493 protein-coding genes, 3 tRNA genes, 1 rRNA gene and 7 pseudogenes (2 of these 504 cut by a window edge) are annotated in these 452430 nt (G+C 34.3%); 173 read left to right on the plus strand and 331 right to left on the minus strand.

Annotation, left to right across the window (positions count from 1 at the left end; genetic code table 11):
- Both tsaE and CHELV3228_RS04165 read right to left on the minus strand, forming a co-directional pair.
- Positions 1–91, minus strand: the 5' portion of a protein-coding gene (tsaE, locus tag CHELV3228_RS04160) for a tRNA (adenosine(37)-N6)-threonylcarbamoyltransferase complex ATPase subunit type 1 TsaE (protein ID WP_082199661.1). 317 nt of this gene lie to the left of the window's left edge; only the first 91 of its 408 coding nucleotides appear in the window; the start codon lies at positions 89–91; the stop codon falls past the left edge of the window.
- Positions 88–333, minus strand: coding sequence for an RNA-binding S4 domain-containing protein (locus CHELV3228_RS04165; RefSeq protein WP_115588788.1), 246 nt, complete (start codon positions 331–333; stop codon positions 88–90). Before CHELV3228_RS04165 ends, tsaE begins: the two co-directional genes overlap by 4 nt.
- A gap of 110 nt (positions 334–443) precedes the next feature.
- Between CHELV3228_RS04165 and CHELV3228_RS04170 the strand changes: the two genes are divergently transcribed.
- Positions 444–1664 carry an argininosuccinate synthase gene (locus tag CHELV3228_RS04170; RefSeq protein WP_082199663.1) on the plus strand — a complete coding sequence of 407 codons (1221 nt, stop codon included), beginning with the start codon at positions 444–446 and terminating at the stop codon, positions 1662–1664.
- Between the two features lie 54 nt (positions 1665–1718).
- On the opposite strand, the gene CHELV3228_RS04175 is transcribed toward CHELV3228_RS04170, so the two are convergent.
- The 3 genes from CHELV3228_RS04175 to CHELV3228_RS04185 are packed head-to-tail and all read right to left on the minus strand — an operon-like array spanning position 1719 to position 5460.
- Positions 1719–3749, minus strand: a complete 2031-nt coding sequence (locus CHELV3228_RS04175) for a DEAD/DEAH box helicase (protein WP_082199664.1) — start codon at positions 3747–3749, stop codon at positions 1719–1721.
- Positions 3742–5238 (minus strand): site-specific DNA-methyltransferase, encoded by a 1497-nt coding sequence (locus tag CHELV3228_RS04180; protein ID WP_082199665.1) that lies wholly within the window; start codon positions 5236–5238, stop codon positions 3742–3744. Before CHELV3228_RS04180 ends, CHELV3228_RS04175 begins: the two co-directional genes overlap by 8 nt.
- Before the next feature lie 6 nt (positions 5239–5244).
- Positions 5245–5460, minus strand: coding sequence for a hypothetical protein (locus tag CHELV3228_RS04185; RefSeq protein ID WP_082199666.1), 216 nt, complete (start codon positions 5458–5460; stop codon positions 5245–5247).
- A gap of 97 nt (positions 5461–5557) precedes the next feature.
- On the opposite strand from CHELV3228_RS04185, the gene CHELV3228_RS04190 reads away from it, so the two are divergent.
- The 3 genes from CHELV3228_RS04190 to CHELV3228_RS04200 are packed head-to-tail and all read left to right on the plus strand — an operon-like array spanning position 5558 to position 7688.
- Positions 5558–6334: a pyridoxine 5'-phosphate synthase gene (locus CHELV3228_RS04190; protein WP_082199667.1), complete on the plus strand. Its 777-nt coding sequence runs from the start codon at positions 5558–5560 to the stop codon at positions 6332–6334.
- Positions 6318–7337 carry a 4-hydroxythreonine-4-phosphate dehydrogenase gene (gene pdxA, locus CHELV3228_RS04195; RefSeq protein ID WP_082199668.1) on the plus strand — a complete coding sequence of 340 codons (1020 nt, stop codon included), beginning with the start codon at positions 6318–6320 and terminating at the stop codon, positions 7335–7337. The genes CHELV3228_RS04190 and pdxA overlap by 17 nt, the downstream gene beginning before the upstream one ends.
- A gap of 48 nt (positions 7338–7385) precedes the next feature.
- Complete coding sequence (locus CHELV3228_RS04200; protein WP_082199669.1) at positions 7386–7688, plus strand: hypothetical protein; 303 nt, start codon at positions 7386–7388, stop codon at positions 7686–7688.
- A 21-nt stretch (positions 7689–7709) separates the two neighbouring features.
- On the opposite strand, the gene nusA is transcribed toward CHELV3228_RS04200, so the two are convergent.
- A complete protein-coding gene (nusA, locus tag CHELV3228_RS04205; RefSeq protein WP_082199670.1) occupies positions 7710–8786 on the minus strand; it encodes a transcription termination factor NusA in 1077 nt (358 codons plus the stop codon).
- 116 nt (positions 8787–8902) lie between these two features.
- Between nusA and CHELV3228_RS04210 the strand changes: the two genes are divergently transcribed.
- The 17 genes and pseudogenes from CHELV3228_RS04210 (at position 8903) to CHELV3228_RS04290 (ending at position 21583) form a co-directional block, all read left to right on the plus strand.
- Complete coding sequence (locus CHELV3228_RS04210; RefSeq protein ID WP_082199671.1) at positions 8903–9145, plus strand: HP0268 family nuclease; 243 nt, start codon at positions 8903–8905, stop codon at positions 9143–9145.
- Entirely contained in the window at positions 9142–10443 is a 1302-nt protein-coding gene (gene miaB, locus CHELV3228_RS04215; protein ID WP_082199672.1) for a tRNA (N6-isopentenyl adenosine(37)-C2)-methylthiotransferase MiaB, read from the plus strand. The genes CHELV3228_RS04210 and miaB overlap by 4 nt, the downstream gene beginning before the upstream one ends.
- Positions 10427–11062, plus strand: a complete 636-nt coding sequence (locus CHELV3228_RS04220; protein ID WP_082199673.1) for a lysophospholipid acyltransferase family protein — start codon at positions 10427–10429, stop codon at positions 11060–11062. Before miaB ends, CHELV3228_RS04220 begins: the two co-directional genes overlap by 17 nt.
- Positions 11059–12105, plus strand: a complete 1047-nt coding sequence (locus CHELV3228_RS04225) for a hypothetical protein (protein WP_082199674.1) — start codon at positions 11059–11061, stop codon at positions 12103–12105. The genes CHELV3228_RS04220 and CHELV3228_RS04225 overlap by 4 nt, the downstream gene beginning before the upstream one ends.
- Complete coding sequence (locus CHELV3228_RS04230) at positions 12095–12619, plus strand: hypothetical protein (RefSeq protein ID WP_082199675.1); 525 nt, start codon at positions 12095–12097, stop codon at positions 12617–12619. The genes CHELV3228_RS04225 and CHELV3228_RS04230 overlap by 11 nt, the downstream gene beginning before the upstream one ends.
- Positions 12609–13127, plus strand: coding sequence for a hypothetical protein (locus CHELV3228_RS04235; protein WP_082199676.1), 519 nt, complete (start codon positions 12609–12611; stop codon positions 13125–13127). Before CHELV3228_RS04230 ends, CHELV3228_RS04235 begins: the two co-directional genes overlap by 11 nt.
- A 95-nt stretch (positions 13128–13222) precedes the next feature.
- Positions 13223–13372, plus strand: a pseudogene (locus tag CHELV3228_RS10565) (adenine-specific methyltransferase EcoRI family protein); the annotation flags it as partial.
- 140 nt (positions 13373–13512) lie between these two features.
- Positions 13513–14388: an adenine-specific methyltransferase EcoRI family protein gene (locus CHELV3228_RS04245; protein WP_082199678.1), complete on the plus strand. Its 876-nt coding sequence runs from the start codon at positions 13513–13515 to the stop codon at positions 14386–14388.
- A gap of 12 nt (positions 14389–14400) precedes the next feature.
- Complete coding sequence (locus CHELV3228_RS04250) at positions 14401–15576, plus strand: HNH endonuclease family protein (protein ID WP_082199679.1); 1176 nt, start codon at positions 14401–14403, stop codon at positions 15574–15576.
- A 94-nt stretch (positions 15577–15670) separates the two neighbouring features.
- Positions 15671–16498, plus strand: coding sequence for a substrate-binding domain-containing protein (locus CHELV3228_RS04255; RefSeq protein WP_082199680.1), 828 nt, complete (start codon positions 15671–15673; stop codon positions 16496–16498).
- Between the two features lie 11 nt (positions 16499–16509).
- Complete coding sequence (pstC, locus tag CHELV3228_RS04260) at positions 16510–17352, plus strand: phosphate ABC transporter permease subunit PstC (RefSeq protein WP_082199681.1); 843 nt, start codon at positions 16510–16512, stop codon at positions 17350–17352.
- Positions 17349–18164, plus strand: coding sequence for a phosphate ABC transporter permease PstA (gene pstA, locus CHELV3228_RS04265; RefSeq protein WP_082199682.1), 816 nt, complete (start codon positions 17349–17351; stop codon positions 18162–18164). The genes pstC and pstA overlap by 4 nt, the downstream gene beginning before the upstream one ends.
- Before the next feature lie 8 nt (positions 18165–18172).
- Positions 18173–18925: a phosphate ABC transporter ATP-binding protein PstB gene (gene pstB / locus CHELV3228_RS04270; protein ID WP_082199683.1), complete on the plus strand. Its 753-nt coding sequence runs from the start codon at positions 18173–18175 to the stop codon at positions 18923–18925.
- Between the two features lie 28 nt (positions 18926–18953).
- A complete protein-coding gene (locus tag CHELV3228_RS04275; RefSeq protein WP_082199684.1) occupies positions 18954–19625 on the plus strand; it encodes a response regulator transcription factor in 672 nt (223 codons plus the stop codon).
- A complete protein-coding gene (locus tag CHELV3228_RS04280) occupies positions 19625–20986 on the plus strand; it encodes a PAS domain-containing sensor histidine kinase (RefSeq protein ID WP_082199685.1) in 1362 nt (453 codons plus the stop codon). The genes CHELV3228_RS04275 and CHELV3228_RS04280 overlap by 1 nt, the downstream gene beginning before the upstream one ends.
- 75 nt (positions 20987–21061) lie before the next feature.
- The gene (locus CHELV3228_RS04285) at positions 21062–21265 is read left to right on the plus strand and encodes a hypothetical protein (protein WP_082199686.1); all 204 of its coding nucleotides are present in this window, start codon (positions 21062–21064) and stop codon (positions 21263–21265) included.
- 6 nt (positions 21266–21271) lie between these two features.
- Complete coding sequence (locus CHELV3228_RS04290; RefSeq protein WP_082199687.1) at positions 21272–21583, plus strand: hypothetical protein; 312 nt, start codon at positions 21272–21274, stop codon at positions 21581–21583.
- Between the two features lie 22 nt (positions 21584–21605).
- On the opposite strand, the gene CHELV3228_RS04295 is transcribed toward CHELV3228_RS04290, so the two are convergent.
- The 7 genes from CHELV3228_RS04295 to CHELV3228_RS04325 form a co-directional block, all read right to left on the minus strand.
- Positions 21606–22652, minus strand: coding sequence for a type I restriction endonuclease (locus CHELV3228_RS04295; protein ID WP_082200747.1), 1047 nt, complete (start codon positions 22650–22652; stop codon positions 21606–21608).
- A 92-nt stretch (positions 22653–22744) separates the two neighbouring features.
- Positions 22745–24043: a phosphomethylpyrimidine synthase ThiC gene (thiC, locus tag CHELV3228_RS04300; protein ID WP_082199688.1), complete on the minus strand. Its 1299-nt coding sequence runs from the start codon at positions 24041–24043 to the stop codon at positions 22745–22747.
- Between the two features lie 140 nt (positions 24044–24183).
- Entirely contained in the window at positions 24184–24963 is a 780-nt protein-coding gene (locus CHELV3228_RS04305) for a 3'-5' exonuclease (RefSeq protein ID WP_082199689.1), read from the minus strand.
- Positions 24960–25607, minus strand: coding sequence for a ribulose-phosphate 3-epimerase (rpe, locus tag CHELV3228_RS04310; RefSeq protein WP_082199690.1), 648 nt, complete (start codon positions 25605–25607; stop codon positions 24960–24962). Before rpe ends, CHELV3228_RS04305 begins: the two co-directional genes overlap by 4 nt.
- 374 nt (positions 25608–25981) lie before the next feature.
- Positions 25982–27310: an ANL family adenylate-forming protein gene (locus CHELV3228_RS04315; RefSeq protein WP_082199691.1), complete on the minus strand. Its 1329-nt coding sequence runs from the start codon at positions 27308–27310 to the stop codon at positions 25982–25984.
- Positions 27303–28034 carry an SDR family NAD(P)-dependent oxidoreductase gene (locus CHELV3228_RS04320; RefSeq protein ID WP_082199692.1) on the minus strand — a complete coding sequence of 244 codons (732 nt, stop codon included), beginning with the start codon at positions 28032–28034 and terminating at the stop codon, positions 27303–27305. Before CHELV3228_RS04320 ends, CHELV3228_RS04315 begins: the two co-directional genes overlap by 8 nt.
- A 1-nt stretch (position 28035) precedes the next feature.
- Positions 28036–28323 carry an acyl carrier protein gene (locus CHELV3228_RS04325; RefSeq protein WP_082199693.1) on the minus strand — a complete coding sequence of 96 codons (288 nt, stop codon included), beginning with the start codon at positions 28321–28323 and terminating at the stop codon, positions 28036–28038.
- Between the two features lie 93 nt (positions 28324–28416).
- On the opposite strand from CHELV3228_RS04325, the gene CHELV3228_RS04330 reads away from it, so the two are divergent.
- The 3 genes from CHELV3228_RS04330 to CHELV3228_RS04340 are packed head-to-tail and all read left to right on the plus strand — an operon-like array spanning position 28417 to position 30029.
- On the plus strand, positions 28417–28791 hold the full coding sequence (locus CHELV3228_RS04330; protein WP_082199694.1) for a hypothetical protein: 375 nt from the start codon (positions 28417–28419) through the stop codon (positions 28789–28791).
- Between the two features lie 36 nt (positions 28792–28827).
- Complete coding sequence (locus CHELV3228_RS04335; protein ID WP_082199695.1) at positions 28828–29358, plus strand: hypothetical protein; 531 nt, start codon at positions 28828–28830, stop codon at positions 29356–29358.
- A gap of 26 nt (positions 29359–29384) precedes the next feature.
- Positions 29385–30029, plus strand: coding sequence for a hypothetical protein (locus tag CHELV3228_RS04340; RefSeq protein WP_082199696.1), 645 nt, complete (start codon positions 29385–29387; stop codon positions 30027–30029).
- Between the two features lie 17 nt (positions 30030–30046).
- On the opposite strand, the gene CHELV3228_RS04345 is transcribed toward CHELV3228_RS04340, so the two are convergent.
- Genes CHELV3228_RS04345 through CHELV3228_RS04380 form a run of 8 tightly spaced genes read right to left on the minus strand, consistent with a single transcriptional unit; the run spans position 30047 to position 37684 of the window.
- Positions 30047–30979, minus strand: coding sequence for an SAM-dependent methyltransferase (locus CHELV3228_RS04345; RefSeq protein ID WP_082199697.1), 933 nt, complete (start codon positions 30977–30979; stop codon positions 30047–30049).
- Positions 30979–31800, minus strand: coding sequence for a peptidoglycan metallopeptidase Pgp3 (pgp3, locus tag CHELV3228_RS04350; RefSeq protein ID WP_082199698.1), 822 nt, complete (start codon positions 31798–31800; stop codon positions 30979–30981). Before pgp3 ends, CHELV3228_RS04345 begins: the two co-directional genes overlap by 1 nt.
- Positions 31797–33791: a glycine--tRNA ligase subunit beta gene (gene glyS, locus CHELV3228_RS04355; protein WP_082199699.1), complete on the minus strand. Its 1995-nt coding sequence runs from the start codon at positions 33789–33791 to the stop codon at positions 31797–31799. Before glyS ends, pgp3 begins: the two co-directional genes overlap by 4 nt.
- Positions 33792–33832: 41 nt before the next feature.
- The gene (locus CHELV3228_RS04360; RefSeq protein ID WP_082199700.1) at positions 33833–34453 is read right to left on the minus strand and encodes an HAD family hydrolase; all 621 of its coding nucleotides are present in this window, start codon (positions 34451–34453) and stop codon (positions 33833–33835) included.
- Positions 34453–34782: a hypothetical protein gene (locus CHELV3228_RS04365; RefSeq protein WP_082199701.1), complete on the minus strand. Its 330-nt coding sequence runs from the start codon at positions 34780–34782 to the stop codon at positions 34453–34455. The genes CHELV3228_RS04360 and CHELV3228_RS04365 overlap by 1 nt, the downstream gene beginning before the upstream one ends.
- 10 nt (positions 34783–34792) lie before the next feature.
- Positions 34793–36415 carry a cation:proton antiporter gene (locus CHELV3228_RS04370; protein ID WP_082199702.1) on the minus strand — a complete coding sequence of 541 codons (1623 nt, stop codon included), beginning with the start codon at positions 36413–36415 and terminating at the stop codon, positions 34793–34795.
- On the minus strand, positions 36415–36786 hold the full coding sequence (locus tag CHELV3228_RS04375; protein ID WP_082199703.1) for a heat shock protein transcriptional repressor HspR: 372 nt from the start codon (positions 36784–36786) through the stop codon (positions 36415–36417). The genes CHELV3228_RS04370 and CHELV3228_RS04375 overlap by 1 nt, the downstream gene beginning before the upstream one ends.
- Before the next feature lie 10 nt (positions 36787–36796).
- Positions 36797–37684 carry a DnaJ C-terminal domain-containing protein gene (locus CHELV3228_RS04380; protein WP_082199704.1) on the minus strand — a complete coding sequence of 296 codons (888 nt, stop codon included), beginning with the start codon at positions 37682–37684 and terminating at the stop codon, positions 36797–36799.
- A 149-nt stretch (positions 37685–37833) separates the two neighbouring features.
- On the opposite strand from CHELV3228_RS04380, the gene htrA reads away from it, so the two are divergent.
- Genes htrA through CHELV3228_RS04435 form a run of 11 tightly spaced genes read left to right on the plus strand, consistent with a single transcriptional unit; the run spans position 37834 to position 47698 of the window.
- Positions 37834–39246 (plus strand): serine protease HtrA, encoded by a 1413-nt coding sequence (gene htrA, locus CHELV3228_RS04385; RefSeq protein ID WP_082199705.1) that lies wholly within the window; start codon positions 37834–37836, stop codon positions 39244–39246.
- Positions 39247–39306: 60 nt separating this feature from the next.
- Complete coding sequence (locus CHELV3228_RS04390) at positions 39307–39981, plus strand: response regulator transcription factor (protein ID WP_082199706.1); 675 nt, start codon at positions 39307–39309, stop codon at positions 39979–39981.
- Complete coding sequence (locus tag CHELV3228_RS04395) at positions 39978–41228, plus strand: ArsS family sensor histidine kinase (protein WP_082199707.1); 1251 nt, start codon at positions 39978–39980, stop codon at positions 41226–41228. Before CHELV3228_RS04390 ends, CHELV3228_RS04395 begins: the two co-directional genes overlap by 4 nt.
- 54 nt (positions 41229–41282) lie before the next feature.
- Entirely contained in the window at positions 41283–42266 is a 984-nt protein-coding gene (locus tag CHELV3228_RS04400; protein WP_082199708.1) for an agmatine deiminase family protein, read from the plus strand.
- Positions 42257–43144 carry a cation diffusion facilitator family transporter gene (locus tag CHELV3228_RS04405; RefSeq protein ID WP_082199709.1) on the plus strand — a complete coding sequence of 296 codons (888 nt, stop codon included), beginning with the start codon at positions 42257–42259 and terminating at the stop codon, positions 43142–43144. Before CHELV3228_RS04400 ends, CHELV3228_RS04405 begins: the two co-directional genes overlap by 10 nt.
- Positions 43141–44013: an N-carbamoylputrescine amidohydrolase gene (locus tag CHELV3228_RS04410; RefSeq protein ID WP_082199710.1), complete on the plus strand. Its 873-nt coding sequence runs from the start codon at positions 43141–43143 to the stop codon at positions 44011–44013. Before CHELV3228_RS04405 ends, CHELV3228_RS04410 begins: the two co-directional genes overlap by 4 nt.
- Positions 44014–44069: 56 nt before the next feature.
- Positions 44070–44501, plus strand: a complete 432-nt coding sequence (flgB, locus tag CHELV3228_RS04415) for a flagellar basal body rod protein FlgB (protein WP_082199711.1) — start codon at positions 44070–44072, stop codon at positions 44499–44501.
- Positions 44502–44510: 9 nt separating this feature from the next.
- Positions 44511–45005, plus strand: a complete 495-nt coding sequence (gene flgC / locus CHELV3228_RS04420; protein ID WP_082199712.1) for a flagellar basal body rod protein FlgC — start codon at positions 44511–44513, stop codon at positions 45003–45005.
- 6 nt (positions 45006–45011) lie between these two features.
- The gene (gene fliE / locus CHELV3228_RS04425) at positions 45012–45308 is read left to right on the plus strand and encodes a flagellar hook-basal body complex protein FliE (RefSeq protein WP_082199713.1); all 297 of its coding nucleotides are present in this window, start codon (positions 45012–45014) and stop codon (positions 45306–45308) included.
- 6 nt (positions 45309–45314) lie between these two features.
- A complete protein-coding gene (locus tag CHELV3228_RS04430; protein ID WP_082199714.1) occupies positions 45315–47114 on the plus strand; it encodes a peptidoglycan D,D-transpeptidase FtsI family protein in 1800 nt (599 codons plus the stop codon).
- On the plus strand, positions 47111–47698 hold the full coding sequence (locus tag CHELV3228_RS04435) for an NUDIX hydrolase (RefSeq protein ID WP_082199715.1): 588 nt from the start codon (positions 47111–47113) through the stop codon (positions 47696–47698). Before CHELV3228_RS04430 ends, CHELV3228_RS04435 begins: the two co-directional genes overlap by 4 nt.
- On the opposite strand, the gene CHELV3228_RS04440 is transcribed toward CHELV3228_RS04435, so the two are convergent.
- On the minus strand, positions 47680–48642 hold the full coding sequence (locus CHELV3228_RS04440) for a DNA polymerase III subunit delta (protein ID WP_082199716.1): 963 nt from the start codon (positions 48640–48642) through the stop codon (positions 47680–47682). The genes CHELV3228_RS04435 and CHELV3228_RS04440 overlap by 19 nt on opposite strands.
- Positions 48642–50561, minus strand: a complete 1920-nt coding sequence (locus CHELV3228_RS04445; protein WP_082199717.1) for an RNB domain-containing ribonuclease — start codon at positions 50559–50561, stop codon at positions 48642–48644. Before CHELV3228_RS04445 ends, CHELV3228_RS04440 begins: the two co-directional genes overlap by 1 nt.
- A gap of 112 nt (positions 50562–50673) precedes the next feature.
- Between CHELV3228_RS04445 and ilvC the strand changes: the two genes are divergently transcribed.
- Genes ilvC through CHELV3228_RS04470 form a run of 5 tightly spaced genes read left to right on the plus strand, consistent with a single transcriptional unit; the run spans position 50674 to position 54791 of the window.
- Entirely contained in the window at positions 50674–51687 is a 1014-nt protein-coding gene (gene ilvC / locus CHELV3228_RS04450; RefSeq protein ID WP_082199718.1) for a ketol-acid reductoisomerase, read from the plus strand.
- A 1-nt stretch (position 51688) separates the two neighbouring features.
- On the plus strand, positions 51689–52786 hold the full coding sequence (locus CHELV3228_RS04455; RefSeq protein WP_082199719.1) for a divergent polysaccharide deacetylase family protein: 1098 nt from the start codon (positions 51689–51691) through the stop codon (positions 52784–52786).
- Complete coding sequence (locus tag CHELV3228_RS04460) at positions 52779–53558, plus strand: DNA-processing protein DprA (protein WP_082199720.1); 780 nt, start codon at positions 52779–52781, stop codon at positions 53556–53558. The genes CHELV3228_RS04455 and CHELV3228_RS04460 overlap by 8 nt, the downstream gene beginning before the upstream one ends.
- Positions 53555–53935 carry a Holliday junction resolvase RuvX gene (gene ruvX / locus CHELV3228_RS04465; protein ID WP_082199721.1) on the plus strand — a complete coding sequence of 127 codons (381 nt, stop codon included), beginning with the start codon at positions 53555–53557 and terminating at the stop codon, positions 53933–53935. Before CHELV3228_RS04460 ends, ruvX begins: the two co-directional genes overlap by 4 nt.
- Positions 53925–54791 carry an SAM-dependent methyltransferase gene (locus CHELV3228_RS04470; protein WP_082199722.1) on the plus strand — a complete coding sequence of 289 codons (867 nt, stop codon included), beginning with the start codon at positions 53925–53927 and terminating at the stop codon, positions 54789–54791. The genes ruvX and CHELV3228_RS04470 overlap by 11 nt, the downstream gene beginning before the upstream one ends.
- On the opposite strand, the gene fliP is transcribed toward CHELV3228_RS04470, so the two are convergent.
- Entirely contained in the window at positions 54788–55522 is a 735-nt protein-coding gene (fliP, locus tag CHELV3228_RS04475; RefSeq protein ID WP_082200748.1) for a flagellar type III secretion system pore protein FliP, read from the minus strand. The genes CHELV3228_RS04470 and fliP overlap by 4 nt on opposite strands.
- A 120-nt stretch (positions 55523–55642) precedes the next feature.
- On the opposite strand from fliP, the gene glmU reads away from it, so the two are divergent.
- The 6 genes from glmU to CHELV3228_RS04505 are packed head-to-tail and all read left to right on the plus strand — an operon-like array spanning position 55643 to position 63102.
- Positions 55643–56929 (plus strand): bifunctional UDP-N-acetylglucosamine diphosphorylase/glucosamine-1-phosphate N-acetyltransferase GlmU, encoded by a 1287-nt coding sequence (glmU, locus tag CHELV3228_RS04480; protein WP_082199723.1) that lies wholly within the window; start codon positions 55643–55645, stop codon positions 56927–56929.
- Positions 56926–58074 carry a bifunctional phosphopantothenoylcysteine decarboxylase/phosphopantothenate--cysteine ligase CoaBC gene (gene coaBC, locus CHELV3228_RS04485; RefSeq protein WP_082199724.1) on the plus strand — a complete coding sequence of 383 codons (1149 nt, stop codon included), beginning with the start codon at positions 56926–56928 and terminating at the stop codon, positions 58072–58074. Before glmU ends, coaBC begins: the two co-directional genes overlap by 4 nt.
- Positions 58071–58685: a hypothetical protein gene (locus CHELV3228_RS04490; protein ID WP_082199725.1), complete on the plus strand. Its 615-nt coding sequence runs from the start codon at positions 58071–58073 to the stop codon at positions 58683–58685. The genes coaBC and CHELV3228_RS04490 overlap by 4 nt, the downstream gene beginning before the upstream one ends.
- A 3-nt stretch (positions 58686–58688) precedes the next feature.
- The gene (locus CHELV3228_RS04495; RefSeq protein ID WP_082199726.1) at positions 58689–61163 is read left to right on the plus strand and encodes an N-6 DNA methylase; all 2475 of its coding nucleotides are present in this window, start codon (positions 58689–58691) and stop codon (positions 61161–61163) included.
- The gene (locus CHELV3228_RS04500; RefSeq protein WP_255303407.1) at positions 61160–62470 is read left to right on the plus strand and encodes an MATE family efflux transporter; all 1311 of its coding nucleotides are present in this window, start codon (positions 61160–61162) and stop codon (positions 62468–62470) included. Before CHELV3228_RS04495 ends, CHELV3228_RS04500 begins: the two co-directional genes overlap by 4 nt.
- A complete protein-coding gene (locus tag CHELV3228_RS04505; RefSeq protein WP_082199727.1) occupies positions 62446–63102 on the plus strand; it encodes a M48 family metallopeptidase in 657 nt (218 codons plus the stop codon). Before CHELV3228_RS04500 ends, CHELV3228_RS04505 begins: the two co-directional genes overlap by 25 nt.
- A gap of 9 nt (positions 63103–63111) precedes the next feature.
- On the opposite strand, the gene CHELV3228_RS04510 is transcribed toward CHELV3228_RS04505, so the two are convergent.
- The 5 genes and pseudogenes from CHELV3228_RS04510 to CHELV3228_RS04530 form a co-directional block, all read right to left on the minus strand.
- Entirely contained in the window at positions 63112–64452 is a 1341-nt protein-coding gene (locus CHELV3228_RS04510) for an MmgE/PrpD family protein (protein ID WP_082199728.1), read from the minus strand.
- 8 nt (positions 64453–64460) lie between these two features.
- The gene (gene purB, locus CHELV3228_RS04515) at positions 64461–65828 is read right to left on the minus strand and encodes an adenylosuccinate lyase (RefSeq protein WP_082199729.1); all 1368 of its coding nucleotides are present in this window, start codon (positions 65826–65828) and stop codon (positions 64461–64463) included.
- Between the two features lie 9 nt (positions 65829–65837).
- Positions 65838–67001, minus strand: coding sequence for a cystathionine beta-lyase (gene metC, locus CHELV3228_RS04520; protein WP_027304049.1), 1164 nt, complete (start codon positions 66999–67001; stop codon positions 65838–65840).
- Positions 67002–67011: 10 nt separating this feature from the next.
- Positions 67012–68465: pseudogene (dcuC, locus tag CHELV3228_RS04525) on the minus strand (C4-dicarboxylate transporter DcuC).
- Positions 68466–68468: 3 nt separating this feature from the next.
- A complete protein-coding gene (locus tag CHELV3228_RS04530; RefSeq protein WP_082199730.1) occupies positions 68469–68831 on the minus strand; it encodes a RidA family protein in 363 nt (120 codons plus the stop codon).
- Positions 68832–68992: 161 nt separating this feature from the next.
- Here CHELV3228_RS04530 and CHELV3228_RS04535 point away from each other — a divergent pair, with 161 nt between their 5' ends.
- Complete coding sequence (locus CHELV3228_RS04535; protein ID WP_082199731.1) at positions 68993–69646, plus strand: helix-turn-helix transcriptional regulator; 654 nt, start codon at positions 68993–68995, stop codon at positions 69644–69646.
- Positions 69647–69751: 105 nt separating this feature from the next.
- Positions 69752–70573: a dipeptidase PepE gene (pepE, locus tag CHELV3228_RS04540; RefSeq protein WP_082199732.1), complete on the plus strand. Its 822-nt coding sequence runs from the start codon at positions 69752–69754 to the stop codon at positions 70571–70573.
- A 28-nt stretch (positions 70574–70601) separates the two neighbouring features.
- Here the strand turns inward: pepE and CHELV3228_RS04545 are convergent, their stop codons facing one another.
- Positions 70602–71246, minus strand: coding sequence for a thioredoxin domain-containing protein (locus tag CHELV3228_RS04545; RefSeq protein ID WP_082199733.1), 645 nt, complete (start codon positions 71244–71246; stop codon positions 70602–70604).
- 44 nt (positions 71247–71290) lie between these two features.
- The gene (locus tag CHELV3228_RS04550; RefSeq protein ID WP_027304043.1) at positions 71291–71914 is read right to left on the minus strand and encodes a disulfide bond formation protein B; all 624 of its coding nucleotides are present in this window, start codon (positions 71912–71914) and stop codon (positions 71291–71293) included.
- Between the two features lie 538 nt (positions 71915–72452).
- On the opposite strand from CHELV3228_RS04550, the gene CHELV3228_RS04555 reads away from it, so the two are divergent.
- Together CHELV3228_RS04555 and CHELV3228_RS10280 are read left to right on the plus strand one after the other, a co-directional pair.
- Positions 72453–73520 carry a tyrosine-type recombinase/integrase gene (locus tag CHELV3228_RS04555; RefSeq protein ID WP_082199734.1) on the plus strand — a complete coding sequence of 356 codons (1068 nt, stop codon included), beginning with the start codon at positions 72453–72455 and terminating at the stop codon, positions 73518–73520.
- 66 nt (positions 73521–73586) lie between these two features.
- Positions 73587–73733 (plus strand): hypothetical protein, encoded by a 147-nt coding sequence (locus tag CHELV3228_RS10280; protein WP_167562796.1) that lies wholly within the window; start codon positions 73587–73589, stop codon positions 73731–73733.
- Here CHELV3228_RS10280 and CHELV3228_RS04560 read toward each other — a convergent pair.
- From CHELV3228_RS04560 to CHELV3228_RS04580, 5 genes are read right to left on the minus strand one after another with little or no spacing between them, the layout of a single operon-like run.
- Entirely contained in the window at positions 73711–74325 is a 615-nt protein-coding gene (locus tag CHELV3228_RS04560) for a hypothetical protein (RefSeq protein ID WP_082199735.1), read from the minus strand. The genes CHELV3228_RS10280 and CHELV3228_RS04560 overlap by 23 nt on opposite strands.
- Entirely contained in the window at positions 74322–74540 is a 219-nt protein-coding gene (locus tag CHELV3228_RS04565; protein WP_082199736.1) for a hypothetical protein, read from the minus strand. The genes CHELV3228_RS04560 and CHELV3228_RS04565 overlap by 4 nt, the downstream gene beginning before the upstream one ends.
- Positions 74533–75573 carry a DHH family phosphoesterase gene (locus CHELV3228_RS04570; RefSeq protein ID WP_082199737.1) on the minus strand — a complete coding sequence of 347 codons (1041 nt, stop codon included), beginning with the start codon at positions 75571–75573 and terminating at the stop codon, positions 74533–74535. The genes CHELV3228_RS04565 and CHELV3228_RS04570 overlap by 8 nt, the downstream gene beginning before the upstream one ends.
- Positions 75574–75582: 9 nt before the next feature.
- On the minus strand, positions 75583–77763 hold the full coding sequence (gene flhA, locus CHELV3228_RS04575) for a flagellar biosynthesis protein FlhA (protein WP_082199738.1): 2181 nt from the start codon (positions 77761–77763) through the stop codon (positions 75583–75585).
- Positions 77756–78157, minus strand: coding sequence for an Rrf2 family transcriptional regulator (locus tag CHELV3228_RS04580; RefSeq protein ID WP_082199739.1), 402 nt, complete (start codon positions 78155–78157; stop codon positions 77756–77758). The genes flhA and CHELV3228_RS04580 overlap by 8 nt, the downstream gene beginning before the upstream one ends.
- A 134-nt stretch (positions 78158–78291) precedes the next feature.
- On the opposite strand from CHELV3228_RS04580, the gene rpsO reads away from it, so the two are divergent.
- Together rpsO and cmoB are read left to right on the plus strand one after the other, a co-directional pair.
- The gene (gene rpsO / locus CHELV3228_RS04585) at positions 78292–78564 is read left to right on the plus strand and encodes a 30S ribosomal protein S15 (protein WP_082200750.1); all 273 of its coding nucleotides are present in this window, start codon (positions 78292–78294) and stop codon (positions 78562–78564) included.
- A 34-nt stretch (positions 78565–78598) separates the two neighbouring features.
- On the plus strand, positions 78599–79441 hold the full coding sequence (cmoB, locus tag CHELV3228_RS04590) for a tRNA 5-methoxyuridine(34)/uridine 5-oxyacetic acid(34) synthase CmoB (protein WP_082199740.1): 843 nt from the start codon (positions 78599–78601) through the stop codon (positions 79439–79441).
- A 225-nt stretch (positions 79442–79666) separates the two neighbouring features.
- Here the strand turns inward: cmoB and CHELV3228_RS04595 are convergent, their stop codons facing one another.
- From CHELV3228_RS04595 to CHELV3228_RS04650, 12 genes are all read right to left on the minus strand, one after another.
- Complete coding sequence (locus tag CHELV3228_RS04595; protein WP_082199741.1) at positions 79667–79942, minus strand: hypothetical protein; 276 nt, start codon at positions 79940–79942, stop codon at positions 79667–79669.
- A 17-nt stretch (positions 79943–79959) separates the two neighbouring features.
- The gene (locus tag CHELV3228_RS04600; protein ID WP_082199742.1) at positions 79960–80181 is read right to left on the minus strand and encodes a YqaE/Pmp3 family membrane protein; all 222 of its coding nucleotides are present in this window, start codon (positions 80179–80181) and stop codon (positions 79960–79962) included.
- Positions 80182–80314: 133 nt separating this feature from the next.
- Positions 80315–80872 carry a 2-oxoacid:acceptor oxidoreductase family protein gene (locus CHELV3228_RS04605; RefSeq protein WP_082199743.1) on the minus strand — a complete coding sequence of 186 codons (558 nt, stop codon included), beginning with the start codon at positions 80870–80872 and terminating at the stop codon, positions 80315–80317.
- On the minus strand, positions 80869–81714 hold the full coding sequence (locus CHELV3228_RS04610) for a 2-oxoglutarate ferredoxin oxidoreductase subunit beta (RefSeq protein WP_082199744.1): 846 nt from the start codon (positions 81712–81714) through the stop codon (positions 80869–80871). Before CHELV3228_RS04610 ends, CHELV3228_RS04605 begins: the two co-directional genes overlap by 4 nt.
- Before the next feature lies 1 nt (position 81715).
- Entirely contained in the window at positions 81716–82840 is a 1125-nt protein-coding gene (locus tag CHELV3228_RS04615) for a 2-oxoglutarate synthase subunit alpha (RefSeq protein WP_082199745.1), read from the minus strand.
- 8 nt (positions 82841–82848) lie between these two features.
- Positions 82849–83160, minus strand: a complete 312-nt coding sequence (locus tag CHELV3228_RS04620; protein WP_082199746.1) for a 4Fe-4S binding protein — start codon at positions 83158–83160, stop codon at positions 82849–82851.
- A gap of 10 nt (positions 83161–83170) precedes the next feature.
- Positions 83171–84040, minus strand: a complete 870-nt coding sequence (gene sucD / locus CHELV3228_RS04625; RefSeq protein ID WP_082199747.1) for a succinate--CoA ligase subunit alpha — start codon at positions 84038–84040, stop codon at positions 83171–83173.
- Positions 84041–84052: 12 nt separating this feature from the next.
- Entirely contained in the window at positions 84053–85216 is a 1164-nt protein-coding gene (gene sucC, locus CHELV3228_RS04630) for an ADP-forming succinate--CoA ligase subunit beta (protein WP_082199748.1), read from the minus strand.
- Positions 85217–86119, minus strand: coding sequence for a malate dehydrogenase (locus tag CHELV3228_RS04635; protein WP_082199749.1), 903 nt, complete (start codon positions 86117–86119; stop codon positions 85217–85219).
- Positions 86116–88320: an NADP-dependent isocitrate dehydrogenase gene (locus tag CHELV3228_RS04640; protein ID WP_082199750.1), complete on the minus strand. Its 2205-nt coding sequence runs from the start codon at positions 88318–88320 to the stop codon at positions 86116–86118. Before CHELV3228_RS04640 ends, CHELV3228_RS04635 begins: the two co-directional genes overlap by 4 nt.
- A gap of 123 nt (positions 88321–88443) precedes the next feature.
- Positions 88444–89250 carry a phosphatidylserine decarboxylase gene (locus CHELV3228_RS04645; protein ID WP_082199751.1) on the minus strand — a complete coding sequence of 269 codons (807 nt, stop codon included), beginning with the start codon at positions 89248–89250 and terminating at the stop codon, positions 88444–88446.
- Positions 89247–90371, minus strand: a complete 1125-nt coding sequence (locus tag CHELV3228_RS04650; protein WP_082199752.1) for a metallophosphoesterase — start codon at positions 90369–90371, stop codon at positions 89247–89249. The genes CHELV3228_RS04645 and CHELV3228_RS04650 overlap by 4 nt, the downstream gene beginning before the upstream one ends.
- Positions 90372–90476: 105 nt before the next feature.
- Between CHELV3228_RS04650 and gltX the strand changes: the two genes are divergently transcribed.
- The 3 genes from gltX to CHELV3228_RS04665 are packed head-to-tail and all read left to right on the plus strand — an operon-like array spanning position 90477 to position 93659.
- A complete protein-coding gene (gene gltX, locus CHELV3228_RS04655) occupies positions 90477–91775 on the plus strand; it encodes a glutamate--tRNA ligase (RefSeq protein ID WP_082199753.1) in 1299 nt (432 codons plus the stop codon).
- A 1-nt stretch (position 91776) separates the two neighbouring features.
- Positions 91777–92058 (plus strand): YggT family protein, encoded by a 282-nt coding sequence (locus CHELV3228_RS04660; protein ID WP_082199754.1) that lies wholly within the window; start codon positions 91777–91779, stop codon positions 92056–92058.
- Complete coding sequence (locus CHELV3228_RS04665; protein WP_082199755.1) at positions 92055–93659, plus strand: lytic transglycosylase domain-containing protein; 1605 nt, start codon at positions 92055–92057, stop codon at positions 93657–93659. The genes CHELV3228_RS04660 and CHELV3228_RS04665 overlap by 4 nt, the downstream gene beginning before the upstream one ends.
- Here CHELV3228_RS04665 and CHELV3228_RS04670 read toward each other — a convergent pair.
- The 4 genes from CHELV3228_RS04670 to CHELV3228_RS04685 form a co-directional block, all read right to left on the minus strand.
- Positions 93556–94044, minus strand: coding sequence for a hypothetical protein (locus tag CHELV3228_RS04670; protein ID WP_082199756.1), 489 nt, complete (start codon positions 94042–94044; stop codon positions 93556–93558). The two genes, CHELV3228_RS04665 and CHELV3228_RS04670, sit on opposite strands and share 104 nt — an antisense overlap.
- Before the next feature lie 107 nt (positions 94045–94151).
- Complete coding sequence (locus tag CHELV3228_RS04675) at positions 94152–95420, minus strand: Cj0814 family flagellar-dependent secreted protein (RefSeq protein WP_082199757.1); 1269 nt, start codon at positions 95418–95420, stop codon at positions 94152–94154.
- A gap of 107 nt (positions 95421–95527) precedes the next feature.
- Positions 95528–95971 (minus strand): hypothetical protein, encoded by a 444-nt coding sequence (locus CHELV3228_RS04680; RefSeq protein WP_082199758.1) that lies wholly within the window; start codon positions 95969–95971, stop codon positions 95528–95530.
- Positions 95972–96114: 143 nt separating this feature from the next.
- Entirely contained in the window at positions 96115–97404 is a 1290-nt protein-coding gene (locus CHELV3228_RS04685) for a Cj0814 family flagellar-dependent secreted protein (RefSeq protein ID WP_082199759.1), read from the minus strand.
- A gap of 137 nt (positions 97405–97541) precedes the next feature.
- Between CHELV3228_RS04685 and CHELV3228_RS04690 the strand changes: the two genes are divergently transcribed.
- The 9 genes from CHELV3228_RS04690 (at position 97542) to CHELV3228_RS04730 (ending at position 104797) form a co-directional block, all read left to right on the plus strand.
- Positions 97542–98264, plus strand: coding sequence for a DNA methyltransferase (locus CHELV3228_RS04690; RefSeq protein ID WP_082199760.1), 723 nt, complete (start codon positions 97542–97544; stop codon positions 98262–98264).
- Positions 98257–98946: a restriction endonuclease gene (locus CHELV3228_RS04695; protein ID WP_082199761.1), complete on the plus strand. Its 690-nt coding sequence runs from the start codon at positions 98257–98259 to the stop codon at positions 98944–98946. The genes CHELV3228_RS04690 and CHELV3228_RS04695 overlap by 8 nt, the downstream gene beginning before the upstream one ends.
- 54 nt (positions 98947–99000) lie before the next feature.
- Positions 99001–99498, plus strand: a complete 498-nt coding sequence (mobB, locus tag CHELV3228_RS04700; RefSeq protein ID WP_082199762.1) for a molybdopterin-guanine dinucleotide biosynthesis protein B — start codon at positions 99001–99003, stop codon at positions 99496–99498.
- Complete coding sequence (locus tag CHELV3228_RS04705; protein WP_082199763.1) at positions 99482–100327, plus strand: class 1 fructose-bisphosphatase; 846 nt, start codon at positions 99482–99484, stop codon at positions 100325–100327. The genes mobB and CHELV3228_RS04705 overlap by 17 nt, the downstream gene beginning before the upstream one ends.
- Positions 100320–100508 carry a hypothetical protein gene (locus tag CHELV3228_RS04710; RefSeq protein ID WP_082199764.1) on the plus strand — a complete coding sequence of 63 codons (189 nt, stop codon included), beginning with the start codon at positions 100320–100322 and terminating at the stop codon, positions 100506–100508. The genes CHELV3228_RS04705 and CHELV3228_RS04710 overlap by 8 nt, the downstream gene beginning before the upstream one ends.
- 9 nt (positions 100509–100517) lie before the next feature.
- Positions 100518–102398 carry a methionine--tRNA ligase gene (metG, locus tag CHELV3228_RS04715; protein WP_082199765.1) on the plus strand — a complete coding sequence of 627 codons (1881 nt, stop codon included), beginning with the start codon at positions 100518–100520 and terminating at the stop codon, positions 102396–102398.
- Complete coding sequence (locus tag CHELV3228_RS04720; protein WP_082199766.1) at positions 102398–103339, plus strand: hypothetical protein; 942 nt, start codon at positions 102398–102400, stop codon at positions 103337–103339. The genes metG and CHELV3228_RS04720 overlap by 1 nt, the downstream gene beginning before the upstream one ends.
- 80 nt (positions 103340–103419) lie before the next feature.
- On the plus strand, positions 103420–103638 hold the full coding sequence (locus CHELV3228_RS04725; RefSeq protein WP_131936458.1) for a hypothetical protein: 219 nt from the start codon (positions 103420–103422) through the stop codon (positions 103636–103638).
- A gap of 10 nt (positions 103639–103648) precedes the next feature.
- Entirely contained in the window at positions 103649–104797 is a 1149-nt protein-coding gene (locus CHELV3228_RS04730) for a hypothetical protein (protein WP_082199768.1), read from the plus strand.
- Here the strand turns inward: CHELV3228_RS04730 and CHELV3228_RS04735 are convergent.
- Positions 104792–105244 carry a methylated-DNA--[protein]-cysteine S-methyltransferase gene (locus CHELV3228_RS04735; protein ID WP_082199769.1) on the minus strand — a complete coding sequence of 151 codons (453 nt, stop codon included), beginning with the start codon at positions 105242–105244 and terminating at the stop codon, positions 104792–104794. The two genes, CHELV3228_RS04730 and CHELV3228_RS04735, sit on opposite strands and share 6 nt — an antisense overlap.
- Before the next feature lie 51 nt (positions 105245–105295).
- Here CHELV3228_RS04735 and CHELV3228_RS04740 point away from each other — a divergent pair, with 51 nt between their 5' ends.
- Genes CHELV3228_RS04740 through trmA form a run of 5 tightly spaced genes read left to right on the plus strand, consistent with a single transcriptional unit; the run spans position 105296 to position 112617 of the window.
- Complete coding sequence (locus tag CHELV3228_RS04740; protein ID WP_082199770.1) at positions 105296–107842, plus strand: bifunctional aconitate hydratase 2/2-methylisocitrate dehydratase; 2547 nt, start codon at positions 105296–105298, stop codon at positions 107840–107842.
- Positions 107843–107865: 23 nt separating this feature from the next.
- A complete protein-coding gene (locus CHELV3228_RS04745; protein ID WP_082199771.1) occupies positions 107866–109101 on the plus strand; it encodes an ankyrin repeat domain-containing protein in 1236 nt (411 codons plus the stop codon).
- Positions 109098–109850 (plus strand): SDR family NAD(P)-dependent oxidoreductase, encoded by a 753-nt coding sequence (locus CHELV3228_RS04750; protein ID WP_082199772.1) that lies wholly within the window; start codon positions 109098–109100, stop codon positions 109848–109850. Before CHELV3228_RS04745 ends, CHELV3228_RS04750 begins: the two co-directional genes overlap by 4 nt.
- Positions 109847–111565: a Na+/H+ antiporter NhaC family protein gene (locus tag CHELV3228_RS04755; protein ID WP_082199773.1), complete on the plus strand. Its 1719-nt coding sequence runs from the start codon at positions 109847–109849 to the stop codon at positions 111563–111565. Before CHELV3228_RS04750 ends, CHELV3228_RS04755 begins: the two co-directional genes overlap by 4 nt.
- Positions 111562–112617, plus strand: a complete 1056-nt coding sequence (gene trmA / locus CHELV3228_RS04760; RefSeq protein WP_082199774.1) for a tRNA (uridine(54)-C5)-methyltransferase TrmA — start codon at positions 111562–111564, stop codon at positions 112615–112617. The genes CHELV3228_RS04755 and trmA overlap by 4 nt, the downstream gene beginning before the upstream one ends.
- Here trmA and CHELV3228_RS04765 read toward each other — a convergent pair.
- On the minus strand, positions 112608–115718 hold the full coding sequence (locus tag CHELV3228_RS04765; protein ID WP_082199775.1) for an Eco57I restriction-modification methylase domain-containing protein: 3111 nt from the start codon (positions 115716–115718) through the stop codon (positions 112608–112610). The two genes, trmA and CHELV3228_RS04765, sit on opposite strands and share 10 nt — an antisense overlap.
- Before the next feature lie 80 nt (positions 115719–115798).
- Between CHELV3228_RS04765 and CHELV3228_RS10675 the strand changes: the two genes are divergently transcribed.
- On the plus strand, positions 115799–116422 hold the full coding sequence (locus tag CHELV3228_RS10675) for a DUF2920 family protein (RefSeq protein ID WP_279628032.1): 624 nt from the start codon (positions 115799–115801) through the stop codon (positions 116420–116422).
- Positions 116423–116430: 8 nt separating this feature from the next.
- Entirely contained in the window at positions 116431–117027 is a 597-nt protein-coding gene (locus CHELV3228_RS10680; protein ID WP_279628033.1) for a DUF2920 family protein, read from the plus strand.
- Here CHELV3228_RS10680 and truA read toward each other — a convergent pair.
- From truA to uppS, 4 genes are read right to left on the minus strand one after another with little or no spacing between them, the layout of a single operon-like run.
- Complete coding sequence (gene truA, locus CHELV3228_RS04775) at positions 117017–117739, minus strand: tRNA pseudouridine(38-40) synthase TruA (protein WP_082199776.1); 723 nt, start codon at positions 117737–117739, stop codon at positions 117017–117019. The genes CHELV3228_RS10680 and truA overlap by 11 nt on opposite strands.
- Positions 117739–118764 carry an LptF/LptG family permease gene (locus tag CHELV3228_RS04780; protein WP_082199777.1) on the minus strand — a complete coding sequence of 342 codons (1026 nt, stop codon included), beginning with the start codon at positions 118762–118764 and terminating at the stop codon, positions 117739–117741. The genes truA and CHELV3228_RS04780 overlap by 1 nt, the downstream gene beginning before the upstream one ends.
- On the minus strand, positions 118761–119531 hold the full coding sequence (locus tag CHELV3228_RS04785) for a prepilin peptidase (protein ID WP_082199778.1): 771 nt from the start codon (positions 119529–119531) through the stop codon (positions 118761–118763). Before CHELV3228_RS04785 ends, CHELV3228_RS04780 begins: the two co-directional genes overlap by 4 nt.
- Complete coding sequence (gene uppS / locus CHELV3228_RS04790; protein ID WP_082199779.1) at positions 119521–120189, minus strand: polyprenyl diphosphate synthase; 669 nt, start codon at positions 120187–120189, stop codon at positions 119521–119523. Before uppS ends, CHELV3228_RS04785 begins: the two co-directional genes overlap by 11 nt.
- A gap of 145 nt (positions 120190–120334) precedes the next feature.
- On the opposite strand from uppS, the pseudogene CHELV3228_RS10570 reads away from it, so the two are divergent.
- Positions 120335–120436: pseudogene (locus tag CHELV3228_RS10570) on the plus strand (phosphoribosylglycinamide formyltransferase); the annotation flags it as partial.
- Positions 120437–120474: 38 nt separating this feature from the next.
- Here CHELV3228_RS10570 and CHELV3228_RS04795 read toward each other — a convergent pair.
- The 28 genes from CHELV3228_RS04795 to CHELV3228_RS04925 form a co-directional block, all read right to left on the minus strand.
- On the minus strand, positions 120475–122208 hold the full coding sequence (locus CHELV3228_RS04795) for a methyl-accepting chemotaxis protein (RefSeq protein ID WP_082199780.1): 1734 nt from the start codon (positions 122206–122208) through the stop codon (positions 120475–120477).
- Positions 122209–122296: 88 nt separating this feature from the next.
- The gene (gene mog / locus CHELV3228_RS04800; RefSeq protein ID WP_082199781.1) at positions 122297–122830 is read right to left on the minus strand and encodes a molybdopterin adenylyltransferase; all 534 of its coding nucleotides are present in this window, start codon (positions 122828–122830) and stop codon (positions 122297–122299) included.
- A gap of 9 nt (positions 122831–122839) precedes the next feature.
- Positions 122840–123817, minus strand: a complete 978-nt coding sequence (gene corA / locus CHELV3228_RS04805; RefSeq protein WP_082199782.1) for a magnesium/cobalt transporter CorA — start codon at positions 123815–123817, stop codon at positions 122840–122842.
- A 26-nt stretch (positions 123818–123843) separates the two neighbouring features.
- Positions 123844–124668, minus strand: a complete 825-nt coding sequence (gene purU, locus CHELV3228_RS04810) for a formyltetrahydrofolate deformylase (RefSeq protein WP_082199783.1) — start codon at positions 124666–124668, stop codon at positions 123844–123846.
- Positions 124653–125765: a tRNA nucleotidyltransferase/poly(A) polymerase family protein gene (locus tag CHELV3228_RS04815; protein ID WP_082199784.1), complete on the minus strand. Its 1113-nt coding sequence runs from the start codon at positions 125763–125765 to the stop codon at positions 124653–124655. Before CHELV3228_RS04815 ends, purU begins: the two co-directional genes overlap by 16 nt.
- A complete protein-coding gene (gene ciaD, locus CHELV3228_RS04820) occupies positions 125734–126243 on the minus strand; it encodes an effector protein CiaD (protein ID WP_082199785.1) in 510 nt (169 codons plus the stop codon). The genes CHELV3228_RS04815 and ciaD overlap by 32 nt, the downstream gene beginning before the upstream one ends.
- A complete protein-coding gene (locus CHELV3228_RS04825; RefSeq protein WP_115588789.1) occupies positions 126240–126488 on the minus strand; it encodes a hypothetical protein in 249 nt (82 codons plus the stop codon). Before CHELV3228_RS04825 ends, ciaD begins: the two co-directional genes overlap by 4 nt.
- Positions 126489–126747: 259 nt before the next feature.
- Complete coding sequence (locus tag CHELV3228_RS04830; RefSeq protein WP_082199786.1) at positions 126748–127071, minus strand: branched-chain amino acid transporter permease; 324 nt, start codon at positions 127069–127071, stop codon at positions 126748–126750.
- Entirely contained in the window at positions 127064–127735 is a 672-nt protein-coding gene (locus CHELV3228_RS04835) for an AzlC family ABC transporter permease (protein ID WP_082199787.1), read from the minus strand. The genes CHELV3228_RS04830 and CHELV3228_RS04835 overlap by 8 nt, the downstream gene beginning before the upstream one ends.
- Complete coding sequence (locus CHELV3228_RS10285) at positions 127732–127896, minus strand: hypothetical protein (protein ID WP_167562797.1); 165 nt, start codon at positions 127894–127896, stop codon at positions 127732–127734. The genes CHELV3228_RS04835 and CHELV3228_RS10285 overlap by 4 nt, the downstream gene beginning before the upstream one ends.
- A gap of 44 nt (positions 127897–127940) precedes the next feature.
- The gene (locus tag CHELV3228_RS04840) at positions 127941–128279 is read right to left on the minus strand and encodes a chaperone NapD (protein ID WP_082199788.1); all 339 of its coding nucleotides are present in this window, start codon (positions 128277–128279) and stop codon (positions 127941–127943) included.
- Positions 128276–129211, minus strand: coding sequence for a WD40 repeat domain-containing protein (locus CHELV3228_RS04845; RefSeq protein ID WP_082199789.1), 936 nt, complete (start codon positions 129209–129211; stop codon positions 128276–128278). The genes CHELV3228_RS04840 and CHELV3228_RS04845 overlap by 4 nt, the downstream gene beginning before the upstream one ends.
- Positions 129211–129732: a nitrate reductase cytochrome c-type subunit gene (locus CHELV3228_RS04850; protein ID WP_082199790.1), complete on the minus strand. Its 522-nt coding sequence runs from the start codon at positions 129730–129732 to the stop codon at positions 129211–129213. The genes CHELV3228_RS04845 and CHELV3228_RS04850 overlap by 1 nt, the downstream gene beginning before the upstream one ends.
- Positions 129722–130513 (minus strand): quinol dehydrogenase ferredoxin subunit NapH, encoded by a 792-nt coding sequence (gene napH / locus CHELV3228_RS04855; protein WP_082199791.1) that lies wholly within the window; start codon positions 130511–130513, stop codon positions 129722–129724. Before napH ends, CHELV3228_RS04850 begins: the two co-directional genes overlap by 11 nt.
- Complete coding sequence (napG, locus tag CHELV3228_RS04860; protein ID WP_082199792.1) at positions 130510–131259, minus strand: ferredoxin-type protein NapG; 750 nt, start codon at positions 131257–131259, stop codon at positions 130510–130512. The genes napH and napG overlap by 4 nt, the downstream gene beginning before the upstream one ends.
- 1 nt (position 131260) lies before the next feature.
- Positions 131261–134035 (minus strand): periplasmic nitrate reductase subunit alpha, encoded by a 2775-nt coding sequence (gene napA, locus CHELV3228_RS04865; RefSeq protein ID WP_082199793.1) that lies wholly within the window; start codon positions 134033–134035, stop codon positions 131261–131263.
- A gap of 144 nt (positions 134036–134179) precedes the next feature.
- Positions 134180–135958: a penicillin-binding protein 2 gene (mrdA, locus tag CHELV3228_RS04870; RefSeq protein ID WP_082199794.1), complete on the minus strand. Its 1779-nt coding sequence runs from the start codon at positions 135956–135958 to the stop codon at positions 134180–134182.
- Complete coding sequence (locus CHELV3228_RS04875; RefSeq protein WP_082199795.1) at positions 135958–136452, minus strand: hypothetical protein; 495 nt, start codon at positions 136450–136452, stop codon at positions 135958–135960. Before CHELV3228_RS04875 ends, mrdA begins: the two co-directional genes overlap by 1 nt.
- On the minus strand, positions 136449–137039 hold the full coding sequence (yihA, locus tag CHELV3228_RS04880; protein ID WP_082199796.1) for a ribosome biogenesis GTP-binding protein YihA/YsxC: 591 nt from the start codon (positions 137037–137039) through the stop codon (positions 136449–136451). The genes CHELV3228_RS04875 and yihA overlap by 4 nt, the downstream gene beginning before the upstream one ends.
- A complete protein-coding gene (locus CHELV3228_RS04885) occupies positions 137029–137493 on the minus strand; it encodes an LptA/OstA family protein (protein WP_082199797.1) in 465 nt (154 codons plus the stop codon). The genes yihA and CHELV3228_RS04885 overlap by 11 nt, the downstream gene beginning before the upstream one ends.
- Complete coding sequence (locus CHELV3228_RS04890) at positions 137475–137987, minus strand: hypothetical protein (protein ID WP_082199798.1); 513 nt, start codon at positions 137985–137987, stop codon at positions 137475–137477. The genes CHELV3228_RS04885 and CHELV3228_RS04890 overlap by 19 nt, the downstream gene beginning before the upstream one ends.
- Entirely contained in the window at positions 137978–138466 is a 489-nt protein-coding gene (locus CHELV3228_RS04895) for an HAD-IIIA family hydrolase (RefSeq protein WP_082199799.1), read from the minus strand. Before CHELV3228_RS04895 ends, CHELV3228_RS04890 begins: the two co-directional genes overlap by 10 nt.
- Before the next feature lies 1 nt (position 138467).
- Positions 138468–139283: a septal ring lytic transglycosylase RlpA family protein gene (locus tag CHELV3228_RS04900; protein WP_370445642.1), complete on the minus strand. Its 816-nt coding sequence runs from the start codon at positions 139281–139283 to the stop codon at positions 138468–138470.
- Positions 139261–140379, minus strand: a complete 1119-nt coding sequence (locus CHELV3228_RS04905) for a lytic transglycosylase domain-containing protein (protein ID WP_082199801.1) — start codon at positions 140377–140379, stop codon at positions 139261–139263. The genes CHELV3228_RS04900 and CHELV3228_RS04905 overlap by 23 nt, the downstream gene beginning before the upstream one ends.
- The gene (locus CHELV3228_RS04910) at positions 140379–141176 is read right to left on the minus strand and encodes a TatD family hydrolase (protein WP_082199802.1); all 798 of its coding nucleotides are present in this window, start codon (positions 141174–141176) and stop codon (positions 140379–140381) included. The genes CHELV3228_RS04905 and CHELV3228_RS04910 overlap by 1 nt, the downstream gene beginning before the upstream one ends.
- Positions 141167–142408: a bile resistance response regulator CbrR gene (gene cbrR / locus CHELV3228_RS04915; protein ID WP_171050441.1), complete on the minus strand. Its 1242-nt coding sequence runs from the start codon at positions 142406–142408 to the stop codon at positions 141167–141169. The genes CHELV3228_RS04910 and cbrR overlap by 10 nt, the downstream gene beginning before the upstream one ends.
- A gap of 48 nt (positions 142409–142456) precedes the next feature.
- Positions 142457–143983 (minus strand): AAA family ATPase, encoded by a 1527-nt coding sequence (locus CHELV3228_RS04920; protein WP_082199804.1) that lies wholly within the window; start codon positions 143981–143983, stop codon positions 142457–142459.
- Entirely contained in the window at positions 143983–144843 is an 861-nt protein-coding gene (locus CHELV3228_RS04925; RefSeq protein ID WP_082199805.1) for an NAD(+) kinase, read from the minus strand. The genes CHELV3228_RS04920 and CHELV3228_RS04925 overlap by 1 nt, the downstream gene beginning before the upstream one ends.
- A gap of 79 nt (positions 144844–144922) precedes the next feature.
- On the opposite strand from CHELV3228_RS04925, the gene aspS reads away from it, so the two are divergent.
- The 4 genes from aspS to ppa all read left to right on the plus strand — a co-directional run bounded on the left by aspS (position 144923) and on the right by ppa (position 148260).
- Entirely contained in the window at positions 144923–146674 is a 1752-nt protein-coding gene (aspS, locus tag CHELV3228_RS04930; RefSeq protein WP_082199806.1) for an aspartate--tRNA ligase, read from the plus strand.
- The gene (locus tag CHELV3228_RS04935) at positions 146671–147246 is read left to right on the plus strand and encodes an adenylate kinase (RefSeq protein ID WP_082199807.1); all 576 of its coding nucleotides are present in this window, start codon (positions 146671–146673) and stop codon (positions 147244–147246) included. The genes aspS and CHELV3228_RS04935 overlap by 4 nt, the downstream gene beginning before the upstream one ends.
- A 207-nt stretch (positions 147247–147453) precedes the next feature.
- Complete coding sequence (locus CHELV3228_RS04940) at positions 147454–147729, plus strand: DUF4410 domain-containing protein (protein ID WP_082199808.1); 276 nt, start codon at positions 147454–147456, stop codon at positions 147727–147729.
- Positions 147730–147738: 9 nt separating this feature from the next.
- Complete coding sequence (gene ppa / locus CHELV3228_RS04945; RefSeq protein WP_082199809.1) at positions 147739–148260, plus strand: inorganic diphosphatase; 522 nt, start codon at positions 147739–147741, stop codon at positions 148258–148260.
- A 1286-nt stretch (positions 148261–149546) separates the two neighbouring features.
- Here the strand turns inward: ppa and CHELV3228_RS04950 are convergent.
- The 3 genes and pseudogenes from CHELV3228_RS04950 to CHELV3228_RS04960 all read right to left on the minus strand — a co-directional run.
- Positions 149547–149786: pseudogene (locus CHELV3228_RS04950) on the minus strand (type II toxin-antitoxin system RelE/ParE family toxin); the annotation flags it as partial.
- Positions 149787–149814: 28 nt separating this feature from the next.
- The gene (locus CHELV3228_RS04955; protein ID WP_082199810.1) at positions 149815–150105 is read right to left on the minus strand and encodes a hypothetical protein; all 291 of its coding nucleotides are present in this window, start codon (positions 150103–150105) and stop codon (positions 149815–149817) included.
- 94 nt (positions 150106–150199) lie between these two features.
- Complete coding sequence (locus tag CHELV3228_RS04960) at positions 150200–151141, minus strand: tyrosine-type recombinase/integrase (RefSeq protein ID WP_082199811.1); 942 nt, start codon at positions 151139–151141, stop codon at positions 150200–150202.
- Between the two features lie 241 nt (positions 151142–151382).
- On the opposite strand from CHELV3228_RS04960, the gene CHELV3228_RS04965 reads away from it, so the two are divergent.
- The 4 genes from CHELV3228_RS04965 (at position 151383) to CHELV3228_RS04980 (ending at position 154095) form a co-directional block, all read left to right on the plus strand.
- Entirely contained in the window at positions 151383–151607 is a 225-nt protein-coding gene (locus CHELV3228_RS04965) for a mobilization protein (protein WP_082199579.1), read from the plus strand.
- A gap of 71 nt (positions 151608–151678) precedes the next feature.
- Positions 151679–152530 (plus strand): DUF6685 family protein, encoded by an 852-nt coding sequence (locus tag CHELV3228_RS04970; RefSeq protein ID WP_167562798.1) that lies wholly within the window; start codon positions 151679–151681, stop codon positions 152528–152530.
- 132 nt (positions 152531–152662) lie between these two features.
- On the plus strand, positions 152663–153517 hold the full coding sequence (locus CHELV3228_RS04975) for an HmcD domain-containing protein (protein WP_082199812.1): 855 nt from the start codon (positions 152663–152665) through the stop codon (positions 153515–153517).
- Positions 153502–154095, plus strand: coding sequence for a cysteine peptidase family C39 domain-containing protein (locus CHELV3228_RS04980; protein ID WP_082199813.1), 594 nt, complete (start codon positions 153502–153504; stop codon positions 154093–154095). Before CHELV3228_RS04975 ends, CHELV3228_RS04980 begins: the two co-directional genes overlap by 16 nt.
- 42 nt (positions 154096–154137) lie before the next feature.
- On the opposite strand, the gene CHELV3228_RS04985 is transcribed toward CHELV3228_RS04980, so the two are convergent.
- The 47 genes from CHELV3228_RS04985 to CHELV3228_RS05205 all read right to left on the minus strand — a co-directional run bounded on the left by CHELV3228_RS04985 (position 154138) and on the right by CHELV3228_RS05205 (position 181197).
- The gene (locus CHELV3228_RS04985; RefSeq protein WP_082199814.1) at positions 154138–155433 is read right to left on the minus strand and encodes a Cj0814 family flagellar-dependent secreted protein; all 1296 of its coding nucleotides are present in this window, start codon (positions 155431–155433) and stop codon (positions 154138–154140) included.
- Between the two features lie 107 nt (positions 155434–155540).
- Positions 155541–155984, minus strand: coding sequence for a hypothetical protein (locus tag CHELV3228_RS04990; RefSeq protein ID WP_082199815.1), 444 nt, complete (start codon positions 155982–155984; stop codon positions 155541–155543).
- Between the two features lie 144 nt (positions 155985–156128).
- Positions 156129–157418, minus strand: a complete 1290-nt coding sequence (locus tag CHELV3228_RS04995; RefSeq protein WP_082199816.1) for a Cj0814 family flagellar-dependent secreted protein — start codon at positions 157416–157418, stop codon at positions 156129–156131.
- Positions 157419–157517: 99 nt separating this feature from the next.
- Entirely contained in the window at positions 157518–157943 is a 426-nt protein-coding gene (locus CHELV3228_RS05000) for a hypothetical protein (protein WP_082199817.1), read from the minus strand.
- Between the two features lie 469 nt (positions 157944–158412).
- On the minus strand, positions 158413–158598 hold the full coding sequence (locus CHELV3228_RS05005; protein WP_082199818.1) for a hypothetical protein: 186 nt from the start codon (positions 158596–158598) through the stop codon (positions 158413–158415).
- Between the two features lie 11 nt (positions 158599–158609).
- Positions 158610–159770, minus strand: coding sequence for a toprim domain-containing protein (locus tag CHELV3228_RS05010; RefSeq protein ID WP_082199819.1), 1161 nt, complete (start codon positions 159768–159770; stop codon positions 158610–158612).
- Positions 159771–159874: 104 nt separating this feature from the next.
- Positions 159875–160471 carry a hypothetical protein gene (locus CHELV3228_RS05015; protein ID WP_082199820.1) on the minus strand — a complete coding sequence of 199 codons (597 nt, stop codon included), beginning with the start codon at positions 160469–160471 and terminating at the stop codon, positions 159875–159877.
- A 13-nt stretch (positions 160472–160484) separates the two neighbouring features.
- Positions 160485–161057, minus strand: a complete 573-nt coding sequence (locus tag CHELV3228_RS05020; protein ID WP_082199821.1) for a hypothetical protein — start codon at positions 161055–161057, stop codon at positions 160485–160487.
- Between the two features lie 116 nt (positions 161058–161173).
- Positions 161174–161674, minus strand: a complete 501-nt coding sequence (locus tag CHELV3228_RS05025; protein ID WP_082199822.1) for a hypothetical protein — start codon at positions 161672–161674, stop codon at positions 161174–161176.
- Positions 161675–161745: 71 nt separating this feature from the next.
- A complete protein-coding gene (locus tag CHELV3228_RS05030) occupies positions 161746–162207 on the minus strand; it encodes a hypothetical protein (protein WP_082199823.1) in 462 nt (153 codons plus the stop codon).
- A complete protein-coding gene (locus tag CHELV3228_RS05035) occupies positions 162204–162707 on the minus strand; it encodes a thymidine kinase (RefSeq protein WP_082199824.1) in 504 nt (167 codons plus the stop codon). Before CHELV3228_RS05035 ends, CHELV3228_RS05030 begins: the two co-directional genes overlap by 4 nt.
- The gene (locus tag CHELV3228_RS05040) at positions 162700–162915 is read right to left on the minus strand and encodes a hypothetical protein (protein WP_082199825.1); all 216 of its coding nucleotides are present in this window, start codon (positions 162913–162915) and stop codon (positions 162700–162702) included. Before CHELV3228_RS05040 ends, CHELV3228_RS05035 begins: the two co-directional genes overlap by 8 nt.
- 86 nt (positions 162916–163001) lie before the next feature.
- Entirely contained in the window at positions 163002–163313 is a 312-nt protein-coding gene (locus CHELV3228_RS05045; RefSeq protein WP_082199826.1) for a hypothetical protein, read from the minus strand.
- A 9-nt stretch (positions 163314–163322) separates the two neighbouring features.
- On the minus strand, positions 163323–163634 hold the full coding sequence (locus CHELV3228_RS05050; RefSeq protein ID WP_082199827.1) for a hypothetical protein: 312 nt from the start codon (positions 163632–163634) through the stop codon (positions 163323–163325).
- Complete coding sequence (locus CHELV3228_RS05055) at positions 163631–164242, minus strand: hypothetical protein (RefSeq protein ID WP_082199828.1); 612 nt, start codon at positions 164240–164242, stop codon at positions 163631–163633. The genes CHELV3228_RS05050 and CHELV3228_RS05055 overlap by 4 nt, the downstream gene beginning before the upstream one ends.
- 12 nt (positions 164243–164254) lie before the next feature.
- Complete coding sequence (locus tag CHELV3228_RS05060; protein ID WP_082199829.1) at positions 164255–164563, minus strand: hypothetical protein; 309 nt, start codon at positions 164561–164563, stop codon at positions 164255–164257.
- Entirely contained in the window at positions 164560–164739 is a 180-nt protein-coding gene (locus tag CHELV3228_RS05065) for a hypothetical protein (protein ID WP_082199830.1), read from the minus strand. Before CHELV3228_RS05065 ends, CHELV3228_RS05060 begins: the two co-directional genes overlap by 4 nt.
- Positions 164736–165200, minus strand: coding sequence for a hypothetical protein (locus CHELV3228_RS05070; protein ID WP_234981024.1), 465 nt, complete (start codon positions 165198–165200; stop codon positions 164736–164738). Before CHELV3228_RS05070 ends, CHELV3228_RS05065 begins: the two co-directional genes overlap by 4 nt.
- Before the next feature lie 140 nt (positions 165201–165340).
- A complete protein-coding gene (locus tag CHELV3228_RS05075) occupies positions 165341–165709 on the minus strand; it encodes a type II toxin-antitoxin system PemK/MazF family toxin (protein ID WP_082199831.1) in 369 nt (122 codons plus the stop codon).
- Positions 165696–165941, minus strand: coding sequence for a hypothetical protein (locus CHELV3228_RS05080; protein ID WP_082199832.1), 246 nt, complete (start codon positions 165939–165941; stop codon positions 165696–165698). Before CHELV3228_RS05080 ends, CHELV3228_RS05075 begins: the two co-directional genes overlap by 14 nt.
- An 82-nt stretch (positions 165942–166023) precedes the next feature.
- Positions 166024–166248, minus strand: a complete 225-nt coding sequence (locus tag CHELV3228_RS05085) for a hypothetical protein (protein WP_082199833.1) — start codon at positions 166246–166248, stop codon at positions 166024–166026.
- Positions 166241–166897, minus strand: coding sequence for a hypothetical protein (locus CHELV3228_RS05090; RefSeq protein WP_082199834.1), 657 nt, complete (start codon positions 166895–166897; stop codon positions 166241–166243). Before CHELV3228_RS05090 ends, CHELV3228_RS05085 begins: the two co-directional genes overlap by 8 nt.
- Before the next feature lie 158 nt (positions 166898–167055).
- A complete protein-coding gene (locus tag CHELV3228_RS05095) occupies positions 167056–168009 on the minus strand; it encodes a PD-(D/E)XK nuclease family protein (protein WP_082200754.1) in 954 nt (317 codons plus the stop codon).
- A 321-nt stretch (positions 168010–168330) separates the two neighbouring features.
- On the minus strand, positions 168331–168510 hold the full coding sequence (locus CHELV3228_RS05100) for a hypothetical protein (RefSeq protein WP_082199835.1): 180 nt from the start codon (positions 168508–168510) through the stop codon (positions 168331–168333).
- A 95-nt stretch (positions 168511–168605) separates the two neighbouring features.
- Positions 168606–169265: a hypothetical protein gene (locus CHELV3228_RS05105; RefSeq protein ID WP_082199836.1), complete on the minus strand. Its 660-nt coding sequence runs from the start codon at positions 169263–169265 to the stop codon at positions 168606–168608.
- Positions 169266–169360: 95 nt separating this feature from the next.
- Entirely contained in the window at positions 169361–169654 is a 294-nt protein-coding gene (locus CHELV3228_RS05110) for a type II toxin-antitoxin system RelE family toxin (RefSeq protein ID WP_234981022.1), read from the minus strand.
- Between the two features lie 10 nt (positions 169655–169664).
- Positions 169665–169859 (minus strand): hypothetical protein, encoded by a 195-nt coding sequence (locus CHELV3228_RS05115; RefSeq protein ID WP_082199837.1) that lies wholly within the window; start codon positions 169857–169859, stop codon positions 169665–169667.
- 30 nt (positions 169860–169889) lie between these two features.
- The gene (locus CHELV3228_RS05120) at positions 169890–170156 is read right to left on the minus strand and encodes a hypothetical protein (RefSeq protein WP_082199838.1); all 267 of its coding nucleotides are present in this window, start codon (positions 170154–170156) and stop codon (positions 169890–169892) included.
- Positions 170157–170191: 35 nt separating this feature from the next.
- Positions 170192–170323 (minus strand): hypothetical protein, encoded by a 132-nt coding sequence (locus CHELV3228_RS10685; RefSeq protein WP_255303412.1) that lies wholly within the window; start codon positions 170321–170323, stop codon positions 170192–170194.
- A 12-nt stretch (positions 170324–170335) separates the two neighbouring features.
- Entirely contained in the window at positions 170336–170554 is a 219-nt protein-coding gene (locus CHELV3228_RS05125) for a hypothetical protein (protein ID WP_082199839.1), read from the minus strand.
- A 10-nt stretch (positions 170555–170564) separates the two neighbouring features.
- Positions 170565–170849, minus strand: coding sequence for a hypothetical protein (locus tag CHELV3228_RS05130; protein WP_082199840.1), 285 nt, complete (start codon positions 170847–170849; stop codon positions 170565–170567).
- Position 170850: 1 nt separating this feature from the next.
- The gene (locus CHELV3228_RS05135) at positions 170851–171279 is read right to left on the minus strand and encodes a hypothetical protein (RefSeq protein WP_082199841.1); all 429 of its coding nucleotides are present in this window, start codon (positions 171277–171279) and stop codon (positions 170851–170853) included.
- Complete coding sequence (locus CHELV3228_RS05140; RefSeq protein ID WP_082199842.1) at positions 171276–171596, minus strand: hypothetical protein; 321 nt, start codon at positions 171594–171596, stop codon at positions 171276–171278. The genes CHELV3228_RS05135 and CHELV3228_RS05140 overlap by 4 nt, the downstream gene beginning before the upstream one ends.
- A 192-nt stretch (positions 171597–171788) precedes the next feature.
- A complete protein-coding gene (locus CHELV3228_RS05145; RefSeq protein ID WP_082199843.1) occupies positions 171789–172043 on the minus strand; it encodes a hypothetical protein in 255 nt (84 codons plus the stop codon).
- A 21-nt stretch (positions 172044–172064) separates the two neighbouring features.
- On the minus strand, positions 172065–172469 hold the full coding sequence (locus CHELV3228_RS05150; protein WP_082199844.1) for a hypothetical protein: 405 nt from the start codon (positions 172467–172469) through the stop codon (positions 172065–172067).
- A 15-nt stretch (positions 172470–172484) separates the two neighbouring features.
- Positions 172485–172934 carry a hypothetical protein gene (locus CHELV3228_RS05155; protein WP_082199845.1) on the minus strand — a complete coding sequence of 150 codons (450 nt, stop codon included), beginning with the start codon at positions 172932–172934 and terminating at the stop codon, positions 172485–172487.
- Entirely contained in the window at positions 172931–173302 is a 372-nt protein-coding gene (locus CHELV3228_RS05160; RefSeq protein WP_082199846.1) for a hypothetical protein, read from the minus strand. The genes CHELV3228_RS05155 and CHELV3228_RS05160 overlap by 4 nt, the downstream gene beginning before the upstream one ends.
- Complete coding sequence (locus CHELV3228_RS05165; RefSeq protein WP_082199847.1) at positions 173299–173667, minus strand: hypothetical protein; 369 nt, start codon at positions 173665–173667, stop codon at positions 173299–173301. Before CHELV3228_RS05165 ends, CHELV3228_RS05160 begins: the two co-directional genes overlap by 4 nt.
- Before the next feature lie 105 nt (positions 173668–173772).
- Positions 173773–174366, minus strand: coding sequence for a hypothetical protein (locus CHELV3228_RS05170; protein ID WP_082199848.1), 594 nt, complete (start codon positions 174364–174366; stop codon positions 173773–173775).
- Positions 174367–174476: 110 nt separating this feature from the next.
- Positions 174477–175283 (minus strand): phage recombination protein Bet, encoded by an 807-nt coding sequence (gene bet / locus CHELV3228_RS05175; RefSeq protein WP_082199849.1) that lies wholly within the window; start codon positions 175281–175283, stop codon positions 174477–174479.
- 110 nt (positions 175284–175393) lie between these two features.
- Entirely contained in the window at positions 175394–175732 is a 339-nt protein-coding gene (locus tag CHELV3228_RS05180; RefSeq protein WP_082199850.1) for a hypothetical protein, read from the minus strand.
- 32 nt (positions 175733–175764) lie between these two features.
- Positions 175765–176325, minus strand: a complete 561-nt coding sequence (locus tag CHELV3228_RS05185; protein WP_082199851.1) for a hypothetical protein — start codon at positions 176323–176325, stop codon at positions 175765–175767.
- Between the two features lie 244 nt (positions 176326–176569).
- Complete coding sequence (locus CHELV3228_RS10075; protein ID WP_156890191.1) at positions 176570–176719, minus strand: hypothetical protein; 150 nt, start codon at positions 176717–176719, stop codon at positions 176570–176572.
- A gap of 92 nt (positions 176720–176811) precedes the next feature.
- On the minus strand, positions 176812–177231 hold the full coding sequence (locus CHELV3228_RS05190) for a single-stranded DNA-binding protein (protein ID WP_082199852.1): 420 nt from the start codon (positions 177229–177231) through the stop codon (positions 176812–176814).
- Between the two features lie 131 nt (positions 177232–177362).
- Entirely contained in the window at positions 177363–177674 is a 312-nt protein-coding gene (locus CHELV3228_RS05195) for a hypothetical protein (RefSeq protein WP_082199853.1), read from the minus strand.
- Positions 177675–178001: 327 nt separating this feature from the next.
- Positions 178002–178436, minus strand: a complete 435-nt coding sequence (locus CHELV3228_RS05200) for a hypothetical protein (RefSeq protein WP_082199854.1) — start codon at positions 178434–178436, stop codon at positions 178002–178004.
- Positions 178437–180753: 2317 nt separating this feature from the next.
- Positions 180754–181197 carry a helix-turn-helix domain-containing protein gene (locus tag CHELV3228_RS05205; protein WP_159445022.1) on the minus strand — a complete coding sequence of 148 codons (444 nt, stop codon included), beginning with the start codon at positions 181195–181197 and terminating at the stop codon, positions 180754–180756.
- A gap of 234 nt (positions 181198–181431) precedes the next feature.
- Between CHELV3228_RS05205 and CHELV3228_RS05210 the strand changes: the two genes are divergently transcribed.
- Genes CHELV3228_RS05210 through CHELV3228_RS05240 form a run of 8 tightly spaced genes read left to right on the plus strand, consistent with a single transcriptional unit; the run spans position 181432 to position 187738 of the window.
- Entirely contained in the window at positions 181432–182127 is a 696-nt protein-coding gene (locus tag CHELV3228_RS05210; RefSeq protein WP_082199856.1) for a hypothetical protein, read from the plus strand.
- 9 nt (positions 182128–182136) lie between these two features.
- Positions 182137–182940: a hypothetical protein gene (locus CHELV3228_RS05215; RefSeq protein ID WP_082199857.1), complete on the plus strand. Its 804-nt coding sequence runs from the start codon at positions 182137–182139 to the stop codon at positions 182938–182940.
- A gap of 31 nt (positions 182941–182971) precedes the next feature.
- Positions 182972–183094 (plus strand): hypothetical protein, encoded by a 123-nt coding sequence (locus tag CHELV3228_RS10690; RefSeq protein ID WP_255303413.1) that lies wholly within the window; start codon positions 182972–182974, stop codon positions 183092–183094.
- Between the two features lie 10 nt (positions 183095–183104).
- Entirely contained in the window at positions 183105–184493 is a 1389-nt protein-coding gene (locus CHELV3228_RS05220; RefSeq protein ID WP_082199858.1) for a type IV secretory system conjugative DNA transfer family protein, read from the plus strand.
- Positions 184486–186738, plus strand: a complete 2253-nt coding sequence (locus CHELV3228_RS05225; protein ID WP_082199859.1) for an HD domain-containing protein — start codon at positions 184486–184488, stop codon at positions 186736–186738. The genes CHELV3228_RS05220 and CHELV3228_RS05225 overlap by 8 nt, the downstream gene beginning before the upstream one ends.
- Positions 186739–186774: 36 nt before the next feature.
- Positions 186775–187047 carry a hypothetical protein gene (locus CHELV3228_RS05230; RefSeq protein ID WP_167562799.1) on the plus strand — a complete coding sequence of 91 codons (273 nt, stop codon included), beginning with the start codon at positions 186775–186777 and terminating at the stop codon, positions 187045–187047.
- Between the two features lie 2 nt (positions 187048–187049).
- Positions 187050–187481, plus strand: a complete 432-nt coding sequence (locus CHELV3228_RS05235; protein WP_082199861.1) for a lytic transglycosylase domain-containing protein — start codon at positions 187050–187052, stop codon at positions 187479–187481.
- 2 nt (positions 187482–187483) lie between these two features.
- Positions 187484–187738: a hypothetical protein gene (locus tag CHELV3228_RS05240; protein WP_082199862.1), complete on the plus strand. Its 255-nt coding sequence runs from the start codon at positions 187484–187486 to the stop codon at positions 187736–187738.
- Between the two features lie 88 nt (positions 187739–187826).
- On the opposite strand, the gene CHELV3228_RS05245 is transcribed toward CHELV3228_RS05240, so the two are convergent.
- The 12 genes from CHELV3228_RS05245 to CHELV3228_RS05295 all read right to left on the minus strand — a co-directional run bounded on the left by CHELV3228_RS05245 (position 187827) and on the right by CHELV3228_RS05295 (position 193758).
- The gene (locus tag CHELV3228_RS05245) at positions 187827–188135 is read right to left on the minus strand and encodes a hypothetical protein (protein WP_082199863.1); all 309 of its coding nucleotides are present in this window, start codon (positions 188133–188135) and stop codon (positions 187827–187829) included.
- A gap of 79 nt (positions 188136–188214) precedes the next feature.
- Positions 188215–188514 carry a hypothetical protein gene (locus CHELV3228_RS05250; protein ID WP_082199864.1) on the minus strand — a complete coding sequence of 100 codons (300 nt, stop codon included), beginning with the start codon at positions 188512–188514 and terminating at the stop codon, positions 188215–188217.
- 94 nt (positions 188515–188608) lie between these two features.
- Complete coding sequence (locus CHELV3228_RS10290) at positions 188609–188935, minus strand: hypothetical protein (protein WP_167562800.1); 327 nt, start codon at positions 188933–188935, stop codon at positions 188609–188611.
- A 26-nt stretch (positions 188936–188961) separates the two neighbouring features.
- Entirely contained in the window at positions 188962–189456 is a 495-nt protein-coding gene (locus CHELV3228_RS10295) for a hypothetical protein (protein ID WP_167562801.1), read from the minus strand.
- A gap of 241 nt (positions 189457–189697) precedes the next feature.
- Positions 189698–190300: a thermonuclease family protein gene (locus tag CHELV3228_RS05260; RefSeq protein ID WP_082199865.1), complete on the minus strand. Its 603-nt coding sequence runs from the start codon at positions 190298–190300 to the stop codon at positions 189698–189700.
- Positions 190297–190518: a hypothetical protein gene (locus CHELV3228_RS05265; protein WP_082199866.1), complete on the minus strand. Its 222-nt coding sequence runs from the start codon at positions 190516–190518 to the stop codon at positions 190297–190299. The genes CHELV3228_RS05260 and CHELV3228_RS05265 overlap by 4 nt, the downstream gene beginning before the upstream one ends.
- Before the next feature lie 17 nt (positions 190519–190535).
- On the minus strand, positions 190536–190841 hold the full coding sequence (locus CHELV3228_RS05270; RefSeq protein WP_082199867.1) for a hypothetical protein: 306 nt from the start codon (positions 190839–190841) through the stop codon (positions 190536–190538).
- Positions 190831–191001, minus strand: a complete 171-nt coding sequence (locus CHELV3228_RS05275; protein ID WP_156890192.1) for a hypothetical protein — start codon at positions 190999–191001, stop codon at positions 190831–190833. The genes CHELV3228_RS05270 and CHELV3228_RS05275 overlap by 11 nt, the downstream gene beginning before the upstream one ends.
- Positions 191002–191043: 42 nt before the next feature.
- Positions 191044–191292 (minus strand): hypothetical protein, encoded by a 249-nt coding sequence (locus tag CHELV3228_RS05280; RefSeq protein ID WP_082199869.1) that lies wholly within the window; start codon positions 191290–191292, stop codon positions 191044–191046.
- Positions 191293–191307: 15 nt separating this feature from the next.
- Entirely contained in the window at positions 191308–192225 is a 918-nt protein-coding gene (locus tag CHELV3228_RS05285) for a ParM/StbA family protein (RefSeq protein ID WP_082199870.1), read from the minus strand.
- Positions 192226–192847: 622 nt separating this feature from the next.
- Entirely contained in the window at positions 192848–193267 is a 420-nt protein-coding gene (locus CHELV3228_RS05290; protein WP_082199871.1) for a hypothetical protein, read from the minus strand.
- Positions 193268–193440: 173 nt separating this feature from the next.
- On the minus strand, positions 193441–193758 hold the full coding sequence (locus CHELV3228_RS05295; RefSeq protein WP_082199872.1) for a hypothetical protein: 318 nt from the start codon (positions 193756–193758) through the stop codon (positions 193441–193443).
- A gap of 1019 nt (positions 193759–194777) precedes the next feature.
- On the opposite strand from CHELV3228_RS05295, the gene traF reads away from it, so the two are divergent.
- The 7 genes from traF (at position 194778) to CHELV3228_RS05330 (ending at position 200056) form a co-directional block, all read left to right on the plus strand.
- Positions 194778–195554 (plus strand): conjugal transfer protein TraF, encoded by a 777-nt coding sequence (traF, locus tag CHELV3228_RS05300; RefSeq protein ID WP_082199873.1) that lies wholly within the window; start codon positions 194778–194780, stop codon positions 195552–195554.
- Positions 195554–196297: a chromosome segregation protein ParM gene (locus CHELV3228_RS05305; protein ID WP_082199874.1), complete on the plus strand. Its 744-nt coding sequence runs from the start codon at positions 195554–195556 to the stop codon at positions 196295–196297. The genes traF and CHELV3228_RS05305 overlap by 1 nt, the downstream gene beginning before the upstream one ends.
- On the plus strand, positions 196294–197295 hold the full coding sequence (locus CHELV3228_RS05310) for a TraU family protein (protein ID WP_082199875.1): 1002 nt from the start codon (positions 196294–196296) through the stop codon (positions 197293–197295). The genes CHELV3228_RS05305 and CHELV3228_RS05310 overlap by 4 nt, the downstream gene beginning before the upstream one ends.
- Positions 197296–197542: 247 nt before the next feature.
- The gene (locus CHELV3228_RS05315) at positions 197543–198484 is read left to right on the plus strand and encodes a TrbC family F-type conjugative pilus assembly protein (RefSeq protein ID WP_082199876.1); all 942 of its coding nucleotides are present in this window, start codon (positions 197543–197545) and stop codon (positions 198482–198484) included.
- A 2-nt stretch (positions 198485–198486) separates the two neighbouring features.
- On the plus strand, positions 198487–198882 hold the full coding sequence (locus CHELV3228_RS05320) for a hypothetical protein (protein ID WP_082199877.1): 396 nt from the start codon (positions 198487–198489) through the stop codon (positions 198880–198882).
- A 171-nt stretch (positions 198883–199053) separates the two neighbouring features.
- Positions 199054–199620, plus strand: a complete 567-nt coding sequence (locus CHELV3228_RS05325) for a YopX family protein (protein ID WP_082199878.1) — start codon at positions 199054–199056, stop codon at positions 199618–199620.
- 10 nt (positions 199621–199630) lie between these two features.
- Positions 199631–200056 carry a thioredoxin domain-containing protein gene (locus CHELV3228_RS05330; protein WP_082199879.1) on the plus strand — a complete coding sequence of 142 codons (426 nt, stop codon included), beginning with the start codon at positions 199631–199633 and terminating at the stop codon, positions 200054–200056.
- A gap of 196 nt (positions 200057–200252) precedes the next feature.
- Here the strand turns inward: CHELV3228_RS05330 and CHELV3228_RS05335 are convergent, their stop codons facing one another.
- Together CHELV3228_RS05335 and CHELV3228_RS05340 are read right to left on the minus strand one after the other, a co-directional pair.
- On the minus strand, positions 200253–200573 hold the full coding sequence (locus CHELV3228_RS05335; RefSeq protein WP_082199556.1) for a type II toxin-antitoxin system PemK/MazF family toxin: 321 nt from the start codon (positions 200571–200573) through the stop codon (positions 200253–200255).
- Complete coding sequence (locus tag CHELV3228_RS05340; RefSeq protein WP_082199557.1) at positions 200567–200803, minus strand: AbrB/MazE/SpoVT family DNA-binding domain-containing protein; 237 nt, start codon at positions 200801–200803, stop codon at positions 200567–200569. The genes CHELV3228_RS05335 and CHELV3228_RS05340 overlap by 7 nt, the downstream gene beginning before the upstream one ends.
- Positions 200804–202541: 1738 nt before the next feature.
- Between CHELV3228_RS05340 and CHELV3228_RS10080 the strand changes: the two genes are divergently transcribed.
- The gene (locus tag CHELV3228_RS10080) at positions 202542–202703 is read left to right on the plus strand and encodes a hypothetical protein (RefSeq protein ID WP_156890193.1); all 162 of its coding nucleotides are present in this window, start codon (positions 202542–202544) and stop codon (positions 202701–202703) included.
- 44 nt (positions 202704–202747) lie between these two features.
- On the opposite strand, the gene CHELV3228_RS05350 is transcribed toward CHELV3228_RS10080, so the two are convergent.
- From CHELV3228_RS05350 to CHELV3228_RS05360, 3 genes are all read right to left on the minus strand, one after another.
- A complete protein-coding gene (locus tag CHELV3228_RS05350; protein WP_082199881.1) occupies positions 202748–203008 on the minus strand; it encodes an AbrB/MazE/SpoVT family DNA-binding domain-containing protein in 261 nt (86 codons plus the stop codon).
- Between the two features lie 88 nt (positions 203009–203096).
- Positions 203097–204788: a BRO-N domain-containing protein gene (locus tag CHELV3228_RS05355; RefSeq protein WP_082199882.1), complete on the minus strand. Its 1692-nt coding sequence runs from the start codon at positions 204786–204788 to the stop codon at positions 203097–203099.
- Positions 204785–205138: a hypothetical protein gene (locus CHELV3228_RS05360; protein ID WP_082199883.1), complete on the minus strand. Its 354-nt coding sequence runs from the start codon at positions 205136–205138 to the stop codon at positions 204785–204787. Before CHELV3228_RS05360 ends, CHELV3228_RS05355 begins: the two co-directional genes overlap by 4 nt.
- A 149-nt stretch (positions 205139–205287) precedes the next feature.
- Between CHELV3228_RS05360 and CHELV3228_RS05365 the strand changes: the two genes are divergently transcribed.
- The 10 genes from CHELV3228_RS05365 (at position 205288) to CHELV3228_RS05410 (ending at position 210534) form a co-directional block, all read left to right on the plus strand.
- On the plus strand, positions 205288–206364 hold the full coding sequence (locus CHELV3228_RS05365) for a DUF3825 domain-containing protein (RefSeq protein ID WP_082199884.1): 1077 nt from the start codon (positions 205288–205290) through the stop codon (positions 206362–206364).
- A gap of 18 nt (positions 206365–206382) precedes the next feature.
- Positions 206383–206571: a hypothetical protein gene (locus CHELV3228_RS05370; protein ID WP_082199885.1), complete on the plus strand. Its 189-nt coding sequence runs from the start codon at positions 206383–206385 to the stop codon at positions 206569–206571.
- Positions 206572–206717: 146 nt separating this feature from the next.
- Entirely contained in the window at positions 206718–207227 is a 510-nt protein-coding gene (locus CHELV3228_RS05375) for a hypothetical protein (RefSeq protein ID WP_082199886.1), read from the plus strand.
- A complete protein-coding gene (locus CHELV3228_RS05380; RefSeq protein ID WP_234981001.1) occupies positions 207220–207528 on the plus strand; it encodes a hypothetical protein in 309 nt (102 codons plus the stop codon). The genes CHELV3228_RS05375 and CHELV3228_RS05380 overlap by 8 nt, the downstream gene beginning before the upstream one ends.
- Before the next feature lie 57 nt (positions 207529–207585).
- Positions 207586–207816: a CopG family transcriptional regulator gene (locus CHELV3228_RS05385; RefSeq protein ID WP_082199887.1), complete on the plus strand. Its 231-nt coding sequence runs from the start codon at positions 207586–207588 to the stop codon at positions 207814–207816.
- A complete protein-coding gene (locus CHELV3228_RS05390) occupies positions 207806–208096 on the plus strand; it encodes a type II toxin-antitoxin system RelE family toxin (RefSeq protein WP_082199888.1) in 291 nt (96 codons plus the stop codon). Before CHELV3228_RS05385 ends, CHELV3228_RS05390 begins: the two co-directional genes overlap by 11 nt.
- A 99-nt stretch (positions 208097–208195) precedes the next feature.
- The gene (locus tag CHELV3228_RS05395; RefSeq protein WP_082199889.1) at positions 208196–208627 is read left to right on the plus strand and encodes a DUF2442 domain-containing protein; all 432 of its coding nucleotides are present in this window, start codon (positions 208196–208198) and stop codon (positions 208625–208627) included.
- A 33-nt stretch (positions 208628–208660) separates the two neighbouring features.
- On the plus strand, positions 208661–209068 hold the full coding sequence (locus tag CHELV3228_RS05400) for a hypothetical protein (RefSeq protein ID WP_082199890.1): 408 nt from the start codon (positions 208661–208663) through the stop codon (positions 209066–209068).
- A 12-nt stretch (positions 209069–209080) separates the two neighbouring features.
- Positions 209081–209803 carry a DUF2726 domain-containing protein gene (locus tag CHELV3228_RS05405; RefSeq protein WP_082199891.1) on the plus strand — a complete coding sequence of 241 codons (723 nt, stop codon included), beginning with the start codon at positions 209081–209083 and terminating at the stop codon, positions 209801–209803.
- Between the two features lie 95 nt (positions 209804–209898).
- Complete coding sequence (locus CHELV3228_RS05410; RefSeq protein WP_082199892.1) at positions 209899–210534, plus strand: ribonuclease HepT family protein; 636 nt, start codon at positions 209899–209901, stop codon at positions 210532–210534.
- Between the two features lie 56 nt (positions 210535–210590).
- Here the strand turns inward: CHELV3228_RS05410 and CHELV3228_RS05415 are convergent, their stop codons facing one another.
- The 16 genes from CHELV3228_RS05415 to CHELV3228_RS05490 all read right to left on the minus strand — a co-directional run bounded on the left by CHELV3228_RS05415 (position 210591) and on the right by CHELV3228_RS05490 (position 227576).
- Positions 210591–213227 (minus strand): conjugal transfer protein TraG N-terminal domain-containing protein, encoded by a 2637-nt coding sequence (locus tag CHELV3228_RS05415; RefSeq protein ID WP_234981003.1) that lies wholly within the window; start codon positions 213225–213227, stop codon positions 210591–210593.
- A 285-nt stretch (positions 213228–213512) separates the two neighbouring features.
- Entirely contained in the window at positions 213513–215681 is a 2169-nt protein-coding gene (gene traN, locus CHELV3228_RS10085) for a conjugal transfer protein TraN (RefSeq protein WP_115588762.1), read from the minus strand.
- Positions 215662–215979 carry a hypothetical protein gene (locus CHELV3228_RS05425; protein WP_082199893.1) on the minus strand — a complete coding sequence of 106 codons (318 nt, stop codon included), beginning with the start codon at positions 215977–215979 and terminating at the stop codon, positions 215662–215664. The genes traN and CHELV3228_RS05425 overlap by 20 nt, the downstream gene beginning before the upstream one ends.
- A complete protein-coding gene (locus CHELV3228_RS05430; RefSeq protein ID WP_082199894.1) occupies positions 215964–217151 on the minus strand; it encodes a hypothetical protein in 1188 nt (395 codons plus the stop codon). Before CHELV3228_RS05430 ends, CHELV3228_RS05425 begins: the two co-directional genes overlap by 16 nt.
- A gap of 11 nt (positions 217152–217162) precedes the next feature.
- Positions 217163–218629 carry a conjugal transfer protein TraH gene (locus CHELV3228_RS05435; protein WP_082199895.1) on the minus strand — a complete coding sequence of 489 codons (1467 nt, stop codon included), beginning with the start codon at positions 218627–218629 and terminating at the stop codon, positions 217163–217165.
- Complete coding sequence (locus CHELV3228_RS05440) at positions 218617–219153, minus strand: S26 family signal peptidase (RefSeq protein WP_082199896.1); 537 nt, start codon at positions 219151–219153, stop codon at positions 218617–218619. Before CHELV3228_RS05440 ends, CHELV3228_RS05435 begins: the two co-directional genes overlap by 13 nt.
- Positions 219131–221638, minus strand: a complete 2508-nt coding sequence (locus CHELV3228_RS05445) for a TraC family protein (protein ID WP_082199897.1) — start codon at positions 221636–221638, stop codon at positions 219131–219133. The genes CHELV3228_RS05440 and CHELV3228_RS05445 overlap by 23 nt, the downstream gene beginning before the upstream one ends.
- The gene (locus CHELV3228_RS05450) at positions 221635–222087 is read right to left on the minus strand and encodes a hypothetical protein (RefSeq protein WP_234981004.1); all 453 of its coding nucleotides are present in this window, start codon (positions 222085–222087) and stop codon (positions 221635–221637) included. Before CHELV3228_RS05450 ends, CHELV3228_RS05445 begins: the two co-directional genes overlap by 4 nt.
- Positions 222084–222566, minus strand: coding sequence for an SH3 domain-containing protein (locus CHELV3228_RS05455; RefSeq protein ID WP_082199898.1), 483 nt, complete (start codon positions 222564–222566; stop codon positions 222084–222086). The genes CHELV3228_RS05450 and CHELV3228_RS05455 overlap by 4 nt, the downstream gene beginning before the upstream one ends.
- A complete protein-coding gene (locus CHELV3228_RS05460; protein WP_082199899.1) occupies positions 222535–223464 on the minus strand; it encodes an SH3 domain-containing protein in 930 nt (309 codons plus the stop codon). The genes CHELV3228_RS05455 and CHELV3228_RS05460 overlap by 32 nt, the downstream gene beginning before the upstream one ends.
- Entirely contained in the window at positions 223461–224225 is a 765-nt protein-coding gene (locus tag CHELV3228_RS05465; RefSeq protein WP_082199900.1) for a DsbC family protein, read from the minus strand. The genes CHELV3228_RS05460 and CHELV3228_RS05465 overlap by 4 nt, the downstream gene beginning before the upstream one ends.
- A gap of 3 nt (positions 224226–224228) precedes the next feature.
- Positions 224229–225575 (minus strand): TraB/TrbI/VirB10 family type IV secretion system protein, encoded by a 1347-nt coding sequence (locus tag CHELV3228_RS05470; protein ID WP_082199901.1) that lies wholly within the window; start codon positions 225573–225575, stop codon positions 224229–224231.
- Positions 225572–226354: a TraK domain-containing protein gene (locus CHELV3228_RS05475; RefSeq protein WP_082199902.1), complete on the minus strand. Its 783-nt coding sequence runs from the start codon at positions 226352–226354 to the stop codon at positions 225572–225574. Before CHELV3228_RS05475 ends, CHELV3228_RS05470 begins: the two co-directional genes overlap by 4 nt.
- Entirely contained in the window at positions 226351–226935 is a 585-nt protein-coding gene (locus tag CHELV3228_RS05480) for a TraE/TraK family type IV conjugative transfer system protein (protein ID WP_082199903.1), read from the minus strand. The genes CHELV3228_RS05475 and CHELV3228_RS05480 overlap by 4 nt, the downstream gene beginning before the upstream one ends.
- On the minus strand, positions 226936–227241 hold the full coding sequence (gene traL / locus CHELV3228_RS05485; RefSeq protein WP_082200759.1) for a type IV conjugative transfer system protein TraL: 306 nt from the start codon (positions 227239–227241) through the stop codon (positions 226936–226938).
- A gap of 50 nt (positions 227242–227291) precedes the next feature.
- Positions 227292–227576 carry a hypothetical protein gene (locus tag CHELV3228_RS05490; protein WP_082199904.1) on the minus strand — a complete coding sequence of 95 codons (285 nt, stop codon included), beginning with the start codon at positions 227574–227576 and terminating at the stop codon, positions 227292–227294.
- A 240-nt stretch (positions 227577–227816) separates the two neighbouring features.
- Here CHELV3228_RS05490 and CHELV3228_RS05495 point away from each other — a divergent pair, with 240 nt between their 5' ends.
- From CHELV3228_RS05495 to CHELV3228_RS05510, 4 genes are read left to right on the plus strand one after another with little or no spacing between them, the layout of a single operon-like run.
- Positions 227817–228626 (plus strand): hypothetical protein, encoded by an 810-nt coding sequence (locus CHELV3228_RS05495; RefSeq protein WP_082199905.1) that lies wholly within the window; start codon positions 227817–227819, stop codon positions 228624–228626.
- A complete protein-coding gene (locus tag CHELV3228_RS05500) occupies positions 228601–230091 on the plus strand; it encodes a UvrD-helicase domain-containing protein (protein ID WP_082199906.1) in 1491 nt (496 codons plus the stop codon). The genes CHELV3228_RS05495 and CHELV3228_RS05500 overlap by 26 nt, the downstream gene beginning before the upstream one ends.
- Positions 230088–230297 (plus strand): helix-turn-helix domain-containing protein, encoded by a 210-nt coding sequence (locus CHELV3228_RS05505; protein ID WP_082199907.1) that lies wholly within the window; start codon positions 230088–230090, stop codon positions 230295–230297. Before CHELV3228_RS05500 ends, CHELV3228_RS05505 begins: the two co-directional genes overlap by 4 nt.
- Before the next feature lie 9 nt (positions 230298–230306).
- Entirely contained in the window at positions 230307–230546 is a 240-nt protein-coding gene (locus tag CHELV3228_RS05510; RefSeq protein WP_082199908.1) for a helix-turn-helix domain-containing protein, read from the plus strand.
- Here CHELV3228_RS05510 and CHELV3228_RS05515 read toward each other — a convergent pair.
- The 3 genes from CHELV3228_RS05515 to CHELV3228_RS05525 all read right to left on the minus strand — a co-directional run bounded on the left by CHELV3228_RS05515 (position 230473) and on the right by CHELV3228_RS05525 (position 232325).
- Positions 230473–231672, minus strand: a complete 1200-nt coding sequence (locus CHELV3228_RS05515) for a tyrosine-type recombinase/integrase (protein ID WP_082199909.1) — start codon at positions 231670–231672, stop codon at positions 230473–230475. The genes CHELV3228_RS05510 and CHELV3228_RS05515 overlap by 74 nt on opposite strands.
- Positions 231673–231869: 197 nt before the next feature.
- Positions 231870–231955, minus strand: a tRNA-Leu gene (locus tag CHELV3228_RS05520).
- Positions 231956–231986: 31 nt separating this feature from the next.
- Entirely contained in the window at positions 231987–232325 is a 339-nt protein-coding gene (locus CHELV3228_RS05525) for a F0F1 ATP synthase subunit C (RefSeq protein WP_082199910.1), read from the minus strand.
- A 135-nt stretch (positions 232326–232460) separates the two neighbouring features.
- On the opposite strand from CHELV3228_RS05525, the gene blaOXA reads away from it, so the two are divergent.
- Positions 232461–233234, plus strand: coding sequence for a class D beta-lactamase (gene blaOXA, locus CHELV3228_RS05530; RefSeq protein WP_082199911.1), 774 nt, complete (start codon positions 232461–232463; stop codon positions 233232–233234).
- On the opposite strand, the gene CHELV3228_RS05535 is transcribed toward blaOXA, so the two are convergent.
- From CHELV3228_RS05535 to CHELV3228_RS05570, 8 genes are read right to left on the minus strand one after another with little or no spacing between them, the layout of a single operon-like run.
- Entirely contained in the window at positions 233226–233996 is a 771-nt protein-coding gene (locus tag CHELV3228_RS05535; protein WP_370445643.1) for a complement resistance protein TraT, read from the minus strand. The genes blaOXA and CHELV3228_RS05535 overlap by 9 nt on opposite strands.
- Positions 233997–234044: 48 nt before the next feature.
- Positions 234045–234926 carry a sulfate/molybdate ABC transporter ATP-binding protein gene (locus CHELV3228_RS05540; RefSeq protein ID WP_082199913.1) on the minus strand — a complete coding sequence of 294 codons (882 nt, stop codon included), beginning with the start codon at positions 234924–234926 and terminating at the stop codon, positions 234045–234047.
- A 7-nt stretch (positions 234927–234933) separates the two neighbouring features.
- Complete coding sequence (gene modB, locus CHELV3228_RS05545; RefSeq protein WP_082199914.1) at positions 234934–235605, minus strand: molybdate ABC transporter permease subunit; 672 nt, start codon at positions 235603–235605, stop codon at positions 234934–234936.
- A complete protein-coding gene (locus CHELV3228_RS05550) occupies positions 235598–235990 on the minus strand; it encodes a transporter (protein ID WP_082199915.1) in 393 nt (130 codons plus the stop codon). The genes modB and CHELV3228_RS05550 overlap by 8 nt, the downstream gene beginning before the upstream one ends.
- On the minus strand, positions 235987–236733 hold the full coding sequence (modA, locus tag CHELV3228_RS05555; protein ID WP_082199916.1) for a molybdate ABC transporter substrate-binding protein: 747 nt from the start codon (positions 236731–236733) through the stop codon (positions 235987–235989). The genes CHELV3228_RS05550 and modA overlap by 4 nt, the downstream gene beginning before the upstream one ends.
- A 19-nt stretch (positions 236734–236752) precedes the next feature.
- A complete protein-coding gene (locus tag CHELV3228_RS05560; protein ID WP_234981006.1) occupies positions 236753–237454 on the minus strand; it encodes a methyltransferase domain-containing protein in 702 nt (233 codons plus the stop codon).
- Complete coding sequence (locus tag CHELV3228_RS05565; RefSeq protein ID WP_082199918.1) at positions 237451–238050, minus strand: pimeloyl-ACP methyl esterase BioG family protein; 600 nt, start codon at positions 238048–238050, stop codon at positions 237451–237453. The genes CHELV3228_RS05560 and CHELV3228_RS05565 overlap by 4 nt, the downstream gene beginning before the upstream one ends.
- Entirely contained in the window at positions 238047–239171 is a 1125-nt protein-coding gene (locus CHELV3228_RS05570) for an aminotransferase class I/II-fold pyridoxal phosphate-dependent enzyme (protein ID WP_082199919.1), read from the minus strand. The genes CHELV3228_RS05565 and CHELV3228_RS05570 overlap by 4 nt, the downstream gene beginning before the upstream one ends.
- A 95-nt stretch (positions 239172–239266) precedes the next feature.
- On the opposite strand from CHELV3228_RS05570, the gene CHELV3228_RS05575 reads away from it, so the two are divergent.
- A complete protein-coding gene (locus CHELV3228_RS05575; protein WP_082199920.1) occupies positions 239267–240538 on the plus strand; it encodes an adenosylmethionine--8-amino-7-oxononanoate transaminase in 1272 nt (423 codons plus the stop codon).
- Here the strand turns inward: CHELV3228_RS05575 and bioD are convergent.
- The 3 genes and pseudogenes from bioD to CHELV3228_RS05590 all read right to left on the minus strand — a co-directional run.
- Positions 240528–241124: an ATP-dependent dethiobiotin synthetase BioD gene (gene bioD, locus CHELV3228_RS05580; protein WP_082199921.1), complete on the minus strand. Its 597-nt coding sequence runs from the start codon at positions 241122–241124 to the stop codon at positions 240528–240530. The two genes, CHELV3228_RS05575 and bioD, sit on opposite strands and share 11 nt — an antisense overlap.
- Positions 241124–241441, minus strand: a complete 318-nt coding sequence (locus CHELV3228_RS05585; protein WP_082199922.1) for a DMT family transporter — start codon at positions 241439–241441, stop codon at positions 241124–241126. The genes bioD and CHELV3228_RS05585 overlap by 1 nt, the downstream gene beginning before the upstream one ends.
- Before the next feature lie 62 nt (positions 241442–241503).
- Positions 241504–241836 (minus strand): annotated as a pseudogene (locus CHELV3228_RS05590) (DMT family transporter); the annotation flags it as partial.
- A 144-nt stretch (positions 241837–241980) separates the two neighbouring features.
- Here CHELV3228_RS05590 and CHELV3228_RS05595 point away from each other — a divergent pair.
- The 9 genes from CHELV3228_RS05595 to CHELV3228_RS05635 all read left to right on the plus strand — a co-directional run bounded on the left by CHELV3228_RS05595 (position 241981) and on the right by CHELV3228_RS05635 (position 250021).
- On the plus strand, positions 241981–243015 hold the full coding sequence (locus CHELV3228_RS05595) for an isoaspartyl peptidase/L-asparaginase family protein (RefSeq protein ID WP_082199924.1): 1035 nt from the start codon (positions 241981–241983) through the stop codon (positions 243013–243015).
- Positions 243016–243118: 103 nt separating this feature from the next.
- Entirely contained in the window at positions 243119–244357 is a 1239-nt protein-coding gene (locus CHELV3228_RS05600; protein WP_082199925.1) for an anthranilate synthase component I family protein, read from the plus strand.
- Entirely contained in the window at positions 244354–245949 is a 1596-nt protein-coding gene (gene trpD / locus CHELV3228_RS05605) for an anthranilate phosphoribosyltransferase (RefSeq protein ID WP_082199928.1), read from the plus strand. The genes CHELV3228_RS05600 and trpD overlap by 4 nt, the downstream gene beginning before the upstream one ends.
- Positions 245936–246538, plus strand: coding sequence for a phosphoribosylanthranilate isomerase (locus tag CHELV3228_RS05610; RefSeq protein ID WP_167562802.1), 603 nt, complete (start codon positions 245936–245938; stop codon positions 246536–246538). The genes trpD and CHELV3228_RS05610 overlap by 14 nt, the downstream gene beginning before the upstream one ends.
- On the plus strand, positions 246535–247713 hold the full coding sequence (gene trpB / locus CHELV3228_RS05615; RefSeq protein ID WP_082199932.1) for a tryptophan synthase subunit beta: 1179 nt from the start codon (positions 246535–246537) through the stop codon (positions 247711–247713). Before CHELV3228_RS05610 ends, trpB begins: the two co-directional genes overlap by 4 nt.
- A complete protein-coding gene (gene trpA / locus CHELV3228_RS05620) occupies positions 247706–248455 on the plus strand; it encodes a tryptophan synthase subunit alpha (RefSeq protein ID WP_082199934.1) in 750 nt (249 codons plus the stop codon). Before trpB ends, trpA begins: the two co-directional genes overlap by 8 nt.
- A gap of 63 nt (positions 248456–248518) precedes the next feature.
- On the plus strand, positions 248519–248950 hold the full coding sequence (locus CHELV3228_RS05625) for a hypothetical protein (RefSeq protein WP_082199936.1): 432 nt from the start codon (positions 248519–248521) through the stop codon (positions 248948–248950).
- Positions 248940–249254, plus strand: a complete 315-nt coding sequence (gene fliN / locus CHELV3228_RS05630; protein ID WP_082199938.1) for a flagellar motor switch protein FliN — start codon at positions 248940–248942, stop codon at positions 249252–249254. Before CHELV3228_RS05625 ends, fliN begins: the two co-directional genes overlap by 11 nt.
- Before the next feature lie 98 nt (positions 249255–249352).
- Positions 249353–250021 (plus strand): hypothetical protein, encoded by a 669-nt coding sequence (locus CHELV3228_RS05635; protein WP_306808782.1) that lies wholly within the window; start codon positions 249353–249355, stop codon positions 250019–250021.
- Here CHELV3228_RS05635 and CHELV3228_RS05640 read toward each other — a convergent pair.
- From CHELV3228_RS05640 to rpsU, 5 genes are all read right to left on the minus strand, one after another.
- On the minus strand, positions 250018–251475 hold the full coding sequence (locus CHELV3228_RS05640) for a Ppx/GppA phosphatase family protein (RefSeq protein WP_082199942.1): 1458 nt from the start codon (positions 251473–251475) through the stop codon (positions 250018–250020). The genes CHELV3228_RS05635 and CHELV3228_RS05640 overlap by 4 nt on opposite strands.
- Positions 251476–251721 carry a YfhL family 4Fe-4S dicluster ferredoxin gene (locus CHELV3228_RS05645; RefSeq protein WP_004277384.1) on the minus strand — a complete coding sequence of 82 codons (246 nt, stop codon included), beginning with the start codon at positions 251719–251721 and terminating at the stop codon, positions 251476–251478.
- 106 nt (positions 251722–251827) lie between these two features.
- Positions 251828–252499 (minus strand): homeostatic response regulator transcription factor HsrA, encoded by a 672-nt coding sequence (gene hsrA, locus CHELV3228_RS05650; protein ID WP_082199944.1) that lies wholly within the window; start codon positions 252497–252499, stop codon positions 251828–251830.
- A gap of 89 nt (positions 252500–252588) precedes the next feature.
- Positions 252589–253191, minus strand: coding sequence for a UPF0323 family lipoprotein (locus tag CHELV3228_RS05655; RefSeq protein ID WP_082199946.1), 603 nt, complete (start codon positions 253189–253191; stop codon positions 252589–252591).
- Positions 253192–253293: 102 nt separating this feature from the next.
- Positions 253294–253506 (minus strand): 30S ribosomal protein S21, encoded by a 213-nt coding sequence (rpsU, locus tag CHELV3228_RS05660; protein ID WP_002780697.1) that lies wholly within the window; start codon positions 253504–253506, stop codon positions 253294–253296.
- Between the two features lie 190 nt (positions 253507–253696).
- Here rpsU and ccoG point away from each other — a divergent pair, with 190 nt between their 5' ends.
- The 5 genes from ccoG (at position 253697) to CHELV3228_RS05685 (ending at position 261448) form a co-directional block, all read left to right on the plus strand.
- Positions 253697–255064 (plus strand): cytochrome c oxidase accessory protein CcoG, encoded by a 1368-nt coding sequence (gene ccoG, locus CHELV3228_RS05665; RefSeq protein WP_082199947.1) that lies wholly within the window; start codon positions 253697–253699, stop codon positions 255062–255064.
- Positions 255061–255696 carry a TetR/AcrR family transcriptional regulator gene (locus tag CHELV3228_RS05670; protein WP_082199978.1) on the plus strand — a complete coding sequence of 212 codons (636 nt, stop codon included), beginning with the start codon at positions 255061–255063 and terminating at the stop codon, positions 255694–255696. Before ccoG ends, CHELV3228_RS05670 begins: the two co-directional genes overlap by 4 nt.
- A gap of 94 nt (positions 255697–255790) precedes the next feature.
- On the plus strand, positions 255791–256894 hold the full coding sequence (locus tag CHELV3228_RS05675) for an efflux RND transporter periplasmic adaptor subunit (protein WP_082199990.1): 1104 nt from the start codon (positions 255791–255793) through the stop codon (positions 256892–256894).
- The gene (locus CHELV3228_RS05680; protein WP_082199991.1) at positions 256894–260019 is read left to right on the plus strand and encodes an efflux RND transporter permease subunit; all 3126 of its coding nucleotides are present in this window, start codon (positions 256894–256896) and stop codon (positions 260017–260019) included. The genes CHELV3228_RS05675 and CHELV3228_RS05680 overlap by 1 nt, the downstream gene beginning before the upstream one ends.
- Positions 260012–261448: an efflux transporter outer membrane subunit gene (locus CHELV3228_RS05685; protein ID WP_082200760.1), complete on the plus strand. Its 1437-nt coding sequence runs from the start codon at positions 260012–260014 to the stop codon at positions 261446–261448. The genes CHELV3228_RS05680 and CHELV3228_RS05685 overlap by 8 nt, the downstream gene beginning before the upstream one ends.
- Positions 261449–261460: 12 nt before the next feature.
- Here the strand turns inward: CHELV3228_RS05685 and cmeU are convergent, their stop codons facing one another.
- Positions 261461–261709 carry a CmeU family protein gene (cmeU, locus tag CHELV3228_RS05690; RefSeq protein WP_082199993.1) on the minus strand — a complete coding sequence of 83 codons (249 nt, stop codon included), beginning with the start codon at positions 261707–261709 and terminating at the stop codon, positions 261461–261463.
- Positions 261710–261839: 130 nt separating this feature from the next.
- Between cmeU and CHELV3228_RS05695 the strand changes: the two genes are divergently transcribed.
- Positions 261840–263174, plus strand: coding sequence for a coproporphyrinogen III oxidase family protein (locus CHELV3228_RS05695; RefSeq protein WP_082199995.1), 1335 nt, complete (start codon positions 261840–261842; stop codon positions 263172–263174).
- Between the two features lie 8 nt (positions 263175–263182).
- On the opposite strand, the gene hemJ is transcribed toward CHELV3228_RS05695, so the two are convergent.
- The 4 genes from hemJ to CHELV3228_RS05715 form a co-directional block, all read right to left on the minus strand.
- The gene (hemJ, locus tag CHELV3228_RS05700) at positions 263183–263635 is read right to left on the minus strand and encodes a protoporphyrinogen oxidase HemJ (protein WP_082199997.1); all 453 of its coding nucleotides are present in this window, start codon (positions 263633–263635) and stop codon (positions 263183–263185) included.
- The gene (gene lspA, locus CHELV3228_RS05705; protein WP_082199999.1) at positions 263619–264080 is read right to left on the minus strand and encodes a signal peptidase II; all 462 of its coding nucleotides are present in this window, start codon (positions 264078–264080) and stop codon (positions 263619–263621) included. Before lspA ends, hemJ begins: the two co-directional genes overlap by 17 nt.
- Complete coding sequence (gene glmM, locus CHELV3228_RS05710; protein ID WP_082200001.1) at positions 264073–265410, minus strand: phosphoglucosamine mutase; 1338 nt, start codon at positions 265408–265410, stop codon at positions 264073–264075. The genes lspA and glmM overlap by 8 nt, the downstream gene beginning before the upstream one ends.
- 132 nt (positions 265411–265542) lie before the next feature.
- Positions 265543–266577 (minus strand): cytochrome-c peroxidase, encoded by a 1035-nt coding sequence (locus CHELV3228_RS05715; protein ID WP_082200003.1) that lies wholly within the window; start codon positions 266575–266577, stop codon positions 265543–265545.
- A 199-nt stretch (positions 266578–266776) separates the two neighbouring features.
- On the opposite strand from CHELV3228_RS05715, the gene CHELV3228_RS05720 reads away from it, so the two are divergent.
- The 5 genes from CHELV3228_RS05720 to CHELV3228_RS05740 all read left to right on the plus strand — a co-directional run bounded on the left by CHELV3228_RS05720 (position 266777) and on the right by CHELV3228_RS05740 (position 269887).
- Positions 266777–267298 carry a hypothetical protein gene (locus tag CHELV3228_RS05720; RefSeq protein WP_082200005.1) on the plus strand — a complete coding sequence of 174 codons (522 nt, stop codon included), beginning with the start codon at positions 266777–266779 and terminating at the stop codon, positions 267296–267298.
- A complete protein-coding gene (locus CHELV3228_RS05725; protein ID WP_082200007.1) occupies positions 267295–267657 on the plus strand; it encodes a hypothetical protein in 363 nt (120 codons plus the stop codon). Before CHELV3228_RS05720 ends, CHELV3228_RS05725 begins: the two co-directional genes overlap by 4 nt.
- 132 nt (positions 267658–267789) lie before the next feature.
- Positions 267790–268401 carry a glycerol-3-phosphate 1-O-acyltransferase PlsY gene (gene plsY / locus CHELV3228_RS05730; protein ID WP_082200009.1) on the plus strand — a complete coding sequence of 204 codons (612 nt, stop codon included), beginning with the start codon at positions 267790–267792 and terminating at the stop codon, positions 268399–268401.
- Positions 268386–268718: a dihydroneopterin aldolase gene (locus tag CHELV3228_RS05735; protein ID WP_082200011.1), complete on the plus strand. Its 333-nt coding sequence runs from the start codon at positions 268386–268388 to the stop codon at positions 268716–268718. The genes plsY and CHELV3228_RS05735 overlap by 16 nt, the downstream gene beginning before the upstream one ends.
- A 2-nt stretch (positions 268719–268720) precedes the next feature.
- Entirely contained in the window at positions 268721–269887 is a 1167-nt protein-coding gene (locus CHELV3228_RS05740; RefSeq protein ID WP_082200013.1) for a glutathionylspermidine synthase family protein, read from the plus strand.
- A 19-nt stretch (positions 269888–269906) separates the two neighbouring features.
- On the opposite strand, the gene accA is transcribed toward CHELV3228_RS05740, so the two are convergent.
- The 28 genes and pseudogenes from accA to hypB all read right to left on the minus strand — a co-directional run bounded on the left by accA (position 269907) and on the right by hypB (position 296390).
- Positions 269907–270848: an acetyl-CoA carboxylase carboxyl transferase subunit alpha gene (gene accA / locus CHELV3228_RS05745; protein ID WP_082200015.1), complete on the minus strand. Its 942-nt coding sequence runs from the start codon at positions 270846–270848 to the stop codon at positions 269907–269909.
- A 1-nt stretch (position 270849) separates the two neighbouring features.
- Positions 270850–272064, minus strand: coding sequence for a beta-ketoacyl-ACP synthase II (locus CHELV3228_RS05750; RefSeq protein ID WP_082200017.1), 1215 nt, complete (start codon positions 272062–272064; stop codon positions 270850–270852).
- 23 nt (positions 272065–272087) lie between these two features.
- Positions 272088–272321 (minus strand): acyl carrier protein, encoded by a 234-nt coding sequence (acpP, locus tag CHELV3228_RS05755; protein WP_082200019.1) that lies wholly within the window; start codon positions 272319–272321, stop codon positions 272088–272090.
- A gap of 468 nt (positions 272322–272789) precedes the next feature.
- Positions 272790–273449 (minus strand): annotated as a pseudogene (locus tag CHELV3228_RS10300) (hypothetical protein); the annotation flags it as partial.
- A gap of 373 nt (positions 273450–273822) precedes the next feature.
- Complete coding sequence (locus CHELV3228_RS05770) at positions 273823–274260, minus strand: META domain-containing protein (protein WP_082200021.1); 438 nt, start codon at positions 274258–274260, stop codon at positions 273823–273825.
- An 11-nt stretch (positions 274261–274271) separates the two neighbouring features.
- Positions 274272–275864 carry a methyl-accepting chemotaxis protein gene (locus CHELV3228_RS05775; protein WP_082200023.1) on the minus strand — a complete coding sequence of 531 codons (1593 nt, stop codon included), beginning with the start codon at positions 275862–275864 and terminating at the stop codon, positions 274272–274274.
- 147 nt (positions 275865–276011) lie between these two features.
- Positions 276012–276206 carry a hypothetical protein gene (locus CHELV3228_RS10090; protein WP_139018232.1) on the minus strand — a complete coding sequence of 65 codons (195 nt, stop codon included), beginning with the start codon at positions 276204–276206 and terminating at the stop codon, positions 276012–276014.
- Positions 276207–276507: 301 nt separating this feature from the next.
- Complete coding sequence (gene purH / locus CHELV3228_RS05780) at positions 276508–278040, minus strand: bifunctional phosphoribosylaminoimidazolecarboxamide formyltransferase/IMP cyclohydrolase (protein ID WP_082200025.1); 1533 nt, start codon at positions 278038–278040, stop codon at positions 276508–276510.
- 96 nt (positions 278041–278136) lie between these two features.
- Positions 278137–280332, minus strand: a complete 2196-nt coding sequence (locus tag CHELV3228_RS05785; RefSeq protein ID WP_082200027.1) for an endonuclease MutS2 — start codon at positions 280330–280332, stop codon at positions 278137–278139.
- Positions 280325–280669, minus strand: coding sequence for a hypothetical protein (locus tag CHELV3228_RS05790; RefSeq protein ID WP_082200029.1), 345 nt, complete (start codon positions 280667–280669; stop codon positions 280325–280327). The genes CHELV3228_RS05785 and CHELV3228_RS05790 overlap by 8 nt, the downstream gene beginning before the upstream one ends.
- Before the next feature lie 8 nt (positions 280670–280677).
- Positions 280678–282765, minus strand: a complete 2088-nt coding sequence (locus tag CHELV3228_RS05795) for an AAA family ATPase (RefSeq protein ID WP_082200031.1) — start codon at positions 282763–282765, stop codon at positions 280678–280680.
- The gene (locus CHELV3228_RS05800; RefSeq protein ID WP_082200087.1) at positions 282762–283052 is read right to left on the minus strand and encodes an ATP-dependent Clp protease adaptor ClpS; all 291 of its coding nucleotides are present in this window, start codon (positions 283050–283052) and stop codon (positions 282762–282764) included. Before CHELV3228_RS05800 ends, CHELV3228_RS05795 begins: the two co-directional genes overlap by 4 nt.
- Positions 283052–283657: a thioredoxin domain-containing protein gene (locus tag CHELV3228_RS05805; RefSeq protein ID WP_082200088.1), complete on the minus strand. Its 606-nt coding sequence runs from the start codon at positions 283655–283657 to the stop codon at positions 283052–283054. Before CHELV3228_RS05805 ends, CHELV3228_RS05800 begins: the two co-directional genes overlap by 1 nt.
- Positions 283658–283732: 75 nt before the next feature.
- Positions 283733–284737: a YeiH family protein gene (locus CHELV3228_RS05810; RefSeq protein WP_082200089.1), complete on the minus strand. Its 1005-nt coding sequence runs from the start codon at positions 284735–284737 to the stop codon at positions 283733–283735.
- Positions 284738–284747: 10 nt separating this feature from the next.
- A complete protein-coding gene (smpB, locus tag CHELV3228_RS05815; protein ID WP_082200090.1) occupies positions 284748–285200 on the minus strand; it encodes an SsrA-binding protein SmpB in 453 nt (150 codons plus the stop codon).
- Entirely contained in the window at positions 285197–285958 is a 762-nt protein-coding gene (locus CHELV3228_RS05820; RefSeq protein WP_082200091.1) for a 4-(cytidine 5'-diphospho)-2-C-methyl-D-erythritol kinase, read from the minus strand. Before CHELV3228_RS05820 ends, smpB begins: the two co-directional genes overlap by 4 nt.
- Entirely contained in the window at positions 285955–286182 is a 228-nt protein-coding gene (gene csrA, locus CHELV3228_RS05825) for a carbon storage regulator CsrA (RefSeq protein ID WP_082200092.1), read from the minus strand. The genes CHELV3228_RS05820 and csrA overlap by 4 nt, the downstream gene beginning before the upstream one ends.
- The gene (gene truB, locus CHELV3228_RS05830) at positions 286176–286994 is read right to left on the minus strand and encodes a tRNA pseudouridine(55) synthase TruB (RefSeq protein ID WP_082200093.1); all 819 of its coding nucleotides are present in this window, start codon (positions 286992–286994) and stop codon (positions 286176–286178) included. The genes csrA and truB overlap by 7 nt, the downstream gene beginning before the upstream one ends.
- Complete coding sequence (locus CHELV3228_RS05835) at positions 286991–289024, minus strand: ATP-dependent helicase (protein WP_082200094.1); 2034 nt, start codon at positions 289022–289024, stop codon at positions 286991–286993. The genes truB and CHELV3228_RS05835 overlap by 4 nt, the downstream gene beginning before the upstream one ends.
- Positions 289021–289452, minus strand: a complete 432-nt coding sequence (locus tag CHELV3228_RS05840; protein ID WP_082200095.1) for a hypothetical protein — start codon at positions 289450–289452, stop codon at positions 289021–289023. Before CHELV3228_RS05840 ends, CHELV3228_RS05835 begins: the two co-directional genes overlap by 4 nt.
- Positions 289446–291170, minus strand: coding sequence for a M3 family oligoendopeptidase (locus CHELV3228_RS05845; protein ID WP_082200096.1), 1725 nt, complete (start codon positions 291168–291170; stop codon positions 289446–289448). The genes CHELV3228_RS05840 and CHELV3228_RS05845 overlap by 7 nt, the downstream gene beginning before the upstream one ends.
- 1 nt (position 291171) lies before the next feature.
- The gene (locus CHELV3228_RS05850) at positions 291172–292056 is read right to left on the minus strand and encodes an aspartate carbamoyltransferase catalytic subunit (protein ID WP_082200097.1); all 885 of its coding nucleotides are present in this window, start codon (positions 292054–292056) and stop codon (positions 291172–291174) included.
- 6 nt (positions 292057–292062) lie between these two features.
- Positions 292063–293280 (minus strand): serine/threonine transporter SstT, encoded by a 1218-nt coding sequence (gene sstT / locus CHELV3228_RS05855; protein ID WP_082200098.1) that lies wholly within the window; start codon positions 293278–293280, stop codon positions 292063–292065.
- Positions 293281–293381: 101 nt separating this feature from the next.
- A complete protein-coding gene (locus CHELV3228_RS05860; RefSeq protein ID WP_082200099.1) occupies positions 293382–293768 on the minus strand; it encodes a group III truncated hemoglobin in 387 nt (128 codons plus the stop codon).
- Between the two features lie 11 nt (positions 293769–293779).
- A pseudogene (locus tag CHELV3228_RS05865) lies at positions 293780–294245 on the minus strand (copper resistance protein CopD).
- Positions 294246–294266: 21 nt separating this feature from the next.
- On the minus strand, positions 294267–295355 hold the full coding sequence (gene hypD / locus CHELV3228_RS05870) for a hydrogenase formation protein HypD (RefSeq protein WP_082200100.1): 1089 nt from the start codon (positions 295353–295355) through the stop codon (positions 294267–294269).
- The gene (locus CHELV3228_RS05875; RefSeq protein ID WP_082200101.1) at positions 295339–295620 is read right to left on the minus strand and encodes a HypC/HybG/HupF family hydrogenase formation chaperone; all 282 of its coding nucleotides are present in this window, start codon (positions 295618–295620) and stop codon (positions 295339–295341) included. The genes hypD and CHELV3228_RS05875 overlap by 17 nt, the downstream gene beginning before the upstream one ends.
- Positions 295620–296390 (minus strand): hydrogenase nickel incorporation protein HypB, encoded by a 771-nt coding sequence (hypB, locus tag CHELV3228_RS05880; RefSeq protein WP_082200102.1) that lies wholly within the window; start codon positions 296388–296390, stop codon positions 295620–295622. Before hypB ends, CHELV3228_RS05875 begins: the two co-directional genes overlap by 1 nt.
- A gap of 111 nt (positions 296391–296501) precedes the next feature.
- Here hypB and hypE point away from each other — a divergent pair, with 111 nt between their 5' ends.
- Together hypE and CHELV3228_RS05890 are read left to right on the plus strand one after the other, a co-directional pair.
- Complete coding sequence (hypE, locus tag CHELV3228_RS05885; protein ID WP_082200103.1) at positions 296502–297476, plus strand: hydrogenase expression/formation protein HypE; 975 nt, start codon at positions 296502–296504, stop codon at positions 297474–297476.
- Positions 297476–297820, plus strand: coding sequence for a hydrogenase maturation nickel metallochaperone HypA/HybF (locus tag CHELV3228_RS05890; protein WP_082200104.1), 345 nt, complete (start codon positions 297476–297478; stop codon positions 297818–297820). The genes hypE and CHELV3228_RS05890 overlap by 1 nt, the downstream gene beginning before the upstream one ends.
- Here CHELV3228_RS05890 and CHELV3228_RS05895 read toward each other — a convergent pair.
- A tRNA-Leu gene (locus CHELV3228_RS05895) sits at positions 297821–297907 on the minus strand.
- 133 nt (positions 297908–298040) lie between these two features.
- Between CHELV3228_RS05895 and flgL the strand changes: the two genes are divergently transcribed.
- The 4 genes from flgL to CHELV3228_RS05915 all read left to right on the plus strand — a co-directional run bounded on the left by flgL (position 298041) and on the right by CHELV3228_RS05915 (position 306102).
- Positions 298041–300290 (plus strand): flagellar hook-associated protein FlgL, encoded by a 2250-nt coding sequence (gene flgL / locus CHELV3228_RS05900; protein WP_082200105.1) that lies wholly within the window; start codon positions 298041–298043, stop codon positions 300288–300290.
- A gap of 108 nt (positions 300291–300398) precedes the next feature.
- Positions 300399–303233, plus strand: coding sequence for a DNA translocase FtsK (locus CHELV3228_RS05905; RefSeq protein WP_082200762.1), 2835 nt, complete (start codon positions 300399–300401; stop codon positions 303231–303233).
- A gap of 383 nt (positions 303234–303616) precedes the next feature.
- Positions 303617–305129 (plus strand): 16S ribosomal RNA (locus CHELV3228_RS05910).
- A 187-nt stretch (positions 305130–305316) separates the two neighbouring features.
- Positions 305317–306102 (plus strand): BRO-N domain-containing protein, encoded by a 786-nt coding sequence (locus CHELV3228_RS05915; protein WP_234981043.1) that lies wholly within the window; start codon positions 305317–305319, stop codon positions 306100–306102.
- 1057 nt (positions 306103–307159) lie between these two features.
- Here the strand turns inward: CHELV3228_RS05915 and CHELV3228_RS05920 are convergent.
- Genes CHELV3228_RS05920 through CHELV3228_RS05935 form a run of 4 tightly spaced genes read right to left on the minus strand, consistent with a single transcriptional unit; the run spans position 307160 to position 311398 of the window.
- Positions 307160–308368 (minus strand): toprim domain-containing protein, encoded by a 1209-nt coding sequence (locus tag CHELV3228_RS05920; RefSeq protein WP_139026819.1) that lies wholly within the window; start codon positions 308366–308368, stop codon positions 307160–307162.
- Complete coding sequence (locus CHELV3228_RS05925; protein ID WP_082200108.1) at positions 308355–309107, minus strand: TrbM/KikA/MpfK family conjugal transfer protein; 753 nt, start codon at positions 309105–309107, stop codon at positions 308355–308357. The genes CHELV3228_RS05920 and CHELV3228_RS05925 overlap by 14 nt, the downstream gene beginning before the upstream one ends.
- A 15-nt stretch (positions 309108–309122) precedes the next feature.
- The gene (locus tag CHELV3228_RS05930) at positions 309123–310094 is read right to left on the minus strand and encodes a TrbJ/VirB5 family protein (protein ID WP_082200109.1); all 972 of its coding nucleotides are present in this window, start codon (positions 310092–310094) and stop codon (positions 309123–309125) included.
- Positions 310091–311398: a coiled-coil domain-containing protein gene (locus tag CHELV3228_RS05935; protein ID WP_082200110.1), complete on the minus strand. Its 1308-nt coding sequence runs from the start codon at positions 311396–311398 to the stop codon at positions 310091–310093. The genes CHELV3228_RS05930 and CHELV3228_RS05935 overlap by 4 nt, the downstream gene beginning before the upstream one ends.
- Positions 311399–311516: 118 nt before the next feature.
- On the opposite strand from CHELV3228_RS05935, the gene CHELV3228_RS05940 reads away from it, so the two are divergent.
- Positions 311517–311591, plus strand: a tRNA-Asn gene (locus tag CHELV3228_RS05940).
- A gap of 162 nt (positions 311592–311753) precedes the next feature.
- On the opposite strand, the gene CHELV3228_RS05945 is transcribed toward CHELV3228_RS05940, so the two are convergent.
- The 17 genes from CHELV3228_RS05945 to CHELV3228_RS06025 form a co-directional block, all read right to left on the minus strand.
- Entirely contained in the window at positions 311754–312086 is a 333-nt protein-coding gene (locus CHELV3228_RS05945) for an ArsC/Spx/MgsR family protein (protein WP_082200111.1), read from the minus strand.
- Positions 312083–313426 (minus strand): class II 3-deoxy-7-phosphoheptulonate synthase, encoded by a 1344-nt coding sequence (locus tag CHELV3228_RS05950; RefSeq protein WP_082200112.1) that lies wholly within the window; start codon positions 313424–313426, stop codon positions 312083–312085. The genes CHELV3228_RS05945 and CHELV3228_RS05950 overlap by 4 nt, the downstream gene beginning before the upstream one ends.
- 56 nt (positions 313427–313482) lie before the next feature.
- On the minus strand, positions 313483–313839 hold the full coding sequence (gene rplS / locus CHELV3228_RS05955; RefSeq protein ID WP_082200113.1) for a 50S ribosomal protein L19: 357 nt from the start codon (positions 313837–313839) through the stop codon (positions 313483–313485).
- Between the two features lie 10 nt (positions 313840–313849).
- A complete protein-coding gene (gene trmD, locus CHELV3228_RS05960) occupies positions 313850–314554 on the minus strand; it encodes a tRNA (guanosine(37)-N1)-methyltransferase TrmD (RefSeq protein WP_082200114.1) in 705 nt (234 codons plus the stop codon).
- Positions 314551–315081 carry a ribosome maturation factor RimM gene (rimM, locus tag CHELV3228_RS05965; protein WP_082200115.1) on the minus strand — a complete coding sequence of 177 codons (531 nt, stop codon included), beginning with the start codon at positions 315079–315081 and terminating at the stop codon, positions 314551–314553. Before rimM ends, trmD begins: the two co-directional genes overlap by 4 nt.
- On the minus strand, positions 315074–315316 hold the full coding sequence (locus CHELV3228_RS05970; protein ID WP_082200116.1) for a KH domain-containing protein: 243 nt from the start codon (positions 315314–315316) through the stop codon (positions 315074–315076). The genes rimM and CHELV3228_RS05970 overlap by 8 nt, the downstream gene beginning before the upstream one ends.
- Positions 315317–315318: 2 nt before the next feature.
- On the minus strand, positions 315319–315546 hold the full coding sequence (gene rpsP / locus CHELV3228_RS05975; RefSeq protein WP_115588765.1) for a 30S ribosomal protein S16: 228 nt from the start codon (positions 315544–315546) through the stop codon (positions 315319–315321).
- A 62-nt stretch (positions 315547–315608) separates the two neighbouring features.
- Positions 315609–316946 (minus strand): signal recognition particle protein, encoded by a 1338-nt coding sequence (gene ffh, locus CHELV3228_RS05980; RefSeq protein WP_082200118.1) that lies wholly within the window; start codon positions 316944–316946, stop codon positions 315609–315611.
- 64 nt (positions 316947–317010) lie between these two features.
- Positions 317011–317763 carry a pseudouridine synthase family protein gene (locus tag CHELV3228_RS05985; RefSeq protein WP_082200119.1) on the minus strand — a complete coding sequence of 251 codons (753 nt, stop codon included), beginning with the start codon at positions 317761–317763 and terminating at the stop codon, positions 317011–317013.
- On the minus strand, positions 317744–318889 hold the full coding sequence (waaA, locus tag CHELV3228_RS05990; protein WP_082200763.1) for a lipid IV(A) 3-deoxy-D-manno-octulosonic acid transferase: 1146 nt from the start codon (positions 318887–318889) through the stop codon (positions 317744–317746). The genes CHELV3228_RS05985 and waaA overlap by 20 nt, the downstream gene beginning before the upstream one ends.
- Positions 318889–319611, minus strand: coding sequence for a zinc ribbon domain-containing protein (locus CHELV3228_RS05995; protein WP_082200120.1), 723 nt, complete (start codon positions 319609–319611; stop codon positions 318889–318891). The genes waaA and CHELV3228_RS05995 overlap by 1 nt, the downstream gene beginning before the upstream one ends.
- Positions 319612–319620: 9 nt before the next feature.
- Positions 319621–320346, minus strand: coding sequence for a Nif3-like dinuclear metal center hexameric protein (locus tag CHELV3228_RS06000; RefSeq protein WP_082200121.1), 726 nt, complete (start codon positions 320344–320346; stop codon positions 319621–319623).
- Positions 320333–321196: a glycine--tRNA ligase subunit alpha gene (glyQ, locus tag CHELV3228_RS06005; RefSeq protein ID WP_082200122.1), complete on the minus strand. Its 864-nt coding sequence runs from the start codon at positions 321194–321196 to the stop codon at positions 320333–320335. Before glyQ ends, CHELV3228_RS06000 begins: the two co-directional genes overlap by 14 nt.
- Positions 321193–321690, minus strand: coding sequence for a DUF3972 domain-containing protein (locus CHELV3228_RS06010; RefSeq protein ID WP_082200123.1), 498 nt, complete (start codon positions 321688–321690; stop codon positions 321193–321195). Before CHELV3228_RS06010 ends, glyQ begins: the two co-directional genes overlap by 4 nt.
- Positions 321691–322185: a 5-(carboxyamino)imidazole ribonucleotide mutase gene (gene purE / locus CHELV3228_RS06015; protein ID WP_082200124.1), complete on the minus strand. Its 495-nt coding sequence runs from the start codon at positions 322183–322185 to the stop codon at positions 321691–321693. It lies immediately after the preceding gene.
- Positions 322182–323438: a peptidase U32 family protein gene (locus CHELV3228_RS06020; protein ID WP_082200125.1), complete on the minus strand. Its 1257-nt coding sequence runs from the start codon at positions 323436–323438 to the stop codon at positions 322182–322184. The genes purE and CHELV3228_RS06020 overlap by 4 nt, the downstream gene beginning before the upstream one ends.
- Complete coding sequence (locus tag CHELV3228_RS06025) at positions 323435–324136, minus strand: chemotaxis protein (RefSeq protein ID WP_082200126.1); 702 nt, start codon at positions 324134–324136, stop codon at positions 323435–323437. The genes CHELV3228_RS06020 and CHELV3228_RS06025 overlap by 4 nt, the downstream gene beginning before the upstream one ends.
- 187 nt (positions 324137–324323) lie before the next feature.
- On the opposite strand from CHELV3228_RS06025, the gene glnA reads away from it, so the two are divergent.
- Positions 324324–325754: a type I glutamate--ammonia ligase gene (gene glnA, locus CHELV3228_RS06030; protein WP_082200127.1), complete on the plus strand. Its 1431-nt coding sequence runs from the start codon at positions 324324–324326 to the stop codon at positions 325752–325754.
- A 122-nt stretch (positions 325755–325876) separates the two neighbouring features.
- Here glnA and CHELV3228_RS10575 read toward each other — a convergent pair whose 3' ends face one another.
- The 6 genes from CHELV3228_RS10575 to CHELV3228_RS06060 form a co-directional block, all read right to left on the minus strand.
- On the minus strand, positions 325877–327493 hold the full coding sequence (locus CHELV3228_RS10575; protein WP_234980988.1) for a phospholipase D-like domain-containing protein: 1617 nt from the start codon (positions 327491–327493) through the stop codon (positions 325877–325879).
- Positions 327493–327819 (minus strand): AAA domain-containing protein, encoded by a 327-nt coding sequence (locus CHELV3228_RS06040; RefSeq protein WP_159445017.1) that lies wholly within the window; start codon positions 327817–327819, stop codon positions 327493–327495. The genes CHELV3228_RS10575 and CHELV3228_RS06040 overlap by 1 nt, the downstream gene beginning before the upstream one ends.
- A 5-nt stretch (positions 327820–327824) precedes the next feature.
- The gene (locus tag CHELV3228_RS06045; RefSeq protein ID WP_082200129.1) at positions 327825–331121 is read right to left on the minus strand and encodes an AAA domain-containing protein; all 3297 of its coding nucleotides are present in this window, start codon (positions 331119–331121) and stop codon (positions 327825–327827) included.
- Between the two features lie 166 nt (positions 331122–331287).
- Positions 331288–333471 carry a carbamoyltransferase HypF gene (gene hypF, locus CHELV3228_RS06050; RefSeq protein ID WP_082200130.1) on the minus strand — a complete coding sequence of 728 codons (2184 nt, stop codon included), beginning with the start codon at positions 333469–333471 and terminating at the stop codon, positions 331288–331290.
- Positions 333452–334969 (minus strand): hypothetical protein, encoded by a 1518-nt coding sequence (locus CHELV3228_RS06055; RefSeq protein ID WP_082200131.1) that lies wholly within the window; start codon positions 334967–334969, stop codon positions 333452–333454. Before CHELV3228_RS06055 ends, hypF begins: the two co-directional genes overlap by 20 nt.
- Before the next feature lie 14 nt (positions 334970–334983).
- A complete protein-coding gene (locus CHELV3228_RS06060; RefSeq protein WP_082200132.1) occupies positions 334984–335745 on the minus strand; it encodes a thiazole synthase in 762 nt (253 codons plus the stop codon).
- A 119-nt stretch (positions 335746–335864) separates the two neighbouring features.
- Here CHELV3228_RS06060 and pheS point away from each other — a divergent pair, with 119 nt between their 5' ends.
- From pheS to abc-f, 8 genes are all read left to right on the plus strand, one after another.
- Positions 335865–336857 (plus strand): phenylalanine--tRNA ligase subunit alpha, encoded by a 993-nt coding sequence (gene pheS, locus CHELV3228_RS06065; protein ID WP_082200133.1) that lies wholly within the window; start codon positions 335865–335867, stop codon positions 336855–336857.
- On the plus strand, positions 336854–339175 hold the full coding sequence (gene pheT, locus CHELV3228_RS06070) for a phenylalanine--tRNA ligase subunit beta (protein WP_082200134.1): 2322 nt from the start codon (positions 336854–336856) through the stop codon (positions 339173–339175). The genes pheS and pheT overlap by 4 nt, the downstream gene beginning before the upstream one ends.
- Positions 339172–340449: a 3-phosphoshikimate 1-carboxyvinyltransferase gene (gene aroA / locus CHELV3228_RS06075; RefSeq protein WP_082200135.1), complete on the plus strand. Its 1278-nt coding sequence runs from the start codon at positions 339172–339174 to the stop codon at positions 340447–340449. The genes pheT and aroA overlap by 4 nt, the downstream gene beginning before the upstream one ends.
- Positions 340439–341275, plus strand: a complete 837-nt coding sequence (locus tag CHELV3228_RS06080) for a 4-hydroxy-3-methylbut-2-enyl diphosphate reductase (RefSeq protein WP_082200136.1) — start codon at positions 340439–340441, stop codon at positions 341273–341275. Before aroA ends, CHELV3228_RS06080 begins: the two co-directional genes overlap by 11 nt.
- Positions 341276–341362: 87 nt before the next feature.
- Positions 341363–343030 (plus strand): 30S ribosomal protein S1, encoded by a 1668-nt coding sequence (locus CHELV3228_RS06085; protein ID WP_082200137.1) that lies wholly within the window; start codon positions 341363–341365, stop codon positions 343028–343030.
- A 4-nt stretch (positions 343031–343034) separates the two neighbouring features.
- A complete protein-coding gene (locus tag CHELV3228_RS06090; protein ID WP_082200138.1) occupies positions 343035–343517 on the plus strand; it encodes a hypothetical protein in 483 nt (160 codons plus the stop codon).
- Positions 343514–345097: a phosphoglycerate dehydrogenase gene (gene serA / locus CHELV3228_RS06095; RefSeq protein WP_082200139.1), complete on the plus strand. Its 1584-nt coding sequence runs from the start codon at positions 343514–343516 to the stop codon at positions 345095–345097. The genes CHELV3228_RS06090 and serA overlap by 4 nt, the downstream gene beginning before the upstream one ends.
- Positions 345098–345129: 32 nt before the next feature.
- The gene (gene abc-f, locus CHELV3228_RS06100) at positions 345130–347049 is read left to right on the plus strand and encodes a ribosomal protection-like ABC-F family protein (protein WP_082200140.1); all 1920 of its coding nucleotides are present in this window, start codon (positions 345130–345132) and stop codon (positions 347047–347049) included.
- Positions 347050–347062: 13 nt separating this feature from the next.
- Here the strand turns inward: abc-f and CHELV3228_RS06105 are convergent, their stop codons facing one another.
- The 4 genes from CHELV3228_RS06105 to pgp2 form a co-directional block, all read right to left on the minus strand.
- Positions 347063–348523: an alanine/glycine:cation symporter family protein gene (locus CHELV3228_RS06105; protein WP_082200141.1), complete on the minus strand. Its 1461-nt coding sequence runs from the start codon at positions 348521–348523 to the stop codon at positions 347063–347065.
- 100 nt (positions 348524–348623) lie between these two features.
- Positions 348624–349088: a tRNA (cytidine(34)-2'-O)-methyltransferase gene (locus CHELV3228_RS06110; protein ID WP_082200142.1), complete on the minus strand. Its 465-nt coding sequence runs from the start codon at positions 349086–349088 to the stop codon at positions 348624–348626.
- On the minus strand, positions 349088–350071 hold the full coding sequence (locus tag CHELV3228_RS06115; protein ID WP_082200143.1) for an alanine racemase: 984 nt from the start codon (positions 350069–350071) through the stop codon (positions 349088–349090). The genes CHELV3228_RS06110 and CHELV3228_RS06115 overlap by 1 nt, the downstream gene beginning before the upstream one ends.
- The gene (gene pgp2, locus CHELV3228_RS06120) at positions 350071–351021 is read right to left on the minus strand and encodes a cell shape-determining L,D-carboxypeptidase Pgp2 (RefSeq protein ID WP_082200765.1); all 951 of its coding nucleotides are present in this window, start codon (positions 351019–351021) and stop codon (positions 350071–350073) included. Before pgp2 ends, CHELV3228_RS06115 begins: the two co-directional genes overlap by 1 nt.
- 159 nt (positions 351022–351180) lie before the next feature.
- Between pgp2 and CHELV3228_RS06125 the strand changes: the two genes are divergently transcribed.
- The 3 genes from CHELV3228_RS06125 to CHELV3228_RS06135 are packed head-to-tail and all read left to right on the plus strand — an operon-like array spanning position 351181 to position 352586.
- A complete protein-coding gene (locus CHELV3228_RS06125) occupies positions 351181–351600 on the plus strand; it encodes a copper chaperone PCu(A)C (protein ID WP_082200766.1) in 420 nt (139 codons plus the stop codon).
- A gap of 3 nt (positions 351601–351603) precedes the next feature.
- On the plus strand, positions 351604–352044 hold the full coding sequence (locus CHELV3228_RS06130; protein WP_082200144.1) for a hypothetical protein: 441 nt from the start codon (positions 351604–351606) through the stop codon (positions 352042–352044).
- Entirely contained in the window at positions 352041–352586 is a 546-nt protein-coding gene (locus CHELV3228_RS06135; protein ID WP_082200145.1) for an SCO family protein, read from the plus strand. Before CHELV3228_RS06130 ends, CHELV3228_RS06135 begins: the two co-directional genes overlap by 4 nt.
- A gap of 41 nt (positions 352587–352627) precedes the next feature.
- Here the strand turns inward: CHELV3228_RS06135 and CHELV3228_RS06140 are convergent, their stop codons facing one another.
- A complete protein-coding gene (locus CHELV3228_RS06140; protein WP_082200146.1) occupies positions 352628–352924 on the minus strand; it encodes an HU family DNA-binding protein in 297 nt (98 codons plus the stop codon).
- A gap of 92 nt (positions 352925–353016) precedes the next feature.
- Positions 353017–354852, minus strand: a complete 1836-nt coding sequence (gene ciaB / locus CHELV3228_RS06145) for an invasion protein CiaB (protein ID WP_082200147.1) — start codon at positions 354850–354852, stop codon at positions 353017–353019.
- Between the two features lie 67 nt (positions 354853–354919).
- Between ciaB and CHELV3228_RS06150 the strand changes: the two genes are divergently transcribed.
- Positions 354920–355333, plus strand: coding sequence for an acyl-CoA thioesterase (locus CHELV3228_RS06150; RefSeq protein WP_082200148.1), 414 nt, complete (start codon positions 354920–354922; stop codon positions 355331–355333).
- A gap of 31 nt (positions 355334–355364) precedes the next feature.
- Here CHELV3228_RS06150 and kcuS read toward each other — a convergent pair whose 3' ends face one another.
- Both kcuS and CHELV3228_RS06160 read right to left on the minus strand, forming a co-directional pair.
- Positions 355365–355574 carry a KCU-star family selenoprotein gene (kcuS, locus tag CHELV3228_RS06155; RefSeq protein WP_270973784.1) on the minus strand — a complete coding sequence of 70 codons (210 nt, stop codon included), beginning with the start codon at positions 355572–355574 and terminating at the stop codon, positions 355365–355367.
- Entirely contained in the window at positions 355552–357663 is a 2112-nt protein-coding gene (locus CHELV3228_RS06160) for a carbon starvation CstA family protein (RefSeq protein ID WP_082200150.1), read from the minus strand. Before CHELV3228_RS06160 ends, kcuS begins: the two co-directional genes overlap by 23 nt.
- A gap of 169 nt (positions 357664–357832) precedes the next feature.
- On the opposite strand from CHELV3228_RS06160, the gene CHELV3228_RS06165 reads away from it, so the two are divergent.
- Together CHELV3228_RS06165 and CHELV3228_RS06170 are read left to right on the plus strand one after the other, a co-directional pair.
- Positions 357833–358429: an MBL fold metallo-hydrolase gene (locus CHELV3228_RS06165; RefSeq protein WP_082200151.1), complete on the plus strand. Its 597-nt coding sequence runs from the start codon at positions 357833–357835 to the stop codon at positions 358427–358429.
- The gene (locus tag CHELV3228_RS06170; RefSeq protein ID WP_082200152.1) at positions 358429–358728 is read left to right on the plus strand and encodes a hypothetical protein; all 300 of its coding nucleotides are present in this window, start codon (positions 358429–358431) and stop codon (positions 358726–358728) included. The genes CHELV3228_RS06165 and CHELV3228_RS06170 overlap by 1 nt, the downstream gene beginning before the upstream one ends.
- On the opposite strand, the gene CHELV3228_RS10695 is transcribed toward CHELV3228_RS06170, so the two are convergent.
- From CHELV3228_RS10695 to CHELV3228_RS06220, 10 genes are read right to left on the minus strand one after another with little or no spacing between them, the layout of a single operon-like run.
- Positions 358715–359338: a DUF2920 family protein gene (locus CHELV3228_RS10695; protein WP_082200153.1), complete on the minus strand. Its 624-nt coding sequence runs from the start codon at positions 359336–359338 to the stop codon at positions 358715–358717. The two genes, CHELV3228_RS06170 and CHELV3228_RS10695, sit on opposite strands and share 14 nt — an antisense overlap.
- 2 nt (positions 359339–359340) lie before the next feature.
- Complete coding sequence (locus CHELV3228_RS10700) at positions 359341–359907, minus strand: DUF2920 family protein (protein WP_082200154.1); 567 nt, start codon at positions 359905–359907, stop codon at positions 359341–359343.
- Positions 359897–361132 (minus strand): DUF2920 family protein, encoded by a 1236-nt coding sequence (locus CHELV3228_RS06185; RefSeq protein WP_082200155.1) that lies wholly within the window; start codon positions 361130–361132, stop codon positions 359897–359899. The genes CHELV3228_RS10700 and CHELV3228_RS06185 overlap by 11 nt, the downstream gene beginning before the upstream one ends.
- The gene (locus CHELV3228_RS06190; RefSeq protein WP_082200156.1) at positions 361129–361641 is read right to left on the minus strand and encodes a prepilin-type N-terminal cleavage/methylation domain-containing protein; all 513 of its coding nucleotides are present in this window, start codon (positions 361639–361641) and stop codon (positions 361129–361131) included. The genes CHELV3228_RS06185 and CHELV3228_RS06190 overlap by 4 nt, the downstream gene beginning before the upstream one ends.
- Before the next feature lie 9 nt (positions 361642–361650).
- Positions 361651–362658 carry a tRNA (adenosine(37)-N6)-threonylcarbamoyltransferase complex transferase subunit TsaD gene (tsaD, locus tag CHELV3228_RS06195; RefSeq protein WP_082200157.1) on the minus strand — a complete coding sequence of 336 codons (1008 nt, stop codon included), beginning with the start codon at positions 362656–362658 and terminating at the stop codon, positions 361651–361653.
- Complete coding sequence (pgp1, locus tag CHELV3228_RS06200; RefSeq protein ID WP_082200158.1) at positions 362655–364043, minus strand: peptidoglycan D,L-carboxypeptidase Pgp1; 1389 nt, start codon at positions 364041–364043, stop codon at positions 362655–362657. Before pgp1 ends, tsaD begins: the two co-directional genes overlap by 4 nt.
- Positions 364040–365104, minus strand: a complete 1065-nt coding sequence (dxr, locus tag CHELV3228_RS06205) for a 1-deoxy-D-xylulose-5-phosphate reductoisomerase (protein ID WP_082200159.1) — start codon at positions 365102–365104, stop codon at positions 364040–364042. The genes pgp1 and dxr overlap by 4 nt, the downstream gene beginning before the upstream one ends.
- Positions 365101–365829 carry a phosphatidate cytidylyltransferase gene (locus CHELV3228_RS06210; protein ID WP_082200160.1) on the minus strand — a complete coding sequence of 243 codons (729 nt, stop codon included), beginning with the start codon at positions 365827–365829 and terminating at the stop codon, positions 365101–365103. Before CHELV3228_RS06210 ends, dxr begins: the two co-directional genes overlap by 4 nt.
- A gap of 9 nt (positions 365830–365838) precedes the next feature.
- Complete coding sequence (locus CHELV3228_RS06215; protein WP_082200161.1) at positions 365839–366216, minus strand: hypothetical protein; 378 nt, start codon at positions 366214–366216, stop codon at positions 365839–365841.
- A gap of 2 nt (positions 366217–366218) precedes the next feature.
- On the minus strand, positions 366219–367529 hold the full coding sequence (locus CHELV3228_RS06220) for an NFACT RNA binding domain-containing protein (RefSeq protein WP_082200162.1): 1311 nt from the start codon (positions 367527–367529) through the stop codon (positions 366219–366221).
- Between the two features lie 69 nt (positions 367530–367598).
- Between CHELV3228_RS06220 and CHELV3228_RS06225 the strand changes: the two genes are divergently transcribed.
- The 3 genes from CHELV3228_RS06225 to CHELV3228_RS06235 are packed head-to-tail and all read left to right on the plus strand — an operon-like array spanning position 367599 to position 370971.
- On the plus strand, positions 367599–368171 hold the full coding sequence (locus CHELV3228_RS06225) for a molybdenum cofactor guanylyltransferase (protein ID WP_115588767.1): 573 nt from the start codon (positions 367599–367601) through the stop codon (positions 368169–368171).
- Positions 368168–369172, plus strand: coding sequence for a phospholipase A (locus CHELV3228_RS06230; RefSeq protein WP_082200164.1), 1005 nt, complete (start codon positions 368168–368170; stop codon positions 369170–369172). The genes CHELV3228_RS06225 and CHELV3228_RS06230 overlap by 4 nt, the downstream gene beginning before the upstream one ends.
- Positions 369172–370971, plus strand: coding sequence for a motility associated factor glycosyltransferase family protein (locus CHELV3228_RS06235; RefSeq protein ID WP_082200165.1), 1800 nt, complete (start codon positions 369172–369174; stop codon positions 370969–370971). Before CHELV3228_RS06230 ends, CHELV3228_RS06235 begins: the two co-directional genes overlap by 1 nt.
- Here the strand turns inward: CHELV3228_RS06235 and CHELV3228_RS06240 are convergent.
- The 5 genes from CHELV3228_RS06240 to CHELV3228_RS06260 all read right to left on the minus strand — a co-directional run bounded on the left by CHELV3228_RS06240 (position 370960) and on the right by CHELV3228_RS06260 (position 378559).
- Positions 370960–373113 carry a polyribonucleotide nucleotidyltransferase gene (locus tag CHELV3228_RS06240; protein WP_082200767.1) on the minus strand — a complete coding sequence of 718 codons (2154 nt, stop codon included), beginning with the start codon at positions 373111–373113 and terminating at the stop codon, positions 370960–370962. The genes CHELV3228_RS06235 and CHELV3228_RS06240 overlap by 12 nt on opposite strands.
- A 65-nt stretch (positions 373114–373178) precedes the next feature.
- Positions 373179–375224, minus strand: coding sequence for an LPS-assembly protein LptD (locus CHELV3228_RS06245; protein WP_082200166.1), 2046 nt, complete (start codon positions 375222–375224; stop codon positions 373179–373181).
- Positions 375214–375666, minus strand: coding sequence for an RDD family protein (locus CHELV3228_RS06250; protein ID WP_082200167.1), 453 nt, complete (start codon positions 375664–375666; stop codon positions 375214–375216). The genes CHELV3228_RS06245 and CHELV3228_RS06250 overlap by 11 nt, the downstream gene beginning before the upstream one ends.
- Positions 375666–376913, minus strand: a complete 1248-nt coding sequence (gene purD, locus CHELV3228_RS06255) for a phosphoribosylamine--glycine ligase (protein ID WP_082200168.1) — start codon at positions 376911–376913, stop codon at positions 375666–375668. Before purD ends, CHELV3228_RS06250 begins: the two co-directional genes overlap by 1 nt.
- Positions 376914–377143: 230 nt before the next feature.
- Entirely contained in the window at positions 377144–378559 is a 1416-nt protein-coding gene (locus tag CHELV3228_RS06260; protein WP_082200169.1) for a hypothetical protein, read from the minus strand.
- A gap of 171 nt (positions 378560–378730) precedes the next feature.
- On the opposite strand from CHELV3228_RS06260, the gene CHELV3228_RS06265 reads away from it, so the two are divergent.
- From CHELV3228_RS06265 to CHELV3228_RS06280, 4 genes are read left to right on the plus strand one after another with little or no spacing between them, the layout of a single operon-like run.
- Entirely contained in the window at positions 378731–379708 is a 978-nt protein-coding gene (locus CHELV3228_RS06265; RefSeq protein ID WP_234980986.1) for a DNA adenine methylase, read from the plus strand.
- Between the two features lie 2 nt (positions 379709–379710).
- Positions 379711–380460, plus strand: a complete 750-nt coding sequence (locus CHELV3228_RS06270) for a BsaWI family type II restriction enzyme (RefSeq protein ID WP_082200170.1) — start codon at positions 379711–379713, stop codon at positions 380458–380460.
- A complete protein-coding gene (locus tag CHELV3228_RS06275; protein WP_082200171.1) occupies positions 380457–381680 on the plus strand; it encodes a TRM11 family methyltransferase in 1224 nt (407 codons plus the stop codon). The genes CHELV3228_RS06270 and CHELV3228_RS06275 overlap by 4 nt, the downstream gene beginning before the upstream one ends.
- Before the next feature lie 3 nt (positions 381681–381683).
- Positions 381684–382289, plus strand: coding sequence for a GIY-YIG nuclease family protein (locus CHELV3228_RS06280; RefSeq protein ID WP_082200172.1), 606 nt, complete (start codon positions 381684–381686; stop codon positions 382287–382289).
- Positions 382290–382460: 171 nt separating this feature from the next.
- On the opposite strand, the gene pheA is transcribed toward CHELV3228_RS06280, so the two are convergent.
- From pheA to gpmI, 4 genes are read right to left on the minus strand one after another with little or no spacing between them, the layout of a single operon-like run.
- Positions 382461–383522 carry a prephenate dehydratase gene (gene pheA, locus CHELV3228_RS06285; protein WP_082200173.1) on the minus strand — a complete coding sequence of 354 codons (1062 nt, stop codon included), beginning with the start codon at positions 383520–383522 and terminating at the stop codon, positions 382461–382463.
- Complete coding sequence (locus CHELV3228_RS06290; protein WP_082200174.1) at positions 383510–384277, minus strand: HAD-IIA family hydrolase; 768 nt, start codon at positions 384275–384277, stop codon at positions 383510–383512. The genes pheA and CHELV3228_RS06290 overlap by 13 nt, the downstream gene beginning before the upstream one ends.
- 20 nt (positions 384278–384297) lie before the next feature.
- Complete coding sequence (gene fabG / locus CHELV3228_RS06295; RefSeq protein WP_082200175.1) at positions 384298–385041, minus strand: 3-oxoacyl-ACP reductase FabG; 744 nt, start codon at positions 385039–385041, stop codon at positions 384298–384300.
- A 51-nt stretch (positions 385042–385092) separates the two neighbouring features.
- The gene (gene gpmI / locus CHELV3228_RS06300; RefSeq protein WP_082200176.1) at positions 385093–386571 is read right to left on the minus strand and encodes a 2,3-bisphosphoglycerate-independent phosphoglycerate mutase; all 1479 of its coding nucleotides are present in this window, start codon (positions 386569–386571) and stop codon (positions 385093–385095) included.
- Between the two features lie 77 nt (positions 386572–386648).
- Here gpmI and mraY point away from each other — a divergent pair, with 77 nt between their 5' ends.
- Positions 386649–387710 carry a phospho-N-acetylmuramoyl-pentapeptide-transferase gene (gene mraY / locus CHELV3228_RS06305; protein WP_082200177.1) on the plus strand — a complete coding sequence of 354 codons (1062 nt, stop codon included), beginning with the start codon at positions 386649–386651 and terminating at the stop codon, positions 387708–387710.
- Positions 387711–387882: 172 nt separating this feature from the next.
- Positions 387883–389250 carry an SLC13 family permease gene (locus CHELV3228_RS06310; protein WP_082200178.1) on the plus strand — a complete coding sequence of 456 codons (1368 nt, stop codon included), beginning with the start codon at positions 387883–387885 and terminating at the stop codon, positions 389248–389250.
- A 140-nt stretch (positions 389251–389390) separates the two neighbouring features.
- Here the strand turns inward: CHELV3228_RS06310 and lepA are convergent, their stop codons facing one another.
- From lepA to aroQ, 19 genes are all read right to left on the minus strand, one after another.
- Positions 389391–391187 (minus strand): translation elongation factor 4, encoded by a 1797-nt coding sequence (gene lepA, locus CHELV3228_RS06315; RefSeq protein WP_171050429.1) that lies wholly within the window; start codon positions 391185–391187, stop codon positions 389391–389393.
- 67 nt (positions 391188–391254) lie between these two features.
- Positions 391255–391908 carry a DUF305 domain-containing protein gene (locus CHELV3228_RS06320; RefSeq protein ID WP_082200180.1) on the minus strand — a complete coding sequence of 218 codons (654 nt, stop codon included), beginning with the start codon at positions 391906–391908 and terminating at the stop codon, positions 391255–391257.
- A gap of 239 nt (positions 391909–392147) precedes the next feature.
- Positions 392148–393251, minus strand: a complete 1104-nt coding sequence (gene ychF, locus CHELV3228_RS06325; RefSeq protein WP_082200181.1) for a redox-regulated ATPase YchF — start codon at positions 393249–393251, stop codon at positions 392148–392150.
- Entirely contained in the window at positions 393248–394699 is a 1452-nt protein-coding gene (locus CHELV3228_RS06330) for a leucyl aminopeptidase (protein WP_082200182.1), read from the minus strand. The genes ychF and CHELV3228_RS06330 overlap by 4 nt, the downstream gene beginning before the upstream one ends.
- A complete protein-coding gene (locus CHELV3228_RS06335; protein WP_234980991.1) occupies positions 394668–395312 on the minus strand; it encodes a DedA family protein in 645 nt (214 codons plus the stop codon). Before CHELV3228_RS06335 ends, CHELV3228_RS06330 begins: the two co-directional genes overlap by 32 nt.
- A gap of 80 nt (positions 395313–395392) precedes the next feature.
- Complete coding sequence (gene apt / locus CHELV3228_RS06340; RefSeq protein WP_082200184.1) at positions 395393–395941, minus strand: adenine phosphoribosyltransferase; 549 nt, start codon at positions 395939–395941, stop codon at positions 395393–395395.
- Complete coding sequence (locus CHELV3228_RS06345; protein ID WP_082200185.1) at positions 395938–396270, minus strand: hypothetical protein; 333 nt, start codon at positions 396268–396270, stop codon at positions 395938–395940. The genes apt and CHELV3228_RS06345 overlap by 4 nt, the downstream gene beginning before the upstream one ends.
- Entirely contained in the window at positions 396270–396704 is a 435-nt protein-coding gene (gene rpiB, locus CHELV3228_RS06350) for a ribose 5-phosphate isomerase B (RefSeq protein ID WP_082200186.1), read from the minus strand. Before rpiB ends, CHELV3228_RS06345 begins: the two co-directional genes overlap by 1 nt.
- Positions 396705–396772: 68 nt before the next feature.
- A complete protein-coding gene (locus tag CHELV3228_RS06355; RefSeq protein WP_082200769.1) occupies positions 396773–397945 on the minus strand; it encodes a pyridoxal phosphate-dependent aminotransferase in 1173 nt (390 codons plus the stop codon).
- A gap of 117 nt (positions 397946–398062) precedes the next feature.
- Positions 398063–398644, minus strand: a complete 582-nt coding sequence (locus CHELV3228_RS06360) for a DUF2972 domain-containing protein (RefSeq protein WP_082200187.1) — start codon at positions 398642–398644, stop codon at positions 398063–398065.
- On the minus strand, positions 398605–399285 hold the full coding sequence (locus tag CHELV3228_RS06365) for a hypothetical protein (protein ID WP_082200188.1): 681 nt from the start codon (positions 399283–399285) through the stop codon (positions 398605–398607). The genes CHELV3228_RS06360 and CHELV3228_RS06365 overlap by 40 nt, the downstream gene beginning before the upstream one ends.
- Complete coding sequence (gene fliY, locus CHELV3228_RS06370) at positions 399282–400127, minus strand: flagellar motor switch protein FliY (RefSeq protein ID WP_082200189.1); 846 nt, start codon at positions 400125–400127, stop codon at positions 399282–399284. The genes CHELV3228_RS06365 and fliY overlap by 4 nt, the downstream gene beginning before the upstream one ends.
- On the minus strand, positions 400124–401206 hold the full coding sequence (gene fliM / locus CHELV3228_RS06375) for a flagellar motor switch protein FliM (RefSeq protein WP_082200190.1): 1083 nt from the start codon (positions 401204–401206) through the stop codon (positions 400124–400126). The genes fliY and fliM overlap by 4 nt, the downstream gene beginning before the upstream one ends.
- On the minus strand, positions 401206–401901 hold the full coding sequence (locus CHELV3228_RS06380) for an RNA polymerase sigma factor FliA (RefSeq protein ID WP_082200191.1): 696 nt from the start codon (positions 401899–401901) through the stop codon (positions 401206–401208). The genes fliM and CHELV3228_RS06380 overlap by 1 nt, the downstream gene beginning before the upstream one ends.
- The gene (locus CHELV3228_RS06385) at positions 401879–402238 is read right to left on the minus strand and encodes a hypothetical protein (RefSeq protein WP_082200192.1); all 360 of its coding nucleotides are present in this window, start codon (positions 402236–402238) and stop codon (positions 401879–401881) included. Before CHELV3228_RS06385 ends, CHELV3228_RS06380 begins: the two co-directional genes overlap by 23 nt.
- Positions 402239–402247: 9 nt before the next feature.
- Complete coding sequence (gene flhG / locus CHELV3228_RS06390) at positions 402248–403114, minus strand: flagella biosynthesis ATPase FlhG (RefSeq protein WP_082200193.1); 867 nt, start codon at positions 403112–403114, stop codon at positions 402248–402250.
- Entirely contained in the window at positions 403107–404468 is a 1362-nt protein-coding gene (gene flhF, locus CHELV3228_RS06395; RefSeq protein ID WP_082200194.1) for a flagellar biosynthesis GTPase FlhF, read from the minus strand. The genes flhG and flhF overlap by 8 nt, the downstream gene beginning before the upstream one ends.
- The gene (folK, locus tag CHELV3228_RS06400; protein WP_082200195.1) at positions 404437–404952 is read right to left on the minus strand and encodes a 2-amino-4-hydroxy-6-hydroxymethyldihydropteridine diphosphokinase; all 516 of its coding nucleotides are present in this window, start codon (positions 404950–404952) and stop codon (positions 404437–404439) included. The genes flhF and folK overlap by 32 nt, the downstream gene beginning before the upstream one ends.
- Positions 404945–405415, minus strand: coding sequence for a type II 3-dehydroquinate dehydratase (gene aroQ / locus CHELV3228_RS06405; protein ID WP_082200196.1), 471 nt, complete (start codon positions 405413–405415; stop codon positions 404945–404947). The genes folK and aroQ overlap by 8 nt, the downstream gene beginning before the upstream one ends.
- A 93-nt stretch (positions 405416–405508) precedes the next feature.
- Between aroQ and mqnF the strand changes: the two genes are divergently transcribed.
- The 3 genes from mqnF to CHELV3228_RS06420 all read left to right on the plus strand — a co-directional run bounded on the left by mqnF (position 405509) and on the right by CHELV3228_RS06420 (position 408738).
- Positions 405509–406729, plus strand: a complete 1221-nt coding sequence (mqnF, locus tag CHELV3228_RS06410) for an aminofutalosine deaminase family hydrolase (protein ID WP_082200197.1) — start codon at positions 405509–405511, stop codon at positions 406727–406729.
- Positions 406717–407604: a signal peptide peptidase SppA gene (gene sppA, locus CHELV3228_RS06415; RefSeq protein WP_082200198.1), complete on the plus strand. Its 888-nt coding sequence runs from the start codon at positions 406717–406719 to the stop codon at positions 407602–407604. The genes mqnF and sppA overlap by 13 nt, the downstream gene beginning before the upstream one ends.
- 63 nt (positions 407605–407667) lie before the next feature.
- On the plus strand, positions 407668–408738 hold the full coding sequence (locus CHELV3228_RS06420) for a Cj0069 family protein (protein ID WP_082200199.1): 1071 nt from the start codon (positions 407668–407670) through the stop codon (positions 408736–408738).
- A 23-nt stretch (positions 408739–408761) separates the two neighbouring features.
- Here the strand turns inward: CHELV3228_RS06420 and CHELV3228_RS06425 are convergent, their stop codons facing one another.
- The 7 genes from CHELV3228_RS06425 to CHELV3228_RS06455 all read right to left on the minus strand — a co-directional run bounded on the left by CHELV3228_RS06425 (position 408762) and on the right by CHELV3228_RS06455 (position 415902).
- A complete protein-coding gene (locus CHELV3228_RS06425) occupies positions 408762–409979 on the minus strand; it encodes a DUF2972 domain-containing protein (RefSeq protein WP_082200200.1) in 1218 nt (405 codons plus the stop codon).
- Between the two features lie 58 nt (positions 409980–410037).
- Positions 410038–410646, minus strand: a complete 609-nt coding sequence (locus tag CHELV3228_RS06430) for a bacteriohemerythrin (protein WP_082200201.1) — start codon at positions 410644–410646, stop codon at positions 410038–410040.
- A complete protein-coding gene (locus CHELV3228_RS06435; protein ID WP_082200202.1) occupies positions 410627–411283 on the minus strand; it encodes a bacteriohemerythrin in 657 nt (218 codons plus the stop codon). The genes CHELV3228_RS06430 and CHELV3228_RS06435 overlap by 20 nt, the downstream gene beginning before the upstream one ends.
- 146 nt (positions 411284–411429) lie before the next feature.
- The gene (locus CHELV3228_RS06440) at positions 411430–412086 is read right to left on the minus strand and encodes a LutC/YkgG family protein (protein ID WP_082200203.1); all 657 of its coding nucleotides are present in this window, start codon (positions 412084–412086) and stop codon (positions 411430–411432) included.
- The gene (locus tag CHELV3228_RS06445; protein WP_082200204.1) at positions 412079–413506 is read right to left on the minus strand and encodes a LutB/LldF family L-lactate oxidation iron-sulfur protein; all 1428 of its coding nucleotides are present in this window, start codon (positions 413504–413506) and stop codon (positions 412079–412081) included. Before CHELV3228_RS06445 ends, CHELV3228_RS06440 begins: the two co-directional genes overlap by 8 nt.
- Positions 413503–414243: a (Fe-S)-binding protein gene (locus CHELV3228_RS06450; RefSeq protein WP_115588770.1), complete on the minus strand. Its 741-nt coding sequence runs from the start codon at positions 414241–414243 to the stop codon at positions 413503–413505. Before CHELV3228_RS06450 ends, CHELV3228_RS06445 begins: the two co-directional genes overlap by 4 nt.
- 6 nt (positions 414244–414249) lie before the next feature.
- Positions 414250–415902, minus strand: coding sequence for an L-lactate permease (locus tag CHELV3228_RS06455; protein WP_115588792.1), 1653 nt, complete (start codon positions 415900–415902; stop codon positions 414250–414252).
- Positions 415903–416080: 178 nt separating this feature from the next.
- Here CHELV3228_RS06455 and CHELV3228_RS06460 point away from each other — a divergent pair, with 178 nt between their 5' ends.
- Together CHELV3228_RS06460 and mnmA are read left to right on the plus strand one after the other, a co-directional pair.
- Positions 416081–416713 (plus strand): LOG family protein, encoded by a 633-nt coding sequence (locus tag CHELV3228_RS06460; protein WP_082200207.1) that lies wholly within the window; start codon positions 416081–416083, stop codon positions 416711–416713.
- Positions 416679–417695 carry a tRNA 2-thiouridine(34) synthase MnmA gene (gene mnmA / locus CHELV3228_RS06465; RefSeq protein WP_082200208.1) on the plus strand — a complete coding sequence of 339 codons (1017 nt, stop codon included), beginning with the start codon at positions 416679–416681 and terminating at the stop codon, positions 417693–417695. The genes CHELV3228_RS06460 and mnmA overlap by 35 nt, the downstream gene beginning before the upstream one ends.
- Before the next feature lie 22 nt (positions 417696–417717).
- On the opposite strand, the gene CHELV3228_RS06470 is transcribed toward mnmA, so the two are convergent.
- The 15 genes from CHELV3228_RS06470 to CHELV3228_RS06535 all read right to left on the minus strand — a co-directional run bounded on the left by CHELV3228_RS06470 (position 417718) and on the right by CHELV3228_RS06535 (position 431290).
- Entirely contained in the window at positions 417718–419517 is a 1800-nt protein-coding gene (locus CHELV3228_RS06470; protein ID WP_082200209.1) for a DASS family sodium-coupled anion symporter, read from the minus strand.
- Positions 419518–419530: 13 nt separating this feature from the next.
- Complete coding sequence (gene map / locus CHELV3228_RS06475) at positions 419531–420289, minus strand: type I methionyl aminopeptidase (RefSeq protein ID WP_082200210.1); 759 nt, start codon at positions 420287–420289, stop codon at positions 419531–419533.
- Positions 420290–420299: 10 nt separating this feature from the next.
- Complete coding sequence (gene murI, locus CHELV3228_RS06480; protein WP_082200770.1) at positions 420300–421046, minus strand: glutamate racemase; 747 nt, start codon at positions 421044–421046, stop codon at positions 420300–420302.
- Positions 421046–421531: an NlpC/P60 family protein gene (locus tag CHELV3228_RS06485; RefSeq protein WP_082200211.1), complete on the minus strand. Its 486-nt coding sequence runs from the start codon at positions 421529–421531 to the stop codon at positions 421046–421048. The genes murI and CHELV3228_RS06485 overlap by 1 nt, the downstream gene beginning before the upstream one ends.
- On the minus strand, positions 421531–422694 hold the full coding sequence (gene nhaA, locus CHELV3228_RS06490) for a Na+/H+ antiporter NhaA (protein ID WP_082200212.1): 1164 nt from the start codon (positions 422692–422694) through the stop codon (positions 421531–421533). The genes CHELV3228_RS06485 and nhaA (CHELV3228_RS06490) overlap by 1 nt, the downstream gene beginning before the upstream one ends.
- Positions 422691–423839: a Na+/H+ antiporter NhaA gene (gene nhaA, locus CHELV3228_RS06495; protein ID WP_082200213.1), complete on the minus strand. Its 1149-nt coding sequence runs from the start codon at positions 423837–423839 to the stop codon at positions 422691–422693. The genes nhaA (CHELV3228_RS06490) and nhaA (CHELV3228_RS06495) overlap by 4 nt, the downstream gene beginning before the upstream one ends.
- Before the next feature lie 92 nt (positions 423840–423931).
- Positions 423932–424126 carry a putative motility protein gene (locus tag CHELV3228_RS06500; RefSeq protein ID WP_082200214.1) on the minus strand — a complete coding sequence of 65 codons (195 nt, stop codon included), beginning with the start codon at positions 424124–424126 and terminating at the stop codon, positions 423932–423934.
- A gap of 80 nt (positions 424127–424206) precedes the next feature.
- Positions 424207–424617, minus strand: coding sequence for a hypothetical protein (locus tag CHELV3228_RS06505; protein ID WP_082200215.1), 411 nt, complete (start codon positions 424615–424617; stop codon positions 424207–424209).
- Between the two features lie 55 nt (positions 424618–424672).
- Positions 424673–425470: a thiamine biosynthesis protein ThiF gene (gene thiF / locus CHELV3228_RS06510; protein WP_115588771.1), complete on the minus strand. Its 798-nt coding sequence runs from the start codon at positions 425468–425470 to the stop codon at positions 424673–424675.
- Positions 425467–425658, minus strand: a complete 192-nt coding sequence (gene thiS / locus CHELV3228_RS06515) for a sulfur carrier protein ThiS (protein ID WP_082200217.1) — start codon at positions 425656–425658, stop codon at positions 425467–425469. Before thiS ends, thiF begins: the two co-directional genes overlap by 4 nt.
- Before the next feature lie 57 nt (positions 425659–425715).
- A complete protein-coding gene (locus CHELV3228_RS10585; protein ID WP_139455154.1) occupies positions 425716–426753 on the minus strand; it encodes a type ISP restriction/modification enzyme in 1038 nt (345 codons plus the stop codon).
- Positions 426744–428906, minus strand: coding sequence for an N-6 DNA methylase (locus tag CHELV3228_RS06520; protein WP_244289593.1), 2163 nt, complete (start codon positions 428904–428906; stop codon positions 426744–426746). Before CHELV3228_RS06520 ends, CHELV3228_RS10585 begins: the two co-directional genes overlap by 10 nt.
- The gene (dapE, locus tag CHELV3228_RS06525) at positions 428906–430003 is read right to left on the minus strand and encodes a succinyl-diaminopimelate desuccinylase (RefSeq protein ID WP_082200218.1); all 1098 of its coding nucleotides are present in this window, start codon (positions 430001–430003) and stop codon (positions 428906–428908) included. Before dapE ends, CHELV3228_RS06520 begins: the two co-directional genes overlap by 1 nt.
- 2 nt (positions 430004–430005) lie before the next feature.
- Positions 430006–430605 (minus strand): LysE family transporter, encoded by a 600-nt coding sequence (locus tag CHELV3228_RS06530; protein ID WP_082200219.1) that lies wholly within the window; start codon positions 430603–430605, stop codon positions 430006–430008.
- The gene (locus CHELV3228_RS06535) at positions 430598–431290 is read right to left on the minus strand and encodes an SIR2 family NAD-dependent protein deacylase (protein WP_082200220.1); all 693 of its coding nucleotides are present in this window, start codon (positions 431288–431290) and stop codon (positions 430598–430600) included. The genes CHELV3228_RS06530 and CHELV3228_RS06535 overlap by 8 nt, the downstream gene beginning before the upstream one ends.
- 52 nt (positions 431291–431342) lie before the next feature.
- Here CHELV3228_RS06535 and CHELV3228_RS06540 point away from each other — a divergent pair, with 52 nt between their 5' ends.
- Genes CHELV3228_RS06540 through CHELV3228_RS06550 form a run of 3 tightly spaced genes read left to right on the plus strand, consistent with a single transcriptional unit; the run spans position 431343 to position 436358 of the window.
- On the plus strand, positions 431343–432608 hold the full coding sequence (locus CHELV3228_RS06540) for a TolC family protein (RefSeq protein ID WP_082200221.1): 1266 nt from the start codon (positions 431343–431345) through the stop codon (positions 432606–432608).
- Entirely contained in the window at positions 432608–433348 is a 741-nt protein-coding gene (locus CHELV3228_RS06545) for an efflux RND transporter periplasmic adaptor subunit (protein ID WP_370445653.1), read from the plus strand. The genes CHELV3228_RS06540 and CHELV3228_RS06545 overlap by 1 nt, the downstream gene beginning before the upstream one ends.
- Position 433349: 1 nt before the next feature.
- A complete protein-coding gene (locus CHELV3228_RS06550) occupies positions 433350–436358 on the plus strand; it encodes an efflux RND transporter permease subunit (RefSeq protein ID WP_082200223.1) in 3009 nt (1002 codons plus the stop codon).
- Between the two features lie 48 nt (positions 436359–436406).
- On the opposite strand, the gene CHELV3228_RS06555 is transcribed toward CHELV3228_RS06550, so the two are convergent.
- From CHELV3228_RS06555 to CHELV3228_RS06565, 3 genes are all read right to left on the minus strand, one after another.
- Positions 436407–436646 (minus strand): ComEA family DNA-binding protein, encoded by a 240-nt coding sequence (locus tag CHELV3228_RS06555; protein WP_082200224.1) that lies wholly within the window; start codon positions 436644–436646, stop codon positions 436407–436409.
- Between the two features lie 70 nt (positions 436647–436716).
- On the minus strand, positions 436717–437208 hold the full coding sequence (locus CHELV3228_RS06560) for a SixA phosphatase family protein (RefSeq protein WP_082200225.1): 492 nt from the start codon (positions 437206–437208) through the stop codon (positions 436717–436719).
- A complete protein-coding gene (locus tag CHELV3228_RS06565) occupies positions 437208–437741 on the minus strand; it encodes a rhomboid family intramembrane serine protease (protein WP_082200771.1) in 534 nt (177 codons plus the stop codon). The genes CHELV3228_RS06560 and CHELV3228_RS06565 overlap by 1 nt, the downstream gene beginning before the upstream one ends.
- A gap of 92 nt (positions 437742–437833) precedes the next feature.
- On the opposite strand from CHELV3228_RS06565, the gene CHELV3228_RS06570 reads away from it, so the two are divergent.
- Positions 437834–438244, plus strand: a complete 411-nt coding sequence (locus CHELV3228_RS06570; protein ID WP_082200226.1) for a PepSY-like domain-containing protein — start codon at positions 437834–437836, stop codon at positions 438242–438244.
- On the opposite strand, the gene CHELV3228_RS06575 is transcribed toward CHELV3228_RS06570, so the two are convergent.
- From CHELV3228_RS06575 to yajC, 11 genes are read right to left on the minus strand one after another with little or no spacing between them, the layout of a single operon-like run.
- Positions 438241–438924 (minus strand): 3-methyladenine DNA glycosylase, encoded by a 684-nt coding sequence (locus CHELV3228_RS06575; protein ID WP_082200227.1) that lies wholly within the window; start codon positions 438922–438924, stop codon positions 438241–438243. The genes CHELV3228_RS06570 and CHELV3228_RS06575 overlap by 4 nt on opposite strands.
- Before the next feature lie 32 nt (positions 438925–438956).
- On the minus strand, positions 438957–441890 hold the full coding sequence (mfd, locus tag CHELV3228_RS06580; RefSeq protein WP_082200228.1) for a transcription-repair coupling factor: 2934 nt from the start codon (positions 441888–441890) through the stop codon (positions 438957–438959).
- Entirely contained in the window at positions 441890–442282 is a 393-nt protein-coding gene (locus CHELV3228_RS06585) for a bactofilin family protein (protein WP_082200229.1), read from the minus strand. Before CHELV3228_RS06585 ends, mfd begins: the two co-directional genes overlap by 1 nt.
- Complete coding sequence (pgp4, locus tag CHELV3228_RS06590; protein ID WP_131937809.1) at positions 442222–443121, minus strand: peptidoglycan metallopeptidase Pgp4; 900 nt, start codon at positions 443119–443121, stop codon at positions 442222–442224. Before pgp4 ends, CHELV3228_RS06585 begins: the two co-directional genes overlap by 61 nt.
- Complete coding sequence (locus CHELV3228_RS06595) at positions 443114–444271, minus strand: Mur ligase family protein (protein ID WP_082200231.1); 1158 nt, start codon at positions 444269–444271, stop codon at positions 443114–443116. Before CHELV3228_RS06595 ends, pgp4 begins: the two co-directional genes overlap by 8 nt.
- A complete protein-coding gene (locus CHELV3228_RS06600; RefSeq protein WP_234980990.1) occupies positions 444258–445640 on the minus strand; it encodes a hypothetical protein in 1383 nt (460 codons plus the stop codon). The genes CHELV3228_RS06595 and CHELV3228_RS06600 overlap by 14 nt, the downstream gene beginning before the upstream one ends.
- Positions 445621–446136, minus strand: coding sequence for an LPS assembly lipoprotein LptE (gene lptE, locus CHELV3228_RS06605; RefSeq protein WP_082200233.1), 516 nt, complete (start codon positions 446134–446136; stop codon positions 445621–445623). The genes CHELV3228_RS06600 and lptE overlap by 20 nt, the downstream gene beginning before the upstream one ends.
- Positions 446133–448559 carry a leucine--tRNA ligase gene (leuS, locus tag CHELV3228_RS06610; protein WP_082200234.1) on the minus strand — a complete coding sequence of 809 codons (2427 nt, stop codon included), beginning with the start codon at positions 448557–448559 and terminating at the stop codon, positions 446133–446135. Before leuS ends, lptE begins: the two co-directional genes overlap by 4 nt.
- 9 nt (positions 448560–448568) lie before the next feature.
- Positions 448569–449540, minus strand: a complete 972-nt coding sequence (gene secF / locus CHELV3228_RS06615; RefSeq protein ID WP_082200235.1) for a protein translocase subunit SecF — start codon at positions 449538–449540, stop codon at positions 448569–448571.
- Positions 449540–451123 (minus strand): protein translocase subunit SecD, encoded by a 1584-nt coding sequence (gene secD, locus CHELV3228_RS06620; protein ID WP_082200236.1) that lies wholly within the window; start codon positions 451121–451123, stop codon positions 449540–449542. Before secD ends, secF begins: the two co-directional genes overlap by 1 nt.
- Positions 451116–451388, minus strand: coding sequence for a preprotein translocase subunit YajC (gene yajC / locus CHELV3228_RS06625; protein ID WP_082200237.1), 273 nt, complete (start codon positions 451386–451388; stop codon positions 451116–451118). The genes secD and yajC overlap by 8 nt, the downstream gene beginning before the upstream one ends.
- Here yajC and CHELV3228_RS06630 point away from each other — a divergent pair.
- On the plus strand, positions 451361–452430 hold the 5' portion of the coding sequence (locus tag CHELV3228_RS06630; protein ID WP_082200238.1) for an apolipoprotein N-acyltransferase. 262 nt of this gene lie beyond the right edge of the window; the window shows 1070 of its 1332 coding nt (coding positions 1–1070); it begins with the start codon at positions 451361–451363; its stop codon lies beyond the right edge, outside the window. The genes yajC and CHELV3228_RS06630 overlap by 28 nt on opposite strands.

Consider the following 452430-nt stretch of genomic DNA (forward strand, 5'->3'; position numbering starts at 1 on the left):
CCAAATCGCCGCGTAGCAATATAACGCCCTCGCTTGGAAGACTAAGTAAAAGTTTTTCAAGCTCATTTTGAGCTAGGATAAATTCGCTCACAATTTGCTCACATATTCATTTTGTGCATTTTTAGGTATGTTTTTGCTAATGGGCAAGGCAAGGACTTTGTAGCTTTCCTTACACTCGTTTAAATGAAGCGTGATAATATCGCCCACTTTAACATCTTTACTAGGCTTTACGATGATGCCATTGATATCTACGACCTTACTTCTACACATATCTTCTGCTATGCTACGGCGTTTTGTAATATTAACCACATTTAAAAATTTATCCACTCTCATAAGGAGAATTTTAGCAAAAAAATGCAAATTAAAAAACTTTTTGGAACAAAATTTGCTTTAAACTTAAGCCTTTTTTGCTAGAATTCCTAGAATTTTTTAAAGGAGTTGCGATGAAAAGTGATGTGAAAAAAGTTGTTTTGGCTTATTCTGGTGGGCTTGATACAAGTATTATTTTAAAATGGCTTCAAGATGAGTATGGGTGTGAAGTTGTTACCTTTACAGCCGACATAGGGCAGGGCGAGGAGCTTGAACCAGCAAGGGCGAAAGCTTTGGCACTTGGCATAAAGAAGGAAAATATTTTTATCGAAGACTTAAGAGATGAATTTGTTAGAGATTATATTTTTCCTATGTTTAGAGCAAATGCCATTTATGAGGGAGAGTATCTACTAGGCACGAGTATAGCACGCCCATTAATCGCTAAAACTCAGGCACAAATTGCCATTAAAACAGGAGCTGATGCTGTGAGTCACGGCGCTACGGGTAAGGGAAATGACCAAGTGCGTTTTGAGCTTGGCTACTTAGCTTTTAATCCTGATTTAAAAATCATAGCACCTTGGAGGGAGTGGGATTTAAATAGCCGTGAAAAACTTTTAGCTTACGCGGAAAAACACGGCATAGATATTTCCAAGAAAAAGGGCAAGTCCCCCTACTCAATGGACGCAAATTTGCTTCACATTTCTTACGAAGGGCTTGTTTTAGAAGACCCAGCGATGAGGGCTGAAGATGATATGTGGAGAATGACAAAAAGCCCAAAAGAAGCGCCAAATGAAAGTGAAATCATCGAGCTTGAATTTAAAAAAGGCGATTTGGTAGCGATAAATGGAGAGCTTTTAAGCCCCGCAGGACTTTTAAGCAAACTTAACGAACTAGGTGCTAAGCACGGAATAGGGCGTCTTGATATCGTAGAAAATCGCTTTGTGGGTATGAAAAGTAGGGGTTGCTATGAAACACCTGGCGGGACGATTTTGCTTAAAGCACACAGGGCGATTGAAAGCATTACTTTAGATAGAGAGGCAGCACACTTAAAAGATGAGCTTATGCCAAAATATGCACATTTAATTTATAATGGCTTTTGGTTTTCACCTGAAAGGCTAATGCTTCAAGCTCTCATCGATGAAAGCCAAAAATTTATTAATGGTAGAGTAAGGCTGGAGCTTTATAAGGGCAATGTAATGGTCGTAGGGCGTGAAAGTGCAAATGACAGTCTCTTTAACGCTGCTTTTTGCACCTTTGAAGAAGATGAAGTGTATAATCAAAAAGACGCGGAAGGCTTTATTAAGCTTAACGCTTTGCGTTTCATCATCGCCGGTAAAAATGGGCGTAAATTTTAAAAATACCATCGCAAAAGTGAAGTTTTATCAATTTACAACTTCGCTTTTGCGTTTTTAGCTATCTTTATTTCTAGCCTTTAGGTAGTCTTCAAATTGCGCTTTATTCATATTTTTTTCCACTCCGTTTTCATAGCTATAAATGTCCCAACTCTCACCTTGCTTGATGGGTAAATAAAACACATATTCTATTTCTTTGCTTGCAAAGAGGTAGGCTTTTTTGAGTTGCTTTATTTTCCCTTCATATCTTTGCTTGTCAAATTCTGCGCTGCCACCTTTTTTGCTATTTATGCTTTTGACTTCAAAAATGTGAATGGTATCTTTTTTATCCTTAAAGATAAAATCAGGATAGCTAGTGTGTATAGAGCCGTGATAATAGTCAAATTTCGCGTTTGATTGATAAGGGTAGTTTTTACCAAATAAATAAATTTCTCTATCGTCTATGAAAACGAATTTAGCACATTTTCGCTTTAAGTTATTAAGGATTTTAAACCACTCAAGCTCAGCCTCACTATCATAAAAAAATTCATTATCCTTATTATCCGTCCAAATGCAGTCTTCAAAAGGATAAAATATACCTGTTTTATCCATAAAGGCATAATTCTTGCTTCTTAAACCCTCGGCAATTTTTATTACCTCGCCATAGTCTTTTTCATAGCTTTCAACGACTTTTTCGCATTTTTCTTTTATCGCTTCTAAGTTATTGATACAATCAAACCACTTTTTATAATCCGTTATATAGTCTTTTAGCTTATCTTTTAGCACTTCATCGCACTTATTTAGTTCTTTATAGGCTTTAAAAATGCTTTTATGCGTCAAGGTGTTTTGCATACATTCGCTAATATCAATGTTTTCCATAGGTATTTTTTTAAGTTTAAAGGATTTAAAGGGGACTTTAAATTCCTGTATGATTTTATTTTCTTTCAAAAGCTCTTCATCTCTTAACCATACTTTTTTACTACCCTTAGTTTGAGGCTTCATTCCATAAATGTAAGCCTTGCTAAAAAGCTCTTTTGTCTGCTTATCAAGTTTATCAAAATTTGTTAGACAAGGATTTCTTCTTACTCTTCCTATCACTTGCTCATCAAGAATTTTTGAGCTCGTGTCTCTTACTTGGTATAAAACACAAGCTCTAGGTATATCAAAGCCCTCAGTAATCACCATTTTAAAGATAATCACTTCAATGGGATAGTTATGCTCCTTAATCTTTTCTCGCCACATTTTTTTATTTTTACTTTTAATTAAGGCGTTATTTGTGTCGTATTTTTTCTCATCACTGACAAAGCTTACCCACCCAAGTCCTTGTTTTTCTATGATTTCTACGATAGCTTGAAATTGCTCTTCGCCCTTAGCCATATTTGAGATTTGAATGATAAAAGCAGGGACGATGCCTTGCTTTTTATAAATGGGTATAATTTCACTTTTAAAATGCCTCAAGGCTTTTGTCAGTCCTATTTCAAGCTCATCGTGGCTATTATCTATAAATTTAACTTCTTTGATTAGTTTTGCCTCAACCGCTTCGCTTTCGCTTAATTCCACATCAAATTTATCATTTTTTGGAGTAGCTGAAAAATGGATAGTTTTTAAAAAGTGCGTTTTAAGGGTGTTTAGATTATTTGTAGCGATATGGCTCTCATCTCTTATTAAGATGAGCTTTTTTCTCTCTCTTTCACACGCTAAAATAAAATGCACCAAAGTGCTTTCCTTGCCTATGCGTGAAGTGCTTGTAAATTGATTTGTTGGTAAAACATAGACATTATGCCCCCAGTCTATATGGATGCTATATTCTGTATTTTTGCTATTTTCATTGCCTGTTGAGATTAAATAAGGCTTTAAATTTGTAAAAGTTCGCTCACTATTTTGCTTAAAGCTTTTATAACACTGCTCGGCTAAATCCCCCTTAGAAAGGCTTGAAACAAGAAAAATAAAACTATCATCTTCGCTCAAAAGCCTATGCATAAGCATAGCCATCATATGCGTTTTGCCACTTCCTGTGGGTGCTTTTATGCTTATCTCATCTTTTTCGCCGTAAAATAAAGAAAGTATATCATCTACGCAATTTTCTTGAAGTTCATTAATTTTAGTCATTTTCTTCCTTTTCTTTTTCTCTCACGCAAGTTTTTTCAAAATTTTCACAAACCCATTCTATTTTATCGTGGATATTAGAAAAGTTTTTACCATAAAGCCTTTCATCTATCTCTTTAAAAATTTCTTCATCATTGTCGGCTATTTCTTTTATGTTTAGCACTTCAAGGCTATCTTTATAAGGTTCATTTTTTTCGCACCATTTGAAATTTTTACTTCCGTCATAGCATTCCCCACTCATTATACGCTTTAGGCGTTTTACGGTTACATCGTGGGCTATGCCGTTTGGATTAAGCTCTGTGATTTCATTATTTGTTACTAAGATACATTGGCGCTTTCCTCCGTCCTCGCGATTAAGCTCCATAACGGCGTGGGCTGTGGTGCCACTTCCAGCAAAAAAGTCTAAGATGATTTCAGGCTCGTAGTTTAGGCTATGCGGAGAGTTTCCCCCCCCCCCCCCCCCATTTGTGAGGATAGCTTTAGAATCTATGTTATTATTGTATGATGAAACCATTTTTAATAAGTTTTTGATAAGTGTGCTAGGTTTTGGATTCTTAAATGGTGCGTTAGAATTTCCCTCTGCTAAAATAGAATCTAATTCCTTTTTCCCATTATCGTTTGAGTTTTCATTTTCTAAAAAAGAAAGTGTCGTATATGCTTTTCCTTCTAAAAATTCAATTTCATTTTTTCCGTTTTTTTTGCGACATTTTTCATAAGATTTTGTATAGATTCTATTGTTTTTTACAACAATAAAACCATTTTCTAATCCCCACTCAACAGCGGATTTAGACCAACGCCATACCCAATCGGTTGTTCCGTGTTTTCCGTTTTGTCGCTCTAAAAATTTATCATAACTTGTTCCAGCATAAAAAGTTTTGCCACTTATCTCAATAGGATAATCCATATTTTTAGAATACTGCAAAGAACCATAATCTAATGTTTGTGTTAAAGCATATCTGCCCCGCTCATCAATATGCTCATCTTCTAAAATAAATTTTTTAGAATCCCTTTCATCTAAACAAAAATCTTCCATATAATTTATATCTTTTGCATAGCAAATTATATAATCGTGATTTTTTGCGATTGTTGCAGTGCTTTTCCCACCCTTTTTCATAAGTCTTGAAGCACAAAAAATAAAATTTCCCTCCCCAAACACTTCATCAAAAAGCCCCTTGACATAGGCTTGATTCCTATCATCAATGCTACAAAATATCACGCCGTCCTCACGCAAAAGCTCTTTTGCAAGGCTTAGTCTTGTAAAAAGCATAGAAAGTAGATTATCCCTTGTGATAGCATTATCATAATTTGTTTGAGCGTATTTTCCCATAGTATCTTTACTATAAGGTGGGTCCATATAAATAACCTTTATCTTATTTCTATGCGTGATGAGTAGGTTTAAAAGGGCTGGGTAGTTATCGCCTATGATGAGGCGGTGCATTACGCCACCATTATCAAAACTAAGCTTTTCATCTTTTTCAAAATATTTAATCATCTCATCTTACGTTTTTTCCAGTCTCACATCAAAATGAAAGCCCGTGCGTTTATACCTAGTCGCTAAGGCTTTGATAAAAATAGCCTCTGTGTTATCTTCTGCCTTATCGATGAGCTTTTGTAAAAATTTCACATTACCCTCTTCAATAATGCCCTTTTCAAGCAAGTCTTCAAATTCACGCTTGTATTGTTCTTTAAGCTCTTTTGTGAGTATTTCTTTCATCGTTTTCCTTAAATTTCATTTTGAAGTGCCATTATACTAAACATAAATTAATTAATTTATGCTATAACTTCTTTCATTTTCACCACAAAGGACTAAAATGTTACTAGGTTTTAATATCGACCATATCGCTGTTTTAAGGGAGGCGAGGAGGGTTAATAGCCCTGATGTTTTAGAGGCTGCGTTTTTGAGTGCGAATTTTTGTGAGCAAATCACCCTCCACATAAGAGAAGACCGCCGTCATACGCAAGAAGATGACCTTGAAAACTTAGTGAAATTTTGTAAAGTTCCCATTAATTTAGAATGCTCTAGCGATGAAACGATGATAAAAATTGCTCTAAAGCATAAGCCAGACCGCGTTACTTTAGTGCCTGAAAAAAGAGAAGAGCTAACGACTGAGGGTGGTTTAAATTTAGATAATGACAGACTTAAAAAAAGCATAGAAGCCTTGCAAAATGAAAATATAGAGGTTTCGCTTTTTATCAACCCTACCCCAAAAGATGTGGAGAGGTCAAAAGAGCTTGGAGCTGACTTTATCGAGCTTCACACAGGACATTTTGCAAATTTATATAATGCACTTTTTAGCAATATTTCCAAAACCCCTTACAAAGTGCTAGAAATGGATAAAAAAACACTAGAATTAAGCCTTAAAGAAGAGTTGGCAAAACTAGAATTTTGTGCTAAAAAGGGGGCAAATTTAAATCTTAAAGTCGCTGCAGGACACGGGCTAGATTATAAAAACACAAAAGAAATTCTTTTCATCAAAGAAATTTGTGAGCTAAACATAGGACAAAGCATAGTTGCAAGGGCTGTTTTTGTAGGGCTTGAAAGGGCTTTGCTTGAAATGAGGACTTTGCTAAATGAATTTAGCCGTTAGCATAGGCGATTTAAATGGCATAAGTTTAGAACTTGTGCTTAAAACCCATAAAAAGCTTAGTCAAATTTGCACCCTTTATTATTTTCTACACGAAAGTCTTTTAAGACAAGGTTTAAAGCTTTTAAAAAAGAAAGAGTTGGAGCTAAATTTAGTCGAGTTTAGCCACGCTGATGTGAGTGAATTTAAAGAAGTAAGAAAAAGTGGAAGGTTAAAAATTTTTTCTTTTAAAACTCCACTTTCCTTAAAGCTTAATACAAATTTTTCACTGAGTGCGGGTAAAATTGACGCAAAAAGTGGAGCGTATAGCTTTTTAAGCTTTGAGGCAGCTTGTGCTTTCACATATCAAAAAAATGCTTCCGCCCTCATCACTTTACCCATCCATAAAAAGGCTTGGAATTTGGCAGGAATTTCTTTTAAGGGGCATACGGACGCTTTACGCCACTTTTATCATAAAAATGCCATTATGATGCTGGGCTGTGAGGAACTTTTTGTGGGGCTTTTTAGTGAGCATATACCCTTGAAAGAGGTTTCAAAAAGGATTAAGCTAAAGCCGCTGAGGCAATTTTTGATTGACTTTTCTAAAGAAAGTGGGTTTGATAAAATCGGCGTTTTGGGCTTTAACCCTCACGCAGGGGACTTTGGTGCGATAGGCGGAGAGGAAGAGAAGATTATAGAAAAGGCGATAAAGGGTGCGAATTTATACTTAAAAAAAGAAATTTACCTACCTCAAGTTTTGGTAGCAGATAGTGCTTTTACGCCAAATTCGCTTAAAAACTGCTCTCGTTTGGTGGCGATGTATCACGATGTCGCTCTTGCCCCACTTAAGGCTTTGTATTTTGAAAAAAGTGTCAATGTAAGCTTAAATTTACCCATAATCCGCACGAGCGTAGATCACGGAACGGCTTTTGATAGGGCTTATAAAAATGCGAAAATTAGCACAAAAAGCTATGAAGAAGCGATAAAAATAGCCATAAATTTAGCACAGAAAAAGACGAAATCTTAAATTGGAATAGTTCTTGCTTATAACCTTAAAAATATTAAGGAGGAAAAAATGTTAGTCGATAAAGTTCAAAACAACAATTCTTTCTTTAATGCAAAAATTAAAGAAAAAGAGAAGTCCGCAGAGGAATTTCAAGCGACTTTAAATGAGATTAAAGATAAGCAAGAGCAAGAGAAGCTTGTTAAAAAAGAGGATAAAGGCTTGGTCAATCAAGACTTAGACCTTAGTGCTTTGCAAGATGGTTTTAGTATGCAAGCGTGGCAGAAATTAAGAGAAAGCCAGTATAGAAAAAATGAAGAAACTATGCTAAATAAGCTCTTTAGCGTGATTGATTCTAACAATGCTAACAGATAAGCTAAGGCTTATCTTTAGCTTTTAAATTTTAAATAAATCTTGTAAATTTTTCATCGCTTCTTCATTACTCATCGTTTTAGCACCAAGCTCATTAAGCTCTATCTCAAAACCACTTAGCATTGAAGTGAGGCGTATATTAATCCCGCTTTTTCCTATGGCTTTGCTTTTTTGTTCGCTATTTAAGCTAACTATGGCTTTTTTATCTTCGATTTTGACAGAGTTAATTATCGCTGGAGCTAAGGCGCGGGCGATTAAAATTTCATTTTCACTTGAATATTCTATACAATCGATATTTTCATTATGAAGCTCCTTGCTAACCGCATTAATCCTCACGCCTTTAACGCCCACAGTTGCACCGACTGGGTCGATATTTGCTCCATTTGCTTGGAGAATTATTTTTGCTCTTTCGCCTGGAATTCTCGCACAGCCAACGACACTGACAAGCCCATCTTTTATTTCAGGCACTTCAGCCTCAAGCAAACATTCCAAAAATTTAGGACTGGTGCGACTAAGCTCCATTTTAATGCCCTTATCTGTATAAACACGGCGAATCACAGCTTTTACGACATCTCCAACCTTAAATTTTTCTCCTTTAATGCGATTTTTACGCGGCAAAAAGGCTCTTAGCTCGTCAATTTCTATGAAAGTATTTTCCTCATTATCCACACGCACCACACTTCCAAAGACCATTTGACCGACTTTATTCTTATATTTTTCAAAAATGGTTTGTTCTAAAAGCTTTTGGATATGATATTCTAATTCTTTATGTAAGGTATTCACCGCTGTGCGTCCTAAATTTTCTAAAGAACATTCATAAGTTAGCTCATCGCCTATTTCAACATCCGCTGCCTCTTTTTTGGCTTTAGAGATAGCGATAAAACTTTCTTTATTTTCACCTAGTCTTTCATCATCGTCCGCTACAACTAGAATTTTTTGATATAAGCTAAGTGTTTTTTTATCGACAAAAAATTCATATTCTTCGCCATAAATTTTTTTTGCCGTATTGATAAGTGCGGTGATGACCTTCTCTTTCACGCTCTCAAGCTCTAAATTTTTTTCATTAGCTATGGACTCTATGATGTCTGCTATTTTTTCCATATTGATACCTTTTTTGGGAAATTTTTAAAAAGTAGGGTGAAATTATAGCTTTAATAAGTTTAATTAAAAGTAAAATTTGGTAGAATTAGCGATTTAAAATAAGCTAAGGATAAATTATGGACTTAAAATTAGCAAGAAATTTAATCAGCGACAAGCCTAAAAATATAAGCTTGGATAAGATTGAAGATGCGGTGGAGAAAGAGGGGCAGAAATTTTTTTATTTCGATAAAGAAAATTCACATAAACAACTTATCGCTTTGGTTGAGCATTTTGAAAAAAAAGGCTTAAATGTTTATCATAGGATAGTCAAATACGGACTTGATGAGCAAGATTATATGTATGAGGTGCATATTCTTTGAGTGCTAAAAAGTTATTTATCCAAACTTTAGGCTGTGCGATGAATGTAAGAGATAGTGAGCATATCATCGCTGAACTCACTCAAAAAGAGAATTATAGCCTAACAGAGGATATTAAAGAGGCGGATTTGATACTCATAAATACCTGCTCCGTGCGTGAAAAGCCTGTGCATAAGCTTTTTTCCGAAGTCGGTGGCTTTGAAAAGGTGAAAAAAGAGGGTGCTAAGATAGGCGTTTGTGGCTGCACGGCTTCGCATTTAGGTGGAGAAATTTTCCGCCGTGCGCCTTATGTGGATTTTGTTTTGGGAGCTAGAAATATCTCTAAAATCACTGAGGCTGTTAAAACGCCTAAATTTATAGGGGTGGATTTAGATTATGATGAAAGCGAGTTTGCTTTTAGTGATTTTAGAAATAGTCCTTATAAATCTTACATTAATATCTCCATAGGTTGTGATAAGCACTGCACCTATTGCATAGTTCCGCATACTAGGGGCGATGAAATTTCCATTCCTTTTGAGTTGATTTTTAATGAAGCTAAAAAGGCTGTGGAAAAGGGTGCGAAAGAGATATTTTTGCTGGGGCAAAATGTCAATAATTACGGCAAGAGATTTAGAAACGCGCATAAAAAGATGGATTTTTCCGATTTGCTTAATGCCTTAAGCGAGATAGAAAATTTAAAACGCATCCGTTTTACAAGCCCACATCCTTTACATATGGATGATAAATTTTTACAAACCTTTAGTCAAAATGAAAAGGTTTGTAAGTCTATGCATATGCCTTTGCAAAGTGGCTCAAGCGAAATTTTGAAAGCGATGAAGCGAGGCTATAGCAAAGAGTGGTATTTGGATAGAGCTTTAAAATTAAGAGAACTTTGTAAAAATGTTAGCATATCAACGGATATCATCGTAGCGTTTCCGGGTGAGAGCGAAAAAGATTTTGAAGATACCATAGATGTGCTTGAAAAAGTGCGTTTTGAGCAGCTTTTTTCTTTTAAATACTCCAAACGCCCCCTTACTAAAGCCGCTACAATGCCAAATCAAATTCCAGAAGATATTGCCTCAAAAAGACTAAGTTTTTTACAAAATCGCCACGCAGAAATTTTAGACACTATCACAAAAAAACAAGAGGGGCAAATTTTTGAAGTGCTTTTTGAGGAATTAAGGGCAAATAATAGTGTTGCAGGTAGAACGGATAATAATTTTTTGGTTCAAATCGAGGGTAGCGAGGAAATGCTTGGCACAATGAAACAGGTAAAAATCACAAACGCAAAACGCATGGTGCTTTATGGGGAAATCGTTTAAAAAGACACTTTTAATTAAACTTGCTTTTTTTTTGCAATGGCTCATTTTTTTAACTTGTTTTAAAAAATATCTTGGTGCAAAGGTCGATGATGAGCCTTATGTTGTGCTTTTTTGGCACGGACGCCTTGCTTTAATGCCCTTTGCTTTTAGGTATTTTAGAAAGAAAGGTAAGAGGGCTTTTGTGATGATTTCTCATCATAGAGATGGCGAATTTATCGCTAAGTTGATTCATTATTATGGCTTAAATGTGGTAAGAGGTAGCACTTTTAGGGGTGCGAGCAATGCTTTGCGTTCCGCCTTTAAAGTCTTAGAGCAAAAAGACGATATAGTTATAACGCCCGATGGTCCAAGAGGTCCAAGACATAGTATTTCCGATGGTCCTATCATAATAGCCCAAAAGAAAGGCGTTAAAATAAGAATTGCAAACTACGAAGCGAGTCGCTTTTGGGAATTTAAAAGCTGGGATAAAATGCTTTTACCCAAGCCTTTTAGTAGGATTGTTTATAGTTTAAGTGAGCCTTTTGACATTTCAAATTTAGAAAAAGATGAGGCAAAAGCTTTTATCAAAAAGGAATTTGAAAAAGTTTATCAACGCGATAGTTTTAAGGAGCGAATATGACGCCATTTTTTAGAAAAATCTTGCCACAAATTTTTATTAGTGCGATTTTAGAGGATAAAAAAAACACGCTTAAAATTTGCACCTATCGTAATAAAAAACTCATAAATAAAATAGAAAAAACTTTTGATAAAAGCGAACGACTTATCGCGTTTGTTGAAAATTATGATAAAAAATTTTTCCCCTATCATATCGCTTTATTTTTAGATAGTGAAGAGCAGGGAATTTTGCCAAGTGGGGAGCAAAATTATGATGAATTTGGCATAGGTAAGATGAGTATTAAAACCCTACCTTTAGGTGACGCTTCGCTTTATGCAGCGACCGAGCATATAGAGTATTTTAGCGAGTTGTGTGAGGATTGTGGGGGGCTTGATTTTCTATTTTCACCTTTTGCCTTGCTTCATTTTTGCATACAAAAGGAAAAACAAGATGATAAAACAAGGCTTTATGCTTATAAGTGTGGTCAAAGTTTAGCTTTAATGGTTTATCAAAAAGGTAAAATTCTCATAGGCTCTTATAAGCTTTTTGAAAAAAGTCCAAGCTTTGAACTTGATAGCTTTGGCAATGCGGATTTAAATGATGAAAATTTAAACGATAAAGAGCTAAATGAAGAAGCAAATTCTTTGGAAAATAAAGAAGAAAAACAAGAAAGAGAAATTTCTTTAGACAATTTTAACGAGGTGCTGGGAGATAAAATAGACGCTTTAGATGATAACCAAGAAGAAGGGCAAGATTTAAGTCAAGAAACCCAGCAAGATATACAAATGCAAAATGATGGTGATATTAAAATGGACGAGTTGGGAAAATTTAGCGAAGATATGGAAGTTTGTCGTTTTGTGATTTCTAGCATTGAGAGTTTTTATCACGACTTGCATTATGGTGGTGATTTTGTTGATGAGATTGTTATTTTTAGTGATGAGATGCTGATGCAAAGCACTTTGGAATTCGTAGAGAACGAGACTTTTTTAAAGCCTCAAGTGAAGCTTATAGACACCCTTGACCTAATGCAAGAGGTGATGCAAAAGGAACTAAAATATGACTTATAGTTTTACAAAACCACAAAAAAGACCTTTATTTAGCCTTTTGGATAGAATTTGGATAGTGCTTTTTGGCTTTGCTTTTGTTTTTATCTTTTTTGTTTTTGTGATTTATGAATTTCGTATCATTTTTACGCATAATGCGATTGATAATAAAAAAGAAGAGGTGATTTTAACCACGCAGCAAATCAAAAAAAATGAGGAGCTTTATCTTGTCTTGTTAAAACAAAGTCAAATCGCTGCAGAATTTAAGGATAAAAATCAAAACACCAAAGATAGCCTTAAAAATCTTTTTGATATGACTTTAAAAACGGGTAGCATAAGCTTTGATAGTGTCGAGCAAAGTGCCACTATGCTTAAGCTCACGGGAGTAAGTCCTACGAAAGAAATGTTTGCCTTGCTTTTGGAAACCCCTTTAAAAAGTATATTTGACGAAACAAATACAAGTTATTATGAACTTGATAATGGCTGGTATCGTTTTGTAAGCATTAGTAAAATTTTAGGAATGAGTTATGAAAGATAAAAGTTTTGAAGAGATAAATATAGTCAAAATTCTTATATTAACTTTAAGTTTTATCAGCGTTTGCACGGCTTTGATTTTATTTTTACTTTTGCCGACTTTAAAAAGCTATAAAGAACTTAGCCTTAAGGATAATTCTCAAACAGCTCTTCTTAATGCCACCAAAGCGAAATTAAACGCAAGTGAAGACAAAATAGCCGTCCTAAGAGGCGAAAATAATAAAAGCTTAGAGCAGTTTCAAACGAGTTTAAATGAGAAAAATTTTCAAACTTTTTTAACGCTTTTTTTTAAAAATATTAAGATAAAAACCCTTGAAAATGCGAACGAACTTTACCTAAAACACACGCTTTTTGTAAGTGCTTATATGGATTCCCCTAAGAATTTATACGATTTCATCGATGCTTTGAAAAATTATGATAATCTCATCAAAATAGACTATCCCTTAAACTTAAAAGCAAAAAAAAGCGGCATAGAGCTTAGTTTTATCGCTAAAATTTATGGGGAAAAGTAATTTTTAAAGGAGTAACAATGCAAAAAGTAGCCAACACAAATCTCCACGATGCCAAGAAAAATAAAAAAGATGAGTTCTACACGCAACTAAGCGATATAGAAAATGAATTGCAACACTACAAAGCACATTTTAAAGATAAAATCGTGTATTGCAACTGCGATGACCCACTACAAAGTGCCTTTTTTGAATACTTTTTCAAAAACTTCAAATGGCTTGACTTAAAGGCTCTCATCACCACTTGCTATAAAAGTCAAAATTATAGAGAAGTAAGCACAGAAGATTCCCCCAAAAAAGCCTATGCGATAAAAATCCACAGAGATGATGTGATAAAAGATGAGCTTATCAACCCACAAAAGCACTCCATTGATGATGTAGATAAAGTTTTATCCCAAATGCACCCACTGCGAGAAGTGGAAGCTACTCTCTCTCTCTCTCTGCTAGCAAATCGCAATCCCAAGAAACGCTAAAAGCCTTTGAAAACAACAAACACAAGCTTTTTGAAAACTTTAGAGCCGAGCTAGAATCTGACCCCAAAGATTTACAAGCTACACAAAACAAAAGCACGAAATCCCCCAAACAGCCTAGCCTTTTCCCACTTGATGAAGATAAGGGACTAAATAATGCAGGGGATTTTAGAAGCAAAGACTGCATAGAGCTGCTTAAACTAGCCGATATTGTGGTAACAAATCCGCCTTTTTCACTCTTCCGTGAGTATGTCGCACAATTGGTGGAGTATGATAAGAAGTTTTTGATAATAGGGAATAAAAATGCCATTACTTATAAAGAGACTTTTTCTTTAATCAAAGAAAACAAAATATGGCTAGGGATAACTTCCGCAAATGTCTTTTTAAAGCCTAATGAAAATCGCACAGGCTTTATACTTACCAAGCAAGTAAATGGGCTTACAAGGTGGTTTTCAAATTTAACGCATAAAAAACGCACGGAGATTTTAGAAACTATCGCTAGTTACAAAAAGAATCCAGAGCAATACCCAAAGTATGATAATTATGACGCTATCAATGTGGATAAAACCATTGAGATTCCGCTAGATTATGATGGGGTTATGGGCGTGCCGATAACTTTCTTAGATAAACACAATCCTAAGCAGTTTGAGATAGTGGGCATTGATAGATATGTGGCAGACAACCCAAATTATGGTAAGAGATTTAGCATTAACGGCAGAGAGATTTACGCCAGAATCCTAATCCGCAAAATCGCTGAAGTAGCTGAGCTAAGAAAACTTGAATTTGAAAAAATGTAATAAGGAGCAACAATGCAAATAGACAAAACAGAAATCAAAATAAAAGAGCTAGTAGCAGGATACACAAGAGATGAGGAGAGTAGCCAAGTAGTCGCCTATGCAGATTCTAGCGGAGTAGCAAGGCTTAATATCCGCCCCAAATATCAAAGGGAGTTTGTGTATAAAGAAGCCCAAAGAAATGCCGTGATAGATACGATACTAAAGGGCTTTCCTTTAAATATAATGTATTGGGTGAAAAATGTGGATTTTGGTGCGGAGTGTGAATATGAAGTGCTAGATGGACAGCAAAGGACTATAAGTATATGCGAGTATGTTAAAGGGAGCTTTTCTATCCAGTGGAATGATAAATCGCAGTATTTTCATACTTTATCCAAAGACTTGCAAGAGAAATTTTTAGACTACAAGCTTAATGTGTATGTGTGTCAGGGGAGTGAGAGCGAGAAGCTAGAGTGGTTTAAGACTATCAATATCGCAGGAGAGACACTAACTAACCAAGAGCTAAGAAATGCAGTATATGCAAGTGTGTGGCTAAGTGATGCAAAGAGGCGATTTTCTAAGCCTAATGGACTAGCGGTGCAAAGGGGAGCTAAGTATCTAAGTGGCAGTGCATTGCGGCAGGAGTTTTTAGAGAGTGCTATTGCTTGGAAAGTGGATTCTAGGAAAGATGAAAAGATTTGTGAGTATATGGCTAAAAATGCCAAAGATTCTAAAAATGCTGATGAGCTGTGGGAGTATTTTGCAAAGGTGATAGACTGGGTGGAGATGAAGTTTGAAAAATATCGCAAAGAGATGAAAGGGCTAGAATGGGGGCTTTTCTATAATACATATAAAGATAAGCCACTAGATGCTAAAGAGCTAGAATCTAAAATTATAGAGCTTATGCAAGATGATGAAGTGGGGAATAAAAAGGGCGTGTATGCGTATGTGCTAAGTGGTGATGAAAAGCATTTAAGTCTAAGGGCGTTTAGCGAGAGTGTAAAAAGGGCGGTGTATGAGAAGCAAGGGGGCGTGTGTGCCAATAGTGATGGGCATATAAAGGGCGTGAAATGTCCGCACGAAAATGAGAGACTAGAGCTAGAGCAAATGGAAGCTGACCATATAATCCCTTGGAGTAAAGGCGGAAAGACAGAAAAGGAAAACTGCCAAATGCTTTGTGTGGAGTGTAATAGGGCAAAGAGCGATAAATAAATTTAAACTTTACACAAATTTTACATTCCGCACATTTTGTTTTTACATCGTTTTTTTATACTTTCATCAACTTTTAATTTTTAAGGAGAGTTGTATGAAAAAATACGCATTAGGTTTATTAGCAGGATTGGTGCTTAGCACGAGTGTGATGGCTGAAAATATTTTTCCAATTTCTAGGGAACAGGGTTCTGGAACGCGTGGAGCATTTGTGGAAATTTTTGAAATTCAAAAAAAAGTTAAAGACAAAAAAGTCGATGCGACCACTCAAAAAGCTGAAGTTACAAATTCAACAGGAGTAATGCTAACAACGGTCGCAAATTCTAAAAATTCTATCGGCTATATTTCTCTTGGCTCTTTAAATGACAGCGTTAAAGCACTTCAAATTGACGGCGTAGCACCAAGTGTAGAAAATATCAACAATAAAAGCTATAAAATCTCTCGTCCTTTTAATGTTGTTACAAAAACAACAAATCCGCTTATTGAAGACTTCCTAAAATATAGCACTTCAATAGAAGCAAAAGCTATTGTAGAAAAAGCAGGTTATATTGCAACAGCGAAGGAAAGTTTTAAAAGCTCAAAGCCAGAAGGTAAATTAATCGTAGCAGGTTCAAGCTCGGTAACTCCTTTAATGGAAAAATTAGCAGAGTCTTATAAAGCGGTTAATCCTAATGCTGTGATAGAAATTCAACAAAGCGATTCTACAACAGGTGTAAATAGCGTAGTTGAGGGCATTGCCGATATTGGTATGGTAAGTCGTGAGGTTAAAGATAGTGAGCTTAAAAAGGGCGTAACGCCACTTGTTTTAGCCATTGATGGTTTAGCCGTTATCGTTAATAAAAATAATGGCGTAGAAAGCTTAAGTAAAGATTCAATCAAAAAAATCTTTATGGGCGAAATCACAAAATGGCAGGACGCTAAATAAGAAAGCTAACAATGCAAGAAAAAATTTTTAAGGGCATTTTTGCCCTTTGTGCCTTACTTTCTATTTTTGCCGTTTTGATGATTTGTTTCTTTTTGTTTGCGAATGCTATTCCAACGATTACTCAAATAGGACTTTTTGATTTTATTTTTGGTTTAGACTGGTATCCCACAGAGGAGATTTTTGGAATTTTTCCTATGATAGTGGGAAGCATTTATGTAACAGCTCTTGCGATTTTAATCGGCGTGCCGCTTGGTGTTTTAAGCGCCATTTATCTTTCGCGTTTCGCAAATAAAAAGGAACAAAAATATATCCTACCAGCAGTAGAATTGCTAGGAGCGATCCCTTCTGTTGTGTATGGATTTTTTGGGCTTGTGGTAATAGTCCCACTTCTTGCAACGACTTTTAGTGGAATTCCTGGCAAAAGCGTTTTAGCGGCGGCTTTAATTTTAAGCATTATGATTTTACCAACTATCATCTTAGTTTCAAAAGCAGCCATTGATGCCCTTCCTCAAAGCTATTATGAGGGAGCTTTAGCACTTGGAGCAAGTAAAGAAAGAAGCGTGTTTTTCGCACTTATACCAGCGGCTAAAAGCGGAATTTTAGCTTCCATTATTTTGGGAGTTGGCAGGGCTATTGGTGAAGCTATGGCGGTGATTATGGTTGCTGGGAATCAGGCTTTAATCCCAACAAGCATCTTAGACGGCGTAAGAACGCTAACGACAAATATCGTGCTTGAAATGGGTTACGCGCAAGACTTGCATAGAGAAGTATTAATCGCAAATGCTGTTGTATTGTTTGTCTTTATCTTACTCATTAATACCTGCTTTAACGCACTAAAAAAGGAAGCAAAATGAAAGATAATGTAACGCTTATTTTATCCTTTTTAATGCGTGTTTCTATGCTTTGCGTGATGTTTATTTTTTTAATTCTCATCGGTTTTATTTTTGTGAAAGGAATGGCGCATTTAAATTTAGAAATGTTTGCTTGGGAATATAATAGTCAAAATATCTCAATGACTCCAGCCATTGTTAATACCCTCAATATGGTTCTTTTTGCTCTCATTCTTGCCATTCCGCTTGGAATTTTTGGGGCGATTTATTTAAGCGAGTATGGCAAAAAGAGTAGTAAAATTTTAAATCTAGCAAGAATCGCGTCCGAAACGCTTGTTGGAATTCCTAGTATTGTTTATGGTTTGTTTGGGTATTTGGCTTTTGTCATTTATTTTGGTTTTAAAACTAGCTTTGTTGCGGGGGGTTTGACCTTGGCGGTTATGATTTTACCCCTCATTTTAAGAAGTGCAGAAGAGGCTTTAAAATCTGTGCCTATGAGCTTTAGAGAAGCGAGTTTTGCTCTTGGTGCTGGGAAATTGCGAACTATTTTTATCATAATTTTACCCGTTGCAATTCCAGGAATTTTAGCAGGAGTGATTTTAAGCATAGGTCGCATAGTGGGAGAATCTGCCGCTTTACTTTACACTTCAGGAAGTGTGGCTAAGGTGGCTGGGCTTATGGACTCAGGACGAACTTTAAGTGTGCATATGTATGCGATTTCAAGCGAAGGACAGCATATCAATGAAGCTTATAGCACAGCGATGATACTTATTATCATCGTGTTTTTAATAAATCTTGGCTCAAATTATTTGGCTAAAAAATTAGTAAAAGCGTAGGAAGTGAAATGAAAAATTGTTTTGAGATTAAAAAAATGTCCTTGCATTATGGAGAATTTCAAGCTTTAAAAGATATTAATATGGACATTAAAAAGGGTAAGGTTACAGCATTTATAGGTCCTAGTGGCTGTGGGAAATCGACTTTTATAAAAAGTTTAAACCGAATGAATGATTTGGTGGAAAATTGCAAAATTAAAGGCAAGATTTTATTTGATGGCAAAAATATCTATAAAGATTATGATGTCAATCTTTTGCGTAAAAAGGTGGGTATGGTTTTTCAAAAGCCAAACCCCTTTCCTATGAGTATTTATGATAATATCACTTTTGGACCAAAAACACACGGCATTAAGAAAAAGTCTAAATTAGATGAAATCGTAGAAAGCTCTTTAAAAGACGCAGCCCTTTGGGACGATTTAAAAGATAGGCTTAATAAATCCGCTCTTAGTCTCAGCGGAGGACAACAACAACGCCTTTGTATCGCAAGAACCTTAGCAGTAAATCCGGAAGTTATCTTAATGGACGAGCCAACTTCCGCACTTGACCCCATCTCTACGCTTAAAATTGAAGAGCTAATCTTACGCCTTAAAAAAGAATATAGCATTATCATCGTTACGCATAATATGCAACAAGCCGCTAGAATTTCGGATTATACGGCATTTTTTCTATTAGGAGAAGTGATAGAATTTGACGATACGAATAAAATTTTTAATAATCCTAAAAATAAAAAAACTCAAGATTATGTTAATGGAAGATTTGGCTAAAATATAGTTTTATTTTTAGGAGTTTTGTTTGGTTTTTGTTTTAGAAGATGATGCGAATATTTTAGAGCTTGTTTTATATGCGTTAAAAAGCCAATGTATAGAGGCTCAAGGCTTTTCAAGTGTAGAAACATTTAAAAAAGCGTTAAAAACAAAAATTCCACAAGTTTTAGTGCTTGATGTAATGCTTCCAAACGCAAGTGGCTTTGAAATTTTAAAAGAGCTTAAGACAAATTCCACGACGCAAGAAATTTCTATTTTAATGCTAACTGCGTTAAATAATGAATTTGATAAGGTTAAGGGGCTTGATTTGGGGGCTGATGATTACATCACAAAGCCTTTTAGCGTAATGGAATTTATAGCAAGAGTGCGTGCGATTTTAAGACGCAAACAAGAGCAAAATACAGAAAACATCACGCTGGAAGAATTAGAGCTTTCTTACAAAACTCGTGAAGTCAAAGTTAATGGCACTTTAATAATGCTAACGCTTAAGGAATTTGAGCTTTTAGGCTTTCTTTTAAAAAATCAAAATAGAGTTTTTAGTCGTGAGCAGCTTTTAGAAATCCTTTGGGGGTATAGTTATAGTGCTGAGAGCCGCACGATTGATATTCACATTAAAACTCTAAGAAAAAAGCTCAAAGAAGCGAGTAGGCATATTAAAACCATTCGCGGTATTGGCTATAAAATTTCTAAAGATTCTTAATGCAAAATAAGATTTTTTCTATCATTTTTAGTGCGATTTTAATTTTAGTGCTTATCATCATCACCCCCTTAATAATTATGGAAGAGCCTTTTTTAAGCACCAAAACGCCTTTTTGGTTTTTGTCCTATTTTTTGGTGGGCTTTTTTTTAGTATTTTTGTGTAGTTTTTTATTAGCGAAATTTTTATCCTACATTGTTTTAAAGCCACTTCAAACGATTAATTTTGAAAATTTAGAAACTATCCCATACAAAGAGCTTAAAAATTTACTTGAAAAAATTAAGTCTAAAAACAAAGCCGTAAAAACGCAATTTAAATATCTAAGAAGAAAAAAGCAAGAATTACAATCTTTAACCCAAAATATGAGCGATGGATTAATTTTTATCAGTCGAACGGGGGAAATTTTAAGCGAAAATCAAAGCGCGGAAAAATATTTTACTAATCTTAGTGTGATTCATAACATTTTAGAGCTTGATAATACGCAGTTTTTAAAGCTACTTTTAAAATATCTTAGGGATTTTAAAAAAGAAAAATTAAAAAGTGAGGTGAGGGAAAATTTCACTTTTCATTATCCAAAAAATTTAGAATGTGAGCTTGTGTTTTCTCCCATTTTTTCTCAAAAATCTAAATTTAAAGGAATGCTCATTGTGTTTAGCGACATTACAGAGCTTAAACGCTTACAAAATTTACGCAAAGAATTTAGTGCAAATGTAACTCACGAGCTAAAAACGCCCCTCACTTCCATTATGGCAAGTGCAGAGCTGATAAAAAATGAGCTTGTCGCACAGCAGGATTTGCCAAATTTCGCAGATAAAATTTATCTAGAATCAAAAAGGCTTTTAGAGATGATAAATGAAATTTTAAAAATTTCATTTTTGGACGAGGCACAAACTCTACCTTTTAATAATGTCAATTTAAAAAAGATTGTCGAGCGTGTGTATGGGCGTTTAGAATTCCTTGCAAATAAGCATTGTATTGCGTTTGAGCTTGATTTGCAAGATGTATTGATACAAGGAGTAGATGAGCTTTTAGAAAATTTAGTTTTTAACCTTTGCGATAATGCCATTAAATACAATCACAAAGGCGGTTTTGTGAAAGTGAAATTAAGAGCTTTGGATAAATTTGTGGAGCTTTCTGTTAAGGATAGTGGGATTGGGATTGAAAAAGATTTGCAAGAAAGAGTTTTTGAGCGTTTTTTTTGTGTGGATAAGAGCCGCAGTAAAAAAATCGGCGGAAGCGGACTTGGACTTTCTATCGTTAAATCTGTCTTAAAACTTCACAATGCCACGATAAATTTAAAAAGCGATGTGGGAAAGGGTAGCGAATTTAAAGTGTGTTTTGCAAAGAATTTTCAAAAAAGCTAAAGTTTTTTAACAATTTGCCGATATGCTTTATAGGATAATAAATATACTAAACAATTTATTTTCAAGGAGGCAGTGGTGAAAAAGATTGTTTTTTCATTAGTATGTTTAGGTGCGTTTGCTTTTGCAAATGGTTTTTCTGGGAATGAGGTTGAGGATAGAAGCACTGGTTATTTGGGGTGTCAGGCTTATCCTCCTGGGCATTATAAAGCTTGTCAAACGCCAAATCAGCACATCTATCAACAAGCAGCTTGTCAAGCTTTTGGTTTGTGTCATTGGTAAAAAAAGATGGCTCTTATAGAGGTTTGCGGTAAGCTAATTGATACAAAGATTAAATTTAGCGGAAAACCGGCTCTTGATTTTGCCATAGTTGCCTTAGAAAAGGAAAAAATAAGGCAAAAAGAAGAGGAGAAAAAGGCTATAAGTATAGAATATAGCGAAGAGTATCTAAGCATCAAAACTTCCAAAGCGTGGCTTTCGCAAGAAAGTGGAGAAAATACTACTCAAGAAGTGGAAAATCCCCAAAAATCTAGAAAAGCTACTAGCACCCTAGAAGTGGCTTACTCCAAAGTCAACCTAAAGCTCGATATGCTCATTTAAGCCCTAAATTTAGGGCTTATTTTCAAGCCTTTCTACTTTCAAAAGCTTTGATAATGTCAGCCCCATATTTGTAAATATCCTCTAGCTTTTCTAGATTATAATTTTGCCCATCGGGAAAACTGATGGATTTTTTAGCCGTGTTAAAATATAATCTACAAATCCACTTCGTAACCTTACTTTGATATAAAATGTTAAAATAACTTAAAGTATCCTTATAGTCTATATCGTTAAGCTCCGCACCCGCATTTGCAAGGATTGATTTTACTATATAAAATCCTTGCAATTCTTCTTCTGTGGTGATGATTTCTTTGTTTTCGTCTGTTTGTTCATTGTCCTCATCATCGTTGAGATTTTGAAGATTATTTTTTATACTTGTAATTTTCTCATAAGCAATGTCATTGACAATTTCTTTGAAAGATTTTTTGATATAAACTCTAAATTCATCCAAAATTCCACTTGTCATTCTTTTTTCTGTCATTTGTTTAGCAAAAAAGCTTACAAATTCGTCGCTTGGATTTTCAATCTCATTTTTAAAAATCTCTTGGATACCCCTGCAATACTTCTTTTCCATAGCAATATTTAAAATTTCATCTAAATTTAAATCTGTATAAATAAAACGCTTCAAATCTTTAATGTCTCTGGGTTTTAGCTTTTCAAGATTGACGATTAAAAAAGGAATTTTATCCATTAAATTTTGTCGCTCAATATCCGTGAAAAATCGATATTCAATCCCATTAGTAAGGATGGCAAATTTAATGCTTGAATTGGTATTAAAATATCTCACAAGTTGATTGTTGTGATTATCTAAATTTTCAGTGTGATTTTTCGCTTCAATTAATATAAAAGGCTTGGCATCCTTAAAAATTGCGTAATCAACCTTTTCGCCCTTTTTAGTCCCTATATCTGCTGTATATTCGGGCACAACGACGCTAGGATTAAACACATCATAGCCTAGTGCTTTTAAAAAGGGCATTATAAAGGTCATTTTTGTTGCCTCTTCTGTGGTAACGAGCCCTTTACGCTCGGCAATAGTCTCAATAATTGAGTTTAACTGATTCTCAAAATCCATTTTCACAATCCTCCTAAAAAAATTAGTAGGATTATTTCAAAAAAAAAAAAAACGATTAGTAAATTCTAGTATTAAGCCCTAAATTTAAGGGCTTAATCTTTCACCAGACTGACATCTTCACCTTTTAGCACTTGATTCATTGTATTCATCGCACACATTTTTCCACACATCGAGCAAGAATTTAGCTCCTCAGGTCGCCTTTCATTAAACATTTTTTTCGCTTTTTCTCCATCAATAGCAAGTTTAAACATACTTTCCCAGTCAATCTCTTGCCTTGCTACGCTCATCGCATCATCTCTTGCTCTTTCCTTAGGAAGCTTGGCTAAGTCCCCTGCGTGAGCGGCGATTTTAGTCGCCACTATGCCATCTCTTACATCTTGTAAATTTGGAAGTCTCAAATGCTCGGCTGGGGTTACATAGCATAAAATATCCGCTCCAGCCGCCGCCGCTACCGCTCCCCCAATTGCCCCACTGATGTGGTCATACCCAGCCCCTATGTCAGTTACCAAAGGTCCTAAAACATAAAAAGGTGCTCCCTTGCAAATGCGTTTTTCTATCTGCATATTTGCCTCTATCTCATTGATAGCCATATGTCCCGGTCCTTCTATCATCACTTGCACTCCAGCATCCCACGCTCTTTGTGTTAAAAGTGAAAGTTCGATAAGCTCGGCAATCTGTGCCGCATCGCTTGCATCGTGAGTGCAACCCGGTCTTAAAGCGTCCCCTAAAGAAAGCGTTACATCGTATTTTAAACAAATCTCAAGCAAGTCATCATAATACTCATAGAAAGGATTTTCCGCTTCTTTCATCGCCATCCAAGCATAAAGCACTGAGCCACCTCGTGAGACGATATTTGTGAGGCGTTTTGTTTCTTTAAAAACCCTAGCCGCGCGTGAATTTATCCCTGCGTGTATGGTCATAAAATCCACTCCGCTTTTAGCGTGATGCAGTGCCACATCTAAAAAGTCCTTCGCCTCAATTTGCTTTAAATCCTTTTCTAAAAAGCCCACCGCATCATACACAGGCACCGTGCCTATCATCGCTTTAGCTTTTGCGATAAGCTCATCTCTAAAGCGGCTTGTTTTGCCGTAATTGCTTAAATCCATAATGGCTTCAATGCCAAATTTATGCGCTAAATCCACCTTTTGCATTTCTTCGGTGTAATCCACGCAGTCGTTTGACACGCCTAAATTTACATTGACCTTAGTGCGAAGTCCTAAGCCTATGCCGTTTGGCTCTAGGGCGGTGTGGTTGATATTTGCAGGGATAATAATTTTTCCCGATGCTAAATTTTCAAGCAAAAAATCCTCGCTCACTTGCTCTTTTTTTGCAACTTCTTTCATTTGTGGGGTTAAAATACCCTCTTTTGCGTAAAGCATTTGTGTTTTCATAATTTATCCTTGTAAGAAAATTTGGATAAATGAAGGGGTGTAGTAAAAAGTGATAAATCTTCCCAACGCTAGCATTATCTAGTTCTGGTTCGGTCTAAGCTTTTAGCTTACTCTCAGCCTGTCCCACAAGCTCCCGTCATCTATGCTTTTTTATTATAGCATTTATTTTTTAATTTTGCTGTTTTTGTAAAGGTGATAAGCTCTTCTGTTGTTTTGATATGAGGGGGGAGTTTGCTAAGGCAGTATTTGAAAATTTCAGTCGCCGCTAAGGCGTCATTTAAGGCTCTATGATGCACGCTTTTTATCCCTAAAATTTCTTTTAAGGCATCAAGTCCATAGTGTGAATTTTCTATACAGCATTGCGCGAAATCTATGGTGCAAATTCTGCGGTTGAGTAATATGCCAAAACCGCATTCATACAAGCTTTTCGAGATAAAATTATAATCAAATTTCACATTATGGGCGATAAAAACGCTATCCTTTAGAAAAAGTCTAAAAGCTTCTAAAACTTGCGTTAAATTTGGTGCGTCTTTGACCATATCTAGCTCTATGCCTGTAAGTTCTGTGATATTTTGCGGAATTTCATCGACCTTTACGAAGCTTTCAAAGCGTTCTAATTCTTTATTATTTTGAATTTTAACTGCACCGATTTCTAAGATTTTGCCATTTTTAACCCCGCCAGTGCTTTCTATATCGACAATACAAAAAATTTGCTCTTTTATCTTTGTTGTTCGTGTTTTAAGGCTTAAAATATTGTCTTTGTTAAGATAAAATCCCAAGCCAAGAAGTTCTAGAGTCTCAAGGTTTAGCTCAAAATCTCTCAATTCTTCAACCCTAGCAAATTCTTCCATTACCCAAGCATAAGGTTTGCTTTCTTTAATCAATTTAGAAACGATAGTATCGACTTGCTGCAAACTCAAAATTCAAGCTTTAAAGATTTGATTGCGCTTTTGTAGTCGTTTGAGGAAAAGATGTAATTTCCAGCGACTAAAATGTCTGCTCCAGCTTCTTCTAAATCTGCAGCATTAAGACCGTTAATGCCACCATCAACTTCGATGAAAACTTTCGCATTTTTTTGTTCGATTAAATTGCGTAATTCGCGGATTTTTTCACAAACTAATGGAAGGAATTTTTGTCCTCCAAAGCCCGGATTAACGCTCATTAAAAGCACCATATCAACAAATCCGATTAAGTGTTTTATGGCACTTATGGGCGTGTGTGGGTTGAGCGTGATGGCTGGGTGGATATTGTGCGTTTTTAAATACTCACAAAGCCTTATGGGGTGAGCCTCAGCTTCGATGTGAAAGGATAAAAATTTAGGCTTTAATGGTAAAAAAAGCTCGACAAATTTTGGCACTTCTTTTACCATTAAATGCACATCTAAAGGCACGGAACTCACGCTTGAAATTTTTTCAAGCACACAGGGACCAAAAGTCAAATTTGGAACGAAATGTCCGTCCATTACATCAATGTGTAAAAGGTCTGCCCCTGCCTCACTTACAGCCTTAACTTCTTCTTCTAATCTTAAAAAATTTGCCGATAATAAACTCGGTGCAACATACATCATAAAACCTTAATTTTTTAATTAAGTGCTAATTTTAACCTTTTTTTCATTATTTTTACAAAGTTTTAGTAAAATATGTTAGAATTTTATATTTTTTGATGACAAGGTTTTTTTGTTGAAGAATTAAAAAATGATGATTTCTACACTTTAAGTGTTGTCATGGTATTTTTAAAATAAGTCATAGAAAGTTATGATTTTATGATGAAAAATTAATTTAAAACAACTGCAAAAGATCCAAAATATTGAAAAGCTCTTTGTTGTTTATTAATGGGGGAGGGGAGTGATAAAAATTGAAATTTATCTATCGTTTGGATTGAATGTATTAACTCTCATGCCTTTTAAAGAATATTCTTGGACAAACATTGATTGTCATTTTACGGTTTTTGATTAGGACGGACTTTCTTAAATCTCTCACTTAGTTCTAGGTTATCCGCGAGTTCTACTTGAGTAGGGATTTTATAAGTCGCCAGTTTATCCTTGCAATGTTTTCTTATTTCTTTTTTAAGCTCAGGCTTTGAAAAATTCCAGCTTGGTTTTAAAACGATTTTTACACAAACGCTTTGTCCGCTAATCGCATTAGATTTTGCATACGCTAAGCAATCTTGCACGAAATCAAGCTCTAAAATCACACCTTCAACTTCTTGAGGCACTACTTTTTCTCCGCCTACATTGATAAGCTCCTTGCTTCTGCCTATGATTTTGATATAGCCCTCCGCGTTCTCCTCCACCAAATCCCCTGTGGCAAAATAGCCCTCATCATCAAAGACGCTATTATCGGCGTTTAAATAGCCTAGGCTTCTTGTCTTGCTTTTTAGATAAAGCTCATTATTGATAATCTTATACTCCATACCCTCAAGCTTGATTTGATTACCTTTAGTCGTAGTTTGAGCTATGCCTACTTCACTCGTGCCAAAGGTTTGTTGAAATCTCACTCTAGGAAATTCCGTCTTTAAACGCACTAGTAAAGAATCACTCATCCTCTCAGTCCCGTAAGTGATGAGTCTTAAAGAGCTTAAATCGTATCTATCTTTAACTCCGCTTATCAGTAGTAAATTTAGCAAACTTGGACTAGCAGGAAGTAGGGCAACGCCGTATTTTTCTATGTTTTGGGCTAGAAGTTCTACATTTTTCCTTTCTTCAAAAGCTACGCCACAAGCACCCATAGCCAGAACATTAAAAAGAGTATTTAAACCTCCAATGTGGTCAAACATCAAAAATAAAATGGTATTGATAGCCTTGTGCTTTTTATCCAAATACACGCTTAAAATGCTGTCGAGATTATGCACCATAGCCTTAGGCTTTCCCGTGCTACCGCTTGAAAAAAGGATTAAGCCACTTTGATTTTGAAGAGCGTTTATAAGCTTGTGTTTTGTTTTTCCGTTTTGATAAGATGTAAATTTATTCCCATCATAAAGATAGTCTATTTGCCCCTGTGAAATTTTATCTTGTAGCTCTTTTAAATCCTCATTTTTCAGTAAAGGCACGACAACCATCCCTTTCTCCACACAAGCTAAAAACAAAGCCACGCTTCTTAAATCGTAATCCCCCCAAATTCCCACCACGCCCCCTATGCCATCAAGCTTCGTTAAAGCGTTTTTGACTTCACTCAAAAGTTCTAAATAAGTATAGCTTTTATCCTTATAAACTAAGCAGGGCAAGTCTTTATAGCTTTCAAGTTTTTTTAAAAAAGGATGATTAAGCATTGACCCCTCCCAGATAAAGCACTTGTCCTGTGATGAAGGCACTTCTTTCATTAAGAAAAAATTCAATCACATTAAGCACATCTTCAAATTCGCCAAAGCGTTTTATGGCTTGTTGGTTTAGCAAAAGTTGCAGTTTATCCTGAGGTACATTCTTGATTAAATCCGTTGGCACAGGAGTAGGACCCACAGCATTTATGCTAATACCCATAGGAGCTAATTCTTTTGCGCACACTTGCGTGAAATTCACCAAAGCCGCTTTTGAGGCAGCATAGACTGCTTCACCTTCTAGCCTTAAAGGTGTAGCAACTGTGGCAAAATTGACTATACGAAAGGGCATAGTTTTTGTGTTTTTGTAGCCCTTTTTATACGCACTACTCATTACTTTTGCCACTTCTCTTGTAAATAAAAAAGAACCAAAAAAATTTGTATTAAAAATGCTATGTACACTCTTATAGGGCGTGGTGAGGGTATGGTTCATCGAAGCAATCCCTGCGTTATTTAGTAGCACATCTATGCGGAAAAATTCCTTACGCACGGCTCTTACCATAGTCACCACTTTTTCCTCATCGCTCACATCAAGCTCAAAATGTCTGTAATTTTTATGCTCTATGCTCCCTTTCCCCCTTGAGCAACCACAAACGATATGCCCTAAGGAAAGATAATGCTCGCTTAACTTCTTTCCTATGCCCTTTCTCGTGCCTGTGATGATGAAAATTTTTTGCATTTTAAACCTTGATTTGCTGGGCTATATATGAAGCTAAGGTTTTCACATCTTTAAAGGGGGAGGTCCTTTGACTCATTATCTTTTCATCGGCTAGGGTAAGTTCTATGCCTAGCTCATCGCTTAAGGCTTCTTCTAAATCGGCGATGAGATTAACAAGTGCTAAAGAGTCCAAATACCCACCCAAGCCACTATAAAGCTTAGTATCTACGGTGGCAAATTCTAGCTCATTTATCTCATCGGCTAAATTTTTTAAAACGCTTAAGATGACGGAAACGATTTTTTCTTCCATTTGAATTCCCCTTTCTTCATTAAATTTTTATTTTTTTATAATTCTCCGAATTATATAATATATTTTTTTTAATTTTACTTAAAGGATAATTGCTTGGATAAAAAAACCATCATCTTGCTAGGAGCTTCCAACTCTAGAGTGCCTTTTGGACTAGGAGCTGGGCTAAATCAGCCTAGCGTGGATTTTCATAATCTTAGCCTAGGAGGCACAGACAGTGTACATAAAATTTACGAGCTTAAAAGAAATGAGACACTTATCAAAAAGGCAGATTTAATCATTTTGGAGGTTAATTTGATGGATACAACTATGGCTTTTGCTATGGAAAGGCTTGACTACAAGATAGCAAAATATATGCACTATCTTTATGAAGAGCTTTACTTGCTAAAAAAGAAAATTTTAGTCTTGCTTCTTTTTGAGCCAAGATGCCTTAGTGATAATGCAAAGAAAAGTGGCACTTTTCTTACATAGCTACACAAAAAGTTAGCTCGCTTTTATGATTTTAATTTGATAGATTTGCATAGCGAGATGATTAAAAGTGGCTCTTTTCATTTTTTTAGCACTCCACCCTTAGATCCTTTTCATCTTTTGCCTTCTTTGATGTATCAGCTAGGCAAAAACATAGCCTTAAATGTAAATTCTTTTCATCTTTCTAAAAGAAAGCTTAAGGTCAAAAGTCCTACTCTTTTTAAGGTCGTAAGCCCTATGACTTTAATGGGTAATGCCACGCTTAAAGACTTTAAAGATTTAACTTATAAAGAAAAATATGTCGAGCTTTCAAATGAAGAGCTAATCACTTTTCCAAAAGAATATCTAGGCTATAAAATTTTAGGCGTTCATACGCTTTACCCGTCACCTAAAAAAAGCTTTTTTGACTTTACGACTATGTGTCAGAGCTATTTCAGTATGGTCTTTAAAAATCAAAATAAAAAGCTAGTGAAAAATTTCCGCTCTTATAGTAATTTTGATTGGCTTTATGAGGACTTTGTGGTAGATGATAGCACGAGCATAAGCTATAATAAAACAATTTACCTTTAAATGAATTTTCTTATGAAAGCACTGTGGTGGATGACTTGCCTAATACCCTGCCCAAAGCTTGTGTGGTGAATTTTTTACTTGTGAAAAATGAGAGACAATTTTTTGAACTAGTCGATGAAAAAGTGGATTTTAAAAATGATTTTTCGCATTTAATCTCACCCTTTGAAAACTACAAAGAAGTCATAGAGGAATACATGCTTAAAACACAAGGCGACACAAACGCACTTAAGGCACAAATTTCTCATTTAGAATCTAGGCTTCATCACTTAAAAACTTTTTCAAGTGCTAAGATGAGAGTGCAAAATCATTTAGCTTATAAACTTGGCAAAGCGATGATAAATGGCTCTAAAAGCGGGGGGGGGGGGGGGGGTATACTTTTACCTTTTGTTTTATTTAGCATTAAGATTTTGCATAAGCAAGAAGTGAAGTATAATGCAGTCTTGCCACCACTTGAAAGCTACCCTGACTACGAAGAAGGCTTAAGAGAAAAGCAGTGTTTTACTTATAAACTAGGACAGGCTTTAATGGATGCCCATAAAAAGTGGTATTTGGGAGGTTATATCAAATTTTATTTTTTTTTGATATACCAAGGCTTAAAAAAGAATTTAAAAAGCCTCCTTTTCAAGGACGATAGCCCCATCTTTTGTGGCTATGATGAGGTTTTTGTTTAACACTTCTTTACAAAATTTCACTTTTGAAATTCAAAAAAGTGAAATTTCGCGTCAAAATTGAAAAATAAATGCTTGGCTTGAACGAGAAGTTTTTCTTTGTTGTCGCTTTGGTTGATTAGGTTTTCAAAGTCAAATTCAAGTAAGGCTTGATTTTGTTTTTTAAGATTTAAAAGCTTGAAGTGATGCTTTTCGATAAGATATTTTAAATGTGTAAAATTTACATTATAAGTCAAATCGCTCTTGCCAAAATACTCTTTTAAAGAGGCTTTAAAAGGGCCGTAAAGCTGATGATTTTGATAAATTCTTAAGCTAAAACGATGGGGTAAAAACTCTCCATAATCAAACCCAGCGAAGACAAAGCGCTCACAAGCTTCATCTAAATCCTTAAAAAAATTTGACAAATGAGGACTAAATTCGCCTTTTTGTAAATTTAAAAGCTCACATTCTTTTTTGATTGTGGGATTTATGGGCTTAAAGATGAGTTTATAATCCTCAACAAAAGCCATTTTGTCATTATCAATTAACTCACAAGCGAAGCTATCGAATAACTCGTTGCAAAATATAAAGGCGTTTTGAAAATGGCATTCTTTAAGCGTCTTTTTATGGCTAAATTCCACACCTTTTAAGTTTTGTTTTTGTAGAAATTGCAGTTTTTCGTGAGGCTCTATGATGAAAAATTCAATCTTTTCAAAAATGCTTGGACGAATTTTGACCAAGGCGCTTAAAAAATCACGGCTCAAATAGCCCTCATTTGCACCTATTTCGACAATTTGTAAGGGAGGCTTTAGAATTTCTTCATCGACAAGATTTAAGAAATGATTTGCCAACAAGCTTCCAAAAAGCTCTCCCACGCTCACAGCCGTATAAAAATCGCCCTTTTTACCGACAAAAACGGCATTTTTATAATAATTTTCGTGAAGCCATTTTTCAAAAAATTCGCTAAAGAGCATTAAAAGAGATGATTGAATTTTTGCATAAAATCCAAGGGGTCAATTTGCTTTCCTCCTGCAAAAATTCCAAAATGCAAATGCGGACCACTCACCCTGCCACTTGCTCCGCTAAGTCCCACAATTTGCCCCTTTTTAACTTTTTCTCCCACTTTGACATTAAGCTTTGAGAGGTGGTAATATTGCGTGTAAATTCCATATCCGTGGTCTATTATCACGGAAACGCCTGCATAATATCTATCCTTAGCCAGTCTTACTATGCCAGAATTTGCCGCTTTTATCTTTGTGCCTATGGCAGCTCTAAAGTCTGTGCCGCTGTGATAACTTGCAAGCTTTTCATTAAAAACTCTTGCCTTGCCGTAAGAACTTGTGATGAAGCTATCTATAGGTTTTATAAAAGAGCCGTCAAATAAAGCTTGGGGGGTAAATTGAGCGTAGATAGCATTTGCCTCTTTTAGCTCTTCTTGTATGCGTTTTTGCACTTTTTGTGGGGGAAAGACCTTTTGGGCTTGGACGACGATTTTTTCACTTTTATAAGCTCCCTCTAGGGTTTTAATGCGAAAAATTTCACTAGAATTATCTTTATAAATTGCTTTGATTTCTGTCATTTTGGCAGGATTTTTATAAGGTAGGGAAAAAATAGCAAGAACTTTATTTGTATCTTTTGGATGGGTAAAAAAGGGCAAATTTTTATCTTTGATTTTTAATTCTTTCAAATTTTCTTTATTAAATTCTAAAAATAAAGTCTGACCTTTGACAAGCTCTAAATTTGTGGTAGCATAAGAAAAGAGCGTAAAAAGTGCAAGTAAAATAAGCTTTTTCACAGACTTAATTCCTTAATGTCGGCAATGTTTAAAAATTCGCTATAAATCGCAAAAACAAGGGCTTGTCTATTATTTTTAAGCTTTTCGTCTTCCGCATTTATCATTACTTTTTCAAAAAACTCATCGATAAAAGGCTTAAGGGCAAACAAGCTTTCTAATTTTTGCTTAAGATTTTGCACTTTTAAGCTTTCATTAAAAGCACTATAAAGCTTTCTTTCAGCTTCGTTTTCAAATAATGCTTCATCTATGGAATTTGTAATCTTTGTAGCGATATTTGCAAGGCGTTTAAAGGTGGAAAAATTCTCATTAAAACTAGCTTTTTGACTAAGCTCTATCAAGGCTTTTATGGCAGAATCTATGTGGATAAGGTCGCTATTTTTTGCACTCAAAACAGCTTTGATGAAAGAGGGATTAACCTCATAAAAAGTATAAATTCTTTCTAAAATAAAATGATAAAGCGTGCCTAAATCAAAGCTTTTGTAATGCTTAGAAGCTTCATTTAAAAAAGCATTTAAGTCAAATTTTTTACCAAGATGAAGTAGGATTTTTAAAATTCCATTTGCTGCTCTTCTTAGTGCGTAGGGGTCTTTCGTGCCACTTGGAATTTTACCTATGGAAAAAAGTGAAAGTAGGGTGTCAAATTTATAAGCAAGAGCAACAATGCTGGAAAATTCGCTACTTGGAAGAGCAGATTGCTCTGAGTTTGGCAGATATTGCTCTTTTATCGCTAGGGAAATTTCGTAGTTAAGCCCCATTTTATCCGCATAATAAGACCCCATAATGCCCTGTAAATTTGTAAATTCATAAACCATCTGCGTCGCCAAATCGGCTTTAGAAAAATGCACAGCTTTAAGGATAGCTTCTTGCTTGTCGTTGTTGAGAAATTTACATAAAATGAGCGCTAAAGCCTTTTCCCTTTCGACTTTATCTAGCATTGTGCCAAGAGAATCAAGATAGAGCATTTTGCCTAATTTTTCAGGCTCTAAACCATTTTGCAAGTCGTTTTTATAAAAGAACATCGCATCAGAAAGTCTTGCGCGAAGCACTCTTTCGTTGCCGTGTATGATTTTAGAATAATCTTTACAAACGGCGTTGCTGACAACCACAAAATGATTACTCAGTCCTTTTTCGCTAAAGGTGGCAAAATAGCGTTGATTTTCTCGCATTGATGTGATGATAACTTCACTTGGAATTTCTAAAAATTCACTTTCAAAGCTTCCAAGTAGGGCGGTTGGATACTCTGTTATGGCGATAACTTCTTCTAAAAGTTCTTCATCCTCTGCTATGCTTAAATTTTCTTTTGTTTCTATGAGTTTAAGGCTTTCTAAAATCTTTTCTTTTCTCTTTTGAGGGTCAAGTATGACAAAATTTTCTTCCAAAAGTTTAAAATATTCTCTTGCATTTTTAAAATTAAAAGCCTCATAGCTTACGCTTCTATGCACAAAAGTTTGCTTAGAGCTTTGCACTCCATAGCTTTGAAATTTAACCAAGTCTTCATCCAAAATGCAAACGATATTACGGATAGCACGGATAAACTCAAATTTATGCACCCCCCAACGCATACTTTTACCAAAATGAAGACTTTTTAAAAAGCTTTCTACCATCTCGCCTAAAACTTCGCTACTTTCTTGACCCTCAAGCTCTTTTTGATAATATAAAACTTCTTTACCCTTAATCTCTTTAAAGCAAATTTCCGCTTCGTCAATGCCGACTTTTTGTATAAAGCTAAGTCCCGCTGGGCTTAGTTTCCCATCCTTATAAGCGACATTTTTGGGTGCACCTATAAATTCTACCAAACGATTTTCTTGTCTTGTTTTAAAACTTGGATGAAAAAAAACTAAACGGCGTGGTGTATAGTAAAACTCAAATTCTGCTTCTAGGTGGTATTCTTTTAAAAGTTTTTCCCACTTTCCTTTGATATTTGGAAGTTCCTTAAGAAAGGGGATAGCTGGAAGTTCTTCTGTGAGAATTTCGATAAGTAATTCTTTCATTATGCACTCTTTTAGAAAATTTTTATTATTTTAACCTTTCTTTATAAATGATTTTTTAAGAAATTTAGCAATTCTTCAGCATTACTAAATTCATTTTCTTTCAAATCTTTAGCATACCATTTAGCGTGATAATAAGTTAGTTTGGCATTTTGTGCTGCTTCTTTATCTTTGGCACTATCGCCTATAAAAAGGCTTGTTTGATAAGGCGCTTCTTCTTTTAATAAATTTAACATCATCGGGCTTGGCTTTGGCTCTATCCCTACGCTTACGCCTAAAATTTTGTCAAAATAATGCAAGATATTATGTTTTTCCAAAATGCGTGTGAGTGAGCTTTGCGGGGCATTTGTGGCTATGGCGAGATAGCAATTTTGCTTTTTTAAAAAGTCCAAAAGCTCCATAATCCCATCAAATAGCACGACACTTTGTTGATAATGCTTGATGAAGTATTTTTCAAATCCCTCTTTAAAGCTTGAGTGGTTGAAATTTTTGATTTCGTAAAGCTCTTTTGCCCAATCAATTTGTGGAGTATTGATGATTTGCATTATTTTTTCTCGTTCTAGTGGGCTAAGATTTAACTCAGCTCTTATTTCATTGACTGCGGCACTTATGGCATTTGCGCTGTCGATTAAAGTGCCATCCATATCAAAAAATACATTTATCATTAAAATTCCTTTAGATAATTTTTATGCTTTTCTTTTTTTGAGCTTTGTTTTTTTTGCTTGTCTAAGGCATTTGCAAGGCTGAGCAATTCTTCTTTTGTTTTGTTAAAATCCAAACAAGCATTAACAAAGCTTTGTAAATTTTTTGCGTAAGTTGAATTTAAAATTACCATTTCATCTTTTTTAAAAAAACTTGTGTTTTTTAGCATTCTTTCCTCAAATTTTTGTGGGTCAAAATTTTCTTTTTTGAGAGAACTCATCGCAGCATTGGCAAATTTTTCTAAATTTCTTAGGTATTTAACTCTTAAACTTTTTTCTTTGTCAAAAGCCATATTTTATACCTTAAACATTTTTACTAATGCGTTTTTCAAGTGCAGCACTGATTAAAGCTCTTGCTAATACTCTTTCCGTTTGCACAATTTCGACATTTTTGTCGATTTTAGAATAAAAGAGTTTTTTGGAGACATTATTTGTAAAAATTACAATATCAACTTTCCCATAACTTTCTAAGGCTTGATGTAGCATTGTAAGCTTAGATTCGTTAGAGATTGTGATGATGGCGACTGCACATTCTTTAATATTGGCGATTTTAAGCGTTTCTTCTTGGGCTGCATTGGCAAAATAGACATTTTCACCTCTACTTAGTCCAAGCTCGACCAAATTTAAATCACTTTCTAAAACAAGATAAGGCACACCTGTATTTTTGATTTTCTGCACGACTTCTTGCCCTATAACTCCATAGCCAAAAATCACAATATGATTTTTTAGCGTAGAGCTTTGAGCTGGAATTTGGACATTTTCATTATTTTGTATCATATCTTCAACGGCATTTGAAATTTTTCTAATATTATTTAAAACAAAGGGTGTTAATACCATAGTGATGATGGAAACGACAATTAAAATTTGTGCTGTTTGGGCATCTAATAATTCTTTTGCTTGTAAAAGAGAAAAGATTGCTAGGGCAAATTCCCCTATTTGTGCGATACTAAAAGCTGTTTTTATCGCAACTTTTTTTGGATTATAAAGAGCTAGTAGTCCAAAAATTACTGCAAATTTTAAAAGCCCAACAAGTAAGGTTAAGATAAAGATAATATCCCAATTTTCAAAGACAATTTTAAAATCAATTTGCATTCCAACCGTGATAAAAAAAAGCCCCAAAAGCAAGTCTCTAAAAGGCACCAAATCCGCTTCTATTTTGTGCTTATATCTAGTCTCTGCAATCAAAACCCCAGCAATGAAAGCCCCAAGTGAGTAAGAAAAGCCAAAATAATGTGCCAAAAAACTCGCTCCCATCACAATGAAAAGTATGGTTAAAATAAAAAGTTCATTTGAAGACGCACGGATAACAAAGCGAAAAACTCTATTGATAAGGTATTTTCCTATCAAATAAAGCAAACCAAGTAAAATAACCACACTAATGAGTGTGGTGAAGATAAGTTGCGTTATATTTTGATGATTTGATGAGAAAATATCCACAAGAAGCAAAAGGGGGATAACGGCGATATCTTGAAAGAGTAAAATCCCCAATGCCTTTCTTCCATATCGTTCTTTTATATCGCCATTATCATTTAAAATTTTAAGCACTACTGCTGTGGAGGAAAGTGCAAGCGTAAAGCCTACAATGATACCGACTTTCCCACCAAGTTCTAAAATTCCCATCACAAGCAAAAAGCAAACCAAGCCACAAATGAGCATTTGCAAAGAGCCGTTTAAAAAAACCTCTTTTTTCATTGCCATTAAATGCGTAAAAGAAAACTCAAGCCCTATGGTAAACATTAAAAAAACAATGCCAAATTCAGCGATGTGAGAAAGCTCGGCACTGCCATTGAAACTATAAGCATACGATATAATGATACCGACTAAAATATAGCCTATAATTGTAGGAATTTCAAATCTCTTAAAAAAGACATTTAGCACAACAGCAAGTCCTGTTGTGATTAAAAAAACTTCTAAAAAATCACCCATTAATTTTTCTCGTAAAAAATTAAGTCAAAACTACTTTTGTGTTTGACTACAGCTTTTGATTTGCCATTATTATCTCTTTTATCAAGTTCTAAGCGAAGCTCATCAATCAAAGCTTCAAATTCACTCAGTTGATTTTTAAGTTTTAAAATCACATCGACCCCAGCCAAATTCACGCCCATATCACGAGTAAGTCTTAAAATAAGCTTGATTCTATCAATATCGCGTTGGGAATAAAGCCTAATTTTACCATCGGTTCGGCTAGGCTCTACAAGCCCTTCTCTTTCATATTGTCTAAGTGTTTGTGGGTGTATGCTTAAAACTTTTGCCACGACACTGATTAAATAAACTGGTTCATCATAGTTGTGTTGCATTGTTGCTCCCTTAAGGTAGTTTTTCTTCTAAAATTTGACGCGCATTTTCATCTAAGTCTTCAACATTAGGTAAAAGCACATTTAAAATGAGATATAAATCGCCAAAAATTCCACTTTTCCTATTTTGCACCCCATAGCCTTTAAGGCGAATTTTTTGTCCATTTTTAGAATTTGGAGGGATTTTGATGCTGACTTCTTTTTTTGGAGTTTTAAGATTTATCTTTCCGCCAAAAAGTGCTGTTTTTAAGCTAATGTCTAGCTTTCTTGTCAAATCATCTTCATCACGCTCATAAAGCTCACTTTTTTCCAAACTAACTTTAACGATTAAATCCCCCACTTGTGAGCCGATTTTCTTGCCCTTGCCACGAATTCTTAGCTTTTCGCCACTTTTGATTCCGTGAGGAATTTTGATTTTAATCGTCTCGCCATTAAAATTAATGCTATGTTCTCCGCCTAAAATTCCCGTTTCAAAAGGTATGGTGATTTTTGCACTTAAGTCCAGAGCGTCTTGATTAAAGCCTCCAAATCCTCCACCGCCAAAACCGCCGAAATTTCCACTGCCAAAGCTACTATTTCCTCCGAAGCCACTTGCACCAAAACCCCCTCCGCCAAATATATTTTTTAAAATTTCATCTAAATCCATTCCGCCAGAATTTCTAGAAAAATCGCTAAAGCTCTGCCCTCCAAACATAGAATCTCCATATCTATCATACTGAGCGCGTTTTTTTTCATCGCTTAAAATTTCGTAAGCGGCGTTGATTTCTTTAAATTTTTCTTCTGCACCTTTTTCTTTATTAATGTCTGGGTGGTATTGTCTGGCTAGGCGTCTATAAGCTTTTTTAATCTCATCACTACTAGCATTTTTATTGATTCCAAGTGTTTCATAAAGACTATTCATTACTTTTCCTTAAAAATTAAAGTCGCAATTATAGCATAAAGTTTAGTCCTAGTCAATCAAGTTTAATAAATTTTTACGCTCAAGGTTTCATTTACAAATTTTTAAAGATTGAGTTTTATACTATCAAGCTAAGTTTTAAGGAGAATATAATGAGAAAAGTTATTTTATCGCTTTCTTTAGCGAGTTTTTTATGTGCAGCGAGTGTGGAATTTAATGAAATTAATTCTAAGGTTGAAAGAGTAAATCCTGCAAATGGAGTTTTACTTTCCTATCAAGATTCTATTAAAGAGGTTAAAAAATCCGTTGTTAATATCTCAACCTCAAAAACTGTTACTAGAATGAATACGCCTTTTGATGATTTTTTTGATGACCCTTATTTTAAGCAATTTTTTGGCTTTGACCCCTTTCAAAGAAGAGGGCAAAATGAAAAAGAGGTTGTTGCAAGTATCGGCTCTGGTGTGATTATCTCAAAAGACGGCTATATCGTTACAAATAATCATGTGGTAGAAAATGTTGATAGTATAAGCGTAACCTTGCCGCAAAGCGATGTGGAGTATAAGGCTAAGTTGATAGGAAAAGATCCAAAGACGGATTTGGCTGTGATTAAAATAGAGGCAAATAATCTCTCAGCTGTGAGTTTTTCAAACTCAGACGACTTAATGGAAGGTGATGTGGTATTTGCTTTAGGGAATCCTTTTGGTGTGGGCTTTAGCGTAACAAGTGGCATTATTTCAGCACTTAATAAAGACAATATAGGCTTAAATCAATATGAAAATTTTATCCAAACGGACGCTTCGATTAATCCCGGAAATTCAGGCGGTGCTTTAGTAGATACTAGGGGGGCTTTAGTGGGGATAAATTCGGCTATTTTGTCGCGTGGTGGGGGAAATAATGGTATAGGTTTTGCCATACCTTCAAATATGGTCAAAGATGTAGCGAAAAAGCTTATAGAAAAAGGTAAAATCGAAAGAGGCTTTTTGGGCGTTAGCATAGCGGCTTTAAAGGGCGATAGTAAAAAAGTGTATAAAAATAGCGAGGGTGCGCTCATCACCGATGTGCAAAAAGGCTCATCTGCTGATGAAGCAGGGCTTAGAAGAGGGGATTTGGTTTTAAGGGTTAATGATAAAATCATTAAAAGTCCAAATGATTTAAAAAATTACATAGGCACACTCGAGCCTAATCAAAAAATTTCTTTATTCTACGAAAGAGATGGCAAGGAAAATCAAATTAGTTTCGTCTTGAAAGGCGATGAGATGAGTGAAATAAAAGGGGTGCAGGATAGCTTGATAGAGGGCTTAAAATTAAGAGCTTTAGATGCGAATTTAAAAGCGCGTCTTGGAGTGCCAAGTGAGATAAATGGAATTTTAGTTGAGAGTGTGGAGGCGAAAAGTAAAGCTAAAGATTCTGGCTTTAAAGAAGGTGATATTATCATAGCTGTAGGGCAGAGTGAGGTAAAAGACCTTAAAGATTTGCAAAATACTTTGAAAAATCAAGCAAAAAATGCGTGGATTAAAATTTGGGTATATCGCGGAGGTGTGATAACTTTGCTTGTGTTAAAATAGGCGTTTTCTTTTTGTTATGAAATTTATTTTAGAATTTTTTATTTTAGTCAAAGGAGTAAAATGACTAATATTCTTATGATAGAAGATGATTTAGAATTAGCTGAAATCACGGCGGAGTATTTGGAACAATTTGATATGAAAGTCGATATAGCTCACGAGCCTTATATAGGACTTTCAAAACTTGCTTTAAAAGAATATCAGCTTATCATACTTGATTTATCATTGCCGGGGATTGACGGACTTGAAGTGTGCGAGGAAATTCGTAAAAAATATGACACGCCTATTATTATTTCAAGTGCCAGACACGATATTAGCGATAAAGTTAATGCTTTGGAGCTTGGGGCAGATGATTATTTGCCTAAGCCTTATAATCCAAAAGAACTTCAAGCTCGCATTAAGAGCCATTTAAGACGCATTTGTCATACAAAAAATGCAATCGCAAAAAGCGTAAAAGACTTGGTTTATGACCAATATAAGCATATCATTACGATGAGGGGCGAGGAACTCACACTCACAAATGCGGAATTTGATATTTTAAGTTATTTGATAAAAAAAGAGGGCGGAGTGGTAAGTCGCGAGGAGCTTGTATATAATTGCTCTAGCATTAGCGAGGATAGTTCTAATAAAAGCATTGATGTTATCATTTCTCGCATACGCCAAAAAATGGGAGATGACCCTAAAACGCCTAAATATATCCACTCTATACGCGGTATAGGCTATAAACTTACACAATGAACCGCTCATCTATCTTTTATACTATAACTTTCATTTTTCTTTTTGCCGGAGTTAGTGTAACTCTTGGCTTTTTATGGCTTATGGCTTATGACCAGCAAAATTACACAAGAGAGCTTAATGCTAAATACTCCCTCATTGCTAATGTTAAGCTTTTACAACTTAATGGAATGATTAATGAAAAGGAATTTGAAGAGCAAACTAAAAATTACAATCAAATGATAAAGATTGATGATGTAAAAGAGCTTCAAGCTATCACAAAACAGGGAGAAATTTTAGAAAAGGTTGCGGTGGATAAGGGCAGGGTGGAAATCATCTCATATAAAGATGAAATTTATCTTAACATCGTCTATAATGAAGAAATTTATCTTTATAGGGACCAAGAGTATCAAACTTATCGTTATTTTATTATTAAAGCCATAGGAGCGGCTGTTTTCGTTGTGCTTATTTTGCTTTATTTTTTTATATTAAGAAAATTAAAACCTTTACGAACCTTAAAGAAGCAAATCGATAAATTTGCACAAGGTAAGCTTAATGAAATCGAAGATGTAAGCACGGGAAATGATGAAATTTCACAAGTTGCTGAAGCTTTTCACCGGGCTATTTTGCAAATTATCAAACTCAATCAATCCCGCCAGTTTTTTTTAAGAAATATAATGCACGAGCTTAAAACTCCCATCACAAAAGGACTTATCACACTTGAAATGCTTGAAGATGATAAGTATAAAGAAAGACTTGAGGGGATATTTAACCGCCTTGAAATTTTGATTAACGAATTTGCGGCGATTGAGCAAATTACTTCAGGGGCAGCTTTCATTAATCGCAAGAAATATAATATCTTAGATATCTTAGACGAAGCGAAAGAAATTTCTATGCGTGATGAGAACAATATACGCGTTTTTATGGGGGAAAGCTTTTTTGTCAATGTTGATTTTAAACTTTTCACTACGGCAATTAAAAATATGATAGATAATGGCATTAAGCATTCTCTTGATGGTTTCGTGCAAATTGACATTATGGAAGATTATATTTGCTTTAAAAATAGGGGAAATGAGCTAAATAATACTTTAGAATACTACATGCAAGCTTTTACGCAAGGCTCAAAGCAAAAGTCAAGCTTTGGACTTGGTTTATACATTGTCAATACCATACTTGAAAGTCATAATATGAAGCTTGATTATGCCTATGAGGATGGGATTAATTTGTTTTATTTTAGGGGCTTAAAGAGGATAGTATTAAGCGATGCTTGACAAAAGTTTATAAAATGTTACAATTCGCTTTTTATTATCAAAAAAGGTATGTAAATGATAAATTCAATCGCTGAGTGGAGTGAGCAAGAATGCCTTATGCTTGCTCTACCGCATAAAAATACGGACTGGAAGCCTTATTTAAGTGAGATTATCGAGGCTTATAAAGACTTTGTAAAGTGTGCAAGTCGGTTTGAAAAACTTTTATTAATTGCACCAAATGATGAGGATTTTGCCCCTTTTAAAGAATTTAAAAATGTAGAATTTTTTAAATGTGAAACAAATGATACTTGGATAAGGGATTTTGGAGCGATTGATGTGCTAGAAAATGGGAAATTAAAATCTCTTAATTTTACTTTTAATGCTTGGGGGGACAAATTTCAAAGTGCTTTAGATAATGCGTTAAATGACAAGATTTTTAAAGAAAAATTCCAAACTAAACTTGAAAAATGCGATTTTATCTTAGAGGGCGGTAGTATTGAATTTAACGGCGTTGGAGTAATGCTTACAAGCTCTTATTGTTTATTAAATTCTAATCGCAACAAAGACTTAAACAAGGAAAAAATTGAAGAAAAACTTAAGGACTATTTTGGACTTAAAAAAATCATCTGGCTTGAAAATGGCTTTATTAAGGGTGATGATACAGATAGACACATTGACACTTTGGCGCGTTTTATCGATGAAAATACCATAGCTTACTGCATTTGTGAAGACGAAAAAGATGAGCATTATTTGCCCTTAAAAGCTATGGAGGAAGAGCTTATGAAAACAGGATTTAAGCTTGTCCCTCTTCCTATTCCAAAGCCTTTATTTTATGAGGGTCGAAGACTTGGGGCAACTTATGCAAATTTTGTTTTTGTTAATAATGCTCTTATTGTGCCTTTTTATGGTGATGAAAACGATGAAATAGTGCGTGAGAGACTACAAAATCACATTAAAAATCGTGAGGTTGTCGGCGTGGATGCAAGGGTTTTTTTAAGACAAAATGGCTCTTTGCATTGCTCTTGTCAAAATCGCTTTAAAGGAAAAAGATGGATTTAGCTAAACAAGCGACAATAATAGCCACTTGTTGCGCCTTTTTTTTGGCACTTGTTAAATTTGTCGTGGGGATTTTAAGCGGTTCTGTGGCTGTGCTTTCGAGTGCGATTGATTCGATGATGGATTTTGCCATTTCTGCATTTAATTTTTTAGCGCTTAAGAAATCTTCGCAAAAACCAAACGAACATTATAATTTCGGCTTTTCCAAGATAGAAGCTTTAATGGGATTTTTGGAGGGTTGTTTTATAGTCGCTGTGGGAATTTTCATTTTTTATCAAAGCGTGATGAAAATTTATCATAAGGAAGTTGTGAGTGATTTAAATTCGGGTATGGCTGTGATGATTTTCGCTTTGATTGTAACTTCTTTACTTGTGCTTTACCTGTCTTTTGTGGCAAAAAAAACAAAAAGTTTGATAGTGGAAAGCGATTGTTTGCATTATAAGAGCGATTTTTTGAGTAATTTTTTCACTCTAGTTGCCTTAGTTTTAATTTATTTTACAAATTTACATATCATTGATGCTATTTTTGGCATTATTGTGAGTTTTTACACAAGTTTTAGTGCGAGCAAGATTATCAAAAAAGCCTTAGCTTTCTTGATGGACGAGGCTTTAGATGAGGAAATTTTAGAAAAAATTAAGCTCTTAATTGACAATCATAAAGAAGTCGTTTCTTTTCACAATCTTAAAACAAGAAAAACACCAAGTACAAACTACATTAGTGTTCATTTGGTTTTTTGTCCCATAATTTCACTTTTAAACGCCCATAAAATTTCCGATGAAATAGAACAGGCTATAAGAGAAATTTCACAGGAACAAAAATGGGAAATTCACATTCATCTTGACCCTTATGATGACCAAGATGAAGAAGGGCAGAGGATATGAAAATCGCATTAATTCAGCAAAAATTCCACGAAAATAAAGAAAAAACGATAAAAAAAACTTGTGATTTAATCACTAAAGCACGAAAAGAAGGCGCGAAGCTTGTGTGCTTGGGAGAACTTCATCAAAGTGAGTATTTTTGTCAAAGTGAAAATGTAGCAAATTTCGACTTGGCAAAAGATTATGAAAACGATGTGAAATTTTGGGCGCAAGTGGCAAAGAAAAATGAAGTGGTTTTAATTGCTTCATTATTTGAAAAACGCAGTGCGGGGCTTTATCACAACACAGCCGTGGTTTTTGAAAAAGACGGAAGCATAGCTGGTAAATACCGAAAAATGCACATTCCAGATGACCCTTGTTTTTATGAGAAATTTTATTTTACTCCCGGAGATTTAGGCTTTGAGCCTATTGATACGAGCGTGGGAAGGCTTGGGGTGCTGATTTGCTGGGACCAGTGGTATCCTGAGGCAGCTAGGATTATGGCTTTAAAGGGGGCAGAAATTTTAATTTATCCTACGGCTATAGGGTGGTTTGATGAAGACGAAAAGGTAGAAAAAGAAAGGCAGCTTAATGCTTGGCTTGGAATTCAAAAGGCTCACGCCATAGCGAATGGACTTTATGTCGTGGCGGTTAATCGCGTGGGTTTTGAGGAGGATAAAAGTAGAGCGCAAAAGGGGATAAGATTTTGGGGAAATTCCTTTGTGTATGGTCCTCAAGGCGAAGAAATTTTTAAAGCCGATTCTAAAAGTGAGCTTTGTGTTTGTGTGGAGCTAGATAAAAAAAGAAGTGAAGATGTGCGTAGATGGTGGCCATTTTTAAGAGATAGAAGGATAGAATTTTTTAAAGATTTAGAAAAAAGATATATTGATTAAGGCAAATTGGAACGATATTTGCTTATCTACTTAAAAGTTTATAGAAAGGTGTAAAGATGATAACTCCATTTAAATCAAAAGAGCTTGTAACAAGTGCTTTAGCGGGTAGAAATTTGAGAAATCAACTTATCAATTCAAACCTTGCAAATGTGGATACTCCTTTTTATAAAGCAAGAGATGTGGAATTTGAAACCGCTTTAGTGCGTAGAGCAAATGAAATTTTTAAAAAAGATAATGGACAAGAACTTGAGTTAGCTCAAACAAGTGAGAAGCATCAAGAGCCTTGGAAATTTCCAGACCCTAGTAAATCAACCATTTATCTAAGGGACGGACACTTGGCTAGAAATGACGCCAACACTGTGGATTTAGATGTTGAAACGACTGAAATGAGTAAAAACACGGTGATGATTACTGCTCTTGATGGGGTTTTAAGAAGACAGAGTAATATTTTTAGCTCCATTGTTGATGCGAGTTCTAAATTAAGTTAAAGGTAAATTATGGCATACTTGAGTGATTTTGATATTAGCGGTTATGGCTTAAGCGCTCAACGCTTTAGAATGAATGTTATAAGTTCAAACATTGCGAACGCTCAAACAACACGCACGGCAGAGGGTGGACCTTACCGCAGAAGAGAAGTTATTTTTAAAGCAAATGATTTTAATGCGCTTTTAAATAAGCAAATCAATGAAAATAACAATTTCTTAAAATATGAAAATCCTCTAAATGACCCAAGCTCACCTGAAGAAGCTAAGCCGGCAATTATGAGCGTGGTTGTAGATAAGGTTGTGCGTGATGATAAGGACTTTCGTATGAAATACGACCCAAGTCATCCCGATGCAAATGCTGAGGGTTATGTGGCTTTTCCAAATGTAAATCCTGTCATTGAAATGGCGGATTTGATAGAGGCAACAAGAGCTTATCAGGCAAATGTAAGCGCCTTTACAAGTGCAAAGACCATAGCACAAAGTGCGATTGATATTTTAAAAGGATAATGAAAGATGAATAGTATAAATGAGCTTAGATTTAACACTTTGGCAAATAAAGCAAATAACAATGCTCAAGATAAAAATATAGGTGATGAATTTGCTAAAATGCTTAAAAATGAAATTGAGGATTTAAATACCACTCAAGAGAAGGGCGAGGCGGCGATGACGGATATTGCCACAGGGCAGGTAAAAGACTTGCACCAAGCTGCTATCGCTATAACAAAAGCGGAAAGCAGTATGAAATTTATGCTTGAGGTAAGAAATAAAGCAATCAATGCCTATAAAGAAATCACAAGAACCCAAATTTAAACCTTAATGCAAGAGTATAAGAAAAATAGGGTTTCAAAAGTCGCCTTTGCATATTGTATGGCACTTTTGTTTATGATTATTTTTTTAAGCTCAACCTTTTTTTTAACTTCAAAGCGCTACATTCCAAATACAGAAAAAAATCAATACAGCCTCGCTTTACGAGGCTCTATCATCACAAAAGATAATTTTACTATAGCAAGTTCTCGTGAAATTTATAGAGCCGAGATTGATTTAAGAAGTCTTAAAAAAGATAGAATGGAACTTTTTTTAAAGCTTTTTCAAATTTATAGTGGTTTTGATGATGAAGAAATGGCAGAAATTAAAAAGCGTATGCAAACGCGAAAAAAGAGAAATTATAATTTCATATTAGCTTCAGATTTAAATTCTAAACAGGCGAGTTATCTTAAAGATTTAGCGAAAAAGCTTTATATACAAGGCTTTTTTAAAGCTTTTACAAATAATAATGGACGCGTGGAGACAAGAGGACTTAGCATTATAGAGCATAGAGAAGATAGAAATTATATTTCTATGAGTGCTTTAACTCCAGCCATAGGTTATACGCGTGTGATTTTGGATAAAGAAAATAATATCTTAAGAAACATTGGTGTTAAAGGCTTGGAGAAATATTATGAACGATGTTTGACGCCTTTGCAAGATGAAAAAATTCAAGGACTTAAAGATGTGGGTGGAAATATCATTTTAAATTTAAATTCTATCCAGCAAAGAAAAATTAATGGTTGTGATTTGTATCTTAATATTTCTTTAAAGCTTCAAAAAAATATAGAAAAAGCCATAGACCAGCGAAATGCCGATTTAAAGGCAAATGAAATTATAGTCGGTGTTATGGAAAGCAAAACGGGTAAAATTTTAGCTTTGGCAAGTTCGAGGCGTTACGACCCGCAAAATCGAGGCAAGGATTTATCCGTGCTAAATGCAAGTGCTATCGAGTATGGCTATGAGGCAGGTTCTGTTATAAAGCCTTTTATTTTTACGACAGCCTTAAGGCTTGGTAAGCTTAGAGTTGATGAAGTGATTAAGACTTATGGGGGGCAGTATAAACTTGGGCGTTTTACCATTAGTGATGACCACAAAAAAGATAAGATGAGTATGGAGGAGGTTATCACACTTTCTTCAAATGTCGGTATGATACAAATCGCTAAAAGAATGAGCAATTTAGAAGTCATCACAGGACTTAAAATTTTTAAATTTGGAGAGAAAAGTGGGGTGGATTTGCCTTATGAGCAAAGTGGCGATTTGCCTAATCCTAATCGTTTGAGGGAGATAGAAAAGTCTGTTTTGAGTTATGGTTATGGGCTAAAAACGACTTTTATGCAGCTTTTAGCGGCTTATAATGTCTTTAATAATGACGGAATTTATATCACCCCGCGTTTAGCAGAAAAATTTTATCAAAATGCTAAATGGACAATGCTAGATGATGAAGTTAAACAAGAAAAAATTCTTTCAAGCAAAGCGGCTAATGAAATGAAACAAATTCTTATCAATGTGATAGAGAAAGGCACGGGAAGAAGAGCTAGAACGGAGGGGGTTATCATAGGCGGTAAAACGGGAACGGCTAGGATAGCTGAGAGAAAAGGCTATACGAGTAATCGCTACAATTCTTCATTTTTTGGCTTTGCAAATGATGCGACAAATGCTTACACCATAGGCGTTTTAGTGAGAAACCCAACTAAGCCTTATAGTTACTATGCTGCACAAAGTGCTTTGCCTATGTTTAAGGACATCGTAGATATTTTAATCAATGAAAATTTCTTAAGCCCCATACCGCAACAGGAGGTTCAAAAATGAAATTTAAAAATTTAAAAGAATTGCCATTTACCCCTTCTATCTACATCAAACCTAAGCGTTTTGCTTATGAAAGTAAGGGTAAAAATTATACTTGGGATTTTATCGAGGCAAAAGATAGCGTTTCGGTGCTTTTGTATCATAAAAGTTTAGAAAGTTTTATTTTTGTGAGGCAGTTTAGAATCCCCCTTTGGTATCATCAAACACACGATGAAAATTATAAAGAAAATGCAAATATGGGTTATACCATAGAGCTTTGCTCAGGACTTGTGGATAAAAATTTGAGCTTAGAAGAGATAGCAAAAGAAGAGTGTGTAGAAGAGCTTGGCTTTTTGCCAAAAAAGCTTGAAAAAATTGGCGATTATTACACAGGTTTTGGCTCTGGGGTAAGTAAGCAAAGCTTTTATTTTGCTGTGGTTGATGAGGAAGATAAAATCGCACAAGGTGGGGGCGTTGATGGGGAGCAAATTGAAGCCATTTATGTAAAAGTGGTGGAATTTGAGGAATTTATTAAAAAGCAAATTCGCACTCCATTGCTTGATTTTGCTTATCTTTGGTTTATGAAAAATCACTTCAAAACGCGTTGAAGTTCAAGCAAATTTGCGAGTAAAAATTCTTTTTTGCTGAGTTTTGGGTTTGTTTTGATTTCATACTCGCTTTTAAGAAGAAGATTAAAAATTGCTTTATATTGCGTCAAATTAAGCTTAAAAGCTTGTCCGCTTAAATTTTGCCCTACTTGAGGCGGAGGCGTATAGCCAAATAAATCCTTAAAATCAATTTTCCCATAAATTTTAGCGTAAATGGCTATTTTGAAAAGTTTATAAAATGAACTTGAAAGAGAGTTGATAAGGGCGATTTCGTTAAAATTTTCTAAAATTTTTTCTAGCTCTTCTCTTATATTTTGCATTTTTAAAAGCTTGTCAAAAAATTCATCAAATCCCACTAAAGCAAGGCTGTAACAATACTGCTTAATGGTATTTTCATCGACCCTTAAGCCAACAAATTTATTAAGCTCACTAGCAGCTAGATAAAGATTTTCATCAAAGCTAGAAAAAAGTGCGATAAGAGCGTTGTGGGTGATTTCTACATTTAATTCCTTAGCTTTTATGGCTAAAAGCTCAATTCCCTCTTTAGGATTTGAAATTTTAAAAAATCTCGCAAAGTAATTTTCAAAAATTTTTTCTAGCTCACTTTGTTTCGAACCCTCATCATAAAGCTCTAGTAGAAAAAAATTATCCGCATTATTTTTGCAAAGTGCGATTAAAGCTTTTAATTCCTTTGCGCTTGGTTTTTTTAAGCATTTTAAATTTAAGAGCTTTTTGGAGCTAAAAAGTGAGCCAAGTGCTAGAAAATCGCACGCCCTAGCAAAATCGTATTCTTCAAAATAAAGCTTTAAATTTTCTTCTGCGTTGTATTTTTGTTTAATAAAATTTCCATAAAGCTCGGTTTGAAAATTATCTGCACCATAAAGCAAGAAAAAATTAGAAAAGCTCTTATTTTCTAAAGCTTTTTGCAAGTCTCTTCTATACATCAAAGCTCCTCGACAACACGCCCAAAAATTTTCGCAGCGATGATGTCTGCGTCTATGATTTGCACTCTAACTTTTTGCAAAAGATTGCTTTTATTATGCTCTAAAATAAGCTTCGCCCCCTTAATCTCATCGTCAAGTTTAGCGATGTCAAGTGTATCATTTTCACTAATAAAGGCGTTAAAAATTTTACCAACATTACGCTTTGCCCACCTTGCAAATTTCCTATCCATAAAATCATAAGCGACCTTATCCGCTTCTCTTTCAAGTATGCTTAAACTTTCGCAAGTGCTTTGTATATTTAAAAGTAAATATTCATAAAGCCTAGAATCATTTTTTTGCTTCGCTTTTAAAAGTCTGTGTAAAATTAAATCAGAATATCTTCTAATGGGGCTGGTGAAGTGCGTATATTTTTCAAAGCCAAGCCCAAAATGCCCCTCATTTTCACTTGCATAACAAGCCTTTTTTTGTGCTTTAATGATGAGCTTATCCACCTGCGCTCTAATGTCAAGCTCATCGGCTAAGGCTTGGACATCGCGTATTAACTCACTAAGATTATTTTTATAATTGACATCAATGCCTAACAAACTAAGCTCTTCTAAAAGTTTGTCGATTTTCTTGCTATCGGCTGGGGCGTGATTTCTAAATACACCCACTTCATCAAGCATTTTAGCTGCAGCCTTGTTTGCCAAAAGCATACAATCCTCAATCAAGCCGTGCGAGGGTGTATCTTTCTCATAAAAGGTGCTTTTTAGGCTTAAATTTTCGTCTAAAAACATTCTTAATTCTTCGGTCTTAAATTCAAAGGCATTTTTAAGGCGTTCTTTTCTTAAAATTTGCGTGAGGCTAAAAAGCTTATGAAGCCAAGAAATTGCACCTAAATCGCTTTTTTTCTCCAAAATTTCATCAACTTCATCGTAATGAAAACGCCTTTTTGAATTGATAATAGCCTCAAAAAGCTCTTCTTTGCACACTTCATTATTTTTGTCTAAAGTGATTTTAAAACAATAAACCAAGCGGTCTAAATTTGGTTTTAAAGAGCAGATATTTTCACTTAAGGGGCGTGGTAACATAGGGATAGAAATGTGTGGAAAATAGATAGAAAAGCCTCTATGTCTTGCTTCTTTATCAATCGCACAATAAGCAAAAACATACTCACTCACATCGGCAATCGCCACATAAATTTCTTTTTTCTCCACATCATAATAAATCGCATCGTCAAAATCTTTTGCGTGGATAGGGTCTATCGTGCAAAAACTTAAATGCCTTAAATCCACGCGATTAGGATACATACTCGCATCGACATAATCACCATTAGCTAAAGATTCTTCTATGCAGGTTTGGGAAAATTCGCTATTTTTATTAAAAAGAGCGAGTGAAATTTTTTCATCAACCGCTTCATCGTCAATATGCCCTAAAACTTCTAAAATTTCGTTATTTGAATTTTCTATTTTTAAGACACTTCCAAGCGGAAGAGCTTTTAAAGACTTTTGCGAGGCTTTAAGTGTGGTGCTAAGTCCTGTTTTGATATTAAGCCCTAGCACTGCTTCGCCGTATTTTTTTGTAACGACTATGGAAGTTTCATTTGCCTTTTTAAGCACTAAAATCACCTTAGCGCTCGCTCTTTTTTTCTTAAGTGGCAACAATTTAGCCGCAACGATATCTTTATAATTTGCCCCTTTTAAATGTTTATTTTCTATCAATAAATCATTAGGAAAATTTTCATCATACACACTTAAAAAGCCTGTGCCTTTGCTTGATATATCAAGCTCTCCAAAAACATAACCATTATTAAGATAGTATTTTTTCTTGTATTCTTTTAAGATATTTGAGGCAAGAAGCTCTCTTAGAATCTGCTTAAATTCATTTGCAACTTGATTTTCACTTATGCCATAACTTAAACTTTTTAAAAACTCTTTCACTTTGTTTCACTTTTATTAAAAATCTATGCAATTTTACTTAAACTTTATAAATGCAAATTTAAGGCGCTTTTGTTATAATTTAGCTTTTGCAAAAATATGGAGTAAAGAAGTTATGGTAGTGTATTATGATAAGGATTGCGACATTAATTTAATCAAATCAAAAAAAGTCGCCATTATAGGTTTTGGTTCGCAAGGACACGCTCACGCGCTGAATTTAAGAGATAGTGGAGTGGAGGTTTTTATCGGCTTAAGAGAGGGGGTAAGCTATCAAAAGGCAAAAAATGCGAATTTTGAAGTTTTAAGCGTGGCAGAGGCTTGTAAAAAAGCAGATTTAATAATGATTTTAGCACCTGATGAAAATCAAGCAGAAATTTTTGAAGCACACATTAAGCCAAATTTAAAAGACGGACAAGCCCTAGCTTTCGCACACGGCTTTAATATCCACTATGGGCAAATTATCCCGCCAAAAGGCGTAGATGTGATAATGATAGCACCTAAAGGACCAGGTCATACTCTAAGAAGTGAATTTTCTAAAGGCGGTGGTTTGCCTTGTTTAATCGCCGCGCATCAAGACGCAAGTAAAAATGCAAGAAATTTAGCTCTTTCTTACGCAAGTGCCATAGGGGCTGGGAGGGTTGGCATAATGCAAACAAGCTTTAAGCACGAAACGGAAACCGACCTTTTTGGAGAGCAAGCTGTGCTTTGTGGAGGGCTTACGGCTTTGATAGAGGCGGGTTTTGAAACTCTAGTTGAGGCTGGGTATGAACCTGAAATGGCGTATTTTGAGTGTTTGCACGAGGTGAAATTAATTGTAGATTTGCTTTATCAAGGGGGTTTAAGCGATATGCGTTATTCAATTTCTAACACAGCAGAATATGGAGGTTATGTAAGCGGTTCTAAAATCATCACAACCCACACCAAAAAAGCGATGAAAAATATATTAAAAGATATACAAAATGGCGTTTTTGCGAGAGATTTTATCTTAGAAAAACAATCAAATTTTGCAAAAATGCACGCAATGCGTCAAAATACTAACGAATCTTTAATAGAAAAAACAGGGCAAAACATACGCAAAATAATGCCTTGGATAAGCGAGAAAAAACTGATAGATAAGGATAAAAATTAAATTGTCAAAAAAAAATATTACCCAAATTCAAAGATTTTTAATTCTCATTATTTTAATTTTAATTTGCGTGATTTTAAGCTTATTGATTTTAAGCAAAAAGCAAACGCAAAGTGTGAAAGAGAGTAATGAAACGAACATAAATGTTTCATTAAGACAAAGCGTGGAAGAAAGCCAAAGCTCTGTTTTTAAACCCTTAGAGCAAAATTTAAGCAAGGTTGATTTAGGAAAAAATGATTTAAATGAAACGACTTTAACTGAAGAAAATTTAAGTAAAAATGAAGCAAATTTATCGCTTTTTGATTTAAATAAAAGCGCGTTAATAGAGCAGAATTTAAGTAAGGACACAAACCTTAGTCAAGATATCAATTTAAGCAAAGAGCAGAATCAAAGCCCCATTTTAAAAGAGCAAAATTTAAGCCAAAAAGAAAAAATAAAACCAAATTTAACTAAGGGGCAAAAACCCAAATTAGCCATTATCATTGACGATATGGCGAGTAAAGAGCAGGTTAAAAACGCTAAGGCTTTACATTTAAAGATAAATCCTTCTTTTTTCCCTTCTCACACCCTACACCCAAACACTCCAAAACTTGCAAAAGAATTTAAATTTTATATGGTGCATTTACCTTTAGAAGCACTTTATTTTCAAAATAAAATGCCTGTTTTAAGTCCTAGTGATAGCGAAGAAGTGATTGAGAAAAATATCATTAAAATTAAAAGTGAATTTAAGGATTTAAGATTTATTAATAACCACACAGGAAGCCTTTTTACGGGAGATGAAGAGGCGATGAGAAAGCTTTATAAAGTTTTAGCTAGACACAATTTGATTTTTGTCGATTCTAAAACTACGCACGATTCAAAAGCCCCTAAAATCGCCAAAGAAATGCAAAAAACCTACATACAAAGAGATGTATTTTTAGATAATGAAGACGAAGTAGGCTATATTAAAAAACAGCTTTTAAGTGCGGTAAAACTTGCACACAAAAAGGGCTACGCCATAGTCATAGGACACCCTAAACACAATACTTTTAAGGCTTTAAGAGAAAGCAAAGAATTGTTAGAAAGCGTAGAGCTTGTGTATTTGAGTGAGCTTTATGAGTGAGCTTTTACCTAGTTCTTACTTAAATCTTTTTTCTAGCTTAAAAGATGAGCCAAAAAAGCTTTATTTTAAAGGAAATTTGAAGCTTCTAAGCTATCCAAAAGTTGCCATTATAGGCTCTAGAAAGATGAGTATTTATACTAAAAATTGCGTTTTAGACTTAGCGACTACCCTTAAAAATGCTGGTGTTTGTGTGGTGAGTGGGGGTGCTTTGGGCGTGGATATTAACGCAGCTTTAGCGTCTTTACCTTTGCATATAGGCATTTTTGCAAATGGTTTAGGACAAATTTATCCAAGAACAAATGAAAACATCATCAAAGAAATTTACGCTAAAGGTTTGGCTTTAAGTGAAAATGAAGATAATTATATGCCTCAAGGATTTGATTTTTTATTAAGAAATCGCTTGATTATCGCTTTAAGTGATGCGGTTGTGGTCGCTCAGGCGGATTTACAAAGTGGCTCTATGCAAAGTGCTAGATTAAGTTATGAGATGCAAAAACCTCTTTTTGTTTTACCACAAAGATTAGAAGAAAGTAGGGGAACAAATTTACTTTTGCAAGATAAAAAAGCAAATTTAATAGCCGATTTTAAAGCCTTTGCGGCACATTTTGGAAGCGTAAAAGAAGATGTTGGAGAAAAAGATGAATTTTTACAATTTTGCCAAAAAGGTGTGCGTGTGGAAGAGGCGTTAGAAAAATTTGGTGAAAAGGTTTATGAGTATGAGCTTGAGGGTAAAATCGCCATTGAGGGAGTTTTTATAAGGCTTTTAAAATGAGAGCTTTAGCCCTAGATATAGGCTTAAAACGCATAGGGGTTGCCTTATGGTTAAATGAAATTGCCCTACCGCTTAACGCCATTTTAAGGAAAAATCGCGACCAAGCCGCAAATGAAGTGCAGCAGCTTATAAACGAATATCAAATTTCAAAGCTCATTGTGGGACTACCAAAGGGTGGAGCGAGTGAAGTGGAGATGGGTAAAAGAATTAAGCATTTTGTTTCTTTACTACAATTTAGCGGAGAGCTTATCTTTGTCGATGAAGCTTATACGAGTAAGGAAGCGCAAGGTTTAGGTGTGGCAAATTCGCGTAAAAAGGACGGAAAGCTAGATTCTTTAGCGGCTTTGATAATGCTAAGGGAGTATTTTGGAGTCTAAGTTAGCACAAATTTATAGCCAAGATGAGCTGATTGCTCTAAAAGAAAGTTTTGAAAAGCCAAAAAATATTTGTGTATTTTTAAATTTCTTAAAGGCTGATGAGGATTTAATTGAGGCTGAATTTAAGGATTTAAAATATCAAAAGCTCAACCACTTCTGCTACCTTTTTAAAGCTGAAGATAAAGGAATTTTAAGCAGAATGAAAGCGTTTAATGAGGGGCATTTTTATATACAAAATTACGCATCTTATTTATGTGCTAAAAATTTAAATGCCAAAGCAAATGAAAGCGTTTTAGATATGTGTGCGGCTCCGGGCGGAAAAAGCATTAATTTAGCAAATTTTATGCAAAATCAAGGCTATTTAGCGTGTGTGGAAGCAAACAAAGAGAGATTTTTTACCTTGCAAAAAAATTTGAAAAATTATAATGTCAAAGCCAAGATTTTCCTAAAAGATTCCAAAAGTATAGGGCATTTATGCCCTTTGAAATTCGACAAAATTTTACTTGACGCCCCTTGTTCGACTTTGGCTAAAACAGGATTTGAAAATGCTAAATCTTTAAAGGAGATTAAAAAATTATCCCTACTACAAAAAAAGCTTTTGCACTCAGCCCTAAAAGCTTTAAAGCACGGCGGTGAGTTAGTTTATAGCACCTGCACTTTTTTAAGGGAGGAAAATGAAGAGGTTTTAGAAAATGCTTTAAATAGCGAATTTGAGTTAGAATTCTTAGAGCTTGATTTGGAGGGTGTGAGAGCCAAAGAGGCAAAAAGCGACTTTAAAGAGCTTAGCAAAGCAAGAAGAATCTTGCCTTGTGAAAATTATGACGGCTTTTTCATCGCCAAAATGCGTAAAATTTAGGTTACAAAGCTTTCAACTAGCCTTTGCACGAGCAAATTCCAGCCATCCACTAGCACAAAAATGAGTAATTTAAAGGGCAGAGAAATCATCACGGGTGGTAGCATCATCATACCCATAGCCATTAAAACAGAGCTTACGACCATATCAATCACCAAAAAAGGCAAGTAAATGAGAAAGCCTATCTCAAAAGCTGTCTTAAGCTCAGAAATCATAAAAGCAGGCACCAAAACGCTTAGTGGCACATCGTCTATGGTTTTAGGATTTGGCAAATTTCTTATGCGGTAAAACAAAGCTAAATCTTTCTCACGCGTGTTTTTAAGCATAAAGTCTTTAAAAGGCTTTACACCTTTTGCAAAGGCTTCCTCATAGCCTATTTTTTCGGCTAAATAAGGCTTTACGCCCTCATTATAAGACTTAGTTGCTACAGGCTCCATTATGAAAAAAGTTAAAATTAAAGCCATAGTTACCAAAATGGTATTTGGCGGCATACTTTGCGTTCCCATCGCTTGTCTTAAAAAAGAAAAGACGATGATAAGCCTTAAAAATGAAGTCATTATAAATATAATGCTAGGTGCTAAGGCGAGTATGGTTAAAACAATGATGATATTTAGCGTTGTAACGAGTTGATTAGGCGTATCAGGTGCGCTAAGGCTTAAATTTACCGTTGGTATGGTAGCTTCTGCACCAAAGGCACTTAAAGCAAGTAAAAAAAGAAAAAAAATGCTTCTCAAATCTAAAAACCTCGAGTTAAAATAAAGGCTAAATTCTACCTTTAAGCACTTTAACTTTTGCTTTAATTTTAACTTTTTGTTGCTAAAATTAGGCAAATAATTCAAGCATAAGGAAAGTTGATGAAAAGCTCCGTAGTTATCTTAGCAGCAGGTCTTGGGACAAGGATGAAGTCAAACACACCCAAAGTTTTACAAAAAATTTGTGCTAAAAGTATGATTTTGCATATTTTAGAAAAAGCTTTTGCGTTAAGTGATGATGTGAGTGTTGTTTTATCACATCAAAAAGAAAGGGTGGAGAAAGAAATTTGTGAGTTTTTTCCACAAACTAAGTTTATAGAGCAAGATTTAGTCCGTTTCCCAGGCACCGCAGGAGCTTTAAAGGATTATAAGCCACAAAATGAAAGGGTTTTAATTCTTTGTGGAGATATGCCTTTAGTGGAGCTTGAAAGTCTTAAGGCTTTGCTTGAGCTTGAAAGTGAATTTAGCCTAGCGGTATTTGAAGCAAAGGACGCCAAAAGCTATGGTAGAGTGGTGCTTGAAAATGATGAAGTGCAAAAGATAGTCGAGCTTAAAGACGCAAATGAAGAAGAGAAAAAGCTCAAAACCTGTAATGCCGGCGTTTATGCTCTTAATTCAAAGCTTTTAAATGAAATTCTACCCTTGATAGATAATGAAAATAAAGCAAAAGAATATTATTTAACCGATGCGGTAAAACTTGCAAAAGAAAAAAATATCCACATTAAGCCTTTATTTGTCGATGAAGACGAATTTATGGGGGTTAATGACAAATTTGAGCTGAGTGTGGCGGAGAATTTACTGCAAGATAAAATTAAAAAGCACTGGTTTAAAGAGGGTGTTATCTTTCATAATCCAAACTCAATTTTCATAGGCTTAGATGTGAAATTTATAGGCGAGTGTGAAGTGTATGAAAATGTAAGGATAGAGGGAAAAAGCGTGATAGAAAACTCTATCATTAAAAGTTCAAGCGTGATAGAAGAAAGCGTAGTTATAAATTCAAGCATAGGACCTTTAGCGCATTTGCGTCCAAAATGTGCGCTTAAAAACACGCATATAGGAAATTTTGTCGAGTGTAAAAACGCCAAGCTTAATGGCGTAAAAGCTGGGCATTTAAGCTATCTTGGAGATTGCGAGATAGAGGAGGGGACTAACATAGGCTGCGGGACGATTACTTGTAATTATGACGGAGTGAAAAAGCACAAAACCATCATCGGCAAAAATGTCTTCGTGGGTTCGGATACGCAGTTTATCGCTCCTGTTTGTATAGACGATGAAGTGATTATCGCGGCGGGTAGTTCTGTAAGTGAAAATGTGCCAAAAGGTGCGCTTTTTATCAATAGAGCGCAAAGCAAAATTTTAAAAGATTATTATTATAAAAAATTTCAATGAAGACCATACTTTTAGCTATCAGCGGTAGTATAGCGTTTTATAAGTCGTATGAGCTTATTTCTTTGTTTAAAAAAGAGGGCTTTAGGGTTAAGGTATTGCTTAGTAATGGACTTTTGAAATTTGCGACCAAGCTTAGTTTTGAAGCTTTAGCCGATGCAATTTTATGTGAGGAAAATGAAAGTTGGCAAAGTCAAAATAATCATATCGCCTTTAGCAAGGACGCTGACATTGTGCTTTTTGCTCCGGCGAGTGTTAATTCCATTAATAAACTTGCAAATGGCATTAGTGATACTCTTTTTATCCAAACCTTAATGGCAGCAAAAGCTCCCATTATCATCGCTCCAGCGGCAAATTCGGCGATGTATTTGCATTTTAGCACACAAAAATCCTTGCAAATTTTAAAACAAAACGGCGTTAAAATCATAGAGCCGATATATAAAAAACTTGCGTGTAAAGACGAGGGCATAGGGGCTTTAGCAGAGATAGAGGACATTTTTCACTTCATTAAAAGAGAGCTTTTTAAGGAGGAGTTTTTTTGCGGTAAAAGCGTGATTGTAAGCGGGGGTGGCACGAAAGAAAAAATTGATGATGTGCGTTGCATTAGCAATTTTTCTAGTGGAAAAATGGCAAAAGAACTTGCCTTTGCTTTTTATTATTTAGGTGCTGATGTCGTGCTACTTAGCTCAGTGGAATTTAAAACGCCCTTTCAGTTTCTTGCCTTTGAAAGCTCAAAGGATTTAAAGGCACTTTTAAAGCGTTTTGAGGAGGGTGATTTTTTGATAATGTGTGCGGCGGTGAGTGATTTTGTGCCAAAATATCAAAAAGGCAAGATTAAAAAAAGCGAAGCGGGGTTGAATTTAGAGCTTAATTTAAATGAGGACTTGCTTAAAACTTGCAAATTTAAAGGCAAAAAAATAGGCTTTAAAATGGAGCTTGACGCACAAAATGCCCTGAAAAATGCAGAGCTTTCTTTAAAAGAAAAAAAGCTTGATATGGTTTGTCTTAATGTTTTAGGTGAAAAAAATCATTTTGGTGCGGATTTTAATGAGCTTATTTTCATCACGCAAGATGAAAGCGCAAGAAGCGGTTTTAAAAGTAAAAAAGTCCTTGCGTTCGAACTTGCTAAAATGTGTCAAAAATTATGAATCTTGTCAATTCCACCCTACCCATACCTATGAAAGTTTTAGCCAAAACAGGCTACGCGCACTATACTTTACTACTTAACAAAAAGCAAATTCAAACAAAAAGTATGATTGAGCTTGAGGTGGGAGCTGAGTATTTAGCCGAGCTTTATATGGAGGGAGGGGTGATTAATTTCAAACATCTTTGCAAACGCCCGAATTTCACGCCTTACGCAGAGGGGCTTGAGCTGATTTTAAAATTCTTAGAAGAGGAATTTGATTTTAAGCGTTTTATCGTGCAGAATTTAAGCTCGGCTAAAGACGCGCAAAGTTTTAGGGTGTTTAAGGAAATGCTTTTTGCAAGTTTTGAAAATGTTTATCATATCCCTTTTATTTTCGAGGATAAGGCTTGTTTGTTTCAGCTAAGAAAGAGGGGGAGCGTTTTAGAAATTTATTTGTATTTTAGCGTTTTTGGAGCGTTAAAAATCGTAAAAGATGATGTTGGGATTTCCATTTTCACCCCCTTTTTAAAGGTGCAAAAATTCCTTAACGAGCATTTAGAATACAGGGTTTTTCAAGATAAAAATTTAAAAGCTTTTTTTGAATATAAAAAATTGCTAGATTTTAAAGGATAATTTATGGAAAGAATTGACATTGTAGAGTGTATCGGTAAAAAATATTTAGTTTCTAATATAGAAAATGGCGAGTATAGCTATATAAAAGTTTCTGGAAGCAAAGAAAATCTAGAAAAATCCCTAAACAAAAAAGTCGAGCATTTTAAGCTTGATATGCGTTTTTGTAAAGATGATGTTGTCATTTTAGTCGAAACCAAGCCAAAATTCACGCAAAAAGACGAAAAGCAACTTAAAGCCTACCTAGAGGCTGAAAAAGCGCTGCACCATAGCCAAAAAATCATCGCCATACTAGCAAATACTACTGATGATAAAATCAAGGTTTGGAAAAATCATATAAACGACGAGTGCTTACTAAAAAATGAAGTCGTGCTTGATACTATGGAGCATTATATGTCTTTATTTGAGATAAATAAGCAAAACGATAGAGAAAAGGTTCTCAAAAACACCTATGATTTAAACGAGCTTTTGCATAAAAAAGACATCGATGAGAAGCTCCGCTCTCAATTTGTCGGCACGACTCTTTTATATATCAAAAATGAAGTGAAAAAACGAGGCGTTAATCACATCAATGATAAATTAGTTAAAGATTTAAAAGAATTTTGGGAAAATTCAAACGAAGACGCTATCCGCGTAAGCATAGAAAGAACCTTAAGCGATTTACTTGACGGCTCAAATAACAAAGCGAAAAAAATAGAACTTTTACAAAAAAATGTCCTAAACGATCAAAAAATTAAAAAGCTAAAATTAAAAGACTGGATAGAGATTTTAACAACTATCCTCGTAGATATTTATAAATACATCGATACCGAGAGCGAAGAGGGGCAAGACATCTTAAATCTTTTCTTCATCGCTTTTAATAAATACACAGGCAAAGCTGATAAAAACCAAGCTTTCACACCCGACCATATTACTGATTTTATGTGCCGCGTTGTGGGTGTGGATAGGACAAAAAGAGTGCTTGACATCACTTGTGGGAGTGGGTCATTTCTCGTTCAAGCTATGGTAAAAGAATTAAGCGATTGTAAAAGAGGCAAGAGCGAAAAAGAAGCTAAAGAGCTAATGGAAAAGGTCAAAAAAGAAAATATCTACGGCATAGAAGTGGAGGAAAAGGCTTACGGACTAGCCACGACAAATATGCTAATCCACGGCGATGGTAATAGTAATATAGAATTTGGAAGCTGTTTTGACAAAAAAGAATTTATCAAAGAGGCAAATCCTGACATTATCCTAATGAATCCCCCTTACAACGCCAAGCCCATAAGCATACCTGAATATTACAAAAACAAATGGAGCAAAGGTGCGAAAGAGGGCAAGGAAGACCCCACAAAAGGGCTTGTGTTTATACAATATCTAAGCGATATTATCAAAGAGATAAATGAGGAAAGAGAAGCTAAAAACGAGGCGAGAAAGGAAGTAAAATTAGCCGTGCTACTTCCTATGAGTGCAGCCATAGGGAGCAAAAGCGATATTAAAAATATCAAAAATTTAATGCTAGAAAACAACACCCTAGAAGCCGTTTTCACCCTACCTGCGGAGGTGTTTTACCCGGGGGCGTCTGTGAGTGCTTGTTGTATGATTTTCACTCTTGGCAAACCACATCAAAATAGCGATGGCACGACAAACGAAACCTTTTTTGGCTATTTTAAAGAAGACGGCTTTAAGAAAAAGAAAAATTTAGGCAGAGTGGAGCAATTTGATGAAAGTGGAGAATCAAAATGGAAAAAGATAGAAGAGCAATGGCTAGATTTATTTAGAAATAAAAAAATCATAGATGGCTTAAGTGCCGCAGCAAAAGTAAGTGGCGAAGATGAGTGGCTATGCGAAGCCTATATGAAAACGGATTATTCTAAACTTTCACAGGCGGATTTTCAAAGGACTTTAAATTATTATTTATCTTTTTTAATGCAAAGAGGACAGGCGGTAAAAGTTTGGCAATTTATAGAAAAATATGTAAGTCAAGTTCAAAATAACAAGCCTTTTGTTAATGAACTATATTTAAATGATAGTGGTTGGGGCGAGTTTAGACTTGGTGATATTTTTGAATGCTCTGGCACTTTTTCTTTGGTAAAAAGTGAGCTAGATGAAGTCGGGGGGGGGGGGGGTAATGTCCCCTTCATCTCTAGGACGGCTTTAAATAATGGTTGCGATGGGTATGTAGAAGTGGAAGCTAAATTTATCACAAAAGGAAATTGCATAAGCATAGGCGGAGAGGGGATTTATGCCTTTTATCAAAAAGAGAATTTTGCCACAGGGACGAATATCTGCACTTTAAGAAATGAAAATTTAAATCAGTATGTAGCCCTTTTTATATGCACGGTGCTTAATCAAGAAATTTATCGTTATTCTTACGGGAGGGCTAGAAACTTGGGAAGAGTAGAAAACGAAATCATCAAACTCCCCATAAATCACAAAGGCGAACCAGACTTTGAATTTATGGAAAATTACATCAAATCTTTACCTTATGGAGACAGACTTTGAAGCAGCTTTCTTTAAGACGGCTTAGCGTGCCGATATTTTGCGAGATGTTTTTACGCTATCTTTCTTTAATCATCAACACCGTTATGGTTTCTCAATACTCAAATTCCCTAGTCGGTGCTATGGGTGCTGGGAATCAAATTTTAGACCTTTTCATTACCATTTTTAGCTTTTTAAGCGTGGGGTGTAGCGTGGTGATAGCTCAAGCTTTGGGCGCTAGAAATTTCACTCTGGCTAGAAAGGTCATTCATCAAAGCTTATTTTTAAATGCACTTTTGGGCTTTTTTTGTGCGGTGTTTATCTTCATCTGTGGGGATTTTTTACTCACTTTGCTTAAAATCCCACAGGAGCTTTTAAAAGATAGTCAAATTTATCTGCATATGCTTGCTATCTGCCTTTTTTTTGACGCTGTTGGTATCGTAATGGCGGCTGTTGTGAGGGTGTATAACCACGCCTTTTTTGTGATGTTTGTAACGCTTCTAATGGACGGGGTCATTGTGCTTGGAAATTACATCGTCTTGCACCATACAAATTTAGAGCTTTTTGGAGTAGGGCTTAGTAATATCTTTGGGCGCATTTTAGCTATCTTAGCGCTTTTCTTTATCCTTGCTTTTAAGCTTAAAATTCATCTTAAAATCCGCGAAATGCTTGCCCTTGAGAAAGAGGTGCTTAAAAAGGTCTTAAATATAGGTGGTTTTTCTGCTGGGGAAAATCTACTATGGATAGTGCAATACACCATAGCCTTTGCTTTTGTGGCGAGTTTAGGCAAAGAAAATTTAAGCGTGCAGACGATTTATTTTCAAATTTCTATGATGATAATGCTCATCGGTCAAGCCATCAGCGTGGCAAATGAAATCATCACTGGTAAGCTTGTGGGTGCGAAGTATTTTAATGTCGCTTATAAGCATACTTGGATAGCCTTGTATCTTAGCCTTATAGCTTCTGCGCTGGTGGCTTTGCTTAATTTCATTTTGCAGGACTTTACTATGGGCGTTTTAAAGCTTGAAGAAGTGCTAAAAGAGATAATGATACCGCTTTTTACGCTTTCTATCTTCCTTGAAATTTTCCGCTCTTTTAATATCGTGATGGTCAATGCCCTAAGGGCAAGTGGGGACGCGAAATTTCCGTTTTTTAGTGGGCTTGTTTTTATGATGGGGGTTTCTTTGCCTGTGGGCTATGTGCTGTGCTTTTATGCTGGGCTTGGGATTGTCGGTGTGTGGCTTGGCTTTTGCGCTGATGAGTTTTTAAGAGGCTTGGTGAATGCTTACAGGTGGAAAAGTAAAAAATGGCAAAACAAAGCACTCGTATAACTTGGCGGAATTTTAAAATTTGCGTGTTTAAAAAAGCTGTGAGAAATCTTATCTTAAAATTTGATAGTAGGGTAGGGGAATTTAAGCTCACTTTGCCTTATTTTTACCCCTTAGAAAGACTTGAGGGCTTTTTAGAAAAAAATGAAAAATGGCTTGAAAATGCGTGGCAAAATTATCAAAAAAATGCAAAAAAAGACGATGAAATTATCTTTCTTGGTAAAAAATACAAGCTTATTTTAGAGCCAAATTTAAGCAAAGCACAGCTTTTCAAAAATGAGATAAAAACGCCAAATTTAGAGCATTTGCAAATTTTTATAAGGAAAAATGCTAGGATTATCTTTAATTTTTATCTTAAAAAATGGCAGAGAAAAACAAGGCTTTATCCAAGTAAAATTCGTCTTAAAATGATGCAAACGCGTTGGGGTTCTTGTAATCATAAAAAAGCTTACATTAATCTTAATTTAAAATTAACAGAAAAGCCCCTAAAAGCGATAGAATATGTCATCTTGCACGAGATAGCACATTTAAAATTCCCTCATCACGGCAAAGAATTTTACGCTTTTTTACTTGAAAATATGCAAGATTTTAGACAAAGAGAAAATATATATTTTAATAAAACCCCCTTAAAATAGGGGGGAGGGTTAAAAGGAAAGCTCGTTTAGACTTTCAAGCCTTGCGATTTGCTCCCAAATTTTATAAGCCTTAGTTTCATCAATGCAAATTAGAGCATTATTCATAAATTTAGCTTTTAGCTCCTCAAGGCTTAGAGGATTGTCAAAATTACCCTTATTGATGAAAATATCTTTTTGAATTTTTTTGCCATTTTGCAAAGTAGCTTCTAAATGTCCCGGAAAATATTTGGGAAAGCCCTGCGAATTTCTTTTTTCATAAGTGATTTTTTTTGCAAAATCAAGCACTTCCTTACGCTTTAAATTTGCATAAGAATCAAGAGTGATTTTACCATCGAAAAAACCTAAAGCCATTAAAAAGGGCATAGAAAATTTAGCTTCATAAGCACTTTTTGGAGTGTATTTAGCCTCTAAAGGATCACAAATAAAAGCGATAGGCACTTCATCAACAAAACAATGGATACTTTTTATCTCATCAGCCTTAAAGCCGTCATTTTTTAAAGAAATTGCACAGTCAATAAGTCCATGTGCAAAATGACAGCTTGGATAAGGCTTAATCGACACTTGCATAATTTGCCAAATTTCATTTAAACCCTCACTAAGTGCGTCTTTATCGCACTGCTCTTCTATACCAAAGCATTTAAAGACATTATCACGCCCCTCAAAAATGCTTAATGGACCACTCATATCATTTTTAGCAAAATGAGCGATGATGATAGAATTTTTAATAGCATTAGCAATATGTAAGACCTTAGAATTTGAGCCATTTGACAAAAATTCATTAACTCCACTTGCAAAGCTTCCCGCAAGTCCTAAGGCATTGACGATTTGCTTTTTGTCTAAATCAAGCAAAACAGCCACCGCACTCACTCCACCAAAAATTCCCGCAATAGCCGTTGTGTGAAAGCCTCTTTTATGAAAACTTCCCTTACTTGCTATACCGACTCTAGCAGCCACTTCCCAGCCTACAATAAAGGCTTTTATGATCTTTTTTGCGTCTTTAGTAGCGTGAAAACCATAGCTTAAACAAAGAGGGGTCAAAATGGCACTAGCGTGCAAAATGGCTTCTGTATGTGTATCGTCAAAGTCTAGAGCGTGTGCTGCTATGCCATTTAGCATAGTGGCATAAATGGGATCTAACTTTTTATCACTCACCCAAATAGGCGTGTTTTTAACTAAACTTAAAGCGTCAAAGGCTTTAAAAGCGTTTAAAACGCATACTTCCTTACTTGCCGCCAAACCCGTGCCAAAGCTATCAAGCATAAGTTCTTTAGCTCTTTGAACGACAGAAAAGGGGAGGGTTTCAAATTTAAGATTTGTGATAAAATCTGCTAAATTTTCGCTATAAAACATAAAATTTCCTATTTTAAAATAGCACTATTTTTAATTTTCGCTAAAAATTCATCGACAAGTTTTGGTGCATATCCTACATAAGTGCTAGCATCGAGCAAAGCGTCAATTTCACTTTCTTTTAAGACCTTAGAAACCCTTTTATCTGCCAACAACACTTCCTTAAAACTCTTTTTCTTTTCCATACCTAGCATAGCATTTTCATAAACGATTTCGTGAGCGTGCTGCTTACCATAATGATCGCTCAAAGCAAACATCACGCGTTCGGCTAAAACAAAGCCATTAAGAGTGTTGAGATTTTTAAGCATTTTGTCTTTTTTAACTTCCAAATCACTAAGCGCAAATTTCATATTTTCCAAAACGACAGAAAGCATTAAAAACATTTCTGGCAAAAGCTTCCATTCCATTTTCCATACCTGCCCATCTCTTTCGTGCTCGTGCCTTTCTATATCGCTTAATATAGCTAAATTTGCCTTTAGGGCGTTACTTACGGTAACGGCATTTTCACTCACGGCTGGATTTCTTTTATGCGGCATAGTGCTTGAGCCTACCTGACCTTTACCAAAAGGCTCGGCAACTTCATCAATTTCATTATGTGCTAAGATTAAAATTTGATGAGCGATTTTGTTAAAAGTGGCATTAATATTACCCAAAACAAAGCCAAGTTCGATAAAGCGGTCTCTTGCTGGCTGCCAAGAGATATTAGGCACTTCAAGCTTTAAATTTTCTAAAGTTAGCTTCTCTACTTCATTACACTCATCACTTAAACTTGCCTTAGTCCCCACAGCACCTACTATACTACCGACATAAAGTCTTTTTTCAAGCTCTAAAATTCTTTCAAAATGGCGGTCAAGCTCACTAAGCCAAATGGCAACCTTATGCCCAAAGGTAATAGGCAGGGCTTGAAGCGCTAAAGTTCTTCCCATCATAGGGGTATTTTTATGTGTTTTAGCAAGTTTAGCTAGAGCTTTTGCTATGGCTTTTAATTCACTTTTTACCAAAGTCATCGCTTCTTTAAACTGCAATACAAGCCCAGTATCAATGACATCTTGAGTTGTTACTCCAAAATGCACATATTCACCCAAATTATCATCGCAAGCCTTTTCTAAGCCTCTTACCGTTGGCACTAGGGGGTGCTTAGTCTTTTTATATTCTGCAAAAATGAAATCCATATCCATAAATTTATAATGTGCTTTTTTAGCAATTTCATCGGCAGCTTTTTTAGGGATAATCTTAAGCTTAGCTTGTGCTTTAGCAAGTGCTGCTTCGACATCGAGCCATTTTTGTATGCGGTTTTCTTCGCAAAAAACCGCACGCATACTCTCACTACTCCAAGAATTCGCTAATAATCTTTGGTCAAATACGCTAACTCCTGTCATCTTCACTCCTTATTTTTTAATACCATTAAAAGCCTGAGTTAAATCAGCAATCAAATCTTTAGGATCTTCAAGTCCTATATGAAATCTCACAAAAGGACCTCTAGCACTCCAATCAGTCGCTGTTCTAGGAGGAGTTGTTACCGTGGCTAGACTTTCATAGCCACCCCAACTAGCACCTATGGAGAAAAATTGCAATAAATCTACAAATTTAATCGCATCATCTTTAGTGTAACCTTCGGCAAATTCTATCGTTACCATACCATTAGCACCTTTGTGATCGCGTTCGAAAATATCGTGATTTGGGTGAGATTTTAACTTAGGATAAAAGATGGTTTTAAGCTCTTTTCTTGTTTGTAAAAATTCGACTACTTCATCAGCACTTTTTTCGTGAGCTTTCATTCTCACATCTAAGGTTCTCATGCCACGAAGCACCAAATAGGCATCATCTGGACTTGTCGTAAGTCCTAAGGCTTCTGGAAGTTTGTCGAAATTTTTCCACTCTTTTTCATTAATGACAACTATACCCATAGTAACATCTGAATGCCCACTTAAATATTTAGTCGCCGCTATAACGGAAATATCCACACCAAGTTCTAAAGGATTTAAAAAATACCCACTTGAATAGGTATTATCAATCGCCACAGGAATATTGTGAGAGTGGGCGATTTTACAAAGCTTTGGTAGATCTATAATCTCATATAAAATTGATCCCGGCGACTCACATAAAATAAGCTTAGTATTAGGCTTGATTTTCTCCTCCACATCACTTGCATCAGCTTTTAAGAAATCAATCTCAACGCCCATTTTTTTCAAAAATAAGTCGCAAATCGTCCTCACAGGTCCATAAATCGCATCAGTAATTAAAAAATGCGCATCCTTACTTGCATAATTTAAAAGCACCATAGCTAAAGCTGCCAAGCCCGTTGGAAAAAGCTGTGCTCTATGTCCTCCCTCAAGCTCACAAATAAGCTTTTCAAGCTCAAAATTTGTCGCTGTGCCTCTAGCACCATAGCTTAAAACACGCTGGGTTTTTCTTAACTCTCTATATTTTTGCCAAGTGGCGTGATCTTTAAAAAGTATGGTTGATGCACGCATTAGGGTTGGATTTACCGATCTTACTTCGGCATTTTCATCGCCTCTTCCGCAATGGATAAGTTTTGTTTTGTTATTCATTTTTTCTCCTTTAAAGATAAATATAAGTCATAATAATATTTACAATAGCCGCTACAAGCATAGGAATAGCCGTTCGCTTAATCACAGCAAAAGGACTCACCTTTGCAATCGCCGAAATAGCTAGAATTGCCGGAGCAATAGGGCTAACGCACCTTCCAAAACCTGTCATTATTTGAATAGGAGCTATCATAGTGATAGTTTCAACGCTAAAATGCTTTGCTATATTTGGGATAAGCGGAGCAAAGCTAAAAAACGCCGCATTACCACTTCCCATTAAAAAGGCACAAACAGCAAGTAAGATTGAAACAGCAATGATAATGGCAAGCACTCCAAAACCTGCATTTTTACAAAATTCTATTAGAGTATCGACAAAGCCTACGGATAAAAGCCCACTTGCAAACACTTGACCACAAACGATAAGAGATACGGTAATTACAAATAAATGTCCCATACCCTTAAAGAAAATCATAATAGAATTTAAAGTATCTACAACACTTCTATAACGAATCATTTCAAATAAAATGGCAATAAATGTCGAAATAACCATAGCCACAGGGACATTCATTTTAATCGCCGTGCTAGCCGCAGCTTTGACCTCTTCAGCTGTGCTAAAACCTAGCAAAACCAAAATACTATCCAAAACAGCACTAAAGCCTAAAATTAAAACCAAAGGAATAACAGGCAAAATGGCGTAAATTCTAGGAGGCTTTTTAAGCTCCTCTTCCTTACCTTTGTTTTCATTAAGTTCTTGCTCTATCTTTTCAGCGTCAAAGACAAAATGATCTTTTTTATCAAAAAATTTATTACAAAAATAAAGAGCTATACCTACTGCGATGATGATAGGTAGGGTTGTGGGTAATTGATAATGAACGAAATAAATCGCAGGGTCAATCTCAGCGACTTTTGACGCCATAATAACATTACCGCTTCCAGGTCCGTGGTCGATATATTGACAAATAGCAATGACACTTAAAGCTGAAAGTTTCGAAACGCCCGAGCGAACGAGTACGAGCGAACGAGTATAGGATACATTGTAACCATAAGCAAAAGTGCCAAACCAGCGTGAGATGGGATAAAAAGAACCAAAAATTGCACGATAAAATAGGCAACTATCAGTAAAATATAAGGTGATTTTACTGCTTTTAAAGGCTTTTCAAAAACCTTAAAAAGAGCATAAGAAGCCCCAACATGGTCCATATAAGCAGAAAAACCCGCTATACACATTAAAGTTAAGCCAAGTCCTGCTAGGGTGCTTGACATCGTTTGATTAAAAACTTGAAAGATATCAAAAAAGCCCAAATTTAAAGAACCCTTAGCCACAATATGCGGTGAAAGTCCAAAAATAGTAGCCAAAGAGAGTAATAAAAGTCCACTTAAAAGCAATGCCATATGTGCATTAATCTTTTTATAAAGCATAAAAACAAGTAAAAAAACGCTAAATAAAGAAAAAGTAATCCCTAGCATAACTTATCCTTTTTGAGCGATAATCTCTATCTCAATTTTAGCTTTTTTCGGCAAATCTTTAACTGCAAACGCACTTCTTGCTGGGTATGGTGCTTGAAAAAATTCTGCATAAATTTCATTAAAGGCTGCAAAGTCATTAATATCCGCTAAAAAACAAGTGCTTTTTAACACCTTATCATAACTAATGCCATTTTCTTCTAAAATGGCACCTATATTTTTTAAAGACTGTCTTGTCTGCTCTTTAATGTCCTCGCTTTCTATCTCTCCTGAAGTAGGGTTAATAGGAAGCTGCCCTGAAATAAATAAGAGTCCATTTGCCTCTCTATAAGCAGAATAGGGACCTATAGCCTTAGGATAATTTGACATAAACGCTCCTTTAAATACAAATTAAATAAATTATATTGTATCATTAATAATAATATTTTGTCAATACTTTTTTATTATAATAATAATTTTTTATTTTTAAGAAAATTTTTAAAGATAAAGAGTAGAATTTAGACTTTTATTAAGTAATAATAGGGGATTTTATGAGCGAAGAGCAAAAAGAGCAATTTATTAGATTAACACATTTTTTAGGAGAAGTTTTAGGAGTGCAATATGAAGTCGTCTTTCACATCATCGAAAAAGACGGAGCAAGAATAGCTGCAATAGCCAACAATCACATCAGCGGACGCACTCTAAATTCCCCACTAACAGCTTTTGCAAGTGAGCTAATCCAAAATAAAAGATATTTAGAAACGGACTTTTTGTGCGATTATAAGGCTCTTGTAGGGCAGTCAAAACTCATACGCGGTTCGACCTTTTTCATTAAGCACGGTGATGATTTGGTGGGAATTTTATGTATCAATCACGACACTAGTATTATGAGAGATATAGTGTGTAAAATTATAGATTTAGAAAAAATAGGCGATATGGGTGCATTTTTAAGTAAATGCGAATTTAATAGTCCAAGCGTAGAGACACTAAGTCCTAGCATAGAAGATATTTTAGCTCAAAGTGTCGATGCGAGTTATTTAAATTCCAAGTATCAATTAAGCATAGAACAAAAAGAAGAGCTTGTAGGAAAACTCTACGAAAAGGGTATTTTTAACATTAAAGGGGCTGTTCCTATCGTGGCGAAATTTTTAAAAATTTCGGAACCTAGTGTTTATAGATATTTAAAAAATTTGAAACAGCATTAAAATTAGCCAATAATTTTGCTTTTATTTTTCATTACGATAAAAATTTACAAAAAATTAAGTAAATAAAATTATAATGAAAAGGTTAATATTTTTAAAGGAGATTAAATGAAAAGAAGAATGATTCTTAAGGTCGGTGTCGCTTCTTTGGCGGCTTTATGTCTTAGCGTTTCTAGCTTAAGTGCGAAAGAGGCGTTTAATTTCCCAAAAGATAAGCAAAAAGCTCTTTTGCTTTCAAGTTCTGGCTATAAGGATACGGGCTATTTAAATCACGCTCTTCCTTGGCTTAAGGAATTTGTGGAGAAAAATAAGCTCAAAGGCAAAAAAGTCGCTTTTATCCCTTATGCTGGAGTGAGAAAAAGTTATGACGCCTACGAAAAGCAAGTAAAAAAAGCGCTTAAAAGTCTTGATGTAAAAATCATCAGCGTGCATAAGGGCAAAGCAGCAGATATTATCAAGAATGCAGATGCTATTTTTGTCGGTGGGGGAAATACCTTTGAGCTTGTCAATCAGCTTTACAAAAATGAACTTGTCGAGCTTATCGCCAAGAGGGTAAGCGAGGGTGTGCCTTATGTAGGCTGGTCGGCTGGCTCAAATGTCGCAGGTGCTACTATGCAAACAACAAATGATATGCCTATCGCAGAGCCTGAGTCTTTTAATACCTTTAACATCTTTCCACATCAAATAAATCCGCATTTTATTTCAGGAAAACCTGTGGGACATAATGGCGAGAGTAGGGAGGAAAGATTGGAGGAATTTTTAATTCTTAATCCAAAATCCATCGTTTATGCTCTTCCTGAGGGTGTAGCCTTACTTATCGATGGTAAAAAGGTCAAGGTTTTAGGTATGGATAAAGAGGCTCCACTTTTAAAACTAGAGCATAAAAAAGACATCTCTAAAATCGCCATAGATAGCGAATTTGACTACTAAAATATGAGGCAATGCTATATGCACTGCCTCACTTGTTTTTTAATTCTTCTATAATTTTTAGTAAGCTTTCAAAAGAATCGATAGCCTCGGGCTTGATTTGATAGCTGCCATTGACGACAAAAGCCGGTGTTCCGTAGTTTTTAGCAACTCCATTAGCCCACTCAAAACGCTCTAAAAGCTCTTTAGCCTCTTTTGTTTGGATAAAATCTTTTAGTTCCTTTTCGCTGATTTTAAGCACATTAAGTCCATTTTGCAAAAAGCTTTTTTCATTTTCAAATTCTTTTGTGGCGACAACTTGACCTTTTTTATTTATCAAAAAGTATTTTTCAAAATACGCCTTTGCTAAATGATGAGCTAGACTATCTTGGTAACTTGCATCTTTTTTATTTTGCCTATCTGTATGAATAGCATAAGCAAAAAGCTCATTTAAAAGCGTGCCAAATTTCGCATCAGCTATACTTATGGGATAAATTTCATAAGATAAATTTGGAATTTTCTCCCTTAAAGTCTCAAGAGTGCCAAATCTTTGATGATTATAGCAGTGGATACACTTATAAGAAAAAACCTCAATGAGAGTATTTTTCGTCTCAATTTTATCCTTAAGCGTGATATAATCTTGCGAAAAGGCAAAAGACAACGCACAAAAAAGTGTCAAAATAGATTTTTTTAACATAAAAACTCCTTAAAAATAAAAAAAATTGTAGCAAAAATTCCTAATCACGCAAGTAAAATCAAGCCTAAAAAAAGAGCAAAACTTACAAATTTAGCTCTTAAATTAAGTTTTTTAATAAAAAATAAAAAAATTATGATTAAAATAAAACTAAAAATAAGCAAAGAAGCCTCCGCCATACTAATAAACTCAAATTTTGGCACTAAATACCATCCTTGCGAATAAAAATCGACAAAAAAATCTTGCAAAGTGCTTAAATTCACATCGTTAGGGGGCATAGGTGCATCCAAAGCACAAATGCCTGTCGGTGCAAAAAAAGATGGGAAAAATCTATCTAAAGGTAAGTTAAAAGCAAAACGCGGATAGGTCGAACAAGAGGCTAGAAAAGGGTTATTTGAAAGTAGAGCAGAGTGCATTTGCATTAATTTTAAAGAGGCTTTTACTCCATAAAAAATTCCAAAAAAGGCTAAGGTAAAGCCCAAAAATTGAATAGATTTAAATGAAAGAAAAATGAAAGAAAGTATTAAAATACAAAAAGCCAAACGCACATAAACACACTGCTCGCAAGGACGCATAAAAAGATAATTTTGAAAAAAAGTATGCGATAAAAGCAAACAGAAAATACAAAGGCAAAAAAGCAAATAATAAATTTTCTTTTCATCTAAAATCAAAATGAAGCTCCTTTTTTAAAATTATAAAAAACTTAAACTAATAAAAAAAGAAAGAGTGAGAATAGGGCAATTTTGACTTATTTTATCATTAAAAAATTTTATCAATAAAATAATAATATTGATAATTTTTTAAAAAATCATATTTTCAAATTTCATCTTAGAAAATTTAAAAAGTAAAATATAAATTTTCAAAATGCAAGAGATTTTACAAAAAATATTTTGTCAAATTTTATGGATAAATTATTTTAACGCAAAAGTTAAAAAGATATATATCCTATAAAATAGAGATTAAAGGAGATATTTAGAGTGAAGCTTTGTGTGTTTTAATAAAAGTTTGAAAATTATAGTTTTCAATACAAAATTATAAAATTTAACAAATTTTACCTTTAATCATAAAATTATATGATTAAATTAAGTTTTATTTTATAATTTTTTTTAACTATTATTATAAATTATTCATAAATTCAAATTTGCTTTAAAAAGCCTTTCGTTACTTTTTTAATACTAAAATAGCTTTTAAAAAATTTAAGGCTTAATGATGAAATATCCTCTAGATTGTGAAGAGAATTTTGAAAAATCTCTTTTGTTTTGGCTTACTAAATTTGTAAAATATAAACTAAGCTCCCTTTCCAATAAAGAGCTTAAAAATCCAGCCATTTTAGCGGAGGTTAATTACGCCTTAACACAAATTCCAAAACACATTAATGCTCTTGATGCCCTTGTCAAAAAGGCTAGAAATGCCGGTCTTACAGGAGTAAGCACCTATTTTAATCCACTCAAAAAACTTTTTGATTATCTCACATTTTACAAGCTTCACTCTCTAAAACAAATCGATGAGGCTTTGATTGTAGAGATTTTGGCTAGTATCACAGGAGCACTTTCTGATGCGAGTAAAAAAAATTACCGCATTGCCGTGATGAATTTTTTTGATTTTTTAAATAGACAAAATGAAGAGGACTCTAAAGCCCATATTTTCGATATTAATCTCAAAAATTGGGCAGGTGTCTCTGGTGCTAGAGGTGTGAAGCTGCCTGAATTTATGAGCGAAGATGAGCTTAAAAAATTCCTTGAAGCTATCGATAATGCCGATTTTAAAGCAAACACCATACGCAATAAGCTTATCATTAAAATCATCATTTTCACAGGCATACGCGTCAGCGAGGCTTTGCATATTAGGCTTAAAGACATTAGCGAAGAAGATGGGCTTTATCACATACGCATACACGCTAAGGGTAATAAATACCGCCTTGTGATGATAAAAAAAGAGCTGATTTCTGCCCTGCTTGATAATGTTAAAATTAATTATTTGAGCCAAGATGCCCTACTTTTTGTTAATAAAAAGGGTTTGCCGCTCACTCAAGCTTATGTTAGTCGTATCGTCGAGCAATTACTCTTTCGTGCTGGAATTCGTAAGCAAAAAAATGGAGCGCATATGTTAAGACATACCTTTGCCACCCTACTCTATAAAAAGCAAAAAGACTTAGTTTTAGTGCAAGAAGCGTTAGGACACGCTAGTTTAAATACTTCACGCATTTATACGCATTTTGATAATGAAAAGCTAAAACTAGCCGCTAAAGTCGCAGAAGAATTAACTAAAAATAAATAAATTTTTTACCAATAAAATAAATTATATGCTATAATTCCCACTTGCAATATTTTTATGAGGTTTTTAATGAAAAATTTAAGCACACAAGAAAAAAGAGATTTAGATAGTTGCGTTTTTCAAGCTTTAGGCTCAAAAGAAGAAAATCTTTGGCAAATTCTTAGCCACTTCTTCTTAAAAATCAAGGCTTTTCTTACTCTAAGACATACAGCCTAAATCCACTCTCGCTATAAGAAAGCTCCTTAAAAGCTGGAGATGAGATAAAGAATTTGCATTCTTTATCTAAATTTTCTATGCCGTAAATTTTCATTTTTGCTTTTTCTTCTTTAAAAAGTTCTATGCCGACACAAGCTTGATTGTTGATTTTATAAAGTAAAGTTCCGCCATCTTGATTTAAGTTTAAAATGCTTAAATTTGGCTCTTTTATCATATTTTCGTCAAATTTTAACCAAAGCTTATAATGTACCATAATATCCCTCATCACCTTTTTTAAGGCTTCAAGTTCTTTTTTAAGCGCATTTATATCCTTGTGGTATAAATTTAAAAAATCTCGATTTAGAAATTCCAAAAAACTCTTATCTTTGGCTAATTTTTCACATTCTAAAGAGCTTTTTAGAATGCTTACTTCTTTTGAGCTAACTATCATTTGCAAACAAAATTTTTTATTTTTATAATAATCAACAAGCCTAACTTCACTTAAATTAAAATTCCCCCCTGCCCTCTTTTCATAGGCAAAGTCGCTAAATTCCTCATAAACATTTGCCAAAAGCATTAAGGGTAAAAAGCAAAAAATAACTAGAAATTTCATTGAAAGCATTCTTTGTGGTGTTTTCTTAAATACTCCACCACCTCTAAAACCTCTTCCACGCCTTCGCTTTTTGAATCTTCAAGTACTGAGTCGATATTATCTATATAAAGCTCTATCGCCTCTTCAAGCTTTTCTTTTTTCACTCCAGCATACAAAAGCATCGCTTCTAAAACCACGCTTAATTCATATCTTAAATCTTCAAGCTCTTTAGACATTTCCTTTTTCCTTTTTTAATTCTTTTGATTTTATCAAATCCACAATTTGTGCTTTAATAAATTTGTAATTTGCACTATCTTTAAAAGAGATAAAAAGCCCCCCACTAGCATTTTTATGCCCTCCTCCACCAACTAGCTTTTTAGCCATTAAGCTTACATCGACCTTATCATTTGCTCTAAAACTTAAAGTTTTTCTAGAGCTCACATCGATGAAAAAATCAAAATCGGGATTTTTCACTAGAAAATCATTGCCTATAATGGAGGTATTTCCTATATTTGAGCTTAAAATTCCTTTATAATTTTCATAATAAATTACAAATTCTTCTTTCATTAAGCTTAATTTTTCCACTACAAAACGAGAAAGTAAATTTGCTAAAGTATCGTCCGTCCAGTTTTTCAAAAAGAAATCTTTTTTGATAAAATGCACGGCATTATCAAGCAAGATATGTGCATTTTCTTTTTCTATAAATTTTCTTGCCCTATCAAGCAAAAAGAACATATAAAGCACATTTTCTTTTTGAAACATTACGCGGTTAATCTCCTTCGCACCGGTAATTAAGCCTAAAAAAACCTTTCCAAGTTCAAAATACTTATCATCTTTAAGCCAAATATCCACAGCATTAACAACGCTCACAAAACGCTCCAAATCCTCATCTTTAAAGCAAATTTTAGAGAAAAAATCATAAACGATTTTAGCCGCACACCTTGAGCTATCTAAAAGATACCACTCATATTTTTGCATACACTCAGCTCCGCTTTGATGGTGGTCTAAAAGTAAAAGCTTGACTTTTTTCTCTTTACAAATTTTTTCAAATTCTTCACACTGCGCAAGACTTAAATTTAAATCACTAATGAGTAGCAAGGCTTCATTTTCGCCATCTTTTTCAATATCACTTAAAATCGCTACAAAATTTTCGTTGATTTCCTTGCCATAATTAGAATTATAAAAATTTATATTTTTAAAATAAAAATTAGTGATATATTGACAAGCATAGCCGTCTAAATCTGTATGGGAGAGATGATAAATTTTCATTTTGTATCCTTAAAATTCTACCTTAATAATGCCTTCGGTGTTTAAATTTGTATTTTCTGTGATTTCCGCAAAGCTTATAACGACAATGTTAATATTAAAATTATGACAAAGCTCGGCTAAGAATTTGCGAAGTTTTGACTCTACGCATAGCAAGAAAGGCTTAATGCGTCCGTTTGAAACGGCGTCATATTCTGCTTTTAGGGTGTCGATTAAAACAGCCGTCTGTGCTACGCTTAAAGGCACATGATAGCTTCCGTCTCTAAACTGCACACTATCGCACAAAAATGCCGAAGTCGCAGAATCAAGAATGAAAAAATCAACCACGCCTTTTTCGTCCATATACATATTAGTAATTACTCTTGCAAGAGCGGCTCTTACGTGTTCTATTATCATATCTGGGCTTTTACTTACTTCGGAAACATCGCTCATCGTTTCAAGTATGGTTAGCATATCTTTAATTGGAATTCGGTATTTTAGTAAATCCTTAAGCACCTTTTGCACCAAGCCCACAGAAATATTAGAACCCTCCACGATAACAGGATAATCCTTTTGCACCTTATCTAGCATATTTTGCACTTCTTGACGCGTTAAAAGCTCACTAGCGTGCTTTTTGATAAGTTCTGTCATATGCGTTACAATCACACTAGCAGGATCAACCACAACATAGCCGTTTAAATTTGCTTCATCTTTGTTACTTGGGTCTATCCAAACCGCATTAGAATTAAAAGCAGGTTCTTTTGTGGCGATACCTTCCATTTCCTCCGTTACAAAACCCGCATCCACGGCTAAAACTTTATCCGGATAAATTTCAAAAGTGGCTAAGGATACACCTTTGAGCTTGAAATTGTATTTGTTTGATTGTAATTTTAAATTGTCTCTAATTCTAATTTTAGGCATCAAAAAGCCAAGACTTTGAGCGATATTTCTACGCATAGAACGAATTCGCTCGGTTAGCTCCGTTTCTGCGAGTTTAATGAGAGCATAACCAAGCTCAAGCTCTAAAATTTCAACCTTTAAGATGTCATTAATTTTAATCTCTTCTTCTTTTAGAATTTCCTCTTCGCTTTTCTTTGCGACCGGTGCGACCGCACCACCTGCACTTGCACCCTGCCCCATAGCTCCCGCTGTAGCAGCGGCTGGTTTGGCTTTTTTAACATTAACAATGTCGATTTTGCCCTCTCTTACTTGTTTGGTTAAATAACCAAGCCCTAGAAAAATCAAAGCCATAAAGCCAAGTGAAAGCGTAGGAAGACCCGGAACTAAAGCGAAGATAAATAAAACAAAACCCACAATTAAAAGTGTGCGATATTCGCTTAAAAGCTGGGTAAGTGTGCCCTCGGCAAAATTTTCTTCATCTTTACTTGCACGCGTGATAATAATCGCTGTTGCCGTAGAAGTGATAAGTCCCGGAATTTGAGAAACAAGCCCATCACCTATGGTAAGTATGGTAAAAGTCGCTGCGGCATCGCTTAAGCTCATATCGTGCTGAAAAGAACCGATTAAAAAGCCGCCTATTAAATTGATAATTGTGATGATAATCCCAGCGACAGCATCACCTTTGATAAATTTAGAAGAACCATCCATAGCACCATAAAAATTCGCTTCAGCTATGATTTCTTGGCGTCTCGCTCTAGCAGTTTGCTCATCAATCAAACCCGCATTTAAATCCGCATCAATCGCCATTTGCTTACCCGGCATCGCATCAAGAGTAAAGCGCGCCTGCACCTCCGAAACCCTCGTGCTACCTTTTGTTACAACCATAAAGTTGATTAAAACCAAGATGGAAAAAACGACAACACCGATGACATAATTTCCCCCGACCACAAATTCACCAAAAGCGGCGATAATTTCACTCACGGCTTCGGGTCCATTTTGCCCCTCGCTTAAAATCATTCTCGTAGTTGCGATATTTAAAGCCAACCTAAAAAGCGTGATGATAAGAATGAGTGTAGGAAAAGTCGTAAGGTCTGTGGGCTTTGGTATATAAATGGATATGAGTATAATTAAAACCGAAAGGGCAATACTTAAAGCAAGAAAAAAATCTAAAATAGGTCCTGGTAAAGGAACGATGATAATCGCTAAAATACAAACGATAAATACAACTATCGTGATGCTTTTCGCCTTGATAACAGGCGCGATTAAGGGACCTAGAAAAGGAAAAACAAAATCGACTATTTTCTTTTTAGCCATTATTCTTAACAATATCCTCTAAAGTGATGGTGTCTAAAAAGTTATTAATTTTGTTTTGCAAATTTACAAGCACGGGTAAAAGATTGCAATTTTCCTTATGATTAGGGTAAATTCCATTGCTACATTCAAAAACGCTGACCTCTTTTTTTTCAGCACTTGCTAAAATTTCTTTAAGTGTGTAGGCACTTGGCTCTTTTGCAAGAGTAAAACCACCCTTCGCACCCTTATAAGAGTGAAGCAAACCATCTCTTGCTAAATTTTGCAAAATTTTTGCTAAAAAACTTTTTGGAATCTCAAGCTCAGTTGCCATAGTATCGACATCACAAGGAGTAGATTTAGAAGAAATGTAAATTAAAGAAAGTAAAGCATACTCACTAGCCTTAGTCAAAAGCACAAATACTCCTTAAAAATAAATTCAGCGTATTATAGTAAAAAAAAGTTTCCATAGTGTTAAAGAGTGAAATTAAGCTTATTTTTTGCTTTTTAGGGTATAATTTTGGCTTTTATTCTACCAATCAGGAGGTCAAAATGGCTTTGGATTCGGCTAAAAAAGCAGAAATTGTTGCGAAATTCGCTAAAAAGGCAGGGGATACTGGCTCAACAGAAGTGCAAGTAGCACTTTTAACAGCAAGGATTACTGAGCTAACAGAACATCTTAAAATTTATAAAAAAGATTTTTCTTCACGCTTGGGACTTTTAAAACTCGTAGGACAAAGAAAAAGACTTTTAAGCTACCTTAAAAGAAAAGATTATCAATCTTACACCAAAATCATCGCTGAGTTAAAACTTAGAGATAAATAAAAGCCTTATTTTAAGGCTTTTCCGCATTTATAATATGGATATTAAAACACTTGAAGCAAAAATATCTTCTTTAGAAAAATTAACTAGCAATTTTAAGCTAACCCAAAATGTAGAAATTGCTACCGATAAAAGTCAAAACGCCCTTATAAAAGAAATCGCCTTAAACCTTAAGCCTTGGCGTAAAGGTCCTTTTAAGATAGATGAGCTTTTTATCGACACAGAATGGCAAAGTTTCATTAAATTTGACATTTTAAAACCTTTTATGAGTGAAATTAAAGATAAAATCGTTGCTGATGTGGGGTGTAATAATGGTTATTATATGTTTAAAATGCTTGAATTTTCTCCCAAACAAATCGTAGGCTTTGACCCGTCAGTAAAATATCATTTGCAATTTAAGCTTATTAACACCCTGATAAAAACAAACATAAAATATGAACTTTTGGGCGTGGAGGATTTGCCAAATTATGCGTTAAAATTTGATGTGATATTTTGCCTTGGGGTGATTTACCATAGAAGCGACCCGGTAAAAATGCTTAAAGATTTAAAAAAAAGCCTCAATCCTAATGGCATAGTTTTTTTAGATACTATGTATATAGAAAGCGAGGAAGAAATAGCGCTTGTTCCGCAAAATACTTATTCTAAAATTCCAAATATTTATTTTGTTCCGTCCATTAAAGCTTTGAGAAACTGGTGTTTAAGAGCTGGTTTTAAAGAATTTGAAGTTTTAGCGACAAAAAAAACAGATAAAAAAGAGCAAAGAAAAACGGCGTGGATAGATTCTTATTCTTTAGAAAATTTTCTCGACCCAAAAGATGAAAATTTAACTTGCGAAGGATATGAAGCACCTAAAAGGGTGTATGTGAGACTTGGTTTGTAAATGAATTTTTAGTCTCCTTAGAAAAAAGAATTTAATTAAAAAAGATTGTTGGTTGGTCGAAGATAAAGTGGTTATCAAATGATATATAAGATGATAATAGAGTTTATCATTAAGCTCATCGCCCAGACACAAAAGAAGCAAAAATAAAAGGGTTAATTTTAAGTAGTTTCTAAAATCTACTTAACTTTTTACCCACCCCCCCCTTTTTTTTTTGCTCTCTTTGCTTTATTTTTGCTCTTTAGCTTCAATTTCTTTTAGTTTTTCTTTAATTTCTTTTCGTTCTTTTTTGATTTTATCCACACACTCTTGTATTTCTTTAAAAATAGCTACATCATCTTCTCTATCAGCTTTAAGGTTTTCCCAATCATCACAATGCCTAGATGCTTGCTCTAATTCTTTATCTCTTTTTTCTAGCTCTTCTTTACTCTCACTCCCACAGCCCACCAAAAACGCAGAAGCTAAAAAGCCACTCATTAACGCAACTTTTAAAACTTTTTTCATTATATATCCTTTCAATATCAATTTTGTTCTTTATCTTGCATTTGTTCTTGAAACTTTTGTTCCATTTTTTTCAATTTTTTATCTGTCTTATAAGAATTAACAGAGCTTACAGCCCAAAATGCAGCAGGTATCCAACCTATGAAGGTGCATTGCAACGCCAGACATATAATTCCTGCAAAAGGACGCCCTATGGTAAAAAATACAAACCACGGTATAAAAATCGCTAAAAATGTTCTCATTAAGAACTCTCCTTTAAATAAATTTGCAGGGTGCATTTTAGAAAAAAAAAAAAATAAAAAGTTAATATGAAAGTAAAAATTCTTTTAAGAAAGATTTTAAATCCAAAGAAGAGCGAAAAAGCTCTTCTTAAATTTACGAATGTGGTTTTGTTTGACTTGCGTATTTTACACCCAAATCAAAAGCCTTAGAATTTGCGTCTCTAGTTTTAGGTGGCACCATATGAAGCATAGTTTCTTTTAAAACATCTAATTCAATGCACTTGCTCATATAAGCGGCTATTGCTAGGGCTACGACTGATTGAGTAGCGACATTGCCCACTTCGTCTTTAGCTATGGTAATGATAGGAATTTCAAAAATTTGCCATTTTTTATAATCCTCTTCCTTGGGATGCACCAAATTTGGCTCTATCACGATAATGCCCCCCTCTTTTACTCCACCCCTAAAGCCTTTATAGCCCTTATCGGCTGTTGAAAGCATAAAATCAATCTCCCCCTCAATAGCATAAGGGAAAAGTATCTCTTTCTCATCGATGATAATATCAACCTTAGTAGGACCTCCACGCACTTGAGAAGTGTAAGTTGAGGCTTTAAAAGCTTGACGCCCTTCCTTAATCGCCGCTTCGGCTAAAATTTCCCCAGCAGTGATAACTCCCTGTCCGCCCTCACCGCCAAATCTTAATTGATACTTCATTTTAAAGCTCCTAAATCCACCATTCTTTTTTCTTTTGCTGCTTTACGCACTTCTTCATAAGCGTGGCAGTATTCTGGTTGGGTATTATCCTCGTGTAAAACTCCTGTTGGAAATTTATCCTTCTTTTCTTCAAAATCCATAGTTTCAAATTTAGCCTTATCAACTACGCGGTTCTTAATCCAATCAAGCATAGCCACAGCCTCACCCATTTTATTTTTACGCCCCAAATTAATATGGCAATTTGAAAACACATCGACAAAACTATATCCTTTATGTGCTAGAGCCTTATAGATTAAATTTTCAAGCTTTGCCGCCTCAATGACATTTCCCCTCGCCACAAAAGAAGCTCCAGCGGCTTTTGTAAGCTCACAAGCATCAAAATTTGGGTCTATATTGCCAAATTGTGCTGTAACGGTGTAAAAGCCTTTTGGAGTCGTAGGGGAGGTTTGAGAATTCGTAAGTCCATAAATAAAATTATTAATCACAATATGTGTTAAGTCTATATTTCTACGACAGCCGTGTATGGTGTGGTTACCACCGATAGCCAAAGTATCGCCATCTCCACTAACCACTATCACATGTTTAGTAGGATTAGCAAGTTTTATGCCTGTAGCATAAGCGATTGCCCTGCCGTGTGTTGTATGCACGGTATTACAATTGACATAAGAACTCATTCTACCACTACAACCTATCCCAGAAACTAGACATACATCATCCATATTCCAGCCAAGTTTTTGAATTGCACGAATAATACACTTTAAAACCACACCATCGCCACAGCCCCAGCACCACTGAGTTGGAAGTTTATCAACCCTTAAATATTCATCATAATCAAATGCCATTTTACAAATTCTCCTTTACTTTAGCGATAATTTCACTTGGTGTGATAGGGCGTCCATTTGCTCTGTGTAACGAAATAAAATCTCTTCTTGAGCTAACCCTTTCGATTTCTTCTAAATACTGCCCCATATTAAGTTCGCTGACCATTACTTTTTTAAATTTGCTAACCACAGAAGCGATTTTTTCTTCCGCCACAGGATAAAGCGTAATAGGACGAAACAACCCTACTTTAATGCCCTCTTCCCTTAGTCTATTAATCGCTTCTTTAGCCGAGCGACTCACACTTCCATAAGCGATAATAAGAAATTCAGCATCATCTAGCATATATTCCTCATAGGCACAAATATCGTTTCTATTGTTTTTAATTTTGCCGATAAGCCTTTCGATATTTTTCTTTACAATCTCCCCATCTTCAGTTGGAAATCCTATATCACCGTGATGAAGTCCTGTGATGTGGTAGCGATAGCCCTCAAAGAAAGGATTGAGTGTAGCCGCTTCGTTTTCTGCGGCAGCATAAGGCTTATAGTCTTTCTTATCTCCGCTAAATTTTTTACGATTGACAATTTTCACATCTTTAAGTTCTGGAAGAAGTGCCTTGCCGTTCATATGTCCAACGGTTTCGTCCATTAGTAGAAAAACTGGTGTCATATATTTTTCCGCCAAATTAAAAGCTCTAATGGTTTCTGTGTAGGCTTCTTCCAAAGAGGCTGGAGCTATGGCTATACTTGCAAAGTCTCCGTGCGTAGGTGCTTTAGCCTGAAACAAATCCCCTTGAGCCACACGCGTTGGCAAACCTGTCGAAGGTCCTCCCCTCATAACATTGACGATAACTAAAGGAATTTCCGCGATAAAAGCAAGTCCTATTTGCTCAGCCTTTAAGGAAATTCCCGGTCCGCTACTTGCGGTCATAGATTTAACCCCACTCATCGCAGCACCGATAGCTACGCTAATCCCAGAAATTTCATCTTCCATTTGGATAAAAGTGCCATCGTTCGCAGGAAGCATATGGCTTAACTCGTGTGCTATCTCACTACTAGGAGTAATGGGATAACCTCCAAAGAATTTACAACCACAATCAATAGCCGCTTGTGCGATTAAAACATTCCCCGTTGCTATAACTTCTCTCATATCTTTTCCTATGCTAATTTTTTATATTTGTTATTTTTGACAGCCAAAGCTCTCTCTTTAGCTTCTGGGCTAAGTTTGGCAAATTTAAATTCATCTCTTTTTGCCACCATAATAGCAAAATCCGGACAATGCGTTTCACACTCAGAACAGCCTATGCAAGATTCAGGATGCACAACCTCTATCATCTGCCCTAACACAGCGTGGATATCATCGCGCATAGCTAAAACCCCGGCAGGGCAATAGCTCACGCAAATATTACACGCCTTACACCTATGCTCATCTACCCAAACGGGTGTGTCTTTTGGAGCGATTATACTCATAAATTTTCCTTTAAGCTAGTATTTTTTTGATTTCTGAACCGATTAAAGCCGGAGAATCAACAACATAAATTCCGTAGCTTTTCAAAGCTTCTTTTTTTGCCGCAGCACTTTCATCACTGCTTCCCACAATAGCACCTGCGTGTCCCATTCTTTTGCCCTTTGGAGCAGTCGCACCCGCTATGAAAGCAACCACAGGTTTAGTGATATTTTCTTTTATAAATTTAGCTGCTTCTACTTCTAAGCTACCGCCGATTTCACCTATCATTACAATCGCCTTAGTTTCATCATCTTTTTGAAATTCGCTCAAAAGCTCTTTATAAGCTAGTCCTATGATAGGGTCTCCGCCTATACCTACAGCGGTTGAAATTCCATATCCGCTTTGCACGACTTGATTTGCCGCTTCGTAAGTGAGTGTGCCTGATTTAGAAATAAGTCCTACGCAACCTTTTTTGAAAATAAAACCCGGCATAATGCCCAATTTACATTCCTGCGAAGTGATAATGCCAGGGCAGTTTGGTCCTATGATTTTCATACCTTTTTTATTAGCATATTGCTTGGCAAACATCATATCTTTAACGGGAGTATGCTCAGTAATCACAACAGCAAGTTTTATCCCAGCATCAGCAGCCTCTATCACGCTATCACCCACCGCAAAAGCAGGCACGAAAATAAGACTTACATCTGCTCCAGTCGTCTTAATAGCTTCTGCAACAGTGTTAAACACAGGCTTACCTAAATGCTCCGTGCCACCTTTAAATGGCGTAACTCCACCAACTATTTGTGTGCCATAAGCCATACATTGCTCAGCGTGAAAAGTCGCTTCCTTACCCGTAAAACCTTGAACAATAACTTTTGTGTTTTTATTGACTAAAATACTCATTTTATCCCCTTTTTATCCTACTAGACTTTTTACAAGTTCAGCACCTTCTTTAAGATTAGTTGCTGCTTTGATATTTTTAAGATTTGAATTTTCTAAAATGCTTTTTGCTTCCGCTGCATTTGTTCCATCGAGACGCACGACGATAGGGATATTGACTTCAACATTTTTTGTCGCCTCCAAAATTCCATTAGCTATTCTATCGCAGCGAACAATTCCACCAAAAATATTAATGAAAATGACCTTAACATTTTTATCACGCAAAATTATCTCAAAAGCTTTAGCCACAGTCTCAGGCGAAGCTCCACCACCAACATCTAAGAAATTTGCAGGTTTTGCGCCACTATAATTAATAATATCCATCGTAGCCATAGCTAAGCCCGCACCATTTACCATACACGCTACATCGCCATCAAGTTTTACATAGCTTAGTCCAAATTCCGCAGCCTCGCGTTCCGCGTCATTTTCTTCAGTAATGTCTCTAAGTGCTGCTATATCGCTATGACGATATAAAGAGCTATCATCAAAGCTACATTTTGCATCTAGTGCGTAAAAATCACCCTCAGCTGTTTTTATGAGAGGGTTGATTTCTAGCATATTCATATCTTTTTCCATATAAAGCTTGTAAAGCTTTTCTATCATCATTGCGAGTTTTTTACTCTCGTCTTTATCAAGTCCTAAGACTTTCGCAACTTCTAAAGCGTGGAAAAGCTTAAAGCCGATTTGTGGGTCGATACCAACTTTTGCAATTTTTTCAGGGCTTTCTTTTGCGACTTTTTCTATATCCATACCGCCCTCACTTGAAGCGATAATGGTAATTTGCTCCGCCATTCTGTTAAAAAGTATGGCTAGGTAATATTCTTTAACGATATTTGCCCCGCTTTCAATATAAAGCTTTTGGACAAGTTTGCCCTCTGAACCTGTTTGATGCGTAACTAAAGTCATCCCTAAAATTTGTTCGGCATAACCTTTAACTTCATCTAAGCTTTTGGCGATTTTAACTCCACCTCCAAGCCCACGACCACCAGCGTGAATTTGAGCCTTGACAGCCCACACGCTACCGCCTAGCTCCTTGGCGTTAGCCACAGCTTCATCCACACTAAAAGCAACCTTACCCTTAAGTGTAGCAATGCCATTTTCAGCAAAAATCGCTTTTGCTTGATACTCATGTATGTTCATTTATTCTCCTTTGTATTGATATTTAATTAACGATTTTTCTAATTTTTCCTGCTCTTCAAGAGATAAATTTAAATTCATAATTTCTCTTACTCCATCAAGCCCTAATCTCGCCATAACGCCAAAAGCCTTATTTTTCACACCAAATTCTCCGTGTAAAATAACACTCATAGGCAAAAATTCCCCAGAGCGTATGGATTCTAGCATTCTAAGACAAGCACTAGCGGGAGCAAGGTAGGCTGAAATTTTAAGATATTTAATCACCTTTGCCCCACCTGTTTTTACCTCATTTTCCAAGTCTTCAAATTCCTCATCATTTAAAAGCTTGGTTAAGTTTTGATTACCAACGCTTGAATGTGATTTTAATAAAACCATATCATCATTATGAAAGCCTATAAGTCTCGTATCTACGCTTGAAGTTTTAACCCCGAGCTTTTTTGCAAGCTCATATTTAAAGCGAGCATTGTCTAAAACCCCTGACATAGCAACGATTTTTTTAGCATTAAAAATTCCACTCTCATAAAGAGTGTTGAGTAGAAAATCAACAGGATTAGTCAAAATGATAAAAAGCGGATTATCATTAAATCTTTTAACTCTTTTTGCACATTCAAGCATAATGTTTGTATTAATTTGCAAAAGTTCATCTCTGCTTTGCCCATCTTTTCTTGCTAAACCTGCGGTAAAAATGACAATTTGAGAGTCTTGAGTGTGGGAGTATTCCTGAGTGCAAATTAATTCTATATCCAAATTTAACGCCGCTATACTTTGGGAAAGTTCCAGCTCTTTAGCTAAAAGCAAATTGTCATTAATGTCGATTAAAACTATTTGCTTTGCAAATTCACGCATAATCAAAGCATAAGCGACGCTTGTGCCGACATTTCCAGCTCCTATGATGGTAATTTTCATTTTTGTCCTATCTTTGCGATGATTTCGTTAAATAAAACGCTTGGACGCATAACCTTCTCAGCCTTTGCGTCGTCAAATTTATAATATCCTCCAAGCTCCACCCTCACACCTTGAGCATTGTTAAATTCCGCCCTAATCTCGTCTTCTTTAGAGCTTAATTCCATATCTATATCCTTAAAAAAGCTTTGGAGTTCCACATCTTGCGCTTGTCTTGATAAATACTTCGCCCAATACAAAGCCAGATAAAAATGACTTGTGCGGTTATCATCTTCGCCCACTTTACGCGAAGGGGTTTTATTATTTTCAAGCCATTCCCCAATAGCTTCATCTAGGCAATCAGCCAAAACTTTCGCCTTATTTGACTTACATTTTTGTGCGTAAAATTCCAAACTAGCTTGAAGAGCTAAAAATTCACCCAAGCTATCCCAACGCAAGTGATTTTCTTCAACGAGCTGTTCAACTTGCTTTGGCGCAGAACCACCCGCTCCCGTTTCAAACATCGCTCCACCATTTAGCATAGGTACAACGGAAAGCATTTTCGCACTTGTTCCAAGCTCTAAGATAGGAAATAAATCAGTCAAATAATCTCTTAACACATTGCCTGTGATTGCAATCACATTTTTTCCAGCACGAATTAGCTCTAAATTTTTTAAACAAGCCTCATAAGGTGCTAGGATGGCGATGTTTTTACCCTTTTCTTTTAGGCGTTCTTGCACCAAATTTATCATTATTTTATCACTTGCCCTATTTTCATCTAGCCAAAAAAACGCTTTATCACCACTTAATTCTTGTCTTTGAATTCCTAAATCTATCCAATTTAATATCGCGTCAAATTTCGCTTGATTTGCTCTATAAATATCGCCTTTGTTAAGCTTGTGTTCTAGTAAAACTTCTTTATTCACGACAACTCTCATTGTCCCGTCTTCAGGTGCGACAAAGGTTTTATCGTGAGAGCCGTATTCTTGTGCTTTTTTTGCCATTAAGCCTACATTTGATACGCTACCAAGTTTTGCGGGATTTAAAGTGCCATTTTTATGCAAATCTTCAATCACAGCCTCATAAATAGTCGCATAAGTTTTATCAGGGATAAGAGCATTTGCGTCTCTTTCTTTACCATCTTTATCCCAGAGTTTTGCACCATTTTTAAGCATTGCAGGCATAGATGCATCGACTATCACATCGCTTGGAATGTGTAAATTTGTAATTCCCTTATCCGAATTCACCATAGAAATATCCGCACTTTTGTCTAGGATTTCTTGGTATTTTTTAAGGATAGTTTCTTTTTGACTTGAATTTTCTACCTTACCTAAAAGCTCACTTAAGCCATTATTTGCATTAATGCCTAATTTTTCAAATTCCTCTTTAAATTCCTCAAAAAGCTCTTTAAAATAAACTTTTAGCGCATAACCAAATATAATAGGGTCGCTCACTTTCATCATCGTAGCTTTAAGGTGTAAAGAGAAAAGAATATCCTCTTTTTTACAAAGGGCAATTTGCTCTTCATAAAAACGCATTAATTTTTCCACACTCATAAAAGTCGCATCCAAAAGCTCATTTTTTTCTAGCTTTAAATTTTCTTTTAAAATTTTTGTCTCGCCTTTTTCATTTGTAAATTCTATATGAGCTAGGCAGTCTTGCTTTATCAAAAGTGCTTTTTCATTAGAGAAAAAATCCCCATCATTCATATAAGAGACTTTACTTTTTGACTGAGGATTAAACTCCACAACGCGGTAAGGATTATTTCTCGCATAATCTTTTACCGCCTTAGTAGAACGGCGGTCTGAATTGCCTTGACGCAACACAGGATTTACCGCTGAACCAAGAATTTTTTGATATTTTAATTTAATTTGAATTTCTTCATCATTTTTTGGTTCATCTGGGTAATTTGGTAACATATACCCCTTTTTTTGCAACTCACTAATCGCTGCTTTAAGTTGCGGGATAGAGGCAGAAATGTTTGGTGTTTTAATGAGATTCGCCTCTGCTTTTTTAACAAGTTCGCCCAAATTTGCCAAAGCATTTTCGCATTTTTGTTCGTCTTTTAAGCACTCATTAAACTCGGCTATTATCCTCCCAGATAAAGAAATATCGGAGCTTATTACTCTTATATTAGCCCTACTTAAAAAAGCCTTGACAATGGGTAAAAATGAGTAAGTTGCAAGAGCTGGCGACTCATCTGTCAAAGTATAAGTAATGTGCATCTTTTGTCCTTTTTACTAGTGTTTTTTAAAGTATAGTAAAATTTGGAAAAAATGCAAGAGTAAGTTTAAACTTTTTTTTAGTTTTAATATTTTTTTAACGAAACAAGAGAAAAGCAAATTTCTTTAAAGAAAATCTGCAAATTTTTCACCAAACTTAACCATTGTTTTTGGCTTCAAATGCAAATGTCCTTTTTGCGATAAAACGACTATGGTGGAACCTAGCTCGAAATTTCCAAGCTCTTCGCCTTTTTTTAAGTTTAAATTTTCATATTTTCGTGTGAAGTTGCGGGCAATTTTCATATTTGTTTGCACACTTTTATCAAAAGAAAAGCACATTTTGCCTACATTTTGCGCACCCACAAACACAAGCCAAAAAATAAAGCCCTTTTCGCTACTTTTGCATTTTAAGCTCACTCTTTCATTTTGCGTGTAAAGATTTGCTATTTTAAACAAATGCTTTTCATTAACGCTAAAAAGCGCCCCACTCGTATAAGTTAGGCTTAAGATTTGCATATCACAAGGTGCGTGATAACGATGATAGTCTTTTGGAGAAAGATAGATATTTGCATAATCAAGTCCGTTTTTAAGCTCCTCTTTTTCATAGCTATCTTTTAAAAGTTCTTCCACGCTATAAGTGCGTCCTTTAATGCTAAAAGCAAAAAATTCATTGTCAGCCAAAAAAGTCTCCCCACTTTGCAAAATACGCCCATCGCTTGGAGAGATAAAGCCCTCATCTAAATTTCTTTCTTTTTTTAGTTTTCTTGTAAAAAGTGCGTTTAAGCTTTCATATTCATCCGTACTTTTAAATTCGCTCATATCGATATTAAAATACTTCACATAGCTTTCATTAATCCATTTTTGCAAAGGCTTGAAAAATTTAAAACCCGCTATCAGTCCAAAAATTCTCGAACTATCCTTTGAAAAACTCATTTTCTCCCCTTTAAATTTAAAATAACCAACTCGCTTTGAGAAAAGGTTCTTAGGCTTGGTCCCCAAAACCCTGCCCCACGACTTACAAAAAGCTGCGTTTTTTCGCTTAAAACATAAAGCCCAGAAACAAAGCCTTGTTGAAGTTTAACCAAAAGTGCAAAAGGAAACACTTGTCCGCCGTGCGTATGTCCGCTTAAAATTAAATCAAAATCACTCACATCATAAAGCAAGGCGGTTTTAGGCTGATGTGCTAGTAAAATGCTAGGCTTACTTAAATTTAAATCCACCTTAGCCCTTGCTAAATCAGGTGCTAAAATACCTTTTCTAAGCCCTGCTAAATCCCCAACCCCGGCGATATTTGCAAAGCCTAAGTCAATAGCGTCATTGACTAGAATTTTCATATTTGTTTGCGTTTTTAAAAGCTCTAAAACCTCGTTAATTCCGTGATAATACTCGTGATTTCCCAAGGCATAAAATGTGCCATAGCTTGATTTTAAATCGTTAAGCTTTGAGATATAAGGCTTTAAATCGTTAGGATTAGTATCGACTAAATCGCCTACGATGACGACCATATCGACATTTTTACTACTAACCTTCTCTATAATATCGCTTAAGAAATTTTCGTGTAAATTTTTACCCAAATGAATGTCCGTTAGCATAGCGATTTTAAGTTCTTTTTCTAAATGCGGAATTATAATATCAACTTCGCTAAATTCAGGCACTTTAATCGCACTATAAATACTAAAATAAGTAAGAAAAGCTCCAAGCGCAAGCACAAAAATCTCAAAAGCCACTTTAACAAAAGAAGCAATCTTCATAAAAGTTTTACCCAGCATTGCTAGGACAAATCTTAAAAAATCCAAAATTAGCGTTATGAAGAAAAAACAATAAGTTGGCGCATATAAAGAGGCAAAAAAACTATACCAAACATCGTTTAAATACTCGCTCGAGCGAAAAACCATAAAAAAAGCTTGAGCGAAAAAAAGCATAAAAAGAACAAAAGCAAAAAGCTTTCTTAGATATTTTAAAGTAATAAATTTTAACACTAACCTCTTATAAATATAAATATTTGCTAAGCCAAAAATTAAAGCTACACCAAAAGAAAAAACTAAAAACAACATCAATTTCTCCAAAATAAAAAAGGCAAATTATACAAGTAAAGGTTAAATATTTGTATAAAGTTCTTTGCTATAATCGGCGTTTTAAAATACACAAAAGGTTATGAAATGTATCGTTTTGCACCCTCTCCTACTGGAGATATGCACATAGGAAATTTAAGAGCGGCTATTATTAATTACATTTGTTCTAGGCAAGAAAAAACGGACTTTATCTTACGCATAGAAGATACAGATAAGGCTAGAAATATCACAGGGAAAGAAGAGGAAATTAAAGAAATTTTAAAGCTTTTTGGAATTTCTTGGCAGCATTATTACATCCAAAGTGAGAATTTGAAATTCCATCGCCAAATGGCTTTAAAATTAGTGAGTGAAAAAAAGGCTTTTGCGTGTTTTTGCACGGAAGAAGAATTAAACACTAAAAAAGAAGAAGCCAAAAGGCAAAATAAGCCTTACCGCTATGATGGCACTTGTGAAAATTTAGAAAATATCCAAGTCTTAGAAAATGAAAAGCCCTTTGTTATCCGTCTTAAAAAGCCTAAAGATGCGATGAAATTTAAGGATTTCATCAAAGGTGAGCTTTGCTTTGAGCCTGAAAATATCGATAGTTTTGTGATAATGAGAGCGGATAAAACACCGACTTACAATTTTGCTTGTGCGGTTGATGATATGCTTGAGGGAGTAACTTGCATTATAAGGGGCGAGGACCACGTTTCTAATACACCTAAGCAAGAACATATCCGTGCGAGTTTAGATTATGAAAAACCTATGAACTATGCCCATTTGCCTATAATCCTCAATGAAGAGGGTGTGAAGATGAGTAAAAGAGAAGCCCACTCTAGCGTAAAATGGCTTTTAGAAAGGGGGATTTTACCAAGCGCAATAGCAAATTATTTACTCTTGCTCGGCAATAAAACACCTTGTGAAATTTTCACACTTGAAGAGGCTATCGCTTGGTTTGATTTAAAAAAGCTTTCAAAAGCCCCTGCGAGATTTGATTTAAAAAAGCTTTTGCAAATCAACCGTGAACACATTAAAAAACTTGACGATGAGAGTTTAAATGCCTATTTAAAAACAGATAAAAATTTAGCCTCTTTGGCGAAATTTTACACTCAAGAAGCAAGCACTTTGATAGAGCTTAAAGAAAAATTAGACACCATTTTTAGCAAAAAAGACTTTAATGAATTTGAAAAAGAATGTGCCATTTTAAAAGAAGCTTTGGAAAAATGTGAGTCAAGGGAAAGTTATGATGAATTTAAGCAGGATTTAATGCAGCTTAGTGGCTTAAAGGGCAAAAGCTTTTTTATGCCCTTAAGAATTCTTCTTACAGGAAGCATACACGGACCCGAGCTTAACGAGCTTTACCCTCATCTTAAACCATTTATAAAAGAACTTGCGAGAAAGGCTTAAAATGACAGATGCTTTACTTATTTCTTTGGTTCAGGCGGTGCAATTTTTTATCACAGCTTATACTTGGGTCATTATTATCACGGCTTTAATAAGTTGGGTTAATCCAGACCCTTATAATCCCATCGTGCAAATTTTATATAAATTAAGCGCACCTGCTTATAAATTAGTCAGCAAAATTCCAACACGCATAGGAAATATAGACTTAGCCCCCTTAATTATAGTTTTCGCGCTATGGTTTATTAACAATCTTTTAAGCAATTTGATAATAGAGGGTTTAAGATGAAAAAAATATTTTTGCTTATTTTGACATTATGTTTTTTAAAAGCCGCTCCCTATGAGCTTGAAACCCTTAAACAATATGAAAATTCTATCGCTAAAGATTATTATATCCATAGACTTTTGCGGGAAAAAGCTCTAGATAAGAAAGAAGCAAAAGACTTACGCTCTCATATTTTTCGCTATGTTGGCTCATTAAAAAAAGAATTAGAAAAGCTCGTCCCATCCATACCTTATACTAACTCAAAATATGCCAAGTGCTATACTTACACTAAAGACACCATTCTTGATGCAAATGCGAGTTGTCAAAGTGTGCGTTTAAATTCGATTTATTTTATCGCTTCTCTTTCACCAGACGCAAGGAAAAAATTAGCAAATAACTTGCAAAATTCTCGCACCCTACTTCTTGCATTTAATGAAGAAAATCCTATGAAATATATCATTAAAAACGAAGATGCAAATGCCTTTTTTAGATATTATAATTATTCTAAAAAAATGGATTTTAATATCAACCACAAATTCGTCAATCAACTCGCCACACACGATAATTTTAAGAATTTCGCACATAATGTTGTCATTAAAAGAGAAAATGCCAAATTTGCAGAATCTCTTTTAGATGTCAATGCTAGTGTGGTAAAGGAAGATAGTGCTTTTTATCTAGGAGTAAATGCTCTTGTTTTTGAAGAAGAAGACTTGGCTTATGAATTCTTCAAAAGTGCTTATGAAAGTTTTAAAATAAAAGCAAATAAAGACAACGCTCTTTTTTGGCTGTGGCTCATTAAAAAAGATGAGGCGCATTTAAAAGAACTTGCTAAAAGTGAGTCCTTAAATATTTATAGTCTTTATGTTAAAGAGCTTACTAACACACCTTTTGTTGAACTTAAGGTCTTAAAAGCCCCTAAGGCAAAGAGTGATTTTAATATGAGCAGTCCTTTTGCTTGGCAAGACCTTGCTAGACAGATAAGAAACGCTAAACCAAACGAACTTAAAAAACTTGAAAAAGAATTTAACACAGAAACAACCCTACCAATCTACGCCATAATCAAAGAAAAAAGTGATAAGAAAAATTATTTCATTATGCCTTATTTTGAGCATATAAAAGACTATGATGCGAAAAGACAAGCTTTAATTTTAGCCATAGCAAGACAGGAAAGTCGCTTTATCCCTACGGCGATTTCGACCTCTTACGCTCTTGGCATTATGCAATTTATGCCGTTTTTAGCTAATCATATTGGAAACAAGGAGCTTAAGATAGCAAATTTTGACCAAGATTTTATGTTTAAGCCTGAAATCGCTTATTTGTTTGCAAATCATCACTTAAATTATTTGGAAAAATATCTTAATTCCCCACTCTATGTTTTTTACGCTTACAATGCTGGTATAGGTTTTACCAATAGACTTTTAAAAAGAAATGATATGTTTAAAGAGGGCAAATTTGAGCCTTTTTTATCAATGGAACTTGTGCCTTACCAAGAAACGCGTATTTATGGAAAAAAGGTTTTAGCTAATTATATTGCGTATCGACATCTTCTGAACGATAATATAAAGATTTCGGATATCTTTGAAAATCTAATTCAAAACACGCAAAATCCAGCGAACAAACCCTAGCTTTAAGAAGAGTTTCTTCTTTGAGGCTAGGTAAATTTACCTTGAAATATTTAGTATAGCTATTTTCGATAAGGTATTTTAAAAGCACATCATTTTCTTTTAGCGCTTCGATTTTGGCTTCTTTATTGTTAATAAAAACTTTTAAATTGCGAAATTCCAACGCATTTGGCGTAAAAGATAAAATGAAAATATCCTCTTCACTCCCCTCGTCTAAAGTGGGATTTAAATAACTTAAAGTCGCCATAATGCTTAAGCCCTCGACATTAAATTTGTACTTTTGAGCAAACATTAGCGTTTGAGTTTTTAAATTCACTTCTTTTTGCACTCCGCTTTTATCCGCACAAGAAACTAAAAATAAAGTCAAAATTAAAGCTATCTTTTTCATCCACTATCATCCTTTAAAAAATCTCATTATTATAAATTTTTTGCTTTAAAATGATTTTAATTTTTATCACAAATCATAGCGACACCCATTTCTTGCTTTCAAATGCTCTAAACCCTAGTCTGCCCTATGAGATTATTAAGTCTATCCATTATAGATTCAACATAAGAATCGATACTTTCACTACTTGCTTTCCAGCCGTTAGCTTTTGCTTGATTAAACTGATTATCAAACCAAGCACCATTGCCTACATATATATTTTGCCATTTAGCTCCTGTTTCCATTGCGTATATACTCGCATCAAGCCAGCCATCTTGTGCATAGCCTTTTAACAAACTTGCAAAATCCACTTTGCCTGTCATAATGTCGTCTAAGGAAGCCAAAGAGCCTTCAAAGCTTTCTTTAAGCATAGCTTCAGCGTAAAACTTAGCCGTAGGATTTAGCGTTGCACTATTTTCTCTTGGTAATGCACCTGTAGATTTTAAAAAACTCATAAATAAAGCTTCTTTAGAATAACTTCCATCTTCATTTTGTGGATAAACAGACATATCGGGATTAAAAGTATCTTTTAAAGTATCTTCATCTAAATTTTGAGTTTGCATACTTTGTGGAGTAAAATTTAACTGTTGCAATCCCGTATTAATATGTGCAAACATACCTAATTGTTCTATTTCTTTATACTGCTCTTGGGTATTATAATAATTTGAAATCGCTAGCTTATCATAACTTTTTGGCATAATGCCTATAGTCTTATCACTAGTTGTAAAGCTTATTCCTTTAGGCAAATTATTTAAATCAGCTTCGCTAAAGCTTGTTCTATTGACATCACCAAAAGTATGATTAATGATTTGGTTAAACTGATTGTAGTATTGTCTAATCGTTTCAGCCATATCTATATTTGTGTAGTATTTATCTATGCCTAAATATTGTTTTTTATCTGAGATATAAGAATTATTTTCAGCTTTTCTTTCTATCTCATCTAAAGTAGATTTATGTATTTTAAAATCTTCAGGAAGTCCCGCAGCTTTGTTAAAATCACTTCCCATATAGCCATTTTTATCTACGCTGTAACCGTAAGCCATTTTAGTAGAGTTGCTTAAATCCGCCTGTTTATATTTTAGAGTATGAACGGTATTTTGAAAATCGCTAAATATACCATAATTTGTATCAAAGTGGGCGTTTGAGCTATGATTTAAAACTTCGCTCTTTACTAGGGTTTGTGAATTAGCACTTTGAATTTCATTTAATTTACTAGCATTTTGTTTTAAAAAAGCATTAGCAAAACTTATTTTAGAATTCTCTTTACTTTTTTTACTAGCTTTTGCTTGTGAAAGTATAGAAGTATAGCTTGAGTTATCGTTGATACTAAAGATACTCATATTAATTCCTTGATTTAGATTTTTTTGCCTTCAACCTAAATATATTTATATAAATAATATAAGCAAGATCTGTTCCACTTTGGAATAAAATGGAACAGAGAGAGTGGTTAGTATCTATTTTGGAATTGTCTTAAAATTTCATAAGCAGGACTATTTGCATAAGCCCAAATGTTTGTGCCTGAACCATATTTACTTGAAAAATATTGTAAATAATAATCTTTTTGATTATTTACATAGCGGTATTTAGCTACGATATATCCACTACTTGAATAACCAAGTTGCTTGCTTACTTCTCTATGATCATTACTATTATCATTCATCACAACATAACCATAAGAACTTAGAGAACCAGCATTATAATCAAAAGCACTATCTCTTTGAAACCAATACCCACCCTTAACCTCTTTCATCTCATCAAGGCTAAGGACTTTAACACCTGCACTATTATCACTAATTGCTCCATTACTGACTTTAGCAAGAATATCCTCTGCAAAAGCAGAACTTGACAATAAAGCACCTAAAGCTACAACACTCAATAGTTTTTTAAACATTTTAGCTCCTTTGTTTTAAAATGTAATATAATTCATTTTATCATAATAAATGCCCTAAACCAAATTTAATCAAAAATCTTTGAATTTCGAAATTGAACATTTTGGATTTTAATATCAAAATATTAAAATCCTTTAATCAAAACCTAAACCCTAGTCTGTCCTATAAGATTATTAAGTCTATCCATTATAGAATCAGCGTAGGAGTTAATGGTGCTAGATTTTGCTTTCCAGCCATTGGCAATGGCTTGTTTAATTTCAGCATCTAAAGCCCAATTACCCATAGCAGATTCTTTAGGAATGTTATTTTCATACATATATAAATCACCTTCTGCTATGCCACGCTCTGCCCAGTATCTAAAAAAGCTTTTAAAGTCACTTTTACCTGTCATAATACTATCTAAGTGTATGGCTGGACCACTAAAACTCTCTTTAGCCATAGCCCTATTATAAGCTTCTATTGTGGGATTAAGTGTGGTTTTTGGACTCTCAATAGGTTGACCACCTTGAGATTTTAAAAAACTCATAAACAAAGCTTCTTTAGAATAACTTCCATCTTCATTTTGCGGATAAACTGACATATCAGGATTAAATTGCCAATCTTCACCTTTAGAAACATTTTTGATTTCTTCTAAGGATAGACCTAAAGTCTCAGATGATAATCCCTTGATCATACATCCTGAATCAAACCAAATTTCATTAGCTTCTTTTGCTTGTTCAGGGGTTTGATAAACATTTGAAATTAAAGAATTTGAGAAATCTCTTAAGTGGGTGATATTCATTCTATTGCTTGGATCATTAAAGTCCATTGATTGCGTTCCACTTACACCATAACCACTAGGCATAGAATTTATATCTGCTTCACTAAAACTTGTTTTATCATTTGGAAAACTTTGACCTAAAGCATTGGAAAAAAGATTATAATATTGTTTTATGGTTTCAGCCATATCGATATTAGTATAATACTCACTTACACCAAAATATTGTTTCATATCTGCAATATAAGGTTCATTTTCAGCAGCTTTTTTAATCTCATCCAAAGTAGATTTATGTATTTTAAAATCATTTGGCAATCCTGCGGCTTTATTAAAGTCACTTCCCATATAACCATTAGCATCTACTCCATAACCATAAGCTAAAGATACAATATTGCTTGTATCTGCTTGTTTATATTTTAGAGTATGAACGGTATTTTGAAATTCGCTAAATAAGCCATAGTTTGTGTCAAGAGTGGAATTTGAGCCACTATTTAAAACTTCACTTTTTATTAGAGTTTGTGAATTAGCACTTTGAATTTCATTTAATTTACTAGCATTTTGTTTTAAAAAAGCATTAGCAAAACTTATTTTAGAATTTTCTTTACTTTCTTTATTAGCTTTACTTTGTGAAAGTATAGAGCCATAGTTTGAGTTATCATTGATACTAAAGATACTCATATTAATTCCTTAATTTAGATTTTTTTGCCTTCAATCCAAATTCAAAGAAATACAAGCAAGATGTGTTCCGCTTGTTTTATCGCAAAAATTTAATTTCATTTGTTAAAATTTTACTGACTTAGACAAGAAAGATAAAAATGCAAAATTTAGATACTAAAAAATCCCCTCAAACGACAAAATGCAAAAGAGCAAAAAGCCCTATCGCTCACTTGCTCAATAGAAAAAACAAGCTAGACGGCTTAAAACTACTTCAAAAATTAGATGAAAAAAGCATAAGGGTCGTCTTTTTTGACCCTCAATACCGTGGTGTGCTAGATAAATTATCTTATGGAAATGAGGGTAAAAGTAGAGGCGTGGAGCGTTCGGCTTTACCGCAAATGAGTGAAGAGCTAATAGAAAATTTTATTTTAGAAATCCATAGGGTTTTAATGCCAAATGGCTATTTATTTCTTTGGGTGGATAAATTTCATTTAGTGGAGGGGGTGAAAAAGTGGTTTGAACGCTTTAAAGACTTTGGAATAGTCGATATGATAACTTGGGATAAAAAAAGAATCGGTATGGGGTATAGAACCAGACGCAGAAGCGAGCATTTAATCATCGTCCAAAAATATCCCAAACAGGCGAAAAAAACTTGGGTGCTTCATAATATCCCTGATGTATGGGAGGAAAAATTAGCGAGTAAATCTCACACGCACTCAAAGCCCTTAGAACTACAAAAACAACTGCTTTTAGCCACCACAAGTGAGGGGGATTTAGTCTTAGACCCAGCTAGTGGGGGCTATTCCGTTTTAAAAGTGTGTAAAGAAATCAACCGCAATTTTATCGGCTGTGATTTGGTATTTGGAGAAGATGATGAGTAAAATCATTAATGCAAAGGGTAGAGATGTTAAAAAATTTGGCGAGTCAGGCTATACAAGAGTTATAGGCAATAGCCAGTTAGGACAGCTTCTTTCAAGGGTCCAAGCCACTGTAATCGCAAACGGAAGTGAGCTTGAGAAAATGATAGTAGAGCGTTGTAATGCTATAAAAGACATTGATAAATTCATCGATGATGTTACACAAAGTAAAATTAATCAAGGAACTTTTTTATGCACAAAAAGAATTCTTAAAAAGACGCAAAACTATAAAGAAAGCATTAAGTCAATTGAACCTGATATGCTTATTTTCATAGTGAGTAGGCAAAGAATTTGTAAGGTTATCGAGCTAAAAGACGGCGAAACATTTGATACGAAAAAAGCTAAGGCGGAGAAAGAAAATTTAGTCAAATTCTCTCAAAATTTTGGCGTTAAAATTCCTTTTGTAACGGATTATTACATTTGCTGTTTTAATCAAAGCGATAAAACAAAAATCCACATCGGTATGAAAGGCGTTTTTGAGCTGGAAAATATATTAACCGGCAGGGAATTATGCGAAATTCTAGGAATTGATTTTGATGAAATGATTAGCTTAAGAAACCAAGTCGCAAAAGAAAATTTAACTTATTTCATCGATGAATTGTTAGCCATACATGAAATTAAGGCAAAAATCAAAGCAAGAATTTGATTTTTTAATTTAAGAAAAAAAGATATAATTTTACAAATTTTTTAAGAAGTGTGTATGAAGCAGCTTATTATGGCTTTTAGCGGTCCATCAAATTCGGGTAAAACGACGCTTATAGAAAAACTAGTGCGTTACTTCACCCAAAAAGGCTTAAAAGTGCTTGTCATCAAGCACGACCCAGCTGATAAGGCGCGGTTTGATGTAGAGGGTAAAGACAGCTTTAAATTCTTTCAAAGTGGCGCAGAAACTATCATTTTAAGTCCGTCAAGAACGACACTTTTTTCTCACGAAAAAAGAGATATTTTTGACGCTTTAAGGCTTGTGGAATTTGATTTATGCTTAGTTGAGGGGCTAAAAAGTCTTAATTTGCCTAGAATTAGCGTTTTTTGTAAAGAGATTGATACGAGCTATTTTAGCTTTTCAAACGCCATAGCAAGCTATGAAAAAATTTCGTATGAAAATCTTGTATGGCTTGATTTAAACAACCTAGAGCAAATCGCTTCTTTCATACTCAACAATGCTTTAAAAGGAGAATTTAGTGCAAGAGTTAATTAAACTAATCCAAGAAGCCGTGATAGAAATTTCAAACGAGCTTAAATTTCCAGACACCACATATAGCGATGAAAAAAATTCAAGTGGCGACACTCAGCTTAAATTTGATGTTTTAAGCGATGAAATCATCACAAAACGCTTAAGCACAAGCAAAAGCTTAAAGGCGCTCATTAGCGAAGAAAAAGAAGAAACACTTCACCTCAATGAAAATGGCAAATTTATCGTTGCTTACGACCCACTTGATGGCTCTTCTTTAATGGATGTTAATTTTGCCATAGGTTCTATTTTTGCCATTTACGAAGAAAAAGTTTCGGCTAAAAATTTAAAAGCGGCACTTTATAGCGTTTATGGTGCTAGACTTGAGCTTGTTTTTTGCGAAGGTGATGAAGTGAAACTTTACCGCCTTGACAAAAGTGGTGCATTTAGCTATGTCAAAGAGCTTAAAATGGCTGAAAAAGGTAAGATAAACGCCACAGGTGGCACACAAAAATTTTGGGAAGAAAAACACGCTGCTTTTATTAAAAGCCTTTTTGAAGAGGGTTATAGACTAAGATATAGTGGGGCTATGGTAAGTGATATTCATCAAATTTTATTAAAAGGCGGAGGGCTTTTTAGCTATCCCGCAACAAAAGATGCTCCAAATGGAAAATTAAGAGCTTTTTTTGAAATTTTTCCCCTTGCTTTCATCATAGAAAAAGCAGGGGGGAAAACGACAGACGGCAAAAAGCACTCCTTGCTTGAGCTTGAATTTGACAAAATTCACGCCACCAGCCCTTGCTTTTTTGGTAGCAAATATGAAATCACCAAGCTTTTAAAGGCGTATAATGGCTGATAAATACGAAGAAGATATGCGAGAGAAAAAGGGCATTTTGCAAAAATGTCAAAGCGATAAAGGCTTAAATTCTTGCTATAAATGCGAGCAAATTTTTAACTGCACTACGAGAAAAAGCTATGTAGATGCCGTTTATAATAGTATGTCTAAGGGTAAAACTGAGGGCGGATTTGAATTTTAAAGGATAAAAATGCGTTATATTACTACACCGATTTATTATGTGAATGATGTCCCTCATTTAGGACACGCTTATACAACGATTATTGCCGATACTTTGGCGCGTTTTTATCGCCTTAGCGGACACAAAACACTTTTTTTAACAGGCACAGACGAACACGGACAAAAAATCGAACAAGCCGCTAAAAATAAAAATCACAGCCCTAAAGAATACGCCGATAAAATCAGTCTTGATTTTAAAAAACTCTGGGACGAATTTGAGATAAGCTATGATATTTACGCACGCACCACAGATGAAAGGCATATTAAATTTGTCAAACAAATTTTTTTGAAAATGTGGGAAAAAGGCGACATTTATAAGGGTGAATATGAAGGATATTACTGCGTTTCTTGCGAAAGTTTTTTTACGCAGTCTCAACTCATCTCACAATGCGGTTGTCCTGATTGCGGAAAAGAAACGAAACTTTTGAAGGAAGAAAGCTATTTCTTCAGGCTTTCAAAATATGAAAAAAATATTTTAAAATGGTATGAAAGCGAACCCATAGTGCCTAAAAATAAAAAGGCAGAACTTGTCAATTTTATAGAAAATGGGCTTAAAGACCTCTCCATTACACGCACAAGCTTTGAGTGGGGGATTAAAATTCCGTCAAATTTAAACGATGATAAGCATATCATTTATGTATGGCTTGATGCTTTGTTTATTTACATTAGCTCACTAGAACTTGATGAAAAAAGCGAAAATTTAGGCTTTTTACCCGCTTTTGTGCATTTAGTGGGTAAAGATATCTTGCGTTTTCACGCGATTTATTTTCCTGCTTTTTTAATGAGCGTAGGCTTACCTCTACCAAAACACATCGCCGCACACGGCTGGTGGACTAGGGACGGAGAAAAAATGAGCAAGTCAAAAGGTAATGCCCTCTATCCAAAAATCATCGCCGATGCCTATGGTTTGGAGGCTTTTCGTTATTTTTTATTAAGAGAAGTGCCTTTTGGAAATGATGGAGATTTTAGCGAAACAATGCTTATTAACCGCATTAATGCCGATCTTAGTAATGAATTTGGAAATTTATTAAACCGCATTATAGGAATGAGTCTTAAATACTCAAATGGCAATATTTTGCAAGATGAAGTTTTAAATTTTTATAAAGCAGAGTTAAAGGAAGCAAATTTACATCTTCAAAATGCCCTAGAATTCATAGAAAATTTTCAATTCAATCGCTATTTAGAAGAGCTTTTTAAGGCTTTGAGTGTAGCAAATTTAAGCATAAGCAAATATGAGCCTTGGAATTTGATAAAAAACAATGAAACAAGCAAGGCAAATGCTCTAGTTTCCTTATGTGCTAATATTTTAGCTAAGGTGAGTGTGCTTTTACACCCTACCCTACCAAAAAGCACACAAAAGGTTGCTAAAGCTTTAAATTACGAGATTAATCCACAAATTTATCAAAAGCTTATCCAGCAAAACGAGCTTTTAAATTTTAAAGCAAGTGCTTGTGAGGCGTTATTTCCAAAGGTAGAAAAAGCGCTTTTAACTTCTCCAAAAAAAGAAGAGGAAAAGCAAGTAATGCCTAAAATTAAGATAGAAGATTTTGCTAAAATCGAGCTTAAGGTAGCCTTAGTAAAAGAATGCGAAAAAATTGAAGGAAGTGAAAAACTTTTAAAATTCATACTTGAGCTTGAAAATGGCGAAACAAGGCAAGTGCTTTCAGGGATAGCCAAATTCTATCAACCAAAAGAGCTAATAGGCAAACAAGTTTGCCTCATAAGCAATCTTAAAAAAGCAAAAATTTTTGGTTATGAAAGTGATGGGATGATACTTTCAGCGAAAAGTGGAGATAAACTCGTGCTAATCAGCCCACAAAGCCTCGTAGAAAACGGCTCTTTAATAGGCTGATGAAAATTTCAAATTTAAGTGAGCTTTTAAACGCTAAAGTGCTAAATGAAGGCAGTATGTTAAGCGTTGGGGGGTTTGCACTCAGCTTAAAAGCTCTCAAGCCCTCATATGCTTTTTTTTCAAACGATAAAGATGAATTAAAAGAAGCTGTAAAAATGGGGGCTTTTGTCGTTGTAAGCGAAAAGGAAATCAAAGTCGAGGATAAAGATGTTTTCTATCTTTTGTGTGATGACTTACAAAAAGCACTTTTGAGATTATCGCGATTTCTAAGCGAGGAAAAAAATTTAAAATTTATCCTTTGCGACAAAATAGAACTAGAATTTGCCAAAATTTTTAATATCAATCATCTAAACGCAAACGCTTTTTTGGATTTTGAGCTTATCCAAAACGCTAAAAATGATAGCTTTTTTTGCTTTGATGATGAGGCTTATCTTTTGAAATTTTGTGCGAGTTATGAAAAACTTTGCGAGGATTCTTTTGAGCTTAAAGAAAATGCTTCTTTATTTTTTAGCACTTTCATTTATAAAGAAAAATTATATAAAAATCTGCCCCTTGCCCCATTTTATGTTAATTTTTTAGTAAAGTGGTTAAATTTTTTAGAAAAAAATGAGCGAAAAATAACATTTGATTTAAAAAAGCTCGAGTGCTACCAAATTTATTTTATCAATGATAATTTTGAAATCGTCGAATTTGGAAAGGCGAGGAAAGCCTTTATCATCGCTTTTGATGAGACGAATTTTAACTTTTGGCAAGAAAAATTACAAGGCGTTAAAGGCTTTAAAACCGCCTTGCAAAATTCGCTTTTTTGCGACTTTTCTTATAACGAACTAAAAGATTTAAAAAAAATGAAAGATTTTAAATACTGCTTGATTTTTGAAAATTACGATAATTTTGAGCAAGAATTTCAAAATAAAGAAAACCAAAATCCAAGTCTGTTTTAAAATATTTTAAACTATAAAGTTTTTTTATCTTTAGCCGATATGAATCTTAACTCTAGGGTTAAAATTTGAATTAAAAGGGTTTGCCAATGAGAAAAATCACTCTCACATTAGTAACCTTAGCTATTTTCGGTGCTAGTTCAGCGTTTGCCTGGGGGAATCCTTATCTTACTCCGGCTCAAAATTTGCAAAATTACAGACTTTGCTTAAACACTAAAGCCAACGGGACAGAAAGTCAAAAAATCATCGCCCAGTGGGCTTGCTTGACTTATTATGGTATTGATACCTACCCAGAAGGTTAAGGAGTGAATTATGGCTTTAGATTTTTCATCGACTAAATTTTATTTTCCGCTTAATTCTATGGTCTATAAGGGCTTAAAAGCCGACTTAGAAAGCCAAAGCTGGGAAAATTTAAAGGCTATAGATGAAAATTTAAAGCCTTTAGAGCTTGATGAAAAGGTAAAAAACGCACAAAGTGATATGATAAATGTCTATTTTAGAGACCCTATCACGCAAAATATCACAAATAGTGCCTTAAGCACCCAAAGTATAGAAAAGCTTAAAGATACATTTGGCGGTGCTGATTTTTACCAAAGAAAAGATGGCTCTTATATACTAGGTGGCGATGTGGAAAAATTCGTTTCATCTTGGTATGGGGATATAGCGTATCAAAGAGGCTATTTAGCAGAAGATGCTAATGGGGATGGCTATTTAAATAAAAATGAGCTTGATGAAACAAGAAGCGGTTTTACCCCTCACGGCTATTTTCATCTTCGTAAAGATAAAATTATAGCAAGTAATTTAAGTTATGTGGAATCTTATATTAAATTAAATGGCATAGCAACCGCTCCTGATGGAGTGCCTGAAAATTTTAAAAAGGCACAAGTAAGTCTTTATAATGAAGGTAAATTTGCAGCCCCCACTCTAGCTCTAGAGCTAGATAAAACTATAAAAAATGATAAAGATACCGATGGTTTGATTATTTACAAAGAAATTTTAAATAAAAATGAAATGAGGCAACAAGCTATGGATTTGGCTTCTTATGTGATAGGAGGAGGGACTTTTGACCCTACTGAGGGAGCTTTAACTCTGCTTGACTTAATAATAAGAGATGAAGAGGCTTTGAAAGTCTTTGGAAAATTAGCTGCAAATGATTTTGACATCGAAAGTCTAAGCGAAGAAGAACTTAAAATGCTAAAGCAAGATTTTAAAGAATTTTTTAATGAAAATAATGAATTTGATAAAGAAAAATTTCAAAAATATTACGAAAGCTTAAAAGAGCAATTTGTAGATAAAAGTCTTAATTTTCTAGGGCTTTCCAAAGAGGATTATCAAAACGGAAGCTTGAATTTAGATTTTAACAAACTAAGCTCAGTCATAAAAGACATAGTTTCTACCTTTAAAGAAGCAAATACTACGCCGTCAAATTATGGCAACTTGCGTTTGGATTTAAGTTTATAGTTTTACCCCCTCGCTCTTTAGTAAAAATTTTTTCACCTCAAGTCCTCCGCTATATCCGCCTAGCCCACAACTTGCGACCACTCTATGACAAGGGATAAAAATGGGAAGAACATTTTTAGCATTAGCATTACCCACTGCACGAAAGGCTTTTGGGTGCGCTATAAGCTCGGCTACCTCTTTGTAAGTTTTTGTCGTGCCATAAGGAATTTGCCTTAAGGCTTCATAGACCTTAGTTTCAAATGCACCAGCACTAAATTTTAAAGGGACACTAAAATTCCTTAAACGCCCAGAAAAGTAAAAATCCAACTCCCTTTTGACCTCTCTTAATAAGGCACACATATCTTCTTCGCTTCCTTTTTGCTGACAAAATTTTACACTTTGTAAAAATTCCCCTTCGCTTTGTATCAATAAGTAACAAAAAGGCGATTTATAATAAAATTTAAACATCTTTTATCCTTATAAAGGCTAAAATTATAACCAAAATTGTAAGGAGAAACGATGTCTTTCATAGAAGAATACAATGAGTTGGTTAAAGAAAGAGCGGCTTTGGGCATTCCGCCTCTAGCTTTGAGCGTGGAGCAAACTAAGGCACTTTGTGAGCTGCTTAAAACAAGTGATGATGAGTTTTTAGCTACACTTTTAGAAGAAAGGGTTAATCCGGGCGTTGATGACGCGGCTTTAGTTAAATGTGAATTTTTAGACCAAATTTTAAAAGGGCAAATTAATCCACCCAAAATAGATAAAAAACGCGCTTTAAAAATGCTTGAAACTATGCTTGGAGGCTATAATGTCAAAGTTTTAATCGAAGCTTTAAAAGATGAAAGCCTAGCCAAAGACGCCGCTGATGTGCTTAAAAATATCATTTTTATACACGATGATTTTTATACCATAGCAGAATTAAGCCAAACTAATGCTTATGCTAAAGAAATTCTACAAAGCTGGGCTAATGCGGAGTGGTTTTTAAAAAAAGAAAAACTCCCTGAAGTCATAAAATGTATCGTTTTTAAAGTGCCGGGCGAAACTAATACGGATGACTTAAGCCCTGCTGGCGATGCTTTTACAAGAAGTGATATTCCTCTTCACGCTAATGCTATGCTTAAAGTTAGACAAGTTGGCTCTTTAGAAAAGATAAAAGAGCTTAAAAAAAGCGGTCGCGAGATAGTTTATGTGGGTGATGTCGTAGGGACTGGTTCGAGCCGAAAATCTGCCATAAATTCCATACAATGGCACTTGGGAAAAGAGATTAAAGGAGTGCCAAATAAACATAGCGGAAGTATCGTTATGGGTTCGACCATAGCACCGATTTTTTTCAATACCGCTCAAGATAGTGGAGCTTTACCTATCGTTTGTGATGTAAGTGGGCTTGAAATGGGAGATGAGTTTGAAATTCACACTTACGAGGGTAAAATTACAAAAAATGGCTCTGTAATTAGCGAATTTAAATTAAGTCCTAACACACTTTTAGATGAAGTAAGAGCGGGCGGGAGAATTCCCCTCATCATAGGGCGTGGGCTTTGTGTGAAAGCGAGAAAATTTTTAAAGCTTGAAAGTGAAAATATCTTTACAAAGCCAGAGCAACCAAAAGCGAGTGAGGGCGGTTATACCCTAGCACAAAAAATGCTAGGACGCGCTTGTGGAGTTGAGGGTGTGCGTCCGGGGATGTATATCGAGCCTAGCACACTCACAGTTGGCTCTCAAGATACCACAGGACCTATGACAAGAGATGAGATAAAAGAGCTTGCAAGTCTTGGCTTTAATGCCGATTTTGTTCTACAAAGCTTTTGTCATACGGCTGCTTATCCAAAAATAAGCGATTCTAAACTACACAAAACTTTACCAAATTTCATCACAAGTCGTGGTGGAGTGAGTTTAAAACCAGGTGATGGAGTGATTCACTCTTGGCTTAATCGTTTTGTTTTGCCTGATAGCGTAGGCACAGGCGGAGACTCACACACGCGTTTTCCTATCGGCATATCTTTTCCAGCTGGAAGTGGGCTTGTAGCCTTTGCTGCAGTAACTGGAGCAATGCCTTTAAATGTGCCTGAAAGCGTTTTGGTGCGTTTTAGCGGAGAATTACAATCCGGAATTACTTTAAGAGATTTGGTAAATGCTATTCCTTATTATGCGATTAAAGATGGAAAATTAAGCGTGGAAAAACAAGGCAAAAAAAACATTTTTGCGGGAAAAATTTTAGAAATTGAAGGTCTGCCAAATTTAAAAGTCGAACAAGCCTTTGAATTAAGTGATGCTTCAGCCGAAAGAAGTGCAGCAGCTTGCTGTGTGGATTTAAATGAAGCAAGTGTGAGTGAATATATAAAATCTAACATAAGCCTTATAGAAGCAATGCTTGAGGCTGGTTATGAAAGTGAAACTACGCTAAAAAGAAGAGCGGAAAAAATGAGAGAATGGCTTAAAAATCCTAGCCTTTTAAGAGCCGATAAAAATGCTAAGTATGCTTATGTGCTTGAAATCAATCTTAATGAGATTAAAGAGCCTATTTTAGCGTGTCCAAATGACCCTGATGATGTGGCAACTTTGAGTGAAATTTTAGCCGATAGCAAGCGTCCTAAAAATATCGACGAAGTTTTTGTTGGCTCTTGTATGACAAATATAGGGCATTATAGGGCATTAGGCGAAATTTTAAAAGATAAAGGTATGCTTAAAACACGCCTTTGGGTCGTGCCACCGACTAAAATGGATAAAGCCCAGCTTATTAATGAGGGCTATTATAGTATCTTTGGTGCGGCGGGAGCTAGGATAGAAGTGCCCGGCTGCTCACTTTGTATGGGAAATCAAGCTAGGGTAAATGACGGCGCTGTCGTTTTCTCAACTTCGACAAGAAATTTTGACAACAGAATGGGAATGGGCGCAAAAGTTTATCTTGGTAGTGCGGAACTTGCCGCAGTTTGTGCAATTTTGGGTAAAATTCCTAGCAAAGAGGAATATTTGCAAATCGTCAAAGAAAAATTAAATGACGCAAATAAAGCAAATATTTACAAATATCTTAATTTCAATGAAATTAAAAATTTCAAGCTAGAGGATTAAACTCTAGCTTTACAAGGCTTAAAATGAAAATTTTAATTTTTTTAGGTGCAGTTTTGTTAAGCTTTGGCTTGGCAGATTGCGAATTTGTGCTTCAAAATAAGGCAAAAATTTTTAATCAAAAAGTTGATTTAAATCAAGAAGAATTACTTGACAATCTTCAAACTTGTGAGCTTTCGCTCAAAAATCAACCCGCCACTCAAAAACTCTACCAAATTTCTAACCAAATTCGTGGAAATAGTAGCATTTGCTCGGGCATTACTTATTTTGATAAATTAAGAGAATTTCAATATCTACTGCTAGAAATAGCCCTAAGCCCTCAAAGCTATCAAAAAAAGCTTGAAGACGCAAAGATTTTAGAAGAAAGAAATGATGTTTTAAAGACATATTTTCGCTATTGGGCTTATCAAAGTATAGGAAATTACAGACTTTATAGGGAATTTTGGAAAGAATACAACAACGCAATTGAACCTTTGGGCGCTTATTTTGAAAAAAATTTTAAGCTTGATAAAGGAAGCAATATTTATTTTACCAGCAATGCTTTAAATGAATTTTTGGTTTGGGCTGTGGGAGAAAGTAAAATTCAAAAAGATATTGGTATGTTAGCCAAAATGGTAGCAAATAAAAACTATGATGAAGTGCGTTTGGAACAATATATCATAGCAAATAGCCCCTCACTTTCAGAGCTTAACCTCGCCCTAAGGTCGGCACTTTTAAATGGAAGAGAAACTAAAATTATCAATATGTTGCTAAAATTTGGACTTGATTTAAATGAGGGTTATGAAAGTGCTATTTTTTATGCTTTAGAAAATAAGCAAAATGTAGAATTTTTAATCCAAAAAGGTGCAAATGTCAATCACGCCAACGCTTTTGGTAAAACTCCACTTTTTTACGCCCTAGAATTTAACCAAGATGAAGTTGCAAAACTTCTCATAGAAAAAGGTGCAAATGTCAATGCAAAATACATTAATAATAATGAAAAACTTGCCCTAAATTCTAATAACACAACGCCCTATTTCATCACGCTTTGTGCTTTGGAACATACCTCAAAAAATGTTTTTATGCACGCGGCAAGCTATTCTAATGTCTCAATGCTAAAACTTTTGGTAGAAAAAAAGGTAGATATTTTTGCGGTTGATGATTTGGGGTTTAATGCGCTTGATTTTGCCCTAATGGCAGACAAGCAAGAAAATGCCGCTTATCTTAGAAGCTTAGGACTTAAGGAAAATGAAAATTTATTTTATGGAGAAAGATTAGAATGAAAAAAGTTGCTTTCATCACGGGTGCAAGTTCTGGTTTTGGAGAAGCTTGCGTAGAAGCTTTTATCAATGAGGGCTTTAAAGTTGTCGCTTTAGCAAGACGCAAGGAAAGACTAGACAAACTTAAAGAGCTATATAAAGAGCAAATTTATACGCTCAATCTTGATGTGAGAAAAAAAGAAGAGCTTTTTGAAGCTGTGGCGAATTTGCCAAAGGAATTTAAAAATATCAATGTGCTTTTTAATAACGCTGGTTTGGCTTTGGGGCTAGAGGAATTTGATAAATTAAGCCTTGAGGACATTGACGCTATGGTCGATACAAATGTAAAGGGCTTTTTGTATGTGGCAAGAGCTATTATCCCACTTTTAAGAAAGCAAGAAAATGCCTATATCTTTAATCTTGGCTCGGTTGCGGAAAATATAGCGTATTTTGGTGGTAATGTGTATTGTGGCACAAAAGCCTTTGTGGGGCAATTTTCTCGTGCTTTAAGAAACGATTTAAGAGGCACAAATATTAAGGTTACTAATATTGCTCCCGGGCTTTGCAAAACCGAATTTAGCGAGGTGCGTTTTAAAGGCGACAAAGCTCAAGCGGACGCTGTTTATGAGGATACTAAATTTATTAGCGCCAAAGATATTGCTAAGGTGGTAATGTCCATCATTCATTTACCTCCTCACATTAATGTCAATAAAATCGAACTAATGCCGATAACTCAAAGTTGGGCAGGTTCGTTTGTGGAAAAAATCCAATGAAATTTCTTGCCCTTTTTCTTTTACCCATCGTTCTTTTTGCGGACGCGAAAATAAATGCCGAATTTTATGGATTTATCACGCTTTTACCACCATTTATCGCTATCGTTTTAGCTTTTATAACCAAAGATGTTATTTTGTCTTTATTTATGGGGGTTTTAAGTGGGACTTTTCTGCTTTCTTTGGCTTCAAATATTTTCTTTGTCGATACAATCGCCCTTATAAATATCTATGATACTTTAGTCGAATCTTTTTCAAAAATCATAAATTATGTTTTAAAATCCGTATCCGACCCCGTTAATGCTGGGATTATTTTACAAATTCTTTGCATAGGTGGCTTGGTCGCACTCATCACAAAAATGGGCGGAGCAAAAGCCATAGCCTTAAAATTTGCCAAAAGAGCCAAAACGGCTGTAAGCGCCCAGCTAAATACTTGGTTTATAGGGCTTTTGATTTTCTTTGATGATTATGCAAATTTGCTTATCGTGGGTCCCATTATGCGTCCTTTGGCGGATAGATTTAAAATTTCAAGAGAAAAATTTGCTTTCATTATCGATTCTACTGCCGCACCTGTGGCTGGGATTGCTATTATCTCGACTTGGATTGGACTTGAGGTTTCACTTATCAAAAACGCTTATGCAAGTATAGGCATTAACGATGTTAGTGCTTTTGGAATTTTTGTCGAAACCATACCTTATAGATTTTATAATATCTTTATGCTCTTTTTTGTCGCTCTTACGGCGATTATGGGGCGTGAATTTGGCTCAATGTATGCAGCACAAGTAAGAGCCAAAACCACAGGGCAAATCGCCCCTTTACCAAAATCTGCCACCCTAGATACAGCCGAGCTTGAAGACCAGTTTTTAGCACCAAAGGAGGATATTAAAATTAGAGCCTTTGATGCCATTGTGCCTGTGATGACTTTAATTATCCTTGCGATTTTGGGTTTTTATTTTAACGGCTTTGCCGCACTTGAGGGAGAAGAACTTATAAGTGCAAAGGCAAATCCTCTCTCCTTTGAAACACTAAGAAGTGCTTTTGGAAGTGCGGACTCTTCTATCGTTCTTTTTCAAGCGGCTTTATTTGCGGCTATTGTTGCGATTTTTATAGGCGTAAGGCGTAAAATTTTTAGCGTTAAAGAAGCGATTGAAACTTGGATTTATGGTTGGAAAACGATGATTTTCACCATAGTTTTACTTCTACTTGCTTGGTCTCTTTCAAGCATTGTTAAAGACCTTGGAACTTCGACTTTCATCACAAATTTACTCGCGGATAAATTGCCTGAATTTGTCTTACCTGCAACTATTTTTGCCTTTGCTTCGCTTATCTCATTTGCCATAGGCACAAGTTATGGAACTATGGGTGTGTTAATGCCACTTGCCGTGCCACTTGCCTTTGAGATTGCCAAATTAAATGGAATGGAAGCAGAAGCTTTACATCATTATATGGTGCTAAATATTAGCTGTGTGCTTACAGGAGCGATTTTTGGAAACCACTGCTCACCAATTTCTGATAATGTAATTCTTTCATCAATGAGCGCAAAATGCGACCATATAGAGCACGTAAGAACTCAAATTCCTTATGCTTTATTTATCTGTGCGATTTCTTTATTTACAGGCTATATCCCTGTGGCTTTAGGGCTTAGCGTGTGGCTTGTGCTACCTCTTAATTTTGTTTTAATTACGCTTTTGCTTAGACTGATAGGGAAAAAAGTTTGAAGCAAAATTTCGAGCAAAAAATTCACGAAGCTAAAAAGCTTTTCGCCCCATTTTTTACGGGTAAATTTGAGCTTTTTAGCTCCCCTACTTCTCATTTTAGAACTAGGGCTGAGCTTAGCTTTTTCCACAATGAAAATGGTAAAATTTCCTACGCTATGTTTGATAAAAAGCAAAAATATATCGTAGAGAATTTAGACTTTGCAGATGAAAAAATCTGCACCCTAATGCCTAAGCTTTTAAAAGAATTAAATTTTAGTCAAAGTCTTAAAAACAAGCTTTTTGGTGTGGAATTTTTAGCGAGTAAAAAAGAATTAAGCGCAACTTTACTCTACCACAAAGATATTTTTAGCATTAAAGAAGATTTAGCAAATTTAGCGAACAAACTAAGCTTAAATCTTACCGCAAGAAGCAAGGGCAAAAAGCTTATTTTTGGTAAAGAAAATTTGAGGCAGGTTTTAAACATTAAAGATAAAAAAATTTACTATGAATTTGATAACGACTGCTTCATACAGCCAAACACTTACATCAATGAAAAGATGATAGAATGGGTGATAGGGCAAATAGCTACGCAAGAAAGGGCGGATTTGCTGGAGCTTTACTGCGGCTATGGGAATTTTACTCTCGCTCTCGCTGCTTTTTTTAAACAAATTCTAGCCACAGAACTTAGTAAGAAAAATATAGCCTACGCCCTTAAAAACTGCGCTTTAAATAATGCTACAAATATCCACTTTGCAAGACTTTCAAGCGAGGAATTAAGCTCTGCCTTAAAAAAAGAAAGAGAATTTTTTAGGCTAAAAGACATTGATTTAACAAGCTTTAATTTCTCTCACATTTTATTAGACCCGCCAAGGGCTGGACTTGAAACAAGCGTAATAAATTTGGCTAAAAATTACCAAAATATCCTTTACATCTCTTGTAATCCCTTAAGCCTAAAAGAAAATTTAGAGCTTTTAACACAAACACACAGCATAGTAAATTTTGCCCTTTTTGACCAATTTGTAGGCACACCACACCTAGAATGCGGCGTTTTGCTTAGCAAAGCTCATTTATAAAGCTTGATATTCACAGGTAGCCTACTTGATATACTTCTATTATCTTGTGAATTTAAAATAATTTCTTGTATATCTTTGTCACTTAGTTTCTCTAAAATATACCTAGCCTCGGCTAAATCAATAAATCTTTCGTGTTTTTTGCCCTTTAGCACCTCACTGATAAAGCTTATATGATTATCAAATAAAGGTGTTTCTAGCTTTTTCCAATGTGTTTTCATTTTTGTAAAAAGAGTTGGAGCAAGCTTAGTATTATCTCTTATACAAACGAAATTTTTGCCATATACATAAGTCCCCATACGCAAAATGCCATAAAATTCGTTAAAGCTTTGCACTCTTTTATTAAACCTGCTTCCTTTATCTATGCTATCTTCTATATCTTTGAGATATTTGTAGGTGTAGGGGGCAAGAGTTTGAAGTTTTTCTTCGCTTAAGGGCTTTTTAGCTCCCTTTTCATAAGCACAAATGCAGTAATCATTACTCCATTGTTTTGCTTTGTCGCTACTTAACATAGGGGCTGTTACAAAGGGCTTTAAAAAAACAAATTCAAGCTCAACCTCTTTACTTGTGTCTAGCTTAATGCGGTTGCCTATCTTTGTATAAGGACTAAAAATCCCCCGCCTTTTATCCTCACTAAAACCCACAAAAGCTAAACGCATAGCATAAGGCACACTCACACCCTTTCTAAACTGATACTCACATTTTCCTATGAGGCTTTTGAGATATTTTGCTCTTTCTAGACTTTGGGTGATGAGAAAATTATTATTTAGCTCACTCTCAAGCTTTACCGCAAAAAGATTTTTCGCCTCAAAACTCTTAAGTGCTTCTTGCCAAGTGTCATTGTGATTTGGTCTAATTTTACTATTTTTGCCATATTCTATAAAAGGCACTATATCCTCATTGGAATTTGGCGTTTTACTGATTTTAAAAGCGCAAAAGTCTATCCCCACACCCTCAAAGATTTCCCCACCCTTACTAAAATCAACCACTTCATTAAAATACATTTTTTCATTCCCATTAATTATGAGCTTTCTAAAACCCTCAAAAGATTTATTAAAGAGTATGGATTTAGGCATTAAAAAGCAAAATTTTCCCTCTTTCTTTAGCCACCTTTCACAGCACTTATTCGCTATTAATGCACAAATGTTAAGATTATTACCCCCTACATTTTTATCGCTTGAAAAAAGCCCGTCCATACGCATATTTTGCTTAGTATTTTCTCGGTAGGCTTCAGGCAGCACAGACCACTGCACCCACGCAGGATTACCGATGATATAATCAAATTTTTTAAAAGTCGCCACTCTAAAATAATTTGAAAAGATTTTAAGCCAAATGGAATTTAGATTTTTCTTCTCAAACGCTATCAACTCTAAAACACATTTTTCTATCAAGCTTTCAATCGCTTTACTTTTCGCCTCTATATGCTTTAAAAAACTTTGCTTTGCCTTTTTTGCGTCAAGATTAACGATATGCCTTTCTACCTCAGTGATGATTTGTAGAAAGTCCTCATTTTCCACTAAAGACTTAGGCAGTGTAATTTTTATCGCTTCAAGTTTAAAAGCCTTTTGTAAAGAAGTAGTATAAAGAGAATAGCTAAAACAAGGGATATTATCTATCTCTACAAGCTCAGGCACATAAAGGCTGTCGGCTAGATAGACGGGGATTTCATATTTTTTAAGTGGGTTAAAAGTGCATTTTTGTAAGCCTTGTATTAAAATATTTGCCCTTGCCATTAAAACGGCGATAGGATTTATATCTATCCCCACTATATCCTTGACAAAGCTAGAAAAATCTACCTTCTCTTGAAGTTTATTATGCTTATGATTAAAAAACACGCTTAAAAATGTCCCACTTCCACAATTTGGGTCAATAAAGCTTTTAAGATGAGTATTTTTATCATCTTTTGTGGCACAAAGAAAAGTTTTTTGAGCCAAATAATAGGGCGTGTAGTATTCACCAAAGCTATGCCTCACACATTTTGGGATAAAATTTTGATAAAGTTCTTTAAAAATATCCATCATTGCGGTATTTCTTACAATGTGGATATTTTCATAAGCACAAATCTTAAAAATGATTTTTTGCACGATTTCTTTAAAGGTATCGTTAAATTGTTCTTTAGCATACCAAGCGAAAAAATCATTATCCGTTAAATTCGTAATCCCTAATTTTGCAAAGTGTTTGCCATTTTCCAAATGGATAAAAAAGCTTTTAAGCTCACTAAGACTTTGACTTTTATAAAAATCATCAATGTTAATCTTATCGTTAATAATACGCACAAGCAAAAGCTTAATGATAATGCTTAAAGTGGTATGCAGAGCAAAAAATGCTTGATATTCGGTCTCTTTAGTGATTTCGTGAGCGAAAATTTTAGCAAAAACTTCTCGGCGCTCTTTTATATCTTGGTGTTTTCCATTGTCATTTTCCGCAAGACGAAAAAGCTTTTCCCACTCGCTAAAAAGGAGTTTTGTTCTTTCTAACTTTGTGTTTTTTAATTTTTCAAATAAAAATTGAGCTAACAATCTCACTTCATCATTATCTAACAATCTATTATTTTTATCCATAATCCCAAAGTCATTTTTAAGATTCATAGGACTTAAAGCCCTTATCCCGCTTTGAAAAATCGTAGCGATAAAAAAAGCAAGATTTGAAGGATTTAGTTCTCCGCTGTGCTTTTCATCAAAAATTATCTTATCATTTTCATCTTTTTTATAGGCATAAATGCTTACCCCATCAAATAAAAAGCCAAACACCACAAAGCCATTAAAGCCCTTATCCAAAAGGTAATTTTGAAGTTGCTTTTGATAGTTAGGAAGTTTTTTATTATCTAAAGTGCCATATTTTTTATACTCTATAAGGGTATTTCCATACTGAAAATCCGTCCTACCCCCTGCCCTCTTACTTTCGTGCAAAAAGACCTCATAGCCCTTTTTGATAAAGCCTAAAGTCCTTAAAAGCTCATTAAGCTCGTTTTCAAAGCAAATTCTAAAATCTTCTTCGTTGTCCTTATAAGATAGAGGTGAGGATTTTGAGCATAATTTAAACAAAAATTCATCAAAACATTTTCTTTGTGCTAAATTTAATTTCTCAAAATCATAAAGTCGCATCGCTTTTCCTAAAGTGTTTTTGTGATTATACCACTCGATTTTAGCTATAATATAAACTTAAATTTTCAAAAAGGAATGCTATGCTAGTAAATAAAAGCTTTTTAATCCCCTCTTGCGATGATGTGGAGCTGGGACTTAAAAGAAAAAGCCTGCTTGAATACCGCATAAGCTATGATGAGGGCAAGACGCCTAAAGCCGTTGTTTTTATGGTGGGAGGCTGGGGAGCGACTAAAAATATCAAATTTTACGATTTTGAAAGAGAGACAATCGCAAAAAATTTTAATGTCCTTTGTGTGCAAGTTTATCACCACGCCATACACAGAAGAGAAAGCACGGAGGCTAGATATAGCGCAAAGAAAATTCTTGAAAAAGAAGATGTGAATAGGATTAAAGAATATTACAAAAGCATAGACTGGGAGGCTGATTTTATCGATGAAAATAATGCCGCCTTTGCGGTGGAAAAGCTCATTGAAAAAGTAAGTGATTTAAAACAAAAAGGTTTGATGGAAAAAGATTATAAATTAGAACTAACACTAGGCTTAACCCCAGCAAAAGACGGATACGAAAACGCAGGGCTAATGTCGGCTCTTGATTATATCAATGCGCTTAAGCATTTGGATAAATCTATGGGGGGGGGGGGGGGTTACTCCCGCTACCTAAAATTTATGCAGGGGGGAGTTATGGAGGCTATCTCGCCCTTTTAATTAGTAAAATTGCCCCTTGGTATGTTGATGCTGTGTTTGATAATTCAGGTTCGGCTTTACCACAGGTAAGATATATACTAGGACGCGAGATGAAAACTTGCGATATGGTAGAAAATTTCCCGCACAATCAAATCCAATACTACACCAAAACCCTTTGGACGCGAAATCCTCAGTCAAAATACTATTTTAGCGATGACGCTTATCTTATAAGAGCGATTTTAAATCCTACGCATTTAGCTCTGCAACAAAAGGCAAATCCCCATACCATTTTTACAAGCTATCATAGTGCTAAAGACGAGCTTAACCCAGCTAAAGATAAACAAAATCTTTATGAAATTTACACACATTTGGGTTTTGATGCAAGTTTGCATTTGATAAGAGATGAGAAGGATATTGACGGAAGATTTATTAAAAATTTAGAACACGGAATGAGACTAAGCGATAAAGCCTTAATCAAAAAAGAACTCCCTCTAGTCCTAGAAAAACTCCAAGATAAAAAATTTAGCATTTCTAAACAAAATGAAATCAACTATCCTTGCAAAGAAAAAATTTATCGCTTTAAAGATATAGATGAGGGTTTTAAATGCGAAATTCTTAATAAATAATGCGACTTAGATAAAGCCCATTTGCGGGAGCTAAAAAGCGATAATGGCATTTTTTAGCTTCAATTTGCTCCTTTAAATTTTCCTCACTCATCTTGCCACTTAACACAGCCAAAACACTCGCCACACTAAGTCTTATCTGCGCTCTTAAAAAGCCATTTGCTCTAAATTGAAATACGCTTAAATTTTTATACGCGTAAGCTCTAGCTAAAAACATCGTCCTTACGCTAGTTTTTGCACTTCCGCCCTCTTTTTGAAAAAATTTAAAATCCTTTTCTCCCACAAAATGCCCAAGCAGTGCATTCGCTCTTTTGATGTCGAAACGCTCACAAAAATATACATAACGGCTTAAGAAAGGGTTAAATTCATCGTGGCAAAAGATATAGCGATACTCCCTAGCCCTCACATCAAAACGCACGGCAAAGCTTTCACTCACACGCTCAATGCTTTTAATGTGTATGAAAGGATGGGCGAAGCGGTTAATCTGCCTTTTAAGATAGGCTAAATCCTTAAAATGCTCCCCGCACTCCACACTAGCCACCGCCCTACTTGCATGCACCCCCTTATCTGTGCGTGAAGCAAAAAGCACGGGAGTGAAAATCCCAAGATGAGAAAGAGAAGAAGCTAAGATATCCTGAACAGAATTTAAATGAGGCTGAGAAGCCGACCCCAAAAAAGCCGAACCATCGTAAGAAAAGATAAATTTAAGACACATTAATAACGACTCATTATCATCTTTTTAAAACAAAAAATCGAAGCCGCAAAAGCAAAAGAAAAAATCAAAACAACCGCCAACAACGGGGGCTTATAAAATCCCGACAAAAGCCCAAAATAAACCGCTATCACTCCAAACATCCCAAGATAAATAAAGCCTTTTTCATAGCGGTAAGTTACAATGCCAAAACTCAGCGCAAAAAGTGTGCTAGCCAAAGGAAAAAGGCTAATGCAAACATACATCACAAATTCCTTAGCCTTACCTGCGTTAGAATTAATATCGTCCCAGTATTCATAAAAGGCTTTGGTTTGCCCTAAATTATCGCTAAATTTGGTATTAACTACCAAATTTTCAAACTCACCGATAAATAGCGTTTCCTCTCCGTCAAAATTATACATCTTGCCCTCATTTAATTTAAAGGCAAAGCCTTCATTTAAACGCTCCAAACTTGCCTCTTTAGCGATAATGAGCTGTTCTTTTAAATTTTTAGCACTTTTTGGATGAAACATTACGATATTTTCATATTTACCCTCATTTTCATTTTGTATAAATATCATCCAATCTAAAAATTTTTGTCCAAATTCGCCTGTTTTATAATTAAATTTCACTTGCGTTTTTTTATAATCCACAAAGTTTTTTTGCAATTGATAGACAATTGGCATCATTACTAAAGCCACAACAAGCATAAAAGCACTTAAAAGTGCGGCGATTTTAAGGAAAAATTGTGCCATTTTTAGGGGTGTAAAACCAAGCGTGAAAAATACCACACTTTCATTTTCTCTTGAAAGTCTATAAAGAGCTAGGGTTAATGCCACAAAAAAAGCAAGTGGTAAAGTAAAAATCAAAATTCGCGGCAGCATAAAACCATAAAGTTTAAAAAGGTCTAAAAAGCTAATTTCGATACTTGAAGTGAGATTTGCAATTTGAATAAAAAAAACCATAGAAACAATGCCAAAAAGCACCAAAAAAATGGAAAGGTGCGTCCCTAAAAATTGATTTAAAATATATCTAAAAATAAGTCTCACAAATGTCTCCCAAATGATAAATACACGCATATAATAAGCATAGCAAAACTAATAAAAGGTAAAAAAGCCAATTCCTTTTGCCCTCTTTTTAAAGCAAAATAAAAAAACGGCAAAGATAAAAATGCAGCAAGAAAAAAGACGATAAGGGTGTCAAAAAAACCAAAAATTCCACAAATAGCTGCTAATAATATAATATCAGCATCGCCTAAATTTTCTTCAACTTCTTGACTTTTAAAATTTTTCAAAAAAAATACAAAACTTTTAAGTAAAAAAACAAAACCTGCAAAAACGGCGGCATCAAAGAAAAAATAAGCCGTAGAATCAATGATATAATCTAAATCAACCCCCACCAAAAAAGCACAAAAAAAAGCAAACCAAAGTAAAATACTCGGCACGGCTTTAAGTTTTAAATCTATCAAAGAAAGACTTAAACACGCAAAAAGAAAAATGGCAAAAAAAACAAAATTTTTTAAATTTTGTGTGTAAAAAAAGGCGATATACATTAAAAAAATGCCAAGAATTTCACTCAAAAATGCTAAAAAAGGAATTTTCACTCCACAAATTTTACAACGCCCCTTTAAAAAAAGATAAGAAAAAATAGGCACAAGCTCTAAAATAGTAAGCTTTCTCTCACAAGAAAAACAAAATGAACGCCCTTTTAAGAGGGGCTTCTTTTCACAAATTCTACTTGCAAAACTTGCACAAAACGAACCCAAAATCGCCCCCAAAATTCCCAAAAAAAGCCAAGCTAAAAACTCATTTGCCAAAAGTGCGTTCCCTCTTTCTATACTCTTTAATAATCCTTCTAAATTCCCTTTTTGTCAGGGAAGGAAACAAAGTTTCGCTAAAACAAATTTCCGCATAAGAGCTTTGCCAAAGTAAAAAGTTCGAGAGCCTTTTGGCATTTCCCACACGAAGCATTAAATCCACATCCAAAGGTAAATCTAAATTCGCACTCAAATTTTCCTCATTTAGCTCCAAACCTTTTTCTACCACTTTTTTAGCTGCTCTTATTATCTCATCTCTTGAGCCATAACTTATAGCTAGATTAACACAAAGAAGCTCACAATACTTTGTTTTTTCCTCCACTAAAGCTATTTTTTCCTGTAATTTTTCATCTAAACGCGACAAATCTCCAATCGCCCTTAAACGCACACCATTTTTTTCAAATTCTTTCAAAGCATCATCTAAGCAACGCTCCAAAAGTTTAAAGATAAATTCAACTTCATCGGCTGGTCTTTTCCAATTTTCCGTGCTAAACGCAAAAAGAGTAAGATGAGAAATTTTTTCCTCTATGCAAACACTCATAAGTTTTTGTAAGGTTTCAACACCCCTTGTATAACCAAATTTCGCCAAAAAACCTTTAGCCTTAGCCCAACGCCTATTTCCGTCCATTACCACAGCTAAATGCTTTAGCTCGTTCATATCAAATCCTTTTAATATCTAACAACTCTTTTTTTAATTTAAATTTTAGTTAAAAAAGAGTTATAAAAATAGCTTCAAAAATTTAAAATTGATTCTAACAAATTTAACTTAACCCCCACCAAGCAAAGTGAGAGTTAAGATATAAAAGAAAAATCTAACTTATGAGGAATTTGAGGAAAAAATTCACGCTTTGGAGTATGAATTACTACCCCAAAGCGTCATTGAGCTTTTTTGTAAAAATTTATAGCCCCCACAAAAGAACAAGGGGGGGGGGGGGAAGAAGTATTAAAACTTCTTCTTCTTCACATCTTCAAGGATATTATTTGCTATATCACTAACATTATTAGAGATGATAGCACTTTCATTAGCTATTTCTACATTATCTTTAGTGGTTTGGTCGATTTGAGCTACACTTTCATTGATTTGAGTGATACCAGCAGTTTGCTCTTTAATACTTTCTGCCATATCATTGATAGATTGAACGAGAAGGTTAGTATTTGCTTCTATCTCACTTAAAGACTTTTGGGTTCTTTCAGCTAGTTTTCTAACTTCATCAGCCACGACGGCAAAGCCTCTTCCGTGTTCTCCTGCTCTTGCAGCTTCTATGGCAGCATTAAGGGCTAGAAGATTGATTTGGTCAGCTATATCACCTATAATGCTTGTTACATTTTTAATCTCTTCGCTTTGAGTGATAACATCACTTGTTTTTTGAGAGACATTTTGCATAGAGGAAGTAATCTCTTCTAAAGCAGCAGCTGTTTCTTCTAGTGAAGCTGCTTGAGAATTTGAACTTGTTGTTAAGTTTTGCACAGCGTTTTGAAGTTTGGAGCTTTCATTGGCTAAAGAATTTGCAAAATCTGAGCTTTGTTTTAGCATTTTGATGATTTCTTCGCCTAAGGCATTAGTGGTTACTTCTACACTACCTGTTGCATCTTCAATTCTATTTCTAAAGTCTAGGCTTTTAAATTCTTCAAAGATAGAACGGATTTTATTCATATCTTTACCCACTCTAGTTTGTAAAACATCAAGGAGATCATTTAAAACATTTTTGAGTTCTATAAGTTGTGGGTTTCTAGGATTAGCTGTGATTCTTGCAGTGAGGTTACCATTTTCTACTATGCCTACTGTTTCTACGCTTTCTTTGACGGCTTGTTTATCTTGGTCAAGTCCTTGTTTAGTTGCTAGGATATTTTCATTAATGGCTTTTGCCATTTGGGCTAATTCATCATTACCAGAAACCTCTACAACTTTAATTTCATTTGTTTTGTGATTAATAAAATCAAAAAAGTGGAACAAATCCTGCGAAATAGTCGTAATAGAAGCACTTAGCTTTTTGTAGAATAAAATAACAAAAGGACAAATTAAAATTAGCAAAACAGCACTAATAATAAGCGCACGGATAAAACTAGAATTAAAAGTTTCTTTCACTCCTCTTGTATCTTCAGCGACATTTTTCGCTAAAGTATCCACATAAACGCCTGTTGAAATCCAAATATCCTCGGTATTTGGTATTAAAGCAGCGTAGGCATTTTTTTGTGCCACTGTGGAGTTTTCGCCGCCTTTAGTAAAGTCGAAAAAGACAAAACCGCCTCCATTTTTAGCTTGGTTATAAAGCTCGACTACATATTGCACCCCTTTAGCGTCTTTAGCCTCTTTTAAATCGCTACCGATTAAATCTTTTCTCACGGGGTGAGCGACATTCACCGTCTTTTTATAAACGAAAAAATAACCACTCTTATCATCTTCAAATCTAAAATTCTCAATCGCCTTTGCGATAATAGCGATTTGCTGCTTTTCGTCTGTTACGCCCTCAAGTAAGCCGCCTAAGCTCTCAGCCATAGATAAAGTAAGAACTTTGATTTTTTCATTCACTCCCTTCTCTACGATTTGTCCCGCAACCTTTTCTACATATTTTAAACCATTGTGCTGATTGATGTAGAAATTAAGTAAAATTGCCAAGATAATGGCAAATACCGCAGAGCCTAAAAGAAGCATTTTGCCTCGTATAGTCAAATTCATAACTTTCCTTTCCTAAAGAAATTTAATAAAAATTTAATGTAATTATATCGTTTTTTTTTTTTTTTGATAAATACTTTTTTAACAATTTTTACTTTTTCTTAGGACGGAAAATTTGAATCGCTTCTTCATTATTTTCTATATATGCACCGCCAATTAAATCAATGCAATAAGGAATCGCTGGAAAAACTGGCGCAAGGCATTCTTGTATGGCTTTTGGATTACCCGGAAGATTTAAGATAAAGCTTTTCCCACGAATGCCCGCACTCTGCCTTGAAAGTATCGCTGTGGGGACAAATTTTAAGCTCTCTTGCCGCATTAATTCCCCAAAACCGGGCATCATTTTATCGCAAACCGCCTCTGTGGCTTCTGGAGTTACATCACGAAGTGCCGGTCCTGTGCCACCACTCGTAACGATAAAATCACACCCTCTTTCATCGCTCAAAAAGATAAGTTTTTTAATAATTTCATCATAATCATCAGCGATTAATTCTTTATGGAAAATGATTTTATTTTTAATGTAAGATTTTAGCACTCTTTCAACTTCACAAGTCGCTTTATCCTCGTAAATTCCACTACTTGCCCTATCACTTAGGGTTAAAATTCCTATATTAATAATGTCCATTTTTTCTCCTTATAACCAACCTTTTTTCTTAAAAACAAATACGGGCAAGATGATAGAAATTATCATCACGCCAAGCACTATGGGGTAAGCATAGTGGATTTCAAGCTCGGGCATAAATTTAAAATTCATTCCATACACGGTGCCGATTAAGGTCGGTGGCATCATCGCCACTGTGGCGACCGTAAAAAGCTTGATGATCTTATTTTGCTCGATGTTAATTTGTCCTGCGAGTATGGTTTGGATATTATCCAAGATATTAAGCTGAGAAACGCTAAATTCCACAAGCGAATTTAAGTCTTTTAGCACTATGGTTAAATTTTGCTTAATGTCTTTGTCGATTTTATCGCTCTTTAAAAGTGAGGTCATCGCTCTTCTTTTATCAAAAAGGGAGTCGCGAACACGCATATTAAGCTCCTGTAAGCTTGAAATATCCTTTAGCATCTCATCATATCCGCCCTCATTTTTCTTTTCTAAAATGCTACTTCTTAAGCGTCTTGCCTCTTTATCGACCCACTCTAAAAGGTCTGCATCTTTTTCCACACGCACTTCAAACATTTTATCGATAATATCAAAGCCGTCTTCAAAATTCTTAGGACTTGCCAAAATGCGTGTTTGAATTTCGTTAAAAGTGCTAAAATCGCTATAACGCACGGTAAAAAGGATATTTTTAGCTGTGGCAAAAGTGATAATTTCGGTGTGAAGATTAAGGTTTTTCTCATCATCAAGCTTTAAACCTTTCACTAAAAAATGTGCATTAATGGTAATGCTAGCATTGTCCTCCCAATACTTAGCACTAAGCTCTATCTCGCCTCTTTCTTCTTCACTTGGAAATTGTAAATCAAAATGCGAAGAGATGAAATTTATCTCGTCAATTTTTGGATAAAGTAAGTCTATCCAAAGGATATTTGAGGGTAAAACCTCGCTTCTAAAATCAAATTCTAGCCTCTTTACCAAAGCATTTGGCGTTTTCGTGTAGATGTAGAGCATAATTTTTCCTTTGGCTTATTAAAAACTTAAAAAATAATGGTTTTATTTTTATGTATGAAAATTCTATCCTCAAAAACTAAATCTAGAGCGTGAGAAAGGACATTTTTTTCTACATTTCTTCCCGCTTGTTGCATTTGCTTCCAACTTAATTCGTGGTTGATATTAATCACATCTTGCGTAATAATTGGACCTTCGTCTAAATTATTATTCACAAAATGTGCTGTCGCCCCTATAATCTTAACCCCTCTTTCAAAGGCTTGTTTGTAAGGATTTGCACCGATAAAAGCAGGGAGGAAGGAATGATGGATATTGATAATCTTGCCCTCAAAATGCCCCACGAAATTTGGGCTTAAAATTCGCATATATTTAGCCAAAACCAAATAGTCAAATTGATAATTTTTCAAGCACTCAAGTACCCTGCCCTCTTGCTCTTCTCGGCTGGTATTTTCTACGCTGATGAGATGATAAGGGATATTAAATTTATCAACCAAATCTTTTAACTCATTATGATTAGAAATCACCGCTTTAATATTTGCCTCAAGCTCATTGCTATAATGGCGTATTAGCAAGTCGCCAAGACAATGGCTTTCTTTTGTTACAAAAACAACAATGTCCTTTTTACGCTTTTCGTGTAGCTCTATAAGAGTATCCGCTCCAAGCATAGCCTCAAGTGTGCCTACAAAAGCATTTGGCTCAAATTCTCCCTCCAAAAGCGCACGGAAAAAAAACATCTCCTCGCCGACAAATTCATCGTTTTTAATGATATTAATATGATATTTAAAAATCACATCAGAAATTCTATAAATTAACCCTTTAGAATCTTTAGTGCAAATTTTTAAGATATAGTGCATTTTAACCCCTTTAAATAAGCCCTTAGCTCTCTTTCTCTTTCTTCTTCTAATTTTAAGCCCAGCATTTTACCACAATATCCTTGTTTTATAAAATCATCCGCTCGAATTTGGCTGACAAATTTATCTTCATAAACCCCCAAATTTTTAGCCCTTTCAATACGCTTTTTATCCCAAAGCCCTAGCCAAGATTTAAGCGGCATTAAAGAAGCGACTTTTAAAAGCTTCAAATCGCTTACATCTTCTTTAAAAAATGGCTGGGTGGCTTTGTGTAAAAGAGCTTTTTTTAGTTTGCTTTTCCTACAAAAAGCTTCTTTGATACCAAAATAATTAAGATAAAGATATAAAAATAAAGCTTCATCTTTAACAAATTTTCTAGCATTTTGGAGTAAATACAAAAAATTTTCATCTTTAAATTCCACGCCAAAAAGTTTTTTTTCTAAATTTAACTCACACAAAGTCTTATAGGCTAAATCTAAATGCTCCCCTTTAAAAAATTTATAAAGCTCTGCATTGATTCTATCTTCGCTCAAATCGCTAATATCCATATTTTTCATAAGTGTGAAACTTTGCGGTGCTAGGCTAAATTTAAAACGCGAGATAAATTGAATCGCTCTTAAAACTCTAAGACTATCCTCCATAAAACTCTCATCATTAATGTGTCTTAAAATTCCACTTTTTAAGTCATCAAGCCCCTTGTAAAAATCTAAAAGCTCATAAGTGAAAATATTTATCATTAAAGCATTAAGTGTAAAATCGCGCCTTTTAGCCGCTAAAGCCTCATCATCGCAAGGTTTTACTTCAAAGCCTGTGTGTCCGGGGGCATTTTTATTTTCCGTTCTAGCTAAAGCGAGGTCGTAGTTTTGAAATTTATAAACAAAAAAGCTTTTTCCATAGCCGTTTGCACCGAGTTTTTGCATTAAATCATCAAATTTTTTAGGACTAATATCATAAACTTCTATATCAAAGTCTTTAAGCTCAAGCCCCAACAAAAAATCCCGCACACTCCCACCAACCAAATAAGCCCTTTTGGTGTGAGGGCGTAAAAAATCAGCTATAAATTTAAGCTTATTTATTGAGCCTATCTTCGATATTTGCAAGTAAAAACTCTAGAAAATTAATAGTCAGCTCAAGCCTAGAATCCAAATCTTCCCTTTTGGTATCATTAAGTCCCTCAAAAAGTACCAAAATACGCTCTTTGAGATTTTTTAAAAATATATCCTCATTTAAACCCTGCACTTTAGCGATAATGTTAGGATTTAGAATTTCGCTTTCCTCTAGGATTTCTTCACTTTCTTGCGGAGGTGTTTTTTGACTTTCCTCTTTTTCATCTGGCTCTAAATTTCCTTGCTCTTCTTGAAATTTCGCCATTTGAATTTGCTCTAAAATTTCCTCTTGTTTATCTTTGCTTAAAGTCTCTTCTTCGACAACTTCAATAACTTCTTCTGTGTCCTTTACGGGCTCTTCTTTTTGATACTCTTCTTCTTGCTCTTTTAAGCTTTGAAGTTGCCTTTCTTGTTCTTTAATTTGATGATGCACTTCATCAATCGTCTTTTTTGCCAAATCTTCCAAATTCATATCTTTATCAACCACCTTTTAAATTCATTAATTTCCTCTTCGCTTTTCATCGTAAGAAAAAAATCAAGCATTTGTATGTTTAAATCTTTATTTTTAGAACGCAAACCACTCAATCTTCGTATCGCAGCTATGGCGTTTTCATTACTTGGGTCGTTTTTGAGAATATTTTTATAAATTTCTAAAGCCTCATTTTTAAGCCCTTGCGCTTCATAGATGGATGCTTCCGTAATGGTATTTTTCATTATTTCCCTTAAAAAAATTTGAAATATTTTAGCACAAAGCTTAGTTTTATTCAAGCAAAAGACCCATTGCAATCCCAACCACATATAAAGCACTAAATTTGCCGATTTTGTCTAAATGTGCATTCATAAAATGCTTAAAAACGCTCCCACTCAAAGCATAAAAACTAAGACAAAGAAATTAACTAATCCTAGCAAAAAAAATAAATTCAAATAGATAAAACCGAGCAAAAGAGTGATGATAAATAAAAAATACTCCACAATCTCACCCCAAAAATCTCAAACAAATCATATAAAAAATCGTCCCCAAAACGATACTTAAAAGAGCATTTTTAAATTTAAGATGAAAGAAAAAAACAAAAACGCAAGCCAAAATTATATCAAGCCCATAAGGCGCTTTACTAAAATCCACCCCATAAAAAGTGTAAAAAAACAAAACGACTATGATGAGCAAAGGCATATTTTTTTGTATAAAAAGCAAATTTTTGCTTTCTTCTTTGTGTTTGAAAAGATGATAGGGCAAAACTCTAGAAAGATAAGTGCCTATAAATGCTGCCAAAATCATCATTAAAATATAATTTTCAAACATATCTTTTTCCTAAAAAAAGCAAAGCAAGCCCCACACTCAAACAAAAAGCAAACATATAAGCCTTATCGATGCAAAAAAGTGCGAGAAGCGAAAGTAAAGTCGCAAAAAGAAGAATTTTTAATTTAGGATTTTGCTTGTAAAGTTCATAAGCTAAAACGATGAAAAGAGCATTAAGCGAAAATTCAATCCCACTATAATCAATCTTAATATTTTTTTGAAATAAAAATCCAAGCAAAGAGCCTAAAATCCAATAGCTATGATTTAAAAAACAAATTCCAAAAATAAGCCTAGTATGCTCTTTTTGACTTAAATTTTTTGCTTGATTTTTGCGTGAGCTAATAAGAGCAAAACTTTCATCTGTAAGTGCAAAAATGGCATAATGCCTTAAAAAATTCATCTTTTTAAATTCTTTTAATAAAGATAAAGTATAAAAAAAATGTCTAAAATTCACCAAAAACGAAGTAAGTGCCACCTCTAAAAATCCAGCACCCCCACTAATTAAAGCGACCAAAACAAACTGCCCTGCTCCAGCATAAACCACCAAAGAGCTTAAAAGCACTTGATAAAAACTAAACCCCTCACTTGTGGCTAAAATTCCAAAAGCCATCCCAAGAGGGATATAGCCCATTAAAACAGGTAAAGTGAGACTAAAAAGATTTTTCATTTGTTTTTAAAAAGACTTTCTAAGTGTTTGCGTTTTTCTTCTTCTAAGGTAACATTTCTTTCAAATTTTTGTATTTTCTCTTGTTTAATATCCTTAAAATAATAATAATCTATGCCAAAAAGTAAAACGATAACGAAAAGCAAGGGTAGCAAAAAAACCATAAAAACAACTTTTTAAAAATTTAGAAAAGTATTGTAGCGAAAATTTAGGATAATTTTTGAAAAACACTGCCATTATAAGTGATATTTTCAGCTTTCTCATTTTTCTCTATGCTTTCTATCGCACCACTATTTATAGCCTTTTGTATATCTTCATCCAAATCTTGATAGGAAAAAACCATATTGATACTAATTAAATTTGGCAAAGCTTCAAGTTTTTTATAAGCCTTAAGTTCAGAATCTAAATCATCGCTTTCTATAACAACAATAAGCTTATCTTTTTCCCTAAGCTCCACAGAGCAAAGCTCGATTTGTGCGATAGCTTCAGCCAAAGAATCAATTTTATCTTCTTTCGCAACAATCAAAACGCTGGAAAGATTCATCATAAACTCCTCATCAAAATCACTTTACCAAAACCAGAAATTAATAAATTCTCATCATCTAAAAAAATAATAAATTCACTCATCATATCTAAATTTTCAAATTTTTTTATACTTTTTAAAGTCGCAATTTCAAAAAGCTCTGTAATGCCCCTATCATTATCACTAAAAGCACCAATTTTTCCACTTGGACTTAAAGCACAAGCGTAAATTAAGAAATCTTTTTGTAAAAAATCTTGTTTCTCTTGGTTTATCACCCCTACGCGTCTATCCGTGCCACAGCTTAAAATCACACCATTTTTGCAACTTACCTGATAAATATTGTCCTTATGTAAGGTATTGTAATTTTTAAGAATTTGCCATTTTTCCAAATCAAAAAGCTCCACCTCCCCACTTTCAAATCCAGCCACAAGTCTCTTTTTATCTTCACTTAAAGCCAAATCATTTAAACTAGAATGTGAAAATTTAAAGCTTTTAAGCTCTTTAAAATCCAAATTTAAAAGCTTGATTTCAGAACCTATCAATCCAACAAGCAAAGTATTTTCATCGATAAAAAAAGCACGACTTACACCCTCAAATTCAAGCTTTTTGGTTTTAATCAAAGTCTTATCTTCATAAATGCTTAAATTCTTGCCACCATAATCTCCCTCGCTTAAAATAAGCATTTTGTTTTTTAAAACATCAATATGATAAATTTTCGCCCCCAAAAATTCATAATAATTTTGCACTTTTTCAAGCTTAACCAAAGGCTCTTTTAAGAAAACATCCTCATTTTGCCCTCTTAAATCCTTTGTTTCAAATAAAAAAATTTTCCCCTCATCTGTGCCTACATATAAAAGTTTTTCTTCGAGCTTTAAAGCTGTAACATTTGAATTTAGCTCGATTTTAAAACCCATAAGTTCTAAACTAAGCACAAGAAAAAGGAGAATTTTTTTCATTATTTCACGCCCTCGTTCATTACATCGATAAGATTGGATTTTGTTTTAAGCGTTTCATTTTTAAATTCCGCTTTAAAGGTATTTCCTACCAAAGGTTTCGCATCGCTTTGAGCGACATGGCACTGAGTGCAGTTAAATCTTACCTCACTAATCGTATCGCCTGTGGATTTATTTTTCCTAAAGTCATAATAATGCGTTTCAGGTGCTGCAATCGCTCCAACATCCCTAGCAATAGCCTTATCGTGGCAAGTTAGACAAGAATTACTATCTCTAGTGATAGGAAGCATACCATCAAGATTGTGCGAGATTAAAGGCGGAGCATTTTCAAAAGCTCTTTCCAAAAGAGCTGATTCTCCAGCACCTAAACCACTATAATTAATGTCGCTTAAAACCACGCCATTTTCATTATTTAAATTTGCTTTTCTAAGTCCAATTTGTTCGGAACTTACCCCATTGTTCATAGCACAAGCTGCTAAAAATAAAGCTGCTGCCGCAGAAACTAAGAAAATTTTATTTTTCATTATTTTTCCTTAAATCAAATATATTAAAACTCAAAGCATCGTCATTACACACATCGATACACCTACCGCATCTTATACACTCGCCAGAATTCACGCTCACACTTTCTTTTCCCACCATCCAAAGCACTTGTTTTTCAGGACAAACGCTCACGCAGTGATAGCATTTTGTGCAATGATTTGCCTTATGCTTGATTTTTAATAAGGCAAAACGCGAGATTAAAGCATAAAAAGCTCCTAGCGGACACAAATGCGAACAAGTCGCCCTAAAGCTTAAAAATGTATCAACGCAAAAAATCACAAAAGCAACAAAAAGCCAAGAAGCTCCACCAAATATAATCCCCCTATGCACGATACCTATATAAGAAATTCCCTCAAACACAGGCAAAGAAAGTGCAAAAGAGAGGATTAAAACCAAACCCAAAAGATAATAGCGTAAATTTTTACTTAAAATTAAGCTTTTGTTTGCCTTAAATCCAAATTTTACCCTTATAAAAGCGGCAAAATCTGTGATTAAATTCACAGGACAGACCCAAGCACAAAACGCTCTACCTAAAAACACACCATATAAAATAAGCACCACACAAGCCCCAAGCAAAGCCATCATATCCACGCTAAAACTAGCAAGATAAATTTGAAGCACAGCAAAAGGGTCGCTAAGCGGTATCACGGAAAAAAGTTTAGATGAGCTTAAATCGCCCTTTAAGATAAAGTCAAACACACTAAAGCTAAAAAGCACCAAAATAGAAATTTGCACGATGCGTCTTAGGATAAGATACTTCATAGCAAATCCCCCTCATTAAGATAATTTTTTGCTTTGTCATTATCAAGCCTTTTTTGTGTGCCTACGCCTTTAAGTCTATTTTCATCTTCTTTGTCCCAGCCTTTGACATAATGCGCCCCAGCCTTACCCAAAACAAAACTTCTAGGCAAAACGCGAATTGCGGCCTCCTCCGTAATACAAGCCTTTTCACACAGCCCACAACCCACACAATACTCATTATCAACCACAGGGAGTAAAAATGCGTGTTTGGCGGTGCGGTCGTTTCTTTTTGTCTCTATCTTTAACGCTTTGTCTATCAAAGGACAGGCTCTATAACACGCATCGCATTGTATGCCCCAGTGTGCGACACAAGAAGCACTATCGACTATAGCAATACCCATTTTAAGCTCTTTAACGCCATTTTCTTTTTTAAGATAATTTTTATCTAAAGCATCAGTTGGACAATCCCTAATGCAAGGAATATCCTCACAAAGATAGCAAGGAATTTCTCGCGCTTTAAAAAAGGGTGTGCCATTTTGCGGTGCGTCAAGCAAAGAGGCAAGTTTTAGCGTATCGTAAGGACAAGCTTTCACGCACAGCCCACAACGGATACATTTGCTTAAAAATCTCTCCTCATCTTCAGCACCCGGAGGACGCAAAAATACGCCCTCATCTGCCTTAAGTGCCAAAGTCGCTAAAAATCCTCCCCCAGCACACAAACACAAGCCTTTAAAGCTTTTGACGAAAAACTCCCTTCTACCACTCATATCAAACCTTAGTGATTTTCACAGCGCACTTTTTAAAGTCGGTTTGCTTTGAAAGCGGACAAGTCGCATCAAGCGTAACTTTATTAATATACACATTTTCATCAAACCAAGGCACATAAACAAGTCCTTTAGGAGGCTTGTTTCTCCCTCTCATATCCACTTTTGCCTTAACCTTGCCGCGGCGTGATTCCACCCATACTAAATCACCTTGCTCTAATTTAAGCTTTTTGCAATCCTCCTCATTCATATAGCAAAGTGCCTCAGGCACAGCACGGTAAAGCTCAGGCACGCGCATAGTCATCGTCCCACTATGCCAATGCTCCAAAACTCTACCCGTTGAAAGCCAGAAAGGATACTCCTCACTTGGACGCTCAGGTGCTTTCATAAATGGTCTAAAGAAAATTTTAGCCTTGTTTTTAATGCTAAATTTCTCTTCTGTTCTAGGACCTAACAAATCGCCTTTTTGTAAATTTTTATCAAAAACTCCATAAAACGCAAAGTCGCTATTTGGCGCAGCTTTTCTTGCGTAATAATCAAATTTAGTATTAAATCTCCACTGCGTTTCTTTACCATTTACCACAGGCCATCTTAAGCCTCTTACTTGGTGATAAGTATTAAAATCTGCCAAATCGTGTCCGTGCCCTAAGCCAAATTTTCGGTATTCTTCCCAAAGATATTTTTGCACGAAGAAGCCATAACCGGTAAATTCTTTACCATCGCTACCAATAATCTTTCTCTCATCGCCGTTTGCTTCACTATTATCATAACCTTTGGCAATTTTGTCATCAGCCTTAAATTTCTTTGCCTCAGCATTAGCAAAAAGCACATCATAAAGCGTATCTTCCTCGCTATAACCCATAGCCTTAGCCTCTGCCAAAACACTAGGTAAAGTAAGCTTGTCATCGACTTTTTTCTCATCCCAAACTTCTTTAAGCTTAAAGCGTTTTGCAAATTCCATAACCTGCCAAGTATCGCTCATCGCCGCACCCACAGGAAGCACTTGCTGTCTCCAGTGCTGCGTTCTTCTTTCGGCGTTACCATAAGAACCCCACTTTTCATAAATCATCGCACTCGGCAAAATTAAATCTGCCACTTTGGCTGAAATTCCCGGATAGCAATCGCTCACAACGATGAAGTTGTCCATATTGCGAGCTGCTTCAATCCAGTGGTTAGCATTAGCGGTATTTTGCCAAGGATTATTCACTTGCACCCAAGCAAATTTAATCTTTCCGTCCTCTAAATCACGCATAATTTTAAGGTAAGGGGAACCCGGCTTTGGATTAATTGTGCCATTAGGAACTTTCCAAATTTTTTCTGAAACAGCTCTGTGTTTTGGATTTGCTACGACCATATCTGCTGGCAAGCGGTGTGAAAAAGTCCCAACCTCTCTGGCGGTTCCACAGGCTGATGGCTGACCTGTCAAGGAAAAGGCACCACTACCCGGCTTTGCTTGTTTGCCAAGTAAAAAGTGTATCATATAAGCTTGCTCATTGACCCAAGTGCCTCTTGTGTGCTGATTAAAGCCCATAGTCCAAAAGCTGACCACTTTGCGATTTTTTTCTATGTATAAATTTGCAAGCTCTTGAAGTTTTTTCTTAAAGTCCTCCAAACTCTCGCTCTCATCGCCCTTAGCTACCTTAGCTACATAGTCTAAAGTATAAGGCTCTAATCCTTTTTTAAATTCCTCAAAAGAAATTTCCCAGTTTTTATCAGGCACACCTTGATGTGTCATTTTAAAAGTATCTCCAGCCTTTACGCCAAGATAAGATAAAGCTGTCGCTTCTTCTTCATCTAAAACTATGCTGTTTTCTTTAGCGACAATATCTTTTTCGCTCTTTTTAAATTTAGGATGGTTTGGATTATTTCTCATACCATAGCCTATATCTGCATAACCTGTAGCAAATACGCAGTGTTTTTTGATAAATTCTTTATCCATAGCTTCAGGGTGATTATAAACAATTTCCCTTGCTATGTAGTTCCAAATCGCCAAATCTGTATTTGGTTTAAAAATAATCTCAGTATCTGCGATATGACTTGTGCGGTTTGAAAAAGTGCTAAGATTAACAACCTTAACCTTATCTAAATTGCTTAGCTTTCTATCACTTACTCTTGACCAAAGTATAGGGTGCATTTCTGCCATATTTGCTCCCCAAGTGATGATAGTGTCGGTTAGCTCTATATCATCATAACAGCCCGATGGCTCATCAACGCCAAAAGTTTGCATAAAGCCCACAACAGCAGAAGCCATACAATGCCTTGCATTTGGATCAATATTATTTGTCCTAAAACCAGCTTTTGCAAGTTTGACACTTGCATAGCCTTCTTGGATGGTATATTGCCCGCTACCAAAAATTCCAACGCCTGTTACACCAAGCTCATTGTAAGCTTTTTTAAATTGCTTTTCCATTTCATCAAAAGCTCTTTGCCACGAAACTTGCTGAAATTTACCTTTTTTATCAAATTCTCCCTTACTATTCACTCTAAGTAAAGGCATTACAAGGCGGTCTTCACCATACATAATCTTAGCATTAAAATAACCCTTAATGCAGTTAAGCCCACGGTTTACAGGTGCAGCAGGGTCTCCTTTAATGGCGACTATTTTGCCATCTTTTCTAGCCACCATAATCCCACAGCCCGTTCCACAAAATCGGCATACGGATTTATCCCATTGCCATTCTTCCTTAGGTGCAGCCATTAAAGAGCTTGGCACACTCATACCAGCGACACTTGCAGCACTTGCAATTGCCGTATTCTTGATAAAATCCCTTCTATTCATTTTTTTCCTTTCAAGGTAAAATCAATATATTTTACCATTTAAAATCTTAATAAGATACAAAAATATTAAAAAAAATGAATAATTTTAAAGTGTGAATTTATAGCACTTTTTTACTCTTTTTAATGATTTTAAAACATAAAATTATTAATTTTTAAAATAACCCATTTGATGCATTTTTTGATAAATTTGTGCGGTTAAAGCTCCTGTGGTCGTGCTTTTTCCACCATGCTCAAGCAAGATGGTTACCACATAACGCGGCTTATCATAAGGCGCATAACTTGTAATCCAAGTGTGAGAACGCGTATAGTATTTAAGCTCGGCTTCATTGACCCTATTTTTATCCGCTTGAGAAAAGCCAATCACCTGAGCCGTGCCTGTTTTTGCCGCTATCTTCACAGGCAAATGATTAAGATAGCGATAAGCCGTTCCACCCTGCTCATTTGCCACGGCATACATTGCATTTCTAATGTATGGAAGTTGAGCTTTTTCAAAAAGTGTAAAAATTTCTTTATTTGTGCTAACATTTTTATCTTTTAAAAAGTGAGGACTAACTTTCTCTCCTGTGGCAATTTGTGCGGTGTATTTGGCAATTTGCATAGGAGTTACTAAAAAATTGCCCTGCCCTATGCTAGTATTGAGCGTTTCGCCTTGATACCACGGCTTTTTATAGCGTTGCATTTTCCACTCTTTACTTGGCACGACCCCGACAAATTCATTAGGCAAATCTACGCCTGTTTTTGCCCCAAAGCCTATGCGTGAAAGCGTGGAGGCTATAAGATCTATCCCCACTTTTAAGCTCCCTTCATAAAAATACACATCACAACTATGCTTGATGGCGTGTTTTAGGTCCATAGAGCCGTGTCCGCTTCGATTCCAACAGCGAAAATTTCGCCCTGCTAACTCAACAGAACCAGAGCAATAAAACTCAGTGGCGGTATTGATGGAATTTGAATTTAAAAAAGCAAGTCCAACGCCCATTTTCACAACGGAGCCGGGTGGGTAATTTGCATTAACCAAGCGATTAGTAAAAGGGTGGTCTAAATTTTCTATCAAGGCTTTCCAGTCTTTTGTGGAAATTCCACGAACAAAAGGATTTAAGTCGTATTCCGGAAAGCTTGAAGCAGCTAAAATTTCTCCACTATAAGCGTCCATCACCACAGCTGCTCCGCTATTATCAGCAAAAATTTCACTTAAATAACTTTGCAAATTAACATCCAAGCTCAAAATGATATCTTGTGAGCTTGAATCTTTATAAGAAAGCTCTTCTAGCACTTGATTAAAGGCATTAACTTTATAAACCCTCTCGCCTCTTTGCCCTTGCAAAATTTCATTATAATAACGCTCTATCCCACTTTTTCCCGTGTAGTTTGTGAGTTTTGCTATCTCATTTTCACTCATATCTTGCAAATTTGCTTTTTGCGTATAGCCTATGATGTGGGAGGCTAATTTACCATACGGATACTTACGCTTTGTCGTTGGGATAATGCGGATATTTTCATTTTGAGAAAGTTGAGAAAAATGCGGACTTATCTCATCGTAAGTAAGAAAATCAACCAGCTCGATAAAATCTTGATTATAATAAGAATCGCTTCGTTTGTAATTTCTTATTAGCATTGTTGCATTGAGATCTGGGAAATGCTCTTGTAGCTTGGCTACTTCCATTTCTAACTTACCTCTATGCTCCTTTTTGATGCTCAAATATGGCTTCAATGCTATGCTAAATCCCAAGTCATTCATCGCCAAAATAGAGCCATTTCTATCTAGTATCTCGCCTCTTGTTGGAGCTAGATAGTCCGTTTTAATGGAATTTTGCCTTGCAAGTTCTTCATAATAGACATTAGACTTTATACTAAGATAATACACTCTACTTAATAAAAGCACAAAAAAAAGAAAAATAAAAGCTACAACAAGACGCATTCTCATTATATCTTACCTTTAAAAAAGATAAAGGCGAACAATGCCTCAAAGCATATAGAAACAAAATAAGAAAAATTAAGCAAATTTGCTTTTTCATTATTTGCATACGAAAAGACAAGCTCTAAAACAGCGACAAAAAGATAAGCACAATACACAAAGATAATAGGCGTTATGCTCGACATTTTCAAATTTGTCTTAATCCACCCCGCAAAAGCGTAATAAAAAATAAAAAAAGCTATCCACGAAGAAAAAGGAAAGAAATCGTGAGTCATATCTGCAAAAAGTAGAAAAAATAAAGAAAAATACCAACGAAAATCAAGTTTTAAAAGTGTCTTTTCCCTCTCTTCTAAAAGCATAAACATATAGCAAAAAAAGAAACCATAAAGCAAAGGAAGATACAAAAAAGCTGAAGTTAAAATTTCATAAAAGATAAAAAAAATTCCCAAAAAGACATATGAGAAATTTAAGCTTTTATTATAAACGCTCACCCTTTTCATCATAATCCTAGCGTTTTTTCCAAGATGATATTTTCTAAAATATCCAAGCCGTTTTTATTTAAATTTGAAACAAGTAAAGAATTTTCAAAACTATTTTTAAGCTTAGTTTTTTGGCTTTGATTTAATTTATCTGCTTTAGTAAAAACTTTTAAAATTTGCTGGTCGGCTCTTAAAAAACTTTTCAAATACGCCTCTACGCCCAAATCAATCTCCAAATTTGTATGTCTTGCGTCTATAAGATGTAAAAAAAGCTTGATAGAAGTGCGGAGCTTTAGAAATTCGTCTAAATTTTTATTCCAAATTTCTTTAAGATTTTTTGAAACCTTAGCATAACCAAAACCCGGCAAATCAATAAAATGAATTTTAAATTTATCCTCACCTCTCTTGCATTCTACTTTAAAAAAATTAATAAGCTGGGTTTTTCCCGGTGTGCTTGAACTTTTGGCAAGTTTTTTTTGTCTGCAAAGGGCATTAATGAGAGAGCTTTTGCCCACATTTGACCGCCCCAAAAATGCCACTTCGCTGCAGTTTGCTTCGAAATTTGAATCAAATTTCGCCAAAGAAGTGAGAAAAGTCGCACTATTTATCATCTTCAAGCTCAAAAACAAAACGCGCAGGTTTATTTTGCCTACTTTGCACTTGATAAACATTTGCTTTTCTATCAACGATGATTTTATCGCCGTAAAGTTTTTTATCTGTGTTTATCTCGTGGATAAAAGCGTTTCCATTTATCTCGTAAGTATCTTTTAATACATTATAGATAAATTTATCTCCGCTCCCCTTATATGTCTTGCCACTCAGGTTAATGCTAAATTTGGGATTTTTATTTGCCTCGTAACGCAAAGGCTTTCTGTCTTTATCCATAAAAATGATAAGCTCTTCAGTATTCAGCACATCTTTGCCTCTACTTACGACAACATTACCGCTTAATATACTTTTCCCAGCATTTTCATCTGCATAAAAATTTAACGCCTTTACCTCAATGCTATCTGCGAAAATAATATTGAAAGTTAAAAAAAGCCCAACTAGCGATTTATAAGCCACGCATTTACCCCTTGCACTCTTAAAATTTTGTTCCTCACATCATAATTTAAAGCATTCCCTTGCACTACATTGCCATTTAAAAAAGCTTTAAAATTTGTATCGCTGGAGACTTCTTTGCTTTTTGTGTTGTATTTTACTTTTTCACTCATAATTTTTATATCATCGCTACTATAAACTACATCACCCTCAAAAAGCACATTTTCTTGCTTCTCGCCTAAAACCTCCAACAAATTTGCACTTAAATTAAAATCTCCGCCCAAATTAATAAAATTTTGAAAAACATCTCTATCATTATAACGAGTCCAAGTTTTCGCTTCGTAATAAGACTTTATATTTGTCGCGTTTAGCTCATAGGCATATAAGCGATGAGCTTCGACATTTTTAAAATCAAGCGCATAATTTTTTAAGTCTATAGTGTAAGGATTTTGCAAACTAACCAAAGTAAAAATGATGCTAAAAAGAGCGATTAAAATTCCAAAAATTTTTATCGCCAAAGTGCGTCCCACTCTTTTTGCATAGCATTTTTTTCTATGATAAGCTCTATCATTTGCGACACCGCACCATTTCCGCCCTTTTTCTTAAGCTTTACATCGACTTTTAAATCTTTATGTGCATCTTTTGGCTTAAAACTAAGCCCGACAGCTTCAAGCAAGGCTTTATCGTTATGATAATCCCCTATCGCAGCACATTGTGAAAATTCCAAATTTAAATCTTTCAAAAGCTCTTTGGCACAGCTTAGTTTATCTTTAATGCCCTGAAATAAAAACTCGATTTTTAAATCTTTTGCTCTTTGCTCCACGCAAGGACTATTACGCCCGGTAATTATGGCTATTTTTTTGCCAAGCTTAAGCCACGCCTCAATGGCAGCTCCATCTTTCACATCAAATTCTTTTATCTCTCCACCATTTTGTGTGTAGATGATTTTACCATCCGTTAAGCAACCATCTACATCTAAAAAAATTAATTCTATCATTTCACTCTCTCACCACAAAAGCACCTGCAAAAGCTCCACTACTTGCGAAATCTCTCGCCTCTTCTTCACTTCTAAAGCCTGTTAAAAAGACGCGGTTTAGCCCATCAACAGAACTTGTGCGTATCGTTGAGCTATAACTTCTATAGGTTTTATATTTCGAGGCAGTTATTTCGGCACCAGAGCGGTTTTTAAACGCACCAATTTGCACCATAAAATTTCCTCCCTCATAAATTTGTCCTCCACCTGAAATAGCCCCGCCACTTCCATAATTTGTATTAGAATGCACGACTTCATTGCCAGAATTTTTATCGCCAAAACCTATCACTTCAAGTCTTACAGGTGCAGTTCCTGAATGTATCATATCAATTTGGGTCGCCGCACCTTTGGACAAATCGATAATTCTATTATGTGCAAAAGGACCGCGGTCATTGACACGAACTGTTACTTGGCGATTATTATTTAAATTTGTTACTTTTAAAATCGTATTCATCGGTAAGGTTTTATGTGCTGCGGTTAAGCCATTTTGATTATAAGTTTCGCCATTACTTGTTTTTTTGCCGTGAAAACCCGGTCCATACCAACTAGCAATCCCATCAGCAGTCTCACCCACTTCAACAACGGTTGGATAATAAGTTTTGCCATTGATGGTATAAGGCTTCATTGTGCCTTTAGAGCCAGATTTGGAAGGGTCGCTCTTAAAATCATTAGTTGGATAATAAACCTGAGCGTCCCCATTAAAATTTTCACTCAAATAGCTCGTAACCCCACATCCACTTAAAAGCAAAAGGCTTAAGCTAACGAGAACTGACCTGAGCATATGAGTCTTTAGTTTTTGCATTTTTCTTCTCCTTAATTGGTATAATGAGTTTTTGATTGATACTAAGATGATTTTTGCGAATTTTATTTAATTCTCTAATATCTTCCGCACTAATGTCATGCATTCTCGCGATTTTATAAAGCGAGTCGCCTGATTTAACGATGTAAGTTTTTGTCATAGGGATAGTTGTATCAACCTTTTCAAGTTTGACATTTTTAAAATTCTTTTCAAAAAAAGCAACTTTATTAAGTGGGATATACATATAATAACCTTTACCCGGTGGGGTAAAGCTGTGTCTAAATTGAGGATTATACTTTTTAAGCGTGCTTAAGCTAAGTCCAGCACCCTTAGCAATATCTTTAAGTGCCACAGATGAGGGGATATCAACCTTAACAAAATCATTACTCAAAGCGTAGTTCATCAAAGCGGGGTCTTTTTGTAATAAAAATTCCCTATCGCTCGCCAAAAAAGCAAGGGTTAAAATCTTGCGTATGAAATCCCTCGTCTCTAAGGAAAGATATTTTTTATCCGCATCAAGCAAAACACGCAAATCATCACTTCCAGCCTGCTTTATCGCTTTTCTTAACTTGCCATTACCACAATTATAAGCCAAAAGTGCCAAATACCACTTGCCAAATTCCTCTTTAAGCTCTTTAATATAAGCTGTGGCGGCGTGGGTAGATTTTACCAAATCGAGCCTTTCATCCACATAGGCATCAACCCTAAGCCCTAATTTTACAGCCGTTGGTTTCATAAACTGCCAAACACCAGCAGCCTTAGCGTTTGAAACGCTTCCCACTTTTAAACCAGACTCAACCATAGCAAGATACAAAAGCTCCTGCGGAACATCTTCTTGGGATAAGATCTTCCTTATCATAGGGGTAATTTTAGAGAAATTTTGTATAGAATTGACCAAAACACCCGCGTGTTTAGATTCTAATTCTTCTCTCACTTCTGCAAAAATCAAATCGCTCATAAAACTAGGCTCTATATCCAAATGCCTTAAAATTTGAACTTGCTTTTCATAATGTTCTGGTGCATAAGTTTGAGAAAAAACTGAAGTAAAAAATAATAAAAGTAAAAAAAATTTTTTCATCATTCTCCTTTAAAAAATAAATCTTTAGAATTCTTTAAACAAAGAGTCAAAAGCTCTTTTTTAGGTAAATTTAAAAGCTCACCCATCTTATCCGCAACAAAATGCGTTAAAAGAGGCTCATTTCTTCTTCCCCTAAAAGGCTCTGGGGTAAGATAGGGTGCGTCTGTTTCAATGAGTAATTTTTCTTTTGGAATTTCAGGTAAAATTTGGACTAAATTCTTTGCATTTTTGAAAGTTAAAACTCCCCCTATACCAAAATAAAACCCCTCATCAGCCAAACTTAACAAAAGCTTACTAGCATTAAAACAATGCAAAACACCACCACTAAGCTCTTTGGCGTGTTCTTTTAAAATGATATAGGTGTCTTCATTTGCCTCGCGAGTATGAATGATAATAGGCTTTTTAAATTCTTTTGCAAGTTGAATTTGAGCTAGAAAACAACGCTTTTGCAATGCTTTCTCCCCCTCATTTTCTAAACGAAAATAATCCAGCCCACACTCTCCCACAGCCACACATTTTTCATCTTTTAAATAGTGCCTTAAAATTTCTTCATCATAATTTTTTATCTCGTAAGGATGCACACCAGCTGAGAAAAAAATGTTTTCATAAGTATGAGCTATCTCACACGCCCTTGGCAAATCTTTAATATCGGCTGCTGGGATAATAATTTTTTCAATGCCATTATCAAAAGAATGTCTTAAAAGCTCATCTAAATCATCAAAATAACGCTCATCATCTAAATGACAATGCGTATCGATAATACGCCCCTCATCTTTAAATTCAAGGTTTAAGAACATACTTCTATTCTATCCTTGCCATTATTTTTTGCAGCACTTAAAGCCTTTGTAGCTTTCTCAACCAAATCATCAAGTTTAGCACCAGAATTTGCAAATACAACACCTATGGAAGCGGTAAAAAAAAGCTCATCTAAATTGATTAAAATACCTGCTTTTTTGATATTAACGCGTATGCGTGAAAGAATTTTTAAAGCCCTTTCTTGATTAATATTTTTAAGCAAAATTCCAAATTTATCCGCACTATAACGCCCCAAAACATCACGCCCTTTAGTTTCAGCAACCATCTCATCAGCACAAATTTTAATGATATTATCGCCCACTTCAAAGCCATATTCATCATTGATATTTTTTAACTCATCAATGTCCAAAAATGCAAATGCAAATTCTTGCTCCTGCGTAGCAATATCGTTAAGATAATCCTCCACCTCAGACCTAAAAGTATAATGGTCCTTAAGTCCTGAAATATGGTCTAAATTATTATAAGCTCTTATAAATTTCTTATCTTGCATATAGTTTAAAACTCTATCCAAACGACAATTAAAAAGCTCTTTGCATAAAGGCTTGATAAGATAATCATTTGCCCCATTTTTAAGCACTCTAGCTTCCATCACATTGTCTTTTTCTCCAAGCAAAACGACCGCCAAATCATCATCATTATAATTAGTCCTTACTTCAGTCAAAAGTTCTTCGCCATTTACCACAGGCATTTTCGCATCAGCGATAATTAATTTTGTATCATTATTATCCTCTAAATACTGCAACGCCTCCTCGCCGTGTGCGGCAGCTAAAACATTAAAAAGTCTTTGAGAAAGAAATTTCTTAATTTCGTTACGCTCAGGCAATTTTGCCATAGCTAAAATTACTTTCGTTTTGGCAAAATAACTTAGTGTAGAAATCGACTCTAAAATTTGCTCCACACAAGTATCACTCTCTTTAAAAATATAATCAAGGATATTTTTATGCATAAATTCTTCGCGCTTGTTTGTATCATTGCTAGCGGTTAGGACTATTGTTGGGATTTTCTCAGCGACAATATCGACTATTTCGCCGTTCATCGCATCAGGCAAACACAAATCTACAAAGCTTAAAAAATACTCATTATTAAGCATAGCTTTAGCCTCAGCCATAGTATGGACGACATCAACTTCATAATTTAAAGCACTTTGAATTTTTTTAGCTAAAAGCTTACTTAACATTTTATTATCATCTACAAGTAGAATTTTTCTCATCATTTTCCCTCTAAAATAAAACACGCAATTGTAGCAAACTTAAACCACAATTTAGCTTAACTCAAACAGAGTCTTTGCAAATTTCAAAGCCTCATCGCTAATTTTCTCCCCGCTTACCATTCTTGCTAATTCTTTAACCCTCTCTTCTTTTTCGAGTTTTTTAACCCTACTTTGAGCGCCATTTTTTTCGACCAAGAAATGATTATGTGCCTTAGAGGAAAGCTGCGGTAAATGCGAAATGGCAAAAATTTGATAAAAACGGCTTAATTCATCTAAAACCTTAGCGATACTCATCGCCTCTTTTCCGCTTAAATTTGCATCAATTTCATCTAAAAATATAATGCCCTGACCCGCGTTTAAAATTTTACTTTCTGTTGCGATAAAAGCAAGTCGCAGACGATTTAGCTCACCTGAACTAAGATTTTTAAGTTTTGTCTCACTCACACTAAGCTTAATTTCATCTTGTCCCAAAGAACTCATTTTTTCATTTTTCACACATTCAAGTTTCAAATTCCCCATATAAAGCTTTGCTAAATAATTATTTAAAAAGTCCTCCAAAGTGCTTAAATTTCTCACTCTAGCCTTGCTTAAAATTTGTGCCTCTTTTTCTAATTTTTCCTTCAAATTACGATTTAAAAGCTCCAGTTCTTTTTTTTCAAAACTCAAATTTTCATAATGGCTTAACTCTTTCTTTTTAAGCTCAAGAGTTTCTAAAGCCCCCTCAATACTCTCGTAACGCTTAATAAGATAGGATAAATCGCTAATGCGGTCTAGCAATTCCTCAATGTCAAAATCAAATTCGTCAAAATTTTGACTTTGTGCCACAATGCGAAGCTCATTAAAGCATTCGCTAAAAAAATTTGTATCCACCTCGCTTAAATTTAAAGCGTCCAAAACCGCTTTTTCATATTCAAAAATACCATTTGCCTTTGCCCAAGCCTCTTCGATTTTATCTTGTTTGGAAAGTCTTTTTTTAAGTTTTAATAATTCCTCATATTCACCCGGTTTTGGATTAATGCTAGAAATTTTTTCAATTTGTGCTAAAGCGACTTCTTTTAATTCTTCGACCCTTTTTTCTTCGTCTAAAATTTCACTTAATTTTAAAAAAGCCTCATTATAATCTTTAAAAGTCTGTATGAAATTCTCTTTTTCCTGTTTAAATTTAGGATTTTTGGCACATTCTAAAGCGTCTAAAAGCTCTAGGAATTTTTCATTACTAAATTCATTACTATCCTTCACGCTAAGATATTTCACGAAGGTTTTGCTAAGATTTTGCAAACTTTTTTTAGCAATGCTTTGATTATTAATGAAGTATTTTGTGCTTTTTTCCTTTAACATTTTAAAGACATTTTCCTCTTCAGCCTCTATACCAAAGCTTTCTAAATCAATCTTATCATCAAGCTCAAGCTCTACAAATTTCGCCTCACTTTCACAAAGTGCAAACGCTGCAAGTATCCCGCTAAAAAGCACAGATTTCCCAGCCCCACTTAAGCCACTAAAAACTGTTAAGCCCCCAGAAAGTTCTAAATTTGCCTCTTTAAAGCCTAAATTTTCTTTCATCAAAATGCGACTAATCATCAATTTCCCCAATTTAATTTTTCTTTTAAAATTTGAAAATAATCCCTATTTTTAGGGTGAATTAAACCTACGCCCTTATCGCTTAAACCCACTTTTATACTTTTAAACGCATCGACTTCATAATGCTCCTGTCCATCTACGCACAAAATACAATCTTTCGCCCTGACTTCAAGTTCAAATCCTCTTGGCAAAACAATGGGGCGTTGCGTTAAAGAGTGTGAGCAAACAGGTGTGAGTATAAAAACTTCCGCTAAAGTATAAACTATGGGACCATTCGCACTTAAATTATATGCGGTCGAGCCAGCGGGAGTCGCGATGATAAGCCCATCGCCAAAGTATTGATTAAAAATTTTACCCTTTCTAAATACCTCAATGGACACCATAGAGCTCATTTGTTTTCTAAAAAATACAACATCATTAAAGGCGTTTTTGTGTAAAATTTCACCCTCTTTAGTTTCGAGCATTAACTCAAGCATAAAAGGCATTTCAAGTCTAAAATTCCCCTCAAAAAATTCCTCAAAAAAATTTGCGGATTCTTGCAAAGAAAGGGTTGTTAAAAAACCAAGCTTACCCGCGTGAATTCCCAAAATCGCCTTTTCATACTCATAAGCTTTCCTACAAAGCGATATCAAAGTGCCATCTCCACCCAAAGAAATCACAAAATCACTACGCCTAAAAAGCTCATTAAGCTCAAATTTGGGTAAGTTTAAATTTTTAGAACTTTCTTTAAAAAGTAGAAGTTCAACGCCCTTTTGTTTTAAAATTTTTTCAAGACCTAAAATTTCTGTGTCTAAATTTGAATTTGGTCTTGAAACAAGTCCAATTTTTTTAACATTTTTATAATTAAATTTGTTTTGCATAAAAAAATTATAACAAAACTTAGCAAAGCAAAAGAATAAAGATATTATAATTCCACAAATTTTATTTTTAAGGAAAAGAATGCGTAGTCATTACAACACAAACTTAGATAAAAATAATATCGGCGAAGAGGTAAAGCTCTGCGGTTGGGTTAATAGCTACCGCGACCACGGAGGGGTGATTTTTATCGATTTAAGGGATAGAAGCGGACTTATCCAGCTCGTATGCGACCCAAAAGATAGTCAAAAAGCCCACGAAATAGCAACTAGGGTGAGAAATGAATTTGTCCTAATCGCACACGGAAAAGTGCGTTCAAGAGGCGAAGGACTCACAAATGATAAACTTAAAACGGGTGAAATTGAAGTGATAGTCAGTGAGCTAATCATAGAAAATGAAAGTGCTGTGCCACCTTTTGCCATAGGTGATGAAAGTGTCAATGAAGAACTTCGTTTAAAATACCGCTTTTTAGATTTAAGAAATCCACGCCTCTATGAAAATTTCGCTTTGCGTTCAAAGGCTTGTATTGCGGCTAGAAATTCTTTAGCCTCTATGGGCTTTTTGGAGGTGGAAACGCCTATTTTAACTAAGGCTACGCCTGAGGGTGCAAGGGACTATCTCGTGCCTTCTCGTGTGCATCAGGGCGAATTTTATGCCCTACCTCAAAGTCCGCAACTTTTCAAACAACTTTTAATGTGTGCGAATTTTGACCGCTATTTTCAAATCGCAAAATGCTTTAGAGATGAAGATTTAAGAGCAGATAGACAGCCTGAATTTACGCAAATTGATGTGGAGATGAGCTTTTGCAAACAAGAAGATGTGATGAAAGTAGCAGAAACTTTCTTAAAAGATATTTTTGCCGCTTGTGGTAAGCAAATCAAAACACCTTTTAGGCAGATGAGCTATAAAGAAGCTATGGAAAATTATGGCTCAGACAAGCCTGATTTAAGATTTGATTTAAAGCTCATTGATGTGATAGACATTTTTGCGAAGTCAAATAATGAAATTTTTGCAAACATCGCCAAAGATAGCCGCAAGAACCGCGTTAAAGCTCTAAGAGTGCCAAAAGGCGACACGCTATTTTCCAAAAGACAAATGCAAAGATTTGAAGAATTTGTGCGTAAATTTGGAGCGCAAGGACTGGCTTTCATACAGGTAAAAGAGGACGGACTAAAGGGACCGCTTTGTAAATTTTTTGACGAAGCGGATTTAAAAGAGCTTGAAAAAAGATGTGGTTTAGAAATAGGCGATGTCGTGTTTTTTGGTGCGGGAGTGAAAAAGGTCGTGCTTGATTATATGGGGCGTTTTAGACTTTTCTTAGCTGAGGAATTAAAGCTTTTAGACCCTAGCATTTTAGAATTTTTATGGGTTGTGGATTTCCCTATGTTTGAGAAAAATGACGATGGCTCTTATTCTGCTATGCACCATCCTTTCACTATGCCTAAAAACATAGACGAAGAAGATTTGGAAGAAATTTCTTCCATAGCCTATGATGTCGTTTTAAATGGCGTTGAGCTTGGCGGTGGAAGCATAAGAATTCATAAAAATGAAATTCAACAAAAAGTCTTTAAGCTTCTAAACATTAACGAGGAAGAGCAAAGAAATAAATTTGGCTTCTTGCTTGATGCTTTAAGCTTTGGTGCGCCACCGCACGGAGGCATAGCCATAGGGCTTGACAGGCTTATAATGCTAGTAAGCGGAGCGAATAGCATTAGGGAGGTCATAGCCTTTCCTAAAACACAAAGAGCGCAGTGCCTGATGACAGAAGCACCGAGCGTGGCAAGTAATGAAGCAATGAGAGAGCTAGGAATTAAATTAAGGGAGAAAGTAAAATGAAAGAATTGTTTTTAATCATAGGTGCGCCGGGCAGTGGTAAAACAACGGATGCGAGTTTAATAGCAAAGGCAGATGCTAATGTAACGCACTATTCCACAGGCGACTTGCTAAGAGAAGAAGTGGCAAGTGGAAGTGAGCTAGGTAAGACCATAGATAGCTTTATTTCTAAAGGGAATTTAGTGCCTTTGGAAGTGGTGATAAACACTATCGTTACGGCTTTAAAAAATGCCCCTACCAAAACCATCATCATAGACGGCTACCCAAGAAGCGTGGAGCAAATGATGGAATTTGACAAGGTTTTAGGTGAGCAAAATGAGGTTGTTTTAAAAGGCGTGATTGAAGTGCGTGTGAGCGAAGAAGTGGCTAAAGATAGAATTTTAGGTAGAAATCGTGGCGCTGATGACAACGAAGAAGTTTTTTATAATAGAATGAAAGTTTATATCGAGCCTTTGGAGGAAATTTTAAGCTTTTATCAAAAAAAGAAGCTTCATTTCATTATAGACGGCGAAAGGGCGATTGAACCTATCGTTGCCGATATGAAAAGCTTAATTGAAAAAATTCAAAATATTTAAACCATTTTAAAGGAGAAACAATGAAAAAACAAATTTTACTTCCACTACTCGTGGGGGGGGGCTTTAATCAGTGCTTGTAGCACAAGTCAAATTCACAATGTCCAAACTCAAGGAGAAATTCCAAAAGAATTTCTATATGCTAACGCAAAATGTGGCGAAAGCGAGGAAGAGCAGTATTTGCAAAAGCAAATCATTAATAGGCTCAAAATGAAAAATATTTATGGTAGAGACCTTAATATAAAATGTAAAATTTTGCATTATGATGAGGGAAATCGCTTTGCAAGATATATGGTAGGCTTTGGTGCGGGTGCTGCCACCACGACAATTAAAATAGAGCTGAAAAATCAGCAAAACGAAAAAATAGGCGAATTTGAAGTAACTGCCGAAATGTCAATGGGTGCTTTTGGTGGCTCTGCTCTTAACACCCTAGAAGAAAGTGCCACTAAAGTGGTTGATTATGTAGAGAAAAATTTTATTAAATAAGGAGAAAAAATGGATTTAAGTAAGATTAAGGTGGGAGATGTCCCAAATAAAATTAATGCCGTTATCGAAATTCCATATGGCTCAAGTGTAAAATATGAGCTTGATAAGGATAGTGGGGCGATTTTTGTCGATAGAGTAATGGCGAGTGCGATGTTTTACCCAGCAAATTATGGCTTTATCGCTAATACTTTGGCTGATGATGGCGACCCTGTGGATATTTTGGTTTTAAATGAATATCCTATCCAAGCGGGGGCGGTGATTCCTTGTCGTCTAATAGGCGTTTTGATAATGGAGGATGAAAGCGGAATGGATGAAAAGCTTTTAGCTGTGCCAGCAGATAAAATAGATGCGAGGTATAAAGACATCAAAAGCTACACAGACTTACCAGAGGCGACACTTAATAAAGTTAAAAATTTCTTTGAAACTTACAAAATTTTAGAGCCTAATAAGTGGGTTAAAGTGCAAGATTTTAAAGATATTGACGCTGCTGTGGAAATTTTAGAAAAAGCTATCAAAAACTATAAAGCTTAAACACTCTGGGAGGAATTTAACCCTCCCACCAATCTACAATACTTAAATAAATTTTATAAAAATATTTAAAAATAAGATATTGTCATCAAAATATCTTCTAAAGCCTTTAAAAATTTCATAAATAAGATAGGGGGAATTTAAGATGAACTTTGCAAAAAATCATTTCGTATATCATTATAGGATTTGTTTTGGCTACCATTCCAGCACTTATTGATTTATATCAACTCTTCAAAAAAATTAATTTTGATAAAATACATAAGTTATAATATTTTTTGGGCTGTATTATGTGGCTAAATTTTTTTCAAGGGATATCATCTATACCATTGTCAATAATATGCCAGATAGTTATAGTTACGCTATTAATATTTTTAATATTTAATTTTATTATGGTGTTAGCGTTTCTCGTAACATCGCTATTGTTGTTACTTTATGCGGCGTATGTATTGCTATGCTTACTTAAACTCTTATCCTTAAATTTTCTCAATTTTATCATTCAAAAAATCACTCATTGCATAATTGAAAAAACCCATTTTAAAAATGAATTTTATATTGGTTGTTTCGCACTTTTTGCCATTCTCATTGCTTATTCTTTGAATTTTTCAATAGTTATTGGCTATTTAAAATTATTTAATTTTGCTCCCAATATCATTCATATGAGTTCATACTACCAAAATAACGGCATTTGCTCAAATATTCCATCAAATGCCTACATTCACCTTTTGGGAGATAATAAGAACATCAATATCCCCATTTAATGAAAAATTTGTATTTAATTTAAAATATACGGAACACAAATTTGAAACTAGAAATTGCAATTAGTCAAACTAGCAAATATTTTAATTTATTTTATGGTGTCAATTTTTAAATGAAACCAAACATTGATTTTAAATCTTATTTAACTATGTGATAAATGTAGCATAGAATATATATATGGTGCGGTTAGCGAGATTTGAATAAATTAATATAACTTCCTGTATTTACATATAATTATTTTATATTTTTCATAAAGTCAATAGGTAGGTCAATAGACTTTTCGATAATTTCCCCACTTCACTTTCATTTACTTTTGCGTTTTAAATCTTTCACAGGACAAAAAATCAACATTTTTACAAACCATAAAGAAGCAAGGCGATTTTTTGAGATGATGAAAAACAAAAAGATAAGGAAAGGGTATAAATAAATTTAAACATTAGGGAAATAAAAGCTAACATTTTAAAAACTCTTAAGTTAAATTTGCTATCCCTTTTACCATTTCCACCCATCGAATCTTAAATCATTATCTTGCATTAATATTTTTTAAATAAATCTTGGTGTCTGCCTATGCGGTAATAATTAACTTCCCTATCATCTCTCTTGTAGATTATAACTAAATCGCCAAAAATATGGCACTCTCTAAAATTTTTCAAATCACCTTTTAGGGCGTGGTCTTTGTAACTTTGTGGTAAAATATCTAATATTGCTAAATCTTCAACACACTTTTTAATTGCCTTAATATCCCAATTTTGTTTTCTAACCAATTTTAAATCTTTAGCAAAACTATTTTAAAAAATTTGATTACGCATTTTCAGCTTCAATCTCTTTATCAACAGCTTCTAATAGTCTATCAAAGTTAGTATAAGGTGTTGGTTCGTCTTTTGCTAAAATTGCTTTAGTTTCCTTTGTTAGTTCTTCTTTTTTTATTTTTTTAGTGCTAAAAGAATTTCTTAGTTTTTTTTGCAAAAATTTAAAAAACTCTTCATTTTCTTTTAATTGCAAACTTAGTTTTTCCGCCCTTTTTTCTGCTAAAGAAAGTGCATAAACCAATTGTTTTGGAGTTGCATTTTCGTATTTTGCATAATCATACATTTTTATTCCTTTCTCTTTTTGTTTTATAGTTATAAAACAATCATATTAAATTCAGTCTTATTATTTTTTAAGTGATTTTAGCAAAAAATCAAACTCACCCCAAATTCCCCAAAGCCTTCCTAAGCATTTCATTATTTGCCTTAGCATAAATGGTTGTTGTTTGCATACTTGCGTGTCTTAGTATCTTTTGTATAACGACAAGATTGACATTTTGTGAGGTGAGTTTCATCGCTAAGATATGTCTTAAGAGGTGCAGACCTTTTTTATGAATTAAAGCCTTAGCATAAATTCTATTAATGATAATAAAAGCATTGCTCCTGTTTAAAAGTTTTCCATTATGCGTTTGCATAATATAATTACTCTCTTTCAAATACTCTTTAAAATAATCAAGCTCATCATCAATATAAGCTTTTTTAATATAAGCAAATTGTTCCTTGCCTCCCTTAGCAAGTATATTAATTTTTAGCATATCTTCTTCATCTTCATTAAAATCACACAAACGCACTTTTAAGCTTTCTGAAATTCTAAGCCCCGCATAAAGCACTAATTTAATAAGAAGTGCATTTCTAAAACTTGCATAATCTTCTTTTTGTATTTTTAGTCTTTCTATGGTATTTATAAGTCTTTGAATTTCATCATCACTTAAATGCTCAAGCTTTTCTTCTCTTTTTTCATTTCTTGTATTAAGTTTTGAAAAATTAAAAGAGAACTCAAACAAATCTTCATTATTTTCATTAATGAAGGTAAAAAAGCTAGTTATTGCCCTTAGATAAGTAAGTTTTGTTTTTTTAGAAAGCTTTTTATGATTTTTAGACCTTATTTCCAAATAACTTAAGAAATTTGAAATATAGGAAGTTTTTATTTCTTTAAACTGCATTTCATCACAAAACTCTAAAGAATATTCTCTAAATTCGTTTAAAACTCTTTTATAAAGTGAAATTGTATTCAAAGAATAATTTAAATCCTTAAAATGACAAAAATAAGCCTCAAGCCAAAAGTCTAAATCCTCTAAAAAATCGCCTCTTGTAAGCTTCATTTAAGTTTCCTTTTGTTTTGTATATCATAATAATATATTATGTTATATATTTAACCCTAACCTAAACCCAAAAAAGATAAATTTATGCCTTTATTGAGGTTTATGGATAAGTTATATATTATTATCATTATATCAAAAATATGCTAATAATATAAAATAATAAACAATTAACCTTTTTAAATTAAAAATAATTACTCTAATATGCTATAATATCCTCATAATTTCACAAAAAGGATAAAATATGAAAAATAATGCAGAGCTTTCAAATAAAAACGAAGAAAATATCATTTCAAAAAGAATTCTTTTTAATAAGAAAAGCTTAGAAATGATAAATATGATGTTACCCGCTTATAAAGATGAAATTGATGATAATTTAAAAGAAAGTGAAAAAATCTCTTTATTTATTAATCTTTGTGTAGAAAAAATGTTTAAAAAAGACTTTTTGGATAGGATTAAGGAATTTTAGGGGAAATCTAGATTTTTTTCCTATAAATATCAATTTAATGTATTGACACATTTTAGAAATAAGGTGCCACTTTGATAAATTTAAAAACATTATTGAATAAATGCTATGTCGAACTAGACAAATACCGCATTAAAAATGCTATTCTTGATTTATTTAAAGCAGAATTAAAAGAGTTAGATTACTGTTGGAGAGATAATGTTAATTGTTTTGGGTCTAACAATGATTTTAAATTATTACAATTTGACACAAATCCTTTAAAATGGAAAGATTTTATTGACTTAATCGACAGCTTAATCATAACGGATAATTGCAGAGAAGTTGATGATTTTGATTTGAGACTTGTAGATTCAATATCCAACTCAAAATCTAATAATGCTTTAAATTATTTTGCCAACATCAATTTAAGAAAAACAAATATAAAACCAAAAGATATACTTTATTTATTTGGTCGTAGTATTTTTGAAAGGGAAAAATGGGATTTAGAAACTTGTATCAATCATTTTCACGATGAGAAAATCCTAGAAATTTTTTATTATGAGTGGAGCAATTTATATGAGTGGTATAACAGTGATGGCTCTCACCATTTTGCAGTTGCGATGTATCATTTAAGAAACGAGAACCAAACATATAAAGCTAAAGTTAAAATAACCACAAAAAGAATAAATCAAAAAAACTTAAAAGAGCTTTTAGAAAAATATGATTTTTTTATGACTCATAAAAATAATGCCTATAAAGTTTATTCACTGTTTGAGCAAACATCAATAATGCAATACTATAATGTTTTTTCTTTGCACAATGAAGATTTTTGCTTACTAGTTTTTCAAAAACAACAAACTACAGATTTTATTATAAAAATTTTCAGCAAATTAGATTCAAAGTATTTCTTTCATTGGAACGAAGAATTGAAAAGATATATGAAATAAGATACTTAATAAACAACTTGCATTGCTCTCTTAAAAGATTATTAACAAATAGTTTTTATTTTTTATCACACTCTATTCTTAACTTGGAATATTTTTTGCTTAATTTCTATGCAATATTTCAAAAGGATTATAATGAAAAAATTTATTTTTATCTTGGCAGTTTTAAGTGGTTGTCTTTTTGCTAGTGATGAGTTAAATATCGATAGCTTGTTTAAAAAGCAAATAGGCTTAAGAAGTATTACAAGTTTATCCTTGCTTAGCACAGGAAATCCTCACTCTTATTACATTTATCCAAATATTGGAGTAAATGGGGATTTAAATGTTTGGAACGATACGAAACAACTTTATCTAAATCAAACTTTTATTTACACTTTAACTCCAAGTTTTGATTTGCTTGTTTCAGGCGGAGGAAACTATGCAAGACAAGAATATAATAATATTGTTTCAGGTGCTTATACGAGCAAAAATACTTTAAATTTTGATTCTTTATGGCTAGGTTTTATTTATACAGGAGAAAGCATTGCAGATTTTGTTCCGCAAATTAAATTTCAAACTGCTATTATCCAAAGAGAAAAAACAGTTTTACAAACTAAAAATTTTTACTTAAAGTCGCAAAATATAGAAGCAAATTTAAGAGGATATAGCGACCCTGTGGTATATAGTATTTATACAGGATTTGGTTACAATGCAGAAAGAAAATTTAAAATTGCTAAAATAGAGTATGGCAATAGTATTTACTTTGGTGGAAATTTATCTATAATTTTAAGCCCTAAAATCACTTTGGATTTAGGAGCAGAACAAAGATTTCAAACCGAACAAAAAATCAATGGTGTAAAAAATTCAGAAATCAGATCAATTCCTACAATTAGTGGTGGTTCCACTTATAGTATCAATCAAGATACAGCCGTTTCAGTTAATGCGAGTTTAGGTGGAAGCTCTGCTGCTCCTGATGCAATTTTTGGTATCAATCTATGGAAAAAATTCTAAAAATAGTATTAATAATGACTCTTTTGCCTTTATTCTTAAAGGCAGAATTTGTAGTTAAGTCTTACCAAGAAATTAAAAATGAAAAAGTTATAAGGCAAAACTATGAAGAATCTTGCGGTGCCGCTTCCTTAGCTACACTTATAAACATACTTGATGATAGCAATTTAACGGAATTAGATTTACTAAAAGCTATGAGCGGACAACAACTTTATACTGATATGGTAAGCTTTGCGGATTTAAATGACGCCGTTAAAAAGCTAGGCTTTCAAAGCAAATCCTATAAAATCGATAGAAAGATTTTAGAAAGCATTATATCTGTTCCTATTTTAGTGAAGATAGAAGACGACCCTCGTTTTCCACATTTTGTGGTAATTATCAATCATAAAGGAAATTATTTGCAAATATTTGACCCAAGCTATGGAGAATACATTAGCTCTAAAAGAGAATTTTATAGCGTTTGGGATAGATACAATAAAGGTGGATTTGCTTTAGTTGTTAATCCTAAAAAACAACTCAAAGATTACAAACTCAATCTACCCAAATCTTTAAATTTTGAAATAGAGCATTTTGGATTTTAATATCACAATTAAGTGATATTAATCCTTTATTTTAAGTCTTTTCTAAACCCTAGTTTGTCCTATAAGATTATTTAATCTATCCATTATAGATCCAACATAAGAATTTATACTTTCACTGCTTGCTTTCCAACCATTAGCTTTTGCTTGATTAAACTGATTATCAAACCAAGCTCCACCATAACCTATGCTTGTATTTTGCCAAGCAACTCCTTTTTCCATTGCATATATACTCGCATCAAGCCAGCCATCTTGTGCATAGCCTTTTAACAAACTTGCAAAATCAACTTTTCCTGTCATAATGTCGTCGAAATCTACATTAGAGTATTTTGGAATACTTTGTTTAGCAACATTGAGATTATAACTCATTGCTTGCGGTGCAATAGTTGTATTTTTTCCTGCAACCATATAACCACCTTCTGATTTTAAAAAACTCATAAACAAAGCTTCTTTAGGATAGCCTCCATCTTCATTTTGCGGATAAACTGACATATCGGGATTAAATCCACCTTCCATTAAAGCTCCTTGTGATAAACTTTGAGTTGATATATTTAATTTTTGTGGATAAAAATCAATACCCATCATTCCCATTTGTATTGCTTGAGCTTCATGAAATTCATCATCTGTTTTAAAAACATTAGTTACTTTTGCATTAGAATGATTAACTAGTCCTAATGCATTATAAGGATTGGATTGATCTGAAAAATCTAAACCTTTATAGCCAACAGAAATATAACCTTTAGGCATAGAATTTATATCTGCTTCAGTGAAACTTGTTTTATTGGTATCATTAAAAGTATGATTAACAATTTGATTGAATTGATTATAGTATTGTTTTATGGTATCAGCCATATCGATATTGGTAAAATAGCGAGAAATTCCTAGCTGTTCTTTTATGTCTTGATATTGTGCTTCATTAAAGTTATATATCTCATCTAAAGTAGATTTATGTATTTTAAAATCTTCAGGTAATCCCGCAGCTTTATTAAAATCACTTCCCATATAGCCATTTTTATCTACGCTGTAACCGTAAGCCATTTTAGTAGAGCTTATATTAGTTAAATCCGCCTGTTTATATTTTAGAGTATGAACGGTATTTTGAAATTCGCTAAATAAGCCATAGTTTGTGTCAAGAGTGGAATTTGAGCCACTATTTAAAACTTCACTTTTTATTAGAGTTTGTGAATTAGCACTTTGAATTTCATTTAATTTACTAGCATTTTGTTTTAAAAAAGCATTAGCAAAACTTATTTTAGAATTTTCTTTACTTTCTTTATTAGCTTTACTTTGTGAAAGTATAGAACCATAGTTTGAGTTATCGTTGATACTAAAGATACTCATATTAATCCCTTAATTTAGATTTTTTTGCCTTCAACCTAAATATATTTATATAAATAATATAAGCAAAATCTGTTCCACTTTGGAATAAAATGGAACAGAGAGAGTGGTTAGTATCTATTTTGGAATTGTCTTAAAATTTCATAAGCAGGACTTCCTGAATAAGCCCAAATGTTTGTGCCAACTTTCGATCCGCTTGTATAGTATTGTAAATAATAATCTTTTTGATTATTTACATAGCGGTATTTGGCTACGATTGTTGTCGAGCTTGAATAACCTAAAGAATTACTTACAATAGATGTTGAATTATATCTATCATCTCTAACTTCATATCCATAAGAACTTAGAGAACCTGCTAAATAATCGTAATTACTATTTCTAATAAACTGATACCCACCCTTAACCTCTTTCATCTCATCAAGGCTAAGGACTTTAACACCTGCACTATTATCACTAATTGCTCCATTACTGACTTTAGCAAGAATATCCTCTGCAAAAGCAGAACTTGACAATAAAGCACCTAAAGCTACAACACTCAATAGTTTTTTAAACATTTTAGCTCCTTTGTTTTAAAATGTAATATAATTCATTATTATCATAATAAATGCCCTAAATCAAATTTAATCAAAAATCTTTGAATTTCGAAATTGAACATTTTGGATTTTAATATCAAAATATTAAAATCCTTTAATCAAAACCTAAACCCTAGTCTGTCCTATAAGATTATTAAGTCTATCCATTATAGAATCAGCGTAGGAGTTAATGGTGCTAGGTTTTGCTTTCCAGCCATTGGCAATGGCTTGTTTAATTTCAGCATCTAAAGCCCAATTACCCATAGCAGATTCTTTAGGAATGTTATTTTCATACATATATAAATCACCTTCTGCTATGCCACGCTCTGCCCAGTATCTAAAAAAGCTTTTAAAGTCACTTTTACCTGTCATAATACTATCTAAGTGTATGGCTGGACCACTAAAACTCTCTTTAGCCATAGCCCTATTATAAGCTTCTATTGTGGGATTAAGTGTGGTTTTTGGACTCTCAATAGGTTGACCACCTTGAGATTTTAAAAAACTCATAAACAAAGCTTCTTTAGAATAACTTCCATCTTCATTTTGCGGATAAACTGACATATCAGGATTAAATTGCCAATCTTCACCTTTAGAAACATTTTTGATTTCTTCTAAGGATAGACCTAAAGTCTCAGATGATAATCCCTTGATCATACATCCTGAATCAAACCAAATTTCATTAGCTTCTTTTGCTTGTTCAGGGGTTTGATAAACATTTGAAATTAAAGAATTTGAAAAATCTTTTAAACCCGTAATATTCATTCTATTGCTTGGTTCATTAAAGTCCATCCATTGAATTCCACTTACACCATACCCACTAGGCATAGAATTTATATCTGCTTCGCTAAAACTATCTTTATCACTTGGAAAACTTTGGCTTAAAGTATTAGAAAAAAGATTATAGTATTGTCTAATTGTTTCAGCCATATCTATATTTGTGTAGTATTCATTTATGCCGAAATATTGCTTTTTGTCGGCAACATAAGGTTCATTTTCAGCAGCTTTTTTAATCTCATCCAAAGTAGATTTATGTATTTTAAAATCTTCAGGAAGTCCCGCAGCTTTGTTAAAATCACTTCCCATATAACCATTAGCATCTACTCCATAACCATAAGCTAAAGATACAATATTGCTTGTATCTGCTTGTTTATATTTTAGAGTATGAACGGTATTTTGAAATTCGCTAAATAAGCCATAGTTTGTGTCAAGAGTGGAATTTGAGCCACTATTTAAAACTTCACTTTTTATTAGAGTTTGTGAATTAGCACTTTGAATTTCATTTAATTTACTAGCATTTTGTTTTAAAAAAGCATTAGCAAAACTTATTTTAGAATTTTCTTTACTTTCTTTATTAGCTTTACTTTGTGAAAGTATAGAACCATAGTTTGAGTTATCGTTGATACTAAAGATACTCATATTAATTCCTTTGATTTAGATTTTTTTGCCTTCAATCCAAATTCAAAGAAATACAAGCAAGATGTGTTCCATTTTGGGGTAAAATGGAACACAAAAGAATTAATATTTGCTTTTAAATTCGTTTAGGATATCCATTGCATATTTTCCCCAACTTGTAGAATAATTAGGAAAAATAGTTCCCAAAGTCCCATTGTTATAACTTTGCAAGTAATAATCCTTTTGATTATTTACATAACGATATTTTGCAAGAACTTTACTGCTTGAATCTATTTGCAACTTATTATTATCCGCATCGGTTACAACATAAGCATAACTTCTAATTCCTGAAATGCTATCATACCTACTATCTCTCTGAAAATAATACCCACCCTTAACCTCTTTCATCTCATCAAGGCTAAGAACTTTAACACCTGCACTATTATCACTAATTGCTCCATTGCTTACCTTAGCAAGAATATCCTCTGCAAAAGCAGAACTTGCCAGTAAAGCACCCAAAGCTGTAACGCCTAGTAGTTTTTTAAACATTTTAGCTCCTTTATTTTAAAATATAATAAGACTTATTTTATCATAAAAATATTTTAAATCAAATATAATTAAAATATTAATAAAAATAGACGAGTAAAAATTTTAAAAGAGAAGTTAAAAAGAATTATCGCTTAAGCCCAGCATTTGGGCTAGATAACTTACTCAAAGAGTAAGTCAAATCTTCGCCAAGCTTTCGCTTAGGAAGTCAAACAAGGTAATTCCAGCAAATTTAGCTTAATGGATTTTTAAACCTCTCATTTATAGCTTCCTTTCCCCTTTCAAAACCCTCCGCAAAGAGCTTTAAAAGAAAAAAGTTAGAGCAAGTAAGCTCAAGCTTACTTCTCAAAAGATTGTATTTTATCAATGTAAAATACATAAAAAGGACAAAGTCCTTTAAAACATTAATTCTTCGGTGAAGAATTAATCACATAAGTAGCTTGACTATTAGCTTAATAGCAATTAAAAGCTATCAAGCTTCATCATCTAACCACGCTCTAGCATTAAAAGCTCTAGCACAAATCTCATCATTATGCAAGATAAAGCTCTCATCAAACTCATCAATGCTAACAATGACTAAACCATTATGCTCGTAAGCATAAAATCCCCTACTCTTTAGCTCTTTAATACAAAGCTCTATATCTTCTTTACTTACCATTTTATTCTCCTTTACGCCACTTTAATATGAGACATTTTATTTGCCTTTAATAAGTCATTTAAATCCTTACCCTCATCACTACTCCAAGTTAAAATAGAGTGTTTGATTTCAAGCAAAGATAAAGACTTGCTTAAAGCATTTTGTCCTTTTAAACCTGCCTCATCTTTATCAAAGCAGATAAACACCTTTTTGCCCTTAAGAAGCGTTAAAACCTCTTCTTTAAAACAAAAAGCACCTCCAAAGCTTACAAATAAAGCCTTGCCATCTTGTTTGTAATATTGCCCCCCGCTTAATGCGTCTATATGCCCCTCACAAAGAATTATTTTTTCACAAAGCTTTAAATTTGCATTTGTGAGATTAAAAGGCAACACAGGACAAATATCATTACAGTTAATATTAACTTCCTTTACTCCTCGATATGAGCTATCAATGGCTCTTAAAGAAAAGCCTGTTAGCAAATTAGAATAAAGGTCAAAATTAGGAATCACTGCGACATTAAACGCATAGTTCCACGCTTCTTTTTCCTTATGAAAGATTTTAAATTCCCTTAAATCCTCCAAAGGGAAATATTGCAAGAGCAAAGGCTCTAATGTTTTAATATCCTTATAGGATAAAAAGCCTAAATCTTGCACCAAACTTAGCTTTTCAATACCTCTTGTAAGATAATAAGTTTTCTTCTTATCTTGCGAAGTTCTTAAAGAAAAGCGATAAATAAAGCTATAAACTAGTTTTAGCTTTTGTGCTTTAGTCATTGTTGCATACTTATTTAGGTAAGGTTCTAAATCAAAAAGCTCAATAGCTTGCTTACCCTCATCAAAATAAAGATAGTTTTTGCTTCTTGCTTTTTGTTTTAAAAAGAGTTCTTTTAAAACTGCTTCTTTGCCGTCTAAATAAGGGATATTAAACGCACTATGTAAATACTCGCACGCCTTTTTAAAATCTCCAAGCACAAGCTTCATTAAATTCACAGGCTTTCCACTTATCCCACAAGCAAAACAATGACAAGAATTTGATTTTTCATAGATTGCCAAAGAGGCATTATTGTCATTATTCTTATGGCTTGAGATATTAAAGCAGTGGATTATCTTTCTATCCCTTTCTTTAATTGCACCTAGTCTTTCTAAAACATCAGTAATAGGGATATTATTTAAAGCTTCTATATCAAATTTCATTTGTTTTCTCCTTTTAAAATAAGAACCATAAGGTTCTTTTGTAAAGCCAAATAAATTAAGTAGCATTATTGAAAAAATTACAATAAAAAATAACCACATCATATTTAGCTCACCTGTTGCTTTAAACTCTTAAGAGTTTCTTCCCTATCAAGCTCTTCAAAGGATTCATCTTCCAAAAGCTCAAAAAGCTCTTCTATGCTTTCTTTAACCGCATTTAAAGAAATGCACTCATCTGCGAGATAATTGCGGTAATACATACCAAGCTCACGGTCATAAAGCATATAATAAGACCTCTCATCAATATCGATTCGATACACACAAAAATTATGCTCTTCAAAAAAGCTCACAAAAGCATTATTGTTTGGATAAACATAATAAGACTCGCTTACCTCCATAAAGAGCCTATCCTCATCTTTAAAATCTTCATAGTAATTTTGCAAAATAAGTCCTAAAACCCTTAAGCTCGTTTCCACTATGTCAAAGATAAAGTTGTCTAAATCGCATACTCCGTCCTCTTCTTCAATTCTAGGATTGTGAAACTCTACTAAGTCGTATTTGCACTGCATATAGATTTCTAAAGCTTTTGCATATCCTAAATACTTTATCACATTAAGACCATTTGCAAATCTAAGCAAAGTGTGTTTTTTAAGTCCTAGCTCTTCTAAAGAGTGAAGTAAATTTGTAATTTCTTTTTTTGTCATTTTAGTCCTTTCATTATTTAAGGTGATTTAACACACATTTAAGAGAAAAATATAAAGCCCTAGCATTATCAGCCCACTCTTTTTCAGCTCTTTTATCAAGCTCGTTAAAATTAAGCTTTTCGAGCTTTTTTAAGAAGATATTCTTCTTTTCCATAAAAAAGACAAGCCCTACTTCATCACTCCTTAGCTCTACGCTATGTGTTAGAAAATAAGGCTCATAAGCTAATAAATGAGACTTTAAAAAATCATCTGCCTCTCTTAGCACTTTTTCGCCTATAGCTTTAAATAAGTCTTTAGAAAGGCTTTGATGAAATGCTTCCCTTTGCTTTGCATTACAATAAGTAATGCCGTAATTTTCTCTCATTTCCAAGATAGCTTCTTCAATATAAAGCCCAGCACAATAAAAATTATCATAGCCTCCTAATTTATTAGCTTTAACAAATTTAAGAGTTTCATCTAATATATAACTATGAATACAAGTTTGTGCCGCTTGAAGAATTATAACTTGAGCGTTAGTATAATAAAGGTCATCTTGTAATTCAAGCACCTGATTTTCAAGCTCAATAATTCTAATATCGTTTTGCATAAATGCTCCTTTTTAAATAAGATTAAAAAGGATACAAGCTAACTAAGTATGAAAATAAATAGTAAGTCCCAAGTGGGATAAGCTTGTATCCCAACTTAGGATTGTGTAGTTAAGCCTTACTTTGTAAAGCCGAGTATGGATTTAATCCACTCAAAAATAGTAGGTTGAAGTATAAACATCAAAGCGGCGATTGCAAAGACTGCATATTTAATTTCCACTCGTGTTTTACTCAACTCAGCTTTAACTTCTGCCATTTCAGCACGAACATCAGCAATGTCTTGCTTTAGTTCCGTTTTAAGCTCCGCCATTTCGGTTCTAATTTGAGCTATTTCTTCTTTTAGCTCTAGCTTTGCCTCTAAAATTTTAGACTCTAATCTAGCCTCAAGAGCTTGCATGCTTGCTTGAAATTCATCACGAGTTACAAGCCTGTCAATTTCCGCTCTAAACTCATCAATGGCAATGTGCTTAAGCTCCTTTGCAAAACGATTATTTTGCAGACCAAACTCAGCAAAAGCCTTGATAAGATTTTCTTCGGTTTTATCCTTAACATAAGCTACGATTAAAGCCTTAACACCTTCACTTAACACAAATTCTTGTGCCATATTATTTCCTTGCATTATTTTCCTTTCATTATAGCATACTTTTAGTTCCCATAGCCCAAAAGCTAAAGAAACAACACTTGCCAAGATTAATCCACAGCTATCATTAAATTAAGCAAAAACCGAAACTCTTTTATTCGAAGAAGTTCCTCATATTTTTCTTTGTCTTTGCGTAATAACTTTAATAGCTTTTTAGGGACACAAAAAGGCTTTGTTTCGCCTTCATCACTTAGAGTAATTTTATGAGAAAGTTGCCAAGCTAAATTTTTGCCATAAAGCTCTAAAATCTTAAATCTAAGATAACTTAATCCCTTACGACTATTGTAAGTATCTAGCTCGGTTTTATCTTTAAGCACTTGCATAAGATTAACACTAAAATAATCCTCATAATCACCATTATCCACGCTTTGTTTCAACCAAGAAAAAAGCACAAAAGGCTCATCGCCTTCTCTTACATCGCCATTAAATCGCATAAACTCAAAAGCTCGTATTAGCTCTTCTTCGCCATACGGACAAAAAGCTTGGTAAAACACATTTAAAGCTTCTCTCATTTTAATCCCTCCTTGTAGCATTGCTTACATAGCACCAAATAATCATTACCTATTTTCCCACTTCCCAAATGAAAACAAGCAGGACTTTCACCACACTTATCACAATGAGCTTTAGGATAGATAATATCATCAGCATAAGGAATAAGCTTTGCCACATTCGCCCAAATTTTATTCTTCACATCAGCCTTAAGCCCCGCAACAAAAATGTCTTTGCTAAAGCTTAGTTTAATGATTTTATTGACATAGCTTTTGTCAAAAAACTGCACTTCATCAATAAAGATATTATCATAAGGCTCTAAAGAAGTTTTCTCATCACCAAAGTGAAAGATAAAGTCCTCATAATTAGAACTTCTTGTAAAAAACTCTCTTGTATCCTTACTATTTCTTATAATAATGAAATTTGCTTTTTTGGGATAGGACTTTTTAATTAATAAAAAGGCTTCATCAAGCAGCCTTAAACTCTTGCCTGACTTCATTGTTCCAAGGATAAGTTTAAGCATTTTTAAACTCCTTTCTTTTACCTAGCTTTGTTTTTGTTTTTTGTATGAGATAATCTCCTATCCAAAGTAAAGGATAAAGCACTGCCACAATATGAATAAGGGCAAGACTTATAAGAGAAAGTATCATACAGCCCATTAGAGCAAAGATAAAAGCACAAACAAACAATAAAGCTTCTATTTCTAAGAATTCGTAAAAATCGTATTTCATCATTTTCCTTTCAAGATGAAAGGGATAAACACTAATCCCCTAAGGGATTAAGCAATCCCTTTTAGGATTAGATTATTGATTCATAATCAACTAAAATAAGCTTCAACGCTTATGGGTTTTTCAAGATAAAAGTCTTCTGCATAGCTTGGTAAATCTATCCAATACTCATTTTTATCCTTATCGCTTAAATCAACCCATAAAACGCTTTCAATAAAATTTACATCAAAAATATCGCCGTCCTCCAAAATAAAGCCTTTTAACTTAGTAGAAGTGATATTTTTTCCACTCTTATCAAAACGGTAGTTTTCAATAATAGTATTACATTTAAAATCGCAACCATTATTTAATCTTACAGCTTTGAGATTATTCATTTTTTTGTATTTAAGCTTTTTAAGCATTATACCTCCTTAATGAAATTCTAAAAGTCCGTATTTTTTGACAAAATAATATTTGCCATAAAAACCCTGCTTTTTACCACGATAATGAAAAAGAGAGGCATTGTTAAGAAAAAGTGTATGAAAAAAGGCTTCATAAAGTATTTTTTCCTCTTTATCAATATACAAACTTTCACTTCCCAAAGCGTAACTTTCCCACTCGTTTTCAAAAAATTCCAAAGCATAAACTCCTAAAGTATAATAGAAATTTTTATGCAAACTCACACCCAAACTATCAAGGCTTTTATAAGCCTTAAGTATCATTTTTCGTAAATCTTTTGTCATTGCTTCCTCCTTAAAAATGGACTTTCACATACACGATTTGGCTCAAATTTGCTTAAAAGATAAACCAACTCTTTTTCATCTTGAGGATAAAAATGAGGTAGTTCATTATCTAAGCTTATAAGCTTGTTTTCAAACTTACTATAAACTTCATCGTGTAGTTCAAAAAACAGTTTTTCTACTTCGCCCTCAATTTCACTAAAACGCAAATCCCCAAAAAGCTTTTGATGATTCTCATAAAGCTCTATGTGAAAATCGTGTGGGATATGAGAGAGATAGTTTAAGACATTATTAAAACCTGCGACTTTTTTGTAGTCATTAAATTTTTGAAAATCTTCAAAACTCGCATAGCTGTAAATGTCTAACAAAAAATCTTTTTTAGCCTTTTTAACTTCATCTTTTAAGCCAAAAATATCGCTTGCATTAAATTCAAAAGCTTCGCCATATTCGCTATCAAAAAATTCTTCAAGCTTGGCTTGATACTTTGCTTGATAGTCATTGAGGTATTGATAAACATCAACACCATCTTCTTCAAGCTCCTCAAATTCATCGAGCAAATCTTTTGTATATTTACTCACAAATTCCATTAAATCAAAAACATTTCTTAACATTAGCTATCCTCCTTAAAGGCTTTCCACATAGTAACCACTCTCTTCATCATAAAATGATAGGTTGCCTTCCTCATAAAGCCTTAAGGCTTCTTCCTTACTCCACTCCATTTCATCGATATGTCCCCAATTTCCATTGATATAGAAATCATCGAGAAACCATAAGGTTTCATTCGGGTCATCTTTGATTGTGAAGCCTCTTGTTTCTATGGTTTCATATAAGAAGAATTTTATTTCTTGGGGGAATTCCCAATCATTTCTTCTTTTCATATCCTCTAAAGCATACTCAAGCCATAAAGCCGCATTGTCATCATAAACTGTCATCTTTTACCTTTCAAACTTTCTATAATAAGCTCTAACCACACCAAAGGCACGGTTAGAAAAAATCTTATTAGCTCTAAAAATCCTCTTTGCTTATTTAGTCTTAGTGATACAACAAAGCAAACTAAACAAATACAAAGATAAACGCAGGCGTAAAACCCTATATCACATAAACTCATAGCACACCTCTATTTTTCAAATCCATTAATTCCTCATCACTCAGTAAGTTTTCCTCACCTCTTTTATAAGTGGTAACTAACACTGCTCCAAATTCCCCTTGTCTTTCTAAAACAACAACGATATTGCTTTCATTGTCAAGGTATTTTTGGGTTTTTGCAATGTGATATTCAGCCCCTCTACTTAAAGGCGAAGTGTTTCTAATGGAGCGAGAAATCGCACAAGAGAGTAAGTCCGCTTCTAAAGATTCAAAGCGTTGTTCGACTCTTTGCTTGAAGTGTTCGGTAAGTTTAATAGAACTTGTGATTTGTCTTTTAAAAAGATTGATATAAAAATCAACCTGACTCTTATCCTTTTTAGCCTCTTTATAAGCTAAAGCCCTTGCAAGTTTAGTAACCACTAAACTTGTATCAAATATTAAAGTATTCATTGTGTCCTCCAAAGACTTAGCCCAAGAAGACACTCATAACCCTTAAGGGGATAAAAGTATCCCCTATGGGCGAGATTATGAAAATAAGCACTACATTTTTATATCAACATAACAATGGTATTGATAGGAAATTAATGTTTGTATGTAGTGAAAACGCAGTTTGTTAATAGGTATTAGTTAAAACGAGAGTCTAAGATTTCGTCAATGATAAATTTGACTTCTTTTAAAATTTTCTCATCAACCTCCCCTATTTTTTTAATCAGTCTATCTTTTGAAAAAGATTTAAGCTGAGAGCAATTAATTGCAGAATCGACATCTAAGCCGTTTGTAGCATTTTTGTTAATCCTCAAAAACCAAATTCCTTTATAAAATCTTTGTTGCCAAGTTGTTAAAGGCACGACAAAGACAAGTTTTTGGCTTAGATTAAACTGAGTATTACTAACAATCAATGCAGGGCGTTTTTTGGTGATTTCTTCGCCCATTTGTGGCTCAAAATCAGTAATCCAAAGTTCGCCATACTTAACCGTTTTAGATAATGCCATCGCCCACTCCTGCCTCAGCAAGTTCAAGCTGTTCTTTTTGAAACTCTTCATCATCTTTAAATGCGTCAAAACCTTTCTGCCATAAAGCTTTACGAATTTCAATTCTTCGCTTTTCGTGCATTTCTTTTAAGGCATGTGTTAAGATTTGAGTTTTACTCATCTTTAAATCCTTTACTAATTCATTTAGCATACCGCCCACTTCATCGCTTAGTGTTACATGAACTCTTTGCATTTGTATTCCTTTATGTGTTAATTTATACACATATTATAGCACAAATAGTAGGTGTAAAATTTCAACCTTTAAAAAGGCAACTCTATTCTAAAGCAAATAACTCATTAAGATTCTTATCTGCTTCCTCAATCCTATACAAAGTCCTGCTAATTTGATTGTATAAGCTTTGATTATGTGCGTAATAGCCACAAAGCTCTTCAGTTGCTTCATAAGCTTTAATGAGGGCATTTTTTACCTCATTGATATACATCAAATGCTCGTTAAGCGGATTAGCAAGTTCGCTTTGTGTGATATTGTTCTCAATCATTGTCATACTCCTTAGTTTCATTGATTAATTTCACTAAACATTTAAAGCAAAAATAATCGGTATAGCCCAAAGGACCCTTTTGTGCTTCAAGTTCTAGTGCATTAAAATCAAGTTTTTCTAAAGGCTCTTTTAAAAGTGCCTCAACCTCTTCCACATTCCTAATTAAAAGCCTATCCCACTCCGCTAAAAAATAAATGATTGTTTCTAGCTTAATGTGAGAAAAACCCTGTTCTCTTAAAAAGCGATTTGCTTTTTTAAGCATTTTTGCTCCTATAGACTCCATAAGCCCCCTTTTTCTAAACAAGTATCTAAATTCCGCTTGTTCTTCTAAGGTTTTGCTGTGGTCTATGTAGATTTTGCTTTCATTATAGAAGTCATTAACGGCTTCTTTTAAAAAATTCCCTGCAAGGAAATAGCAATCATTTGCATTACCTCCAAGTTTGTTATTCCTTATAAAATCTAAGGCAAATTGAAAAGCGGCGTCTTCTATTGAAGGCGTGCAAGCCGCTTGCATAATCTCAAAACAAGCTTTGTAATAAGAAAGGCTTATTTTTGAAACCTTAATATGCTCTTTTGCTTGCTTTAATTCTCTTTTAAGCTTTTTTAATTCCCTTTTTAAGTCATATTCTTCGTTAAAAACTTGTTGCATAATTGCTCCTTTTAATTTAAAATAAAAAGGAATAGAAGTATCCCAAGTGGGATAGCTTGTATCCCAACTCGGGCTTAATTTTGCTTAACGAAAGTAGGCTAGAACTTTAACAAGTTTAACCTTACCTTCATAATCAAGATAATCGTATTCTCCTTGTTTTATTTTATGCTGATATAACCTTTTCTTTGTGAAGTTTTTTGATATTTTTCAAAAAGCTCTTCATAAAGGCTAGGATTATCTTTTTGCAAGGCTTTGGTATCAAAGCTTGTGGTTTGAGTGTCGTTTGAAAGCGTGATGAAGCTATTTTCAACCTGAAGTTTTTTAGCATTGTGAGAACGCATATATTCTTCAAGTATAGCCTTTTTCTCATCAAGCTCAAGTTCTAGCTCTTTTTTCTTAGTATTTAGCTCTATTAAGCTTTGTGCTATACTTAAAAGCTCTCCACTTAGCTCACTTGCTCCCTTAAGCATTAAAGGGCAAGTTGCTTTGTGAGAACAAACTCCACAAAAAAGTTGAATTTCAGCTTCAGGCTCCACCTTACTTTGTAAAGCAAGAGAAAGCTTTTTAGCCTTTTCAAACGCTATTTGTGTTAAAGCTTCGTTTCTTTCGATTTCAAAGCTTTTAAACCAACCTGTATTGACATTGATAGCCACAACATAAGCTCTTATATTTTTGCTCTTGCTTTTAGCTAACATTGCCATTTGATACTGCACCTGCAAATTCCAACTTAAATAAGGCTCATCAACCTTAGTGCTAACACTCTTTGCTTCTACGATAATGATTTCATTTTTAGTTTCTAAAGTAAAATCAATGTGAGCTTTAAGCGTAACACCCTCGTATGATGAGCTAAGTTCTAACTGAGAAATGGGATTTAATCCATCAAGCATAGCTTTAACAATGCCCTCAGCCACATGTCCTCTTTGAAAACGAATCAGCGTAGCTAAATCGTAATCGTTTTCGCTTGTCTTATCTAAGTAGGTTTTTCTTAAACAACTTGAAATGTCTGATGAGCCTACATAAGAAGCTCTATCACCTAAATCTTGCAAACTTGCCTTTTTTAAAGCTTTTGGCAAATTCTTTGCTACAAATTCATCAAATTTATTTTTTTCCATAGTTTTTCCTTTTTCATTTACTTTTAACGCAAGGCAAAGCCTCGCTAAAGTAACAAACGCTAAAGGCAACCCGACCCTTTGCTAACGCAAAGCCCCGTTTAACCTTTAAGTTGTTAAAAAAGGAATACAAGCGTTTCTAAGTAGTATAAATAGAAGTATCCCAAGTGGGATAGCTTGTATCCCAACTTAGGATTGAAGTAATTAACGCTTAAGCGTTCTTTTTTATCGCATAGGCTATGCCAACGCAATTAATTGCAATTAGCACAAACGATACAATGGAAACAACTAAAGTGTATGTATCCATATAGTCTCCTTTAAGGATTATTTCCTACTTATCATTACGCTACATAAGATTGAAGTAAGAATAATCAATGCACTCTCCGCCATTATGATGAAAGTAGAACTTTCACCACTTGTTTGAAAGCTATATAAGGCATTGACAAAGAGTCCTAAGCCTATAGCCTCTGCAAAGCGTGCAACAACAGTAAAAATTGATTTCATTTGATTTCCTCCCTATTCTATCATAAAATCAAAAATAAGGAATAGAAATCCCCGAGCGGGAAAGTTCTATTCCCAACTCGGGTTAAAATTAAAGTTTAAGCAACTTGCTTGTTAAGAAAAGGCAAGATGAACTCACAAAGCTCTTCTAAGCTATTTGCAAAGTAAGATTCATAAAATCCATTGCCTTCTATGTTAGCTTCATATTGAGAACCATTAATGTAATTTGTAAAACTACCAAGTAAGCTGTTCCAATAAGCAAATTCTTTTTGTAAGACTTTATCGGTTAGCTTTTTTACATTTCTAAATTCTCTTAAGTCGCTTTTCTTCATCACCAAATAGCCTCCTATGCAAGAATCAAATCTGCAAGTTAAATTGCTATATTTGTCTGTTAGCAAACGAAAGGCTATCAAGCCGTGTTCGTATTTTTCAAACGGAGCATAAACATAGTCGTTTTTTTCCAACCAGCTTTCTATTTCGTCTAAATCATCGCACTCATCTATAATGTTGATTAACTCGCCCTCTTTATTTCTCAACTCTTTAACTCCATAAGTGTATTTCTTTGAAAAGCTTAAGAGTTTAGGGGCATAGCTGTCATCTTCAAGAGGGTTATAATCACTTCTTGACAATGTAAATTCATAGCCATTTAATGTGAAGTTTGCATAATTAGACCAACAAAAATCTTTTTCGTGGCTAATAAAGCTTACTAACTCCTCTACTGTAACTTCGTCCTCGATTTTGTAATATGTTTTTATCATAGTTTTTCCTTTTTTGTAATATAAAAATATAAAAAAGGAATAGAAGTATCCCAAGTAGGGATAAAAACTTCTATCCCAACTCGGGTTTGAAAACATTAAGTGTTAGATTTTATGCGTAAATCAGCCTCTTTATATGCTTTTAAATCTTCTCTTTTACCAACCGCAATAATACAAACGACTTTAGCCACTTTATTTTCTACTTGCAAAATAATTCTATAAGTTGCATTAGCAACATAAGTCTTTCTACAAGAGCTTAAGTTAAGTCCAAATTTGTTTTGTAAAGGTTGCGAATAGGCAAAGGGGTTAATTTTGTAGGCATTGAAATAAGATTTGACTTCTTTTAAAACCTCTTTTGGAAGTTTATCAAGGTCGTCAAATACTTCAGGCATGAAGCATATTTTATACAAATACGCCTTTTTGATTAAAGTATTTTTCCATCTCCTCTTCGGAAACGAAGTTTAACTCTTTTTTATCTAACACTCTTTCTTTAATGATACGAGCAATCTCTAAATCTTCTAGCTCGTTGCTTAAATTAGCTTGCACTATCATTTTTTGCTCCTCTTTAGCTTTTTGAATAAAAGCTTTGTTTTTCATTAGGTTTCCTTTGCGTATAGAATACACAAATTATACCACAGCTTTTGGGACAATATCATCTTCCCACTTCTCTTCCTCGCGAAGCAATTTGGCGATTTCGCCGTCTTCTTCGGCTTTTTCCATATCTTCGACACACTTTTTAATCTCTAATTCTTTTGCTCTAAGTTCCAAACTTTTAGCAATAATGCTTGCAAGTTTTTCACTATTGTCATCTTGTAAGAGATTATCCATTAAAGACTTAGCCTGTATAGGCAAAGTCAAAGAAAGTGTTGTATTAAAAGTCTCTTGCATAGGCATTTTAACTCCTTACATTTTCTTTTATTATACCACAACTAAACATAAAGCCTAGCTTTATGTTTTTCCTTACGGCTGTATTTGCTTTTGTCTTTACTCACACGAGTATTAAGAGAAAGTTCTCTTTTATAACTAGCTAACACAGCAACATTTCTTTGCATTTTTTTCATTGTATTTCCTTTCTATTTATTGACAGGATACCCTGTAATAATCTTAATCTCGCCTCTTTCCCTATCCACAGCAAACACAATAGCTGAATCACCATTGCTGATTTTATGGATTTTTGCAAAAGGATTTTTGGCAAGCTCTGTATAGATTGAAGCAATTAAGCTTAAATCAACTCTTCTATCTTGTAGCTTCTCAGCAAAGTGCTTTGATGAAATAATTTTAAAACCACTCATTTACACCCCCTTAAAGCCACTCTATTCTAAAATAGCCATCGATTGCATAAGTTGCTCTCGCAGCGACTTCTTGTAAAGAGCGAAGAAGTTCTAATTCTTCCTCGTTTAACTCTAATTGTTTTGGATTTAAAGATAAAAGCTCATTTGTGTTTAGCTCTACTAAATCATCTTCTATAAAAAACTCAATAGCAAGTTTTTCCACAAATTCGCAAAAACCATCAAGGTCATAATTAAACCCTAAGCAATCCCCATAATCCTTTTCATATCTTGTAACAGTATAAGCTCTACAACCCATACTAAGCTCCTTTCTTTTCTAATATTAAATCATTGACATAACTCCACAACGCCCACGCAAAGCTTGAAAATTCTTTGCTTTTATCACAAGAGTGATTATGAAACATTGCAAGCTGTCCTTCTTCATTGAAACGCAAATTAATGCTTTCAGTGCTAAAAGCGTCATTTGACACACCTAAATACCTTACTATTCTAATGCCCTCATTAGCAAAGACACTAAGGTCATAATTTGCCTTTTGCAAAAGAATTCCTAAATGCTCTGTGGTCTTTTTAACCATATCTTCAAACAAGTCAGGTCTTACAGAAATATCGACATTAAACGAGATATAAGAAAAATCTTTCATCGTTCTATGCTTTGTAAGATGAATTGTTTTTGCCTGTGAAAAATTATTTGCGTAAATATTGACTGTTCTCCAAGGTCCTATTTTCATTTACCCTCCTTTGTGATTTGCTCGTAAAGCTCTATAAAGGACAAAGTAAAAGCACTTGTAAATTCAGCAATAATTGCTTTTAAAGCACTAAAAAGAATTAAAAGCTGATGATAACCCTTACTTAGGTTCTCACTCAAAATTGCTTTAATACACTTTTTAAGTTCTTTATCTGCACCGCTTCTATAAAGCTCATTCGTTTGTGCTAAAACAAAATTGTTTAACTGCATTAAAAAATGGCTTTTCCTTGTATCACTTAACCCAGCTCTAACTGCTAAAGCATAGCGATGGGTGAGTTTGTTAGTATTAAGATAAATCATTGTATTTCCTTTTTGAAGTAAGCAAAGCCTAGACAAAGACTTTGTAGATAAAAAGGATACAAGCTTGTATTATTTACATAATGTAAAGAGTATTTTCCCAAGTGGGATAGCTTGTATCCCGACTTAGGACCTAAATAGTATTAATGAAGAATTGAAGTGATAATAAGATTTATCATTTTTAAGGTGTGGGGATTAACCTAATCGCTCCCACTCCATTATTTCTTTTTTATATTCTTCATCTTTAGAAGCCTCATCTAAAGCTTTTTGCCAACGATTTTTATCAGCAAGTTTTGCCTTAAGGTCGGCTATTTCTTTTGCTTCTTTAGCTTTTTGTTGTAAAACTGCAAAGCTGGGTTCAACAGTATATTTAACATTGTTAAAATTTTTAACCAAGTCTTTAATACTATCTAATACCGTCTCATTAGCATTTTCTAAAACAATAGTCATCGGTTTTCCTCCTCTGCTATATTATTTAAAGATAGAAGTTAGAAAGTCAAAAACTCTAGGTTGTAAGACTATAACAAGAATGATAATGGCAACCATATAGGTTTCTATTTTAGAAAACCTTTTTTCCATTTTTAATTCAAGCTCAGTAATCTTTCTATCAAGACCTAACTCAGTTTCCGCAATTCTTCTATCAACGAAGTCCTTAGTAGCTAACTCGCTTTTAATCTTATCAATCGCCTCATCTTTTAGCTCATTAACGCTTAAAGCGTTATCTTTGCCAACATCATTAACAAGTGCTTCAGCGATTTGCACCGCTTCATTGATAAGTTCTTGCTTATTGCCACCTTCAAAATGCTTATTAACAAAGTTTTCAATTAAAACTCTAGCACTTTGATTAAGACTAAGTTTCTTCACCATTTGCTCCATTTTATTTTCCTTTCATTATACCACATCTAATTCCAAAGCTCTATCATAAGCTTCGGTATTATCAATGAAACAATCAAAGCACACTTCGCCATTTTTTATAAGCTCTTCCACAAAGTCAAAGAACACATAAGAAGAATAGGCAAAGATAAATCTAGCAGGATACTCTTCCTGCCCCCATAAAGAACCACCAAATCCAAACAAAGGGACATTAGTTAAGCCAAAGTGCTGTGGATAAAGTAAATCATTATCCACGCAAAAGCTCATCTCATCAAGCCCATTTGAAATTAAAACTTCATCTCTAAAATCATAAAAATGCTTAGAAAATTCCATTTCATTTGTGATAGAGTATTCTTTGAAAAAGTCTTTTAAATCCCCTTTGTATTTAAGCACTAAGCCTCTTTTTTTAAAGCATAAAAACTTACGCTCATAAAAGCGGTTAAGCTCTTTTAATATTGCTTGTTTCATAGTGCTACCTCGTTGTTAAGATTAACAACTTCTTGCATATGTGAATTACACTGCATAAACTCTTCAAAGCTAATATAAGCCTTGAAATTTTGTCCTAGCTCTTGATAATTTAGTTTAAAATATCTCACTATCTCAAGCCACAATGCAAAACTCATATCCATACCACAACCCTTTATCTTAATGTCGCCGCTCTTATCTAAACCATCACCCACACTCTTAGCAATATCTAAGGGGATAGGATTAAATTGTTTCTTATGGTAATAAAGCACTTTAAAGCTTCTTTGCATGCCACCTTTTGAAACCTTAGTTAGTATAAAAACGACTTCACCTTTGATAAGGGCTTGTTTGAAATTTTTAATATGTGTCATAGTTCTTCCTTGTTTTTTAATTGAATTAATTTTTGCATATGAGGGTCATACTCCATAAACTCCTCAAATCCTACATAGCTACGAAATCTATACGATAACTTATCAATTTCAAGTATTCTTGCAATATTACTCCATAGCTCATCGTTTGCACTAAAACCACAACCTTTTATTTTTATATCTCCATTTTTATCCACTCCATTACCAAGTTCTTTAGCAATTTCCAATGGGATAGGTCGATATTGATTGTTGTGATAGTAATACACCCTAAACTTCTTTAACATACGACTTTTTGAAACACTTATTCGTATTAAAACGATTTCATTGTTTTTTGCCGCTTGTTTCAAGTCTTTTATAATTTGTGTCATAACATTTCCTTTTTGTTAATTTATAATTAGATAAAAAAGAATAGAATTCCCAAGTGGGATAAAAAACTTCTATCCCTCAACTTGGGCTAACATAGGGGGCAGAAACTAAGCGTTTCGCTCCTTACACTCGTTGATAAGCTTTACCAAACACTTAAAAGCAAAATAATCTTTAAAATCACTTCCAAAGCCTTTTTCTGCTTCAAGGTCTAGCTTTTCAAAATCAACTTGCTTGATAAACCCTCTTAGCATTTTTTCTACCTCTTCGCCATTTTGCAGATAAAGGACAGTTGAATCGCTTCTTAAATCTACAAAATCAAACAAATTAATCGCTTCATCATCTAAAAAGACATTTGCCTCTTTAAGCATTTTTTCGCCTGCAATGGCTAAAAGTCCTTCACAACGCAACCAATCATTAAAATTATTTCTTGCTATGGAATCTAAATCATCAATCCCACACTCTTCAAAATAATCACTCAAAGCTTCTTCTAAATACTCACCCGCACAAAAATAGTTTGCATAGCCTCCAAGCCTGTTATCCTTGATGAAACTTAAGGCATTTGCCATTTCATAAGATAAGATATTTGTCTCTGCAACCTGTAGGACTCTTATGTAAGCTTCTTTGTAGTCGTTTTCGTTTCGAAGCTCTTTGATGAGTTCGTTTGCGTTTTGTAGTTCTTTTTGTAATTCTAAATTTGTCATAGTATTTCCTTTTTTGTAATGTAAAATGTAAAAAAGGAATAGAAGTATCCCAAGTAGGGATAAAAACTTCTATCCCTAACGCAGGATTATTAGCACCAAAAGGTGCGAAGCTAGGCTATTTTTTTAAACCATATTTTCTTTTCAGGATTAAATTTGTAGCCAAAAGCTTTTATTTTATCACTTAGCCCATAAGTATTACCTACAAGCCTCACAAAGCCTTCTTTTTCTTCCGTGCTAAGACCTAAAGCCTTAAGAGCTTCTTTTTCATCATCACTAAAAGCATTGCTAACCACGGCTGTGTTTTGCACGGCTTGTGTGTCAATAATGACAGCATTGCTTTCATCAACAATACCAAGTCCAAGCTCTTCAGGTGAGTAAAGCCCTGAAAGATTAAACGCCTTTCTTAAAGCCTGTGATTCTGCTACTTTTTTTAGCATAGTATCAGGCTTTGTTTTCCAAAAGTGTGTGATTTCATTCGAGCTAGTCATTTGCACATATTCACTATATGCAACTTCTACTCTAAATGCCTTATCGCTATCTTTACGATACACTTCACAAATAGCGATTAAATCAGAAACATTTTTCCAAGAGCCGTTTTCAAGCTTAGGTATGCTTTTAACTTCGCTCCAAGATTTAATCCCTGCGAATTCACCACTTTTGTGAGCTATGGCTAAAAAACCATCACGACCTACAAGTGGCTCTATCTTTTCAATCCATTTACCCTCTGCATTTTTGCTGCGTCTAGGAACAAAGAAAATTTGTCTTAGAATAGGGTCAAGATTGTATTGATAAGCGACACTAAAGCAGTATTCCATTTCAATGCTATTAGCGTTTTGTGGAAAGAATTGCTTTTTAATGAGTTCGATTTTTTCAGCACTAAAAAGTGGAGTTTGATTTGTGTTTGTTAGATTTGACATAAGTATTTCCTTTTAAAATTAAAATAAATTGTAAAAGGAATAGTATTATCCCCATTGCGAGAGATAAAACTATCCCTCAACTAGAGGTTTGTATAGTTAAAAATTAAGAATTAAAGAAATTTAATCAAAGCAACGATTAAACCACCAACAGCTAATTGCATACCCACTATCCATTTAATGAGGTCGGTTTTGGCTTTTTCTACTTCGCTTCTTACAAATTCCTTAGTTGCCAACTCTTTTTCTAAAGAATCTTTAGTGTCTTGTTTGAGTTGCTGAGAACTTAAAAGATTTTCCTTAGCAATCAATCCTACAACATTTTGAGTTTCTTTAACAAGAGCTTCTTTGTCTTCGGCATTGATATTGATTTTAAAGCGTTTGATTAACTCATCAATATAATGAGCGATAAGCACTTTTTTATCATAACCAAGCTCCATATTATTTCCTTGCATTATTTTCCTTTCATTATAGCATAATGATTGTTTTATGAGACCTTAAATACATTTAAAAATGCTTCCTCAGTCAAACTCTTCTCTAATTCCCTAACCTTATCCTCAAAAAGAGCATAAAGCTTTTGATGAAGAGGGTAAAAACTCTCTTCCACTAAATCAGCCATTTTAGGAAAATTCCTCGTATCATTAACATCAAGTTTTTCGTTGAAAAAATCCTTGTTGTCGATATAAAGCTCAATATGAAAAAACTCAGGGGCATGTTTTATATGCCTTAAAGCTCTTTTGCCATACTTTTTCCTTATAGTGTCAAATTCTAAAAACTCGTCCATATCAAAGTAATAATAAATGCTTGTTAGAAAGGCTGTTTCTTCCTTACTAAAATTTGCAAAAGCTACATTACTTGAATAATTGTCATTAAACCAAAACTCAAGCTCTCTTTGAAAATCATCTTGATATTCCTCATCAAAATAAGGTAAGAAAACATCATTTTCTTCGCAAAGCTTGGTTCTTAAATCATCAAGTTTTTTAGCAACTTTATGCGTTTTTTCAAGCACATAATCACCTATGGAGTCTAAAAATAAGTGTCTAATCATTTTATTCCTTTTGTAGTGAAAGTGAAAAAAGGAATAGAAGTATCCCAAGTAGGGATAAAAACTTCTATCCCTAAACCTTGGGCGGACTAAGCTAAAAGCTTAGATTAAAGATTAAGCCTTTAAGAAAGACTTAAAGCTTAGTTAGTGTTGTTTTTTTCTCTTTGCTCTATCTTTAATATAAAGATACAAAGAGGCACAAAAAGTTACAATCGCTATGGCTAAAATGATATTCTGTCCCATACCGCTATTTCTCCTTTATCAAGGAAACAAATAATAAAGTGCCTAAGCTCAAAAGCATAACGACATAATTGTCTAGGCTATTATTATCCATACCAAAAGCATAAAGTGAATTAATAAACACACCTAATGCAACATTTTCCAAGAATTTTAACATTACTTACTCCTCAATCATACCATAAAAATGATAAAAATAAGGATATTTCCCCTTAATCTTACGGAAAAATATCCCTAAGGTAAGGATTTCAATTAAAAAGGACAAGGAATACCCTCATCTTCACCAAGTTCTGCTTCTGCTTCTTTAGCTTCAGTTTGCTTTGGTGTAGTTTGAGTATGCTCTGCCTTTGCCTTAGAATCAAGGAATTTCATCGTTTCTACTACAACTTTGTAGCTGTAACGAGTTTTACCCTCTTTATCCTGCCAAGTATCTTGACTTAGCCTACCCTCAACAAATACTTTAGAGCCTTTGTGAAGGTATTGATTCATATTTTCAGCCATTTTGCCAAAAACAACTATATCAAGAAAGCAAGTTTCTTCCTTGAGTTCCCCATTAACCATTTTCTTGTGAGACGAAACAATAGTATTTGTAACTATGTTTGTGCCACTTTGAGTTGTGGTTAATTTAACATCTTTAGTAAGATTTCCTAAGATAGTGATTTTGTTGAACATGTGTTCTCCTTTAAGATAAAATTTTTTAAGACGATTGTCTTATAAAAACAAAAGAGAACGCCCCTTTATGTGGGAAAGTTCTTTTTGCTTTGATAAAACAAAAAAGAACAATCCCTCTAGGGGATTGTGTATTAAATTAGCCTAGGATTAGGCAACAAATAAGGTATATTAAAGAGCTTGTGGAAGTGATATGAGAACTTGTCTCGTAAAAAGCGAGAATTTGTGTAGAATTTTACAAATTTTTCAAAAGTTTCAAAAGGAAAATACCCATTGATATAACTTAAATAACCATTATAAAACTCCAAACATTCACTAAGCTTCTTATCAATATTTTCATAAAGCTCCTCCTCCTCAAAACGGTTGATACTGTATAACCTGTCTTCTAAGACAGCAATACGAATATCATACCACTCTTCTAAACTTGAAAATTTTTGCAATTGCATAAGTAATCCTTTGTGTAGTATTTAAGAACTAAGTCTTAGATAAAAACACAAAGAAAATTCCTTTAAAGTGGAAATCTTGTGTTCTTAGCTAAGAACTAATTCCCACTTAAGGAAATATCAATCAGCAATAAATTGCTCTTAATTCGTGTAAAAAGTATTTTCTTGTGTGTTCGGCGTAAGTCGCAAAATTACACCCGTCAAACATATAGAAAGCATAAAGCTTTCTTATGATGACTGCTCTAGCTCACACTAGAGAACGGACTATATCTTGCTATGAAATTCATAGCTCCCTCCGTTTCAATCATCATTGCATAAAACCCATTTTAATCAAGCCGTTTTTTCCTCTTTATTTTTGTCAATTTCTCTTTGGATTATTCTTCTTAAATCAAAATTGTCAATGTTTCTTGTATTGTCTATTTTGATAAGGATTTCTCTTCCAAAGCTTTCTAGATTAGAGATTTTAGTTTTAATCTCGCCGAGTTCTTTTATCCATTTTTCTACTTCTTTTGTTTCTATGCCATTGCCCCATAGTTTTCTTATGGCACTATCCATAGAATCTATCATTCTAAGATTATAAAAAATCTCAGCACCTGCAACTGAATCGCTGACAAATACTTGAGCGTTACGGTTTTCATCGATGGCTCTTTTCTTTCTATCCATAGTTTGTTTGATAAACTCCGCTCTGCTTAATCTTGTGCTTTTTTGTTGTGGTGCAACTTCTGCTTGTTTTTGTTCTGCGTTTTTACCTTTAGCTTCTGCCATTATTTGTCCTTTTGAAATTTTGAAAAGTCTTTAATAAGCCTTTTGGCTTACAACTGAAACGATTTAAACTGATTTGGAATTTGAATTAAGGTGTGTAACCTTATAATGAAGATTAAAAATGGGTTTTATGCTGCTTATGATTTACTCTACTTGGTCTATTGTAAAAATAGCCTTTGGATAGTCTCTGAACTTTATTCTTATTTAGAAAATATGAGATGAGTAGAATTCGTGAGTTTGGCATTGATGGGTTAATCTTTTGGGAGGTGATTTAAAAGAATGACCCTAAAATAAATGGAAAGAGAAAGGAAAGCTCTCATTTATATCAATGCTATACAAACTCTACTCATCTCACATAGCCTCTTTGAGGGATATTTCTATCCCCCTTTTTTTACTTTAAAAAAGAAACACGGTAAATACTTTGTTTGGAAATATTAACTTGAGATTTAAGCTTAACGACTAAAAGGAGCATTCTTTTGTAAGGAAATAAACCAAAAGAAATAAAATAGCTAAGGAAAAGCTTTTGCTCTCAAATAAATACCCCTCAAAGAGGCTCATCTCTTCTAAACTTAGAATCTTAGCTGCTGATAATCTCTTAGTGGATAGTTTTTACTCTACCTTAAAGCATTACCTTTAAGTGCTTGAAAATCTTTCAAAAATCAAGCAGTATATCCACTCTTTATTTTAAAACTAGGCTCTTTTCATAAAGATGATAGGGGGTTAAAACTAAACCATAATTGATAAAGTAAAAACCAAATCAAATTTGATGAAAGGGATTGCTAAGAAAAAGATAACCAAATCTATTCTTTAGAAATCACCATAGAGACAAGCCTTAAAACTGCAAGAAACGAGTAGCCTTGCATACTATCTACTCTCCACTTAAAAGCTCTCGAGTAGAACTTTCCAGCAATTAGAAGGGATTTATTGTTTCGGCTAGAAATTTAACCGAATTATTTCTATCTAACTATCACAACCTGTTTCTATCTGACCCACAGTTCAGAAAGTCCGTCAAGGTAGGAGGCGTGGTCCTATAACTCCTTGATACTACATCTGTTCAAAAAAATTGAATTGAAGCCACCATTATAAGAAAAAATTTTAATTATGTCAATAGTTGGTATAAATTTTTAGTTAAAAATATTCAAAAAAAAACTAAAATATTTTAAAAATTTCTTTTAAGAATTTTTACGGCTTCAAGGCACAATCATTTTATCTTAAAAATTATATAATATTTATTATCAAAATATTGTTTTTCAAAAGCCTATAAATTCGGTGTCGGAACTGATTTAATCACTTAAATAAAACTTAAAGCATTTATAGAATAGGCGTTCAAACATATCAGTTGAGTCTCTATAGCTAAAGAATTTTTGGCAACTTTAAAATTTTTTGGAACTGATTTAATCACTTCTGGAACTGATATAATCACTTAAATAAAACTTAAAAATATGATTTTATAGGCTTTTGTAAGACTTTTAGATAATTTTTATTATTTAGCTTTTCTTTTTTTCACCAAATTACTATAAAATAGAGTTTTAAAGGCATTTTTTAAAACAAAGCGGAACTGATTTAATCACGCCCTTCAAGAAAATTTTCAAGAAACTAGTGTAGTAAAAAAGAAATTAAGAAAAGGCATTAAATTTACCGTAGGACTAAATAGTCATCTTCTTAAGTATTCCCAATTTAATTAATAATATTCATCTACATAGATTTAGATATTAAATTTAATTAATATTCTTCTTTGACGAAGATAAATTTATTAAATTTAATTGTCAATCAAAATTAAAGACTAGACATTAAATTTAATTACTAATCTTTTAAGACAAGACATTAATAAAATTAATATTATCTATATGCTTAGGTGCAACTCATTTTTTTCTTTTTTCACACCCATAAGCAATTTATCAAAATTTTTAATACTCATCGTTGGAGTTTAAAAATTTCAAAAAAAAAAAAAAATAGATTTTAAATTCTTAAAAAAGTTTGATTTGCTTTTTGAGTTTAAATGTTTGTTCCCCTAAGGAATATTTTTAGTTTAGTTTCTCGTTTGTTGTCTTGTTTTGAAATTTGGTTGTTTTTGATTTTTAACTTTAGTTGATTTTTAGGATTAGTGTTTAAACGCACAAAAACATAGTTTAAATTGATTTTATTAGTGCTACTAGTATCTTTTTATGTTTTTGAAAAGTTTTTTGATTTAAGGGGTGTTTTTGTTTGATTATGGGAGTGTAGAAAATTTAAAATTCCCACAATTATGTTATGATTTTCTTAGAAGAGCAAGAAAACAATATTTACTTCGTCTCAAACAAACAATCTGATAATCTTTGTATTAATTTGAAAATGGCTTATTCCCAAAAAACTTATGTCCCTCACCTAAAAGAATATAATTTGGATTAACTCCATAAATTTTGTAAAGTTTTAAAAACATTGAAACCTGAATTTGATTTTTTCCAAGTTCAATAAATGAAATAGCTTTTTGAGAAGAATTTAAAGCCTTTGCCATTTCAAATTGTGTTAAACCTATAGTCTCTCTAATATCTTTAAATCTTTTTGGAATTGAATTGTAGATGGCTTCAATATGCTTTTTTTCTAGTTCCTCCAAATCCTCATTTTTTATTTCATTATAAAGGTCTTGATATTTAGCCCTCCAAGTGTAAAAAGTTGTTTTTTGGAAATTATATTCCTTAGCAACAGCATTTAAATCTTTGCCATTTATAAATTCTCTAAAAACTTTCTTTATGATTTCTAAGCTGACTTTCTTATTTTTGCCCATAGTGTTAAAATCCTCAATTAAAATTTTTAAGTTGCAAATCCTATAAAGTGTAGATTTGCTTTGTTGCCGTCTTAATTTTGGAAAGACAATCGAACACTTTATGGATAATATCATTTTTTCTCAAAATATTTACTATGAGTGCAAAGAAGTAAATTTTTAAAATAATACTATTTAGAATAAAATTATATTATTTTTATGCTATAATAACTTTTCATATCTCCTAGGAGCATAAAGATGATTTTAACGAGTTTTGATTTTTTTAAAGCACTTTCTGCAGAATATAACATGGAAATTAGTCAAATACTAAATTGTCTAAAAAGCACATTAGAACACAATCTAAAGTGTGGAAAACTTTTTTCAGAATTTAAAAACAATAAACTTTATTTTTACGAAATCATCTACAATCGTTTTGGAGAGAGAAGAAAGCAAGACATCAAAATCAAACAAAATATATATCAAAAATTACTCGATGATTTTATATACACTCTTAGAAAAGAATCGATTATGCAAAGTCGTAAAGCTATCAAAAATATCATCAAACAAGAAGGCGGAATCATTGAAGGAAAAATAACAGCTATAAAAAAACAAGGAATTGAAGTTTTAACACGCTTTGGATACGCATTTTGCCCCAATCAAAATATATTTATTAAAGACCTTAAAACCAAGCAATTTTATGTGGATAAAAAAATGTATTTTCATATTAAGAAATTTGGACTTTTGGGAAAAAATGCTTTGATTTTAGATAGAAAGCATATTAACATACTTTACAAAGAAGTTAATGATTTTATGGGCGATTGTGAAGTTTATCATATTGCAAGAGACATAGGAAAGCAAAGCTTTGTTTTTTGCACCAAACGACCAAATAAAGAACAAATAAAATCTTTGGCAAAAATTACCAACACAAAAATAAAAATAGAGTTAAGAAAATAAAGGAACATAATGCAACAAGGTAGTGGAAATGTAGGTGGCAGAGGTGATATTAATAATTATGGCTCAGGAAGATTCGCCCACCCAAATTTAGATTTTGGGGAGTTAAAAGAAAGAAATGGGGGCGGCGGAAGACATATTTTTCACGCATTAAGCGAAATCCAAAGATACCATGTTATCGAAGAGCGTAGTGATGAAATTCCAAAAGAATATTTTACTATAGAACAAATTCTAGACTACATAAAAATAGGCTTTAAGAGCGGTATGTTTGAAAGCTTTATTTTTGCAGGATTACTATGTTTTTTACAGGTTATCTATCCTAGTTACAAATATTATTTTTTAAATAAATCTTTAACCTACAACGAACAAATATTTTTTAGTCTCACTTCCTATGCTCCCATTTTAATTTCCACATTATTTATGATTTATATTTCCAAATACTACAAAGGATTGCTTACTCGCCGAGCTATTTTTGCTCTAATGAACGGCAGAAGTTTCTCTTTTTTACCAAAAGGCTTTGTAGTGTTTTGGCTATTTTCGTGGCTTAAAGAAATTTCTCTTAATAATCCAAAAGTAATTTATTCTTGGGCGGATTGGACTTTATGGCTCGTTCAATATTTTAAGCCAAATATCAACACTGAGCAACTATATGTATTTTATTACAAATACATTATCCCAGCCCTACACGACACTAGCTATTCTTTGCTTTACTCAATGTGTATTTTTGCATTTTTACCTTATTTAACCATTTTTTATAAGGGTTATAGAGAAAGAGTTTTAAAAAGAAATAATCAAAATGCTTATGATGAGTATTAAGAGCATAAAGTCAATTATAAAAGGATAAAAAATGAAAAACAAAATAAATGGGTTGTTTTCAAAGGATGTAGCAAAATACTTCATCGTTGCAAGTAGAGCAAACCGCAAAAATTGCTGTTTAAATTTTGACTTGCCAAAACAAATTAAACACTAAAGAAAAACAAATGGCGTTTTTTGGCTCATTTTTTAATTTATTTATAAAAAAGCACGAAGAAGAAAAAACTCTCATCGGCAAAGGCTTTGATTTGGAAGATAAAAAAAGAGAAAGGCTGATTGACATTTATCAAATTGACGATAATAGCAAAAATCATACCTTTACTTTTGGCTCCACAGGTGTTGGTAAAACAAGGTTGATTGAGGGACTTATCGAACAAGATATTCCTAAAGGTAAAAATATCGTCATCATTGACCCAAAGGGCGATATAGGACTTTTCTCAAAAATGGTTGAAATCGCTAAAAAATGTGGCAGAGAGCAGGAATTAATGTTTCTTTCGCCAATTTATCCCGAATACTCCATAAAAATTAATCCTTTGGCAAATTACTATATGGAAGAAGAGGTTATAGCCCACATCGTTTCAGGTGTGCCTGCTAAAGATGAGTTTTTTTATAATGTGGCTAATGAAACAACCACAGCCGTTGTTAAAGCCTTATTTGTCATTAGGCGTTATGAAAACGATAATTCCACTTTAAATTTTGAAGAAATAGCAGAAAAGGTTTATTATGGCGGTTTGATTGAACTTAGAGATAAACTTGAAGAAATTCAAAAAAATGGCTATGAAGATTCGGAACTTAAAGGTTTGCTTTCTTTATATGAGAGGGTTTTATCCTCCCCGCAAGATTATTTTGCAAAGGTATCTTCCACCTTAAGGACAACACTCACCCAAATGACTATGGGTAATGTGGGAAAAATTATAGGTATGGCACAAAAAAATACTTTTATTGATAAGCTACAAAATGATGAAGGTGTGCTTTTATATATTATGACAGGCTCAATGCTTACAAGGCAAGTCTCAAGCATTATTTCAAAGGTAACTATTTCTATGATTCAATCCTGCGTGGGTAGAATTTACGCCTCAGGTAAGAAATTTAAAAATACACTCAAAATTTACATTGACGAAGCTGCTTCTTCAGTGTATAGAGGCATAGAAACACTTTACGCACAAGCAAGAGGTGCGGGAGTAGCCATTATGGGTCTTACTCAATCTGCTGCCGATTTAGCAGCCGAAATAGGACAAGACGGAGCAAATAGGCTTTTAGAACTCACTAATACAAAAATCATTATGCGTTTAAACGATACAAAAAGCTCAAAAATGATTTCTGATTTAGGAGGAAAGCGTAGAGCTTTTTCATACTTTTTAACAGTTGAGGGAGGTATTACCTCAAGGGAAGTTGAAGAATTAAATATTGAAAATGATGATGTTACCACTCTACAAAAGAGAGAATTTTATTATTTTGGATTTGAGGGGCGTTTTAAGGGAAAAACCTTAAGAGTAAGCGATGGAAAATTGCAAGTTTTAATGCCAAATGTAACGAGAAAGTTGGCTAATGTTTGATTTAATTGAAGCTGTGATGGAGTTTATTTACAAACATAGAATTTTTAGAAAATTTTTCTACTATACATTTTGGAGCGTTTTAGGGATACTATGTTTCGTTTGGTTTTTAATCTATAAAAACACAGGCATTATTAATTTTCATTTAAAAATACTTTTTGATTTAAATACATATAGATATTTGATGAATATTTATGATAGAGAAATTGCCATTTTTCTTGCTTTAGAACAGATTACACTTCTTAGCATTATCTTTTATCAAAACTATAAATTAAAATCCCCCTTGGATAAATCAGAAATTGAAAAAATAGACATCAAAGAACTTTCTAAAATTTGGCTCAATGAAGAAGAAATTGTTTTGCAAGATACCCTAATGCAAGAATTAAAAAAACCTATTTTTGCACCTGATGACACCAAAATGAGTATGCTTAATGTGGCAAATTTTAATGATGAAAAAACTTTAATTTTTTGCAACGAGATACTTAAAAATCATTTAAACTACCTTAATTTAAAGCAAATAGAAAGTATCATAAAGCTAATTCAGTTGCTAGAAAAGAACAAGGATTGCCCTAGTGTTGTTTCGCACTGCAAAGAAGATTCAAACCGTTTTTATGGCGAAGATAGAAAAAATACCAAAAGAAACGATAATGCCCCAAAAATAGGTGCTGAAATAGTTACGCTTGATGGAAAAACAAGATATGATATTTATGCTGAAATTAGCCTTTACGAACACTCTTTAAGCGTGGCTAAAAAAATTATATCTTTACTAAATGAGGATAAAAATTTAAGAGCTTATAAAAAATCATTTATGGGAAAAGCTATTATTGCGGCTCTCGCACACGACATAGGTAAAATTAATAATTATAATCTCAAAAAAGAAGTCATTATTTCCACCCTTTCGCAAAATAATACAAAAGATTTTGTGTATAGTGCTTTGCAAAAATCTGTTCCACACCATCAGCTTTCTTATATGATTTTATATGATGGATTTAAAGATTGCCCCGAATTAAACGAGATTGCTAATGCGGTTAAAAAACATCATAATGGTATGATAGAAAAAGATGAAATACTACTCAAGCTTTTAGTAGAGGCAGATAAAAAAACAAGAGAAGATGAACTTGATGATTATTTGAAGAAAAATCCATCATTTGCCCCAAGTATAACGCCGACAAATTTACAATCGGAAAATCAAAATAAAAATTCACAACAAAATGTCCAAAAATCAGAAGAAATACGAAATCTAAACGATTTAAAAACAACTTATAATAAGGTATCTTTTGAAGAAAAGAAAAAATATTATTGCTTATTTATTTTAAAAGCCAAAATTTCTCTTGAGGATTTACAAGAAACATTTTCACACATCTTATTTAAAGCATTAGAAAAGGAAATTTATAAGGAAAATGAGAAATATTTTATTCTCATAGAGCAAAAAAATAAAACTAATGCTTTTAATTTTTTCTATGATTTTGGGGAAATCTTAAAGCAAAAAGATAAAAATTTAAAAATAGGATTTGCTATGTTTAAAGACTGTGCTGATATTGAAGAAGCCATTTGTGGAGCCAAAATAGCTCTACAAAGTATTACGGGGCTTGAAAATATCATCTATAAAGATTACAAAGACTTACAAAATAATAAAAAATCCAAAATTTCACTTAAGGATTACACCGAGACAAACGAAGATGAAGCCACAGAACAAAAGAGCGAAAAGGATTTGAAAGATGATTTTTTAGAAACACTCGAAATGTTTGAAAGCATTGATAAAAAAGTTGATACACTTGAAGTTGTTGGAAGTTTGGAAGAAAGTTTTGACATACAAAAGATAGAGCAAATTTTGTTTGAGATTTTAAAAAATCAAATCAATACCTCAAAACAAAAAGGCTTTGTGAATGCCGTGCAAATCATAACTCATAAAAATTTGGTTTTGGTAAGCAAAGAATGCCTAATGGAAGCTTTATCCATTGCCTTAAAAGATAGTGTGAAAAATATAGAGCGTAAGGCTAATTATTTAATTAGACATTATCGCTATCACAACGATGAAAATAAAAGATTAATATGGTTTGTGGGGGTTGATAAGGGCTTTTATCACTCAAGATACACTCTTGTAGAAAATAAACAAAATTATGATTTTTACTGCATACCCTTTGATTCCAAAAAAACTTTCGGTTTAAGCCCAAGTGATTTAGAAATGATGAAAAACAACAGTGATTTAAAGGCTATTAAAGTGTTGCAATTTAATAAAAATATTTAGGAGGTAAAAGATTTGAAAAAGAGAAGGATTGATTTATTGAGAAGAAAAAATTCAAAAATTATTCTTGTAGATACCTTAGAAGCGGAAATGATTGCTGACTTAGCTTTTAAAGCCAATGATATTTTTTTAAAACTTAAAAAATCAGCTGGCGTAACAATAGATTATGACAGCATTGACGAAACTCTAAAACTTTGGAATTTAATTATGGTAAAAACATCGCAAAGTTTAGAAAAAATAGCAAATAAACTAGATATGGAATATGTTGAACCCTCATCAATTACCATTTTGAAAAAAAGCGAGGAAAATTAACTTTGAGGCAGATTTTTATTATAACATTTCTCATTACAACTCTTAGTGCCAACTACTATATAGAAGCAGGGAAAAGATTTGGGATAGACCCTCAGCTTTTATGGACTATCGCCTATAAAGAAAGTAGGCTTAATCCAAATATTATCAGTAAGAAAAACAAAAATGGAAGCTATGATATAGGCATAATGCAAATTAATAGTATTCATTTGCCTAGACTTAAAAAACAATATGGAATTAGCAAAGAGGATTTACTAAACCCAAAAATCAATATCTTTATAGGTGCAGAAATTTTAAAAATGTGTTTTAATAAGCACGGCTTAAATGAAAAAGCTATCACTTGCTATAACGGCAGAATCAAGAATAATAATTATGGCAAAGAGGTGCTTTCTTTACTCAAAGAAGCTAGAGAAAACAATGGAAGAATGCAAAAATAATTATGCCTGAAATCAATTATTTGCAAATAGCATTTTTTCTTTATATATGCTTTGCCTTGACAGGAATTATCCTCTATTTTATCAATACGGCATATAAAATCTACCAAATTTATTACAAACTAGGTAGGAAATTTAAGTGGATTAAGGGGCGTTATCATTATGTAAAATGGAAAATTCCAAATCTTGAAAAACAAATAGAGAAGCATAAAAAGAAAAAATTTGATGAGTGGAAGAAGTTTAGGTCATTTAAGAGATAGGCTCGGTATTGTATTTTCTGAATAAATCAAAGTTCCCTTAAGAAGAGAGTTGGAAAATAAGTCCCACGCAGAAATATCAAAATTAAATCTAAGATTTACTAACCTTATTGCCCTTATTCAATTCTTCAAGCTGTTTAGAAATTTTTTTCAAATTTCTAACAATATCATGGTTGCTATTAAAAAATATAACATCTTTCAATAAACTTACGGCTTTTTTACGAGAATCTTGAGTATTATTGTCTATCGTATTACAATTTTCCGCAATTTCACCGTTATCGCTTTTCTCTTTACGCCACTCAGCAGTCTCATGCAAATATCTCACCAATACAACAATAAGCAATATAACGGCAATCGCCAATGAAAACAAAATGGGTATGTAAAATGAATTAATATCCATTACTTTATCCCTTCTTAAAAACACCAACTTGTGGAACTTGCTATAATTTCTCCTTTAAAATTTCCCATCACAAAACCTCTCAATCAGGCTTAAAGCCACTCTCTAAGATAATTTTAGTCATCGCACCTCTTAAGTGCTTAAACTTATCCATAGCTTCTACATTGCTAAATCTTAAAAGCCTTACTTTATCATCTTGCTTGAAAAGCACTTGAAACACTTCGCCACTTTCTTTACATTTTACTAAATCCATATTTGTAAAATCTTCGATAAATTCGTAATCTTTTGTAAATTTATCAATAGAAATATCAAACAAATCTGCATTATAATTTTCTTTTAAATCTACTTTTAAAAGTGCTTGTTCTACTTCGTTTTGTGTCATTTTGAGTCCTTAGAATTTTGGCAAGTTTTAGTTTATTCAATTTTAATGATTAGTCTAAAAGAATGAATAATATGATTAATGATATTTTCGCACATTATTTTCCTTTCTCAAATAAATTCTGCTCTTGTATTAATTCAGGTTCGATAATGCCTTCAATATCTTTTAAAAAGTATTCATTTTCTAAAACCTGCAAATCTTCGCTAATATAAGTTTTGCAAATCAAAGTCCCTCTTATCTTATCTCCGCAAGATAATTTAACCCTTCGATTCTTTAAATCCTTTTTAAAATTTTCATCATCAATTTTGACCTTTATCGCCCTATCGTGGATAATTTCCCATTTGCTTTCTCCTGCTAAATCAGGCTTTTTTATAATAAATGCACCTTGTATGTGGCTGATATGCTCCTTAACATCTTCAGTCATTTTTGGGTCATAATCAAATGTTTCACTTATTCCATTACTTTTTCTTCAAATATTATCATAGGCTTATGTTTAAACTCCTTTGCTTTATGTGTTAATTGTGATACGCAGCGGAGTAAATTAGAGCGATTAGTATTATAACCATAATGCTTCAACTCACTCTCTTCTACAAGATTTTGATATTCTTTAGGAATATCAAAGTATTCTTTATTTTGTATCTTTTTCAATATCATCTTTTTAGATTTGATGAGTAAAGTCGAGATTAATTCTTTTGGATTATTTACATAGTTTTTAATATCCTCATCACTTATTTTTCTAAGCTGTTCTGCAATCCATATTTTTATAGAACCTTTTTCTATGGATTTAATTTGAATATTTATATCAACTTCAACTCCAAAAACCGAAACCAAAGAGCGATTCAAATCATCAATGCTTAAAAGTAAATCCGTAATCTTTTTAAAAAATAGCGTAGCATTTTCTTCGTCAAGATATTCAAATTTTAACTCATAGTTTTGTTCTACCATCGATTTCTTTCTGCTGACATTTTCTTCATTTTAAAAAGATAAGTGTTAGGATATATCGTTTTCTTATCCCTTTACACTTGCTTTATTATATAAAAACTCTTTAATTTTTATTCATATTCCAACGATTTATATTAAGAGCAATTGCTTCCACGGGAACTTTATAAAGAAAAGAATTTGCTATACTTTGTGCTTTCATCTCCTTACTCCTCTCATATCATCATTATAACACAATAATAAATAACTAACGATTTTTATTCCTAAACTCACTAGGCTTTATAGCATTTTCATCTTTCCAAAGTCCTAGTTTAAACATTTGTGCGTCTGCTTGTTCGGCTAAATATTTTGTAGAATAGCTTTCATAAGCCCACGCATAACCATTTTTAACCATTTCTTTATTAATGTCTTTATCGTTTAAAAGGATTGTGCCTATAGTTCTTTGATATTTATCTTTATCGTTAATGATGAGGATTATTTCCTTATCTAAAATGAGAGAGCTTAAATATTCTTTTGCTTCTTTTCCAAAAGCTTGTTTTTTCTCAGGGGCGTCTATGCCAAATAAACGCACTTTAATCTTAGGACTTTGTTTAATGTCTTCTTGCTTCACTAATAATTCTATGGTATCTCCGTCTATCACTCTTAAAACTCTTCCTTGTATGTTGGAGTAAGTTAGAGTGGTGTTTTGTGGTAAAAAGTGAGTGAGATTAAGGTTTGAAAGTATATTGTGGTTTAAGCTTGAAGATAAGCTTGGACTTTGACTTATTATAAAAATAACAATAGCGATAACTAAAGAAAAAGTTATCTTCTTTGTTTTTAGTATTCTTTTGAGTAGGTTGATTAATGTCATAGTATGTCCTTATTCTTAACAACCTTTATTGTTTCAAACCTACACCCCACTTTTCCTAAATCCATTATATTAAAGCGTTCGTCCTTATCATTATCATAATTATAAAAAGCGACTTTAAAGCCCTTTAAAACAACTCCATAACGCTTTTCGTTAAGACTTTTAAGCTCTACTATATTACCCTCGCAAATCTGCTCTTTATAGTAAAAAATCATTTCCATAATTCTGTCCTTTCCATTTACATCTTTGCAAAATCAAACATCATTTTTCCCTTATCGCCCTCAACTTGTGGCAATGGTTTTTCTATGACCTTTATGCCCTTGTTTTCATATTTAAGATTTTGAATTTGCTCTTTAGTTTTTCTCTTTCTTTTAGGGCGAGTAATACCATCAAAGTGAAACTCTATTCTTGGTTTTGCTCTAGAAAACTCAAGTATAGCTTGTTCTATATACAAGCCTTTACAACCTTTTGGCAATTGCTCTAAAACATCTAAAACTTCTTGACTTTTTATATTAATCACTAATCTTGTGGCATTATTTGTCATATTCTTCCTTTCTTTCAAATCTATTCCACATTTCTATGATAAAGAAAAATAAAGGAAAAATAGCAAGGATAGAAGCAAGAGTCATTTCAAAGTCTTTCTTGCTATCAAAATACACTATAAGATACAAATCTATAACCGCTGCTATTACAGCTATTCCCATTAAGATTTTTAATTTCAAATTTTTCCTTAACACTCTTATCCTTTAAAAATTAAACTCGGGCTTATTGTCCTCTTCTGCATTGCAAGAATTTATAATGTCCTCATTGTGAAATAATGGAATTCTTATCTCATCTTTTTCAATTTTTCCCTCAAAAAAGGTATGGAAAAAGACATCGTCTCTCCACAACAGCATTAAAGAAGCCTCTATGGCTTTTTCTTGCATATCTTTTGGAACTCTTTGCCATTTACTAAGAGCATTTTCGTTCATAGGTATTGTGATTTGTCGAGTCATTATTTTTGCTCCTTTCTAATTTAGATTTTCAAAAGCACCTTTATAATAACCTCTAACATTTGAGTATTCATAAGGATTTGGTGCCAAGATAATGTTCGGTCTTTCTTGCCTAATATATTCCTCATCTAAAAAATAAGCTCCCCCACCTCCTATAATGACCCCATCAGAGCGTATCATTAAGTCGCCGCATTTATTTGAGAATTCGTCCAAAACAAAATCAATATATCTTTCAGTCATCGACATTATGGTGTCCTTAAAATCAATTCTTTGACCTGCAATTTTGACCTCTCTATTTAGAAAAACTTTTTTAGCTTCCTGTTCGCTAAAATCTACCCTATACTCTCTAGTAAGAATTTTTTGTAAATCCACGATGATTTTGTTGGCTCCACCTTGATTAGCAAAACACAAATCGGACCTAGCCTCATTATCATCAAACACTAAAAAGTCTAAAGTGTTGTATCCTATGTCAATAACACCTATTAACTCATCTTCCTTTGGCATAGGACACTCTAAAAATATTCCCTGTCCTTGAGCAAAAAGAAAAATCTTGGGTTTTAAATGAATTTCACCTATAGTAAAACTTTTTAATGAATTCATAAAATCCTCTGCAACTTGATAGTTTAATAAAGACAAACCTGTGGCAATGGAAATAGGCTTATCAAAATCAATTTCAGCCTGCTTTAAAGCGTGAAAAACTAATAATGGGGAGTATTTGTTTAAAAAATTAAAGCCTCTTGTAGCGATAGCTCCCAAAAGAGCCTTTTGTCCCACTCTATATTGCACACCATTATAAAGATAAACATCTTTTTTGTTTTCAGACAAATCAACTTGTGCCTGTCTTACTTGCTCTATGGCTGAGGGAAATTTAAAACACTTCCCCTCATAATAGACTTTTGTATCTCCATAGCCTATATCTATAGCAATTTGTTGCATACTTTTCCTTTCTTAATTACTGTAATTTAACTTGCTTTTTAAGTTCATTTGAAAGCACCTTAAATGTATTTATAAGTATAGCATAAAAAAGAATAATTTACAATATATTTTTAACATTATTTATTATATTTATGTATTATTTTAAGTTCATTATTTTACACTTTGATGTGAGTGATAAGTTATGTTTAGGTATAGCTGAGATACACTCAAAGTATAGTTGAGCGTAAGTTCAAGTTAAAAATGGAAAAAAATAGTAAAAAAATGCACTTAATGTGTATTTGACTGTATCCTAATGTGCTTTTTAGGTTTAATTGAGCGTCAGTTAATTTTTGATAAAATGGCTATTTTGTAGGGTTTTAAAAAAGAAAATTTATGTTTTATAAAATATTTATTCTTTTTATTAACACAAGAAGAATACGAAAGAATAGACCATTTGCTTCCATAGCTCTCAAAGCCACCTAGATTAATCTATGGGCTTCAAATTCTTTTAAAATAGCATTATTTTATGGGACAAGGACTTATTTCTAGTCAAAAAAAGTATTATTGAACTTTAGAAATAAACGCTTTAGATTGCATTTTGAGGCTAAAAAATATTTTTATGGTGGGAGGGGTTATCCTTAATCTACTTTTTTGATTTAATGGCTTGTTTTGAAAGAATATCAAGGGTCTCTTCAAAATATTTTAAATCGTTAGGTGTTAAAGCGATTTTATTTTTTAATACCCCATACTTATAGGCTCTCATAATGTCTATATTTGGGTATCTCACCTGAATTTTTTGTAGAGTTTGATTTCTCGCAACCCTTGCAAGTTTGGCTTTATATTTATTTTTTATCTTTTTGAAAATGATTTTAGCTTTAGCCTTTACAAATGGCTTATCGTTTTCGGTTTTTCCATAAATCTTTAGGATAAAATCAAGGCAATTTTTTTCTGAACTAATGCGTCTTTTATCTTGGGTTTTTAAGGTGTAGATATGATGATTTTTAACCCAACTATCAATAGTTTTTTCAAGCTTTTGTGATGGTTTATGTTTGCTTAATTCCATTGTGCTGTATCCTCATTTTTTATATAAATAATAACATAAAAGGAATAACTTAACAATATTATAAAGCTTTAAAAGTTTTTAAAATTGCAATTTTGTTAGAATTTTTAAGGGTATATTTTAGAATATTTTATGATAAATTCCTCCCATTTGCGTGAAAATGAGAAGGAAAATGATTATTTACTTGAATTGTTTTCTACGCCCTCTTCTTCTGCGTTAAATCTGCGTTTATAAACACAAGTAACACCTGCCTTATTCTGCACTATAGGATAATTAAAATCGCAATAATAAGTTGAAACAATTATAGGAAGTTGCTCGTTACCCCACCTTTGCGGTTGAAATGAAAGCACTTGTCCGTCTTTACATTTTGATACACCTGATAAGAGTTCAAAACTTGCTACACAAACTTCATTTTTGTAAGATGATTTTGCATTGTCTAAACAACCACTCATTGTAAAGCCAAGTATGGCAACTAAAAATATATACTTTTTCATAAAAATCCTTTGAAATAAAATGAGAGGGTGATTATAGGGCAAGTAATTTAAACTTAGATAAAAATAAGAGTTGAAAATGCGAATAAGGGATTTATTGGGTGGTATTATAGTTTTAAGGATTTGGATTAGAGTTGTGAATAAATTAGAGGAAAGATGAGTGTGAAAATGAGGTGGAAAAGGAAAGGTTATTGTAGATAGGATAATTAGATTATGAAGAGTGTGGAGTATGAGAGTGGGATTTTGATTGAGTGTTAAGGCGTAAAAAATAGGGGGAAAATGATAAAAAATAAAAAGCAATAAAGGGTATGAATACATAGCACATAAAAACGATAGTAATGTAGAGTGATACGAGTTCTTTTCTTAATTGAAAATTAAAGTTCTATTTTATAGTGTTTAGAAAGCCATTTAGGGTATGACTACTTGACACATAGATACGCTCTATGCGACCATTACAAGCTTAATCTAATTTTAAAGTGTGATTTTATAGTATTTTGAAAGACTTAAGGGATATGCCTAGCTGTCTTATAGATACCTCTATGCGACTATTTATTCCTTAATTAAATCTTAAGTTATGGATTAATAGGACTTCAAATTGCTTACAGGATATGGGTAGTGGCATCATAGATAACTCTATGCTATGTATATTTTCCATTTTTAAACTGAAACAAAAGATTTCTTTCAACAATGCCCCATATGCTTTATAATTTTCTCTCAATTTTATTAAAACGCTTTATTTAAGTCGCAACGAAAACATAGACAATCTAAACCGAAAAAATAAAAAATATCTCAAAAACTACATTTAATTTCTCGCTTAAAATTATCATTAATTTTAGTATAAAAATAATTTTAAAATTATTTTGCCATACATTTAGACCTACAAAAATAATAAAAAATTTGTCTGCATAAAAGATACTTTAAAATTATTTTTTATTTTAAGCTATATTTTCTATATTTTAAATATTACAAAAATTAGTATTTTATGATATAATTACAAAAACAAATGATTAGGACTTAAAATTGTGAATAAAATCTCTTTATTATCCATATTAGTGTTAAGCGTTAATTTGCAAGCTAATGCCTTTTTTGAAGATAGCAAACGAGGTTGGCATTATTACGAACAATATGCAGATAACAATATCACGGAAGATAATAAAACTAAAATACAAAAAAGAATCAATGAAGATGATATTTTCATATCTTCTATACCACTAAATAATTTAGATTTATTAACAGCCGAAGAATTTACACAAACTTTTGAAAAAGTAAGAAAAATAGCCATTATGAATCCCACAAAAACAAATGTGATGACAATGCAAATTATGAATAAATGGCAGACGGACCAAGCTGAAAAATTTGCTAAAGTTTGGGCTTTGAACTTACTAGAAAATCCAAATCTTGAATATCCTGAAATAAGGGAAGATAAATTTGGTCGCAGTGAAATGTATAAGCAAAAACAAGAAAAAATAGCTGAGTTTTTTAAAAAACATAAAAACGACTTTTCTTATGTTGTTTTTGTAAGCAATTTAAACCAAGAAATTAATGAAAAACAAAAAGCTGTTTATAATGATATACAAAGAGAATATGACACTAATGTTGAATATATTGATATTGATATTAAAAAAGACTTGATTGCCAAATTTAAACTTAGCACGACACCTGAAAATTTCTTCATCTACAGAAATTCAAAAGGAGAAGCAATTTGGCAAAGAGTTAAAGCAGGACTTACAAACAAAGATGACATATTAAACAATACGATATTTTTATTTGACAATGCTATTTTGGAAAAGGATAGATAATGAAACGATTTTTTCTTACAAGTTTAGCTCTATCAACCCTCATCTACGCAACAAATATAAAAGAACTCAATCTCGGCGAAGTAAAACCTTTTGCAGAAAGAGATATGATAGAACTAATAGAAGAACATATCGCTAAAAACAAAGATGAGATTGAAGCAAGAGCAAATCAATTTAGAGAACAAGCTAAGGAAAATGTAATCCACTATAAACCTAAAGGCTTAACCCCTCTAAAACCAGCTTTAGAAGATAGAGTATTTTATCCTGATTTAACTTACACGCTCAATGAAGATATAAAAGATGTTAATGGAAAAGTGCTTTATAAAAAAGGCTTCTCTTTTAACCCTGCTAATTATGTCAAAATCTCTTATGCTTTAGTTATCATAGACGGCACAAATAAAAAGGAAGTGGAGTGGTTTAAAACAAGTGGCTATGCAAACAAGCTCACCCACAAACTTCTACTCTCTAATGGAAGCTTTTATGAGCTAAACAAAGAACTCAAACAAGAAGTCTTTTATCTTATGCCTCAAATCAAAGATAAATTTAAAATCGAAAAAACACCTAGCATTGTAATTCAAGAAGGAAACAAAATTAAAGTCAGTGAAATTTGTCTTCCTTGTAAAGAGCAAAACATTACAACCAACGAAAGCTTAGAAAACAATTTAAGCAAAAGCTTAAACACTGATTTAAATTCAAGTTTAAACAAAGAACAAGATTTAAACAATTCTCTTAAGGCTAAACAATGAAAAATAAACTAAAGCTTTCTTTAATCGCTTTTGCAAGTGTTAGTGTTATTACCCTATTTCCACAAAAAGCAGAAGCTGTTTGCACTCCAAATCCCGCTCAAATCGTAACCACTTTAGGAAGTTTATGTTGGAGTTGTATTTTTCCTTTGAGTGTGGCAGGAATTCAGGTCGCTCACGGACCTATGCCTGACCCTCAAGGTGCAGTAGGCTCACCCATTTGTATTTGCCCTGCTCCACCTCCCTTATTTATAAGAATAGGCATACCTGTGGGATATTTTGAGCCAAATCGTATGATAGATAGCGTGAAAGACCCTTATTGTTTTATGGGACTTGGCTTTGGAATTCCTGAATTAGTCGGTGCAGGAAAAGGCACTAAAGGGGACGGCAATGATAGAACAAGAGTTTTTTATCAAAGCCATTATTATATTTATCCCGTGATTGAGATTTTAAGCATACTCACTGACTTTGTTTGTATGAGTATAGGGGGCATTGATATAGCTTATATGACAGAGGTCGACCCCTTATGGCAAGATGATGAGCTAACCGCTTTAATCAATCCTGAAGCCTTACTCTTTGGTAATCCTATCTCAAATCTTGCCTGTATGGCTGATAGTGTTAGCTCTATGGCTAATGTTGCCTTAGACCCTCTTTTTTGGTGTAAAGGCTCTTGGGGTAATGCTTATCCACTTTCAGGCAATACGGGAAGTAAAGACTATGTAGAAGACGCCGCTAGTATAGCAGCGAGTATGATTTATAAGCTTCATAGAGAACTTATACTTTGGGAAAGTGCAGGACAACTAGGACTATGTGGGGAATTTCCTATGCCTATATGGAGAAAATCCTCATATAGACTACAAATCACAGCCCCTATTCCTCACCCTATGGGTATGGCTATAGGACAAAGTGGAATTTTATGGAGCTTTGCAAAAAACCTACCATCTCTTGGAGATAACTTCTCTTTTCTCTTGTTTAAGAAAAGAGAATGTTGTGTATTTTAACTTATGAAAGGAGTAAAGATTAAGAAGTTTTAAAAAGCCAAAGGGTATTCTAGCCCCCTCAAAAGAGGGGAAGGCTAATAAGCCTTGACAACAATTATACATAGTAGTATAATAACAATCACTAGAATTGAGTGGTTCAATTAACTCACCTCCCAACAGGGCGGTAAATTAACGCCATCGGGTTGCAGCCCTTTGGCGTTGCACCCTAATGAAATTATACCTAAACTTCTTTAATCTCTAAAAAACGATGAAAAAAGCCATTTTATTTTTAACAAGCTTTGCTTTGTGTTTAAGTGCAGAGGATAATCTTACCAAAGAACAAATCTTTGAAAACAAATACCTTAAAGATAAAGCCGCAATGCAAAATCAAATCTCTACTGATACGCTCTATAAAAACACCAAAGATTTTAATCTCACAAAATTAAGAGGGGATACTAATCTTAGTAAAGAACAAATCAATGAAAGATATAATCCTAGCTTTTATGAAAGTAAGGAAGCAAACAAGAGTGCTAAAGAAGTCTCAAATCTAAGACGAAGCGAGAGCTTTTTAAAAGAAGTGCATAAAAATGAAGATTATATCTTGCACGATAAGAGTATGAACTTTAGTGAATATTTAGGTGCATATTCTAAAAACACAAAAGAGCTAATCAATCAAATGGAAAATCAAAAGCACCTAATCTCTCAAAACAAATACCTTAATCCTAATGAAAAGCTTTTTATTGTGATTTCCTCATCTATGTCAAAACAAAGCATACAAAATTATTTTAAATTGCTTCAAAATGTTAATACCGACATTACCTTTGTGCTTCGTGGCTTAGTGGGTAATGATGTGCGTTATATTAATCCTACAAGATTATATATCCAAGACTTACTCATTAAAAACCCAAACAATAAAGATAAGCAAGATAAGGACAATGTCTATTATTACAATATACAAATCAATCCTAAAATCACTAAGCATTATAATATCACTAAAGTCCCAGCCGTTATCTTTATTAAAAATTACAATCCTATCCTAGAGGATTATCAAGCCCTCCCACAAAACCCTGATGAAAACGAAGAGGTTTTTATCGCTTATGGTTTAACTAGTATTGATTATGCTTTAAAAGCAATTAATCGAGAAGCAAAAAGTGAGGGCTTAGAACGCTTACTTAAAAATATGAATCAAAACTTTTATGAAGGAAATTAACAATGAAGGAAAAAGCAAAAATCATTATCCTAAATCAAATAGGATTAGGTATAGAAGATAAACTCTTAAACACCCTACTTGACTTTGTGCTTCACTATAAACTGAGCTTTCATAATGATTTACATAGTGCCGCCCTTTTTATAGAAACAGCTATTAGTGAATTAAAAGATAAACACCATTATAGAAAACTCAGTCTAAGACAACAAGAAGAATTTAAATCCTATCTAGTCCATCAAGGATTAATTAAAGCCATAGAAGAAAAAAGTCTTAAAGCACTTTTGCAAAACTCTAAAATACTAAGTCATAAAAATAAAATCAAATACGAAACAATGCTAAGTTACTTAGCTAAAGTAAGAATTGATAGAGAAAAACAAGGTGGAGCTTTTTTAAGTAAATAAACTACCACTATCCTAAACTAAGAGCAAAACTAAATCTTGCTTTTACTCTAGGGTAGCTTTTAGGGTGTGATTAATCTATGCGAAGAGCAATATTATTAATAGAGCTTGTAGCAAACACCAACAGGGACTAAGGGCTATCCTAGTTAAAATTAAAATTTAAAAGGATTGACAATGCAGTTAGAAGACACTCAAACAATGGAGTTGAAAAAAGTAGGAGCTAAGGACACTAATGGAAAAGAAATCTATGAGGGGGATATTTTAGAGGATTTTGTCTCATCAAGAGATGAAGAATTATCCTTTATTTTTTATGCTCCTCATTTAGATATGTTTTATATCTATCATTTAGGTAAAGGACATTTTTCTATTAAGTGGCAAGCAGATAAGGACCGATTATCTAAATATAGAAAAATAGGAACCTATAAAGATAAAAAACTATTTAAAAAGATTAGATACGCATTAGAAATTGAATACGAAGAAGATTATACGGCATGTAAAATTATACACTTAGTTAGACTCATAAGGGGAACTTTATTCTATGAATTTCATAAAGATTTTTTTGAAGAGCTTTCTAAAAGAGCTATTGAAAAATACAACGAGGAAGTCAAAAAAAAGTGGCTTTATAAAAATAATGACCCCATTGACCCAAATGATTATACTTCTAAGGAATCCCCAAATCCATATTTTCCTAACGAAAAAGAAGCAATGAGGGCGAACTTTAAAGCTAAAAATTATTTTTAAGGACACAACAATGAAAACATTTAAAATTTTATGCCTAGCATTACTATTAGCCTTAAGTCCTCTTACTTTAGAGGCTAAAATCTATGATGATATTTACACGGCTCAAAAACAAGCCTTAAAAGAGGCAAAGCTTATGGTGTTTTTTGTAGTTTCAAATCAGTGTCAGCATTGTCATAAGCTTTTAAATGATGTGATGAATAATACAGCCTTAATGAAATATTTAGAGGATAATTTCATCGTTAGCATAGCTGATTTAGAAAATGGTGGCGTAATCCCTAAAGATTTAATCTTTAAAGGCGTTACACCTACCACTTATATACTCACTCCCACAGGCATTGTTATAGGCACACCGATTGAGGGGGCTATAGAATCGGATATGCTTTTTACCTTGCTTAAAGGTTTGGAAGAATATAAGAAAGGACAGTTAGGGTTTTAAGACTAAAAGCTTTCTTTGCTTGCTTTTTAAAACTCAACTTTCCTTTAATGTTTTATTGTTGTAATTGTAGCGTAATTCAATGGGCGTCCTTGTCGCCCACTTCTTTTAACAACAATCCAACAATCTTTCGTCAAATATTTTTATCAAATCATCTAAAAACACTTCTATTTTACATTGTGGTAATTCTTGGAAAAATCTACTCAAACATTTGCCTTAAAATCTCTTTCAATTCTTTTTGCTTTTTTGGCTCCAAAACAGCAATTTTATTTTTAAATCTTTCAATACTAACACATCTTATTTGGTCGCATAAAATTTTAGCTTTCTTATTTTCAAGAGTAAAATTCACTCTATAAGGTGCTTCAAAACCTTTTGAGCTAATGGGTGCAATCAATCTTGTTTTAAGATAACAAAGTTCATTAGGGGATATAATAACACAAGGTCTAATCTTTTCTATTTCTGCTCCACGAGTGGGATTTAAATCAATCCAAACAATATCAAATTGTTGCCATTTTACCATTGCCACTCTTTTAAATCTTCACTCAAATAATCCTCATTTACCTTTTCTTTTTTAGCCTCTTTTCTTAAAGCTTCACTATCCCAACCACTTCTAACATTTTTTGTTTTAAGCAATAAGCCTTCTTCTACAATTTGTAAATCAATGACACTATTACGCAAATTAGCTTTCTCTATCAAAAGCTTAGGGATTCGAATCCCATAAGAACTACCGATTTGAATTAGCTTTGTCATTATTTTTTCCTTATTATAATTATTTTATAATTATAAAATAGAAAGGTTAATTGTTTTTATTTTAAACTACCGCAAATTAGTTTTTGACCAACAAAATATACTAAAAAACAATCACACATATAAAAAACAAAATTGCAACGCTTGAAATAATTATAATTTTGTATTTTGTAAAGTTTTCAAAATTGATAAAGGTGCAACCTAATACACCAAATAAAGCAGTAAGAAAACTTAACAAAATAGCTTTATATAAATCAATCATAACTTTTAATTCATCTTTTTTCGCCATATGAAGATTATATTTCTTACAATTTGAATTTCTTTCAAAATGTCTTTGAGTGTGTCTATATCTAAAGTTTTAGCTTCCATTGTTTTTCCTTGCATTTATATGACATAGTTGTAGCATATTTTGATAAATTTTTCAAGCGTAAATATGGGAAATAGGCACTTTATTGGCATAGTTAAGGTTATATTTTGAAGTTACTAGGATAAACTGAAGTTTTAAATTTAACTATGATTTTTTTTCGTGTCTTTTGGGTTGTAAAAATATAAAGCTATGCACCCCATAACACAAATACCAATAATGATTTTATATGCTAAATCTAAAGCCTCCATTATTTACTCCCTTTATAAGTTAAGTATGCACCAAATATCACAAGGGCTATTGTTGATACTAGGCTTAAAATATTATAGCTTCCATCTTTGAATAATGGGGTTATAATCCCCAAGGCAAAAACGATTTTTGCAAAATCAAAAGAAAGCTTACCCAATTCTTTTAACAAGTCCTTCATGGTTAAAAATATAGCACAAATAAACTAATTTAACAAATTTAATTTATTTGCTTTTATTTTTGGTAATGATATATAAACGCATTTTCTTACAATTATTTTATTATAAAGATTATTGTCTTTCATAGCGAATTGTGTTATAATTTTTGTTATGAGTAAAAAAGATAGAAATTGATATTTTAAAAGCGTTAGTGTTAGCTTTTCTTACTGCATTATTTGGTATTTTTGGTTACTCGTGTTAAATTATAGTCGTGTTAATTTGATACAAGCATTATTTATTGCTTTAGGTATTATTCTCGCTTGTATCCTGTTGTATGTTTTTAGCAAAAGAATATACAAGATTTTAAAACAAATTGAGGAGTTAGAATAATGTTAGGAATACTATGTGCCATTTTTGCTTTAATTGCTTTTTTTGGTTCTGCCTTGATGTTTCTTAAAATGCTTGAAAAAGCTAATTAAATACATTGCTAAAAAACTTGATGAGTTGGAAAGGCTGGATTAATGGCACTTTTTATAGCTATTTTTGCGATTTTAACATTTTGCGGATTATGCTTATATGGAGCTATCGCAATTTCAAAGTAAAATTTTTAAAGAGAATTTGTAATGGCTGAAGTCTTAGTATTTATTTTAGCTTCCTTTGTTTTAGCTATCCCCTTATTAGCTCTTAAAACTTTGTTTGATATGGATAAAGAGAAAGAAAAATAACACCACGCCAAGTAAAAAATAAGATTAAAAAATCAATAAGAAATTGATAGATTGGAGGATTTATAAATGGCTGAAATTATAGTGTATCTTATGGCTTTATCTCTTTTCATAATTCCTATTATGGCTCTTAAAACTGCGATAGATATAGACAAAGATTAAAGGATATGTTATGGCTATTATTATTGAAAATGTTAAAGAGGGATTTTTACCTGCTCTAAAGAGGTCTTACTAAAACTATGAAGGCAAAGATGAAAACAAAAAAAGAAAGCTTAGATAAAGAGAGTTTAGACGCTCCAAAATATTACACACTTGAAAACTCCCCTGCTTTAAACAAAATTAGAAATGATTTTGAAAAATTACCACCTGAAAAGCAAGAGCAATTAAAAAATAAGCTAGAAATGGATGAGTAAAAATGGGAATTTATGTTGCTTTATTTGGAATTTTCGCTTTTGCTTTAGCTATTGTTTGTTTGGTTAAAATAGTCAAAACTTAAATCTCTACTTTGTGGAATTTCATCTTTTTCTCTTTTTAAAGGCTCTTTGAAATCACCGAGTGCTTTAAAGAAGCTTTGCCACTCATTTTTTTGCTTTTTAGGACCAAGAATTAAATTATTATCTAAAACTTGTATATCAAATTCTTTAATGTTTTTCAAATCAATGGCTTTTGGGATTCTAATTGCCATAGAATTGCCACTTTTAAAAACCTTTGCCAACATATTTATCCTTTAATGTATAACTTTTCTAAAAAGTATATGCAACAAAAACTAAAGATAGGCTTATTTTGTAAGCCCATTTAGAATTAAACTAAAACAAATCCTCTTTTAGTCCCTCTATTTTATAGATTTCTATATTTTTAACGGTCTTAGGCGAAAAAACAACTTGCACATACATATTAGGACGACTATCGGTTAGCTTCATCTTTGCATAGCCTTTTTCAATGGCATAGGCTGTAGCTATCATCTTCTTATCAAAATAAGAAATGATATTGTAGCCAAGTAGCACCTTTCTAAGCTCATCTTCTTCAATATGACACACCTTTGCAAGTTGCGTAAATAATAGACCACCTCCCCTATCAAAAACCTTTCTCAATCTTTCATTTTCAAGTTTAAGCTGTTCGTTTTCAATTCTTAAAGCTTCACTTTTGTCTAAGTATTCTAAGGCGAGTTTTAAAGACTCTTTGTGTGAGAGAATATGGGTGGGTGCTTTTTCATAGTGATGATTTTCTTTTGAATTATTTACGCTATAACTCCCACTCTTTCTAATGCTAGGTAAAACTTCATTAATGACCCATTGCCTAAAATCTCTAGCCTTTGGTTTATCACTACGCATAAGCATAAAATAAAGTTGTGGTTCGGTTATCATTGTAAATTCTTTAATGCCATAACCTGTGTTAAAGCTACATATATTTAATATAGGTAGCTCAAATTCCTTTAAAATAGCATTTTTGATATTAGCAGGGTTTTCCATTTTCAAACTATCACAAATATCTCTTAAGCAAAAAAGTGGTTCTCCACTCTCATCTTTGATAATCCTTATCTCTTGCCCCTCTCTTTGAAAAATAAGTTGATTGCTTTTAAGAGAACTATCCTCAGCTTTTTCTTCCAAACTATCTTCAGGGTTATCATAATTTAAAAAAGCATTTTCTCTAGCGATGTCTTCTTGTGTTCTTTCATATTGTAAATAATTATGCTTTAAATTTGGAATAATATTTTTTGCCAAGCATTTTAAAAATTCTAAAGCTTCTTGAGTTTTTAACTTATAAATAAGACTTTTAAGAGCTTTAAATTCCACATAAATTTCATCAACTTCTCTTTTGATATGACTTTCTTTAAAGGTTCTAAATTTAGCCTTTTTAAGTTCTTCTTGGGTAAAGCTTTGCAAGAAATATAAAAGCTCGGTGTCATTTTCAAGTCTAAGAACTGCTTTAACCGTGTTAAGAGCAAAAAATATTTTTTCATAAATTACCATTATATCAAGCTCATAATTTTTATAAAAAAAGCCATTGCATTTTGGATAATCATTTTCAACAGCTTGTGTTATTTGAGCTTGATTTGGCAAAGAAATGCTAGGAAAAGTTGTTTCTTCAACTACTTCAATATTAATAACACTATCAAAATCTTGTTTTGTTTCTCTAACAATTTGTTTTTCGGTAATTTTTGATTGTTTTACCAACTCAGGCAAGGCTTTAAGCCAAGCTTGTAATTTTGCAGTATCTTTACGGTGCATTTTTCTATTGTGAATATGCTCTGCAAGATGAATAACATATTCAAGTTTTGTGAATAATGTGTTTGCTTTATTGCTTGAATTTGCGGATTTGACAAGAAAAATACGAAATGCCTCTTCGCCAAATTGATTTCTGAAATAATTTCTATAATGGCTTATAGTAATTAGCTTTAAAAGTGCTACAATGTCTAAAAAGCAAACCATTATTTCATCATTATCATCTACAATCACTCTTACATTTTTGTTTTCAAATTTGAGGTATTGAAATATCATCTTTTGCCCCCTTTGCTTTTTAAGTATTGATTAGGATTGTATCCGAGGTCAAAAATGAGATTGGCAATTTGTGTAAGTGCCGAATAATCCTCATAAACAATAATGTTATGGATATAATGGAGTAAGAATTTCATTATATCCTCGTCATCAAATTTTTGAGTAGAGCGAGTGCAACTTGAAATATCTAACTTGTAAGCGGTGTGATTTTCTATGCTAGATATAATTTCAAGTAAAACCTTAAGTTTCTCAGCCTTATCTTTGCTTTGTGAAAAAGCGTAAAGCTGACCGATTAGATAATCTGCGAGGTTAAATGATTGCAGGGGCTTTACCCCCCCCCCCCCCCCCCGCATTTATGCGTGGTGTATTCATGGATTTCCTTTCTTATCGTAAATTAAAAATATTTGTCGATATTATAACATATTATTATTACTATACATAAATTAAGTTATATTATAATGTTTCTTGAAAATTTAAGATATTTATTTTTTAAGGATATTTTATGGAACAAATTATGGAAAAAGCTGCAGAAGCCTTTAACGAGTTAAGCAAAACAAACGAGCGTGTAACAACCTCTAATGTTAGTGCCTATATGAAAGATAAATATGATATAACATTACCAAAAAATACAAAATTAAAAACTATTTTTGAAAAAATGGGTTATGAAATCCATACAAAAGAAGATGAGCCTAGTGTAGTTTATATAGTTGGCAAGAAAAATGTCAATGATACAGCTCAACAAAATAATGCAAAATTAGACAAACCATTACCAAGCAAATCAAAAATAAATAAATCAACATCGGCAGAGAAACCAAAATTGTTTCAAATTGTTTATATACCTGACATAGATTTGCAAATTTCTAAATTGGCAAGAAAAGCTTCGCTAGAAAATTGGGGGAAAGGCAACAATGTGCTTTATAATTATTTTTTAAAATATTTTGAATTTATTTATGAAAATCCAGATTTTCCAAATTTGATTTCATATAACGATGACAAATCAAAAATGTGTTTTCATACAGGACTATACTATGCCGATTCCGATTCTCCAATATATGCTTATTGTGAAATATACAAAGAAGGATATAAATTTAAAGATTTTTGTTCTGGAGGACATTTCTTTTTGAAAGATTTAAATCTACCAAAAATTCTTGAAACTTGTGAAGATTTTCAAGAAAAAATAGTTTTTAATCCAGACTTAGATGTAAGATTTAACGATGAACATGTATCAGCAAGGGCAAAACAAAGGTTGAAACATATTCTTGACTTTGATGTATTGCAACCTAAAATATTTAAATATATATGTGAAGGGGAATTGAATTTTTTAAAAAAACGCAAAAATGAAGTGGTCAATGTCGTTCCAGCCATTTATAATAATGAAATTTGCTTTTTTATCCCTTTACGACTAACTAAAGATAATAATACTAATGCAATTTTGGCAGTTCAAAGAGAAATTGGTCCCGATGGAAAACATTATAATGTGGTTAAAACCCTACTTTTATTGGAGGAAAATATATATCAAATGGCTAGAACAGCTCAAAAAATTAATATTGGTTGGCTATCAAATTTCTTATTAGATTAGAAGGATAAAAAAAGGTTTATGAGTTTATGTAATATAGGGTTTTACACTTGTGTTTATCTTTGCATTTGTTTAGTTTGCTTTGTGGTTTCACTAAGACTAAATAAGCAAAGAGGATTTTTAGAGCTAATAAGATTTTTTCTAACCGTGCCTTTGGTGTGGTTAGAGCTTATTATAGAAAGTTTGAGGAAAAATAAATATTTAAAATAATTTAAATATAAAAAAGCTTATAATTTCAGTGAGGCTGTTTTTATAATCCACCTCAAAATACCGTATATTTAATCCAAATATAGCTAGAGGAGACAAAACAGCTTTGTCTTATGTAGCTTAAAATTTTATTGAAATGAGGTTATAGTATGGGACTAAAGGACAGTGTTTTAAGATTATCGGTAGCTTGTTCTATTGCTCTAATGCCTTTGCACTTAAATGCTGATTATTTAAAATTTGATAAAGATTTGACGCATATTAAAGAAAAAAAGAGTAATAATTTTGAGCAATTTTATAAAAATCTTTGCGAGAGAATTTATATAGACACTAAGTTTAATTTTTTGACATTAGCTCATAATCAAAAATTAATTAAAGATGAAAACGAAGCAGAAAAAATCAAAAAACAAATCAAAGTGCTTGATAAAGTTATCGATACGGCTCAAAAAAGAATTAACAATAAAAATCAAGAAATGTTTATTAAAGATAATGAAAAAGTCTTTTATGCTTGTGTAGCTTTAAAGAATATCTTAAATGAGATGTTAGATGAAGATTTTATGAAGATTGTTGGTAAAATGAGTAAAGAAGAATTAAATAATATCGATATTGTAAAATATGCAAAAGGCGTTTTAAAGGCTCAAATGGATAGTCAAAATGTCTAATTTTGATGATTTTAGTATGCAAAGTTATCTAAGAAAAAGATTTTTTAATATTTTACAAGATAAAGATAGGGATAAAGCCCAGCGTTTGCAAAACTATTTTTGTAGTTTTATTCTTGTTTATTATACAAGTATTTCTAACTTTTCTAAAGAAGAAAAGAAAGAGAATATTGAAAAATTTCTTTCAAAAATATTCAATAAAGAAGAAAGTATGATTTCTTCCATTTTGATACAGTTACACGAGTTTAAAGATAGCAACAATTCTAGAGATGAGTGTATGCAAGTTGCTTTAAAAATAAACTAAGCATTTTTAATATAATATATACTTTTTTATATAATAAAGTATATAAAAGGTAAAATAATGCTTGAAAATTTAAAAGCCGATAAGCTAATGATAAGTTTGCCTCACAGCCTTAACGAAGAATTAAAAGTCTTCGCTAAAGAATTTAATGTTTCTAAAAGCGGTCTTATATCCCAAGCACTAGATTTTTATTTTGATACTTTGGATTTAGAGCTTGCAAAACAAAGGATTAAGCAAAATAATAAACGCCTTAATTTAAAAGAAATGAAAGCTTTTATTGATGAGTTATAAGCTTGAGTTTGATAGCAATGTTACTAAAGATTTTAAACTCATAGGAAAAAGTGAAGCAAAAAATATTCTCACCTTTCTAGAAAATTTCGTGCAAGATTTTAATGATGAGCTAGAAAAACAACTTCTTATCAATGAAAGATTAAAAGCTCTTAAAGGTGAGTGGAGTGGATTTTATAGATTAAGATATAGAAGTTTTAGAGTCATTTATAAAAAAGAAAAAGAAAGATTTGTGATTTTTGTAGTGAGGGTGGGAAATAGAAAAAATGTTTATGGAAAGTAAGAATAAATAAGCATTTTTATTAAGAAATTTCATAAATATGTTACAATTAGCCATATTAAAGCTAAAGGATTAAAGAAATGCCAACACTTTTAAAACTCAATGGCTTTAAATTTTTTCTTTTACTCAAACGAACACGAGCTAAAGCATATTCATATTATGAAAGGTGAAGAGTTTGCAAAGGTAAATTTGGAAAATTTAAAAGTTGAGTTTAACAATTTAAAAGCAAAGATTTATCTTTTATCCTTGATACCATTAAAGAACCTAAAGATGAATTTGAAAGGAAATAGGATGGATACTTTAATTAAAGCAAAAAATGTAAGATTTGATGAAGAATATTTAATTGTTTATTTAGAAGATGAACGCATTATACAAACGCCTTTAAAGTGGTATAAGGAACTTGAAAATGCAAGTTTAAAAGAATTAAAAAATTGGCGTTTTATTTGTAATCATACGGGGATTGAGTGGGAAAATTTAGATTGTCATTTAAGCGTGGAATCAACGCTTAAAAACAAAGCTTATCAAGTGGCTTAAAGCTAAAAGGCTAAAAATTAGAAAGGAATTAAAATGCAAATTCATTTAACCATAGATAACGCAGACGAAAAGCTACTTAAGGCTTTAAAAGGTGTGATTAATCTTTATCCTAATGCAAAATTAAAGACGCAAATACCAACAAAAAGCAAAACAAAAGAAAGTTCTATGCAAAAAGCATTAAAAGAACTTAAAAATAAAGAGTATGAAAGCTTTAAAGACTTTAAAAGTTATAAGGAAGCTATGGCTAAAAGTATTAAAGCAGAATACAAGTTATTGCCAACAAAGACTAAAGACAAAAAGAAAACAACACTTAGCGAAAATGGTTACACGAAAGAATTTGAGGAAAGTATTTTAAGAGAAGCTAAACATATAAAAGAAAATCCACATTTGTATAAGGCTTATAAAAATGTGAATATAATGTTTAAAGACATTTTAAAATAACGAGAAAATACAATGTTAGTGTCTTTAATATTTTTATGTATCTTCATTATTATCTTGGCATTAGTTTTATTAAAAAATAATAATCAAACACATTTTACATATCAAAGAAAAGCAAAAATAAATAATGTTTCTCAAGAAAAGCAGACTAAAAACACAATTTATTTTTTAGGCGAAGAAATCTGTGAAGAATTAACTGCGGAACAAAACAAAGAAATTAGAAAAGCTCAAGCTGATTTCACTACCAAAGAAGGCTATTTACAAGAATTTGTAAAAACAAAAAATTTAATGTGGGTTGGTGAAGGTAAAATTTATTGGGAACTTGCAATGAGTGATTTTATAAAAAAGAATAATATAATGGTGTGTCCGCAGGTTGGTATGAAAGCTTTTTTGGAATGTAAAAACGGAAGCCAAGCTTATCAAGCTTATTCTACTCTTATAGTTGATTACCTACTCGTTAATAAAAATGATTATAAACCTTTTTGCGTTATAGAATTTCACGGAAGCGGTCATTATGGGAAAGAAAAAGATATTGTAACAAAATGTGAAGTAAGGAAAAATGACAAACTTAAAGAAGAAACATTGAAAAAAGTAAAAATCCCCTTGCAAATAATAACATGCGATGAAGTCTGCCAACAAAACAATAGAAATATCATAGACAAAAATAAGCTTAAAGATAGAATAAGAGAGCTTGAAAAATTTTTAACTCAGCAACTTCAAAATAGTTTCAAAAAATAATTTTGGTGTGTCGGTAAAATACTGTAAATTAAGCTTTAAGCTTGAAAAAATGGTAAATATGGTATAATTCAATAATTAGAAAAAAGGATAACACGATGAATACTAAAACTTTAGATATAACACAACTTGACACACTCAAAGACATTTTGAAAGAAATTCAAATTGTAAGAAAGATTGTAAGAGAAAATGGCGAAGGAAAAATTGCTAATGCTTTGAATAATGAAATTTATAAAAGAGCCTTACTACAATCAGTTACCAATGTTGTTGTAGATATTTTTGAAAAGCTTGATGAAGAACTAAGAAATCCTTTAGTAAATGAAATCAAATTTAGCAAAGCAACTCGTAATTTCATCGCCCATAATGATAAAGAACTTAATTTAAAAAAGGTTTATAATTTCATCAAATACAAGTTTCCAAAGATAGAAAGCTATATTAAGATGAATTTTGGGTTAGGGGAAAAGGCAAAGGTTTGCAAGAGAAAGAGCAATTGGTCCATAGCGGTTTGGGTAATATTTTTTGTAATATTAGGCGGTGCTATTACATGCAATTTTCTTTATTGGAATTTATCAGATTTTTTTGGACTTTTCTTTTTTATAATTTCAAGCATAGTTTTTTGTTTCATAGCTTCACTAATATTTGCTATGCTATTTGCTCTTATAAGGGGTAATACTTACGCACTATCGCCAAGAGCAACTAATACTAATGATTATTTTTGGTATTATAGAGAGTAATTTGACTATCTATAATACACAATAAATTTAATTTATACTTAATGCAACTTTGTGTTTTATTTAATTCCTCCCATTTTTCCATGAGTATTTTTATTAGCCTCGCTCTTTACATCATCTTTCGTAGGTAAAAATGCCGATGAAGTTGCATTTCTACCTCTTTCATTGACATTATCTTGATTAAGATTGCTTTGCTCTAAAACAGCTTGAGATGAACCACTGATATTTTCATTGAAATTTCTACCCATTGCTCTTGTGCCAAAGCTTTCGCCTGAAGTAGAAATACTAGCACCCACCTGACTATTATACTGTGCTAATTGTGCGGGGTCATTTTTAAGTAGATTTGTTGCGTGATTGCCAGCTCTTGTAAAGTAATCATTTTGCCCACCCACTCCAAGTTTAGAGAAATCTTTTCCATCAGCAGCTGCAAAATCTCTCGCCATAGCATTAAGAGTATTATCGACATTATTAGAATTTACAGCTTGAACTCCTTGTTCGCTTTGTGCATAAGCACTAGCATGGCTTTGCATTTTAGAGAAAGTATTACTATCCGCTCCTGAGAGAGTATTCGTCCAAGTTGAGCTTGTCCCTTTACTTTCTGAAAGAGTTTTAACAGAAGCTCTTTCGGTTGCCTCTTGATAAGCGGCTTTTTCGGTGTCGCTAAGTTTAGAACCTACGGAAACTTCTACACTTGTTTCAGCTCTCACTCCTGCGTTTGCCTCAGTGCCAAAGATTTTAAATCCTGCTTCTGCTTGTGCGTATGCGGAAAGTTTTGCTTTTACCGCCCCTGATATTTCTTTATTGTGAGCTATTTCTTGCAATACATTACTTGCGTAAGCTTTCTTGGTCGCTTCATCTGCTTTTTCAAGGAAAGATTTTGCTTCAGATAATGCTGCACTTCTTCCATCTTGACTCATTTGAGAATACAAATCACTAAATTGCTTACTCCAAGTTTTCGAATTAGATTCTGAAATGCTATTAAGAGTGCTTAATGAGCCTGAGCTTAAAGAGCTACCCGATAGAATGCCCCCTATATTTGTTCCCTTCATATTTGCATTTGAAATTTCACTATTATATGTGCCATTATTTAAATCTTGTTTTGTGTTATATGTTGTTAATACATCATCTACTGTTTTAGCCCCCTGCAAACTCTCAATACCTGCACTCTTAGCCCATACTTCATCACCCTTAGGGGCAGACATTTTGCTTTCGGTTGATTGTCCTTGTTGATTTGAAAAGCTTCCACCTGAGCCTGCCGCTTTCGTAAGAGAACCTGCAATACCTGTAGCTAAATTCACAAAACCCATCTCACTTCCTTTAGCTATGGCAAATGCTAAAAGAGGTGTCATCATAACCATATAGTTGATGAAGTTTGAACTTTCGGCGACTTTTCTAAAGATTAGCATATTATCACTCACGCTTAGTGCCACCCTACCCTCCGTAATCACACTCGCCACTTTCATTAAATTTAAATCATTAAGATAATTTATGATACAAAGAATAGGAGTCCAAAGTGTCATCCAGAGACAAAGAACAAAAAACATTCTAATATAAGAATAAGAAGCAAAAATAACGGATAAAATCGCTATAAGCCAAGATATGCCTATAATAATAGCCGTTAAATACGCTTTAGCTAGAGGCAAATAAGTTTGAGCTAATCTTCCCTGAGTTTGCATACTTGCAAAGAAATTTTGGTCTGCTATTGCCGTATTAGCCGCTACTGCAGCAGGGTCTAAACCTACGGATTTTGCAGTGTTAATAATGGCGTCTTGACTTGCAAATAAAAGCATAGATTGTTGCAAATAAGCTCTCGCACTTGTAGCTTGTGTGTTAAAGATTTGCACCGCCCCTTGAAATTTTTGCTCATAAAGTGCCTTATCTTTTTCAAATCCAAGTAAAGCTGTATGTAAAGTCTGAGCCATATCCATAGAATTCATAATATCTTGTTTGATTTTCGCTCCAGCTTCGGTGCAAGGAAACATATCGCTTGTTTCAGCACCTGTTGCTTTATCGGTTTTGTAATAAAGTGTTAATTGCGAACCTCTACCTATAGAATCGAATAAATCATCAATAAAATTATCGCTTTTGCCATAAAGCTCTCTACCGTTTTGATGAAGTCTTATACCATGAACCACACAATTTCTAAAAAATAAATCAAGATTTTTTTGGGCTGTTGGATTAATATTGCTAAGTTTTATTTTAGGCAAACTCATCATCGCTTCAAGCGAAAAACCAAGTCCAGCACTAGAAAAATTAGCAGATTGTGGAGTTGAGAAATACTTTTCCATACCATCAAGCATAATCTTTTCAAAGTTAGACATTAAAGCAAAAGTCGCACCTATACCTGTTGGAATTTGAGAAACAATATAGTCCTTACTTGTAACTTCATCGTGTATCATAAAGCGGTGTTTATCGTCATTTGGAGCGGTAAGAAAAAAATACCAAACCACAGCAAAAAGACCAAACATTTTCCCTATTTCAAGCACAGATGAGACTCTATCGTCTCCTAATTTCTTAATAGAGAATATCAACAAAGCTATAGCCATAGCTGCTTTAAAGATATAATCAGTTTCTAAAATAATACCCTTAATAGCCTGTAAAATCTCATTGATTACATCACCATACCCCCAAGTATATATTAGCTGAGAGGACGGAATATTTGTCGCACTGAGTGCGATACTCGGAAAAATAAACAAAAACAATAAAAACACTTTTTTCATAAAACATTTAAGATTAAAGAAGCTCAGATATAATTTCAAAGGGTGGAGTGCCAAAGGTTGCCGCCCTTGACACTTAGATTACCGCCCAGAAGGGAGGTGTTTGATAGTGAATCACAAAATTGTAGTTGCAATTATACTACTATGTATGATTGCTGTCAAGGCTTTTTAAAGCCACCTCCCTTTTTGGGAGGACTACAATACCCTTTGGCATTATACTAAACTTCCTAATCTTTACTCCTTTCATCAATTTATTTTTTATTCTTAAGGCTTAGGAACAGCATTTTGGATATTCTTATCAATTCTTTCTTGTATCTTTAAAGAATCTGCTTTGATTTGATTAACATCAATGCTTCCTATAATATCTGCGATAAACTCACTTAAATCTATCTCACTAAAATCTAGCTTTTGAAATTCTTCAGGTTTAAAGCCCACACACTGAGGACTTTGAGGACTACCCCAGCCTCTACCTAGTTGTTTTCTGCCTTGCTCGTTAAAAATGCGTCCAAGCTTAGAATTAAAACAGCAAAAAGACTTTTTCTTCTCAACACAAATCTTTGCAAAACCTAGTCTTACTTTTTTAGAACAATATTCCCCTATCTCAACACAACGCTTTTGTTGATTGAGTTTTGCAAGCTTCTTTTCCTCTTCCTTGCAAGGCACTAGTCCCAAAAAGACATTGTCTTTATTGCAACAGCCTCCACCTAAAAGCCCTGCAAACATATCCCAATTTTTACAGCGATTATCCTGTCCGTTAAAAATAATAATATTTCCCGAGCAAGTGCCATCATCATTCCAACCATCGTTTTGAGAATCATTTAAGCCTACAGGCGTATCCGTATCCTCTATATCATTTGCTTCGCTATAACAAGGAAAAGGCGAACATTGATATTTATTATCTACTAAAACACACTCTCTATCTTTGTTAAAGGGGCAAGTCTTACTAGAACCCAAGCAATTCTTTGCGGGAGGGATAGAGCTATTACAACTATCCCCTATTCCGTCATTATTTGTATCAATTAAATCATTTAAGGAATTTGGCGAACAAATTCCACCCTTTTCTTTAGGCTGATACCCAGCAGGACAAGTATATTCATAGGCATAAAAAGGAATGCTTTGCACCTCTTCTTTACAATCTAAACTATTTCCAAAATCCCTACAAGTAATTCCTTGACCTACGGCTTCATATCTAAGCTCGTAGCTTCCTTTTTGTGTTCTAGTGCCTGAAGCAAATACAGGCAATTTATTAATACCTTGATGTAAAAAACTTTTAAGCTCAATATTTAAGCTTTTATCACTAGGATTATTTACATCACCGTAAATATCATTTGCAGGCTTTTGGGGGATATAATCAAGAGCGTCTTTAACATTATCAGGGTATTTCATAGGTTTCCACGCATTTCCCTTATCAAGCAAAGTAACTTTAGCATTTGGAGCATAAGGCACAACATAAGCATTTGTCTTTGCATTTGTGAGTTTAAAGCTTTCTACTTGGTCTAAATTTGTGATTTGAAGCTCTTTCTCTTCTAAAATCCCTATGGCATAATTTGCATTTTTGAGTGTAATGATGACTTTTGTTTTACCTGTATTTAAAACACCACCCTCTATCTTTTTACTTCCTCCATCTACAGCTTCATCTTTATTAACGCACTGAGTGAGTTGCACGGGACAAAAATACTCTTGCTTAGAGTTTTGCAGACAAGCTATATTTTTACTTTCTCCATTTGGTTTAAAATTAGGGTCATCGCTAAAATTCGTATTGCATTGCATAGTTGTAGAGGGTTTTTGGTCTCCCCCACCTGAACCTCCCCCTCCAGCACAATCAGGCAGTTTTTCAAATTCTAATAAGGCATAGTTTTTAATAGGGTTTTCATTAGTGCCAAAGTGATTGCCTAAATCAGCCCACTCTCCACTTGGAGCCGCCATAGCAACCCAATGTTCGCCTAAAGGACTTACTTTTTCTTTACCATTTACAATATCATATTGTTTTAAAAGATTGTCAGGCTGTTTGGAAGCAAAGTTTTTATAAGCTAAAGCTCCCCCTTTCACTGTTGTAAAACGAGAGCTATCATAAATACATCCTGCACTTCCTTCTTTGCAAAAGTTTTGCGTATAATTTGAATCGTGTATGCCTAGCCAAGCAAAATTTGCCCCCTTAACTAAAGAGACTAAGAAATCGTTTTCCGCTTTAGAATCAGGAATTGCTAAATAACCCTCACTATCTTCAGCTAACTTCTTTGCCTCATCAAAGCTCATCTTTTTAACTGTGGCTGTGTAATAGTGTCCGTTAAATTGTTTAAAGTCATTATAATCCGTGCAAGTAATCCCTGCTCCATAAGAAAGAGAAAGGCTAGTTAAAAGCAGTATTGAGCCTTTACTTAAAAAAGAAAACTTTTTTATATGTGTATCATTTTTAATGCTTTGAAATTTCATAAGTATCCTTGTGTAGAAATAAAGTGGTAAATATAAAGCTTTTTAAGGGCTTCGTGGATAGTTTTGTTGCAATGAGATTGAAAGAATTTTTGGTTATAATTATGTGGGGTGTTCGCCACAAGGTCATGCACCCTTGTAGCGAGTAATCTATGCCCTTAAAAGAGCAAAGATGAAAGCCATCAACTTCATCATTGCTGTAATTATACTTCTTAGTATGATTATTGTCAAGGCTTATTAGCCAAGTCTCGCTTTTAGCGAGGCTTTTGGTGAAGTTTCCTGTGGCTATTTTTTCGAGCATATCATATCCTTACTTGCCTCATCTAAGGCACTAAGCTGTGCTAAAGCCTCACCCATATCATTAATTTTCCCACAATTATGCTTTATGCTTTCATTTGAGTTTTTAATCGGGCATTTATTGTAATTATCCACGCACTCTCTAATCTCACTTTCATACACGGTTGTATTATCAGTTGAGTTCTCTCTATTTGTGCCATCATTAAAAGCAGAAGTATCCGTTTTTGCAATGCTTACTTCACAAAATTTAGCGTCAATCTTATCGCTTGTTTGAAGTGAGCCTTGATTTGTTTTTCCACTTTCCATATAAGAGAAATCAAGCTTATTTTTACTCTCATTTGCTTTAACGCTTTTATCCACATCAATAAAATCTTTTTTGATTTTTTCATCAAAAGCCTTATCATTACGCCCCTCTTCATTGTCCGTGCCTTTATAAAAGACTGAATAAGCACTATTGTCATTTTTCTTATCCTTTTGGGCTTGTTCTTTAGCTAAGACTTCTAAATCGCTATTGCCATTTACCTGACTTACTTCGCCATAATTATCACAAGTAGAATAATCTTGCCCTTTGTAGCTTAAAGCCCCATTTACATTATTTGCTTTAGAAATGACTAGGGAGGTGTTTTGAGTGAGGGCTGAGTAAATAGGTCCTGCAATATCATAAAGGATTTTATCTCTATTTTTCCCTGCTATACCTCCACAAGAATTGTTAATACAATAACACCCATTAAGATTATCCATACTTGTTTTTACAAGATTTATATCGCTTCCAAAGCTATACTGAAAGTATTCACAATTATTCCAAGTATCCTTATCACATTTAATTAAGCCTTGCGTGCATATCCCACTAATTCCTGCGAAATTCCACACCTTATCAAAGTTTCCATCGACATTTTTATCGAATTTGATTTGAATATTTATATCGCTTGTGCCTGTGTAATTGATATTTAAAAACTCCCCACTCTTACTTTCATCACACACAAGCTTCACATTTGCCTTTTGCTTCCCATCAACGCTTGTTAGCTCTCCGTCATTTGTAAGAGTATTAATGGCTGTGTTTTGATTAGATTTAAAATAGGAACTTAGCTGTGAGCCTAAAGCATTTCCTGCTTCATTTGCATTCTCTGCATAAAGAGAAGCAAACATTGCTAAACTTAAGATGATTTGTTTTTTCATTGTTTTATCCTTTATTTTCCACTTCCATAATTAAACATATCACTAGTTCCATAGTAATTAATAAGAACTTTTTTAATAGAATCAAGTTGCTCTATATTATCTTTTAATTGTTCGCTTAAATTTCTCATAATACTTTCAGTTTCAGTCCTTACAGAAACGATTTGTCTATTAAATGTCTCAATATCTTGTCGATGGTCATTCACAAAATCTTTATCAGTAAGTTGATAAATACTAATGCTTCTTCCAAATTCTCTAAATAACTCATCAACAAAAGAATTTATCATCAATAAAGAGACAAACTCATACACTGCATCTCCACTTCTAAAATTTGTAGCGGCGTCAATATTTAAAATATCAGCAACAGGCAATGGTGCAGAAGAAATAAATTTCTTTTGTTCGTCATTTAACGGTGTTCCAGCCTCAATAGCATTTCTAATAGCTTTAAATTTTTCAGCAAGTATAGTTTTAACACTTTTATCAATTTTAATTGTGGTTTCCTCATATGTAGGCTCTTTATAGACTCCATTAACCTCCTCTAGTTTCCATTTAGCAACTTTGAGTTCTTTATTAAGTGCATTCCCATCATCATTGCTCCATAATATATTAATAAGCTCTTTAGGACTTGCCGACGGTAATATAATCACAGCTTTATTTGGGTCAGTTTCATCTTTTCCATCAGCAGTTGTTCCATCTTTTGTATAAGCATAGAAATCACCAAATAATGCCCTTAAAAGAGTTTCATATTCACCGTCTTTTACTCCAGCTTGTCCAAATGCTTGAGCGAAAAATGCGTCTTTGCCTTTTTCCATTATTTTTCTAATAAGGGAACCTTGCTTTAAGATTTTTACCGAATTCTTTTCATCATTCGGATTGCTTGGTCCATTATTAACATAATTTACAAATTTATCAATTTCTTTTCTTGTCCCCTCAGCTGCAGCACTAAATGATGAAATCCAGCTATTACTTAAGCCTGTTTGATTATTTGTGCTTAAAACATCACCCAAATGCTTACTCCAATTTTTAGTCATTTGACAAGTATCAAAGTTCATACTATTAATAGCATTTGCTATTTTTTCAAGCTCACTCATAATGGTTTGACAATCCTTACAAAGTGTAGAAAGAGCTATTTGAAAAGCAAAAGCTGGAGCAGCGGCGGCTATTTTCTTTAATTTCTCTACTAGATATTCAAAATTAAGATAAGAAAAACCCCCAAATACCATATCAATTCCACTACAACCCACATTAAAGCTAGGGACTGTTACATTAAATGGGCGTATGTTTTCACCACCACCCCATCTTATCCTAGCACTTCCGCCGCTAAGAAAACCTGACGCTTGAGATTTGTAATATCCTGAATTCTCGCTCGTAATTGAAGTGCCTAAATTGTTTTGTAAAAAATTTGACATACTTGCTGATGAAACGCTCATCGCCATACAAGTAATTATAGAAATTTTCACCACATTTTTCATATAGCCCATATTGCAACTCCTTTAATATCTTTTTTATTCACAAAGCCCCAATATCTACTATCAAAACTTCGCTCGTGTGTTCCCATTACAAAAAATTGATTGTAAGGGATAGTGCCATTAAAGATAAAATTCTCAACACTTTTCCCCTTAATATCCGTATTTTTAGCCTTTCCTAAAAATACTCCATCGCAGTAATAGGATAAATGTTTTGTTTTAAGAGTTTGCCCTCCTTGACACTTTACATATTTTCCAAAACTTGAACCTTTATCAAAATATCTTGTTTGCACGGGCAGAGTAAAATAAATTAAAGTATCATTTAGATTTTCATCTATTTTCTTTTTATAAACAAAAACATCTTTGTCGATACTTTTTGTATGAATTACCCCTACACCATAGAAATGAGAAACAAAAGAAATAATTGTGTAAAACGCTAAAAACACAACTATAGCAATCAGTGTTTTATCGCACAACTTTTGGATTGCTCTTTTATCTCGTGCTTTGTATTTTTCTTTAATTTTTTGCAAGAAATTCAATAGCCTCTCCTAACGGTATTCCTTGGTCGGTCAATTCTTTTATCTTAGCCTTATCCTTAGGGTCTGTCGTGGTAAGATAGTAGAAATATCTATCCATAACGAGCCTATAAGGAAGCTTGACATCATCGGGTGTCATCAAAAATAACTCTGAATACTCACCTTTTAATGTCATAATAGAACGCAAAATTTCCTTATCTTTTTCACCCAAATCAAAAACCTCAGATTTTAAAAGCATATTAACTGAGGTTTCAGTTTGTTTCATAAAAATTTTATAGGCTGAGTTATTGACAATTACAGTTCCAGCCCTACTTAATCCACCATCTCTAGGATTATAAATATCATCAAAACCCTGTGTTGCTATAATTACGGAGGCATCATATTTTCTAGCTCTTCTATAAGCTTGTTCTATAAAGTCGTCCATTTTTGGATTTTTACCTAAGAAACGGTGGGCTTCATCGATAATAATTTGAATTCTTGAATTTCTATCAGAACTCATATACATAAGCTGATTAATATGATAAATTAAAAGCATAATTAAAGGGTCTCTTAAATCATTATGCCCCTCAAGCCCCTTAAATTCAGTTACTATAAACTCTTTTTTTACATTAAATTCGCACGGACCATTAAAATATTTTCCATAAATACCCTCTTTGCAAAAAGGTCGTAACTGATTTGCAAAATCTTTAAAACGCATATCATCTATTTTAATTAACTCATCTCTAATATCGCTTACTTCCATAGTATTTCCCTTAGATAAAAACAATATTTCCATAAGCTCTTGTATCTTTGATTTAATAAGCTTTTCATCTTCATCAGCCCTATGTTGATTTTTGGAACTTCCCAACATATAAATTAAATCCGATAAATAATTTAAATCCTCCATAAAAGATTCTATATCATCATTTTTAAGACTACTAAAAGGATTAAAGCTTATAGGTTTAAGTGGGTCTAAGGCAAGATATTGTCCGTCAATTGTTTCACAAAGCTTTAAAAACGAATTGTCTTGGTCTATGATAAAAACCCTATCCCCTCTAGCATAAGAATTAAAAGCCAACATATTTAAAAGCACAGACTTACCAGCACCAGAAGTGGCAACCAAATAACCATTGTAATTTGAATTTGAAATAAACAAATCAAGCCCAGCGATTTGAGCCCTTCTCGAAAACAAAATCAAATTTGGAACATTAAGCTTAAAATCTGCCTCAAGAGGTATAAATTGAGAAATTTGGTCTGGAAACATCGAGCGGTATTTAGCCGTAACATCAAAAACATATTCCTTATTAATCCCCATAGGCAAAGAAGCAATGAAATTAAGTTGATGTATGCCTAAAGCCTCATCCAACACAATGGCTTTTCCACCACCTTTGTTCCAATAAGAAATAATCGTATGGGCGTTTAAAGAAGCTTCATTGTAGCTGTCTCCACTAACAATTACATTTAAATCAAAAGCATAAAGTTTTTCTTTTTGATTGTCTATTCTCTCTAAAATAGACACGCTTTCTTTTTTGGCAGCGGCATATTGTCTAAATAAAGTTTCACTCCATTTTTGTGTCAAAAGCATAGAGTGGTTTCTTTTCACACCAGCAGTTCTTTTTTTTGGCAAAGGACAAATAGAAGCCGTAATGAGAAAAGTGTCCTTAAACTGATTATTATCTAATGCCCTACTTATATAATCGCCTAATTTTTCTCCAAAATCACTTATATGAGCTTCTTGAGGAAGGGTTTGTGGGGTTAATGAAATAAAACTTCTACCATCAATTCTAATTTCATCATCTTTAACTAATATTTTTGTGCTAGGCATAATTAATTGCCTATTAATATAACAATTTCTATCATAGGTTGGGATATTATTTAAATCATGATTTCCGTTAAAAAGTTCCCAAAGTATAGGTTTTAAAAATTCAGGTTCCGCTATAACAGGTGAAAAATGGTTTGAGACCAATATGTTTTTAAGATTGTGTTTAAATAAGGTAAGCTCTTCTTTGTTTTCCGATTTAATAGACACCAAAAGAGAATAGTTTTTAAGTCTTGCTGTCATAGAATTTGAAATTCCCTCTTTGGTTTTCTTATAATAAAAATTTCCCATATTTTCAATCGCTTTATGAAGCAATTCATTATTTTCTCGAGAGGCTCTATTAAGGTGCATACTTTTCCAATATTCCACAATATTTTTTATATTTTTGCTTCCTATTAGAGTAAATTGAATAAACATATTATCGGGAAGTTTATTTAGCATTTCCTCTACAGCAACAGCTGTAGATTCTCCCATTCTAATTCTGGGCGAACATATAAAAACAGTCCCATACGAACTGTCATTATTAATATATATCTCTTCCTTAAAATCATAATTCATATAAGGAAGAAAATCTGAAAATTTATATCTTTGCATACAAGAATTCCAAACATTAGTCTGCAACGAACTAATATCCTCAAATGGCTCTTTGATTTGATTAATTTGATTAGAGAAATAATCTTTTAAACTCATCTTGTCCCCACATCATTCATATCAAAGATTCTCTCACTTGAGTCTTGATTGCTTCTAGGGTCGCTTAAAACAAACTCACCCTCTTTGATTTTAATCCAGCTCTCACTATATCCGTGATAAATTCCATCATCGCTGACATAAGGAAAGGTTGTCATTTGAGCGAATAAGGGCTGTCTAAAAAGAGGCATTTTATTAGGTAGCTTTACCATATTCTCTTTTATGGCACTTTGCTGATTACTTTGTGCGAAAGAGGGAGAGTTTTTAAGCAAACCCTTAATAAGTTCATCTTCATCTTGTTTATCTAAATCACTATATTTTAAATCCCCGACTAATAATCTTAACTCACTATCTACACTTGGCTCTTTAACCTTTACATTTTGTTTAGTGGCACACGCACTCAAAAGCAAAGCTGTGCCAAGAATTAATGCCGTGTTTTTTAATATTCTCATTTTTTACTCCTAAAAGAAACCTTACTTGCTTCTACAAACATACCCTCTTCAATCTTATACCAAGCATTACCATAGCTTTCCTCTATGCCTTTAACATAAAGATTTGTCCCTTTTTGCACTGAGCCTACAACCGCTGAAGCCTTATTTGGTTTAGAATAATATTTCGCACTTTCTATGGCTTTAGCAGGGATTATCTTCTTACCCTTTGCAAATTCATTTTTTGCTCTTTGTAAAAAGACAAAGCTATTTTCCTCAACATTTTTAGGCACTTTAATTGAAGCGTTTTGCTCGGCTCTTTTAATGCCTAGCTTATCTTCTAAAAGTTCAATGCGTTTTTCTAGAGCTTGATTGTCTTTATAAAGTTTAATGACAGCCTTTTTTAAGAGCAAATTATTATCTTCTGCACTTAATGGACTTAAGGCAAAGCCCATAGTAAGAGCAATTAAACTAGTCTTTTGTAACAATGCTTTTATGCACATAAGTTCCGTCCTTTAATTTAATCCAGCCTCCTTTTTCATAAAGAGCCTCTAATACTTCGCCTTTAAAGGCTATTCTTAATACGGGTGCTTTACAACTTGCCCCTGCTCTTATATTTGCACTATAAACGCAGACTTTAACAGTGTCATTAATTTGCGTGATTGCTTCATTTGCATTAGGGGAGCAGTTTTCTTGTGTATTTTGAAGTGTATTGTTTAAATCATTTGTTTGTGATGAGTTAATTGAACTATTTAACTCATTTAAACTTGTATTCAAATCTAAAGCCTTGCTCTGATTGAAATCTAGGCTTTGATTATCATCATAAATGACAATACCATCTTTTGAATTTGTGGCATTTAATTCTTTTAGCTCTTTTAAATCCTTATTCTTTTTTACCACCTTTGCATTATGGTTTTTAGAAGTTGAGTTTTGAGTCTTTTTTTCTTTATGATGATTTGATTGTTTGTTGGCATTTAAATCCTTTTTAATCGCTTTACTCTCTTTATCGTTTTCACTTACGATTGCAAGTCCTGCTTTTTCTTTAGCTTCTTTTTCATCGAGGTAATATCTAAAGATAGTTGGAGTTTCGTTTTGAATTTTGCGAATTTCTACTGCTTCAACCATTTCTTGTAGCTTTAGCTGTTTAAAAGCGATATTATCATCACTCATCTTGCTTTTGTTTTGTTCTTTTTTGGCTACTTCTTTAGCGTATTCTTTATTTGCTTTTTTTCTAAACTCTTCCATATCAGAGCTTAAATCATACACCTCACTCACTGAGCCACAAATTCCGTTTTCCTTACCCTTTTCACAAGAAAAGCTTTCTTTATAAGGAAGCATACCGCACCCACAAAGAAGCGAGGCTGTGATAAAAGAAAGTAAGATTTGTTTTTGTTTTATCATTGTTTATCCTTAGTTAAGTAAGAATCAATCTTTTGCATATTTGCCCCATCAATCACATCAATAATCTTGCTTGTGTTTTTCTCTACAACAAAAAGTTTAGGTGTGCCTTGGATATTTAGCTTTTCACCTAAAGCTTTCATATTATTTAATGTTTGCTCGGCTTCTTTAGTGGTTTTTACATCTAAGTCCTTTTGATTGTGTCTAATCGAAACAAAAGCTTCTTTGAAATCTTTAGAACTTAGAATTTGTAAAATCCACTTTGTAGCGTTTTGATGAAAGGAAAGAGGATAAAAATTAATATAAACGCTAACATTATTTTTCATAAAATGCTCTTCTACCCTAGCACAAAAAGGACACTCAGGGTCAGTAAATAAGACAAAGTCATATTTTTTAGAGCCTTGATTAAAGTCTAGCTTCTTAGCATACTGCGTAAGCTCCTTTAAATCCATATCTTTGATTTGAGCTGCACTTAATTCACTTTGCCAAGCTTCTCTTTCATTTGCTGTAAGACTTACTCCTGTATTTGTATAAAGCTCACCGATAAAAATCACTCTTTTAAAAGGATTAACATAGAGTATATTGCCATTTGCTAAGTAAGCCTTATAAAAGCCATCAACTTCAGCCCTTTGCACCTTTTCTATTTTAGTGGAGGGGATAACGCCCTTAACCAAAGCTTCTTCTTGTTCTTCTATTAAAGTTACCGCACTTAAACTAGAAATTAGTAAAAGTGAGCTAAGTGTTATTTTTGAAAGTGTTTGCATATCTTATCCTTTTGTTTGATTGTTTTGAGGTTTTTTATCCTCTTTAGCTTGTTCTTCTAGGGTTTTTAATTCTAAAGTCGAAGTTGTGATGATATTGACCTCTCTACCTGCTGAAATTTCAATCACAGGTGTAACTTGGTCTGCCATTTTTAAATAAAAGTCTGCTAATTTTTCTGCACTTTTTGAAAGTCCTTCAAAGGCTCCTGCTTGTAAGCTTTCTCCTGCGTCCATAGTGCCATTTGTTGTAGTAGTGCCTCCAAAGCCGTTTTGCGTAACGATTTGGTTTTGATTAGCAAAGCTTTCGCCTACCCCTTGTAAAAAACCTGCCACTAAGGTTCTTGCAAGTAAAGCACCTTGCTTGGTTACAACTTCGCCTCTTAAACCTAGCTTTCCATCTTCTCCTGTGGCGGCTCCCTTCATCGCCATATCTATTTTTTGTCCCTTATTTGTTACACAAGAGATATTATTAACCCTTATATAAGCTCTCTCACTTGTTAAATCTCCATAACCCTCACCCATTAAAAAACAATCTTGTATGTCATAGCCAAAATTGTTTGGTAAGATAGAAAGGTCGCTTACTTTCATTAATACAGGCAAAGGCTCAGTTTTAGCCTGAGTCATTGTTGGGGCGTCCATACCTGATAGTAAAACAGCTTTTACTATCGAGCCTGTTGGTATGATATGCCTATCACTCTTTTTTTCTTTTTCTTCCTTAACTTCAGGTTTAGCAATATTTGTAAAGTTAAGAGAGTCCGTTAGAGGTGTGTAGCGAGTTTGTTCGATTTGTTCGAGTTCAGGGACTTTGCCAATATGAGTTAAGCCAAATTTGTTTGGATTTTCTATTTCACTACTTATATTATCCTCATTTAAATAATTAGGCGAAGGAAAATTTGTATATAAGCCTTTATCATTTGTAGGCTTAATGGATAAATTAGGAACCTTATCCTCGTTTGGAGTAATCTGAAGGCTATTCTTAGCCGTATTCTTTTCGGTTCTTTGAGTAGCTTCATTTTCTTTCTTCATATCAGTAATTATCTTTGTAAGCATACTTACTTGTTTTGATAACTCTTCATTTTTAGAATCTAAACTATCAACCCTCTTTTTCGCTAAAGATAAATCATCATTTGCCTCACCCACCCATCTTGTTTTTGCCATTTCATCATCATTTACAAGATTGAAGTTGCCAACATTTTTTTGCTCTTTATTGCCGCCACTATCTGCTAAAAATAATAATGCTCCAGCAACAACTCCAATACCAGCAAAAATTATGATTTTATTTTTTCCCTGATTTTGTTGAGCTTCAGCCGGATTTTTATCATTACTAAAAAATTTCATAAAAGGATTTTTCATTTTTGATTCCTTCCACCCTTAGTAATGATGACAATTTGAGCTTTAGAATAAGGAAGCAAGTGATTAACTTCATTGTTATAATAAATGCTAATTGCTTTTGGAGCTTCCTTAGCAATGCGTATATAATCTTTTAAATCTAAAACAATAGCCTTATCCGTCTTATTCTCCACCTCAAGTAAAGTTGCCCTATATAAAACTCCATCATAATTCATAAGCTCTTTAGTGATTAATGTGCTATTTTTACTTAACACCTTATCAATCTTTTTAGTTTTATATCCTTGCGGTGTGCCACCCTTTAAAATACTTTCAGTGATTTTTGCCATGGTCTTCATATAAGAATCATCACTTTCGTATTTCAAAATCTCTTCTTTACTTGCAGAAAAATCATTAATGATGATAGTTTCAGCTTCCATATCTTTAGGATTAAGAGAAAAAGAATAAGTTTTTGAAGCGGTTACAAAAAACACCTCACTATTTCCTGCCTTATCATAAACAATTTCAGGCTCACCTATGGGTTCGACTTGATTTTTACCTGTAACTCTAACCTTTTCCTTTTGTATAGGTAAAAATTTGATAAAGGCTTGATTATCGCTAATCTTTATATCAATACCCTTTTCCTTAGAATAGGCTACATCTAAGATTTGAGCGGGTAAAACAATTCTATTTACACTGCTATTTGATACATTTATATTGATAATATCGCTACTTGGATTATCGATAATGTTAAGAGCAAAAAGGCTCTTACTTAAAGCGAGTGCAAGTAAAAGGGATTTTTTCATTTTTTATCCTTTGTCTTATCATTTTTTCCTTCTTCAATTAAAATATCATTTAAAACAAATCTACCCTGATTGATTTCATAATGGATATTTACAATACTTTGAGAAGAACGCACAACCTTATCCCCTATAATGTCTTTAACAACACCAAAAACTTTAATCAGTCCTTTTGTATCTGCGTCAATAGCAGAAACAAAAAAGGTTCTGCTAATAGCATTGTCTGTGATATAGTTTGATTGCTCCAAAAGCTTGATTTTTACTTCATTGTAGAATTTAGAATCTACTAAAGTTAAAAGATTTTCAATATTATTATTAGCGTTTTCCTTAGTGATATTTAAAAGATTAAAAGAAACAAACTGCCCCATTTCGTGTAAATAAGTTTTAGAAACTTCATTGCCAGCTATCCAAAATTCTTGATTGATGATTTTTGGAGGCATAAAGACAACTTTTTGAGAGTCTGTTCGTGAAACTATAATCCATATGAGAAAAACAATTAAAAGACTTAAAATAAGCGTTACCGTTCTAAATGTGATATTCTCTAAAAGATATTTATCCATTTTATTTTTATATTTATCAAACAACATTTACGCTCCTAGAAAATATCTCATATAAGAGGGAGGTAAAGTTTTAGGCTGTCTAAGTCCTAACATATAAAGTAAATGAAAGAAAAAGCCTTTGACTTTTGATTTTTTAAGTTTTTCATAATATTTTGCAGCAACAACTCCTATCATAAAAAATACGCTAAAAGCTATTGCACCTTTACCAAACATAATAGCTACGGCAAAAAATATGCAAAACACCATTAATGTATCAACCTCCCAATTCCCAAACATAGGCTTGGTGTCGATAAACTTGTTAATTTCTACATAACCGTTCTGATTTTTAGCCAAATTTAACTCCATAAAATTCAATAATTGATAGGGGCTTAAAGCCCCTACCGTCAAAAAGTCGCAGCATTGATAGTTTCAATAATGGTTGTCCCTTGAGTTACCAACACTGCAAAACCTAGCATTAAGAAAAATTGCAAGATTGAACCTGCAAATGCTCTCCATACGCCTACACAAAAAAGTAGCAAAGCTATAATTCTAGATACATAAGTATCATTTAACCAGCCACTAACCGTGTCCCATAGCCCTTTTGCACCAATACTATCAGTATTACCTGCAAAAGCACTAGTTGCCAAAAACCCTAATATAAAAATTAGGAATACGATATTTTTTTTCATCTTTACCTCAAATGACAATCTTGTAAATCTCTAAACCGACATTTGAATTAGACAAATGAAAACATTTATAGAAAAATATTCCATAAATTACTTGATATTATACATTATAATATTGTAATTTATTCTTAAATATTCTTAAAATTAAAGAGATTATTAAGCGTTAATTTGTATAATTATGATGTTTTATTGTTTTATTTTGAATAAAAATATATTTTAAAATATTATGTAAAAGGTTATTTATTGAAAGATTTTAATGGTAGTTTGTGCTATATAGAATTTAAAAAATCTAAAACAACTTGTAGTATTCAAGAAATTAGACTACCTATTTTTGCACCCATTAAAAAATCAACCCCAAGCTCAACCATTTATAAAGATTTCATTCGAAATAGAAGGACAAGAATATTAAAAACTCAATGGGGAGAAGTTAGCATAAAAGGTTCTTTATTAACTCAAGTTCATAAAGATATTCTAGATTTAATCGTTCTCTTTTCTTCAAAAATAAAGCTTCTAGAAGATAAGAGATTAAGCATATCATTTTCTACGAGCGAAATTTTAAAAAATTATGGAGATATGGGACATAATTATAAATGGTTTAAAAATATCCTTGAAGAACTTATATCCGCAGTTATTATAATCAAGGATTTTAATAACACAGCCTATTATTTTCATATTGTATCTACCATGTTAATTAATGAAAAGGGCGATTTTGGGGGAATTATTTTAAGCAAAGAATATATTGAATTTTACCAAAAAGCTTTAGCTATTAATTATAATAAAGAGATTAAAAATATTGTTTGCATTGAAAACTCTCTTATCAAATCTATAGTGCGTTTTTTTCTTTCTCATAATGAAATTAATATCACGCTCGATAACCTTCTTCTTGCACTTGGATTACAAATACAGGTAAAAGATAGATATTTTAGAAAAATCAAACAAGAATTGAAACAAAATGTTGCTTTATTTGCAAAATTTAACATTATATATAGTTGGGAAAAGTGCAACTTTATATACCAAGGAAATTCGAATGTCAATTTCTTCTCATCAAACTAAAAACTTATTAACCCCCGAACAACAAGCCGTTGTTGATTTTAATATAGAAGATATTTTAATTGTTAATGCTTATGCAGGAACGGGTAAAACTTCTACTCTTATACAATTTTGCGAAGCAAGAAAAGATAAGAAAATCCTCTATCTCTCTTATAATGCTTCAATGAGAAAAGAAGCAGAGACCAAATTTAAACACCTTAGCAATGTAGAAGTTAAAACTATGCACTCTTTAGCCTATGAAGAGTTGGGCTTAAAATACAAAGATAGACTAGGAAGCCTAAGAGCAATGGATTTATACCCTCTTGTGAAAGACTTACAAGTTGAATTTCACTCTTTTTATGCAACAGCCATTTTAAAAACCTTAAGAGCTTTTTGTAATGTTAGCTTACCGCTTAAAGACTTTTTAGAAAATGCTATAAAAAATCCTAAAGACTATGATTTAAATCCCAAACTAGACTTAGCTTACATTACACATAAGACAAAGATTTTATGGCAAAAGCTTCAAAGCGAAACTTGTGCTTTAGCATACGAACACGACTTTTATCTTAAGGCTTATCAACTTAGCAAAGCAAAGCTAGAGTATGATTATATCCTTGTTGATGAGGCACAAGATATAAATGGCTGTGTGATAGATATAGTTTTAAATCAAGAAGCCAAAAAAGTTTTTATCGGCGACACTTATCAAAGTATTTATAAATTTAGGGGAGCGATTAATTCTTTAGAATTGTTAGCAAAAAAGCCAAAAGCCCATACTTTATATCTCACACAAAGCTTTCGCTGTCCTAGTAGTATCGCTAAAATAGCAAATTGCTATTTAAAGATATTGAATGCTCCTAAAGATTTTCAAGGCACATTTAAGAGCAACATCAAACAAGATATAAAACAACAAGCTCTTATTACTCGCACAAATGCGAAACTTTTTGATATTGCTATAGAAAATTTAGATAAAAAGCTTTTTTTAGTCGGCGGAGTGCAAAGCTATAATTTTGATGAGCTTTTAGATATACAAAACTTGCTCTTTAAAAAACAAGAATTTATTAAAAATCCTTTCATTGCTAAATTCAAAGATTTAAAAGAACTTCTTGTCTATATAGAAGAAACCAAAGAAATCGACTTAAGGCAAAAGATTTTTGTTTTATTTAAGTATATTCATAGTGATATTAAAAAGCTCATTAAAGATATAGAAAAAGCTTGTGTTAAAAATGAAAATAAGGCAGATTTAATTCTTAGCACAGGACATAAAAGTAAAGGACTTGAATGGGATAATGTAGAACTTAGCGATGATTTTTTAAACCTCAAACAAATGATAGAAAATAATGAATTTGAGGAAATTACAATCGCAAAAGAAGAACTAAATCTTTTGTATGTCGCCATTACAAGAGCTAAACATAGTCTTAGTATGAGCGAAGACTATGTGTTAGATGAGGGCATAATTAACAATATTAAGGAGAGGGTAGAAACAATATGAAAACAATAAAAATTGTAAAAAAAGATGGTAGTTTTAATGAGCAAAAATACTACACGGTAAAAGAAGTTGCAGATATTTTTGGCATAACGCAAGCAACAGCTATCAAATGGGGAAATGCGGGCAAATTTAAAGTAATGAGATTTGGAAGACAAAGATATATTCTTGTTGCTGAAATTGTAGATTTTCAACAAAAAAGCATTTTATAGGAGTAAGAAATGATTAGACTAGATATTGGAGATTACTACACCAGAAAAGAAGTAGCAAATCTTTTAAAAGTAAAAGAAAGTATTGTGCATAGATACGCTAAACAAGGCAAATTTAGAGAGTTTAAGCAACATAGAAACTGCTCGGGTTTGTATCCTAGACAAGACATTGAAAACTTTATAAAAAAATATTTTGGACTTGTCGATTCAAATCAGCAATCTCATCAAGATAATCCCCCCACCACTGCATAAGCGTGGCTTTTTCTTTTAAATTTAAAGCGTGATTATACGCTGATTTGATTTTATTCTTTTCTACATGTGCTAAACACAATTCTATAATATCACTACTCATTTGATGTTTATCTCTATTTTCGTGTGCTAAAGTGCTAAACATTGCACGAAAGCCGTGCGGAGTAAAATCATCATTAGAGTATCCTAACCTTCTAAACATCGAACGAATTGTGTTATCGCTTATCGTTTCACTCTTGCTTCTTAAACTATAGAATAAATATCTAGTCCTAACACCCATTTCTTTGTATTTTTGAAGCATAAACACACACTGTGAATTTAAAGGAATTGTGTGAGCTTTTTTCATTTTCATATCTTCTTGCGGTATATACCAAATACCATTTTCCAAATCAATATCCTCCCATTTTGCATTTCTTATGCTAAAACTTCTTTGTGCTGTCAATAAGGAAAACATCGCCGCAATTTTAACACTCAAATATCCTTTATAATGCACCACATTATCTATCAATACTTTAATTTCTTTTATTTCTAAAATCGTGGCGTGATTTTTACTTGCTTTATTAATCAACAAATCTTTTCGGTTTAAATGAAGCATAGGATTATTTTTAAGATATTCTTTCATCACGCCGTGCCTAAAAATTTCATTTAAAAGAGTAAAGAATTTATCCGCACCCTCTCTAATATTCTCTTTTCTAAATTTCTCAAAACTTTTTAAAATATCTTTAATTTGTAGTTTATCTAATATAATATCTCCATAAATTCCAAAAGCAAATCTTTGCAAATAACTCATATAGCTTTTATAAGTTTTTTCGCTCAATTCTAATCTTTTAAGCTCCATTTTTTCTAAGGCTAAATCTTTAAATGTAAGTTCAGTTTTTCCCCTCACACTATCATTCTCAACCAAATTGATTTTTAGCTTATCTTTTTCTTTTCTAGCATTGCTAAGACTTAAAATGGGATATTCTCCTAAGGTTATCCTTTTATATTTTAAAGTTTTGGGACATTTGTAGTTAAACATAAATGTTTTTTTACCACTTGGATAAACACAAAGAAGTAAATTGTCAAAATCAGCAATGTAGTATTTCTTATCTTTAGTCTTTAAGGCTTTTATTTTGGTATCATTTAGCATTTTTTTCCTTTAGGTCAATAAAGTCAATAGCAAATTTCAATAAGGTCAATAATTAAGTCAATAAAAAACATTTGTAAGTATAATCAATCAAAATAAATCTAAAATAATCTAAAATAATTTAATGTCTTTCAAAAGCCTATTTTATAGATAAATAAAAAGAAGTAAAGAAAATTAAAAATAATGAAAGAGAATATATATGGTGCGGTTAGCGAGATTTGAACTCGCACACGCGAAGCGCACCACCCCCTCAAGATGGCGTGTCTACCAATTCCACCATAACCGCATAAAGCTCCCTTTTACAAGGGAGTAAAAACTTATCCTACTGGGATAAAAGGATTTGCGTAAAGTGCTATCAAAGCGATAACTAAAGCATAAATTACCTGAGCTTCAATCATCGCCAAGGCAATAAACATCGTTGTCATTAATTTTGGTCCAAGACCAGGATTTCTAGCTGTTCCAGCTATAGTAGCTGCTGCTGTGTGTCCCATACCGATAGCTCCACCAAGTGCAGCCACACCAAGACCTAAACCAGCCGCTAAAACAGAAAATGCCTTAATCCAAACATTCATAGCTTCTTGTTCAACAGGTGCGTTTGTCGTTTGAGCGAAAGCAACTGCTGCAAAAGCAAACAATAAAAAAAGAACTTTTTTCATTGAAAAACCTTTCTGTGAAATTTCCTTTGAGTTAGTTCGGCTTGCGTATCCCTACTTAAAACCCAAATTCAAGGCGGTATTTTAACATTTTAACTTTAAATTTATATTATAATAATGAAAAATTAAAGGATTAAAATGAAAAAATTTTCCGTTGCCCTTCTCTTTTTTATGCTTATTTTTACAAATCTAAAGGCTGATGTTTTACCAAATTTCTTTAAGGGCTACAATGTAAGTGGAGTTTTTATCCTTTATGATGGTAAAAATTTCTACACAAATGATTTAAAAAGGGCAAACGAGCGTTTTTCTCCCGCTTCAACCTTTAAAATTTTTAACGCTCTCTTTGCCCTAAATTTAGGTGTGATAAGGGACGAAAAAGAAATTTTTTATCACTATAATAATGAAAAAGTTTTCTTACCAAGCTGGAAAAATGACGCGAATTTAAGCTCTGCCATTAAACGCTCACAAGTTCCAGCTTTTAAATTTTTAGCTAGAAAAATAGGCTTAGAAAATATGCAAAAAAATTTAAACCTAATCCACTACGGCAATGGCGTGATTTCTCAAATTGATAATTTTTGGCTGGATAATTCTTTAAAAATTAGTGCTAAAGAACAAGCTGTTTTATTATATAAACTTGCCACCACCTCCCTACCCTACCCTCAAAAAAATCAAGAAATCATTAAAAATTTACTTTTTTATAAGAAAAATGAGTGGGGGAAAATTTACGCAAAAACAGGTTTTAACGATGAGCTAGGCATAGCTCACATTGTGGGTTTTTATGAGATTGATGGAGAAATTTTTTCCTTTGGGCTTAATTTAAATGTTAAAAACTTCGAAGAGCTTTACAAAAGAGAGGAAATTTTAGAAAAATACTTAAATTTTATCGCCCAAAAAGGGCGAGTTTTAAAATAAACCTGCGATTTGAGTCGCGATTTTATCTTCTAAAACAGGCGTAGCCTCCTCGAGCTTTAGTCCCGTTTTTACCGCTTCAGCAAAAATTATAGTGCTTTTTTCTATGTATTTGCCTTGATAGGTTTGTTGTGTGGTATTGACTTGATTTGAATTTAAATGCCCCACTTTATCACTGCGGACATTTCCACCAAAGCTATTTAAAAAGCCTGAAGCTCTTTGGTCTCTAACGCTTGCTTGTCCGCTCACATTTCCGCTAGAAGTTAAAACCTTACCATCTGCTTTTTGTTTGATGTTAATATCCACTTGCATTTGATAAATAGTATCTTCTGTAAGTTTTCCTAAAAGCATTCCCGCTGCTGCACCTGCTGCACCTGCTGCGACCATTCCGCCTGCGCCGCCTCCATTATAACCACTAATTGCTACACCTGTTGCAGCACCTGCGACACCAGCACCTGCGGCATTATTTTCTTGTTTTTTATCACAATACAAAATATTAGTGCTTAAAATATAATTTGCCTTATCAGGGTCATCGATAATTCTATACCCCTTAGCTTCTAAAGCATTTCTCAGTTTAGGCTCCAAATTTACATTATGTCCGCTTGTGTTTTTGATGTTTAAAAACACCACTCTTTTTTCCTTAGCCACAGGGTCTAAAAAAATGCTTTGACTCATCGTAGCATTTGTTTGTAAAGTCGTTGTTAAACATCCGCTTAACAAACCTGCAACCAAAACGCTAGAAAACATCGTTTTAACTCTCATCATTCCTCCTAAGATATTAAATAAAATTGCGATTATACAAAAAAAAAAAAATTAATCAATGATGAGGGGATTAAAGGCTTTAATTGAAAGCATAATGGTATCGCCTATTTTTACGCCACTATGTTTTTCTAAAAATTCCTTCTCGCTTAGAGTGATTTTGACTATATCTTGCCCTAGCAAAAGTGTGAAAACGACTAAAATATCACTTTTATTTATCTCAAGTAAAACGGCACTTAGGCAAAGTTTGGCACTGAGATGATTATGCGTAAAAAATTGCTTTGTAGGCAAATCTTTAACAACCCTACCCCCCTTTAGCTCCAAAACCCTTACGCTTAATTTATAAATTTCAGCCAAATCGTGGCTCACAAGCAAGGTTGTTGTTTTAAAGTGATTTAAAATATTAAATAATTCTTCTTGTAAATGAGAGCGCATTTTAAAATCTAAAGCACTTAAAGGCTCATCTAAAAGCAAAATTTTAGGCTCTCTTGCTAAAGCCCTTGCGAGTGCAACCCTTTGAGCTTGTCCGCCGCTTAGTTCTTTAGGGTAAGAGGAGGCTAATTCTTTAAGATTTATCAACTCTAAAAGCTCATCGATTTTCTTTTTATCCTTAGTCGCATAGGCTAAATTTTCTCTCACACTCATATTTGGAAAAAGTGCATAGTCTTGAAACATAAAGCCTAAAGAGCGTTTTTGTGGGGCTAAATTGATGCCTTTTTGACTATCAAACCATACTTCATTTTCTACCCTTATGAAACCACTTTTTGGCGTGATTAATCCCGCTAAAATTCTTAAAAGTGTCGTTTTACCAGCCCCACTTTCACCAAAAATGGCGCTGATTTCGCCTTGATTAAATTTAGCATCAATTTCAAGATTGATAAGTCCCTCTTTATTTTCAATACTTCTCATCAAATGCTTCAAACTAATTTCTAGCATACCAACCCTAATATGTCAATTTTTTATTGACAAAATAAAGAATGAAAAGCAAGATAAAGCTTAAAGCAAAAAGGGCGAAAGCGTATTGATGCGCTAGAGTATAATTAAGCGCTTCAAGCTCATCGTATATCGCTATACTAGCGACTAAAGTTTCGCCTTGCTTATGCCCTCCTATCATCATCACCACGCCAAATTCGCCCATAGTGTGTGCGAAAGCCATAGTAAGACCCGTAAAAATTCCCACCTTAGAATTTGGCACGATAACCCTACACAATGTCATCAGCTTCCCTCTCCCTAGCGTATAAGAAGCCTCGATTAAATTTTGATTAAGAGCGGCAAAAGCACTTTGGATAGGATGCACCATAAAAGGCAATGAAAAAATCATCGAAGCAAAAACCAAACCCTCAAAAGTAAAAACTAAAGAAAGATTAAAATGCTCTTTTAAAAAACTGCCTAGTGTGCTGTTTGCCGAAAAACCCACAAGTAGATAAAAACCCAAAACGCTAGGAGGCAAAACTAAGGGCATAGAAACGATGATTTGAAAAAAGCTTTTAAAAGGGAAACGCACAAAAACAAAACAATAAGCCAAAAACACGCCCACAAAAAACAATAAAAAAGTTGTAATGAAAGAAAGCTTAAAACTAAGCCATAAGGTTTGCAAAAATTCCGCTTCAAGCATTTATTTTCCTTAGGGTGATGTCGTTTGCCTTGACAAAGCAAAGCTTATTTTGCCCTATCTTTAAGTCAAGCTCCTCGCCTCTTTTAGCGTCTATAATCGAGCCTAATTCAAAATGCTTAAATTTAAAAACAATATGCCATAAAATTTGCCCTTTTTTAATGCTAAGAATTTCTGCCTCAAAACGATTTTCTACACTTAAACCAATATTTGAATTTGCAAAAGAAAGCTCGTGCTCTTTAAAAATAAGTTCAAGCTCTCCGTCAAAATCAAACGAAGAAAAATCCAGCATCAAAACGCTAAATTCCACTCCCTCAACATCAACTTGCACACTTAAAACATCACCCTCACTTCGCAAAGAGGCGGCAAAACCTTTTAAAATATTCAAGGGGTGTTAAATCCGTATTTTTTAAAAATAGCTTTTGCCTCATCACTTTGGATAAAATTTGCAAATTCTAAGGCTAATTTTTTATCTTTGGCGTGTTTTGTTAGCACGAAAGATTGTTTTAAGGGCGTATAAAGCTTAGGGTTAATTAAAACGGCTTTTCCTTTAGGCTGATTCACGCTCGAAACAAGAGAGTAAGCGACAATGCCAAGCTCCGCCGCACCGCTATCGATGTGAAGCACAGGCTGGGAAATACTATCTCCTAAAACAATTTTATCTTTAAATTTATCATCTAACTTAAGATTTTTTAAAATTTCACTCGCGGCGACGCCGTAGGGGGCGACTTTTGGATTTGCTATGCTTAAATGCTTGATTTTATCCGCCTTTTCTCCAAGCTTTTCCACACCTCCCTCAAGCAGGGCTTCATCTAAACTATAAAGCGCCACAACGCCTAGCGCATAAATTTGAGGTTCGCTAAGGGCATTACCATCTTTTGCGATTTGCTCGGCATATTTTGCATCGGCTGAGAAAAATAAATCAAATTCCCTCCCCTCTTTTAAAAGCTGATAGTGCTTTCCAGAAGCACCAAATATAAGCTCCACTTCATCTTTAGGATAATTTTGTATAAAAATTTCTCTAAGCTCACTCATCGCCTTAGAAGCCGAAGAAGCGACAAAAACACTAATCTTTTCCGCCTGTAAATGAAGCGCAAAAACGCAAAATACCAAAAAAACGATTTTTTTCACACTGCCTCCTTGTCAAATTTCACGCATTATAGCAAAATTCATTTAACCGCTTTTTACACAAAATATAAATGCTGTGGTAGGTTAGAGTATTATTAAATTCTTGCTTCATTTTTAAAAGCGTATCTTTGCCTAGAAAAAATTTTCCCAAAGAATTCACACCGCTAAGCTTTAAATGCCTAAAAACCTCCAAAGCACTTTCAAATTTCAGCTTTATCATTTCTTCTTTCAAGGCTAAAATTTCAAATTTTTCAAGCAAACGCTCATATTCTTTTAAATTTTTATACCGCAAAGAAAGCCCTGTTAAGCTTTTAATTTCTTTTAAATTATCCTCGCCAAAACTTGAAAGCAGCAAAATGCCCCCCTCTTCAAGCAAGGCATATAAATTTGTAAAAATATCGCTTTTAAGCCACTGGATAACGGCATTTGAAGCGATGAGTTGGAATTTTTGCGTGGCTAGAAAATGCGCTGGGATTTTATCCATATCAAAAATTTCAACCTCAAATTCGCTTTTATAATCCAAAATATCATTTCTTACATAATCTTTAAAATAAATGGTGTTTTGTAATTTTTGGCTAAATTCTCCCATTCCACAGCCAAATTCAAACACCCTATCAAATTCTTTTAAATGCAAATTTTCTAGCATATCGCATAGCCTTTGTCCCATTATATCTTGTGCCTTTGCGGCTGTTTTGTAGCTATCTTTTGCTTTAAGAAAATTCAAATTTGCTCCCATTTATCAAAGGCAAAAAAGGCAAAATGAGGCTCTTTTAAAGGTTTTAAATTCGCATAAGAATTTTGCAAGGCATTATTAGGGAAAATCAAATCCCCCTCACTCATATAAACCCTATCCCAAGAGAAATTTTCATTAAAATCCTGTCCGCAAAAATGATACAAGCTCTCAAGCTCTTCTTTTAAGGCTAACTCGTCTCTAAATTCAAATAAAGCCTTTTCGAACAACAAAGCCTTTTTAAAATCTTCAAGATTAAATTTTCTCATCGTGCGTAAAAAAATGCTAGGGTGTATGCCTCTTTTTTCATCGATACCAAAATTTGTTCCATTGATGGCGATTTTTGCGTTGAAATTTAAATTTTTAAGCAATTTAGAAGAGACACAAACTCCCATAGAAAAAGCTATAAGGGTGATTTTTTCATACAAAGAAAAATCAAATTCAAGCTCGAAATTTCTATAATCATAAGCCATTAAAACATTTTTTTGAGCCCTTAGATGTGAAAAATGTGAAGCCTGACTTGCAAAACCCGCAAAAAAGAGGATTAACTCTTTAGATTCTTCATTTTTGTGTAAAAATTCTACTTTCATAAAAGCTCCATTACTTTATCTAAATCGTTCTTACTCAGTCCAGAATGCAAAGAAAAGCGAATTCTAGCACTATTTTTAGGAACTGTGGGTGTTTTTATCGCTGGAGCAAAAAAGCCATTTTTCTCAAGCTTTAAAGCGCACTCAAGAGCTTTTTGATTTTCTTTTAAAAGCAAAGAAATGATATAAAAATCTCCCAAAAATTCAAGCTTTTTAGCCCTTAAACCTTTTTTAAAATACTCGCTCAGCTCTTTTAACTTCTTTCTTTCTTGATTAAAATTTGCCAATTTTTCAAAGATGAAAAGACTAAAAGCGACATTAATGGGAGGCAGTGCGGTGGAATAAATTAGCCCCCTCGCTTTATTGATAAAAAAGTCCTTAAATTTCTTACTCGTTATCACACAAGCACCCACAGAAGCAAGAGCCTTTCCAAAGGTAAAAATGCAAAAATCCACCTCAAGCTTTAATGCCTCCACAAGCCCAAAACCCCCTCCAAAACACCCCACACTATGCGCCTCATCGATGTAAAGCAGGACATTTTTATAAATCTTTTTAAGTCTAACAAGCTCTTTTAAATTTGCCATATCGCCGTCCATACTAAAAAGTGCTTCGCTTAAAATGATGATATTTTCATACTTTGTGTGATTTTTTTCTAGTAAAATTTGCAAATGCTTCATATCATTATGCTTAAAACGCAAAAAATTCGCCCCCCTAAGCCCATCAATCATACTAGCGTGTATCAGTTTATCTGCTAAAAAAAGAGTGCTAGGCACACTCGCAAGGGCTGCGATACAAGAAAAATTAAGATGATAGCCACTATTAAAAAGCAAAACTTCTTTTTGAAATTTAGCTTTAAGAAAATTTTCTAGCCTTTCATAAACATCAAAATTACCGCTTAAACTTCTTGAGCTTGAGCTTGAAAAATATAAATCTTCTTCTCTCACACTTCTTAAAAATTCTTGTTTTAAGGCGGAATTTGACGCTAAATTTAAATAGTCATTTCCCGCCAAATTAAGCATTTTAAAACCTTGTTTAAAAACAAAATTTCCCTCGTGTCTAAGTGGTGTAAGTGTGCGAAAATTTGATTCATTTTGTAAATTTTGCAAAATTTGTTCTACTTGCATTTTTAGCCCTTTTAAAAGCGAAATTATACGCGTTTTTTACAAATTTAAGCTTAGTTATTAACTTTTAGATTTTATATTGTTAGTAAAAAAGGAAGATGATGTTAAAAGAACTAGATTTATTATATCTTTGGCACCCCTGCACACAGATGAAAGACCACGAAAAAATTCCCCTCATTCCCATAAAAAAAGCAAAAGGCGTATGGCTTTATGATTTTGATGATAAGGCTTATATGGACTGCATTAGCTCTTGGTGGGTGAATCTTTTTGGGCATTGTAATCCTAGAATTTCAAACGCCATAAAAGCTCAACTTGATAAACTAGAACATATACTTTTAGCAGGTTTTAGCCACGAGGGGATTATTAGACTTTCTCAAAGACTTTGTCATTTGAGTGGATTTGAAAAATGTTTTTATGCGGACAATGGCTCTTCCATCATCGAAGTCGCTCTTAAAATGAGCTTTCACTATCATCTTAATAAGGGCAAGAAAAAAAATAAATTTCTTTCTCTTACAAATTCTTATCACGGCGAAACTTTGGGAGCTTTAAGCGTAGGCGATGTGAAGCTTTATAAAGAAACTTACAGCCCACTTTTTTTAGAGGGTTTAAGTACTAAAGCACCGAGTGGAAAGGATTATGAAGAGGAATTAAAAATTCTTAAAAGCACTTTAGAAAAACACGCAAATTCCTTATGTGCTTTCATCATCGAGCCTTTAGTGCAGTGTGCTGGCAATATGAATATGTATCATCCTAACTTTTTAGATGAGGCGATAAAGCTTTGTCATCATTTTGGGGTGCAGGTGATTTTCGATGAGATAGCGGTAGGCTTTGGACGCACGGGAAAACTTTTTGCTATGGATTATTGCAGGGAAAAGCCTGATTATCTTTGTCTCTCTAAGGGCATTACGGGGGGCTTTTTGCCTCTAGCTGTTGTTTTGGTAAAAAATGAAATTTACAACGCCTTTTACGCCCCTTATGAAGAAAATAAAGCTTTCTTGCATTCACACTCTTATACAGGAAATGCTCTAGCCACAGCAGCAGCAAATGAAGTTTTAAATATCTTTGAAGAAGAAAATATCGTAGAAAAAAATGCCATTTTAAGCCTTTTCATTAAAGAAAAATTTGAAACTCTAAAAGAATTTAAATTTCTAACGAATTTTAGACAACGCGGTATGATTTATGCTTTTGATATAAAAAGCGAAATTCCAAGAGCTGGGCTTTTAATTTATGAGAAAGCTTTACAAAAAAAGCTTTTGTTAAGACCACTTGGGAATACAATTTATTTTATGCCCCCTTATGTTATAAGCAAGGAAGAAATTTCTTATGTGGTGGAGAGTTTAAGGGAAATTTTTAAGGAATTTAATCCTTAAGTAAAACTTTAACTTGGGCTTTGAATTCCTTATTTTCTATGCTTTCTTCATCAAAAAAGTTAAGGTTAATGATAGGAATTTGCGTATAATCTTGTATAAATTTATCTTGCAAATTTTCTTTTTCTCCCATCATCGCTAAAAAAAGTATGGGGATTTGCCTATTTTTAAGCGCCTCTATGCTGAGTAAAATATGATTAATGCTTCCAAGATAATAACGCCCCACCAAGATAGTCGGCTTTTTAAATTTTTGCATAAAATCTATCATTGTATGATTTTCATCAAGAGGTGAAAAAAGCCCACCGGCTAGTTCTATTAGCAAATTTTCATTTTTTGGAATTTGTAAATCAAATGCCTTATAATCTGCCTTTTCTTTTATCTTAGCTAGATGTGGAGAGGCAGGGGTTTGAAGGAAAAATCCCTCCCCCAAAACGCGTGTTGTAGGACTGAGTTTAGCAACCAAATCGCAATCTTTTGGCACTCCAGCTTGGATAAGCTTAAAATAATCATACCCCAAATTCGCACAAAACGCCGCGCTAAAGTGCGTTTTCCCTGCATCCGTGTGAATGCCGCTAATATAAATTTGCATTAGTTTGAGATAAATTTCAAGCCCACACTTGAAGCTAGGATAAGTCCTAGAAAAAAGAGCTTAGAAAGGCTTTTATTTTCCTTAAAAAATATAACGCCCACTATCACGCCTCCAGCTGCCCCAATGCCAGTCCATATCGCATAAGCCGTTGCCATAGAAATTTCTCGCATCGCTAGTGAAAGAAAGCCAAAGCTTAAGGAAAACTGCACCAAAATAACAAGAAGATAAATTTTGCGTCTCGTAAGAACTAGTTTTTTCATCGCTACAACGCCAAAAATTTCCATACAACCAGCTAAAAAGAGAAAAAACCAGCTCATTTTTTCTCCTCAAAATCTAAACCCAAATCGTGAGAAAGCTCTTCCACTAAAGCTTCATCATTTTCTCTGCTAACAAATTTAAGCCCCACAACACCCAAAAGTAGAAGAAAAATTAAAGAAATTTTAAGAAGAGAAAAAGTTTCATTGAAAAGGAACATTTCTAAAGCGACAACCCCAGCTGTGCCTATACCTACAAACACAGCATAAGCCACGCTAACCTCTAACTTTTGCATAGCCACCACAGCACAACAAAAAGAAATGAGTATCCCACAGCCCGTCAAAACATACCAAATAGGCGCATTAGCATACTTTAAACCGCTCACCCAAAAGCACTCCACCAAACCACCTAAAATCACTAAAACCCAAGCTAGATTAACGCTAATTTCTTTTTTCAAAACAACCCTTTTTTTCGCGCAATCTTACTAAAAAAATTTAGCAAAATCAAATTTAGTATAGGCAAAATATAAATGATTTACCATCATTTATAAAATTTGATTAAAATCATTTTGTTTTTAAATTTCATTTAAAAAGGAGAGAAAATGGATTTAATGAAAGGTGGCAAAAAAGCCCTGTTAGTAATGGCTAGCGTTGCATTTTTAGCGAGTGCAAATCTTTACGCAAAAGATTTTAAGCCTGTCATTGTCATACACGGAGGAACAAGCGGCTTAGGTCTTACAAAAGAGGAATTTGCCAAAAGAGAGGTTGTAATGAAAGAATCTCTTAAGGCTGGACAAAAAATTCTTGAAGCTGGTGGAAGCTCGACAGACGCTGTCATAGCTGCAATTAAGGTAATGGAAGATAGCCCCGAATTCAACGCTGGTAAAGGTGCAGTATTTACCGCTGATGGCTATAACGAGCTTGATGCGTCTTTAATGGATGGAAAAACACTAAACGCAGGTGCTATCGCTATGGCAAGAACCATTAAAAATCCTATCGAAGCAGCAAAAGTAGTAATGGAAAAAACTCCCCACACTTTAATCGCTGGTGAGGGTGCAGATAAATTAGCCAAAGCAAATGGCTTAGAAATCGTTAATCAAAAATATTTCTACACAGAACACCGCTATAAACAACTAAAAGAAGCGCAAAAAAGTAAAGAAGTTTTACTTGATAGCGATAAGGCTAAAGCGCACTTAGGGATTTCAACAGAGCCATACTTAGGCACAGTGGGAGCAATCGCACTTGATAAAAATGGCAATCTAGCCGCTGGAACAAGCACAGGTGGAACAACAAATAAAATGACAGGACGCATAGGCGACTCACCTATCATAGGAGCGGGAAATTATGCAAATAATGACTCTGTTGCGGTTTCTTGCACAGGAACGGGCGATATTTACATAAGAGTAGCAGCAGCACACGAAGTAGCAGCCCTTTATAAACACAAAAAGCTTTCCATTCAAAAAGCAGCAGAAAAAACCATCGATGAAGTGGCAGAGCTTGGCGGCACAGGCGGAATTATCTCAATCGATAAAAATGGAAAAGTGGGATATGCCTGGACTAAAGATAAGCTTGGAATGTATCACGGAGAAGCTAGACCGGGCGAAGAGCCTAAAATCTTCTGGCCTGTGGCCAAATAATACAAGTGCCTAAATTTAGGCACTTTCTTTAAACGCTTCTTTAAATAAAATTTGATAAAATGATAATTTAAACTTTCTATAAGAAAACTTAAGGGAAATACTAATGCTTAGCAAAGATGTCAATTTTTATTATAGACAAATTTTAGAAAAATATCCTAATTCTTATTTTACTCAGGATTTAAATAAAGTAATTATTGGGATAGATTGCGAATATTTAGACGCTAATGTCATAACTTTTAGCGAATTAAAGGCGAAATTTTATGAGTGTGCGGCTGGGGGAAAATTATGCGAATATGCTGGGTTTTTTGGGGTTTTGAGTGCAAATTTTATTAATTTATTTGAGGATTTGCCCCATTGTCAAAATGCAAATTATGATTTTCCTCAATTTTTATTTGCAAATGCTAAGGCTTATTTGCTATACGAAAAAAATAGCAAAATGTTTTTTAAATTTGGTAAAAATGAGTATTTTGACGACTTAAGCGAAGATTATGCTTTACAAAAAAAAGAAAAAGTGGAATTTAAAATCCTAAACGATTTACAACAAGAGCAAAAAGACTATGAAGCTATGGTAGAAAAGGCTAAAGAATATCTTTTAAGTGGGGATATTTTTCAAGTAGTTTTAAGCAAACAGCTTTGCATTGAGCATACTGCAAATGCTTTTGATTTTTACGAGGCTTTAAGCCTTGAAAATCCAAGTGCTTATATGTTTTATTTCCCTACGCGTTACGGCGTCGTTTTAGGCTCATCGCCTGAGCTTTTATTTAGCATTAAAAATAAAGAAATTTTCACAGCACCCATAGCTGGAACGAGAAATTTAAACGAAAATAGTGATTTGGTAGCACTAGAAAAAGAGCTTTTAGAAGATGAAAAAGAATTAAGTGAGCATAGAATGCTTGTAGATTTAGCTAGAAATGACATCTCTAAATTTGGTAAAAATACCAGAGTGGAAAAACTTTATAATATCTTAAAAAGCAAATATGTCATACACATCGTAAGTGAAGTTTATGCAAATTTAAAAGATGAGGCGAGTATTTTTGATGTGATTGGCGCACTTTTTCCAGCAGGGACACTAAGCGGTGCGCCAAAAATTCGCGCCTTAGAAATCATCAATGAGCTAGAGAAACTTGACCGCGGTGTTTATGGCGGAGCGGTGGGCTTTTTAAATTTCAATGAAAATGTCGTTTTAGCCCTCATCATACGCTCGGCTTTTTTCAAGGAAAATAAAGCTTATATTTCAAGCGGCGCTGGCATAGTATTACAAAGCAAAGCCGAGAAAGAATATGAAGAAATTTGCGCCAAAAGAAAGGCTTTAATAGCGACATTTGAAAGGCTTACAAAATGATACTTTTGATAGATAATTACGATTCTTTTGTTTATAATATTAAATTAATGCTTGAGAATTTAAGCGATGATGAGATTAAAGTCGTTAGAAATGATAAAATAAGCCTTAGCGAAATCAAAGCACTTAGCCCCTCCCATATCATCTTAAGCCCGGGTCCAAAGCACCCAAAAGATAGTGGAGTGTGCCTTGAAATTTTTAAAGAAAAGTTAGAAATTCCCGTGCTAGGAATTTGTCTAGGGCATCAAGCCTTAGGACTTAGTTTTAACGCAAAAATTAAAAGACTTCAAAATATCGCTCACGCAAAAAACTCTACAATCAGCATTCAAAAAGAAAGCGTTTTGTTTAAAAATGTGCCAAAAGAATTTAGCATTATGCGTTATCACTCTTTGGAAGTGGTGGAGCTTAATGCAAATTTAGAAGCCTTAGCTTATAGTGAAGATGGAATTTTAATGGCGATGAGGCACAAAAATTTGCCTTATTTTGGAATTCAATTTCACCCTGAAAGCTATTTTAGCGAATATGGCTTACAAATTTTTTCTAATTTCTTAAACGAAAACAAAAAAGAAAATAAAAAAGATAAGAATTTAAACGAGTATCTGCATAAATTAAGCGAAAATATCGCCCTAGAAAGCGAAGATTTTAAAAGAATTTGTGAATTTATAATGAGTAAAGAATATGAGCCTTTGCAAATCGCAGCCCTACTTATACTCATCACAGAAAAATCCTTAAATCAAAAATCCCTAAGTGCTTTCGTGCGTAATATTTTGCGTTATTCTCAAACCTTTAGTGATGAAAGTGAGATGATAGATATTTGTGGCACTGGAGGAGATGGCTTTAAGAGCATTAATGTCTCAACAGCCGTGGCTTTCATCTTGGCGGCTATGGGTGTAAAAGTCGCTAAACACGGCAACCGCGCCGTATCAAGCTCAAGCGGAAGTAGTGATGTCTTAGAAGCCTTACAAATTCCTATCGCTTCATCTTTAGAAGAGGGCTTAAAACTCTTAGAGCAGAAAAATCTCAACTTCTTTCACGCACCTTTTTTTCATCCTTTAGTTGGAGAGCTAAGAGAAATCCGCTCCAAGCTTGGCGTTAGAACCGTATTTAATGTTTTAGGTCCTTTGCTACACCCGAATTTAAAGCTTAAATACCAGCTTATGGGAAATTACCACGCCCCAGTGCATAGACTTTTGGCTGAAATTTTAAAGGCTCTTGGTAGAAAACACGCTTTAGTCGTAAGAGGAAATGACGGAATGGACGAAATTAGCATTTGTGATGAAAGTAAAATTATAGAGTTAAAAGACAATGAAATTTATGAATATAATGTCGCCCCAGAGCAATTTGGCTTTAAAAGAGCCTTTCACAATGAAATAGCAGGCTCAAGCCCTGAAAATAATGCTAAAGATTTAGAACTCATTTTAAGTGCAAAACTTAAAGGTGCGAAATTTGATATAGTCGTTTTAAATGCGATGTTTGCACTCTACACAGCAAATAAAGCTCAAAGCCCTTTGATAGCAAAAGATATGATTTTAGAGGCTTTGCACTCTGGGCTTGTGTATGAATATTTTAAAGCATATCAAAATGATAAAACTTAAAATTTGCGGCATAAAAGATGAAGAAAATGCAAAAGAAATCAGCGCTTTATACACGGTTGAATTTCTTGGTCTCATCTTTGCCAAAAGCATAAGGCAAGTGAGTGAAAAAACAGCCCAAAAACTCGCCGCCCTTATCCACCAAAATCATAAAAAAGTCGTGGGTGTTTTTGTCGATGAAAGCTTGGAATTTATCTTAAAAATAGCTCAAAATGTAGGGCTTGATGGAGTGCAAATTCATAGGCTCATCGACAAAGAAATGTTTGAAATTCTGCAAAAAAACAATCTTTTCATTTGGCAAGTTATCAGCGTGGGAGAGAATTTAAATTTACCAAAACAAATTTATGCCGATATGATTCTTTTTGACGCGAAAGGTAAATTAAGCGGTGGAAATGGCATAAGTTTTAACTGGGAATTGCTTAAAGATTTTAAGGGAAAATTTGGCTTAGCTGGGGGTATAGGAGCGCATAATATCCAAAAAGCTAAAACTTTAAATCCTACACTTATCGATGTCAATTCTAAAGTCGAAAATACGCAGGGTTTAAAAGAACTTGCTAAAATAGAGGAATTAATCAAGGAGTTTCAAAAATGAAAAAAAGCTACTATGGAAATTATGGAGGGCAATTTTTACCAGAAAGCGCGATGTTTGCCTTAAATGAACTCGAAAAAGCTTTCTTAAAATTTAGCAAAGATAAAGATTTTAAAAAAGAACTTAATGTGCTTTTAAAAACCTATGTTGGACGCCCTACCCCTCTTTACTATGCAAAAAATTTAAGCAAAATTTATGGACACAAAATTTATCTCAAAAGAGAAGATTTAAATCATACGGGCGCACATAAAATTAACAACGCCATAGCTCAAGCCCTACTCGCAAAAAAAATGGGAAAGAAAAAAATCATCGCTGAAACAGGAGCCGGGCAACACGGACTAGCAACCGCAACTGCGGCGGCACTTTTGGGATTAGAATGTGAAATTTTTATGGGTGCTGTCGATGTAGAAAGACAAGCCTTAAATGTCTATAAAATCGAACTTTTAGGCGCAAAAGTCAATGCTATAGAAAGCGGACTTAAAACCCTAAAGGAAGCAACCACAGCAGCCATTCAAAGCTGGGTAAGTGATATAAAAAATTTATTCTATGTGGTGGGAAGTGCGGTAGGTCCATATCCCTACCCTAAAATGGTAACACATTTTCAAAGCATCATCGGCAAAGAATGTAAAGCTCAACTTAAGAAGTTAGGCATTAAAGCTGATTATATCATCGCGGCAGTGGGCGGAGGCTCAAATGCGGCAGGAATTTTTAATGAATTTTTAAAAGATGAAAGTGTTAAACTCATAGGGATAGAAGCCGCTGGACTTGGAATTTCAACCCCTTATCACGCTGCGACATTGACAAAGGGCAAAACGGGCATTATACACGGAATGAAAACTAAGGTTTTACAAGATGAGCTTGGAAATATTTTGCCCGTGCATAGCATTTCTGCGGGGCTTGATTATCCGGGCGTTGGACCACTGCACGCACACTTATTCGAAAGTAAAAGAGCTAGGTATGAAGCTATTAGCGATGATGAATGTATGAGGGCTTTAAAACTACTCTGCAAAGAAGAAGGGATTATCCCAGCTATCGAAAGCTCACACGCTCTAGCTTTTTTAGAAAAGCTCTGCCCTACTCTAAAGAAAAAAAGCGTCATCGTTGTCAATCTTTCTGGGCGTGGAGATAAAGATATGACAAGCATTAGAGCTTATAAAAAAGGGGTTATTTATGGTTGATTTTAAAAAATTTTATAAAAATAAAGCCAATGTCGCTTATATAGTAATGGGCTATCCAAATTTAAAGATAAGTGAGGAATTTATCAAGCGTTTAGATGAATGCCATATCGATATTTTGGAGGTTGGTGTGCCTTATAGCGACCCAATAGCTGATGGAAAAATTATCGCTAATGCCGCAAACAAAGCTTTAAAAAATGGGACAACTATCCATAAAGTTTTAGAAAGCTTAAAACGCATAAAAAGCGATAAGGCTTTAGTTTTTATGGCGTATTATAATCTCATCTTTGCCTATGGCTTAAAAGCTTTCGTTAAGGTGGCAAAAAATGCTGGAATTTGTGGTTTAATCGTGCCTGAATTAAGCTACGAGGAAAGTGCAGACTTAAAAAAAGAATGCGACAAGGAAGGCTTAGCACTCATCACTTTTATAAGCATTACAACACCAAAAGAACGCATAGCAAAGCTTTGTAAAAATGCAAATGGCTTTATTTATCTCTTAGCAAGTGTTGGACTAACTGGAGGAAAGTCTTCGCAAAATGAACTTTTGGAGCAAAAGATTAAAGAAATTAAAGCTCACTCAAATTTACCTATTTTCGTGGGTTTTGGCATAAAGAATAATCAAGATGTCAAAAATATTCACAAAATTAGCGATGGGGCGATAGTCGGCACGAGCGTTGTTAGAGAATTTCAAAATAAAGAAATAGAAAAAATTATAAAAAATGTGGGAGAAATCTTTAGAAAATAAGTTTTTAGCTAATTTTTACCTTAAATGTACTATAATGTAGGATTAAAGCTTAGAGGAGTTTAGATGTTAAAAATACTTGAATATTCTATTACGCATTTTTGCGAACACATTTTGAGACTACACATTGATAAGGCTGAAGATATCGGCGGTGAGCTTTATGGAGCTTCAATACCTATTGAAGGGGCAAATGGCAATGAATATGATTTTTACCTATTTTTTCCTAAAGAGGCTTTGAAAAAATTCGCAGATGTTTTAATTAGCAATCACAAATTTAAAGAGGACGATTGGTGTGATTTGACAAAAGAATGCGCAAATCAAATCATAGGCTACGCTAAAAATTTGTTAAATGATGTCAAAGGTGAGGATGAGTATAAACTCGGCATACCAGAGTATCTAGGACGCATTGACTTTTCAAGCATAAAACTAGAAGAATCTTTAACTTACTCTATTGAAAATCATAACTTTAGGATAGGTTTTAAAAAATATGAGCGATGAAGTAATCGAAAATATCAATGATATTCATGGGCTTTTGCATTCCTATGAAGATATTTTGGATATTACCGTCGACTTTGTTAGTGAGCTAGGCACGACAAATATGAGCGTGTCCGAGCTCTTAAAACTTGAAGTTGGCTCCGTGATTGATCTTGAAAAGCCAGCTGGTGAAAGTGTGGAACTTTACATTAACAAAAGAATTTTTGGAAAAGGTGAGGTTATGGTCTATGAAAAAAATCTAGCCATAAGAATCAATGAAATCCTTGATTCCAAAACAGTTTTGCAATATTTTAAAAAAGAAATTTAGTGAAGCAGTTTATTTTCTTACTTTTATTTTCCCTACCGCTTTTTAGTGCTAAACTTGTAAGTTATAATATTTATGATAGAAATGATAGAGTTGATTTAATGCTTTCTTTTGATAGTGCTTATCAAGGCAAAATTTCACAAAAAAAAGAGGGCGAATTTGCACTTTTGAGTTTTGAAGGGCTTGAAGCCAAAGATGAGCTTAAAAGTTTAAACTCCAAGCTCGTTAATAAAATTCAAATAAGTTCTAAAAATAATACCACACACATTATGTTTCAAGCAAAAGAAAAGCTAGATTTTGGCCTTAGTTCTATCAATGGCAAATTTGGACTCCGTATAAGAGCTTTGCCTGAGGGTGCAAATCTCCCTCAGCTTTCTCAACCCATAAAACAAGAGACGGATAAAGAAGCTGATTTAATGCCAAAACCTAAAAATATTGAAAGCTTTGACTACACAAACTACATACTCGTTATGCTCGTTTTGGTGCTTTTGCTTGTGGTTTTATGGTGGTTTAAAAAAACAAATGTTAATTCTAAAAATTTTGGCGGAATTAAATTTCAAAGAAATATAGATAGAAACAATCAACTGGTCGTTTTAGACTATGAAAACAAACGCTATGTAATGATTATAGGAAATTCGAATTTGCTTTTAGAAAGTAAAGAAGTCCAGCAAGAAGAAATAAAAGTGGATAATAAAGACTTTAATTCTTTCTTTGAAGATAATAAAAGAAAAATTCAAAATCTCATTTTGGAAAAGCAAAAGAAGGATTAAGGAAGCTGATTTATAGCAAGAGTTAAAGGAATAGACTTTGAAATCTTCTTAAATCCCTCTTTAACCAAATTCAATTCCCTATCCTCATTATAAATATACAAAGTGCTACCAAGCATCTTAAAAGAAACCTTATCTTCACAGCTTAATGTTTTAGCCAAAGCCAAAATAAAACTCAACCAAGTCATAATTCTAGCATTAGGCAAAAGCTGTCTTAAAGACTCTGCCTCGTAAGGATTTGCCTTTTTGCCATTTAATTTGATAATAGTAGCGATTAAAACCTTATCTTGGTGCGAAAAACCATAACTTAATCCGCCTAGTATCAAATTCATCGCATGCTCGTTAGCAAAATAAAAATTTACATACTCTCCTATATGACAAAGTTTTGCAGCATTTATCAAAATGCTTTTATATCTTTTATTTAAGCCGTGTAAATTTTGCAAAACATCAAAAAGCTGTGTGGTAAAATATGGGGTTTTATAATGTAAATCTTGCTTTAAAAATCTATCTTGTAAAGATTTTAAGCTAGGATTAAAATTCATGGGGAAAATGTGGCGAGGCTTGAGCAAATCTTTTAGAAAAACGCCCTCGCGTATGCCAACCCCACTCGTAATCACCTGCTTACATTTAAGCTTTTCGGCAATTTTAAGAAAAATCAAAGCTCCCTCTTGAATGGTATCAAATCGCTCTTTTTTAATCCCAAAGCTCATTAAGGTTTGCACATCCGCATCAAGCATCCTTGCGATATAATGCTTTTCATACTTAAAATCATAACGAAAATCGTGCAAATTTTTCAAAGCATAAGAATTTTTTTGCATAATAGAATTTGAAATTGCTCTTAAGCTTCCACCTATGGCAATGAGATTGTCATTGCAAAAATGCGCAGGAATTTGCTCCAAAATAGGCTTCAAAAATGCCTCAATATTACCAAGTTTATTAGTATCATAAAAAAGCTCTTTAAGTCTTACCGTGCCGATATCAAGCGAGATAGAATCTATAATTTTATTTTCTTTAATCAAGCAAAGCTCACTTGAACCCCCACCTATATCGAGGGTGGTGGCATTTTTAAAAGGACTGAGTAAATTTAAAGCTGCCAAACCGCCCAAAAAACTCTCATTTTTTCCATCGATACAGCGGATATTAAGTCCTAATTTTTCTCTAATTCTTTGAATGAAATACTTAGAATTTGGTGCATCTCTTAAGGCTGAAGTTCCTACGATGAGAATTTTTTTGCATTTATGCTTATAGGCACACTCTTTAAAATAACTCAACGCATCTTCTGCTCTTTGCATAGCTTCCTCTTGCAAAACCTTGCCATTATTATAAGCATTTTCGCCAAGTCTTACTTTTCTTTTAAATTCGGCAGTTGTATAAAAACCATAACGCGAAGTTTTCTCAAAAATTACCATCCTTATAGAATTTGAACCCAAATCTACAACAGCCGTTTTCTTTGCCATTTAATTTTCTCTATGACGACTTTTAAGACGAAGTTCTTCTATGGTTTCGCTATTATCAGGATCTGGTATAATGCACTCATAAGGACAGGCAACTATACAAGCAGGCTCGGAAAAATCATTAACACACTCGGAACAAAGGTCAGGGTCAATGACATAAATGGGGCTATTTTCACAAATGGCATCATCGGGACATTCCTCCCTACAAGCATCACAGCAAACGCAATCTTTTGTTATTAAAAGAGACATTCTTACCTTTCGCAATAAAATAATTTAACCTTATACTATAAGAAAACTTAAATATAATATAAATAGAGAAATAAAAGAAGAAAATTTGCACCGCAAGGTGCAAAAATTAAGATTTTTTAGGGAAGCAAAAACGATAACCCCTGCGGCGAACCGTTTCTATCGTGGAAATATTAAGAGGTTTATCCATCTTTTGACGAATTTGATTAATGGCAACCTCAATAACATTTGGTGTTACAAGCTCAGGCTCTTCCCAAATCGCATCTAAAAGTTGTTCTTTAGAAACAATTTGGTCTGAATGTCTTGCAAGATGCGTCAGCACTTCAAAAGGCTTACCCTTAAGCTCTATGTCTTGTCCTTTATAGGTGATTTTTTCTTCATCTGGGTCGATAGTCAAATCTTCTATCTTAATCACATTTGTGCCACCAAGTCTAAGTCTCGCTTCAATTCTTGCCAAGAATACATCAAAATCAAAAGGTTTTTTAATGAAATCATCAGCACCTAATTTTAAAGCTTTTATTTCATTTTCCTTATCTGTTTTTGAAGAAATGATAATGATAGGAGTGCGAGGAGATTTTTGCTTAATAAGACGGATAAGTTCTGCCCCATCGCCATCAGATAAAGTCCAACTTACCAAAATCAAATCATAATGTCTAATACCAATAAAATATTCTCCATCCTTAAAATTCTCAGAGGAATCGCTTTGGTAGCCAAACTGACTGAGATTCTCCACTATGCTTTTGTTAAGACCTATATCATCTTCCACAACCAAAATTCTCATTTTTTATCCTTTATGTTTAAGAAAATTTTAAAAAGTATAACACAATTTAAGTTAATATTTATTTTTTCCTTACAAATAAATCCAAAAAACTATGAACCAAAATTTGAATTCGATGTCGCTTTCGAACCACCACCGAAAAATCCAGATTTAGTTCCAGTGCTACTAGCTTTTGACGCTCCTGCTTTGTTAAAGCTATTTACACTTCTTTGATACGCACTTTGATTTGAAAAAGCTCCTCTTTGTTGGTTGGCAAAATTTTGATTATTAAAAAGTTTTGAGCCTATCCAACTACCCAAAATCGCTCCCGCAGCACTTGCCAATAAAGTCTCGCCAAGGCTTAATCCACCGCTACTCATTTGTGCATTGTCTTTGGTTAAATTTGAAGTTCCCTCATCGATTTTAGCCGCCTCTTCTTTTATAAGAGCGTCCATTTCTTCTTTGGTTAGCACTCTTTCTGTGCCATCAAGTTGCTGCAAGACAACCCTAGTCTCCGCACTTGGAAACTGCTCTTTGATTTTATATTGATTAGGAGCGGTTTCTTCTATGATGACGAAAGCACCTTGTTGCTTGGAATTTTGAGTATTTTCATTTGGTGTTTGAGTAGAATCACCACACCCAACTAAAGCCCCAGCAGCAACAGCCGTTAAGCCACTTATCATACCAATTTTAAGAATTTTTTGAATTTTTGACATAATTCTTCCCCTTTAAAATTTGAAATTAAGTTTTAACAAATTTTAACGCAAAATGATAAATTAAAAGTCTAAGAAGTAAAAAAGCCCTTGCGGGCTTTAAGTTTAAAGTCTTGATTCGTAGCGTCTAAGCATATAAAGTCTTTTAAGCATTTTTTTACGCGCTGAAATTTTTTGCTTTTTGCGAATTTCAGTCATAGGCTCAAAAAACCTTCTCGCTCTCACCTCAGTAACAACAAGATTTCTATCCACTTGCTTTTTGAATTTGCGATACGCCTCGTCAAAAGACTCGTTAGGATGCACCTTAATACCCGGCACGACCCTCACCACCTTTCTTTATAAAATTTAGTGTGAGGCGGAATTATAATAAAAGAAAGTAAATTTAAAAAAACTGCATATCATTTTTATAGATAATAAAAATTAAATTTTTAAAAGAAAACTTTTCATTTAAGAATTGTTTTTGTTTATTTACATTACAATTAATCAAAATTAAACAAAGGAGATTTCTGTGCAAGGACATATTACCAAATATACACAGAAAAGATATGTGTGGTATTTCATCACTACCATTATAATTTTCATCTTACCTTTCATAAGGATGAACGATAATCACTTTTTTTTACTAAGTTTTGACCACAAAAAGCTTCATTTATTTTTTACTGCTTTTGACACACAAGAATTTTACCTTATGCCTTTTGTGTTGATTTTACTATTTTTGACGATTTTTTTTATCACTACCTTGGGCGGTAGAATTTGGTGTGCTTGGAGCTGTCCGCAAACTATTTTTCGTGTCATTTATAGAGACATTATCCAAACAAAACTTTTAAAAATTCGTAAAAATATTAACAATAAACAAAAAGAATACGAGGGGCAATTTTTTAAAAAAATCATAGGCGTGTTAATTTTTTATTTTATCTCTATCGTAGCTGTAAGTAATTTGTTATGGTATTTTATACCACCTGAAGACTTTTTTGCTTATATACAAAATCCCGGTGAGCATTTATTGCTACTTGGAATTTTGTTTTGCGCTTCTTTATTTTTAACTTTGGATATAACCTATTTGGCAGAGAAATTTTGCGTTTATGTTTGTCCTTATGCAAGAATTCAATCTGTAATGTTTGACCACGATACTATGCAAGTGATTTACGATGAAAAAAGAGGTGGGGTTATTTATGATGGAAAAACTAAACTTTATAAAAAACCTCCAGAGGGAGAATGTGTGGGCTGTGAAGCGTGTGTGAGTGTGTGCCCTACGCACATTGACATTAGGGCTGGAATGCAACTTGAATGTATCAACTGCCTTGAGTGTGCTGATGCTTGTTCTACGATACAAAATAAATTTAATCGACCAAGTTTGATTAATTGGACAAGTGCAAAGGCGATACAAACCAGAGAAAAAGTTAATTATTTTAGATTTAGAACCATAGCATATGCAGGAGTGCTAACCATCGCCCTCATCGCACTTTTCGTTATGGGGTCTCAAAAGGAGCATATGCTTCTTAATATCAATAGAAGCACAGAGCTTTACAGCATAAAAAATAGAAATGATGAGCTTCAAATCACAAATGCTTACACTTTCTTGTTTCAAAATACCGACAACAAAGCACACGAGTATTATTTTGAAGCGAGTTTAGAGGGAGTTGAGGGGGGCGTTAAAATTCTAAGACCTAGCAAAGCTTTCAAACTTGAAGCGGGAGCAAAAGATAAACAAATCGTTGTTCTGCAAGCACAAAAAAAATTAGCCGATAATGATAAAAAAGATACAATTTTCCCACTCAAAATCAAAGCTTATGCGGTAGATGATGGAAAAATAGTCGTATATAGGGAAAGTATTTTTGTCTATCCAAAAAACACTCTCTTAAAAGGAAAAGAATGAATAAAAAAAGTAAAGAACCATCTGCAAAAGTTTTAGCCAGACAAGAAAAAATTAAATCTGTCGCACTTGAGCTTTTCCTAACTAAAGGCTATGCCAAAACAAGCCTCAGTGATATTATCAAAATTTCAGGTGGTTCGTATTCTAATATCTACACCGCTTATAAAAATAAAGAAGGATTATTTTTTGAAATACTTGATGATGTTTGCAAAAGGCACTTTGAGCTTTTGAATTCCAAGATTAAAGAGAGCAAAAGCAAAAAGCTTGAGGAGATTCTTTATCATTTTGGTCTGACTTATGTAGCAATTTTTAATCAAGTACAAACCATAACATTTGGTAAAATTATTTATTCTCAAGTTTATAATGAAGATGAACATTTGGGAGAGTGGATTAAAAAGAACGAAAGAAATTTCGCCCATAACATACTTGTTTCTTGCTTTAAAAATCAAAAGGGAAATTATTTTAACGAAAATGCCGAAAAACTTGCGACTTTATTTTGTGCAATGTTAAAGGAGCCGCACTATACCTTAAGCATATTAATTGACACTAAGCCTATGGCTAAAAAAGAACAAGAAAAGCATGTAAAATTCGTGGTGGAACTTTTCTTAAATGGGGCTAGCGGGATAAAAAGATAAATTTTTCCTTGTTAATTAAATTGATATAAAATAACATTTTTGTATAAAATTGTAATATCAATTGCTAAAAAATATATTGATAAGGCAAAACAAAATGAAACCATTCAGCAAAAAAACTCTAGTATTTTTAAGTGTCGCTATGCTTTTTAATGCTTGCTCTAAAGAGGAAGCCCAAAAAAAGCAAATGCCTCCACAACCTGTCAGCACCATAACGGCAAAAAGCGAGGATATACCTTTGCATTTTAGTTATCCAGCACAGCTTGTAAGCGATTACGATGCCATCATTAAACCTCAAGTTAGTGGCGTCGTGATAGAAAAATTTTTCGAAGCAGGACAAAGGGTAAAAAAGGGGGATAAACTCTTTTTAATCGAACCTGACAAATTTCAGGCAAATGTGAATATGGCTTACGGAAAAGCTCTAAACGCAAGAGCAAATTTTGAAAATGCAAATAAAGAATTTAAAAGAAATAAAGTTCTAATTGAAAAAAAGGCTATTTCACAAAAAGAATATGATACAAGCCTTGCAAATTACAATAGCACTAAGGCGAGTCTTACAAGTGCAAGAGCAGAGCTTCAAAACGCAAGGATTGATTTAGCCTATACAGAAGTCAAAGCGCCATTTGATGGTATGGTAGGCGATGCTTTAATCAATATAGGAACCTATGTCAATGCTAGCTCAACAGAACTTGTAAGAATTACAAATTTAAATCCTATCTACGCAGATTTTTATATCTCAGATACTGATAAATTAAAACTTAAACGCAATGTTGATAGTGGTAAATGGGAGCTTGAAAATTTAAAAACAAATTTCAAGCTTAATGGAGTTGATATTGAGGGAAATTTAACCTTTATCGATTCTGTAATTGATACAAAAAGCGGTAGCGTTAAAGCTAAGGCTGTATTTGATAATCAAAATGGCACTTTGCTTCCGGGAATTTTTACAACAATCACTTCACAAGGCTTTATGCAAAAAGACGGCTTTAAAATACCACAAATTGCGATTTTAAGAAACCAAGAAGAGGTTTATGTTTATACTTTAGTCAATTCTGAAGTTGTAAAGACACCTATTGAGGTTGTTTATCAAACAAATGATTATGCTGTGGTGAGTAGAGGATTAAAAAATGGCGATAAAATCATCACAAACAATTTTAAAAAGATAAGACCGGGTGCTAAAGTTAATGAAGTGGGGAGCAAATAATGTTTTCTAAATTTTTTATAGAAAGACCTGTTTTTGCTTCTGTTGTTGCCATCATCATTTCTTTGGCAGGAACGATAGCACTTTTTTCTTTACCAGTAGAACAATATCCAAACCTTACTCCCCCAACAGTAAGCGTGAGTGCGACATACACTGGTGCAGATGCACAAACCATATCAGAAACCGTTGCTATACCGATAGAAGATGTGATTAATGGTGTTGAAAATATGATTTATGTAGAATCAACTTCCTCAGCTTCAGGGCAAATGAGACTAACAGCCTATTTTGATATAGGCACAGACCCAAACCAAGCTACGGTTGATGTGAATAATAGAATTTCCTCCGCCACAGCTAAACTACCAGAAGAAGTTAAAAAATTAGGCGTTACGGTAAGAAAATCAAGCTCAAGCATACTTGAAGTTGTGGCTTTGTATTCAACGGATGGTTCAATGAGCGCTGTGGATATTTATAATTATATTACCCTGAATGTTCTTGATGATATTAAAAGAGTGCCGGGTGTGGGCGATGCTTTTGCGATAGGAAATAGAAATTACTCTATGCGTGTATGGCTTGACCCCGGTTTGCTTAATAAATATCAAATCACAGCAAAAGAAGTTTTAAGCGCCATAGAAGAACAAAACGCTCAATATGCCACAGGTAAAATAGGTGAAGAGCCTGTTACGCAAAAATCCCCTTATGTTTATTCTATCACTATGCAAGGAAGACTTAAAAATTCGCAAGAATTTGGTGAAGTTATCTTAAGAGTTAATGAAGACGGCTCTTTTTTAAGACTTAAGGATGTTGCAGATATAGAGCTTGGCTCACAACAATATGTCGCCCAAGGACGCTATAATGGCAATGATGCCGTGCCAATTATTATTAACCTTCAATCAGGTGCTAATAGCGTTAATACAGCCAAACTCATCGGCGAAAAGCTAGATGAGCTTTCTAAAAATTTTCCAACAGGTCTAGCTTATAGAGTGCCTTACGATACAACAACTTTCGTTAAAGCCTCAATCAATGAAGTTTTAAAAACCTTTGTTGAAGCTTTGATTTTAGTTATTATTGTTATGTATATGTTTTTGAAAAATTTCCGCTCTACTCTCATTCCTATGATAGCTGTGCCTGTCTCTCTACTAGGAACATTTGCAGGGCTTTATCTGCTAGGCTTTAGTGTGAATTTACTCACGCTTTTTGGGCTTGTTTTGGCTATAGGTATCGTTGTCGATGATGCGATTATTGTGGTGGAAAATGTTGATAGAATTTTACACGAGGACCCAAATATCTCCGTAAAAGACGCGACTATTATGGCTATGAATGAAGTGGCTTCACCCGTTATCTCTATCGTTTTGGTTCTTTGTGCCGTCTTTATTCCCGTTTCTTTTATCTCGGGCTTTGTGGGAGAAATTCAAAAGCAATTTGCCCTGACACTAGCTATTTCAGTGGCGATTTCAGGCTTTGTCGCCCTTACGCTTACGCCGTCTTTATGTGCTTTATTTTTAAAGCGAAATGTTTCCGAGCCTTTTACATTTGTCAAAAAATTTAATGACTTTTTTGACTGGTCAACTAAAGTTTTTAGTGCGGGAGTTTCTTATATACTCAAAAGGGTTGTGCGTTTTGTATTGATTTTTGGCATTATGCTTGGAGGGACATACTATCTTTATCAAAGTGTGCCAAGTTCCCTTGTCCCAACAGAAGACCAAGGAACGGTAATGACGATAGTTAATCTCCCGGCAGCCTCATCTTTGCATAGAACAATTGATTTTATCGATAATATGTCAAAAAATGACATTACTGGGCTTAATGGTGTAAATTCTAGTATGGCTTTGATAGGCTTTGACCTTTTTACAAATTCCCCTAAAGAAAATGCTGGTGCTATGTTCATTAAACTTGATGACTGGGCAGATAGAAATGTAACTTCTTTTGAAATTGTTAAAAATCTTAATATAAAACACGCTTTCAATCCCGAAGCGCAAACCTTTTTCCTCGACCCACCACCTATACCGGGTCTTAGTATCACGGGTGGTTTTGAGATGTATGCTCAAAATAGAAGTGGTAAAACTTATGATGAAATTCAAGCTGATGTGGATAAGCTAGTCGCCGCAGCAAATCAAAGAACCGAGCTTTCTAATGTAAGAACAACGCTTGATACTAGATATCCTCAATTTAAGCTAGAAATCGATAGGGACAAATTAAAATACTATAAGCTTAATATGCAAGATGTTTTTGCCACAGTAAGCTCAACCATAGGAACATACTATGTTAATGACTTTTCACTGTTAGGTAAAAATTTCCAAGTGAATGTCCGTGCAAAAGGTGATTTTAGAAACACTCAAGAAGCCCTTAAAAATATCTTTGTTAAATCAAGTGATGGCAAAATGATACCACTTGACTCTATCCTAACGCTCACAAGTAGCGCTGGAGCTGACGATGTAAAACGCTTTAATCTCTTTCCATCCGCTCAAATTCAAGGAAGTCCAGCGCAAGGCTATAGCTCAGGACAAGCTATGGCTGTAATGGAGCAACTTACCAAAGAAATTTTAGGTGATGACTATACTCTTGCTTGGTCAGGCACTTCTTATCAAGAAGCAACTAACTCAAATACGGGCTCCATTGCTTTTGTTTTAGGTATGATTTTCGTCTTTTTAATCTTGGCAGCACAATATGAAAGATGGCTTATGCCTTTAGCCGTTATCACAGCAGTGCCTTTTGCTCTTTTTGGTTCTTTGCTTTTCATATGGTTAAGAGATTTTTATAACGATGTGTATTTTCAAACGGGACTTTTGCTACTCATTGGACTTTCCACCAAAAATGCCATTTTGATTGTAGAATTTGCGATGGAAGAGCATTTGAAAAAAGGAAAAGGCATATTTGAAGCTTCTGTTGAGGCGGCAAAATTAAGATTTCGTCCTATTGTAATGACCTCTTTAGCATTTACTTTAGGAATTTTACCTTTGGTCCTTTCAAGTGGTGCTGGTAGCGCAGCAAGACACGCTCTTGGAACAGGACTTATCGGCGGTATGTTAGCCGCTTCAACTTTAGCAATTTTCTTTGTGCCTTTATTTTTCTATCTTTTGGAAAGCTTCAATGCTTGGCTTGATAAAAAAAGGGGGAAAGTACATGCGTAACCTAATTCTTATCCTAACCGCGTTTTTCATCGGTGCTTGTTCTTTAAAACCTAATCTCAAAATAAACGAAGCAAATTATACCAGTATGGATGATAATATCAGCATCGCAAAAGAATGGTGGAAAGACTTTAATGATAACAATTTAAATCTTTTGGTGGAAAAAGCTTTAAAAAACAATGCTGATTTAAAAATCGCCTATATTAATTTAGAACAAGCCGCCGCTCAGCTCGGCATAGATAGAAGCGACCTTCTTCCTAAGCTTGATGGTAGCGCAAGTGCAAATAGAGGCAAAAGCGCTATCAACGCTCCAAGCAATAGAGCGGGCGATTTTAGCTATGGAAATGATTTTCAAATGGGGCTTAATCTAAGTTATGAGGTGGATTTATGGGGGAAATACCGCGATAATTACAACGCATCTTATGAAGCACTAAAGGCAAGTGAATTTGACTATGAAGCCGCAAGACTCTCCATTGTTTCAAGTGTCGTGCAAATGTATTTTAATAGTGCAAATGCTTATGAAAATATGCAAATTTACAAACAAACTATGGAAGCCTACGCCCAAACTTACGAATTAAAGCGCTCTTTATATGAGATAGGAGCGATAGGCGAGTATGAATTAGCCCAATCAAAAGCCGAACTAGAAAGTGTCAAAGCACAATATACCAGTGCTATTGATACAAAAGAAAATTATTTAAAGGCTTTAAAGATTCTGGTAGCAAGTGATTTGGACGATATACTCTATAAAGAGGAGGATTATCAAAAATTTACACAATTTGCAAAATCTTTACCAGAGGGAATTTCAAGCGCCATTTTACTCCAACGCCCAGATATTAACGCCGCTTTAAGTAGGCTAACCCAGCAAAATTATCTAGTTGGCGTAGCAAGGAGTGCTTTTTTGCCTAGTCTTTCTTTAACGGGACTTTTGGGTTTTGAAAGTGGGGATTTGGACACTTTGGTAAAAGACGGAAGTAAGACTTGGAATGTTGGAGGTAGTTTTTTAATGCCAATTTTCCACTGGGGTGAAATTTATCAAAGTGTCAATTTAGCCAAACTTAGCAAAGATAAAGCTTTTGTAAGTTATGAAAATACCCTTAAAACTGCCTTTGCAGAGGTGCGTTACGCCCTCTCTCAAAGAAAAACAAGCCTTCAAAACTATGAAAACTACAAAGCCTTACTTGAAGCACAACAAAAAATTTATGATTTGGCTAGCATACGCTACGAAAATGGCAGTATCCCTCTAATAGAATATTTAGATGCTAGAAGAAATTTACTAAGCGCTAAAATTTCCTATGCTAATGCAAATTACCTTATGGCAAATTCCATAGTTGAAGTTATTAAGGCATTTGGCGGAGGCTTTAAGGTAAGTGAAAAATTAAGTGAAGAAATAGAAGAGAGTGCAAAAAGCTTAGATATGTCCTTTAGGGAGTAAAACTCCCTAAAATCACATTTTTAAATCCTTGGAAGGATTGATTTCATAAGCTTTAAAAAGCGGTGGAAGTAGTTTTCTCATCGCATAATCAAAGTGGTAAAAATGCTTATAAACATCTTCAGCCTTAAGCTCGTTTTGTTTGGAAAAATCAAATGCGTCTATATTCTCTTTCTTGCTAAGATTAGCGTCAAAATACTGATAAAACTCACTTCTTTTAGCAAACAATGCGTTAAGATTTGCTATAATTTGTTCTTTTTCCATTGTATCTCCTTAATATTTTATTTAAAAATGTTATAGCATTTTTAACCACAAAAAGCAAGAATTTTTAAGTTTTATTTAGTAAAAAATTGATAAAGTTACAATTTTTATTCTAAACAAATTAGGTAAGATTATGAATTTTTTTCAAAACTTAGCACTCAAATATTCCCACATTATGATGCAGCAATCCTTAACAAAGAATTTTAAAATAGAACTTTTAAAAGAACCTCAAGCTAAAGTTGCCAAAGAAAAATCCTATATGCTCTACGCTCACATACCATTTTGCCATACTTTTTGCCCTTATTGTAGCTTCCATAAATATTATTATGATGAAAATTTGGCAAAAAATTATTTTGAAAGTTTAAGAGAGGAACTTAAGATTATCAAGGCTCAAGGCTTTAATTTTAATGCTATGTATGTAGGTGGTGGCACGACACTCATTAATGAAGAAGAGCTTTTAAAAACTTTGGAGCTTTGTAAAAAACTTTTTGACATTAAAGAAATTTCTTGCGAAAGCGACCCAAATCACATCGAGCCTGAAAAGCTTACTATGTTTAAAGGTTTGATAGATAGATTAAGCTGTGGGATACAAAGCTTTGATGATGAGACTTTAAAAAAAGTCGCAAGATATAATAAATTTGGCTCAAGTGAAATTTTACAAGAAAAAATTTCAAAAGCGTTAGGAATTTTGCCTATTTTTAGCATAGATTTAATTTTCAATCTGCCAAGCCAAAGCAAAGAGCAGCTTTTAAACGACCTCGAAATCGCTAAAAAATTGTCTCCTCAGCAAATTACAACTTACCCTCTTATGAAATCAAATTTAACAAAAGATAATATAGCAAAATCCCTAGGGGTAAGCTTTAAGGATAACGAATTTGAATTTTATAAGATTATTTGCGAATTTTTTAAAGACTATACACAAAATAACGCTTGGAGCTTTTCTTTAGAGAAAAATAAATTAAACGATGAATATGTAAGCTCACATCACGAGTATTTAGGTGTGGGTAGTGGGGCTTTTAGCTTTTTAGATGGAGAGCTTTTAATTAACGCTTTTAATCTTAACACTTATACAAATTTAATCAAAGAAAAGAAAAATGCCAACATCGCTAAAGCAAATTTTGCACAAAAAGAGCGACTCAAATATGTTTTCTTAACAGAGATTTTTTCAGGGAAAATCGACTTAAAAGACTTTAACCACAATCTAAAGTGTGATTTAGAAAAAGAACTTTTTATTGAGCTTAATGCACTTAAAATGTGTGGAGCTGTCAAGAAAGAAAATGGCACTTTGAAAACTAGTGAATTTGGAAAATATCTTTTTATGGTTTTGATGAAAGATTTTTACACGGGTATGGACTTAGTTAGAGCTGTTTTTAGAGATGATGCGAGGCTCAAAAATAAAAACTTTATTGATATTATGAGCGAAAATGTCTCGCCACTTAATTCACAGAATATGGAATTTAAAGCCTAAAAAAGGCTTTAAAAAGGACGCACAACCATCATTAAAGCGATGATGATAAATAAAAGTGTTGGAATTTCATTATAAATTCTAAAATACCTCCCGCTTTTTGTTGAAGTATCATTAGCCAAAGCTTTAAGACAAGCAAAATTATGAAAATGATAGATGATTAAAAGTGTCGCACAAGTTAATTTTGCATGCATAAAACCAGCACCTATCATCAATACCTCTTTATGTGCATGAAGCATTAAGCTTCCAGTGATTATCGCCATTATCATCGCAGGAGTGCTAATCGCCCAAAAAAGCTTTCGCTCCTGCACCTTTACCACGCGGACAAAGCCTTCATTGTCCTTATTTTCAGCGTGATAAACAAAAAGACGAGGCAGATAAAAAAGCCCGGCCATCCAAGAAACAAAACTTAAATAATGCACAAATTTAATCCACGCATAATATTCATTAATCCACTCTGTCATTTTTTCCTCTTTTTAAAAAAATTTCTTTTATCAAAATCAAAGCAACGCTAAGATTTATCATTACATCAGCTACATTGAAAATAGCAAATTCAAACCACTTATGCCAGAAAAACATATCCACAACTCCGCCGTGTATAAAGCGGTCAAATAAATTTGAACACCCAGCTCCTAGCATCATACCAAAAGCTACGATATGCTCTTTTAAAAATTCTTTTTGCCAAAAAAGATAGACAAAAAGCACGAGCAAAATGGCTAAATGCAAATATTTTAAATAATGCTCTAAAAAACTGAGCATAGAAAAAGCCACGCCCGTATTTAAAGCAAAAGTGAGGTCTAAATACTCACTTTGCCAACGCATACCTTTTAAGGTTAAAATTTTCACAAACTGGTCAAATGCAAAAACCAAAACAAAAAAAAGCCAAAAAATTTTATAGCTTTTAATCATTTAAAGCTTTCCTAAAAAACGCCTCCACGCCTTTCATTTCTTTTTCCAAAAGCTTACTATCCTTAGCCTCCAAAAGTAAGCGGATTAAATTCTCCGTGCCAGAATAGCGAAAAAGGCTATTGATACCCTTTTTATCAAGCTCTACTGTTAGCTCTCTTAAGCCTTTTAGCTTGGCTAAATCTTTCTTTTGAGAAATTTTGAGATTATGCAAAAGCTGAGGATAAGGCTTAATTTGCCCAAGAACCGCACTTGCGCTTTTTTTCTTTGAAAGCATTAGAGCAGAAAACTGAAGCGCGGCGATAAGTCCATCGCCTGTTTTAGCATAGTCGCTAAAGATGATATGCCCACTTTGTTCCCCACCAAAATTCCCCCCACAAGCCTTAAGCTTTTCCAAAACAAATTTATCGCCTACATTACAGGTTTCAAGCTCGATTTTATTTTTATTTAAAAATTCTTTTAAAGCGCCGTTACTCATAATGGTCGCTACGACTTTGGATTTTAATTTACCCTGCTCTTTAAGATGCAAGGCTAAAACGCCTAACAGACTATCGCCATTTGCTACTACGCCTTTTTCATCGACCACCACAAGCCTATCCGCATCTCCATCAAACGCAAAGCCGACATCAGCACGAAGCTTTTTAACCTCCTCTGCCAAATTCGTAGGGTGCAGTGCGCCACAATTATCATTAATATTAAGCCCGTTAGGTTTATCACTCATCACAATGACTTCTGCCCCAAGCTCTTTAAAAATAGTTGGTGCGACCTTATAAGCTGCTCCATGAGCGACATCAAGAACTACGCGTAAGGATTTTAAGGTCAAGTCCTTAGGAAAGGAATTTTTAATGCTCACAATATAACGCCCTATCACATCATCAATCCTTTTTGCTCTGCCGATTTGCTCCATTACGACCTTAGAGCTTTCAAGCAATTTATCATCATAATAAATTTCTTCGATTTTTCTCTCTGCTTCTTCGCTGAGTTTATTGCCGTGCGAGTCAAAAAATTTAATGCCATTATCATAATAAGGATTATGAGAAGCTGAAATCATAATCCCCGCATCACAACGCATATCTTCAGTCAAAAAAGCAATAGCAGGAGTTGGCATAGGTCCTATTTGTATGACATTATAGCCTATGGAGGTAAGCCCTGAAACTATGGCATTTTCTATCATATAGCCACTTTTTCTTGTATCTTTACCGACTAAAATATTATTCGTAATCGCCTTATCTTTAAAATAAATCCCCGCAGCCATCGCCAAACGCATAGCTAAAAAGCTATCTAAAAATTCTCCCGCCTTACCGCGAACTCCGTCTGTTCCAAAAAGTTTCATTTTTAGCCTTTATAAAAGTTTAAAAGAATTTTAGCCTAAGTTAGCTAATCGTTTTTTACTGCAATCAAAAACTAAGGAGGAATTAAATGTTATAAAAAAAGCAAAATCCCAAATTTCTTTGGGATTTAAATTTTAAAGCTCTGGCTTTGGAGTTTTTTCAGTAGAAATAGGAAGTTGTGGGTAGATGATAGCTGGCTTATCGCCTGTTAGCGTATGCAAAAACGCCTCTATGCTTTTTGCTTCGCTATTAGAAATTTTAATGCCAAGTTGCACGCTTCCCATTTCTTTAATCGCATCTCTTAAAGACCAAATTGCACCATTGTGAAAATACGGAGCAGTTTCAGCCACATTTCTTAAGGTAGGAGTTTTCACCATACCATTTGCATCACCTTTGAAATCGCCCAAATTGGAAAATTTATATTTAGCTGCTACTTCAAAAGCCTGCATAGAACCACCTAAATTTACACCACTATGACAGGTTACACAGCCTTTGTCTATAAAGAGTCTTAAGCCTTTTTGCTCATCTTTTGTTAAAGCTTTTTCATCGCCATCTAAGAATTTATCAAAACGAGATGGAGTAATGAGCGTTCTTTCAAAATTTGCAATCGCATCAGCGATATTGTCAAAAGTTACGCCACTTTTACCATAAATTTTTTTAAATTCTTTCACATACTCAGGTAAGGAAGAGATTTTTTGAACAGCTAGTTTTGCTGGAGTTGCCATTTCAGGCTCTGCTTCGATAGGTCCTTTTGCTTGGTCAGCTAAAGTGCCAGCTCTACCATCCCAAAACTGCACATTGTTTAAAACTGAGTTATAAACGGTTGGAGAATTTAGATGATGAGGGTTTGCTGTCCATTTATGTCCCACAGCAGCAGCGATTCCATCTGTGCCACCTAAACCAAGGTTATGACAGGTATTACAAGAAATAATTCCACTTTTTGAAAGGCGTGGCTCAAAATATAATTTTTTACCAAGCTCCGCTTTTTCAAGGCTAAATGGAGTTGCTTTTATGCCATTTTGTTTAAGAATCTCATCTACACCTTTTTGGTCTTTTGGCAAAGAAGCAAAACCTAAACTTTTGGCTTCCTCAATCAAACTAGCAGCCGATAAACCGCTCACAGAAATAAGCATCAAAGAAGATGCAACAAGCAAAGACTTAATCTTCATTATTTACTCCTTTTATGTAAAAATAAATGGAAATACTAGCCTTTCATTACTTAAATAAGGATAAAAATTATTATAAAAGTATTTTAATTAATTAGTAGTTATTTAGTCTTATTAAAATAAATAGAATTTTTATTTATCTTGTATCAATAAATTTTTATATAATTAAACATTAAAAAATTAAAAATATTTAGGATACCAAATGCTAAATAAAATAATGAATTTTTATTATAGAAAAAAAATGAAATTTCAATTTAAAAAGCTAAGCGATGTTCATTTAATAAAATCATACATAGAGCTTAAGCAACTTATCCAAAATGCAGACTACAATAGTATTATAGTAGGCTCTTCACACGGCGAATGCGGCATCAAGGCAGAAATTCTAACGGATGAAAATTATAGATACTTAAATTGCTGCACCTTTTCACAAGATTTATATCGAAGTTATGAATTAATCAAATATATCGCACAAATAAAACAGCTTAAGCAAGTCATAATGACTTATTCGTTATTTAACAATAGTTTTGCTTTAGAAAAAACAAAGCAAGAAATTCGAATTGCTTATATAAATGACGCCCTTTTCAATATACCTATGAGAAAAAAAATTGATAAAAGAGACATCAATCTCATCTCACTTATCAAAAAATACGCAAAAACATACACTATAACCAAAAAAAGAAGAAATGCTTTTGCCGATATGCAATTTGAGTGGAGGGGGGGGTGAATAATATCTCAGCCAAAGAACGCGTCGCAACGCATATGAAAAATAACAAAAGAAACACCGAAGAAAATATCTATGTCGAAAAAGCAATATCTTATTGCAAGGATAATAATATTAATTTAATCATTGTCATCACTCCCGTAAGAAGTGATTTTGGTGCTGAGGCAAATGAATATGGCGACTATAAATCGCACTTTAAAGATATTGTAGATATTACCGGTAAAAATGAAATTCCGCTTTTATTCTACGATGAAAAAACAATGGATGATGATGATTTTGGCGATTATGACCACCTAGCAGAACAAGGTGCTATAAAATTTAGCAAGATATTAAAAGATGAAATTTGCAAACTTTCATTATAAATTTTTACAAACAAATTTAAAAGTATTTTAAGCTTAATAATTCTCAATTTAAGCTTTGTTTATTTTCTTTCGTAACAATTAGGCAGTTTTTTCAAAAATTATAAATTCAAACAGATAAAAGTAAAGGATAAAATGGAAAATTTAAGTATTTACGCTTTAGCTTATCTTTTAGGCTCTGTGCCTTTTGGATTGATTTTGGCTAAAACTTTTGCTAAGGTCAATATCAAAAATCAAGGTTCAAAAAGCATAGGTGCAACTAATGTTTTAAGGGTTGTCAAACAAGAAAATCCAAAACTTGCAAAAAAGCTTGCCATAGCGACTATTGTGCTTGATTTTTCTAAAGCTTTTATCCCTCTTATGCTACTAAAATTCTTGGGTTATGATTTAAATTTACTTTGGAGTGTGGCAGTTTTGACAATATTTGGGCATTGTTTTTCGCTTTATCTCTTTTTTGAAGGTGGTAAGGGTATAGCCACAGGGGCTGGAGCTATGGCTGTGCTTTTGCCTTTAGAGGTTTTAAGTGCCTTTGCTGTTTGGTTTGTGATAGGAAAAATATTTAAAATTTCCTCTTTAGCCTCACTCATAGCCCTTCTAACTTTCATCATCACTTCTTTTATGTTTAATTATGATATGCCATTTATCGATACACACGCACCCGTGTTTATCATCGCCTTTATCATACTTTATAAACACCTGCCAAATATTAAAAGATTGCTTTTTAAAGAAGAATGCAAAGTCATATAAAAATCAAACTTAAATTTAAGTGCATTATAGGAATTTTAGATTTTGAGCGAGAAAAAAAGCAAAAAGTTATAGTCAAAATAAAAGCAAAAGCGGATGAATTTTTAGATTATGCTAAAGTTGCTAGGGCAGTTAAGATAGACTATAAAAAGCAAAAATTTCAAACCATAGAAGAATCTTTGAGATTTATAAGTTTAAATTTAAAAAAAATATTTCCTCAAATTTCTTACCTTAAAATCACCACTTTTAAGCCCAAAATTCTTAAAAATGCTAAAGTCGGTGTAAGTAACGAATTTTATTTTAATAAATCCAAGGAGTAAATATGCAATTTTTAACGCTAAATAAGCTAGAGAAATCCTACCTTGAAAGTATAGGTTTTTCGTGGCATACAGATGATGATGGGAGTGATTATTTAGACAATAAGCTCGTTTGCGTGAATGAAAATGAGGCAAACGCCTACTACGAAGCCGCTAACGAGCTTTATGATATGTTTATCGCTGCGGCACAAAATGTCATAGATAACAACCGCTTTGATGAGCTTGGTATCCCTTTTAATCTCATCGATGCGATTAAAATGAGCTGGGAAAACGAGGTGCATTGGCACTTATATGGGCGTTTTGATTTCGCTGGTGGGCTTGATGGTAAGCCGATAAAATTGCTAGAATTTAACGCAGATACGCCAACTTCGCTTTTTGAAAGTGCTATTTTACAATGGGCTATATTAAAGCAAAATAATTTAGACGAGCATTTGCAATTTAATAGCATTTATGAAAGCTTAATGGATAATTTTAAGCGTCTTATTACTCTTGATGAAGGTGTGGAGGAATTTGATGAGCATTATCAAGGGTGGAAAATTCTTTTTTCAAGTGTAGCTGGAAATAAAGAAGAGGAACTTACAACTAAACTTTTGGCACACATTGCAACAGATGCTGGATTTGAATGCAACTTTGCCTATGCCGATGAAGTGGAATTTGGGGAAGAGGGAATTTTTAAAGACGGCATTAATTATGAATACTGGTTTAAACTCATTCCTTGGGAAGAAATTGCCATTGAGGAAGGTGAGTTAGCTATGCTTTTAACGCAAATAATGCGTAATCAAAAGGCGATTATCCTAAATCCTGCCTACACTCTTTTGTTTCAATCTAAAGGAATTTTAAAAATTTTATGGGAGCTTTATCCAAATCATCCTTTACTCTTAGAATGTAAAGAGCAGCCACTTCAAGGAAAAGATTATGTAAAAAAACCTATATTTGGACGCGAGGGAGCGAATATTAGCATTGTTAAAAATGGTGGCAATTTTAAAGAAAATGTTGGACCTTATGGAAATAATAAGATGATTTACCAAGAATATTACGAGCTAAATTCTAATGAAAATGAGTATTATCAGGCTGGAGTATTTTTTGCTTACGAGGGGTGTGGATTAGGTTTTAGAAAAGGAGGGATAATTATAGATAATGCCTCAAAATTTGTAGGGCATATCATAAAATAAAATAACCAAAGAAAATTCTTTATGAATTTTCTTTAAAGGCTCCAAGTTTAAGAATTTTTTGCATTCTATTAGCCACAAGTTCCCTCGTGTCAATATTTTCTAACTCATCTAAAGCTTTTTTCACATAATCAGCAATAGCCACAGCTGCATTTTCTTTATCTCTATGTGCACCATTTGTAGGCTCTTCAATCACATCATCAATCAAGCCCTGCTCTTTTAAATCGTCTGCGCTCACCTTCATTGCTTTAGTTGCCGCCTCACTTTTGGATGGGTCATTCCAAAGTATAGCCGCACAACCCTCAGGAGAAATTACAGAAAAAACAGAATTTTTCATCATAGCAAGTTTATCCGCTACACCTATGGCTAAAGCTCCCCCGCTTCCTCCCTCACCTATAACTACCGCTATAGTGGGAGTTTTTAAATCGCTCAGCTCATATAAATTTGTAGCAATAGCCTCACTTTGCCCACGCTCTTCCGCCCCAATACCGGGATAAGCACCCGGAGTATCAATGAGAAATAGTATAGGAATTTGGAATTTTTCCGCCATTCTGGCTACTCTTAATGCTTTCCTATAACCCTCAGGGTGCGGCATACCAAAATTTCTTGCTATCTTATCTTTAGTGCCACGCCCTTTTTGCTCACCTATCACAATAAGCTTTTTGTCTCCCAAATAACCCATAAAACAAACAATGGCAGGGTCATCTCTAAAAGCTCTATCTCCGTGAATTTCATACTTATCATTTAAAATTAAATCAATATAATCAAGTGCATAAGGTCTATCAGGATGTCTCGCTAATTGTAAGCGTTGAAAATCACTTAAATTCTTATAAGTTTTGACAATTTCTTTTTCAAGATTTTTTTTCAAAATGGCTACCGCATCAAAATCACTCTTAATTTGTGCATTTATAATATCCTCATCAATTTGCTGGATATTTTTCTCAAAATCTAAATAAGAAGCCATATTAATCCACTCTTTTAAAAATCACACAGCCATTTGTTCCACCAAAACCAAAAGAATTGCTCATCACAACTTCAAGTTTTGTTTCCTTAGCGACATTTGGCACATAATCAAGATTACATTCTTCATCTTTTTCAAGCTGATTAATAGTAGGTGGCACTACGCCTTTTTCCAAAGCCATTAAAGAGATTACCGCTTCAATCGCCCCAGCCGCACCCAAACAATGTCCAATTTGCCCTTTTGTAGAACTTACAAGAGGTAAATTTTCGCCAAAAATAGCCTTAATGGCAGCAGTTTCATTTCTATCATTAACGGGAGTTGAAGTGCCGTGAGCATTAATATAATCAACATTAACACCATTTGCCATTTTTAAAGCTTTTTGCATTGCTCTTAATGGACCATCTAAGGTTGGAGAAGTAATATGATGTGCGTCCGCACTTTCTCCAAAGCCTATAAGCTCGGCATAAATTTTTACTCCGCGTTTTTTTGCTGCTTCATACTCTTCAAAAACTAAAGCACCAGCACCCTCACCCATCACAAAACCATCCCTTCCCTTATCAAAAGGGCGTGAGGCTTTTTGTGGCTCATCATTTCTTGTTGATAAAGCCCTCATAGAAGCAAAACCGCCTATACCCACAGGGCAAATTGCCGCTTCTGCTCCCACCACAAGCATTTTATCCGCTGTGCCTAAAACGATACTTTTGTAAGCTTCGCATATCGCGTGTGTTCCAGCCGCACAAGCCGTTACGCAAGAGATATTCGGTCCCTTTAAAGAATGCTCTATAGACACCAAACCACCTAGCATATTAACAAGAGCTGAGGGAATAAAAAAGGGAGAAATTTTACGCGGTCCCTTTTCTTCACAAATAACAGAATTTTTTTCTATATTTGGCAAACCACCGATACCAGCAGCAGAAACTACGCCAAATTCTTCCTTGTTTAAATCCTTATCAAATTTCGCATCTTCCATTGCTTCCCTTGCAGCTTTAATCCCAAGCTGTATAAAGCGGTCGATTTTCTTAACTTCCTTACCATCTACCACCTCTAAAGGGTCAAAATTCTTAACTTCCGCAGCAATTTGAACAGGAAATTCACTTGCGTCAAAAAGTGTAATTCTATCTACTCCACTCTTACCCTCGCAAATTGCTTTAAAAGAACTTTCTTTATCTAAGCCCAGAGCATTTATCATACCAATGCCAGTAACCACAACCCTCTTCAAGACAAGCTCCTTATGCGTATCTTTTATTTTTTAAGATTTTCAAGATAATTAACAACATCCTCGATTTTAATTAATTTTTCTGCATCACTATCTGAAATTTGTATGCCAAATTTTTCCTCTAAAGCCATAACAAGCTCAACAACATCTAAAGAATCTGCACCCAAATCTTCAACAATCTTAGACTCCATTTTTACAGCATCTGCTTCTATGCTTAACTGCTCCATTACTACTGCTTTTACATCGTCAAATGTTGCCATTTGTCTCTCCTTAAATTAAAAATAAAAGCGATATTTTACTATAAAAAACTTAAAATATTTATAGTTTTTAATGCGCTTGTGTAAATATCAAAAAATTTAATGAAAAATTTAAGCTTTAATATCTGTTTTAAAAAAGTTTTGCGTAAATTCGTTTTGCAAATCTTGTTTTTGATAATGCTGATAATTTTGTGTGATTTTCTGTTGTTTTTTAAGTTTTAAAAGCTGTTCTTTTGTGATGGCTGGATTATTTTGAATTAAAGCTCTAAATTCCGGAAATTCGTTAAGCAATTGTTCTTTTTCGCTTAACTCAGCCTCCAAAATTTTAGCTTCTTGTATAATTGTTCCGCTAATTTGAAAACTATTGAAAGTTTTGACCCCCCTACCCTCATAAAAATCCTTTATCACACTTATCTCGATGCCGTCCCATTGAGGTGTGATTTGATTATAAGGGTCTAAAACTAAAGTGATGCTTTTCTTTTTTTCATCACCTTTTAAAATATCACTAAGAGCCTCTACAGCCCAGTTTGTATAGCCTTGCATATCTGTCCCACCCTTAGCAGCATACTCAAGTCTAGTGATAGTTCCGTCAAAATCTCTATCGCTTTTTATACTTTCATTTACAAGCTCTTCTATACTTAGGCTTTTATCGCTAATTTTATTTCCCACATAGCCCGTAGTGCGTTTAGCCTCTCTTAGAGTAATCCAATCATCGCTATCACTTAAATCCTGATTTTCCGCCTCATCTTTGACTGAATTTTTTAAAGTAAGATGTTCGTTATTTTCTATCCTGCCATTTTTATCTCTATCTGAGTTTAAAAAATCTCTATTTATCATAATGTCTTTATACCAGCCATCTAAAAATGCAGCCGCCTTTCCACTCAAGCCTATGTTGCCATTAGAAAGTTTTAAAAAATCATTTTCATCAAAATGACTTTTTAAAAGTTTTATACTTTCATCACTTAAATTTAAAGAAATTTCCTTATCATCGCTGAAAAAATGAACGGAATTTTTCACATTTTTATCAGGGGTGAAGTCCGTAATCTCCCTTTTTATCCTCTCACTTTTAGAGGCTGAAAATACAGCCTCATTTTGAGTTTTGTAAAAGGTATTAACCGCCACAGCAAACATAGCTCAATCCACACAAACAGGTTCGCCTTTTACCCTAATGTGGGGCAAAGCGTGGCAACCATACTCTTTATTCCAAAACCTATTTGGATTGCAACTTCCCGGATTCATTAGTTTTTCAAAGAACAAAGCTGAGGATCAAGATAAGTGTCGTCAGAATTATAAGCAAAAGCACCCACCGCAAAAACACCGACTAGAAGAAAAATTTTTACTAATTTTTTCATCATCACTTCTTATAAGATAATATGCGAATATTATATAATTTCATCCTAAAATAAGACTTAAAAAATCTTAATAAAGATAATTTTAAAATTTGAAGATAAATTTTGTAGCACACTCTAGCTAAACTAGAATCAAAGTGCCTTATAAAAGGCACTTATTTAAGATAAATTTTTGTCTCACCACTCTCTAGGATAATCTTATCATTTTCATTAATAATTTTAAAATTTCCATTAAAATTTGTTAAGAAAGTGCTTTCAAATTCCATTACGCTTTGAGGATGGCAAAGCATTTGTGTCGAAGCTGCACCATCGATTTGCAAATTCATATCATCTTTTTTGTAATTTCCAAAAAAGCGGTTACACCCAGCAGAGCCGTAAAATTTATTTTTCTCGAAGCTGATATTAGGGTTTTCTTCCATATTTTCAGGGTTAAAGCTCTTTCCACCAACTACGATTTTTTCTATTTTTAAATTTTGTCCTTCCAAAGCAAGTGGTTTCATAGTATCCTTTCCTCCTACCTCACTCGAAGCATTATGACTTGCACAGCCCACAAAAAGAGCCAAACTTGCTAAAGCAATGCCCATCTTTTTCATACCTATCTCCTTTAAACTTGAAATTGATTAATTTGATTTTCCAAATTATGACACACTATTTTTAACTCATTAGAAATTTGCAAAAGGATTTTAGCAATCTCTTCATTTTTCTCACTTACTTCCACATTTTCTTGCATAGAAAAAAGTAGTTTTTGGATATTTTCTTGCGAAATTTTAATCCTCTGTGTGCATTGAATTACCAAACTTTTAGCTTCTTGGTTACAAATTTTGACTTCATTTGCAGAATCCACAAGTAAATTTGTGTCCTCATTTAAAGATTGCACATTATGGGCATTTTCTCTAAGCTCGTTACTTACATCTTGAATGCTGTCCAAAAGTTCTTTGGTGATTTGCGCAACGCTTCCTAAAAATTCCTCGCTGCTTTGTGCCAAATTTCTAATATCCTCCGCGATGACGGAAAATCCACGCCCAAATGTCCCAGCTCTAGCCGCCTCAATACCAGCATTTAAAGAAAGTAAATTTGTCTTGTCAGCTATTTCGTCCATCATTGTCGTAGCTTTTTGGATATTATGCGCTTGTTTAACCATATTTTCAACTTTTTTGGCAAGTTCATTTTCATTTGTAGCGACACCATTAACCTTTTGAGCCACATTAAAAAGAGAGTTTAGCATTTCCTCAAGCAAGGTATAAGATTTATCATTTGCCACATTTGCCTCACTTGAAAGCAAAGCAAGTTCTGCTAGTTCTGTTCCTATATTATTACTTAAATTAAAACTTTCATTTGTTTTATGATGACTTTGCATAGTGATTTCATTTAAATTTGTTGCATTAGAACTTAAAATTCCCGTTTGGTCTTCAACTTTCCTAACGCTTGTTCCTGTGGAAATGACAGCATTTTGCGTTTTTTCTATAAATTGATTAATATAGCCACAAGCCTGAGATATTTCATCTTGCCCGTTAATCCTAATCCTCGCACGCAAATCGCCCGTGCCTTGTGCTAATTCTTTTGCGTGTTTTAAAAGCTCTAAAACGGGACTTCCCACAACTCTTTTAAGCACCAAAAGAACGATGATGAGAGTAAAAAGCAAGGCGAGGCTAAAGATTACAATATAAGACCTACTTGTGCCTGCTATATCATCTTTCACCCCTTGTAAGGAATGATACACATCCATCACCCCCAAAACACTTCCATTTTTGACATTTGCGTGGCAAGCAACGCAAGAATCATTAGCAATCAACGGACGAATAAGCCTTAAAGTTGGAACGCCATTATAAAGTTGCTCTAAAATTTTGACTTCAGGTTTGTCAAACTGCTCTAAAATAATGCTATCTTTCGTCGTTTGTGGATTTTTTATCTCAAAAAGCTCAATGGTATCTTTTGAGGGATAAATATAAATATCGCTGATACTCTCAATCCCTCTCACATCATCAATCGCCTCTTTAATTTTCTCAGGGTCGCCCAAATTCATAGCCATACGCATAGTTTGAAAGATAGAAGTGCTTACGGTTTCTAAATTTTCTCGTCCCATTTTGGTGGCAGTATTTTTAAAATCTAAATTTAAAATAAACCATACAACCACAAAACTAATAAATAAAATGGCAAAAATCGCAGCAGAAACCTTAAAACCTATGCTTTTAAACATAAAATCTCCTAAATTTAAGATGAGATATTTTACTTTTTATTTATTTAAAAATGACTTAAATAAGAAATGATTTACTCTAAATTCACCTATGTAAATAAAGCCTATTCTTATGTAAAAAACGAAGAGTTGCCTCTTTAAATTTTCAAGCTAAAAACATTGTATGAAATGTTCGTAGTTTTTTCTCACAAAATCAAAACTCAACGCAGAATGTTTTAATCCTGTGGATTTCTTAATTCCCTTTTTATCTTTAAAATAATCAAGATAGATAATATTATTGTAAATGTAGAGGTTTTGATTTTGGGGAAGTGTTTCATTATAATTTCTGCTTTCAATCTCTAACATTTGGATTGATTTTTCTAGCTTCTTCTACACCAAAAACATTAAGCGCCGCGACACAATTATCGCTATCAGTTAACTTAATTCATCATCTGCTACACGCACTTTACGAACAACCTTTTATAAGCCTCTCCCACCTTAGCCAAATCCTCAAGCTATAATTTAATTCTTCGTTAGTAATATTTGCTTTTTCCATACACCACTTTACTTTTGCTTCAGCCTCTTTTAAATTCCATTTAAAACTATATTTACTTTTTAATTAGTTCTCCTTCCCCCTTTCTTTTAAAATTTATATCCATTAGATTTCTCAATGTAAAAAATGCCTAATGCCTGTAAAATACAAAGCTATGCCATATTCATCAGCTGCTTTAATGACCTCTTCATCTCTTATGCTTCCGCCGGGCTCAACTATGGCTTTCACGCCCACTTTTGCCGCTTCATCAATGCTATCTCTAAAAGGGAAAAAGGCTTCACTCGCCAAAACACAGCCCTTTAAATCAAGCTTCATTTCACAAGCCTTATTTATCGCAGCCTTAGCCGCATCAATGCGACTTGTCATTCCCATCCCTATCGCAACAAGCGCCCCATTTTTCACATAAGTGACATTGTTTGACTTTGTCAAAGCGGCGATTTTAAGAGCGATTTCTAAGTCCTTTAACTCGCTCTCACTTGCAGAATTTGCACTTACAAGTTTGGCGTTTAAAAGCTCATTTTCTTTAACTTCATCGCTATTTTGATAGACAAAACCTCCATCAATGTGCTTAAAATCAAATTTGTCATAATTTCTTAGAAGATAAGGGCTTTTCTGCGTAAAAATCTTAATCCTCTTCTTCGTCTCAAAAACAGCCAAAGCCTCCTCATCGACATTAGCCGCTATAATAAGCTCGACATAAATTTCATTAATTTTTTCCGCTAAGACCCTATCAAGCTTTCCATTTATCGCCACAACGCCACCATACGCACTCACACTATCACATTTTAACGCCTCAACATAACTTTCAAGCAAAGTATTTTTCAAAGCAAAACCACAAGGATTTCCGTGCTTAACAATCGCCACAGCTGGGGCTTTATCAAAGCTTGAAGCAAGATTAACGGCAGCATTAATATCCGTTAAATTATTAAAACTAACCTCCCCCTTTAAGGTTTTGAAATTTGTGCTAAAAAACGCGTCAAATTCATATAAAGAGCCTTTTTGATGAGGATTTTCTCCATATCTTGTATCAAAAACTTTCTGTCCCACTATAAATTTATGCTCTCCAAAACCTTCATTAAAACGCTCATTCATATAATTTGCGATGTAAGAATCGTAATTTGCCGTATGCTCATAAGCCTTTATCATCAAACCAAGACGAAATTGCTCATCATTTTTTCCATTTTTTAAAGCCTCTATCACGCTCTCATAACTTTGCGTATCACAAACGACCATTACATCTTTATAGTTTTTTGCCGCACTTCTTATCATCGCAGGACCACCTATATCGATATTTTCTATAATCTCATCAAAATCATCGCTCATAATGGTTGTTTTTTTAAAGGGGTATAAATTCACACAAACCAAATCAATCCCCAAAATTCCATTGTCTTTAGCTTGTTTTTTATGATTTTCATCGCTTCTTTTATGCAAAATTCCGCCGTGAATTTTAGGGTGTAAAGTCTTTACCCTACCCTCAAAAAGCTCGGGGCTATTTGTAAATTCACTGACCTCGACCACATTAAGATGATTATCTTTTAAAAGCTTATAAGTGCCACCCGTAGAAAGCAACTCAAAGCCCAAATTTTCAAGCTCTTTTGCAAATTCGACTATGCCCTCTTTATCACTCACGCTTAATAATGCTCTCATTTTCTCTCCTTACTTTATATGTTATTGATATTAAACTATATTTTATTTAACATTCATCAATTTCACCATTTTATGGCAATTTTATCGTCCGCCCTCTCACAGCCTCACAAGCTTCGCGCCAAAGCCACCCTGATTTATCGGTGCATCACTGAAGCTTTTGACGCTTTTATGCGTTTTTAAAAATTCTCTTACGGCAAAAGACAGCTTTCCTGTGCCTATGCCGTGATATACGATAACCTCATCAAGTCCTGCTATAAGAGCATCTGAAATAAATTTATCAAGCCTTTCTAAAGCCTCATCGCTTCTAAGTCCGTGCAAATCAAGACTAAGAGCCACATTTGTAGGTCTAGCAAGGCTAATTTGTGTCTTTGCCTTTGGTTTAGGTAAAGCACTACTTTTTTTAAGTAAATTTAAACCAACGCGCAGTCTCAAACCCTCGCTCTCTACCAAGGCGTCATTTTTAGAAATCCCCACAATCACACCCTTTATCTTTTCATATTTGACAAAATCCCCCACGCGAAATTCCTCATTTTGCTCCCTATTTGGCAAAGAAATGGCTCTTTTAAGCTCATTTGCCTTATTTAAGCTTCTTTGTTTTTCTCTAGTATCCTTAAGAACTATGGTCTTTTTCGCTTCCTCTATGGCTTTATGAAACTCTAAACCAAGCGCGTTATACCTAGCTCTAAATTCGCTTTCATTTCTTTCCTTTTGCTCTTTTAAGCTTTGTAAAATTTCATCAGCCCTTTTTTCCTTCTCGCTCACTTTGGCAAGTTTTTCTCTTAGTTCTAATTCTAAATTGATATTTTTACCGACCAAATCCTCAAGCCCTTGCTTATCCTCACCATAATTTTGCCTAGCCTTAGCGACCAAAACAGGGGGGATTTGATAGCGAAGTGCCGTCTCAAAAGCGTAAGATTTACCAATCGTGCCTTTTAAAAACTCAAATTTGGGCTTAGCCAAAGCCTCATCATATAGGGCAGCTAGAAGTTCCACTTCGCTATTTTTAGATAAAAGCATAGCAAGGCGTTTATGGTGTGTTGTGATGATAATTTTAAGCTTATTTTCTATGAGTTTTTCTATTAAAGCACTATAAAGACAAGCCGCCTCTTCAAAATCCGTCCCAAGCTCTATTTCATCGACAGCCAAAAGTAAATTTTTCTTTGTGAAAAGCTTAGAAAAGGCTAACATCCTCCCCGCAAAGGTGGAAATGTCATTTTTAGCATTTTGTGGGTCTTCTATAATCGCTTCAAATTCTTTAAAAGAGCCTATTTTACTTTCATCTGCTTTAATGCGCATAGGAAGTAAATGTTTGGCTAAAAAAGCCGCACTTAAAATGCTTTTAAGTAGCATTGATTTCCCACCAGCATTCACGCCTGTGATGATTAAAACCTGCTTAGTAAATTCCACACTAATGCTTTTTGGATTTTTAAGGGCGGGGTGAGCGAAATTTTTAAGGCTTATGGTAGAGCTATTTTCACAAAGCATAAATTCATAATCTTTCTTCTTCGCAAGCATCACTCTCGCGCTATAATGGTCAAACAAATCAAAAGCTTGGTTAATAAATTTTAAAAATAAAAGATTTTTATGCAACAAAGCGGAGAAATTTTTGGCATATTCGTAATAAATTTCCTCTTTTTTCTCTTCTAAATCATCAAGCTCACCTTGCAATCTTTCCACACTCAAAGGCACAACATAAAAGCCTCCGCCACTACTTCTGCCTATGATTTTAGCTTTTAAGGCGTGATTAAACCCTCCTCTTACAAGCAAGGCTTCCAAACCGCTAATTAAATGCACTTGCGTATCGATAAGATAGGGATTTAAAGCCTTTGTGTGGGCAAGTTTTTTAAATTCAAAACTTATATTTTCTTTTTTAAGTTTAATGGAGTGGTTTAGATTAACAAGTCTTTCATCAAGGCTTTCTTTTAAAATTCCTCTCTCATCAAAAGCATTAATAAAATCTAAAAGTTGAGGCAAAAGTTCAATTTTATCCAACCAAGCCTTAAGAGAACCCTCAAATTTAAGACTTTTAAGATAAGAAAAATAACGCAAAATTTTCACAAATTCAAAAAGCTCATCAAGGTGCAAAACGCCTTGTTTGCTAAGATGCGTAAGGGCGAAATCAAGCTTCTTAACGCTTAAAGGCAGGCTAAATTCCACCTCGCAAAGCTCACGCAAACGCCTAAAATGCAAATGCGTATCACCCTCTAAAAATAGCTCTTTTTCTCTTGCAAAAAGTGCTTTAAATTCCTCTACAAAATCTTTTAAATCAAGCTTAGTTAAAAGCTCATTCATCGACTAGCTCACATTTTCTAATATCAAGCACTACGCCCTTAAATTCCTTACTTTTGGCTATGAAACTTGAAGTGCCAAATTCGTAGTTAAAATGCGTTTTGCTGACATTAAAATCTTTACATTTTAAGATTTTTCCCTGATGAAAAGCGTAAAGTAAATCTTGCTTTTTATCGCTCATTTTAAGATTCTTGCCCTCAAAAAGCACAGCAAAAATGATAAAAATAATAAGCAATAAAATAAAAAAAGGCTTCGTTTTGTTGCCTAATTTCTTCCTTAGCGTAAAAGAAACTAGAGCCAACAACAAGACGATTAAAGTAAAAATTAATATTTTTGTCATTTTCGTCCTTATATTAAGATGATTTTATCGTTTTTATCTAGCTCTATTTTAATTTTTGCTCCATTTTTCAACTCTTTGCGTAAAATTTTATCGCTTAGTTTTGTGCCGATTTCTTCAGCTATAACGCGTTTTAAAAGCCTCACACCAAATTCTTTTTGATGCGCCTTTTTCGCTAAATGCACCTTAGCTTTTTTAGAAGCACTTAAAATTACATTTTTAAGATTTTTAGAAAGTTCGTTTAATTCTTTTTGAACGATTTTTTCCAAAATTACATCATCAAGCTCGTTAAAATGTAAAATTTTATCAATGCGGTTGATAAATTCAGGGGCGAAAAAATCTTTAATCGCACGATTTGTTTTTTCCTCATTTTTACTCAAAAAACCAAGCTCGTTACTTTCTTTAAGCCCCAAATTCGAAGTCATCACAATGATAGTATTTTTAAAATCCACCTTTAAGCCGCTATTATCCGTAAGCATAGCATTATCAAAAATTTGCAAAAAAGTATTTGTCAAATCAGGATGCGCCTTTTCTATCTCATCAAAAAGCACGAGAGAAAAAGGGTTTTTCCGCACGGCATTACTTAAAAGTCCGCCATCTTCATAGCCCACATAGCCAGCAGGTGAACCGATGAGCTTACTTAAAGCGTGTTTTTCGGCATATTCACTCATATCAAAGCGCTCTAAATGTAGTCCCAAAAACGCCGCTATATTTTTACAAAGCTCCGTTTTACCAACTCCACTTGAACCCGTAAAAAGAAAAACCCCCCTAGGACTATTTTCCCCCTTAAAGCCCGTGTAGCCTTGTTTTAAGGTAGAACATAGGCTGTCTATTACCTCATCTTGTCCAAAAATTTGCGTTTTTAAATTTGCGTTAAGATTTAAAAGGGCTTTGTTTTGATTAAATTCAAAAAGTTTATGAGAATGAGTCATTCTCGCTAAAACTTCATTTAAGTCCTTTAAATTTGGGTTTTTCTTAGCCTTTAGAGCAAAAGAAGCTCCAAGCTCATCAATCAAATCAATCGCGCAGTCAGGTAAAAATTTATCCGCAAAAAATTTCTTACCTAGCTCAATACTTTCTTGCAAAATTTCATCACTTATCTTAATATGATGAAAGCCCTCATATTTTTCCCTCAAGCCCTTAAGTATGAGAAGACACTCTTCTTTACTCGGTTCATCAACATTGATTTTAGCAAAACGGCGTGAAAGGGCTTTATTTTTTTCAAAACTATTTTTATACTCCATAAAGGTCGTCGCACCGATACACTTTAAACTACCATTGCTTAGAGCTGGTTTTAACAAATTTGAAAAATCTGTATGCCCCTCTCCCGTAGCTCCCGCACCTACTATGGTATGAATTTCATCGATAAATAAAATCGCATTTTCAATCTGCATAAGCCCATCGATAATCTCTTTAATCCTACGCTCAAAATCGCCGCGGTATTTCGTGCCTGAAAGAAGCCCTGTTAAATCGAGAGTGAAAATTTGGGCATTTTTTAATTTCTCAGGCACTAAGCCCTGCGAAATTCTTAAAGCCAAGCCCTCAACAATAGCCGTTTTACCAACACCCGCTTCGCCGATTAAGATAGGATTATTTTTCTTGCGGCGAAGTAAAATTTGCATCATTCTCTCGAGCTCAAACTCGCGTCCTATCAAAGGGTCGATTTTACCTTCGTTTGCCAAGGTGTTAAGGTTAATCGTATAATTTAAAAGAGGGTTGGCATTATCTTTTTTCTCATCTAATTTTAAGCCGTGTTTTTTTAGCAAATACGCCCCAAAAGAACGCCCATCTTCTAAAAGCGTCTTAATAAATTCTTCTACATAAGCATTAGAATTTTTCGCAAAAATATCCATTAAAACAACGGAAACTTCAGGCTCTATCTCTTTTCCCACATTTTCATTTTTAGTTGCAAGATGATTTTTAAGCTCTCGTTCTAAAAGCAAAAATTCTCCGTCCGCATAATTTTGAAACAAATCTTTAAAATCGTGGCTTAATTTCAATAAAGTAAAAAGCAAATGTTCGCAAGTAACAAATTCGTGGTGATTGATAAAGCTTAAATGCTTGGCATTATCTAAAAATTCGCTGATTTTTTCTTTCATTCTTCCTCCACCCTACTTTGCAAAGGAAAATGTGCCTCCATCGCCATTATTTGCACCTTTTTATGCTTTGAAAGGGCAATTTCTTGAGTATAAATTCCACACACTCCACTTCCCTCATAATGAATTTGCATCATAAGCTCACTTGCCTTTTCAAAACTATGAAAAAACACACGCATTAAAACTTCAATCACAAAATCCATCGTTGTAACATCGTCATTTAAAAGCACAACCTTATACATTTTCGGTTCTTGCAAATCCTCTTTTTGCAAACTTTCAAGTTTTTCCATTATGATTTGCCTTGTAAAATCACATTAATATCTTCTTGCATAAATTCGCTTGGCACTTTACCAAGATAAAAATTGACCTTTTTACCCTTATTCCAAAAATCGCTCACGCTTTGATAAATTCCATCTTTTAAAACAACTTTAAAGGGTAATTGCTCCATATTTTGGTAGGCGATATCTTTTAGAATTTGTGCGATAACTCTATCTTTTTCTTTTGAGTTGCTTAAAAAATAAAAAGCATTGTAATCTTTAGCGAATTTTAACACCTCTTCATCGCCCACTTCTTCAAAATGACTTAAGCCTATGAGTGTGAAATGCTTGGCATTATTTTGCCACAATTTACTAAGCTCCAAAGCTTCCTCTTTGCAAGGCTGACAAAAAGTGCCAAAAAAATCAAACATTAAAATTTTATCCTCTTCTCCCTCAACGACAAAACCTTTTTCTTTCCTAACAAGAGTTTTTTCTCCACCATTAACACTCTTTAAAAGCACCTTTTCACCAAGTGTAAATTCTTTAAAATCCAGCTCATTTTTTACTTCTTCACTCGCACACCCTACAAAAAAAAGTGAAAATAAAAAGGTTAAAAATAAAATTTGTATTTTTCGCATTTAACTTTCCTTTAGATAAAATAAAGCTCATTATATCGCAAAAAGCTTATCCTAACTCCGTCAAATATGGCAAATTTACGCTACAAAATAATGCACAAGCAAGAAACCGCCAAAAATCAAAATTACAAATAGAATAAAAGCCAAAACAAAAGCCTTTATCCCACACTCTAAAAATTTCTTAAAATCCACCTGAAGTCCCAAAGCACTCATTGCCATTACTAAAAAAAAGCTAGATAAAAACTTTAAGGATTCTACAAGCTCGTTCGGTAAATTAACAAAAGAATGCAACAATACAACCCCCAAAAACCAAAACGCAAACCAAGGGATATGGAGCTTTCTACGCTCACCCTCTTTACTTTGCGTAAAAAGGTAAGGCACGATTAATAGCACCGCGACAAGCAAAATCACGCGAATCATCTTAACAATTAACGCCACTTCTTGAGTTTGAGAAGAAATCGCCCCACCAGCACCCACGACATTTGCCAACTCGTGTAGCGTTAGCCCTATGAAATAACCTTCCTGCGTGTGAGAAAAAGAAGGAATTTGTATCGCATAAAACAAAGGGTATAAAAACATCCCTAAAAGCCCAAAAAGCACAACCGTGCCAACCGCAATCACACCCTTATAAGGCTTTGATTTAATAGAAGATTCTAAAGCCAAAACCGCTGCTGCTCCACAAATCGCACTTCCAGCACTTACCAAAATCGCAATTTCTTTATCAAGCTTTAAAACTTTTACCCCAATCACATATCCAAGCCACAAAATCGCAACCGCAACCGCAACGCTTAATAAAATTCCACTCAAGCCAACAGACGCAATGCTATCAAGAGTTACATTAAAGCCAAAAAGGATAATCCCTAGCCTTAAGAGTTTTTTAGCACTAAAAACAACCGCCTTTTCACAGCTATTTTTTGCAACTCTAAACAAAGGCGCTGCAAATATGCCAAGAAGCACACTTAAAATCAAAGGTGATAAATGTAAGTTTTCAACCCAAGATAAGGTGCTAACATAATAACTTGCAAGGCTTACCAAAAGCACAAGCACAAAGCCATTAACATAATCTTTATAAATTCTTTGCATTTTATCTCTCTTATTTATAATTTTTCATTGCCATTTTGGCGTCTAAATCGGCTTGTTTTTTCTTTAAAACCTCTCTTTTGTCGTGCAAGGTTTTGCCTTTCGCTAATGCTAGGGTTAATTTTGCTTTATTTTTGGCGTTAAAATAAAGCTCTAAAGCCACCAAAGTATAACCCTCAACACTCACTTTACCCAGCAATTTATCAATTTGCTTTCTGTGCATTAAGAGTTTTCTAGCCCCTCTTTCTTCGTGCCTATAAAAACTATGTGTCGTGCTAAGTAAAGAAATGTGAGCGTTTAGCAAAAAAAGCTCCCCTCTAATAATCCGCACAAAAGAATCCTTTAAATTCGCCCTACCAGCCCTTAAAGCTACGACTTCACTGCCCTTTAGCACGATACCAGCCTCAAAACGCTCTATAATGTGATAATCAAATAAAGCCTTTTTATTTCTAGCGATAATTTTCATCTTTTAGCCTTAAAAACACTACTTCCACTTCCACTTAAAAAATAGCCTTTTTCTAAAAATTCTCTCATCTTAGGATAGAGCCTTATACAAGGCATAAAAAGGTCATTAAGACTTAAATTTTCATATTCTAAAAGCTCTTTTGTGCTTAGAGTTTCGTAATGTTGTGCTTCTTTTAAGGCTTTAGCAAAATCACATTTTGCATTATCAAATTCCTCATAAACCCTAGCCGTTTCACAAGAAATTTGAGGAAAAATAAACTCAAGCTCAACCAACTCATCGTCAAATTCCTCGATGATTTCACCACAGCCTTTTACATTTGCACTTTTTGCCTCGCTTAAGAAAAAAGCCACATCAGCCCCTAACTTTGTGCTTAGTTGTAGCATTTTTTCCCTAGAAATTTTAAGATTTAATGTTTCATTTATCATTTTTAAAAATGTAGCAGCATCACTACTGCCACCTCCAAGCCCAGCGTAAGTTGGGATATTTTTTATAAGCTTTAAGCTTTTTGTAGCAAAAAGCTCTTCAAGCTCGTTTTTAAATCCCTCATCGCAAAGCAAACGATACGCCTTATTAATGATATTATCCTCGCACTCAAAAGTGCTTAAAATTTCAAAACCTTCTTTTTGCTTTTCCTCCACCAAAAAAAGCTCATCATAAAGCGTCTCCAAAAGCACAAAACGCGAATTTAAAAGATGATAGCCCCTATTATCAAGTCCTGTAATTTTTAAAAAAATATTTGCTTTTGCATTAGCTTTCATTGCTTAAGCTTTTTGCTTAAATCATCAAGCTTTATTTCATTTTGCACGACAGAATGCAAATTCTCATCTTTAATCTGCGTGATTAATTCTTTTCTTAAAATCAGCAAAGATTTAGGCGCTTCAATGCCTATCTTAGCGTAGCCTTTGCCCGTTTGAACAATCTTAATTTCTATCTCATCGCCTATTTGTAAGCTTTGCCCTTCTTTTCTCGATAAAATCAACATTTCTCAACCTTATTTAAAATATATTCCACTTTTCCATTTTCAATTTTTATAATAGAAAAAATCTTCTCATCTTCTAAAAAATATTCTCCATCTTCTTTAATCTCAAGCTCTTCTAGGGCAATTTTTGTGCCATTTTCAAGCTTACTTAAATCTTTTAGAGAATTTCTTTTAAGATTTAAATATTCTAGCACATTTAAACTTTTTTCCCCATTATAAAAAAAATTCCCCTCGCTTAAACGCTCTAAAGAACTCAAAGTTGCATTAATACCAAGCTTTTTTGCCAAAAGCTCACAATATGAACGCACATATCCCCCCTCGCTTAATGTTAATTCTATACTCAAAAAGGGGTGTGTATAGTGTAAAATTTCATAAGAAAAAACTTGCATTTTGCATTCTTTAAGTGGCGCACTCTCTCCCCTCTTGGCAAATTCATATGCTCTTTTTCCCTCGCTTCTTTTTGCGCTAAATTGAGGCGGAAAAAAAGAAACTTCGCCCAAAAGCTCCTCGCAAACTTTCTTAATTTGCTCCAAATCAAAACTAGGTAAAATCTTCACCTCTTTAATATTTTGCGTATCAAGACTTAGGGACTTAACCCCAAGCCAAATGGTAGCTCGGTAAGTTTTTGGACTTTTATTTAAAAAACGAAAAAGTTTTGTGTATTGATTAAAAGCGATGATTAAAACACCTTTTGCAAAGGGGTCTAGTGTGCCAGAATATCCAGCCTTTTTAATTTTATACTTTTTCTTAATTTGACTTAAAAAAGCATTTGAGCTTATTTGAGTGGGTTTGTAAGCAACAAAAAGCTTATTCATACCGCCCTTTCTACATAAGAATCTAGAATTATCCTTTCAATGCCACCAAAATTGATATTTAATTTATCCTCATTAACCCCAACAACTCTCCCCACTCCAAAGATTTTATGTCGCACCAAATCGCCTTTTTTAAAGCCCTCACTTACTTCAATTTCTTTATCAAGCACTCCACTTTCTTCTAAAAAACAACTTTTTTGCAAATACGCCCTTGAGCCTTGATGAAAACGCGAATTTACATAACTCAAACTCAATCTCTTCTTTGCCCTAGTGAAAGCCACATAGGCTAGGCGGCGCTCCTCCTCGATATTATCATAGCCCACAGGGAAAAAGCCCATTTCCAAGCCTATCACAAAAACATAATCAAATTCCAAGCCCTTGCTCGTATGCACACTCATTATACATACGCCCTTATGTGTCTTGTCTTGCTCGCTTAAAAGTGAAATTTCGCTCAAAATTTCCTCCAAGCTTTCGATATTTTCATTTTCTATCCTATCTTTTAGGCTTGCACAAAACTCATTAATATTTGCTATCTTATCTTCACTTTCATTTTGCTTTTCGTAAAATTCTTTAAATTTAAACCTTTCATCAAGCTGCTCTATCACTTCTTTTAGGCTCGAAAGCTCTCTTAAACTTTTGATATTTTCTATAAAATCACGCAATTCATTTTGTAATTTTTGACTAAAAACTCCACTCCCTTCTAAATTACACAAAGCCTCAAAAAGCGAAATTTGATGTATTTGTGCGTGTTTTTCTAATTTTTGAAGTGCCACCTCCCCAAAACCTCTCTTAGGTCTATTAATAATGCGTTTAAAAGAAAAATCGTCTTCCAAATTATTAATGAGCCTAAGATAAGCTATCATATCTTTTATTTCCGCTCTTTCATAAAAACGCATTCCACTCAATAAAAGATAAGGAATTTTCTCTTTCATCAAGGCTTCCTCAAGCGCACGAGAAAGGGCATTAACGCGAAATAAAACGGCGATTTCGTCCATTTTTACACCCCCGTCTAAAAGTGCTTTAATCTTCCTTGCGACCATAGCACTTTCCTCTCTCTCGTCTTCACAGGCGCAAATTTCAATCTCATCTCCCTCATCTTTAGTGCAAATTAAAGTCTTACCTAATCTTTTTTGATTATGGGCGATAAGCTCATTAGCCGCCTTTAAAATCGTGCCGACAGAGCGATAATTTTGCTCTAACTTAACCAACTTAACCTTTTCAAATTCGTTTTGGAAATTAAGGATATTTTCAACCTTAGCCCCCCTCCAGCTATAAATACTTTGGTCATCATCTCCCACGACACAAAGATTTTCGTGGCTTTTGCAAAGGCTTTTTAAAATTTTATGTTGCAAGAAATTTGTATCTTGATATTCATCAACCATAATATAACGATAAATTTGACTCTGTATCTTCGCAAATTCCTCATCTTCAAGTAAAAAACAAGTAAGCAAAAGCAAATCATCAAAATCCACAAAATTATATCTTAAAAGGTAATTTTGATAATTTTTATAACAAGTCGCAAGTTTGAAATATTTCTTATAATTTTGCTCATCATCTTTGTATTTTTCCACTTCTTCAAAAACCATATCCGCGTTAAAACCCATATTTTTAAAACGAGAAATTTCACTCATTATAAAATTCACATTATCTTTTTCCGCACCGATGATTTCTTTGAGAATTTTTTTTACATCATCGCTATCGATAACGACAAAATCATTTTTACGCCCAAGCCTTGCAATGTGAAGTCTTAAAAACATTAAACCAAATTTATGAAAGGTGCAAAGTAATGGCGAAGCGTCTTTTTCTCTAATAAGCTCTAAGGCTCTTGTTTTCATCACCATAGCAGCTTTATTTGTAAAAGTTAGCGTTAGGGTGCTTTGTGCTGGAATTCCCACCTCATCGATAAGATACGCAAGACGCGTTGTGATGGTCTTAGTCTTACCACTTCCAGCCCCTGCTAAAATAAGCATAGCTCCGTCTATATGCCTCACTGCTTCTTTTTGGCTTTCATTGAGACTTTGTAAAATTTTCATTTAAATAAATCTTTATTGTTTTTCAAAAAGATATTTTTGGAATTTTTAACATTTTCTTCATCTTTTTTGCCTTTATAGATACTAAAATTGACAAAAATAATGGTATTTTCAATTTGAATTTGCGTAATAGCTCCTAAATCCACACTGACATAAGTCGCAAAATCATCAGCCCCAAAACCCGCGTGAAAATACAAACGCTCTTTGTTAAGCTCCATAGATTCAAAGGTATAACCCGCTAAAGCAAACATTACAAAAGGATTATTTTTAAGGCTCAATTCTTCAGGCAACTCAGGGTCAAATTTAACAAATTGCATATTTGCAACTACGGAAAATTCGACTTTTTCCTCCTGCAAACGCTTAAGCACTTCAAAACAATGCTCCCCCATCAATGTAACAAATTTTTCATTTTTTAAAATCGTCTCTAGCATTTTAAAGCCTTTATTTTAAATTCCTTTAATAATTTTTCAATCTCATCAATGCCAAGTTGCCAAAAATCTTTATCTTCTATGTCAAAACCAAAAACGGCTATTAATTCCTTAGGACTAAGGCTTCCACCACGAGAAAGCATAGTGATGTAAAGCTCCTTAAAATTCTCACACCTATCACTTTTATAAAGTCCATAAAGTGCCAAAACCAAAAGTTGTGCGTAGGAATAAGCATAACAATAAAAAGGCGAATGGATAAAATGCGGAATATAACTCCACCAAAAAGCATAATTTTTAGTTAGCTTAACGCTTTTTCCAAACATTTTAGCCGATTCTTCCATCCAAATGGCATCAATTTGCTCTTTTTTTAGCTCATTTGACTCTTTATGGATACGCCTTTCAAAGCAAGTAAAACTAATTTGCCTATAAAGTGTGGCAAAAATATCTTCAATTTTAGCTGCATAAAGGGCAATTAATTCTTCATTTTTAAGCTTATTTTTTACATAATCAAACACAAGCATTTCGGCAAACACGGACGCCGTTTCAGCTGTGGTTAAAGACGTGTTTTGATTTAAAAAGCTTACCTTATAAGAAAGCTTTTGGTGTATGGTATGTCCTAATTCGTGTGCTAGAGTGAAAAGGTCGCGGCGTTGATTAGTGAAATTTAATAACACAAAAGGATGTGCTGTGGAGGTCGCAGAGTGTGAAAAAGCCCCTCCTTGCTTATTTTCTTTAGGATAAACATCAATCCACCCTCCCTCAAAAGCCTCTTTTGCTATATTTTCAAACCTAGAATCAAAGCTCTTAAACGCCTTTAAAACAATTTCTTTACTTTCCTCAAAGCTAAAATTTGCTTCCTTACCCAAAGGGGCGTATCTATCATAATCTTTTAGCTCTTTAAAACCTAGAATTTGCTTTTTGATTTGATAAAAATCCTCCACCAAATAATAACTTTTTTCCGCACTCAAAATAAGCGCATCCACGCTTTTTTTTGAAATTTGATTCCTTAGATGTCTTGGCGTTTCAGCACTTTCATAGCCTCTTAGATGACAAATGTTTTTAAGTTCTGTTTTTATCATATTAAAAATAAAATTCAACAAAGAAGCATTTTTCTTTAAAGCTTTTGTAAAGCTTTTTGCTGCCTTTTTGCGCACCTTACGCTCACTATGATAAAGCTTACTTAAAATTTCTTCTTCACTCAGCTTTTTACCCTCAAAGTCAATTTTCAAAGCACTCATACTCTCGTCAAAAAGCCTAGAAAAAGCATTTGCTCCCGTATTTGAAAGATAAAGTAAAACGCGTTCTTCTTTTTGACTAAGATTAAATTTTTTATTTTTCAAAAGATTTTCTAAATAAAATTGATAATCCTCGCAAAAATCTATAAATTCACCACTTTTTGCTTCCTCAAGCTCACAAAATTCCAACTCAAAAAAAAGTAAATTTTCCTCTATCTTTTTACACTTCTCTTCATATTCTGCGTAAAAATCTCCCATTAAGGTATTCTTAGCAAAACACAAATACACATAAGTCATTATTCTTGCAGTATTTTCATTTAAAATTTCGTAAGTTTTTAAGCTTGTTAGGAATTCTTCTTTATTTAAGTGGGTTAAATTTTTTTCATACTTTTGCTTAAATTCATCTGCTAACCTAATTGTTTCTTGTGTAAATGTCTCAAGCTCTTCCGTATCTTCAAATAAAGCATTTAAATCCCACTCTAACATCTCATTTCTCCAAAATCAGTTTTTTTAAAATCGCCATTCTTATCGCCACACCATTTTTAACTTGCTTTAAGACTAGGCTTTGAGAACTAGCCATTACCTCATCACTAATGTCGATATTTCTATGCACAGGACCTGGATGTAAAATGATAAGTTTAGGATTTTTAGTCAATAAATTTGCGTGGAGGCAAAAATCGTTCGCATAGTCTTTTAAAGAAGCATAAATCGCCTTTTGATGTCTTTCGGTTTGCGTCCTTAAGCTCATAATAATATCTGCACCCTCAACTAATCTTTCGCTCAATTCAAAAGAACTTTTAAGCGAGGTTTTAGGCATAAAATGAGGCGGAGCAACTAAAGTAATATCAAGCCCAAAACGCCCTAAAAGCTCTATATTTGAAGCAGCAACTCGCGAATTTTTTACATCACCTACAATAAGAATTTTTCGCCCTTCAATCTCATTTTTAAAATGCTCTTTAATGGTAAATAAATCAAGCAAAGCTTGACTAGGGTGTGCGTGCTTACCATCTCCTGCGTTTAATACAGGACAATGCAAATGTTTAGCCAAAAGATAAGGAACTCCTGAGTGATGATGTCTTACAATGATAGCGTGCGGACCCATAGCGTCTAAATTTGCCGCAGTATCATAAAGCGTTTCGCCCTTACTAGAGCTTGACCTTGAAACATCAAGCCTCAAAACCCTAGCTCCAAGTCTTCTAGCCGCACTTTCAAAGCTTGAAAGCGTCCTAGTAGAATTTTCAAAAAATATGGTCGTTACACTCTTTCCCTCAAGTAAAGTCCTAGGTTTTTCATCTAAAAATTCTCTCGCATCTTCAAAAAGTGCCTCAATCTCGTTCTTATCAAAATCTTTTGTCGTAATAAGATGTTTCATAATGTCCTACTTGTAATGCAAATCGTTATTCGAGCAAATCGCAGTAAAAAGCACATCTGTCGAGCTATTAAGTGCTGTTTCAACACTATCTTGTATCACGCCTATAATAAAACCTATCGCTACAACTTTCATTGCCACATCATAATTGATATTAAACAAAGAACAAGCAAGAGGGATTAAAAGCAGTGAGCCACCCGCCACTCCACTAGCTCCGCACGCTGCAAAAGTTGCGATAATGCTCAGTAAAAAAGCTTGAAAAAAATTAACCTCAATCCCAACGGTATAAGCTGCCGCAAGGCTCAAAACTGCTATGGTAACAGCCGCTCCACCCATATTTATCGTTGCTCCAAGAGGGATGGAAATGCTATAAAGCTCTTTATCAATGCCAAGCTTGGCACAAAGTGCCATATTAACGGGGATATTTGCCGCTGAACTGCGTGTAAAAAAGGCAAAAAACGCACTCTCTCTTAAGCAGATAAAAATAAGGGGGAAAGGATTTTTACGCGTATAAATAAACACAATCAAAGCATTGACAACAAAAGCAACAAAAAGCATAGTAACAACCAAGACAAGCAAGAGTTTTGCATAGCTTATAAGCCCTGCTGCACCCGTGCTAGCAACGGAATTTGCCACTAAGCCAAAAATTCCAAAAGGGGCAAGTTTGACTATAAATTTAACTATCTTTAGCACCCCCTCATTAATATCAACAAAAACTTGCTTTGCCTCTTTAGAGCAGTGCTTAAGCGCCAATCCTCCAGCAATAGCCCACGCCAAAATTCCTAAATAATTACCACTTGAAAGAGCGTTGATAGGATTATCTACTATCTTTAAAATTAAATCTTTAAAAATTTCACTCATAAAAGACGGAGAGCTTTGCTCCACTTTCTCTACTCCGTCTAAAACAAGCTCTGTTGGGACTAAAAAACTCACACCAACAGCACAAGCAGAGGCTAAAAAAGTCGCCACAATGTATAAAAATACGATATTTTTCATTCTTGCACTTTTTTGCGTAAATTCTCTCGTGCAAATGGAGGTTAAGATGAGGATAAACACAAGCACAGGGGCGATAGCCTTAAGCGCACTTGTAAATAAAACACCCAAAAAATTTGCCACAACCGCAGCATCTTTAGAGACTAGTCCAACAAAAACGCCCAGCACTATACCGATGCAAATTTGTAAGATGAGATTCCCTTTAGAATATCTTTGTATAAGCTTGGCGAACATCAACTTTCCTTTTTAAAATTTGGGGGATTATAGCATAAAAGTACTTAAGCTTTTATCATAAGTTTAAGGGAGGAAGCACCTCCGCAAATTCAAGCTAATGCTTAACGCACACCGCTTTCATAAAGCATATATTGAAATCTTTGTGGATAGCCTCTGCTCTTTGAAAGATGATGTCTCTGTTGGCTTATAGAGCATATACAGACTAAGCTCTCTTTGAAAAGCTTAAGCCACACAGCAAAAAGTTCTCTAGGAAAGGCGGGTAGGTCTATATGTGCTTTCATAGGGTTGCCTTTAAAATTTCCACTTCCTAGTAGCATACCCTCCCAAAAACTTACAATCTTTATCTTATGCGAATTCCACTGCTCGTCATTTGTGCCAATTTTAGCGTTAAAAACTGCACCAAGTCCATTTTTATCAACTCTAACCTTTGCATAAAAAATATCCATAAGCTTATGGATAGACTCGATACTAATTGTTTCAAATTTCATACTTTTCTCCTTTAATTAAAATAAAATGCGGCTTTAGCCAAGACCACTATACAAAAGCCAAGTATTAAAGCAAGAGGGTGGATAATACCCGCCAAAGGATTTCTCACACCCAATACCTTGCAACTAAGCGACACGCAAACCATTATGAAAATGATAAACGCAAGCAATGCCTTTATCATTAAAAAAAAATTTGCAATTTTGTCTCAAAAAAGCCTTTTTCTGTGCCAATATAAGAGCTTATCATCGCTCCACCACTTAAGATTAAGATTAAAAGACACAATGGCATAATCTTAACTGCGCGTTTAGAAATACCGCCAAAAAACAGCGTCTAAAACCTCTTGCTTCTCCTCGCTTAAAATTTTCTTTAAATTTTTACGCACAGGAGAAAGCAAAATAACATCAGCAAAAATATAACCTAAAAATACAATCGCACAAATAATATGCGCAATTAAAAAAATATGGATACATCGCTTCCATACATACCTTTCTAAAAATTCATCAATGCGCTTTAGCGTATTTGTAATACGCCGCACAAGCCCCCTCACCAGAAACCATACAGCTACCTATAGGACTTTTTGGTGTGCAAGCTTTACCGAAAACCTTACATTCATAAGGCTTGGCTAAACCTCTTAAAATTTGTCCGCAAATGCAAGCCTTACTCTCACCCTTACTTTCCACCTCGCAGTCATAAAGCTTGCTTGCATCATATCTTGCAAATTCCTCCCTAAGCTCTAAGCCTCCATTTTTAATCAAGCCTAAACCTCTAAATTCAAAATCGCAAGGTTTAAAATATTTCTTAACCAAATTTTGCGCCTTGACATTACCCTCACGGCTTACCACCCTTGAGTATTGATTATAAATTTCGGCTTTTTTGGCATTTTCTTGCAAGATGATATTTAAAACGCTTTCCATTATATCCACAGGCTCAAAGCCACTCACCGCTATGGGAGTGTGAAATTTCTTTGCCAAAGGCTCGTAAATTTTATAACCCGTTATCACGCTCACATGAGAAGGTCCTAAAAAAGCGTCAATTTTGACATTTTCATCGCTCATTATCGCTTCCACTGGTGCTGGAACGGTAATGTGATTTGAAAAAATAGAAACATTTTTTAAGCCCTCCTCTATCACTTTTTCCAAAAGCAAAGCACTCATCGGCGTGGTTGTTTCAAAACCTATGGCAAAAAAGATAATTTTTTTCTCTAAATTTTCTTTAGCGATTTGCAAAACTTCAAGTGGAGCGTAAAGCGCTCTTACATCAGCACCCTTAGCGCGTAAATCAAGCAAAGAATGTGTGCTTCCCGGAACCCTTAGCAAATCGCCCAAAGTGCAAAATATCACATCTTTTTGCGCGGCAAGTTTTAAAGCGATATCAATACGCCTGCGAGGCATTACACACACGGGACAACCCGGTCCGTGGATAAAATTTATCTCTTTAGGCAATAAATCACACAAGGCATATTTCATAATGCTATGCGTGTGTCCGCCACAAATTTCCATTATATTGATAGGCTTTTGGACTTTTTTTTTAATGAGAGCATTCAGTGCTAACAGGGTATTTTTATCTCTAAATTCATCGATGAAATTCATTAAGCCCCATATCCCCCTCGTCCATTTTTATCTCTCCACTCTGCATTTTATCCACTATCTCTTGGTAGGTTTTAATGCTTAAAAGCGCGGCTTCCTTATCTATCTTTTCCATTGCCACGCCAACGTGAATTAGCACAAAATCACCCTGCTTTAAAGGCTCACTAATCAAATCTAAATTGACCTTTCTCTTTACGCCCAAAGTCTCCACTAAAGCGTTATTATAATCATCTATCTCTAAAATTTTAGAGGGTATGGAAAGACACATTAAAAAAGCTCCTTTTTAAGCCTTAGATACTGATACCAAAGCTCTAAATTTTTCCCAGTTTTAGAATCAAGGATTAAAATATCCACCTTAGGATTAAGCTTTTTACACTCCCTACTCGCCTCTTCCACATCAAAATCAAAATGATGGGCTAAATCTGCTTTTGAAATAATCACCAAATCCGCCTTTTTAAACATCACAGGATATTTTTGCGGCTTATCACTCCCCTCCGTAACACTTAAAAGCACGACATTTAAATGCTGCCCTAAATCATAACTTGCAGGGCAAACCAAATTCCCCACATTTTCTATAAAAAGCAAATCGCATTCTTTTAAATTTAAGTGATGTAAAGCCTTATGCACCATAAAAGCGTCCAAATGGCAACTTTGCCCTGTGGTGATTTGAAAAGCCTGCGCCCCCGCTTCTCTTACGCGTTTAGCGTCATTTTCACTTTCTAAATCTCCCTCTATCACGCTAATTTTCATTTCGTTTTTTAAAGCCTTTAAAGTGCTTTCTAAAAGCGTTGTTTTTCCACTTCCGGGCGAACTCATTAAATTAATACAAAGCACTTTTTCAGCGTTAAAATGCCCCCTATTATGCTCTGCTTCATGGTCATTTTTACTTAAAATTTTGCTTAAAACCTCTAAGGTTTTGTCTTCCTTAAGCTCAGGATTTTCATAGTTTTGATAATGATGGTGTGAGTGAGAATGATTTTGAGAGTGATGATGGTCTTGAGTGTGTGGAGTTACCGAACAACCGCAATCTTTACACATAGCTTTTCCTTTTCATACTTAGTTTGTCCTAAATTATAAGCAAATTTGATTAATTGCTAACTAATATTTTACATTAAATGCTAAAATGACATAAAATCTAAAAGGTAGAAAATGAAACAAATCACATTAGCGCACGGGGGCGGTGGCGAAGAAATGAACGAATTATTAAAAGGCGTTTTTAAGCTTTTTAATAACGAAATTTTAAAAGAGGCAAATGACGCTGCTATCCTAGGAGATATAGCTTTAAGCACCGATTCTTTTGTATTAAGTCCCATTTTTTTAGATGAGGAGGTAAATATCGGCAAACTTTGCGTGTGTGGCTCTGTTAATGATGTCTTAATGGTAGGTGCGAAGCCCTTATTTTTAAGCCTTGCTTTGATTTTAGAAGAGGGATTTTCCTTTGAAAATTTGGAAAAAATTTTAAAAAGCATTAGGGAAGAGTGTGAAAAAAACGGCGTTAAACTTGTATGTGGGGATACAAAAGTCGTGCCAAAAGGTAAAGGCGATGGCATTTATATCAACACCACAGCACTCGGGCAAATCATCAAGCCCTGCCAAACAAAAAATTTAAAAGAAGGACTAAGTGTGCTTTTAAGTGGCGATGTGGGAAGACACGGAGCGAGCGTTTTGATAAAAAGAAACGAACTTGAAGCAAATGTAAAAAGTGATTGCAAATGCGTAAAAGAGGAAGTTTTAGAGCTTTTAGAAGCAAATTTAAATATCATAGCGATGCGAGATGCAACGCGTGGAGGTTTAAGCGCTGTTTTAAATGAATGGGCGAGTTTTTGCAAAAAAGATATTTTAGTTTATGAAGAAAAAATTGCCGTCCAAGATGAAGTTTTAGGGCTTTGTGAGCTTTTTGGCTATGAGCCTTACGAACTTGCTAATGAAGGCACATTCTTACTTTGCGTAGAGCAGCAAGACACACAAAAAGCCCTAGAAATTTTACAAAAATTCAACAAAAACGCAAACATCATAGGGGAAATTCTACCAAGTGAAAAAGCAAGGGTGATTTTACAAAATGCCTATGGAGCAAAACGCTTTTTAGAAAGTCCTAAGGGCGAACTTTTACCAAGGATTTGCTAATGCACGAACTTAGCATAGTTGAGTCTTTAATCACGCTTTGCGAAGAAAATGCCAACGCTCAAAATGCCAAAGAAATTAACGAAATTTATGTTAAAATCGGGCGTTTAAGTGGTATAGAAATCTCACTTTTTAAACGCTGTTTTGAAACCTTTAGAGAAAATTCCGCACTTTGCCAAAAAACCGAACTTTTTATAGAAGTGGCAGAGCTTGAAATTTTGTGTCTTTCTTGTGGAGAAAAAAGCATTTTAAAAGAAAATGTGTTTAAGTGTCCAAAATGCAAAAGTGTGGATTTAAAAACCATAGACGGCGATGAGATGATGTTAATGCGGCTTGTTATGAAGTGATGGTGCCCAAGGCCGGACTCGAACCGGCACAAGGTCGCCCTTACTAGATTTTGAGTCTAGCGCGTCTACCAGTTTCACCACTTGGGCTAAATGAAAGCGTAATTATACTTTTTTAAGTTTATAAATTCTTTAAAGAGGATTTTGAAATTTAGGAACACTTTTTGCTTATAGCCTTATAGCAGTATTTGAAAAGATAAATTTCACTATTTAAGGAAAGACAATGAGAGTTACAAACAAACTCAATTTCACAAACTCCATTCAAAACACGATGGACGGAGCTTCAGCTCTTAATAAACTTGCTATGCAACTTAGCTCAGGTTTGAAAATACAAGATTCTTATGAAGATGCAAGTGTTTATATCGATAGCACACGACTTGAATATGAGCTAAAAACTCTCGAGCAAATCAAAGAAGCCACAAATTCAGCCAAAGAAATGACCGCAAATAGTATGAAAGCACTGCAAGATATGGTGAAATTACTAGAAGATTTTAAAGTTAAGGTAACTCAGGCTGCAAGCGATGGTAATAGCCAAACTTCAAGAGAAGCCATAGCTAAAGAGCTTACAAGAATCAAAGAGCAAATCGTCCAACTCGCCAACACCAGCGTTAATGGACAATATCTTTTCTCAGGCGCCCAGCTTAATAATAAGCCATTTGATTCTAAGGGTAATTATTTTGGGGATAAAAATAATGTCAATGTCGTAACGGGAGCTGGCACAGAAAGCCCTTATAATATCCCCGGATTTGACTTATTTTTCAAAGCGGATGGGGACTACCAAAAGCAAATCACCACTAACGAAAAATTTACAGATAACCGCTACGATTTATCTCAAAATCCCGATAAAACAAAATATTTAACGGGCGATAATTTATGGCAGGATTTAATCGGGCTTGGTTATGTGAAAGATAAAAAACTTGACATTGATAAAGATTTCGAGCAAGATACAAAGCTTAACTTCCCTCCAACTACGCTTTATGTGCAAGGCGTAAGACCCGATGGGCAAAGCTTTAAGTCCGCTGTTTTGGTCGGTCCTGAGGATAAAATGGAAGATGTGCTAGAAAAAATAGGAAATTTGTATGGTAACACCGCCACAGAAAAAGTCGTCGATGTAACGCTAAATGACAGCGGTCAAATTCAAATCACAGACTTAAAAGAGGGGAATAATAAGCTCGATTTCCACGCCGTAGCTTATACACCGCAGTTTGACGACAAAAAAGAATTCCAAGATATAGAGGAAGCTATGAAACAAGCTAACCCTCAACTAACCAAAGATGATTTGACAAATTTGGTGATGGAACAGGCTGTGGGAAACCCTCCACGCCCGATTACAGATTTACAATCTCCTGTCAATATAACGATAAACGGACAACAATTTGATATCGACCTCCACCAAACTGACTTTATCAATTCTAAAATGACAGATAGTGGAGGAAATGCTACAAATGGGGCGGATTATGATAATGTCTTTTTTGAAAAGCACGGAAATTCCGTTGTAGGGAATGTCTCTCAAGTCATTCAAGGGACAAATGCTTACGCCACAGATGATACAAAGCTCAGTGAAGTAATGTCCGGAACTGCTATGGACTCCACCCTAAGCCTCACTGTAAATTCAAAAGGCGGGAATACTTACAATGTAACGATAAATTTACAAAATTCAACCGTGAGTTTTCCAGACCCAAATAACGCAGGACAAACCATATCATTCCCTATCACGCATACCAACCCAACCACAGGAAATAATGGTGTCGTAACCCCGCCTAATGAAATCACTTATAGGCAAATCAATGACATTATAGGAATGTTTGCAAGCGACCAAGTGCCAACACAAACCATAACGCCAAACAACGGACAAATCACAACACAGCAATACGACACCTTGCAAAAGCTAATGAGCGATTCAAAATCAACCGTCAATGTTACGATGGACTACAAAGGACGCATTAGCGTGACAGATAAGCTTTCCACCGGCACAAATATCGGTGTTTCTTTAAGAGATTCTCAAAGCGGACAATTCCCTCAGCCACCTTTCACTCATACGGCAAATCAAATGGCAGGACCGGACTTTTCTTTTAGTGCAAATAATTCTTTAGTCATCGATGAGCCAAATGTCGATATTATTAAGGATTTGGACTTAATGATAGAGGCGGTTTTAAGTGGAGATATGAGAGCGGACGCTGATGGGGATAATCCTAGAAACACAGGAATGCAAGGCGCACTTGAGAGGCTTGACCACTTAAGCGACCATATTAACAAGCTAAACACCACTATGGGGGCGTATCATAATAATATAGACAATGTCAATACACGCGTAACCTTTTTAGCTGTCAATGTGCAAACGCTTAAAACTCAGGTCAATGACGCAGACTATGGCGAAACGCTAATGAATTTAATGCAAACGCAATTAGCCTACCAAGCCTCTATGAAAGCGACAACGACCATATCGCAACTTAGCTTGTTAAATTATATGTAATGCTTTAATGCTATAATAGCTTCTTTTATCAAACTTTAAGGGTTTAACATCAAAAAAGAAGCTATTTTTATCCTATCGTCTTTGGCGATTTTTTATCTTTGTCTTTGTATGTTAGCGCCTCAAATGGGCTTATGGCTTTATGAGGCGAATTTCTTTTTATTTGGGGAATTTGGGATTTACTATCCCTTTGCTCTTTTTGTTTTAAATTATTTCTATTTTAAAAAATCCTACAAAATAGAACTTTTCAAACGCACAGAGCTTTTTGGTATGGGCTTTGGCTTTTTCTCCGCTTTGCTTTTATTTGCTGTGTTTGATAAAAATGGCTATGTTTTAGAGCTTTTATATGCTTTGTTTTCCACGCTTTTTGGACATATAGGAAGTGGCATTGTCGCGCTTTTATTTTTACTACTTGCCATTTGCTTACTTTTTCCAAATTTCATTAAAGAAGTCTTTAAGATAGAGATAAATTGGAGCATTTTTGCCAAATTTGAAAATAATTTTAAGAATGCCCTAATGAAAATTTTTGGTGGAGAAAGCGAAAAAGAGGAGCTTGTAGAAACAAAAACAAAAGAAGAGCAAATCCCCGCTCCGCCACCACCCTTAAAGCCCGTAGAAGAAGAAATAAAAGCCAACAATCTCAAAGCAAGTAATGACGCAAAGGCTGATTTTGCTAAACTAAAAATGCAAATTTTAGACGAAAAAATAGAAATTGAAAATTTAAATCCCCAAAGTTTTCTTTATGAAAATTCTAAGGAGCTACGCTCTTTCGCACAAAAAGCAAGCAAAAGTGTCATAGGGCTAGATGAGGAATTTAATTTTATACCGCAAGAGGAGATGGAAGTGATACCAGAGCGTTTTTTAAAACCCAAAAATCCAGAAGAAATTCAACAAATCAATCTCAAAGATAATTTAGACGAACCAAGCTATAAAAGAAAAAACATCGCTATAAATTCCCCTAAAAATGAAAGCAAACATAAAATTTTTACAAAAGAGCTTGAGCTTAGAGAGGATTTAATGCAAAAAGCAAGACTTGAGGAAGAATACAGAGAAAGTCAAAATGAAATTTTAGAAAAAAAGGTGCAAGAGCAAATCACAAAGCTTGAAAATGAAGAACTTAAAAGCCTTAGCCCACTTGAAGCAAATAGCAAATACAGCTTCAATACACCTACGCCCTCCCCTAATCTTACGCAAGAAAATTTAGAGCCAAAAAATTTAACGCCTAATACAAATCAAACAAATGATAAAGAATTTGAAATCATCGAGTTAGAAGAGGACTTAAAAAATCAAAATATAGAATTTATCGTGGAAGAACTTGAAAACCCCATAATGCCACCAAAACCATCCGTCATCAAACTTGAGGATATTGAGGATAAAAAAGAGGAAATGCCCTATTTTGACACAGCTAAAAATCCTTTAGAAGAAAAAAGCTTGGATGCGATTTTAGAAGAGGATTTGCCACAGAAAAAAAGCATCTTGGCTAAAGAAATCGCCATTAACCAAGCACTTTTGGCAGAAATCGAACAGGGCGATTTTGAAAATCCAAAAGATTTTGTTTTGCCTCCGCTTGACTTTCTTGCAAATCCAGATGCAAAAAAACAAGAAATAGATGAAAGTGAAATCGACAAAAAAATTTACGATTTACTTGAGAAATTACGCCGTTTTAAAATAGGAGGCGATGTCATTAGCACCTACACAGGTCCTGTGGTAACAACCTTTGAATTTCGCCCTAGTGCAGATGTAAAAGTGAGCCGAATTTTAAACTTGCAAGATGATTTAGCTATGGCTTTAAAAGCGCGTTCCATACGCATACAAGCACCTATTCCGGGTAAAGATGTCGTGGGCATTGAAGTGCCAAATGAAGAAACGCAAACGATTTATCTCAAAGAAATTTTACAAAGTGAAGTTTTTTGCAATTCTAAAAGCCCACTTACCATAGCACTGGGCAAAGACATAGTAGGAAACGCCTTTGTAACAGACTTAAAAAAACTCCCACACCTTCTCATCGCAGGAACAACAGGAAGCGGTAAAAGTGTGGGGATTAACGCGATGCTTTTAAGTTTATTATATCGCAATAGCCCTAAAACCTTGCGTTTGATGATGATAGACCCAAAAATGCTTGAATTTAGCATTTATAACGATATCCCACACCTCTTAACGCCCGTGATAACCGACCCCAAAAAAGCCGTCAATGCCCTTTCTAATATGGTCGCTGAAATGGAGCGTAGATACCGCCTTATGGCTGAAGCAAAAACCAAAAACATAGAAAACTATAATGAAAAAGTAAGGTTAAGTGGCGAGGCAGAAGAACTTCCTTTTATCGTTGTAATTATTGACGAGTTGGCGGATTTAATGATGACAGCAGGTAAAGATGTGGAATTTTATATAGGGCGTTTAGCACAAATGGCAAGAGCAAGCGGAATTCATCTCATCGTAGCGACCCAACGCCCATCCGTTGATGTAGTAACGGGACTCATTAAAGCAAATTTACCGAGTAGAATTTCTTATAAAGTCGGGCAAAAAATCGACTCAAAAGTCATACTTGACGCGATGGGAGCTGAAAGCTTACTGGGTCGTGGAGACTGCCTTTTCACCCCTCCAGGAACGAGCAATATCGTCCGCCTACACGCACCTTTTGCGAGCGAATTTGAGATAGAAAAGATAGTGGAATTTTTAAAAGAACAACAAGCAGTAGAATACGACGAGCGTTTTTTAAAAGATGAGCAAAGTAGCGGAGTAACGACAAGTGGAGAAATTGAGGGTGGTTTAGATGAACTTTTCGAAGAAGCAAAAAAAGTCATCTTAGAAGATGGCAAAACAAGTATTTCTTATCTGCAACGCCGTCTCAAAATAGGCTACAACAGAGCTGCAAATATCATAGAACAACTCACCCAAATGGGCATTTTAAGTGAGCCAGACTCCAAAGGACAAAGAGAAATTTTATAAAATTTCTCTTTTAAATTATTAATTTTTATAAATTTTCCACAAATAAAAGCTGTATTTAAGCTTTCCTCGCTACAATTTCATTTCTTTTTTGTTTTTTTACCCTTAGCTTCTTAGCCATAGTAAAAACCTAAAAAAGTCTTGTTCTTTAACACCAACATTGTTATTTAAATCTTATAGTCAATCTTTGAAATCTAAATAAGTGACGATTGAGCCAACTTTACTATAATATTAGTAAAGCTAAACAAATAAAAGTTTTAGATTAAAACTTCATATCACTAAAGCTAAAGATACTAGGGAATAACCTAATTAATGGATTGTGTTTAGCAATCTTATCTTTAGTGTTGCTTCTTAGTCAGGCTTTGCCTGATGTTAAAGAAGATAAAAATATGGAGAGTTTGATCCTGGCTCAGAGTGAACGCTGGCGGCGTGCCTAATACATGCAAGTCGAACGATGAAGCTTTTAGCTTGCTAGAAGTGGATTAGTGGCGCACGGGTGAGTAAGGTATAGTTAATCTGCCCTACACTGGGGGACAACACTTAGAAATGAGTGCTAATACCCCATACTCCTATTTAGCATAAGTTAGATAGGGAAAGTTTTTCGGTGTAGGATGAGACTATATAGTATCAGCTAGTTGGTAAGGTAAAGGCTTACCAAGGCTATGACGCTTAACTGGTCTGAGAGGATGATCAGTCACACTGGAACTGAGACACGGTCCAGACTCCTACGGGAGGCAGCAGTAGGGAATATTGCGCAATGGGGGAAACCCTGACGCAGCAACGCCGCGTGGAGGATGACACTTTTCGGAGCGTAAACTCCTTTTCTTTGGGAAGAATTTTGACGGTACCAAAGGAATAAGCACCGGCTAACTCCGTGCCAGCAGCCGCGGTAATACGGAGGGTGCAAGCGTTACTCGGAATCACTGGGCGTAAAGGGCGCGTAGGCGGATTATCAAGTCTCTTGTGAAATCTAATGGCTTAACCATTAAACTGCTTGGGAAACTGATAGTCTAGAGTGAGGGAGAGGCAGATGGAATTGGTGGTGTAGGGGTAAAATCCGTAGATATCACCAAGAATACCCATTGCGAAGGCGATCTGCTGGAACTTAACTGACGCTAAGGCGCGAAAGCGTGGGGAGCAAACAGGATTAGATACCCTGGTAGTCCACGCCCTAAACGATGTATGCTAGTTGTTGGGATGCTAGTCATCTCAGTAATGCAGCTAACGCATTAAGCATACCGCCTGGGGAGTACGGTCGCAAGATTAAAACTCAAAGGAATAGACGGGGACCCGCACAAGCGGTGGAGCATGTGGTTTAATTCGAGGATACGCGAAGAACCTTACCTGGGCTTGATATCCTAAGAACCTTATAGAGATATGAGGGTGCTAGCTTGCTAGAACTTAGAGACAGGTGCTGCACGGCTGTCGTCAGCTCGTGTCGTGAGATGTTGGGTTAAGTCCCGCAACGAGCGCAACCCTCGTCCTTAGTTGCTAACGATTCGGTCGAGCACTCTAAGGAGACTGCCTTCGTAAGGAGGAGGAAGGTGGGGACGACGTCAAGTCATCATGGCCCTTACGCCCAGGGCGACACACGTGCTACAATGGCATATACAATGAGACGCAATACCGCGAGGTGGAGCAAATCTATAAAATATGTCCCAGTTCGGATTGTTCTCTGCAACTCGAGAGCATGAAGCCGGAATCGCTAGTAATCGTGAATCAGCCATGTCACGGTGAATACGTTCCCGGGTCTTGTACTCACCGCCCGTCACACCATGGGAGTTGATTTCACTCGAAGTGGAAATACTAAACTAGTTATCCCCCACAGTGGAATCAGCGACTGGGGTGAAGTCGTAACAAGGTAACCGTAGGAGAACCTGCGGTTGGATCACCTCCTTTCTAGAGTACAACTTTATCCTTTCGTTAGGATAGAGTATAATAAAGTCAAGTTTCTCACAAACTTGCTTTTCAATTGTCCTTGTTTAGATTTTAAAGATTGATGATAAAGCTAATTGGGGAATTAGCTCAGCTGGGAGAGCGCCTGTATATAACCTTAAAAAATATCCGATATCTAGACTGTACTTATATGGATGCTAAGGTTATTTGTGATAGTTTGAAAATGGAAAACCCTGCTAATATCAAAAACGCTATTTTAAAGGAATTTGAGCTACCTATATTAAATATATGTAGCTTTGACATAGGCTATGGTATTAAAGAATTTACAATGATAACCGAACCACAACTTTATTTTATGCTTATGCGTAGTGATAAGCCAAAGGCTAGAGATTTTAGGCAATGGGTCATTAATGAGGTTTTACCTAGCATTAGAAAAGATGGGAGTTATAGTGTAGGTGCTAGTAATGAAATGTTTAGTTTAAAAGATGAACTGATTAAAGCTAAAAATGAAGTGATAAAGACTAAGGAAGAATTAATAGAAACGCAGAGAGCTTTGATTAATGAATTAAAAACTAAGAAAGAACCTCAAATTGTAAAGCTTATAGAGCATAAAGAGCCTAGTATTGAGGAAGCTTATGGTGATATACTCTATAAAGAAAGCAAGGATAAGCAAACACGCCCTAAGACACTAGAACAAAGAAGACTTAAAAAAATATTTGATGAACTTATTGAACTTATTTGTGTGATTACTGCGGCGAGTAATGGTAATTTAAAACAAAGACAAATTTGGACTGCACTTTATAAAAACTTCATAAGAGCCTATAAACCAAGAGGTAGGATTGATATTAACTTTCTAAAAAGTGAAGAAAAATATTTAAATTTTCTAATCCAAAACGCCAAATTCTACTTAGAACAAATCAATCAAAAACAACTAAGAGAGCCTGAGGATTTTCAAAAATTACTCAGCTTTTCTTAAGAAAAAAGGCTTATTTTTAGAAAAAATGCAAATTTTCTATTGATAAGCCTTATCAAAACAAAAAATATTTAAGCTTCATTTTAACTTTCTACTATCACTTTTTAAATACCATTTCATAGACATTTGTAAGCTTTTTTAGCTTAAAGAGAAGTCCGCAAAAACTACCTATAAAAACTTAAGGATTGTAAAAAGATAGGTTAATCAATGGTAAATAAGCTTAAAACTTAAAGTTCTATTTTACAGCGTTTTACAAAGGATAGTTAAGGATAATTTAAAATACAATTATTTTTACTATATTATCATAAAATATCAATCTAACGACCATATTATAATATTTAGAGAAAGTTTAAGAAAATTTTTAAAAAAGTTTAAGTTCCGCAAAAACTACCCTTTTTTATTAAATATAGCTTAAATTGTGAATTATGGTAGCTTTCAAAAGCCCATTTCTCCACTTTAAGAAAAAAGTAAAAGACGCTTAAGTTCCGCAAAAACTACCCCTTGCTTTTCCTTATTATATATAAAAAAAGACTAAAAAAGGGAAGAAGATTAATATAATCAAGAGTCTAGTAATTAAATTTGATTTAAAGTTTAATCTTTAATTTTTCCTTAACTGCTTTTTTGAATTTTTTGGATAGAGTTTTTTCTTTAGCTTTGCACCTTTCAAAAAAAAAAAAAAAATGAATTTTGAATTCTTAAAAAAGTTTGATTTGTTGTTTGAGTTTGTTTGCTTGTTCCCCTAAGGAATATTTTTAGTTTAGATTCTTGTTGGTTGTCTTTTTTAGAAATTTGTTAGTTTTTGATTTTTAGCTTTAGTTGATTTTTGTGAATAGTGTTTAAACGCACAGAAACATAGTTTAAATTGATTTTTGTAGTGTTGTTAGTAATTCTTTTAAAGTTTTTTGATTTAAGGGGTGTTTTTGTTTGATTATGAGGGTATGAAAAATTTAGAGTTTAGATTTAGTTTGTGGTGTAGTGTTATTTTTTGTTGTGTTGGTATCTTCGCTTGTAATATATTTCCTTTTGTTGAGATTTAAAAATTATAACATTTTTAGCTTAACTACCTGCTTTTTCCTAGCTCTCTTTCTAAACACTTAGCTAGTTGATTGTAAGCAAGGTCTAGGGTTTTTGTATCGAGGTGTTTTTCAATCTTAGATTTTATACTCTCATATTTAGGAATATCCAAAGTTGAGATTTGCTTTAATTCCTTCATCATTGTTTCATCACTCATACAATGAAAGTTTTTGATAAATTGCGAAGCTCTTTTTTCCATTTGAAATAAAAGCTTTTTGCAGTCTATTTTTGTAAAATTGTTTTCTAGGTTAAGATTTTTAGCGATGATTAAATCATCATTAAAGTCTTTAAAATTTGCTTTTAAGATTTTTGCATTTGTAAAGCTTTCTTTTGCAATTTTTTCAAATTCTTTTCCCTTATTGTCATTATCAAAGCCTAGATACACTTTAGCTTCTTTAAATTCATTATTTAAATATGCAAATACTTCTTTTTGCGTTCTGCTGATTTGTCCGTTAGTCGAGCATAAAAGACTTTCTTTAGCATTAAACTCTTTAAGTTCAAGTAAGGATAAAGTATCAATCATACTTTCAGTAATAATAATATTTTTAATATCCTCTTTTGTGCTTGAAGGTATTTTTAAGATTTCTAAACCTTTTGTGCCATAACAAAGATTTTTAATATTTTTAGCCTGTTTGCTTTCTTTATCAATTAAGGGACTTGAAAGATAGCTCACATAACCATTTGGGATTAAGTAAGTATAGTTTTTATCACTCAGCTTTGTTTGCGATAGGGTAAAACTTGGTGCGATGATATTTTTCATCTTATCTTGTTTTAAAGTGGGAAATTCTTGCATTAAATGCGGACAAATTAATCTTTTCTCAAAGAAAAAATTATTAAAAGACACACCTTTCATCGCTTCATATTCTTCTAAGGCTTTTTTGCTTGAAGTATTGCTTATTTCTATGGGTTTGATTGTAAGCTCTTTTTCTATGCCTCTTAATAATTCCTGTGCGTTTATGCCCCTATTTTTACAAAAATTAAAGATATTACCTCTATCTCTATCATCATTAGGGTTAAAATAAAGATAATGCCCTCTTTCATTTCGGCTAATCACAACTAAATCACCGCTTTCATTTGTGAGAACTTTATATCTTAAAGAGGTCTTATCTTTTTTCTCATAGTAAGCATTTGATTTTAGGATTTCATCAAGGGGGAGGTTGATAAAATCCTCATTGTTCTTTTTACTTTCTCGCATCAACCCAACAATCTTTTTTAATGAAGTTCTTTTTGAAATAAGCGTTTTCAAGTTTGTAATAAATATAATAGTCCTTATCGCTACCACTTATTTTTTGAGCTTCTCTTTCATCATTAGGAAGCTTATTCCACTCTGGGTAAGAAATTTGCACTCTTCTTTTCTCTATCATTCTTAAATCATTACTTAACATATCATAAGCACTTTTAGAGATTTCTTCTTTGATAAAGCCATTATTCCAATCTTCTTCTTTGTAAAACTCTTTATTGCAAGTATATTTAAACGCATAATCGTTATAATTCATTCTTGTAACTATCTTACAATTTTCAGTCATTTCAGGGCTAATTCTATAATTATAAAGCACCCTAGTCATACCCATAGAGTTTTGTGAAGTTCCTACTTTCTTTTTTTCTATATTTGCATTTAACTCATCAACAGAGCAAAAACCTGTAAGCCTTGATAAGTCTTCAACTTGTTGTTTCATTTCAGGCGTCATACTTCCCTCAGGGCAAAGTGATAGAAATTGTTTTCTAGCATTAATGGTCTTCCACGGTTTGCTAAAGTGTATGCTAAAGTATTTTGCTAAAGAACGCTGACACTCACTAGGTCTCGCAGGGGAACTAAGACAAAGTATTGCCTCACAAGCAAGACCAGCGTCTCCGCCTAAAATTTCACTATTTGCCTCTAAAGAAGAAGCTAAAATTACCGCTGTTAAAGCAGAAATAAGTATTTTTTGTTTCATTGTTTATCCTTTAAATTAAAATTCAAAAATAGGGAAGCCGTTTTCATCAAGTTTTGGAGGTGGCAAATCCTTATAAATTAAGAATTTATCATCGATTTTAGAGGGTGTATAAACCTTTTGAAAATCTGCTTCGGTTAAATCTTTTCGACCATCTGCACCTGCGTTTTGTTGAGCCATATTTGTAAGAGCATTAGAATATTCTAAATTAAGCTCATATTGTCTTTGCATATTCTCATACATTTTTATAAGAATGGAATTTGTAAGAGCTTGAGCCTGTTTAGCATTATTAGGGTTTTGTAATTGTTTGGCTAGTTTTTCTAAATCTGCACTCATCTTTGCCTTAGTATAAGGATTAGTTTTATCTTGCTTATGATAAGTATCATAAAAGGTAATTAAGCGATTAGCTTGTTCTTCTTTTGCTTTATTTTCTATAAAAGCTTGAGCGTTTTTAATGTTTTCAATTTGGGTGTAGAGTTGTTGTTTAAGATTATAATCTGTTGTTTGATTGATTTTATCCATAAGCTCATCTATACTTTTTGTAATATCAGCATTATTTCTAATCCCTGAAACACAACGATTAAAATCATTATCAATTGCACTTGTCATAGAGCCAAGTTTATCTTTAAAGCTTGGGCTTTGCGTTTGTAAAAAAGAACAAGCGTTTTGCACCTGTTTAATATTGCCTAAAATATCATCAGGGATATTCGTTATATCATTGTAAATTCCTTGCATATCACTTATCATAGAATTTAAATCCCCTAGTATTTGAGAAATGCTAGTCATATCCACACCTAATTCTTTCATTTGCTTTTCGAAATTAAGCGTATCTTTTAACATTTGCTCGTATTCTTTTATCATTTGAGCGTAAGCTTTAACTTGTTCTGCAATTCCTGCCGTATCAATGACTGGAATTCCTGCTGCAACTGCATTTACATTTGATAGAAAAAGAGTTGAAGCTGTTATTAGAGATAGGGTTATTTTTTTCATACCATAGTCCTTGCTTGTTGTTGAAATTGTGTTTGTCCTAGAGTATTGTTTAAGAACTTTTCTTTACCTTTTTCAATCATTTTTAATCCTTTGGCATAGCTTTTTGGATAGTTTTCTTTGAAATTTGGAAGCTCTTTATCTGTTTTTTGATAAAAGTTTTCCATTTTTTTAATCTCTTTTATATCACTTGGTTCTCTTTTCATCATTCTATCAAGCTCTATAAAAGCCCCTTGTTCTTGTTTCATTGTCTCTAAACCCCCATTAAGCTCTTTACTTTTTGAATGGATTTCTTTAACTAAATCCTTTGCAACCTCTTTCATCGCTGTGCTTTTTACCGCAAGTTCTATTTTTTCTTCTCTTTGCCTATGCTTTTCATTTGCCTCTTCATAGGCTTGTTTCATCATTAAAGCAAAGGCTTTATCCATTTCTTGTAGGGTTCTTAAAACATCACCTAAATCTTTGGAGTTTAAAAGGTTTTCTATGCTTTTTTCAAAGTTTTCTTCTAAACGCTCTCTTTCTTCTTTAAGTCTAGCAAGTTCAGCCTCGTGCTGTTTTAAAAGTTCATCAACTTGTTTATCATAAGCTTCATTTGCTTTGTTTTCTATTTTTTCATCAAGCTTGTTTTCTTCTTTATTTTCTAGTCTTTGCTTATCTTCTTTGATTTGTTCTTCTTTTTCTTTGATGAGCTTGGCGTTTTCATCAAGGGCTTCTAAAATGTCTAAGCTCTCACCAAGCTTTTCATTTGCTTTGGTATTTTCTAAAGTGTTTTTAAGAAAATCTTGTTTTTCTTTAGGAGAGCTAAGTTCTAAAATCAGTTCTTCTTTTTCTTCATCAAGTATATAATTTTTTATAAAAACCGCACCTTTTAACTTTCTCTTGCCATTATCCAAATCTTTCATTGTTCCGTCTTCTTGCGCCATTTCATCATATTCAATACTATCTACACCAACTAATTTTAGTTTATATTTAACAAATTTAGCAATTTCATCAAAAAACCTCTTTTTGTTTTTCATTTGAGGAAGAAAGATTCTTAAATCGCTAAATTTAATTTTAACACCTCTTAAAGTTTTTCTTTTGTAGTTACGCTTAATTCCAAAATAGCAAATTGTAAAAAAGAGATTGAAATCCATAGCTGAAAAATTAGGAAATTTAATCGTATTCATTTCATTACGATACACAATATTAGAATCTTTAGAAATCCCAATTTTAACTTTGACTAAATCCTTTGCCTGATTTTCCTTTGTCATTTTCAAAATATAATTCCCTTCCACAAAGTCAAAGGTTACTAATTTTTTACAGCCCATATCGTATCCTTATTTTTAATCTAAATTTTGTTGAATTACACCAAAACAAAATTTGCGTTTATGTAAAAATCACTTGACTTTTTTTTTATTTTTTACTAGAATCACATTTTTAATTTGTTCCGGATTAGCTCAGCGGTAGAGTAGTCGGCTGTTAACCGATTGGTCGTAGGTTCGAATCCTACATCCGGAGCCACTTATTTTATCTTCAGCAAGTTTTTAAATCATAATCGTCATTTGATGAAAAATAGCGATGAATTTATGCAAGTTTCATTTACCTCTATCACATCAAAGCTGGGAGATTGTTCCTTAACTCAAACAAAAAAGACGAAAGATAATTGGGTAAGGTTAAAAAATTTTACAAATTTAAATTTTCATACTCTTTAGCAATATAAATTTGCCCCCTATACTCTATCACAGGGCGTTTTATGAGACTTGGAGTTTCTAAAATTATAGCTTTTAATTCTTCATTAGATAAGGCTTTCATTTTTTCTTTATTAAGTCCTAGTTTTCTAGCGCTTGTGCCTGAAAGATTTGGCAAATCTTTCAACACTCTTTTTTCAAGCCACGAATTTAAAATGCTTTCATCGATTTTTTTAATATCTAAAAAATCAAATTCCACGCCCCTAGCTTTTAAAAATTCTATAGCCTTTTTCACGCTACCGCAATTTTTAATCCCATAAAGTTTCATTGACGCGCCCTTTTGAGTAAATCCGCTATCAAAAAAGCAAGTTCTAAAGCTTGGTCTGCGTTCAGTCTTGGGTCGCACTGGGTTTCATAACGCTTCTGCAAACTTTGTGCCGTTACATTACTAGCTCCACCTGTGCATTCTGTAACATCTTGCCCCGTCATTTCCAAATGCACACCACCCGGATAAACCCCCTCGCTTATCGCCACTTCAAAGAAATAACGCACTTCTTGCATTATCTTATCAAATTCTCTAGTTTTAAAATCCCCCACTTTAACGGTGTTGCCGTGCATAGGGTCGATACTATAAATTAAATTGAGTCCCTCTTTTTTCAATTCTTTAAAAATGCTTGGCAAATTTGAAGCGATTTTGTCCGCACCCATACGAATAATAATGTTAAGTCGCCCCTCTTCATTGTGGGGATTAAGAACATTTGAGAGTTTTATAATATCCTCAGCCTTGGCATTTGGACCAATTTTTACACCTAAAGGATTTTTCACGCCACTTAGAAAATGCACATGTGCCCCATCAAGATCACGAGTCCTTTCGCCTATCCAAAGCATATGCGCCGAACAATCATAAATTTCACCGCTTAAGCTATCCACACGCGTCAAAGCCTCTTCATAAGGCAAAAGCAAAGCCTCGTGCGAAGTGTAAAGTGAAACTTCCCTCAAGCTTGGCGTATTATTCGCATTAATTCCACAAGCCTCCATAAAAGCCAAAGCACTAGAAATTTTTTCACTCAAATCCTCATACTGCCTATGCAAATCACTTTTTTTTATAAAGCCTAAATTCCAACGCTGCACCTCACGCAAATCCGCCAAACCACCCTTAGCAAAACCCCTAAGTAAATTTAGCGTTGTTGCACTTTGATAATAAGCCTCCAACATACGCTTAGGCTCGGCAATTCTCGCTCTTTCATCAAATTCAAAGCCATTAATTATATCGCCACGATAGCTTGGCAAACTCACGCCGTCAAGCTCTTCATAATCCGCACTTCTAGGTTTAGCAAACTGCCCTGCTATGCGTCCTATCTTTACCACAGGACAACCACCAGCAAATGTCAAAACTATCGCCATTTGAAGTAGAATTTTAAACATATCGCGGATATTATTTGCGCCAAAATTTTCAAAACTTTCCGCACAATCGCCACCCTGAAGTAAAAAAGCTTCCTTTTTAGAAACCTTAGCCAAAGCTTTTTTAAGCTGTCTAACCTCTCCTGCAAAAACAAGGGGGGGTAATTTTTCAAGTCTTTCAAGACTCTTCTTTAAAGCATTTTCATTAGGATAGAGAGGATGCTGTTTGATAGGATAAGCTCTCCAAGAATCTTTAGTCCATTGCATACTAACTCGCTTTAGTAGAAACAAGAGCTACGAAAAATAGCTCTTTGTGGGAAAAATTATTTTTTAAGTTCTTTAATACGGGCAGCCTTACCGCGTCTATCTCTAAGATAAAATAATCTAGCACGGCGCACACGACCGCGTCTTAAAACGCTAATACTTTCTAAACTTTCGCTATAAATTGGAAAAATTCTTTCAACGCCGACATTATTTGCACCCATTTTACGCACGATGAATGTTTCACTAACTCCATTTCCTCTTCTAGCGATGCAAATTCCTTCAAAATTTTGAATTCTAGTTTTGTCGCCCTCTTTGATGCGAATCGCAAGCTTTAAAGTATCTCCGGCACGAAAATCCGGCACATTTTTACCCTCAATTTGCTTTGCTTCAAATTGCTCGATATATTTGTTTTTCATCATTTTTCCTTTAAATTTTGCGTTCATGCTCTAAAAATAAATCAGGACGAAAAAATTTCGTCTTGCAAGACGCTAAAGTAGTTTTTAAAGCCACAATTTTAGCGTGATTACCCTTTAAAAACACTGAATTAGCATAAAATTTCTTTGAATTTTTTTCAAAAATTAAGGGTTTTGCAAAAGAAGGTGCTTCTAAAAGTTGGTTTTCAAAACTTTCTTCCTCTAAACTTTGTGAATTTCCAAGCACTCCCTTAACATTGCGTAAAATCGCATCGCAAAGACAAAGTGCGGGAAGCTCTCCACCCGTCAAAACAAAATCTCCCACACTAAAAAGCTCATTAGCAAATTCCTCCACCACACGCTCATCAATGCCCTCATACCTACCACATACAAAAACCAAATTTGACTTTTTACTCAAACGCTTGGCGTCTTTTTGGTTAAAACTTTTTGCACTTGGACTAAGAAAGATAAAGTGGGGCTTTTCTTGAGTTTTTTGTATATGCTCTAAACAATCAAAAAGTGGAGCTACTTGCATTAAAAGTCCTGCGCCACCGCCTATTTTATAATCATCAACTTTTTTATGAGTATCCACACTAAAAGCTCTTGGATTTTGAAAGTCAAGGCTAAAAATGCCATTTTTTAAAGCTCTCGCAAGTATAGAATCTCTAAAATAAAATTCAATTAAGTGAGGAAATAAAGAAACAAAAGTAATTTTCATGAATTTTCTAAAATTAAAAAAGCTTCATTGGAGCATAAAATTTGCTTTTCTTTCACATCAATTTTAAGAACATATTTGTCGATGTAAGGGATAAAGAAAATTTTAGCTAAACCTTGATTTATCAAGCTTTCATCACTTTTAACTTCAAATAAATATGCTCCCCCACTTTGCAAAATATCTTTTACTTCACCTAAATTTCTTTGCATATCTTTTATCTTGCAACCTATAATGTCAAAATAAAAAAATTCGTCTTTTTTCAATTTGCAAAGCTCTCTTGTTTTTTCCACGCTTTGATAAAGCTCTAAATTAACTAATTCTTTTGCTCTTTCAAGGCTTTCATATTCATAAAACAAGACACTATGTCTGCTCTTATCATAATCTTTAATAATAAGTTCTTTTTTGTCTTTTGTAAAAAAACTAAGATTTTTTTGAAACTGAGAGGGAAAATCGCTAAGATTGTGTAATTTTACATAGCCTTTTAAGCCTACACTTCGCCCTATCTTAGCGACTAAAACAAGCTCATTCAAGTGCTTTTACCGTAACACGATAAGAGGTATTTTCTTTACTTTTGCAGGCTGAAATTACCGTCTTAATCGCGTTAATCATTTTACCATTTTTACCAATGAGCTTACCCGTATCGCTCTTATCAGCAAAAAGAAAAACTTCGACAAAATTTTCTTCTACTTCAACTTTTTTCGTATCAATCTTATCAGGAAAATCGGCAATAAGTTTAGCGTATTCTTTTAGAAAATCTTCAACCATAATTATTTGCTTGTGATAGAAACGACTTTATCGCTAAGTTTAGCACCTACGCTCTTCCAGTAAGCTAAACGCTCCGCATCAAATTTAATCACTTCAGGCTCAACCATAGGATTATAATATCCAATGCTTTCTATCCAGCCTCCATCGCGGCGTTTTCTACTATCTGTTACAACAATGCGATAAAAAGGTCTTTTTGTTCTTCCCATTCTTGTAAGTCTAACAACTGTCATCATTTCTCCTTGTAAAATAAAAATCAATTATAGATACTAAAAATAGTATTTATAAGTGAAATTTAAAACTGCCTACGGGCTTGATTCATCATAGTCATCAAACTTTCCATTCCTTTTTTGCCTGAAAATTTCTTTGCCAATTTGGCAGCATTGCTAAATTGCTTTAAAAAGCGATTAACTTCCATTTGAGAGAGTCCAGCACCACTTGCAATGCGACGCTTTCTGGCATTATTTAAAAGCTCAGGATTTTCCCTTTCCTTTGGTGTCATAGAAGAAATCATCGCCTTAATATGCAAAATTTCCTTAGAATTATCAAGGTCTAAATCTTTTACGCTTGATGCGATATTAGAAAGTCCCGGAATCATACCGATGAGCGATTTCATATTTCCTAGCTTCTTAACGCTTTCCATTTGAGTAAGAAAATCGTTGAAATTAAAATCGCCTTTTTTAATTTTTTGATTAAGCTTCTTTGCTTCCTTTTCGTCAATTACCGCTGCAGTTTTCTCAGCCAAAGTTGCTAAATCGCCCTCACCCATAATACGACTTACAATCCTATCTGGGATAAAAACTTCCAAATCAGCAACTTTCTCTCCCACACCGATAAACCTTAATGGGATATTTACCTGCCTTGCAATACCAAGTGCCACCCCACCCTTAGTATCCGCATCAAATTTGGATAAAATCACCCCGCTAAGACCTAAAGCCTCATTGAAACTTGTCGCTGTTTTCACGCCGTCTTGTCCGCTCATTGCATCAGCAACATAAAAAATTTCATCAGGATTTAAATTCGCCTTAACCTCTTTTAGTTCGCTCATCAAGGCTTCATCAATCGCCAAACGCCCAGCAGTATCAACAAGCAAAACATCAAACAAGCCATTTTTAGCCTTTTGCAAGGCTTCTTTTGCAACTTTAATAGGATTTGTTTCATTTTCTATATAAAAAAGCTGGGTTTCATTAGCTTCACAAAGCTGCCTTAACTGCTCCACAGCCGCTAAACGCTGCAAATCACACGCGGCAACTAAAACTTTTTTATTGCGAAGTTTGAGGTAATTTGCCAACTTTATGGTGCTTGTCGTCTTACCTCCACCTTGCAAACCTACCATTAAAACAATCGTTGGAGGCTTTTGAGAAAAAACAAAGCCTTGATTTTTCCCATTGACACTTAAAATTTCTTCTAAATTCTTCTTAATCGCTTCTAAAAATTGCCTTTGTCCTATGCCATTTTTCTTAACATCTTCTTCAATCAAACCCAGTAATTCTTTGGTAACCTTATGATGGACATCAGCTTTAAGTAAAGATTTCTTAAGTGTTTCTAAAGCATTTTTTAAAGCTTTTTCATCATCGACAAAACGAAGCTTATTAATAGCACCCCTAAAGGATTCACTTACAAGTTCAAACACTTTTAAAAAAACCTTTCCCTATAAAATAAAGTCGAAATTATACAAAATTTTTGCTTAAATGGCTTTAAAACTCTAAATTTTTCACTTCAAAACCAAATTTTGCAAAACTTTCATCCAAACTAGCCTTAAATTCGTAATGCAAAATTTTTAACTCATAACTATGCAAATACATTCTATCCGCCGAATTTTTGCCGTATTTTTCATCGCCCATAATGGGATGTTTTATAAAGGCGGTATGCACCCTTATTTGGTGCGTTCTGCCTGTTTGGATACAAATTTTTGCTAGAGTTTTTTTACCCTGTATCATCAAGGGACTTATGGTGCTTAAAGCACTTTGCCCATCTTTTGAAATTTTACTAAAAGCACCATTTTTACCTTTTATAGTGCGTATAGGCTCATTTACCACAAGCTCTTCTGCCAAAACCCCATCAAGCACGGCAATATAGCTTTTATAAACCCTTTGTTTTTTAAATTCTCCTATGCAAATTTGCCTAAAATCTTCATCTTTACAAAGTAAAATAAGCCCACTCGTTTCTTTATCAAGCCTATTTAGAAGTTTAGCTCCAAATTCACTTTCCAACTCTTCACTAATGTAAGAATAAGGCTTGTTTATCGCTAAAATTTTTTCATCTTCAAATAGAACTTTAGGCTTTTTCGTTTTCACTAGGCTAAATTTCGCTTTTTCACTCATTAAAGCCCTTGCGACAACAACCTTTTTGCCGTGAGAAAATACCAAACCCCTATCTATCAAATCCTTAGCTTCGCGGTTGGAAATATTTTCTTGCAAGGCAAGTAGTTTATAAGCTTTTTCTTGCATCTAACCCTTCCTTTATCGCATTTTCCACTATGCTCAAATCCTTAAAATGCGAAATTCTAGCTTTTTTATTTAAATTATGCATCATAAAATTAAGATTTTTCAAATCCTCGCAAAAATTCACATTTTCAACTTCAGCAAATAAGCTTTTTTGATTATCGATATGAATACCTGAAATAAGAACATTATTGAAACTTGCAACCTCGATGGGATTATGTCCGCCTATATTTGCGATAAAAGAGCCTCCAAGCACGACAACATCACTAATAGCATAAAAATTTACCAATTCTCCCAAAGTATCAAGTAATAAAATTTGAGCCTTAAAATCCTCCCATTTCTCCAAATGAGAAAATTTTTCATAAGAATAATTACTAAGCAAATTTTCCACCTCTAAAAAACGCTCAGGATGTCTTGGTGCGATGATGAGCCTTTCGTTTTCTTGTAGGTTAATAGATTTTAGCAAAAGTTCTTCTTCGTTTTTATGGGTGCTGGCAAAAATAATGAGTTTTTCTTTTAATTTGACATAGCGTTTATGAGGCACGACATCTAAATTTGCTTTAATATTTTTAAACACCCTAACATTTTTCGCACCAAGCTCTTCTAATCTCAATTTATCTTTTTCACTTTGAGCAAAAACTTCATCAATATAAGAGAAAATTAAACGATAAAAAAAAGCAAATCTCAAATACACCTTGTAAGATTTATCTGCAATTCTGGCGTTAATCAAAAGCACTTTAGCTCCTTTTAATTTCGCCATAAAAACTAGCATTAGCCAATATTCAGCTTCGAAAATTACCAAAACTTTGCAAGGCTTCAACCAAAAAGGTAAAAAATTTTCAAAAACTAAAAAATTTACCCTCTTGCAAAATTTCTTCGCTTCCTCAAAGCCCGTTTGAGTTATCACACTAATTCTAGAATCAAATTTTTGACTTAAAACACCTATGCTTCTTACCTCCCCTAAAGAACAAGCGTGAAAATGCACCTTAGCATCCTGACAAGAGTTTTTATAAAGAAAAAATCTTGCTTTTAGGCTTAATTTATATTTATTTTTAAAAAATGAAAGAAAAAATAGTGGGATAGCACCTAAAAAAAATGCTATCCAAGTAAGGAAGTAATAAAAAACAATTATCAATTCTTTTTCGCTTCTTCAAGCTCTTTGTATAAAATTCTACCACAATGCGGACAAGTTACTATTTCCTCGCCCTTTACCACAGCTAGATAAGTCTTATCGTAAATTTTCATAAAACAACCATAACAAGCTTGTTTTTTTACAGGCACAACGGCAGTATTTTTCGCCCATTTGCGAATTTTTTCATAAAAGCCAAGCACCTTTTGATTCATCTCACCCACAAGCTTAGTTTTTTTATTATAAATTGTCATTCTTTCTTTCTCAAGGCTTGAAATTTGAACTTCAATATCTTTTTTAATCCCCTCTAAATCTGCCTCTTCTTTAGCCTTGTTTTCTAACAATTCTTTCTTGAAAAGCTCTTTGTTTTCTAAAATTTTATCAAGACGCACAATTTCATCGTTTGCCGCATCAAGCTGTTCTTTGGCGATGTCCTCTTCTATCTTAAGCGCATTAGCCTCTTTTTCTGTTTTAACCGCACCACTTTTTTTGCCAAGCTCTTTAATCTTGGCTGAAAATTCTGCAATATGAGCATTATTTTGAGCTTTCTGTGCCTCTATATCTTTAATCTCATCATCTGCTCCAACAAGCTCTTCGCTCATCTTGGCTATCCTAGCCTCAGCCTCTCTTAAAGTCTTGCTCACACTGCTAATTTTAGGCTCAAAGCTATCAATTTCTTTGTCTATTTGCGATAAATGAACTAATTGCTCGAGATATTTATTCATTGATTTTCCTTAAAAATATTGAAATGGATTTTTTGAAACCGACATTATAACCTTTAGTGGCAAATTTTGCAAGTGTTTCACCAAGCTTTCAGCAAAATAACACTCACTCTCATAATGCCCAAGCTCAATTAAACTTAAGCCATTACTTAACGCTTCTAGCGCCTGATGATACTTAAAATCTCCACTCAAAAAACAATCTGCCCTCACGCTCGAAATCAAATCCCCTCCACTCCCAGTGCAAATCGCTATTTTTTCAAGCTTTTCCCTGCCGCTAAAGCTAATTTTAAGTTGAGACAAATTTAGTCTTTTCCTAACCCTTTCACAAAGCTCACCAAAACTTAAATCAACTTTCACATAAATTAAAAATTCTTCTTGCCAAAAATCCTCAAAACCCAAAATTTCTTTTACAAAATATCGATTTAAATGACTTAAATCGTAATTAGTGTGTAGAGAAATTAAGGCAATATTTTTTTTTACCATTTCTTTGATAAGAAATTGAGGATAAGTCGTTCCGCTTAAATTCTTCAAAGGTTTAAAAATCAAAGGGTGGTGCGTGATAAAAAGGGAATTTTCTTCGGCATTTTTAATTAAATTTTCATCAATATCAAGACTAAGATAAACTTTAGAAATTTCATCTTGCTCATTTCCTAGTAAAAGTCCGCTATTATCCCAACTAGCTTGTTTTTCAAAAGGACTAAGGGTATCTAAAAAGGCATAAATTTCATTCAGCTTCATTAAGATTTTTCTTATAAATTTCGGCACAATTTTTAGAAAGCTCACGAATTTTGAGCATATAATCTTGTCTTTTTGCTACAGAAATTGCTCCCCTTGCGTCAAGAAGATTAAAGGTGTGAGCCGCCAACATACAATAATCATACGCAGGCAAAGCCAAGCCTTGCTCTAGCGTGTTTTTACACTCTTCATAAGCGTTTTGAAATTGCGAATTTAAAAGCTCTACACTACTTGTTTCAAAATTATACTTGCTATACTCATACTCGCTTTGTTTATGCACATCGGCGTATTTGATGAGCTGCCCATTAAATTCACTCCATGCTATATCATAGACATTTTCAACATTTTGCAAATACATCGCAAGGCGTTCAAGCCCGTAGGTTATCTCCGCACTTACCAAATCCACAGCTATGCCACCAACTTGCTGAAAATAAGTAAATTGCGTAACTTCCATACCATCAAGCCAAACTTCCCAGCCAAGTCCCCACGCCCCTAAACTTGGACTTTCCCAATTATCCTCCACAAAGCGTATGTCGTGGCTTTTCAAATCAAAACCTAAATTTTCAAGGCTTTTTAAATAAAGCTCTTGGATATTATCAGGGCTTGGTTTGATTAAAACTTGAAACTGATAATAAGCTCCCAAGCGGTTAGGATTTTCTCCATAACGCCCATCAGTAGGACGGCGAGAAGGTGCGACATAAGCACAAGCCCAAGGCTTTTTACCCAAGCTTCTTAAAAAAGTCGCAGGGTGAAAAGTCCCTGCACCCGCTGGCATATCATAAGGTTGCATTATCGCACAGCCATTTTCCTGCCAAAAATTTTGTAATTTTAAAATCATTTGCGAAAAAGTCATTGTGGTTTTTCCTCTTCTTTAGCCTTGTCGCCATAAATTTCTATGGTTTTATTCCACATTAATTTATATTTTCTTTTCATAAATTCCGCATCTTCTCTTGCGTGTTTTAATTCTTCATTTAAGGTTTCTATAGTTTTTCTATCTGCGTCATAAAGCTCTTGCATAGAATAAAGCGCATCTCTTAAGAATTTATTTTCATTTTTTAAGGCTTCTAAAGTCTCATCTTTAGCGTCTAAAACCTTTTCGTGCAAATTTAAAATTGTGCCTATGGTTTTTTCTACAAAACTCTCTCCCGCTAAAGTCATAGAATTAACCATAGAATTTTGATTTGCTCCGCTTGGCACGACACTAAAAGTGCCTTGATTTGCTTCAATATAAATTTTGTCATCCTCTTCTTTAAAATTTAAAGAACCATTTGCCATCATCCCTTTTACAACATCTTCATTTAAATGCACAAGTTTGCAAAATTCGTCTAATTCTAAATAAGTTTGCATTTATAAAATCACCTCTACGCTTTTAGAATCTTTAATGAGCTTTTCTTCCTTCGCCCTACGCTCTTCTTTGAGAGCCTTAGCTAAATCCTCGTCCCCAATCGCCAAAATTTGAACTGCCAAATAAGCCGCATTCATCGCTCCAGCTTTTCCTATGGCTAAGGTTCCCACAGGAATTCCACTTGGCATTTGCACAGTGGAAAATAAAGAATCCATACTTGCCAAATTTCCCCCACTCATCGGTACTCCCAAAACAGGCTTGGTTGTATAAGCTGCCACCGCCCCTGCTAAGTGTGCTGCCATACCCGCAGCCGCAATGAAAACTTGAGCTCCCTTTTGCTCCGCTTCTTTAATGTATTCTTTAGTTCTTTTTGGACTTCTATGAGCTGAAGTGATGATAAGCTCATATTTAACATTAAAGCCCTCAAGCACTTTCGCCGCCTCGCTCATTATCTCATAATCACTCTTGCTTCCCATTAATATCGCTACAAATTTCATACAATTTCCTTTCTTAAGAAACTAAACTCTGGCACTAAATTTGGCATTTTAATCGCATTTTCATTACCGCTGTGAATTTCTGCGTATTCTTTATTATTTTTACTGAGCATTTTTTTAAATTCGACAAAAAATTTGCCCTCTTTTTCATAAACCTTTCCAAGCTCGTTTTCACAAACCTCTATCTTAGAATTTAAAGGACTTAAAATCTCATAAGACTCATTTAAGACAACTTTCCCTTTGCACTTAAAAAATTCACCATTTTCCACAAAACCCTGCACCTGATGTGTCCCCTCCTCTATGCTTGTAAGGTGATTTTGTGTATCAACTTTTTCTAAAGGACGCGAGATAAGATAGCCATCTGTAAAACCGCGGTTTTTAAGTGTATGAATTTCTTTTTCATATTTTAAGGCATCAAATTCTCCCCTTAAAACATCTTCGATTGCCATTTTGTAAGTCCTAGTCGTCAGTGCGACATAATACTCACTTTTTGTGCGTCCCTCTATCTTAAAAGCACTAATGCAATCTTCCTTCATAATTTTTTCGATATAAGAACATAAATTTAAATCCTTAGAATTAAAAATATGCGTTCCATTTTCATCTTCTTCTAAGCGGAAAAGCACCCCGTTTTCTTTATTTTTGGCGAAAAGTTCATAAGAAAAACGGCAATCATTCGCACAAGAGCCGCGGTTACTCATTCTCCCACTTTGAACAGAGCTTATTAAACAACGCCCAGAATACGCAAAGCACATTGAACCATGCACAAAAGCTTCTAGCTCTATATCGCAATTTTCTTTCAAAATCTTAGCGTCCTTAAGTCCTAGCTCACGAGCGATAACAACACGCTTTGCACCCATTTCTTTATAAACTTTGGCGTCCAAATAATTTAAAACATTAGCCTGTGTTGAGATATGTAAAGGAATTTCAGGGGCTAACTCTTTTACTAAAGCCATAGCCCCAACAGAAGCAACTATAAAAGCATCGGGCTTCATCTCGCGTAACTTTAAAATATGCCTTTTAAGCCCTTCGATTTGTCCGCTTAAATGAAAACCATTAAGAGTTACATAAATTTTTTTACCTCTTTTATGAGTGTAATCAACCGCCTCATTAAAGCTCTCATAGTCAAATTCACGCGCCGTTCTTGAACGCAAGGAAAAATTATTAACTCCAGCATAAACCGCATCAGCTCCATAAGCAAGAGCGATTTTAAGTTTCGTAAAATTTCCAGCTGGAGCAACAATTTCAGGTATTATCATTTCTGCCCTAAAGACGCTATTAATGCCTCTATATCATCGTTACTTACCACATCTGCAGTGCTATCGCCATCGATATGAACAGCCGAACTTACGCGCTTTTTGTCATCAATTTTACCCTCAAACAAAGAGCTCATATAGCGACTTAACGCGCGCATTACATTAATGACTCTTTCGATTTTTTGCCTATGGATATCCTGATATTGCATTGCATCCATAGCCATCATTACTTCATCTTGTCCGCTTTGCAAATTTTCACCCATTTCTTTAGTTTTTTCCTTAATATCCTTATTAATGTTTAAAGCCTCATTAAAGCTTTCAACGCTAGGAAAACGCTCTGCTAATTTGGTAAAAATGTCGATATTTTTATCAAAAACATTATTTAAATCTTTTAACAAACTCTCAGAATCTGCGAAAAAATTACTAATACTTTCGAGCTTATCCATCATCTCCGTAGCTTTTTCTTCGCTATCTTTCGTAACATCATCAAGTTGATGAACGACTTTGTGTTCCTCATTTGGTGGGGGTGGTGGCCAAAGGGTATTGTGATTTAGCTGGTAGTCGGTAGATTTCATATTTTCAACTATAGCTCCATTTTCACTAATTTCGCTCTCTTCAGTCACACTAGGCTCTTCACTAGAATTTGGCGAATCGATATCAACATCGCCATTCATTAAGGCATCAAGTTCTTCTTGAGTCATACTCTTCCTTAATATTTAAGATTGTAAATTGAAATTATAATGCAAATTAATTAAAACTAAGATATAAAAATGAAATTTTTATGTAAAAATATAATTTTAAAATTCCTAAAAAAAATTATATTAATTAAAACTGAATTAAAAAATTTATGATACAATTTTGCAATTCAATTTTAATCAAGGAGAAAATATGGGCAAATTTGTCAATAATGTCGAAGAATTTTTTAGCTACTGCAAAGAAAACGAAGTCGCGTTTGTGGATTTTCGCTTTACCGATATAATAGGGGTTTGGCATCACATCACTTATAATTTTCACTCTATCAGCGAAGAAACTTTTGAGGTAGGAATTCCATTTGATGGAAGTTCGCTAAAGGGTTGGCAGCCTGTGGATAAATCGGATATGATTTTAAAGCCAGACGCCCCAAGTGCCTTCTTAGACCCTTTTACTGCAGACCAGACCATCATCGTTTTTTGTGATGTTTATGACATTTATAAGGGGCAAATGTATGAAAAATGTCCGCGTTCCATAGCCAAAAAAGCACTTAATTATTTACAAGAAAGTGGTGTAGCTGATATGGCTTATTTTGGACCAGAAAATGAATTTTTTATCTTTGATAGTGTAAAAATAGTCGATAGTGCTAATTGTTCCAAATATGAAGTGGATACTGAAGAGGGAGAATGGAACGATAATAAAGAATTTGTTGATAGTTACAACACTGGACACCGCCCAAGAAACAAAGGTGGATATTTTCCTGTCGCACCTATTGATTCTTTAGTTGATATTAGGGCTGAAATGGTGCAAACTTTAGAAAAAGTTGGCGTTAAAACATTTGTCCATCACCACGAAGTCGCGCAAGGGCAGGCGGAAATTGGCGTTCATTTTGGCACTTTAGTCGAGGCTGCGGATAATGTGCAAATTTACAAATATATCGTTAAAATGGTTGCACATCTTAATGGAAAAACCGCCACTTTTATGCCAAAACCTCTTTATGGAGATAATGGTAGTGGTATGCATGTGCATATGAGCTTATGGAAAAATGGAGTTAATTTATTTTACGATGAAAATGGTTATGGAGGGCTTAGCAAGGACGCCATCCACTACATAGGAGGCATACTTAAAAATGCAAGAAGTGTAGCTGCTTTTACTAATCCTAGCTCAAATTCTTACAAAAGGATAGTTCCGGGTTTTGAAGCGCCTTGCATTTTGACTTATTCTTGTCAAAATAGAAGTGCGAGTTGTCGTATCCCTTATGGTATGGGGAAAAACTCCGCACGCGTTGAAATTCGCTTCCCAGATAGCACGGCAAATCCTTATCTCGCCTTTGTCTCACTTCTAATGGCAGGACTTGACGGGATGAAAAACAAGCATATTCCAGTTGGACCTATGGAGGAAAATTTATTTGATTTAACCCTAGATGAAGTTCGCGAAAAAGGTATCGAGCAACTCCCGCACACGCTAAGAGGAAGCCTAGAAGCCTTGATACGATACAACTCTTTCTTAAAACCTGTGATGAGTGATATTTTTATCGATGATTATCAACATCTTAAATTTGCTACTCAAGTTTGGCCTGTCGAAGCACGCCCTACCGCGTATGAATTTAAAACCTGCTATTCTTGCTAATAAAACTTAATCCCGCTAAATTTGCGGGATTAAGTATTGATTTTTCAAATCCCTAGCGAGGATTAATAATTATTTCGCGATTATTAATCCTTAAAAAATTAAAACTGAAAATTTTCTCCCACCTAATTAAACATTTCTCGTTGCTTTTGTATAGAATCTTTATTTCTTACAATACTTGAGCTTTCTTTGCGAAGCTCTTCGTTTTCTTTTTGCACGCCTGCAAAGCTTAGCCAGTTAAAGCTCCCCACGATCATAAACTCACTATCACAGATGAGAATCTTTTCATGGCTATTGTCCGTTTTGCTTATAAAATGCTTGGGATATTTCCCACTCCAGCGCGTAAAAAGCACACGCGATTCTTCATCAATGGGAGCTTTATCAAGCTTATTTCTAGGCTTTAAGCCATATTTGATACATACTTTCACGCCGCGTGCCATTGTGGATTCTAGCTCTTTTTGATAGCCCTCTAGCACATTGGTGCGCACCCAAGGGCTATGGATACACACGCATTCTTTAGCATTTTTGAGTGCGTATAGGAAATAATCCTTATGCTCGCCTACCTCTAGTATTTTACCCTCGCTTATATCAAGCTCCAAATTCGCGCGCTTTTGTATTTTCTCACTCTCTAGGGCGTTAAATTTTTCCACATTATCTGTAAAAGCCTTGTTTTTATTTGTATCAAATTTGCTTGTGTCGATAAGATTTTCAAAAAGCAGTGTCGCGCTTTTGTCTATATCATATTTCTCATCAAGCACCAGAATCCGCTCCCCTTTGCTTGCATTTTTATAAAACAAACACACATAGCTTTTGAAAAATTTCTTGCACTCTACGATATCTGTAATCTCTAGCACTTCGCACGCTCCGCTAGATTCTGCTATTTTAGATTCTGTTTTCTCTTGTGATGATTTTGCAGAATCTTCTTGCGTAGAATCTTGCTCTTTTTGCTTTTTCTTTGTATCTTTAGAATCTTCTGGCACATCAAGCCCTCTTAGTCCCTCTAGCAAAATCTGGCGTAGCGTTAGTGTTTTTTCATCATTAAAAAATTCACTCAAGCCCTCTAATCGCAAGCGTTTATTAGAATCTGGTTTTAGCTCAAAGCTCTCTTTATCTGGCTTATGTTCTAGCCTTACACTTTCATCTTTTGCGCTTTTGGCACTAGCTTGCACATTGCCAAATATCCCATCTGTTATGACATACGCGCTTGTCTCTTCCACCACGCGCTCTTTTGCTTTTTGCAAGATCTCCTTGCCATTATTGGTTAAGCGCAGTTCGCCTGCGTGTGATTGCAGATCAATATAGCCCTTAAGCTCTAGATCTGCGACAATGCTATGGAATATCTCTTCATCTAGCTGCGTGATAGCCTTGAGTGTCGCAAAAGTGCTTTTGCTTTTGCCATTTTCACCCTGCATTTTTTGCGTGGATTCTATGATGTGCAAGATCCCTTCAAGTATGGGGTGCAGGGGTAGCTCTTTTGCTATTTGATAGTGGATTTTTGTCTTATAGTAGGGATAATAAACGCGCTTTGTGTCATAGTGGATATAGCTTGTATCTTCCTCGCCACCCGCCATATCTTCGCGCACAGCTTCAGGCATAATGTGGCTTGCTAGATTCTGGGCCTCCTTGTCCGCCTTTTCACTATCACAAAAATAGCGCGCATATTTATGCGTGATAAGCTCTAGGTCTATATCTTTTTTCTCTGTATTTGCTTGATTTTGTGGATTTTGCCTTTTCTTTGCCATTATCGCTCTCCTTTTTTATTGCTTTCAGGATCTTGTAGCATTTGGATTTTATAGGTATCTGTATCTTCTTCAAACTGCACGATGATTTGAGCAAATGGATTTTCCCCTTCGCTCACGCTTGCCATTTTGAGATAGTCCTTATCTCCCACGATGAGCAGGAACTTTTTGGCACGAGAGAGCGAGACATTGAGTCGCTTTTCATCAGCGATGAAGTCGATCTTGCTGCCCTTTCTTTGTTGCTGCGCTTCTTTGGTGTTTTTGACCTTCGAGCTTCGCACACAGTCATAAATAATCATATCCCTATCGCTTCCTTGGAAGCTATCCACCGTGCCTATGTCAATGCGGATATTTGAATTTTGTATTCGTCTATGAGATTTTTTAGTCTGCTATTTAGGAGCGCGGCTTGGGCTTTGTAGGGTGTGATGATCCCTATATCGCTTATACTTTGAGATTCTAGGATTTTCTCTTTTAGCACTTTTAGCGTGTTCAAAATTACACTTGCATTGCAATGATTGATTTTCCCCGTGCCTTTTTGTGTGTCTTCTTTATCACTTCTTTTGCTCGTATCAAGCCACACAGCATTTGCCTTAAATACTTTCACATTGTGCATCTTTTGCGCACTAATTTCCTCTTTTGTTTGCAATTTCCCTTCATAAAAGGCCTTACTATACAAATCACAGATGCTTTTATGCGCACGGTAGTTATAGGTGAGCATGTGTTTGAAATTATAAAGATAGTCATATTGATACGCATTGCCCTGCTCTATCGCCCCCTCTATCCGCCCAAAAAGCCGCTCAAAAAGCGAAGTTGTTACATCTTTTTTCGTGGCGTTAAATTCAGCACTTGGGTGTTTTTTCTTTCCATGTTTAGAACCTTTACCGAGCTGCATTACCACATCATCATCTACCACAGGGGCTAGCTGCCTATGATCGCCTACTAAAATAATGCGCCTAGCTTTAATGCAAGGCACTAAAAGCTCGCTTGGTGTCGCCCTTCCAGCCTCATCGACAATAGCCACATCAAACTCCACATCACGGAAACTTTTCCACGAAGAGATCCCAAGCAATGTGCCAAAGAAAAGGCGAATATCTTTAGTAAAAAGCTCATAGACTTCCTGCTCTTTTGATTTTTTATCACCTTTCTTGCTTTGACTTTTTTCTTCAATCACACTACTTAAGGTTTGCAGTCTTTTTTTAAAATCCTCCTGCAAAGATTTTAGCTCTTCTTGTATGTTTGGATTAGAATCTTTTATGGGATTATTTTTTATGCGTTCTAGATTTTCTTTTAGAATCTTATCGATCACTTTTTGGGGCGTGTAAGATTTTGCGATTTCGCTTGTGATGTTTTCTTCATTTCCTATGCGAAATAGCTTATCATCTCCTTTTGGATTCTTTTCACTCGTGGCAATTTTCTCTAGCACATTATCCACGGCTTGATTGCTTTGGGAAGTGATGAGAATCTTATAGTGTTTATGGAGCTTTTGATACTGCTTTACTATCTCTGTTATCGTGGTGGTTTTGCCTGTGCCCGGAGGTCCTTGTATGAGCAAAATCTCACAGTCAGATTTTAGGCTTAGAGCCTTTCTTACCGCTTCTTGCTGGTTTTCATCTAAGCTCTTATTAAAGTAAGATTCTATATCGCGTAGCTTATTTTCTTTGAGCTCTATTGGCGCATTGATTTTGCGTAAAAGATTTGGGATCTGCGTCCTGCCTTCTTGCAAATCCTCTAAAGCCTTATTTCTCTTACTCCATAGAATCTCGCGCACTTGATAGTCATACGAGATAGCATAAGTTTTTTTCTTATCAAGCGCATTGGCTTCACCCTCTTTCCTTCCTAGCGTGCCATATTTTTCTTTAAGTTTTATAGTAAGTTCTTTTGTCGCTGGATTGTAGTGTTTCACCACGCCCTTAATGTTTTCAGCATGCAGATTGTCTTTTTGGCTGGATTCTTGGATTATCACATCTTCTTTTGGTTTAAAGGCTTTTGCTTGATCTTGTGTTTGCTCCTGCTTAGATTCTTTAGATAAATCTTGTGTGCTGTCTTGCGCTTCTTTATCCGCAGTTTCATCGCTAGATTTGGCACTACTAGAATCCTTGAAAGTAAGCTCATCAGCCCCCGTTTTTACACCAATATATTGAAAAAGCTTTGTCTGCTTTTTCTCATCTATATCTCTTTTCTCAGCCTTCAATAGCTCTTCTTCGCTCACAATAGCGATTTTATCGATCTCTTTTCTCTCTCGCTCAAACTCTGCTTGTTTAAATCGCTGGTCTAGTTCTCGTTTCAGTTTGCCTATATTTGAAGCTTGACTATGCCTATTGTGCCACCCCTTCACAGTGAAGCTAAACCAATGCACCAGCTCCACGCCTTCGCTTATAATCTTTTCTATCCTTGTGCTCTCATTCTCTCGCACATCCAACACCCAGAGATAGCTATCGCTATTTTTCACAGCAGAACAGATGAATACCAAATCATTGATAGCAAATTCTAGTTTGGATTCTGGCTCTCTACTCTTTTTATTTTTCTCTTCAAACTGGCGCGCATATGCCCTATGCCCACGAATGCGCTCTTGTATATGCTTCTTTATTGATTCCATATCGCTAGAATCTAGATCATTTTTATCCGCATACACTGCAAGTGTTTTATCATTTTGACAGCGCAGTTCATAGACATTTTTTGGCACGACACTATCATATAAATGTCGTAATTCCCTCTCTAAATCGTGCAGTTTGCTTCTCTTTTCTGGTAAAAAAGCGCAGCATTGTTTCACAAGTGAAAGCAATTCCTTTTCTACACTATCAAGCTCATATTTACTCAAAATAGATTCAAAGATAGAATCCAAATCCTGCGGTTTCGTATAAGAATCCAAATCATCATACTCCCAGGCATCAAGCAAAAGCTTTAGCATACACAGCCCAAAGGAAAAAATATCACTCTCTTTGCCCGCGCGAGAATCAGCCGCCCCAGAGTCTAGCGCGCCTAAAAACCCTAGCTGCTCTGGCGCATAAAATCGTGCGCTAGATTCTAGCCCTGCTTTTAATGCTTTAGAATCTGTGCTACCAACAAGCGGGGCATAAAAATAGCTCCTCCCAAAATCCAGCAAAAACATGCGGTTGTTGCCATCTAGCAAAATATTGCTAGGATTGAGATTGCCGTGGTAAAAGCCTTTTGTATGGATATATTTAAGCGCATCAAGAATCTGCAACGCACATTCAAACAGCCTGACATAATCAAGTGAGCTTCCCCCATACCCCTCGCCCTCTTCATCATCTTTGCGCTCACTATTTGCTAGCTCATCTGCAAAATCCCCACTCTCATTACAATCATCGCTAGAAATCTCATCGCAAAATGCGCGATAAGAAAATTCATCTATATCCTCGCGCAAATGCCGCAAGAAATAAAAATACTCTGTGTCTTCTTCGACCTTGAAATGCAGCAGATTTTTATGCGAGAGAGTGCTAAGACTCTGCGCCGTGAAAGAAAAATGCTCATTAGATTCTGTGCGCGCCACTTTTGTTAAGACAAACTCGCCCCATTCTTTAAGCCCCGCACTCACCTTGAAGCACTCATTCCCCAGACTATCACGCCCCAAATCTTTTAAAATCTTATATTTTCCTAGAATCTTGCTCATTTCCAGCCTTTTGGTAATTTGAAAAAAGCAATTCTACAAAAAAAAAAAAAACAATTTCATTAACACAAAATTACATTTCTTTATAAACAAAGTTTCAATTGTAAGTAAAAGGCTCTCAAAATATCAAAATTATAATGCTTAACCTTTCCACATTTAAACTTACAATTTAACCCTTAGCACATTTTAAAAAATGTATCATTTGTCCAAGTGCGATGGAGCTATCATTACAAGGAAATTCTAATGGGACGAAAAAATCAAGCCCCTTTTTATGCAAAATTTTGAGCAAAGTTTTATTTTGAAAAACTCCTCCGCTCACAAGCACCTTTTCACCTCGACTAAATTCAAGCATAAAATTTGCCAAAGCATTGAAAAATCCTGTCGTTGCTTTGACAGCATCATCTCGCAAAGCGCCTAAAATCACTTCCTTAAAATCAATTTGTCCGTCTTTAAATTTAAGCTCATAAGAAAAATCTAAATTTGCATTATAAAATTTCTCACACATTAATCCAACTTGCGCTTCATAAGAACAACGCTCAATCCCAAAAACAATACTCCCAAACGCATCAATAATGCGTCCTAAAGAGCTAGTATAAAGCGTGGAATTTTCATAAATTTTTTCCAAATTTCTTAATTTTACACTTGGGATTGTCCTTAAAAATTCCTGTGCCTCCTCTTTTAAATCATAATGCCAAATCAAACTTAAAGCTAAATTTTGGATATTTTTAATGTCGCTATTTATCAATTTAAAATATTCAAAATGCCCTATTCTCTCATATTTTTCTAAGTTTCCTCTTAAAATTTCGCCCCCCCAAATTCGTCCATCATCACCATAACCCGTGCCATCAAAGATAAATCCCAAAACTTCATCTTTAAAACCAGCTTCAAAATAAGCCGCACAAAAATGCGCATAGTGGTGTGATATTGGATAATAGATTAATTTTTTAAAGTCCTTAGCATAGTCAAAATGTGGATGTTTATCGCACAAGATTTCTTCAAATTTCAAATCATAAAGTCTTGTGAAAAAATCCAAAAGCTTCTCAAAGCGCCCTCTTACATCAAGACTTTTCAAATCCCCTATATAAGGACTGATTAAAAGCTTATTTTCATAAAAAATGACAAATTCATTTTTAAGCTCTGCACCAAGTGCGAGCAAGGGCTTTTTTCTCTTGCTAAATTCCACGCTTAAATAACGCGGATTTAATGCTCTTGAAGTGCGAAGATACATAGTTTTACCATCTATAACTTGTGCGATGCTATCATCACTAGAATTTACAATGTCTCTTTCATAATCTAAATAATAATCAAAAATACCCCCAAGTTTTTCTAACAAATTTTTTGCCTCATAAATAATGTTTTCTCCGCTCAAATTTGCACTTGTGGCCACCAAAGCGCCATCAAAATACTCAAAAAGTAAAAGATGAAGCGGAGTATAGGCTAAGAAAATTCCTATTTTATCAACATTTGGTGCGATGAGTGGAAAATCTTTTTTTGCCCTTAAAAGCACTATGGGAGCAACTTTACTAGTAAGCAAATTTGTCTCATTTTCATCAATATAAGCTATTTTTTTTGCGTTTTTTAAATCTTTACACATTAAGGCAAAGGGCTTTAATGGGCGGTTTTTACGCTCTCTTAACTTTATCAAAGCTTTTTCATTAAAGGCATCGCACATCAAGTGAAATCCCCCCAAACCTTTAACCGCCACGATTTTACCCTCTTTTAAAAACCTAGCACAAAGCTTAAAAGCCTCGCTAAATGAGGCTAAAATCTCGCCCTTTTCATCTTTTAAAAAAACAGGAATCGCACAGCTAGGACAGCTAATAGGCTGAGCGTGAAAACGGCGATTATTTGGATTTTCATATTCGCTTTTACAACTTTCACACATTGCAAAAGTATTCATCGAAGTATTTTTTCTATCATAAGGTAAATTTTTTATAATAGAAAACCTAGGACCACAATGTGTGCAAGTGATGAAAGGATAAAGATAGCGAGGATTTGTTTCATCATAAAATTCTTTTTTACACTCCAAGCAAAAGCTAAAATCGCTTAAAATCGGCGAAGTTTTGGGACTTTGTTTAGAATTTACGATACGAAATTGAGTAAAATTTTCAAATTTTTGAGAGCTGATTTTGAGCGTATCTATCCTTGCGAGTGGGGGTAAATTTTCCTTTAAATTCGCTAAAAATGCCTCAAGTTTTTCTTTGGTAACATTAAGCTTTATTAACACACCAAAGCCGTCATTACAGACCTCTCCAACAAGTCCAAATTTCAAAGCAAGCCCATAAATGAAAGGGCGCATTCCTACGCCTTGAACTAAACCCTTAATTTCAATTTTATATGTAAAGTGGCACATCACTTACTTTGGAATTTTTTAAATGTTTAAGGGTGATTTTAAGCAAAGATTTATGGGAAAAAAGTGAACCGCTTACAAGTGCCTTATCCACTTGCTTTTTATCTCTTAACTCATCATAAGTATCGCGTAAAAAATAGCCCAAACTCTCCACCGCCCCATAAGCGATATTATTTTTCTCAACCCCAGCCAACATAAAGCTCATCGCACTTCTTAGCGTTCTTGTATAATCAAATTCCTTATTATCTTTCAAACGATAATCAATCTTCACCCCACGCGGAATTTTTGCACTATCGGCTAAAGCTAAAAGCTCAAAGGCTGCTTCATTTAAGCTAGGTTTTAAATCTAAAATGCGTCCTAAAATCCCAAAGAGTGAAAAAAAATTATTTTGCGTTTTGAGCGGTTCATTAAGCAAGACAAATTCTTTTTGAAAATTCGCCAAAAGTCTCGACCCAACTTCGTCCTTTTCTATCTCTTCGTAAATTTCTTTAGAATGTTTTGGTAGATTTAATTTCAGCAAATTTAATTCTTTATTTAAAAGCAAAATATCTTCATAATCTTCACTAAGCTCTAAAATAAGAGCATTTTCCCCCTCCAAACTTGCAAGGTAAGAAAGCCTAGCCATATTTTTATCTTGCTTAGTAAAAATCAAATCTCTAGCTTTTTTATCAATAAAATCAAATCCTCTTAAAACGACAACTTGTTCCTCATAATTTAAAAGTTCAAATTCCTCGCTCAATTTCTGCACTTTTTTAAAACTTAAAAATTGATAATCCTCATCAAAAAGCTTCAAACCCAAAGCGTATAAAAAAATATCATCGGCTAATTTCACCTTAAATTCATTAAAAATTAAATGATGATTTTGCCTAAAAACCGCACTAATTTTAAGACTCATTAAAGGCTTTTCCACACTTGCCAAAAGCTTTAAAATCGTATCATTGCAAACAAAAATAGAACGCAAAGCCTCAACCCTTGAAGGCATTAAAAAATCACCCTTAAAATCCTTAGAAAAAAGCGAAATTTCATAAATTCCTTTGTGGTTTTTCAAATAAATGACTTGGTTATCTCTTAGCGTTTCCAAACTTTTCGTAAGAAAATGGTTAAAATTTTCTTTGGTAATTTTTTCAAAATTTTCACCAAATTTTAGCTCACTTTCACAAAAAACGCCCCATTCATTCTCACATAAATTTTCATTTTGACTATAAGCATTAGCATTTAAATGCGTTAAAAGAGAGTATTTTTCATAAGTTTTTTCTTCGCTTTTTTTAGGGGTAAAATCCTGCGAAGCTTTCACATCAAAATTTTTCAAAAACACACTATAACTCATCTTTGATAATGTGTCGCAAAATTCCTTTAGCTCTTCTTCCTCGCCACTAATCTTAAGCGTGTAGGTATCTTTTTCTTTTTGCAAGTCAAAAACATAATTTCTCGCATAAAATCTTAAAAGATATTCAAAAATTTCATTATTTGCTAAATATTTAAAACTAAATTCTAAAGTCAATTTTAATCCTTTTATCAATCTCTTAAAAAGCCCGTGAGTGGCGAACTTGCCCTAGCCTCGCTTTCCTTAGCTAAACCAGCCAAATACCCTGTCCTACCAGCCTCCACAGCCAAAGCAAAAGCCCTAGCCATAAGGGGGACATTTTTTGCTTCTGCTAAAGCGGTGTTTAACATCACAGCCGCCACACCCATTTGCATCGCTTCACAAGCTTGAGCAGGTGTGCCAAGCCCCGCATCAACTATAATAGGCAAAGAAATTTCATTGAGTAAAATTTGTATAAATTCTTTCGCACATAGACCCTTATTTGTCCCTATGGGAGCAGCTAAGGGCATAATCGCCGCCGCACCTGCATCTTGCATAGCCCTAGCCACATACAAATCCGCACTCATATAAGGTAAAGGCGTAAAGCCGTCTTTTGCCAAAAGCTCAACAGCTTTAATGCTTTCATAATTATCAGGCAACAAATATTTACTATCCTTAATCACTTCGATTTTAATAAGATCCGCCCCACAAAGCTCTCTAGCAAGTCTTGCTATGCGTAAAGCCTCTTCTGCATTTCTAGCCCCAGAAGTATTTGGCAAAAGTGTAACGCCTTTTGGGATAAAATCTAAAATATTTTCCAAACCATTTGCATTAACCCTGCGTAAAGCAAGGGTAATAATTTGCGCCCCAGCTTCCTTAATTGCAGAATTAATTAATTCTAAAGAATATTTCCCAGAACCCAAAATAAAACGACTGCCAAACTCAAATTTTCCTATTTTCAAATTATCACTCATACCGCAACTCCATTTTTATCAATCATAGCAAATTTTGACTTAATTCATCTCATTAAAAGAAAGTTTTAAATTAACTTGTGTAAAATTCAAGCCTTAATTACCATTTTAAAGGGAAAAGTTTGCAAAAGTTCATCGATGAAATACAAAATGCCAAAACGCTAAACGAATTAGAAAATCTTAGAATCGCGGTGCTTGGAAAAAAGGGAAGTTTAACGGCTGAATTTGCTAAGCTAAAAGATTTAGAGGGCGAAGAAAAAAAGGAATTTGCCGCAAAAATTAACCAATTAAAAGAAAACTTCAATAAAGCTTTTAATGAAAAATTGCAAGTTTTACAAAATCTTGAACTTGATGCAAAAATGCAAAAAGAGGCATTAAATTTTAGCTATTTTGATGAAAATGCCAAGAAGGGGGCTTTACACCCTGTTTTAAGCACTATGGATAAGATTATAGAATATTTTGTAGCACTTAATTTTAGCGTTGAAAAAGGTCCCTTAATTGAAGATGATTTTCATAATTTTGAAGCCCTAAATTTACCCAAATCACACCCAGCAAGGGATATGCAGGATACTTTTTATTTTAACGATGAGAGGCTTTTACGCACACACACTTCTCCCGTGCAAATTCGAACAATGCTTTCCCAAAAGCCACCCATTAGAATGATAGCACCCGGTGCCGTTTTTAGGCGCGATTTTGATTTAACGCATACGCCAATGTTTCATCAAATCGAAGGTTTAGTTGTAGAGGCGGGACAAAAAGTAAGTTTTGCAAATTTAAAAAGCGTTTTGGAAGATTTTTTGCGTTATATGTTTGGCGAAGTTAAGGTGCGTTTTCGTCCTAGTTTTTTCCCTTTCACTGAACCTTCTGCTGAGGTGGATATTTCTTGCGTTTTTTGTAAGGGTTGTGGATGTAGGGTTTGCAAAAACACGACTTGGCTCGAGGTAATGGGGTGTGGCGTGGTTGACCCAAATGTTTTTCAATTCGTTGATTATAAAAATGTTAGCGGTTATGCTTTTGGGCTTGGAGTGGAAAGGTTTGCTATGCTTTTACATCAAATTCCTGATTTGCGTTCTTTATATGAGGGCGATTTAAGATTACTGGAGCAATTTAGATGATAGTTACAAGAACTTGGTTAAGCGAATGGATAGACATTAGTCATAAAAGCCTAGAACTTTTAGTTAAAACACTAAATTCCATAGGCTTAGAGGTGGATAAAGCATATAGCCTTAAAGCCCCAAATAATGTGGTTGTCGGCTTAGTTATAGAAAAAAGCAAACACGAAAATGCTGAAAAATTGAGTGTTTGTAAGGTTGATATAGGCACGGAAGTTTTACAAATCGTTTGTGGTGCAGCAAATGTCGCACAAAATCAATATGTCGCCGTAGCTTTAGAGGGCGCTAAAATGCCTAATGGCTTAGAAATAAAAAAAGCAAAATTAAGAGGCGTAGAATCTTGCGGTATGCTTTGCTCTAGTGTTGAGCTTGGTTTTGCTAAGACAAACGAGGGGATTTTAATCCTAGATGAAAGTATAGGCGAACTTGAGCTAGGCAGAGCGCTAAATAGCTATGAAATTTTTAATGATGAGTTGATTGAGGTTGAGCTAACTCCAAATAGAGGAGATTGTCTTAGCGTGTATGGGATAGCTAGGGATTTAGCCGTAGCTCTTGAGCTTGACTTAAATGAAAAAAAGAAATTTGAAGAAAACGAAAATGCACTAGGCATAGGACGCATTTTAAGACTTGGTGTAACTAGAGATCTTAATAGCCTCCTTATGTATAGAGCTTTCGAGCTTAAGGAGGAATTACATAATAAACTCTTAATCAATCTAAGGTTAGCACAAGCTGAACTTTTAAGTCAAAATTCCATAGAAAATTTACTAAATTACGCCACACACTCAACGGGCGTTTTGTTTAATGCTTATGATTTTGATAAGCTTGAAAAAAGCAATGATGAGCTAAATTTTACCCTCAGCAAAGAGACACAAGGCGAAAGCAAAATTAGTTGTCAGGAAGAATTTTTAAGCATTAGTGGAATTTATCAAAATAAAAAAATAAAATGCGATGAAAATACAAAACTGATTATTTTAGAGGCGCATTACACTGAGCCTAGCATCATCGCACAAAGTAAAAATAAATATAAAGAAATCGATGAAAAAACATTTTATAGAAGTTTTAGAGGTAGCGAACCTAAGCTAAATGTAGGAATGGACTTTTTACTACAACAAATTGCAAAAATTCCAAGTGTTATGATTTATAGCTCTTCCCAACAAGTTCTAGATTATAAAAAAGAGCAAATTATAGCTGTTAGCATAGAAACCATTAATAACACCATAGGACAAAGTATCGACAAAGATGAAATTTTAAAAATTCTTAAAAAACTAGGTTTTGAACTTCTGCTCACAAACGATGGACTAATCAATGTTAAAGTTCCATTACACCGCAGTGATATTAAAAATATCTTTGATATTTGCGAAGAAATTGTGCGTATCATAGGTATAGATAATATCGCCTCAAAAGGTTTGGAATTTGTAGAAAAAAATCATCTTAACGAAACTTATAAGGATTACAAAAAGCTTCTGGATTTACGCCAAAGCGCAGTAAATAATGGCTATTTCGAAAGCCTACACTATGTTTTGGATAATGAAAAAGAGCTTGAGGTTTTTGGTTTTGGGAAATTAAATTTAAAACTAATCAATCCCATAACAGAAGAATTAAACACTCTACGCTCCACACTTTTAAACCAGCTTTTAAACGCCGCAAGTCTTAATGCGAAAAATTCACAAAAAATCATCAAGCTCTTTCAAAGTGGGGCGGTTTTTAATACCAAAAATGAAGAGCTTCATCATCTAGCCTTTATCCATAGTGGCTTTAAGGAAGAGGCTAAAATTTCCAATAAAGCCAAGCCTACTTTAGTAAATTTTTATGATTTTCTTTTGGATATGAGAAATATTTTAGGTGCATTTGAGCTTAAAAATTCAAATTTTAGCTTTTTAAGCCCGTATGAGCAAGCTTATATTTATAAAAATAATCAAATCATAGGCTTTCTAGGAAGAGTGCATTTAAACTTAGAGGAGCAAAAAGATTTACCTAAGACTTATGTTTGTGAGCTTAATTTGGCACTTTTAAAAAATGAGATAAAAACCGCGAAGCCTTATTCTAAATTCCCAAAAGTTAGTAGGGATTTAAGCATACTTGTGCCTAAAAATTTCTCTTATGAAACCATAAAAGAAACTATAAAAAAACTTAATCTTGACCTTTTAGAAAATTTTAGACTCATTGATATTTACAGCGATGAAAATTTAAAAGACTCATATAGCTTAACCTTAAATTTTAATTTTAAATCTCTTGAAAAAACCTTAGAGGATAAAGAAGTCAATGCGTGTTTAGATACCATTTTAAAAGCACTCCAAGAACTAGGACTGAAACTAAGATGAAAATAAAAGCTCTTAACAAAGGCTTTAAAGCGGAGTTAGAGGACATCGCCACAGATAAGAGCATTAGCCACAGATTTGCCATTTTTGCACTTTTAAGCGATAAAACTAGTAGGGCGAAAAATTATCTTTTAGCAGAAGATACGCTAAATACACTCAAAATCATTGAAAATTTAGGCGCTAAAGTCGAAAGAAATGGCAGTGAAGTTTGCATTAGTCCTAGTGCTAAAATCAATGAACCTCCTTGCATTTTAGAATGTGGAAATTCTGGCACAGCTATGCGTTTAATGATAGGTTTTTTAGCTGGGATTGAGGGATTTTTCGTTTTAAGTGGAGATAAGTATCTAAACAAAAGACCTATGAAACGCATTTGTGAGCCTTTAAAAAAAATAGGAGCTAAAATTATGGGAAGAGAGGAGGCAAATTTTGCTCCGCTTTGCATTGAAGGACAGAAGCTCAAAAGTTTTAATTATACTAGCGAAATTTCCTCAGCTCAAGTTAAAACAGCGATGATTTTAGCGGGCTTTAGAGCTGATAAGGTAAGTTTTTTTAAAGAAAGCTTTTTAAGTCGCAATCACAGCGAAAATATGCTGACTTTTATGGAAGCACCACTAAAAATTCAAGGGACAAGCCTTGAAATTTCTCCTCTTCAAAAGCCTTTAAAGCCACTTAATATCACCATACCAAACGATCCTTCTTCGGTATTTTATTTTATTCTTGCCGCACTTATCTTGCCTAATTCGCAAATTTGTATCAAAAATGTGCTTTTAAACCCTACAAGAATCGAGGCTTATAAGATTTTGGAAAAAATGGGAGCAAACATTTCTTACCATTTTGACGAAGAAAATTTTGAAAAAATAGGGACAATTTACGCCTCAAGTAGCAAATTACAAGCAGTAGAAATAAGTGAAAACATCTCTTGGCTTATCGATGAAGCTCCAGCTCTTGCCATAGCTTTTGCTCTTGCAAATGGCACAAGTTTATTAAAAAATGCCAAAGAACTTCGCGTTAAAGAAAGCGATAGAATCAAAGCTATGGTTACAAATTTACAAAAGTGCGGCATCAAAGCAGAAGAGCTAGAAGATGGTTTTAAAATCACAGGTGGCACACCAAAATCTGCTTACATAGAAAGCTTTGGCGATCACCGTATTGCTATGAGTTTTGCGATTTTGGGTTTAGTTTGCTCTATGGAGATAGATGATTATTCTTGCATTGCCACTTCTTTTCCTAATTTTACAACCATACTCGAAAATTTGGGGGTGCAAATTGATTATTGAATTGGCAAAAAATTATGGCTTTTGTTTTGGTGTAAAAAGAGCCATTAAAAAAGCTGAACAAATTAAAAACGCCGCTAGTATAGGTCCTCTTATTCACAATAATGAAGAAATTTCACGCTTACAAAATGATTTTAATGTCAAAACTCTTCAAAGTATCAATGACCTAAGTAATGAAAAAAAGGCTATTATAAGAACTCACGGCATTACTAAACAAGACTTAGCTTTACTTAAAAAGAAAAATATAGAAATTTATGACGCGACCTGCCCTTTCGTAACAAAACCGCAACAGCTTTGCGAAAAAATGAGCGATGAGGGCTATGAGGTCGTTATTTTTGGTGATGAAAATCATCCTGAAGTTAAGGGTGTAAAAAGCTATGTTAGCACGAAAGCTTATGTGATTTTAGATGAAAAAGAATTATACAACATCAAACTACCTAATAAAATCGCTGTCGTTTCTCAAACCACAAAAAAAGTGGAAAATTTTATGAAAATCGTCAATTATTTAATGCTTAAATGCAAAGAAGTTAGGGTTTTTAATACCATTTGCGATGCAACTTTTAAAAATCAAGAAGCCATTTTAGAACTCTCTCAAAAAAGTGATGTGATGGTAGTTGTAGGAGGCAAAAACTCAGCCAACACCAAGCAACTTTTTCTCATCGCTAAACAACATTGCGAAAATAGCTATTTAATCGAAACTCAAGAAGAATTAAAAGCGGAGTGGTTTAAGGACAAAAAGCATTGTGGAGTAAGTGCTGGAGCTAGCACACCTGATTGGATAATTCAAAAAGTTCTTAAAAAGTTAGAAGAATTCAGTAAAAAAACCTAAATTTATGAAAAAATATGTAGAATTAACCCTTATTAACAAATTTTTAGATAAAATTTAGCATTTATTTAAATCAAAAAAAGGACCACGATGAACGAGGTGAACAAAAAAGTTCAAAACAATATGGAAGATTTTCTTGAAGAAGAAGATTTTGGAAAACTCTTAGATACTTTTGATAAATCTAAGGAAGAGGCGATTTTCGAGGGTAAGATAGTCGCCATTAAAAATGATGGAGTTTATGTCGATATAGGCAAAAAATCAGAAGGCTTGTTGGCGCTTGAAGAAATTCAGGATGATAAAGGGAATTTGGCTTTCAATATTGGCGATAGCATTAAAGTTGCTACCGTAGGTCATCGTGATGGAAGAGCCGTCTCTCACAAAAAAGCTTTAAGCAAAGAGAAAGTTGTTGAATTCATTAAAAATTATAATGAAGAGAGTGAAAATATTTTTGATGTTAAAGTCATCAATAAAAACAAGGGAGGAATTGTCGCAGTCAATGATGACGGTGTAGAATTTTTCATTCCCAAGTCTCAATATGGCTTTAAAGATTCTAATAATGTTGTTGGGAAAAACTTTAAGGTTAAGATTATTAAGGTCGATAAAGAAGAACAAAGCATTATCGCATCAAGGAAAAAAATTTTAGATGACGAAAGAAAGAAGCGCAAAGAAGTTATCAATGAAATTTTAGACAAAAACGAACTTATTGAAGGACTTGTAAAAAAAATCACAACCTATGGTATGTTTGTCGATGTTGGTGGCATAGATGGACTTGTGCATTATAGTGAAATTTCTTACAAAGGACCTGTAAATCCCAGTTCTCTTTATAAAGAAGGCGATAAAGTGCCGGTTAAGATCATTAAATATGATAAGGACAAAAAACACCTCTCCTTATCGATAAAAGCAGCCTTGCCAGATCCTTGGAGCGAGATAAAAGACAGCTTAGAAGTGGGAGACACCATTAAAGTTGTCGTTTCAAATATTGAGCCTTATGGGGCTTTTGTGGATTTGGGTAATGACATTGAGGGTTTTTTACATATAAGTGAAATTTCTTGGGATAAAAATATAAAAAATCCTAAAGATTATATTAGCAAAGGTGAAGAAATTGATGTTGAGGTTATAGAGATTAACTCAAATGAAAGAAGATTAAGGGTTTCTCTTAGAAATTTACTTTCTAAACCTTTTGACGAATTTACCAAAAAATATAAAGTGGGAGAAGTTGTCAAAGGCATTATCACTTCCACGACTGCTTTTGGTGCTTTTGTGAAAATAGATAATGTCGAAGGACTTTTACACAACGAAGATGCCTCTTGGGATAGAAACGATAAGTGTAAAGACGCCTTTAATGTTAGCGATGAAATTGAAGTAAAAATTATTAAAATCGATGAAGAAAATCAAAAAATTTCACTGAGCATAAAAGAGCTGAAAAGTAGTCCTGTTCAAGAATACTCCAAAACACATAAGGTTGGGGATATTGTCAAAGGTATCATTAGAGACATAAAGGATTTTGGCGTATTTGTAGAGCTTAGTGAAAATGTCGATGCACTTATCCACAAAGAAGATATTAGTCCTAATATGCTTGAAGGCTTAAAGATTGGCGATGAGATTGAAGCAGCCATCGCCTTTATCGATGAAAAGAAAAATAGAATTCGTTTAAGTGTGAAAAATTTATTAAGGCTTAAAGAAAGAGAAGCCTTAAATGAAATCAATAGCGATGATAAAATGACCTTAGGCGATATCATTAAAGAGCAATTATCATAAGCCTATGAAAAAATACGCCCTCATAGGCATTTTGAGTGTTTTAACACTCATTTTACTTATTGTTGTTTTTGTTTTATTGTGGAATTTTAAGTCGGATTCTAACTTTCTTCCGCAGTTTATAAAAGAACATAATGCTACTGAGACAATTTTAAATAAAACCAAAACTTGGCAGCAAGAACTTGCTATGTGGCCTGTCAAAGATTTCACCCCAGCCGCAGAGCAATTTCGCTTATATTTTGACGCAGATACAAGTGAGCTTAGAGAAAAAAGTAAATACTACCAACTCATTATCAACAAGTATGATATTTATTCTATGTTTTGCTTAAGGCAGACACTTGATTCCTTTAAGGTTAAATACTTTTTGCTTAAATCAATAGAAAGCCCTGAAATTTTCCTAGACACAGATAATCAAAAACTCATAGAAGAAATTATAAACGAACTTAAGAAATATAAAATCAATACGCAAGCAAAGGAGATATGGTTATGAAAAGAAAAATTATAGTATGCGATGCTATCTTGGATAAAGGTGTGCAGCTTTTAAGAGATGCCGAAGATATTGAGCTTATCGAAGCAGCAAAAGTGCCTAAAAATGAACTTTTAACTCTTCTAGAAGATGTGGAAGTTGCTATTACAAGAAGTTCAACTGATGTCGATGAAAATTTCCTTAAACACGCCAAAAAACTTAAAGCTCTTGTTCGCGCTGGTGTTGGAGTGGATAATGTCGATATTCCAAACTGCTCTAAACAAGGCGTTATTGTAATGAATGTCCCAACAGCCAACACCATAGCAGCTGTTGAGCTTACTATGGCACATCTTATCACTTCAGCAAGAGCATTTGTAAATGCTCACAATTTTCTTAAAGTTGAAAGAAAATGGGAGCGAGAAAAATGGTATGGCATCGAGCTAAAGGGCAAGACATTAGGCGTTATAGGTTTTGGTAATATAGGCTCAAGAGTTGCCGTTCGCGCTAAGGCTTTTGGTATGGAAATTTTAGCTTACGACCCTTATATTAGCGCTTCTAAAATTACAGATTTAGGTATGAAACAAGCCAAACATCTAGATGAAATTTTAACCCAAAGCGATTTTATTACCATTCATACTCCTAAAACAAAAGAAACAAATGGCATTATAGGTAGTAAAGAACTTGCAAAAATGAAGGATAAGGTTAGATTAATTAATTGTGCAAGAGGTGGCTTATACACAGAAGAAGCTTTATGTGAGGGACTTAAAAGCGGTAAAATCGCTTGGCTAGGTATTGATGTATTTGACAAAGAGCCTGCGACAAATCATCCTCTTTTAGAATTTGAAAACATCTCCGTTACCTCTCATCTTGGTGCAAACACACTAGAAAGCCAAGAAAATATTGCCATAGAGGCGTGTGAGCAAGCCTTAAGTGCCGCAAGAGGCGTGGCTTATCCCAATGCGTTAAATTTACCTATTAAAACTGAAGATTTGCCACCTTTTGTTGAGCCTTACATCGAGCTTGTATCCAAAATGGCATTTTTAGCCGTGCAAATTGATAAACACCCTATCAAATCCATTAAAATAGAAGCTGAGGGCAATATAGGCGATTATGCAAATTCTATGCTAACTTTCGCAACTGTTGGGGCATTAGGCGGGATTTTGGGTGAAAATATCAATTATGTCAATGCTGAATTTGTCGCTAAAGAAAAAGGTGTCGAGCTATCTTGCGAAACACTACCAAATAGTGGCTACAATAATAAACTAAGCGTAAAAATAACAACAGATAATTCAAGCGTTATTGTCTCTGGCACGGTCTTTAATGAAAACGAGCAAAGGATAGTTGGATTAAACGGTTTTAAAACGGACTTCAAGCCAAAAGGTAAAATGCTTATCTTTAAAAATAAAGACATTCCGGGAGTTATTTCTAAAATCAGCTCCACACTCGCAGCACAAAATATCAACATAGCTGACTTTAGACTAGGACGCGATGGTTTTGGCTATGCTTTAGCTATTGTTTTAGTCGATGAAGTCATCTCTAAAGAAGTTTTAGATGCGTTAAATAAACTTGAAGTTTGTGTTTTCGTCCAATATGTGGAAATTTAATGCGTGTTTAGCACGCATTTCCAAGGACTTAAATGGCGCTCATTGATATTATCGAAGCAAATAAAAAATTTGGTGAAAAAATCGTCCTAGACAATGTGAGTTTTAGTATCAATGAAAATGAAAAAATCGCCATTATAGGTAAAAATGGCGAAGGTAAATCCACACTCTTAAAAGCACTTCTGGGGACACTAAGCCTAGACAGCGGTAGAATTGTAAAGCAAAATAATAAAAGTATCGCCCTACTTTCACAAAATGTAAATTTTGATGTCAATTTAAGCGTAAAAGAAGCAATAGAAAAAGAACTCAATGAAATTTATGAAGCCTTGCAAAATTATGAAAAACTCCAAAATGCTTTAGAAAAAAGTCAAGATAAATCCTTGCTTAATGAGATGGATAGCGTTATTAATTTCATAGAAAGCAAAGACGCGTGGAATATCGACAATAAAATTATGCGCTATCTTAAAGAATTTAAACTAGAATCCTATCAAAATAGAAATCTTTCAACATTAAGTGGTGGGGAAATTCGGCGTGTAGGACTTTGCATACTTTTACTAAAAAATCCAGATATCCTACTCCTTGATGAGCCTACAAACCATCTTGATGTATATATGTGCTCGTTCTTAGAAAATTTGCTAAAAAATTCTAAAATGTGTGTGGTTTTCATCTCGCACGATAGATATTTCATCGATGAAGTTGCTCAAAAATGTATAGAGATAGAGGAAGGAAAAATTCGCATTTTTAAGGGGGGCTATACGCAGTATTTAGAGAAAAAAACTGAACTTTTAGCCTCACTTTCCAAAAGCCACGAAACCTTGCTCAAGCAACTCAAAAATGAGGAAGAATGGCTAAGAAGAGGCGTTAAAGCGAGATTAAAGCGTAATGAAGGGCGTAAAGAACGACTCTTCAAAATGCGAGAACTTGCAAAGAAAAATCCAAGCGAAATAAAAAAAATAAAGCTTGAAATCACAAGGGCAAACTTAAATTTCAACCAACAACAGAGTATAAACCGCAAAAAAATGCTTTTTGAGCTTAAAAACCTCAGCTTAAGCTTTGGCACAAAAAAACTTTTTTCAAATTTCAACGCAAGAATTTTGCAAGGCGAAAGAATTGGGATAGTAGGACGCAATGGAAGTGGTAAATCAAGCTTTTTAAAACTTCTCTTGGGCGAAATTGAAGCAGAGAGTGGGGAGATTAAAAAGGGGGATTTAAAGATAGGCTATTTTGACCAAGCTAGAAATTTCATTGATGAAAACAAGAGTTTGGTAGAAATTTTTTGTCCTAATGGTGGCGACAGGGTGGAAGTTCGAGGGAAAAATATGCATATTTTTGGCTATCTTAAAAGCTTTTTGTTTCCTAAGGAATTTTTGGATAAAAGCGTAAGTTTGTTGAGTGGTGGGGAAAAAAATCGCCTTGCCCTAGCTTTACTTTTCACCAAAGAATACGATGTTTTAATCTTAGATGAACCCACGAACGATCTTGATATAGCAACCATTAATATTTTAGAAGAATATTTGCAAAATTTCGAGGGGGCTATTTTGCTTGTGAGCCACGATAGATATTTCGTCGATAAAATCGCTACAAAAATTTATGCTTTTGAAAATGGGACAATCGAAGCACTTCATATACCTTACACGCAATATTTAGAAAATGAGCAAGAATTAAAAGAATTTGATGAGTTGTTAAAACTTGAGAAAAAAAGTCCCAACTCAAAAGAAAAAACAAGCAAAAAGCTAAGCTACAAAGAAAATGAAATTTTACAAAAACATCCAGAAAAGATTGAGCAATTAGAAAATGAAATTAAAGAACTTCAAAACGCCCTCTCAAATCCAAAAATTTACGAAGAATTTGGGATACAAAACCTTTATGAAAAGCTCGAAAAATCTCAAAAATCATTAGAAAAATTAGAAGATGAATATTTTGCCGTTTTAGAAAAAAGCGAAAGGGAGGCTTAAAGCCCCCTGTAAATTAGTCCCAGCATTCTGCATTTTTAATGCCAAGTTTTGAAGCACTGAAACTTGGGTCTAGTCCCGCTCTTTTTTGTGTCGTGTAGTCGTTAAGCACTTTTGAAACGATGCCACCTAACAGTAGTAAAGAGATGATATTTGTCGTAGCCATAAAAGCCATAGTCAAATCTGCCAAGCTCCAAGCTAGTTTTAAATCCATTTGAGCACCGATAAAAATCATAGCCACAGCAGTAATTCTAAATAAATTCATCACAAGCTTAGAATCTGTAAGATATTTAACATTTGCTTGAGCATAGTAATAATTTCCTATCAAAGAAGTGATTGCAAAAAGCACGATAGCAACACTAACAAAATGAATTCCAAAGCTACCATAATACTCCCTCATCGCCTCTTGCACTAAAGGCATAGCGGTAAGTAAATGTTTGCCATCAGCCCCTATATTAAAATATGCCATAGAAAAAAGCACCAAAAATCCTGAAGCGGTGCAGATGATTAAGTCAATTAAAACAGCAAAAGCTTGGATAATGCCTTGCTTTGCAGGGTGATTTGTAAGTGCTGAAGCTGCAGCATTTGGGGCTGAACCCATACCAGCCTCATTAGAAAAAAGTCCTCTTTTAATCCCTATAACCAAGGCTGAACCTGCAAAACCACCAAAAATCGCCTTAAAATCAAAAGCACTTTCAAAAATAAGACTTAAAACAGAAGGAATTTTTTCTAAATTCATACATACAGCAATTAAGGAAAGTCCTATGTAAGCCAAAGCCATAAAAGGAACGATAACGGAGCTTACTTTGCCTATTTTAGTATGATGAGAAAAAAACATCCAAAGTCCAAATAGAGCTAAAATCGCTCCTATGATAACAGGCCAAGAACTTTGCGCAAAGGTTTCTGTGGCATTTGGATTAAACATATTATAATACACCTCAAAGGAAGAGGTCATAGTTTGACTTTGAAGTCCATTAAAGCCATAAGCATAAGTAATAATTAAAATCACAGCAAAGAATGCTCCAAGCCACTTAAGTCCTAATGCTTTTTTAATATAATAAGCAGGACCGCCCTTATAACCCCCTCTTGGGTCTTTTGACTTATAAACTTGCGCCAAAGTGCTTTCTGCAAAGGCTGAAGCTCCACCAAAAAACGCCATAGCCCACATCCAAAATATAGCTCCAGCCCCACCTAAAGTAAGTGCGGTGGCAATACCTGCAATATTTCCTATACCAACTCTTGAAGCTGTTGAAATCATTAGAGCTTGAAAAGGTGAAATGTGCTCTTTGGTATGCCCATCATTTTTTTCAACTAAAATGCTAAAAACAGAACCAAGCATTCTAAACTGCACAAAACCTGTTAAAAAACTATAATAAATTCCACAAACTATCAAAATTACAACCATTATCGTGTCGGTATAAGGGATAATTTGCGTTGCACTTGATAAAAAATCAAGCAAAGGCTTTAAAGCATCCATTAAAACTCCTTAAAATAAAGTCAAAAATAATTTTAACATCAAATTAACAAAAAATGGCTTATCTTTAAATTTAATTTCCGCTTAATGTGTAAATTTGAAACTATTTAAAAGTATGAAAATTTTGCCTCAAAGCTTCATAAGCGACAATCCCAACACTTGTAGCCAAATTTAAACTTCTACCATAAGGTTTCATCGGTATAGTTATTTTATGCTTTGTGTTAAGCTCCATCAACTCGCTTGGCAATCCAAAACTCTCGCTTCCAAAAAATAAAAAATCATCTTTTTTAAATTCCACACTAAAATAAGGCTTATCGCTCTTTGTAGTCGCAAAGAAAAAACGCTCTTTGTGTATCAAATTTATCTTTAAAAATTCCTCTAAACTTTCCCAAATTATAGGCTCAAGCTTATCCCAATAATCAAGCCCAGCTCTACGCACAGCCTTTTGACTAAGCTCAAAAACACAAGGCTTAATAATGTGAAGTTTAAAGCCAGCATTAAAACACATTCTGCCTATACTACCCGTATTTTGCGGAATTCTAGGATGCACTAAAACAATATGAAACATTAAATTAATATTCTTTTAATACTAGGATGAAGTTTAACTAAAATTTCATAATTGATAGTGTGAAAAAATTCAGCCCACAAATTTGCATCATTAAACACACAAATTTCTTCCCCACTATCCTCACAAGAGAAACTATCCATAGACATTTTTCCTAACAGCTCTTTGCCATTAGCAAGTTTTAGCTGCCCCTTACCATTGTAGCGAAAAAGCCCATCCGCATAGCCTAAATCATAAGTCGCTACCTTTAAAGACCTATCCGCCACATAAGTCCCACCATATCCTATACCTTGCCCTTTCTTAAGCTCTCTTGAACTTAATTTTTGCGCGTAGAGTTTTAAAACCTTTTTAAGACTACCATCTCCGTATCCAAACTGCACGAGTCCCACCCTACACAACTCATCTTGTGGCATTTGCCCTCTAAAAAGTGCGGAAGAATTAAAAGAATGAAAAAGCAAAGTTTTGCGTGTGGCATTTCTAATCGTTTCTTTGGCTTTTTGAAAATTTCGCCTTTGGGCAAAATAACTCGCATCAAGCTCATCAGCCGCCATAAAATGTGTAAAAGCACCTTCTAAATTTAAGCACCCAAGCTCTTTTAAAAGCTTTTCTAAATTTTCCAAATTCACGCCATTTCTATGCATATTTGTGTCAATTTTAAGATGAATGCGTGTATTTTTTTTAAATTGAGTTAAAGTCGATGGCTCATTTAAAGCATAAATAAATTTAGGATTTTCCTCACCTGTAGGTCTATGCGAGAGTATAAGGATATTATCAAAATGCTCTTCTAGTTGGTAAGCTTCGCTTTCATTTTTTACGGCTACAAAATTTACTCCACAAGCCCTAGTTATGGGGGCTAAAAGATTTGCTCCGTGTCCATACGCATTGTCCTTAAAAACGCAAATTAGCTTATCATAGCCACCAGCCTTAGCAGCAATGCAGGAAAGATTATATCTATAAGCCTTTGTATCTAGCGTTATAAAAGACATTACTGCTCTGCTAAGATTTTCATCTTGCCTTTTTTGTCCAACTTGACATAGAGGATTTTATTACCCCTAAATTGATAATTTTTAGTGTAATAATCCTCGTAAAAAGAAATTCTATACATCTTTTCATCTTCTAAATTTGGATAAGGACTAATACTAATATCAGAAAATTTAATAATTTTATGTTCTTTTCTTGAAAAAATCACCCTTTTCATTGAAGCAAACTGCGAAAAAGTGCTTTTGTCAAAACGCTTAAATTCTTCCTCATCATAAAAATCCAAGTAGGCATTGACATCGCTCTCAGTCCAAGCATATTTCCAAGCAAACAAGTCTGCCATTAGCGAAGCAATCTCATCTTTTTTAGCTTTAACGCTATCTTTCTCCTCGGTTAAGACATAAACTTTTTTACCAGCCACAACCTTAGCAAAATCTTCCAATTTGTCATTAAATAGTGCTATACAGCCTCTAGTTTTAAATTCATCAAGTCTCGTTCCATCAAGAGGGTATCCGTGTATCCAAATTCCTCCGCCTGTTTTTCCTTGCACCTTGTCAAGTAAATTTGGGTAGCTAGTCGCAAAAGCAAAAGGACCGTAATACTGGTCACCAGGATTAAATTTAGCTCCAAGCTCATAAAAACCGATAGGCGTTTTTAAATCCCCCTCTTTTTCCTTATCGCCCATAAGTCCTGTAATCACTTCTTTTTGCTCAAATTCTTTCTTAATTTTGCCGTTGGTGTAAGAATACACTTTTAAAATTTTATCATTTTTGTTAGTTTTAACTATCACAACATCTTTATCGTAATAACCAAGCGTTAAATTTTTATCCCCTAATTCTTCAAGCCAAAAATCCTTATTTCCAAGTTCCTTTTCTATCGCGGCACCCACAGCATCTAAACCATCATTTAAATATATCTTTACCAAATCAGAGGCACACAAACTTGATAAAAAAGCCATAAAAACTAACAAAATTCTCAAAACATTTCCTTAAAATCAATAATTTAGAAAGTGGAATTATATTATTTTTTTCTTAAAAAATTTTAATGGTTTATTGTAAAATAAAATTTTTTAGCTATAATCGAAAAATACTATTATTTCGAAAAGGAAAATAAAATGATGTTGAGCAAAAAATTTCTTATTCTTAGTTTTCTTGGTTTGAGTTTAAATGCTGCTGATTTGGAGATAAAAGACGCTTTTATTAAGCAAACCCCTCCAAATTCTCAAAACACGGCAGTTTTTTTCACTCTTGTTAATAAAGGTGAAAAGGAGGTTGCTTTGATTAATGCAAAGAGCGATTTAAGCGATAAAGTGGAGCTTCATACACACATTCATAAAGACAAAAAAAGCACTATGGTGCAAATTCCACAGATTAAAGTGAGTCCAAATTCTAGCACAGAGCTTAAGCCGGGTTCATATCACATTATGCTTTTTAATGTAAAGCAACCCGTAGATGCCAATACCAAAGCAAGTTTAACGCTTTATTTTGATGATAATACTAGCGTCAAGCTAGAGCAAATTCCATCTAAAAAGCTCTAAAATTTGAAAAAATATCTTCTCATATTTGCTTTTTTCCTGTTTTTAATAGGCTTTTATGCCTATTTCAAATTTGATTTTAATGGAGATAAAAATTTTTCCAACAGCACGGAGCCATTGATTTGCGATTTAAATATACAAGATTGCACTTTTGAATTTAAAGATAAAAAAATTCGTGTTTCTCTAAATCCAAAACCTTTGCAAGCTATGGATGTGCTTGACTTAAAAATAGAAAATTTGGATTTTTATAAAAATTTGAGCCTTAAAATTTATGGTTTAAATATGTTTATGGGCGAAATAAAACCAAAACTTATCTATGAAAATTCTTATTATAAAGCTAAACTAGTCTTAAGCACTTGTGTGCTTGATACTATGCGTTATAGAGCACAATTTTTTAAAGATAATAAGCCTCTTGGCTTTCACTTTGACTTTGAGCTAAAACGATGAGAAAAATTATTTTAATTGTATCTTTCTCTCTTGTTTTGGGATTTACTTATTTTATCTATCCTAGCAAAAATTATGATTTTTCTTTACGCTCAAATTTCTCTCAAAATACCACATTAAAACACTTTGAGGGAGAAAAACTTATTATATACTTTGGCTATACTTTCTGTCCAGATGTCTGCCCAGGCACACTCTCATTACTCTCATCAGTACTAGATAAAGTCGAGCATAAACCCCATCTTCTTTTCATAAGTCTTGATATAAAAAGAGATAAAAACCCCGAAAAAATCGATGAATGGTTAAGATATTTTTATAAAAATTCCACAGCTCTCATCGCCAAAAATGAAAGAAGTTTAGAGAAATTGACTAAAAACTACGGCGTTTTGTATGAAGAAATAGACCTTAAAGATTCTTTTATGAAATATTCCATCGCCCACAGCAACGAGCTATATCTCTTTGACGAAAAGGGAAATTTCAAGGGTTCGATAAATGATTTAAGTCCAAACGAACTCTTAAGAACACTCAAGGAATTTTTAGGGGAGTAAAATAGTAAGAGTGAGGCTGATGAAGAACCAGCCCCTTATAATTATTTCTTTTTCTTTCCAGCTTTAACAGCAACTGCTTCTTTAAGATTTTTACCAACCTTAAATTTAGCAACTCTAGTCGCAGGAACTTTAATTGTAGCACCTGTGCTTGGCACTCTAGCTTCTCTAGCAGCTCTTTCAGTAGTCGAAAATGTTCCAAAACCAATAAAGCTAATGCTATCGCCTTTAGCTAAAACCTCAGTAATGGTAGAGATTACTGCATCTGTTGCAGCAGTCGCATCTTTTTTTGTAAGCCCAGCAGTTTGAGCAACCTGTGAAACAAAATCTGCTTTAGTCATTTAAGACTCCTTTAAATTGATTTAAAACATCTAATTCTAGCATACTTTAAGCAAAATAGCAAGATAAAAGGGCTGTTTTGGCATTTTTCTTGCTATTTTATCTTAGTATAACGCTCAAATTCTCCACTTTCATCTAACTCATTGCCAATTTCTTCATAAAGCTTATGGTAAAATTCCACAAATTCCTTACATTCTTTATGTTTTGGAAGGAAAATTCCATTTTCCAAAATGCAAAATATATCTAAAAATTCTTTTGCATCAAGCCTTAGAGCGTAATGTTTAGCCAAAGCATAGTAAGTTTGCAAACAAAGCTTTTTAAAACTCTCATAAGAATCAAGATTAAAATGCACTTTTAACTTTCCCTCTTTAAATTCCAAAACACTACTTTGAAACAATAAGCAAAGATGTATCAGTCCCTCCGTATAATAAGCCTTTACCTCCTCGACTTTCTGCCACGCTATCAAGCCAACAGCCCTTTTGATTAATTCTTGAAAAACGGGTAGCCTAAGCTCATCTTCTTCGTGATAGAAAAAATTTATAAGCCCACCACAAGTTGCTTTATACTCCTCGATATTTTTAAAAAAACCGCTTTGATTCATTGTTTTTTCACTATCTTTTGCGATAAAAAAGATATGTCCATATTCGTGTCCTATGGTTGAAATTTCATAAATTCTCTTCCAAAGTTTTTCATTGTAAAATAAAATATCCCTACCATAAGTTAAAAATTCTTTATCAAAAACCTCACTCGCTATCCTCATAAAAGGTTTAGTTTTACTATTTTCATAAACAAAATTTAAAAAAGCAAAGATTTTCTTGCCTACTTTTGCACTGACAAATTCATCATTTGGCACAACTTGAGCCGAAAAAAGACCCTTTAATTCTGCACCATAATAAATCATCGGCAAACAAATATAAAGTTGTGTCTTGGCGATATTTTCACACACTTCATTTTTTAAATTTTCATCTTCGATTCCTATACTTTCATACACTTTTAAAAAGCTTTGCTTTATGTTTTTGCTAAATTCCGCTCCGTCAAACGCATTTTCATCATTGAGCCTAATGTCCCATTCCAATGCCACGGCGTGCGTATAATTATCCTCATAATACTCAAGCGGATGTCCTACTTGCAAGGGAGACTTAACCCTCATCCAAGCAAATTCAGCTTCCTGCCACGCACCAATGACTTTTTCATCTTCTTTCTCACAAAAGGCATTTTTCAGCTTCTCAAAATACTCCACATAAGCAATTTCTTCCTCGTTTTGTGCTAAGGTTCGCAATTTTTCAATCATTTTTTCAAAAGCAAATTCTAATCTTAAAATTTCATTTTCAAAAAATCTTGCATAAGGCACAAAACGCCATAAAGAGCCTATTTTTACAAGCACTCCATAGCTTCTTTCGCAAATTTCACCAAAACTATCAACTTGATAAAGCTTGTTTTTACGCAAAAAACTTAACGCTTCTTCTAAATTTGCAAAGGTAGAGCTTAACATTTTATTATTTTTTTCTATAATTTCTTTAGTCCAAACGACCTCAAAATCATTCATCACAAGCCCTATACTATGCACCCCCTCAACCAAAACCTGATAAAATTCATTCAAAAGCTTTCTTTCTTTTATTTCCTCTATAAATTCGCCGTGTTCTCTTTCATAAAACTTTCTCACTTCCTCATAAAGAGCGTGTTTTATAAGCGTAATCTTCTCTTCCCTTATGCCTCTTTTTTCCAGTTCTTTTACTAAATTTTCCTCTTTTAAATCAACCAAACGGCGTAAAATAGCTAATAAGGTGCTTTTTTCGTATTCTAAACCACTTATTTTTAAAAGCTTTTCTAAAAATTCATTTTTTTCTTCACTATCTAAAAATCGATAAAGCTGGTTAATGCTATCCTTACGCCTTTTAGCAAGTCTTGCGACTTCTTTAAAATCATTCATAAAATTCCCTCGAAAGTTTATTAACTTTTTTAATTATAATTTCCTTTTCAAAACAAGGAGTAATAATATGAAAGATATGGGAGAGCCAAAACTTAAAATCGTTGCTATGCCAAGCGATACCAACCCAGCGGGCAATATTTTTGGCGGTTGGATTTTATCCCAAATCGACTTAGCCGGAGCCATAGCAGCCAGAGAATTAGCACCAGAGCGAGTTGTAACCATTTCTATGGATAAGGTTGTTTTTAAAGAGCCTGTTTATATAGGCGATATCCTTTCTTGCTATGCAAAAATCGAAACTGTTGGCAATACCTCAATAGGTGTCAAAGTAGAAGTTGTCGTGCAAAGAGTAGATGACTTGGGCTGCACTTCGTGCATTAATGTAACTTCGGCTTTTGTAACTTATGTTAGCGTTGATAAACGAAGTAAGAAAAAACCTATCAGCGATGAGCTGAAAAAAATTCACGGCTTCTTAGCCGAATGATTGTCTAGCAAAACCTTTGCTCTAAATTTTATCAGCATTTATTTAAGCCGCCTTGATTATACTTTTTTTCAAGGCATTCTTTAAAAAACTCCCCCCTACTTTTGGGTGGAATTTCAGGGTGATTTTCTCGCATATGTTCTAAATACTTGTCATAACTTGAAAGCCCCACTAAGGGGTGAAAAAACCTTTCGGCTTTTCCATAATAAAACTTGATTTTCTTAAACAATTTGACTGCTATCAAGCTTCACATAAGGGCTTTCTTTGAGAGGAATTTTTATCTTACCTAAACAAATTCCTACACAAGAGATTATAACAAGTAAGGTTGTTATCATAAAGAACACACACAATACAGCGTTTAAGATATTTGCGAATTTAGCTTGAGTTGCGATAGAAATTTCTTTTTCCACCTTTGCCTTTTCCGCACTATCCGTTATGGTGGCTAATTTCGCCTCCAATGAAACAATCTTATCATCTTGAATTTTTGCTGTAGCGATATGACTAACAGCATTACCGACCTTATTTCCTTCTTCATAAGGCATTACTTTTTGAATTCCCCCATAAAGAGTTACAATCAAAACAAAAGTCGCTGGCACAAGGGTAACCCAAGTAAATTTCGCCTTACCCATTTTAACTAAAATCGCCGTCACCAAAAGTAAAGCCATACCCGCTAACATTTGATTGCTCACGCCAAATAAAGGCCAAAGCGTATAAATTCCACCCTTAGGGTCAATCGCCCCTTGATAAAGAAAATAACCCCAGCCCGCCACACTTAACGCTGTCGCAAAAATTCCAGCTGGAATGCTGTGGATATTACCCAAAGGCTTATAAACATTACCCAAAATATCCTGCACCATAAAACGACAAGCCCTAGTTCCCGCATCAACTGCCGTTAAGATAAATAAGGCTTCAAATAAAATGGCAAAATGATACCAAAATGCCATTAAATCCACTCCGCTAAATAGCTCGTGTAAAATCAAAGCCACGCCAATAGCAAAAGTCGGCGCACCACCTGTTCTTGAAAGTATGGTTTCCTCACCTATGCTTTTTGTTAAATTGATAATCTCTTCAGGACTAACGCTAAATCCCCAACTAGAGATAGTCGCTGCAACTCCCGCTATGTCCGTGCCTATTAGAGCAGAACTTGAATTGATAGCAAAGTAAATTCCCGGATGTAAGATACAAGCACAAATTAAAGCCATTATCGCCACTGCACTTTCCATAAGCATAGAGCCATAGCCCACAGCTAAAGCGTGTGTTTCATTTTCTAGCATTTTAGGGGTTGTGCCACTTGAAATCAAAGCGTGAAAGCCGCTAATCGCCCCACAAGCAATGGTAATAAACAAGAAAGGGAAAATAGCCCCAGCAAAAACAGGTCCGCTTCCATCAAAATACTGCGTATTTGCTTTAGGCATTTGCAAATCAGGAGCCACAGCAGCAATAGCCACCGCCATAATTACAATTACACCAATTTTTAAGAAAGTCGAAAGGTAATCCCTAGGTGCAAGTAAAAACCACACAGGCAAAACAGCCGCGACAAATCCATACACCATCATTACAATCGCTAAAGTTGGCGCATCAAGTGTAAAGATAGCCTTCCAATAAGCGTCTTCAGTTATCACGCTACCATAATGAATCGCCAAAATTAAAAGCACAAAACCTATAATAGAAGCTTCTCCTACTCTACCCGGACGCAAAAATCTCATATAAATTCCCATAAAAATCGCAATAGGAATCGTCATAGCAATGGTAAATAAGCCCCAAGGAGATTCAGCTAAAGCCTTTACAACAACCATAGCCAAAATGGCAATGATAATTAACATAATGCCAAAAATAGCCACCATAGCAACGCCACCTGTGAAATTTCCCATCTCATCTTTAATCATCTCTCCCAAAGAGCGTCCGTTACGCCTAGTAGAGATGAAAAGCACCACAAAATCATGCACAGCCCCAGCCAAAACACCTCCAACCAAAATCCAAAGCATTGAAGGCAAATAGCCCATTTGAGCCGCCAAAATAGGACCTACCAAAGGACCAGCACCCGCAATAGCAGCAAAATGATGTCCAAATAGCACAACTTTATTAGTAGGGACAAAATCGCGTCCATCATTTTGTGTAATCGCTGGAGTAGCACGGGTTTTATCAAGCTCTAGGACCTTATAAGCTACAAAACGCCCGTAAAATCTATATCCTATCATATAAATACACACTGCGGCAACAACTAAATAAATCGCCGAAACACTCTCGCCATTTTGCAAAGCCAAATAACCAAAACAAATAGCACCTAAAGCTGCTACAAAAAGCCACAAAATTTTTGTAGTAAGAGAATTCATACCTCTCCTTTCAAAACTTAAAATGCTTTATGATAGCAAAAAAGCCTAAAAAAAGATGAAGAAAAACCAAAAGCTTAAAATAAAGTAACAAAAAGTAACAAATTTACGCAGTATGAATTTTAATTTATAAGGAAAAAAGGCTATAATTTCAAACAAAAACGAGGGAAAAATGCAAATCTATAAACAAGCTTGTGGAGCTTATGAGACAAATTGTTACATTTTAAGCACAAAAAGAGGCGAATTTATCATCGACCCGGGTGTTAATGCTTTAGAATTTGTTAAAAACACCGCTAAAAATCCTCTAGCCATACTCAACACTCACGGGCATTTTGACCATATTTGGGATAATGCAGCCCTTAAAAAAGAATTTAATATCCCTCTTTATATCCATAAAAATGACGCTTTTTTTCTAAATGACCCCTTTCATCAAGGCTTTGAAAAAAGTGAAGCTGATGTTTTGATAGAAAATGAAGAAAATTTAGAGCTTTTTGACACTTCTTTCAAATTTCATTTTTTTCCCGGTCATACACCCGGATGCTGTATGATAGAAGTGGTTGGAGAGGGCGTGATGTTTAGCGGAGATTTTTTATTTTATAGGAGTATCGGTAGGTGGGATTTCCCCTATTCTAACGCCACTTTAATGAAGCAAAGTTTAGAGAAAGTTTTAAACTATAAAGAAAATTTCAAGCTTTTGCCCGGACACGGAGGAGAAACTATGCTTAAAGAAGAGCAAGAGCATTTGCCAACTTGGCTAAGGTATTTTTGATGAATTTAGACACCTTTTTGATTTATTATTTTGCTTTTTTAATCCTTTTTGGGCTTCTTGGCTTAAAATTTCAAAAAAAATCCCAATTTAATGACAAAAAATTCTACCGCCTCTGTCCGTGTAAAAAAATGGCTGAAAATGGCTCTTTGAGTATGATTTGTATGTATAGTGCTATGGGTGGATTTTTATATAGCGCGACTTCTTTAAGTTTTATCGGCTTTGTGAATTTAGAGCTTAATGCTCTTTTCGTGCTATCTTTGCTTTGTGCTTATGTGGGCTGGAGACTTAAAACGGAGTGATTTTAAGCTCATATTTATCTTTTGTATCTTTAAAAGTATAAATTTTATCATCACAAGGATAGCTTATAAGCTTTTTGCCCCTTTTAAAGCTCCTATCTTTAAGCTTTTCTAAAATAGCAGGAAGCTCTTTTTTAAACACTCTTTCATTTGAAATTCCATCGTGTTTTAAATTTCTTATCAGTCTGCCGTCAATCTCACTTTCATCTTTTATCAAATGTAAAGTCGCGTCAAACCCCAAATTTGCATAAGTTTTATATAGCCTTTCTTTATCTTCAGCCGTTTTAAATTCATCTTCTTTGCTATGATAACTAATAAAAATACATTCTTTATCACACGCACTTTGAATTTCTAAATGCTTAAGTTCTAAAAGATTTCTTATGCTAAAAGCCGCTTTAGTAAAATTCTCCTTCGTCCAAAAACTTTTCGTATGGCAAGAAATTTCTAAATTTGGCGTAATGCGATAAAACTCTTCCCCACTCTCTCTTATAAACATTTGCTCTCTTGGCAAAACAGAACAAGCTACATCAATGACACCTTGTGTGTAGTGTGGTGCGATTTTAGCGATTAAATGTGTGATTTGTGAGCCATAACACCCTCCGGCATATATCACAGCTAAATCACAAATCCCCCCCCCTCGTGAGTTTTAAATAAATGCTTTAGTGCGTTAATGTGGTCAAGTGCTGGCATTAAAAGATAATTTTGATACTCGTCATTTGGAGGCAAAATAGTATAACTAAGCCCCTTTAAAAGTGCATTTTGTGCGTAAATTCCTGCTTCTTTTTGCTTTTTCATCAAATCCTCTAGTAAAAAATAATAAGCATTGTGCGGTAAATTGGAATGATAAGGCAAATTTAATTTTTTAAGCACTTTTTTGACATTTTCCACATCTTCTTTTTCAATGCTATATTTAGCGCTATAAGCCTCCTCATTCGAAACCCTGCAACAAAATCCGTGATAAAATACATTCATAGCTAAAACACTAAATCGCGAAGCAAATTGTCGCCTCGTATAATCAAGCATTCTAGTATCTGTGCTAGAGCCAAACCCTCCCACAATCACAAAAATCGCCCTTATGGGCTTAGTTTCATCATAGCTTATGCGGTATTCTAATTTTGAATTTCTTTTAAGATTTAATTCCACATCATCACAAGAAGTGATGAAAAAACTTTTATCTATCATCAATTTGAAGCTTTATTTTGTGATTTTTCTCACTGAAAGTATAAACCAAATCATAGCAAACATAACGAATGCTTTTTTCACACGCCTTTTGACCCTGTTTTTTAATTTTCTCCAAAAGCGGAGGAAATTCTTTATTTATCAAAGCTTTAAAAGGAATTCCTAGTCCGTGTTCTAGACTTTTGATAAATTTACCATCAAGCTCACTTTCATCTTTTATCAAATGTAAAGTCGCGTCAAATTTAAACTTTTTTAAAAGCTCGAAAAGCTCAACTTTTTCGTTATAGGGAGCTAAAAAAGTATCTTGTTGAGAGTGATAACTCACAAAAATAATCTTAGAAGTTGCTTTGGCAAGAGTTTCTAAATGCGTAGGATTAAGGATATATCTTATATCACGGCGAGATTGTGAGAAAAAATAAGGGGAATTCGCCCTAGTCGTCCAAAAAGTTTTATCACTTAATAACAAATAAATTTCATCAATCTTCGCCCCACACGCACTATAAGCCTTAAAATCAAGCTCTTTACCAAAGCCTATCATACGCCAAGAAAACAGCCCGGAACCTGAATTATCAATCACTCCATCAATCACCCAAGGAGCTATCTTAGCACACATTAAAGCCAGATATCCCCCATAAGAATCTCCAGAAACCACTACACTCAAACTCCCCCCCCCTGTCTTAAAGGGCGGATTTTTCTTAATGTGCAAAATCGCGTTGATAATATCCATAGCAGGCATTATGCCCCAGTTTTGATACTCATCATTTTTAAGCTTTAAGCTAGAATGCACATACGCCGCATAATCTTTCGCTAAATACCCAGTTTGTTTTAAATTGTGAATATGCGTATTAAGATACGATAAAATTTCCCTTGGAGTGTTATTAGCAAAAGTTTCTTCATCTATCGCAACATTAAGGTCTGCACAAAGCTCGTAAATAATCTTTTTATCCATTTCATCAAAATATAACTCCGCACCGACTTGTGGGCGGTTGTGAATTCCAAAATAATTTGGAGCTATGAGGGCAATATTGTGCTTTTTTGCCAAATTTTCCATTATGAATTTTAAAAAATTGTCATTTGCATCGCTACCTGTGCCTTGTATCAGCACTAAAATAGCTTCGATTTCTTTTTCATCGTCATAGCATAACTTAAATTCAAGCTTCGTTTTTCTTTTGATATTTAGCTCCATATCATCTGTGGAGCTTATTTTAAGACTTTTAAAAACTATCATTTTGTGCCTAATAATAAATAGGTCTTATTCGCTAAGGCTTTAAAGCTTTCGCTTTGACTCAATGCCACACAAGCCTTATTTTTGGATTTACTGGTAAAATCAGCATTTGTTAAAACACTCTCATTTGCTCCATTTGCCACCGCTTTAATGGCATTTTTGACATTATCATTACTAGAAATTCCCATTAAAACAAAACTCACCCCTTGCATAAAAACAAATTCCACACATCTTTCATCATCGCCCACCTTAAAAGCCACATCGCTTAAATTCTGCGACAAATCCACTTCCTCCACGCCGCTAACATTGCTAATAAGCTTCGTATTTGCTAATTTATCGTTTTTAAGCGCATAAACGCTCACATCGTTAATGAAAGTTCTAAGATTATTCAAAGCCTTGCTAATCTCAGCCTCATCTTTACTTGAGCTAAGTTTTGGCAAAGCAATGGCTGCCAAAATTCCAAGTATGATAATTACAAAAACAAGTTCTAAAATCGTAAAAGCCTTTTTCATCATCTTCTCCTAAAGTCTTTCTAAATGCTTATTTTTAGGGCTTAAAATGTCCTCTTGTATCTTTACAAATTCATTTCTTTCATACGCACTAACCGCCGCTCTTGCTATCATTAAAGCATTATCGGCACAAAATTCAAGTGGGGCAAGTTTAAGTTCACAATCAAACTCCGCACAAAGTTTTTCTAAACGCTTTCTTAAATTTAAATTTGCACTCGCACCGCCGACAACCCCAAATTTCTTAAATGAGTGGATGGCAAAAATTTTTTTACATCTATTGATAATGTGTGAGCAAGCCGCCTCTTCAAAAGCATAAGCTATCTCACTTTTTATATTTTTGCCTAAATTTGTATGCTTTAAAATTTCGAGTCTTGTTTGATTTTTAAGCCCTGAAAATGAGAAATTTAATTCTTTAGAGCGTAGCATAGGCACAGAAAAGCACAAATTTCTATCCTTAGCTTGTTTTGCCAAATTTTCTATCACGCTCCCACCCGGATAGCCCAAATTCATCATTTTTGCGACTTTGTCAAAACTCTCACCAAAACTATCATCATTACTTTTAGCCAAAATTTCTAAAAAACCCTTTTCATCAACCTTTAAAACCATAGTATGTCCGCCACTTACTAGCAAAACACCCAAATCATACTCCTCTTTTTTGTCCAAAAAAAGAGAATAAATATGCCCTTTTAAATGATTGATAGCAATGAGTGGCAAATTAAGACTTAAAGCCAAACTTTTAGCCATAGCAATACCTCCAACCAAACTTACACTAAGTCCCGGTTCATTTGTAACTGCTATGGCACAAAGTTTGCTAAAATAGTCCTTACACTGCTGCAAAATTCTAGGCAAAGCCTCACTATGAAGCCTAGCAGCAAGCTCTGGCACAACTCCGCCATAATGCGAATGCTCTTTTTCTTGGGAAATTTTTTTATAAAAAAGGCATTTAAAACTATCTTTATCAATAATGGCTATGGAGCTATCATCACAAGAACTTTCTATAGCCAAAATGCAATTTTTCATTCAAATTCCACAAGCATAGAGCCTAAAAATTTATCTTTCCTCGCAGCCTCTTTAAGGGTATTGACATCTAGCATTTTTGCGTTTTTAATAATCTTATCTCCCTTTTTATACTCAAGAAGTTGCTGCAAATTTGCACCCCTTAATTCGTAAAATTCCACTCTATAAATTTTACCTGCATCGTCTAAGGCGTATTGAGGCTTCATTTTATTTTTAGTAACAACAACATTACTTTCATCTTTAGAATAATCAAATCCTATAACATTTACCCGCACATTTTGCATTTTTGGAATCATAAATTCCTTTTTAACCTTAAGCTTCGTCGCAAAAGGCACAGAAGTTTCATTTCCATCAACGATAAAATCAACCTCCTCAAAGGCATCGCTAAATTCTAAATACTCAGGATAAATACGACTTTGGAAACGATTTCCATACTGGATAAAGAAATGATTATCTTCCACTACAACGGCTGTAAGTTCATTACTCGTGCGGTAATTTAGTTCTTTATTAACAGGAAAAGGGATATAGCTCATACTTTTTCTAGGGTTTTTTAGATAAAGCAAAATTTTATCATCAAAGAGTTTTACCTCGATTTCTCTATTAATCGCCTCATACACACCCTCAGGACTTAGCTCAAAACTTCTTTTCCACTCAAGTCCAGCTGTTTTTAAATAATTTTCCACCGCCAAAAGATGATAATAAGCCCTTAAATGTACGGGTAAATTTTTACTCGCTTCATTTGCAAAAGCGGCTTTTTTGTTTGAAATCACAAAATAAGTCAAAGCTTTTAGCATTTCTGTATCGTTTAGCTCTTCTGTTTTGGTATTTTTAAGAAAATATTTGTGTTTAGGGTCAGCTAAAGAAGCATTGACACTTTCAACCGTTTGACGCGCGATATCTTCTAAATCTCTATACGCCGTAGCATTAATTTCTTTTGTATCTATCACGCTTGAATTTCCCCAACGCTTAGGATTTTTAAGAGAATCTTCATAAGTCGGTCTATAAAAGCCCCAACCATCGTGAAGATTAATCACCATACTCACTTCAGGCTTTAAAATAAGACTCTTTATCCTTTGCACTGTTTCATAATCTGGGTCCTTAGGATTTATCGACGCAAATTTGCGATTCAAATCCCCACTTACCCCCCTATTCCTTTTTATAATACTTTCAAAAGCTAAATTTGGCGCTACGATAATCTTACCCTTAGTGATGTTATAGTCGCTAAGAAGTAAGCTTGCCGCGTGAAAGCCTCCCGGCTCATCACCTTGCATACCGCCAAAAATCAAAATGGTATTGTTATTTTCATTGCTTACGCCATTTTCCCCTACACTAAATTCAAGCGCAAAAACACTAATAATAAAACTTAATAATACTGCTAAAATTTTCACAAATATTCCCTCACCTTTCTATCATACTCAAAAACCTCTTCAAGCTCTGTGATTGTAACTCCCTCAAAATGCTCCAAAGCCCTAAGAACACCCTTTGAAATATCTAAAAATTCACATTTTTGCTTTAAAAATCTCTCAACCATTACTTCATTTGCTGCATTGATAATTACCCCCAAACTTGGCTTTTCTAAAAAAATATTTTTAAGTGCAAAAAGCGGATATTTCTTTAAGCTAATTTTATGAAATTTTAAACTAGAAAGTTTAACAAAATCAAGCGGAGGTAAAATTTCAAGCTCGTGCGTATCAAAGATAGCCTCAGCAATCGCTAGTTTCATATCGGGTTTAGAAAAATAGGCACTCGTCGCACCATTTTGAAATTCACAAAGAGCGTGGAGCAAGGATTTAGGCTCTATAAAAGCATCAATTTCTTTTGTGGCAAAAAGATGATACGCCTCAATAATCTCAAAAAGCTTATTTGCCATCGTGGCACTATCTATGGTAATTTTCGCCCCCATAGACCAGTTAGGATGCTTTAAAGCATCGCTTAGCTTGACGCTTTTTAAATTCTTAATCTTAAATTTAAAAAACGCCCCACCACTCGCACAAATATAAAGCTTTTTAATATTTTGTCTCGCTTGTATCAAAGCGCTTAAAGCAGAATGCTCGCTATCGACTGGAATGATATTTGCCCCCTTTAAAAATTCCCCGGCAACGACCAAACTTTCTTTATTTGCTAAAGCGATTTTTTTATGAAGCTTATGCGCCTTTAAAGTGCTTTTAAGCCCCGCAAAACCTACAATGGCATTAAGTAAAAGAGTATCATCGCTTAATTCTAAAATTTTTTCAAGCCCTTCCTGCCCCACAAAAACATTTTTATGCTTTACCAAATGCCTGTCTTTTTGCTCTTTTATGCAAACAAATTCAGGCTTAAAACGCTCGATTTGCTCATTTAAAAGCTTTATATTACCTCCGCACGCTAAAGCACTCACACGCAATTTTTTTAAAGCGGCAAGTTTTAAAGCATTAACCCCTATACTTCCTGTACTACCAAAAACTATCATAAAAATACAACCACAGCAAAAGAAGCGATAATCACGGCATCAATTCTATCTAAAATGCCTCCGTGTCCGGGGATTAAATCTCCGCTATCTTTGACACCAGCTATCCTCTTAAAATAGCTCTCTATCAAATCGCCCATCACAGCCAAAATAGCTATAAAGAAACTAAGCAAAATCCAAAACCAAAATCCCCCAGCAATCGCACCAAATACTCCCCCCGCAACAACAGCACAAAGCACTCCGCCTATCACACCCTCTAAGGTTTTATTAGGACTTGTTTGTGAAAAAGGCGTTTTACCTAGCATTTTACCGATAAAATATGCCCCACTATCACAAAATACAACAACCAAAATCAACAAAAAAATTCCAAGCATACCCTCATTCAAATACACCTGCCAAAGTGCTAAAATAGGTAAGGTTGGATAAAGATAAATGAGGCTTAATTTTAAATTATCCGCCTTTTTATAAACCAAATATCCCACCACCAAAATCACAAGCAAAAGCCCATAAAGCAAGGCTTTTTCATAATAACTCCCCAGCAAAAAAGCTAAAAGTGCTGGGATAAAAGAAGCGTTTGGGAGATTAAAAAGTCTTTTTGCCTCATCAAAAGCAAGATAAAGCAAAACGCCAAATACAACTAAATTGACCCAATAAACATCAATCAAAGCGATGATAATAATAGCCGTCACCATCACAAGCCCTGAAATAATCCTCGTTACGCTAAACATCTATCTTCCTTAAATACTTATATCTATGTGGGGGAAATTTTGAGCTTTTTTAAACTGAGCGACATTTTCCTCGCTCAATTGCTCCAAATTTCCGTCCTCTTCACCGCTTTCTTCTTCGCTATTTTCCTCTTCCTCTTTACTTTCTTCCTCTTTTTCGCGTTTTTTCTTTTTTTCTTCCTCTTCGGCTTTTTCCTTAATCTCTTCATCGACCTCGTGGCTCTTAGCAACCTTTTCTAGTTTCTCTATCGCCTTTTCTTTTTCCATAAATTCACTTAAATTAACATTTGCAGCAAAGCCCTCTTTGGCAAGTTCATTACTCATTTGTGTCGCAGGATAAGCCATATTTTGATTGATGTAATTCATATTTCCTATGGGACTTACTGGCATTTTCACTCCTTTAAAACGCTAAGGGTTTTATAATTTGTATAATTAACAAAAGCCTTTTCTTTCACTTTTACAAAATTTCTTGTAGTATAATCGACCAAAACGCTCCCGGGATTTAGTTTTGAAAAACTCACACAAAGCTTTGCGGCGAATTCTAGCACCTCTTGGCTAATGTTTTGTTTATTGTGAATGATGAAAGTATGAGAGCTAGGCACATCTTTAATATGTAGCCACACATCGTTTTTTTTAGTATTTTTTAGCAAATATTCATTACCCTTTTCATTTTTACCAACACAAATTTTAAAATCTTTAAAATAAAAACTCGCCACGCCAAGTTCATTTTCGTCTTTTTTCGTAACTTCTTTTTTGCTTTTTTTAGGTAGCAAAATTTCAAGCTCAAACAAACTTTCGCTTTTTTCGATTAAATGCTTTAAATTGTCTAAAAATTCTAATTTCTCTTTTAAATTTTCCCTTTGTATGCAAATATTTTTAGCCTTTTGTTTGAGTTTTTTTGCCATTTTATAAAAAGCATTTGCGCTTTGCTTAGGGCTGTTTTCAAGCACAAATTCCACTCTTTCGCCCTCAAAATCCAAAAGGCTAAAATTTCTTTCATAATCTTTCAAAACACTCAAATTTGCAAACAAAATATCCGCTCTTTTGCTTAAATTCTTTGCCTCTAAAATCAAATTCTCTTCAACTTCTAAATTTTTTAAATTATCTTTTAGTTTTGTCATTTTGTTTTCCAAAAGAGTTAATTTTGAATTTTTATATTGCGAAAGTTTCTTGCTGTATAAAATACGGAATTTTTCTTCAAAATAAAGCTGAAAATCCTCAATTTTGACAAAATTTTCGTCCATTTTAAAAGGTTTTAAATTAAGAAGCATTAAATTAGGTTTAACCTGACGATAACTTTTATCAATATGCCTTAAAGCCTCCAAAATCAAGCCTTTAGAATCCGTTATAATCACATTAGTATTTTTGCCAGTAAATTCAAAATAAATCAAACTCTCATAACTTTTATACGACTTTTTAAGCTCCACCTTAATGCGTAAAACGCGATTATTCTCCAAAACCTTTAGCTCTTTAATGAATGAATTTGTAAAGTATTTTTTAAGAGCAAAATCAAAAGGGGCATTATAATCTTTCATCTGCAAATTAGCACGATAAATCCCACTCTCATTTTTGTTTAAGTCAAAGATATAAATTTGCCTATCAAAACTAAGGCACAAAACATTATCATTTATCCTCTTAACAAAATCAAGTTTTCTATATTGTTTTAAAAAATCACAAATTTGCACTAACTCTGTATATTTCATACCAAATTATAAGATATTTTTAAAATTTATGCTAGAATTTGGGCTGTTTTTTGAAATTTAAGGATAAAAATGAGTGCGTTTTTAAATGCGGTAATTTTATGTGGCGGCAAATCTTCTCGTATGGGGAAAGATAAAAGTTTGCTTAAAATTAATCAAAAAAGCCTCGCAGAACTTGCCCACAAAAAACTAACCCCGCTTTTTAAAAAGGTCTATCTCTCCAGCAAAGATGATAAATTTAACTTTAAAGCGGACATCATAAAAGATGATATAAGTTTTCAAATTTACTCACCTATGTTAGCACTTTATTCTATTTTAAAGCATTTTAAAGATGAATTTGTTTTTATCTTGGGGGTGGATTTTGTGCGATTTTCCGAAAAGGAACTTGAAAAATTAGAACTTTTTTTGAATCAAAATTATCAAATCATCATTCCAAAAACAAAACTCTACAAACATAGTCTATGTGGCTTTTATCACGCATCCTTGACACCACTTTGTGAAGAAATGCTTCAAAAAAACGAACAAAAAATTTCTCTCTTATTTGATAAAGCATCGACCAAATTTGTCGATTTTGAAAGTGAAAAAGCCTTTTTAAATTTAAATTATTATGATGAGTTTTTAAAATATCAAAGCGAGTGCCGATGAAGAAATTGTTTTTAACCTTAAGCCTTTTTAGTTTGTGTTTTGGCGATGATTTAAGCAAGGCATTAGAATATGAAAAAAGGGGCGATTATGAAAAAGCTATGCAACTTTATAAAAAAATCGCTCTTAAAAATCGACCACAAGAATTCAAAAGCACACAAACTCAAGTAATTCAAACGCAAAGCACCAAACAGGAAACTAAAACTCACACCACTCAAAAAGAACGAGAACTTCCTAGAAAAGATAATTTTGCCAAAATAGCCCTTGCAAATTATTTGGGAGATGAAAGTGCCTTTAACCCTCTTGGCATTAGCTCCTATAAGATGAATTATTTTTTACCCTTTTCACACACTAATCACGACTTAAGCGGCTCTAAAAATGAAGTCAAATTTCAAATCAGCATCAAAAAACGCCTTTTTGAAAATTTATTAGGACTTGACGAAAAATACTATCTAGGCTATACGCAAACTTCGTGGTGGCAGCTTTATAAGCACTCTTCTCCTTTTAGAGAAAATAGCTATCAACCTGAATTTTTTGTTGATTTTCCTATCCATTTTGACGGATACGATTATTTTAATAATCTTAGGCTAGGATTTTTACACGAAAGCAATGGCAAGGACGATGATCACGAGCAGTCTCGCTCTTGGAACAGGCTTTACGCCTCCACGACCTTTTTATACAAAAGATTTTTAATTGTTCCTAGAATTTGGTATAGAATTAACGAGGACGGCGGAAGTGATGATAATCCTGCTATGGAGCATTATATGGGAAATTTTGATGTGAATTTGGGCTATTTGGGCAATGATTTTTTCATCAATACTATGCTAAGAAATAATCTCAATTTTTCGCGTAACAAAGGCGCTGTGCAAGTTGATGTGGGCTATGATATTTTTAATAACGGCATTTATTATTATGTGCAGTATTTTAACGGCTATGGCGATAGTCTCATCGACTATAACAAACGCTTAGAGCGTATTTCTACGGGCTTTTTGATTTCTTACTGATGTTTTTAGAAAAAAATTTATCCGCCATAAATTCTAGTGTTTTTAGCGAATTAAGCCACAAAATTATCTCCTACCTTCAAAGCGGTGAAAAAAGCAGCTTAGGTGAAAACGGGGGGGGTCTTGCGTATGAAGAGGGTGAAAAAGAGCGGCTTTTTGATGAAATTCGAGCGCAAAGTTTGCGTTATCCTTTCATCTGCCTTTTTGGCATAGGAGATGGTGAGCTTTTAAAAAGGCTTATTCCCTCATACCCTCTTATTATCGTCTTTGAAGAGAATTTAGACTTTTTCATTTCGGCTTTTTCACGCTTTGATTTTAGTGAGGATTTTAAGCAAGGTAGGGTCATTTTTGTCGATACTAGTAGTGAAAAATTAGAGCTTTATCTCACTATGCTTTTTTCGACTAAGCCTTATTATCAATACCTTAGCCTTTTTGAGCTTTTTATGAACGGAAACTTTTATCATCGCTTTTATTTGGAAAAAGCAAAAGCCGTGCATAGACTTTGCGAAAGCGTTATTTTTACGACTTTAAGCACACTTGGCGTGTGGGCTAAGGACATTTTATTTAGCGTTTATGAAAATTTTCTTTCCAATGTGCCTTTAATGCTTGAAAATATCCCCATAGCAAGGCTTATTGAGGAGAGAAAAAACAAATTTGAAAATGCCATTGTCATCTCAGCGGGTCCAAGCCTTAGCAAACAACTTCCCCTTTTAAAAAAGGTGCAAGAAAATGCTGTGCTTTTTTGTGCGGATGGGGCTTTAAATGTCGTCTTAGAGCAAGGCATAGAGCCTGATTATATTTTAAATACAGACATTAGTGATTTTGCAAAGGCTTTTTTACATCAAATTCCAGCCAAAAGCCTCCTTATAAACGGCTACTCCACTCACCCTAAAACCTTAGAAAGCCTTAAGGGTAAAAATTTAAGCGTGGTGCTAGGCACGAAAGACGGCGTTTGTCAATATAACTTTTTTAAAGACTTTGGTTTTATAGAGCTTGGGGGCAATGTGAGTCATTTTGCTTACGCACTAGCCTTAGAGCTTGGCTTTAAAACTATCATTATGCTAGGACAGGATTTAAGCCTTGACTTTAATGGAAATTCACACGCCAAAGGCTATGCTTTTGGGGAAAATTATGAAACAGATGCAAAGATAGAGTATTTTAAAGTCAAGGCTTATAAAGGCTTGGGTGAGGTTACAACGCATATTACTTGGGATTATTATAGAAAAGATTTAGAAAGGCTTTTTCTTTTAAATAAAGATAAAGCGACTTTCATCAATTCAACAGAAGGCGGGGCTTTCATCAAATTTTGTCAAGAATTAAGCTTTAAAGAAAGTGCAAAAATTTTAAATACGAAAAAACCAAATTTTAGCCTTACAAAGCCCGTTACTCAAAATAAAGCAAAGAAAATCCTAAGCAAATTTAACGCTAAAGTCAAGGCAGATCTTAGAAAAAGTCAAGGTATGCTAGAGGGAGCAAAAGAGCTTTTAAACGCTTTAAATACCATACTTGAAAGTAAAAAAACTCTCCCCCTTAGTTTTTTAGAAAAAGTCAAAAAGATGATTGATGAATTTGACGGGAAATTAGAAGAGGACGAATTTTTAAATGACGGGAAATTAGGCTTTGTATTTTATAAAAAAGGAGAGCTCATTTGTGAAGTTTTAAAAGCTAGGATAGAAGATGAAAGCCTATTTCACCTTCATTATATCAATGCCTATAAAGAGTGGCTAGGCTTTTTCATAGAAAATTTAAACCGCAAAATAGACATTTTAAGAAATGGCTTAGAAAACTCTCTAAGAGAGTAAATCCACTGAAATTTTGCCATTTTTAATCTCACTGATTTTTACATCAATCTTATCATTTTCACTCAATTTAGTCTTCATTTTAGAGCTATGGAGTAAGCCATCGACCCCGTCTTTTAAAGCGATGAAAGCTCCAAAAGGGGCTATTTTTTTAACTTCAGCCCCAAGAAATTCTTCACCCACTTTAAAATGCGCTAAATCTTTAGAAAATTTCTTTCCCTTACTTGTAATGCTGATGATATAATCTTTCGCCGCTTTGATTTGCTCACTTTGATTTCCAGCGATTTTCACCTCGCCCTTTTCTCTATCCAAATCAATCGAAACGCCAAATTTTTCGATAATCTCTTTAATCGTCTTACCTGCTTGCCCTATAATATCGACGATTTTACTAGGTTCAACGCTAAAAAGTTCTAATTTTGGTAAAACATCTTCATTAACGACAATTTGCGCGTTAGCTTCTTCCATTAAATCCAAAATGTGAAGTCTCGCCTCTCTTGCTTGATAAAGGGCATTTTTAAGAATTTTCTCATCAATCCCACCTAATTTAATATCCATTTGAAGTGCGGTAATGCCATCCTTGCTTCCAGCGACTTTAAAATCCATATCCCCATCGTGGTCCTCAAGTCCCATAATGTCCGTTAAAACCGCGTAATTATCACCCTCTAAAACAAGCCCCATAGCCACGCCCGCTACAAGCTTGATGCTAGGAACTCCAGCCGCTCTTAAGGCTAGTGAGCCACCGCACACACTCGCCATAGAGCTAGAGCCATTACTTTCTAAAATTTCACTCACCAAACGCACCACATAAGGATAATTTTCATCAACACTTGGATAAAGCGCTCTTTTAGCTAAATTTCCGTGTCCAAGCTCTCTTCTACCCGGCGCCTTAATAGGACTTGCCTCGCCCACAGAAAAGCCCGGGAAATTGTAATTTACCATAAAGCGTTCGCTTATAGGATTTTTCTCATTCAGCAAATCTACCATTTGTGCGTCATTTTCCCCACCCAAAGTTGCCACAACTAAGGCTTGAGTTTGTCCGCGTGTAAAAAGACAAGAGCCGTGCGCGTTTGGTAAAATGTTTGTTTCTATTTCTATGGCTCTTACCTCGTTTAAGGCGCGTCCGTCAGCCCTTTTTCTCTCTTTTAAAATTTGTGTTCTTACAAGCTCTTTTTTGACCTTAGAAAGAGCGTTAAAAACATCTTCTTGGCTGTATTTATCAATGATATTTTCAAGCTTCATAAGTTCTTTAGTGATTTTTTCTAGCTCACTTGCTCTTTCACTTTTTGCCATTTGATTGATAGCAAATTTAATCTCTTGTGTGAAATTTTGCTTGATAAATTCAAAAAGTTCGATATTTTCAATTTCTGCCCTAAGTTCTAATTCCTCATTTTTGCGGTGTTTAGAAAATGCTTCTTCGTAAGCATTTGAGCCGTTTAATATTGCTTTCTGTGCCAAATTTAAAGCCTCAATGACCTCATCTTCGCTTAATTCATTCATCGCTTGTTCATAAATGCTAGTTCCAGATAAAGCCTCCGCAAAACTAGTTTCCACCATAGCCCCACCCTCACTCTCGCTTGGTAAAGCTCTCATTTCTATCATTAAAAGTTCATCCTTAACACCAGCCACATAAAGGTCTAGCGTGCTTTCTTTAAGCTTAGAATTGCTTGGATTTAACACAAAATTATTATTAATCCTCGCAATTCTTACCCCACAAACAGGCGCTTTAATGGGAATTCCGCTTAGATATAAAGCCACACTCGCAGCATTTAAACTCATTACCTGTAAATCCACCTCATCATCCGCAGAAAGCACCATTACAACAATTTGCGTAGGATAAGCATAGCCTTTAGGAAAAAGTGGTCTTAAACTTCTATCAATAATCCTTGCCGTAAGGGTTTCATTATCTCCGGGCTTGGTTTCTCTTTTAATATAGCCTCCCGGAATTCTACCTGCTGCATAAGCCTTTTCGATGTATTGCACCGTTAAAGGTAAAAAATCTTCTTCGACCTGCTTATCCTCTCTTGCCACAGCAGCTAAAACTACGCTTTTACCCACTCTCATTAAAACAGAGCCAGCCGCTTGTTTAGCAACTTTATCTATATCAAAAACCTCTAAATTTTGATTAATTTGTATGCTGTATTGCATCGTGTTTCCTTTATCATTTGATAATAATTTTTTGAAATTTTTAAATAAATTTAACATCTTTTTTCCTAAATTTTATTCTCATTTTCTTGCAAAGCAAAATCATAACCCACGCCACCAAGAGGATAAAAATTAAACACAAAATAAAATCCGCTTTGATTTTTAGCTGTAATACCCGCACTTGTAAGCTTAGGGTCGATTCTTTCCCTATACATTAAAGAATAATTCCAGCATTTACGCTGATAAGTATAGCCAAGTTCCCACATATTCGCGTGTGCTCTTTGTGTGTCAAACCAAATTCCGCCAAAAAGATTATAATTTGCATTGACATAATAATTTGTTCTCGTTCCTATAAAACTGTATTTTCCATACTCATCATTTTGATAAGCGTGAGAAAATTCCCAGTTAAATTTAGGATTTAAACTTAAATCAATTTGACTTAAAACATTACTAAAACGCGTGTCAAGATGGGAATAAGTTACTTCATTATTGAAACTAATATCTTCGTTGTAATAATAAGTTAAAAGATTTTTACTTTCTTCAAATTCATCGCGTCTGCTTAAATAGCTCACATCAATGCGGTTTTTAAGCTTTTTTTCACCCGCTTCATTATAAAAATACTGCACCAAGAAAGGATTAATTTTCTCATCAATTTGCTCCAAATTTAAGTAGTCCTCACTCACACCGCCTGACTTACCCCCCGGCAAAATGTAATCCACTCCTAAATTTAAGGTATGGAAAAAATTCTCATAAGATTTAGAAAGGTCAGTATAAAAACTAAATTCGTGTGTGCTTCTATAAAAATGCTCGTGTTCTTTTTGCGGGTCGTGAGTATAATTAACAAAAGAAGCGTCTAGTCTCTCCGTAAAAGCAAAATGTAAAAAATCATCAAAAAAAGCATTATGATAAGACAGAGGTAGGCTTACATTAATATTATTCGCATAAGGTCCTATGCGTCTATAATAATTATTGAAACTCACATCAAAAGAATAGCGTATCCTCTCATCAAATAAAGAATTTAAAAAGCGGTGGTATTGAAATGATGGATATTCCTGTAAGGTGTCTTTATTATGCGTTTTGGAAGTGTCGATATAGTATTTTCCATAAGCTCCGTAAAAATTATTTTCATCGGCAAGAAAATAATTAATCCTTGAAGTAATCAAAGAATTTAAATCTTTATAATCGCGTCTTCCCAAATTTAAATAATCCACATCATTAAGATAGGTCGCATCAATCCACAAGCCTTCTTGGAAATTATCCCCAAGTAAAGATTTAATCAAATCCGTTCTTAAATATTTAAGTTCCACACCAGCGTGAGTTTGGTTTTCTAAATCCTCATCTTTAAAATAATCCGAATTCTCCCTAAAAGCTCCAAAATTTAGCTCTCCCATCGATGAAGAAGAATCGATAAATCTTAAGGTTGAGTAAAGTCCATAACCCCTATTTGTCCTTACTTGGGGATTAAGCTGCAAATCCCAATTTTCGTGCGTAGTAAAATAAATAGGTTGCTCATAAAATAACCCCTCATCACCCTTTATGCTAAATTTAGGCACCAAAAGCCCTGTGCGTCTTTGAGTATCCGTGCTAAAGCCAAAATATGGCGTATAAAATACAGGGATATTTTTAATATACAATCTTGCATTATAAAGATGCACAAAATTCGTTTCTCTATCTAACTCACCCTCGCTAAATTTTATTTCCCAATCAGGATCTTCGACATTACAGCTTGAAACAGATGAAAGTGTGGTTTTAAAATTTTTATCATCTAAACAACTCTCATCGCTCTTAAACCACACTTCAAGATCATTATTTGCAAAGAAAAATTTTTCAAACTTTGCTTCATTAGTGTCAAGATTTAATTTTGCGTAGTTGGAGTGAGAGCGTTCATTTTGCCCTCTTAAAATATTTACATCACCAAAAAGCTCCACCTCAGAGGTCTTTTCATTATAAATTGCTTTATTTGCCGTGATGAAATAAAAATCGGAAAATATCACAACATCATCATTTGCGATGAGTTTATCTCCCTCTTTTTTTGCCTCTATGGCATAAATATCCACTTGAGCGGCATTTAAAGCTAATGAAGAAGTTAAAATAAAAGAAAATTTACGCCACATCAATCACCACAGTCCTAGCTAAATAATCTTGCCAAGTTTTACGCAAAACATTTCCCAAAGCCCAAGCAAAACCTAGCATAAAAGCCATACTGCTAAATTGCCTAAATAAAGCCCTAAGACAGCTTTGAGTCCAGTTTGGTTTATCTAAAAATTGCTCATCAATCACGATAATTTTGCACACCATCTTCCCCAAACTTGCCCCATAAAGTGCCGTAAAAATAGCCTGATAACTAAATTGAAGCACGAAAAAACCTAAGGAAAAATTTCCCAAAATCATAGCAATATCAAAATAATCCTTCGCATTTGCAAGCTTGTCATAAAAGATGATAAAAACGATACAAGTTAAAAGAAATTCATCGATTAAATAAGCCCACACCCTCTTAGGAAAACTAGCTATTTTAAGCCCTTCTCGCTCTAATTTATCTTGTAAATTTTCGTTCATTAATTAACCTGATAGCCTATATCTTTTCTAAAATGCTTCCCTTCAAAACTCACATTTTCACAAAGCTCATAGGCTCTTTTTTTCGCATCTTGCATACTTTCACCCACACCAACGCAAACCAAAATTCTCCCTCCATCAGCGATGAATTTATCATTTTCTAAGCTCACCCCAGCATAAGAAATATGCGAATTTTCAGGCACACTAGAAACGCGAATTTCGCTTTTTGGTGAAGCCTTAAAAGGATAATTTGCCCCAGCACAAACAACTCCCACAGCAAATTCATCTTTTAAATCAAGCTTAAAGCTATCTAATCTTTTTTCACTCGCAGCCATAAAAAGCTCGAGTGGATTATTGATTAAAGGCATTAAGACCTCGCACTCAGGGTCTCCAAAACGCACATTAAATTCCAAAACAAAAGGATTGTTTTCAACGACCATAAGCCCTACAAAAAGCACTCCGCAAAAAGGATTATTTTCTTCCTTCATTCCCTTAAGCGTTGGAGCTACTATCTCACTTTTCACACGCTCTAAAAGCTCTTTGCTAGCCAAAGAACTCGGTGCATAAGCACCCATACCGCCCGTATTTGGACCCTCATCGTTATCATAAAGTCTTTTATGGTCTTGTGCTGCTGGCAAAAGGACAAAATTTTCTCCATCACAAAGAGCAAAAATGCTTAACTCAAAACCATCTAAGAATTCTTCTATCACAATTTTACGCCCAGCCGCACCAAAGCTCTCACCACTAAGCATCTTGGCAGCCTCTTGTACAGCTTCTTCTTTGCTTTTGGCGATTATGACGCCTTTCCCTGCACATAAGCCGTCCGCTTTCACAACTATGGGCGGAGTTAAGCGGCTTATAAATTCTTTTGCTTCTTCTAAATCGCTCGTATTGATAAATTTTGCCGTTTTAATCTTATGCCTTTGCAAAAATTCTTTCATAAAAGCCTTAGAGCTTTCAAGCATCGCGGCATTTTTTGTTGGTCCAAAAATTTTAAGATTTAAAGCTAAAAACTCATCGACAACGCCCTGCTCTAAAAAAGCTTCACTTCCAACGATACAAAGTTCCACACTCTCATTTTTAGCGTATAGAGCAAGTTCTTTCATATCTTTTATATCGACATTTTTGCCAAGCTTCGCACTTGCACCATTTCCAGGAACAAAAATAAATTCTAAATCTTTTTTCTCTTTTTTTAAGGCTAAAGCTATGGAATACTCCCTAGCACCAGCTCCTAAAATCATAATTTTCATTTTTTCTCCTTAAAACCCAAGCAGCCGTTTTACAAAGATTGACCCCAAAAAGTCAAAGAAACCGCTAGGCAATTTTTAAAGGCTGCAACTTCTCGCTTCTTTCGAAACTCAAACGACGCCACAGACACGGTAAATCGCACTTTCGCAGTAAATAAAAATGTGTTGGATCACTTTAAATATCACAAACTGCTCAGGCAGATGAAATTATAGTCTTATTTAGCTTAAAATTCTTATATTAGCTTAAATTTCGTTTTTCCCGTCTTGTCAAAATGCTTACCTTGCAAAATAACATCTGCCGCACTTTCCCAAATATGCGCTTCATCTATATAGACAATGTCAAAATTATTATCCCGCATTAAAGATTGATAATTGACCTTTTTAGGCGCATATTTGACGATATAATATGGATTCAGTGCAAAAACCTCCACCTTAACCTTGCAAAGTAGGTCCAAATCAGAAGTTACGACAAGAAATTTCTTTCTTTGCTCTTTTGTGATTTTTTCTATATAAACTAGAAGTTTTTGGTCGAAAGGATTAAGTGCTGATTTATTAAGCCTACTTAAATAATGCTCCGCAAAAGCCAAAGAGCAAAAAGAATTTTCTATATTGCTTCTCGTAAAATAAGAATTTTTCACCCCAGAAGATTTTAAAGAAAGTTTCCAAATTTTCATATCCATAATGGTCGCACAAAGATTCAAGCCTGTAACGATTTTATTAAAAAGCTTCTCTCTTGAAAGCTTGAAGGCATTTTCAAAAATACCAAAATTCTTTTTATAAAAATCATCGCGAATCGCCTCTAAGCGTTTCAAACTTGTGCGGTAGTAAGTCGCCTCTTTAGCAAGTTTATCGAAACGCTCTTGTTTAGCTTGCATTTTGGCAGGGTCCATAGTCGCCGCCCTTGCATTCATCTCAAGCCTTAAAGTTTTCATTTGAGCTTCTAGAGATTGGGCGCGATTTTTCCTTGTATCTATGGTAGAAATAAGCGCTTGGTAATGACACTGCAAAGAAAGAAAAGTTTCATTAAATATCCTCGTTATATTTATCATTTTATGCTTATCTTTCATATCATTATAAGAATTTTCTAAGTGCATAATAATGCTTTTTAAAGAACTAAACTGCGTTTGGTCCGTTGAGTGGTCCATAAAAATCAGCGTATCTAAAGATTTATTCAAAAAACGCTTTAAAATAAAATAATCCAAAATACAAGGAATTTGCTGCTCATCATCAACATTTTGCTTCAACGCTTCAACGGAAAGAATTTCACAGGCAAAATACTTTTGAATCGCTTGAGGTATGGTAAAAGAAAGTGGAATTTTCTCTATGGTATCATAGTCCGTTCCTCTATAAAGTTCCGTGATGTAGGCACTGCGTCTTGAATTTTGCAAATCCTCCAATGCCTCATCGCTATCCGTTCGCCAAAAATCATTTTCCGTGATAAAATCACCCTCTTTAAATTCTTGGTAACGAGAAGGACGAACGCTTGTTATTTTCTTACCCTCAGAGCGAAATTCTACAAGCATACCCGTGCTTGGCATACTTCTTTTATCGCTCCAAGTTTGGCGATTAAACTCAAAAAAAAGTTTAGCCGAATTTGTAACAGTTCCCCTACCGGTAGAATCCACATAAATCGCTATTTTGCCGTGCATTATTTCTTCCTTGAAATTTCATAAATAAAAATTTAACACAAATAAACTTATAGTTTAATTTTTTCTTTCAAATTTAAAAAGCTCTTCATCGCTAAAGATGAGAAGTAAATTTAAACTAAAATGCTAAACTTTTGCATTTCAAAATTTACACGCACATAAAAAAGGATAATTTTGACACAAAAAATAAACCAATCCAATTTATTTACTCTTTACGATACGACAAAAAGGGATGCATTTTTACATAAACTCAAAGGCAAAAATCTCGCCTATAAACGCTACACAAAATCCCCTTTGCGCTATGGTGGGGGTAAGTCTTTGGCAGTGGGTTTTATTATGGAGCATTTTCCAAGTGATTTAAAAAGACTTATTAGCCCATTTATTGGCGGGGGAAGCGTGGAGATAGCTAGCGCACTAGAGCTAGACATTGAAGTGTTAGCTTATGATGTATTTGATATTTTGGTAAATTTTTGGCAGGTTTTAGTTGCAGATTCTGGCGCACTTTATAAAGAGCTAACTAAGCTAGAGCCAACAAAAGAAAATTATGCAAAAATCAAAAATGAGCTTGCTTTATTTTGGAATGAGCGGCATAAAAATCCTAATAATAAACCCGCTATCAAGCTAGATTCTCTAAGTCTTGCAAGGGATTATTACTTTAATTTTAATCTAAGCTATGGACCCGGATTTTTAGGCTGGATGAGTAAGATTTATGAGGATAAAAACCGCTATCTTAAGGCTTTAGAAAAAATAAGAGATTTTAAAACGCAAAATCTCAAAGTAGAAATGGCAAGTTTTGAATCCGTATTTGAAAAATACCCTAATGATTTTTTCTACTGCGACCCGCCGTATTTTTTGGAAGGGGATTCTAAAATGTTTAAAGGGATTTATCCTATGCGAAATTTTCCCATTCATCATAATCACTTTAATCACGAGCTTTTAGCAATTTGTCTTAAAAATCATAAGGGTAAGTTTATTTTAAGCTATAACGATTGTGAGTTTGTGCGAAAAGCTTATAAAGATTTTAAAATCTTAGAGCCAAAATGGCAATATACAATGGGACAAGGCGAAACAAGAATGGGTAAAAATCGTGTTATGCGTGGCGATACAGACAACACCAAACAAAGCCACGAACTTTTGATTATAAAGGAGTAGAAATGCTAAACAAAAATGAGACAAAAACCCTGCGAGAGATAGAAGGCAAATATTATATGCAGCCTATGCTTGAGTCTATAATGCAAGATTTAAGAAATGATAAGCTTGATTTGAAAGAAGTTTTTAATCATCTTTATGAGTATTTGCTAAATTCCAAAGAAGCGGTTGAAAAACTACTAAAAGAACGCGTTAATCAAAATGAAATCAAAGATATAAATCAAGCAAGAAAAAGTATAGCAGGAAGTGCTTTTTCAAATCTTATTGTTTGGGTGTTTTTAAAAAATAAAGAAAATGGAAATATTGATAAAGATATTTTTATCACCGCTAAAATTTCGCAAATCCCACATTTTAAAGATTTATTTTATATAAAAGTGGGAGAAGAAACACAAAAGCCAGATGTTGATTTGATGATTTATAGGCTAGATTCTAAGCAAAATTTAGCGAGTTGCCTTATTCTTTCTCTTAAAACTTCATTAAGAGAAAGGGCTGGACAGACATATAAGTGGAAGCTTTTAATGGAAATTGCAAACACAGAATCTAGCATTAAAGAAAAATATAATATTAGCTACAATCCACCTATTCAGCCCTTAGTGTGTTTTGCTACCGTTAATTTTTACAATGAAATTAACAATCCGCAACATAGGGGTATGTTTAAATTTTTTGATTGTGCCTTTATAGGAAAAAACATACAAACAGACGCTTTTATTAAACCTTTAAGCTATATGCTTGATTATATCGCGGAGCAATTATGACCCTAGCAATACAAGAATCCATAAAAACTATATATAATCCAAAATATGATTTTTTAGGGCAAAGTTATGCTTCAATGTATCCTAATTTACATAAATATCCAGCCACTATGCTCCCACAAATTGGCTATGAGCTATTGAAAGAATTTAAAGCAGAGAAAAGCACACTTTTAGACCCTTATTGTGGAAGTGGAAGTAGCTTTATGAGTGGCTTGGAGTATGGTATAAAGCATTTTGTGGGCTTTGATTTAAACCCTTTAGCAATCCTCATATCAAAAGCTAAACTTAACTATATAGAAAAAGAAAATTTATTAAGAGAAAAGGATAATTTGCTTGAAAATATGATAAAAATTGTGGAAGCTAAGAGAGCTAATATTACAAATATTGATTTTTGGATAGAGAAACAAGCACAGATAGATTTAGCCCTTATTTTTCACCATTTAAATAATATTAAGGAACAAAATATAAAAAACTTATTTTTACTTGCATTTAGTGAAACATTAAGAGAAGTGAGCTACACAAGAAACAACGAATTTAAACTTTTTAGGATGAAAAACTACGAGAGTTATAAGCCAAATGTTTATAAAGTTTTCAAAGAAAAATTAGATTATATTATTGATAATTATTTACTTTTTTATCAACATAAAATAAAAAATGTTACACACAACATTACAAACTCAAGTTTTACAAATACTACTGAAAAATTTGACACTATTCTTACTAGCCCACCTTATGGCGATTCTAAAACAACGGTAGCTTACGGACAATTTAGCACTTTTATCAATGAATATATGGGCTTTAAAAACGCAAGGAAACTCGACTCGCAACTTTTAGGTGGCAAAAAATCAAAAGAAATTTATAGCAAAGGGATAATGCAAGAATACATACAAGAAATTGCTAAACTTGATAAAAAAAGAGCCTTAGAAGTTTCAAGTTTTTATGTGGATTTAGAAAAAAGTATTTTAAATTTAATAAGTGCCTTAAATGTCAGTGCCAAAATCTTTTTTGTAGTGGGCAATCGTCAGGTTAAAAAAATACAGCTTCCCACTGATAAATTTATCGCTGAAGTTTTTTGTAATAACGGTTTTAAACATTTAAGCACCATAAAACGCAAGATTCCTAATAAGGCTATGCCACTTAAAAATTCTCCTACAAATCAAGCCGGAATCCTATCTAGCACGATGAATGAAGAATGGATAGTGGTGTGTGAGAAAAAAGGATAATAGATGAAAATAGCACAAGTCAAAACTGCATTTAAAATCGCTGATGTGGAATTTGTAAGCGGTAGCACAAAGCTTAATTTTAATTACTTAAAAGATTTAAAAGATGAAAATGGCAAGGCACTATCACAAAAAATTTTAAGTGAAAATGTAGCTAGGGTGTATCTTATTGTAGTAGATGGCGAGATTAAAAAAATTGGTGGAAGTGGGGCAACAGGTGGAATCAAAAGCACTTTAGAAATTTATAGAGACGGTGGAGTAAATGGGCGTCCAGCCGTAAGAAGCTTTGGGATATGGTATTTTTTATATCACACGATTTTGCAGGGTAAAAAAATAGAATTTTATATGATTTACCAAGAAAATTTCGAAAAAGAAGTCAAAGGATTATTTGGCTTGAAAAAGGTCAAAAATGTTTCCATTTCTTATAAATTTATAGAGCAGTGTTGCGTGGAAGATTATTTAAGCGTGGAAAGCGAACACCCAGAGTGGAATGTGCAAGAACAGGGATTAAGTTGGCCGCTTGAGATAAAAAATAAGCACGCAGAAATTCTAGCTAACGCGCAAAATAGAGAAAAGAAAATCAAACGCAAGGAAGTGAGACTTGATAAATAATAAAAATCCCAAATACAATACTCTGGGATACATTTTAAGGCTTTAATGGCAAGGGTAAAATAAACCCGAGGATGAAGCTCATAAAGAAAAGCTAGAGCAGCTTAACTACGCCCTTAAAGAACTTGCCAAGAAGATAGAAATAAAAGTGTATGAATACGGCTTTTTACAAGCCTAACACTCTTTTAGATAAGAGCCAAGCCAAACGATGTCTTCATTACCCTCTAAAGCTCTTTTGATATTTTCATCTTCGATATGCCCCTCAAAATCGATATAAAAACTATGGAGAAATTCTTTTGCTTTTACAGGACGTGATTCAAGCTTAGTTAAATTAATATTTTCTTTTTTGAAATTTTCAAGTAAGGCACTAAGTCCGCCGGGTTTATGTGCGGTGTGTGCTAAAATGGAGGTTTTACAATGCTGCATTTTTGGCGTTGTAATATCGCTTAAGATTAAAAAACGCGTCCTATTTGCGGCATTATCTTCTATCTTGTCAAACAGCAAAGGCACATTATAAATTTTTGCGGCGATTTTAGAACAAATGGCAGCGGAATTTTTATCCTGCGAAGCGAGATAAGCAGCGTTTGCGGTCGATTTAGCGGGGACAAATTCCACAGCATTTAAGCCGTGGCTTTCTAAAAATTTTCTACACTGATTATAGCCTTGTGGGTGCGAATAAATGCGTTCGATTTCCTTGATATTTTCGTTAATCCCCACAAAAGAATGATGGATATCCATATAAATTTCACCAAAAATTTTAAGCTCCTCATACACCCCTAAGCAGTCGAGGGTAACGCCTACCGCCCCTTCCGTATTATTTTCTATCGGCACGACACCAAATTTCGCTTCCTTGTTCCTAAGCTCTTTAAAAACATCCTCAATCGTCGCTAGTGGGATATAACGACTCATCGCCCCAAAACGCATTCTAGCCGCTTGATGAGTATAAGTTCCCTCCGGTCCAAAATATGCCACCGCCTGAGGCAATTCCAAATTCCTAGAAACAGCAAAAACCTCCCCATAAATTGCCTCAATGGCATTTTGGTCTAGCGGTCCTAAATTTTGACTTTTTAAACGATTGATAATTGCTCTTTCACGCTCTGGTCTATAAATGGCTGTGCCTAAACTTTGCTTAAGTTCCCCTATATTTTTCACATAAGTCATTCTCTCATTTAAAAGCTTTAAAAGCTCATCATCAATTGCGTCAATTTTTAGTCTAAATTCCTCTAAATTTGGCACTCAAACTCCTTTTTAAATTCCAAAATGCTCTCATACACCCCGCTTAAAATGCTCGAATTTAAATTCTCCACACTCTTAATCTTCCCACTTAAAACTAAAATGCACCGCATTTTAAGCGCATAAGCCTTAACTAAATCACCCTTAAAATCATCGCTTATAATGCTAATATCGCTAAATTTAATCCCACTTTTTTGCAAATTAATCAGCCTTAAAGCCTCTTTATAAAACGCCTCACTTGGCTTTCCCACTACTTCATAATTTAAATTTGTGGCGTTTTTAAGCATAGCCATTATACTTCCCACACCCGGATATAAAAAACCATCTTTTTTATAAAGGCTTGTCTCGTGCATAGCGATGATTTTCACACCATTTTGTGCCATTTCTATCATCTTGGCAAAATCCTTAAATTTAAAATCATCATAACTTGCCAACAAAAGGGCTTCAGGCGTTTCAAAATCAAGTGTAAAGCCTAAATTCTCAAGACTATCTATAAATTCACGCGCACCAAAAGCTGCTACCCTACAAGGCTTAAGATAAGAGCTTAAAACACAAAACGGGTCTAAATACGCCCCATCTTTTATCTCAAGCCCTTTTTGACGCAAAGTTGTTAAAAAATTTAAATCCTTTGTATTATTAGTGATAAGCACATAGGGGATATTTTTATGATTTAAAAGCTTTAAAAGCTCTTTTGCTCCAGCGATTAAAGATTTGTCCTTGTCGCTAATGAGCGTTCCTTGCACATCTAAAAATAGCATTTTATCCCCTTTCGCATAAGCTACATATACAATCCGCCGTTGATTTTAAGCACATCTCCCGTTACATAAGAGGCATAATCGCTCAGTAAAAATGCTACACAATTTGCCACTTCCAAAGGCTCGGCAAAACGCCTAAGAGGGATATTTTCCGCATAGCTTTTTTTCACCTCTTCGCTTAAAATTTCAGTCATATCACTTTTGATAAAGCCCGGTGTTACGCAGTTAAAACGCAAATTCCTACTCGCCCCCTCTCTTGCAAAAGACTTGGTCATCGCTATCATACCGCCCTTACTCGCACTATAATTCACCTGCCCAGCATTTCCCATTTCACCAACGATAGAAGCGATATTTACCACAGCTCCAAAACGCTTTTTACTCATCGCTTTTAACGCTTCTTTGCAACCTAAAAACGCCGAATTTAAATTTGTATCCACCACGCCGCTAAAGTCCTCAAGGCTCATTCTAAGAGCGAGTTTATCATTTGTAACTCCAGCATTATTTACCAAATAACTAAGCTCTCCATCGCTTTCTACGATGAGTTTAAAGGCATCGGCAAATTCTTCTTCCTTGCTTGCATCAAATTTAATCAAAGCAGCCTTGCCACCACTTTTTTCAATCTCTTCTTTTAAAGCGTCTGCAAGTTCTGGCTTGGAGCGATAGTTAATCCACACTTTTAAACCAAAATTTGCCAAAACTCTTGCGATTTCCGCACCTATACCCTTACTAGCCCCTGTGATTAAAACATTTTTTCCACTAAATTGCATTATTTTCCTTTTCTATAAAATCGTTGAATTCTACTTTAAATTGATAAATGCTTAAAATAAAGCCTCATTCATCTCTTTTGGAATTTCAAGGTCTAAAATTTTAAGCACACTAGAAGCTATGTTGCTTAAACCCATATTTTGCTTTATTTGTTTGCAAATTTGTGCCTCGATAAAAATAAAAACATCAAAGGTTGTGTGATTTGTCAGCAAATTTCCATTTTCATCTTGCATCGCCTCGCAATTTCCGTGGTCGCTTGTGATGATAAAGGCATAGCCTTGCTTTCTCGCCTCATCTACGATTTGCCCCAAGCATTTATCCACAGCCTCCACCGCTTTAACGGCGGCATTAAAATTGCCTGTGTGTCCTACCATATCACCATTTGCAAAATTCACAACGATGAAATCCTCCCCCTTTTTTATCCCTTCTTTGACGACCTCACACACTTCAAATGCACTCATTTGTGGCTTTTCATCGTAAGTTTTTATCTTAGGACTTGGGATTAAAACCCTCGTTTCATTTTCAAGTAAATCCTCTTTTCCTCCGTTAAAAAAGAAAGTTACATGGGCATATTTTTCCGTTTCTGCTGTGTGAAGTTGCGTTAAATTTGCATTTGAAATCACCTCAGCAAGAGTATTTTTAAGCTCTTCTTTTTCAAACAGCACGGGGATATTAAATTTATCATCATAAACACTCATCGTCAATAACTTTGCAAAACGCTTTTCTTGTTTTAATGCAGTAAAATTTTCCGCACTTAAAAGCTCGACCAATTGCTTCATTCTGTCATTTCTAAAATTAATAAATATCAATCCATCATCCTCATTTAAGCCGTCAAATTCTTCGCTTATCACAGGCTCGATAAATTCATCAAATACATCTTTTTGATAATTTTCCTCCACATAAGCACTCATTTTTTGCACCCTCTTGGCTTGACCCAAAAGTGCTTTATAATACGCCTCCACTCTCTCCCAACGCTTATCTCTATCCATCGCATAAAAGCGTCCGCTCAAACTTGCCAAATGCACCCCTTTAGCCTCACAAAAATTTTCTAAATCTTTAATAAAATTTAAACCACTTTTTGGCGAAACATCACGCCCATCGCTAATAGCGTGCGCGAAAACTTCCCTGCCTTCATTTTTACAAATTGCAAGCAAAGCGTTAAAATGCGTATGCAAAGAATGCACCCCCCCATCGCTATAAAGCCCTATAATATGCACTCTTTTGCATTTATTAAGTAAAGCTTTCAAATTTGCGTTATCTTTAAGCGTATTGTTTTCTATGGCTTTATTGATTTTGACTAAATTTTGATAGATAATGCGCCCACTTCCTATACACATATGCCCCACTTCACTATTTCCCATTTGTCCTTCTGGAAGCCCCACAGCCAAACCGCTCGTTTTTAACAAAGCATTTGGCACTTCTTTAAAAAATTTTTCATAATTTGGTTTTTTCGCCGCATTAAAAGCATTAAATTTTGAACTTAAATTATGCCCTATCCCATCGGTTATAATTAAAATACATTTTTGTTTCATTTTCACTCTTTTTATAAGGATATTTTTGGGAAAATTCTACTAAAATTAAGCTTTTAAAAAGCAAATAAAAGGCTAAAATGTATTATTTTTCTGAACTAAGCTCCTATGCTTTCTTTACTTATATCAGCGTTCGTGCGGGTTTTGCGTTTTTCATCGCTTTAATTTTAAGCTTGTTTTTAATGCCCAAATTTATTGCTTGGGCTAAGGCAAAAAACGCCTCCCAGCCCATTTATGAATACGCCCCAAAAAGCCACCAAGAAAAATCTCACACCCCAACTATGGGCGGTGTAGTTTTTACCTTTTGTGCAGTATTTGCAAGTTTATTGTGTATTAAATTTGATAATTTATTTGCATTAATGGCACTTTTGTGTTTAATAAGCTTTTGCTTTATCGGCGTAATTGATGATTTAGGCAAAATTCTTAAAAAAAATAATCACTCAGGACTAAGCCCTAAGGCTAAACTTTTAGCTCAAATTTTTGCCTCACTTTTATGCCTCGTACCTTTATATTTTAGCGGGGTTTTAGACTCTGAGTTTTACCTCCCTTTTTATAAATATCCGCTTTTTAATATGTATATTTTCGCGCTTTTCTTTTGGATTTTGGTGCTAATTTCAAGCTCAAATGCTGTAAATTTAACAGACGGACTTGATGGACTTGCCACAGTTCCCTCCATTTTTTCCTTAGCTACTTTAGGCGTGTTTTTATATTTAAGCGGGAATTTAATTTATAGTGAGTATTTATTTTTACCTAAAATTAATGGACTTGGAGAGGTTGTTATCATTTGTGCTGCGCTCATCGGTGCTTTAATGGGCTTTTTGTGGTATAACTGCTACCCAGCACAAGTATTTATGGGAGATAGTGGAAGTCTTACACTTGGTGGTTTTATAGGCTTTTTAGCCATAGTCAGCAAAAATGAAATTTTGCTTTTCCTTATAGGTTTTGTTTTTGTTTTAGAAACAATTTCCGTCATTTTACAAGTAGGAAGCTTTAAAATTTGGGGCAAAAGAGTTTTCAAAATGGCACCCATTCATCACCATTTTGAAAAAATCGGCTGGGTAGAAAATAAAATCATCGTCCGCTTTTGGATGATAGCACTACTTTCTAACCTCCTCGCCCTCGCCTCACTCAAAATAAGATAATTTCAATTTAAAAGGTGTAATTTATCAACACCTTTTAAGCCACTTTTCAACAATCAAAATAAAGGTGTGTAAATTCGTAAAAACTTAATAAAAATTCACTCCACTTAAAATAAAATTTCATTGTTTTAATGCTATACTTTCCTTTCAAACAATTTCTTAAGGAGAGCTTATAATGTCAAATTCTACTAAAACTTTCATTATTGTAGCTGATATTATTTTGTTTATTGCACTACTTGCCTTGTTACCTTTTGAAACAAAAGTAAATCAAGGCTTGGCTATTTTAGCCTTTATCGCGGTTTTGTGGCTTAGCGAGGCTTTGCATGTTACCATTACTGCGATTTTAATTCCTATTTTAGCCGTTATAATGGGCTTAATGCCTACCAAATCCGCCCTACACGGCTTTGCCGACCCAAATATATTTCTCTTTTTTGGCGGCTTTGCTTTAGCTGCAGCGATGCACTTTCAAGAACTTGATAAAATCATCGCTCAAAGAATTCTTGTGTTAGCTAAAGGAAATTTTGCCCTTGCCACAATCTACATCTTCCTAACAACCGCATTTTTATCAATGTGGATGTCAAATACCGCCACAGCCGCTATGATGCTTCCTCTTGCTATAGGTATGCTTTCCCAGCTTGATTATGAAAAAAATAAAAATACCTATGTTTTTGTGCTTTTGGGTATAGCCTTTAGTGCGAGTATCGGCGGTATAGGCACTTTGGTAGGAACACCGCCAAATGCCATCGTAGCGACAAATTTAAACATCACTTTTGCGCAGTGGCTTCAATATGGAATTCCTATTGTTCTCATCTTTATGCCTTTGATGATTTTTGTTCTCTATTTCACTTTTAAACCAAATTTAAAATTTCAAATCAATACAAATTTAGAACAAAAAATCCCTATGGATACTCAAAAATACATCACTCTAGTCATTTTTGCCGTTGTAGCTGCGTGCTGGATATTTAGCTCACATATCAATCCTTTTGTTTCAAATTTATTAGGATTTGAGAAAAAAGTCGCCGATTTTGACAGCATTATCGCCATATCTGCCGCTGTTTTGGTTTGTGCTTTTAGGGTAGTAAGCTGGAAAAAAGTCCAAGAAAATACCGACTGGGGCGTTTTAATGCTCTTTGGTGGAGGCATCACTTTAAGCCTTGTTTTAAAAGATAGTGGAGCAAGTAAGATAATGGCAGATGGTATCATCAGCCTAATCGCTGGAGGTCATTTATTTTTAATTGGGCTTTTGGTTTCTCTATTTATAGTATTTTTGACAGAATTTACCTCAAACACAGCTTCTGCAGCACTCTTAGTCCCACTTTTCATTTCTATAGCCGAGTCCTTAGGCGCTCCCCCACTTGGCTTAGCCCTTATCATAGGTATAGGTGCAAGCTGTGCCTTTATGCTGCCTGTTGCAACTCCGCCAAATGCCATAGTCTTTGGCACGGGCTATATTAAACAATCTCAAATGGTGCGTGTAGGAATTTATCTTAATATCCTCTGCTCCATTATCATCGCCTCGATGGCGTATTTCTTCTGGCTTTAAAGCTTAAAAGAGAAGTCTTGCTACAAGATTTCTCTTTCTAAATACCTCGTTTTCTTTTGCTCTTAAATTTAGAATTATGTGGAGTTTAATGTTACAAAAGGCGAACTAATAAACGCAATTGTCTTAAAAACGCATATGAATTAATCAATCTTCAGCACGCTCAAAAACGCTTCTTGTGGCAAATGCACCTTTCCTATGGCTTTCATCCTTTTCTTACCCTCTTTTTGCTTTTCCAAAAGCTTTCTTTTTCGTGTGATGTCGCCGCCGTAACATTTTGCCGTTACATTTTTACCCATTGATTTCACATTTTCACGCGCGATGATTTTATTACCAATGCTTGCTTGAATCGCCACCTCAAAAAGCTGTCTTGGCACTATCTCTTTCATCGCTTTGACAAGCTCTCTACCCTTGCTTAAAGCCTTAGAATTTGGCACGATAATGCTTAAAGCATCAACATTTTCTCCAGCAACCTTAATGTCAAGCCTTACTAAATCCCCCTCCCTATACTCAATCGGCTCATAATCAAAACTTGCATAGCCCTTAGTCAAACTCTTAAGCTTATCGTAAAAATCCATCACAATCTCATTTAAAGGCACATCGTATTCTAACAAAACCCTATCCTGCGTGATGTAGTCCATCTTCACCTGTAAGCCTCTTTTATGATTTAAAAGCGTGATTAAATTTCCTAAAAACTCACTTGGTGTGATAATGGTCGCTCGCACATAAGGTTCTTTTATCATTTCGATTTTATTCACAGGAGGAAGTTCGCTTGGGTTTTGGATTTTTAAAAGCTCTCCATCCGTTTGATAAATTTCATAAGTTACCGTGGGTGCTGTGGCGATTAAGTCAAGATTAAATTCACGCTCCAAACGCTCCTTTATGACTTCCATATGCAAAAGTCCCAAAAAACCCACACGAAAGCCAAAACCAAGCGCTAAAGAAGTTTCAGGCTCGTAGCTTATGGAGCTATCGTTGAGTTTTAATTTATCAAGAGCGTCTCTTAAATCCTCAAATTTATCCGTTTCGATAGGATAAAGTCCCGCAAAAACAAAAGCCTTAGCCTTTTCAAAACCACCTATGGCTTCTTTTGCTTTATTTTTACTTAAAGTGATGGTATCACCCACCTGCAAATCACCGATATTTTTAAGCCCAAGCACCACAACGCCCACTTCACCACTTTCTAATTTTTGCGTTTTTTTAGGGTTTAAAGGATGGGGATAAAATAAATCTTGCACCAAATGCTTTTTGTCCGTGCTCATCACCAAAATTTCATCATTTTTGGCTATGCTACCCTCATAAATTCGCACCAAAGCCAAAGCACCTAAATAATTATCAAACCAAGAATCATAAATGAGCGCCTTAGTCGCTGCTATATCATCAACTTTTGGGGCTGGGATTTTTGTAATAATCGCTTCAATAAGTTCCTTTATCCCCTCACCTGTCTTTGCACTTACACAAATAGCTTCCTTGCAGTCTATGCCTATGATATGCTCTATCTCGTGCTTGACTTTTTCAACATCAGCGGAAGGGAGGTCGATTTTATTAATCACAGGGATAATTTCTAAATTATTTTCTAAAGCAATATAAACATTTGCTATGGTTTGAGCCTCCACACCCTGACTTGCATCGACTACAAGTAAAGCCCCCTCACAACTCGCCAAAGAACGACTCACCTCATAGCTAAAATCCACATGTCCGGGGGTATCGATGAGATTAAGGATAAAAGGTTGGTTGTGTAGGGTGTATTCAAGTCTGACAGACTGCGCTTTTATGGTAATGCCCCTTTCTTTTTCTATATCCATAGTATCCATTACCTGATGACTCATTTGCCGCTCACTAATAGCTCCACACTCGCTAATAATTCTATCCGCGAGCGTGCTTTTTCCGTGGTCTATATGTGCTATAATAGAGAAATTTCTAATATTTTTCATAAACAATCCGTCAGTAAAATGTGGGGGAAATTATAACAAAAGAGCGTAAATTTACGCCCTTTTAAGTCTTAAACTAGCGTTTAAGCATTTTTTCAAATTGCTTCACTTCGCTTTCTTGAGTTGATATAATTGTATTGGCAATTTTTTTAATTGTATCATTATTAGTAATGTCTAAAATCTGCTTTGCCGACCTAATCGCCCCATTATGATGTGCTATCATCGCCTGCATATAAGCACTTTCTAAGTTCGTATCACTAAACTTACCCATTTCCTGCATCATTTCTTTCATATTTTGCTTTTCCAAATTTACAAATTCTTGATACTCTTCTTTGGATAAATTTTGATTTAAAAGCTCTCCCTTACTTAAAAGCTCGTTGAAACACTTAATCTCTTTTTCTTGCGCGACAATAATATCTTCTGCAATCTTCTTAAGCTTAGGATTTAAATTCTTACTTTGAATGAGCTTCTTAGAAGAAAGGATTGCGCCCTCGTGATGCGGAATCATATTTTGCAAAAAATCGACATTAACATTTCCACTTTCCACAAATTTAGCCTCCATCATAGGTGCGTGCATCAAATTTATAACTTCTTTAATTTGAGGATTTGATACCGAAGTATGATGAACGCTTTTCATTTCGCTTGTGTGATTGTGATTAACACCAGAATTTGCCATACTCATCTGCGTCAAAATACTCGCCACAAGACAAGAAAAAATAATCTTTTTCATATAATTTCCTTTATTTAAATTGATAATGAATTTTAACTTTATTTGATTAATGAGCGACAAGCCTATTTGAAATTCCCCAAATATTAAAATTTACAAGGATTTAAAGCATAAAAAACATTAAATTTTCCGCGCTTGCAATTATTAAATATTCAACCAAAAGAATTATTTTTAAAATCTACTTCTTAAATTTAATCAATCTTTACTTCCATAAAGTCAAATTCCTATTCAAAATCTTATGCCTATACATTAAACCTAAAATGCATTACATCACCATCAAGCACGACATAATCTTTACCCTCAAGACGCAATTTTCCCGCCTCTTTCGCTCCATTTTCGCCTTTAAATTTGACAAAATCCTCATAACTTATCACTTCGGCTTTTATAAAGCCTTTTTCAAAGTCATTATGAATCACGCTTGCAGCTTTTGGAGCTTTATAGCCCTTTTTTATCGTCCAAGAACGCACCTCAATCTCCCCAGCCGTAAAATAACTTATAAGTCCAAGTTTAGAAAAAGCCGTGCGTATGATTTGAGCTAAGCCACTTTCTTTAACACCCAAAGAAGCTAAAAATTCAGCTGATTCCTCATCGCTTAAACCCACAAGCTCTTCTTCTATTTTTGCACAAAGTTTTATCACTTCTTGATTATTTTTCTTCGCATATTCTTTCAAAGCTAAAACAAAATTATTATCTTCATTAATGCCATCCTCATCGACATTTGCACCATAAATTACTTCTTTAGCACTCAAAAGCCTCAATTCTTTAATTAAATTTTGATAAATTTCACTTTCCCTGTCTTTAAAAGTATTAGCTCCAAAGCCTTTATTTAAATGCTCTAAAAGAGCATTAGCAAGCTCCAAACTCTCTTTTGCACCTTTTTGATTTGCTCTTGCTTCTTTATTTAATTTTTCTATTTTTTTGCCAAGTTGTTCTATGTCTGCTAAAATAAGCTCTGTGTTAATAATTTCAATGTCTCTAATAGGATTCACCCCACCTTCAACATGCGTAATATTTTCATCATCAAAACAACGCACAATATGCAAAATAACCTCTGTTTCGCGTATATTTGAAAGAAATTTGTTTCCTAAGCCCTCTCCCTTGCTCGCACCCCTCACAAGTCCAGCGATATCGACAAATTCTATCAAAGAATGTAAAATTTTCTCAGGCTCAACGATTTTAGCCAATTCCTTCAAGCGCTCATCAGGTACTTCAACCATAGCTCTGTTTGGCTCTATGGTGCAAAAAGGATAATTTGCACTTTGTGCATTTTGTGCTTTAGTAAGTGCATTGAAAGTTGTAGATTTTCCTACATTTGGTAAGCCCACTATGCCAACTGCCAAACTCATTTAGCTTTCCTTAAAAGATGGATTAAAAAATTCACACACATTCTTACTCCAGCCCCACTCGCACCAAAATTTTGATAACCCCAAGCTTTTTCCAAATACGCAGGACCAGCAATATCAAGATGAAGCCATTTATCTTTATATTCTTTTCTTATAAATTTGTCTAAAAACAATCCCGCAGTAACAGCCCCACCATAGCGACTTGAGCTTGTATTACTCACATCGGCGATTTTAGATTTAATCAGTTCTCTTAAATGCGGATTAAAATGCAAAACACAAGCATATTCTCCACTCTTTTTACTCACTTCGTAAAATTCATTTTGTAAGTTTTCATTATTTCCCATAATGCCACTTGTAAATTCACCAAGTCCTACCACACAAGCACCCGTTAAAGTCGCCATATCTATGAGTAAATCGGGCTTTAAATCTTGTGCAAAAGAAAGACAATCAGCCAAAACTAAACGTCCCTCAGCGTCAGTATTTCTCACCTCAATGCTTACACCCTCTCTAGAAATTAACACATCATCAGGCTTGTAGGCATTACCACCTATCATATTTTCGGTCACTCCTAAAATGCAATGCACTTCAAGCTCCAAATTTAACTCTGCAACAGCCTTAATAACCCCCATAGCAGCCGCAGCACCGCTCTTATCCGCTTTCATCGTTAGCATATAATCAGCGGGTTTTAAACTAAGCCCACCACTATCATAAGTCAGCCCCTTACCGACAAAAACAACTTTCTTTTTGGCATTTTTATTTTTATAGCTTAAATGAATGAGACGCGGAGGATACGAAGAAGCCCTATTTACAGCTAAAAATGCGTTCATTTTTTCTTTTTCAAGAAATTTCTCATCATACACTTTGCAAGAAATACTCTTGTAAGTTTTGGCTAAATTTTGCGCATCTTCAGCCATTTTAAGTGGGGTATAAATTTGAGGAATTTCATTAACTATATCCTTAGTAAAATTACTAGCATTTGCCAAAACTTCACCGCGATGTAGTCCTATTAAAGCCTCTTCTTTGCTAAAATTTTTAGCATTTAGCTCTTCTTGAGAAAAGAAAATTTTTTCCAAATGACTAGGTTGCTTTTCACTCTTATATCTATCAAAACAATACCTTGCAAATATCACGCCCTCGGACATAGAAGCAAAACTTCTTACCACACATTCACCCACAATGCTTTTCGTTTTTACGCTTTTAACATTAAGCTTCTCAAGGCTTTTCAAAGCATTAAAAAAAGCCAATCTAATATCTTCATAATTTAGGCTTTTAAGTTCGACAAAAAGCCTTTTGTTGGCACCATCTAAGCAAATTCCCTCACCTTTGTAATTATATAACTTAAAAAAATCTTTATATGCGTTTAATTGTTTTGAATTTTTTTCTTGGATAAAAATAAGCTCAAAATCCGCCTTTATCGCACTAAGATTTTTTTGCATGAATTCTATTTTCATCTCTTTTTTCCTTTTTCTTTAAAATCGCCCTTTCTATTTGCTTAAAACTAAAAAGCAAAAGGGATAAAAAGCTTACAATCAGCACAGCAGCTAAATACCAATGCTCTTTAGCCCATTTTAAAAAGCTTTGGATTAAATCACCAAAATACCACGCCAAAAGTATGGTTACAGCAGCCCACACCCAAGCGCTAATAAGATTAATAAAAGCAAATTTCTTCGCACTATAACGCGTAATACCTATGCTCATCGGTATCACGGTTCTAAAGCCATACATATAACGCTGGATAAATATAATAGGCCAACCAAATTTTTGCAAAAGCAAATGTGCTACTGCAAATTTACGCCTTTGAGAATGGAGCTTTTTTTGAATATAGTTTTTATTATAACGCCCGATATAAAAATAAATTTGATCTCCCACAAAGCCACCAAGTCCTGCCACAAAAATAGCCAAAGCCACACTCATTTTTCCATCGTGTGCGGCAAGCCCCGCAAAGATAAGTCCTAGCTCTCCCTCTAAAATGCTCCAACAAAAAAGTATCGCATAACCCCAAGTCTCCACATGATCATTCCAAATACCAATAATGAATTCTTCTAAAGAAAAATCGTTTTTCATCAAACCATAAATCGCATAAGCAATTAAACAGAGCAAAGCAAGAAAAATAAAAAATTTTAACGATTTTTTCATTTCTCCTCCTAAAATTCCAAAACGCTATAAACAGGACAAAGAGCATTGAGCTTTTTCCAACCATTTAAATCCTTTAAATTAATCAAAAAGCAAGATTCTGCACACACGCCTCCGGCTTTTTTAATCAACTCATAAGAAGCTAAAGCTGTGCCACCTGTGGCTATTAAGTCATCTACAAGTAAAATTCTAGCATTTTTCACGCCCCTAAAGGCATCTTGATGAATTTCCACCTTGTCGCTACCATATTCTAAATCGTAAGAGCAAGTAAAGGTTTTATAAGGGAGCTTGCCCGGCTTTCTAATCGGCACGAAAGGCAAATTGAGTCTTGCGCAAATCATAGAGGCAAAAATAAAACCTCTACTCTCTGTCCCAACAATAAAATCTAAATTCATATCCTTGTATCTATCTTCTAAGTGCTTAAGTAAAAAGCTAAGTGCTTTTGTGTCATTAAGAAGTGTCGTAATGTCCCTAAATATAATTCCATCTTTTGGAAAATTTGGGATAACTCTAATGCTTTGAATGAGAAAATCTCTTTCTTTTTGACTAAGTTCTTTCATAATAATGCCTCGATTTTTGCTTCTAGTTCTTTAATTCTTTGTCTTAATTTGTCATTTTCCAAGCGATATTGCGAATTCCTCGTTCTAAGTGAGGTTAAATCCGCCTTAATCTTATTAAGTTCTTCCGTTAAAATATCAATATTCCCCAGACTTCTTTGAAGTTGAACTTGTAATTTCCTAATCACAATTTCTGTATCATCTAGGTTATTTTTAATAAAATCTTTAGAATTTTTCTCTTTGCTAAGTAAGGTTTTGTAGTAAAAAAGCATAACGACAAGATAAATTGTCGCACAAATTAAAATCGTGAAAATAAACCATTGTGAAAACATCATTCCACCTCAATTTTTTGAATTCTTTTCATATGTCTTCCCTCATCAAAAGGCGTTTTTATAAAATTCTCTATCATATCTATGGCTAAATCAAGCCCCACAAGTCGCCCTCCAAAAGCCAAGACATTTGCATCATTATGTTTTCTAGCTAATCTTGCACTCAAGCTTTCACTACACAAGGCACAGCGGATATTTTTGTGTCTGTTTGCCGCTATGGAAATTCCTATACCAGAGCCACAAATCAAAATTCCAAAGCTTTTTTCATCTATCTTACTTGCAAGCAAATGGGCAAAATCAGGATAATCGCAACTTTCATCACAATTTGTTCCAAGGTCGATAAAAGAGATTTGCACCTCTTTAAAAAAGGTGCAAAGTTTAGTTTTAAGCTCATATCCAGCATGGTCACTTGCTATATAAAGGCGTTCTCTTAGCATTCACAAATCCAAAAATAAAATAACGCAAAGATTATAACGCACAAAAATTACCACTTTGCTAATAGAACTTAAGCCTTATAATTTTTTACAAAATCGCCAAGTCTTTCAAGTCCTTTGATGATATTTTCCTCACTTGTCGCATAAGAAAATCTAAAATACCCGTCCATTCCAAAGCCTACTCCAGGCACAACAGCAACTTTCTTTTGCTCTAGCAAACTCTGGCAAAATTTCATAGAATCTTTTTCAAGCTTAGAAATATTGACAAAAAGATAAAAAGCACCGCTTGGCTTATAAACACTGATATTTTCCATTTTATTTAGCATTTCAAGGGCGACATTTCTGCGTCTTTCAAAAGCTTTTCTCATCATTTCTATATCCTCATCACACTCGCCAAGCAAGGCTGGGATGGCAGCATACTGCGAAATGGAGCAAATGTTTGAAGTGCTTTGTCCTTGCAGTTTTTTAACAGCTGGAACAAGACCTTTAATTTTACTTGCCATATAGCCAAAACGCCATCCTGGCATAGCCCCGCACTTACTTAAGCCATTTATCGTTACGCAGCGATTGAATGCATCTTCGCTTACACTTGCAAAGGCGTGAAATTCCACTCCGTCATAACAAAGCTTTTCATACATTTCATCACTTAAAACTACGACTTTTGTCCCTTCCAAAACCTTAGCTAAAGCACTAAGCTCCTCTTTTGTATAAACGCAACCAACGGGATTTGAAGGAGTGTTTAAAATAAAAACCTTAGTTTTTTCACTCAAAGCATTTTTAAGCTCATCAGCTGTGATTTTAAAGCCGTTTTCTTCCTTAGTATCTACAAAAACGCACTTTCCACCTGCAAATTTGACCATTTCAGGATAACTCACCCAATAAGGGCTAGGGATAATCACCTCATCACCTTCATCAACAAGACATTCTAGGCATTGAAAAAGCGAATGTTTAGCACCGACATTTGTGATAATTTCACTCGTTTCATAACTTAAGCCATTATCTCTTTTAAGTTTTGTGGCTACGGCATTTAAAACATCTTTAATTCCTGCAACTGGCGTATATTTAGAACAACCCCTCTCTATGGCTTTAATTGCTGCATTTTTAATCGTTTGTGGAGTGTCAAAGTCAGGCTCACCTGCAGAAAAAGAAAGTATATCCTCACCCTCAGCTTTAAGCTCATTCGCAAGGGCAGTGATAGCTAAAGTTATGGACTCCCCTAAGACTTGAGATTTTTTACTTAACATCATTTATTATCCTTTAAAAATTTGCATTATTATAGCTCAAATTTTCATCTTAACTGAAAATTTCGCCAAAGCTCCCACAAATTTTTTAAACCCTGCGTAAAATCTAAACAAAATGATTTAATTTGCTTCCCCACAAATCCTCTCAAATTCTTTATAATAATTCCAACTTTGTATAATATCTGGTCTTGTTTGTTTGATATGGGTGAGTTCTTTATCTAGGATGTTTTTAAATTTTAAGGCTAAAGTTTTATTTGCTTTAAAATAGTCTAAGACATCTTGTTCTTTAATGGCATTATCTTTTCTAAATCTTATCTTTTCATCTAAGACTTTCACAAATTCTTTAAAATAGTTTTTGAGTGTTTCTCTTATTTCTTTATCTTCTTGGATAAGTTTGTAATGTTTTTCTTCTAAATTAATGCTAAGTTCTTTATAGCATAAATCATTTTCATTTAAGAAGAGATTTTTAATATCTTTTAGTTGATTTAGAGGCTCTTCTGTGATGATGATTTTAATTTTATCTTTAAGATGAGAAAAGTCTTTATGGTCGATGTAAAAAGTAAAGGGTAGGAAAAGAGTGTAATCGTTCCAAGCTTTGCGTTCAAATTTAGCCCTATCTTCTTCTTTGGGTGGATTAAAATGAAGAATTTTAGAAAGCCTTTTCATCGTGTCAAAGGCTTTATCTGCTTTAATTTCTTCCATATCGATGTAAATAACTTGGCGAGGCTTACCCCCCCCCCCTCATTTGTTAGGAAGGGAGTTAGGTCGCTTTGGTAGTTGAAATTTATTTTTTCAATAATAACTTTCGTCAAAGAAACGGAAGGTATGTTTGCAGAATGGTAGGCTTTATTAAACAAAAAACCGTATGTTAGCTCGCACAAAACTCTATTAATATCATCACTAAGCCTATAAAGTTTTTTTCTATTTTTCAAAACGCTTTTAAAATCAACCGATTTATTTATAGCACTTAAAGTTCTTTGAATGGGATCCCTAAGCGTAATGACGATGGGAACGCTATCGGATAGAAAATGTGAGTAGTTTACACTCTTTTTACTTTGATAGTGATTTATAGCAATAAAATTTCTTTGGGTCGAATTTTTAAGATTATTTACAGCATCATTATAATGCAGTTCTCCATCTTTTGCTAAATGAGCTTGATTTAAACCACAGAGCATCAAAAATTTTGCAAAAGCATACTGCCCACTTGCCGTATAAGAAAAGAAAATAAAATTATAATTTTGTTGTATTTTAGAATAATGTTTCACAAAATACTTTCCTAAACGCTTATCAAAAGAATTACACAATCTATTCTTTCTACGCTCCCATAAATTTCCAAAAATCATCTTAACTGCTCCAATCTTTCTTTTTTCGTGCCGATTTCTGTAATTTGAACGCCGAAATTTCCATCGACTATTACAACTTCGCCATAGGCGATTCTCTTATCGCCAATTAAAATTTCTAAAGGGTCATTTGCAAGTTGATTAAGCTCGACAACAGAGCCTATATCCATAGTTAGCACATCTTTAAGAAGCATTTTTTTATTACCTATTCTTACACGCACAGGTAAGCGCACATCCATAATGAGATTGATATTTTTAAGCCCCTCAGCAAGCACCGCCACAGCTTCACCGCTATGAGTCGCTCCCTCACCTGCCGAAGCACCTGATTCATCATCTCCACTTTTAGTTAAAGTTTTATAAAGCTTATCGTCCATTACTAAAGAAATTTGCTCGTTTAAATCGTCAATTTTTACATCATAATTATAAAGCTTTACAAAATCTTTTAAATCAATACTTTCTTCGATAAATTCACAAGAACTAAGGCTAAATTCCATTTTAGGAATTTCTTTTTGCGCTCCAAGACTTGTGGTAAAGGCTGAAATGATATTTTGTATCGCTTCTTTTGCCGCGTCCATTTCATCCGGACCTAGCTTATTGTTTTTGGTGATTTCTTCCTCACCCATCATCCACTCGCCAATAGCACTCATCAAAACAGCCCCAGCTAAAATTCCTACGCGTCCGCCAGAACTTACACCAAAATTCACATAAACTAAGGGAGGTTTAAGAGTATCACTTCCACTAATATCAAATTCTTTATACTCGCTAAATTCAGCACTCTTTCCCGTCAAACCCTCGATAGTACTAACACATTCATTTGTAAATAATTTTAAAAATTCGTTTATCATATTTCCTCATCCTCCAAATCCTCAGTTTCGTCATAAACGCTAGCTTTTGCTTTTCTTTCCTCTTCGTATTTTTCCAAAATTTCTTTAATTTCATCTTTGTCTGTGCGTATAAGCTCGATGATTTTAATGGACTTTCTAAAACGATGAAGTCCAATTTGAGCCAAGAAAACATCTTTTTTATCAATGCTAACAATGGCTTTATCATCAGCTTCTCTATCAAGCCTTAAAATATCTCCTTGTTTTAATTCCAAAAATTCATTGACATTAATTAAAGTCTTACCTAAAATCGCCTCATAAACAACCTCAGCACGCCCGATAAGAGTTTTAAGCTCTTTGTTACGCGACTTTTTAGCAGAAGTCTCACCCATCATAATATCGCGGTTTGCTAAACGACTCAAAATACTTTCTAAATGCACGACAGGATAGCAGATATTTACCATACCGCTTGAATTTCCTATGATAATTTCCATAACAACCATAATAATAATTTCGTTTTGAGAAACGATTTGCACGACATTTGGGCTACTTTCTTTCGCCTCGATACTTGGATAAATTTCTGTAACGGTCGACCAACTTTCCTTAAGCCTTTGCATAATAATACGCAAAATACTATCAAGCAAATTTAGCTCTATGTCCGTTAATTCCCTACTTGCCTCATAGCTGTCCCCCTGTCCTCCCAAAAGCCTGTCTATCATAGGAAAAGCAATGCTTGGGTTAATCTCTAGAACACAATTTCCATCAAGAGGTTTAATAGAAAAAACATTGAAACTCGTAGGACTTGGCAAGGACATCAAAAATTCCCCATAAGTCATTTGGTCGACTGAGTGAAGCTTTGTTTCAACAATACTTCTCATCATAGAAGAAATTTGTGAGGCTAAATTTCTAGCAAGTTTATCGTGGATACCCTTAATCGTTCTAAGCTGCTCTTTTGAAACCCTATTTGGACGCTTAAAATCATAAACGACAATATTTCTTTCATCTTTTTCATCTTTAGAATTTGAAGGTGCTGGTGTGTCAGTATTATCATCAACGACTTCTAGCAGAGCGTCAATTTCTTCTTGGGAGAGTATTTCTGCCATTAGCTCAACCTTTCTCTCAATTTTTTAAGTAATTTTTTATGAATTTGAGAAATGCGACTCTCGCTCACATTTAAAATCTCACTAATTTCTTTCAAGCTTAATTCCTCATAATAATAAAGCTGGATAATGAGCTGGTCGCGTTCTTTTAAAGAGCTTAAAACTTCATTAATGTGTTCTAAAAGCTCATCTTTTTCTATCTTCTCCAAAGTTTCATCTTCGCTATACATCTCAAGCTGCTCATCAAGCGGCAAAGTATAGCTTATCGCGTGAGCTGCTCTTACTTCCCTTACTCTCTCCACATCTATTTCAAGTTTTTTGGCTAAATATTCATCATCAGGCTCACATTCATTTTCTAAAAAATACTCATCTAAAATCGCGTCAATGTCTTTTAAAATTTTACGATTATTACGGCTCATCACATCAAGGCGTCTTAAGTAATCAAGCATAGAGCCATTAACCCTTTTTCTAGCAAAACCCCAAAAATTGTCATTTTGGTCTTTATCATAACGGCGTGAAAGCTTTATCATCTCCTCAATACCCACACCGATTAAATCATTTACATCAATGCTAGAGGGCAAGCGCTCTTTGAGACGAAATGCCATAGCTCTAAGTGCTGGCATATAAGAGATGACAAGTTCATCTTGCTCTTTTTTTATAATATCTGCATAAGACCTAGGCGACTGCTCTTTTAGCATTTTTGCGTCTTTCCTTCGCTTCGTTTTTCTTTAATTCCTCTCGCTCTTCATTGAGTTTTTCTAAGATTACATCCATTTTTTTCTCGCGGATAACCAAATCATTGATAATATTGTTGCTTGTTTTTTCATAATCTTGCTTATTAAAAATTCTTCCACTTATCTTTTTAATATCAATAAAATTCATAATGGCAATATGCACAAAAACATAAAACATAAAAGTGATAAAACAAGTAGAAAGTAAAATATCAAAAGCTTCATCAACACTAATCACACTAAATGAAAGCCCTATAAAAAAACCACAAACCGTAAAAAAGGCGACATAATTCTCAGGTCTCATAATCTCTCACTAAAATCTTTCTATAATTTTTCTAAAAAAGCTTGAAAAACTACGACTTGAAACATCATCAAGCACTTTTCGTTCCAACCTATACAAAAGCTTGGAAGCTAAGGCTTTTAACTCATCGCTAGAGGCGGTATTTTCATCGCTAAAAAGAGTGCGTTTTTTAATGCTTCCACTTACCTCTTTTGAGGCGCTTAAATGTCCTAAAAATTCTAAATTTAAAGGATTTTTAATGTTAGCATTTGCAACTTTTTTGATATTTTCAAAGACCTTTAAAGCCTCGTTTTCATTTTTAACCACATTAAAAACCATCAATAAATTTTCCTTAGTTTTAGAAGTGGTTTTAATGGTCGCATAAGCATCTGTAATCGCCGCTGGATCCGGCACAGTAACGACAATAACCTCATCAGCCATCTCTAAAAAATTTAAAATATTCCCACCTATACCGGCACCCGTGTCGATGATGAGAAAATCAAGTTCATCTAAAATACTAGCCTGATTTAAAAATCTTTCATAAATATTTTTATCGCTATATTTTAGAATTTCATCACCACTTTCACCGGGTATAAGCCACAAATTTGGCTTCACTTCAATCAAAATGTCCTCTAAAGAGCACTCGCCCCTTAAAACATGCAAAAGATTTTTTTGAATACGCACATTTAAAATCACATCTAAATTTGCCAAACCTATATCCGCATCAAAAAGCCCTACTTTATAATTATGACTTGCTAAAACATTTGCCAAATTTGCACTTATCGTGCTTTTACCCACACCACCTTTGCCACTTGTAATAGCTATAAAATGAGTATTTTGCTCTTTTTTGTCCTTATTTTGTTTCATCAAATTTTGCAATTTATCTGCTTGATTATTCATTATTTTTCCCTTTAAAGCCTTCTAAGATACAATGCACTAAAAAATCACTATTCGCCACTTCAATATCATCAGGCACTTCCTGCCCTATGGAAAAAAAGCTAAGTGGGATATTTATCTCGTAAATCAAAGAAAAAATATTACCAAAAACCTTAGTTTCATCAAATTTTGTAATGATTAAAGTGTCGATATTTAGAAAAGAAAAATTCTTATAAATTTCCATTAAATCTTCATATTTTGTATTTGCCGAGATGACCAAATTAACATCAATTTCCGCATTAGAGTGGGCTAAAAATTCCTTTGTTTTGGCAAGTTTTGTTTGGTCGTATTGTGAATTTCCTATGGTATCGACTAAAATCACCTCACAACTGCTAAGACTCTTAATCGCCTCATCTAAGTCCTTAGGCTCTATACTATCGATGATAGGTAGCTTCATCATTTTAGCATATTGAAAAAGCTGCTCAACAGCACCTATTCTATAAGTATCTAGCGTGATAATACCCGTTTTATAACGCTTATCTCCGTAAGCATAACGGAAGGCAAGTTTAGCTAAAGTCGTTGTTTTACCCACTCCTGTTGGACCCACTAGCATCATAATCTTTTGCTTTTTAATGTCCGTTTCTACGCGACAAGGTAAGATATTACGCAAAAGAGAGTGAAAATATCTTTGCACGGCTTCCTTATTCATCTTCATAGAGGCTGGCATATTTTCGATTGTCGCTTTCATAATCGCCTCTAGGTGTGTCTCAAGCATACCGCTTTCTTTCGCCTGCTTATAAATGCTTGCAAATTCTGGCGGTATGATAAGATTCTTCCTCGCTTCGGCTTTATCGTCCCACATCATATCAACGAGTAAATTCATCTTATCGCTTAGTTTATTGATTTGCTTTTCAAAAGCCTCGATTTTCTTATTATACTGCGTATTTGGAGCTTGATATTCTGGTAAGCTAGTGCCTGTAACCTTAGAAATTTCAGAGCTAACAGCCGAAAGTTTTTCTTTAAAATCATCTAAGCTAGGTTTAGGTTTGGTATAATTTTCATATTCTTTTTGCACATTTAAAGAAGCTTTAGAAAATTCAAGTTCCACAGCTTCATCATCTTCCTTTTTTACTGCTGGCTTAGGAGCTTGTGGCTGGGTTTTTTTAGGTGGCATAGGCTTACCCATAGCCTTTAAATGCTCTTTATAGTCCGCTTCCTCAATGGCTACCATCACTTCATAAAGCCCTTTGCGATTGATGGTTTTAGGACGAATTTGCTTATTTGTAATAATTAAAGCCTTATCGCCATAATCCTCTTTAACTTTAGGAATAATCTCTTCCGTATCTTCAACGGTAAAGGTGTAAATAAGCTGTCCCACTTGCTAGTCCTTCCATTAAGCCCAAGGGCAAAATTACGCTAATTCTTTCTTTAGCCCCACTGTGAGGCACTTCGCACCGAAAATCTTTTTTTGTCTTTTGTGAAAAATACAAAAGATCCAAATCAAGCGTTCTGGGAGCGTTTTTAAAAGTCCTCTTTCTTTTAAATTTTACCTCATAATAAAGCAAAACTTTTAAAAAAGCTCTTGCGTGCAAATTTGTCTGTGCCAAAAGCACAGCATTTGTAAAATCCTTTTGTTTTTCATACCCAAAAGCCTTATTTATAAGTAGGGGGGAGGTTTGAAGAACTTTAAGCCTTTTATCGTCCATTAAAAGTCTAAACAAAGCTCTAAAACGCCTTTTTTCATCTTCTATATTTGACCCCAAACCTACCAAAGCAAAATATTTAAAATTCCTTAAATTTCGACTTGCAAAAGGGAAAAAACGAAAATTTTGAACCGCTCTTGCACCTTGAATTTTAAGCATTATTTTGCTGCATAGCCTTCAAATTTTTCACTTGCTCACAAATTTGCATAATACCCATTAAAGCAAGATGATAACCAAAGGGACCAAAGCCCACGATAGACCCCGCACAAACTGGTGCTATTAAGCTTTTTTGTCTAAATTCTTCCCTGCGGTTGATGTTAGAAATATGCACTTCAATGGCAGGTAAAGCCACAGCTGAGAGCGCATCGCGAATCGCAACAGAAGTATGTGTATAAGCCGCTGCGTTAATGATAATCCCATCAACAGTGCCTAAACATTCTTGAATTTTATCGACAATTTCGCCCTCGAAATTGCTTTGAAAAAAGTCAAGTTCCACGCCATTTTGACTTGCTGCATTTTGCATTTGCTCGTGGATTTCCTCCATTTTCATCGCTCCATAAATTCCAACTTCCCTAAAGCCCAGCATATTGATATTTGGACCTTGTATAACCATTATCTTCATAATATAACCTTACAAATTTGTTTTTTACAATGAATTTACATTATAACATTTTAAAATAAATTTTTGCTACAATGTATTTACGAAAGGAAAGTTATGTTTATAATCTCAGCCTCAAAAATGTTTTTATGCGATGAAAAATTTAGCATCTTAGAAGATTTTGCCTTTGTTTTTGATGAAGTGATTTTAGAATTTGGCAAAATAGAAATTTTAAAACAAAAATATCCAAACGCCAAGCTCATCAAAACAAAAGCAAATTCTCTCATACTTCCAGCTTTTATAAATCCGCACACCCATTTAGAATTTAGTGCAAATTCCTACACCTTGCATTTTGGCGATTTTTTCACTTGGCTTAAAAGCGTCATAAGCTTAAGACAAAATTTAAGCCAAGAAGTAAAAGATGAACTCATCACTCAAACCTTAAATAAAATGCAAAAAACAGGCACAAGCACCATAGGCGAAATTTCAAGCTTTGGAAGCGACTTAGAATCTTGTGCGAAACATTCTATGCGTGTGATTTATTTTAATGAAATTTTAGGCACAGACAAGACACAAAATTTACAAAAAAAAGAGGAATTTTTAAAGCGTTTTGAAAAGGCTATGGCTTATAAAGACGATTTGTTTATCCCTGCTATTTCAATTCATTCGCCTTATTCTACAAATTTAGAACTTGCAAAATTTGCTATCTCTTTGGCTCAAAAACATCAAATGCTTTTAAGCACACATTTTTTAGAAAGCAAGGCTGAAAATTTATGGCTTAGAAGAGCTTCTGGCAAATTTAAACAATGGCTAGGAAATTTCACATCAAATCCCAAGCCACTTTATACAATTGATGAATTTATCACTCTTTTTAAAGATTTAAGAACGCTTTTTACACATTGTGTTTATTTAAAAGAATTTGAGCTTTTAAACCCAAATTTACACTCCATTACACATTGTGCTTTTTCAAATCGTCTCTTAAGTCAAAAAAGTTTAGCCCTTAAAAAAGCTCTTAAAAGTGGTTTAAATATCCACTTAGGCACGGACGGCTTAAGCTCAAACATCAGCCTTTCTATGCTTGATGAAATGCGGACAAATTTGCTTATTCATAAGGATTTTGAACTTAATGCCCTCGCTAAAAAACTTTTGCTAATGGCGACACTTTATCCAGCCAAAGCACTTAATCTAAATCTAGGCACTTTAGCAGTAGGCAAAATGGCTGATTTTAGTGTTTTTGAAGTCAAAGAATGTGATAATACCCAACTTCCTTTGCAATTTATTCTCAACGCAAAAGAAGTGCAAAAATTATTCATAAAAGGAAAAGAATGCAAATTTTAAAATCATTTTTTAGTGGCATAGGTAAGATAATTTCTTATATCAATACCTATTTTAAAACTTTTTTACTTTTACTTTTAATTCTCTGGCTTTTTAGCTCAAACCCTACTTCAAGCGTTTCTATCCCAAATTTAGAACGCATAGACTTGAAGGGAGAAATTTTAGACACTAGTGCGGTTTTGGAAAAAATCATCAATGCTAAAAACGACACAAGCATAAAAGGTGTGCTTTTTTACATCGATAGTCCGGGTGGGGCTTTTGCTCCAAGTATGGAATTAGCCCTTGCTATTAAAGACTTAAGAGAGAAAAAGCCTGTAGTTGCTTACGCGGCTGGGACTATGGCAAGTGGGAGTTATTTAGCGGGGGTTGGAGCGGATAAAATTTTATCTAACCCAGCGTCTTTTATAGGCTCGATAGGTGTCATTGCTCAAGGTATGGATATAAGCGAATTGGCTCAAAAGCTTGGTGTAAAAGAGCAAACCTTAAAAGCAGGGACATTTAAAGAGGCTGGAACTTTCACAAGAGCGTGGAGTGAGGAAGAAAGGGAGTATTTACAAAGGCTCATTAATGAAAGCTATGCTCTTTTTGTTGAATTTGTAGCAAAAGAAAGAAAACTTGCTGTCAGCGAAAAAGAAAAATGGGCAGATGCTAGAGTCTTTTTAGCAAATGAAGCTAAAAATTTAGGCTTAATCGACTCTCTTAGTAATTACGAACAAGCCAAAAAAGAGCTTGAACTTTTAAGCAAAGTCGCTAATCCTGTATGGAAAGAAGCGGATAAAATCGACAAATTTTTAGAAAAGCTAAATCAACAAAGTGTCAAATTTTTTAATACACTTTCAAATCATTTATTACAAAATAGCAAAATGCAAGTTTTTTAAGGCTATTTAATTTTACGCAAATTTTTTATGGGATAATTAAAAATATTTTTTAAAGGAGTGAAAATGAAAAAAAATATTGTTTTTTTCGAAGCTAGAGGCGGAAGCGATAAGGGTCCTGATGGGTATAGAAAAGACACTATGCCTATGGTAAATGCTTTAAGAGCTAAAGGGTGGAACGCTGAAGTTATATTTTTTACCGATGAAATTTTACGCGATGAAAATGAGCGCAATAAAATTTACGAACAAGTTAAAAATACAGCCGATGGATATGTTTCGCGTGTAAATCCGGGAAATTTAAAAGAAGAAAAGCTTTATTTTGAAGTGCTTCGCAAACTCTGTGCAGACGGACTTGTCGGTATGCCTCATCCTGATGCTATGATAGGATACGGAGCTAAAGACGCCTTGACAAAACTAGCCGACACACCTTTAGTCCCTGATGATACTTATGCTTATTATGATATTAAGACCTTTAAAGAAACCTTCCCAAAAAGCTTGGCTAAAGGCGAAAGAGTGCTAAAGCAAAATCGTGGCTCGACAGGCGAGGGAATTTGGCGTGTGAGACTTGAAGAAGGTGCGAGTTATAACACTTGCGATTCTTTACCACTTGATACAACCATCATTTGCACAGAAGCAAAAGATAATCACAGCGAAACGCGCAAACTTGGCGAATTTATGGACTTTTGTGAGCAATATATCGTAGGCGATAATGGTATGCTTGTAGATATGACTTTCTTACCACGCATTAAAGAAGGTGAGATAAGAATTTTAATGCTTTATAAAACTCCTGTTTATGTCGTGCATAAAAAGCCAGCTGAGGGTGGAGACGCCTTTTCTGCGACACTTTTTAGCGGAGCAAAATACCGCTACGATGAGCCAAAAGACTGGAAGAATTTAATCGACTGGTTTTTAGGACAGCTTCCATCGATTAAAAATAAACTTGGCAATTATGACTTACCGCTCATTTGGACGGCTGACTTTATCCTTGATACAGATGAAAACGGAGGCGATAAATATATTTTAGGGGAGATTAACTGCTCTTGCGTTGGCTTCACTAGCCCTGCGGAATTTATGGAAAAAATCGCCGTAATGGTTGGAGATAACATTGTCGATATAGTAAGCGAGAAAAAAGCTTAAATAAAAGGAGGTGTGAAGCCTCCTTAATTTTTTAACCCCTCACAAATTTTCTCAAATTCTTGGTAATATTTCCACGAAGCGATGATGTCAGGGCGTGTTTGTTTAATGTGGGTTAATTCACTATCTAATAAAGCTTTAAATTGCAAAGCTAAATTTGCATTGTTTTTAAAGAATTCTAACATATCATTTTCATTTAAAGCATTATCTTTTCTAAATCTTACTTTTTCATCTAGCACTTTGACAAATTCTTTAAAATAGCTTTTTAATCTTTCTTTTATTTCTTTATCTTCTTTGATAAGCTCATAATGTTTTTCTTCTAAATTAATGCTAAGTTCTTTATAGCATAAATCATTTTCATCTAAAAAGAGGGATTTGGATTCTTTGTGGTTTGGTAAAATGACTTTAGAAATGATAATTTTAATTTCTTCCTTAAGCCAAGAAAAATCTTTATCATCAATAAAAAATGTAAAACGAGGAAGGAAAAAATAATCATTTGCAACCTTGCGCTCAATTTTCTCCCTATCTTCCTCTTTAGGTGGATTGAAATTTAAAATGCTTGAAAGTTTTTGCATAGTCTTAAAAGCTTTATCTGGCATTAGTTCTTGCATATCGATGTAAATGACTTGGCGGGATTTACCATCTTTCGCTAAAAATGGAGCTAGGTCAGTTTTAAATTTAAAGCTACCCTTAGATAATAAATCTTCCACATAAGATAATTGCGAAGCTTTTGTAAGTTTGGCAGTATCGCCGTATAAAATTGCATTTAAAATTGCATTTAAATCATCTTTAAGTCTAATAACCCCCCCCATATGATTAAGCACAAGATACTGATAATTCATCATAGACCTAAATCTTGAAATAGGGTCTCTAAGCACTATTAAAATGGGAACATCGTAAGATAAGAGCCTCGCGGTCTTAAATCTCTTTTTGTTACGATAAAAAAATATACTAATAAAATTTTTGCTTGTCGAACTTTTAAGTATTTCCCTACTCTTACTATAATACTCAGTCTCGTTATCTTGTGCCAAACGAACCTCTTTTAAACCACAAAGATTTAAAAATGTTATCAAAGCCGCATTCCCACTTACACCAAAACTGATGAAAAGAAATTTATAATTTTGCGGAAGCTTTGGATAAAATCCTCCAAAATACAAAAACAAATTCCTGCTTAATCTTCTTTTTTTATGACGCAAAAATTCCCCAAATCCCTGTTCTTTGATAATCTTAAAACTTTTTCCCATTACTTCTCTCTAAAAATTCTTGTTGAAAGTCGAAATGTTATCAAAATAACACTAAATCTCAAAATTCCTCCGCGTGCTTTTTGTGAAATCTTATCGGCTCTTGGCATTTTTTACATCTAAATTTAGCGCCTTTTAATTGTATTTTTTGATGAATTCCAAAAGGCACATCGTGAATCTGTCCCACACAATCACACACATAAAGATAAATCGCCCCCTCATCATCTCTCTCATCTTTATCCTCCTCAAAACTCACATCCGCACCATCATCGTGACTTAAAGAAGAACGCCTAAAGTATTCCACCTTCATATCTTCATAAAGGATATGCTCCAAAAGCCATTTTTTAGCGACTACATAAAGCTTTTCCTTTAAATCATTTGTGCTTTTAATGCTTTGAATGAGATTTATCATCATTTGTATAATTTCTTTATGAATTTTACGGTGTGCCTCAAGCTCGGGATAACCGATAAGCTCCATATATTTTTCTTCATCGTGAAAATGGTCTTTCATATAATTAAAAAATTCCGCAAGCAAATTCTTAATATCATTTTTATAGATAGGCTTATCAAACATATATTCAACCTTAGCAGCAAGCTCAAAAAGCTTTTTATGCTGCTCGTCTATTTTAGCATTATGAACGCTATAGCTATCATCCCATTTTGGAAACATTGTCTATCCTTTTTTCTACGATTTCGCTTGTAACATAAATTAAGTCTTTTTTACAATTTTTACATTTTAATATTTTATTATGCATTAAAATTCCTAAGTGCTCTTGATAGTTTAAAATATGCGTCAAATGACAAGGACAAGAATAGATAAATCTCGTTTCTTTTATGATTTTAGGCTCTTTTACCTCGCTACTTTCTTCTTCCACCATTTCAGCTTCTTCTTCGCTCTCTTGATTTTTCTGTTCATTAAGCCAATGTCCTATCATCATATCGTAACGCAAAATGTGCGTTAAAAGCCAATCGGACATTATGGTATAAAGCTTTTCTTTAAGGTCATTTGTCGTTTTAATGTGCTGGATAAGATAGGACATATCATCGATAATCACCTTATGCATCATTCTATGGTCACTAAGATACGGATAAGAAATTTCGTGCATATACTCTTCCTCATTGGCAAAATGCTCTTTCATATAATTAAAAAGCTCCATTAAAATTTCCTTCAGCTCATCACGCTTTACAAATCCATAAACCGCATTCTCCACTTTAGAAGCAAGAGCAAAAAGCTTTTTATGCTGTGCATCGATTCTATCGTCATTAATGCTATACTTATTGTCCCAAGTGGGGATTAATTTGTCCAACTTAAATTCCCAAAATTATGTTTTAAATCTCTAAAGAAATTTTAACTTTATTGAAATTAAAAAAATATAAAAACATTAGTAAAAATGAAATAAATTTTTAATAAAAGATAAATATTGTATTAAATTTAGCAGAAAAACTGCTAAATTTAATATAAAATAATGTGTGCTTTTTGAGGTCCATGCACTCCAAAAACAGTGATTAACTCGATATCTGCCGTGCGTGAGGGTCCTGCGATAAATAAAATATTACTAGGCAGGACTTCATTTTCCTGCTTTACAAGATTTAACGCCTCGCTAAGACTTGGTACAATCCTCTCCTTTTTAAGCAAAACAATGCAAAGTTTAGGGGCTAAAGAGAGCATCCTAGGCTGCTCTTTACTTGAAAGCACCAAAGCCACTCCGTGAGAACTCACACCATAACTCGCGTGAATGATAGAAAAATCACTATGAAAAACCTCGCTGCGTAAATTTTCTATCTCTTGATTAAAGCAAATTTTCTTATTTGCTTTAATCTTAGTTAAATCAAGCCCCAAACTTTCCCCATAAAGCAAACTCTCATAACCATAATTTTGAGTGATTTCATTAATCTTATCTTCAAGTTTTTCCCTAGTACTTTCTTCAACGATATATTTATTATCACTCATTTTTTGCTTCATCTCATCAAGCATCGTTCCATTTGAAATGATATGCTCCACAGGGTCTATACTAGGACTTCTTACAAATTCCTTATCTACATAGGCACCTCTAAGCTTTGATAAAATAGCCTCTTTGCTTTTTGCTGAAATTTCTTCTATCCTACTCATAAATCACCCCTTCGATATTTTGCACTTCTTGATACAAATCTTTCTTAATTTGTGGTAATTCTTTAAAGGCACTCCATTTTTTAATCACAGGCAAAACCCCCTTGAAATTTTGCACCGCCCAATTAAAATAATGTCCTTTAGAAAGTGAAAAACGCCATTTGTTGCCATTTGTTGCCAAATTTGCAAAAGTAGAAAAAGCAAAAGATTCCATTTTGCTATATGGAGCATTACTTGCACCAAGTGGAGGGTTTTCTCCCTGTCCTACCTTATCACAACGCAATTTTCTTATCAAATCTGCCAGTGGAATTTTCACAGGACACACTTCTGAGCAACGCCCACAAAGAGAACAAAAGCTAAGAATATCACCCGTTTTATCCATACCAAATAAATTTGGACTTATTACCTCTCCTATAGGACCCGGATAAGTGGTTTGATAGCTGTGTCCCCCTATCTTATCATACACCGGGCAAAAATTCATACAAGCACCACAGCGGATACAACGCAAAGCTTCGTAATAATCCTTATGTGCTAGCATATCGCTTCTATGATGGTCAAATAACACAATATGCACTTCTTTAGGTCCATCTAAGTCACCATTTTTACGCGGAGCTGTGATGATGTTATTATAGGTTGGGATAAACTGCCCTGTAGCTGAAGGGGTCAATAAATGCACCATAGTCGCCGCATCTTCAAAGCTTTCCATTACTTTTTCAATCCCACAAAGTGCGATGTGAATGTCTGGAGCTGTGGTACACATTCTACCATTACCCTCGTTCTCTATGAGCCAAAACGCCCCCTCACGCGACATAGCAAAATTGACTCCACTAAGTCCTAGCTTTAAGCCCTCAAATTCATCTCTTAAATACTTCCTAGCGATGGCATTAAGTTTTTCAGGCTCACTTTCAAGCTCCGCACCAAGCTTTTCTTGAAAAGTTTTTCCTATTTCGTAACGATTTTTGTGAATCGCCGGCGCAACAATATGCACAGGCACTTCATTATCAAGCTGTATGATAACCTCACCCAAATCCGTCTCAATGGCTTTTAAACCTTTTTTCTCAAGATAGTGATTTAGCCCTATCTCTTCACTTGCCATTGACTTGCCTTTTAAGATTTTACTAATATTATTTTCCTTCATAATTTCATAAATTATCTCACAAGCGTCCTCATCGCTACTCGCCCAATGCACCTTAATACCATTTTTTGTTGCATTTTTTTCAAATTCCACAAGTCTTTCTTCAAGACTCATTAAAGCATTATTTTTCGCTTGTTTTGCTTTCGCTCTTAAACCCTGCCAATCTTTAAATTTATCATCAATCACCTTAAGGCGATTTTTTTGCAAGGTATGCATAGCGTTATTTAAATTTTCACGCATTTGCGTATCATTGAGTTTTAAATTGACAATTTCTTCGTGTGCCTTCATAATCTCGCCCCCTCAAGTCTCTTTAGTAAAAAATCATACAAATGCAAACCCTTTATATCAAGCCCCATTTTACGCATTGTGCCGTCTATATTTAAAAGACAACCACCATCACCACTTATGAGATATTTTACACCCGTATTCTGTATATCTTTTATCTTGGCTCTTGCCATAGCATTTGAAATTTCAGGCTCTTTTACAGAAAAAGTTCCACCAAAGCCGCAACACTCTTCCTCATACTCTAAATTTACAAGCTCGACATTTTTAAGCTTTTTTATGAGATTTTTACTCGCCTCTATACTTTTTTGTATGCGTAAAGCGTGACAATTTGAATGCCAAGTAACCCTCACAGGCTCACCCTTATCCTCATACTCCACATTTAAAACTTCATCTAAATACTGAGAAAGCTCAATAACCCTTGAAGAAAATTCCTTCACCCTACCAAATTCACTATCATCCTCAAAAAGCTCCAAATAATCGTGGCTCATCATACCCGCACAAGAACCACTTGGAACGACAATGGGATAATCTTTTTCAAATAAATCTACATTGTAAAGAGCAACTCGCTTACTTTCCCTAAAGTATCCAGAATTAAAACTTGGCTGCGAACAACAGGTTTGATTTTTTTTAAAAATCACCTCCACGCCCTCGCGGCGTAGAAGTTTAATGGCATTTAAAATTGTCTCTTGCATCGCAGCTGTGCCAAGACAAGTCGCATAAAAATAAACTTTTTTCATCATTAAGCCTTATTTTACTATCACTTGCGGAATAATTCCTGGCATTAAAAAGGCAATAATGCAAGTCCAAATTCCTATCAAAATAATAAAGCCAACAGAATATTTAAGCGTAAATTTAAATAAATCAGACTCCTTACCTACAAGTCCCACAGCCGCACAAGCTATGGTAATACTTTGCGGACTTATCATCTTACCAACAACACCGCCAACGGAGTTTGCTGCCAAAAATAAAGCTTCAGGCACCCCCAAGCTTGTCGCTGCAGCTTGCTGAAGCGGTCCAAAAAGTAAATTTGCACTTGTATCAGAACCCGTAAGAAAAACACCTATCCAGCCTATGACAGGACTAAAAAACGAAAACGCATCGCCTGTTGTCGCAAAAGCCGTTCCTAAAGTGGTGCTCATACCTGAATTTTTAGCAATAAAAGCAAAAGCCACAACCAAGCCTATGGTGATACAAGGCATAGCCATTTCTTTTAAGGTGTCTCCTAAAGCATCTTCAACAACACTTGATTTAATGCGTAAGAAAAAGATAGTTAAAAGTGCAGCAACTAAAATAGCCGTTCCTGCTTGAAGGGCAATTAGATTAATATCCATATTTAAACTTAACGCCTTACCCGCACTATCAACAATAGAACCCTCAATATTATTAAAAGACAAAGCAACTTTAGTATAGTCAAACACCGCACCCTTATCAAAAAACGCCTTAAACCAAGGCTGAGTCCAAATAATAATACAAATAATGAGCAAAATAAAAGGCAACCAAGCTTTAAAAACTTTTCCAAATTCTAATTGAGTATGATGAGAAAAATCCGTCAAATCATCAAGTCTAAAAATATTTTTAGGAGACCAAAATTTCAAAAATATCGTAGTGCAAACGAGAGAAACAACGGCTGAAACGATATCAGGAAGCTCCGCTCCTAAGTAATTTGAGCTAATAAACTGCGTAATTGTAAAACTTACAGCCGCTACTAAAACCGCAGGATAAGTTTCTTTAATACCCTTTATCCCATCCATTAAAAATACGATGAAAAAAGGCACACTAAGACTTAAAGGCACAAGCATACGCCCAACCATAGCAGAAATTTCATACTGCTCAACACCGACCAAATTTGACATAGCGATAATAGGAATCCCAACCGCACCAAAAGCAACAGGAGCGGTATTTGCTATCAAACAAAGTCCAGCAGCTTGCAAAGGCTTAAGCCCTAAGCCCACCAAAAGAGCCGCAGTGATAGCCACAGGTCCTCCAAAGCCTATCGCACCCTCCAAAAATGAACCAAAACAAAAACCTATCAAAATAACCTGAATCCTATGGTCTGGGGTGATAGTCATCACACTTTCTTTAATCACTTCAAAAGAGCCAGATTTCACCGAAAGCTTATAAAGGAAAATCGCAGCAATGATAATCCAAGCAATAGGCCACATCCCCTGAGCAAAACCTTGCACAAACGAAGCACCGATGAGAGAAAAAGGCATATCATAAGCATAAAATGCCACTGCACTAGCCACGATAACGGTAACAAAACCCGCCTGATAACCCTTGAGCTTAAAAGCAAGCAAACAAATCAAAAAACACAAAATAGGCAAAAATGCCAACAAAGCACTAAGCCAAATGCTACCTAGTGGGTCGGTTAATTGTTGATACATCAAAAACTCCCTCAATGGTTTTATAAAAATTATATAGAATTTACACACAACAAAACAATACTTTCTTTTTTGTAAAAGGCATTATAAAATTTTTTGCGTAAATTCGTAACACAAAATTACAACAAACTCTTGAAAAAATTTTATATTTTTTCGCTAAAATTAACATTTTTAAATTTAACTTAAAAGGTATAAAATGAGCATAGAAATAAGAAAAGATTTAGAAAAATTTGCTACCATACCAAATTTTAAAAACCCAGTTACTTTTTTTGGCTCGGCACGCCTAAAGGAACACAATCCTTACTGTATTAAGGCGAGGGCTTTGGCTAAAAAATGTGTAGAAGAGGGTTTTTGTGTCATTACCGGCGGAGGTGGTGGCATAATGAAAGCAGCCAATGAGGGTGCTTTCGAACAAGATGCAGATTTCATAAGTTCTGTTGGTTTTAATATCTTGCTTCCACACGAGCAAAGACTTAATGATTTTGTGGAATATAGCATCACTTTTGAGAGCTTAGCCATTCGCAAAATGGCTCTTATTGAAAAGAGTTTTGCTTTTGTGATTTTTCCGGGCGGCTTTGGGACACTTGATGAATTGTTAGATGTTTTAACGCTCAAACAACTCAAATTTAAAAAGAATATTCCCATCATACTCTACGGAAAAGATTTTTGGCAAAGCTTAGATGATTTTGTCAGAAATTCCTTACTTAAACTTAAGGTCATCGATAAAAATGACATCTCTAGGTATGTAATCACTGACGATATAGAAGAAATAATTCAAATTTTAAAGGAAAACAATGAAAATTCTAGTCGCAATGAGCGGAGGAGTTGATAGCACGGTAACAGCTTACAAACTTAAAAACGCAGGACACGAAGTTATAGGTTGCTATATGAAACTACACGGCAAAGCAGGATACCACGAGGAAAACATAGCTAAAGTTGAAAAAGTCGCTAAATTCTTACAAATCCCCCATCATATTTTAGATTTGCAAGAGGAATTTAAAGCTAAGGTTTATATGCCTTTTGTCAATACCTACAAAGAAGGTAAAACGCCAAATCCTTGTGCCTTATGCAACCGCTTTATCAAGCTTGGCAAACTTTTAGAATTTGCTAAAAGTTTAGGATGTGAAAAACTAGCTACTGGACATTATGCTAGACTTGAAAACGGATGTATAAAAGTCGCTTTTGATGAAAGTAAGGACCAAAGTTATTTCTTAGCTAATGCAGATAAAGAAGCTCTAAATTACCTCATCTTCCCACTTGGAGAAATGAAAAAAGAGGATGTGAAAAAATTCGCGTCTACTATAGAGCCTTTAAAATCTTTTGCCACACAAAAAGAAAGTAGTGAAATTTGCTTTGTAGAAAAAACTTATGTCGATGTTTTAAATCAATTTATGGATACAAATATCAAAGGAGAAGTGCTAGATAGTAGCGGTAAAATCGTAGGGGAGCATAATGGCTATATGCACTATACCATAGGCAAAAGAAGAGGATTTGAGGTGAAAGGCGCTCACGAACCGCATTTTGTTCTAAAGATAAATCCTAAGCAAAATCAAATTGTAGTTGGCACGAAAGAAGAGCTGAAAGTTGAAAAATTTGAACTTCAAAATATCAATCTCTTCATCGACAAAAAGGAATTTGAATGTGAAGTAAAAATCCGCTACCGCTCTAAAAGTGTGCCTTGTGAAGTTTTGATAGATGAAAATTTAAATGCCAAAATTAAGCTCAAAGAAGCAGTTTATGGACTAGCTAGCGGACAAATGGCAGTTTTTTACGATAAGGACAAAGTTATCGCAAGTGGCTTTATAAGCTAGAATTTACCCTTTTTGGTAAATTCTAGTAAAAGCCCAAAAAATTCCACCACACCAAACCAACGCTAATCATCACCAGCATATCAACCACAGAAATGACAAATCCCACTCCCCACCATTGCTTAAGACTGACATAGTTTGTCCCAAAAATAACAGGTGCAGTTCCAGTAGCATAGTGTGTAAGAGCCATCATAACATTACCCGCCGTTATCATTATAAAAGCATAAAGCAAAGGAGGCGCACCCAGAGCTAAACCCGCACTATAAAAAACAAAGAACATCGCCGAAATGTGTGCCGTTGTCGAAGCGAAAAAATAATGTGCATACAAAAATGCAAGAGCTAAGAAAATCATCACAGAAATTTCACCAAGCCCCATAGCAGAAGCCAAGCCTCCAAGTGCTTCAGCCAAAAATTGCGTAACACCAAGCTTTCCAAGCATAGTCGCCATCATCACAAGAGCAGAAAACCATACTAAAGTATTCCACGCTGCCTTTTCTTTCAGCACATCTTCAAAGCTTAAAACTCCGCTAATTAACACCAAAGAAAGCCCAAGCAAAGCCACGCTTGTCGCATTAAGCGTAATGCCAAAGAAAAGACCCAAAGCTCCAGCCCAAAGAGCAAGTAAAAGTAGGAAAACGCCAAGCATTATTTTTTCAGCCTTTTTCATAGAGCCAAGTTCTGCAAGTCTATCTTTAGCAAATTTGGAGGCATTAGGCGTTTGCTTAATCTTAGGGGGTGCTAAAAAATAAATCACAAGAGGCATTATGAGCATCGCACAAATTCCCGGTAAAAACATCCCTAAAGCCCACTGCGACCAAGTTAAACTAATCTCCATATTTGTCGCTTGTGCGACTAAATCCACCACTAAAGGATTAGGTGCGGTCGCTGTGATAAACATCGCAGAACTTATAGGATTTGCTTGAAAATTCACCAAAGAAAGATAAGTGCCTATCTTACTTTGTGTGTTATCCTCAGGGCTTGACTTAAATGAACGGCTAATCGCTTGAACGATAGGATTGATGATAGCTCCAGCTCTTGCAGTATTTGAAGGGGTAACAGGAGCTAAGATTGTCTCGCTCGCTACGATAGAATAAGCAATTCCAAGCGTTCTTTTACCAAAAATGCTAATAAAATAATACGCCAATCTTTCTCCAAGTCCCGTTTTTATAACACCTCTTGCAATGATGATGGAAACAACGATAAGCCAAATGAGTGAATTTGAAAAACCACTTAAAGCATCCTTGATGCCTGTTTTAGATTTTAAGCTAGAAATGGCTTTATTGACCTTTTCATCAATGGCTTCTTGCGACATCGTTTGAAGTGCGAGAGCATTAAGGGCGAAAATTTTACTCTCATCAATTAGCTTATTTTTTTGCACTCCTGAGGTTTTTTTCGCATAAAATTTAGCCAAAGCGTCAATTTGCATATTCTTATCTTTTAGAATTAGAATTTCATCAAGTTTTTCCTTAGGCATTTGACTCGCACCAAGTAAAGCATTAAAAACCGCCTCTTGTGTCGCGGTATCCATAGCGATTTTTTGTGAATTTGCATTATCTTTCATTACAATGCCTTGCAAACTTTTAATGTGAGCGGCTCTAATTTGACTTTGTGGCGTAGTAATACCACTAAGTGCAACAATAGCAATAGCTATCAAACAAACAGCCCCCAAAGGCATAATTTGCAAAATCACAGCTAAAATTACAGCCGTAAAAAGCCCTAGAAAATGCCAAGCATTCTCCTCTAAACCCATAGGCGCTGGAGTAAGATAAAATACACTAAGCACAACTAAACAAAACAACAAACTAAAAATTTTGCTTTTACTCATCACTTTTCCTTTTTTAAATTTGAGAAAGAATTTCAGCCCTACCCTTAATGATAGCTACGCAGTGTTCATAATGTGCAGTATTTAGCCCGTCTTGACTGCCCGCATCCCACCTGCCATTATAATGCTTTGGCGTGCCGTCTTTTTGACATATCATAGGCTCGATGCAAAAAACCATACCATTTTTTATTTTAGAACCATTTTTAACACTATCTCCGTCCTCAAGATAATTTAAAATTTCAGGCTCACAATGCGGCTTAGTGCCTATGCCGTGTCCGCAGTATCCTTGCAAAGGAACGAAACCGCGACTTAAAATAAACTCACCCAAAAGTGCAGAAAGCTCTTTAAAACGCATTTCATCGCGTATGGAATCAATGGCAAAATACAAAGCATCTTTCGCACAAGCGATTAATTCTTCATCTTTTTTAGAAATTTGTCCTATGGCTAAAGTTCTCGCCGCATCACCATAATAACCATCTAGCAAAGTCCCCACATCAACACCTAAAATATCGCCCTCTTTAAGCACTTTATCATCAGCTATGCCGTGGATACAAACCTCATTTAAAGAAGTGCAAATAGCACTAGGAAATTCATAAAGATTTTTAAAAGAAGGCTTTGCGCCCAAGCTTAAAATATGCTCTTCAGCCATTTCGCTAATCTGCCTTAAGCTCATTCCAGCTTTAACTTCTCTTTCTAAAAAATCCAAAGTTTTAGCGACAATTTGATTTGCCTTTCTAAGTTTTTGTATTTCTGCTGGTTTTCTTAGCTCTATCATTGTTTTTCCTTTAATTTAAATTAAGCCAAAGTTTTGCTGTGTTTTTTAGGGCATTAATATCACTTGAAGCAAAAAAACGCAAATTTGCCTTTTTGTCTAAGGATTTAAAATGTGAGTTTTGCTTTAAAAATTCCACTATGGCTTCACCAGAATGAATCAGCTTTGTTTTCTCTCCAAAAAATTCCCCCAAAGCCTTGCTTAGTAAAGGAAAGTGGGTGCAAGCCAAAATCAGTGCATCTGGACTTTTCACATCTTTAAAATAATGTAAAAAAGCACTTTTTAAAAGCTCTCCCTCAAAAATTCCCTCCTCAACCATAGGCACAAAAAGCCCAGTTGCAAGAGCTTTTACGCGCGTAAAACCCTCTTTTTCTAAGCCCATTTGATACTGCTTTGAACAAATTGTCGCTTTTGTGGCAATCACTAAAATTTCTTTATCTTTATCTTTTAAACTTTTGCAAGTTGCTCTTACTCCAGCTTCTATTACTCCATAAATGGGGAAATCAGCCTTAGCCCTTAACTCCTCTAAAGCATAAGCGCTAGCCGTATTACAGGCGATGATAAGCATATCGATGTTAAATTGTTTAAAAAACTCCAAAGCCTCAAGGCAAAATTTGACTATCGTCTCTTTATCTTTAACCCCATAAGGAACTCTAGCCGTATCGCCATAATAAATAATCTCTTCAAATAAATTCGCCTCATACAAGGACTTTAGCACACTAAGTCCCCCTACTCCACTATCAAAAACACCAACCCTCATCATCTTCTCAATGCAATATTATAACGCCTAGCGCCCATATAACGCGGCTTCCAGTAGCTATTGTTAAAACTTGCGACCTTGCTTCCGCCTTTAGTAGAAAGGTGCATAAATTCATTTCTACCAAGATAAATACCCACGTGCATACCATTAGGACCTCGACCCGTTTTGAAAAAAACCAAATCTCCAGCTTGAAGTTTGGATTTTGAAACCTTTCTACCAGAATTCATTTGCGTTTTAGTTGTGCGTGGTAAAGAAACGCCAAATTCCCTCATCACACTTTGCGTAAATCCCGAGCAATCCGCCCCCCTCTTGCTCGTCCCTCCTAAAACATAAGGTGTGCGTTGCCACTCTTTGCTAACAGCTCTAAGTCTTTCTTCTGTGGGACTTTTAGAATAACTCGGTTTGTAAAAAGACAAATTCTGCGGTAAAAAACTACATCCACTTAAGAAAAAAATTAAGAAAATTCCTAAAATATATTTTTTCATCAACTCCTCGCAAAAAATCTTAAATAAACAAAGCCAAAAATTCCAGAACAAAAAGAAGCAACTAAAATGGAAAGATTATCAGCATAATTAAAAATGTCGCTCACCTCATAAGCCAAACCATCGATAAATAAACTCATCGTAAAGCCTATGCCTGTCAGTATACAAACGCCATAAAGCTGCTTAAAATTTGCTCCCTCTGGCAAACTTGCCAAACCGCTTTTAATCGCCAAATAAGAAAAGATAAAAAACCCCACTTGCTTACCCACAAAAAGCCCTAAGAAAATTCCCACGCTAGCACCTGAAAATATCGATTTTAAGTCGATATTTGCTAAATTTACCCCTGCATTTGCAAAGGCAAATAAAGGTAAAATAACAAAAACAAGCCAAAATTTCAAACTCTCATCAATTTCTTTTAAAAAAGGCTTACCCTCTTTTGTAAAGGCAGGGATAAAAAATGCAGTAATAAGTCCAGCCAAAGTCGCATGCACTCCACTTTTTAAAACACTCACCCAAAGAATTAAAGATAAAATAAAATAAAAAGACTTGCGTGTAATGCCTAAAAAATTTAAAATAAATAAAGCAAAAATCGCACAACTTGCCACGATAAAAGCAAAAATAGAAAGCTTAGAAGTGTAAAAAATCGCAATAATTAAAATCGCACCCACATCATCAAAAATAGCCAAAGAAAGCAAGAAAATTTTAAGAGAACTTGGAATGTGTTTTCCGCACATCATTAAAATTGCCAAAGCAAAAGCTGTATCCGTAGCCGTTGGGATAGCCCAACCTTGAAGCGTATAAGCATCATTTACATTAATCAACGCAAAAATACTCGCAGGGATAATAATCCCGCCCACTGCAGCAACAAGCGGTAAAATAATATTTTTCGCCTCTTTAAACGCCCCTTGTGCAAATTCTTTTTTAAGCTCCAAACCTATGGCAAAGAAAAAAATGGAAATCAGCCCATCATTAACCCAAAGTAAAAAAGGCTTTTCAAGGCTAAATTCCCCAGCAACAAAACCCATATTTAAATTTAACAATTCTCTATAATAATCACTCAAAAAGCTATTTTGCACGAGCAAGGCAAAAATCGTGCAAATAATCAGTAAAACACCCCCAAAGGCTTCATTGTGGATTAAACTCCTAAGTCTATCTAATAAACTCATTTAACAATCTTTAAATATGTATAACCCACAATCGCACTTAAAAAACTTGCAAGTAAAATCGCAAGTTTGTCTGTGTGTTCAAAAATCGCACTATTTTTATAAGCCAAAGAATCGATAAATAAACTCATCGTAAAACCGATGCCTGTAAGTATGCAAATACCATAAAATTGAGAATAGCGAACATTTTCAGGTAGCTTAGCAAGTTTTAATTTAATCGCCACCCAAGCAAAAATAAATACTCCCACTTGCTTACCCACAAAAAGCCCTAAAATAATCCCAAGACTCACAGGGGAGAGAATGGAGGCAAAATGTATGCCCCTTAAATCAATCCCCGCATTTGCAAAGGCAAATAAAGGCAAAATAAAATAAACTACCCAAGGATTTAAACTCTCTAAAACATTGTGTAAATAAGGCTTTTTCTCCCTAGTATCTAAAGGGATAAATAAAGCGATAATGACCCCCGCTAAAGTCGCATGCACTCCGCTTTTAAGCATAGCTATCCAAAGTATCACACCCACTAAAACATACATTGGTAAGTGCGTGATGTGAAAATAATTGAGAAAAAATAAGACAAACATACACATCAAACAAATTAACATCGCCAAAGTTGAAAGCTGGTCTGTGTAAAATAAAGCAATAATTACAATCGCACCCAAATCATCAAAAATGGCAAGGGAGAGTAAAAAAAGCTTAAGACTTGCGGGAATTTTATTGCCAAGAAGCATTAAAATCCCTACCGCAAAAGCGATATCCGTAGCCGTTGGGATAGCCCAACCCTTCATCGCAAACGAATCGTGAAAATTAATCGAAGCAAAGATAAGTGCAGGGACTATCATACCCCCAAGTGCACCAAAAATAGGCAAAGAAACCGCCCTAATATTTTTAAGCTGTCCCCTTAAAACCTCGTATTTAAGCTCAAGCCCTATACAAAGGAAAAAAATCGCTATCAAACCATCATTTATCCACAAATCTAAAGATTTTGCAATTTGAAAATTATCAAAACCCACCGTAAAATTAGCGTGGAAAAAATCCGTATAAATAACACTTAATGCAGAATTTTTACACAAAAGTGCAAAAAAAGTAAAAAAAATCAATAAAATTCCGGGGAAAGTTTCACTCAAAACTACTTTCTTAATCCTTTGCAATACCAACTCCTCAAATTGAATGCAAAATTATAACTAATTTTGATTAAGAAAAAATGCGTGAGGTAGGAAAAGGCACGAAGTCGTGCCTTAAATTAAGCGTAAATGTCTAGAGTGCTTGTTTTAATAGCCGCTGCATCAACAGCTGGTGCTTGTGAAGTCTGCAAAGAACCGCTACTTAAACCCTCTATAAGTTTAGCCATCAAAGCTTCATTTGTATCTATACTTTTTTTCAACAAAGAAGTGTTAATCGCCGTCCTCAAAGAAGCATTACTCATATCAGAAATCATAGTCGCCTCCTTTAGTTTAGTCTAGACACTCTCTAAATCGACTAAAAAATAAAAAACTTAAGCCCCCGCCCAAATTTATACTAAGAACTCGCCTTACTTTTTGCCTCAAGCTCTTGGATAAGATTCGTTATCTCGATAACCTGTGCATTTAAAGTCATAATTTGCTTTAAAAACACCTCTTTCATACGCTCATCTTTTGTATTTTGCATTTTTGCACTAAGTTTTGCGATTTCACTTAATAATTCTTGCAATTTTTCATACAAATCAACCAGCCCATCGCCCTCGACTTTACGCCCCTCAATCTTCTCTTCCTCGTTTTTTGAAAGCGTTTTGCCATCTTTAGCATTTAGCTTAGAATTTTCCTCTTTTTCCCCAGAATCTTCCACACTTTTTTCTTTTAAAATTTGCGTCTTATCTTGCGATAATTTTGCCCTTATCTCTTCTTTTAGCTGAAAATAAGGCGAATAATAATTTTTTAAATCTACTTGCATTTTGTCTCCTTAGCCTTAAATCGACCAAAACGACAAAATTTAAACCCCTTTTAGCTCACTTTGCCAAAAGTTCAAGCACCAAATTCGCCTGATGTGCCGCACAGATATTTACGCGTGGTGCCATCAGTCCATTACCCACTTTTGCACCATTTTTCAAGTCTCCACACACATAGAAATTTTTAGCGATTTTGTGCGTTTGTATGCTATTACTATCTCCATATCCCGCCAAGCCTGAAGCACAAATTAACACTTGATTTGCAAAATATCTATGAAAATTTTGTGCTATCATTGCTTTAGCTTCAGCCCTGTCAAAGGCTTCACAAACGATATTTGTATCCTTAAAAAGCTCTTTTAAATTATTTTCATCTATCTTTAAAGTATGAATTTCTACCTGAGTGTAAGGGTTTATCTCAGCGATTTGCTCTTTTAAAGCCTCTGTTTTAAATTTACCCAAATCACTCACGCGGTAGGCTTGGCGGTTAAGATTACTCGGCTCTACCACATCAAAATCGATAAGCTTAAGTCCTCCTAGCCCACTTCTAGCTAACATTATCGCTATATGTGAGCCAAGCCCACCTAGCCCACACACCGCCACTTTTGCCGCTTTTAATTTATCGTGAAGTTTTGGCGTGTGCCTTGCCCTCATCATCGCATCGAGTGCCTCAGGGGGCGGCAGGGTATTTTTCGCTATGCAAAAAAGCTCATCACCTTCATCTAAATCCACCTCATCTTTAGTCGCAAAGCCGTTTATTATCCATACATCGCTTTCATTTTGACTCACGCTTTTAAAAAATTCCCCGCTTGTTTTAAAATGCGTCTCAATCACTTCGCCATTAAATTTAATCCTCATCACCCACCTCCTACAAAACTTACAATTTCGGCTTTATCGCCTTTTTTTAAGATTAAGTTTTCAAATTCGCTTTTAGGCACGATTTTACCATTTAGCTCTAGGGCGATTAAATTCGCTCTTAAGCCCATTTTTTCTACATAATCCGCAAATTTCAACTCTTTTAAATCAAGCTTTTCGCCATTGATTATCATTTTTCACCTCCAACGAGCATTCAAAAGCCCCCTACATCATCACTTAAATAACAGCTTTTAAATTTCATTAAGCTTTCCTTGAATTTCTATGGTTTTTTTAAGAATTTTGCAAATTTTAAGTAAGTGTTCTAGCTCCTCTTTGGTGCAAACATAATCTTTTCTATACTTTAGCCACTGCTTTATGACTTGATAACCGCCTATGGTATAGTCCCACACTTCGCGGCTTATGCCTATTATGCTTAACTTTTCATTTAAAATAATGCGCCCCTTTTTCTGCGCGTCCTCTTTAAACCTTTCACTTTCTTGTCTTTTTTCTATAAAACTAAAAGCAAAATCCCCCTCAAAGTCTATATTATCCTCCGGGATTTCTTGCATTAGGTGCAGTTTTATCAGTTTGCTTCCTAGCCTTTCAAAACGCTCAAATTCTTTTACACTCACTTCAAAGCTCACTTTTGGAAAGCCTATTTTAAGGTATTCTAAATACTTGCTTCTATATTTTGGATTATATAAATTCGCATAGATAAAGGCTAGAATTTGCTCCTCGTTTTTATGCTTTAAAATTTTATGTTTTTCTTTATAGGCTAAAAATTCTGGCGTGAAATTTGGAGTTTTTCCCTCAATATCGTAAAGATAAAGGGGAGCGATGTAGCAACCACTACTATGCCCCACAAGCTGACAACGCTCCACTAAGCCATTATTAATAAAAGCTGAAGTGTGATCGCTACCTTTACCAAATTTTACAAAAGTAAGCCCCAAATTCTTCCCATTTAAAAAATGCTGACTTAAGCTAGATGGTGTTCCCCAAAACCCCTTGCTTTTAGCTGTAAAAAAAGTCCAACGACTATCAAAAGGACGATAATTAATTTTGATAATTTTCTTTTGAAATTCCTCGTCTTTTTTGCAATTTGCCACAATATCGCTTTTAGCTCTTTCCACACTCCAGTCTCTTGAGTCTTTCAGCGTGTATTTATCTTTTAATTTTTCTACACTTAAATCTTTAAAATCTTGCAAAGTTTGTTTTAGAGAATTTTCATTTAAATGGATGCAAATTTTATCCCTTTCAGCTTGATTTCCACTACCATATCCTAAAAACACAGCCTTACCCCCCCCCCCCCCGTGAGTGCTTTATCCCCCGCTAAAGCCCAAAAATCCTCATATTCCTCATTTTCAAAGCTTTTTGGCACAAACCAAAAATAAGGCTTACTTAAGCTTAATTCTTCCCATTTTATAGAATTTAGTCCCTCCTGTGCTATGCTGTCTAAAAGGGCAAATTTTTCCGCTCTTTTAAAAATGCCTTTTTGCGCTGTGGAGGCGTAAAAGAGTTTTGCTCCCTTGCTTGGCTCATTTTTATATTTTATAAAAAAGCTAATGCAAACGCCCACTTTGATGCTAAAGACATTTTCGTCCTCTTTAGCGTCTTTTTCACTGCTTCCGTGCAAATTTAAAATATAAATTGCATCAAAGCTTGTAAAAAGGCTCTCTCTCATAGCACGGTGTGTGCGTCCGTCTAAAAAAGAATTGTTAGTAATGAAGCCCATTAAACCTAAGTTGTTTTCAAAAAGGTCATTTTTCTTTTGCTCTAGTAATTTCCACTGCGCAAAACGCATAAATTTAATATAATCATCATCTAAATTTATCTTCGCTTCATTAAGCCCTAATTTATAAGCCTCCAAAAGCTTTAAAATTTCCTTGCCTTTATTTTTACTTTTGGCGTTATAAGGGGGATTTCCTAAGATGACAAGTAAATTTTCCTTATGCTTTATTTTCCTTGCTTTTTCGTTTTCATCTTTAAGCTCCATAAGAAAAGAAGTGGAATTGTATTCTTGATTCTCGCTTAAGTCTAAAGTATTATTAAGATAAATTTGAAAGTCCGCTTCATTCACCTCATCATAGCCCTTTTTCTTTAAAATCTGCCTAAGCTTAAGCCTTGCTACGATATAAGGCACAAAAGAAAGTTCAAAGCCGTAAATTTCTTTTAAAAACTTCTCTTTTATGGCTTCATTTTGCACGGCTTTTTTAAAGCTTTCATTTTGAGAGAGGCAAGACTGCTGCTCTAAAATCTTCTCACACACAGAGGCTAAAAAGCTGCCCGTTCCCGTGGCAAAGTCAAGCACCTTTACACCCGGCTCACTCAAGCCCTTTTTGTCAAAATGCGTTCTTAAAAGCTCATCAAGACTAGAAACTATGGCATTTACCACAGGCGCTGGCGTGTAAAAAACCCCTCCCTCTCTTCTTTTTTGCGTGCCTTTTAGCTCATCGTAAGCCTTGATAAAATCCTCGTAAAGATAAATGGCGATTTGCTCAAGTTCTAAATTTAAAAATTTAGCCATCGTGGCTTTATCTAGTAAGGATATGGTTTTTTGTATGTTGATTAGCACCCCTTTAATAGGCTCTGGCAAATTAAAATTTGGCATAGCAAAATAAATAATCTCACTTAGCGTTTTAAAATTTTTAGGCAAATAAGCGATGAAATTTTGCACTTCATTTTCACTAAAATCAAAATTCTCATTTTCCACAAAAGAGACAAAAAGCCCATAAACTACGCTTTGAGCTATTAAATCACAAAAATCAAACTCATTAAAATTCATTTGTGCTAGTTGTGTAAATTCGCTATAAATGCGTTCAAAGAATTTGAAAAAATTTTGATTTTTCGCATTTTTTTGCTTTTGCCACTCTTCATAAGCGCTATGTAAAGCCGTGCTAAGATAAAAGCTCTGCGTCGATAAAGCACTGATGAGTTCGGTTTTACTTTTGATATTTGCGTGGTTTTCATTAAAAAAATCGCTAATAAGCGTTAAAAAAACTTGCTTTTCATCCTCTTTAAAAAGCGTGGGGTTATCTTTATCAAAAAGTGTGCAAGTTTTAATCACCTTACCAAAAGAAAGCAAAATAAACTGACAATAATTTGTCAAAAGGATGTTAGGACAAATTTGTGTGTAGCGGCGTAATTGCTCACTTTGAAGCTCTTTTTTTAAATCCACATTGATATTTTTACACTCGACAAAGCCCACTAAAGCATTGTAACTTAGCTTATTTTTAGGGTCGATGCGTTTATAGACCTTAAAATCTGCCCTTGCTGTGCCTTTTTCATCTTTGCTTGGGGCTTCTTGTAGGATTTTAACATTTTGCACACTAGGACTAAGGGCGTTAAGCAAATTTTGAAGTGGAGTGCGGAAGGAATGCTCACCAAAATCGTTCGTTTTATAAATTTCAATTATCTCTTTTTGATAATCCTCTAAAACCTGCATTAAAAATTCTCCAACAAATCTTTAAAAACCAAACAAAGCTTTTCAAAATCCTCCACACTCACCCTTTCATTAACCGCGTGGATGGTGTCGTTTCTCACGCCAAATTCAGCCACTTTCACGCCAAATTCCGCAAAAAACCTAGCATCCGATGTGCCTCCCTTAGTGTTTAGCTCAGGCACGACCCCACTTATCTTTTGCACGCTTTCGTTAAGCTTTTGGACGATTTTAGAATTTGCGTCTGTTAAAAAAGGCTTGGAGCTTTGCGTTAAAACAAGCTCGTAATTAAGCCCGTGGCAAAGCTTTTCTATGTAATTTCGCACATCTTCTACACTCGTGTCGTTTGAATTTCTCACATTTAACATTAATCTTAAATCATTAGGCGTTACATTGCTTACGCCAAGCCCTGCGCGTATGTCTGTCAAAACGATTTTAGAGGGGGCAAACTCGGCACTTCCAGGGTCCAAGTCAAACCCTGCTAAAAATTTAAGCGCTGGAGCAAAATCGTGGATAGGATTCATCGCTTTTTCGGGGTAGGCAGCGTGTCCTTGTTTGCCTCTAATGAGTAATTTTCCATTGATAGAACCACGCCGTCCTATCTTAATGCTATCTCCAAAGCTCTTTACACAGGTAGGCTCTGCTACGATAGCGTAATCTGGCAACATTTGCCTTTCTTCCATAAATTTCAGCACTTCAATCGTGCCGTGCTTTGCCTCGCCCTCTTCATCACTTGTGAGGATTAAAGAAAGTCTTGAGCCTTTAAAATCGGCATTTTTAACCGCCGCGATGAAGGCAGCCACCCCGCTTTTCATATCTTGTGCGCCTCTTGCATAAATGAAACCATCTTTTTCCAAAGGTAAAAAAGGCTCACTTTCCCAGCCCTCACCCGCTGGCACGACATCAATATGCCCTCCAAAGGCTAAATGCTCTCCCTCATCGTTAAATTTCTTTGTCAAAAGTAAATTTTTCACACCCTCTTTTTCGATGAAAAAAGCCTCAAAATCACTAAGCTCCAAAGCGATGAAATTTAATGCCCCATCATCATCTGGAGTGATGGATTTAAATTTTAAAAGTTCGATTAAAAATTCTTTTGCGTTCATTTTTATCCCCAAAAAGTTTTATAGAGTAAATTTAAAGCAAAATACTCTATGATTAAAGCTGAAAAAACATTGATGTAGTATATCACCTTAGCCTTAAAAAGATGACTAAATTTTCCCACAAAAAACGGCAAAGCCAAAATCCAAAAAAAGATAAAACACACAAGTCCTAGCGTTAAGATTAAAGGGTAGGCATTACTCGCAGAAAGAGAGGCAAAAGAAAGCCAAAATCCTATAACATAAGGATTTGAAATGTTTAAAAACAAACCTTTCAAAAAGCTTTTAAATAAAGAATTTGAAACCTTACTTTTTTGAATTTCCAAATTTTTAGGCTTTTGCTTTATCGTTAAAAAGGCGATGTAGGTAAAAAAGCAAAAGCCAAAAAGTGCCAAAATCTTTAAAAACAAAGGCTGATTTAAAAAATGCAAAACCCCAAAATTTAGCAAACTCAAATAAAATGCGTCCGCAACCAACGCCCCAAGCCCTAAAAAAAAGGCTTTTTTAAAAGAAGTGAGCGCGTAAGAAAGAATTAATAAATTCACAGGTCCAAAAGGCACAGCCACCCCAACCCCAAGCAAAGCCCCATCAATAAAACTTTTAAACACTTAAAAACTCCTCCACATCTAAGGCGATTTTATCCACTGCGTCTATAATATCTTCTTTATAAACCTTATCAAAACAAGCCTCCAAATTTTCATCGCTTTGGAGCAAATTTAAAATGCTTTTTTCGCACATTTTTGCATAATACCCCACCGGTAAAACCTCCCCACTCGTGCCTATGGAGATAAATAAATGCGTCTTTTCTAAAAGCGTGTAAAGCGTTTGATACTCAGGCGCTTGTTCTTCAAACATCACGATATGATGTCTTAAATTTGCACTTTTGCAAAAAGGGCAAATTTGATGCAATCTACTCTCATAGCCGATATTAAAAATTTTTCCACATTCTAAACAACGAAGCTGGGGTAAAAAGCCGTGTAGATGAATGACATCTTTGCAATTTGCACGCTCTAGCAAATCATCAACATTTTGCGTTAGCATAAAGATATTTTGAGGGAATTTAGCCTTAAGTTTAGCTAAAACAAAATGCGCGTGATTAGGCTTGACTTTTGCGAGTTCTGCGCGTCTCATATCGTAAAAGTCTAAAACTTTTTTAGGATTTTTCCTAAAGGCGGAAGCGGAGCAAACCTCCATCACATCATATTCTTCCCAAAGTCCATTATTATCCCTAAAAGTCTTTAAACCACTTGGAGCGCTAAGTCCAGCCCCGCTTAATATCATTACATTTTTCATCACAACTCTTTGATTAAAAGAAAAATTTATTTAAAGCGTATTATAATAAATTATGAAGAAGATTAATAAATGCCTCGTTTTGATTCTAACGCCACTCATACTTAAGGCTTCAAATTTAAACGAATTGATAGAACTTAGCCTTAAAAATGAAAGTTATCTCATCAAAGAACTTCAAAATTTACAAAGCATAGCACAAAAAGACGCGGCGTTTAATGCTTATCTGCCAAGCTTAAGCCTTAACTCTGGATATATGGCGAATAATAAAGATAGAAGTTTAATTGACCCAAACGAAAGCCTTTTTTCAAGGCTTAGTCTTAATTTCTTACTTTATGACGGAGGTAAAAGAGAGGCGCATATTAAAAGTTTAAAACTCAAAGAAATTCTCACAAGACTAGATAAAAAAGAGCAGAAAAATCTTCTTGCTCTAAGTGCCACAACGCTTTATTTTAATTATCTAAGCCTTGAAGAAATCGTTAAAGCAAATGAACAAAAAAAGGCATTTTTAAAACAAAATTTAATAAGACTTGAAAATTTCCATAAAGCTGGACTTAGCGCAAAAGACGAGCTTGAAAGCATAAGGGCAAAATACCACTTAGCCTCTTTAGAACTTTCGCAAAATCTCTTAAAAATAGAAAACCTTAAAAAAGAGCTTTTTGTCTTAGCAACAAAGGAATTTACACCGCTTGGCAAAGCAAGTCTTAAAGAGCCACGCAAAAGCCAAAGTCAAAACATTAAAGTTTTAAAAGCAAAAGAGCAAATTTATCTAGCTAATGAGGGCGTGAGTATGGCAAGGGCGGAATTTTTCCCAAAATTTTTCGTGCAAAATCACTTAAGCTTTTATGAAAATAATCATAATCCAAAAATCCCAGCCCCTTATCAAAATCTAGGCGCAGAAATGTTTAATGAGAGTGGCACAACAAATCAAATTTTACTCGGCTTAGAATGGAAAATTTTTGATTTTGGTGCGAGAAATAAAGAGCTTGAAAGCAAACGCTTAAATGTGCAAATTCAAAAAGCAAATTATGCTTTACTTAAAAGGCAAAATGAAGAAGAGCTTAAATATTTAGAAAAAAATTTAAGCGTTTTAAAAGAACAAATCAAAGCCTTAAAATATAGTCTAAACGCCGCAAATTTAGCATATGAAAGTGTAGATAGAAAATATAATGCTGGGCTTTGCTCTTATGTGGAATATTTGGGAGCTTTGGAGCTTAAATTTAAGGCTTTAAGTGATTTAGAACTCGCAAAAAATGAGCTTGAAATCACTAAGGCAAATTATTATTTTACCGCTGGGCTTGAAATCAATAAGGAAATAGAATGATAAAAATTTTGACTTGTTTTTTACTTTGCTTTTCTTTGATGGGAGCTGAGGAAATTTATGCTAGTTTTAATGTAGAGGCTAAAATGCAAAGTAAATTAGCACTTGAAAGTATGGGAGTGGTGGAGCAAATTTTTGTCGAAATTTCTCAAAGCGTTAAAAAAGGCGATGTGTTACTAAGCTTAGAGAGTGAAACCGAAGAAATTGCCCTTAAAAATGCCAAAAATGACAAAGAATTAGCCTTAGTGGAGTTTAAAAACACACAAAGCAAAATGCAAAAATTCAAGGCTGTGCGTGAAGTTATCGACAAACAAAGCTATGAAGATATACAAAGCGCCTTTAAGGCTTCAAAATTAAGGCTTGAAAAGGCGAGTCTTAATGTCAAATATTATGAAAATATCCTTGCGAAAAAAAAGCTCATCGCACCTTATGATGGAGTGATAGCAAATAAATTTGTTCAAGTCGGCGAGGGTGTCGGCGGTGTGGGGAGAGTTTTGCTGGAAATTTATTCCTATCCTGATGTAAAGCTTATTTTAAGCTTTGATGAAAAATTTAAAGATAGGGTAAAACTTGGACAAAAATTTCTCTATAAAATTGATGGGGAACAAGAAGAAAGAGAGGGGGAAATCAACCTCATTTATCCAAGCATAGAGCCAAAAACGCGTAAAATTTATGCTGAAGTTTATGCTAAGAATTTAAAGCCCGGTCTTTTTGGCGAGGGCAAAATACTCATAAAAGATTAAAATGTATAAATTAGCCATTAATCGTCCCATAAGTGTTTTAATGCTGTTTTTAGCTCTCGTTATCTTTGGCTTAATTTCAGCGTTTAATATGAATGTAAATTTATTTCCTAATGTCAATATCCCTCTTGTAAAAATCACCACAAAAGTTAATGGGGACTTAAATTTCGTAGAATCTAAAATCACCAAAGAGATAGAAAACGCCATCAGTGAGATAGATGGAGTTAAGACTATCAATTCCGTAGCTTATGATAATTTTAGCGTAACTATGGTGGAATTTAAACTCAGCAAGGATTTAGAAATCGCAGCAAATGATGTCCGCGATAAAATAGGCACACTCGCTCTTAATGTAAAGCCTGAAATCGAAAAAGTCTCTTCCGACTCTGGCACTTCCATATCGCTTTTTTTAAAAAGTCAAGATGAGCTTTATCTAATGCAAAGCATTAAAGATAAAATCAAGCCTTTTTTGCAAAGAATTGATGGGGTCGGTGAAATTAATTCCATAGCCTATAAAGAGCCTCAAATTCGCATAGAGCTTAAGCCAAATGAGCTTAGAAAATATCACCTAAACGCCTTAGAAGTCGCAAAAATCATAGAAAATCAAAATTTCAAACAAGCCTTAGGAAAGCTCGAAAATGAGAAGCAAAATTACATCTTAAAGGGCTATTTTGAAGCAAATTCTTTAGAAGAACTTAAAAGCTTAAGAATTATCCCGGGCGTTTTCTTGCAAGACATCGCCACGCTTTCTTATCTTTTTGAAGATGAAAAGCAAGTCGCTTTTTATGAGGGTAAGGGCGTGCTTTTAGAACTTGGGAAAATCGCAAATTTTAATACTTTAAAAATGATAGAAAATGTCAAAAATGCCTTGCCAAATTTGCAAGATAATTTTGAAAATATCGAATTTAACATCGTCTATGATAAGAGTTTAAATATCCACAAACATCTTTATAGCGTGGTTTTTGATATGATTTTGGGCGTATTTTTGACACTTGTGATTGTTTTTTTATTTTTACGCAATTTAAGTGCGACTCTTATCGCTTGCATTGCCATACCAAGCTCGATTATCTCAACATTTTTCATTATAGATTTACTAGGGTATGATTTAAATCGCCTCACCTTTATCGCCCTTACTCTTAGTATAGGAATTTTCATCGATGATGCCATTGTGGTGATTGAAAATATCGCCAAAAAATTAAAAGAATATCCCGCCCTAGAGGCTGCTTATCTTGGCATTAGCGAGATAGGCTTTTCCGTGCTTAGCATTAGTGTGGTTTTACTTTGTGTTTTTGTGCCTATCTCTTATATGGATACGATTCCTGGCTTATTTTTTAACACGCTTGGCATTAGCGTTGCTTCTGGGATAGTGATTAGCTTTTTTGTTTCTATTTTGCTTATACCCTCACTAAGTGCGAGATTTTTAAATCCAAAACAAAGCACCTTTTACCAAAAAAGCGAAGTGTTTTTTACCAAAATGGAGCTTTTTTATGAAAATTTACTTTACAAAATCTTACAAAATAAGGGCAAATTTATACTCACAAGCCTTGCTTTTATCGTTATAAGCTTTGCTTTGGCTTTAAAGATAGGGCTTGACTTTTTACCTATGGAAGATGATAGCGAAATTCAAATTCTCACCCATAGCAAAGAAGATTTAAGCCTAGAAGCGATGAAGCAAAAGGGGCTTAATTTACTTGAAAAAATTCAAAAAGATGAAAATGTCGCTTATGCCTTTTTGCTTGTGGGCTATGAAGACGCAAAGGACGCAACAAGGGCTAAAATTTATGTGAAACTCAAGCCTCTTGGAGAAAGAAAACTAAGGCAAAGTGAGCTTGTGAGTCTTTATAGGAATAAATTTAAAGATGAGAGTTTGGACATTAAAATTTTAGAACTGCCTAAAATTGACGGAGCTGGGATTGATGAGCCTGTGCAATTTTTAATCTTAGGAGATGATTTAAAAAGTCTTGAAATGGCAACCATAAGAGCAAAAGAGGTGCTAAAAAAAGAAAAAAGAATTGTTGATATTAACGATAATGCCAACCTTAAAAAAGCTGAAGTAAGCCTTAGAATCAATAAAGAAAAAGCCAAGCTTTTAGATGTAAATCCTAAATATGTCGCGGGGGTTTTGGGCTATTCTTTTGGGGAAATGGTTGTTGGAAGTATGGATAGAGGAAATTATAAAGATGATATTGTCTTAAGTTTTGATGAGGCTTTTAAAAAAGACATAAAGGCGTTGGAAAAAATTAGCATTAAAAATAATCAAGGGGAAAATTTAGAGCTTTTAAGCGTGGTAGATTTTGTTTATAATGAGGATTTAAAAAACATTTATCATTATAATAAAAATCGTAGCGTTAAAATCACAGCAGGGGTTAATGAAATTTCCTTAGGTGCTGTAAAAACTCTACTTTTAGATAATATGAGCGAAATTTTAGGGGGGGATAAAAATTTAAATTACGCTTTTTCAGGTTTTATTAATTTACTAAACGAAACAATTGAAGGCTTTGCTTTTGCAATATTTTTAGGGATGATACTTATCTATCTTGTTTTGGCTGCACTTTATGAAAGTCTTATTTTGCCATTTATCATTATGATAACAATGCCTTTAGCCTTCGGTGGAGCTTGCATAGGATTATTTATAACAGGGCATAATTTTTCCCTTTTTGTTCTAATCGCCATCATTTTACTTTTTGGTATGGTGGGTAAAAACGCCATTTTACTCGTAGATGTGGCAAATAAAAAAACACATCAGGGCTTAAGTGTCGATGAGGCACTAATAAGCGCCGGTAAGATGAGACTTAGGGCGATTTTGATGACAAGCTGCGCGATGATATTTGCTATGCTACCCCTTGCACTTTCAAGAGGAAGCGGCTATGAAGCAAACGCACCAATGGCGATAACCATTATTTACGGACTTGTTAGCTCCACGCTTTTAACACTGCTCGTTGTGCCAGCTTTATTTGAATTTTGTTATAAGCTTGATGTGAAATTAAGAAAAATTTATGAGAGGAAAAAACTATAAGTTTTTGTGATTTTAGCATTAAAAACTAAAATCACATTTGAGTTTAAACTATTCCACAACAATCGAATCTTTTATCTCTTCAAAGGTTTTATCACCGATACCCTTAACTTTTTTAAGTTCCTCTATGCTTGTGAAATTTTGCTCTTTTCTATAATCTAAAATCGCTTGAGCCTTAGTTGCTCCTATACCTTTTAGACTTTTCAACTCTTCAAGTGTAGCGGTATTTAAATTGACCGCAGCAAATAAGAAACTCGCCAAAGCAAACATTAAGAAAACTATTTTCTTCATTTCTTCTCCTTTTAAATTAAGTTTTTAATCCTACTTGAAAAATTTTAATAGAAAGTTAATTTTTGCAATTCTAATTTTCTTTTAAGGGTTTGATATGCTCAAAAAACACAAGTTTTGCACTATGTGCTTTTAAATTTTTAAAACTTTCACACTCAAGGCAAAGCAGCGAGGCGGTAGGAAAAGAATGGATACAAAGTGAGCCTAAAAACTCACAAAGCCCTAAAAGTGCTGGGTTATGTCCTACCAAAAGCACATTTTCTACGCCCTCATCTAAATTTTTCAAAAATTCAAAAAGCTGCTTTTCATTTGCCTCATAAAATGTATCAACAAAACAAATTTTTTCCTTTTCATAGCCATAATTTTTTACTACGATTTGTGCGGTTTTTTTCGTCCTAGTAGCAGGGGAGGCATAAATTTTGTCCCATTTGATTTTATAATTTTTTAATTTCTTAAAAAGCATCTTTAATTCTTCCTTGCCTTTTTTTGTAAGTTTTCTACTAAAATCATCTGTTTCTATCTCTTTTTGAGCCTTTGCGTGTCTTAAAATATAAATTCTTTGCATTATCTACTCCTTAAAAATGCCAAAACATAACCGCTAATAAAACCAAAAATATGCCCATACCAAGCCACATTAACCCCCATAAATAAAGGTAAAAAACTCATCAATAAAATAGCCACTATAAGCCCTTTTGTGCTATTTCTATCCAAAAAAGCATAAAAACCCATCAAAACACAAATCGCACCACTCGCCCCTACTAAAAAAATATTTTGCCCCAAAAACTCAAAAGCAAAAAGTAGATAAAAAGCACTCAAAAGCGATGTTACAAGCCCTCCAACAAAATAAAGAAAAGCAAATTTCACACTTCCTATATAATTTTCCAAAATCCTACCAAACTGGAAAAGCACTATCATATTTAACGCAAGATGTGTAAAATTTCCGTGTAAAAACATAGAGCTTAAAAGCTGCCAAAAAAAGTTTTCTTTAAAAAATAAAAGATTAAGAGAAAAATACAAGCCAAAAATTTCAGTATTAAAAAACCAATGTTGCAAAATAAAAATCAAGGTATTTAAAATAATCAAAGTCCAAGTTATCACAAATTTACCCTCTAAAATCACTTTACTATCTTAAATTCACATAGAATTCACAAAAGATTATTACAATTTCCCTTAAATTCTAAGGAAAGTTGATGAAATTTTTAACTCTTATTTTCATATTTTTTTTAAGTTTAAAAGCCGATGTGATACTTTCTCCACAATCTTTACCAAATAATATTAAAGATTTTTTGCAAAAGAATTTCAAAGCCCAAATAGGACTAGCTCAAAGAGATGATAACACTTATGAAATCGCACTAAGTGATGGCACAGAGCTTGAATTTGACATAATGGGCGAATGGAAAGAAATTGAAGCAAGAGGCACGACGATAAGTTACGAAGTCTTACCTCCAAATATCGCAAGCATTTTAAAAAATGAATTTAAAAACACAACAATCAAAGAATTAGAACGCAAAATAAACTATTACAAAGTAAAATTCTACAACAATCTTGAAGTCATCATAGATTTTAATGGAGCAATTTTAAGACGCGAGTTTGATGACTAAAGTATTTTTAACTGCTTTATCCAATTTTCACCTTGCTCATTAAGCCTCTTGCCTTTAAAAGCTGACTTACCAAAAGCGACAATTAAAGCGTGATAAATTTGATAAAGCTCATAAAGCTCACATTTACGCCCTAAAATTTGACATAAATTCTGCTCTTCTTGCTCGATACCATTTTGAAAAAATTCCCTTAAATCCTCATAATCTTCCAACTCGTAGCCCAAATTTAGAGCCAAACGATAAGTATAGTTATCCACCACTAAAATTTCTCTCTTGCAAAGATAATTAAGTATCCCATCAACACTTTCATACCCAAGCCCTTTTATACTCAAAAGCCATTCTCTACTCACATTTTTCTTAAAATTTTCAAGATTTTCAAAATCTTTCAAAATAGCGTCCACCAAGCCTTTAAGCCTCTTTGCCTTAGTATTATAAAAACCACTTGGCTTTATAAGCGCGGCTAAAACTTCATTTTCCAAATTTGCGACTTGATTTAAGCTTGAAATTTGAGCTTTTTTGCAGTTTTGCAAAGCTTTTAAGACATTGTTCCAATTTGTATTTTGCGTCAAAATCACAGAAATCAAAATCTCAAATTCACTCAAACCTCTATCACAAAGCCAATCAAAATCCTGCCATTTTAAATCAAAACTTAAAAGTTTTTTAAAAATTTCCGCTGAGTTCATTACCGCTCCACTTCATTTATTAATACCACAATTTAAGCCGACATCTTTCTTAAATGCACCAAAATGGCTTCTAAAATATCATCCTCATCTTTGCTTTTAGCTTTAATCACTTCTTTTTCATCGTTTAATTTGGTAAATTGTATGTTTTGCAAATAATTACTAATTGCCTTAAATTTCCCAGTCGCTAAAATTTTAATACGAATGAGTGCTAAAAACTGCTTCGTATAAACATCAAGCTTACCAAATCTATCCTCTATCTCAGCCTCTATCTCATAAAGCTTGGCACTATCCTCACATTTACTAAGGCGACGGTAAAGCTCAAGTCTTAGGCTGTCTTCGTTGATTAATTCAGGATTTAAAAAGGCATTAATACTAAGTTTTAAATCAAGCTTATCTTCACTCACACTTTCATTTTTACTCAGTGCATTAAGCTCATCTTCAAGCATTCTAAGATAGAGACTATAGCCAATTTGCTCTATATGCCCACTTTGGTCAAGCCCTAACAAATTCCCCCCACCCCTTATCTCAAGGTCGTGATACGCCAGCAATGAACCCGCCCCAAGAAAAGAATTGCTCTCCAAAGAGACCAATCTTTTTAAAGCCGATTCGCTTAAATTTTCTTTATCTTCTACCAAAAAATAACAATATCCTTGTCTATTACCTCTACCAACCCTACCTCTAAGCTGGTGTAAATCCGCCATCCCAAAACGCTCACTTTTTTCAATGATGATAGTATTAACATTTGGTAGGTCAATCCCACTTTCAACTATGGAAGTGCATAAAAGCAAATCATACTCTTTATTTTCAAATTTTAGCATTTCTTCCTCTGTGGTTTTAGCGTCAATTTTAGAATGTAAAATAAGAATTCTCAAATCTTTAAAAAGAGTTTTTAGATGCTTTTCGCACTGCAAAATACTTGCGATATGATTATGGATATAAAAAATTTGCCCACCCCTTCTAAGCTCTCTTAAAATAGCCTCTTTAAGTAAAGCATCCTCGCTTTCTCTCACAAAGCTTCTCACATCTAGCCTATCTTCAGGTGGGGTTTGTAAAATGCTATAAGATTTAATGGAGCTTAAAGCTTGATTTAAACTTCTTGGTATCGGCGTGGCAGACATTGAAAGAAGATGTGAATTTTGCGAAAATTCTTTTAGTTTTTCCTTTTGTTTTACGCCAAATTTATGCTCTTCATCAATGATAACTAAAGCGACATTTTCACACTCCACGCTTAAAAGTGCGTGTGTGCCTACAACCACGCAAGGCGTATTTTTCTTAAGCTCTTCAAGCAAATGCTTTTTTTCTTTAGCACTAGTAAAGCGGTCAAGCTTAAAAACACTGAGATTAAACTCATCAAAACGCTTTTTAAGACTTTGATAATGCTGATGCGATAAAAGTGTCGTTGGCACAAAGAAAAAGACACTAAAACCACTTCTTAAAACTGGGAAAATGGCGTTCATAGCGACTTCTGTTTTACCAAAGCCAACATCTCCGCTCAACAGCCTATCCATAACCTTAGCACTTTTAAAATCCTCTAAAATTTCCTCACAAGCCTTAATCTGGTCTTCAGTATAAGAAAATCCCGCTTTTTGCACAAAATCCGCTTGTGCCTCAAAGTCAATCTTAAGCTCTTTTGGCTTAACCAATGCCCTTTTTGCCGCCATAGCAATAATTTGCGAAGCAAGAGCCAAAAGCTTCGTTTTAAGCTTTTCCTTTAGTTTGACAAAAGTGCTTTTTCCCAGCCTATCAAGCAAAGGAATACCTCCGCCAACGCCCAAATATTTATCAATCATATAAAGATTTTCCACAGGCAAAAGCAATTTATCATTATTTTGATAAGAAAGAGCAACAAATTCCTTTTTAGCCCCCGAAACATTTAGCATCTCAAGCCCTAAAAATTTCCCCACCCCATAATCCTCATGCACGATAAAATCACCAACCTTAAGCTCATCTAAAATCAAATTTGCTTTGCGTTTTTGCTTTTTTCTATCTTTTTTATTTAAAGATAATATAATCTCATCGCCACTAATTACATTAAGTCTTAATGTACTTTGCCTAAAGAAAACATTTTGCATATCTAGCTCAAGCTGTCTAAAAAGAGCTTCGTTTTGGGCTAAAATAATTATTTTTTTATTTTGATGTAGGGCGAAAAAATCTTTATTATAAATGCTTTGCAAATCCTTATATACACTTGCTTCTGGTAAAACTTTTTCATTAATAAATTCTAAATTCTCACCAAAAGTCTCATCAAATTTCTTTATACTTCTAAGGTCAAGTTTTAAATAATCCTCAAAATCATTCACACACCAAAAGCCTAAAGAATTAATATCTTTAATCAAAGCCTTACTATCAAAGCTTTCTAGCTTTTCTTCAAATTCCTCATAAGCACTTTTAGAAAAATATGCCAAAAAGGGGCAAATTTCAAGCTTTTCAAGCTCACTTGGGATAGATTTTTGTGTCTCTAAGTCAAAATACCTAATGCTTTCAATTTCCTCACCAAAAAACAAAATTCGCACGGGTTTTTCTTCATTAATGCAAAAAATATCCAGCACCTCTCCCCTTAAAGAAAGCTCACCTTTATCTTGCACCATATCGACAAACTCATAACCAAGCCTTAAAAACTCATCTTTTAACTCTTCCAAATTTAAAGGTTTAGTTTTATCAAGGATAAAGCCCCGTAAATGTCTTTTTGACGGAAGTTTTTTGAGAACACTCGCTAAGGGAGAAATAAGAATTTTTTTAGAATTTTCTTTATGATAGGCGTTTAAAACTCTACAAAGCTCAAAAAGCTCTTTAGAAAAAGCGCGTAAATCATCGCCAAATTCCGCCCTAAAATCTGGCAAAACGAAAGTTTTTATCTCAAAAAATGCACTCACCTGAGAAAGAGCATCCGCCTCTTTCTCATTTTCACAGAGCAACAACTCGCAAAAATTGCCTTTTTTGAGATATTCAAAAAAAGACGCTTGCATCAATCGATAGTATTTTCTATCATTCTTACAGGCTCATCTTCCTTAATCTTAGAGCTACCATTAAAACGCCCTCCGCTTTCTATGGAAATTTCTTTAATGACGATATTTCCACTCACATAACCGCCCGCTAAGATTTCAAGGCTATTTGCCTCAAGCTCACCCTCAAAAACGCCATTAACGACTATTTTATCGGATTTTAATTCGCCTTTTAAATTTCCATTTTTACCGATGACAACGATACTTTCCGAGTGGATGATACCATTTAATTCCCCATCAACATGAAGCATAGAAGCGAAATAAAACTTACCCTCAATCTTAGCACCAGATGAAATTACTGTTGTTTCCGAGCTTGGATTTGCTGGGCTGACACTGCCTTTATTAAAGATTGCCATGGAACTCTCCTTTCTTGATTAAAAAATTCATTCATATTTTTTCTTTTGAGATTGAGAAAATATAAAGGTTCTAAGGTTTTATTGATAAAACGCACTTCATAGTGTAAATGCGGACCCGTAGAAAGCCCTGTATTACCAGTATAACCTATCAAATCCCCCTTATTTACAAAATCTCCTGCCTTAACCACATCTTTACGCGTCATATGGGCATATACACTCTTAAAGCCAAAATTATGAAGTAAAATGACATTATAACCATAGCCATTATTACTATATCCTGAAAACTCAACCACCCCACTAGCCGGTGCATAAATAGGCGTGCCAATGCTTGCAGCTAGATCAATGCCTGGATGAAATTCCTTGCGTTTTAAAATAGGATGCTCTCTCCAGCCAAATTTACCAGTAACGCCCTTATTAGTAATAGGCCAGCCATTTGGAATTTGATTTAAAATGCCTTGTTGCTGGTCATTTGTAAGATTAAGATTTTCAAGTCTTGCACTAATAGTAAGATTATTTTCATTTTCAAGCCCTAAAGCCTCTTCAAAAGAAGCGATTTTATCCTCTATAACGGCATATTGTGCAGCTTTTTCATCGAGGCTTTGTTGCATTGTCATATTAAGCGTTTCAAGTTCCTTGCTTTTCTTAAGCAATTCTTCTCTTTTGCCATCTAACGCATCGACTTTACTATCTAAATATTTAATATAAAAACCGCTAGAGATTAAAAATAAAAACACAAAAGCGATGATATATAAGACAATTTTTTTAATAATTTGATTAAGATAAAAATGTCTTGAACCATTAATATCCGAAATGGTAATGGTAAATTTATTTTTAAGCACCATAATCCTTTAAAAACTTTTCCACTAAGATAAAAGAGCCAAAAACAAGAGTTTTTTTATCTTTATCAAGCTCTTTAAATTCTTCACATTTTATATTAAGCTTTTCGCAAAGGTCAAAAATTTGCTCATTTGCCAAAGCTCTAGCTTCATTTTCACATTTAAAAACCATAATTTTAGCACTGATAGGCTTTAATATTTTTAAAATTTCAAAAATTTTTTTATCTAAAAAGCTATTATAAACAATTTCCAATTTTTCGCCTTTAAAATATTCACACAAAGCTCTAGCTGCTAAGACATTATGCCCCACATCGATATAGAGCTTTTCGCTGATTTTTTCGCAACGCCCTCTTAAATTTAATTTGCCCAAATTTTTTAAAGCTTTGATTGTTTGCGTTTTTGTGAGTAAAATTTCACAAGCTCTTAAGGCAAGTTTGAGATTTTGCTCTAAAAAAAGTGGAATGATAAATTGAGCTTTATAATGCCGTAATTCCTTTTGCAAATCAAAACTTAAATCCTGCAAAATATCCAAATCCACACCTTTTAAAATGGCAGTTTTTCGTGCCATTTTAAGAACAATTTCGTCTTGATTATTGCTTATCAAAGCCTTTTTTGCCATAACTTTCAATTTTGTTCTTGCAATTTGCTCCAAACGATTTCCTAAAAACTGCTCGTGATCATAATCAATTTGCGTAAAAATACTTAAACGCTTCTTAAAAACAGAAGTTGCATCATACTCTCCACCAAGTCCCGCTTCAAAAATGATAAAATCGCATTTTTCAAAAAGCAAAGCAGCTAAAAAAGTGGCGTATTCGAAATAACTTAATTTTTCCAAATCCTCTTGCAAAATAAGACTTAATTTTTGATGCGTTTTTTCGAGTAAATCCTCATCAACCAAACCGCCATTAAGATAAAATCTTTCTTTAAATTCGAAAATATGCGGACTACTATAATGCCCCACATTATAGCCCAAAGCCTCTAAAAGCTGAGCTAAGAAACGCCCTGTGCTACCCTTGCCATTAGTGCCGACAATGTGAATAATGGGTGGCATTTTAAAATATTTTTGATATTTTTCCAAAATTCTAAAAGCGACAAAGGGGTCTATTTTACTATAAAATTCACCCTTTTTTGCTAAAAATTCACTCAAGCTCATCGTTCATTTGCTTTGACAATTCTTCCAAAATACACGCTTCAGGCTTACTTGCTTTATCCATAAAAGAAACGCTAATTTTAGGGCGTATCACATCTTGCTTATAAATAAATCTAAAATTTTCAATAGTTTTTAAATTTTGCTCCACCAAATTTGCAATTTCCGCTTTATCTCTTCCGGGAGCTATGATAAGATAACTTTTTTCATCCATCATCCATAATTCATCAAAGTCCTCACAACTTTCTTTTAAAATTTTCTTAAACCTGACAAAAATCTCATTTAAATTCCCCATTCCATACTTTTCCATTATGAAGCGGTAATTGCTAATTCTAAAAAGTGCTAAAGAGTAATTGACCTTGTATTTTATAAAATTTTCATCAAGCTTTTCAAGTTCTTTTACTACACTCCAGCTTTCTCTCTCTTCTAAATTTTGTGCGAATTGAATTTGTGAATTAAGGCTTGAAATTTTTTCATTTAACTCACTAAATTTAGCTTTTAAATCTTCAAAGCTAAGTTTTACCTCGCCTTTTTCATCAGGGTGAAGTCTATCGACAAAATCTAAATTTTGCTTATTTTGCTTGCTTAAAAGAAGATAAAGCTCATTAATTTTTTTAAGATTTTCATCGAAAAAATTAAGATTTTTTTGTACATACATATTATCAACAACAATGCGTCTATTCACAAATTCTGCAAGTTCATTTTTAAAATTTGTCTCGTTTAAAATGCTAGGATTTGAGCCTAAATTTGCACTAAAACCTTGAATTTTTAAATCCTCAACCAAACTAGGACTAAGACACATTGCAATGAGTTCTGCAAAACGCTCAAAAGTTCTTTGATTTAGCTTTTCAACAAGCTTTTTAATGATTAGCTCATAATCATCATAACGACCAATATTTAAAGAGCGAAGCTCTTTATCCACGCTTTCATTTTCATAAATGCGCTCCAATTCTTTCCATTTTTTATCAAGCAAATAAATACTTTCGCTATCCATTGTTTTAGAAATTCTTATGGAAGTGATTTTTGCTAAATCCTTAATTTTCCTATCTCTACTCACCTGCAAAGCTTTACAGATAGTGCTTAAAAGCTCAAAAAATTCACTAAATTGCTTACCACTTTGACGATTTAAGATAGAAACAAGAAAGCTTATAAGCTCTTCTAAAGTTCGCACAGGCTTTTTGGCAAGTTCTTTTTGAAAATGAGGCAAAAGCAGAGCTTGGTATTTTTCTATTTTTGCTTGATTAGAGCTTTTAAAGCCCCGTTTTAAAGAAAGCTCCTCAAAAATTTCACTATAATTTTCAGGAGTTGGCTTAAGCCCTCTTTCCTTAAGCGTTATAAGTGTTTCTTTGGCGACTTCATTGATATTTATCATTATGTTTAGAACCTCTAATCGCAATCACTGAAATAAATTCATCAAAAGCCTCTTTTGAAGCTTCTCTTATAGCCATTTGCCTTGCACTATCGCTTATAATGCTATTTGGAGAAATGTCAAAATTATAACTTCCGCTTGTGCTAAAATTCTCTTCACTACCATCTTTAAAAACCACATGGAAATTTAGATTAAGCTTTGCTTTATACTTTATCACATAGCCATTTTTATCATAAATGAGTGGGATAAATTCTAAATTATTCATTCCCACATTAATAATGTCATCAGCCTCGTGCTTTAACGCTAGTTTTCTGCCAAGCTTAGAAATTACCATTTCTTTTAAAGTATCTGCGACAAAAATGCTATTTTTAGGGTCCTGTGGGCTTAATTCAACATTCACATAAACTTTTTCATCAAAAATATTATCCGCGAGTTTTGATGTCGGCACATACCCACAAGCAACGATAAAAACAGCGATAAAAAAATTTAAAACAATTTTCATTTTACCACCAAATTAACAAGGGAATTTTGCACATAAATTTCTTTTATGACGCTTTTCCCCTCAAGCCATTTTGCAACTTTTTCTTTTGCTAGGCTAATAATCTCTTCCTTGTTCAAAGAAGCTGCAACTTCAATTTCAGCGCGTTTTTTACCATTAATACTCACACCCAAATTTAAGCTCTCTTTTACAAAAACTTCAGGCTTTAATTCTAATTCTTTAAAATTTTCAAAATGAAATAATTTTTCACTCAGCTCAAAACAAATATGAGGGATAATAGGCTCTAAAATATTTAAGATAATATAAAAAGCCTCCCTTTCTAAAGCACTATTTTTACATACGCTAAGCGCATTTAACGCCTCCATACAAGCAGCGATTAAGGTATTAAAAGCGAAACTTTGCGTATAAACTTCTTGAGATTTTTTCAAAGCTTCATAAACTTTTAATCTCGCATATTTTTCCTCTTTATTTAAACTCTCGTGCGAAATTGTCTCCAATACTCCGCTTTCTAGTTTCAAAGCTCTATCATAAAGACGCACGATAAAGCGGTAAGCCCCCTCTAACGCGTCATCATTCCACTCAAGTTCCTTAGCAGGTGGTGCAGCAAAAAGTATAAAGAGTCTAGCTGTGTCCGCTCCATATTTTTTAATGATATCATCGGGATTGACGACATTGCCTTTTGATTTACTCATTTTCGCACCATCTTTTAAAACCATACCCTGTGTCAAAAGCCGACAAAAAGGCTCATCGCCCTCCAAATAACCAAGGTCTCTTAAAGCTTTTTGAAAAAACCTCGCATAAAGTAAATGCAAAATGGCGTGTTCAATCCCACCGATATACTCATCAACCCCTAGCCAATATTTCACACTTTTCTTATCGATGCCAACTTCCTCCCAAGTTTTCTCATCACTTGCAAAACGCGCATAATACCAAGAACTTTCGAAAAAAGTATCCAAAGTATCACTTTCTTTTTGTGCTTTTCTTCCACACTTAGGACACTTGCACTCTCTCCAAGTTGGATGCTTATCCAAAGGATTCCCCTCGCCCGTAATCTCAACATCTTCAGGTAGCAAAATAGGTAAATTTTCTAATTTTTGAGGCACGATGCCACACTCTTCACATTTTACCATAGGCACAGGAGCGCCCCAATACCTCTGCCTTGAAACACCCCAATCGCGAATTTTATAATTAACAACCCTTTTACCCAAACCCTCTTTTTCAAAATGCTCTATAATTTTAACCCGTGCTTCATCACACTCTAAGCCAATAAATTCAGCACTTTCTAAGAGCTTACCTTCTTTTTGCGTGTGAGGTAAATTTATCGCTTCTATAACCTGCTTTATGGTTAAATTGTATTTTTTTGCAAAATCAAAATCCCTCTCATCGTGTGCAGGCACAGCCATTACAGCCCCACTTCCATAATCAGCCAAAACGAAATTTGCCACCCACACAGGAATTTTTTCTTTTGTTAAAGGGTGCAAAGCATAAATTCCTAAAAAACAACCCTCTTTTTCAGCGCTTTGCCTTTCTTTTGGGCTTTGATTTTGCATTGCTTTAATTTGTGTGATAATTTTTTCATCTAAGAGCTTTTTGCTAAGTAAATTTTGCACTATTTTATGCTCAGCCGCTAAAGCCACATAAGAAACACCATAAATTGTATCAGCTCTTGTGGTAAAAACCTCAAAACTTGTTTCATTTGTTTTTTTCGCACTTTCTTCATCAAGCTTTAAGCTAAATTCCAAGCCTTCGCTTCGCCCTATCCAATTTTCTTGCATTGTTAAAACTTGTGTAGGCCACTTACCCTTCAAGCTCTCAAGCTCATCCAAAAGCTCTTGTGCGTAAGCTGTAATTTTGACATAATAGCCGGGCATTACCTTTTGCGTAACCTCGTGTCCGCAACGCCAACACTTCCCATCCTCAACCTGCTCATTAGCCAAAACGGTCTTATCGTTTTCACACCAATTAACCCTAGCCTCTTTAGTATAAATCAAGCCTTTTTCAAACATCTTGATGAAAAATTCTTGCTCAAATTTTGTATAAATCGGGTCCGAAGTTGCTAAAATTCTCTTTTTAGAAAAAGAAAACCCCAAAGAAAAAAGCTCTTTTTTCATATAAGCTATATTTTCATAAGTCCAAGTTTTAGGATGAATTTTGTGCTTAATCGCAGCATTTTCAGCAGGCATACCAAAGCTATCAAATCCTATTGGATGCAAAACATTAAAGCCCATTTTTCTATAATATCTAGCTAACGCATCGCCTATGGTGTAATTTCTCACATGCCCCATATGAATGCGTCCGCTTGGGTAAGGAAACATAGAAAGTATATATTTTTTAGGCAAAGTAAAATCATCTTTTGGCTCAAATGCTTCATTTTCTTGCCAAATTTTTTGCCATTTTTGCTCTATAGCACTTGCCTCATAAGCCATTTTATCTCCTTAAATCGTCCCTTTTTCATACATTGCACGGTTTCTTTCTTTATCTTGCTTTCTTTTCAATTTTTCCAATTCTTTAGCCCTAAAATGCTCCACGCTAAATTTAAACCACATTAAAGTAGGACTCGCTACAAACACAGAACTAAATGTCCCAGCTACCAAACCTACAAGCAATGCCAAAGAAAAGCCCTCTATCATCGAGCCACCGAAAAAGTATAAAATAACAACTGTGGCTATGGTAAGCCCAGAAGTTAAAATAGTGCGTGAAAGCGTAGCAGAAACGCTTTCATTAATGATAGGTGCAAGCTCACTTTTCTTACTTGTCTTAATGCCGTCTCTAATCCTGTCAAAAATAATAATCGTATCGTTAAGCGAGTAACCAAGCACGGTTAAAATCGCCGCAAGTGTGTCTAAATTCACATCGATTTTAAATAAACAAATCGCCCCAAGCGTAATTACAACATCGTGTATCTCGCTAATAATCGCCGCAATGGCAAAACGCCACTCAAAACGAAAAGCGATATAAATAAGTATCGCAATAAGAGAAATGGCAATCGCCATTAAGCCCTTATTTCTAAGCTCATCACCCACCTTAGGACCCACGACATCAACACGCCTTAACTCAAATTTTCCTGTATCCTTCAAAAGAGAGACGATATAAGCGCCCATATCATTACCCAAATTCTCATTACTCCCTAAAAATCTTATAGTGATTTCTTCAGCACTTCCAAATTCCGTAACGCTTAAATTTTGAAACTGATTGCTTTGGGTTAAAATTTCTCTAATTTGTGGAATGGGAGCGGCATTTTCATAACGAAGTTGCACCAAAGTGCCACCGCTAAAATCAATGCCAAATTGCAAACCCCTTTCAAAAAGCAAATAAATTGAGCCAAAAAATAGAACAAAAGAAAGAGAAATTGCAGCAAAACGCATTTTCATAAAATCATAAATCTTTTTTTCACTAAAAAATTGCATTAATTTTTCCTTTTATAACCAAACCAAAATCTTGTATTATTGCTTTTTTCAATACGGTTCATAAAATAATCAAACATTCCGTGCGTTCCCCAAATTGCAGTTATCATACTTACAACAATACCTATACCAAGCGTTACAGCAAAGCCCTTCACCGCACCTGTGCCGTAAGCATAAAGAGCTATGGAGGTAACTAAAGAGGTAATATTTGCATCGATAATTGCACTCATCGCATTCTTATAGCCATTTTCCACACTCGCACGAATTTTTGCCCCATCACGCAAAAGCTCTCTTATCCTCTCATTAATAATCACATTCGCATCGACAGCCATACCCACCGTTAAGACAAGTCCTGCCATACCAGGGAGGGTTAAGGTCGCACCAAACATTGCCATTACAGCGACAACAACAAGAACATTTACAAGCATAGCGATATTTGCAAAAATTCCAGCCACGCCATAATAAAGCATCATAAAAACTATGATGAAAATTGAAGCACCAATGAGAGCAATCATACTCATTTTAATGCTATCAGCCCCTAAAGATGGCCCTATGCTTCTTTGCTCCAAAAGCTTCACGGGAGCTAATAATGCACCACTTCTTAATGCCACAGCGACATCACGAGCCTCTTCTTGCGTAAATGCTCCACTAATTTGTCCGCTTCCTCCGCCTATGCGTTCGTTAATAGAGGGAGCGGAATAGACCTTATTATCAAGTACGATGGCAAGGCGTTTGCCTACATTTGCCCCTGTATAATCAGCAAATTTCTTTGCCCCCTCACTATTTAAAGTGAAATTTATCACAGGATAGGTGCTAGTATCACTAAAACCCACCCTAGCGTCTGTTAGCATAGACCCATCTAAAATCGGGATACTTTTTAGCGTGTATTTCATAGCTTCATTATGAGAATCGCTCACCAAAACAAGCCCATAACTAGCCGCCTCAGCCTCGCTCATACTAGAAGCCATAGACATCTTAGAATCATCGACCTCCATAAGTTGCAAATGCGCCGCCTTTGTGATTCTTTCTTTAGCTCTCAGCTCATCTTCTTTAGTCTTAATCCCAGCTAACTCAACGAGAATTTTATCCTCTCCTTGTTTAGCCACAGTAGGCTCTGCTAACCCGAATTCATCAAGGCGGTTTCTTATGGTTTCAACCGCTTGCAAAAGGGCGAAATTTTCAATATTTTTAAGCTCTTCATTTGTAAAAGAAACATTAAAATGCAAATTTTCTTTTTGGACTTTTAAGCCTTTAATTTCATCAAGCAAGGCTTGCATTTTTGTCATATCGCCCTCATCTAAGAGGCTAAATTCCAAGCTGTCATCTTTAACAACAAGTTGGTCGATTAAAATATTTTCTTTATTAATAGAATAATTAAGCGAAGAGGCGACAGATTTGATTTTAGATTTTACAGCTTCCTCATTATCCACACCCAAAAGCATATAAAGCCCACCTTGCAAATCAAGTCCTAAATTTATCTTAGCACCACGCTCAGATTGCAAAAAAGAAGGCAGCGAAAATGCTATGCCAAAAATAAAAACCGCGATAAAAACAATTAAACGATAGGTGATTTTCACATTACGCATCAATTTTCTTTGCTACAAATTCTCGTGAAATTTTTGCCGTAATGTTTTCTTCATTAAGCTTAACTTTGATAAAATCCTCCTCGGGTTTTATCACCTCGCAAATTAGTCCTCCATTAGTGATGATTTTATCGCCTTTTTGTAGAGACTCAAGCATTTGCTTATGTGCTTTTGCTTGTTTTTGCTGTGGTCTTATTACCAAAAAATAAAAAATCGCAAAAAGAACGATTAGAGGTAACAATGAAGTTAAGATTGAATTTTCTGCCATATTTTTTTCCTTTTTATAAAAAATTTAACCCTAATTCTACCATTTTTAAAATAATAAAAACTTTTTTTTGTGCTTTTTTACTTTCAAATCCTATCTACTTGTCTTTTTTTGAAAATATTTTTTTAGAAACCTTAAGCCCTTTTTTAGCCATTTGGGGACTTATCTTACTTTTAAAAACCAAAAATGCAAAAGGCTATTTTTGGGTTGGTTTTTTAATGGGACTTTTTTGGTTTTGGTGGGTAGGACTTTCGGCGATTTATTTTAATTTAAGCTATCTAGTGCCACTCATCGCACTTATAATGGGTCTTGTTTATGGGATACTTTTTAGAATTTGCTTCATCTTTAAATATGATTTTTTAAGACTTTGTGCGATTTTTTCCCTTTGTTTTATCCATCCGCTAGGTTTTGACTGGCTTGAATGGGGAATTTATACCTCTTATGGCTTTTTTGATAGCTCTTTTCGTGGCATTATTTGCCTTTTTCTTATCGCTTACTTTATTTATGAGGGGTATATTTCAAGATACTATAAAATAGGCATTATCTTAATCTTATTTTTTGTAGGATTTCATTATAAGGAAAAAAGTGCCTCCACTCTGCCTTTTTCTTACAAACTTATCAACACAGATATTTCACAAGCACAAAAATATATGCAAGAAAATCTTATTGTCAATTCCAACGCCCTTTTAAAAGAAATTTCTAAAGCAATTTTAGAAAAAAAAGAACTTGTTATCTTACCAGAAAGTGCTTTCGCTTTTAATCTACAAGGCACAAAATACGAAGAATTTTTAAAAGAATTATCGCACAAAATCATCATCATCACAGGGGCTTTTTATGCAAAAGAGGGCAAAATTTACAACAGCGCCTATGTCTTTAGGCAAGGCAAAAGCTATGTTTTCAACAAGCATTTTCTCGTGCCTTTTGGCGAAGAAATCCCATTTTTTAAAAATTTCGTAAAAAAATACTTTTTACCTAACATAGAAGAATTTTCAAGAGGTCCCGTGCAAAGTCAATATAAGCTTGATAATGCCTTAATCACAAATGC

Origin of the sequence: Campylobacter helveticus (assembly GCF_002080395.1) — a bacterium.
GTDB classification, from domain to species: Bacteria; Campylobacterota; Campylobacteria; order Campylobacterales; family Campylobacteraceae; genus Campylobacter_D; species Campylobacter_D helveticus.

What these genes read in the sequence shown, in the direction of transcription:
- CHELV3228_RS04235 (WP_082199676.1), top strand. Translation starts at nt 12,609, where the DNA reads ATGAAAGATAAAAGTTTTGAAGAGATAAATATAGTCAAAATTCTTATA.
- CHELV3228_RS06260 (WP_082200169.1), bottom strand. Translation starts at nt 378,559, where the DNA reads ATGCACGGCAAAATAGCGATTTATGTGGATTCTACCGGTAGGGGAACT.
- sucD (WP_082199747.1), bottom strand. Translation starts at nt 84,040, where the DNA reads ATGAGTATTTTAGTCAATAAAAACACAAAAGTTATTGTTCAAGGTTTT.
- CHELV3228_RS05845 (WP_082200096.1), bottom strand. Translation starts at nt 291,170, where the DNA reads ATGTTAGAGTGGGATTTAAATGCTTTATTTGAAGATACGGAAGAGCTT.
- CHELV3228_RS04530 (WP_082199730.1), bottom strand. Translation starts at nt 68,831, where the DNA reads ATGTCAAATTATCCTAAGGCTATAGGTCCCTATTCTGCTTATAGAGAG.
- CHELV3228_RS04295 (WP_082200747.1), bottom strand. Translation starts at nt 22,652, where the DNA reads ATGGATTTTGAGAATCAGTTAAACTCAATTATTGAGACTATTGCCGAG.
- CHELV3228_RS05510 (WP_082199908.1), top strand. Translation starts at nt 230,307, where the DNA reads ATGATTAGACTAGATATTGGAGATTACTACACCAGAAAAGAAGTAGCA.
- mraY (WP_082200177.1), top strand. Translation starts at nt 386,649, where the DNA reads ATGTATTATTTTTCTGAACTAAGCTCCTATGCTTTCTTTACTTATATC.
- CHELV3228_RS04990 (WP_082199815.1), bottom strand. Translation starts at nt 155,984, where the DNA reads ATGTTTAAAAAACTATTGAGTGTTGTAGCTTTAGGTGCTTTATTGTCA.
- CHELV3228_RS04895 (WP_082199799.1), bottom strand. Translation starts at nt 138,466, where the DNA reads ATGATAGAATTAATTTTTTTAGATGTAGATGGTTGCTTAACGGATGGT.
- modB (WP_082199914.1), bottom strand. Translation starts at nt 235,605, where the DNA reads ATGCTTGAAGCGGAATTTTTGCAAACCTTATGGCTTAGTTTTAAGCTT.
- CHELV3228_RS04390 (WP_082199706.1), top strand. Translation starts at nt 39,307, where the DNA reads ATGACTAATATTCTTATGATAGAAGATGATTTAGAATTAGCTGAAATC.
- CHELV3228_RS04490 (WP_082199725.1), top strand. Translation starts at nt 58,071, where the DNA reads ATGAATCTTGTCAATTCCACCCTACCCATACCTATGAAAGTTTTAGCC.
- CHELV3228_RS04905 (WP_082199801.1), bottom strand. Translation starts at nt 140,379, where the DNA reads ATGAAAAAATTTTTTTTACTTTTATTATTTTTTACTTCAGTTTTTTCT.
- CHELV3228_RS06190 (WP_082200156.1), bottom strand. Translation starts at nt 361,641, where the DNA reads ATGAAAAAGGCTTTTACGATTTTAGAACTTGTTTTTGTAATTATCATA.
- CHELV3228_RS04975 (WP_082199812.1), top strand. Translation starts at nt 152,663, where the DNA reads ATGAAAAAATTTATTTTTATCTTGGCAGTTTTAAGTGGTTGTCTTTTT.
- acpP (WP_082200019.1), bottom strand. Translation starts at nt 272,321, where the DNA reads ATGGCAACATTTGACGATGTAAAAGCAGTAGTAATGGAGCAGTTAAGC.
- CHELV3228_RS06225 (WP_115588767.1), top strand. Translation starts at nt 367,599, where the DNA reads ATGAGTGCGTTTTTAAATGCGGTAATTTTATGTGGCGGCAAATCTTCT.
- blaOXA (WP_082199911.1), top strand. Translation starts at nt 232,461, where the DNA reads ATGAAAAAATTTTCCGTTGCCCTTCTCTTTTTTATGCTTATTTTTACA.
- CHELV3228_RS05280 (WP_082199869.1), bottom strand. Translation starts at nt 191,292, where the DNA reads ATGACTCGACAAATCACAATACCTATGAACGAAAATGCTCTTAGTAAA.
- CHELV3228_RS05155 (WP_082199845.1), bottom strand. Translation starts at nt 172,934, where the DNA reads ATGAAACAAGCAATATTAAAAGAGCTTAACCGCTTTTATGAGCGTAAG.
- hemJ (WP_082199997.1), bottom strand. Translation starts at nt 263,635, where the DNA reads ATGACAGAGTGGATTAATGAATATTATGCGTGGATTAAATTTGTGCAT.
- CHELV3228_RS10685 (WP_255303412.1), bottom strand. Translation starts at nt 170,323, where the DNA reads ATGAAAAAAATGCAAAGAAATGTTGCTGTGTTAGCTAGTTATAAAAGA.
- CHELV3228_RS06570 (WP_082200226.1), top strand. Translation starts at nt 437,834, where the DNA reads ATGAAATTTTTAACTCTTATTTTCATATTTTTTTTAAGTTTAAAAGCC.
- purD (WP_082200168.1), bottom strand. Translation starts at nt 376,913, where the DNA reads ATGAAAATTATGATTTTAGGAGCTGGTGCTAGGGAGTATTCCATAGCT.
- CHELV3228_RS04220 (WP_082199673.1), top strand. Translation starts at nt 10,427, where the DNA reads ATGGGGAAATCGTTTAAAAAGACACTTTTAATTAAACTTGCTTTTTTT.
- CHELV3228_RS06090 (WP_082200138.1), top strand. Translation starts at nt 343,035, where the DNA reads ATGAAAAAATACGCCCTCATAGGCATTTTGAGTGTTTTAACACTCATT.
- ciaB (WP_082200147.1), bottom strand. Translation starts at nt 354,852, where the DNA reads ATGAATGATTTTAAAGAAGTCGCAAGACTTGCTAAAAGGCGTAAGGAT.
- CHELV3228_RS04610 (WP_082199744.1), bottom strand. Translation starts at nt 81,714, where the DNA reads ATGGCATTTGATTATGATGAATATTTAAGGGTTGATAAACTTCCAACT.
- CHELV3228_RS05015 (WP_082199820.1), bottom strand. Translation starts at nt 160,471, where the DNA reads ATGACAAAAAAAGAAATTACAAATTTACTTCACTCTTTAGAAGAGCTA.
- CHELV3228_RS05005 (WP_082199818.1), bottom strand. Translation starts at nt 158,598, where the DNA reads ATGGTAAGTAAAGAAGATATAGAGCTTTGTATTAAAGAGCTAAAGAGT.
- CHELV3228_RS06025 (WP_082200126.1), bottom strand. Translation starts at nt 324,136, where the DNA reads ATGACTCAAGAAGAACTTGATGCCTTAATGAATGGCGATGTTGATATC.
- mnmA (WP_082200208.1), top strand. Translation starts at nt 416,679, where the DNA reads ATGAAAATTCTAGTCGCAATGAGCGGAGGAGTTGATAGCACGGTAACA.
- CHELV3228_RS05080 (WP_082199832.1), bottom strand. Translation starts at nt 165,941, where the DNA reads ATGCAAAGAGTTCATGTAACACTAAGCGATGAAGTGGGCGGTATGCTA.
- CHELV3228_RS04535 (WP_082199731.1), top strand. Translation starts at nt 68,993, where the DNA reads ATGAGCGAAGAGCAAAAAGAGCAATTTATTAGATTAACACATTTTTTA.
- CHELV3228_RS05985 (WP_082200119.1), bottom strand. Translation starts at nt 317,763, where the DNA reads ATGCAAGAAAAAGCTTATAAACTACTTGCCTTGCAAGAAAATATTTCC.
- purB (WP_082199729.1), bottom strand. Translation starts at nt 65,828, where the DNA reads ATGACAGGAGTTAGCGTATTTGACCAAAGATTATTAGCGAATTCTTGG.
- trpB (WP_082199932.1), top strand. Translation starts at nt 246,535, where the DNA reads ATGAAAAAAAGCTACTATGGAAATTATGGAGGGCAATTTTTACCAGAA.
- CHELV3228_RS05050 (WP_082199827.1), bottom strand. Translation starts at nt 163,634, where the DNA reads ATGACAAAAGATTTACGAAAAATGATACTTAAGGCTTATAAAAGCCTT.
- CHELV3228_RS05875 (WP_082200101.1), bottom strand. Translation starts at nt 295,620, where the DNA reads ATGTGTCTTTCCATACCCTCTAAAATTTTAGAGATAGATGATTATAAT.
- CHELV3228_RS05625 (WP_082199936.1), top strand. Translation starts at nt 248,519, where the DNA reads ATGTTAAAAATACTTGAATATTCTATTACGCATTTTTGCGAACACATT.
- CHELV3228_RS05450 (WP_234981004.1), bottom strand. Translation starts at nt 222,087, where the DNA reads ATGAGAATATTAAAAAACACGGCATTAATTCTTGGCACAGCTTTGCTT.
- CHELV3228_RS05535 (WP_370445643.1), bottom strand. Translation starts at nt 233,996, where the DNA reads ATGATGAGAGTTAAAACGATGTTTTCTAGCGTTTTGGTTGCAGGTTTG.
- nhaA (WP_082200212.1), bottom strand. Translation starts at nt 422,694, where the DNA reads ATGAGTTTATTAGATAGACTTAGGAGTTTAATCCACAATGAAGCCTTT.
- CHELV3228_RS05240 (WP_082199862.1), top strand. Translation starts at nt 187,484, where the DNA reads ATGCCTGAAATCAATTATTTGCAAATAGCATTTTTTCTTTATATATGC.
- CHELV3228_RS04765 (WP_082199775.1), bottom strand. Translation starts at nt 115,718, where the DNA reads ATGCGACTTTATGATTTTGAGAAATTAAATTTAGCACAAAGAAAATGT.
- CHELV3228_RS04665 (WP_082199755.1), top strand. Translation starts at nt 92,055, where the DNA reads ATGAAAAAAATATTTTTGCTTATTTTGACATTATGTTTTTTAAAAGCC.
- flgL (WP_082200105.1), top strand. Translation starts at nt 298,041, where the DNA reads ATGAGAGTTACAAACAAACTCAATTTCACAAACTCCATTCAAAACACG.
- yajC (WP_082200237.1), bottom strand. Translation starts at nt 451,388, where the DNA reads ATGGCAGAAAATTCAATCTTAACTTCATTGTTACCTCTAATCGTTCTT.
- CHELV3228_RS05115 (WP_082199837.1), bottom strand. Translation starts at nt 169,859, where the DNA reads ATGAAAAACAAAGCTTTTATTCAAAAAGCTAAAGAGGAGCAAAAAATG.
- rpiB (WP_082200186.1), bottom strand. Translation starts at nt 396,704, where the DNA reads ATGCTAAGAGAACGCCTTTATATAGCAAGTGACCATGCTGGATATGAG.
- CHELV3228_RS05970 (WP_082200116.1), bottom strand. Translation starts at nt 315,316, where the DNA reads ATGGTTGAAGATTTTCTAAAAGAATACGCTAAACTTATTGCCGATTTT.
- CHELV3228_RS05325 (WP_082199878.1), top strand. Translation starts at nt 199,054, where the DNA reads ATGCAGTTAGAAGACACTCAAACAATGGAGTTGAAAAAAGTAGGAGCT.
- CHELV3228_RS04595 (WP_082199741.1), bottom strand. Translation starts at nt 79,942, where the DNA reads ATGAAAAAAGTTTTAAAAGTTGCGTTAATGAGTGGCTTTTTAGCTTCT.
- CHELV3228_RS04315 (WP_082199691.1), bottom strand. Translation starts at nt 27,310, where the DNA reads ATGCTTAATCATCCTTTTTTAAAAAAACTTGAAAGCTATAAAGACTTG.
- CHELV3228_RS04635 (WP_082199749.1), bottom strand. Translation starts at nt 86,119, where the DNA reads ATGAAAATTACCATCATAGGAGCTGGAAATGTCGGCACAAGCGTCGCT.
- glmU (WP_082199723.1), top strand. Translation starts at nt 55,643, where the DNA reads ATGAAAAGCTCCGTAGTTATCTTAGCAGCAGGTCTTGGGACAAGGATG.
- napH (WP_082199791.1), bottom strand. Translation starts at nt 130,513, where the DNA reads ATGAAGTATCTTATCCTAAGACGCATCGTGCAAATTTCTATTTTGGTG.
- CHELV3228_RS05315 (WP_082199876.1), top strand. Translation starts at nt 197,543, where the DNA reads ATGAAAAAAGCCATTTTATTTTTAACAAGCTTTGCTTTGTGTTTAAGT.
- CHELV3228_RS06310 (WP_082200178.1), top strand. Translation starts at nt 387,883, where the DNA reads ATGTCAAATTCTACTAAAACTTTCATTATTGTAGCTGATATTATTTTG.
- CHELV3228_RS06230 (WP_082200164.1), top strand. Translation starts at nt 368,168, where the DNA reads ATGAAGAAATTGTTTTTAACCTTAAGCCTTTTTAGTTTGTGTTTTGGC.
- sstT (WP_082200098.1), bottom strand. Translation starts at nt 293,280, where the DNA reads ATGTTCGCCAAGCTTATACAAAGATATTCTAAAGGGAATCTCATCTTA.
- CHELV3228_RS05860 (WP_082200099.1), bottom strand. Translation starts at nt 293,768, where the DNA reads ATGAAATTTGAAACAATTAGTATCGAGTCTATCCATAAGCTTATGGAT.
- CHELV3228_RS04505 (WP_082199727.1), top strand. Translation starts at nt 62,446, where the DNA reads ATGGCAAAACAAAGCACTCGTATAACTTGGCGGAATTTTAAAATTTGC.
- CHELV3228_RS10280 (WP_167562796.1), top strand. Translation starts at nt 73,587, where the DNA reads ATGAAAAATTTAAGCACACAAGAAAAAAGAGATTTAGATAGTTGCGTT.
- fliE (WP_082199713.1), top strand. Translation starts at nt 45,012, where the DNA reads ATGAATAGTATAAATGAGCTTAGATTTAACACTTTGGCAAATAAAGCA.
- mfd (WP_082200228.1), bottom strand. Translation starts at nt 441,890, where the DNA reads ATGCAAGCGTCTTTTTTTGAATATCTCAAAAAAGGCAATTTTTGCGAG.
- CHELV3228_RS06240 (WP_082200767.1), bottom strand. Translation starts at nt 373,113, where the DNA reads ATGCAATACAGCATACAAATTAATCAAAATTTAGAGGTTTTTGATATA.
- CHELV3228_RS05795 (WP_082200031.1), bottom strand. Translation starts at nt 282,765, where the DNA reads ATGAAAGAAAAAATCAGCGAATTTTTAGATAATGCCAAGCATTTAAGC.
- CHELV3228_RS05945 (WP_082200111.1), bottom strand. Translation starts at nt 312,086, where the DNA reads ATGAAACTTTATGGGATTAAAAATTGCGGTAGCGTGAAAAAGGCTATA.
- CHELV3228_RS04375 (WP_082199703.1), bottom strand. Translation starts at nt 36,786, where the DNA reads ATGCAACACAACTATGATGAACCAGTTTATTTAATCAGTGTCGTGGCA.
- ruvX (WP_082199721.1), top strand. Translation starts at nt 53,555, where the DNA reads ATGAGAGCTTTAGCCCTAGATATAGGCTTAAAACGCATAGGGGTTGCC.
- CHELV3228_RS05905 (WP_082200762.1), top strand. Translation starts at nt 300,399, where the DNA reads ATGTTAGCGCCTCAAATGGGCTTATGGCTTTATGAGGCGAATTTCTTT.
- CHELV3228_RS06460 (WP_082200207.1), top strand. Translation starts at nt 416,081, where the DNA reads ATGAGCATAGAAATAAGAAAAGATTTAGAAAAATTTGCTACCATACCA.
- CHELV3228_RS05130 (WP_082199840.1), bottom strand. Translation starts at nt 170,849, where the DNA reads ATGGGTTGTAGAGCTTATACTGTTACAAGATATGAAAAGGATTATGGG.
- CHELV3228_RS04960 (WP_082199811.1), bottom strand. Translation starts at nt 151,141, where the DNA reads ATGAAGCTTACAAGAGGCGATTTTTTAGAGGATTTAGACTTTTGGCTT.
- CHELV3228_RS04645 (WP_082199751.1), bottom strand. Translation starts at nt 89,250, where the DNA reads ATGAGTTTTTCAAAGGATAGTTCGAGAATTTTTGGACTGATAGCGGGT.
- CHELV3228_RS06430 (WP_082200201.1), bottom strand. Translation starts at nt 410,646, where the DNA reads ATGTTTCCAAAATGGGATGATAGCTATAGCGTTCATAATGCTAAAATA.
- CHELV3228_RS04510 (WP_082199728.1), bottom strand. Translation starts at nt 64,452, where the DNA reads ATGTTTTATAGCGAAAATTTAGCAGATTTTATCACAAATCTTAAATTT.
- sppA (WP_082200198.1), top strand. Translation starts at nt 406,717, where the DNA reads ATGCAAATTTTAAAATCATTTTTTAGTGGCATAGGTAAGATAATTTCT.
- CHELV3228_RS04730 (WP_082199768.1), top strand. Translation starts at nt 103,649, where the DNA reads ATGGCTTTAGATTTTTCATCGACTAAATTTTATTTTCCGCTTAATTCT.
- CHELV3228_RS05790 (WP_082200029.1), bottom strand. Translation starts at nt 280,669, where the DNA reads ATGACAAAAATATTAATTTTTACTTTAATCGTCTTGTTGTTGGCTCTA.
- CHELV3228_RS04360 (WP_082199700.1), bottom strand. Translation starts at nt 34,453, where the DNA reads ATGATAAATGTATTTTTTGATATGGATGGCACTTTAATCGACAGCGCA.
- lptE (WP_082200233.1), bottom strand. Translation starts at nt 446,136, where the DNA reads ATGAAAATTGTTTTAAATTTTTTTATCGCTGTTTTTATCGTTGCTTGT.
- CHELV3228_RS05010 (WP_082199819.1), bottom strand. Translation starts at nt 159,770, where the DNA reads ATGAAATTTGATATAGAAGCTTTAAATAATATCCCTATTACTGATGTT.
- glnA (WP_082200127.1), top strand. Translation starts at nt 324,324, where the DNA reads ATGGGCAAATTTGTCAATAATGTCGAAGAATTTTTTAGCTACTGCAAA.
- napA (WP_082199793.1), bottom strand. Translation starts at nt 134,035, where the DNA reads ATGAATAGAAGGGATTTTATCAAGAATACGGCAATTGCAAGTGCTGCA.
- CHELV3228_RS06245 (WP_082200166.1), bottom strand. Translation starts at nt 375,224, where the DNA reads ATGTGGCGTAAATTTTCTTTTATTTTAACTTCTTCATTAGCTTTAAAT.
- CHELV3228_RS04640 (WP_082199750.1), bottom strand. Translation starts at nt 88,320, where the DNA reads ATGCACATTACTTATACTTTGACAGATGAGTCGCCAGCTCTTGCAACT.
- CHELV3228_RS05350 (WP_082199881.1), bottom strand. Translation starts at nt 203,008, where the DNA reads ATGTTGGCAAAGGTTTTTAAAAGTGGCAATTCTATGGCAATTAGAATC.
- CHELV3228_RS06380 (WP_082200191.1), bottom strand. Translation starts at nt 401,901, where the DNA reads ATGCTAAAAGAGCAGTCGCCTAGGTCTTATGCAGATATTATAAAAAAA.
- CHELV3228_RS05260 (WP_082199865.1), bottom strand. Translation starts at nt 190,300, where the DNA reads ATGACATTAATCAACCTACTCAAAAGAATACTAAAAACAAAGAAGATA.
- CHELV3228_RS06365 (WP_082200188.1), bottom strand. Translation starts at nt 399,285, where the DNA reads ATGATTTTTGGAAATTTATGGGAGCGTAGAAAGAATAGATTGTGTAAT.
- uppS (WP_082199779.1), bottom strand. Translation starts at nt 120,189, where the DNA reads ATGAACGAGCTAAAGCATTTAGCTGTGGTAATGGACGGAAATAGGCGT.
- CHELV3228_RS05380 (WP_234981001.1), top strand. Translation starts at nt 207,220, where the DNA reads ATGTCTAATTTTGATGATTTTAGTATGCAAAGTTATCTAAGAAAAAGA.
- CHELV3228_RS05930 (WP_082200109.1), bottom strand. Translation starts at nt 310,094, where the DNA reads ATGAAAAAAATAACCCTATCTCTAATAACAGCTTCAACTCTTTTTCTA.
- CHELV3228_RS05365 (WP_082199884.1), top strand. Translation starts at nt 205,288, where the DNA reads ATGGAACAAATTATGGAAAAAGCTGCAGAAGCCTTTAACGAGTTAAGC.
- CHELV3228_RS04225 (WP_082199674.1), top strand. Translation starts at nt 11,059, where the DNA reads ATGACGCCATTTTTTAGAAAAATCTTGCCACAAATTTTTATTAGTGCG.
- CHELV3228_RS06385 (WP_082200192.1), bottom strand. Translation starts at nt 402,238, where the DNA reads ATGAGACCTGAGAATTATGTCGCCTTTTTTACGGTTTGTGGTTTTTTT.
- CHELV3228_RS04440 (WP_082199716.1), bottom strand. Translation starts at nt 48,642, where the DNA reads ATGTATAGAAGAGACTTGCAAAAAGCTTTAGAAAATAAGAGCTTTTCT.
- trpA (WP_082199934.1), top strand. Translation starts at nt 247,706, where the DNA reads ATGGTTGATTTTAAAAAATTTTATAAAAATAAAGCCAATGTCGCTTAT.
- sucC (WP_082199748.1), bottom strand. Translation starts at nt 85,216, where the DNA reads ATGAACATACATGAGTATCAAGCAAAAGCGATTTTTGCTGAAAATGGC.
- CHELV3228_RS05060 (WP_082199829.1), bottom strand. Translation starts at nt 164,563, where the DNA reads ATGACAGTTTATGATGACAATGCGGCTTTATGGCTTGAGTATGCTTTA.
- CHELV3228_RS05030 (WP_082199823.1), bottom strand. Translation starts at nt 162,207, where the DNA reads ATGAGAGAAGCTTTAAATGTGTTTTACCAAGCTTTTTGTCCGTATGGC.
- CHELV3228_RS05720 (WP_082200005.1), top strand. Translation starts at nt 266,777, where the DNA reads ATGCTAAATAAAATAATGAATTTTTATTATAGAAAAAAAATGAAATTT.
- CHELV3228_RS04955 (WP_082199810.1), bottom strand. Translation starts at nt 150,105, where the DNA reads ATGTATGATTATGCAAAATACGAAAATGCAACTCCAAAACAATTGGTT.
- tsaD (WP_082200157.1), bottom strand. Translation starts at nt 362,658, where the DNA reads ATGAAAAATTGCATTTTGGCTATAGAAAGTTCTTGTGATGATAGCTCC.
- purH (WP_082200025.1), bottom strand. Translation starts at nt 278,040, where the DNA reads ATGAGAGCATTATTAAGCGTGAGTGATAAAGAGGGCATAGTCGAATTT.
- dapE (WP_082200218.1), bottom strand. Translation starts at nt 430,003, where the DNA reads ATGAACGCAAAAGAATTTTTAATCGAACTTTTAAAATTTAAATCCATC.
- flgC (WP_082199712.1), top strand. Translation starts at nt 44,511, where the DNA reads ATGGCATACTTGAGTGATTTTGATATTAGCGGTTATGGCTTAAGCGCT.
- CHELV3228_RS04185 (WP_082199666.1), bottom strand. Translation starts at nt 5,460, where the DNA reads ATGAAAGAAATACTCACAAAAGAGCTTAAAGAACAATACAAGCGTGAA.
- CHELV3228_RS04980 (WP_082199813.1), top strand. Translation starts at nt 153,502, where the DNA reads ATGGAAAAAATTCTAAAAATAGTATTAATAATGACTCTTTTGCCTTTA.
- CHELV3228_RS05110 (WP_234981022.1), bottom strand. Translation starts at nt 169,654, where the DNA reads ATGCCTGAAGTATTTGACGACCTTGATAAACTTCCAAAAGAGGTTTTA.
- CHELV3228_RS04740 (WP_082199770.1), top strand. Translation starts at nt 105,296, where the DNA reads ATGTCTTTCATAGAAGAATACAATGAGTTGGTTAAAGAAAGAGCGGCT.
- CHELV3228_RS05370 (WP_082199885.1), top strand. Translation starts at nt 206,383, where the DNA reads ATGAGTTTATGTAATATAGGGTTTTACACTTGTGTTTATCTTTGCATT.
- CHELV3228_RS04570 (WP_082199737.1), bottom strand. Translation starts at nt 75,573, where the DNA reads ATGAAAATTTATCATCTCTCCCATACAGATTTAGACGGCTATGCTTGT.
- CHELV3228_RS05575 (WP_082199920.1), top strand. Translation starts at nt 239,267, where the DNA reads ATGATGTTAAAAGAACTAGATTTATTATATCTTTGGCACCCCTGCACA.
- CHELV3228_RS10295 (WP_167562801.1), bottom strand. Translation starts at nt 189,456, where the DNA reads ATGGTAGAACAAAACTATGAGTTAAAATTTGAATATCTTGACGAAGAA.
- CHELV3228_RS05670 (WP_082199978.1), top strand. Translation starts at nt 255,061, where the DNA reads ATGAATAAAAAAAGTAAAGAACCATCTGCAAAAGTTTTAGCCAGACAA.
- CHELV3228_RS06470 (WP_082200209.1), bottom strand. Translation starts at nt 419,517, where the DNA reads ATGAGTAAAAGCAAAATTTTTAGTTTGTTGTTTTGTTTAGTTGTGCTT.
- CHELV3228_RS05800 (WP_082200087.1), bottom strand. Translation starts at nt 283,052, where the DNA reads ATGGAAAAACTTGAAAGTTTGCAAAAAGAGGATTTGCAAGAACCGAAA.
- csrA (WP_082200092.1), bottom strand. Translation starts at nt 286,182, where the DNA reads ATGTTGATTTTATCGAGAAAAGAAGGGCAAAGCTTACAAATAGGCGAT.
- CHELV3228_RS05540 (WP_082199913.1), bottom strand. Translation starts at nt 234,926, where the DNA reads ATGCTAGAAATTAGTTTGAAGCATTTGATGAGAAGTATTGAAAATAAA.
- CHELV3228_RS06110 (WP_082200142.1), bottom strand. Translation starts at nt 349,088, where the DNA reads ATGTTTCATATTGTTTTAGTGCATCCTAGAATTCCGCAAAATACGGGT.
- CHELV3228_RS04460 (WP_082199720.1), top strand. Translation starts at nt 52,779, where the DNA reads ATGAGTGAGCTTTTACCTAGTTCTTACTTAAATCTTTTTTCTAGCTTA.
- CHELV3228_RS04255 (WP_082199680.1), top strand. Translation starts at nt 15,671, where the DNA reads ATGAAAAAATACGCATTAGGTTTATTAGCAGGATTGGTGCTTAGCACG.
- metG (WP_082199765.1), top strand. Translation starts at nt 100,518, where the DNA reads ATGCGTTATATTACTACACCGATTTATTATGTGAATGATGTCCCTCAT.
- flgB (WP_082199711.1), top strand. Translation starts at nt 44,070, where the DNA reads ATGATAACTCCATTTAAATCAAAAGAGCTTGTAACAAGTGCTTTAGCG.
- CHELV3228_RS05445 (WP_082199897.1), bottom strand. Translation starts at nt 221,638, where the DNA reads ATGAGTTTAAAAGATTATTTCTCTAATCAAATTAATCAAATCAAAGAG.
- CHELV3228_RS10700 (WP_082200154.1), bottom strand. Translation starts at nt 359,907, where the DNA reads ATGATAGATAAAAGTTTTTTCATCACTTCTTGTGATGATGTGGAATTA.
- CHELV3228_RS06290 (WP_082200174.1), bottom strand. Translation starts at nt 384,277, where the DNA reads ATGCTATTTTTAGATGTGCAAGGAACGCTCATTAGCGACAAGGACAAA.
- CHELV3228_RS05215 (WP_082199857.1), top strand. Translation starts at nt 182,137, where the DNA reads ATGCAACAAGGTAGTGGAAATGTAGGTGGCAGAGGTGATATTAATAAT.
- smpB (WP_082200090.1), bottom strand. Translation starts at nt 285,200, where the DNA reads ATGAAAATTATCGCTAGAAATAAAAAGGCTTTATTTGATTATCACATT.
- mqnF (WP_082200197.1), top strand. Translation starts at nt 405,509, where the DNA reads ATGTTTATAATCTCAGCCTCAAAAATGTTTTTATGCGATGAAAAATTT.
- CHELV3228_RS05480 (WP_082199903.1), bottom strand. Translation starts at nt 226,935, where the DNA reads ATGTTGTTTGATAAATATAAAAATAAAATGGATAAATATCTTTTAGAG.
- CHELV3228_RS10285 (WP_167562797.1), bottom strand. Translation starts at nt 127,896, where the DNA reads ATGGTTTTTTTGCTACCCTTGCTTTTCGTTATCGTTTTACTTTTTGGC.
- CHELV3228_RS05335 (WP_082199556.1), bottom strand. Translation starts at nt 200,573, where the DNA reads ATGGTAAAATGGCAACAATTTGATATTGTTTGGATTGATTTAAATCCC.
- CHELV3228_RS05090 (WP_082199834.1), bottom strand. Translation starts at nt 166,897, where the DNA reads ATGCAACAAGTTTTTAACGAAGAATATGACTTAAAAAGGGAATTAAAA.
- CHELV3228_RS05820 (WP_082200091.1), bottom strand. Translation starts at nt 285,958, where the DNA reads ATGAAAGCTAATGCAAAAGCAAATATTTTTTTAAAAATTACAGGACTT.
- CHELV3228_RS04560 (WP_082199735.1), bottom strand. Translation starts at nt 74,325, where the DNA reads ATGAAATTTCTAGTTATTTTTTGCTTTTTACCCTTAATGCTTTTGGCA.
- CHELV3228_RS05565 (WP_082199918.1), bottom strand. Translation starts at nt 238,050, where the DNA reads ATGAAAGTAGAATTTTTACACAAAAATGAAGAATCTAAAGAGTTAATC.
- CHELV3228_RS04795 (WP_082199780.1), bottom strand. Translation starts at nt 122,208, where the DNA reads ATGAATTTGACTATACGAGGCAAAATGCTTCTTTTAGGCTCTGCGGTA.
- CHELV3228_RS06345 (WP_082200185.1), bottom strand. Translation starts at nt 396,270, where the DNA reads ATGTTTTCACAATGGTTTATTTTCACGATTTTAATTTGTGCGACAATT.
- CHELV3228_RS04750 (WP_082199772.1), top strand. Translation starts at nt 109,098, where the DNA reads ATGAAAAAAGTTGCTTTCATCACGGGTGCAAGTTCTGGTTTTGGAGAA.
- mog (WP_082199781.1), bottom strand. Translation starts at nt 122,830, where the DNA reads ATGGACATTATTAATATAGGAATTTTAACCCTAAGTGATAGGGCAAGT.
- glyQ (WP_082200122.1), bottom strand. Translation starts at nt 321,196, where the DNA reads ATGACTTTTTCGCAAATGATTTTAAAATTACAAAATTTTTGGCAGGAA.
- CHELV3228_RS06270 (WP_082200170.1), top strand. Translation starts at nt 379,711, where the DNA reads ATGCTAAACAAAAATGAGACAAAAACCCTGCGAGAGATAGAAGGCAAA.
- hypF (WP_082200130.1), bottom strand. Translation starts at nt 333,471, where the DNA reads ATGTGCCACTTTACATATAAAATTGAAATTAAGGGTTTAGTTCAAGGC.
- CHELV3228_RS05045 (WP_082199826.1), bottom strand. Translation starts at nt 163,313, where the DNA reads ATGCTTAAAAAGCTTAAATACAAAAAAATGAATAATCTCAAAGCTGTA.
- CHELV3228_RS05265 (WP_082199866.1), bottom strand. Translation starts at nt 190,518, where the DNA reads ATGGAAATGATTTTTTACTATAAAGAGCAGATTTGCGAGGGTAATATA.
- CHELV3228_RS05200 (WP_082199854.1), bottom strand. Translation starts at nt 178,436, where the DNA reads ATGGCAGAAGCTAAAGGTAAAAACGCAGAACAAAAACAAGCAGAAGTT.
- ppa (WP_082199809.1), top strand. Translation starts at nt 147,739, where the DNA reads ATGGATTTAAGTAAGATTAAGGTGGGAGATGTCCCAAATAAAATTAAT.
- CHELV3228_RS05285 (WP_082199870.1), bottom strand. Translation starts at nt 192,225, where the DNA reads ATGCAACAAATTGCTATAGATATAGGCTATGGAGATACAAAAGTCTAT.
- metC (WP_027304049.1), bottom strand. Translation starts at nt 67,001, where the DNA reads ATGAATAACAAAACAAAACTTATCCATTGCGGAAGAGGCGATGAAAAT.
- pstA (WP_082199682.1), top strand. Translation starts at nt 17,349, where the DNA reads ATGAAAGATAATGTAACGCTTATTTTATCCTTTTTAATGCGTGTTTCT.
- cmeU (WP_082199993.1), bottom strand. Translation starts at nt 261,709, where the DNA reads ATGGAAAAAGAACAAATTATAGCAAATCTTAACGCATTGTTTGCTAAA.
- CHELV3228_RS05475 (WP_082199902.1), bottom strand. Translation starts at nt 226,354, where the DNA reads ATGAAAAAATCCCTTTTACTTGCACTCGCTTTAAGTAAGAGCCTTTTT.
- CHELV3228_RS05460 (WP_082199899.1), bottom strand. Translation starts at nt 223,464, where the DNA reads ATGATAAAACAAAAACAAATCTTACTTTCTTTTATCACAGCCTCGCTT.
- CHELV3228_RS05000 (WP_082199817.1), bottom strand. Translation starts at nt 157,943, where the DNA reads ATGTTTAAAAAACTACTAGGCGTTACAGCTTTGGGTGCTTTACTGGCA.
- rpe (WP_082199690.1), bottom strand. Translation starts at nt 25,607, where the DNA reads ATGTATGTTGCACCGAGTTTATTATCGGCAAATTTTTTAAGATTAGAA.
- hypD (WP_082200100.1), bottom strand. Translation starts at nt 295,355, where the DNA reads ATGAATTTCATCGATGAATTTAGAGATAAAAATACCCTGTTAGCACTG.
- ciaD (WP_082199785.1), bottom strand. Translation starts at nt 126,243, where the DNA reads ATGAATTTGGAAGATTTGGCAAAAAAGACGATTGATGAAGTGCATCAT.
- CHELV3228_RS05645 (WP_004277384.1), bottom strand. Translation starts at nt 251,721, where the DNA reads ATGTCTCTTTTAATAACAAAAGATTGCGTTTGCTGTGATGCTTGTAGG.
- CHELV3228_RS06445 (WP_082200204.1), bottom strand. Translation starts at nt 413,506, where the DNA reads ATGAAGGCACACGAAGAAATTGTCAATTTAAAACTCAATGATACGCAA.
- CHELV3228_RS04720 (WP_082199766.1), top strand. Translation starts at nt 102,398, where the DNA reads ATGAAAATTTCAAATTTAAGTGAGCTTTTAAACGCTAAAGTGCTAAAT.
- CHELV3228_RS06575 (WP_082200227.1), bottom strand. Translation starts at nt 438,924, where the DNA reads ATGAACTCAGCGGAAATTTTTAAAAAACTTTTAAGTTTTGATTTAAAA.
- CHELV3228_RS05920 (WP_139026819.1), bottom strand. Translation starts at nt 308,368, where the DNA reads ATGCGAGAAAGTAAAAAGAACAATGAGGATTTTATCAACCTCCCCCTT.
- hypB (WP_082200102.1), bottom strand. Translation starts at nt 296,390, where the DNA reads ATGTGTAAAGATTGCGGTTGTTCGGTAACTCCACACACTCAAGACCAT.
- CHELV3228_RS05290 (WP_082199871.1), bottom strand. Translation starts at nt 193,267, where the DNA reads ATGGAATTAAGCAAACATAAACCATCACAAAAGCTTGAAAAAACTATT.
- CHELV3228_RS06485 (WP_082200211.1), bottom strand. Translation starts at nt 421,531, where the DNA reads ATGAAAAAATATATTTTAGGAATTTTCTTAATTTTTTTCTTAAGTGGA.
- CHELV3228_RS05085 (WP_082199833.1), bottom strand. Translation starts at nt 166,248, where the DNA reads ATGATTGAGAACAATATCACACAAAGCGAACTTGCTAATCCGCTTAAC.
- pstB (WP_082199683.1), top strand. Translation starts at nt 18,173, where the DNA reads ATGAAAAATTGTTTTGAGATTAAAAAAATGTCCTTGCATTATGGAGAA.
- CHELV3228_RS10690 (WP_255303413.1), top strand. Translation starts at nt 182,972, where the DNA reads ATGAAAAACAAAATAAATGGGTTGTTTTCAAAGGATGTAGCAAAATAC.
- CHELV3228_RS04660 (WP_082199754.1), top strand. Translation starts at nt 91,777, where the DNA reads ATGACAGATGCTTTACTTATTTCTTTGGTTCAGGCGGTGCAATTTTTT.
- CHELV3228_RS05195 (WP_082199853.1), bottom strand. Translation starts at nt 177,674, where the DNA reads ATGCAATTGCAAAAATTTTCAAGTTTAGAAGAGTGGTATGATATTCGT.
- CHELV3228_RS10575 (WP_234980988.1), bottom strand. Translation starts at nt 327,493, where the DNA reads ATGGCAAAGAAAAGGCAAAATCCACAAAATCAAGCAAATACAGAGAAA.
- CHELV3228_RS04835 (WP_082199787.1), bottom strand. Translation starts at nt 127,735, where the DNA reads ATGAAAAATCTTTTTAGTCTCACTTTACCTGTTTTAATGGGCTATATC.
- CHELV3228_RS06555 (WP_082200224.1), bottom strand. Translation starts at nt 436,646, where the DNA reads ATGAAGAAAATAGTTTTCTTAATGTTTGCTTTGGCGAGTTTCTTATTT.
- mrdA (WP_082199794.1), bottom strand. Translation starts at nt 135,958, where the DNA reads ATGAGAATGCGTCTTGTTGTAGCTTTTATTTTTCTTTTTTTTGTGCTT.
- traN (WP_115588762.1), bottom strand. Translation starts at nt 215,681, where the DNA reads ATGAAATTTCAAAGCATTAAAAATGATACACATATAAAAAAGTTTTCT.
- CHELV3228_RS05770 (WP_082200021.1), bottom strand. Translation starts at nt 274,260, where the DNA reads ATGAAAAAGATGGGCATTGCTTTAGCAAGTTTGGCTCTTTTTGTGGGC.
- CHELV3228_RS04690 (WP_082199760.1), top strand. Translation starts at nt 97,542, where the DNA reads ATGCAAAATTTAGATACTAAAAAATCCCCTCAAACGACAAAATGCAAA.
- CHELV3228_RS05685 (WP_082200760.1), top strand. Translation starts at nt 260,012, where the DNA reads ATGCGTAACCTAATTCTTATCCTAACCGCGTTTTTCATCGGTGCTTGT.
- yihA (WP_082199796.1), bottom strand. Translation starts at nt 137,039, where the DNA reads ATGATAAATAGTGCGACTTTTCTCACTTCTTTGGCGAAATTTGATTCA.
- thiS (WP_082200217.1), bottom strand. Translation starts at nt 425,658, where the DNA reads ATGATAATCAATGGCGAAAAGCTTGATTTAAAAGAGTTGAAATTTGCG.
- CHELV3228_RS04380 (WP_082199704.1), bottom strand. Translation starts at nt 37,684, where the DNA reads ATGAATAGTCTTTATGAAACACTTGGAATCAATAAAAATGCTAGTAGT.
- CHELV3228_RS04735 (WP_082199769.1), bottom strand. Translation starts at nt 105,244, where the DNA reads ATGTTTAAATTTTATTATAAATCGCCTTTTTGTTACTTATTGATACAA.
- CHELV3228_RS06440 (WP_082200203.1), bottom strand. Translation starts at nt 412,086, where the DNA reads ATGAGTAGGATAGAAGAAATTTCAGCAAAAAGCAAAGAGGCTATTTTA.
- CHELV3228_RS06550 (WP_082200223.1), top strand. Translation starts at nt 433,350, where the DNA reads ATGTATAAATTAGCCATTAATCGTCCCATAAGTGTTTTAATGCTGTTT.
- CHELV3228_RS05735 (WP_082200011.1), top strand. Translation starts at nt 268,386, where the DNA reads ATGCAAAGTCATATAAAAATCAAACTTAAATTTAAGTGCATTATAGGA.
- CHELV3228_RS05740 (WP_082200013.1), top strand. Translation starts at nt 268,721, where the DNA reads ATGCAATTTTTAACGCTAAATAAGCTAGAGAAATCCTACCTTGAAAGT.
- CHELV3228_RS05635 (WP_306808782.1), top strand. Translation starts at nt 249,353, where the DNA reads ATGCTTTCTTTTGATAGTGCTTATCAAGGCAAAATTTCACAAAAAAAA.
- CHELV3228_RS04345 (WP_082199697.1), bottom strand. Translation starts at nt 30,979, where the DNA reads ATGCTCTTTAGCGAATTTTTTGAAAAATGGCTTCACGAAAATTATTAT.
- gltX (WP_082199753.1), top strand. Translation starts at nt 90,477, where the DNA reads ATGTATCGTTTTGCACCCTCTCCTACTGGAGATATGCACATAGGAAAT.
- murI (WP_082200770.1), bottom strand. Translation starts at nt 421,046, where the DNA reads ATGAGGGTTGGTGTTTTTGATAGTGGAGTAGGGGGACTTAGTGTGCTA.
- CHELV3228_RS06185 (WP_082200155.1), bottom strand. Translation starts at nt 361,132, where the DNA reads ATGATAGTTTTTAAAAGTCTTAAAATAAGCTCCACAGATGATATGGAG.
- map (WP_082200210.1), bottom strand. Translation starts at nt 420,289, where the DNA reads ATGATAGAGCTAAGAAAACCAGCAGAAATACAAAAACTTAGAAAGGCA.
- CHELV3228_RS05205 (WP_159445022.1), bottom strand. Translation starts at nt 181,197, where the DNA reads ATGGGCAAAAATAAGAAAGTCAGCTTAGAAATCATAAAGAAAGTTTTT.
- CHELV3228_RS05125 (WP_082199839.1), bottom strand. Translation starts at nt 170,554, where the DNA reads ATGAGTGGTTTTAAAATTATTTCATCAAAGCACTTTGCTGAGAAGCTA.
- CHELV3228_RS05330 (WP_082199879.1), top strand. Translation starts at nt 199,631, where the DNA reads ATGAAAACATTTAAAATTTTATGCCTAGCATTACTATTAGCCTTAAGT.
- fliN (WP_082199938.1), top strand. Translation starts at nt 248,940, where the DNA reads ATGAGCGATGAAGTAATCGAAAATATCAATGATATTCATGGGCTTTTG.
- pheT (WP_082200134.1), top strand. Translation starts at nt 336,854, where the DNA reads ATGATAGTTACAAGAACTTGGTTAAGCGAATGGATAGACATTAGTCAT.
- CHELV3228_RS05140 (WP_082199842.1), bottom strand. Translation starts at nt 171,596, where the DNA reads ATGATTTATCTTAATACTAACAAACTCACCCATCGCTATGCTTTAGCA.
- CHELV3228_RS05145 (WP_082199843.1), bottom strand. Translation starts at nt 172,043, where the DNA reads ATGACTATTGTTTTAGAAAATGCTAATGAGACGGTATTAGATAGTATT.
- CHELV3228_RS05055 (WP_082199828.1), bottom strand. Translation starts at nt 164,242, where the DNA reads ATGTTAAGAAATGTTTTTGATTTAATGGAATTTGTGAGTAAATATACA.
- CHELV3228_RS06140 (WP_082200146.1), bottom strand. Translation starts at nt 352,924, where the DNA reads ATGACTAAAGCAGATTTTGTTTCACAGGTTGCTCAAACTGCTGGGCTT.
- CHELV3228_RS05135 (WP_082199841.1), bottom strand. Translation starts at nt 171,279, where the DNA reads ATGAAAATAGGACCTTGGAGAACAGTCAATATTTACGCAAATAATTTT.
- CHELV3228_RS05035 (WP_082199824.1), bottom strand. Translation starts at nt 162,707, where the DNA reads ATGCTTAAACTTATCCTTGGAACAATGAAGTCAGGCAAGAGTTTAAGG.
- CHELV3228_RS04755 (WP_082199773.1), top strand. Translation starts at nt 109,847, where the DNA reads ATGAAATTTCTTGCCCTTTTTCTTTTACCCATCGTTCTTTTTGCGGAC.
- CHELV3228_RS05375 (WP_082199886.1), top strand. Translation starts at nt 206,718, where the DNA reads ATGGGACTAAAGGACAGTGTTTTAAGATTATCGGTAGCTTGTTCTATT.
- CHELV3228_RS04695 (WP_082199761.1), top strand. Translation starts at nt 98,257, where the DNA reads ATGAGTAAAATCATTAATGCAAAGGGTAGAGATGTTAAAAAATTTGGC.
- CHELV3228_RS04605 (WP_082199743.1), bottom strand. Translation starts at nt 80,872, where the DNA reads ATGAAGTATCAATTAAGATTTGGCGGTGAGGGCGGACAGGGAGTTATC.
- CHELV3228_RS05250 (WP_082199864.1), bottom strand. Translation starts at nt 188,514, where the DNA reads ATGACACAAAACGAAGTAGAACAAGCACTTTTAAAAGTAGATTTAAAA.
- hsrA (WP_082199944.1), bottom strand. Translation starts at nt 252,499, where the DNA reads ATGAGAATTTTGGTTGTGGAAGATGATATAGGTCTTAACAAAAGCATA.
- folK (WP_082200195.1), bottom strand. Translation starts at nt 404,952, where the DNA reads ATGCTTAAAATTCAAGGTGCAAGAGCGGTTCAAAATTTTCGTTTTTTC.
- CHELV3228_RS04940 (WP_082199808.1), top strand. Translation starts at nt 147,454, where the DNA reads ATGAAAAATATTTATGGTAGAGACCTTAATATAAAATGTAAAATTTTG.
- flhA (WP_082199738.1), bottom strand. Translation starts at nt 77,763, where the DNA reads ATGGCTAAAAAGAAAATAGTCGATTTTGTTTTTCCTTTTCTAGGTCCC.
- CHELV3228_RS05390 (WP_082199888.1), top strand. Translation starts at nt 207,806, where the DNA reads ATGAGTTATAAGCTTGAGTTTGATAGCAATGTTACTAAAGATTTTAAA.
- pdxA (WP_082199668.1), top strand. Translation starts at nt 6,318, where the DNA reads ATGAATTTAGCCGTTAGCATAGGCGATTTAAATGGCATAAGTTTAGAA.
- CHELV3228_RS05150 (WP_082199844.1), bottom strand. Translation starts at nt 172,469, where the DNA reads ATGGAGCAAATGGTGAAGAAACTTAGTCTTAATCAAAGTGCTAGAGTT.
- CHELV3228_RS10080 (WP_156890193.1), top strand. Translation starts at nt 202,542, where the DNA reads ATGAAAACAAAAAAAGAAAGCTTAGATAAAGAGAGTTTAGACGCTCCA.
- CHELV3228_RS05600 (WP_082199925.1), top strand. Translation starts at nt 243,119, where the DNA reads ATGCTTAGCAAAGATGTCAATTTTTATTATAGACAAATTTTAGAAAAA.
- CHELV3228_RS04405 (WP_082199709.1), top strand. Translation starts at nt 42,257, where the DNA reads ATGGATTTAGCTAAACAAGCGACAATAATAGCCACTTGTTGCGCCTTT.
- CHELV3228_RS06105 (WP_082200141.1), bottom strand. Translation starts at nt 348,523, where the DNA reads ATGGATGCTTTAAAGCCTTTGCTTGATTTTTTATCAAGTGCAACGCAA.
- CHELV3228_RS05385 (WP_082199887.1), top strand. Translation starts at nt 207,586, where the DNA reads ATGCTTGAAAATTTAAAAGCCGATAAGCTAATGATAAGTTTGCCTCAC.
- rpsP (WP_115588765.1), bottom strand. Translation starts at nt 315,546, where the DNA reads ATGACAGTTGTTAGACTTACAAGAATGGGAAGAACAAAAAGACCTTTT.
- CHELV3228_RS05105 (WP_082199836.1), bottom strand. Translation starts at nt 169,265, where the DNA reads ATGATAAAAACATATTACAAAATCGAGGACGAAGTTACAGTAGAGGAG.
- CHELV3228_RS04290 (WP_082199687.1), top strand. Translation starts at nt 21,272, where the DNA reads ATGGCTCTTATAGAGGTTTGCGGTAAGCTAATTGATACAAAGATTAAA.
- corA (WP_082199782.1), bottom strand. Translation starts at nt 123,817, where the DNA reads ATGCTCTACATCTACACGAAAACGCCAAATGCTTTGGTAAAGAGGCTA.
- CHELV3228_RS10675 (WP_279628032.1), top strand. Translation starts at nt 115,799, where the DNA reads ATGCTAGTAAATAAAAGCTTTTTAATCCCCTCTTGCGATGATGTGGAG.
- CHELV3228_RS05170 (WP_082199848.1), bottom strand. Translation starts at nt 174,366, where the DNA reads ATGACAAATTTAGAATTACAAAAAGAACTACAAAACGCAAACGAACTC.
- CHELV3228_RS04370 (WP_082199702.1), bottom strand. Translation starts at nt 36,415, where the DNA reads ATGGGTGATTTTTTAGAAGTTTTTTTAATCACAACAGGACTTGCTGTT.
- CHELV3228_RS06360 (WP_082200187.1), bottom strand. Translation starts at nt 398,644, where the DNA reads ATGGAAGAAATTAAAGCAGATAAAGCCTTTGACACGATGAAAAGGCTT.
- CHELV3228_RS06275 (WP_082200171.1), top strand. Translation starts at nt 380,457, where the DNA reads ATGACCCTAGCAATACAAGAATCCATAAAAACTATATATAATCCAAAA.
- hypE (WP_082200103.1), top strand. Translation starts at nt 296,502, where the DNA reads ATGAAACAAATCACATTAGCGCACGGGGGCGGTGGCGAAGAAATGAAC.
- CHELV3228_RS06220 (WP_082200162.1), bottom strand. Translation starts at nt 367,529, where the DNA reads ATGAAATATACAGAGTTAGTGCAAATTTGTGATTTTTTAAAACAATAT.
- CHELV3228_RS04845 (WP_082199789.1), bottom strand. Translation starts at nt 129,211, where the DNA reads ATGAAAAAAATTCTCCTTTTTCTTGTGCTTAGTTTAGAACTTATGGGT.
- CHELV3228_RS04745 (WP_082199771.1), top strand. Translation starts at nt 107,866, where the DNA reads ATGAAAATTTTAATTTTTTTAGGTGCAGTTTTGTTAAGCTTTGGCTTG.
- CHELV3228_RS04210 (WP_082199671.1), top strand. Translation starts at nt 8,903, where the DNA reads ATGGACTTAAAATTAGCAAGAAATTTAATCAGCGACAAGCCTAAAAAT.
- dxr (WP_082200159.1), bottom strand. Translation starts at nt 365,104, where the DNA reads ATGATAGTTTTTGGTAGTACAGGAAGTATAGGGGTTAATGCTTTAAAA.
- CHELV3228_RS05355 (WP_082199882.1), bottom strand. Translation starts at nt 204,788, where the DNA reads ATGATATTTCAATACCTCAAATTTGAAAACAAAAATGTAAGAGTGATT.
- CHELV3228_RS06165 (WP_082200151.1), top strand. Translation starts at nt 357,833, where the DNA reads ATGCAAATCTATAAACAAGCTTGTGGAGCTTATGAGACAAATTGTTAC.
- CHELV3228_RS06500 (WP_082200214.1), bottom strand. Translation starts at nt 424,126, where the DNA reads ATGATTTCTGATATGAGTAATGCTTCTTTGAGGACGGCGATTAACACT.
- CHELV3228_RS04850 (WP_082199790.1), bottom strand. Translation starts at nt 129,732, where the DNA reads ATGAAAAATAAAATTTTCTTAGTTTCTGCGGCAGCAGCTTTATTTTTA.
- CHELV3228_RS05025 (WP_082199822.1), bottom strand. Translation starts at nt 161,674, where the DNA reads ATGCAAGGAAATAATATGGCACAAGAATTTGTGTTAAGTGAAGGTGTT.
- CHELV3228_RS04435 (WP_082199715.1), top strand. Translation starts at nt 47,111, where the DNA reads ATGAAATTTAAAAATTTAAAAGAATTGCCATTTACCCCTTCTATCTAC.
- CHELV3228_RS05185 (WP_082199851.1), bottom strand. Translation starts at nt 176,325, where the DNA reads ATGATTAGACACTTATTTTTAGACTCCATAGGTGATTATGTGCTTGAA.
- CHELV3228_RS04190 (WP_082199667.1), top strand. Translation starts at nt 5,558, where the DNA reads ATGTTACTAGGTTTTAATATCGACCATATCGCTGTTTTAAGGGAGGCG.
- bioD (WP_082199921.1), bottom strand. Translation starts at nt 241,124, where the DNA reads ATGCAAATTTATATTAGCGGCATTCACACGGATGCAGGGAAAACGCAC.
- CHELV3228_RS05400 (WP_082199890.1), top strand. Translation starts at nt 208,661, where the DNA reads ATGCAAATTCATTTAACCATAGATAACGCAGACGAAAAGCTACTTAAG.
- CHELV3228_RS05995 (WP_082200120.1), bottom strand. Translation starts at nt 319,611, where the DNA reads ATGAATAAATATCTCGAGCAATTAGTTCATTTATCGCAAATAGACAAA.
- CHELV3228_RS06505 (WP_082200215.1), bottom strand. Translation starts at nt 424,617, where the DNA reads ATGCAAGTAGATTTAAAAAATTATTATTCGCCTTATTTTCAGCTAAAA.
- CHELV3228_RS05775 (WP_082200023.1), bottom strand. Translation starts at nt 275,864, where the DNA reads ATGTTTAAAAGCATAGGTTTTAAGGTTTCTGCTGCGATTTTTGCCATT.
- fliY (WP_082200189.1), bottom strand. Translation starts at nt 400,127, where the DNA reads ATGATAAACGAATTTTTAAAATTATTTACAAATGAATGTGTTAGTACT.
- CHELV3228_RS05805 (WP_082200088.1), bottom strand. Translation starts at nt 283,657, where the DNA reads ATGCGAAAAATACAAATTTTATTTTTAACCTTTTTATTTTCACTTTTT.
- CHELV3228_RS04985 (WP_082199814.1), bottom strand. Translation starts at nt 155,433, where the DNA reads ATGAGTATCTTTAGTATCAACGATAACTCAAACTATGGTTCTATACTT.
- CHELV3228_RS05180 (WP_082199850.1), bottom strand. Translation starts at nt 175,732, where the DNA reads ATGCAAGGAAATAATATGGAGCTTGGTTATGATAAAAAAGTGCTTATC.
- CHELV3228_RS05455 (WP_082199898.1), bottom strand. Translation starts at nt 222,566, where the DNA reads ATGTGCATAAAAGCATTGTTACAAAAGACTAGTTTAATTGCTCTTACT.
- CHELV3228_RS04935 (WP_082199807.1), top strand. Translation starts at nt 146,671, where the DNA reads ATGAAAGAATTGTTTTTAATCATAGGTGCGCCGGGCAGTGGTAAAACA.
- CHELV3228_RS04230 (WP_082199675.1), top strand. Translation starts at nt 12,095, where the DNA reads ATGACTTATAGTTTTACAAAACCACAAAAAAGACCTTTATTTAGCCTT.
- CHELV3228_RS05640 (WP_082199942.1), bottom strand. Translation starts at nt 251,475, where the DNA reads ATGGCAAAGAAAACGGCTGTTGTAGATTTGGGTTCAAATTCTATAAGG.
- CHELV3228_RS05310 (WP_082199875.1), top strand. Translation starts at nt 196,294, where the DNA reads ATGAAAAATAAACTAAAGCTTTCTTTAATCGCTTTTGCAAGTGTTAGT.
- CHELV3228_RS05245 (WP_082199863.1), bottom strand. Translation starts at nt 188,135, where the DNA reads ATGGATATTAATTCATTTTACATACCCATTTTGTTTTCATTGGCGATT.
- CHELV3228_RS05065 (WP_082199830.1), bottom strand. Translation starts at nt 164,739, where the DNA reads ATGAGTTTATGTGATATAGGGTTTTACGCCTGCGTTTATCTTTGTATT.
- CHELV3228_RS04670 (WP_082199756.1), bottom strand. Translation starts at nt 94,044, where the DNA reads ATGAAAAAGATAGCTTTAATTTTGACTTTATTTTTAGTTTCTTGTGCG.
- pepE (WP_082199732.1), top strand. Translation starts at nt 69,752, where the DNA reads ATGAAAAGAAGAATGATTCTTAAGGTCGGTGTCGCTTCTTTGGCGGCT.
- CHELV3228_RS04250 (WP_082199679.1), top strand. Translation starts at nt 14,401, where the DNA reads ATGCAAATAGACAAAACAGAAATCAAAATAAAAGAGCTAGTAGCAGGA.
- fabG (WP_082200175.1), bottom strand. Translation starts at nt 385,041, where the DNA reads ATGCAATTTAGTGGAAAAAATGTTTTAATCACAGGGGCTAGTAAGGGT.
- CHELV3228_RS06020 (WP_082200125.1), bottom strand. Translation starts at nt 323,438, where the DNA reads ATGATAATACCTGAAATTGTTGCTCCAGCTGGAAATTTTACGAAACTT.
- CHELV3228_RS06520 (WP_244289593.1), bottom strand. Translation starts at nt 428,906, where the DNA reads ATGCAGGTTTTAGAGGATTATCAAAAAGAGATAATTGAAATTTATAAA.
- glmM (WP_082200001.1), bottom strand. Translation starts at nt 265,410, where the DNA reads ATGAAACTTTTTGGAACAGACGGAGTTCGCGGTAAGGCGGGAGAATTT.
- CHELV3228_RS04875 (WP_082199795.1), bottom strand. Translation starts at nt 136,452, where the DNA reads ATGATGAAAAGGGTGAGCGTTTATAATAAAAGCTTAAATTTCTCATAT.
- CHELV3228_RS05610 (WP_167562802.1), top strand. Translation starts at nt 245,936, where the DNA reads ATGATAAAACTTAAAATTTGCGGCATAAAAGATGAAGAAAATGCAAAA.
- CHELV3228_RS06335 (WP_234980991.1), bottom strand. Translation starts at nt 395,312, where the DNA reads ATGAAAAACGATTTTTCTTTAGAAGAATTCATTATTGGTATTTGGAAT.
- CHELV3228_RS04325 (WP_082199693.1), bottom strand. Translation starts at nt 28,323, where the DNA reads ATGGAAGAAAAAATCGTTTCCGTCATCTTAAGCGTTTTAAAAAATTTA.
- CHELV3228_RS06085 (WP_082200137.1), top strand. Translation starts at nt 341,363, where the DNA reads ATGAACGAGGTGAACAAAAAAGTTCAAAACAATATGGAAGATTTTCTT.
- mobB (WP_082199762.1), top strand. Translation starts at nt 99,001, where the DNA reads ATGAAGCAGCTTATTATGGCTTTTAGCGGTCCATCAAATTCGGGTAAA.
- CHELV3228_RS06320 (WP_082200180.1), bottom strand. Translation starts at nt 391,908, where the DNA reads ATGAAAAAGATTATTTTTTCTTGTCTTGTGGCGAGTATTTTGACGCAG.
- CHELV3228_RS05655 (WP_082199946.1), bottom strand. Translation starts at nt 253,191, where the DNA reads ATGTCAAAAATTCAAAAAATTCTTAAAATTGGTATGATAAGTGGCTTA.
- CHELV3228_RS04685 (WP_082199759.1), bottom strand. Translation starts at nt 97,404, where the DNA reads ATGAGTATCTTTAGTATCAATGATAACTCAAACTATGGCTCTATACTT.
- CHELV3228_RS05595 (WP_082199924.1), top strand. Translation starts at nt 241,981, where the DNA reads ATGGATTTAATGAAAGGTGGCAAAAAAGCCCTGTTAGTAATGGCTAGC.
- CHELV3228_RS05680 (WP_082199991.1), top strand. Translation starts at nt 256,894, where the DNA reads ATGTTTTCTAAATTTTTTATAGAAAGACCTGTTTTTGCTTCTGTTGTT.
- gpmI (WP_082200176.1), bottom strand. Translation starts at nt 386,571, where the DNA reads ATGAAACAAAAATGTATTTTAATTATAACCGATGGGATAGGGCATAAT.
- abc-f (WP_082200140.1), top strand. Translation starts at nt 345,130, where the DNA reads ATGGCGCTCATTGATATTATCGAAGCAAATAAAAAATTTGGTGAAAAA.
- CHELV3228_RS05570 (WP_082199919.1), bottom strand. Translation starts at nt 239,171, where the DNA reads ATGCAAGTAGAACAAATTTTGCAAAATTTACAAAATGAATCAAATTTT.
- CHELV3228_RS05095 (WP_082200754.1), bottom strand. Translation starts at nt 168,009, where the DNA reads ATGGAAAAAAATAAATTTGATGAATTTGTAGCAAAGAATTTGCCAAAA.
- apt (WP_082200184.1), bottom strand. Translation starts at nt 395,941, where the DNA reads ATGAAAGAACTTAGTCAAAAAGAAAGAGATTTTCTCATTCAAAGCATT.
- CHELV3228_RS05220 (WP_082199858.1), top strand. Translation starts at nt 183,105, where the DNA reads ATGGCGTTTTTTGGCTCATTTTTTAATTTATTTATAAAAAAGCACGAA.
- CHELV3228_RS05490 (WP_082199904.1), bottom strand. Translation starts at nt 227,576, where the DNA reads ATGAAAAAAAATATCGTATTCCTAATTTTTATATTAGGGTTTTTGGCA.
- CHELV3228_RS05715 (WP_082200003.1), bottom strand. Translation starts at nt 266,577, where the DNA reads ATGAAGATTAAGTCTTTGCTTGTTGCATCTTCTTTGATGCTTATTTCT.
- CHELV3228_RS04920 (WP_082199804.1), bottom strand. Translation starts at nt 143,983, where the DNA reads ATGATTAGTCGCATTTTGATGAAAGAAAATTTAGGCTTTAAAGAGGCA.
- CHELV3228_RS06125 (WP_082200766.1), top strand. Translation starts at nt 351,181, where the DNA reads ATGTTGAGCAAAAAATTTCTTATTCTTAGTTTTCTTGGTTTGAGTTTA.
- CHELV3228_RS04430 (WP_082199714.1), top strand. Translation starts at nt 45,315, where the DNA reads ATGCAAGAGTATAAGAAAAATAGGGTTTCAAAAGTCGCCTTTGCATAT.
- CHELV3228_RS05425 (WP_082199893.1), bottom strand. Translation starts at nt 215,979, where the DNA reads ATGCTCGAAAAAATAGCCACAGGAAACTTCACCAAAAGCCTCGCTAAA.
- CHELV3228_RS06540 (WP_082200221.1), top strand. Translation starts at nt 431,343, where the DNA reads ATGAAGAAGATTAATAAATGCCTCGTTTTGATTCTAACGCCACTCATA.
- serA (WP_082200139.1), top strand. Translation starts at nt 343,514, where the DNA reads ATGAAAAGAAAAATTATAGTATGCGATGCTATCTTGGATAAAGGTGTG.
- bet (WP_082199849.1), bottom strand. Translation starts at nt 175,283, where the DNA reads ATGTCAAATCTAACAAACACAAATCAAACTCCACTTTTTAGTGCTGAA.
- CHELV3228_RS04555 (WP_082199734.1), top strand. Translation starts at nt 72,453, where the DNA reads ATGAAATATCCTCTAGATTGTGAAGAGAATTTTGAAAAATCTCTTTTG.
- CHELV3228_RS04965 (WP_082199579.1), top strand. Translation starts at nt 151,383, where the DNA reads ATGAAAAATAATGCAGAGCTTTCAAATAAAAACGAAGAAAATATCATT.
- CHELV3228_RS05100 (WP_082199835.1), bottom strand. Translation starts at nt 168,510, where the DNA reads ATGAAATCAATTTTTACTGTTGTTGCACGCTTTGCAGAGGCTATAGGC.
- CHELV3228_RS06425 (WP_082200200.1), bottom strand. Translation starts at nt 409,979, where the DNA reads ATGGGAAAAAGTTTTAAGATTATCAAAGAACAGGGATTTGGGGAATTT.
- CHELV3228_RS04395 (WP_082199707.1), top strand. Translation starts at nt 39,978, where the DNA reads ATGAACCGCTCATCTATCTTTTATACTATAACTTTCATTTTTCTTTTT.
- CHELV3228_RS04165 (WP_115588788.1), bottom strand. Translation starts at nt 333, where the DNA reads ATGAGAGTGGATAAATTTTTAAATGTGGTTAATATTACAAAACGCCGT.
- CHELV3228_RS06280 (WP_082200172.1), top strand. Translation starts at nt 381,684, where the DNA reads ATGAAAATAGCACAAGTCAAAACTGCATTTAAAATCGCTGATGTGGAA.
- CHELV3228_RS05320 (WP_082199877.1), top strand. Translation starts at nt 198,487, where the DNA reads ATGAAGGAAAAAGCAAAAATCATTATCCTAAATCAAATAGGATTAGGT.
- CHELV3228_RS04180 (WP_082199665.1), bottom strand. Translation starts at nt 5,238, where the DNA reads ATGATTAAATATTTTGAAAAAGATGAAAAGCTTAGTTTTGATAATGGT.
- CHELV3228_RS04410 (WP_082199710.1), top strand. Translation starts at nt 43,141, where the DNA reads ATGAAAATCGCATTAATTCAGCAAAAATTCCACGAAAATAAAGAAAAA.
- CHELV3228_RS04400 (WP_082199708.1), top strand. Translation starts at nt 41,283, where the DNA reads ATGATAAATTCAATCGCTGAGTGGAGTGAGCAAGAATGCCTTATGCTT.
- CHELV3228_RS06420 (WP_082200199.1), top strand. Translation starts at nt 407,668, where the DNA reads ATGAAAAAAAATATTGTTTTTTTCGAAGCTAGAGGCGGAAGCGATAAG.
- accA (WP_082200015.1), bottom strand. Translation starts at nt 270,848, where the DNA reads ATGGCTTCTTATTTAGATTTTGAGAAAAATATCCAGCAAATTGATGAG.
- CHELV3228_RS04900 (WP_370445642.1), bottom strand. Translation starts at nt 139,283, where the DNA reads ATGCTCAGGTCAGTTCTCGTTAGCTTAAGCCTTTTGCTTTTAAGTGGA.
- secD (WP_082200236.1), bottom strand. Translation starts at nt 451,123, where the DNA reads ATGCGTAATGTGAAAATCACCTATCGTTTAATTGTTTTTATCGCGGTT.
- CHELV3228_RS05470 (WP_082199901.1), bottom strand. Translation starts at nt 225,575, where the DNA reads ATGAAAAATCCTTTTATGAAATTTTTTAGTAATGATAAAAATCCGGCT.
- CHELV3228_RS04710 (WP_082199764.1), top strand. Translation starts at nt 100,320, where the DNA reads ATGGCTGATAAATACGAAGAAGATATGCGAGAGAAAAAGGGCATTTTG.
- CHELV3228_RS05810 (WP_082200089.1), bottom strand. Translation starts at nt 284,737, where the DNA reads ATGCAAAGAATTTATAAAGATTATGTTAATGGCTTTGTGCTTGTGCTT.
- htrA (WP_082199705.1), top strand. Translation starts at nt 37,834, where the DNA reads ATGAGAAAAGTTATTTTATCGCTTTCTTTAGCGAGTTTTTTATGTGCA.
- CHELV3228_RS05915 (WP_234981043.1), top strand. Translation starts at nt 305,317, where the DNA reads ATGGATGCTAAGGTTATTTGTGATAGTTTGAAAATGGAAAACCCTGCT.
- CHELV3228_RS05160 (WP_082199846.1), bottom strand. Translation starts at nt 173,302, where the DNA reads ATGACACATATTAAAAATTTCAAACAAGCCCTTATCAAAGGTGAAGTC.
- CHELV3228_RS05190 (WP_082199852.1), bottom strand. Translation starts at nt 177,231, where the DNA reads ATGTTCAACAAAATCACTATCTTAGGAAATCTTACTAAAGATGTTAAA.
- CHELV3228_RS04200 (WP_082199669.1), top strand. Translation starts at nt 7,386, where the DNA reads ATGTTAGTCGATAAAGTTCAAAACAACAATTCTTTCTTTAATGCAAAA.
- cbrR (WP_171050441.1), bottom strand. Translation starts at nt 142,408, where the DNA reads ATGATGAGAAAAATTCTACTTGTAGATGATAATAAAATGTTAAGTAAG.
- flhG (WP_082200193.1), bottom strand. Translation starts at nt 403,114, where the DNA reads ATGAATAATCAAGCAGATAAATTGCAAAATTTGATGAAACAAAATAAG.
- CHELV3228_RS05950 (WP_082200112.1), bottom strand. Translation starts at nt 313,426, where the DNA reads ATGCAATGGACTAAAGATTCTTGGAGAGCTTATCCTATCAAACAGCAT.
- CHELV3228_RS06045 (WP_082200129.1), bottom strand. Translation starts at nt 331,121, where the DNA reads ATGAGCAAGATTCTAGGAAAATATAAGATTTTAAAAGATTTGGGGCGT.
- CHELV3228_RS04175 (WP_082199664.1), bottom strand. Translation starts at nt 3,749, where the DNA reads ATGACTAAAATTAATGAACTTCAAGAAAATTGCGTAGATGATATACTT.
- CHELV3228_RS04545 (WP_082199733.1), bottom strand. Translation starts at nt 71,246, where the DNA reads ATGTTAAAAAAATCTATTTTGACACTTTTTTGTGCGTTGTCTTTTGCC.
- ychF (WP_082200181.1), bottom strand. Translation starts at nt 393,251, where the DNA reads ATGAGTTTGGCAGTTGGCATAGTGGGCTTACCAAATGTAGGAAAATCT.
- aspS (WP_082199806.1), top strand. Translation starts at nt 144,923, where the DNA reads ATGCGTAGTCATTACAACACAAACTTAGATAAAAATAATATCGGCGAA.
- secF (WP_082200235.1), bottom strand. Translation starts at nt 449,540, where the DNA reads ATGCAATTTTTTAGTGAAAAAAAGATTTATGATTTTATGAAAATGCGT.
- CHELV3228_RS04615 (WP_082199745.1), bottom strand. Translation starts at nt 82,840, where the DNA reads ATGAGAGAAGTTATAGCAACGGGGAATGTTTTAATCGCACAAGCGGCT.
- CHELV3228_RS04620 (WP_082199746.1), bottom strand. Translation starts at nt 83,160, where the DNA reads ATGAGTATAATCGCTCCAAAAGACACACCCGTTTGGGTAGATGAGCAT.
- CHELV3228_RS05500 (WP_082199906.1), top strand. Translation starts at nt 228,601, where the DNA reads ATGTCAATTTCTTCTCATCAAACTAAAAACTTATTAACCCCCGAACAA.
- CHELV3228_RS05785 (WP_082200027.1), bottom strand. Translation starts at nt 280,332, where the DNA reads ATGAATGAGCTTTTAACTAAGCTTGATTTAAAAGATTTTGTAGAGGAA.
- CHELV3228_RS05505 (WP_082199907.1), top strand. Translation starts at nt 230,088, where the DNA reads ATGAAAACAATAAAAATTGTAAAAAAAGATGGTAGTTTTAATGAGCAA.
- CHELV3228_RS06355 (WP_082200769.1), bottom strand. Translation starts at nt 397,945, where the DNA reads ATGTTAAGTAAAAAATCTCAAGTCTTAGGGGAGTCCATAACTTTAGCT.
- CHELV3228_RS05410 (WP_082199892.1), top strand. Translation starts at nt 209,899, where the DNA reads ATGAATACTAAAACTTTAGATATAACACAACTTGACACACTCAAAGAC.
- CHELV3228_RS04170 (WP_082199663.1), top strand. Translation starts at nt 444, where the DNA reads ATGAAAAGTGATGTGAAAAAAGTTGTTTTGGCTTATTCTGGTGGGCTT.
- CHELV3228_RS05360 (WP_082199883.1), bottom strand. Translation starts at nt 205,138, where the DNA reads ATGCGGGGGGGGGGGGGGGGGGTAAAGCCCCTGCAATCATTTAACCTC.
- CHELV3228_RS05835 (WP_082200094.1), bottom strand. Translation starts at nt 289,024, where the DNA reads ATGAAAATTTTACAAAGTCTCAATGAAAGCCAAAAAGAAGCAGTGAGG.
- CHELV3228_RS04910 (WP_082199802.1), bottom strand. Translation starts at nt 141,176, where the DNA reads ATGTTCTTAAACCTTGAATTTAAAGATGAGGGGCGTATTATCGATACG.
- CHELV3228_RS05270 (WP_082199867.1), bottom strand. Translation starts at nt 190,841, where the DNA reads ATGACAAATAATGCCACAAGATTAGTGATTAATATAAAAAGTCAAGAA.
- CHELV3228_RS05695 (WP_082199995.1), top strand. Translation starts at nt 261,840, where the DNA reads ATGAATTTTTTTCAAAACTTAGCACTCAAATATTCCCACATTATGATG.
- CHELV3228_RS05405 (WP_082199891.1), top strand. Translation starts at nt 209,081, where the DNA reads ATGTTAGTGTCTTTAATATTTTTATGTATCTTCATTATTATCTTGGCA.
- CHELV3228_RS06250 (WP_082200167.1), bottom strand. Translation starts at nt 375,666, where the DNA reads ATGAACGAAAATTTACAAGATAAATTAGAGCGAGAAGGGCTTAAAATA.
- CHELV3228_RS05430 (WP_082199894.1), bottom strand. Translation starts at nt 217,151, where the DNA reads ATGAAAAAACAAATCATCTTAAGTTTAGCAATGTTTGCTTCTCTTTAT.
- truA (WP_082199776.1), bottom strand. Translation starts at nt 117,739, where the DNA reads ATGTGTCTTAAATTTATCTTTTCTTACGATGGTTCGGCTTTTTTGGGG.
- CHELV3228_RS04280 (WP_082199685.1), top strand. Translation starts at nt 19,625, where the DNA reads ATGCAAAATAAGATTTTTTCTATCATTTTTAGTGCGATTTTAATTTTA.
- CHELV3228_RS05040 (WP_082199825.1), bottom strand. Translation starts at nt 162,915, where the DNA reads ATGAAATACGATTTTTACGAATTCTTAGAAATAGAAGCTTTATTGTTT.
- truB (WP_082200093.1), bottom strand. Translation starts at nt 286,994, where the DNA reads ATGAATAAGCTTTTTGTTGCTTACAAACCCACTCAAATAAGCTCAAAT.
- CHELV3228_RS06160 (WP_082200150.1), bottom strand. Translation starts at nt 357,663, where the DNA reads ATGAATTCTCTTACTACAAAAATTTTGTGGCTTTTTGTAGCAGCTTTA.
- CHELV3228_RS05295 (WP_082199872.1), bottom strand. Translation starts at nt 193,758, where the DNA reads ATGAAAAAGTATATATTTTTAGTTGCCATACTTGGCTTTACAATGAGT.
- CHELV3228_RS06535 (WP_082200220.1), bottom strand. Translation starts at nt 431,290, where the DNA reads ATGAAAAATGTAATGATATTAAGCGGGGCTGGACTTAGCGCTCCAAGT.
- pgp2 (WP_082200765.1), bottom strand. Translation starts at nt 351,021, where the DNA reads ATGGCTTTTTTATCAAGTTTGTGTGCCTCTGATTTGGTAAAGATATAT.
- CHELV3228_RS06000 (WP_082200121.1), bottom strand. Translation starts at nt 320,346, where the DNA reads ATGAAGCTGAATGAAATTTATGCCTTTTTAGATACCCTTAGTCCTTTT.
- CHELV3228_RS06060 (WP_082200132.1), bottom strand. Translation starts at nt 335,745, where the DNA reads ATGAGTGATAATTTGAAAATAGGAAAATTTGAGTTTGGCAGTCGTTTT.
- CHELV3228_RS05120 (WP_082199838.1), bottom strand. Translation starts at nt 170,156, where the DNA reads ATGCCTATGCAAGAGACTTTTAATACAACACTTTCTTTGACTTTGCCT.
- CHELV3228_RS06150 (WP_082200148.1), top strand. Translation starts at nt 354,920, where the DNA reads ATGAAAGATATGGGAGAGCCAAAACTTAAAATCGTTGCTATGCCAAGC.
- aroQ (WP_082200196.1), bottom strand. Translation starts at nt 405,415, where the DNA reads ATGAAGATAATGGTTATACAAGGTCCAAATATCAATATGCTGGGCTTT.
- CHELV3228_RS10090 (WP_139018232.1), bottom strand. Translation starts at nt 276,206, where the DNA reads ATGTTAGAGATTGAAAGCAGAAATTATAATGAAACACTTCCCCAAAAT.
- leuS (WP_082200234.1), bottom strand. Translation starts at nt 448,559, where the DNA reads ATGGCTTATGAGGCAAGTGCTATAGAGCAAAAATGGCAAAAAATTTGG.
- CHELV3228_RS05525 (WP_082199910.1), bottom strand. Translation starts at nt 232,325, where the DNA reads ATGAAAAAAGTTCTTTTTTTATTGTTTGCTTTTGCAGCAGTTGCTTTC.
- CHELV3228_RS04680 (WP_082199758.1), bottom strand. Translation starts at nt 95,971, where the DNA reads ATGTTTAAAAAACTATTGAGTGTTGTAGCTTTAGGTGCTTTATTGTCA.
- CHELV3228_RS05435 (WP_082199895.1), bottom strand. Translation starts at nt 218,629, where the DNA reads ATGGGCTATATGAAAAATGTGGTGAAAATTTCTATAATTACTTGTATG.
- CHELV3228_RS04830 (WP_082199786.1), bottom strand. Translation starts at nt 127,071, where the DNA reads ATGTTTGAAAATTATATTTTAATGATGATTTTGGCAGCATTTATAGGC.
- coaBC (WP_082199724.1), top strand. Translation starts at nt 56,926, where the DNA reads ATGAAGACCATACTTTTAGCTATCAGCGGTAGTATAGCGTTTTATAAG.
- CHELV3228_RS06585 (WP_082200229.1), bottom strand. Translation starts at nt 442,282, where the DNA reads ATGGCAATCTTTAATAAAGGCAGTGTCAGCCCAGCAAATCCAAGCTCG.
- rpsO (WP_082200750.1), top strand. Translation starts at nt 78,292, where the DNA reads ATGGCTTTGGATTCGGCTAAAAAAGCAGAAATTGTTGCGAAATTCGCT.
- trpD (WP_082199928.1), top strand. Translation starts at nt 244,354, where the DNA reads ATGATACTTTTGATAGATAATTACGATTCTTTTGTTTATAATATTAAA.
- CHELV3228_RS06170 (WP_082200152.1), top strand. Translation starts at nt 358,429, where the DNA reads ATGAATTTAGACACCTTTTTGATTTATTATTTTGCTTTTTTAATCCTT.
- trmD (WP_082200114.1), bottom strand. Translation starts at nt 314,554, where the DNA reads ATGAAAATTACTTTTGTTTCTTTATTTCCTCACTTAATTGAATTTTAT.
- CHELV3228_RS05850 (WP_082200097.1), bottom strand. Translation starts at nt 292,056, where the DNA reads ATGAAACATCTTATTACGACAAAAGATTTTGATAAGAACGAGATTGAG.
- CHELV3228_RS04675 (WP_082199757.1), bottom strand. Translation starts at nt 95,420, where the DNA reads ATGAGTATCTTTAGTATCAACGATAACTCAAGCTATACTTCTATACTT.
- fliM (WP_082200190.1), bottom strand. Translation starts at nt 401,206, where the DNA reads ATGGCAGAAATACTCTCCCAAGAAGAAATTGACGCTCTGCTAGAAGTC.
- nusA (WP_082199670.1), bottom strand. Translation starts at nt 8,786, where the DNA reads ATGGAAAAAATAGCAGACATCATAGAGTCCATAGCTAATGAAAAAAAT.
- CHELV3228_RS04365 (WP_082199701.1), bottom strand. Translation starts at nt 34,782, where the DNA reads ATGGCTTTTGACAAAGAAAAAAGTTTAAGAGTTAAATACCTAAGAAAT.
- CHELV3228_RS04495 (WP_082199726.1), top strand. Translation starts at nt 58,689, where the DNA reads ATGGAAAGAATTGACATTGTAGAGTGTATCGGTAAAAAATATTTAGTT.
- CHELV3228_RS05165 (WP_082199847.1), bottom strand. Translation starts at nt 173,667, where the DNA reads ATGACACAAATTATAAAAGACTTGAAACAAGCGGCAAAAAACAATGAA.
- CHELV3228_RS06115 (WP_082200143.1), bottom strand. Translation starts at nt 350,071, where the DNA reads ATGTCTTTTATAACGCTAGATACAAAGGCTTATAGATATAATCTTTCC.
- lspA (WP_082199999.1), bottom strand. Translation starts at nt 264,080, where the DNA reads ATGATTAAAAGCTATAAAATTTTTTGGCTTTTTTTTGTTTTGGTTTTT.
- CHELV3228_RS05075 (WP_082199831.1), bottom strand. Translation starts at nt 165,709, where the DNA reads ATGGCATTATCTAAAACGGTTAAGTATGGCGAACTTTGGATTACTGAT.
- CHELV3228_RS06450 (WP_115588770.1), bottom strand. Translation starts at nt 414,243, where the DNA reads ATGATGAAAAAAGTTTATTTTTATGCGACTTGTCTTGGCACAGCTGCG.
- CHELV3228_RS05305 (WP_082199874.1), top strand. Translation starts at nt 195,554, where the DNA reads ATGAAACGATTTTTTCTTACAAGTTTAGCTCTATCAACCCTCATCTAC.
- CHELV3228_RS10075 (WP_156890191.1), bottom strand. Translation starts at nt 176,719, where the DNA reads ATGTTAAAATTCTTGGAAAATGTTGCATTAGGTGTGTTTATTAATTCA.
- napG (WP_082199792.1), bottom strand. Translation starts at nt 131,259, where the DNA reads ATGAGTGGTAGAAGGGAGTTTTTCGTCAAAAGCTTTAAAGGCTTGTGT.
- CHELV3228_RS04600 (WP_082199742.1), bottom strand. Translation starts at nt 80,181, where the DNA reads ATGAGAACATTTTTAGCGATTTTTATACCGTGGTTTGTATTTTTTACC.
- CHELV3228_RS05340 (WP_082199557.1), bottom strand. Translation starts at nt 200,803, where the DNA reads ATGACAAAGCTAATTCAAATCGGTAGTTCTTATGGGATTCGAATCCCT.
- CHELV3228_RS05395 (WP_082199889.1), top strand. Translation starts at nt 208,196, where the DNA reads ATGGCTTTAAATTTTTTCTTTTACTCAAACGAACACGAGCTAAAGCAT.
- CHELV3228_RS05515 (WP_082199909.1), bottom strand. Translation starts at nt 231,672, where the DNA reads ATGCTAAATGATACCAAAATAAAAGCCTTAAAGACTAAAGATAAGAAA.
- CHELV3228_RS06595 (WP_082200231.1), bottom strand. Translation starts at nt 444,271, where the DNA reads ATGAGCTTGAGTGAATTTTTAGCAAAAAAGGGTGAATTTTATAGTAAA.
- CHELV3228_RS05465 (WP_082199900.1), bottom strand. Translation starts at nt 224,225, where the DNA reads ATGCAAACACTTTCAAAAATAACACTTAGCTCACTTTTACTAATTTCT.
- ilvC (WP_082199718.1), top strand. Translation starts at nt 50,674, where the DNA reads ATGGTAGTGTATTATGATAAGGATTGCGACATTAATTTAATCAAATCA.
- cmoB (WP_082199740.1), top strand. Translation starts at nt 78,599, where the DNA reads ATGGATATTAAAACACTTGAAGCAAAAATATCTTCTTTAGAAAAATTA.
- CHELV3228_RS04565 (WP_082199736.1), bottom strand. Translation starts at nt 74,540, where the DNA reads ATGTCTAAAGAGCTTGAAGATTTAAGATATGAATTAAGCGTGGTTTTA.
- CHELV3228_RS05925 (WP_082200108.1), bottom strand. Translation starts at nt 309,107, where the DNA reads ATGAAACAAAAAATACTTATTTCTGCTTTAACAGCGGTAATTTTAGCT.
- CHELV3228_RS04320 (WP_082199692.1), bottom strand. Translation starts at nt 28,034, where the DNA reads ATGCAAAAAATTTTCATCATCACAGGCACGAGAAAGGGCATAGGAAAG.
- CHELV3228_RS05935 (WP_082200110.1), bottom strand. Translation starts at nt 311,398, where the DNA reads ATGGGCTGTAAAAAATTAGTAACCTTTGACTTTGTGGAAGGGAATTAT.
- pstC (WP_082199681.1), top strand. Translation starts at nt 16,510, where the DNA reads ATGCAAGAAAAAATTTTTAAGGGCATTTTTGCCCTTTGTGCCTTACTT.
- CHELV3228_RS06010 (WP_082200123.1), bottom strand. Translation starts at nt 321,690, where the DNA reads ATGCAAACTTATTTAGAATTAGACGAATTTTGCAAACTTGTGCATTTA.
- CHELV3228_RS05675 (WP_082199990.1), top strand. Translation starts at nt 255,791, where the DNA reads ATGAAACCATTCAGCAAAAAAACTCTAGTATTTTTAAGTGTCGCTATG.
- CHELV3228_RS04650 (WP_082199752.1), bottom strand. Translation starts at nt 90,371, where the DNA reads ATGTTGTTTTTAGTTTTTTCTTTTGGTGTAGCTTTAATTTTTGGCTTA.
- purU (WP_082199783.1), bottom strand. Translation starts at nt 124,668, where the DNA reads ATGCACTATATCTTAAAAATTTGCACTAAAGATTCTAAAGGGTTAATT.
- aroA (WP_082200135.1), top strand. Translation starts at nt 339,172, where the DNA reads ATGAAAATAAAAGCTCTTAACAAAGGCTTTAAAGCGGAGTTAGAGGAC.
- CHELV3228_RS06235 (WP_082200165.1), top strand. Translation starts at nt 369,172, where the DNA reads ATGTTTTTAGAAAAAAATTTATCCGCCATAAATTCTAGTGTTTTTAGC.
- thiC (WP_082199688.1), bottom strand. Translation starts at nt 24,043, where the DNA reads ATGAAAACACAAATGCTTTACGCAAAAGAGGGTATTTTAACCCCACAA.
- CHELV3228_RS10290 (WP_167562800.1), bottom strand. Translation starts at nt 188,935, where the DNA reads ATGACTGAAGATGTTAAGGAGCATATCAGCCACATACAAGGTGCATTT.
- plsY (WP_082200009.1), top strand. Translation starts at nt 267,790, where the DNA reads ATGGAAAATTTAAGTATTTACGCTTTAGCTTATCTTTTAGGCTCTGTG.
- glyS (WP_082199699.1), bottom strand. Translation starts at nt 33,791, where the DNA reads ATGAAAGAATTACTTATCGAAATTCTCACAGAAGAACTTCCAGCTATC.
- purE (WP_082200124.1), bottom strand. Translation starts at nt 322,185, where the DNA reads ATGAAATTTGTAGCGATATTAATGGGAAGCAAGAGTGATTATGAGATA.
- CHELV3228_RS05840 (WP_082200095.1), bottom strand. Translation starts at nt 289,452, where the DNA reads ATGCTAGAGACGATTTTAAAAAATGAAAAATTTGTTACATTGATGGGG.
- CHELV3228_RS05585 (WP_082199922.1), bottom strand. Translation starts at nt 241,441, where the DNA reads ATGAGCTGGTTTTTTCTCTTTTTAGCTGGTTGTATGGAAATTTTTGGC.
- CHELV3228_RS06135 (WP_082200145.1), top strand. Translation starts at nt 352,041, where the DNA reads ATGAGAAAAATTATTTTAATTGTATCTTTCTCTCTTGTTTTGGGATTT.
- CHELV3228_RS05275 (WP_156890192.1), bottom strand. Translation starts at nt 191,001, where the DNA reads ATGGGAATAGCTGTAATAGCAGCGGTTATAGATTTGTATCTTATAGTG.
- CHELV3228_RS05210 (WP_082199856.1), top strand. Translation starts at nt 181,432, where the DNA reads ATGATTTTAACGAGTTTTGATTTTTTTAAAGCACTTTCTGCAGAATAT.
- CHELV3228_RS06330 (WP_082200182.1), bottom strand. Translation starts at nt 394,699, where the DNA reads ATGAAAATAGAATTCATGCAAAAAAATCTTAGTGCGATAAAGGCGGAT.
- CHELV3228_RS04995 (WP_082199816.1), bottom strand. Translation starts at nt 157,418, where the DNA reads ATGAGTATCTTTAGTATCAACGATAACTCAAACTATGGTTCTATACTT.
- CHELV3228_RS05890 (WP_082200104.1), top strand. Translation starts at nt 297,476, where the DNA reads ATGCACGAACTTAGCATAGTTGAGTCTTTAATCACGCTTTGCGAAGAA.
- CHELV3228_RS06215 (WP_082200161.1), bottom strand. Translation starts at nt 366,216, where the DNA reads ATGCCAGTAAGTCCCATAGGAAATATGAATTACATCAATCAAAATATG.
- CHELV3228_RS05020 (WP_082199821.1), bottom strand. Translation starts at nt 161,057, where the DNA reads ATGCAAAACGATATTAGAATTATTGAGCTTGAAAATCAGGTGCTTGAA.
- CHELV3228_RS04840 (WP_082199788.1), bottom strand. Translation starts at nt 128,279, where the DNA reads ATGATGAATCTTTCCAGCGTTTTGATTGTTGCGAAAGAAGATAAAATT.
- CHELV3228_RS05225 (WP_082199859.1), top strand. Translation starts at nt 184,486, where the DNA reads ATGTTTGATTTAATTGAAGCTGTGATGGAGTTTATTTACAAACATAGA.
- CHELV3228_RS04925 (WP_082199805.1), bottom strand. Translation starts at nt 144,843, where the DNA reads ATGCAAAACAAATTTAATTATAAAAATGTTAAAAAAATTGGACTTGTT.
- rplS (WP_082200113.1), bottom strand. Translation starts at nt 313,839, where the DNA reads ATGAAAAACAAATATATCGAGCAATTTGAAGCAAAGCAAATTGAGGGT.
- CHELV3228_RS06210 (WP_082200160.1), bottom strand. Translation starts at nt 365,829, where the DNA reads ATGTTTAGCGTAACGAGGATTATTTCAGGGCTTGTGATGGTGACGGCT.
- CHELV3228_RS06560 (WP_082200225.1), bottom strand. Translation starts at nt 437,208, where the DNA reads ATGCAAAGAATTTATATTTTAAGACACGCAAAGGCTCAAAAAGAGATA.